The organism is Acinetobacter sp. CIP 53.82, from assembly GCF_000369465.1.
GTDB lineage: Bacteria > Pseudomonadota > Gammaproteobacteria > Pseudomonadales > Moraxellaceae > Acinetobacter > Acinetobacter indicus.
On record NZ_KB850045.1, the window covers coordinates 103,257 to 564,629 of the forward strand.

Consider the following 461,373-nt stretch of genomic DNA (forward strand, 5'->3'; position numbering starts at 1 on the left):
GCTGCCGAACTAAAAGCCATCGCACAAAATGCAGTAAATGCGTTACCGACAGAAGTACAAGTTGAGAAAGACGGGTTACAAGGTCGACTAGATGACTTGATCCCATTAACTGCACCAGTAGTCCAGATTGCTCTAGATGACAATGTAAATCTAGATATGGGGAATGAAATCACAACAACCGAGCCAGCTGTTGTTGATGAGAATGTTCAAGTGATTAATTTGCTTGAATCAACTGGCGGTGCGGATGCAGGAACAGAAGTGGTACTTTCTGGCTCTATAAATAGCCTTGCAATTTCAATTTCACAAACATCATTACTTGCAGTAGCTGATGCGTATCGTGTTGATGTTTTAGATGAAAATGGCAATATTGTGTATTCAGCAGTCACCCAAGACTCTGAATTAGTTGGTGATGTAGCTGGGCTGGGGATATTAGGGATTACAGGAGATAATACCTTAACTGCAACAGTATCTGATTTGCCAGCAGGTACTTATCGTGTTGTAGTCAGTAATGATGCGGGTGCCTTAACTAATCTACTTGATACTGATGGTGGTGGTATTTCACTTCAAGAACTCGGTGATGCAGGCGTGTTATTAGGTGCCGATAATCAACAAGTTGTTCTTGATGCTGTAAATAATGCTTTAGGTGGTGGTGCTATTGCAGCATTAGTCACAGAGGTTATCTTACCGCCTGTACTTACATTAGTGAATGGCCTACCTGTAGATGAACTTGTTGGCGCATTAAACGACAGTTTATTAAGTAATGCTGATGCAATTTCTTTACTTGGCTTCAGTGTAACCGGTTTGTTAGATACGATTGTTGATGCAGCAGCAACCGCACTACTTTCAAATACCCTGACTTTATTGCAGGAAACTAGCATTACTACCCAAGTGACTTCAACGATATTTGAAAATTACTCTGTCGATAATAATGTTTTAACCAATGATGAAAATCCTGAGCTAGCAACAGTTACTCATATTCAATTTGGAGACGGTGCAGCGCAAGAGGTGACTACGGGCGGTGTAAGCATTAACGGAGAGTATGGGGTTTTAACAATTTTCGCTGATGGTTCATATGAATATATTGGAAATGGTGATTTTGAATCTATCGGAAAATCAGAAGTATTTACTTATACAATATTAGGTGCGGATGGAGTAACGACTGATAGCGCAACTTTAACTATTAATATTTTGGATGATTATGCACCGGATGCTCCTGTGATTAATCCTGTAAGTGCTACAGGAGATATTACAGGTACAGCAGAAGCGGGCTCAACAGTGGTTGTAACTGATGAGAATAACAATGAAATTGGCAGAACAGTCGTAAGAGCTGATGGTTTGTGGTCAATCACAAATCCAGGCTTAACAGATGGGGCAGTACTTAATGTTATAGCAATTGATGCTGCTGGTAACCCTTCTCAAGCCGCAAGTACAAGCATTGATGCCCAAGCACCAATAACAACTCTTGTGACAAATACAACGGGTGATAGTACGCCAACTTTACAAGGTACAATTGATGATCCGACAGCAACAGTTGTTGTGACTGTGGATAGTATTAATTATACCGCAGTGAATAATGGTGATGGTACATGGACACTTGCCGATGGCCAGCTTCCAGAGTTAGCTGATGGTAGTTATAACGTTACTGTGCAAGCTATTGATGCAGCAGGCAATGAAAGCACAATTACAGACAGTTTAGTTGTTGAGGCAGTTCTATTTGCCAATGACGATTTAAATAATGTGAATGTACTCGACACGGTTATCGAAAATAATCTGACCGACAGTGGTTTTATTTTTGGACTAGCTGGTGCAAATGTATTATCAGGATTAGCAGAGATTGACTTAAGTGCAGGTGGCTTTAATTTTACTGTTGCTCCTGATACCACTCAAGATGTTTCGATAGATGTAAATGGTACAACAGGTTTAGATCTTAGAGCATTAGTTGACTCAATAGGGGCATTATTTGGTCAAACTCTTTCTGCTGATTTGATGTTGGTGAATCTTGATACAGGTGAGATTGTTACAACAGTTGAAAATGCTCTTCAGTTAACACCAGCATTATTGACCACGGTAATGACAGCAGAAAATATTGAATTTACTGATATACCAGAAGGCAATTATACGATTGCTTTCTCGAGTCCGTCAGGAGATGGAGCTCTAAGTCAATTATTAAGAGCAATTGCTGATGTAGGGCTTCTTAGTGGTGTGAATATTAGTATAGAAACATCAACTCAGTACTCAACAGCAGATGCAGTAGGTAATGTGTTAGTGAGTGGAGCAGATTCAGATGTAGCAGATATTGGTGAAGGTCTGACAGTGACACAAGGCATTTCTGCTGAAACTACACATGCTGTGAATACACCAATTGCAACAGATAATACAGAAACCGCGATATCTGGTAATTACGGTATTTTGTATATGCAAGCTGATGGTTCTTATCGCTATGTAAGTAATGGGAATATTAATGATGTGGGTAAAGTTGATACATTCACTTATACAGTAGCTGATGCAGCTGGTAATACTTCACAAGCTTATCTCAATATCCGTACTGATGCTGAAGGATTAACTATTGTTTGGGATGAAAATGATCTTCAAGCCGATGGTGTGATTACTGTAGATGCAGTTGATGACGATGCAACTGTATTAATTGCCCAAACTAATTCGGTAAGTGGATTATTGTCAAAAATAGAAACTCCTGAGGCGGATGCAATGCTAACTTCAAGAGATGTTACAAGTGAAACATCAGGATTTATCCCGGTTACTACCTATACTGCTACGATGAGCAATACTTATACTAGCTCAAATGAGTTCACAGTCAGCGAAAACACGGTAGCAAATGGTACATTAAATATTGTTGCTAAGTTAAATGATGGTACATTAGGACTGGGGTTGGTAGATGACACATGGGGGGACGTAACTGCAACTTACCAAGTTTTAGATGCTGATGGTAATTCTGTTACGGGGCTGAGTGGTGATTTGACGTTAGGTACAGATACTTATGAAGCATCTGTTGAAATCTCTAATTTGCAAGCTGGCACTTATACTCTTGCGATTAGTGTTATAAATTTAACAACAGATAGTGGAGTAAGTGAAATTTTGCTTGCCTCAAATAATGGTGAGTTTACAGTTGATACGACACTTTCAGTGATTGAAACTTCGTTAAATGACTTTACAACTATAGAGGGTATATATAGTGAAGAGGGTAATTTACTGGAAGAAGATATTGTTTCTAATGTAGCGACTTTCACCATTCAACAAGGAGCAGAGACATATCGCTTTGAAAATGGACATATCTATCAGAATGATGTTTTGCTGCAGAATCAGGATTCTGTAAATATTACTGGTACTTATGGAATATTAAATGTTGATGCGAGTGGTAAATACACTTACACAACGCAAGATGGCAACAGTATTGGTCAAACAGAGAGCTTTACTTATACTGTAAATGATGTGGGTGGTTTATCTGATACTGCGAACCTGAATATTGGAATAGGCGCTTCAATTACAGGCAGCCGTTATGATGATAGTTATTCAAGCTATGGAGGCGTAGCAGATACTGTTATTTATAATGTACTTGAAGGTGCAGAAACAGATGCAACCGGCGGAAATGGAACAGATACCTGGACCGACTTTAATGCTACTGAAGGGGATAGTATTGATATCTCAGCACTACTTGGTGAACAAAGTGTTACAAGCGAAACTTTAGGAAATTTTGTGACCCTAGAGCAACGTGGAGAGCATACCGTCGTTACGATTGATCGGGATGGTTCTGCGACAGATACTACATATGCAAAAACGGATTTGATTATACTTGAAAATACGACGGCATCTAATTTGGTGTTGGATGATTTAATTAAGTACAACCAAATTTAAATTATGAATCAGGAGGATTTTTGAATCCTCCTTTAGATTGCAAAAAAATCCCGCTCAAGAGCGGGATTTTTTAAATCTTTCGCTTACCAGCTCAACGCACCGCCCGTCTGATAATCCGTTACACGCGTCTCGAAGAAATTCTTCTCTTTACGCAGGTCCATCATCTCAGACATCCAGGCAAACGGGTTAGTCACACCGCTAAACTGCTCAGGTAAGCCCAATTGGCTTAAGCGGCGGTTACAGATGAACTTCAGATATTCTTCCATCATGCCAGCATTCATGCCCAATACGCCACGTGGCATAGTGTCACGCGCATATTCAATCTCAAGCATGGTGCCTTCAAGAATCATTTGAATCACTTCTTGCTGGAACTCGGCGGTCCACAGGTGCGGGTTCTCGATCTTGATCTGGTTGATCATGTCGATACCGAAGTTCAAGTGCATTGATTCATCACGCAAGATGTACTGGAACTGTTCCGCCACACCATTCATCTTGTTACGACGGCCCATTGACAGGATTTGCGTGAAACCGCAGTAGAAGAAAATACCTTCAAGTACGCAGTAGAATGCAATCAGGTTACGCAGCAAAATCTGGTCGTTTTCAGGGGTACCGGTTTTGAAAGTCGGGTCGCTTAAAGATTGGGTGTATTTCAGGCCCCAAGCTGCTTTACGTGCGACTGATGGTACTTCACGGTACATGTTGAAGACTTCGCCTTCATCCATGCCTAAAGATTCGATACAGTACTGATAAGCATGCGTGTGAATCGCTTCTTCAAACGATTGACGCAAGATGTACTGACGGCATTCCGGGTTAGTGATGTGACGGTAGATCGCCAGAACCAGGTTATTGGCCACCAGTGAGTCAGCAGTCGAGAAGAAGCCCAGTGAGCGCATCACGATGGTACGTTCATCTTCAGTCAAGCCATTTTCAGACTTCCACAACGCGATGTCGTGGTTCATGTTGATTTCTTGTGGCATCCAGTGGTTGGCACAACCATCCAGATATTTTTGCCAAGCCCATTCGTATTTGAACGGCACCAGCTGGTTTAAGTCAGCGCGGCAGTTGATCATACGTTTGTCATCAACCTGTACGCGTCCTGCACCCATTTCCAGCTCTTCCAGGCCAGGCGCCACGTCAAGCTGTTCTAGGGAAGCAGATGCTCTTGCCAGCGAATCGGTTGAATTTGCTGATCCGCTTCGAGGGGTTGCAGCGGGTTGTGCAGCTGCCACATGCGTCTGTGGTTGCTCTGCAGCAGGTACCACTTGCGGATTAGCCGCTTTTTGCGGTTCGACGGGCGTAGGCTGGTGTTCAGGAGCAGCCGGTTTTTGCGAATCATCTTCGAAATCGTCCCAACTTAGGATAGACATATCAATTCTCTCTTCGTTGCTTTATATCTTTTATTGGACATCTCACGACGAAGGGGAGATGTCTTACTATACGCTTAATTTGTGAAAGCAAAATTAAGTTTTGCCGATGCTTGTTCTAAAAATGTACGTAGAACACGATCCTCAAGACTTATTTTGCTTTCGCTTCTGTTTGCGAATGGCCAAAAAGGCATAGACCATCGGCGTGTAAAAGAAAATAAAGGAAAAGACCAGAACCGCGAGTCCTAACATATAGTTATGAGTCATATGAGTCATATGAGGCATGGTGATTTCCTTCACTTTATATAAATGAACCCTAGTCGAAACTAGGATTCATGTTTAAATCATTTTTTAGATGATTTAGTTAGCTTAACTGTTTCAATAACTGTTGTCTTGGGATGCTTTTTTGCATATTCCAATGTAACGTATTGACCAGTGATTGCACTACGAGCAGCTTTTTTAGCCATGGCTCCGTACCTCATTGATACTTACCAAGATGACTTACACTGGCTCAATAACCAATTCAGTGATAGAATTGCTATCGCATTCTCATATGCCAGCCTCGGGGTGACCTCTTAGCAATGCCACATCGAGATTGAAAGCCTTCTAGTTAGTTTTGGTCGACGCTAGAGGGCTTTTTTATTGCCTAAATTTTTTAATCCCCCTAAATCCCCCTTTTGCAAAGGGGGACTTGTATCCCGCCATTTGCTTCGAGGAATCTCCCTCCTTTGAAAAAGGAGGGTCGGGGAGGATTAATTACTGACAAGCCTCACAATCCGGGTTGTCAATTGAACATGCCATTGGCACGGGTGCCGCCTGTTCAAAACCTTCTTCCGCTGCTGGAGCTGCCGCAGGTGCAGTTTCCTGTGCCACTGCTGCAACCGACGCCGCAACTGTGGTTGGTTTTACTGCATTCAGTGCGCCCGTGTTAATGGTTGATTTCTCAGCCGATGTTGCACCTAAAGCACGTAGATAATACGTCGTTTTCAGACCACGTAACCAAGCCATCTTATAAGTGATGTCCAGTTTTTTACCATTTGCACCAGAGATGTAAAGGTTCAGTGACTGTGCCTGATCAATCCATTTCTGACGACGAGATGCAGCATCCACAATCCAGCGCGGCTCAACTTCAAACGCAGTCGCGAAGATGGCTTTCAGCTCTTCAGGAATACGCGAAATCTTTTGTACTGAACCTTCGAAGTGTTTCAGGTCGTTGACCATTACCGCATCCCATAGGCCGCGTTCTTTCAATGCACGTACCAGGTAAGGGTTGATCACAGTGAACTCACCAGACAGATTTGATTTCACATACAGGTTCTGGAAGGTTGGCTCAATCGATTGAGACACGCCACAGATGTTAGAAATAGTTGCTGTTGGTGCAATGGCCATCACGTTCGAGTTACGCATACCGTCTTTTTGAACTTTGGCACGTAAAGTGTCCCAGTCCAGACGTTGGGTACGATCAACTTCAAACATGCGCTCAGGACGGGTTTTCGCTACCAGCTCTAAAGAGTCGATTGGTAAAATACCCTGATCCCATAATGAACCTTTGAAGGTTTCATAGGTGCCACGTTCAACCGCCAGATCACTTGAGGTTTGAATTGCGTAGTAAGAAATCACTTCCATTGATTCATCAGCAAAATCAACTGCTGCATCAGAACCGTAGGCAATACCCATTTCGTACAGTGCATCTTGGAAGCCCATGATCCCCATACCTACCGGACGGTGACGCAGGTTCGAGTTTTTCGCCTGTGGTACCGCGTAGTAGTTAATGTCAATCACGTTGTCGAGCATACGTACCGCAGTTTTGATGGTACGTGCCAGTTTTTCATGATCCAGCTTGCCACCTTGAACGTGCTGTACCAGGTTAATTGAACCCAGGTTACAGACCGCGATTTCATCTTTGCTGGTGTTCAGGGTAATTTCTGTACACAAGTTAGATGAGTGCACCACGCCTACGTGTTGTTGTGGTGAACGCAGGTTACATACGTCTTTGAATGTGATCCAAGGATGGCCGGTTTCGAACAGCATCGACAGCATTTTGCGCCATAAGTCTTTGGCACGTACTTTCTTGTGCAGCAGGTTCTGTTCTTTCGCTACCGCTTCGTAATGTGTATAGCGTTCAGTGAAGGCCTGACCAGTCAGATCATGCAGGTCTGGTGTTTCAGATGGCGTGAACAGGGTCCATTCTGCATCTTCAAACACACGTTGCATGAATAAGTCAGGAACCCAGTTGGCTGTGTTCATGTCATGGGTACGACGACGGTCATCACCGGTGTTCTTACGCAGTTCCAGGAATTCTTCGATGTCTAAGTGCCAGGTTTCAAGATAGGCACAGACCGCACCTTTACGCTTACCACCCTGGTTCACCGCAACCGCAGTATCGTTCGCGACTTTCAGGAACGGTACCACACCTTGTGATTTACCGTTGGTCCCTTTGATGTAAGAGTTCAGGGCACGAACTGGAGTCCAGTCATTACCTAAACCGCCTGCCCATTTAGACAGCATTGCGTTATCACGCATTGCGCCATAAATATCGTACAGGTCATCACCAATGGTGGTGAGGTAACAGCTAGATAACTGCGGACGTAGCGTACCTGAGTTAAACAGGGTAGGTGTAGAAGCCATGTAGTCGAAGCTCGACAACAAGTTATAGAACTCAATTGCACGTTCTTCTTTGTTGTCTTCGTTCAGCGCCAGACCCATAGAAACGCGCATGAAGAACAATTGTGGCAATTCGAAACGGATACCATCTTTATGGATGAAGTAACGGTCGAATAACGTCTGTAAACCAAGATACGTAAACTGGTTAGAACGTTCTGGCTGAATGGCAGCGGCCAGTTTTGCCAGATCAAAGTTCAGCAGGTCTTCTGACAGCAGCTCCAGCTCGATACCTTTTTTCAGGAAGGTTTCCAGAGCTTCGCCTTCAGGGGTTTCTACTGGTAGACCCAGGAACTCCAGGCCTGTTGCCACTAAGTCATTACACAGCAGGCGCGCAGTAACGTAAGTATAGTTTGGTTCCTGTTCAATACGGGTACGCGTCGCCATCATCATGGTGGTTGAGATGTCTGACTCTTTTACGCCGTTGTACAGGTTTTTCACGGTTTCATCGACAATGGCCTGAACATCAATGCCTTCAAGACCTTCAGCTGCAGTGGTGACGGTTGCTGTCAATGCACTTAAATCCAGTGGCTTTAACTGGCCCTGGCTGTCAGTGATCTGTAAGGTCGGGTGATGGTTGGCACCCATCTGCTTACGTGCTTCAGAACGTTGTTCGCGATAGATGACATAAGCACGAGCAACTTTCTGTTCGCCTGTACGCATAAGCGCAAGCTCAACCTGGTCCTGAATTTCTTCAATGTGAATGGTGCCGCCTGATGGTAAACGACGCTTAAACGTGTTCAGAACCATTTCAGTCAGTTGTTCGATACGGTCATGAATACGGCTGGAATCGGCGCTTTGCTGACCTTCAACCGCCAGGAAAGCTTTACCAATCGCTACAGAGATTTTTTCTGCATCGAAAGGGGCCACTTCACCGGTGCGTTTAATCACCTGAAGTTGACCGGGTGTGGATGTGATTACGCTCATGTCAGCATAGCTCCATTGTCATCTATTGTTATGTTTATAGACCATTGAACCGGGCAAAAAATAGGCCACAGTGTTTGAGGAATAAACACAAGACTTAGTGGTTTAAAATTGAATTGAACACAAGATACGGGAAATTTTAGGGTAGATCAATATTGACTTTTCTTTAAAATTTTTGGCGTTTTTTGGATAAAATCTTTTGCAAAAAAATCCCCGATTTGTCCATTCGGCTATAAGCCTTATCGGACACGGGCATAGCATAACAAAGCCGGCATAATCTGCTTATAGATAAACTTGTGGATAACTAAAAATCTCTTTGAACAGTCAGTCACATTCTGATCAATGGCCAAAAGCTGCAAAAAAATTGTACATTTTAAAAAGATTTATGTTGTTGAATTCATGGAATTCAGTTAAAAAGAGAAAAGTATAAGGAATTCAATAATTAATAAAAATATAACAAAAAGCTACTTTGATGTATCAGTTTAGTGAATAGCATCTTGTTTACAATGTAAACGTGTGTATATTGCAGAATATATTTCGACGTATCTCCCGGATTTTAAAAGGATAGAATACGTTTAATCAAATAAAGGGGCAGTTCATGAGCCAAGAAGAAAAGTTACCAAAAATTTTAATTGTTGAAGATGATGAGCGTCTGGCACGTTTAACCCAGGAATACCTGATCCGTAACGGACTGGAAGTGGGTGTCGAGCCAGATGGGAACCGTGCCATCCGCCGTATTATCGCGGAGCAGCCAGATTTAGTGGTGCTGGATGTAATGCTGCCGGGTGCAGACGGTTTGACCATTTGCCGCGAGGTTCGTCCACATTATCATCAACCGATTCTGATGCTCACTGCACGTACCGAAGATATGGACCAGGTTCTGGGTCTGGAAATGGGTGCAGATGACTATGTCGCCAAGCCGGTTCAGCCACGTGTTCTGCTGGCGCGTATTCGTGCCTTGCTGCGCCGTACTGACAAAGCCCCTGAAGATGAAGTGGCACAGCGTATCGAATTTGATGACCTGGTCATCGACAATGGTGGCCGCTCAGTAACCTTGAATGGTGAACTGGTCGATTTCACCAGCGCAGAATATGACCTGCTCTGGTTACTGGCTTCGAATGCTGGCCGTATCCTGTCACGTGAAGATATTTTCGAACGCCTGCGCGGGATTGAATATGACGGTCAGGACCGTTCAATTGACGTACGTATTTCGCGCATCCGTCCAAAAATTGGCGATGACCCGGAAAATCCAAAGCGTATTAAAACTGTACGCAGCAAAGGATACTTATTTGTCAAAGAAACGAATGGTATATAATCGTCGCGCGTATCTGATATAGGACTGTTTTTCGTGTTCAAACACAGTATATTCTTGCGGATTTATGCAGGATTGGTAATTCTGGTGGCATTGGTGGCCGTGTTTGGCTATTTGCTGGTTCAGATCATTAACTATCAGCGCGCGCAAGAATATCGTGAATCCCTGACCGATGGTATGGCCTATATCATTAGTGAAGGGGTGGCGCGACAACCCAATGAGCAGCAAAAGCAGGACTGGATTTCAGATGCCTCGGATTTGCTGGAACTGCCCATTTATTATATTGCTGCCGATAAGGTCGAGCTGTCACGGGCCGAACTGAAACGGATCAAAGAGCGCAAGGCTGCGGTACGTTACGATGCAGAAACGACCACAGCCTATATTATTATGGGCCTGAGAAATGACCCGGAACATTATCTGTATATCAAGGCCGATGAAATTACCGAACGGCAAATGAAGGCACTGCCGATCTTTATTCTGGATTATCTGGTCTATTTCCCGGGACAGGAAAAAGAATATCTGGCCCGTATCCAGGATCAGTTTTCTTATCCTATCGACATTCAGAACATTGCCGATTTACCGCTCGACTCCGAGCAAATTGGCCGTTTAAGGCTGGACCACAGCATTATCCTGTATCGGGATAATGCCAGCGTACGTGGCACCACCATCTCCATTATTTCGCCAATGCCGAATTCGCCGTCCGAGGTGCTGGTACTTGGTCCGGTTCCGCTGTTTAACTGGATGCCATTCCAGCTGGCGGCCGGGATTACCTTGCTGAGTCTGTTTATTCTGAGTCTGGGCATTTATGGCCTGATTCTGCCGATGCAGCGCAAAATCCGTGAAGTAAATTTTGCCTTGAACCGCATGAAAACCGGCGATTTAAACCTGCGTTTACCCATTGACGGTTCAGATGAAATGGCCAGTCTGGCCTCCAGCTATAACAGCATGTCCGATCATATCCAGCGTCTGATAGAAGCCCAGCGCGAGCTGATGCGCGCGGTATCGCATGAACTGCGTACCCCGGTGGCGCGGATTCGTTTTGGTATGGAAATGCTGGCTGAAGAAGATAATTATGAATACCGGATTCAGCAGCTGGACATGCTTGATAAAGACATTGAAGCACTGAATACCCTGATTGACGAGATCATGACCTATGCCAAACTGGAGCAGGGCATGCCATCCTTGGAAATTGAAAAAGTGGTGCTGTTTGATGTATTGGATCAGGTGGTCAATGAAACTGATGCGCTGAAAACCGGTAAGGACATCCAGCTGCAAACCATGTCGACCAGTCTGGAAGTCGATGCCGAGCGCCGTTATTTACACCGCGTGGTGCAGAACTTGGTCGGGAATGCGGTGCGTTATTGTGACCACAAGGTACTGGTCAGCGGTGGCGTGACTGCACAAGGCGTGGCTTATGTCTGTGTGGAAGATGATGGGCCGGGCATTCCAGAAGAAGACCGGAGCCGCGTATTTGAAGCCTTTGCCCGTTTAGATGATAGCCGTACCCGTGCCTCTGGGGGGTATGGTCTGGGCCTATCGATTGTCAGCCGGATTGCCTACTGGTTTGGCGGCAAGATTGAGGTGGATCAGAGCACCACTTTGGGCGGTGCACGTTTTATTATGTCCTGGCCGGCGCAGCGCTTTAGCAAGTCGCGTAAAAAGCAGGGCAATAAAGAAGGGCTGGAATCTTAAACGCTGCTTCAAAGATTCAGCTAAAGAACAGCAGCAAGGGGCGTTTGCTGTTCTTTGGTGGGAGAGTTGGGTCAGAGATTGTCAGCCATTGTCACCATCCAAAATGGTCCGCGTACTCTCTTACTGTCCAGTCTTTGAATTGATCAATTAAGTTGCTAAAAAAATAGCCAGTGATGTCACTGGCTATTTTGTTTTTGCATGGAGCAATTATTGAGTCTGTTGTTTGTACAAGCGGTCTGCTTCATCAAAACGCTCAGTAATGCTGCTGCTTGGCGCTTTGCCCAGCAAGCTCACCACAATAATGGCAATGAACGAGCAGACAAAGCCCGGAATAATTTCATAGATACCGGTATCGCCCCAGACATTTTTCCAGAGAATCACCATCAACGCACCCACGATCATGCCGGCGAGTGCGCCATTTAAAGTCATGCGTTTCCAGAATAAAGACAAAATAATCAGTGGACCAAAGGCGGCACCAAAACCAGCCCATGCATAAGCCACCAGGCCCAGCACTTTCGACTCAGGATTACCGGCCATCCATATTGCCAGCAGGGCAATCAGTAATACCATTAAACGGCCAACCCAGACCAGCTCTTTTTGTGAGGCAGATTTTCGCAGGAACGATTTATAAAAGTCTTCAGTCAGAGTACTTGAACACACCAGCAGCTGACAGCTTAGGGTACTCATCACCGCAGCCAGAATTGCCGCCAGTACAATACCAGCCACCCACGGGTTAAACAGGATTTTGGTCAGCTCCATAAACACGGTTTCAGGGTTGGCATTCACCACCCCGGCCAGTTCCGGATGTTGCTGGAAGTAGGCAATACCAAAGAAACCGGCCGCCACCGCACCACCTAAACACAGGATCATCCAGGTCATGCCAATACGGCGTGCATTTGGAATTGACTTCACCGAATCTGCCGCCATAAAGCGCACCAGAATGTGCGGCTGACCGAAATAACCCAGGCCCCAGGCCAGTAACGAGATAATCGCAACAATACTTAAATCACCGACCAGATTCATGGCTTGCGGACGCGCAGCTTCCAGTGCCAGCGTCACTTGAGATAAATCAGAAAAGGTCAGCAGGGTGACAATAGGCGTCAGGATTAAGGCAAAGATCATCAGGCCAGCCTGAATGGTGTCTGTCCAGGACACCGCCAAGAAGCCGCCAATAAAAACATAGCTGATGGTGGCAATGGCACTGATCCATAAGGCCGTGCTATACGACATTTCAAACATACTTTCGAACAAGCGCGCACCGGCCACCATGCCAGAGGCACAGTAAATCGCAAAGAAAATCAGAATCACAAAGGCGGATACAATACGCAGCACTTTTTTCTGGTCATTAAAGCGATTGGAGAAATAATCTGGTAAGGTCAGGGCATTGTGCTGCACTTCGGTATGTACCCGTAAGCGGCCCGCAACCAGTAACCAGTTCAGCCAGGCACCAATAATCAGACCAATGGCAATCCACACCTCAGATAAACCGGACAGATAAATTGCCCCCGGTAAACCCATCAATAACCAGCCACTCATATCCGATGCGCCAGCAGACAGGGCCGTGACAAAGCTGCCTAAACGGCGGCCACCCAGAATATAGTCTGAAAAGTTGGTGGTTGCGCGATAGGCCATCAGACCAATCGCGATCATGGCGACAATATAAAACAGAAAGGTGATTAAGGTCGGATTTAGGGAGCTCATACGGTATCCATATAGTATGTTGGACAGTAAAGGACTTATGGCCTCAATGCGTTCCATGCAAATTCTTGATGGATACTCACAAGTCCTGAAAGATTCAAAAAATGAAGGCGAAATTTAACCATAATTTTGCATGAAATACTGATTTTTCTTTCAGGCAATAAAAATAGACAGCATCTAGGCTGTCTATTTTTGGCTAAAAAGCGCTTAGTTTTGTCGGCCCATGACCCCACGAATGGTATTCAGAATATCGGCCGGTAACACCACCGTCTTGGCATTTGGCGACTTCGACATATCCTGCATGGCTTTTACATATTGTTCACCAAGCAGATAGGCCACCGGAATTTCTTTATCGCCGACTGCTGTCGTGACCATTTCAATGGCACGTTGTGAGGCTTCGGCCAGCACCACTTGTGCTTCGGCATCACGGCGTGAAGCTTCAAGACGGCCTTCGGCTTCCAGAATGGCTGCCTGTTTTTCACCATCGGCTTTGGTTACGGTGGCACGACGCTGACGTTCTGCTGCCGCCTGTTCTTCCATTGCTGACTGCATTGTGTTGGATGGTTTAATATCTTGAATTTCAACGGTTTTAAGGGTAATACCCCAGTCCGCAATATCATCTGAAATCGAGGCTTTTAAACGTGCCTTAATATGGTCACGTGAGGACAGCGCATCATCCAGATCCATTTCACCGACAATAGAACGCAACGAGGTTTGTACCAGGTTCTGAATGGCCCAAGAATAGTTTTCAATCCCGTACACCGCTTTTTCTGGCGTGGTCAGGTTAATGTAGGCCACCGCGTTCATGAGCAGAACGGCGTTATCGCGGCTGATGACTTCCTGAGATGGAATGTCCAGTACAATGTCTTTGGTGGTGACTTTATAGGCCACTTCATCGACATAGGGAATTACGAAGTTCAGACCCGGACTTAGGGTGGTGTGGTATTTACCCAAACGTTGCACAATCCATTTATAGCCTTGTGGAACAATACGCACCCCTTTAAAAATGGTGATGGCCACAAAGGCCAGCAGGGCTAAAACAATAATGGAGCCAGCATTCATTTTATATTACTCACTGTTTTTCGTTGTCATTCTGCAGGCTATGCAACTGCACAACCAGATCATTGCCAAGAATATCGACCACACGCACACGATCACCGACCTGCACCGGACTTAGAGTGCGGCAGTTCCATTCATCAGAACCGAGCACCGGCATCGGAAAACGGACTTTCACTTCGTCATGCTCCAGATTGGTCTGGATGACCATACCAATCTGGCCGATGGTGGCTTCCCGTGACAGGCCGGCTTTGGTTTTATCAATCGACAGTGGTTTAATAAATTTAAACCAGAGCAGGGTACACAGCACCGATAAAATGATCCACATCACCAGCTGCGTGGTAGTGCCCATCATCGGGAACAGCAGATATAAAACGCCCACCATCAGCGCGCCCACGCCAAACCAGAGCGCAGCAAAAGCCGGCAGCAGCAGCTCGGAAAGAATCAGCAAAATGCCTAAAACAAACCAGTGCCAAGGTTCAAGAACAAATTCCATACATCGACTCGTCGCGAATGATTGTAAAAAGAATCATTGATATAGATCAATCTGTATGCTGTTCAATGTAGCAGATGAGAACCGACTTGGATATGAAAAAATCCCCGATGTTAAAATTTGGCTTTGGGTGGTGGTGCCAAAGCGGCCGGAGATTTTTTAAAGTCGCTGATGGCTTTTTCAATGGCGCGGATTTTCAGCTGGGCAGCTTTTTCACCTTCTAAAATGGTCTGGTTGCTGGCTTTTAAATCCAGTGTGCCAATATGACCAACTTTAGGCTGAATCACCACATTGGCCTGGCGCAGTTCTTCATGAATACTCTGCTGGCCCATAATGTTGATGGTCTGATCGAGCAGGCCCCACATATTCATGGGCGTATTACCGGTTGGACGCGCGGAAATATCTACTGCAATGACCAGATCAGCGCCCATATCTTTGGCGGTTTTGACCGGAATCGGGCTGACCAGACCGCCATCGACATATTTGGTGCCGCCAATAGTCGCCGGCACAAACACATTCGGAATACTGCAGGAGGCACGTACCGCCTGACCGGCATTGCCTTTAATAAAGTCGGCTTTACGGCCATTGTCCAGACGGGTGGCGACCGCAGCAAAACGAATCGGGAACTGCTGGATGGCTTTGTTACCGACCTGCTGATTGACATAGTCCTGCAGTTTCTGGCCCAGCACAAAGCCCTGACGGTTCAGGGTTAAGTCGCGAATATCAGATTCTTTAAAGTTTAGGGCCAGTTGCTGTAACTGATACGGTGATTTACCACTGGCATAAAGACTGCCGACAAAACTGCCGGCACTGGTGCCGGTTACAATTTTCGGTTTAATGCCGTGTGATTCTAAAACTTTCAGTACGCCAATATGGGCAAAACCTTTGGCACCGCCACCCCCTAAGGCAATGGCCACCACCGGTTCACGCGCCTGAATAGGCGTTGGAGTCACTGGGGTTTGTACCGCCCGATCACAGCCGGAAAGTGCCAGCAATAACAGGCCGGCTGTCGAAAATTGCAGTAATTTCATGATTCGATAGGAGATTAATTCAACAAAATATGCGCACATCTCAGCAAAAAAATACGGTTTTGGCTAGTCTTTGGGCCAGCGTTTTTGTAACGGCTTGGCCAGCCAGTGCGGATTTTTGGCAGAAAACTTGCCTTCATAATGCTGATAAATCGCGTCTAAATCCTGTTCATAATGCCCGGTCGGATGAAACACACCAAGAATATGAATGGTCTTATGCGCATAATCAAAAGAGAACATCACAATCGGAATTTGTGCGCCATAGGCAATATGATAAAAACCGCTGCGAATCTGCTCGGCCTGTTTGCGCGTGCCTTCCGGCGCCATGCCGACCCAGATCTGTTCACGTTGCCGGATAATTTCAATAATCTGCTGGGTATGGCCCTGCGGCGCATGGCGAATTACCGGCACCACCCCAATCCACTCCAGCAGCGGTTTTAACGGTGTATTAAACAGGGTATGTTTGCCAAAAATGGTGACTTTTAGCCCCAGTCCGAGCAAAGCAGCGAAGCCATGCCAGGCATCAATATTGGAGGTATGCGGGGATATAATTGCCACCGCTTTGGGAAGGTTGGGAAATTCGCCTTTCAGCTGCCAGCCTTGGGCCAAAAAGAGCGATTTAAAAAAGCCTCGACTCAGGGCGCTGCCGCGGCCAGGTACTTGATCAGGTAAAACAGGAAATTGCTTGGTCATTGTTTTTATGTATTATCCTACTGAAACTCAGCCAAGTTTTACAAAATATTGCGACTTTATTCAATGGGGAAGCAGAGCAAAAATACGCTTTTGTTTGAGCAGTTTTGCCTGGAGCCATCCGCTTGGCCTGAAATAAAAAGGAATGTCCGCTGCTATGCCGAATCTTTATCTGTTGCTGTTTTCCCTGTATTGGGCGCAAGGTCTGCCGGTGGGCTTTATGACCCATGCCTTGCCGGTGATCTTACGGGCGCAAGGGGTATCGCTGGCGCATATTGGCGGTTTTGGCCTGTTAATGTTGCCCTGGTCGATTAAAATTTTCTGGGCGCCGTGGGTGGATCGCTTTGGCCGCAGCGCTCAGGGCCATTACCGTTCCTGGATTATTCCGACTCAGTTGCTGAGTGTCGTGGTGTTAATCGGGCTGTCATTTATCCCGATTCAGGCCCTGAATGAACCGCTGTATTTGTTTGGCTTTTTTGTCGGGCTGTTGCTGATGAATCTGGTTGGGGCCACGCAGGATATCGCCACCGATGGACTGGCGGTGAATATTTTAACTGGCCAGCAGCAGCACTGGGGCAATACCTTTCAGGTGATTGGTTCACGGCTGGGCTTTATTGTTGGTGGGGGCGCCATGCTCTGGGCTTTGGACTGGCTGCACTGGCAGGCCACGTTTCTGATGCTGGCGCTACTGGTATTTTTAAATACCTTGCCAATTTTACTGTATCGTGAACCGCAACATGCAGCCAAAATAGCGCAGAAGACCACGCCTTTTTCCTGGCAGGCTGTGCGCCAGTATCTGGGTTATTTTCGCCAGAGCCGCAGCTTGGCACTGTGGTTATGGGTGCTGCTCAGTTTTAAAATTGCCGATGGTCTGTCTGGCCCATTACTCAAACCGTTAATGGTCGATTTGGGCCTGAGCTTTTCCCAGATTGGTATTTATGTGACCATGCTGGGGGCGTTTGCCGCGTTACTGGGTGCAGGTGTGGCAGGCTTATTGCTCAGGGTGATGTCACGTGCTCGGGCTTTAGTGCTGTTTTCAGTGTTGAAAGTGCTGGCTTTAACTGCCTATAGCTGGCTGGCCTATCAGTATGAACAGCAGCAGGCGGTAGCGCTGTGGCTGATTTATCTGATTAATGCGCTGGAAGATGGTATCTCGGCGATGCTGCTGGTGGTGATGCTCACTTTGGTGATGCACTATAGCCGCAAACAGCTGGCCGGCACCGATTTTACCTTTCAGGTGGCACTGATGGCTACTGTCAGTGGTGGGCTGTATAGCCTCAGCGGCATACTGGGCGATCAGCTTGGTTATGCACGCTATTTAATGATGATTAGCGGGATTGCGCTGCTGTGTCTGCTTCCGATTCTGGTCTGGGCCAGAAGCCTGCCCAAAGATGAGGCAGTTCAGCACAAATAAACCCTTAAAAAAGAAAAAAAGCGATCCTGGAGGGAATCGCTGGAGTCGTAACTGGTTTATAAAAAATAATGGCCTTCCACCTTGACCCACAGCCGTTTGCTGGATGAATAGTGGCTGTGCTGATGTTATGCAGTGAGGAAGGCACTTTCTTGGAATTGACCCTGAATATGGGCAGGGAGTGGTGTGCGATCCCGATGACAAGCAGTGTAGTGGCTGTTTATGACATATTTAAGACAGATGCAGGCGCTGACGTGCAGACTGTCGAATTCCTGTTCAATCAATTCATAGATCAAAGCTCCTGATCAGAAAGACTGACTTTTGAATAAGCAAGATACTCATCAGCTGGTTTGGTTTAGATATTCCATTTTTAGTGATGAATCCTGTGATCAACTCGTCAATGACAAGTGGCGTTGGCTAAATCACAACGTCAATCATGCTTCATGCTGGTGCAGCTAAAATTCGAGGCCAATCCATCCCGGTAGAAAACTTAACATACCTAGTAAGACCGCGAAAATTCCATGCTAAAGCTGAGCTAAAAAATCAGATAGTGCCAGAAAAATTACTGATCTATTTCTTCAATGCCTCATGTTGTTGCCGGTTGATTCCAGCAGAGTGTCATCAGTTTTATAAGTCGCTGATCCAGCAGCCAGAAAACTGTTAGTACCGGACTTATAAAAAAGCATCACCATCGAACTGGAAACCAAGGTAGGTTTGGGTGGCAACGCCGTGATTGATCAGTACAACTTGATAAGTCGGAGAATCGAACAAGTCATTATCAGGCCATCAGGCTGAATTTTAGCGCTCAAAAACCGCTTTAATCAGATACAAAAGCAATAAACAGTTGGAAGATTTGGTTTTGTCCTGCCGGCGCAGGTTACGGATGATCAAGGCTCTTTTGATGATGTGTTTTCAAGGTTGAAGAATGAAACGGAGTATTTTTGCAGCGACTGCACTTTTGAGTATGAATATGGCTTTTGCTGCCGAGGGCAGTCATTTTGACTGGAGCTATGCGGCACAGACTGCGCCGGATAAATGGAGCCAGTTAAAACCGGAATATCAGGCCTGCGCGGGCATGAATCAGTCGCCCATTAATATTGCCCAGACCACACCGGCACAGTTGCCGCCGTTAAAACTGAACTATGCCGCCAAGGCCAAAACTATTGTGAATAACCAGCGCACGGTCCAGGTCAATTTTGAACAGGGGAATCATTTGGAACTGGACCAGAAAGTCTTCGAACTCAAGCAGTTCCATTTGCATAGTCCAAGTGAAAACACCATTCAGGGGCAAAGTTTTGCGATGGAGATGCATCTGGTACATGCCACACCTGCGGGTGAGCTGGCGGTGCTGGCAATTATGTTTCAGGAAGGTCAGGAAAATCCGAAGCTGAAACAGCTGTGGCAGGAGTTACCGCAGCAACCCGGTGAGGCCATTATTTTAAACCATCAGGATGTAGCCGCGGCATTTTTACCGGAGCAACGGGATTATTATCGTTTTAACGGCTCTTTAACCACGCCGCCGTGTACCGAAGGCGTGCGCTGGATTGTCTTCAAACAGATTCAGCAGGCCTCGAGACAGCAGATTCAGGCTTTTTCACAGCTGATGGAACATCCGAATAACCGGCCGGTACAGCCGACCAATGCACGTCTGGTGCTGGAATAATCGAATATGAAAAAAAGCAGATCGTTTGATCTGCTTTTTGATTGTGTTTGACTGTATATAGATTAATGTAGGATTTTATCCAGGAACTGCTGGGCACGTTCACCGCGCTGGGTATTAAAGAATTCATCTTTGGTGCAGTCTTCGATAATTTTACCCTGATCCATAAAAATCACCCGGTTGGCGACCTGACGGGCAAAGCCCATTTCATGGGTCACACACATCATGGTCATGCCTTCACGGGCCAGCTCGACCATCACATCCAGTACTTCGGTAATCATTTCCGGATCCAGCGCCGAGGTTGGTTCATCAAACAGCATGGCAATCGGGTCCATACTTAAGGCCCGGGCAATGGCAACCCGCTGCTGCTGCCCACCAGAGAGTTGCGCCGGAAATTTGTTGGCCTGCGAACTTAAACCAACCCGATCCAGATAGGCCAGTCCTTTCTGTTTGGCTTCAGTTTCCGAGCGGCCCAGTACCTTGACCTGGGCAATGGTCAGGTTTTCGGTAATGCTTAAATGCGGAAACAGCTCGAAATGCTGGAACACCATGCCAACACGGCTACGCAGTTTGTTCAGATTGGTATTCGGATCGCTAATCGAAATCCCATCAACCAGAATCTGGCCTTTTTGAAACGGTTCCAGACCATTTACGGTTTTAATCAAGGTCGATTTTCCCGAACCCGATGGTCCACACACCACCACCACTTCTCCCTGACGAATCTGGGTGCTGCAATCGGTCAGGACCTGAAAATCCTTATACCATTTGCTGACATTCTGGAGGTCAATCATAATCTTGGGTTCGGTCATACCGTCAGCCTCCTTTGTAGTTTTTTCACTGCATAGGTGGCGATTAAACTCACGCTAAAATACACCAGCCCGGCAAATAGAATATATTGGGTCAGCAGCGCCATTAAATCGCCGCGGACATAATTGGTACGGAAGAAATCCAGCAGGCCAATGGCATAAACCATGGTGGAATCCTGAAACAGGATGATGGTCTGCTGTAACAGCAGCGGGGTCATTTTACGAAAGGCCTGCGGCAAAATAATCAGCCGCATCGACTGGCCATAAGTCATGCCCAGCGCATAGGCAGCCGCAGTCTGGCCTTTGGGAATGGACTGAATCCCGGCACGGACAATTTCGGAAAAGTAAGCTGCTTCAAACAGCATAAAGGCCACGATACTCGACACTAGTGCAGTATCAATGGTCAGGTAATTCCCGGTGAGTGCGGTGTAGAAAAACGGCACTGCAAAATAGAACCACATCAGCACCAGCAGCAGGGGAATCGAGCGGAACAGATTGACATAGCCTTGTGCAAACAGGTTCAGCACGCGAATAGAAGACAGGCGCATTAACGCCAGCAGGGTGCCAATTAGAATACCGCCAATGGTCGCCATAACCAGCACTTTTAAGGTAATGGTAAAACCATGCCAGAGCGCTGGACCGGACAGTTGTAAATCATTTAAAAATGCAGTGAGCCATTCCATTATTTTTCTCCTGCAATCAGGCCGGGAACACGTAAACGTTTTTCCAGCAGGTTCATGCCCTGAATCAGGCAAATATTAATCACAATAAAAATAACGGTGACAATGGTATAAATTTCAATGGTGTTTTGCGTGTACTCACTGATGGTTTTCATTTGCGAGATAATTTCCGCCACCCCGACCAGAGAGGCGACCGAGGTGTTTTTAACGCAGTTGGTCAGCTCCGAGCTTAACGGCGGCAAAATGGTGCGAAATGACTGTGGCAAAATTACATAGCGATATAACTGCGCGGTACTAAAACCCATGGCATAACCGGCATTGATCTGTCCGCGTGGCAGGGCTTCAATACCGGTGCGCACCTGTTCACAGACCCGCGCCGCGGTAAACAGTCCTAGCCCGATACTGGCTGAAATCAGTGCCGAAGTATGCGCGCCTAGATCATTCATCCACCAGCTTTTAATCGGCGCTGGCAGGAAATTGGGCACCACATAGAACCAGATAAACAGCTGGATCAGCAGCGGTACATTACGGAAAATGGTGACATAGGCGGTGCCAATCGTGCGGGCGGTTTTGCTGGGCAGGGTTCGCATAATCCCCAAAATGCTGCCCAGTAGCATGGCAATACTCCAGGCCACAATGGCAATCACCAGCAGCCAGCCCAGCCCGGCGAGAATCCAGTGCAGATAGGTACTGTCGCCAATGCCGGTCGACTGAAACAGGACACCCCAGTTCCAACTATAATTCATACGTCCTCCTCAAAAACTCAGGTAAAGCATCCGTGTTTACCTGAGTCGGTTTATGTTGGAGTGTTACTGATCACGATCGTGCGGATTGGCAATCAGGTCTTTCAGCTGATCGGACATTTCAAAGTTCAAGTTGATGTTCTTTGGAGGAATTGGCTGTTGGAACCATTTGTTATACATCTGGTTAATTTCACCCGAACTATAGGTGGCTTTAATGGCATCATCTACCACCTGTTTAAATTCAGCATCGCCTTTACGCAGCATACAGCCGTAAATTTCCTGAATTGGCGCCGTACCGACAATCACCCATTTGTCTGGATCGGTGGCTTTGGATTTTTCACCGGCCAGCAGAATATCATCCATCATAAAGGCAGCGGCGCGGCCACTTTGTAGCATCAGGAAGGATTCGGCATGGTCTTTGGCTGAAATAATTTCGCCAATACCGAGTTCTTTTTCATGCTGGCGGATATAACGTTCAGAAGTGGTACCGGCGGTGGTGACCAGTTTTTTGCCTTTTAAGTCAGCAAAATCCTGAATACCGGAATCTTTGGCCGTAAGTAAACGTGAACCTACCTGGAAGAAACCGACCGAGAAAGCCACTTGCTGCTGGCGTTCCTGATTGTTGGTGGTCGAGCCACACTCTAAATCGACCGTCCCGTTAGAGACCAGTGGAATCCGGTTCTGGCTGGTGACCAGATTGTAGCGGATTTTCAGATCTGGCATCTCCAGTTTCTGTTTTAGCGCTTCCACCACTTTCAGTTGCAGGTCATGCGCATAACCGACCGGCTGATTTGGCGTATCGGCAATATAGGAGAAGGGAATGGATGAGTCGCGATAACCCAGCACAATGGTGCCGGACTTTTTGATTTTCTCTAAGGTGCCTGAACTCGAGGCAGCGGCATTGGTGTTGCTATTGGCATCAGCTGGAGCTTTATTGTCACTACAAGCACTGAGGCCAAGCATGAATGCGCTGGCACAAAACAGGGAGGTGAGGGTGCGTTTAGAGGTCATGTACAAAACTCCTTTTGTATTGATTATTGGTCATTTGCTGTTATTCATGGCAATTCCAATCCTGGAACTGATTTATCAGGTAATGAAGCAAATGAGATTGTTTTAATTATCTCTGCACAACGGCATAGCTTCATCTTAAGCGAGATTTCCAGAATTGCTCAAGCGAAATTTTTAACCGTTTTGTTAATGATAAATCGTTATGAAATAACCACTTTTTAGATAAATAACAGCAAAAAGCATGAATAAAATACAGCAGGAACTATGCCAGTCTTGGGCCATTAAAGACCAAGATATGACCAAAGTTGAGATAAAACGGTTGGGCGAAGGTAGATGAACCGGCACAGAGATTTAAATCACGCGATTAATCTACCCGCAGGGTATTGATGGCTTCAGTCCAGTGACAGCTGTCACAACGCGGGCAGATCTGCTCGGCACTTTGCAAAAAATCGGTATAGCCACAGTATACGCAGGCGTAATGGGTATGCGGTTTAACGTCGGTGATTTCCTGACAGGCTTTGGGAAACAGGGGTAAACCGTACCGCACCTGATCATTGGAGAAAAACAGGATGCTAAACTTGCCATCATTTTCGAGTAAACCGACCCGTACCTGTCCCAGATGTTCGACCCCTTGCTGGCGCATTTCGGCAAAGAATTCATCGTGCGACATTTTACCGCGTTTAATCTTTTCTAAGACCAGCTCGCCATCTTCGACAATATAGAGTGACTTGCCTTCCAGCAGATCTTCAAAGGGCTGGTATTTCATCATTAACCAGGTCACCAGACGATACAGGAAAATCACGATGCTCATGATTAGCAGGGCCTGAATCAGCGGTAGATCTTCGGTGAACATCGGGTCGCCGGCAATTGAACCCAGCGATAGAATAATCGCCAGTTCAAAAATTGACAGCTGGCGCACACCACGTTTTCCAGTCAGACGTAAAAAGATAATGATCATGCTGAACATGAGGATGGCACGCACGCTAATTTCAGCAGCAAAAGCCCAGGTGGTGTCATGAATAAAAATACTGGCCCAATCCATGTGAATGTCCTTTTTATAATCTGTTGGTCTTTGTTGATACTATGCATGAATTGCGGCGGCTGAATGTTTATAGTTGCGTAATAAACTGCAATGATTTGAGTGACTTGGTTAATTCAAAAAATTACCTGATCTGAAGCCATGTAATGTTAAGGCTTATTTGCTCAGGATTTTGCTTTGCTTCAGTTTTACTGAGATGAGTCAAAAAATACTTTCACATAAATCAGGTATAATTTCTCTTTTGCTTTTATCTTCCCTATGCCTTTTGCGCTGAAAACCATGCCAAACATGGTGCTTGAAGTCTCACCACAGCATCAGAAGCTGAATCGTTTAATTGATGAGATTGAACAGCAGAAACAGTTATTGCTTGCATGGCAACATGCCCAAGATGACATTCGTGCCTATAGTCAAAAGGCGCTGATGCCTGCGTATCGTGAGTTATATAGCACTTTGTATGAACAGATGAAGACACTTTGGAATGGTCTAAGTAGTTATAGTTTCACGAAATCAAATACAGCATTGGTGGAAGATAAAATCCAAACTTTAGCACGGTTACTACAAGGTTCACATTTGCTGAGTCAAAAGCAGTTAGATGAAGTGGAAAAAATGCATGTCTATTATCAGCAGGCAGATGAATACAGCAAGAAAAAAAACAAGAAGAAAAATATAGACACTTTTGTTGAGCCTGAAACTGAAACAGTCCAAGCCGATGATGTATTTGAAGATTGGAATAATGATCAATACCAACAAGCACGTGAGCAAGCCAAGTTAAAACGTCAGCAAGAAAAACAAGCGCAAGCTGAAAAGATGGTGAATCAATCACTCAAAACTGTGTATCTCAAGATTGCTTCCATCATTCACCCTGATCGTGAGCCCGATGAAGCTAAAAAAGAGGAAAAGACCGAGCTTTTACAACGTGCCAATGAAGCATACGAACAGGAAGATTTATTCTTTTTACTGAAAATTCAGCTTGAAGTTGAGCAAAGTAAAAACGGTTCAAACAAAGGTTTAAGCACAGAACAATTCAAGTTTTACCAACAGGCGTTAGAAGCACAAAGCCAGTCCTTAAAACAGCAGATGCAGGAATTGATTAACTCGCTTGTATGGTCAAATAAAGCCAAAATTGCGGTGCAAAAGTCCAAAGGGCAACTCAATATTGAGCAGTTGTATAAACAGATTGATGCGGATGTTTCGAACGTGAAGCATCAGTTAAAAGCGGAGAAGCAACGGCTGAGTTTTATGGGGAAAGAGAGTGGGCTAGGGATGTTGTTGGAGCATGGGGTTTTGTAAAGAATATAGTTTTTTTGAACTAAGCAAAAAGTTTGTATGCTATTCATTATGCTAAAATATTACAGAAATTGAGATTAGCGTTGAAGTCAGTGAATGAGCAATTTAGATTTAAGCATTTATCAAACGAGTGAAAAATTATCGGCACAACAAAAAAAGTTTAATCGGTTGCTTGAAAAAATTGAGCAATTACAAATGGTATTGGCGGACTGGCAACAAACGCAAAAACAAGTTCAAGAGGATGCAAGAGATGAGCTATTACCTGTATATCGTCAGTGGCACCACATTTTGTTCGCTCAATTAGAGACGCTTTGGCAATATAAAAATACGCATAAAATCGCAAAAACATATTTAGTGCGTTTAGATGAAAAAATTTCAATTTTAGCGAGTCAGCTGCTTAATAATCCGAATCTTTCTGAACAACAACATGAGTTGACGCTTATCATTGCTCAACATTATGAGCTGATAGAAGAAAGTGCTGATGCTGAAGAAGTCAGCTCTCATATAAATGATCATTCGCATCAAGCGCATGATGCTGATGAAATGATGCAAAAACAAGCCATAAAAGAAATGATAGCAGACCAAATCGGGGTACCCGTAGCTTGGCTTGACTTTGATTTGGATCTCAATAATCTCGACGCGTTTATGGAAAAAGTAAAAGATAAATTAGATCGAGAAGAAGCAAATTTTATTCAAAATCAGCTTAATGAAGATGAGCGTGATGAATATCAAAAGTTTGCTGAAAAGGAAAAAAAGAAAATTTTAAAGAAGCAAACACAGCTTGAAGAAGCGAAAAAAATGGCAGGGCAATCTCTAAAAAGCATTTATTCAAAAATTGCTGCCTTAATTCACCCTGATCGAGAGCAAGATGAACAAAAGCGTATTGAAAAAACCGAATTATTACAGCAAGCAAATGCTGCATTAGAGGAAAAAGATTTGCTTACTCTTTTGAAATTGCGTGTTTTTACAGCGCAAGGTGATCAGGAACAGGCAACAAAAATCGCGAATGAGCATTTGAAATCTTATAATTTATTGTTGGAAGAGCAAGTAGAGAAATTACAATTTGAAATAGATGATATTATTTATTCATTTGATTGGATCGGCTCTGGTTTTTACAAACAGCGTTTTAAACCTGTTGATTTGATAAAAAAATATCAACGCGATTTAGCAGATATTCAAGCAAAACTGTTAAGAGATGAAAAGCGTTTAAATGATTATAAGGATTTTGATTACTTAAAAATTTTACTGAAAAGCAGAGCATTTAGTTGGTCATTTGAGTAATTTTTAGCATTGATTGTCATTCAGAGCATCGTCATTTTGACGATGCTTTTTTATGCACTTTAACCCGCTGATTATTCGCCTTCGCCAAATCCATGCGCCACTCTGCCACCGATGCAGAAGACCTGATGTGGTAACTTCTACGCGCCAAGCGATTTATGAATCTTAAATTTCGTCGTCAGCATGTGATTCAGCCCTATATTGTAGATTTTTACTGCCATGAAATTGGTTTGGTGATTGAGCTAGATGGCGGTCAGCATGGAATGGATGATGCGATTGAATATGATGCTGAACGTACCAGATTTTTAGAGGCTTTAGATTTAAAAGTAGTGCGGTATTGGAATGATGATGTGTTGAGTCGGACTGAAGTGGCGTTGGTGGATTTGTGGAATGTATGTTTTGAACTGCAAATTAAAAGTACCTCTCCCTAACCCTCTCCTAAAAGGAGAGGGAACTCCATTGTGGAATTTATACAGACATTTAATCAAATGACGCTCCCTCTCCCTATGGGAGAGGGCTGGGGTGAGGGTTATGCTGATTGTTGCAATTTTAATTGTTCAATCTCTTCAAGAGCATTACGCCACTTCGTATCTTTTTCTAAATAACCACGAAGAATAGCTGAGAATGCATAATGAGACTTGAGTCGATGTTTGATCTCATCTGCTTTTTTAATCTTATCTTCATCTTGCCAATTATCTAGTTCTTTAAAGAATTCCCTTCTTAAGATTAAAAAGTCATTATGTACTTCAAAAATTTTTTCTCTTAAATCTTCTTTGCTTACTTCTTGGATACCACTATTTGCATTATTAAAGCATTTAGATATTAGTTCCTTAGATGTCTCAGCTTTAGTATGATATTCATGCCTATTAGGGCAGGTATTAATTACTTCTATGTCTTCATCAGGCATTCTGTAATAAACCTTAATCCATTCTTCAACTAGATGATCTTCATTACAACAATCTAGCATATCATCGTAGTATTTATTTTTGATTGAATTGCATCTTGAACATGCGTAATAGAGATTGTTCCAATCAAGCTTAAGTGTTTCATCATCTAAATGTGGAATGAAATGTTCAACATTTAGGTTCGGGAAATGCTTCTGTTCACAGATATAGCATTTACCATAAAAATCTTTCTTTAATTGCTTAACAACCACGGGATCTCTATAGTCCTTAGTAGTCCAATCCGTTGGTCTAGAAGATTTGGATACTTTAAACATCTAAATCCTCCAACTGATTATGGTCTGAAAGAAGATTAATTGCTTGTAAATAAAGATTTTTTAATTTTTTATCTAAAAGATCATTTTGTTCCAATGGAATTAATTCTTTGATAAGAGATCTTATATATTCGTAGTTAGTTGGAGTCTGGTTTAAAAGTTTTTTTAGTGTTTCAATTGAGTTTTTTGTCTCTGAGCTAATAGGATTTACATGGAACAATCCTTTGATCACAGATTCATAAGAATATTGGCTCAAATCCTCTTCAAAAAATTCTCCAGTTGAGAGGTCATAGACAACAGTATCATTATTCGTTGATGTGATAACAAATGGGGAGTGTGTACTTACAATGAACTGGATTTCAGGAAAAGATTGGCTTAAAAATGGGAGAATCTTCTTCTGAAGCGAAATATGTAAGTGAGCATCTATTTCGTCGATTAGCACGACCCCATTTAATTCATTTGGTAAAATATTTAATAATCTTGATCTCATTAACAGATCACTATAAATATCAAAGATTGCAGTAAATCCTGATGAGAGTGACTGGAAAGTAAACTCTCGATAGGATTGCAACAAACTAAACTTTCTTAATTTATAATTAAATTTTAATTGAGTTGTTGAATCCTCAAATAAGAACTTTAAATCTTCATCAAATTTTGTAAACCACTCATCTATTTGGTCAGCATGATCCGTATCTTGTTCTTCAGATAAAGCGAGTGATTTTTCAATTTTGATATTCAATAAATATTGTTCAAGAAACTGTCCTAACTTCGAAGAATACTCATGTTTTGCTGTATTAATATATTGATTTAAGTCTGTTGTATTAGTAGATGCGGTAATTTGTGATTGTCTATGTGCGGGGAAGAAATTAAACGTTACTTTAGAAGCTTGAATATTTTCGCTCAGGTTCCCAATGCCAGTTACGACTAAATCAATATTTTCATGAGAATTCATATAGCCTAATTCATTAAAGTAATGTTCAATCTCATGAATTTGTGAATGTTTGTATCTGTAGTTCTCATCATTTGATAAACCTTGATTTTGGATGATTATAGCTTTTAATTTTTTTGCAATTTCTACAAATTTTCTATTTTCAATAATGTTATAAGAGTCTGTTTTAATAAGTAATTTAGTTAATTCTTCTAAATGCTGTTGGAATATTAAGTTAGGTGATATGTTTTGAATCTCTGAACTTATTATATTAATAATTCGTTCCTTACATGAATAATGCTGTTGAGACAAATGTGGAATTTCATGAATTAACTTATTTAGAGCTACACTATTTAATTGATTCAAAAATCTAGTTTTACCAACTCCATTTTTACCAGTTAGAATTAAGTTACGTCCTTTTAGATCAATATTTACATCATGATTAAGGAAGTCTAATTTTGCACTGATTTTTTGAATATATTTCATAGTTGTTAAAATCAATAAAGGGCTGAATAATCAGCCCTTTATACTACAAATTAGGTTAAATTATCAACACATTAAAGGGCTGCAATTTGCTCCATATTCGCTTTAATCTTCGCTAATTGGTCAGCAAACTCAGCCAATTTCGCTTTCTCGCCCTCAACCACAGCAGCAGGGGCTTTTGCCACAAAACCTTCATTTGCAAGTTTAGTTGCAATTTGGTCATGCTGCTTTTGAACCTTGTCTAAGTCTTTTTGTAGACGACCCAATTCCGCTTTCGGGTCAATTAAGCCCTTCATTGGAACGTATACAGACACGTGACCGACTACAGAAGAAGATGACAATGGTGGTTGTTCAGCATCAGCCAAGAAGGTAATGCTTTCAACTTTTGCCAATGCTTTGAACAACGGTTCAATACGTGCGATTTGCGCTTTTTCCGCATCAGTGGTGTTTTGCAGAAGAACAGGCAACAAGCGAGCATTACCTAAGCCCATCTCACCACGGATGTTACGTACCGCACCAATCAAACCTTGTAGCCATTGCATATCTGCTTCAGCTTGTTCGTTGATGAGCGCTTGGTCAGCAACAGGGTACTGAGCCAACATAATCGTTTCGCCAACAATGTTCAGTTTCGGCGCAAGCGTTTGCCAAATTTCTTCTGTTAGGTACGGCATCAATGGATGCGCTAAACGTAAAGATGCTTCCATTACAGACAGAAGAACACGACGGACTTCAGCTTTACGTTCAACCGATACATTTTCGTCATTCAGAACAGGTTTAGTGAGTTCTACATACCAGTCACAGTATTCATTCCAAATGAACTCGTAAATCGCTTGTGCAGCCAAGTCTAAACGATACGTTGCAAATGCGGTTTGCACTGCTTGTTCCGCTTTTTGTAGACGGCTGACGATCCATTGTTCAGGCAATTCCCAAAGGTCTTGACGAACGTCTTGACCAATTACTTGATCTTCGCAGTTCATCATTACGAAACGGGTTGCGTTCCAGATTTTGTTGGCGAAGTTACGGTAACCTTCAACACGCTTCATGTCGAACTTGATGTCACGACCGGTGTTGGCAAGCGCACAGAAGGTGAAACGAACCGCATCTGTACCGTAAGACTGAATCCCTTCAGGGAATTCTTTACGGGTCGATTTTTCAATCTTCGCTGCTTGTTTCGGATTCATCAAACCTGTGGTACGTTTTTGTACTAAAGCTTCAAGATCAACACCGTCAATCAAATCTAATGGGTCAAGCACGTTACCCTTAGATTTAGACATCTTCTGACCTTCGCCATCACGTACCAAACCGTGTACATACACAGTTTTGAATGGTACTTGTGGCGTGCCATCTTCATTTTTCATGAAGTGCATCGTAAGCATGATCATACGAGCAACCCAGAAGAAGATGATGTCAAAACCTGTCACCAATACATCAGTCGGGTGGAAAGTATTTAAGAAATAGTTTTCTTTGTCTTTCGCTTCGTCACCTGTCCAACCTAAAGTTGAGAATGTCCAAAGACCAGATGAGAACCATGTATCCAATACGTCTTCGTCTTGGTTCAATTCAACTTCAGGGGCAATACCGTTTTTCGCACGAACTTCTTCTTCGTTACGACCCACGTAAACATTACCTTCTGCATCGTACCAAGCAGGGATACGGTGACCCCACCACAATTGACGCGAGATACACCAGTCTTGAATATTATTCATCCACGCCATGTACATGTTGCTGTACTGCTCAGGCACGAATTTGATACGACCGTCTTGAACCGCTTCAATCGCAGGTTTCGCAAGCGGTGCAATTTTTACATACCATTGATCCGTCAATAACGGTTCAACGATGACACCTGAACGGTCACCGCGAGGTGGTTTCAAGGTGTATGGTTGAATTTGGTCTAACCAGCCTTCAGCTTCTGCTTGTTCGACTAACTTTTTACGTGCTTCAAAACGCTCTAAACCAATGTAGTTCGCTGGGGCAGGAATGGTTTTAGAAATTTGCTCACCCGCTTTTGCGATGTATTCAAACTCGGCCAACACTTCAGCATTTTTGTTGAAGATGTTGATGATTGGCAATTCGCAGCGTTTACCGACTTCATAGTCATTGAAGTCATGCGCAGGGGTAATTTTTACACAGCCGGTACCGAATTCTTTATCAACGTATTCATCTTTAACGATTGGAACCGCACGACCAGTAATTGGCAGGATGATATTTTGACCGACCAAGTGCGCATAACGTTCATCATCAAGGGCAACCGCAACTGCTGTATCACCTAATAAGGTTTCAGGACGCGTGGTTGCAACCACGATGTGATCTTTACCATCGTGGGTACGAAGTGACTTATCTTCAAAGAAGTATTTGAAGTGCCACAGTGAACCTTGTTCTTCTTTATCAGACTCAACTTCTAGGTCAGATAGAGCAGTTTGCAGTTTAGGGTCCCAGTTCACCAGGCGTTTACCGCGGTAAATCAAGCCTTCTTCGTGAAGTTTTACAAACACTTCTTTCACTGCGTTTGATAAACCTTCATCCATGGTGAAGCGTTCACGTGACCAGTCGACAGAAGAACCGAGGCGACGGATTTGACGGGTAATGTTACCGCCAGATTGTTCTTTCCATTCCCATACTTTTTCAATGAACTTTTCACGGCCTAAATCATGACGGCTAATGCCTTGTGCACCGAGCTGACGCTCTACCACCATTTGTGTTGCAATACCGGCGTGGTCAGTCCCCGGTTGCCATAAGGTATTTTTACCTGACATACGGTTATAACGGGTTAAGGCATCCATGATGGCATTGTTAAAACCATGACCCATGTGCAAGCTACCGGTGACGTTTGGTGGCGGAATCATGATACAGAAAGACTCGCCTTTTTCAGACGGCTTGAAGTAACCGCGCTCTTCCCACGTTTGGTACCATTTTTTCTCGATCTCGGTCGGATCGTAAGTTGTAGCAATATTTTGCGCTGAATCAGTCATAGTTCGAACAGATCAAAAGTAGATAAAAAATTGCATCTATTGTAGCAAAAAAAATGGCGACTTAGGCAGCCTGAATCATTGGCTTGTTTAAGCAATTGGCATCTGCACTTACTCGTCGTATGATGTAGGCAAATAACAATGCGCAAAGTTCGCAGAACAACGACGAAAAAAAGCGAGAACAACAATGACCTATTCAATCGCACTAAAATTAAGCCCAGCTACCTATCAGCGTTTTCAGCAGTTACATCAACAGTTTAACCAGGGTAATCCGCACAGTCTGGCCAAGCCTTTAGGTGAGGTGCTGTCACATATTTCCTGTGAAATTGTCGATCAGGTGTTTGGTGAAATTGCCCGGACCAGCAGCTCGCCCGACCGTGAATCGGAAAAGATTGTGCAGCAGGTGATGGATACCGTGCAAAAATATATGCCGTGGTCAGTGTCATTTTTTGGCAATGACCGTCTGGTGCCGATGGTGAATTATCTGCAGCAGAAAACCTATGAAAAAGAGGGGCAGGCCTATGTGGCCTATCCGGTCGATAATGTGCTGATTAAAGAAACCTTGGGCTGTGTCGAGCAAATCCGGCAGGGCAATAGTGCTTATATTCAGCCGGCCTTTCGGGCTTTTACCCAGATTGTCGATCAGGGCGTGACCAGTCTGGTCCGCGAGCCAAAGAAAATGCTGAAGTTTAATTTTATGGTCGATAAAACCCTGACCGGGGTGATTCAGCTGACCACCCAGCTTGGCTATAAGCGGCTGGAAAAACTCGGCACCCAGTTTGATACCCGCATAACGGAACAGTATTTCAATCATTTTCTGGGCTTTGTGGGCAATGACCCGCAGCCAGAGCGCGGTTACACTGATATTCATCACAACAAATGAACGTATAGAGGGACAGATTCATGGCCAAGCAGGATTTAACAGGAAAAGTGATGTGGATTACCGGGGCATCTTCCGGATTGGGCAAAGCCTTGGCCAAAGAATGTGCCTTGCAAGGTGCCGACGTCATTCTGACCGCACGCCGTTATGAAGAACTGGAAAAGGTGCGCGTGACTTTACTGAACCCGGAACGCCATGTGTCAGTTTGTGCCGATATTACCGATGAATCACAGGTACGGCATGCTTATGCGCAGGTGTTAGCGGCCAAAGGCCGGATAGACTGGCTGATTAACAATGCCGGTCTTAGCCAGCGCGCGCTGATTCAGGACACCACCATGCAGACAGAACGTGCCATTATGGAAGTCGATTATTTCTCGCAGGTGTTCCTGACCAAAACCGTGTTACCGACCTTTATTGCCCAGAAATCGGGACGGATTGCCTTTGTCTCTAGTGTCGCCGGTTTGCTCGGCACCCAGTACCGTGCCTCTTATTCGGCGGCCAAAGCCGCAATTCATATGTGGGCCAACAGTTTGCGTGCGGAAGTGGCGCAAGATGGCGTCGAGGTTTCGGTAATTTTCCCGGGCTTTGTCAAAACCAATGTATCTTTTAATGCCTTAAATGGCGAAGGCAAACCGCAGGGCCATCAGGATGAAGCGATTGAAAACGGTCTGGAGCCGGACCTGTTTGCCCAGACCACGGTCAGTGCCTTGCTGGCGGGTGAGGAATATATTGTGGTCGGTGGCGCCAAGGAAAAACTGGGGGTTTGGGTGTCGCGTCTGTCGCCAAGTACGCTGTATAAAATGATCCGTAAAATGAAGGTGAAGTAATACGTTCCAGAGCATTTGACGAGATGAAGACAGATCAGGCCATCAGCTTATTTCTTGATGGCCGTCCCATACGCAAACACTTCCACCATCCCACCTTGCATCCCCAGTTCGGTGGTGCTTAAACGCAGACCTAAAATCTGGGTGGCGCCCATTTTCTCGGCTTCCAGCTTTAAGCGTACAATTGCTTCGCGGCGCGCACGTTCCACCACACTTTCATAACTGGTCAGGCGGCCACCGAGTAAATTCTGCACATTGGCAATTGCATATTTAAAGTAATCATGTGAAATCACTACATTGCTGCTGACCAGTTGGCCGGGTAGGTCAGTGCTTTTAAAGCGGCTACTGTCGAGCTGGATATAGGCCAGTCGCTGTTCCTGTTCAGCCAGATATTGAAAATGCTTGCGTTCGTTATAACGGCCAAAACCAAAGCCAACGGCAAACAGTACCGCAAAAATCAGCAGCTGCAGAAGCAATCCATCCATGACTTAGTCCTGTGCAGGGAAGGGATCAGGCAGTTTTGGCATGATTGGATCGACAATCACCGCCGTGCCATAAACGAACAGTTCAGATGCACCCTGGGCAATGTTGGAAGTAGAAAAACGGATTCCGACAATGGCATTGGCACCCATGCTGCGCGCTTTGTCGATCATCCGGTTCATGGCTTCCTGACGCGATTCTTCCAGCAGTTCGGTATAGGCTGTCAGCTCACCACCGACAATATTTTTCAATCCGGCCAGCAGGTCTCGGCCGACATGCTTGCTGCGTACCGTGCTGCCATATACCACATCAATTTGCTGGCGAATGGTGTGTCCGGGTACAGATTCCAAATTACTCAGTAACATGTGATGACCAATAACAATAGATTGCTGATGAAGATAGAAAAACTACGGGCAAAATGCAATCAAAACATCTCTTTTACAGTTTTATACGGGCAGATGTGCATCCAGTCCTTTGGCGAGTCACTACAAGCAAAACAGGATTTCTTTGCTTTGCTCATCACTCTATCGAGCTACTTTTATTTAATGGATGATCCAGGCACATCATCAGGCAAAGAAAAAGCCAGTCAGCGCGAGGCTCACTGGCTTGATTATCAAGCGATAAGAATGAAATCACCCTGATGCTTGACGCTGCAACTCAGACAATCTTATTGCTGAGCAGCGCGGCGTTGTTCTGCCACAGACGGCTGCTGGGTCACTTGATCTGAAGTGTTGGCTTTCAGGCCGCCACCTAAGGTTTTATACAGTTCCACCTGATTGTTCAGATTGGCCTGTTCCAGCAATAACAGCCCTTGCTCGGCTGCATAAGAGGCACGCTGTGCATCCAGTACGGTCAGATAGCTGTCAATGCCGGCACGGAAGCGGGCTTCCGACAGACGATAGGTGGTATTGGTGGCTTCCACCAGACGGCGCTGTGCGGCAATCCGGTCACCAATATTTTCACGCACTGCCAAGGCATCATTCACTTCACGGAAAGCGGTCTGAATCGACTTTTCATAATCTGATAGCGCAATCTGCTGATCGGTTTCTGAAATGCGGATATTGGCCTGACGTGTGCCCCAGTCAAAGATTGGAATATCTAGACTTGGACCAATTGACCAGACAAAGTTACCTGATTTGAACAGGTCACTTAAATCGGCCGAGGCATAACCGGCGGAACCGGTCAGGCTGATGGTCGGGAACAGACGGGCACGCGCTGCGGCAATATTGGCACCTGCGGCAGACAGACGGTATTCCGCTGCACGAACATCGGGACGGTTTACCAGCAGATCACTTGGTAAGCCGGCACCAATTGCAGTATTGGAGGTAATGCGGGTAATACGCTGTGCCGGCAGCAGATTGGCCGGAACCGGTTGACCCACCAGCAGATTCAGCAGGTTCTGTGCCTGCGCCACCTGAGTCTTATAGTTGGCCACATCATTACGTGCGGTTTCGACTGAAATTTGCGCCTGACGTACCGGAAGTTCACTGTCGATGCCAACGTCAAAACGTTTTTTGTTCAGGTTATACGATTCAAGCTGGGCCTTTAAAGTTTGCTCGGCCAGTTTCAGGTTGGCATTGGCAAAGGAATAGCTGAGCCAGGCCTGAGACACCTGACCAATCAGGGCAATTTGCGTGGCATCACGGGCACTTTGGGTGGCCAGGAAATTATCCAGTGCATTGTCACGCAGGCTGCGGACCCGACCCCAGAAATCCAGCTCATAGGCGGTGACCCCTAAACCTACGTTATAGGAGGTGCTTGGGCCACGACCCTGATTGCTCATGGTGTCCTGACGTAACACGCTGCCACTGGCGCCAATGGTCGGTAACTGGTTATTTTCAGTAATCTGGTACTGTTGCTGGGCACGCTGGATGTTCAGCGCCGCAGTACGTAAATCACGGTTATTGGTCAAGGCCAGATCCAGCACCTGTAACAGGCGCTGATCGGCAAAGAAATCTTTATAACCCTGTTCTGCAACAGAGCTTCCGGAAGCATTGCTATAGCTGCTCGGAATATTCGCCTGAGCAACCGGCTCTGGCCCGCGCATACTCTGACAGGCTGTCAAAGCAAGCGCAAGGGCAGAAACCGCAATACCACGGCCTGTAAGAGACCATAAGTTTTGCATCACGATACATGCTCCTGATGATTTTGTTGTTTTGGTTTGTATTTAAAGATACTTCGAATCCACACGTAGAATACCGGGATAAAGAAGATACCCAACAAGGTCGAACTGATTACGCCGCCCAGAACACCATAACCGACCGAGTGCTGGCTACCTGCACCTGCACCTGAAGACAGGGCCAGCGGCAGTACACCAAAACCGAAGGCTAAAGTGGTCATGATAATTGGACGTAAACGCATTTTTGCCGCATGTAAAGTGGCTTCAAACAGGTCTTCACCTTTTTCCTGCAACTCTTTGGCGAATTCGACAATCAGGATCGCGTTTTTCGCAGACAGACCAATCACCGCAATAATCGCCACCTGGAAGTAGATGTTATTCGACAGGTTCGGGTTCTGGAACAGCACCATCCCGCTGAAGGTCAGGAACAGGGCACCGACAATACCTAATGGTACGACCAGTAATACCGAGAACGGAATTGACCAGCTTTCATACAGCGCTGCCAGACACAGGAAGACGATTAACAGCGACAGGGCATACAGGAATGGTGCCTGATCACCCGATTCACGTTCTTCCAGTGACAGACCGGTCCATTCATAGTCGAAACCTTGCAAGCCCATGTCTGGCAGCTTGGCAATAATTTCTTCCATGGCCACCATCGCATCACCCGAGCTGACGCCAGGCGCTGGTGTACCCTGAATGTTCATGGATGATACGCCGTTATAACGCTCTAAACGTGGTGAACCATAGGTCCATTCACCGGTTGCAAAGGCCGAGAACGGTACCATTTCGCCGCGGTTATTACGTACATACCATTGATCAAGGTCTTCCGGCATCATACGTGAGCCTGCTTCACCCTGAACATAGACTTTCTTGACACGACCGCGGTCGATAAAGTCATTGATGTACGAACCACCCCAGGCCATGCCCATGGTGCTGTTAATTTCAGCAATACTCACGCCCAAGGCACCGGCCTGCGCATGGTCCACAATCACGCGGTACTGTGGTGTATCTTCCTGACCATTTGGACGAACCCCGGCCAGACGTGGATCTTTGGCTGCTTCACCTAAAATGATGTTACGTGCCATGGTCAGTTTTTCATGCCCCTGACCGCTGGCATCTTTCAGCTGCAGGTTAAAGCCGGCACTCACGCCCAGTTCAGGCATGGCAGGCAATTGCAGCGGCATGATGTAAGAGGCATCTTTAACAATCATGTTCAGTGCCATACCACGCTGGATAATCGCACCGATCTGAGATTCTGGTGAAGTACGTTCTGACCAGTCTTTCAGTTTAATGAAGGCCAGACCTGCGTTTTGTCCAACCCCGGTGAAGGAGAAGCCGGCCACACTAAACACAGACTCGACATGCTCTTTCTCATTTTCCAGGAAGTAGTTGGTCATGGTGCTGATGACTTTGTCAGTCCGTTCCAGACTGGCATTTGGTGGCAATTGCACCAAGGTCATCACCACACCTTGGTCTTCATCCGGCAGGAATGAAGATGGCAGTTTCTGGAATAACAGCACAATCACAACCAGCACTGCACCGTAAATAATTCCGGAGAAAATCTTGCTGTGGGTCATACGGTTCACACCGCCCTGATATTTCACCGACAGCTTGTCAAAGCTGCGGTTAAACCAGCGGAAGAAACGCGCAAACAGACCGTTGCTTTCTGGCTTGTTCGGATCATGCTGTTTCAGCATGGTCGCACACAGGGCAGGGGTAAAGGTTAAGGCTACAATCAGCGACAGTACCATTGCCGTGACCAGGGTCACCGAGAACTGACGATAAATCACCCCGGTCGTACCACCGAAGAATGCCATTGGTACGAATACCGCAGACAGCACCGAGGTAATCCCGATTAACGCGCCAGAAATCTGTTTCATTGACTTTTCAGTGGCTGCCACAGGGTCGAGATGTTCTTCGACCATGACACGTTCCACGTTTTCCACCACGACAATCGCGTCATCGACCAGCAAACCAATCGCCAGAACCATCGCAAACATGGTCAGGGTGTTAATCGAGAAGCCGAACATGTTGATGACGGCAAAGGTCCCCAAGACCACCACCGGTACGGCCATGGTTGGAATAATAGTGGCGCGCCAGTTCTGCAGGAACAGGAACATCACCAGGAATACCAGAATAATCGCTTCAATTAAGGTTTTAACAACACTCTTAATCGACAATTCAATAAATGGTGTGGTGTCAAAGGCCAGCTGATCGACCATCCCTTGCGGGTAGTTTGGACGTAACAGCTTTAAGCGCTCTTCAACGGCTTGGGCGGTATCCAGCGCGTTGGCACCAGTTGCCAGTTTAATCGCAACACCACCGGCAGGTTTGCCGTTGAATTTGGAATCAAACTGATAGTTGTCTGCACCGAGTTCTACACGAGCTACATCACCCAGACGCACCTGTGCACCTGAAGCAGTATTTTTCAGGAAGATATTGCTGAACTGTTCTGGGGTTTGCAGCAGGCTTTGTGCCGTTACGGTTGCGTTGAGCACCTGACCTTCTATGGCGGGTGCACCACCTAACTGACCGACAGCGACCTGGGCATTCTGGGTACGAATGGCTGTGGCAATATCACTTGGGGTGACTTGCAGGCTGGCCATTTTGGCTGGGTCCAGCCAGATGCGCATTGCATAGGAACCACCAAACACCTGAACTTCACCGACCCCCGCCACACGGCTTAAGGGTTCAGAAATATTGGAGTTAACATAGTCTTTGATGTCATTTGCTGACATGCTGCCATCAGGCGAATAGAAGGCCAGAACTTGCAGGAAGCTGGCGCCTGATTTGGTGACCCTCACCCCTTGACGCTGGACATCTTCCGGCAGCAGGGCAGTGGCAGACTGTAATTTGTTCTGTACCTGAACCTGGGCAATGTCAGGATCGACGCCTTGTTCAAAGTTCAGCGCAATAGACGCAGAACCGTTACCGGCACTGTTCGATGAAATATAACGCAAGCCATCGAGACCATTCATCTGCTGTTCAATAATCTGGGTTACTGTGTTTTCAACAGTTTCAGCCGAAGCACCCGGATAGGTCGCAGAAATGGTGACCGTTGGCGGCGCAATGGTCGGATACTGGGCAATGGGCATATTGGATAGGGTTAGAATACCCGCCAACATGATCACCAGTGCAATCACCCATGCAAAAATCGGGCGATGAATAAAAAATTGAGCCATTGAAGTCTACCCCTTATGTATTTGAAGTAGCTTTTTGTTCAGCCTGAGCATCCGCCTGATCTGCTGGTTGTTTTGCCTTATCTGATGCAGCAGGTTGCTGGGCACCTTGTGGCGCGGCAGCTTGCGGTTGATATGGTTTGGCTACCACTTTCTGTTCCGGCTTGACTTTGGCAATGCCTTCTACAATAACTTTGTCACCGGTTTGCAGACCTTCAGTCACAATCCAGTCTTTGCCCTGAATGCCGGCAGTGGTTACTGGACGTGGTTCAACCACACCTTTGGCATTGACCAGCATCGCCATGGCCTGACCGGTTGGGGTGCGGGTAATGGCAGCTTGCGGAATCAGCACGGCATTTGGAATTACCCCTTGCACAATTTGTGCAGTGGCAAACATGCCTGGCAATAACAGATGGTTTGGATTCGGGAATACCGCACGTAAAGTCACGGTACCCGTATCCGGATTGACGCTGGCATCGGAGAACGCCAGACGGCCTTCAACCGGATAATAGCTGCCGTCTTCCAGTTTCAGTTTGACTGTGGTGTTGTTGCTGCTGTTTAAATCACCTTTGCTGAGTTGCTGGCGTAAACGTAGCAGTTCAGCACTTGACTGGTTGATATCCACATAAATCGGGTCCAGACGCTGAATCGTCACCAGCGGTTCCTGCTGGCTGGCAGTCACTAACGCACCTGCAGTCACGGTAGAACGGTTGGTCTGACCTGAAATTGGCGCACGAACGGTTGAGTAACCCAGGTTAATTTCTGCATTGCGCAGTTCGGCACGGGTGGCCGCGACATCTGCTTCTGCCAGTTTCACCTGCGCCACAATGTCATCATATTCCTGTTTGGAAATGGCATTGCTGCCCACCAATTGACGATAACGGCCTTCTTTGACACGTAAAACGTTCAGATTGGCCTGCTGACGTGCCAATGCTGCACGGGCACTATCTACCGATGCACGGTTGGTCCGTGAATCAATTTCATATAAGGCCTGACCTTCACGTACATAGCTGCCTTCGGTAAACAGACGTTTCTGCACCACACCGCTGGTTTGCGGGCGAACTTCAGAAATTTCAAAGGCAGTGGTACGACCGGAAAGTTCAACAGACTGCTCGACACTTTGTGGCTGTACAACAATGACCCCAACTTCTGTTGGAGGCATTTGCTGCTGGGCTGCAGCTTGCTGCGCATCATTTGGATCTTTGCTACAACCCACAAGCGCGATGCTTGTGGCCAATGCGCAAGCAGTGAGGGCAGGGGCCCAAAGCTTTGCAGACATCATTCTTCCACCTCAATTAGATTTTTATCTATCTAAAAATTATTCATTGGTTTGCGCTGGCTGTACTTGATCAAGATCAGATAGAGCAGCGTGATCCAGATAAAACTTATGCTCCAGCCTGACAGGACATCTGAGGGAAAATGTACGCCAAGATACACTCTTGAAATTCCCATCAGCAACATCCACATAACAGCACATATTACAATGGCTTTATGTGCGGGATGTTGCATTGACACATAAATTGCAAGACAGCCCAGCGTTGCGGCATAAAAACTATGTGCGCTGGGAAATGAGGCACCATAGCTATTGACCAGATGATACATTTCTGGCGGGCGCTCTCTTGCAATCAGATACTTGAGTATCCAGGCAGTGGCAAAACTCCCCATCAGTCCAATGCTGACCAGCACGATATTTGCATATTCCTTCTGCCTGGCCAGATACAGACACCAAAGACTGGATAAAAATAATACAAATGGCATGCCACCAACGACAGATAATCCCGTCATTAGTGAATTCAACATCTCGTTACGGTGCTGGCTGAACCAGTCTACAATTGCCGAATCAAGGGCAGTGAGCGCTGGAACATAAAGCATTAACACGCTGAAAAAACACAACAAACCACCGAGATAAAGCAAAAAATTAGGCATGCCGAAATCCTGGTTAGTTTAGCTGATCCGAGCGCAGTCCGGTAATGGATTAAAGTGTACTCGCCAGTACACTTCATTTCAAGCCTGTATAAATTATGCTAATTTCTTTTTCAATTCTTTTTAACACATGACAAAATAAATTAACAAATTCCTTAATGATGACCCTTGGCCGGGCCAGATTGTTCTTCAACTTCAACAGGTTGCTTCGGTGGCCAGAAAAAGTCACTGGGCCGGGTCAGGAAATGGGTCATGACCAGTTTGGCCAATGGCTTCCACTGTTCAAAACGTACCCGACGTGCGCGCAGGGCCACAATAATGGTGAGGGTAAAGCTGACAAATAAGTTGGTCAGGCCAATTAACAGTACACCCAGGAAAGACACAATAATCAGGCCAATTTCCGGACTACCGTTGACGTTCATCAAACCCTGAATAAAGTTGGCCGAGGCAAAGGCAATATGCCGGATATCTAAAGGCAGACCCAGAATATAACCAATTGTGCCCATACTGCCGAGCATGATCCCGAACAGGAAATTACCGGCCAGTGCGCCCAAGTTCCGTTCAATATAGGCGGCAAAACGGTCCAGCCGTTCCTGACTCATCCATTTTTTCAGTTTGGCATGCGCCTGTAGCCGTGGTCCGACTTTGCGATACACCGCCATATTATCGAAGTAACCAGCAATCAGGCCCGATAAAAACAGACACACACCGGCAATGGCTGCGTGTGGAATTGCCAGAGAGGTAAACGGATTCAGGTCATGCAGCATTTTGCTGGCTTTGGCATGGTTCATTAAAGGCTCATGCAACGCCGCATCCCACATAAAGGCAATTAGGGCGGCCACCGGAATGGCAATCGAGATATTGCCCAGAATGGCAATAAACTGGGTCCGGATAATATTGATAATCAGCGCGGCCAGCTCGGCAATTTGCGCCATTTTCGAGCCTTTGCGATGCTGTACGGTCGAAGCCAGTGCGGCAGCGGTCATCGCCGGCTGTTTGGTGGCCACAGTAAAGTGCAGCACATGAATCAGCATAAAGCCCAGCGAGTAGTTCATGCTGTTAATAAAGGCCTGCATCAGCGGCGCCAAGGTTAAACGTGCTGCCAGCACCTTAAGGGTGGCCATGGTGGCAATAATCACCCCGGCCCCGGCAGCCGATTTATACATTTCCAGAAAGCCGGCCTTGTCGGTACTTACATAATGTTCACCGGTTTTACTGGCATTTTCAGTCACCTGCAAGGCCATCAATTCACTGTTGGTAGCCAGCAGGGAGCGGACACTGCGTTCGCTATACAGCGCGGTGGTAATATCGACCAGTAGCTCGCCCATGGCGCTATAACGCACATCATCTTCTTCAACAATCAGGTTCAGCAGCAGTTCAATCCGGTCCAGACACTGTTCCAGTAAGGACAGCAAATAGGTCAGGCTGACACTGACCCCAATCCGTTTAGTGGCCCGGCGAATTTTATGGCTGACGTTACGGCACTGGTCAATCATTACCAGCGCCTGTGACGCATCTGGTGGAATTACCGCTTCAAATTTGTCGGCACTTTGATGCAGGTTTTTATACTGCACAATGAAATCGTTGATTTCACGGTTCTGCACTAAAAATGGTGATTCGTATTCGGTCAGTTCCGGATGGGCATTAATAAATTCCGGATATAAACCAATCCCGCTGACCCGATAGGACAGCACGGTAATGGCTTTAATGATTTCCTGACGAATCAGTTTTTTATCATCCTGATTACGATGGCCCTGATTCAGCAGGCGAAACAGCTGCTGCCACTGCTGATCTTCAATATCATCCAGCCAGTATTTATCACTGCGCTGATGGAAAATGCGGCGCAGCAAGTCCTGCAGCTGGCTCTGATCATTAATCAGCGGTAAAAAATGCGCCCCTAGGCGCTGAAACAGTTGGCTCCAGAAACCATCTAAAGACAGGATGCCGGTATCGGCATACAGGCTGGTCTGTTTGTACTGGCTGATTAAGCAGAGCACAAAACTTTGTAAGGTATTGGCGGCATTGGGCGTAATCAGCAGGGCATGTAAAAAGGCCTGAAACTTTTCTTGTATTTCTTCGCTATTTTCGGTGTTGGCTGGTCGAATACGGTTGACCAGCTCAATGAGCAGTTGCTCGTCAAGATCAGCGGGCGTGGTTTCCAGCTGATCCTGCATGTTCAGGAATAGGTCATAAAATTTTATATGCATAGGCAAGGATGAAGCTATTTATTGAATTCGGTGCAGGGCCAGCTTGGCCAGATTGACCAGGGCCTGACGATAGATTGTATCTGGCAAGGCATTTAAGGCCGCAATTGCGGCTTCGGTTTCTTCCGTGGCACGCTGCTGGCAATAATCCAGTGCACCAGAGGTCTGTACAATCTCGATAACCTGCGCCAGGTCGGAGGTTCCGCCCGTAGCAATACTGCGGCGGATAATTTCATGTTGCGCACCACTGGTATTTTTCAGGGCGGCAATTAAAGGCAAGGTCGGTTTACCTTCCATCAGGTCATCGCCGATATTTTTACCCAGGGTTTCGGCATCTGAGGTGTAATCCAGAATATCGTCAATGATCTGGAAGGCATTACCAAAATGGCCGGCAAAGACACGTAACGGTTCACGGTATTCCGGCTTGCCGGTTAAAATGGCGGCACCTTCGGTGGCCAGTTCAAACAGGCGCGAGGTTTTGCCGTGAATAATATCTAAATACGTCTGTTCGGTGGTGTCCGGTTGATGCTGTGATTGCAACTGTAGTACTTCACCTTCGGCAATTTCACAGGTACCGGTCGAGAAATCTTTCAGCAAGGTCATGTTGTTTAAATCGACCAGCAGGTCAAAGGCACGTGAAATCAGGAAGTCACCGACCAATACGGCGGTCTGGTTATTCCAGGTGGCATTGGCGGTTGGACGACCACGACGCAAGCCGGATTCATCGACCACATCATCATGCACCAGGGTTGCGGTATGCAGCATTTCAATAATCGCCGCCAGTCTGCGCGCCTGTTCCAGATCTTCTGCGCCGCAGGCTTTGGCCGCCAGTAAGCACATAATCGGACGCATACGTTTGCCGCCGGCTTCCACCACATGCTTGCTGACCGCCATAACCAGTGCGACTTTTGAGGTAATGCCTTCATTAATAAACTGATCCATCGCGGCAAAATCGGAAGCAACAGGCGCGAGAATATCTTGCTTAAAGTCGATGGTCATGTGAAGGAGAACCTCAATTGTGTCAAGTAACAACGATATAGTGTAACAATGAAAAACGTCTGGACAGGAAATCTGCAATCTGCGGTGCGGCCATTGTGATTGTCGTTATGAAGTACGAAGCAATGGTCTGCTTTCCTGTTCGTGCTGGCGCTGATGGCCTCCCGGTGACAGGCAGCGGTGATAGCATCAGCATGCTGGCGTTTTCGATTCTAACAAGCAATTTGATTAGATCAATGAAAAATGTAGGGTTTTGACCATTTTTGTTGCTTTTCGTTGCATGTTTATAAAATAAACAGCCGGCTGATGCAATATTTTGGCTAAATCTCTTGTTGTTTGCAGCGTTATCCCTTAAAATCTCTGCCCTTGTATAACCCCAGTGGCGTTCGTTTTAAGATCGGTATATCCCTTTACCGGCACGACGACACGGGCATGTTTGGAGTACATTATGTACGCAGTAATCCAAAGCGGTGGTAAACAGCACCGTGTAGTTGAGGGTGAAACCCTTAAAGTTGAATTATTGAAAGCTGAAACTGGCGCAACTATTACGTTTGATGACGTATTAATGCTTGTAAACGGTGATAGCATTCAAATCGGTGCTCCAGTTGTAGCTGGCGCTAAAGTAACTGCAGAAGTGGTTGGCCATGGCCGTCACGACAAAATCCGCATCATCAAAATGCGTCGTCGTAAGCACTACCGTAAGCAACAAGGTCACCGTCAATGGTTCACCGAGTTGAAAATTACTGGTATTTCAGGCTAATCACTAGGAGTAATGAGACATGGCATCTAAAAAAGCCGGTGGTTCTACTAAGAACGGTCGTGATTCGAATCCTAAGATGTTAGGTGTTAAAGTTTACGGTGGTCAAACTGTAACTGCAGGTAACATCATCGTTCGTCAACGTGGTACAGAATTCCACGCTGGTGCAAATGTAGGTATGGGCCGTGACCATACTTTATTTGCTACTGCTGACGGCGTAGTAAAATTCGAAGTGAAAGGTCAATTTGGCCGTCGCTACGTATCTGTTGAATAAGATTCAATAGAACAAAAACCCACAGTCTTCTGTGGGTTTTTTTATGCATGTCGCATCGGGAAAGAGAGCAACCCTGATCTTCATGATGATGGATAAAAAAGAACATTTGATATTAATAAACATACAAAACTTCTTATTTTCTCTAAATTTAGGCACTTTATTTGGTTTAAGATGAGTCCATGAATACATTGCGATATGCAACAATAAAAGGTGAATCTATGAAAATGCTTCGTCAAACCATGTGTGCTATGGCATTGGGTGCTGCAACGCTGGCACCAGTGATGAGTACGACTGTGTATGCTGCGCCTGTGGCAGCATCGGAGCAGCAAGCCACTGCCAATCTGGTCAAACAATTGAGTCATATTAAAAGTATGACCGCTAACTTTGAGCAGACCACCAAAACCAGCGGCAAAGCGCCTAAAAACAAGGGCCTGACTGCCCAGCATATGAATCAGGAATTTAAAGGCGTAATGAAAGTGGCGCGCCCGGGTAAATTCTATTGGGAAACCACCAGTCCGGCCAAACAGACCATTGTGACCTCAGGGAAAACAGTCTGGATTTATGACCCGGACTTGCAGCAGGCCGTGCGTCAAAACCTGGATGAGCAGGTTGCCAATACACCAGCACTGTTATTATCGGGCAATACCAACCAGATTATGCAGTCATACCGGGTGACCCAGCCGAACAAAGGCAAAACCTATTACACCCTGTATCCAAAAAGTGATGAAGGGGCTTTCCAGAGTCTGACCATCAGTTTCGGTGCCAACAAAGCACCAAGCCTGATGATTCTGGAAGATTCTTTAGGTCAAACCACCTATGTACGTTTTAACAATGTGAAGGTGAACCCGAACATTGCCAACTCGACCTTTAATTTCACCCCGCCAAAAGGCACAGATATTATTGATCAATAAGGGATGATGATCATTTCTTAAAAAAGATTTTATCTGTGAAAGCAAAAACATAGAGGAGCCATTTTAATGGCTCCTTTATTTTTAGGTGAATAATCGTCCAATGGTAGGATTGAACGGAAAGTCAATTGAGCGAGTTGAGCCATGCGGACATGCATGAAATGGCAATAAAAATTGCCCTCTCTGAAAATGGTTAAAAATTAACCAAAAATAAGGGTTAACCAGAATCACGGCTGATCTGTCTGCTTTTGCTCTGTGAAAGAATCCACAATTTCTGTGGATAAATCTTGGGATAATTTATTTTTCCCGTTGAATGGGCCGCAGATGCACGATTAGGGTGCAGTCAGGATTTGATTTTATTTTAAAATTATCATTATGAATTTTAATGGAATATTATAAATTTTGGTATGTACCGCTGCGGATGGTTTTTGGTTGATTTTTCATTTTTTATCGCAGGTTACAGAACTGCTCTAGGATCGAACAGCAGGAGTTTTATATAGTGGTAAATAGCTAAATTGAGCGTATACAACGCCTTTGCGGGGTGAAAACTGCTGAAAATTGCAGCATGAACATAGGGGAAATGCAATGCAACATCTGAAATCAAATCTGCTCACCACGACCATCGCACTGACCACGGCATTAATGTTAAGCGCCTGTCAGCCGAAGCAGGATGCCGCACCTCAGGTGGAGGCCGAGCAAAGTCAGACTCAGGCAGCTGCCATTCCCGTGATTCAGGCCAAAGTGGTGCCGGTGGAATTGAAACAGCAGCAGCGCTGTGATGAAGAGGGCTGTACCGAATACGATATTCAGACGGTCAATACCAATGTGCCGTGGATCAATGCGTATTTTATGCAGCGGATTAAAAAGGCTGACCCGATTGCATTTAGTGAAGATGCCGCTTCTACTGCGTCAGCATCGTCAGCATCGTCAGCATCGTCAGCATCGTCAGCATCGTCAGCATCGTCAGCATCAGAGGCCAATAGCACAGAGGAGCCTAACCGTCTTAGCCTGAGTTCTACCTATGTACGTTATATTGGCCAGCATGGCCGTCTGGCTACCTTTAGCATGCAAAGCTATAGTTATCCGGCCGGGGCGGCGCATGGTATGTATCATCAGGAATTTGTGACCTTTGATTTAAACAGCAAGAAACGTCTGGCCTTGCAGGATATTCTACTGCCGAATAGTGAAGCCAAACTAGTACAAGAACTGTTTAACCATAATTACAACTGGCTGAATGAGCACGACATCCAGCGTGACAAACTGCGACTGAGTGACAATTTCTATTATGGTGCCAATGGTCTGGTGTTTGTCTATCCATTGTATGAGCTGGCTTCCTATGCAGAAGGCATGCCGGAACTGGAGCTGCCGTATTATGCGGTGGACAAACTGATTAAAGCTGAATATCTGCCAAGTTTGCCGAAGTATCCGGCCCAGTAAATTGTGAAAAAACTGCGCCAGATTGCTGTAATAAGCCCCAGCCGTGAAGCGGATTACTGTATTTTTTAACCCGAAGCGCTTACACTATAGCCAGTTTTTTTCTTTACAAAAGATTGGCTATGATCGACCCGAAATTACTCAGAAATAATATTGAGGCTGTAAATTTAGCCTTGGCAAAACGTGGTGTGCAACTCAATGTAGAAGAATGGGCATCATTGGAAGCTCGCCGTAAAGAAATCCAGTCCAAAACGGAAGCTCTACAGGCCGAGCGTAATGCCGGTGCCAAACAGGTCGGTCAGATTAAAAAAGCCGGTGGTGATGCTTCAGAAATCATGGCACGTATGTCAGCCATTGGTGATGAAATTAAAGCAGCCGAAGTGGCTTTAAATGAATTACAGGCAGAAATTGAAACCAAATCACTGACTATTCCTAACCTGCCACATGAATCTGTGCCGGAAGGTAAAGATGAAGCCGATAACGTGGAAATCCTGACCTGGGGTACACCACGCGAATTTGATTTTGAAATCAAAGATCATACCGACTTAGGCGAATGGATGGGCGGTCTGGAGTTTGAAACTGCCACCAAACTGACCGGTTCTCGCTTTAGCGTTTTAAAAGGGCCATTGGCGCGTCTGCAACGTGCTTTAACCCAGTTTATGCTGGATACGCATACCCTGAAAAATGGCTATACCGAAGCCTATGTACCGTACCTGGTCAATGCCGATTCTTTACGTGGTACCGGTCAATTACCAAAATTTGAAGAAGACCTGTTTAAGCTGCAAGGTGAAAAAGAGTTCTATTTAATTCCAACCGCGGAAGTGCCAGTCACCAACTTTGTCCGTGACGAAATTATTGATGCGGACCGTTTACCGCTGAAATATGCTGCGCATACCCCATGTTTCCGCAGTGAAGCTGGTTCTTATGGTCGTGATACGCGTGGTTTAATCCGTCAGCACCAGTTTGATAAAGTAGAAATGGTGCAAATCGTTAAACCTGAAGATTCTATGCAGGCACTGGAAGAGTTGACCGGTCATGCAGAAGGCATTTTGCAGGCGCTGGGCTTGCCGTACCGTAAAATCATCCTGTGTGGTGGTGATATGGGCTTTGGTGCGACCAAAACCTATGACCTGGAAGTGTGGGTGCCAAGTCAAAATACCTATCGTGAAATTTCTTCGTGTTCCAACATGGGTGATTTCCAGGCGCGTCGTATGAAAGCGCGTTATCGTGCTGACCAGAAGAAAACTGAATTTGTACATACCTTGAATGGTTCAGGTCTGGCGGTTGGACGCACCTTATTGGCCGTGATGGAGAACTATCAGCGCGCGGATGGATCAATTGAATTGCCTGAAGTGCTACGTCCGTACATGGGTGGTGCAGAATATATCGACTAAATTCAGGTCGATGTACAGGATGCACCAATTTGTGCACAAAATTTGCTTAAGACAATCAGAACTAAATTACTGAGGTAGTGTGTGGATATTTTTCCAATCTCGTTAAAGTTGCAACAGCAACGCTGTCTGATTGTCGGTGGCGGCCATATTGCCTACCGTAAAGCCGGTTTACTGCAAAAAGCAGGCGCTATTATTGATGTGGTGGCGCCGGACATTGATGCCGCTTTACTGGAACTGGTCCAGCAGAGCCAGGGGCACTATGAGGCTGCTGCCTTCAATACTGAAATTCCGCTGCGCCAGTATCGTCTGGTGATCGCCGCCACTGATGATGCAGCAATCAACCGTCAGGTGTTTGAGGCCTGTGAAGCTGAAAATGTGCTGGTCAATAGTGTGGATGATCCGCCACATTGCCGCTTTATGGTGCCGGCTATTGTCGACCGTTCGCCTTTGCTGATTTCAGTGGCCACGAATGGTGCATCGCCGGTGTTGTCGCGCCAGATTCGCACCCAATTGGAAACCAGTATTCCGCATGGCATGGGCAAACTGGTGAGTTTTTCCGGTCAATGGCGTGCTGCGGTTAAGGCCAAAATCCAGAATCCGGATGAACGCCGGATTTTCTGGGAAAACCTGTATGCCAGTCCGCTCAAAGAGCAGGTTTTTAATGACAATCTGCAAGAAGCCAATCGTTTGATTGAACAGGCCTTGCAGGAATGGACCACGCCAAAAGGCGAAGTGTATCTGGTCGGTGCCGGTCCGGGTGATCCAGAACTGTTGACCTTAAAAGCACTACGCTTGATGCAGCAGGCCGATGTGGTGATTTACGACCGTCTGGTGTCTGATCCGATTATGGAGCTGTGCCGCCGCGATGCTGAAAAAATCTATGTCGGGAAGGCGCGCTCCAACCATGCTGTGCCACAAGAGGGCATTAATGCCTTGCTGGTCAAGTATGCGCAGGAAGGTAAACGTGTTTGTCGTTTAAAAGGCGGTGATCCGTTTATTTTTGGCCGTGGCGGTGAAGAAATTGAAGAGCTGTTTGCTGCAGGCGTGGCTTTTCAGGTGGTGCCGGGCATTACCGCAGCATCGGGCTGTTCAGCTTATGCCGGTATTCCTTTAACCCATCGCAACTATGCGCAAAGCGTACGTTTCCTGACCGGGCATTTAAAAGAAGGTTCACCGGAACTGCCGTGGAGCGAGCTGGTCTATGAAAACCAGACTCTGGTGCTGTATATGGGACTGGTGGGACTGGAAAAAATCTGCCAGAAACTGATTGCCCATGGCCAGCGTCCGGATATGCCAGTAGCCTTGGTGTCTAAAGGCACCACACCGGAGCAGAAAGTGGTGGTCGGGACTTTGGCGGATATTGCATCTAAAGTTACTGAACATCAAATTCAGGCACCCACTCTGACCATTATTGGTGAAGTGGTGAAGCTGCGCGAACAACTGCAATGGCATGAGCGAGGATAAAGCAACGCACTGCGTTGCCCGAGCGCAAGACGAAGGCTGCGCCTGTCAAGTGGCAGCTATGATGAATCATGGTTGCCGGAGATGCAAAAGGGCAATACTGCGTAGCGCTTTAACCCTGACAGCATCCTTGTCCCATCAAGAAAGTTTAATTGCTTAAATCAACCAGATAGTGAGTAAAAAGTGATCCACGTTGTGTTATATGAGCCTGAAATTCCTGCCAATACCGGTAATATTATCCGGCTTTGTGCCAATACCGGTGCTCAGTTACATCTGGTCAAGCCCCTGGGTTTTGAGCTGGATGATAAAAAGCTGAAACGTGCCGGTCTGGATTACCACGAATGGGCACGGATGCAACTGTGGGATTCAATTGAAGACTGTCTGGCCAATTTGGCCAGCAAAGGCATAGGCGTGGATGCGGTGTATCCATTAACCACCAAGGGTACAGAAACCCCGCATACTTCGGATTTAAACCGTCCTGTGGCCTTGTTGATGGGACCAGAAACCCGCGGTTTGCCTGAGCATGTGCGTTTGATGTTCCCACAAGAGCACTGGATTCGCTTGCCGATGGCAGAAAACTCCCGCAGTCTGAACCTGTCAAATGCCACAGCAGTTATTGTTTATGAAGCCTGGCGTCAGCAGGGTTTTCAGCCTTTAAGCTAGGGCAGACCATCAAGATGAATAAAAAAACCAAGATCACTGATCTTGGTTTTTTTATGATGAATTATTTTTCAGTGAGCAGGATCAAGCCGTCAAAACCTGACCTGAAACGTAGAAAAACAAAAAAAGGTGCCGAAGCACCTTTTTAAATGACTTAAACTTAGAGTTTATCGTCAAATTCATTGTGTTGTGGCGCAGGGTGTTTAAAGCCTTTGGTTTTATAACCCAGGTATAAAATACCGGCCATTGCCCACCATAAACCATATTTCAATGATGTTTCATCAACCTCGAGCCACAGTGCAAACACCGCGATAAAACCACAAAGCGGCACCACCACAAAGTTCAGAATATCTTTAACGTTGCGGGTACGTCCATCACGCAGCGCATAGCGTGAAATGACTGACAGATTGACGAAACTGAATGCAGTCAGGGCACCAAAGCTGATCAGGGAAATCACGAAATCCAGATCCATAAAGCCTGCAGTTAAGGCCACCGCACCGACAATCAGAATGTTATAAGACGGTGTGAAGTTACGTGGGCTGATATGACCAAAGATTTTCTTGTTGATCACGCCATCACGGCCCATCACGTACATCAAACGGGATACACCGGCATGTGCAGAAATACCCGAAGCCATCACCGTTACAATTGCGAAGGTCAGTACATAGGACTGGAACAGTGAACCACCCACCAGCATCAGAATTTCTGGCTGAGTTTCAGCAATATTCTTGAAGTAGCTGCCCGGTTCATTCGGGAAGTAAATCTGCATGAAGTAGGTGCTGACAATAAAGATGATCCCGGCAATTAACGCAGTCAGGAAAATCGCTTTTGGCAGGGTCTTTTCGGTATCTTTGGTTTCTTCTGCCAGCGAGCTTAAGGAGTCAAAACCGGTGAAGGAGAAGCACAGTAAGGTAGCACCGGTAATCAGCGCACCGACTGAGGTCAGCTCATTCCAGAACGGTTCCAGGCTCCAGAGCTGATAACGCTGTTCGGCACTAATCGGGCCATCGGCATTAAAACCGGCCTGCAGTTTGGTAAATACCATCCAGGTAAAGATCGCGATGACCAGAAGCTGGATAAATACGATCAGACTGTTGAAGTTGGCGACAAAACGCGCACCACGCAGGTTGATGCCGGTCATAAACGCGGTCAGTACAATGACCCAGACCCAATGATTAACATCCGGGAACAGCGCTTCCAGATAAATCACGGCCAGAATAATATTCACCATTGGCGACAGCAGGTAGTCGAGCCAGGATGACCAGCCCACCATAAAGCCAACATTGGGGTGAATGGATTTCTGCGCATAAGTATAGGCAGAACCCGAAGATGGGTAGCGGCGAATCATGTGACCATAGCTTAACGAGGTCAGCAAGATTGCAACCAAGGCAAAAATATACGAGGTGGGTACATGAAAATGACTTTCTTCCGATACTAAACCGAAAGTGTCAAATAAGGTCATTGGCTGAATATATGCTAAACCAATAATAATGATGTGCCAGAGCCCTAGCGTTTTTTGCAGTTTAGCTGCCGATTGAGTCCCAGAGATATTTGTCAACGGCGTTATCCTCTTAATCGTTGATCAAGGATCAGTCATGTTCCTAAGGATCGTTTGAGACGAACGATCCCCCCTATCAATAAAACAAAAGTCCGCCAATCTACTCCAAAATGGTTGCTTTTGTCAGTAACTTTTTCAGAAATTTTTAGCAGAAAATATGCCAATCATCTGAATAAATAAGAACTTTTTCTTGGGTATAGTAAAAGCCTGATGCTTAAAAAAACATCAGGCTTCTATAAATTTTGGCTATATTCGCCTATTTGCTGGAAATTACCAAGCCTTTTTTAAGATAGATTTCAAATCTTCCAGACTGGCTTCTTTCGGGTTGTAAATGATCGAGCCATCGTTCAGGGCTTTTTCGGCCACTTCATCCAGCTGCGCTTCTGTAACCTTGCCGGTTTCACTCAAGGTGCGTGGCAATTTGGTCATGGCATACAGACGGTCGCGCATGGTCAGCAGGGTAGCAATGGCTTTATCGGCACGCAGATGCGCCGGAGTCTGGGCATAAATATCCGGGCCGGCCAATGGCAGCAGCAGTTCGGCAATTTTGTCGCCATTGACATCTTTGTTGTATTCCAGCACATACGGCAAGAACAGGTTCATGCACAGTCCATGCGGCAGATGCGCCACTGCACCTAAGGCATGCCCGAGGGAATGCACCAGACCCACCATCGAATTGGAGAAGGCAATACCGGCCATGGTCGAAGCTTGTGCCAGTTCCAGACGGCCATAGGCATCGCTTGGATTATCCAGCACTTTAAACAGGTTATTGCTGATTTTCTTGATCGCGGCGGTGGCATAGGCATCCGAAATCGGATTCGAGGCCATGCAGCTATAGGCTTCAACCGCATGGGTCATGGCATCCATAGCTGTCATTGCCGTTAAATGCGGTGGCAGGGTCTGGGTCATGCGCGGGTCCAGAATCGCGGCATGCGGCATCAGGTAATAAGAGGCGAATGGCATTTTGACATTCTTTTCAGTATCTGACACCACCGCGACCATGGTGACTTCTGAACCGGTGCCTGAAGTGGTCGGAATCACGAAGAAGGGCTTTAATGGTTTTGGCAGGTTGTGCGCACCTGAATATTTCAGCAGGTCATCGCCGCCTTCCGTTACCAGAATATTGGTGGCTTTGGAGGTATCAATCACCGAACCACCACCGACAGCAATAATGGCATCACAGTTGTGGTCACGATACAGCTGCGCGGCTTTACGTACCGTGTCCAGACTTGAATCCTGTGGCACATCATCAAAAATATAGCCAATTTCAGCATCGGTTGATTCAAAAGCCGCTTCAACCGGGGCCAGCAGGTTGTTACCACGTACCCCTTTATCGGTAATGATCAGCGGGCGTTTCGCGCCTAAAGTCACCAATTCAAACGGAATGTGTTCCAGTGCGGCATTGCCGGCAATGACTTTGACTGGACAAAAAAATTCGTAATAAGGCTTCGCCATGTTATGCACTCCGTTGGAAATAGGACTGAGCCACTTTCAGGTAAATATGGGCAGCTCCGCTGAGTTTTTCTTTTAAGCTAAGTTCGGATGGGTATTGTTTGACAGCCAGCTCTGCCAGCAGTTTAGGCAAAATCAGGGCTTCCATTTTGTTCAGGCAACGCACCAGACGAATCGCATAAGACAGGTCACCATCGGCAATCATGCGGTCATGAGCAAAGGCCTGTGCCGTACTTTCCTGAAACGAGAACACCAAAAAGGCATGGGTTAGATGCTTGAAGGTAATGACCAGATCGGGTTTGCCATCCAGTTCAGGCAGCAGTTCGAGCTGATGATCTTCAGTCACCCGGGCAATGAACGCAGGTCCATTGGGAAACACTTTCATGGACAGGATAAAATTTGCGGGAAACTTTGCAACTTCCTGTTTTATTTCTTGATCGACCTGGCTTGCCATCACCAGACCTCTGCCAATCACATCCATCATGAGTTTGACATAGGCCTGTTGCAAAGCGGGCTTCACGGTTTTGCTTGAAATCACTCGCTGAGTCCCTTTGTTAACATCTATTATTGGGTTTAGAGTAAATACTCTAATTTATTTCTTATTCAAAAGTAAAGTCATTTAGGCTTGAATGGTTTGAACCTCACTAAAGTAACCACTGTGCTCTAAAGTTTCAATGATATCTCGGCATAAAGTTTCAAACGATGGATAATCTGGGACTAAATCCTGAATGCGCACCATTTCCAGACCAGCATACCCACAGGGGTTAATGGTTTGAAAACCACTCAAATCACAGTCAATATTCAGCGCTAGTCCATGGTAACTACGGCCTTTGCGGATTTTAAAGCCCAATGAGCCAATTTTACGCTCCGCGACATAGACACCCGGCGCATCTGCTTTGGCATAAGCTTCAATACCATATTTTTTGAGCAGCGCAATCATCAGGTTTTCGGCATACGATACCAGCGTGCGGACATTCCAGCCCAAACGGTTCAGGTCAAACAGGAAATACGCCACCAGCTGGCCCGGACCATGCCAGGTCACCTGTCCACCACGGTCGGTTTGTACCACCGGAATATGGCTGGGAATCAGAATATGTTCTGCCTTGCCGGCCTGACCTTGGGTCAGCACCTCATGATGCTGCAAAATCCAGAGCTCATCGGGGGTATTGGCATCACGCTGTTCAGTCAACTGCTTCATCTCTAAAAAGCGGTCTTGATACGGTGTTAATTGCGAATACTGACGGATAATGAGGGTCGGTTTTTGAAGCGCATCGGTCACAGGCTGCGTCCTTAAAAATGAAATCTGCTGATGTGAATTATAATGATTCAGAATAGGAATAGGAGTGTGCCTGCTTTAAATTACTGCGCTTGCACGGCACGCCATAAAAAAACACGCATGAAGCGTGTTTTTTTGAAACTTAAAGCGCGGTTTTAATCAGCGGGCAGGCAGCTAAATCGGCATAGACCGCATGCACCTGTTCCAGCTCCTCGAAACGCAGCTGTGCGGTAATCGAGTGGTATTTACCGGTACGCGACGGGGTCACGGTCATTTTGTCGCCATCAAAGTCCGGGAAGTGTTTCACGAAAATATCGTTCACCGCTTGACGCAGCTCTGCACCGGCCAGACCAATCAGTTTAATCGGGTAATCCATCGGAAAAACCCAAAGATGCTCTTGTAATTCACGAGAGGGAGTGCGGTCAATCATAATTACCTCAAAAGATTGAAAAACGCCTGCAAGGCGCAGGCGTTTTGGCATTGCTACTTAAATGGGGATGGATTGATCCCAATTCAAGCCGCTGCTGACTTAGTCGTTTTCCAGGAATGAACGCAGGTGTTCAGAGCGGGAAGGGTGACGTAATTTACGTAAGGCTTTGGCTTCAATCTGACGGATCCGTTCACGGGTCACATCAAACTGCTTACCGACTTCTTCCAGAGTATGATCGGTTGGCATATCAATACCAAAACGCATTTTCAGGACTTTGGCTTCACGTTCAGTCAGGTTTTCCAGCACTTCGCGTGTTGCTTCTTTTAAGCCTTCTGAAGTCGCTGCATCGACTGGAGAGGTGATGTTGCTGTCTTCAATAAAGTCACCCAAATGCGAATCTTCATCATCACCAATTGGCGTTTCCATGGAAATCGGTTCTTTGGCAATTTTCAGGACTTTACGTACCTTCACTTCGTCCATTTCCAGACGTTCACCGAGTTCTTCCGGTGTCGGTTCGCGGCCCATTTCCTGCAGCAACTGACGAGAAACACGGTTAATCTTGTTAATGGTTTCAATCATGTGTACCGGAATACGGATGGTACGTGCCTGATCGGCAATCGAACGTGTGATCGCCTGACGAATCCACCAAGTCGCATAAGTCGAGAACTTGTAACCACGACGGTATTCAAACTTGTCTACCGCTTTCATCAGACCGATGTTACCTTCCTGAATCAGATCCAGGAACTGCAAGCCGCGGTTGGTGTATTTCTTGGCAATCGAGATCACCAGACGCAAGTTGGCTTCGACCATTTCTTTCTTGGCGCGACGTGCTTTGGCTTCACCCACCGCCATACGTTTGGCAATGTCTTTAATGTCTTTAACATTCAGACCCAACTCTTTTTCGATGTCGGCAATTTTTTGCTGGAAGGCCAGTACGTCAGGACGCACTTTTTCCAGGTAGCCTTTCATCTCTGCAGGAGCTTTGGCAATCTGTTCGTCTAACCATGCCGGATTAGATTCCTGACCCGGGAAAGTCGTACGGAACTGGGTACGGTCCATACGGCCACGACGTACTGCATAACGCATTACTTCACGTTCTGCTGCACGAATCTGGTCATGCGTGCCACGAATCATTTCTGAAATAATATCAAACAGGCGCGGCGCAAATTTGAACATCATGAACACGCTGGCCAGAGCCTGTAACGCAGCTTCCGCTTCTTTGCTGTTACGGCCATGCTTTGCAATGACGTCTTTGGTGTTTTCCCAGGCTTCAGTCAGCTCGGCAAAACGTACTTTGGCAATTTCAGGGTCCGGACCAGAATCCGCTTCAGAATCATCATCCGATTCTGACTCTTCTTCTTCATCGTCGTCATCAAGTTTGACATCTTTGGTGCTCTTGCTGCTCGATTCTTCTTCATCGTCGAGCACGGCTTCATCTTCCAGCACTTCCGGAATTTCTTCATCGGTTTCAGGATCTAAGTAACCTGAAAGCAGATCGGCCAGGCGGCGTTCGCCATTTTCATAATCTTTGTATTCTTGTAGAACCACTTCAACGGCATTTGGCCAGTACGCAATTGAATGCAGCACATCACGGATGCCTTCTTCAATACGTTTCGCGATACTAATTTCGCCTTCTCGCGTTAACAGCTCAACGGTCCCCATTTCACGCATATACATACGCACAGGGTCCGTGGTACGGCCAGGCTCATTTTCTACAGAAGCCAGTACTGCCGCTGCTTCTTCTTCAGCGACTTCATCTGCAGCTTCTGTGGTGTCTTCGAACATCGCATCATCAGATTCAGGTGCACGTTCATGCACAGGAATGCCCACGTCCTGAAGCATCTGGATGATGTCTTCAATCTGTTCGCTTTCCGTGATTGAGTCTGGGAGATGATCGTTAACCTCGGCATAAGTTAGGTAACCTTGCTCTTTGCCTCGGCTAATCAGAGCCGCTACTTGCGAAGTAGGGGAAGTCATATCGCTCATCTTTGCTTACTCTTCGTTGAATCTGTGGCAGTGAAAAACCGTGCATGATAGCACAATTTGCTGTAAAAGTTTCTGATTTGATCAATCAAGCATGATTTTATAAAAATGTTTGAAAGCAAAACTGAATAGGAATATGGGGCATCTTGCCCGGTTTTCAAGTCTGGCATCCGTTTTGTCCGCGAAATATTCTTGTCATATGCTTTAAACTATACTTATTCAGATAAGGTCTTCATAAATACACAAATTTTAGCGCGAAATACAAGCCAAAAATAGTCGGGAAAAACAAAAAATATAAATAAAACTTGACAACTTTTTCAAAGGCAGATAAATAGCGGCTAAACCCATTCACATTTTTTCATTCTGAGGTAGTTTTAGTGTCTTCAACAGATTTTGAACTAGATGATAACTACGGTGATGATGATGTCAGCTTCGATGAAGCGGCAGGTAAAATCAGTGCGAAAGAATCGTTAGAAAAACGTCGCCTGATTGATGATCTGCTGGCACAGCGTCGACTGGAGCGTGATCTCAAGGATTTTGATTATGACTTCGACGAAGATGATTTTGACGACGAAGATGACTGAAATTTGGGTTCAGTAAAGTCTTCGGAAAATGCTATGCTATACCTTGTATAGACGATTTTTGGATTTAAGATGAGTGCTTTAGATTTAGACCTGTTGAGTGAATATCTAGATGGTGACCAGAACGAATACGGTCTAGATTTTGCTGCCACTCATGGTTTTTTGTGTGCCATTGCAGTCGGCCCGCAATTTGACCAATGGCTGGATGAACTGTTTGAAGGCAACCAGAAAAAAGTGCCGGCAGAAATCGTAGCGCAGGTGAAAACCTGGCTCGAATCCATTCGTCAAAACCTGGCCAATGAAGAAGGCATTGAATTTCCATTCGAAATTGAAGAAGCAGATGTAGAATCAAGTTTGGGCGACTGGAGTGTGGGCTTTGTGGATGCCATGTTCCTGAATGAAGAAGCCTGGTTCACGCCAGAATTTGAAGAACAGCTGGTAGATCTGACTTTACCAATCATGGTGTTTAGCGGCATTGATGAAGAAGACCCGCAAATGGAAAGCTTCCGTCGTAATGGTCAGTTAATGGATGAGCTGGCGGAAGAAATTCCGGACAACCTTAATGAACTGTATTTGATGTATCACACTCCAAACTGATGCAAACCGAATAAATAAAAAAACACCTCCTCGGAGGTGTTTTTTTATAGCCGGATTACATTAGCGGGTCATACGGTTCCAGGCATCACGCACCGCATGTTTGGCATCTTCCCAGGCCAAACGGGTATCGCCCTTGGTGGACTCCCATTCGCTGCGTAAATCGGGTTCTACATCTTCAAAGCGTGTACCCGGTTCATAGCGTGAGCGCTGGGCATAACCGACCCGATAGGCGGCCTGATAATCGCGCTCATAGCTTAAGTCCGGATGTGTGTTTTGCAGGCTGGTATAGTAAGGCTGGCTCTGGCTGTGTTCACGCCAGTAAATATCTTCATCACCTTCGGTCGGGTTTTCGGCTTCTGCAGCGGTTTTACCAACCAGACCGCCCACCACGGCACCAATGGTACCTCCGACCACTGCGCCAATTGGGCCGGTGGTAGCCCCGACTGCGGCACCTGTGGCTGCACCGCCGACCGCACCGACACTGGTACCCACCGGATGGGTGCCGGTTTCACCGGTTTTCGGGTTGGCATTCAGCTGTTGCTGCTGCTGTTTTGGCAGCTGTTTGACCTGTTCGCGTTTTTGTTCCTGCTGGCGCTGGGTTTCTATTTCTGGATTCGTCATGTCTGCATCCTCTTGGGTCTGATGATGATCTAAGTAAAATGAATCAAAAAATTAAGATCAAGCGGATCTCTTGAGTTTTAACTTAGATCAGACAGCACCTAGCGCGGGCAGGAGAATTGCAGCTTTCACGTTAAGATAAATAACTTATGTCGGTTTCTGGTGACGAAAAGCAGGACTTACTTACATACGGTTAAATTTTCCGTGCAGATGCGCTGTCTGGAAGCCACCCATCTGCACGAAAGAATTTACTTCAGGATAATTTAATTTAACAGTGTCTGAAAATTGACTAACTATTATTGTTTGGCGCAATAAGCGGCATACCAGACATAGGCGGCATAAAATACCGCACCATGGATGGCCACCATACACAGCATCAACACTGCCATGAGGGCCAGTCCCATTTTCTCAGCCGATTGAATAATCTGCTCTGCATAGGGGTTCATCAGCACCATAAAAAAGATAAACAGGCTGCCAATAATGATGGCCACGGTACTGCTGCCCCAAATCAGCTGAATTCTTTCATCTGAGGTCGGTAGGCGTTTTTCACGTTTTACAAAATGTTTGGCATTGATCAGCGCGACCACCACCAGTGTTGGAAAAAGGGTTAATACCCCAAGATTTAAACCATAAACCAGAACCATGGTCAGCAGGACCAGCGCAATGCTGTAGACCGCAGCCAAATGCAGCAAATAGTGTTTCATTGAATCCCCAAGTTTGGCCTATAGGCAGGCCAATGCACATCACGAAGCGCGTTTACGCATATACCTACGGTATAGAATCCAGCCGATAATCGCAATCACAATTGCAATAATGACATAGCCGACCTGGCTAAAAATTTTCTGCATCAGCGCCTGATTTTCGCCAAAATAAAACCCGACCGCAGCCAGAAAAGTGGTCCAGATGATGGTGCCGAGGCTGCTGTAGAACATGAATTTCCAGAAGGGCATCCGGCTCATGCCGGCGGGAATACTAATTAAAGAGCGTACCGCCGGAATCATGCGTCCGGCAAAGACAATGCGATGCCCATACTGCTCGAACCAGTCCAGTGATTTTTTGACATCGGCCGATTTTAGGAACAGGTATTTTCCGTAGCGATCGACAAAGCGGAAAATCGCATCATGTTCGAATTTATAGCCGACCCAGTACAGCAAGGCCGCGGCCAGTAGCGAACCGAAACAGCCGGCAACCACGACCCCAACAAATAGTAATTCACCTTGTGAGGCCGAATAACCAGCAGAAGGCATAATAATTTCGGAAGGAATAGGGGGGAATACGTTGTCCAGAAACATAAGTAGGGCAATACCGAAGTAGCCCAGCTGTTCCATAATGGAAATAATCCATTCGGTCAGGTTCATAAAGTCAAGAAGGCCTAAAAATTAGACCTTCATGCTAAAGAGGATTGGTTTTTCAGTAAAGAGCTGAAACGTAACTAAAAATCTTCCTCAGCGGTATGCGACAGGGTGTGCACATAGACTTTTCGAAGCCCATACGCCACCAGCAGCGGCAAGACAGCGACAATCAGATAACCACTCCAGATATTGGAAAGGTGATAGGCAATAAACATTGCCAGAATCGCGCCGAGCACGGTGCCAAACCCCACAATAAACAAGTGTGAACGCTGTTCAAGCTGCTGTTTCAGGTGGTGCAATTGCAGATCTTGCTGCTGATGCGCTCGTTGCAGTAAGGCAGTACGGAATTGGTGTTTATAGCGTGTTGTTATCGTTCTTTGCATAAGTCAATCCTTGTCCATGGGTGAGAATCTGTACGTCAAAATAAAACTGCATTGTTTTTGTTGTGATGTGGAGTTTAGCCTAAGCATGACTGGCTTCTGTTAGTACCAGAGGGTGCTTTGGTATTGAATTGATTCTGGTATGTGAACAGACGTAAAAAAAGCCCTATAAATAGGGCTTTTTGTAAAATTATTTGTACTGGTTTACATTATTACAGACGTTTGCGTTTTGCTGCTGCAATTTGAGATTGACGCATACGGAAGCCGGCTTTCTGCTTTTCTGTGGTTTTATCAATACAGTATTTGCAAGATACACCGTGTTCATAGCTTGGTTCTGCCACTTCTTCTGGTAGTAAAGGCCAGCCGCAGGCATGACACTTGGTATTTTGACCTTCTTCCACACCATGCGTAACCGCAGTACGACCATCAAATACGAAACATTCACCTTCCCACAGGCTTTCTTCTGCCGGGGTTTCTTCGAGGTATTTCAAAATACCGCCTTTCAGATGATAAACTTCCTGGAAGCCTTCTTGTAACAATAACGAAGTGGATTTTTCACAGCGAATCCCACCAGTACAGAACATGGCAATTTTCTTGTCTTTGTGCTGTTCCAGTTCTTTTTTCACATAGTCTGGAAATTCACGGAAGGTTTCAGTTTGTGGATCAATCGCGCCTTTAAAAGTCCCGGCTTTATATTCATAGTCATTGCGGGTATCAATTAAAATCACGTCATCGCGTGCAATCAGTTCGTTCCATTCTTTCGGGTCCAGATAATGGCCGACCAGATCACGTGGTTTGACCTCTACACCCAAAGTCACAATTTCTTTTTTCAGCTTGATTTTCATTTTACGGAAAGGCTTGTCGGCGCTGTGCGACTCTTTATATTCCATCGCGCTAAAGCCTTCGTTTAAAAGAAACTGATGTACCTGATCAATGGCTTCGCGGTCGCCCGCCACCGTACCATTAATCCCTTCACCCGCCACAATGAGAGTACCGCACAGGTTGATGCTATTTACCAAGTCTAAAAGACGTTGTTGTAGATCCGCAGGATCTTGAACTTCTTTGAATTGATAAAGTGCGGCAACAACCCAACCAGAGGTCGCTTGCTGTTCTACAGGTGCAAGCTGTTCTACAGTAGCGTTCATGGAGTACTCCAATGTGATATAAAAAATTTGAGGGGCATATTTTAGCGTGAAAGTGCCCAGATAGCGAGAAATCCAGAACAGAAATATGGTTTTAAATCTGCGATAGAGTCGGCTATGATGCCTATCCTCGCCTATGATTTTACCAAAAGTAATACGGCCGCATTCAGGCCGGCATTACTGCGCTTTTCTGGAGTATATTTTGAGTACGGATCGTCGAATCGCCTCATTGACCCCGTGTGCAGGCCGCTGCTCTACGGTATTTGGTGATTCAGTGTGTCGTGGTTGTCGTCGTTTTAATCATGAAGTGATACGCTGGAATGGCTATACCTCCGAACAGCAAACGGCTGTCTGGCAGCGTCTGGATGCCCAGCTGGACCAGATTCTGGTGCCGATGTTGCCATTTGCCCGCTTGCCGCAGGTAGAGCATTTTGTCCTGTCAAAGCGGGTGCGTTTACGTCCTGATGCCAGCGCAGGCCGCAAGTTATATCATGCGCTCAAATTATGTGAAAAAAACAAGCATCTGGCCGATGACAGTGGTCTTGGTATTCAGGCCGCGCAGGTTAAACCACTGTGGCAGGAATTTGAGCGCCGGGTACTGGCACTGGCGACTGCGAGTTATGACCTGGCATTTTTACGTGCCGATGGCATTAGCCAGCATTTATTAAAAGTCAGTCTGGAAGAGGATGACTAGTTTTTCATCCTAAGGTTTAAGCAAGAGTAGCGCAGGAGTACCACAGATGATCAATATGGCTGAATATCTGTTGTACTGTCTGGCGGTGGTGATCATGATTGCCACCCCAGGCCCGGTGATGATGCTGGTGATTGGTGCCGGACTCAAAGGTGGTTACCGGCGGGCGTTTCAGACCATTGTCGGGACTAATTTAGCTTCTTTGCTGTTAATTGCCTGCTCGGTGCTGATTTTAAAAGGCATCTTCAATATTCAGGCCTTCTGGCTGGATTTAATTAAGCTGCTAGGCTGTGTCTATATTGCCTATTTGGGGGTGGACATTCTCAAGGAAAGCCGGGCAGCGGCCGGACCGAAACAGGAGACGGCCAGCGCTGTAGGCGGATTTCGGCAGGGTTTTCTGGTCGGGATTTCCAATCCGAAAGATATTCTGTTTTTTAGTGCCTTTTTCCCGCAATTTATTCAGGTTACCAATCATTTTAATGATAGTCTAATCTTGCTGACCGCCAGCTGGATTGTACTGGATTTTCTGACTTTGTCTTTGTTGTATTTGGGTTTTTACCGTTTAACGCTGTCACGCGGTTATCGGCCGGTACTGGCGCTGTGTGGTGCTCTTTTAATTCTGATTGCGCTGTATGGACTAATCAGCACAGCAGGGCAGTATCTGTTTTAAGTAACCCATGACTTATATTTCTGCCATAAAAAAGCCCGCAATGTGCGGGCTTTTTCGTAGGATGATCTTAGGTCTTAAGCGACTTGTACCGGAATACAGTTGGCGGTGTGGCTCACGGTGTTGTCCGGGTTGGCATATACCAGACGTGGTTTATGCGCATTGGCTTCTACTTCAGTGAAATCACCGAAAGTCGCAATAATGATGATATCGCCGACATCTGCCTGATGTGCTGCGCCACCATTGACTGAAATGATGCCTGAATTGTCTTCACCACGAATCGCATAAGTGGTAAAGCGTTTGCCGTTGGTCACGTTCCAGACGTGAATTTCTTCGTATTCGCGAATGCCAGCTAAATCCATAAGTTTGCCATCAATTGCACATGAACCTTCATAATGAAGTTCCGCATGTGTCACGAAAGCACGGTGAATTTTGCATTTTAATAAACGAGATAGCATGGCTAGCGTCTCCTTAGTGGACCTAAGATCTTTATCTTATGGTTGAATCAATCACTGCGACCGAATCAGCCGACGAGCGCATTTTGCGCCCAATTTTGCCAGATGGCAAGCAGGATTGTTCAACAATTATTAGGTTATTCGTTGGGTTTATAGGCATTAATCTGGTTCATGGCTTGCTGAATCTCGCCATTGACCAGTAATTTCATGCGAGACAGCGCGTGACTGAGGGCATCGTCCATCAAGCTTTGTTCCTGGCTTGGGGCTTTGCTGAGCACATGACCGGAAACACGTTCTTTAGACCCCGGATGACCAATACCAATGCGTAAACGGTGGAAATTTGGACCGGTGTGTGGAACGATGTCACGTAAACCATTATGACCACCATGACCGCCGCCAGTTTTCAGGCGAATAATCCCCGGATTCATATCCAGTTCATCATGGGCAATCAGCATGGCTTCAGGTGCGATTTGATAGAATTTGGCGAAGGGCACAACACTTTGACCGGAACGGTTCATAAAGGTTGTTGGTAATAGCAGACGAACGTCCTGACCTTCAATATTACCGCGACCGCTGATGCCTTTGAATTTCGGATCAGCTTTTAAAGAGATGCCATATTGATCTGCAAGGCGTTCAACAAACCAGAAGCCTGCATTATGGCGGGTTTGGGCATACTCAGCACCTGGGTTGCCCAAACCAACAATCAGTGAAATATTTGACACTAATTTACACCATTAACACTTATGCGCGTTTGAAGTCAGCGTGCATTGGTGTGTTTTTAGCAGGGTGACGTTGTAACGCTTGGATTTTCACGTTTTCAACTTTGTCGCCTACTTTGATTTCTACAACTTCTTCAAAGAAAGCATTGCTTTCTAAAGCTTTTACAAGCTCACGAAGTTCTAAAGTCACTGCTACTGGCTCAGCGTCGCCACCATAAATGATAGCTGGAACTTGAGCAGCGTGACGAAGGCGGCGGCTCGCACCTTTCCCTTGGTTAGCTGCTTCACGCGCTTGAGCGTTTAATACGAAGTTTGCCATGATAGACATCCTATTTCAGGTTAAATAAACCAGACCTGCGACCGATCTGGTGATAGAAAGCCCTGCATAAAGCAGGGCTTTTGAAAATTTAGCGCACTATTATAGATAAGAATCGAACATTGCGCTAATAGATTCTTCGTTGTTAATACGACGAATTGTTTCAGCAACCATGCTTGCGACTGAAACCTGACGAATCTTGCCAAGGTTTTGAGCTTCTTCTGATAATGGAATGGTGTCAGTAACAACCAGTTCATCAATCACAGAATTCTTTAAGTTCTCAATCGCTTTACCAGACAGCACCGGGTGAGTAGCATAAGCAACCACTTTACGCGCACCAAAAGTTTTGAGTGCATCTGCTGCTTTACACAGGGTACCTGCGGTATCGACCATGTCATCCACGATGACGCAGTCACGATCTTTCACATCACCAATCAAATGCATCACTTGTGATTCATTGGCTTTTTGACGACGTTTATCAATGATCGCAAGGTCGATATCCCCCATTTGCTTGGCAACAGCACGGGCACGTACGACACCACCCACGTCAGGTGAAACCACCATCAGGTTGTCGTGTGACTGCTGGCGTAAGTCAGCAAGCAGCGCTGGCGTACCGTAAATGTTGTCTACAGGAATATCGAAGAAACCTTGAATCTGGTCAGCGTGCAGGTCAATCATCACCACGCGGTCAATACCGACAGTGGTCAACATATCTGCAACCACTTTTGCAGTAATTGGCACACGGCTTGAACGAGGACGACGATCTTGACGGGCATAACCGAAATAAGGAATCACGGCAGTGATACGGCCAGCACTTGCACGACGCAATGCATCTGCCATCACCAGGATTTCCATCAGGTTATCATTGGTTGGGGCACAAGTAGGCTGAACGATGAAAACGTCTTTACCACGTACATTCTCGGTAATTTCTACAGCAATTTCACCGTCAGAAAATTGACCGACTGAGGCAGCACCTAAAGGAATGTGAAGATGGCTTACGACTTTTTGGGCGAATTGTGGATGCGCAGTTCCACTAAAAACGACAAGATTGGGCATGAAGCACCCTTGGCGGTTGGAATGTATGGAAATAGATGGCAGGGGTAGCTGGATTCGAACCAACGAATGGCGGGATCAAAACCCGCTGCCTTACCACTTGGCGATACCCCTAATGCGGCAGAACTTTAATATTTTTGCTGGTCGATGTCAAGGTAAATTAACAGCAGAACAGCAAACCAATGCTCTGTCTTTTTCGAGAAAATGGCAGGGGTAGCTGGATTCGAACCAACGAATGGCGGGATCAAAACCCGCTGCCTTACCACTTGGCGATACCCCTAAATTTGATGACTGTAAGATGGCAGGGGTAGCTGGATTCGAACCAACGGATGGCGGGATCAAAACCCGCTGCCTTACCACTTGGCGATACCCCTAATATACAGTACATCTACAGGTGAAAAATGGCAGGGGTAGCTGGATTCGAACCAACGGATGGCGGGATCAAAACCCGCTGCCTTACCACTTGGCGATACCCCTATTCAACTTTGAAATGAATTAATGGTGATTCGGCTAAACTGTGGACCAGGTAAGCTTTACATGGTGCCTGAGCCAGAATCTCATCAATCTTCATTTCTGAAGTCACTTCAATAAAAACACAGGCACCTGTACCTGTAAGCTTGGCAACTCCGAACTGATCCAGATATTGCATGGCTTCATCGACTTCAGGATATAAGGCTCTGGCCAGTGGCTCAAAGTTGTTTCCGAAATCAGATGGCTTCAACTGATAGGCGCAAAATTTAGATGGCTTCGTATCTCTTGTCAACGTTTTTTGTGAAAAAAGCAGTTGAGTGCTGATAAAACAGTCAGGTTTTAGCACTATGTACTGTTTTTGTTCTAAGTCTATGAATGTTAAGTGTTCACCAATACCTTCTGCCCAGGCATTGCGGCCATGGACAAAAATCGGCACATCGGCGCCCAGTTGCACCCCTAAATCGGCCAGCTGCTCAGAATTGAGTCCACATTGCCACAGTTGGTTCAGCACAATGAGGGTGGTGGCGGCATTGGATGAGCCACCACCAAGTCCGGCACCCATAGGAATCTGTTTGTCCAGCCGGATTTTTAAACCGGTCGGCGCTTGGGCAAAAGGTTTTAAGATCTGCGCCGCCCGATAAATCAGGTTCTGTTCCAGATCGACTGAATTTAAACCGTCGATCTGAATCTCGGCTGTATCCAATGGCTCAAATTCAAGCCAGTCGTAGAGATCGATCAGCTGGAAAATGCTTTGCAGTTCATGATAGCCATTTTCACGGCGGCCAGTAATATGCAAAAACAGGTTCAGTTTGGCAGGTGAGGGAACACGAATCATGACAGCACAAAATTAACGGTTTTGGATCACCATTGTAATACGGTTCTCCTGACCGGATTCAAATGTTTGCTTTAAAATTAAACGGTTTGGCAAACGCGCCTGTTCGTTATAGTTTAAATCAACGGTCCAGCCATCTTCTAGAAACTGGGTTGGACGACGCTGGCTATCGTAAGCGACTTTGGCCTGTGTAGTGGCCGGACGTGCCTGCACCCAGTCAATGATATGACTGATTGGCGCTTGCCAGCCGGTGGCCCGCTGCAGCAGTTCTTCGGCTGTTGCTGCCTGAATAGTGCCGGTTTTGGCGCTATTCAGTGTGACTTGTCCCGGCTGGCCGGATATCTGTGTTTTACCGACGCCTAAAATGCCGCTTAGTTCAATATCAAACTGTTCCTGCTGTTGCAGCCAGTTAAAAAAGGCGCTGCCTGACTGCTGTGGTGTGCGTACCCCGATTTTTCCTTGCAGATGAAACTGATTTTCTGCCTCAACCATTGGGCTTGCGGGTGTTTGCGGTTGGGTGAACTGCTGACAACCACCCAGCACCAGGGTGCTGACCGTGACAAGACTAAGACTGAGTTTGGAAATAAGTTGCATGCGTATTAACTCTGAGGGCTGTGTTGCGGTAACAATAACGAATGAAGCTGTTCTAATTGCGGATCATTTGGATATTTTTGTTGGAGTTGTTGTAAAACTTGACTAAATTTTGTCAAATTGCCCTGCATATACAGCGCCTTGGCATAACGGACCCCAATTTTGACTGTTGCACTTAAGGCAAAAGCCTTTTCCAGCACCTGGGCAGAGGTGTCAAAATCATTTTGCAGATAGCTGATCAGGCCTAAAGTATCCAGAATTGAGGCCTGTTCCGGGGCGAATTCCAGTGCCTGTTCCACATACTGGCGTGCTTCATCCAGCCGGCGGTTTTGCAGCGCTAGGGTATAGGCATAGGCATTTAAATAAGTCGGACTGTTCGGCTCGACCTGTAACAGCTTTTTCAGTAAACGATCCAGTTTGTCTTTGTCCTGATAAGGGTCTAGCAGCAACACTTCTGAATACAGCAGTTCCGGATCATCGGGTAAATTGCGGATGGCTTCATCCAGCAGTCTTAAGGCGGCAGTCTTGTTGTTCATGCGCTTTAGAATTTCCGCCTGAGCCTGATATAAAAAACTGGCATGCTGCGGATAATTGACCCGTTCCTGGGTTAAAAAGCGTAAGGCTTCATGCTGGCGGCTTTGCTGGCTATAAATATTGATCATGCTGCGCCGCGAAACGGTATACAGGCTGCCATCGACCAGACGGTAATAGGCTTTGGCGGTTTCAAAATGCTGTTTACGCTCGGCATTGACCGCCAGATAGTAATAGGCTTCATTTTGATACTGGTTGGAATAACGCAACTCGACCAGATATTTCTCGGCCTTTTCATACTGCTTCAAGTCAATACTGGTCAGACCAGCCAGAAACAGGGCTTCATCTTCCTTTGGCCATTTTTCCAGCATCGCTTCCAGTTTGGTCAGGGCCAATTCCGGCTGATTGGTTTTTAACAGATATTTGGCTTCAGCCAGACGTACTTCCAGATTGTTTTTATGTTTGCGGCTGGATTTGGCATACCATTCCTGGGCAGCTTTCGAGTCTTGCAGCGCACTTAGCAGGCTGGCTTTGAGCAGGATATAACCGGTCACTTTCGGACGTTTGCGTAGCACCCGGTTGACCGTTTCCAGCGCTTCTTCTAACTGGCCATTCTGGGCTTTTAAACCGGCAATCAGAATCAGAATTGAGGGATTATCTTTTTCTTTGCTGGTGCGTAGTGCCTGAATCAGAAACTCACGATCTTCTGGCGACTCCGGGGCAATACCGGCCAGAATCTGTTCTAAATCGGCAGTGGCATCAATGGCCAGAATCTTGTCCAGGGTTTCAGCGGCCAGGTCATATTCATGCGCTTTCAGGGCAATATGCGCCAGATAAAACAGGGCTGGAACATCTTCCGGTTCCTGAATCACCCAGTGGGTGGCAATGTCCAAAGCTGCATTTAAGTCATTGTGTTCCAGTGCAATATTCAGTGCGCGCTGTTTAATACTGGTTGAATTACTTTTAATTGCCAGTACAGTATAGTTATGTAAGGCGGTGGCCACGTCATTTGAGGCGAGGGAAAATTCCGCCACCATGCTTTGTTTTATGGCATTCAGATTTGTAGGTGCATGGAAAAAATCTCCAGATGCTCTAATATGAGCACTAGAAGCCATGCTACCCACGAGTAAGATTGTGGTAGAATATTGCTTAATTGTCGCGCCGCTAAGCCGGCTGGTTGTTTGACGCAATTTTTCTTGATCCAAGTAATGCTTTTTATGACACCGTTATTGCACAATAGCATAAATTTAGCGAAATGATGATCTGATATGTCTTTCTTTGCATTGGGTGTCAACCATCAAACCGCCTCTGTAGAATTGCGTGAGCAAATTGCTTTTAACCCTGAAAAGTTAACTCAATTACTTGCCGAACAAAGCCAGAGCCACCTGTTAAATGACATGGTGGTGGTTTCTACATGTAACCGAACTGAAGTGTACGCCATGTCTGACCATGCAGACACGGTGCTGGGCTGGCTCGCCCAGGTAAATGGTCTGGATGTCAAACAACTACAAAATCACGTTTATCGCTATGAAAATGCGCAGGCTGTCACCCACTTAATGCGCGTTGCCAGCGGCCTCGATTCCCTAATGCTCGGTGAACCGCAAATTCTGGGGCAGGTCAAATCGGCCTTATCTTTGGCCAAAGATGCCCACACGGTTTCGCAAGATTTAAACCATATTTTTGAATACGCCTTTTATGCGGCCAAACGGGTGCGTTCTGAAACGGCAGTCGGCAGTCATGCGGTGTCCATGGGCTATGCAGTAGCACAGTTGGCGCTACAGGTGTTTAGCCATCCGGACAAGCTGACCGTGCTGGTGATGGCGGCAGGTGAAATGAACAGTCTGGTGGCCAAGCATCTGGCGGAAATGGGCGTGGCCAAGGTCATGATCTGCAACCGCACCCGTGCCCGTGCTGAAAATCTGGCCCAGGAAATTGCCCATCGGGTAGAAGTTGAAATTATTGAATTTGAACAGCTGGCAGAACATTTGCATCGCGCCGATGTGATCTCCAGCTGTACCGGCAGCCTGCATCAGGTGATTGGCTATAAAGAAGTCAAAGCCGCGCTGAAAAAGCGTCGTTACCAGCAGATGTTGCTGGTCGATCTGGCTGTTCCGCGTGATATCGACCCGAAAGTCGAATCACTAGATGGTGTGTATTTATACGGTGTCGATGACCTGCAAAGCGTGATTGATGAGAATCTGGCACAGCGTCGTCAGGCCGCGGTAGAAGCCGAGGTGATGGTGAATCAGTTGGCGACCGAACTGGTAACCCAGCAAAAGGTCAAAAGTGCCGGCAGTACCATTCAGGCTTATCGTGAGCAGGGTGAAACGTTACGTCAGGAAGAACTGCAACTGGCGATGGCGCGAATTGCCAAAGGTGAAAATGCGGCACAGGTGTTACAGGAATTTTCTTACCGTTTGACCCAGAAATTGCTGCATCCCACCTCGATTGTGCTGCGTCAGGCGGCCAAAGCCGAAGATCCGGAATACTTTGAAATGCTGCAAAGCGAACTGCAGCAGGTCAGTGCCAAACGGCGTAAATCTAAACGCTAAGCCATCGTGATGGTTCAGCGTGGTGTTTAACGCCGCTTATTCTTCAAGTAAAGTCAGGGAACGTTTTTTATCAATCTGATAAATCTGATGTTTCAGATTACGCATTTCTTCAATACTGCTAAATTTCTTCGAGCGGATTTTTTGCTGCAAGAAGTGGTATTGCAGTTTAATGGAAAAATCTTCGGCCAGCTTGTCAGCTTTCTCTGGCGAAGTGGTGTAATCGCCGACATTGGCTTGCTGTAAAATGCGCTGTAATTCGTAGTGATAAGCCGCACAGGCGCCTAGCACATAGTATTTGGCCAGTTCTGGGTCATCCGGTAATTCATCAAAAATTCCGTTAAAGATTTGCAGGATTTTGGCCAGTAACTGATCGGCCGGAATCAGTGCGCGTAACGGTTCAAAATGAATATATAAATACGGATGGTTGATCAGAATCGCCACCACATATTCTTCGGCATCAACCTTGGTGCTAAAGCTGAGTGAGGCATCATTATTGGTATGTGGCTGCCATTTGCGGTTAAAGCCGAGTTTTTCCCGGAAAAACTGTTGCAGCAGATAACGGTAAGAGCCGGTTTTCGGTAACAGTTCAGTCAGCTGTTTTAACTCGCCCATCACCTGACTTTTGCCTTCGGGCTTGCTGATATCATGGTTTTGACTTAAATGCGCAAACACAAAATCAGACAGTAGCGGCGCCTGATCGAGCAGGCGGCGGAAATTTTCAATGCCTTCACGGCGGATCAGCGAGTCTGGGTCATGATCATCCGGCAGCACAAAAAACTTCAGTTCACGGCCATCATTCAGCAGGGGCAGGGCAATTTCCAGCGTACGTCGTGCTGCTTTCTGACCTGCGGCATCACCATCAAAGGCAATGGTAATGCGTGAGTTCTGCTTAAACAGAATATTCAGGTGTTCGGTATTACTGGCAGTCCCCAGCGTTGCCACGGCGCCATAAATGCCATATTGCTGCAGCGCAATCACATCCATATAGCCTTCCACCATCAGCCAGTCCTGGGCTTTCTGCTTGCGGCCTTCGTATAGGCCATACAGCAGCTGGTTTTTATGGAAGACTTCCGAATCGGGCGAGTTGATATATTTCGGCTTGATCTCGTCATTGAGCGCACGGCCACCAAAACCGACCACACGCCCTTTGTGATCACGGATCGGGAAAATCACCCGGTCACGTAGCAGGTCAAAATCACGGCCGGAATCGCTGGTACGAATTAGCCCCAGCAGTTTTAAACCTTCAATATCTTGTGGAAAGGCTTTTTCCAGATGCTGCCAGTCTTCCGGTGCATAGCCCAAACGCCAGAACTGGATGGTCTGTGCGCTTAAACCGCGCTGGCGAAAATATTGCTGTGCCGACTGGCTGTGCGGTAACTGCTGTTCATAAAACTGCGCCACATTTTCCAGCAGATCAAACAGGTTGCCTTCCTGCACCGGCTCCTGATCAAAATCCGGATATTGTTCAAAACCGGCAAAGGGATCATCTGCTGGCTGGAACTGCTCAAAAGGATCAAAATGTGCAGCAGGGACTTGATCAGTTTCGGTCGGTGTGGGTGTTGCTGGCGCGGGTGCAGTTTTGGCCGGTGGCGCCGGTTTTTTGGCCTCGCGTTTATAGACCAGTTTTTTGCTGTCCTGATTGTCTTTTGGCAGCTCGATACCGGTCTGACTGGCCAGATCTTTGATGACATCGACAAAGTTACGGCTGTCGATATCCATTAAAAAGCGAATTGCATTGCCGTTGGCCTGACAGCCAAAGCAGTGATAATACTGTTTGTCGCGATAAACGTGGAAAGACGGGGTTTTTTCCTGATGAAATGGACAACAGCCCGAATAGGTCCGCCCGGTTTTTTTCAGTTTCACGCGCTGACCAATCAGATCGACAATGTCGGTCCGATCCAGAATCTGATCAATCGTGTGTTGAGGAATAGCCATACTGTTTTTATCGGGTCGGTTAAGCGGTAGGTCGAACAGATCGACAGGGTATAGAGATTACAGTGTATTGTTTCCTTTCTATCCGGTTTTGCGTGTTCAGGCAAGTGGCCAAGATAAAAGGGCAAGTATAGTAACGTATGCTTTATATTTTGCAAAATTGAAAAACAGGTTAAAAGCTCTATCCTTACTCGCTATTTTTCAAAGCTGTACTTATGTTAGGACAATAAAAGGAAGAGACAAATTTTATTTTAAGTGTGTTGGGCCTCTATTTTCATTCGGCCTGTTAAGGGCTTTGTATGGAGAATTTCCTACTTTGGAAAGACCCAAAGTAGGCAAAAGTCTTTGTTCCCCATACACAACATCCTTGTTGTGATGGGGAACGTGTGGCATCCCTGCCACATCCGCGTATCCAATGGAATGTTTAAATCAAATTTAAGACAGTCATGGATGTTAATTATGTTTACTCGGCCGCTTCACTGTTTTCCTGTTTTTCAGGACGGTCCAGCAAACCAAAACTTAAACGGTTGGTCCAGCTACGTGGTTCTTCCTGCTGGTTGGCCAGTTTTTGCTGCTGTTCGGTGGTGGCCTGTGCTTCACGACCAAAAATACCCAAAGTCGCACGGTTTAGCCAGCTACCTTCATTCCGTGCAGCACGCAGGTTTACAGAGCCATCGGCTTTAACCAGATTTGGATAGTTCAGTTTTAACAGGTCAATATACTGTTGTGCAGTGGCACGGTCACCCAGTTGGGTATAACCATAGGCTGCGGTGGCAATTGCTTCCGGAATCTGTGGGGTTTGCGGATAATGTTCGATTACCCAGAGTGAACGTTCCACCGCGGCGACCCAGGCCTTACGTTTAATATTAAAACGTGCCGCATTCATTTCCGCTTCTGCCAGCTCTTGCCCGATAAACTGCATACGTTGTGCAGCATCCACAGCATAGGTGCTTGATGGATAACGGCGAATGAAATCGACAAAGTTCTGATAAGCCACTTTTAAATAGCTGACATCACGATGCGCCTGTTTTAACGAGGTATAACGGATTAAACCATCATAGTTCTGTTCCATATTGGCCACGCCGCGCACATAGTAGGCATAGTCAGCATTTGGATGCTGCGGGTTCATCCGGATAAAACGGTCGGCCAGCGCGACTGCACCTTCATAATCTTTTTGCTGGAATTTTGCATACAGCAGCTCAAGTTGTGCCTGCTGGGCATATTCACCGGTAGGATAATAGGTTTCTAATGCTTCAAGATGCTGGATAGCATCGGTATATTGCCCGCGTTCCAGTGCTCGTTCTGCTTTTTGAATATAAACTTGTTCGCTAGATTGCGGACCTGTATCGACCACTTCTTTTTTTGGATTACTGCTACAGCCCACGATTGCAGATGCAACGCCAAGTGAAAGAGCTAGCATGGTAATTTTATAACGTGGTAGCGACATAAAAATTCCTCTGTTATTACGGGCAATGAGCTACAATTGCGCTATTAAACCACTTTTGTCTGAATGATCAAATGTCTCAAGCACAATCTTCCAATTCCAACATCCCTGAAACTGACTTCAATTTACTTGATGATTCTGAGGATGCAGATAATCATACTTCAGACCCAACTGCAACACGTTTATCGTTGCAATTTCAACTGGATGAAAGCTATCTGGGGCAACGTATCGACCAGGTTGCAGCTCTCATCTGGAGTGATTTTTCACGTGAAAAACTGAAACAGTGGCTAAAAGATGGCCATTTGTTGGTGAATGGTAACACTGTCAAACCAAAGTACAAGTGCGAAGGCAATGAACTGTTAAGTTTAAATGTTGAACTTGAAGCACAGACCAACAGTCAGCCTGAAAACATCCCTTTAGATATTGTCTATGAAGATGATGATATTTTAGTGATTAATAAACCGGTTGGTATGGTGGTGCATCCTGGTGCGGGCAATATTACCGGCACACTGGTCAATGCCTTGCTGTTCCATTATCCAAAATCGGCAGAATTGTCACGTGCCGGGCTGGTACATCGTATTGATAAAGACACCAGCGGTTTGCTGGTGGTGGCGAAAAATCTGGAAGCGCAGTTTGACCTGAGCAAGCAGCTGGCCAACAAGTCGGTGTACCGGATTTATGACGTGGTGGTATATGGCAATATCATTGCCGGCGGCACCATTGATGAACCGATCAAGCGCCATCCGCTCGACCGTGTCAAAATGACAGTGCTTCCGGGCGGCAAAAACGCCGTGACCCACTATAACGTGAAAGAGCGTTTCCAGCATTTCACCCGGGTTCAGGCGCGTCTGGAAACCGGCCGTACCCATCAGATTCGGGTTCATTTTAGCTATATCGGTCATGGTCTGATTGGCGATCCGGTGTATATGCCACGTGTGCGTGTGCCGGCTGGAGCCTCCGAGCTGCTCAATGAAACCTTGCGCGGTTTTAAACGTCAGGCACTGCACGCGGCCAAACTGGGGCTGGTGCATCCACGTACCAAACAGGACATGATGTTTGAAGCGCCGTGGCCGGAAGATTTCAGCCAGCTGGTGGATGTGTTGCGTAGCGAAAACGCTGCCTATTAAACCGTTCTGCAGCGTTGAGAAAGTATGATCTCAACGCCGCTTTTAAGTGAACACAGGAGCTGAGATGCAATTTATTCAGGGATTACCGGCACAGGTTTATGTGGCGCAAACGCGGATTCAGCATCAGCAGGCCTTGCCAGCGCAAGTACCGGAACTGGCCGGTTTTAACCTGGCCTTGCATGTGCAGGATGCAGCGGAACGGGTGCAGCAGCATCGTATGCTGTTACTGGAACAGCTGGCCGAATACGGTGTTAATACAATCAGCTGGATGAACCAGACCCACAGCACCTTGTGTCATGTGATAAATGATGAGCTGCATTTTAATGCACCGGAAGGCGATGGACTGGTCACGCAGCGCAAAGGCCATGCCTTAATGATGATGACCGCCGACTGCCTGCCCATTGTGCTGGGCAATCAGGATGGCACTGAAGTGGCCAATTTACATGCCGGCTGGAAAGGTCTGGCACAGGGTATTGTTGAAAATACCATTGCCGCCATGCAGCACCCACCGACCTGGGCCTGGTTAGGCGCGGCCATTAGCCAGCCGTGTTTTGAGGTAGGGGCCGAAGTAAAGCAGGTATTTTGTGAGAAATATCCCGCATTAAGCAGCGCCTTTCAGGCAGGGAAACAGGCCGGAAAATTCTATGCCGATTTATATGCGATTGCCCGCTATATCCTGACCGAGCAGGGGGTAACCACCATTTTAGGTGGTGATCAGTGTACCTATCGGCAGGCCGAGGAGTATTATTCTTATCGTCGTCAGGCCAAAACCGGACGCATGGCAACATTCGTTTTTATCGCTGATCAATGCTAAACTTGACTGAATTATTGGGTTTTTAAAGTTTCCATGTCTGTTACTGATCAAACATCTGTGTCGCAAGTAAAAGTCTGTGTTGTGTATCATAGTCCCTATGGCCATACCGCCAAGGTGGCACAGCATATTGTGCAGGGCGCCGAAAAAGCCGGAGCTGAAGTACATTTAATGGCAGTGAGCGAGGTCGATTGGGATGTGCTGGATCAGAGCGATATTCTGGTCATGGGCTGTCCAACCTATATGGGCAGTCTGACTTCGGCACTGAAACAGTTTATGGAACAATCTTCAAAACGCTGGCTGGCGCGAAGCTGGCAGGGCAAAATTGCTGCTGGCTTTACCAATGGCGGCGGTTTAAGCGGTGACAAGCTGGCGGTGTTACAGCAGATCAATTTATTTGCCATGCAGCATGGCATGTTATGGTCGGGCTTGCCGTTTATGCCAACAGGCCGTAGTCCGCATGATATTAACCGGATGTCGAGCTTTCTGGGCTTAATGACTCAGTCTGACAATGCCAGCGTTGAGGTCACCCCGCCAGAAGGTGACCTGGAAACAGCGGTGAAGTTTGGCGCTTATCTGGTGGGTTTAAAACAGAACTCAGCCTGATTCCCAATGACGCCATAAAAAATGCCTCCCATGTTGGAGGCATTTTTACATCAAGCACTTGTGTTCAAACACACTTATTTATGCATTAAACGGGCTTTATCACGCTGCCAGTCGCGGTCTTTTTCGGTGGCACGTTTATCATGCAGCTGTTTCCCTTTCACCAAGGCAATTTCCAGTTTGGCCAGCGGACCTTTCCAGTAACAGACCAGCGGCACACAGGAATAACCTTTCTGATTCACCGCACCAAGCAGTTTGGCAATTTCTTTGCGGTTTAGTAACAGCTTGCGGGTACGGGTGGCTTCAGGCACCACGTGAGTCGAAGCCGACAGTAAAGGCTGAATTTGGGCGCCAAATAAGAAGGCTTCACCATTTTTAAAGGTGATATAGCTTTCGGTCAGGCTCATACGACCGGCACGCAAAGACTTGACTTCCCAGCCTTGCAGGGACAGTCCGGCTTCAAATTTTTCTTCAATAAAATAATCGTGGCGTGCACGTTTGTTCTGTGCAATCGTGCCACTGGTATTTTTTTTAACTACAGTTGCTTTCGCCATAATGAGTCACTTCCAACGTTAGGCCTATTGTGCCCCAAACACAGGCATGCTGACAATTCCAAAATCAGCGCTGAATTACAGCACTATCGCAGGATTTTTGTGAAATTGGCCGAGTTTATTCACCAATAAATCAAGTTTTTGCTAAAATATGGCTCTACAAAACCAACTAGAGTAAAAATGGATGTCTAAAACTCGCGTGATTTATCCGGGGACCTTTGATCCAATCACCAATGGTCATATCGATTTAGTAACACGGGCGGCCAGAATGTTTGATGAAGTGGTGGTCGCAATTGCCATTGGTCATCATAAAAATCCAGTGTTTACTCTAGATGAGCGGGTAGAACTGGCCAAAACCTCACTCAGCCATTTACCCAATGTGGAATTTGTCGGCTTTGATGGCCTGCTGGTGAATTTTTTCCGCGAACAGCAGGCCACGGCGGTATTGCGTGGTTTACGTGCGGTATCTGACTTTGAATACGAGTTTCAGCTGGCCAATATGAACCGTCAGCTGGATACCAATTTTGAAGCGGTATTTTTAACGCCGTCAGAGCAATATTCGTTTATTTCATCCACGCTGGTGCGTGAAATTGCGCGTTTAAAAGGCGATGTGACCAAGTTTGTGCCGCAAACCGTGGTCGAAGCCTTTGAACGCAAACATCAACAAGGTTGGTAGCGTGTCTTTATATATTACCGATGAATGCATTAACTGCGATGTCTGTGAACCTGTGTGCCCGAATGAGGCCATTTTCATGGGCGAGCTGATTTATGAAATCAATCCGGCGCTGTGTACCGAATGTGTCGGGCATCATGATAAACCGCAGTGCCAGTTATTCTGTCCGGTGGACTGTATTCCGCATGATCCCCATCATGTCGAAACCCAGGAACAATTGCTGGAAAAGTATCAAAAACTGATTGATCAAAAAAGCACGAGCAATTAGTGCATTTATTTGTTAAGATGCGCCCTCGAAGTGAACCAGACGATCGCTGCTGTGGAGGTCTCCGTGACTAAAGCAGGGGAGGAAAGTCCGGGCTTCATAGGGCAGGGTGCCAGGTAACGCCTGGGCGGCGTGAGCCGACGGAAAGTGCAGCAGAGAGTAGACCGCCTTCATTCAGGTTTCTTTTTCGGAAGAAATCGAAGGTAAGGGTGAAAGGGTGCGGTAAGAGCGCACCGCATGACTGGTAACAGTTCATGGCATGGTAAACCCCACCAGAAGCAAGACCAAATAGGAATCCTGAGGTACGGCCCGTACTGGATTCGGGTAGGTCGCTTGAGCGTATGAGTGATTGTACGCCTAGAGGAATGATCGTTCTCGACAGAACCCGGCTTATCGGTTCACTTCACCAAATTTTGTACAATTAGCCTGTAGAAGGGCTTGACGTTATAAACATTACAGCAGATAATGCGCGCACAGTTTACGGCTATGTAGCTCAGTTGGTTAGAGCACCGCACTCATAATGCGGGGGTCACAAGTTCAAGTCTCGTCATAGCCACCATTTTCAAAGATCACATCCTTATGTGATCTTTTTTTTTGTCTTTAAAATCTGTGCTCACAGTTGAGTTGCTGTACATCCACCTTCAGCATCTGCTGTAGCTGTTGAATCTGTTGCCAGCGCTGCTGCTGGTCGGCATAGACAAAAATTTTCTCATCGACCTGATCCAGTTTGGACACGGCAATTTTTTGTGCAGCACAATAACGGCCTTCATAGCGTTCCTGTGCAAGCGCCCGTTGCGCTTCAGGACTTAGGCGATCTGTGGTTAAAATCTTCTGCTGGCCTTTGGCATATTCGACCAGAATGCGTTTTTGCGGAATGGTGAACCAGAGATGACCATTAATAAATTCTGCGACATCGCGGCGTACCCCGTTATAGTCCACCATCAGCGGGGCAACCAGCTGACAGCCGGATAATGTCGCAACTAGCAGACTACTGATCCATATTTTTAACTGCATTGTGTTCAAGTGATTGATCCTGGAAAGTTTCATCATAGGCAGCGAAAGGGCCTGACCCAAGTAAAAAATTGCAAATCCGGTTAAAAATTAATAAAAACGTCATGTTTTGCTTAAACAGTGTTCATTTGAGTAGATAAATATCTTGACGATAAAGTCCGAACTTTAGATAATGCGCACACAGTTTACGGCTATGTAGCTCAGTTGGTTAGAGCACCGCACTCATAATGCGGGGGTCACAGGTTCAAGTCCCGTCATAGCCACCATTTTAAAAGACCAAGCTCTCAGCTTGGTCTCTTTTTTTGTCTGTTCAAAAAGTCCAAAAAAATGTTGTGCAAACTCTCCGCGCAATTTAGATACCAGCGATGAATAAAATGCTGGCTTAGGAATTCAGCTGTTGCTGTACCCAGCTTAAGAATTCCTGTTTATGCGCAAGGGCCGGCGCTTTAGAACCATCAATCACTTTAGGCTTGCCATTAAATTATACCTTTAAACAGATAAGACTGCCCAGCTTCAAACTCGATACTGCCTGTATCATGGATTTCGGCGAAAAACGCGTTCAGGCGCTCATACTGGCTATAGCGATGAAAATGCGGACGTTCAGTTAAATAATGATAAATCTGTTCTAAAGTCTGCAGGGTATTTCTTAGTGTCATATGAAATCCATTGCATCCAATTTTAGCTCATGCATATCTTGAACATAGGGTTAAACATAGACCGTTGTCTATCTGTTTTTAGTCAACCTAGACGATTCATTGATATTGGTTTTTTTGAATGACGTAGAACTCAAAAATAGGATCGGTTTAGATGGCAGGGGAAGATGCGTATTCTAAGTAGCCTCATTCCAGCAGACAATAAAAAACCCCAAGACTGGCTTGAGGTTTTTAGGACAGAGCAGATCAGGAGCTTATAGGCCCGGTTTCCAGCCATTGACTAATGGATAACGGCGTTCACGGCTAAAAGAACGTGATGTAATGCGCGGACCAATTGCGCCCTGACGGCGTTTGTATTCATTGCGGTCAACCAGACGCACCACTTTTTCAACCACAGCCTGATCAAAGCCTTTGGCAATAATATCGTCCTGGCTCAGGTCTTCTTCAATATAGGCATACAGGATCGCATCTAGCACATCATACGGTGGCAAAGAGTCCTGATCTTTCTGGTCCGGGCTCAGTTCAGCTGATGGCGGACGGCTAATTACACGCTCCGGAATCACCGGCTGTTCGCTTATACTGTTCCGGTATTTGGCCAGTTCAAACACGATGGTTTTGTAGACATCTTTGAGAACTGCATAACCACCAACCATATCGCCATACAGGGTGCAGTAACCGACTGACAGTTCAGATTTGTTACCAGTCGACAGGACCAGGTTGCCAAATTTATTGGATAAGCCCATTAGCAACGTACCGCGGGCACGGGCCTGCAGGTTTTCTTCGGTGGTATCAACCGGGCTATTGCCAAAGAATGGATACAGGGTTTGCATAAAGCTGTTCACAATCGAGTGAATTTCGGCAATGCCAAAGGTCACACCCATGGTTTTGGCTTGCTGTGCAGCATCTTCTACACTAATTTGCGCGGTATAGGTATACGGCATCATCACCGCTTGTACTTTGTCTGCACCCAGGGCATCAACCGCAATGGCCAAGGTTAGTGCAGAGTCAATCCCGCCAGATAAACCCAGAATCACGCCTGGGAAACCTGAACGTTGTACATAGTCACGTGTTGCCAGCACCAGACCCTGATAAATTTCAGCCATGGTGTCGAGGGCTGCCGCCTGTTCGCCCGTTTTATAGCGCTGCTGTTCGGCTTCATACTCCACCACAAACAGGCCTTCCTGATAGGTTGGCGCACGTAAAGCCAGTTCACCGTCTTTGCTGATCAGGAAGCTGGTGCCATCAAAGATCAGATCATCCTGACCACCAACCTGATTGACATAGGCCAGGTTCAGATTCAGCTGTTTGGCCAGCGCAGTCATGGTATCAATACGGTGCTGTGGTTTACCAACTTCGTATGGCGATGAATTCAGCACCAGCACGGTTTCTACATTCAGCTGGGCCAGTTGCTGTACAGTGGCTAAAGACCAGACATCTTCACAAATCAGTACGCCAAATTTATGCCCCAAGTATTCAAAGACCAGATGTTGATGACCTTCGTTAAAATAACGTTTTTCATCAAACACGCCGTAATTCGGTAAATTCTGCTTGTTATAAATACCCAGAATCTGGCCATCTTTCATTACCGCAGCCGAGTTATAACGCTGGCCATCTTCAGTTTCATTGACAAAACCAAATACCACAACGATGTCTTTAATCTGGCTGAGCTGTTCAAACGCTTTTTGCGTGCGTTTTTTGAGGCTTGGGCGTAACAGCAAATCTTCTGCTGGATAACCAATCAGAGAAAGCTCTGGGAAAATGATCAGGTCAGCCTGTTGTTTTTTCGCTTCATTTGCTTGTTCAAGCATTTTTTGCGCATTTGCTTCGAGATTGCCAATGTATGGAGAGAACTGTGCAAGGGCAATTTTAAAAGATTTCATTAATTTACGTCCTATTCCTATAGGGTTTTGAATACACGGGCTGCCGCTTGTAATTATGGTGATCGGGCAGCGGTGCATTCTGATACTAAAAAGTACTGCCGACTGGCTCAAGTATAAAAAGTAATACGCATACGACTTGATAAAATCTTATTTTGCAATGCAAAAAATCAGACGGGTTTATTTTATCTTAAATTAATTCAGATGCTAGAGCATATTCAGGATAATTGCATAGTAGCGGCAATTCGCGCCGTGAGAGAAGGCGCATAATGCTTTATTTAGTAAGCTTGAGTAACAAAAGCATGGGTTCGGTGAATCGGGCCTGATGGCACAAAAAACCGGCATTTTTCAATATGCAAACGCTATTGCAGCGCAGTTTAGGCCGGTGGATGCAGAATAATATTGTCAATCTTGTTTAAAAAAATATCGCGGGCAATATCGCCTTGCTGTTCAATGTTGTAGGCAAAAAACGGCTTACCGGGAATTAGCTGGTAACGGTAGGGATTATACCGCCCGGCAGACAGATAAAAAGCGGTTTGCAGCAGCGCACCTTTCAGCAGCACATTAATCTGCTGCTGATGCTGGTAAATATGTGTCATTTCATGAATCAGCACCGCCTGAAAGGCAAGCTGTGCCTGGCTATAATCTTCCCGGTACAATGGATCACGCACATGAATATAACCTTGCGGCGCCATCAGAATATGCGCCGGTTGCCAGGGCAAATAAGGATGATTCATGATGCTGACCCGGCTGTAATCAATCAGCTGCCCGAATACGCGCTGGCATAACGCAATTTCGCCCGGGGTTAAAGCCCGGCAGCGAAACTGCTCCAGTTTAAGCAGGCGTAGCAGTAGCGGTAACAGTTTCAGTAACAGCATGGTGAAAGATCAGGTCGGGCCATTCAATTTTCCCAGTTATAACAAAACTGGCAGGCAGATATGTAGCAAAAATTTCATCTGCGGTGGCTTGCCGGTTTTTCTTCATTTCCGCAAACCGTTACAATGCAGTTTTTCGCGCAGGTTCAGGTATTCGATGAAAGCACGTATTCATACACTTATTTCGCAAATGTCCCAGCAGATGTATGAACGTGAACAGGTGATCGCACAAACCTTGCTGGCCGCTGTGGCTGGCAGTCATACCTTTTTATACGGCTTGCCAGGTACGGCCAAAAGCCTGATTTCCAGACGGGTTGCAGCCGCTTTTGAGGTCGATGCCTATTTTGAATATTTGATGAACCGCTTTAGTACCCCGGAAGAAATTTTTGGCCCGGTGTCAATTAAAGCCTTAAAAGAAGATCACTATATCCGTAAAACCGAGCATTATCTGCCTTGTGCCGATTTTGCCTTTCTGGATGAGATCTGGAAGGCCAGCCCGGCCATTTTAAATACCTTGCTGACCTTGGTGAATGAAAAAGTTTTTAAAAATGGCGAACAGCTGCAGCAGGTGCCCTTAAGCGTGCTGATTGGTGCATCCAATGAAATTCCTGAACCGAATCAAGGACTGGATGCGCTGTATGACCGTTTTATTTTGCGTCTGGTGGTCGAACCCATTCAGCAGGCCGGCAATTTTCATCAGCTGCTACAAGCCAAACCGGGCAGTGCTCATTTACAGCTTGATGAATCACTTAAAATTACCCAGGCCGAGCTGGCCGAATGGCGCGAACAGATTCATGAAATTGAGCTGCCGGCTTTGGTATTACAGGTGATTGATCTGATTCGCCAGTATTTACAGCAGCATGTCGATGGCTTGTCGGTCTATATTTCGGACCGGCGCTGGCAACGTGTAGCCTATCTGCTCAAAGCTGCGGCATTTTTAAATGGCCGGCCGCAGGTCTTGGTCAGTGATCTGTATCTTCTGAAATCCTGCCTGTGGAATCAGCTGGAAGATATTCGGGAGATGCACAAGCTGATTGATCAGGCCATTCTGGAGATTGGCTTGCATGCCGATTTGCAATTGGAGTCACTAATTCAGCGCAAAGACGAGCTGGAACAGCAGATGCTGAACGCCTTTTACTATACCGATGATGTCTATGAAAGCTATCTGATTCAGGACAAGGAGTACTTAAGAGCAGTGACTCACCTGGATCATCATTATCAGGATAAAGTGCTGTATCTGTTATTAAATAAAATGGACAGCAAACAGGATTTCTTTGCTGTGGATGCTTCCGGTGAGGAAATTCGCGGCATCGTGTGTAACTTTAATGGCGGCCGGCTCTGTACCTTAAAAGGCGGCTATTATGGGCTGGAAGAAGTGGTCACACCGTATATTAAATACCCGAAAGGCAGCGCACGCCGTGTCATTGATGAAAAGTTGGTGCAGCAGTTGCGGGGAGAGCTTGCCCAGCTACAAAATGCACTGAGCAAAGATTTAGCCCTGTTACAGCAGCGTTTTAATGCCCAGTCAGCACATTTTGCTTCAGTCTTTGTTGCCGCCGCCGACAGTGCCCAGTTACAACAGCATGTGCAGCAGCAGTTACAGCGCTATCAGCTGCAACTGCAAGACTGCGCGCGGCTGGAACAGCTATGTCAAGGCTAGACCTGCAGCAGCATCAGCGTCAGCATACAGCGTTAGAGCAGTTGACCGGACAGCTGTATCAGGAGCTGGCCGATTCCTCCTTAAAACACTGGCTGGATGATCAGAAAGTCAGTCAGCATCTGGATGATAAAGTCCGGGCCTGGGCCTATCAGGCCAAATCCAGTCTCGATCAGCAGCATCCTTATAGGGAAGTGCAGCAGCAACTGGAACACTGGCTGGCGCAGCCCTCCATCAATAGCGCCGAGTTTCAGCAGATGCAGGTGCAATATCAGGATTTTCAGGCTCAGCTGGGGCTGCCTGATTTAAGCCCGTTTTGGACTCAAAGCGCTACTTTCTCTGCCGGACAGCGCGAGCTACAGGCACAGTTATTAACAGAAAAATGGCAACGTAAACTGACCGAAGCCATTGCTCATTGGGAATTTGAGCAGCTGGCCTTGCAGCGGGATGCTTTTCTGGATGAGATTCGCGATTTTCTCAGCCAGATGCAGCGACTGGCCAAATACAAAGATGCCACCGGCATCGAAACCGGTATTTTTATTGACTATTCCAGAGGCCAGTTACAACCACAGGATATCCAGCAGTTTGAGCAATGGGCCAGCTATTTGCAGGAGGATCGTGAGCTGCAAGCCTTGTGCCAGAAAATCGGTTCTGCCCAGCCTGCACATTATCCGCGCCAGGCCGTGCAGCAGCATCGGCCAGAGCAGGAGCTGGAATTGCTGGAGCAGCACTGGCATGAAGAAATTACCGGTATTCAGCTGGCGCAGGATTTGAATCTGGCGCTGCCGAGCGAGCTGGCCTTACTGGCCGATCCCGATCTGGCGCTTTTATTTGACCTGAAATATCTGGAATCCAACCTGATGAGCTTTAACCTGCAAGGTCAGCACAGCAGTCGGGTAATTCAGGATCAAACAGCACGGCACAAGCGTCTGGGGCAAAAAGGCCCGATGATTTTGTGTCTGGACACCAGCGGTTCCATGCACGGCCAGCCGGAGCTGATTGCCAAAGCCATGAGTCTGTATCTGGCAATTCAGGCCATGAAAGCCAAACGCCCGATGTATTTAATTAACTTCTCGACCCAGCTGACCAGCCTGAATTTACTCGAAGGCTATTCGCTGGATGATCTGATTCACTTTCTTAGCCAGTCTTTTCATGGCGGCACCGATGTTATTCCCGCCATCGAACATGCCCTGTCGATGCTGGCCCAGCCAAATTTTCACAATGCCGATGTGCTGGTGGTGTCCGATTTCATCATGGGACAGTTACCGACAGAACTGATGGCCCAAGTCGAGCAGCAGAAACAGCAGGGCACCGGTTTTTATGCGGTAGCGATTGGTAACTTCCGTTTTGAACATCTGAATCAGGGCCTGTTCGATCATCAGTGGATTTATCAGTCCAAAGAACGCAAAGTGCGTTATCTGCCCAGTAACCGCAGTGACAGAGTGTCCAAATAGGCGCTGACCCCAATTGACAAGGAAATGAGCTCTGCGGAAAAAAGTGTGAGCAAATTGTCAGACAATATTTTTTAAAGTCACGATTTGCCAATTTTATGACGATTTTGGCAACTGGTTTCAATGCAGGGCTGGCTTAGTTTTGGTCTCATTCAGGTCGATGACCACGGTGTCTTGACCTGGCTCAAATGGACAAAACAAAGAGAATAGCCATGCAGATTGCTCAGTTTTTACCTCAGCCTGTTCGCCATTTTTTCAGCGCGACACCTTTTGATGCCGAGAAACAGTCGGCTGCCCTCCCAATCCGGCATATGAAATTCGACTTTAAGGCCGAAGAAATAGATCCCAAATTTTACTTGAATGCCGAACTGGCCAGTGCCTATTTTGCCTCGCTGTCGATTTTCCTGACCTATGGCGAAGATCTGGTGATTGACACCGCGCGTTATCATCGTGAGCTGTTAAATGATCCCGTGCTAAAACAGCGGGTCACCTCCCTAATTGGCCAGGAGGCGCTACATTCCAGATTGCATGAAGAGCTGAATGATGCCTTTCGGGATGCCGATCTGCCGGTTGAGCTGTTCCGTTCCTGGGCCAGATTTGTCTTTGATCACGGCTTTAACCGTTTGCCACAGCCGATGAAACTGTCGCTGATGGCTGGCATTGAACATTTCACCGCGGTGCTGGCCGAGTACATGATGAATCATGAGGAAATTTTCTTCCAGTCGCATGATGAAAAGCAGCGTGCCATCTGGATGTGGCACATGCTGGAAGAATCGGAACACAAAGACATTGCCTATGATGTGTTCCAGTCTTTATCCAACAGTTATGGCTTGCGCATTGCCGGTTTCTTCCCGGCGCTCATCACCATCCTGGTGCTGATTTCCATTGCCTCGCTGCTGGTGCCGTTTTATCGCAAACCGTCTAATTTGTTTAGCCTGAGTTACTGGAAAGACCTGCCGCGTAGCATCAAGCTGATTTTTGGTCTGCAAGATGGCGTGTATGGCAGTAGCTGGGCGCATATTCTGGATTATCTGCGTCCCGGTTTTCATCCGAATGACCATGATACTTCGGCCTTTTTAGCCTATTACAAGGAACGTTTGCTGCATCCGGAAAGCGGGGTGTTAACGCCGTATTTCGTCAAGGAATTTGCCCCGGCGCTCAAAGTGTAAGGATGAAGAAGGATGATGGGATTATTTGCAAAAAAAGTGCGACTGAGCCAGCAGGCCTATGCGGTGGTGACCGGTGCAGGCAGTGGGATTGGACGCAGTTTTGCGCTGGAACTGGCCAGGCGTGGTGGCAGCGTGATCTGTGCCGATATCAATCTGGCGGCGGCTCAAGCAACCGCCAAGCAGATTGAACACCAGTTTGCGACTGCGGCCTTTGCGTTGCAATGTGATGTGGGTGTGGCCGAGCAGGTGCAGCAACTGGCTGAACAGTCTGAACAGCTGTTGGGCCATCCGGTGACTTTGCTGATCAATAATGCCGGTGTGGGGCTGGGTGGCAAGTTTGATGAAGTCAGCCTGGCCGACTGGCAATGGTGTATGCAGGTCAACTTATGGGGCGTGATCCACGGTTGTCATTATTTCGTACCGAAACTGAAACAGCAGGGTGGTGGTGCGATTATTAATGTCGCTTCGGCTGCTGGTTATACCGCAGCGCCGGAAATGACCGCCTATAACGTCAGCAAGTCCAGCGTACTGGCCTTGTCTGAAACCCTGTCTGCCGAGTTACGTGGCGCCAATATTCGCATCAATGTGTTATGCCCAACGCTGGTGCCGACCAATATCATGAAAAATGGCCGTTTGCCTGCGCATTATTCGGGACTGGCAGATCATTTGCTGACCCATCATGCCTTTGTCAGCTGTGAGCAGGTGGTAGCGCAGACCTTAAACAATTTAGACCGGGGCGAGCTGTATACCATTCCACAGCCAGATGCCAAACTGTTCTGGTGGTTCAAGCGTGCCGCGCCGCGTTTATATACCAAGCTGCTGGGTGTGGGTTATCCATTATTCAATAAATATGTACAAAAATCCTGAGTAGAAAAAAATGAAACAAGATGATCAAGTCACGTTGCAAACGGTCGCTGAGCCGGCCGATCTTGTGCTCAAAAAGCCTAGTCGAAAAGCCAAAAGTGCCAGTGCAGCATCAGCAAGGGCAGGGGCCAATCAGCCAAATTCTCAAACAACTGAGCAGCGCGGTAGATCAACTACTATGCCAAGCCGGGTCTATGACACCATTATTATTGGGGCGGGTATTTCCGGTCTGGCAGCGGCCTATAAACTGAATCAGGCTGGCTATCAGGATTATCTGGTGCTGGAAAAAGCCGGCCGGGTAGGAGGCACCTGGCGGGACAATACCTATCCGGGTTGTGGTTGTGATGTGCCCTCGGCCTTATATTCTTTTTCCTTTGCGCCAAGTCATGGCTGGAGTCATTTATTTGCCAAGCAGCCGGAAATCCTGCGTTATCTGGAAGATGTGGCGACCCGTTTTCAGCTATATGCCAAGATTGAATTTCATAATGAACTGCAAGATGCACGCTGGAATGAGACTGAACAGATGTGGGGGCTCAACACCAGCAAAGGGCGATATCGGGCCAGAACCGTGATTTTCTCTACCGGCCCGATTACCGAGCCGCAACTGCCGAAAATTAAAGGCATCGACAGTTTTAAGGGCGAAATGTTCCATTCGGCACGCTGGAACCATGCCTATGACCTGCGTGGTAAACGCATTGCGGTCATTGGCACCGGCGCCTCGGCCATTCAGTTTATTCCGAAAATTCAGCCTCTGGCCAAAGAGTTATATATTTTCCAGCGTACAGCGCCGTGGGTCCTGCCAAAGCCTGATCTGCCTCTGAATCAGGTGATGAAAAGTACACTGGCCAAGTTTCCGGTCATCCAGCAGCGTTGGCGCGGTGCGGTATCGCAATCTTTGAATCTGATTAATTTTGGCCTGCGTCATCCACCTTTGTTGGAGCCCGTGAATGTACTCAGCCGGCAGCTGTTAAAATTACAGGTCAAAGATCCGGCTTTACGTCAGGCGGTTACCCCCAATTTTTCGGTCGGCTGTAAGCGTTTACTGTTTGCCAATGATTATTATCCGGCCTTGCAGGCCCCGAATAGCACTTTAATTCCGCATGGCTTGGTGGAAATTGAAGGCAATACGGTGATTTCCGCCAATGGTGACCGGCATGAGGTCGATGTGATTATCTGGGGAACGGGCTTTGAGGTGTCACATCCACCGATTGGCCGCCGTGTGCAGAATGCCCAAGGCCAACGACTTTCCGAGCTGTGGCAGAGCAGTTCACCCGAAGCCTTTTTGGGCACCAGTATCCAGCATTTACCCAATGCCTTTTTGGTGCTCGGGCCGAATATTCTGGTCTATGATTCCTTTATTGGCATTGCCGAAGCGCAACTGGACTATATTGTCAGTGGTTTATTGCAAATGAAAGCCAAGGGCTTAAAGCGCATTGAAATCAAGCCGGATGTGCTGAAATACCACAATGCCAAAGTACAGACTCATGTGCAGAAAACTGTGTTTAACCGTGGCGGCTGTCAAAGTTATTATCTGGACCAGAATGGTCGCAACTTTGCCGCCTGGCCGTGGTCACTGGCCGAGTTAAAGCGACGTTTACAGCGCCTAGATCTGGAGCATTATCAGGTAGCTTAACGTACTTTTGCGCTGAATATTGGCGTTGCCTCGGTCTGGTCGAAACGCGCATTTAGTTTGAATGTCCATAAAAAAACCACCCAAACGGGTGGTTTTTTCGTCGTTGAACGCGAACCGGATTAACGGTTGATGTCGCGTTGAACTTCGCCAGTGTAAAGCTGACGAGGACGACCGATCTTGTAAGGACCGCTGTGCATTTCTAACCAGTGGCTGATCCAACCAACTGTACGTGCAAGCGCGAAGATCACAGTAAACATTTCTGTCGGAATACCAATCGCTTTCAGGATGATACCAGAGTAGAAGTCTACGTTTGGATACAGGTTACGCTTGATGAAGTATTCGTCAGAAAGCGCGATACGCTCAAGTTCCATTGCTAACGCTAATTGTGGATCGTTGATACCTAATGCACCAAGAACTTCGTCGCAAGTCTCTTTCATTACTTTCGCGCGTGGGTCGAAGTTTTTGTAAACACGGTGACCGAAGCCCATCAGTTTAACTTCTTTAGTCTTCACTTTTTCCATGAAGCCAGCAACGTTTTCTACAGTGCCGATTTCATCCAGCATCTTAAGAACTGCTTCGTTCGCACCACCGTGCGCAGGACCCCAAAGTGCAGAGATACCCGCAGCGATACAAGCATAAGGGTTAGCACCGGTAGAACCCGCTAAACGTACTGTAGACGTAGACGCGTTTTGCTCGTGGTCAGCGTGAAGAGTGAAGATACGGTCCATTGCTTTGGCAAGAATCGGGTTCACTTTGTAGTCACGGTCTGCAGGTGTAGCAAACATCATGTACAGGAAGTTTTCAGCGTAGCTTAAGTCGTTACGTGGGTAAACGAATGGTTGACCAACAGTGTACTTGTAGCTCCAAGCTGCTAAAGTAGGAATCTTCGCGATTAAACGGATCGCAGTGATTTCACGGTGGTTAACATCTTCGATGTCCAGGTTGTTGTGATAGAACGCAGATAATGCACCCACAACACCAACCATGATCGCCATAGGATGCGCATCACGACGGAAACCGTTATAGAAGCGGCTAACTTGGTCGTGAACCATGGTGTGGTTACGAACTTTCGCGTCAAACTCTTCTTTTTGCTCAGCTGTTGGAAGCTCGCCGTTTAATAACAGGTAGCAAGTTTCCAGGTAATCAGCTTTAGTCGCCAATTGATCAATCGGGTAACCGCGGTGTAACAGAACACCTTTGTTACCGTCAATGAATGTGATCTTAGATTCACAAGAAGCTGTCGCCATAAAACCAGGATCAAAAGTAAAGTGACCTGCAGCCAACACATCCTTAACGTCAATTACATCTGGGCCCAATGTGCCGCTGTAAATTGGTAATTCAATTTCTTTGCCATCAAGCTGTAAAACGGCTTTCTTGCCAGTTGCTTCAGACATTCAATAGATCTCCTGTCCTGGTGAATGTTGATCTGACTCGTAGTATCAATCTTTTAATGCGCGAATCAGACGGATCGAAAATTTGCTATAAGATTAGTGTGTACTGAAATTTTGTCAATTATACTTATGGATAAAAAGTGACGCTGACACAGCAGCTTAGTCAAAAAATATTCGTATGAAAAACTGAGTAAAATCACAGCACCGACGCGCTATAATAAGTCAAATTCCCGGGCAGGTGCAGAAAAAAATAATAGGAATGCTTTAATTGTAAGCAATTTTTTAGCGTTAAAAGCTCTTGAAAAGCCGGGCTGCTGGAATTTTAAGCTTTCCGAAATATATCTGTTTTTCATAACTTAGCTGGGCTTTGCCGGTTCTGCTGCTGCTTTGTTATTCATAAATAAAAGCGCTAAGTCTGTCATTTTTTTAGGTTTAACTGGTTAAAAAATAGCTGATTAAATCAGCCATTCAGCCAGTTAACTTGTTCTGATGCGCTGAAATTGCAAGTAAAGGCAGAGCAATCTATCGGCATTTTTTTAAAAGACAAAACCTAAATACCGACCTGAAGCAGGAAGCAAGAGCAAGGCGCTGAAAATATTTCATGTTGTATGCCTGATAGAGAATATTCAAGGAAAAAATATTCAGGCACCCAAAGATAAAGTGAAAAGATTCAACAATATAGTGTCTAGACATTTACTGTGCTGCTTTAGTCTAAATATTTCAGTCCGGTGAAAATTGCAATTATAGCTAAAACCAATAGCAGAAATATAAAATAAATTAATAAAAAACAGTGAGATGATGCCTTAAAGATGTATCCGGTTGATGTGTTTCATAAATTACCTATTTGTTAATGATTCTTATTTAAGGGTTTTTTTGTTCAAAAAGCCCAGTGCGGTTGTTTGTATTTTAATAGTTGACGTTTTATAATTCAGTGTCGTTTTGAATATAGGCATTCGAATGCCTAGCAATGCCAGCTTTCCTTCGAATTAATTCCAACAAACTCCGGATGGAGTTTTTACTTACAGGATGCCCGCTGTGAAAAGCAACAGACCTGTCAATTTGTCCATGGGTCAAGTTTTATCAGTAAACTTAAAATCACCTGTGGCTATTGCATCAATTTTACACCGTCTTTCAGGTGTCATCGTATTTTTACTCGTACCGGTACTTCTTTGGTTATTAGACAAGTCTTTGTCTTCGCCAGAAGGTTTTGCAGAAGTACAGGAAATCTTTAACGGTTTCTTTGTCCGCTTTATCGTATGGGTATTTGTAGCCGGATTAATCTATCACTTCATCGCTGGTGTCAAGCATTTACTTGCTGACCTTGGTGTTGCAGAGGAACTGCAAAGTGGTCGTGTTGCAGCTACTATCGCATTAGTCTTGTCTGCGATTGGTATTCTCGCAGCCTTTGTATGGATTGTTCTCTAATGAAAAGTGCTACAGGTTTAACGGGTTCAGGTTCTCGCGACTGGTTTATCCAACGCGTAAGTGCTGTTGTTCTTGCTGTTTATACCGTTGTGGTATTTGGTTGGATTCTGCTGAATGGCGGATTTAACTTTGAACAGTGGTACGGCTTTATGATGACATTACCAATGAAGATTTTATCTTTATTGGCAGTCTTATCTCTTGTTGCACACGCATGGATTGGTATGTGGCAGGTATTCACAGATTACGTGACTACTCGTCAGATGGGTCCTTCAGCTTCAGGTTTACGCCTAGTGCTGACTTCAGCAGTGATTATTGCTGTTTTTGCATACGCAATCTGGGCAATCCAGATTTTCTGGGCGAATTGATAGGAAGATATCATGGGCGCGATTAACCCTAAAGAAGATTATTCAAACATTCCACACCAATTTTTTGACGCAGTCATCGTTGGTGGTGGTGGTTCAGGTATGCGTGCATCTTACCAACTTGCTCAAGCGGGTTTGAAAGTTGCAGTACTGACCAAAGTATTCCCAACACGTTCGCACACGGTTGCGGCGCAAGGTGGTATTGGTGCATCTCTTGGTAACATGCAGGAAGATAACTGGCACTACCACTTCTATGACACGGTTAAAGGTTCTGACTGGTTAGGCGACCAAGACGCGATCGAATTCATGACGCGTGAAGCGCCACAAGTGGTTTATGAATTAGAACACTTGGGTATGCCATTTGACCGTAACGCAGACGGTACAATTTACCAGCGTCCATTCGGTGGTCACTCTGCAAACTACGGTGAAAAAGCTGTGCCACGTGCATGTGCTGCTGCTGACCGTACAGGCCACGCGCTGCTTCACACGCTTTATCAAAGCAACGTGAAAATGGGTACTCAATTTTTCGTTGAATGGATTGCACTTGACTTAATCCGTAACGAAGCAGGCGACGTACTGGGTGTAACTGCAATTGACCAGGAAACAGGTAAAATTGCGGTATTCCAAGCTAAAGCGACGCTATTCGCTACTGGTGGTGCAGGTCGTGTTTACCGTGCCTCTACTAACGCGTATATCAACACGGGTGACGGTCTTGGTATGGCTGCTCGTGCAGGTATTCCATTACAGGATATGGAATTCTGGCAATTCCACCCAACAGGTGTTGCGGGCGCAGGCGTATTGTTAACGGAAGGCTGTCGTGGTGAGGGTGGTATCCTTCGTAACGATTCTGGCGAACCGTTCATGGAACGTTATGCTCCAACTTTAAAAGACTTGGCGCCACGTGACTTCGTATCACGTTCTATGGACCAGGAAATTAAAGAAGGCCGTGGTTGTGGTCCGAATAAAGACTACATCTTGCTGGATATGACGCACCTGGGTGCTGACACGATCATGAAACGTCTGCCATCTGTATTCGAGATTGGCAAGAAATTCGCGAACGTTGACTGTACTAAAGAGCCAATTCCGGTTGTACCAACAATCCATTACCAAATGGGTGGTATTCCGACCAACATTCATGGTCAGGTTGTTGTTCCAGAATCTCGTGAAACGACTCCACTGGTTGCCAACTACGACAAAGACACTGACACATATTCTACAAATGCGGAAGGTCGTGACTTTGCGAAACCTGTAAAAGGTTTCTATGCAATTGGTGAATGTTCATGTGTATCTGTACACGGCGCAAACCGTTTAGGTACTAACTCACTGCTTGACCTGGTGGTATTTGGTAAAGCGGCTGGTCAACATATCATTGAGTATGTAACTAAACAGCACGATGGCGAGTACGAACCACTACCTACAACTGTACTTGAAAACACGCTGAACCGTATTCGTAAACTTGACGAATCAACTTCAGGTGAAAACGCTCAAGAAGTTGCGGATGCAATTCGTAACATCGTTCAGGATCACGCAGGTGTATTCCGTACTTCAGCATTGCTTGAAGAAGGTGTGAAACAGATTCTTGCGCTTGAACCACGTGTTCGCAATATCCACCTGAAAGACAAATCTAAAGTCTTCAACACTGCACGTGTAGAAGCATTAGAAGTTGAAAACCTATACGAAGTCGCAAAAGCAACCTTGATTTCTGCTGCTGCGCGTAAAGAGTGTCGTGGTGCGCACACTGTTGTAGACTTTGAATTACCACCAGATCACCCGACTTATTCTTATGGTCGTCGTGATGATGAGTGGATGAAGCACACTCTGTGGTTCTCTGCAGACAACCGTCTTGAGTACAAACCAGTACGTTACAAGCCGCTTTCTGTTGCAGCTATTCCACCTAAACCACGTACATTCTAATCAGGAGAAACAAGATGAGTAGAGGTACTCGTACATTTCATATCTACCGCTATGATCCTGATAAGGATAAAGCACCGTACATGCAAACATTCAAGCTGGAATTGACTGATAAGCATCGTATGTTGCTTGACGCACTTTTGGCGTTGAAAGTACAAGACGAAACTTTAACGTTCCGTCGTTCTTGCCGCGAAGGTATTTGTGGTTCTGATGGTGTAAACATCAATGGTAAAAACGGTTTGGCGTGTCTTTGGAACCTGAACGATTTACCAAATGAAATCACCATTCGTCCATTACCAGGTCTGCCAGTGATCAAAGACCTAGTTGTTGATATGAATCAGTTCTACGACCAGTACAACAAGATTCAGCCATTCTTGATCAACAACCAGCCTGCGCCACCAAAAGAGCGTTTACAGTCTCAGGAAGACCGTGAGCACCTAGATGGCCTGTATGAATGTATTTTATGTGCATGCTGTTCAACTTCATGCCCATCATTCTGGTGGAACCCGGACAAATTCCTGGGGCCTTCAGCGCTGTTGAATGCTTACCGCTTCATCATCGATTCACGTGATACTGCAACTCAAGAGCGTCTGGCGCGTCTTGACGACCCGTTCTCGCTGTTCCGTTGTAAAGGCATCATGAACTGTGTGTCAGTTTGTCCGAAAGGTCTGAACCCAACCAAAGCAATCGGTCACATCCGTAACATGCTTCTGGATACTGCAGGTTAATCTGAACGCCAGTTTGGTGAACTCAAAAAAGCACATCTCCGGATGTGCTTTTTTTATGCTGCTTTATTGAACACTTGAGTGGGGTTGGTCTGATGAGATGCATTGCTGCATACAAACTGGGTATGAAAAGTGCAGGTGAATAGTTTTAAATCAATCCTCTACAAAAGTGTAATAGAGTGATGGTATTTTGTTTTAATACGCCCAGAAATGGGGCATGAGACTGCAAAAAGTGGTGCAAGATGTTATTATATAACGCAAGTTGAAGAGGGCAGATTGAAAGATGTGCTCTCTTTTGTTTTATGGAATAAAGAAGCCGTTGGACTTTGGTCTTAATTGCTTCTAATTATTAAATAAAGCACCATATGTTAGAGCAAAATATGTTTCTTGTATTTCGCCAATTTATAGGAGGTATACGTCAAAAAAATCAATTGAGAGTTGGAGATCATGTTACGATTAATAAACTTCTATATTTAAAAATTGAGGTTGAATTTATGTACATTTTTTCAACATTTAAAGAGATGTAGAAAGCCAGAAATTAGAGTAAACCTATTTAGAAAAGCTAATTTGCCGAATTAATTTTTCTAAGTCGATTTGCAAAAAAATTGCTCGGTTTTGGCCGAGTATAAAATGAGTGATGATGCCAATCAGGGCGTTATGATTCATTATTCACATTGGGTAGTCCTAATGTAGTGATAACGCCTCATGACAGTTGTCGAATGGGGACGAATGTCATGTTACCAATTTGACATTATCAATCATGGGTTTTGCTTAAAAAGCATCCTGAAAAATGTTTTTGCAATAGGAAATGGGTCCACAAATGCAAGAAGTTGCTGACGCTCTGCGTCTTGACACTGAACTTTCCGCTGATAGTGCAGCGTATATTGAAGAACTTTATGAGCAGTATTTAACGTCTCCAGAGTCAGTTGGTGAAGACTGGAGAGTGTACTTCGATAAATTCCCAAAAGGTGATCAACCTCATAGCAATGTACGTGAGCAATTCCTTTTATTGGGTCGCAACTCAAATCGTATTCAGTCTGTGGCTCAAAGCGCGGTAAGCTCTGAGCATGAACGTCGTCAAATAGGCGTCCTGCAACTGATCGCAGCGTATCGTAATCGTGGTCACCAAAAAGCAAAATTAGATCCGCTAGGTTTGGCAAAACGCGAAGAAGTGCCAGATCTTGATCTTGCTGCGCACGGTTTAACCAAATCTGATTTAGATACCGTATTCAACACAGGCAACCTGGCGATTGGTAAAACAGATACCACGCTGGGCGAAATGGTTGAAGCGATGGAAGCAACTTACTGCGGTTCAATTGGTGCAGAGTACATGCACATTGTTGACACCAAAGAGAAACGCTGGATTCAACAGCGTCTTGAAAGTGCCCGTGGTCAGTATGGCTTCAATGCAGAACAGAAAAAACACTTCCTTGAGCGTTTAACTGCCGCTGAAGGTCTGGAAAAATATTTAGGTAATAAATACGTTGGTGCAAAACGCTTTGGTGTGGAAGGTGGTGAATCTTTCATTCCAATGGTTAACGAACTAATTCAACGTGCCGGTGCGGTTGGTTGTAAAGAAGTCGTGATTGGTATGCCGCACCGTGGCCGTCTGAACTTGCTGGTTAACATCATGGGTAAAAACCCGGCTGACCTGTTTGGCGAGTTCGAAGGTAAATCTTTACACAAGAAAGGTTCGGGTGACGTTAAGTACCACCAAGGTTTCTCATCTAACGTAATGACCCCAGGTGGCGAAGTTCACTTGGCATTGGCGTTTAACCCGTCGCACCTTGAAATTGTTGGACCTGTGGTTGAAGGTTCAGTACGTGCCCGTCAAGTACGTCGTAAAGACATTGGTGGCGATGACGTATTGCCATTAATCGTACACGGTGATGCTGCATTTGCAGGTCAGGGCGTGAACCAGGAAACTTTCCAGATGTCACAAACACGCGGTTATACCGTGGGTGGTACTGTGCACATCGTAATTAACAACCAGGTTGGTTTCACTACCTCTGATCCACGTGATGCGCGTTCTACAGAATACTGTACCGACATCGCGAAAATGGTTCAGGCGCCAGTATTCCACGTGAATGGTGATGATCCTGAAGCGGTAATCTTCGTAACGCAATTGGCACACGACTTCCGTCATACTTTCCGTAAAGACGTAGTGATTGACCTGTTCTGTTACCGTCGTCGTGGTCACAACGAAGCGGATGAGCCATCTGCAACCCAGCCACTGATGTATCAGGTGATCAACAAGAAAGCCACTACACGTACTTTGTATGCAGACCAACTGGTACAACAGGGCGTATTAGATCGCGCTGCTGCAGACCAAATGGTTGAAGACTACCGTGCCGATCTTGAAGCAGGTAATCACGTTGCCAATGCGCTGGTTCTTGAACCGAACAAGAAAATGTTTGTGGACTGGACGCCGTACCTGGGCCATGAATACACTGACGAATGGGATACCACTTTCCCGGCTGAGCGCTTAAAAGAGCTTGGTGAAGGCATGCGTAAACTTCCAGAAGGTTTCGTGATGCAGCGTCAGGTGTCTAAAGTGATTGACGAACGTCTGAAAATGCAGACCGGCGAAATGCCGTTGAACTGGGGTGCTGCTGAAACTCTAGCCTATGCAACACTGCTAGATCAGGGTTACCTGGTACGTATTACTGGTGAAGACGTAGGTCGTGGTACCTTCTCGCACCGTCATGCCAAACTGCATAACCAGGTTGATGGCGAAACTTATATTCCATTGTGCCATGTGAAAGAAAACCAGCCGCGTTTTGCTTTATATGACTCGCTATTGTCTGAAATGGCGGTACTGGCATTTGAATATGGTTATGCGACCACGATTCCACACGGTCTGATCATTTGGGAAGCACAATTTGGTGACTTCGCTAACTGTGCGCAAGTGGTGATTGACCAGTTCATCGCCTCAGGTGAAACCAAGTGGGAACGTGTATGTGGTTTAACCATGTTGCTGCCACACGGCTTTGAAGGTCAGGGTCCGGAACACTCATCTGCACGTTTAGAACGTTTCTTACAGCTGTGTGCTGAAGACAACATGCAAGTGATTACCCCGACTACACCAGCACAGATTTTCCACGCTTTACGTCGTCAGGCAATTCGTCCAATCCGTAAGCCAATGATTGTGATGTCACCGAAATCATTGCTGCGTCACAAACTGGCAACTTCATCTCTTGATGAGCTGGCAACTGGTACTTTCCAGACTGTGATTGACGAAATCGACAGCAACATCAACAAGGCCGACGTGACCCGTCTGGTACTTTGTGGTGGTAAAGTGTATTACGACCTGCTTGAAAAACGTCGTGAAAAAGAATTGAACAACACGGCAATTGTTCGTATTGAACAGTTGTATCCATACCCAGAACAACGCATTGCGGAAATTCTTGAAGCTTATCCAAACGTGAAAGAACTGGTTTGGACTCAGGAAGAACCGAAGAACCAAGGTGCTTGGTTGTTCATCGCGCCGCGTCTATATGATGATGTGATGAAAGCTGGTAAACAGGTTCGTATCAGCTTTGCTGGTCGTGAGGCTTCTGCCGCTCCAGCGTGTGGTTCACCATATTTGCATGCAAAACAACAAGCTCAGCTCATCAATGACGCGCTTGCGATCGTAGCTGAATAACAGGAGATTCGAAGTAATGGCAACCGAAATTAAAGCACCGGTATTTCCAGAGTCAGTTGCAGATGGAACAATCGCGACTTGGCACAAACAACCAGGTGAAGCAGTATCACGTGATGAAGTGATCTGTGACATCGAAACTGACAAAGTTGTTCTGGAAGTTGTAGCTCCTGCAGACGGTACGATTGCTCAAATCATTAAAAATGAAGGCGATACTGTACTTTCAAATGAAGTGATTGCACAGTTTGAAGAAGGTGCTGCATCTGGCGCTGCGCAAACTCAAGCAGTTCAGTCTGAAGAGAAAGTTGAACAGGCGGCTGCGAAAACTGAAGCAGGTGCAGCACCTGTAGTTGAGCGTGCTCAACCTGTTGCGGACCAGGCACCAGCAGTGCGTAAAGCATTGACTGAAACCGGTATCAACGCTGCTGACGTACAAGGTACAGGCCGTGGCGGTCGCATCACTAAAGAAGATGTGGCCAACCACCAGGCGAAACCAGCAGCTGCGCCTTTAACTGCAGCAGTAGGCGAGCGTATCGAGAAACGTGTTCCTATGACGCGTTTACGTAAGCGTGTAGCTGAACGTTTACTTGCAGCGACTCAAGAAACTGCAATGTTGACGACGTTCAACGAAGTGAACATGAAACCAATCATGGAAATGCGTAAGCAATATAAAGACGCATTTGAAAAACGCCACGGTGCGCGTCTTGGCTTCATGTCATTCTTCGTAAAAGCTGCGACTGAAGCGCTAAAACGCTACCCAGCAGTAAACGCATCAATTGATGGCGACGATATCGTTTATCACGGTTACTATGACATCGGTGTAGCTGTATCTTCTGACCGTGGTCTGGTGGTTCCTGTATTACGTGATACAGACCGTATGAACTACGCTGAAGTTGAATCTGGCATTGGTGCTTATGCTGCGAAAGCACGTGAAGGTAAACTTGCGATTGAAGACATGACTGGCGGTACATTCACCATTACTAACGGTGGTACTTTCGGTTCACTGCTGTCTACGCCAATTCTGAATACACCACAAACTGCTATTCTAGGTATGCACAAAATCCAGGAACGTCCTATGGCAGTCAATGGTCAGGTTGAAATCTTGCCAATGATGTATTTAGCGCTGTCTTATGACCACCGTTTAATCGATGGTAAAGAAGCGGTAGGTTTCCTTGTAACAATCAAAGAATTGTTAGAAGAGCCAGCTAAACTTATCCTTGACTTATAATTTATTAATTAAAAATCTCTCCTAACCCCTCTAAAAAGAGGGGAAAGGTTCCCCCTTGAGCAAAAGGGGGAATTTAGAGAGATTGATTGGAGATAAAAATGTCTCAACAATTTGATTTAGTTGTTATTGGCGGTGGTCCAGGCGGTTATGAAGCAGCCATTCGTGCGGCTCAGCTTGGTTTTAAAGTGGCATGTATCGAAAAACGCATCCACAAAGGTAAACCATCTTTAGGTGGTACCTGCTTAAACGTGGGCTGTATCCCGTCTAAAGCGCTGCTTGATTCTTCACACCGTTATGAAGATACCGTTCATCACCTGGCTGATCATGGTATTACGACAGGTGAAGTAAACTTTGACCTGTCTAAATTACTGGCACGTAAAGACAAGATTGTTGATCAGTTGACTGGCGGTATTGACCAGTTGCTGAAAGGCAATGGTATCGAATGGTTAAAAGGTACTGGTAAATTACTGGCGGGTAAGAAAGTTGAGTTTGTTCCTCACGAAGGTGAAACTCAGATTCTAGAACCAAAATACGTAATTCTTGCGTCTGGTTCTGTACCTGTGAACATTCCGGTTGCTCCTGTTGATCAAGACATTATTGTTGACTCTACTGGCGCGCTTGAGTTCCCTGAAGTACCGAAGCGTTTAGGTGTGATTGGTGCCGGCGTGATCGGTCTGGAGCTTGGTTCAGTATGGCGTCGTCTAGGTGCTGAAGTTGTTGTATTTGAAGCAATGGATGCCTTCTTGCCAATGGCGGATAAAGCGCTGGCAAAAGACTACCAGAAACTGCTGACCAAACAGGGTCTGGATATCCGTGTAGGCGCGAAAGTGTCTGGCACTGAAGTCAACGGTCGTGAAGTAACTGTAAAATACACCCAAGGCGGCGAAGAGAAAGAACAGACTTTCGACAAGCTGATCGTGTGTGTGGGTCGTCGTGCATATGCTGAAGGCTTACTGGCTGATGACTGTGGTATCAAACTGACTGAACGTGGTCTGGTTGAAGTGAACGACTGGTGTGCGACTTCTGTTGAAGGCGTATACGCAATTGGTGACTTGGTACGCGGTCCAATGCTGGCACACAAAGCCATGGAAGAAGGCGTAATGGCAGTTGAACGTATTCACGGTCATGCTGCTCAAGTGAACTATGACACCATCATCTCTGTCATCTATACACACCCTGAAGCGGCGTGGGTAGGTTTAACAGAAGAGCAGGCCAAAGAAAAAGGTCATGAAGTGAAAACCGGTCAATTCGGTTTCGCAGTCAACGGCCGGGCTTTAGCTGCCGGTGAAGGTGCTGGTTTCGTGAAGTTCGTTGCCGATGCTAAAACAGATCGTTTACTGGGTATGCACGTGATTGGACCTGCGGCGTCTGACATTGTTCACCAAGGTATGATCGCGCTTGAATTTGTATCTTCAGTTGAAGATTTACAATTAATGACATTCGGTCACCCAACCTTCTCTGAGGTGGTGCACGAAGCGGCACTGGCCGTCGATGGACGTGCCATCCACGCGATTCAGCGTAAGCGTAAATAAATAAAAAAAGAGCGGTTTCGACCGCTCTTTTTCATTTGGTGGTTGTTTTTGTTTGAATAATCATCTAAAACTAAAACGATAAAACTGTATAAATGTTAATACTCACGACGATGGATGTTGGAGTTTTAGCGAGTCATAAAAAAACGTGAAAAGTAGTAAAAGGTAAATAAATGAATCTACATGAGTACCAAGCCAAAGCGCTATTAAAAAAATATGGTATGCCGGTGCAGGAAGGTCTGCTTGCAACCAATGCAGATGAAGCAGTACAGGCATTTGAACAGCTCGGTGGCAAATTCGCTGTCATGAAAGCCCAGGTGCATGCGGGTGGCCGTGGTAAGGCGGGTGGTGTGAAAGTGGTGAAATCGGCTGAAGAAGCGGCAGAGTATGCCAATCAGCTGATCGGTACTCGACTGGTCACTTATCAGACCGATGCCAATGGCCAGCCGGTGAACAGTATTCTGGTGGCCCAGGATGTCTATCCGGTAGAGCGTGAATTATATTTAGGTGCCGTGGTGGATCGTTCTAGCCGTCGCGTGACCTTTATGGCCTCAACCGAAGGTGGGGTCGAAATTGAAAAAGTCGCAGAAGAAACCCCAGAAAAAATTATTAAAGTCGAAGTTGATCCACTAGTCGGCTTATTGCCATTTCAGGCACGTGAAGTTGCGTTTGCCCTGAACTTAAAAGATGGACAAATCAACCAGTTTGTCAAAATCATGACCGCGGCGTATCAGGCCTTTATTGAAAACGATTTTGCCCTGTTTGAAATTAACCCGCTGTCTGTACGTGAAAACGGTGAAATTTTATGTGTCGATGCCAAAGTTGGCATTGATTCCAATGCGCTGTACCGTTTGCCGGAAGTGGCGGCGCTGCGTGACAAGAGTCAGGAAAATGAGCGCGAACTGAAAGCCTCTGAGTTCGATCTGAACTATGTAGCGCTAGAAGGTAATATTGGCTGTATGGTCAATGGTGCCGGTCTTGCCATGGCAACCATGGACATCATCAAATTGTATGGTGGTCAACCGGCCAACTTCCTTGATGTCGGTGGCGGTGCAACCAAAGAGCGCGTGATTGAAGCCTTTAAAATTATTCTGGCCGACAATTCGGTTCAGGGAGTATTAATCAATATTTTTGGTGGGATTGTACGTTGTGACATGATTGCGGAAGCGATTATTGCAGCAGTTCAGGAAGTCAATGTCAGCGTGCCGGTGGTGGTACGTCTGGAAGGAAACAATGCTGAGCTGGGGGCCAAATTACTAGATGAATCTGGCCTGACCTTAATTTCTGCAAATGGCCTGGCCGATGCTGCAGAAAAAATTGTTGCTGCAGTAAAAGCTTAAGGAGATGCATCATGAGCGTATTAGTAAATAAAGACACAAAAGTATTGGTTCAGGGCTTCACCGGTAAAAACGGAACCTTCCATTCGGCCCAGGCGCTGGATTATGGCACGCGTGTTGTCGGCGGTGTAACTCCAGGTAAAGGTGGTCAAACCCATTTAGACCTGCCAGTATTTAACACCATGAAGCAGGCGGTCCGTGAAACTCAGGCCGATGCTTCGGTGATTTATGTACCCGCACCTTTTGTACTGGACTCGATTGTTGAAGCAGTCGATGCCGGTATTGAACTGATTGTGGTAATTACCGAAGGTGTACCAACCCTAGATATGCTAAAAGCCAAACGCTATTTAGAAACCAATGGTAATGGTACACGCTTAATCGGCCCGAACTGTCCGGGTATTATTACCCCGGGCGAATGTAAGATCGGGATTATGCCAGGTCATATTCATCAGCCAGGGAAAATCGGGATTATCTCGCGTTCAGGAACGCTGACCTATGAAGCGGTTGCGCAAACCACCAAATTGGGTCTGGGCCAGTCGACCTGTATCGGCATCGGCGGTGATCCGATTCCGGGCATGAACCAGATTGACTGTCTGAAACTGTTTCAGGACGATCCTCAAACTGAAGCCATTATCATGATTGGTGAGATTGGCGGCACAGCCGAAGAAGAAGCAGCCGAATACATTCAGGCGCATGTGACCAAGCCTGTGGTGGGCTATATTGCCGGTGTAACCGCACCAAAAGGCAAACGCATGGGCCATGCTGGCGCGATTATTTCTGGCGGTAAAGGAACCGCAGAGGAGAAATTTGCTGCCTTTGAACGTGCCGGAATGGCTTATACCCGTAGCCCGGCCGAGCTCGGTTCAACCATGCTGAAAGTATTGCAGGACAAAGGTTTGGTGTAAAACCTACCTGACTAAAAAACCCCAGTTCTTGGGGTTTTTTATGGCAAAGAACATAGATAATGATGACGCTTCTATTGAGGAAAAAGTAAAGCATACAAAACAAATAAAATGATTGTTTTAGTAATTGTGATTTACATCACACTTTAATAGAATATCGAACAATAATTATCAGAAACTTGAGAATTTATATGATCAAAATAACAACGATCATGCCGATTCAGTGTCTGTCGCTTTGCTCTTTTTTATTTTTTTCTTCTGCTCATGCCAATACGCTTGATCAGCAACGTGAGCACGCGGTGGAGATGGTTCGGTCCGGGCAGGTGGTCTCTGGACTCAATCGCTTGCAGGCGTTATTAGCTCAATTTCCCACAGATCAAAAGTTAATTGCGGATTATCTAGTTTTGGCCTATGGTCAGCCTGTGGTACATCCACAGGATTTATACCGCCTAACGCAGCAGATTCAACCTAAAACCTTTCCTGCCTATGCCCAGGTCAGCGCTATCAAGGTGCTCCGTGATGCCAAGCAGTACGCTCAGGCCAAAGCGTATCTGGCCCGGTTTCAGCCTTTAAATACCCAGGCCAGCGGCAAAGTCTGGCACGCGGTACTGGAAGCCGAGTCGGGTCAGGCAGCAGCCGCTAAAACGTTGCTGAAAAACCTGCAATGGCAACAGCTTAGTGCCGATGACCTGAGTTTATTGTCTTATACCTATCGTATCCTGAATATGCCGGTACAAGCCTTGCAGGCAGCCGAAGCCGGATTAAAAAAGCAAAGCAGCATTGCAGGCCATGAACAATATGTACTGTCGCTGATGCTTACTGGCAAGCATCATGCAGCAGAGAACTATCTGCTGCAACAACAGTTAGCACATAGCCATCCTCGTTTATTATTGCAAGTCAAACAGCACCAGTTTTCTACCCGGATTCAGAATGCAGTACAGGCCTATAAAACGGCACAACTGCGCAGTGAATATGCAACAGCCTATACCGAGCTGGATGCGGTACTGGCCGATATGGCTGCACATGAACCACAGGTGGCAGCTGACGCCGAACTGCAGCGCGCATTCTATGCCGATTATCTGTATGCCTTGGGACAGCGTAAGCGTCATCAGCAGGTCTTGAAAATTGTGCAACAGCAGCATCAGCCAATTGCAAACTGGCCGGCTTATGTACGCCATGCCATTGCCGATGCCTATCTGGCCACCCGACAACCGGAACTGGCTGAACCGGTGTATTTAAGCCTGTTTCAGGAAAAGAACTATGCAGACTATACGGTGTATGCCGGTTTGTATTATGCCTATATCGAACAGGAAAAATTCAAGCAGGCTGATCAGCTGATTCAGGACATGGACCGTCAGTTACCGCGTTATCGTTATAGCGAGGCCAAAGGCGTGGACCGCAGTACCCATGAAGACCGGGAGCAGTATCTGGCTTTAAAAGGGCTGAACTATGCCTACCGCAACGAACATGCCAAAGCCGAGCAGTATTTTGAAACCCTGGTTTCAATTGCACCGAATAATCTGGCCTATCAGAACAATCTGGCACAAATTCAGCGCTGGCGTGAAAAACCACTGACTTCCCAACAAACGCTGGAGCAGTGGAATGGCCTGGATCAGGTCAGTCAAATCACCCAGATTAACCAGATGCAAAATGCCCAAGCCCTGAATGATATTAGGGGCTGGCGTCAGCCGAATCAGGCCTTGTTACAGACGGCTGCAGATGATACCGGTGTGCAATTAAGCCGCAAAGAATTAAAGGATCGCGATCATTTCAGCATTCAGCATGAAAGTTATTTTTCTGAAAGTCGTTCCGATCAGGAACAGTTGCTGAACCGTTTAAAAGGTTCAGAAGAGCGTACCCATTGGACCCGTCTTAACAGCCCGTGGCTAAATGAGCATTATCAGGTTTTTATTGACCATCAGCATCGGCAGGGGCGTTATGAAGATGGCACCCTGGATGATCCGCGTTTAGGTCTGGGTGTGGCCTGGTCCAAAGATCGCAAGTATGCCAGCCTGTTGCTGTCTCAATCTTTAGATGAAGACCGTGTGGGCGCTGCACTGGACTGGTCACACTGGTTAAATGATCATTGGCAATATCATCTGGCGGTGAATACCCAGGCCGATATTCCGTTGCAGGCAGTGGCCAAAGCACATGAAGGACAGTCGTATCGGGCTGGCCTCAACTGGCAGGCCAACGAGTCGCGTAAAGCCGGTGCACAATTTCAATTGACCGATATTGATGATGGCAACACCCGTCAGGAATATCAGGCCTATTTTAGCCAGCAGTTTTATCAGGCCCCGCATCATCTGAGTCGTGCCACGCTCAGCGGCTATTATGGAAAAAATAAGCCCGTCGCCGTGGATTATTTTAATCCTGAATCCAGCCATAGTTTAGAGCTGAAACTGGAACATGACTGGATGACCTGGCGTCGTTATGAGCAACATTTTAATCAGCATTTTGAACTGACGCTGGGCACATTTGGACAGAAAGATTATTCCAATGAGCCGATATATAACCTGTTTTATCGCCATGACTGGCGTGTGTCACGAACCTGGAAACTGCACTATGGCATTGGTTGGGGCAGCCATCCGTACGATGGCAAAACAGAAGAAAAAACCTATGCAGTATTCGGCTTTGAAGGACGATTCTAATGCAAATGAAACCCGCTTTACTCCTGAGTGCCTGTATCGCTGCATGTGTTTATTCTCCTTTGACCGTGCAGGCCGAGACCAGCACAGCGCCAGCAGCAACTACAGCGCCGCTTGATGCGCAGGCCTATGAATTTGTTACCTTAACTTTTCATGATGTGCGTGATGACGTTGCCAAACAGGGTGACCGTGATCTATACGCCATCAGCACCCATAACTTTGCCCAGTTCCTGCAATGGATCAGGGAACATGGCTGGCAGCCTATTCGGTTAGAAGATGTCTGGCAGGCCCGTCAGCATAAGACAGCCTTACCGGAAAAAGCAGTATTAATAACTATTGATGATGGCGCGCTCAGCAGCTATAGCCATATTTTCCCCTTATTAAAGCTGCATCAGGTTCCGGCTGTTTTTGCTATTCCGACCAGCTGGATTAATGGCAATACCAAAGATGCCTATGAAGCCTATGGAGAGGGCAACCTGATGAACTGGCCGCAGATGCGTGAAATGCAGCAATCCGGTCTGGTCGAGTTTGCCTCACATAGTGATGACCTGCATCACGGGATTATTGCCAATCCGCAGCTGAACCAGCAGCCGGCCGCGATTACCCGTGAATATTTCCCGGCCCAGCAGCGTTATGAATCTGATCGCGCCTATGCGACGCGGGTGGTGAAAGATTTACGTCAATCGAAGCAGATTCTAGATCGTGAATTAGGAATTAATACCCGTGCTATTTTCTGGCCGTATGGTGCGGTGACCAAGGAAACTGAAGCGCTGGCCCGTGAAGCCGGTCTACCAATGTCGTTTAGTCTGGGCAGCGTACTGACATTGGCTGATGCCGATACCACCTATCAGCGTGCCCTGATTACGGAAAACCCATCACCTGAAGAAGTGTTTGGTGAAATTAAAGACTTCTTAATGAATAGCCGGGCGCCGCATAAGCAGCGTAAAAGTTTATTACGCATTAACCTGGCAGATCTGGCGGGGAGCAATATCACCGCATCAGAAGCACATCTGAGCCAGCTGCTCAATCAGGTCAATGCCTTTCAATCCAATACGCTGGTCCTGAATGCGGTGGCCGATCAGAATGCCGATGGCAAAATTGATGTAGCTTATTTTCCGAATCGAAGCTTGCCAGTGGCTCAGGATTTGCTGAACCGGGTGGTATGGCAGGCCCGGACCCGGATTGCTAATCGGGTATATGCAGAAATGCCGCTGAGTCTGGAAACCCGGCAAGGTTATGATCTGGCAGAATTGACCGCAGATCTGGTGAAAAACAACAGCTCGATTGAAGGGCTGATGATTGAAACCGGCGATGCGTTACATTGCGCTGTATTTCAGGCCGAATGGAATGCAAGCTGTCAGGCACAGCTGCAACAGGTATTGAGCATCAAGAACCGGACCAAAAGCCAGGGTAAATACTATGCCAATATCAGTAACAACTATCAGACTGCATTAAAGCTGGAGATTCAGAATCAGCCACTTGACGGACTGAAAAAACTGCTGCAGCAACTGCCGGATCATGCCGATTTCCTGTATCTGGCTGTCGATCCGTTGGCATCCCCCCAAGCCATCAAACATGTGCATCAGGCTTTAAACCAGTTAAATGAGCGGGAAAAGCAGCATTTGATGATTAACTTGCAGATTAATCCGGACAGCACTGCAACAGACTGGCGACATTATCAGCAGATGTATCAGCAGCTAAGACGTCAGGGCATTCAAAAAATTGGTATTGATAATTATCAGCCGACCCATGGGCAGGCCGTGCATCAGCACCTGTACCGGGCGTTGAGCCTGAATGCAAGTCCGCTGAGTTATCGTGATCCCTATGTCCTGGAACAGGGAGAGCCGCAATGATGGAAGTGTTCTCGAAATTGAGTTTTAACGATTTTTATTTTGGTTTTGCATTTTTATATCCCTTGTTGATGGCCTGGCTGTGGATTGCGGGCGGGATCTGGTTTTATTTTAAACGGGAACATCGTCAGGATCATTTCCCTGAACCGAGCGATGAAGGCTGCAGTATTATCATTCCTTGCTTCAATGAAGAAGAGCAGGTCAGACGTACCATCAAGTTTGCCATGCAAAGCCAGTATCCGGAATTTGAAGTGATTGCAGTCAATGATGGCAGTCAGGACCGGACTGCAGCAATTCTGGATGAGCTGGCCACGCAATATCCAAAGCTACGGGTGGTCCATCTGGCCGAAAACCAGGGCAAAGCCTATGCCTTAAGAGCCGGGGCAATGGTTAGTCGCTATGAATTTCTGGTCTGTATTGATGGTGATGCGCTGCTGCATCCACACGCAGTATTCTGGATGATGCATCAGCTGACCAGCTTTCCGCGTGTCGGGGCGGTTACCGGTAATCCACGGATTATTAACCGTTCCAGTGTGCTCGGTAAAATTCAGGTTGGTGAGTTTTCCTCGATTATTGGATTGATTAAACGCGCGCAGCGCACCTATGGCCGGATTTTTACCGTATCAGGTGCGATTGCCGGTTTTCGTAAAACCGCGCTGGACCGGATTGGCTACTGGCGTGATGACATGATTACGGAAGATATTGATGTTTCGTGGCGTTTGCAGTTCGACCACTGGGATTTGCAATATGTGCCCAAAGCCCTGTGTTATATCTATATGCCGGAAACGTTTAAAGGTCTCTGGAAACAGCGCTTGCGCTGGGCACAAGGCGGGATTGAAGTGCTGATTGCCTATGTGCCAAAACTGTTTAAATGGCGCCTTAGACGGATGTGGCCGATTGTGATTGAATCGATCATCAGCGTGCTATGGGCCTATGTGATTATGGGCATCTTTGTGCTGTATTTTTATGGGCTGTTTTTCCCCTTGCCGGGTGAGTGGGCGATTCAATCGATTCTGCCGCAGTGGTACGGGGTGATTTTGGGCCTGACCTGTTTGCTGCAGTTTCTGGTCAGCTTAATGATCGATCATCAATATGATAAAAACCGTACCTTGAGAACCTATTTCTGGGTAATCTGGTATCCGCTATTTTTCTGGCTGATTACCGCGCTGACCACGGTGGTGTCTGTGCCAAAAACTTTGCTGAAAAAGCAGAAACGTGCACGCTGGGTCAGCCCGGACCGTGGTTTTACCAAGGAGCACGAGCATGGCTAAATTTAAAATGATTGAGGATGAAGCTCAGCTGGAGCTACCAGAATATATTGATGAGCCGCGCTATGTACGTAACAAGGCCGCAGGCTATGGACTATTCTTTCTGGGCTGGCTGGCCTGGATCTGGTTATTCCTGCCTCTGATCACTATGTTGCTGTGGCTGTTTCAGGGCTATACCGTATATGAGCAGCTGTTTGTGATGTCGGCACCGCAAAGCTCGTTCAGCCTGTTTTATCTGGGGCTGGCGATTATGGTGTTTATTCTGATTCTGCTGATCTGGGCTGTGTATAACTGGCTGCGTTTTCGTGATAATGAGCGCCGGGCTTTTCCGGAGCATATTCAGACTGAGCAGCTGGCGGAAAGTTTTCAGGTCGACACAACTGAAATGGCGTATTTGCAGCAGGCCAAAAATCTGACCTTACATTATGATCAAGATGGACAGCTGGAAAAATTTGAAGTTCATCAGCCACTGTCTTCATCATAGAACATTGAAAAACAGCCATAAAAAACGCAGCCTTAGCTGCGTTTTTTTATTCACCTCATTTAAGTTGATGAAATTTCCTGATTGATTTTCGGCTGAGATTTCAGGCTTTGGGTCAGACCGTTAATATCACCGCCGTGGATACCCAATTCACTCATCAGGCTGTCAATTAACGGCGCTTGCGAACGATAGCGCAGGGCACTGTTCACCACCTGATCAGACAGGGCCACTTGACCATGACCGTGTTCGCTGCCATCGACATGTGCGCTGCCCATCCCATTTAAACCATTGACGTGCAGAATCTTGATGTCATCAATATTTTCCATTGGCTTGACGCTTTCACGGATAATTTCTGGCAGGTATTTCAGCATGGCCAGACGTACCTGCATTTCGACCTGTTCCGTCGACAGGATGTTATTGGCTTCGTTGACTGCACGGGTACCTTCAGCATCAACCTGATACTGTTTTTCCATCGCTTGTGCCAGCAGGACTTTGGCATCGGCTTCACCACGCGCTTTTAAACGCAGCTGTTCTGCATTGGCTTCTGCGGTAATCCGCACCGCTTCCGCTTCATCGACCGCCGCCTGTTTGCCGGCTTCAGCAGCAACAGTAATGGCAATCGCATCTTTTTCAGCGGCCTGCTTGGCAGCCACCAGCTCGACTGCCTTGGCTCGTTCTGCGCGCTGGGTTTCACGTACGGTAATCACTTCTTCTTCTGCTTTTACCGCTTGAGCACGGGCTAAATCGGCCTGCGCTTTGGCTTCAGATTCGGCACGGGATTTTTCCGCAATGGCAATGGCGCGGTCCTGTTCGGCCAGCTCAATGGTTTTCTTCTGTTCTACCTGGGCTTTTTGGACTAGCTGTTCTTTTAAAATATTTTCATTGGCGACATCACGTGCTGAGCCAATCCGTTTCAGTTCAATTTCACGTTCAGCAGCAATGCGGGCTTCTTCCGCTTCACGTTTTTTGGCTGCTTCCTGGGCTGCAATTTCCGCCAGCTGTTCAGCACGGCGTACCGAAATTTCACGTTCTTGCTGTAACTTGGCATATTCTTCTTCACGAAGAATCTGCAGGCGCGCCTGTTCGGCTTCCAGGTTTTTGGCTTTAATGGCTAAGTCGGCATCCTGTTCAATGTCGTTACGTTTACGACGACGGTCTTCAATGGTTTCGGTTAATTTGGTCAGACCTTCGGCATCGAAAGCATTTTGCGGGTTAAAGTAGCGGAAACTGGTCTGATCCAGTCCGGTTAAAGATACAGTTTCCAGTTCCAGACCGTTTTTAAACAGATCTTCCGACACCACCTGCTGTACTTTCTGTACGAAGTCGACGCGTTTTTCATGCAGTTCTTCCATCGCCATTTCTGCGGCTACGGCACGTAAAGAATCGACAAATTTACCTTCGACCAGATTTTTTAATTCATTTGGGGACATGGTTTTTTGCCCCAGCGTTTGTGCTGCGGTGGCAATAGATTCAGCGGTCGGTTTAACCCGCACATAAAATTCGGCCATGACATCGACACGCATACGGTCGCGGGTAATCAGGGCCTGATCTTCAGCACGGCGCACTTCCAGACGCAGGGTATTCATATTGACCGGAATAATTTCATGCAGCACCGGTAACACAATCGCCCCCCCGCCGAGAATGACATGCTCACCGCCAAAACCGGTACGCACAAAGGAAATTTCCTTGCTAGAGCGGCGATACAGGCGGGCCAGGATTAAACCAATCACAAATAAGGCCAGGAAAATAATTCCGGCAATAATCAAGACGTTATACATATTTGAACTTAACATTGTTATCTCTTGTGTTTTTCAGTTGTTAATTTAAATGCATGGCATAAAAGCCAATTTTGGTTCTCCCCGTTAAAATTACGGATTGACCCTGTTGAAAACTTTCGTCCTGTTCCGGTTCTACCAGAATATAGTGGGTCAGACCATGCTGATCCTGCACTTTGGCTTCTGCCGGAGAATTGGGAGTAGCCACACCTAAAATAATGGTGGCTGTGCGGCCAATCAGCTCGTCACTATAAATGGCGGTGGTTTCATCTTGCGGTAAAATGCGGGCAATCAGCATGGCGCTATAACGCACCAGGGGCATGCTCAGAAACAGACAGGCCGGTGCCATTATCCAGGCTGTAATATATTGACCGATCCATTGAAACAGCACTGATTGTAAAATCAGGCCAGACAAACCATATAAGGTCAGGAAAATAATCAGCCAGATCAGCAGCGGTACCCGGCCAATGTACAGCCAGTCCAGAAACTGGACCAACAGGCCACTAGAACCATCAATATTCACTTCTACATCTTTATGCGGAATTAAGTCATCCGGCAGAAACTGGTCCAGAATGCCCTGACTGCCGCCACCGGCCAGTAACAGAAACACTTCCAGCAGGGCAAAGAAAAACAGCAGGCAGATACAGACACTAAAAATCAGATTGGAAGGGTGAGTGAGCAAATCCCACATAACTGAATACTCTATTGTTCTGTTGTGTTTAAATTATTGATATTCAAAATATATATTATTATTGAATGCGCCTAGCATAGCATTAGGCCGCGTTTTTGTCTAAAAAACCTGCATATTTTAGGCAAAAAAATACGCAATGATTGGGGTGATCATTGCGTAGAACAACGAATCTGCTTGCACAGTTTCGGTAAAGGAGAAATGTTATGAATTAGGATTGCTCCTAGAACATGTGACTAGAATACGCCGGCGTTGGGCTGGGTTCAGCAGCGTTCAGGTAAATTCATGTTAAAGATTGTTGCTTCTATAAAAATTGTGTGACATTTCTCTCCATATTTTCTCTATCATTGTAAACGTAGCATAAAAAAGCCTTTCGCGAGGAAAGGCTTTTCAAGATCAGCATGGGGCTTAGAAGCGGAACACCCCTAAACCGGCTTTAACTTCATCTAAAGTGGCTTGAGTAATGTCACGGCACTTATCGGTACCGGTCTTTAAGATATCCATGATGTAATCCGGATCTTTGGCCAGTTCTAAACGGCGTTCACGGATTGGACCAATCAGCTCTTTTAAAATGCCTTCCAGACGTTTTTTCACGGTACCATCACCCAGACCACCACGGCGATAATGGGCTTTTAATTCTTCCAGTTCTTCTTTGTTCGGATCGAAAGCATCTAGGTAGGTAAATACCACGTTGCCTTCAACCTGGCCCGGATCTTCAATGCGGAGGTGGTTCGGGTCGGTGTACATGGCATTTACTGCTTTTTTAATGTCTTTGTCAGTAGCATCGAGCACAATGGTGTTGCCCAATGATTTTGACATTTTGGCTTTACCATCAAAACCAGGTAAACGGCCAACATTCGACAGCAATGCTTTACATTCAGGCAGCAGGTCCTGACCTACCTGACGGTTAATGCGGCGTACAATTTCGTTGGTCTGTTCGATCATAGGAATCTGATCTTCACCCACGGGCACTACAGTCGCTTTAAACGCGGTAATATCGGCCGCTTGGGCAACTGGATAGCACAGGAAACCAGCTGGAATATCACGTTCAAAACCACGCATCTGAATTTCAGATTTAATGGTCGGGTTGCGCTCTAAACGTGCCACAGTGACAAAGTTTAAATACAGCATGGTCAGTTCATTCAAGGCCGGCAGGCAAGACTGAACACAAATGGTGGTTTTGGTCGGGTCAATGCCCACGGCCAGGTAATCGGTCGCCACTTCAATAATATTACGACGTACTTTTTCAAAGTTGTCGGCGTTATCAGTCAGGGCTTGAGCATCGGCAAGTAAAAGATGTTGATGGTGAGAATCCTGTAAACCTACACGTGAACGTAAAGAACCTACAAAATGACCGAGGTGAAGTTGTCCGGTTGGACGGTCGCCAGTCAAAATAACAGGACGATTATCTTGATTACTCATTATCTCTTCCAAGTCGTTGTTACGACATTTCTATACCGATGATTGGGCTACATTGTACGGCATAATATTTTTGAATGTCACGGGATAAGCCGAACAGAATCAACAATTGTCTGGAAATTTTAAAGATTTATTAATGAAGTAAATACAGAGTTTTGGAAGATTTCTCCTTAGAATAAGCCTAGAACACGATAAGGATAAAAATTATGGCGAGTAGCTTATTACTATTATTAGATGATATTGCCACTGTTTTAGATGATGTGGCGGTCATGAGTAAAATGGCCGCAAAGAAAACGGCCGGTGTACTCGGTGATGATCTGGCCCTGAATGCCCAGCAGGTCAGCGGTGTACGTTCGGAGCGGGAACTGCTGGTGGTCTGGCGCGTGGCCAAAGGTTCTTTTGTCAATAAACTGATTCTGGTGCCTCTAGCTCTACTGATTAGCGTGGTGGCGCCGTGGCTGATTAACCCGTTACTGGTCGTGGGCGGTTTATTCTTATGTTATGAAGGGGTTGAAAAAGTCCTGCATTCCTTGCACAAGAAAAAAGCCAAAACTGCCGAAGAAGCGCAGCAGGAATTAATTAAAACCGAAACCGATCTGGCCACGTTTGAAAATGAAAAAATCAAAGGGGCAGTCCGGACCGACTTTATTCTCTCGGCAGAGATTATTGTCATTTCCTTGGGTACTGTAGCTACCGCGGCCTTTGGTGTAAAAGTCACAGTGCTGAGTATTATTGCCATCGCCATGACCATTGGGGTCTATGGGTTAGTGGCATTTATTGTCAAGATTGATGATATTGGGCTGCATCTCTCGGAACAGGCTTCTAATTTTAAACAGTCGGTCGGGCGCGGCTTGTTGGCCTTTGCGCCAATCTTGATGAAAATCCTGTCGATTGTCGGGACTCTGGCCATGTTCCTGGTGGGCGGCGGGATTATCAACCACGCTATTCCATTGGTACATCACTTTACCGAAGACAGTGTGGAATACGTGCAGGAAATTCCCAATATCGGCAGTATTTTTGGTGCGCTTACTCCAACCTTGATCAATTTTGCTGTGGGCTTTATTGCCGGTTTGATTGTGGTGGCGCTAATTGGTCTGGTGAAAAAGGTCTGGCCACGTTCCAAAGCCTCTTAAACTATGTAAAATTCTAGCCAAGAGATAAAGATAATAAGGAGATTGCTATGCGTTGGAAAGGTCGTCGCGTCAGTAGCAATGTAGAAGATCGTCGCGGTGGTGGCGGTGCCAAAGCCGGCGGGATCAGTATTCTGGGTCTGGTGGTGGCTTTTGTGGCCTGGAAGTTTTTTGGGGTCGATCCGCAAACAGCCTATCAGGCCACCAAACAGGTGACCAATCAGGGGCAGAGCGCGGAAACGCGTGGTCTGGAAAATCCGACGCCGGAGCAGCAGGAATCGATGGAGTTTATTGGTACCATTCTGGCCGATACCGAAGATACCTGGACGCAGGTGTTTGCCCAGCAGCTGAACCAGCAATATGTGCCACCCAAACTGGTGATGTTTAATGGTGCGGTCAGTTCCGCCTGTGGCAATGCCAGCGCTGCCATGGGGCCGTTTTATTGCCCGGCCGATCAGAAAGTCTATTTAGATACTGGTTTCTTTAAAGATATGCGCACCCAGATGGGAATTTCCGGCGAGCAGAACCAGACCGAATTATCGCGTCAGGATCAGGCTGGAGATTTTGCCCAGGCTTATGTGATTGCACATGAAGTCGGCCATCATATTCAGACCATTCTGGGGATTTCCGGACAGGTACAGCAGATGCGTCAGCGTGCCAGTCAGGTCGAAGGCAACCAGTTATCGGTTCGTCAGGAACTTCAGGCCGATTGTCTGGCCGGTGTCTGGGCGCATCATAACCATCAGCGTACTCAATTCCTGGAACAGGGCGATGTACAGGAAGCGATGGATGCCGCACATAAAATTGGTGATGACTATTTGCAGAAACGTTCGAGTGGACAAGTAGTGCCGGATAGCTTTACCCATGGTACCAGTGCCCAGCGCGTGCAATGGTTTAATACTGGTCTGAAGTCGGGCAATATGAATGATTGCGATACCTTTGGACAAGCCATCTAAAGCGTTGCATCCGCTTTTTAACTCAAGGTGAATACAGGAGGATGTGCAACTGCATGTCCTCTAGTTTTTTAAGCCTAGCTTTTCTAACCAGCACAGCTTTTCATCCCAATAGATTTCAACACTCTAAGATTCTTTTTATGTCTATTCCAGCACGTCCCAGTCAGGAGTTGGCCGCTTATATCACCGCGGTGATTGCCCAGATTCCACCTGGTAAAGTTGCCACCTATGGTCAGATTGCAAAACTGGCCGGTTTGCCGAAACATGCGCGTCTGGTGGGTTATGTACTGAAACATCTGGCACCGGGGCATGTGTTGCCATGGCATCGGGTGCTAAATGCGCAAGGGAAAATTAGCCTAAGCAAAATCAATGCGCAGGGTGAAAATATACAGGCGTTAAAACTGATACAGGAGGGTGTAGTGGTCCTGAATAACAAGGTGAGCTTAAAGCAGTATCAATGGCAGCCCTAAAAATAAAAAATTCCCCATACCCGCAGGTACAGGGAATTTTCTGGAGGAAAGATTAACGTACGATGAGTACAGGAACATTACCTTCGCCCAGTACGCTTTGCGCGACGCTACCGAGGAATAACTTTTTCAAACCGGTACGGCCATGAGAACCCATCACAATCAGGTCTGCATTCATTTCAGTTGCAGCACGTGCAATTTCACGATGAATCACTTGACCTTCAAGCAGACGAGACTCAACTGCTACACCTTGTTCCTGGAATTTTGCTTTGGCTTCATCCAGTGTTTTGAGAATAGACACACGCGCACGTTCAATCAGGTCATTGGTCTGGCCTGCTGAAATGTATTCTGATGCAATATATGGATCGAGTGTTAACACCTGTGCAACGGTTACTTTACTGCCGAAAGCTTTGGCAAGCTCGACTGCTTTGGCAACTGCTGCGTAAGAAGTTTCAGAACCGTCCACTGGAACTAAAATGTGTTGAAATGCCATCGTTATTTCTCCTTATTGTGTCATTCAACAATAAAAAATTGAGGGAACACTTTCTATTGCCTTAATCTTATCTTAGCGCTTATTTTTAAATAATAAAACCCAGTAATTTCATAGGGATAATTATTTTTTTAAGGAAGTTTAAGCCTTTCTAATTTAACATGTTTTTAAGTAATTAATCAGCAGTTTACACTAAAGTTGAAGGCTTATTTCATTAAGTCTGGCTTTAGAATGTGTTTAGCTCAGGTTTTTTGAGTTTTAATATCGATTAGATGAAAGTTTTGACCTGATGCTTGGCCTAAGCAAAAGTCCAAGGGAATAATCAGCAGTCTTTGAAATAATCAACCAAAGCAGCAACATCCTCTGTCTGTAACTGTTCCCGCATCTTTAAAAACTGCTTTTCATCCATCTCGTAAATTTTAAGGGAAAGCAGTTTTTCTATATCTTCTTGTGGAAAGCGATATTTAATAATTTTGGCAGGAACTCCTCCCACCACGGCATAAGGTGGAACGTCTTTTGTTACGACCGCACCAGTTGCCACAATTGCACCTTCACCCAGCGTCACGCCTTGCATAATCATGGCACGTGAGCCAATCCAGCAACCATCACCAATGACAGTATCGCCAGCAGGTACAAAACTGCGCGTATCAAACGGAAAGGCAGAAATCCAGTCAGTTCGGTGTAACTGATTACCGCCCATCATAATCACGCATTCCGCCCCAAAACACACGAAATTGCCAATATAAAGCTGATCAATTGGCTTCTCAGGCGTAGAAGGCTTGTCATGCAAATAACGCACAACACAACGCTCAAAACCCTGATCCCAATAAGCAGAATAATAAGAATAGTTTCCCTTAATGTGAATATTAGGGTTTTTCATAGTTTTAGAAATAAATTCGAATTCACACCAATGCTTAACAGGGGAATTAATTAAGGGTTCAGCCATAAGAGCAATCAAAGAACAAGCGTAACGCCATTATAGCCGAAGTTAACTCAAATGCTTAAAGGCCTCAATTGCACGAACACGACTGCTTTTTAAATCTACAATCGGCTTTGGATAATCCAATTTTAGTTGTGGATTTTTCGCATAAGGTTCGTGAATTTGTTTCGCATTTAAATGTGAAATTTCAGGTACCCATTGACGAATATAATCGCCATTTGCATCAAACTTTTGCGACTGACTTACAGGGTTGAAAATACGGAAATACGGTGCAGCATCTGTTCCTGTAGATGCACACCACTGCCATCCACCGTTATTGGCAGCTAAATCACTATCAATTAAATGCTGCATAAACCATGATTCGCCTAAACGCCAATCTATCAGTAAATTTTTGCTTAAAAACATCGCGCAAATCATACGAACACGGTTATGCATCCAACCCGTTGCAAGTAACTGTCGCATGCCAGCATCTACAATTGGGATACCTGTTTGCCCATGCTGCCAAGCCTGTAAATCTTCAGGAGCATTGCGCCATACAATGCGTTGAGTGTCTAATTTAAATGGTAAGTTTTTCGATACGCGAGGGTAGTCGAATAAAATATGCTGATAAAACTCACGCCAAAGGAGTTCATTTAACCAAATTTGTTGCCCATTGTTTTCAAATTCCATACAGCCGTGACTGTGGCGAAACAAAGCTTGTAAACATTGGCGAATAGAAAGAATGCCAATATTTAAATAAGCTGCAAGTTTACTCGTGCTATTCAAATTCGGGAAATCACGTTCAATATGATAATACTCAACTTGATTTTCAATAAACTCATCTAAAAGTTCCCAAGCATGATGCTCACCAATTTGCCAAAGATTCTGTAGGTATTCGCTGATTACTTTTTCTTCTGAATCTGAGTAAATATCACTTAATTGTGGAACTTCTCTTGTAAAGTCATTGTGCTGTGGAATTGGTTTTTGAACCTCAATAGTTGGGTAGCATTGTGGCAAGCTTATGCTGAGTTTCTCATAGCATTGCTTTTTAAATGCACCAAATACTTGATATGGAAGACCAGTTTTATTACGAATGCTTCCAACAGGGAAAATAGTTCGGTCATGATACAACTCAAAACGAATATTATTCTTTTCTAATAGCTGTTGAGTTTGAGCATCGCGTTTTAATTCATTTACACCCAATTCTATATCGGCATGAACAGCTTGAATATTATGATTTTGGCATAAGCTTAATAATTGATTTGGCAGGTCTTTCCATAATGGAATAGTTAAAATAACAAGTGGAATATTTAACGTGGCAAGTTCATTTTTTAGATGATTCAGTTGTCTTAAATAGAAGTCAATTTTAATTAGCGCATCATTGTGCACTTGCCATTGTTTTGGCGATAGCACGACTAAGGCAATGCAAGGGCCAGCTTCGCGAGTATGCCAAAGAGCTGCATGATCATGAATTCTTAAATCTTGACGGAACCAAATAAGCTGCATTTTAAAATTTATAGAAAAATATTGACTATTAAAGCATATACATTTGCTGTAATTTTTTCGTGAACTTTTGTTTGAAAGATAATAAAAAAACCCCTCAGAAGAGGGGCTTTGGGATGTCAAACCATCTAAGGATTAGATGTATTCAACGCTGACGATTTCGTACTCAACTTCACCTTGTGGTGTTACAATTTTTGCTTCATCGCCTTCATTTTTGCCCAACAGACCACGCGCGATTGGAGAGTTCACAGAAATCTTGTTAATTTTGAAATCTGCTTCGTCATCACCGACGATCTTGTAGGTTTTCTGCTCTTCAGTATCCAGGTTTTCAATGGTCACTGTAACACCAAAGACCACACGGCCATTTTGCTCTAATTCTTTCACATCAATAACCTGAGCTGCGCCCAGTTTACCCTCGATGTCTTGAATACGGCCTTCGCAAAAACCTTGCTGCTCGCGGGCCGCATGATATTCTGCATTTTCTTTTAAGTCACCGTGTTCACGTGCTTCTGCAATCGCAGCAGTAATACGTGGGCGTTCAACAGTTTTTAACTGGTGTAATTCTTTCTCTAAGGCGACTTTGCCTTCAGGAGTCATAGGATAACGTTGCATTGTTGTCCCTCAAGTTAAATATTAGAAAAATACAGCTCTATAAATGAAAAAAAGCCCGCCACCGAGAGGTGACGGGACTTCTCGGTAGACAATTAACCTTTGCTTAAATCTTGCAAACGATAAACATCCATCGGCAATTTAATGGCTAACGCTTGGCATACCGCATCGGCACCATTCAGGGTAGTCGTATGATAGACCTTACCTTGCAGGGCAGAACGGCGGATTGAGAATGAATCCTGCTGCGCTTGTTTGCCTTCAGTGGTATTGATAATGAGGTGAATTTCGCCATTTTTCAAGCGGTCCACAATATTCGGACGACCTTCGGTTACTTTATTCACACGTTCACATTCAATTCCTGCAGCTTTGATCACATCATAAGTACCGCCGGTAGCGATAATTTTGAAGCCAAAGTCTGCAAGCTGCTTGGCAATACCTGCTGCACGTGGTTTATCAGAATCACGTACCGAAATGAATGCATGCTTGATTTCGCCTTCGGTTGGCAAACCTGGTAAGCGTTCATTCGAGCCTAACACAGCTTTGTAGAATGCTTCACCAAAAGTTTTACCCACACCCATCACTTCGCCTGTAGATTTCATTTCAGGGCCAAGAATTGGGTCAACACCCGGGAATTTGTTGAATGGGAACACCGCTTCTTTAACAGAGAAGTGCTCAGGAATAATCTCGGTCGTGAAGCCTTGTGACTCCAGAGATTGACCCGCCATACAACGTGCAGCAATTTTCGCTAATGATTCACCGATACACTTAGATACGAACGGCACGGTACGAGAAGCACGTGGGTTCACTTCCAGAATGTAAACGTCATCGCCTTTTACCGCGAACTGTACGTTCATTAAACCGATAACGCCCAGCTCTTTGGCCATCGCTACGGTTTGACGACGCATTTCGTCCTGTACTTCGTTTGATAACGAGTAAGGTGGAATCGAACATGCAGAGTCACCTGAGTGAATACCCGCCTGTTCAATGTGCTGCATGATCCCGCCGATCACCACATCTTTACCGTCAGATACGCAGTCTACGTCAACTTCAATCGCATCATCCAGGAAGCGGTCAAGAAGAACAGGGGCATCATTCGACGCCTGAACGGCATCACGTAAGTAACGCTTCAATTCTTCTTCGTTGTACACGATTTCCATCGCACGGCCACCTAGTACGTATGATGGACGTACCACCAGTGGATAGCCCACTTTCGCCGCTTCAGCAATACCTTCTTCAGCAGATTTTACGATGCTGTTGTTTGGTTGACGCAGTTGCAGACGTTGAATCATTTGCTGGAAACGTTCACGGTCTTCGGCACGGTCAATCGCATCTGGAGATGTACCAATGATTGGTGCACCAGCCTCTTCTAACGCACGCGCCAGTTTCAGCGGTGTTTGACCACCGTACTGTACGATAATGCCTTTAGGCTTCTCGGTACGCACGATTTCAAGCACATCTTCCAAAGTAATTGGTTCGAAGTACAGACGATCTGAGGTGTCATAGTCAGTAGAAACCGTTTCAGGGTTACAGTTCACCATGATGGTTTCATAACCGTCTTCACGCATCGCAAGCGCCGCGTGTACACAGCAGTAATCGAATTCGATACCCTGACCAATACGGTTAGGACCACCACCGATGACCATGATCTTGTCTTTCGCAGATGGATTCGATTCACATTCATCATCGTATGTTGAATACATATAAGCGGTATCAGATTCGAATTCTGCTGCACATGTATCCACACGTTTGTAAACCGGAGTCACGCCCAGGTTCCAGCGGTGTTTACGGAATTGCTTTTGTGAAATACCCATCAGGTTGGCAATACGCAGATCCGATAAACCTTTGCGTTTGAACGCACGGATGTTGTCTGCGTTTAAATCACCGAAACCTAAAGTTTTGATCTGGTTTTCAGTATTGATGATGTCTTCAATCTGAATCAGGAACCAGCGGTCAATTTTGGTCGCTTCAAATACTTCATCTAAAGTGAAGCCATGACGGAAGGCATCCGCTACGTACCAGATACGCTCTGGGCCTGGAACTTTAAGTTCTTGCAGGATTTTCTCGCGTGCGCCTTCAGTACCCACTTCGATTTTTTCATCAAAACCAGAAGCACCGACTTCTAGACCACGAAGGGCTTTGTTGACAGACTCCTGGAAGTTACGGCCAATTGCCATTACTTCACCCACAGATTTCATCTGAGTCGTCAGTGTTGCATCTGCTTGCGGGAATTTTTCGAAGTTGAAACGTGGAACCTTGGTTACAACGTAGTCAATTGATGGCTCGAACGATGCAGGAGTTGTACCGCCAGTGATGTCGTTTTTCAGCTCATCCAGGGTATAACCCACTGCCAGTTTCGCTGCGATTTTCGCAATCGGGAAACCTGTTGCTTTAGACGCAAGGGCAGATGAACGCGATACACGCGGGTTCATTTCAATGATAACCATACGGCCATCTTTCGGATTAATACCGAACTGAACGTTAGAACCACCGGTTTCTACACCAATTTCACGCAGTACCGCTAAAGACGCGTTACGCATGAGTTGATATTCTTTGTCGGTCAATGTTTGTGCCGGAGCAACTGTGATGGAGTCACCAGTATGCACGCCCATTGGGTCAAAGTTTTCGATTGAACAGACGATAATACAGTTGTCGTTTTTGTCACGAACAACTTCCATCTCGTATTCTTTCCAGCCAATGAGTGATTCATCAATCAATAACTGGTGAGTCGGAGACAGGTCGAAACCACGTTCACAGATTTCAAGGAATTCTTCGCGGTTGTACGCGATACCGCCACCAGAACCACCCATGGTGAATGATGGACGAATAATCACAGGGAAACCGAAGCGCGCCTGAATGTCCAGCGCTTCTTCCATAGATTCCGCAATCGCAGCTTTTGGACATTCCAGACCAATTTTACGCATTGCTTCGTCAAACAGTTTACGGTCTTCTGCTTTTTCAATCGCTTCTTTAGTCGCGCCAATCAGCTCAACATTGTATTTTTCTAAAATACCGTTGGCATCCAGAGCAAGGGCACAGTTCAGTGCAGTCTGGCCGCCCATGGTTGGTAAAACTGCATCTGGACGTTCTTTTTCAATGATCGCTGCAACGGTTTGCCAGGTGATTGGCTCGATATAGGTTGCATCCGCCATTGCCGGGTCAGTCATAATCGTCGCCGGGTTCGAGTTCACCAGAATGACGCGGTAACCTTCTTCACGCAGCGCTTTGCAGGCTTGAGCACCCGAGTAGTCAAACTCACAGGCCTGACCGATAACAATAGGACCAGCACCAATAATTAAGATGCTTTTAATATCCGTACGCTTTGGCATTATTTGCTCCTTAATTACTTCTTAGCTGCTTCAAGAAGTTCGATGAAATGATCGAACAGTGGGGCACAGTCGTGTGGACCTGGGCTGGCTTCAGGGTGACCTTGGAAGCTAAATGCCGGCTTATCTGTACGGTGGATACCCTGGTTGGTACCATCGAACAGTGAACGGTGGGTAACACGCAAGACTGCTGGCAGGTTGCTTTCATCCACTGCGAAGCCGTGGTTTTGCGAGGTAATCATCACTGTACCATCTTCGATGTTTTGTACAGGATGGTTGGCACCGTGGTGACCGTGCGCCATTTTCATGGTTTTTGCGCCAGAAGCCAGAGCAAGAATCTGGTGACCTAAACAGATACCAAACACAGGGAGATTGGTGGTTTCAACAATAGTTTTTACAGCTTCAATTGCATAATCACAAGCAGCTGGGTCGCCAGGGCCGTTCGACAGGAACACGCCATCTGGATTTAACGCAAGTACGTCAGCAGCAGGGGTTTGTGCAGGCACAACGGTCAGTTTACAGCCGCGGTCTGCCAGCATACGCAGGATGTTGGTTTTGACACCGTAGTCGTATGCAACCACATGGAATTTAAGTTCAGGTTGAGTAAAGCCTTTGCCAAGTTCCCATGAGCCTTCGGTCCATTCAAAACCGTTCGGGTCACAGCATTCTTTTGCAAGGTCTAAACCGTTTAAGCCGCCAAATGCACGTGCTTTTGCAATTGCTTCTTCTTCAGTGATATTTTCACCAGCCAGAATACAACCGTTTTGCGCACCTTTTGCACGTAAAATACGAGTCAGTTTACGCGTGTCGATATCGGCAATGGCAACCACATTGTGTTGCTTCAGGTAATCCGCTAAAGACTGTGTAGAACGGAAGTTGCTATGCAATAAAGGCAAATCACGAATGATTAATCCGTTGGCCCATACTTTATGAATACGACCAGATTCTGCGTCTTCTTCATTACAACCTGTGTTACCAATATGCGGGTAAGTTAAAGTCACAAGTTGCTGTGCATAACTCGGGTCAGTCAAAATTTCTTGATAGCCAGTCATGGCAGTGTTAAAAACGACTTCACCAGTCGTACTACCCGATGCACCGATTGACGTTCCTTTGAAGATCGTACCGTCGGCAAGGGCTAAAATGGCGGGGGTGCTCAAACCAAAGCTCCTGAAATTTAGGCTGTAAAAAAGCGAGTAGACGAAAAAAAAGGAAGGCTACTATACAACCTACCCTCCTCACATCTGCTCGCTTGAACTTAACAGCGCATTATACGCACCAACTCTGAAAAAGTCCACGTTCTTGAAGCGGAATATCCAATAAAAAAGTATTCTTTTGGTGCAAAAGCATGTTTGTCACGCAATGTCACAGAAATGTAAGCATTTAATAATTGTCTAACAAATCAAAACTTAAATTTTATCTGTTTCTACTATGCTGTGGTCTTTCATAATAACAGGCGGGTGAACGGCAATGACAGCAGAACAAAAACAGCCAGCGGCTAAAAACTCCTTAAAAGACGTGGTGGCAGAAGGCACTGAAAAGCTTGAACAGGCAGCGCAAGAGGCCAAGCAGCAGGTTACTGAAGCAGTCGGGGAGACCCAGGAAAAACTGCAGACCGAAGCGAAAAAATTTAATGGCAGCGTGCAGGAGCAGCTCAGTCAGCTCAAGAAAGAGCTGCTTCAGAAAATTGAATCGCTCAAGGAACATTTTGGCAGCTCACAAAAAGATCTTGGTGAACTGAAAGAGTTTGTGAAAACCGAGTTTAATGCGGTGATTGAAGATTTGAATAAAATTGGCAAAGAGCTTAAAGCTGATGTCAGCCAGATTTCAGTCAAGCATAAAGACCAGTTAACCGAAACCTTCAAGCGCTCCAAAGAACATACCTTGGAAACCTGGAAAAAAGTTGTACCAGCAAAAGAGGCGGCACCTGCTTCTGAAACCGACACCACCCTTAAAAGCTAAGGCGTGTTGTAGCGGGTGCGTGCGATGCAGGCAATAAAAAAGTGAGGTCATGTGCCTCACTTTTTTTATACTGCGTTTTAGTTCAGACATAATGCCTAGAACTGATGCAGCCAATCGCGCTTGTTATGAAAATCGGCCTGTGGGCTGCTGTGCTGCATGGCGTAATAGTGTTCACCTTCAGAAGTGTTTAACACGGCAGTTAAACCAATGAACAGATCCGACCACTTTAATTTATGCTTGGCTATGAATTCGCCCAAGTCCAGACTGACATTCAGTCCATAATGGGTGCGTTTCAGCTGGTTGAGCTCAATATCATAGGCGGCTTGCGGCGGCATATCTTCCGGATAGCGATATTCCTCAAACTGATAGGCCTGCCAGGCTTGAGATGGAGAAAGATTAATTTCACGATAAAAATCTTCCCCATGAACCCCAATAAACACTTCAAAACAGGTGTTCTGCCAGAGAAAATCCTGACGCGGATGCGCAGACACCAGATCGGGCCACTGCACATACTGGTTCGGATCACGCAGCCAGTAACCAATATTCAGGTTAAACGGGCTTTGCTGCTCAATCGCCCCGACCAGGGAGATGGCCTGAAAACGGCGATCAAAAGCACTCAGTTCATAACTTGCCATAAGGAAAAATTATTTTGCCAGATGCGCGTGACGAACCAGGTTCGATAATTTTGGATTTTGCGGTTTGGCTTTTTTATACAGCAAGGCAATTTTACCAATGGTCTGTACCACTTCTGCACCAGTCGCTTCTGCAATTGCCTCAATTACAGCTGCACGTGCTTCACGGTCTTCACCGCCAATTTTCACTTTAATCAGTTCGTGGTCGTTTAACGCACGCGTGGTTTCTTCAATGACATTTTCAGTAAGCCCTTGTCCGCCAATCATCACAACCGGATTGAGTGCATGACCGATTTGACGTAAACGCTTGCGTTCCTGAATAGATAAAGCCGCCATAAAAATAACCTGATTTTAAAAACGGCTTAGTATAGCAAATCCCAATTTGAAACGCTGTAAAATCTGCGCAAATAATCGATGCAAATAATAGAAAAAATCACACCCTCTACGTCCATTTAACTACACATCTGTACTGCAAGCGCGGCAATTTTCACGTACAATTATAAATTAGAAGGTTTTTAATATTTAGAGAGTTATGGCAACACGCATTACCAACCAGAAATTATCCAAAAGTAGTCGTGCGTGGATGAGAGAGCACCTGGATGACCCTTTCGTGAAAAAAGCCCAGAAGGAAGGTTATCGTGCGCGTGCTGCGTATAAACTGCTAGAGATTCAGGAAAAATATAAAATTATCAAACCCGGCATGACGGTGGTCGATCTGGGTGCTGCGCCCGGCAGCTGGTCGCAAATTGCCGGCAAACTGGTCGGTGACAAAGGGCTGGTGATTGCATCGGATATTTTGCCTATGGATGCCTTACCAGATGTGACCTTCCTGCAAGGTGACTTCCGTGAGGAAGAAGTTTTTGAAAAATTGTTAAATATTTTAAATGGCCGGACTGTAGACGTTGTAATTTCCGATATGGCCCCCAATACATCAGGTAATAGAGCAGTAGATCAGCCACGACAAATCTATTTATGTGAACTGGCTTTGGACTTTGCGCAAAAAGTGCTGGGGCCAAACGGACAGTTTGTTGTGAAGGTGTTCCAGGGTTCTGGCTTCGATGAATTTCGCAAACAGGTCGTCGACAGCTTCGATGTATTAAAGACTGCAAAACCGGCAGCTTCTCGTGCACGTTCGAAAGAAGTGTTTTTGATCGGACAGGGCCGGAAGAAGGCATTCAAATAAAGTTTACTTGCCAAGCCGTTAAAAATTGTGCATTTTGTACGTTTTTAAGAGTTTTGTAGGCTGATCTTCAGCTTTAACATTAAGGTCACCCTGTAAAGGGCATGATCAAATTAGATTGATATGGGAATAAAGCTTTGAGCGATCTCTTCAAGAATGCCGTATTGTGGCTAATTATACTTGGTGTACTGATTCTGATTTTCAGTAACATCAATGGCAGTGATAAGCCAACGTCAATGAACTATTCCGAGTTCGTTGCGGCGGTGGATGCTGGTCAAATTAAAAAAGTTACAATTGATGGCGAAAGAATTAGTGGTGAAAAAGCCAATGGCTCACCATTTGAAAGTATTCGTCCGGCGGTTCAAGATCCTGAACTCATGCCGAGCCTCATTGAAAACAACGTTGTTGTTGAAGGTACTGCACCTCAACGTCAAGGTTTGTTGATGCAACTACTCATTGCTAGTTTCCCTGTACTTTTAATCATTTTGTTATTCATGTTCTTTATGCGCAACATGGGTGGCGGTGCAGGTGGTAAAAACGGCCCAATGAGCTTTGGTAAGTCCAAAGCGAAAATGCTGTCTGAAGACCAGATTAAAGTAACCTTTGCCGATGTTGCAGGTTGTGATGAAGCCAAACAGGAAGTAGTAGAAATTGTCGACTTCCTGAAAGATCCGGCCAAATTTAAACGTTTGGGTGCAACCATTCCGAAAGGCGTGTTAATGGTTGGTCCTCCGGGTACCGGTAAAACTTTGCTGGCAAAAGCCATTGCTGGCGAAGCTAAAGTGCCATTCTTCAGTATTTCAGGTTCTGACTTCGTAGAAATGTTCGTGGGTGTGGGCGCCTCTCGTGTCCGTGACATGTTCGAGCAGGCGAAACGCCACGCGCCATGTATTATCTTTATTGATGAGATTGATGCGGTCGGTCGTCACCGTGGTTCAGGTACCGGTGGTGGTCACGATGAGCGTGAGCAGACCTTAAACCAGATGCTGGTCGAAATGGACGGTTTTGAAGGCAACGAAGGTATTATCGTCATTGCCGCAACCAACCGTGCCGATGTACTGGATAAAGCTTTATTACGTCCAGGTCGTTTTGACCGTCAGGTGATGGTGGGCTTACCCGATATTAAAGGTCGTGAGCAAATCTTGAATGTTCACCTGAAAAAATTGCCTTCAACCACAGGTGTGGATGTAAAAGTCCTTGCACGTGGTACACCGGGCTTCTCGGGTGCACAGTTGGCCAACTTGGTGAACGAAGCAGCGCTATTTGCTGCACGTCGTAACAAGAACACGGTCGACATGCATGACTTTGAAGATGCCAAAGACAAGCTGTACATGGGTCCTGAACGTAAATCAATGGTGATTCGTGAAGAAGAACGTCGTGCGACGGCTTATCATGAAGCAGGCCATGCCATTGTGGCGGAAATGCTGCCGGGTACGGATCCTGTGCATAAAGTTACGATTATGCCGCGTGGTTGGGCGCTGGGTGTAACCTGGCAGTTGCCTGAGTTTGATCAGACCAGCCATTACAAAGACAAGATGCTGAAAGAAATTTCAATCCTGTTTGGTGGTCGTATTGCTGAAGAAATTTTCATTAATCAGCAATCTACCGGTGCATCGAACGACTTTGAGCGTGCAACCAAAATGGCACGTGCCATGGTGACCAAATACGGTATGTCGGACAAACTAGGCGTGATGGTTTATGAAGATGATTCACAGCAATCCTTCATGGGCAGCCTGGGTAGCCGGACCATTTCTGAAGCGACACAGCTGGAAGTGGACCGTGAAGTGCGCCGCATTCTGGATGAGCAATATAAAGTGGCCTGGGATATCCTGGAAAACAACAAAGATATTGCCCATGCTATGGTAAAAGCGCTGATGGATTGGGAAACCATTGATCGTGAGCAGATTCGTGACATTATGGAAGGTCGTGAACCACAGCCACCAAAAGTATATGTTGCAGAAAATCCGGTGATTGATGTAACTCCAAGCAATGGTCCAAGCACACCACCACCATTGCCAGCCAACTAAGAATATTTTAAGAAAACCACCTTCGGGTGGTTTTTTTATGCATGAAATTTGCATGTATTTATCGGTACCTGACCCAATTGGTTAGATGAAAGGTCTATGCAAGCCATAAACCCGGACAGGAGAAAAGACAACAATTAAAGATTGTAGAAATTTTTATCCTTTGTCATATTAAAAACGCAATAAAAATACCACGTGCCACAAGCACACACATGCCATTCACCACAGACCATAAGTACAGGGTGAACAGGGGATTCTCAACATGAATAACCAATCTAATCCAAGCGCGCTAAAAGCTGCACCTCTACCATCGATGCATCCGCTTAAACATAGTTATATGGATGACAGTCTGGCCCTGTTTTCGGGAACGCTGTTTGTCGGAATTACCCTGATTCTGTATGAACAGGCAGGTCTGCTGACCGGCAGTACCGCAGGGATTGCTTTTGTGCTGCACTATGCAACTGGCTGGTCGTTTAGTTTGCTGTATTTTCTGATTAATCTGCCGTTTTACTGGTTTGCGTGGCGCAGACTGGGCAAAAGCTTCACGCTGAAAACCTTTATTTGTGTGGCCTTACTTTCTTTATTGACCTATATTGTGCCGCAATATCTGGACATTCATTATTTGCATCCACTTTTTGCCGCCATTGCCGGTGGCTTAATGCTGGGAACTGGTATTCTGTTTTTGGCCCGGCATCAATCGAGTTTGGGCGGCGCCACCATCTTGTCGCTGTATTTGCAAGACAAAGTTGGCATCAGTGCCGGTAAAGTACAAATGGCCATTGATTGTGTGGTCGTTGCATTGGCCTTTGGGGTAATGCCGTATCAGCAGGTGTTGTGGTCTATCTTGGCAGCGGTGATTATGGGTATCTTTTTGGCCCTCAATCATCGGCCGGGGCGTTATCAAGGCCAGTCATAATCTCCTGTCTTCAATAGGGGATCTATCAGCTGTTTTGTCGGGCGAAAAAAATGATCCCTTTTGTGAAATTAAGGCGACCGTGCAAGCTGCTGCAATATGCAAATAAGCCGCAGTTTGACATCTAAGGCTTTACTTTACTGAATTATCCATAAGACAATATTTGCCTTATTGTGAATGAGGATAAAAACATGCAGCTGATGCCATTACCGCAGCGTCAATGGAGCTTTGGAGCTTTAACTTTGGATCTGTCTCAGCCGCATGTGATGGGAATCTTGAATGTAACCCCGGACTCGTTTAGTGACGGGGGGCAGCACAATGAAAAAGAGCAGGCGATTGCCCGTGCCAAACAGATGATTGCTGAAGGTGCCACCGTCATTGATGTGGGGGGTGAATCGACCCGTCCCGGCGCAGCGGTGGTGGAAATTGAGGAAGAAATCCGCCGGGTGGTGCCTGTGGTCGAGGAGCTGGCCAAACTGGATGTGGTGATTTCAATTGATACTTCACAGCCGGAAGTGATTCGTGCGGCAGTAGCGGCCGGTGCACATATCTGGAATGATGTGCGGGCTTTAACCCGTCCTCAGGCGCTGGAAACCGCAGCTGAATTAAATATTCCGGTGATCATCATGCATATGCGCGGTGAGCCAACCACCATGAATAATCTGGATCAATATGAGGATGTCACTACAGATGTTATTCGTGAACTCTCGCAACGGGTGCAGGATGCACTGGATGTTGGAGTCAAAGCTGAAAACATTATGATTGATCCGGGCTTTGGTTTTGCCAAAAATGCCCAGCAAAATCTGCAATTGCTAAATGAGTTCCATAAACTGACTGACATGGGTTATCCAATTTTATCTGCCTTGTCGCGTAAACGTTTTATTGGCAGTGTGCTGGATGCCGCAGAGCCACAGCAACGTGCAGTTGGTTCAGCCACTGCGCATTTGCTGAGTATTCAGCAGGGTGCCTGTATGGTGCGCGCGCATGATGTGAAAGCTACCGCCGATGCCATTAAAATCTGGCAGGCGATGCAATTGGCTTAAGGGCTGCTCTATACCAGCCTGCTTTATATCATATAGGTATTCAAATCTCGCTCAGTTTGGCTTTTCAGGGGCTTTGTGCTATATAGCCTGTCTTGAATTTGACCTTTTGTAGTTTTGAGTGCCTGTATGTTTACAGATTTACTTCTCCCCATGTTTGACGATGACTATTATCCCGATATTCTGGTCGCTGAAATCAAACAGTCCATTGAACAGTTTGCGAAAAAAGTCGCCAAGCCGAATTTGTCCGAGGCTGACATTTATCACTTCGCGCATGAAACGGTAAACGTCATCAACAAGATGAAACCACAATTTGAAGATCTGGATTCATCACTGGATGATACTGCAGCGGACTATATTGCTGAAGCGATGATGATAGTGCTGCAAGACGCCGGCTATTTTGAGCTGGAAATGGAAGAGCTGGTATCCAATCGAGAGTGGTAAGCCGCTCTCTTTTTTTATGATGGAATGATCTGGGTTTGAGATGATTCCATCGCTCAATCTTACAGGGTGTCCAGTAAATAGCAGCTCTGTTTCGGATATGCTTTAGTCCTCTCATCTACCTGCACGACCTACTCAGTGTGTTGCTCTGCTGTGCGGGCGTTTCTTGATCATATTAAATGCTTGATTCATCGGCGGCATAAATGCTTGAAAAACAGCTTGGCAAGGTGAGTAGGGTGACCTGATATTTCATTCTTCTTTTTATATTTCTTCTCTTTCTATTCAATCTGTTTTTATTAAATTTCGGGCATAAAAAAACCAGCTTGACGCTGGGTAATTTATTGCACCATTTTAAGATCTATTAAAATGGTGCCCGAGGCCAGACTCGAACTGGCACGCTTTGAGGGCGGGGGATTTTAAATCCCCTGTGTCTACCGATTTCACCACTCGGGCATGTGCGCAATAATAGAGGAGGATGGAAAACTTGGCAAGTAAATTTGCTTACAATTGCTTTCTTTTCAAGCAAATCATTGTATTAGCCTAAACTCGAAGCAGGCTGGATGTCGACTGTCATCATTTTTTCATCAAAATGAGATCAAAGCTAAACCTCGGTTTTCTAAGGTAGTGCAAATAAAAACAACAGGAAAACCGTATGACAACGCACATGAACCGTCGCGAACTGATTCAAAAAACCATTGCAGGTTTTGGGGCACTGTCTTTGCCACTCAGCTTAACTGCCTGTGGCGATGATGATCCAGAGCATTCATCTCCTGATGCGCCACAAATACAATTTTTACATGGTGTGGCCAGTGGTGACCCATTGGCAGACCGGGTGATTCTATGGACCCGTCTTAGCCCCGAAGATACGGCCATGCGTCTGGAAGTACAATGGGAAATCGCGACCGATCAGGCGTTTCAGCACATTGTAAATACGGGCAAAGTGCTAACCACACAGGCGCAGGACTTTACCGTCAAAGTTGATGCAGACGGTTTGCAAGCCAATCAGACCTATTTCTACCGTTTCCGCTATGGCGCGCAAAGCTCACCGGTAGGCCAAACCAAAACCTTGCCGCTTGATACTGCTGCTGTAAAGTTTGCGGTCTGTTCCTGCTCCAACTATCCGGCCGGTTATTTCCATGTCTATAAGGAAATGGCCAAGGAAAATCTGGATGTGGTCATCCATCTGGGTGATTATATTTATGAATATGGTGCCGATGGTTATGCCACTGAAGATGCGGAAAAACTGGGACGTACCTTGGCCGCAGATAACAATCAGGAAATTATCCGTTTAGATGATTATCGCAAGCGTTATGCCTTATATCGTGGGGATACCGACTTACAGGCGGTGCATCAGCGCCATCCGTTTATTGTAATCTGGGATGACCACGAGCTGACCAATGATACCTGGATGGAAGGGGCAGAGAATCATCAGGACAACGAAGGTGATTTCTTTGCACGCAAGTTGGCTGCATTGCAGGCCTATTTTGAGTGGATGCCAATTCGTCCGGTCTCTGAAAATGACCATCTGAATATTTATCGCCAGTTTAATTTCGGTCAGCTGGTGCAGTTAAATATGCTGGATACGCGGGTATTGGCGCGTCACAAGCCGCTGGATTATGCCAATTATTTAACCGCGACCGGTCTGGATGCCGCCCGATTTAGCGCAGATTTAACCGACAGTAACCGTACCTTGCTTGGCCGTACTCAGTTTACCTGGTTGGCGCAGCAGCTGACCCAATCTCAGGCCATCTGGAATGTGCTGGGGCAACAGGTGCTGATGGCGAAAATGCTGATTCCGGCGGAAATCTTGCAGGTGCTCGGGCAAATCACCAGTGGTCAGGCAACCGTAGAGACCTTGGCCAATGTCGAGCGGATGCTGGTAGAACTGGTGACGCTAAAAAGCCGTTATTTACAGGGCGATCCCACTTTAACCGCACAGGAAAAGGCCCGTATTTTGACCGTGGTGCCGTATAATCTGGATGCTTGGGATGGCTATGCTTACGAGCGTGAAGCACTGTATAGCGTATTGGGTCAACTGGGTAAAAAAGTGGTGGTGCTGGCGGGCGATACTCATAATGCCTGGTCTGCACAGCTGTATGATGCCCAGCAGAACTTTGTCGGGGTGGAGCTGGCCACCAGTTCGGTGTCCTCTCCGGGGATGGAAAAATATCTGCAGATTCCGGCGGCCAAGCTATACGAATTTGAATTTGCCTTTAATACCCTGATTGATGAGCTGAGTTATTGCAACCTGAATCAGCGAGGTTATCTGACCGTCAGCTTTACGGCAGATGAGATGCTGGCCGAGTGGAAATTCGTGAACACGGTCAAAGCAGCAGATTATCAACTGGATGATGCGCGTTATCACCGTCTGCAATACACGCCGGCTCTGGTGGAAATTAAAGACCTGCCGGCCAGTGCTTAAACCCTGTTTCTATAAAAAACCGGGATTGTCCCGGTTTTTTTATTGGCTGATTTCGTTGAGATAACTGTCCAGATCAATAAATTTAATCTGCTGCGCAAACTTGTGTTCAACCTGCATGATTTGCTGATGCAGATTGGCATATTTCATCCGCTGTACCGCCAGGTCTGCATAGCGTGCCGAACTTTTGGGATAAAAGTACATTTTTAGGTGGGTATTACGAAGCTGACGATATGACCAGTACGCTGCACGGCGAATCTGCTGCAAACAGTATTGCTGTTCTGGTGTAGCCTCATGACGAAACAGGTTTTCTTTATAAAAACGTACAAAGCCAAAACTCAGGGCAAAAAAGAACAGTATCCCTTGCAATAGCACGCTTTGCCAGTAATAGACATTTAGCGCCTGCACTAAAATCACGATCGCCAGTTTGATTGGGGTATGGCGGAGCATGCGATATAAGGCCGCTGCACTGTGTTTGAGTTGATAAATCACATAGGGTGTCGTGAGCATCAACAGCAACATGAGCGCTAAAATTGCCATACTTTTGCTTTGTGCGGCATCAAACTGTGGCAAGTGCTGCTGAATCACATCTGCAAGGACCATCGACAGCGGAATAAAAATCAGCAGGGCCAGCACCCAGGGGAGGATTTCTTTCCACTCATCCAGCATGCCTTTGATTTTTATTGCGCCATACAGCAGAAAATTGCGTTTAAATGCAGCTGGATGGTGTTGTTGTAGCTGTTGTAGAAAAAGCAGGGGCTGTTGTGGGGTCATGGACAGGGTCAACGCAGAAGCTAAATTGCAGGCATAAAAAAACCAGCTTGACGCTGGATTCTTTACTGCACCATTTTAAGATCTGTTAAAATGGTGCCCGAGGCCAGACTCGAACTGGCACGCTTTGAGGGCGGGGGATTTTAAATCCCCTGTGTCTACCGATTTCACCACTCGGGCATTTTTACCAAGATTGGAGGCGGAGGTCGGAATCGAACCGGCGTCCACGGAGTTGCAGTCCGCTGCATGACCACTCTGCCACCCCGCCACGTCTTGGTGATGCACATATTAGCAAGCTCTGGAAAAAAAACAATACTATAAATCGCGCATATGCACATAAATTCGGCATATGAAAGAAAATTGCCTAAATTATCATGTATTATTTGCAAAATTGATTCCTATCAACATTTGGAGATGTGCCGTGGCATTAGTTTTGGATGGTCGTGCATTAGCAAAGCAAATTGAAGCTGACTTGTTAACACGCGTAGAAGCATTAAAGGCGAAAACAGGTCGTACCCCAATTCTGGCGACTATTTTGGTAGGTGACGACGGTGCATCTGCAACTTATGTACGTATGAAAGGGAATGCCTGCCGCCGTGTCGGTATGGACTCTTTAAAAATCGAGCTTCCACAGGAAACCACCACTGAGCAGTTACTGGCTGAAATTGAAAAACTCAATGCCAATCCTGATGTACACGGTATCCTGTTACAGCATCCGGTACCGGCACAAATTGATGAGCGTGCCTGCTTCGATGCCATTTCACTTGAAAAAGATGTCGATGGTGTGACTTGTTTGGGTTATGGTCGTATGGCGATGGGTGAAGCGGCCTATGGTTCGGCAACACCAGCGGGCATCATGACTATTCTGAAAGAAAACAACATCGAAATCGCGGGTAAACATGCAGTGGTGGTTGGTCGTTCGGCTATTCTGGGTAAACCAATGTCGGCGATGCTGCTAGAAGCCAATGCAACTGTAACCACCTGTCACTCACGCACACAAAACCTGGCTGAATTCGTGAAGCAGGCAGACATTATTGTGGGCGCAGTTGGTAAAGCTGAACTGATTCAGAAAGACTGGATTAAGCCAGGTGCAGTGGTCGTTGATGCGGGCTTCCACCCACGTGAAGGCGGTGGTGTTGGTGATATCCAACTCGTTGGTATCGAAGACATCGCTTCTGCTTACACACCAGTGCCAGGTGGTGTTGGTCCGATGACGATTACAACCTTGATTCGTCAAACCGTAGAAGCGGCTGAGAAGGCTTTGGGTTAATAAATTGACCTCTCCCTGACCCTCTCTTGCGCTTCGATTTAAAAGCAGTGCTTTAAATCTTGCTCAGGAGAGGGAAAATTCATTGTAAAAATAATGGATACTCCTTCTCTTGCGCCGTATACGGCTCAGGGAGAAGGTTGGGATGAGGGTAAAACCTCTAACATCAGATTTTTGCTGAAATACATAAAGAATAAAAAACCAATGAGCTGCACCTTTCAATTTCCTAAAGCCCCTGAACATCTATTAAGTGCTTTGCATGATGTGATTCCACATTGTGAACTGCAGGCACAGCAATTGCCTGAAACACCGATTTCACTTTGGTTGATTCCGCCGGTTTTTCCCACCGATAAACTCGATGATGAAGTCATCCGCCGGATCTGGAATGATACGCCGTACTGGATTTTCTGCTGGGCCTCAGGATTGGCCATGGCGCAGTGGTTGCTGGCTGAACCACATCATGTGAAAAATAAAGTGGTGCTGGATTTTGGCGCAGGTTCAGGTGTGGTGGCGATTGCTGCCAAAATGGCAGGTGCCAAGCGGGTGATCTGCTGTGATATTGATCAGGTCAGTCTGGATGCCTGTCGGGCCAATGCCGAACTTAATGGCGTCGAGCTGGAATATCTGGATGATCTCTACAAAGCCGAGCAGGTTGATGTACTACTCGCAGCGGATGTGCTATACGATCAATGCAACCGTTTTTTCCTGGATGAGTTTTTAAAATTTGCCCCAGAAGTGTGGGTGGCGGACAGCCGGGTGAAAAACTTTAGCCATCCCAAATATGAAAAGCTGGATGAGCGTAGTGCCACCACTTGGCCCGATTTAGATGAGTCGCCCGAATTTCGTAATGTCAGTTTTTATAAGACGCTGTAAACAGCGTCTTTTTTATTGGCTTGCAGAAGCTTAAGAGCAGGTATAGCGCACCACAGTTAAAGTGCTTGGGCGGGCAGTGAGGGCATCACGTGTGGCCGGATTTTCACTGCTGTGCAGGCCAGGGGTATTCGACAGGCTGAAGGTGGCACGGGTATCGCCAATTTGACGCCCTGGAGCAGTAAGATTATTACCGGCCGCCGGGTTGGCAATTTCATTGACGCTGAGAATATTTAATTTAAAGACTTTATTGCTGGCCAGCACTTTCTGGCAGGCACGTTGTAGGCGCTGTTCATCTAATTGCTGATTGTTGCGTGTTGCAAGGGTGTAAGCCAAGGTGGCTGTGCTGTCAGTGCGGCTTTCGATCTGATAACCGACATTGCCATTAAATTCGCGTGGCCCACTCTGGCAGGCAGTGAGCAGGGTAACCGTACAGGCAAGTCCTAAAAGTTTATAAGTATTGTTCATCGCTATTATGGCTCATGATCTCTAATTTATACTTTCAAGTATGCCATAAAAGCCTGACCTGGGGACGACTGCTTTCCTTAATGATGTGTTGAAATTTATTGCCGGTAAAATGTAGCGTGTATAGGCAGGCAATAAAAAAGGCCGCTTTCGCGACCTCTTTCATGTTAATCAGCAATTAAGCAGATTTAACCGCTTCTAAAAGCTCAGCTTGACGTTTTTTCAATGCTTCTGGTAAACGCTCACCCAGTTTATTGAATAACTCAGTGTGGCTTTCCAGTTCTTTGATCCATTGATCTTTGTCTTGTGCTGTCACAGTTTCAAATTGCTCTTTAGAGAAATCTAAACCAGTCCAGTTCAGCTGTTCGTAAGTTGGAACGCGGCCAATTGGAGTGTCTACAGCATCTGCACGACCTTCACAACGGTCAATGATCCACTCAAGTACACGCATGTTTTGACCGAAACCAGGCCATACGAAGTTGCCTTCAGCATCACGACGGAACCAGTTCACGTTGTAGATACCAGGCAGTTTGTTACCTGCAGCTTCAGCTTTCGCACCCACTTTCTCACCCATTTCTAACCAGTGAGAGAAGTAGTCCGCCATGTTGTAACCCGCGAATGGCAGCATTGCGAATGGGTCACGACGAACGATACCTTGTTGACCAACCGCAGCAGCAGTGGTTTCAGAACCCATGGTTGCCGCTTTATACACGCCATCAACCCAGTCAAATGCTTCTGAAATTAGAGGCACTGTGTCTGCACGGCGACCACCGAAGATGAATGCAGAGATTGGAACACCTGCTGGATTTTCCCAGTCAGCATCAATTGAAGGACATTGACCTGCAGATACGGTGAAACGCGCGTTTGGATGCGCTGCTTTTTCTTCGCCAGTATGTGGTTGACCTTTCCAGTTGGTCAGGTTTGCAGGTGCTTCTTTAGAAAGACCTTCCCACCATACTTCGCCATTGTCAGTCACAGCAACGTTGGTATAGATCACGTCTTTGTGCAGCGTCGCCATACAGTTCGGGTTAGTTTTGGTGTTTGTACCAGGTGCTACACCGAAGAAACCAGCTTCAGGGTTGATTGCGTATAGACGACCATCTTCACCTGGTTTGATCCAGGCAATATCGTCACCTACAGTTTCAATCTTCCAGCCTTCATAACCAGCTGGTGGAATCAGCATCGCGAAGTTGGTTTTACCACATGCAGATGGGAATGCCGCTGCGATGTAGTGTTTTTCGCCTTGAGGATTGGTCACGCCAAGAATCAGCATGTGTTCAGCTAACCAGCCTTGTTGACGACCCATGAACGATGCAATACGTAATGCCAGGCATTTTTTACCTAACAATGCGTTACCGCCGTAACCTGAACCGTAAGACCAGATTTCACGTGTTTCTGGATAGTGCACGATGTATTTTTCTTTGTTGCAAGGCCATGCAACATCTTTTTCACCTTCGGCAAGTGGAGCGCCTACAGTGTGTACACATGGAACGAATTCGCCATCTGTACCTAATACGTCATAAACAGCTTTACCCATACGAGCCATTTTAGACATGCTGACTGCAACATAAGGAGAGTCAGTTAACTCGATCCCGATGTGTGCAATGTGTGAACCGAGTGGACCCATTGAGAATGGAACCACATACAGCGTACGACCTGCCATTGAACCGTCAAATAAACCGTTCAATTTTTCGCGCATTACTGCAGGCGCTTCCCAGTTGTTGGTCGCACCGGCATCTTCCTGGTTTTCAGAGCAGATGTAAGTACGGTCTTCAACACGAGCTACGTCAGAAGGATCAGAGTTTGCAAGATAAGAACCAGGGTGAGTTTCTTGGTTAAGCGCTTGCATTGTGCCGTTAGCGATCATCAAGTCGATATAACGTTGATATTCTTCTGCGCTACCGTCACACCATTCAATTTTTGCTGGTTTTGTTAATTTAGCAATCTCTTCCACCCAAGCAATAAGCTTAGGGTGACGAACGAATTCTGGTGCGTTCACTTGGGTCATGGTGAGGCCTATCTAAAATGTGTACAAACTGTTGTACAAAGTACAATCTGAGAGATGAAATGAACCGCTCAGATGAAATATGAAAAAAAAAGTGGCTGTATTAAAGCACAAAATGACGAAAAAAATAAGACTAAAGGACTAAAGGAATTATTTTGGTAGTTAATGCAATCTAAAGGATAAGTTTATAAAAAACAAAAAGATAATGTTTAAATAAGGGGATGTCTTATTTATTTTTTATATTTATGTATATTATTTAATTTATTTATTTCTTTTCAAAACAATAATTTATATCTAAATTTTTTCTGAGAATCATTATTGATTAAATAAATGGTGGTAATTCGATTTTTACATAAAGGTGCTTTAAATTTTCACTTAATTGGCTGAAATTAGAACAAATGCTTTAAAGATGTGGACAAAATGTCTGAACAATTCAAGCCATTGTCTATTGTGTATAACAAAAAATCAGGCTTTCATGCGACCCATAAAACCGAGGTGTATGAAGAGCTGATCCAGATTTTTTCCCAATACGGTTTTGAAATCCAGTCCTTTGATATTGAACAGTATGCCAGTTTTGATGAATTAATGGCGCAGGTATTTTTACGTCATCAGGACCCGGACAATTATGGCGTGGTGGTGGCCGCAGGGGGCGATGGCACCTTGAATGCTGTGGCGGCCAAACTAATTCATACCGATATTCCCATGGGCATTTTACCTTTAGGTACCTTTAACTATGTGGCCCGCGTATTTGATATTCCGGTGGATATTATTCAGGCAGCGCATGTGATTGCAACCGGCCGGCCACGCAAGGCGCATATCGCGCGGATCAATGAACACATCTATTTAAACAATGCCAGCCTGGGGCTATATCCTTTATTTATCCAGAAACGGGAGCTGTATAACCGCTATCTGGGTCGCTTTCCTTTACATGCCTATACCTCCGGTCTGGATGTAATGATTCGCCATCGCAAGGAGCTAAAATTAAAAGTTGAAGTCGATGGCAAGCTGTTTCCGGTGAAAACTCCGTTGGTATTTTTTGGCAATAACCAGCTGCAATTGTCGGAGATGAATTTGCGTATTGCTGCAGCGGTGGCACAGGGCAAGGTGGCCGGCATTGTGGTGGCGAAAAGCGATAAGTTGACCTTGTTTAAAATTTTATGGCAGCTGGTGAAAGGGGAAATTGAACAAGCGCCCGATGTATATACTTTTGCTGCAGATCAGGTGGTGATTCATGCACAACTAAAAACCATGCAGGTGGCCATTGATGGTGAAATTGTCCGGATGCGACCACCGCTAATAGTCACAGTGGAAAAAAATGCCTTAAATATGATGGTGCCTTATGATTCTGCATCTGTCTGACTTGCATTTTGGCACCGAAAAGCCGGTCTGCATGGCAGCCATTCGGCAATTTTGCCTGGAGCATCAGGCTGAAGCGATAGTGGTCAGTGGTGATTTAACCCAGCGTGCGCGTTTTAAACAGTTTTATGACTGTAAGCAGTTTCTCGACAGCCTGGAGCGGCCGTATCTGGTGGTGCCGGGCAATCATGATATTCCGCTATTCGATTTATGGACCCGTTTTGTCAATCCATTTACGCGTTATCAGCTGTTTTTTGGCAAGATGGAAACTGTGCTGGAAACCGAGCATTTTTTTCTGATTGGTTTAAACAGTATCCGGCGGCGTTACCATACCCGCGGGCATATTTCGCTGGCGCAAATCCAGCTGGTCGATCAGATTCTGGCCGCGGCGCCGGCGCATAAAATCAAGCTGATTGCTGCGCATCAACCGTTTTATACCCCGCCGGATGATCCGCATGGGGTAAAAGACTGTCCAATGCTTGGCAAAATGGCGCTGGAAAGCTGGAGTCAGCATGGCCTGTTCGGGCTGTTGCATGGTCATCTGCATCAGTCCGCAGTCTATGATTTAAACCAGATTTATCATTTACAAGCCAGTCATCCGGTGCTGGATATTCATGCCGGTACGGCGCTGTCTTATCGTCTGCATCATCGTTTTAATAACAGCTTTAATGTGATTCATGACAGCGGTGAAATTCAGGCCTATTTTTTTAATGAACGCACGCAAAAATTTGAACCGTATTAGAAATATGGGGAATAAAGCGACAGTGGTCTGATGGCTGGCGAAAAAAAAGACAAAAAACAGATTTTTTTTCATTTTTCCCCTTGAAGCGTTTTTTTCCATCCCCACAAAAGTGACATCTAAAATTCATTTTGATGATGACCAAAGGAATAAATAAGTCGTCATCAGTTATCTAACGAAGACTTAGTCTGATGGAGTTATTTATGAGCAACATTCGTCCATTACATGACCGTGTAGTAATTCGTCGTGTCGAAGAAGAAACAAAAACTGCTGGCGGCATTTTATTGCCAGGTTCTGCTGCTGAAAAACCTGCTCAGGGTGAAATCATTGCAGTTGGTAATGGTCAAATCACAGACAATGGCGTACGCGCATTAGATGTGAAAGTTGGCGATAAAGTATTGTTTGGTACCTATGCCGGCACCACTGTAAAAGTAAACGGTGAAGAACTGCTTATTATGAAAGAGTCTGACATTTTAGCTGTTTTAGAAGGCTAATTTCTCACTAACTCAATGGTTATCAGATTTAGTTAAGATTTAAAATTGGAGTAAATCATGTCAGCTAAAGACGTAAAATTTGGTGATTCAGCTCGTAGCAAAATGATTGCGGGTGTCAACATTCTTGCAGATGCAGTGAAAGTAACGTTAGGTCCTAAAGGCCGTAACGTTGTAATCGACCGTTCTTTCGGTGCACCGCACATCACTAAAGATGGTGTATCTGTTGCGAAAGAAATCACCCTGAAAGACAAATTCGAAAACATGGGTGCGCAACTGGTTCGTGAAGTTTCTTCAAAAACCAATGATATCGCAGGTGACGGTACAACAACTGCAACTGTATTGGCGCAAGCAATCTTAAACGAGGGCATCAAGTCAGTGACTGCGGGTATGAACCCAATGGATCTGAAACGTGGTATCGACCTTGCAGTTAAAACTGTTGTTGAAAATATTAAACAAACTGCAAAACCAGCTTCTGATTCTAAAGCGATTGAGCAAGTCGGTTCGATCTCTGCAAACTCTGACACCACTGTTGGTTCTCTGATTGCACAAGCAATGGAAAAAGTGGGCAAAGAAGGCGTAATCACTGTTGAAGAAGGTTCAGGCTTCGAAGATTCGCTTGATGTTGTAGAAGGTATGCAGTTTGACCGTGGTTATATCTCTCCGTACTTCGCAAACAAACAAGATACGTTGACTGCTGAACTTGAAAACCCATACATCTTGTTGGTTGACAAGAAAATTAGCAACATCCGTGAATTGATCACTGTTCTAGAAGCTGTTGCGAAAACTGGTAAGCCTCTTCTTATCATTGCTGAAGATGTTGAAGGCGAAGCGTTGGCTACACTTGTAGTAAACAACATGCGCGGCATCATCAAAGTATGTGCGGTGAAAGCACCTGGTTTCGGTGACCGTCGTAAAGCAATGCTGCAAGACATCGCGATCTTGACTGGCGGTACTGTAATTTCTGAAGAAATCGGTATGCAGTTAGACCAAACAACGCTTGAACACTTAGGTACTGCACACAAAGTAACTGTATCTAAAGAAAACACCGTGATTGTGGATGGTGCGGGTAACGCAGGCCAAATCGCTGAGCGTGTTCAACAAATCCGTGCGCAAATCGAAGAATCGACTTCTGAATACGATAAAGAAAAACTTCAAGAACGCGTTGCTAAATTGGCAGGCGGTGTAGCAGTGATCAAGATCGGTGCTGCAACTGAAGTTGAAATGAAAGAGAAAAAAGACCGCGTAGACGACGCGCTTCATGCAACTCGCGCTGCAGTTGAAGAAGGTGTGGTTGCTGGTGGTGGTGTTGCACTGGTACGTGCTGCCAAAGCACTTGACGGTGTAACAGGTGCCAACGATGACCAAAACGTAGGGATCAACATCCTGCGCCGTGCAATTGAAGCGCCGCTTCGTCAAATCGTGGCAAACGCAGGTGATGAACCATCTGTTGTGATCAACGCTGTGAAAAATGGTGAAGGTAACTTCGGTTATAACGCTGCGACAGGCGAATATGGTGACATGCTGGAAATGGGTATCTTGGATCCTGCGAAAGTAACTCGTTCTGCACTTGAGCATGCAGCTTCTGTTGCTGGCTTGATGTTGACAACTGAATGTATGATCACTGAAATCCCAGAAGAAAAACCAGCTATGCCTGATATGGGTGGCATGGGTGGTATGGGCGGTATGATGTAATTATCAGCGTACCCAAACTTCAAAAACCTCGTATCGTCAGATACGAGGTTTTTTTATGGTACAGATTTTTGTAAGTTGGAGATTACGCACATGAAAAGCCAAAATTGCCTAGCCATTTTTCATTTAGTTATTAAATGCATGATATGTATTTAAACTGCTTTTTTTTGTGAATAAAACCCACTATGCTACTCAGAATAATAAGAAAAACAAATGATTAAATAAATGTAATGCAGGCTAGAGCAGGCATAAAGGGGATAAGTATGGATGACCGAGAACACGAACTTATAGGTAGTATTTATGATGCAGCTGTAGATGTCAGTTTATGGCCGCAAGTGATTGAAGCCATTGTGCAATACACCAACAGTAAAACCGCGATTTTTACTGCTTTGGACCAGTTAAGTCCAAGTTATGACTTTGTGCATACCTATAACATTCCGCAAGCCTGTATTGATGCCTATCAGGACGAGCGGATTAAAGTCATTGATATGAAACTGCATGCGCCGTTATGGCAGCAAACCGGGGTGGGGGATACCATTGAGCAAAACTTGCAGTCGTATGGCCAGATGCCGGGCACAGATGAATATATCTTTTATGAACGCTGTCTGGAACCGACCGGGATTTGTCATATCGCAGCCGTTTTACTCGATCAGGGGCAACATCGTTGGGCGGTTTTGGGTATTCACCGGGCGCCAAATGCTCAGCCTTGTAGTCCGGAAGAACATGAATTTCTCAAGCGAATCGGTAAGCACTTACGCCGGGCGCTACAAATTCATCGGCAGCTTTGTCAGGCCAAGCAGCAGAAACTGGCTTTAGGGCATATTTTAGATCACTTAAAAACAGGTGTGCTGCTACTCGATCAGCAGTCCTGTTTAATTTATGCCAACAGTAAAGCTCAGGAAACACTCAATCGCTCCAGCCTGATTGAGCTAGACCGTTATAATCATTTAAAAGTGGGTCGCGGCTTTCAGGCCAAACTCGATCAGCTCATTGGGGGGCAGGGTCGAATTTAAGTCAATGGAACAAAGAGCCGGGTGGGGTTATGGCCTTGTCTGCTCCAGATCAGATGACATTAATGCTCACCATTATTCCTTTTAATTTAAGCCAGCTAAAGAATACTGAAGGACTACCAGAACAGGTCTATGTCGCTGTTTTTGTAACTGAAACCGAGCAAAAATATTATTTAGCTGCAGATTTTTTAAAACAGCAATATCACTTGTCAAACCGGGAAATTGAGTTATGCGAGTTATTTATTAATGAGCATGATTTAGAAAAGATCGCTGAATATTGTCAGCTCAGTTTAAGTACCGTTCGAACCTATTTTAAAAATATTTATGCAAAAACCCAGTGTAATTCACAGGCCGAGTTAATTCATTTACTGATGGGCATTACCGTAAATTTTGAGCATATCGTATAGGCTGTTTTGTTTGAGAGTAGAAAAAAGACGCATGCCGCGTCTTTTTTAATATATGAGAATTTTTACTGTTTTAAAAACAGGTCTGCAGCCTGACGTCCTAGTCCAGGATCATCTGTAAAGACACCATCAACACCGGCTTTAAAGAAGATTTCAAACTCGGCCAACGCCCCTGTTTCACACTTCTCAGCAGGATTTGGACTACAATCGAGGCGATCAGGTAAAAATTCATTTTCTGGGCGCAAGGTATAAGGATGTACTTTCAGGCCCTGTGCATGTGCCAGACTCACAAAATTGGTGATTACTCCCTGATTACTGACGATATAGGTTTTACTTGGTCCCACACCATCAGCATATTGCGCAACCGTTTTAAGTCCTTCTGCACTGGCCAATTGACCATAAGTAGTCCCCAGACCTGCTTTTAGTGCATCAGCAGGCTGAGAACTCTGTCCGCTGTAGAGCTGAATGATTTTTGCATGTTGCAAGGTGTTTAAACGATCTAGCTGACTGCGTAGATATTGCAGATTTTTAACTTCAAAAGATTGTAGATAGACCGGGGCAATACTTCGCGAATATTCATATTTCGCCAAGCTACTCAATAAACGGTCTTCCATGGCCAGATTTAAATCCTGGAAATAGGTTGGGTGTTTAGTCTCAATATACAGCCCAATAATTTTTCCTGTTTTTTGATAGTGCTGATCAGCCAGTTCAATAATTTCTTCTATCGTCGGCACTAAAAACTGATCATTATATTGAGTGTTTTGTGGGCGAATATCTGGAATACGTTCGCGGGCTTTCAGCTGCTTCAGTTCACTTAAGGTGAAGTCTTCGGTAAACCAGCCTGTTAAGCTGACTCCATCAATGATTTTGGTGGTTTTACGATCTGCAAATTGTGGCAGTTCACTGACATTGGTCGTACCGCCAATTTCATTTTCATGACGAGCAACCAAATAACCATCTTTGGTTGGAACCAGATCAGGCTCAATAAAATCTGCACCATCCTCAATGGCTTTTTGATAAGCCTCCAAGGTATGTTCAGGACGCAAGGCGCTAGCGCCTCGATGTCCGACAATAATAATTTCAGGTTCAACATAGGCCGGTGGTGTCGGCGTTGGAGTGGGATTATGCGTTTGATTATCACGATCATCACTATTACAAGCAGTTAAAGTGAGAATGCTGGTCAGTATCAGTGTTTTTCTTAGCATGCGGTCCTCTGATGATGCTGTTATTTTATTTGACGCATGCGTAGTGTTGAAGGAAAAACTTGCATTCTCATGACAGGTTGCAAAATAGCGACAATGTAAATGATGCTAGAGCGAGATAAATCTTTTATCTCCACATTTTCTCCTTATTTTTCGTTCAGCACATCTTTATGTAATATTTTCTTGTATTTTTGGCTTTAGTCACTGAATATCAATATAAATTTGCTAGGGTAAAGCGCCTTCAGAAGTGCTCAACCAAATCTTGGCTCAACCCCATCATGTGACCAAATCTATGCTGTCAAAATTTTTTATTGAACGTCCTATTTTTGCTGGAGTCCTGGCCATTATTGTCATGGCGTTTGGTATTTTTTCCATTTTAGGTTTGCCGGTCGAGCGTTATCCAGATATTGCACCACCCCGCATTACCGTGAGTGCCACTTATACTGGAGCTTCGGCAGAAACAGTGGAGGAGAGCGTGACCCAGGTGCTGGAGCAGCAGATTCGAGGGCTGGATCATCTGCTGTATTTTAGCTCGAGCAGTGATTCTTCGGGGCGCAGCCGTATCAGTATCAGTTTTGAAAATGGCACAGACCCAGATACCGCACAGGTGCAGGTGCAAAATGCGATTAACAGCGCCATTAACCGTTTGCCTGAAGATGTACAGCGCCAAGGCGTGAATGTGTTCAAATCTCTGGGTGATACCCATATGGTCATCGGGTTGTATGACAGCGCTGGTCACAGTTCCAATATTGAACTGTCCGATTATATGATGACCCATCTGGAACAGGATCTGGCGCGTATTGAAGGCGTGGGTGAGGTGGATGTCTTCGGTTCGCAATATGCCATGCGAATCTGGTTGAATCCTTTAAAACTGAAACAGTATGCCTTGATGCCAAGCGATATTCGGGCCGCTGTTGAAGCCCAGAATACCCAGGTGGCAGCCGGCAGTATTGGCGATTTACCCACCGCAACCGATCAGTATTTAAATGCCAAAGTCACCTCCGGTTCACGTTTAAAAACTGTCGAAGAATTTGAAAATGTAATTTTAAAGTCGGCCCAGGACGGCAGTTTTGTTTATTTAAAAGATGTGGCGCGGGTCGAGCTGGGGGCAGAAAATTATCAGTCCTTTAATACGATTAACGGCTATCCTTCCGCTGCGCTGGGCATCTCCCTGGCCTCTGGTGCCAATGCACTGGCGACCTCGGCGTTAATCCAGCAGGAAATTGATCATCTCTCCAAACAGTTGCCTGAAGGCTACAAGATAGTCTATCCACGCGATAATACGCCGTTTGTGAAGGAGTCGATGAAAGAGGTGGTAAAAACCCTCATTGAAGCGATTATTCTGGTGGTGATCGTGATGTTCCTGTTTTTACAGAACTGGCGCGCTACCTTAATTCCGACCATCACCGTACCGGTGGTGATTTTAGGTACCCTGACAGTGCTGTATGTGCTGGGCATGACCATCAATACCTTAACCCTGTTTGCGCTGGTACTGGCGATTGGCCTGCTGGTCGATGATGCGATTGTGGTCGTAGAAAATGTTGAGCGTTTGATGCATGAGCAGCAGCTTTCAGCCAAACAGGCGGCAATCCAGTCGATGCAGGAAATTAGCGGGGCACTGGTCGGAATTACCTTGGTGCTGACCGCGGTGTTTATTCCGATGGCATTTTTTGGTGGCTCGACCGGGGTCATCTACCGTCAGTTTTCCATCACCCTGGTGGCCGCGATGTCCTTATCTTTGCTGGTGGCACTGATTTTAACCCCGGCCTTATGTGCCTTAATTTTAAAGCCAAAGCAGAAAACCGCCCGATGGGCCGCCTGGTTTAATCAGAAACTGGAAAATCTGAAACAGCATTATCTGCGTTCTTCAAGCTGGACCCTGCAACATCGCACCATCTGTCTGGTGATTTTTGTGGCTTTAATCGGGGTATTTGCCTTGTTCTATCGAGCCTTGCCGACCAGCTTTATTCCAAGTGAAGATCAGGGCATGCTCACGGTACAATTTAAATTGCAAGAAGGCGCGCCCCTGTCAAAAAGCCGTGAAGTTGGGGAAACGATTCGTGCCTATTTTATTGCACAGGAACAGGCCAATGTTGATCTGGTGATGATTCGCTATGGCCGTAACTTCTCCGGCACTGGCCAGAACTTGGGGCAGGGCTTTATTGCGCTGAAACACTGGGATGATCGTCCGGGCAGTGACAATGCTGCGCAGGCAATTCGTGAGCGGGCCATGCAGCATTTCCAGCGTCATCCGGATGCGCAGATTATGATTGGGATGCCGGCCTCGGTACGCGGTTTAGGCCAGACCGATGGCCTGCAGTTTTGGCTGCGAGATTTAAATGGGCAGGGTCGTGATTATCTGGAGCAGCAATTCCAGAGCCTGCGCAGTCAGGCCGACCGTTATTCCAGCTTTGCCAATCTGGATAAAAAATCCAATCCGGAAAAAGCCGAGCTGAATGTCAATATTCATCAGAAACAGGCCATGGCCAATGGCCTGAGCCAAGGCGCGATTAACAGCACCTTGTCGGCGGCATGGGGCGGCAGTTATATCAATGACTTTATTGATCGTGGCCGGATTAAACGGGTGATTATGCAGGGTGATGCCGAGTTCCGTGCCACCCCGGAAGATTTGCAGGCCTGGTCGGTCCGTAATGCCAAAGGGCAGATGGTGCCGTTTGGTAATTTCTCTACCCTGAGCTGGGGCGGCGGACCAGAAGTGGTGAACCGGTTTATGGGCTATACCGCACTGGAAATGGAAGCCGATACCGCAGCCGGTGCCAGCTCTGGTCAGGCCATGCAGGATATTCAGCAGCTGGTTGACCAGCAGGACGGTGTCGATCTGGCCTGGAGCGGCTTGTCCTTTGAAGAAAAGCAGTCCAGCAATCAGGCTTTATTGCTGTATCTGGTATCAATTGGTTTTATCTTCCTGTGTCTGGCAGCGCTGTATGAAAGCTGGACCATTCCAACTGCGGTGATGAGCGCGATTCCACTGGGTATTGGTGGTAATATCCTGTTCAGCTACCTGGCCGGGTTCCCGAATGATATCTATTTCCAGATTGCACTGCTGACCACCATCGGCCTGTCCTGTAAAAATGCGATTCTGATTGTCGAGTTTGCTTCGATGGCGCAGCAGCAGGGGCGCAGCGCCGTGGAAGCCGCACTGGAAGGAGCGAGTCTGCGTTTACGTCCTATTCTGATGACCTCGCTGGCCTTTGGGGCCGGGGTCATTCCGCTGGTATTTGCCTTTGGTGCCGGTGCGGTCAGCCGTCAGGAAATTGGCGTGAGTGTGCTGGGTGGGGTGATTTTCGGTACGGTTCTGGTGCTGATCTTTATTCCCTTTATGTATGTACTGGTGCGTTCGATCTTTAAACTGAAACAGGCCTGATCCGCCGGGTTTATACAGAGAAAAATGCTGCTGCTTCAGGGACACTGCGGCAGCACGCAGATGCAGTGCAAATCACTTTACATTTTAAAAAATAACCAAGAATAATGATGAGAGTTTATGCTGAATCCTTTTGAACTTCAGGCACTGGAACAGGCCATTTTGCAGCAGCATCCAGAGCGGGTACAGACCCTGATTGCGCATATGAATCCGGCCGATTTGGCGGTCTGGATTGAACAGTTGTCGCTGCAAGCGCAGGTTCGATTGATTCCCACCCTGGAGCAGGCCGCGCTGATCTTTGAGTTTTTGCCAAAAACTGTGCAGGCGCAAATTGCCGAACAGCTGGACCCAGCCGATTTGTTGCAGCTGATGAGTGCCATGCATTCAGATGACCGGACCGACCTGTTTAAAGGTTTGAGTCCGACGCTACAGCCGTGGATTCTGGCCGAGCTGGCCCCGGAAAAACGTCAGCAAATTCAGCAGCTGGCGGCTTACCCGGAAGAATCTGCCGGGGCGATCATGAGTTCGGATTTTGTGACTTTATCCCCAGAGCTGACGATCCAGCAGGCGATTGAACAGTTGCGTCAGGTGGCGGCAGACCGGGAAACCCTGTACCTGATTTATATTGTCGATGCGCTACAGCATCTGCTCGGTGTGGTGTCCTTGCGGCAGATTATTCAGGCCGCGCCAGAGGTACAGCTGCAGCATCTCATGACCACGGATCTGGTGATGGGCCAGGTCGATGAAGATCAGGAACAGATTGCCTGGAAGCTGGCGCATTATGATTTTCTGGCCTTGCCGATTGTTGATCAGGCGCAGCGTCTGGTCGGGATTGTCACCTATGATGATGCTATGGACATTGTCGAGGCCGAAACTACTGAAGATATTTTAAAATCCGGTGCGATTGAATCCTTGCCCAACCTGAGCCTGAAAAATGCACCAATTTTATCTTTATATCGCCAGCGCGTGTTCTGGCTGGTATTTCTGGTGTTTGGCAGTTTGCTGTCCGGTTTTGGGATTGCCCATTTTGAAGAGATTATTGCCGCGCATATTGTGCTGGTGTTCTTCTTGCCCTTGCTGGTCGGTAGTGGCGGGAATGCCGGGGCGCAATCGGCGACCTTAATGGTCCGTGCTTTAGCCACCGGCGATGTGCATTTTCGTGACTGGTTCTATCTGCTCGGGCGGGAAAGTCTGGTGGCGCTTTGTTTAGGTGGCACCATGGCACTGGCCGTGTCGGTACTGGGTTATGTGCGTGGCGATTTGATGGTGGCGGTGGTGTTGGCCTTAAGTATGCTGGGCATTGTGCTGATGGGCTGTCTGGTTGGCATGAGCCTGCCGTTTATTCTCAATAAGCTGAAACTGGACCCGGCCAGTGCGTCGGCACCTCTGGTGACCTCAATTTGCGATGCCAGCGGGGTGGTGGTTTATCTGTTTATTGCCTCACAGCTGTTGTTTTAGCCTGTATTTACAAAGCAGTAAAACGTTTGAGCAGCGCGCTCGAGTATAGTAAAAACATGACATAAATAGATAAAAATCAGGTTGATTCATGACAGAGCTGCACAGCACCAAACCCAAACTTTCCCGGCAAGAGGTGATTCGCCTGGAGCGTGATCTGGCCAAGTTTGCCAATATGATGGATTCGGTGGTGCGGATTCCGTTTACCAAACAGGGCGTGGGCGCTGATGCGGCTTTAAGTACCATTCCGGTGGCCGGCGATCTGGCCGGTTTTGTGCTGACCTGTTATGCAATTTATAAAGCCAAACAGGTCGGCGTGCCACAAGCCAAACTGAATCCGGTCATGAAGCTGGCGGTTATGGATGCGGTGGTGGGCTTTATTCCGATTGCCGGGACGATTTTTGATATTTTTATTCGCCCTAGCCGTAAGGCGCTGGATATTGTGCATGATCATATCCGGCAGGAATATGATATCCAGAGTGACCATCATGTGGTGCATCCTTTCTTGCATGAAAAACTGGAGCAGAAGCAGCAATATTCGGCATTCTGGCGTAATCCTGTGGTGGCCTGGCTGTGGATTCATCTTCCTGATTTATTAGGCCTGTTGTTCCTGATCATTCTGGTGGTGGCGACCTTGGCCGGGCTGCAATGGGTCTGGCAGTGGATGCAGGGTTTAAATCTTTAAGTAAGCTGTCATCATTCCAACCAGTATCTATCACACATAAAAACAAAAGCCTCCATATGGAGGCTTTTGTCTATTTAACGGTTGGGCATTATTATTAAGGCAGGTTTAACTGCTGTAATGCCGCCACACGCTGTTCAATGGTCGGGTGGGTCTGGAATAACGCTGCCAGACTAAACCCTTGTTCCTGACCGGCAGAAATCGCGAAGGCTTTCATTTCTTTTGGCATTGCATCTGGCATTTCAGATTCGGCCTGTAAGCGTAACAGGGCAGAAATCATGGCCTGTTTGCCAGCCAGACGGGCACCCGCTTCATCGGCGCGGTATTCACGTTGACGCGAGAACCACATCACAATGGCCGAAGCCAGAATACCAAACACGATATCCAGCACAATGGTAATCACGAAGTAGGCAATGCCTGGCGCTTCGCCATCTTCACGGCCAAATACGTTACGATCAATGAAATCACCGGCAACACGGGCAAAGAACATCACGAAGGCGTTGACCACACCCTGGATTAACGCCAGCGTAACCATGTCACCATTGGCCACGTGACCAATTTCGTGCGCCAGTACGGCACGTAATTCATCTTTGTTCATACGCTCCAGCAGACCGGTTGAAACCGCCACCAAAGCATCATTCTTGTTCCAGCCGGTTGCAAAGGCATTCGACTGATAAGAAGGGAAGATACCCACTTCTGGCATTTTAATGCCAGCACGTTGCGACAATTGTGCAACTTCATTTAATAACCACGCTTCAGCCTGGTTACGTGGGGCATTCGGGTCAATCAGCTCTGTACCGGTGGTTTTTTTCGCCATCCATTTAGACATGAACAGGGAAATTAAAGAACCGACCATACCGAAGACAAAACAGATGACCAACAGGTTGCCTAGATTTAAGCCACCCGCGCCATGGTAACTACCGACACCGAAGAGTGACAAAATAATGCCAGCTACAACCAGTACCGCGAGGTTGGTTAGCAAGAACAAACCAATCCGCATCATTGAGTAAATCCTCTTAAAATGAAAATGTAATCTGATTCATAAATCATGCAAGTAAATATGCGGTGAATGTATTAAAAATTCAAGAAAAAATCGTGAAAATCAACAAAAAATCGTCTTAGTCCGAAATGGTGATTCGGGCTGCAGCAGAGGCATGTGCCGTGGCATAGGAGCGGACCGGTGCATCGGTAAAGCTGCCATCTGCGGCAACAATAATTTCACGCGATGGGCGTGCAGGCTGGGCTGCAGTTAAATGCGAACCAGAAGAAAGCGTATTGGATTGGGCCAGTAACGGTCCCTGATCGCTACTGCTGACACCACCGGCATACAGATTGTGATAACGGCTGGTCACGCGGCGCACATAGTCCTGAGTTTCACGGAAGGGCGGAATGCCACCGTATTTGGCGACATTGCCTTCACCGGCATTATAACCGGCCAATGCTAAGGATGTATTACCGTTAAAACGTTTTAGTAACCAGGCCAGATATTTGGCCCCGGCCATAATATTTTCATAAGGATCGTAGGCATTAGAAACCTGAAAACGTTTGGCAGTGGCCGGCATCAGCTGCATTAAGCCTTGGGCCCCGACCGGAGAGCGAGCATTGACATTAAAGCCGGACTCGGTGTGCATGACGGCTTTAATCAGCCCAGACGAAATACCGTGGCGCTGCGCGGCCTGCTGGATAATATGGTCAAAGGCATTTTTATTGCGGCTATAGCTTGGTAAGACCGATGCTTCAGAGCTGCCCCAGTTGCTATAACGATGAATATTGCTGTCGGGATAATACGTCACTTTGACTTTTTTCAGGGACTGGTCTGAACTTTTACGATTGGTCAGCAGGGTAGAGCCATTATTGTCTTTATAGACATAAATCTGTCCGGCATGACTGTGCGATGCAACCGCAAGCAGCGTCACACATCCCCAAAAAGCCAGTTGTTTAAAATGTAATCTTTTATACATTATCGTATTCATTATGGTAACGAAGTTCATACTGTCCCCAAACAGGTGGTTTGAGTTTAACAAAAAAAACATTGATGAAAAGAGTCTTTACATTTATTTCCCTGTTTACTTTGTAAAAATCAAGCCCTGTTTGCTGACAGAACAATCAAAAAAAATATTTATTTTTTTTATTCTGGTCTGCTTGACACACTTAAAACATTGATTTTAATTATAAATAAAATTGATTAAAAAATGATCAATTTAAATAGAAGCCTTCAATTGCAGGCAAGTGACCTTGTCAAGTTGTTTTAAATCCACAAAGTTATCCACAGCTTTTGTGGAAAACTGTGGAAAAGTCCAAAAGATAAGCATCTTGCTTAAAAGATGAACGCAAACGTTCAAATTAGCATAAAAATAAAGACAGCGAGATGACAAAAAATGACAAGCAGGAAATTACATTCTTTTGATGCGTGCCGGGACTGAATCGGCTAAAATTGCGCGGTATTTTTTTTATGGGTAAATCTCGTCTATGTTCTCGCCAGTTGAGTCCGATCAAGGATTTAATTTTAAACCAGAACTGCCAACCAGCTCTGCGTATTACCGTTTGCTGAAAAAGCTGCGTCGCCAGGTGGGTCATGCCATTCGTGATTACAAGATGATCGAAGACGGTGACAAGGTCATGGTGTGTATTTCGGGTGGTAAAGACAGTTATACCTTACTGGATATTCTGTTGCAGTTTAAACGTATTGCCCCGATTCATTTTGATGTGGTGGCGGTGAATCTGGACCAGAAACAGCCGGGCTTCCCTGAAGATGTGCTGCCGCGTTATCTGGAAGAAAATAATATCCCGTATTATATTCTGGAAAAAGATACCTACAGTATTACCAAGCGTCTGACCCCGGAAGGCAAAACCTACTGTGCAGTGTGTTCGCGTCTGCGTCGTGGTTCACTGTACGGCTTTGCCCAGGAAATTGGGGCAACCAAGGTGGCACTGGGGCATCATCGTGATGATATTCTGGCGACTTTCTTCCTGAACCTGTTCCATGGCGGCAGCTTAAAGGCGATGCCACCGAAGCTGTTATCTTCCGACAAGAAGAATATGCTGATTCGTCCACTGGCTTATGTGGAAGAAAAAGACATCATCAAATACGCGCAAATGCGCCAGTTCCCGATTATTCCATGTAACCTGTGTGGTTCGCAGGAAAATCTGCAACGTGCGATTATCAATGACATGCTGCGTGAATGGGACAATGCCCATCCAAAACGTCTGCACAGTATTTTTGGTGCATTGCAAAATGTATCACCATCGCAACTGGCAGACCGCGAGCTGTTTGACTTTGAAGCACTCGATAGCGAGCGCGAGTTTGACTTTAAAGGCAGTTATTCGCACGAGAATGAAGATGGTCAGTCCAACCGCATCAACATGGTCAATTTAGGCTATGCAGCTGACTAAATAGTCAAAAAAAGCATTGAACTTCAGTTCAGTGCTTTTTTTATATATTTGAATTATTTCAATATTGTATTAAAAATATAAAATTTGAACGCATCGTACAAAAAATCTTAGCCATCTTTTATGATTACATGCTATAACAGGTCACAAGCATCATTGCTTCACAAAAATGTTGTCTGGACAGGCGACACAAATGAACAAATAAATTGAGGAATAATCATGCCTGCTTTTTTATCTGATGATTGGTTTGCAACCGTAGAGAACCTGACGGCTCAAGCTGGTGACTTAAATTTACCACCTGCGCTTGCGAATCTTGCAATTAATTTGGTTGTTACGGATGCTTCAGGCAATACAGAATTAGCTTTAGACGGTGGCAAAATCCAGAAAGGATTGTCTGCAAATGCAAAAACAACCCTGAATATGGATGCTGATACCTTACGTAAAGTGTTCCTGGAGTTTGATATGGCTGCAGCCATGCAAGCCTTCATGACCGGTAAAATCAAAGTACAAGGCGATATGTCTCAATTAATGGCATTGCAAACTGCAAAACCAAGCCAAGAGCAAAAAGACCTGTTCAAAAACGTTTTGGCGCAAACCACCTGATTGTGACCCGACACAAAAAAGCTTACCCGAAGGTAAGCTTTTTTTTGCCTTGAAGATCAACGGTGAAGCATTTAAATATTCACCAGCTGCGGCGTGGTCTTGATGTGTTCCAGATAGGCACGGATACGGGTCACGTATTGTAAGGCCTGACGATAACGTCCGTTCTTGGCTTTATTGCCGTCTAAGTAAGCATACAGGTTGACCCAGTTGTTCGGGTTTTTACCGGTGGCCTGAATACGCTTCTGAATCTGGCTCACGGCACCCGGACCCATGTTATAGGCCACCAGTGCATACCAGTTACGGTCTGGAAACGGAATATGCTTATAACGGTTCAGCATCAGGTTGTAATACTTGGCACCGCCCTGAATGCTCTGGGTTGGATCGGTACGGTTACTGACGCCCATGGCTTTGGCTGTGCTGTTGGTCAGCATCATCAAACCACGAACACCGGTTGGTGAAACAGAGTTCGGCTTTAAGTACGATTCCTGATAACCAATGGCCGCCAGTAAATGCCAGTCCAGATCATACTGCTGCGCAGTGCGCTGGAAGCTGGCCTTATATAAAGGCATGCGATTGCTTAAGTCACGCTGGATAGTATTCCAGGATTCCTGCTTAACCACATTCTGGTTATAGAACGAGGCCAGCTGGTTGATGGCACCGCTTTGTTTGCCACGGCAGACAAAGGCACTGGCGGTCTGGCTCAGCGGATCATCGGCATGTTTAAATACCCAGTTTAAATTGCTGTTTAGGCCATTTTTCTGCAAGGTGTTTAAATCGCCACAGGTGGCCGAAAAACCGGTCAGATGCTTGTTTTCAATGCTCTGAATACTGGCAGTGGTCATGGCAAAGTTGGCTTTACCTGACGCCACCCATTGCAACGCTGTCGCATTGTCCGGTACGGTTTTAAACTCGAGTTTGACATTCAGGCTATGCGCATAGTTGCGCACCAGGTCATAACCAAAGCCATGCAGATGCTGACTGTTCTGAAACACGGTGGTCGGATTCGAAACAGAAACCACGGTCAATTTATTGTGATTGACCACGCGATCAAACTGATACGCTGCTTTACTTGCATTAATACTATGAAACGGAATTAACGCACTGCTTAATACTAAGACTTTTAAAGGGAGAGAGTTGAAAAAAGAGTGAAGGCCAAGCCTCGACCCAGAAGTTGAACTACTGTGCATGTTGTCTCCGCTACAAGTAATTTATGCCCTACAAAGCAGGAGGCAAAAGGCCTCAGACTTTTTCAAGTTTGATAAATTCAATAAGAGGGTGGGCACTCATGACGTCATTCAAAATGACATGGGATGAAAGATAAAAAATGTGGCTACGCCACACAGGTTAAAAAATGATCACAATTAAAAGATGTGCGCATAATAAAGACCAAAATTTGAGTTGTCAAATTTTGTCCATAAAAAAATAAAAAACTGTTTCATAAGTAAATGATTCTATTTGGGAAAAATATTTTATAAACTTTAAAAGTGGAGTAATTGGGGAGAAGGCAGCAGTTTTTGGTAAGCTACAGGCTCATTTTTCTGCTGTTAAAGGCCATGAAATCGAGCTTAATTACCCGTGGTGGACATGACAAACTGGTCGCGGAACTTCAGCATTTGTGGCATGAAGAACGCCCTGAAATTACCAAAAAAGTGAACTGGGCGGCCAGTCTCGGCGATCGTTCAGAGAACGCCGATTACCAATATAACAAGCAGCTGCTGCGCAAGATTGACCGTCGGGTACGTTACCTCGGCAAGCGGCTGGAAGAGCTGCGAATTATTGATTTTTCACCTGAACAGGAGGGCAAGGTCTATTTTGGCGCTTGGGTCGATATTGAAAATGATGATGGCGAGCAGAAAACCCTAAGAATTGTCGGGGTTGATGAAATTTATGATCATCATCCACAACATATTTCAATTGACTCGCCAATGGCGCGCGCCTTGCTGGGCAAAAGTGTGGATGATGAAGCAGTAGTGCAGACGCCATCAGGTGCAAAACACTGGTATATTGTCGACATTCGCTATGAAAAGTTTGAAAATTCAGCAAATTAAACGATTTTGATTTTATTTTGTACAGTCGGTTGCGAAAACCTGGAAAAATATTTGCCAAGTTAAAATTTTCTTTATATGATAGCCGCCATTGGAAGCGTGGCAGAGTGGTTTAATGCACCGGTCTTGAAAACCGACGAGGGTGTGAGTCCTCCGTGAGTTCGAATCTCACCGCTTCCGCCAAATTTTAAGATAAGCCCTTGTATTTGCAAGGGCTTATTTTTTGTCTGTAGTTTTACCCCTCAACCTACCCCTCATCAAATTTTGGATTGGATTGATTTCTTTTGGTGGTATTTGGAAGATTAAGGAATATAGTTTAATAAGCTGTATTTAAATCTAACTAAATTCTTATTCAAACATTAGACTTCTTGCGTTAGTCAAATTTTAAGCAGTCAAAAGCTATATTTTATAAGGTTTTAGCCAATTCAAAAATTAGATAAAACTATACTTTCGCAAGAGGTCTATTTTTTAATTATAAATATTTTCACTCCCCATTTATTTAGCTTGCTTGACGCTCTACAGCGTGCAGATTATCCTTAGTCTGCTGACCTACATCGTCAGCGGGTTTTGACAGACCCATTAACAAAGACAATATGTGAAATCTGATTTTGCATGTTGTGGACTCGTTCGTCCCCCTTCTTTGCGGTAGGGCGGGGGAGGGACGCCTTCGGGCGTGCTGATTCTTAGGTTCAGTCTGTCAACCCTTTCTCGTTCTGCCACCATCAATTGACAGTGGTTGTGGTAGAGCTCTATTACCTAAGGAGTACGCCATGCGCTTACATCAATACCGTCTTTTACATTTCTCTTTTTTCATGTTTGTGCCGTTGGGTGATTAGACCTGATGCCGTGCAGTCAATGCATAGCTGTGTCCATGACTTTCTAAGAATAAAACTTTTTCAAGTACATATTACCGATATGAAGATGAATCTCTCATGCTGTTTTTGAGGGGCATAGATTTGTGTGCTTTATCGTCTATAACACTTCAAAAAAACATAGATATTCATTCTAACATTCATGCATGGGGAGCACTGTGTCTGATTAAGACCAAGACCAGTGATGCCTATAAAAAAGAGAAAATGATGATGTTTAAAACTTTTCTAAAAACGACCCTGATTTCATCACTACTTGCAGGCGCATCATTGGCGCAGGCAGGCTGGTTTGCACAAGCCGGTGAATCCTACCTTGTTCAAGCACGTCATACAGGCGGTGGGGTTTATCAATGTCTTTATAAAACCAATCCTGGCAACCGTGGTTGGCGTAATTTCACGGTGAACTTTCAGGGTGGTTGTCCGCGCTTTGTTCACTTTAATACTCAGAATGGTCAAGTCACTGTGCCCAACTAAACGAGGGGAACATTCAAATGACCCAAAAAACCATATTGGGCTTGGCGGCAATCTTAGCCCTGACCTTGATCAGCATCGCAGGCTTCTACTTCTTTAGCCCTAAACACGCAACTGAAAAAACGGTTCCAGCCAGTACTTCTGAGACCAGCTCTGCACAGCCTTTAGAATCCGCCAGTTCAGAAGCAGTATCCACTGAGATTGCAGCGGCAGAAGTGGATGGGATCGATGTCAAAGAATTGACCACGGGAAGCAAAAGTCTGAGTCCATCAGACCATGAGCCTGAGCTGCTGAGTTTTGAGTTTGATCAAAAACTTAAGGCTGTGGATACCTTACTGTCGATGCTGCCTTATGATGAACTGCCTGAATTTGAGCAGGACAATATAGACAAGTATCAACGCTATATCTTTGCCAAAGCCGCAAAAGATACAGGCAAATCAGTGCAAGACTTTAGCTTGCAAGAACATGGCGCACTGGAGTCGGAGCAAGCGGGTAATCGCTACTACGTCTATAAATTTGATAACGGCACAGACTGTGAAATCCATCTGGCTAGCATTGATTTAAATACAGGCGATTATGGCGTGAGCTATAACTACTGCTAAGGATGAACTTGATGAAGCAACTTTTAAAACCCTTACTCCTCGCAGTGACTACAACGACAGGCATCATGTTGAGTGGCTGTAATGCTGGCCTTGATCCAAACACGTTTACGGTCGAACTCGATGTAATTGATACCAGTAACTGGTATGCCCAAAATCAATCCGCTGCGGTATTAACGATCCGTTCTAACAGTGCAGATCCGATTGATGTGACCAATGTGCTGATCAACAACGGTGAATGCAGTTATGAAGGTTATCGCCGATCATTGGAATATCCGCAGCATTTTAAAATGGGTTTGCGTTTAAGGCTGAAATTAACCGGTTGTGGCTATGACAATGTAGTGCGTGTCGATGTTGAAACAGAAAAAGGCACTGCAAGCTATAGCTTTCAATAGCGACTCTCCTCGCCAAAGTAAAATTTAAATCAAACCGTGTCCTCCATGGGCACGGTTTTTTTATGCCCTCAATTCAGCTTTTCGTACCCAATTCATTTAACAAGGAATATTCAATGTCCTTAATTCAATGCCCCTATTGTCAATCCACCTATGTCAGACAGACTGATTCAAGTCATGCAAACGCCAACTATTTCGAACAACTGCAACGCTGTATTTCACCGACACAGATGGCGCTGTTCGGCATGCAGCTTGCCAAAAAGGCAGGATTCCCGCCTTTTACAGGCGCAGCCATCGGTGTTGTGGTGGGTGGTGTATTGGTTATTGTCAGTCAGTACTGCTATGAAAAATTTTACAGCAATGCCGAACAGTATCTCTGTTTGGATTGCCAACAAGCGTTTGCATGGGTGCCGTAATCGCATCTCTGACTTTACACGGTTACATCTTTGAATAGATGGATTGTTTAAACCCTTACAGCACATTTCTGCATCTTTACATCTTTCACTTTTATTTTAGGAATAATCAAAATGGCACATCAACTTGAAAACATGGCGTATGTCGGACAAACCCCGTGGCATGGTCTGGGCAATCAACTTAGCCAAAATCAACCGATTGAAGTCTGGGCCAAGCAAGCAGGTATGGATTGGCGTATTGAATCATCCAATGTCAGCTACATGGCTAAAAATGATCGTGGACAAAGCATCATTATGCCCTATGAGGAACAGCGGGTATTGTACCGTTCAGATACTCATGCGCCTTTATCGGTGGTGAGTCAGCGTTATCAAGAAGTCCAACCGATGGAAATTCTGGAGTTCTACCGTGATCTGACTGAGCAATCAGGCTTTGAACTGGAAACCGCAGGTGTCCTAAAAGGTGGGAAAAAGTTCTGGGCTTTGGCACGTACAGGACAAACTGCAGAATTGAAAGGTGGAGATGTCAGCAATGGCTATATTCTGCTAGCAACCGCATGTGATGGTACTTTAGCCACCACCGCACAATTCACCAATATCCGTGTGGTGTGCAATAACACCTTAGCGATTGCCTTACGAGGGCAGAGTTCCAATGCAGGCGTGGTCAAAGTACCGCACAGTACCAAGTTTGATGCCGACAAAGTCAAAGATCAACTCGGTATTTCAGTGAAAACATGGTACGACCACATGTATGAAATGAAACAACTCACCCAACGTAAAGTCACCCAGAAAGAAGCAGCAGCTTATTTTGATACGGTATTTAACAATAATAGCCTAAGTGCGATGGAACAGGAGGATAACATTATTCAGTACTACCGTAATGTCGCGTCCCAAGCCAATCCACAACCCAATAAAACTGAACCGAATGGACGTGCCATGACCAAAGTCATGAATATGTTTAATGGGCAGGGACGTGGGGCAGACTTATCTTCAGCCAAAGACACCGCCTATGGACTGCTTTGTGCAATCACCGAATTTGTAGATCATGAACGTCGCGCGATGAGTACCGATCACCGCCTTGACTCTGCTTGGTTTGGTGCAGGCGCAGCATTGAAACAACGTGGATTGGAACAAGCTTTACACTTAGCTGTTTAAGCTTGATTTAATCTTGAGATTTTATCATCAGGGCATGTGATCAGCACGATCAAGTGTCCTCCTAATCAACGATCCCTCTTTGCCACATCTTCGGATGTGGCTTTTTTTATGCCGTTTTAAAATCAATGATAGAAGGATAAACCCATGAATCAGATTATAAACCCAACAGTAACGTCTCAATCTCAGTATTTACCAACTGTAGCCAATGACAAGCCTAAACAAAGTCAATCAGGTTCAAAACGCAGCTTAAATGCCAAACGTCTGATCAACACCAAACAACTGGACTATCAGGCATGGCTGGAAGTGCGTAAACAGGGAATAGGCAGCAGTGATGCCGCAGCTGCCTGTGGCTTGAATCCTTATATGTCGATGCTAGAACTGTGGATGATTAAAACAGGACGGGTACAGCAAAATATTGAAGATGAAAGCTCAGGGCATGCACCTTTATATTGGGGTAAACAGTTAGAACCCTTGGTCGCAGAATACTACAGCATGCACACCAACAATAAAGTCCGTCGGGTCAATGCTGTACTGCAGCATCCTGATCCTGACAAAGCCTTTATGTTGGCAAACTTGGATTATGCCGTGGTGGGCAATGAAGAAGTACAAATACTGGAATGCAAAACTGCAGGGGAATATGGTGCCAAACTGTGGAAGGAAGGCGTACCTCTGTATGTACTGTGTCAAGTACAACATCAACTGGCGGTGACAGGCAAGCAAGCGGCACATATTTGTGTGTTGCTGTGTGGGCAGGAAACCAAAATCTACAAAGTCAGTCGTAATGAAGCTCTGATTGAACAGATCATTCAGGCAGAACGGCTGTTTTGGGAATGTGTAGAAAATGATGTTCCACCAGCAGTGGATGCCAGTGAATCGGCAGCCAAAGCTTTACAACAGCTCTATCCTGAACATACCCCACTGAGCTGTGTTGATCTAACGGAGGTGGAACTTGCCAATGAACTGTTTGATCAGCTGATACAGGAGAAACAGCAGATTGAACAGCACCAAAGCCAATTTGACCTACTTAAACACCGTGTTCAGGCACTGATGCAGGAACATGAACGTGCCGTATTTCAGCAAGGCTCGGTGACTTGGAAAAAGAGCAAGGACAGTATCAGCCTAGACATCAAGTCCTTACTTCAGCACCAACCTGAACTCATCCAACAGTACCCACTGCAGAAAGCAGGCAGCCGTCGTTTCAACATTTATCACGATTAACTCAAAGCCTAGAGCCAAACGCTCAGCAAGAAGAAATCTGAAATCCCGTGCAGCCCTGCATGGGATTTTTTTATGCCGATTTTATTTTAAGCACATAGGACAACACATCTAAACATCTCAACGACAGAGGAATTTCAACATGATTAAAGGTTTAGCAATCACACCACCCATCTTGGGACGGATCAGTATTGGCCGTGTAATAGAAAAGAATGGCAAGCGTCTGCCAGAGAAAGACGATCAGTTCACCATTACCAGTCAAATACAGGGTAAGGACGGTTGGATTAAACACCCCTTGGATGAGCAATTGCGTAGTCAAGCACCGAATCAAAAGCTGCGTAGCATCCCTGTACGTATGATCTTCAATGACCCTGAACTCAATCTTCGAGCTGAATATAGTTTATTTGACCGACAGACAGGTCGCCCGATTTGTGTGGGGAATGGTCAGACGTGTCAGCGTATGACATCACAAGGTGTAGAGCAACATCCTTGTCCATCCCCCGACTTATGCCCACTTGGACAGGGTGGACATTGTAAGCCTTATGGACGCCTGCATGTCAATTTAGGCGAAGCCGATGAGTTTGGGACTTTTATCTTCAGAACCACTGGTTTTAACAGCATTCGCACTTTGGCAGCACGTTTGAATTACTACCATGCGGCATCAGGTGGTTTGTTGTCGTGTTTGCCGTTGCAGCTCACGTTGCGTGGGAAAAGCACAACCCAAAGCTATCGTCAGCCCGTGTATTACGTGGATTTAACGTTACGGGAAGGCGTGGATTTACAAACAGCAATTCAGACAGCCAAGGAGATTGACCAACAGGGAAAACAGGCAGGGTTTGATCAGGCGGCATTAGATCAGATTGCACGGCAGGGTTTTGCCAATACCAAGTTTGAGGTGCATGCAGAGGAGGGGATGGAATTGCTGGAGGAGTTTTATCCACACAGTGACAGTGCTGTAGATACAGAGCATTCAGCGCAATTGAGCTATGTGCAGGAGATTCAGCAGGGGTTGCAGCAGAGTGTTAGAGCTGTGAATTGAGCACAGTTGAATTATCTAGTCAGTTTGGTAAGTCAATTAATGGATTCTGAACAAGTTGGCTAGTCACTAATTGAAGGGAGCTTTGGCTCCCTTAATTTTTTTGGGTAAGCGGATTAAATGGTTGATCTTACCTTTGCATGAGAGTGAGGCAAACCGGCATCTCATCGGATTATCTGGTTGGCACTCCAACCTACTGCTGATGCATGCTTCCCTCGCTAATTCCAGCAAGAACCCCACACGCCTTAACTTCCCGGTCATCGTTGCAACGCGCTCTTAGTGAAACGAGTTGTTTCTCAAGCGCCTGTAGAGCGGTTATCTGCGAGCGCACATGAGAGATGTGATCATCGAGCAAGGCATTGACAGCGGTACAGGACTGATGAGGGTCGTCCTGATAGCGCTTTAGTTCGTGAATTTCTGCCAGTGACAGATCCAGGATGCGGCAGCGACGAACAAAGGCCAGCCGCTCAACGTGTTTCTCGGTATAGACACGGTAACCGTTCTCCTGCCGACCAGGCGGCGGCAACAAGCCCTGCCGTTCGTAGAAGCGGATCGTCTGTGTATCTACCCCTACTGACTGTGCCAACTGACCAATACGCATCGGGTTCCTCCGCAACGGATTCTCTACGCTATTGACATTATAGCTACTATATAGTTTTAAATGAAAACCCGATCACATTCAAGTGGAGTCATATCATGAGTAAAAACTGCGGAGGCCCCTGTGGCGACCATGCAAGGCCTGCGGCGGATATCGATATGCAGGCCTCCTCCGAGGCGCCAGGGAGATGGGTCAGTGTTTATGCCGTGCCGAAGATGGACTGTCCATCAGAAGAGCGCATGATTCGCCTGGCCCTGAACGGCGTTGAGGGGATTCGGGCACTGTCCTTCGACTTGTCGAACCGCCGGTTGAAGGTCGTGCATGACGGCGAGGCTGAGCCCATTACCGCGAAACTGGCGACCTTGGGGCTAGGCGCCTCGCTTCAGGAAACCGTCATTGCCGACCCAGAGACGATCAAGGCCTCTGAGAGCTCGGCAGTCTCTGCTACGCAGGAGTCAGGCACTCTGCGCGTGTTGCTCGGTATCAATGCGATCATGTTCGTGGTGGAAATGACTGCTGGCCTGATCGCCCAGTCTACCGGCCTGATCGCTGATTCCCTGGATATGTTTGCCGATGCAGCCGTCTATGGCCTGGCTCTCTATGCCGTAGGGCGCAGTGCGAAAATGCAGGTACGTGCCGCGCATCTGGCAGGGGTACTGCAACTGATTTTGGCTATCGGCGTACTCGTCGAGGTGGTGCGACGCTTTGTTTTCGGTAGTGAGCCTGAATCGCTGATGATGATGGCGATCGCCTTCGTCGCATTGATTGCCAATACCAGTTGTCTGCTGCTCATATCCAAACATCGGGAGGGCGGAGCGCACATGAAGGCAAGCTGGATATTCTCGGCCAACGACGTGGTGATCAACCTGGGGGTCATCACCGCCGGCGCTCTGGTCGCGTGGACCGGGTCCAATTATCCGGATCTGATTATCGGCACCATCGTGGGGGTAATTGTACTTAACGGTGCTAGACGCATTTTGGCGTTGAAGGGTTAAATAATGCTCATTATTGGCAAAAAGCTCTCGCCGTATGCCCTATTGTCCATATCGGGCCTGCTGGCAGCGTCTGATCAGGCCGTAAAATGGCTGGTGCAACAATCAATGGCATATGGCGAGTCTATTTCAGTGACCTCATTCTTTAACTGGGTACACGTATGGAATACCGGTGCCGCATTCAGTCTTTTTGCGAATGGTGGAGGCTGGCAGCGCTACTTTTTTATCGGAATCGCGGTAGTGGTCTCGATTTTTCTGATCAAGCTGATCCTTGAAAATCGTCATAAAGGAGAAGCCATCGCTTACAGTCTTATCCTCGGTGGCGCCATGGGCAACCTGATTGACCGGGTCTTTCGCGGCTATGTTGTGGATTCCTTTGATTTCTATTGGCGAGACTGGCATTGGCCGGCCTTCAACCTGGCTGATATTGCAATTGTCCTCGGTGCCTTACTTTTAGTTTCCAGCAGCTTGTTGGGTAAAAAAGCAAACACCAATGCCGAGTCGGATGGATCTGACTGACACCTACGCCTATACAACACCATGACCGAACTTCCCGACAACATCCTTCACCTGCCGCAATACCAAGTACTGGGCTGCAAATCAACCGACGACGAAATGCACTTCCAGGTGGACGTGCCCGATCCCATCGCCTGCGAGGAATGCGGCGTGCAGGGTGAGTTCGTACGGTTCGGCAAGCGTGACGTTCCCTATCGTGATCTGCCCATCCACGGCAAGCGGGTCACTCTCTGGGTGGGGGCACCTCAGAAATCGGAAAATAAAGCACGCTAAGGCATAGCTGACCTTGCCAGGCCTGCTTCGCCCTGTAGTGACGCGATCAACGGGCAGGAAACATTCCCCATTCGTGCATGGCAGGCGCACACGAGTTCAGACAGCACGGTTTCCATGCGCGCCAAGTCGGCCATCTTCTCGCGCACGTCCTTGAGCTTGTGTTCGGCCAGGCTGCTGGCCTCCTCGCAGTGGGTGCCATCGTCGAGCCGCAACAGCTCGGCAATCTCGTCCAGACTGAACCCCAGCCGCTGTGCCGATTTCACGAATTTCACCCGAACCACGTCCGCCTCCCCATAGCGGCGAATGCTGCCATAGGGCTTGTCTGGCTCCGGCAGCAGGCCCTTGCGCTGGTAGAACCGGATGGTCTCCACATTGACCCCGGCCGCCTTGGCAAAAACGCCAATGGTCAGATTCTCAAAATTAATTTGCATATCGCTTGACTCCGTACATAACTACGGAAGTAAGCTTAAGCTATCCAAACCAAATTTGAAAGGACAAGCGTATGTCTGAACCACAAAACGGGCGCGGCGCGCTCTTCGCCGGTGGGCTGGCCGCCATTCTTGCGTCGGCCTGCTGCCTGGGGCCGCTGGTTTTGATCGCCTTGGGGTTCAGCGGGGCATGGATCGGCAACCTGACGGTATTGGAGCCGTATCGGCCGATCTTCATCGGCGCGGCGCTGGTTGCACTGTTCTTTGCCTGGCGGCGCATCGTCCGACCGACCGCAGCCTGCAAGCCGGGCGAGGTGTGCGCGATTCCGCAAGTGCGCACCACCTACAAGCTCATTTTCTGGTTCGTCGCCGTGTTGGTCTTGGTCGCGCTTGGTTTTCCCTACGTCATGCCATTTTTCTACTAATCAGGAGTTCATCATGAAAAAGCTGTTTGCCTCCCTCGCTCTCGCCGCTTTCGTTGCCCCCGTGTTCGCCGCCACTCAGACCGTAACGCTGTCCGTGCCTGGCATGACCTGCGCCTCTTGCCCGATCACTGTCAAGCACGCGCTTTCCAAGGTTGAGGGCGTGAGCAAGACCGACGTAAGTTTCGACAAGCGCCAGGCCGTCGTCACCTTCGACGATGCCAAGACCAACGTCCAGAAGTTGACCAAGGCGACCGAGGACGCGGGCTATCCGTCCAGCCTCAAACGCTGATCCGTTAACCGAACTCGGGAGCGACACATGGGACTCATCACGCGCATCGCTGGCAAAACCGGCGCGCTCGGCAGCGTCGTTTCCGCGATGGGCTGCGCCGCCTGTTTTCCTGCCATCGCCAGCTTTGGCGCGGCCATCGGACTGGGCTTCTTGAGCCAGTACGAGGGGCTATTCATTGGCATCCTGCTGCCGATGTTCGCCGGCATCGCGTTACTCGCCAATGCTATCGCTTGGCTCAATCATCGACAGTGGCGACGCACGGCGCTCGGCACGATAGGCCCGATCTTGGTGCTGGCAGCGGTGTTTTTAATGCGGGCTTACGGCTGGCAGAGCGGTGGACTGCTCTATGTCGGCCTGGCCTTGATGGTTGGGGTGTCGGTCTGGGATTTCATCTCGCCAGCACATCGCCGCTGCGGGCCGGACAGCTGTGAATTGCCAGAACAACGTGGCTGACGGCAACAGCCGTAGCCACCACAGAAAAGGAAAAATACATGACCACCCTGAAAATCACCGGGATGACCTGCGACTCGTGCGCGGCTCACGTCAAGGAAGCCTTGGAGAAAGTGCCCGGCGTGCAATCGGCGCTGGTGTCCTATCCGAAGGGCACAGCGCAACTCGCCATTGAGGCGGGCACGTCATCGGATGCGCTGACTACCGCCGTGGCCGGACTGGGCTACGAGGCAACGCTTGCCGATGCGCCACCGACGGACAACCGCGCCGGCCTGCTCGACAAGATGCGCGGCTGGATAGGGGCCGCTGATAAGCCCAGTGGCAACGAACGCCCGTTGCAGGTCGTCGTCATTGGTAGCGGTGGCGCGGCAATGGCGGCAGCACTGAAGGCCGTCGAGCAAGGCGCGCAGGTCACGCTGATCGAGCGCGGCACCATCGGCGGCACCTGCGTCAATGTCGGCTGTGTGCCGTCCAAGATCATGATCCGCGCCGCCCACATCGCCCATCTGCGCCGGGAAAGCCCGTTCGATGGCGGTATTGCGGCAACTGTGCCTACGATTGACCGCAGTAAGCTGCTGGCCCAGCAGCAGGCCCGCGTCGACGAACTGCGGCACGCCAAGTACGAAGGCATCCTGGGCGGTAATCCGGCCATCACCGTTGTGCACGGTGAGGCGCGCTTCAAGGACGACCAGAGCCTTACCGTCCGTTTGAACGAGGGTGGCGAGCGCGTCGTGATGTTCGACCGCTGCCTGGTCGCCACGGGTGCCAGCCCGGCGGTCCCGCCGATTCCGGGCTTGAAAGAGTCACCCTACTGGACTTCCACCGAGGCCCTGGCGAGCGACACCATTCCCGAACGCCTTGCCGTAATCGGCTCGTCGGTGGTGGCGCTGGAGCTGGCGCAAGCCTTTGCCCGGCTGGGCAGCAAGGTCACGGTCCTGGCGCGCAATACCTTGTTCTTCCGTGAAGACCCGGCCATCGGCGAGGCGGTGACAGCCGCTTTCCGTGCCGAGGGCATCGAGGTGCTGGAGCACACGCAAGCCAGCCAGGTCGCCCATGTGAACGGCGAATTCGTGCTGACCACCGGACACGGTGAATTGCGCGCTGACAAGTTGCTGGTTGCCACCGGTCGGGCACCGAATACGCGCAGCCTCGCGCTGGACGCGGCGGGGGTCACTGTCAATGCGCAAGGGGCCATCGTTATCGACCAAGGCATGCGCACGAGCAACCCGAACATCTACGCGGCCGGCGACTGCACCGACCAGCCGCAGTTCGTCTACGTGGCAGCGGCCGCCGGCACCCGTGCCGCGATCAACATGACCGGCGGCGACGCAGCCCTCAATCTGACCGCGATGCCGGCAGTGGTGTTCACCGACCCGCAAGTCGCCACCGTGGGCTACAGCGAGGCGGAAGCGCACCACGATGGCATCGAGACCGACAGTCGCACGCTGACACTCGACAACGTTCCGCGAGCGCTTGCCAACTTCGACACACGCGGCTTCATCAAGCTGGTCATCGAGGAAGGTAGCGGACGGCTCATCGGCGTGCAGGCGGTGGCCCCGGAAGCGGGCGAACTGATCCAGACGGCGGTGCTCGCCATCCGCAACCGCATGACGGTGCAGGAACTGGCTGACCAGTTGTTCCCCTACCTGACAATGGTCGAGGGGTTGAAGCTTGCGGCGCAGACCTTCAACAAGGACGTGAAGCAGCTTTCCTGCTGCGCTGGATAAAAAAAGGAGGTTTTCAATGAGCGCCTACACCGTGTCCCGGCTGGCCCTTGATGCCGGGGTGAGCGTGCATATCGTGCGCGACTACCTGCTGCGCGGATTGCTGCGTCCGGTGGCGTGCACCCCGGGCGGCTATGGCCTGTTCGATGATGCCGCCTTGCAACGGCTGTGCTTCGTGCGGGCGGCCTTCGAGGCGGGCATCGGCCTGGACGCGCAACTGGCCTCCATGCCAGCCGAGCGGGCGCACGAGGAGGCATTGCCGTGAACGCCCCTGACAAACTGCCGCCCGAGACGCGCCAACCCGTTTCCGGCTACCTGTGGGGTGCGCTGGCCGTGTTGACCTAGAGAGAGTGCGCAAGGGCCTCAGAAAGGAGCTGAAACCGTCCCAGAGCCGGACTCTCAAGGGAGACCGGAAAATCCTGCTGAAACGCGCTCACGAAGTCTCAGACCGGGAGCGCCTCATCATGGAGACCTGGACAGGCGCGTTCCCGCAACTGCTGGCCGCCTACGAGCACAAGGAGCGCTTCTACGGCATCTGGGACGCCACCACACGGCTCCAGGCAGAAGCCGCCCTGGACGAGTGGATAGCCACCATCCCGAAGGGCCAAAAGGAAGTCTGGAGCGATCTGGTCAGGGCAGTGGGAAACTGGCGCGAAGAGACCATGACCTACTTCGAGACGGACATGCCCGTCACCAACGCTTACACGGAGTCCATCAACCGACTGGCCAAGGACAAGAACCGTGAAGGGCGCGGTTACTCCTTCGAGGTGATGCGGGCACGAATGCTCTACACCACGAAGCACAAGAAGAAGGCACCGACTGCGAAGGTCTCTCCTTTCTACAAGAAAACCATCGGTTACGGACTGCCGGACTTCGCAGAGGAACTCAACTACGGAGTCGATCTATCAACCATCTGAGGGTGGTATCAGATTGATGGGGTGAAGGTGCCCCATCAACCATTAAATCCGTATACCCATTTTTTTGTTATTCAGGAGTGATAATGCAGGCTTCAAAAATAGCGATCAGTCCATCTAGCCGGCAGTTGAATCCATCAATATTGGCCTGAATCCAGACTTCCTTATTGTTAATTTTACTCCACTGTACCCCATAGCCGCAGTGAGCAAGTAGGTGTTCAAAGAAGATACGCTGGGTGCGTCCATTGCCTTCACGAAATGGGTGAATCACGTTGACTTCACAATAAAAATCAGCGATTTTTTGGATAAGTACTGGTTTGGCTAAACCTTGAAAATAGTGCTGCTGCTCAAGTTGCTTGAAGAGCTTATTGGCTTCAATTTCAATACGCGGGAAGGTACAAAAGCGGGTATCGCCTTTGGCAATATCCACTTGTCTTAGTTCACCTGCCCAGGCATACAGGTCTGAAAAGAGCTGAAAGTGAATGGATTGCAGGTATTTGAGATCGTAAGGTGGCTCCGCATACTCAATTCGTGTGCTGGCATACTCAGTCAACTCCAGTTCTGCCTGTTGCAGAATTTCAGCATCCTGAATGTTCAGTTTGTTTTTGAGGACGTCCGAGTCGGGGTAACAGTAAATGCTGTCACCCATTTCACCATATTTATCCATAAGGAAGCCTGATCACGATTCCGAGGTCTGTGAGAATTTCTTATATTTCTGTAGAATCTGAGCTTTACTTAATGCCGGTGCGGTTGAGGACGGGTTAATGCCTTCCAGCTTTAAACTGGCTTGATAATTCTGCAAGCGCGTAGCTTGGATATATTTTTTTTTCTGTTCGAGAGTGTTTAGCATTTTGAAATTCCTTGAACAAAGGTAATGTAAGCCTAGTTTAGCAGATGGGCTTATAAATAGGCACGGCTTTCAAAAGCAGGGTTGTAGCGTTATGGAGGATGAACCTTCTATGAGAAAAATCTGAAACCAGACGACAAAATTTGTCGCTTAACTGTCATGCAATAAATGAATAATCAACAATCTGCTTTTTAAATAATATAATATTATCCAACAGTTAAAAAAATTATCAGTATTATCTCTAGCAACCGAAGTGTCGCCAGATACTGATCACAGATAAGAATTCAGGAATTGATTCACCACTATGACCAACAATAACTTTTCACAAATCGCTTCTTTCATCTGGTCGGTTGCCGACCTGCTGCGTGGTGACTTCAAACAATCGCAATATGGCCGCATCATTCTGCCATTTACCTTGTTACGTCGTCTGGAATGTGTACTGGAAGAAAGCAAGGCTGCGGTACTGGCAGAACATGAAAAAGTCTCCAAGCTGAATCTGCCAGAAGAAGCTCAAGAAAAGTTATTGCTGCGTGCCACCAACGGTCTAGCCTTCTTTAATACTTCCCCCATGGATCTCAGCAAAATGGGGCAGAGTGATATCAAGGCCAACTTAAGCACTTATGTACAAAGTTTCTCTAAAGATGCCCGTGAGATTTTTGAATACTTTAACTTCATCGAATTTGCGGGCTTACTCGATGATGCCAACCTTTTGTATAAAGTCGTACAAAAGTTTGCTACCACGGATCTGAGTCCAAAGAGCGTATCCAACCATGACATGGGTTTGGTGTTTGAAGAACTGATCCGTCGTTTTGCTGAAGGTTCCAATGAAACGGCCGGGGAACACTTTACCCCGCGTGACATCGTACGTTTGACCACTGCACTGGTGTTTATGGAAGATGATGACGTGCTGACCAAAGATGGCATTATCCGCACCATTTACGATCCTACAGCGGGGACAGGTGGCTTCCTCTCTTCCGGTATGGAATATCTGCATGAGCTGAACCCAAATGCGGTGATGCGTGCGTTTGGTCAGGAACTTAACCCAGAATCCTATGCCATCTGTAAAGCCGACATGCTGATCAAAGGTCAGGATGTGAGCCGAATTAAACTCGGTAACACGCTGTCAAATGACCAGCTTGCTGTGGATCAGTTTGACTACATGCTGTCGAATCCACCCTTTGGCGTGGACTGGAAAAAAATCGAACAGGACATCAAGGACGAACATGAACACAAGGGCTTTGATGGACGTTTTGGTGCAGGCTTGCCACGGGTATCGGATGGTTCATTATTATTCCTGATGCACTTGATCAGCAAGATGCGTGATGCCAGCAGTAGCGAGAGTGGTAGTCGCATCGGGATTATCCTGAATGGTTCACCATTGTTTACCGGTAGTGCAGGCAGTGGCGAAAGTGAGATCCGTCGCTATATTTTAGAAGCCGACTTGCTGGAAGCCATTATTGCCTTACCGAATGACATGTTCTACAACACCGGGATTGCCACCTATATCTGGGTACTCAGCAATAAAAAAGCCGCTGAACGTAAAGGCAAGGTACAGCTGATCAATGCCTCAAACCTCAGTACCAAAATGCGTAAGTCGCTGGGTTCAAAACGTAACTATCTCACTGAAACTGAAATTGCCACCATTACCCAAAATTACGGTGACTTTGTCGCGGTAGACACCTTGGCGCAGGATGGCGAAACCGAACAGCAAAAACCATTCGCCAGCAAGATTTTTGATAACCATGAATTTGGCTATCGTCGCGTGACCATTGAACGTCCATTGCGTTTATCGGCACAGATTACGGATAGCGCGATTGCTGCATTACGCTTTGCGCCGAAACCGTTTAATGCCGTGATGCAAAGCATCGATGCGCAATTGGGCACAGCCTTTGGTACAGCATGGACAGCAGAAACTTATGGTCAGTTGCAGGACGTTGCGCTTGAGGTCCGTGCCCTGATTAAAGCGGAATTCCCTGAGCTAAAAGAAAAAGATATTAAAGAGGTGCTGGACAGCAAAATCTGGCTGTTCCAGAAAGCCCTGATGGAAAAAGCCCAAGCCTTACAGAATGTGATTGGCACTGAGCAGTTTGATGACTTTAACCAGTTTGATGACGTATTGAAAAAAGCCCTCAAGCAAACCGACATCAAGCTGGATGCCAAAGAGAAGAAACAGCTGTTAGACGCCATCACCTGGAAAAATCCGGAAGCTGAACCGGTGATTAACAAGGTACTGAAACAGGCGGAAAATCCGCTGTATGGCCAGTTTAGCTACCAGGGCAAAGTGGTCGAGTTTGTACAGGATGGCGACTTGCGTGATGCGGAGAACATTGCGCTGAATCCAAAAGTCAGCACCACAGAGCTGATTGAAGAGTATTTTAAACGTGAAGTACAGCCACACGTGGCCGATGCCTGGATCAATGCTGACAAGCGCGATGAAAAAGATGGCGAGATTGGCATCGTGGGTTATGAAATTCCGTTTAACCGTCATTTCTACGCGTACCAACCACCACGTGATTTAGCTGAGATTGATGCCGATCTGGATGCGGTGAGTGCCGAGATTATGCAGCTGCTACAAGAGGTGCATTCGTAATGGCGAAATATCAGATTTATCAAAATCAGATTGCAACACACAATAGTTGGATTAAGTCGCTTCCTAGAGAATGGCAGATTGTACCTTTAAAGTATATGTGTAGTGGCTTTGTTAAAGATGGTCCTCATGAAACACCTAAGTTTATTGATGAGGGTATTCCTTTTTTATCGGTTGATGGAATCCAAAATAATAAACTAGTGTTTGAAGGTTGTAGATATATCTCTATCGAGGATGACAATAGGTTTAGTCTCAAATGTAAACCCCAAAAGGGCAATATCTTACTTGGTAAAGCTGCATCTGTAGGCAAGGTAGCTTTCGTTGAGAGTGATTATGATTTTAATGTTTGGTCACCGTTAGCAGTTATTAGCCCTAAAGATATTAGATTAGGTAAATTTATTTTTTATTGCCTTCAATCCTATGAGTTACAATTACAATGTGATGTTTTCTCTAATTCAAATACCCAAAAGAATTTGGGTATGACGACAATTGATAACTTAACATTTCCTTATCCGAGTATTTACGAAGCCGAGAAAATATCTCAATTCCTCGACCACGAAACCGCCAAAATCGACCACCTGATTGAAAAACAACAACAACTGATTGAACTGCTGAAAGAAAAACGTCAGGCGGTGATTAGCCATGCCGTGACCAAAGGACTTAACCCAAATGTCCCGATGAAAGATTCGGGCGTGGAATGGTTAGGGAACGTGCCGGAGCATTGGATAGTATGTCGTTTAAAACATGTAGCGAATATCCAGTCTGGTATTGCTAAAGGTAAAGATATTGCAGGGAAAGCAACTATTTCTGTTCCAATGTTGCGAGTTGCTAATGTTCAGGATGGTTATTTAAATCTTAATGAAGTTCATCATATTGAAATAGAAAAAGATCAATTAGAACGTTATCTATTAAAAGATGGTGATGTCTTGATGAATGAAGGTGGAGATAATGACAAACTTGGCCGTGGTGCTGTATGGAAGAGTCAAATAAAAGACTGTATCCATCAAAATCATGTCTTTGCTATTCGTCCATATAAAATTGAACCAGAATGGTTAGATATATTAACTCGCGCGAGTTATGCAAAATTTCATTTTTTTCGGCAGTCTAAACAGAGTACAAATTTAGCTTCTATTTCTTCCACAAACATTAAAGAAACAACGGTTTTAGTTCCTCCAAAAACTGAACGAGAAGCAATTTTACGATATCTGAAGACACAGTTTAGTCATTTTGATGCACTTGAAAATCAATGTATTTTACAAGTGAATTTATTAAAAGAACGCCGCACCGCCCTAATCTCAGCAGCTGTGACTGGAAAGATCGACGTGCGTAATTGGCAAGCCCCAAGTATTGCTGAGGCACACACGGAGTTAAGCGCATGAGTCTAGACGCCACCCGTGAAAGTATTTTCCAGAACGACATCATTCAGCAGATGCTGGCTCAGGGCTGGCAACTCGGTACGCCACAAGGCTACAACCGTGAAACCGCCTTGTATGAGCAGGACGTACTAGACTTTGTGCAGCAGACACAAAGCCAGGACTGGCAGAAATTCCAGCGCATCTTTCCAAATGATACCGAACGGCATTTTCTAGAAGCCGTGGTTGCCCAGCTGAAGAAAGCCGACATCAATGCCACTGATGAACAGTCACGTAGCTATGGCACTTTAGGTGTGCTGCGTCATGGAGTGAAAACCCGCAGTGCCCGTTTTTTCCTGTGTCAGTTTAAACCGGAACATGCGCTGAATCCCGATACCTTAGCCAATTACAAAAAGAACATCTGCCGCATTGTGCCAGAGTTGGTCTATAGCCCGTATGCTACGGCTGCCGAGTTACAGGACATGGGCAAACAGGCCAAGAAATGGCGTATTGACTTGGTGCTGTTTATAAACGGCTTTCCTGTTGCTACTCTGGAACTCAAGTCCGAGTTTAAACAGGCGGTGCGAATATCTGCATGAGCTGAACCCAAATGCGGTGATGCGTGCGTTTGGTCAGGAACTTAACCCAGAATCCTATGCCATCTGTAAAGCCGACATGCTGATCAAAGGTCAGGATGTGAGCCGAATTAAACTCGGTAACACGCTGTCAAATGACCAGCTTGCTGTGGATCAGTTTGACTACATGCTGTCGAATCCACCCTTTGGCGTGGACTGGAAAAAAATCGAACAGGACATCAAGGACGAACATGAACACAAGGGCTTTGATGGACGTTTTGGTGCAGGCTTGCCACGGGTATCGGATGGTTCATTATTATTCCTGATGCACTTGATCAGCAAGATGCGTGATGCCAGCAGTAGCGAGAGTGGTAGTCGCATCGGGATTATCCTGAATGGTTCACCATTGTTTACCGGTAGTGCAGGCAGTGGCGAAAGTGAGATCCGTCGCTATATTTTAGAAGCCGACTTGCTGGAAGCCATTATTGCCTTACCGAATGACATGTTCTACAACACCGGGATTGCCACCTATATCTGGGTACTCAGCAATAAAAAAGCCGCTGAACGTAAAGGCAAGGTACAGCTGATCAATGCCTCAAACCTCAGTACCAAAATGCGTAAGTCGTTGGGTTCAAAACGTAACTATCTGACTGAAGCTGAAATTGCCACCATTACCCAAAATTACGGTGACTTTGTCGCGGTAGACACCTTGGCGCAGGATGGCGAAACCGAACAGCAAAAACCATTCGCCAGCAAGATTTTTGATAACCATGAATTTGGCTATCGTCGCGTGACCATTGAACGTCCATTGCGTTTATCGGCACAGATTACGGATAGCGCGATTGCTGCATTACGCTTTGCGCCGAAACCGTTTAATGCCGTGATGCAAAGCATCGATGCGCAATTGGGCACAGCCTTTGGTACAGCATGGACAGCAGAAACTTATGGTCAGTTGCAGGACGTTGCGCTTGAGGTCCGTGCCCTGATTAAAGCGGAATTCCCTGAGCTAAAAGAAAAAGATATTAAAGAGGTGCTGGACAGCAAAATCTGGCTGTTCCAGAAAGCCCTGATGGAAAAAGCCCAAGCCTTACAGAATGTGATTGGCACTGAGCAGTTTGATGACTTTAACCAGTTTGATGACGTATTGAAAAAAGCCCTCAAGCAAACCGACATCAAGCTGGATGCCAAAGAGAAGAAACAGCTGTTAGACGCCATCACCTGGAAAAATCCGGAAGCTGAACCGGTGATTAACAAGGTACTGAAACAGGCGGAAAATCCGCTGTATGGCCAGTTTAGCTACCAGGGCAAAGTGGTCGAGTTTGTACAGGATGGCGACTTGCGTGATGCGGAGAACATTGCGCTGAATCCAAAAGTCAGCACCACAGAGCTGATTGAAGAGTATTTTAAACGTGAAGTACAGCCACACGTGGCCGATGCCTGGATCAATGCTGACAAGCGCGATGAAAAAGATGGCGAGATTGGCATCGTGGGTTATGAAATTCCGTTTAACCGTCATTTCTACGCGTACCAACCACCACGTGATTTAGCTGAGATTGATGCCGATCTGGATGCGGTGAGTGCCGAGATTATGCAGCTGCTACAAGAGGTGCATTCGTAATGGCGAAATATCAGATTTATCAAAATCAGATTGCAACACACAATAGTTGGATTAAGTCGCTTCCTAGAGAATGGCAGATTGTACCTTTAAAGTATATGTGTAGTGGCTTTGTTAAAGATGGTCCTCATGAAACACCTAAGTTTATTGATGAGGGTATTCCTTTTTTATCGGTTGATGGAATCCAAAATAATAAACTAGTGTTTGAAGGTTGTAGATATATCTCTATCGAGGATGACAATAGGTTTAGTCTCAAATGTAAACCCCAAAAGGGCAATATCTTACTTGGTAAAGCTGCATCTGTAGGCAAGGTAGCTTTCGTTGAGAGTGATTATGATTTTAATGTTTGGTCACCGTTAGCAGTTATTAGCCCTAAAGATATTAGATTAGGTAAATTTATTTTTTATTGCCTTCAATCCTATGAGTTACAATTACAATGTGATGTTTTCTCTAATTCAAATACCCAAAAGAATTTGGGTATGACGACAATTGATAACTTAACATTTCCTTATCCGAGTATTTACGAAGCCGAGAAAATATCTCAATTCCTCGACCACGAAACCGCCAAAATCGACCACCTGATTGAAAAACAACAACAACTGATTGAACTGCTGAAAGAAAAACGTCAGGCGGTGATTAGCCATGCCGTGACCAAAGGACTTAACCCAAATGTCCCGATGAAAGATTCGGGCGTGGAATGGTTAGGGAACGTGCCGGAGCATTGGATAGTATGTCGTTTAAAACATGTAGCGAATATCCAGTCTGGTATTGCTAAAGGTAAAGATATTGCAGGGAAAGCAACTATTTCTGTTCCAATGTTGCGAGTTGCTAATGTTCAGGATGGTTATTTAAATCTTAATGAAGTTCATCATATTGAAATAGAAAAAGATCAATTAGAACGTTATCTATTAAAAGATGGTGATGTCTTGATGAATGAAGGTGGAGATAATGACAAACTTGGCCGTGGTGCTGTATGGAAGAGTCAAATAAAAGACTGTATCCATCAAAATCATGTCTTTGCTATTCGTCCATATAAAATTGAACCAGAATGGTTAGATATATTAACTCGCGCGAGTTATGCAAAATTTCATTTTTTTCGGCAGTCTAAACAGAGTACAAATTTAGCTTCTATTTCTTCCACAAACATTAAAGAAACAACGGTTTTAGTTCCTCCAAAAACTGAACGAGAAGCAATTTTACGATATCTGAAGACACAGTTTAGTCATTTTGATGCACTTGAAAATCAATGTATTTTACAAGTGAATTTATTAAAAGAACGCCGCACCGCCCTAATCTCAGCAGCTGTGACTGGAAAGATCGACGTGCGTAATTGGCAAGCCCCAAGTATTGCTGAGGCACACACGGAGTTAAGCGCATGAGTCTAGACGCCACCCGTGAAAGTATTTTCCAGAACGACATCATTCAGCAGATGCTGGCTCAGGGCTGGCAACTCGGTACGCCACAAGGCTACAACCGTGAAACCGCCTTGTATGAGCAGGACGTACTAGACTTTGTGCAGCAGACACAAAGCCAGGACTGGCAGAAATTCCAGCGCATCTTTCCAAATGATACCGAACGGCATTTTCTAGAAGCCGTGGTTGCCCAGCTGAAGAAAGCCGACATCAATGCCACTGATGAACAGTCACGTAGCTATGGCACTTTAGGTGTGCTGCGTCATGGAGTGAAAACCCGCAGTGCCCGTTTTTTCCTGTGTCAGTTTAAACCGGAACATGCGCTGAATCCCGATACCTTAGCCAATTACAAAAAGAACATCTGCCGCATTGTGCCAGAGTTGGTCTATAGCCCGTATGCTACGGCTGCCGAGTTACAGGACATGGGCAAACAGGCCAAGAAATGGCGTATTGACTTGGTGCTGTTTATAAACGGCTTTCCTGTTGCTACTCTGGAACTCAAGTCCGAGTTTAAACAGGCGGTGCAGAATGCCATGTTGCAGTACAAACGCACCCGCTTGCCGAAAGATCCAGAAACCAACAAGCCTGAACCCTTGCTGATGTTTAAGCGTGGCGCATTGGTACACTTTGCCGTGAGTCAATACGAAGTCTATATGGCGACCCAATTGGCCGGAGAAGATACCTTCTTCCTGCCGTTCAACAAGGGTACAGCGGAAGGTGGTGCAGGCAATGATGTGCCAGAAGACCAGAATCAGTACGCCACCGCCTATCTGTGGAATGAAGTCCTCACACCGGACAATTTGCTGAATATCATTGGACGTTTTGTCCATCTGCAAATTGAAGAAAAAGAAGACTGGGAAGGACGCAAGTACAAAAAAGAACTGCTGATCTTCCCACGTTACCACCAGTGGAATGTGGTCACCAAACTGATCAATGCCGCATTAGAGGAGGGCACTGGACAGAAATATCTGATTCAGCACAGTGCAGGTTCAGGCAAGTCCAACTCGATTGCCTGGACAGCACATCAGCTGTCGACCCTGTACGATCAACACAATCAGAAACTGTTTGATTCGGTGATTGTAGTCACTGACCGTACCATTCTGGATGCCCAGCTACAGGACACCATCTACCAGTTTGAACATGCCGATGGCGTGGTCGGACGCATCAATAACAAAGAGGGTGATGGCTCCAAGTCGGAAAAACTGGCCAAAGCACTGGAAACCTCACAGCCGATTATCATTGTGACCATCCAGACTTTCCCCTTTGTGTTGCGTGCGATTGAAAACAGTACCAATCTGAAACAGCGACGTTATGCGGTGATTGCCGATGAAGCGCATTCTTCACAAAGCGGCTCTACGGCACGACAGTTGAAAGAAGTGTTGATGCTGGAAGAGCGCGAAGAGGATGCTGAACTGTCTTCGGAAGATATTCTGGATGCGGTGGTGGCTGCACGTAAGGGCAGTAATAACCTCAGCTACTATGCCTTTACCGCGACACCGAAAGACAAAACCCTGCAACTGTTTGGCCGTGTACCCAATCCTGAGCTACCACCCTCCAAGCAAAACAAGCCGGAAGCCTTCCATGTTTACTCCATGCGCCAAGCCATTGAAGAAGGCTTTATTTTGGATGTGCTAAAAAACTATACCAACTATAAAGTGGTTTATAAGCTCAAACAGAAAATTGAAGAAGCCGACAAACAGGTCGATGCCAAAAAAGCCAAGATCAGGCTGAATCAATGGGTACGCCTGCATGACCACAACATTTCCCAGAAAGTGAAAGTCATTGTCGAACATTTTAAAAATAACGTGATGGGCTTATTGGGTGGACAGGCCAAAGCCATGGTGGTGACCAGTTCACGTAAAGAAGCGGTGCGTTACAAGTTGGCCTTTGACAAATACGTGATGGATCAGGGCTATAAGTCCATTCAGGCTATGGTCGCTTTCTCGGGTGAGGTTGAGTTTAATGACAAGGATACCGACAGCAGTGGTTTAGTCGGGCAGACCTTTAATGAACGCAACATGAACCCGGGGCTAAAAGGACGGGAAATGCGCAAGGCCTTTGATAGTGATGACTATCAGGTGATGCTGGTGGCCAACAAGTTCCAGACTGGCTTTGACCAACCGAAACTGTGTGCCATGTACGTGGACAAGAAACTTGGCGGTGTGGAATGCGTACAGACCTTATCACGCCTGAACCGTACCTATCCGGGCAAGGCGGAATCTGGCACCTTTGTCTTGGACTTCTTTAACGATCCTGAAGACATTCTTGGGGCCTTCCAGCCTTACTACCAAACCGCAGAACTGGCTGATGTATCGAATCCAGATCAGATCTTTGACCTGTTTGAAAAGCTGAAAGCTACCAAGATTTTTCTGTGGACGGAAGTTGAACAGTTTGTAGAAGCCTTCTTTACCAAGAACAAATCCAATGCTGCGATCAGTAACATTTGCAAACCGGCGGTTGAACGCTGGCAGAAACGTTATAGTCAGGCCATCGAAGCCTATAACACCACCCGTGACATGCTGGAACGCTGCAAGAAAACCAATGATGCGGTGCTGATTACTAATGCCGACAATGCCTTTAAAGAAGCCAAGCTCGAAAAAGACAAACTGGAAATCTTTAAAAAAGACTTGGGCAGCTTTACCCGTTTTTACGAGTTTATGTCACAGATCGTGGACTACGATGACAAAGAACTGGAGAAGCTCAGTCTGTATGCACGTAACCTGCGTCCATTGCTGCGTGAAACCGCAACGAAAGATGATGAGGTGGACTTAAGTAATGTCAGCATGAGCCATTACCGCTTGTCCAAGATCCGTCAGCAGGACATCAAGCTGAAAGAAGATGCCGAAGACAATCAGCTTGAGCCGGGCAATGACCTGGGTGCAGCCAAGCCACGTGATAAGAAAGAAGAGTTCCTGTCACAGATTATTGAGCGTCTGAATGATGTCTTTATCACCGATAACCTAACCGATAAAGACATGCTCAACTATGCCTATACGGTACGTGACAAACTGGCGGAAAATGAGATTGTGATGAAGCAGATTGCCAACAATACCCGTGAACAAGCCATGCTGGGTGATTTCCCGAAAGCGATGGATGATGCCATTCTTGGCAGTAGTGCCGCACATCAGGAACAGATGATGCAGTTGTTGTCTGATCCGGCGAAGGCCAGCATCTTTGCACGGGTGATCTTTGATATGTTGAGCAGTCCAAGATGACCGCTAAATTAACAAAGGGGGGCTTTGTTGCACAAACCTATCTGTAAAGGCTTTTTCAGCGATATAATTTTCAAATGAAGAAGCCTACACACAAAATCTACCGCACAACCAATTGGCCCGCATATAACCGAGCACTCATGAGTCGCGGAAATATTGCCATTTGGTTTGATCCTGCTACGCAATGGTATGCTCCATCAAAAGGCAAACAAGGGCGAAATCAAACTTACTCCGACGCAGCTATCCAATGCTGCTTAATGATTAAATCCTTATTCCATCTATCTTTAGGTATGGTCACTGGCTTTGTGCAAAGTCTGATTAAACTTTGCGGATTAAATTGGACCGCACCAAATTACAGTACGCTTTGTAGAAGACAAAAGCATATTGATATTGCAATCAGCTACCAAAAAAGTAGCGATGGGCTGCATCTACTCGTAGACTCTACAGGCATGAAGTTTCTAGGTGAGGGCGAATGGAAACGCAAGAAACATGGAGCTGAATATCATCGCCAATGGCGTAAACTACATATTGGTATAGATGCCAAAACCCTACAAATACGCGCTATTCAGCTCACAACCAATAATGAACCGTACCGGGTTTGTCGGAGAGTCAATATTCTGAGAGACTATCCCGATGACAAAATTAAAATATACCCCTGAAATCAGAGAAAGAGCGGTTCAACTATTGATTGAATCTGCGTTATTAATCTTAATAAGTAGTTTTTTTTAAAGGTTGGTTGATTTCACATCCTCAACCTCTTGTGCTACCCTAAGTGCTCTAAAACCTAAACACTCTTTTCCTATATGACACTTACGCCACCTTAAGTTTATTTACCCCTTTAATCAGTAAATAACTCATCACTGTCTAGTGATGTGGTGTAGTCGCTTGTGTGTTGTATATATCACATCACTAGCCTATCTAAAAAATTAAAAAACAGGCTATGTTTATGTTATCTAATGTACGAGAACAATGGTTCTCTAACATCCGTGGGGATGTACTTGCAGGACTTGTCGTCGGTCTTGCACTTATCCCTGAAGCTATCGCTTTTTCAATTATTGCTGGTGTAGATCCTAAAGTAGGTCTATACGCATCCTTTTGTATTGCTGTCGTGATTTCTTTTGTTGGTGGCCGTCCAGCTATGATCTCAGCAGCTACTGGAGCGATGGCACTGCTCATGGTCACATTGGTCAAGGAGCATGGGCTAGAATATCTACTTGCTGCAACAATCTTGACTGGTATTATTCAGATATTAGCAGGTTATTTAAAGCTCGCTAAATTAATGCGATTCGTATCAAAATCTGTCGTTATTGGCTTTGTAAATGCTTTAGCCATCTTAATTTTTATGGCACAGCTACCTGAACTGATGAATGTAACTTGGTATGTATATGCATTGGTTGCTTTGGGTCTAGCGATTATTTATCTATTTCCTTTAATACCAAAATTAGGAAAGCTATTACCTTCTCCGCTTGTCTGCATCATTGTGATTACCTTATTAGTAATAGCCCTAGGAATTGATGTACGGACTGTTGGAGATATGGGAGCATTACCTGACACCCTTCCTATGTTCTTGATCCCGAATATCCCTCTAAATCTTGAGACATTGATGATCATTTTGCCGTATTCGGTTGCCCTAGCAGCCGTAGGTTTACTTGAATCTATGATGACAGCAACTATTGTCGATGAAATGACAGATACGCCAAGTGATAAGCATCAGGAATGTAAAGGACAGGGTATTGCGAATATCGCCTCTGGCTTCATGGGTGGTATGGCTGGTTGTGCCATGATCGGTCAATCTATGATTAACGTAAAGTCGGGTGGTCTCACACGATTATCGACTTTCTCAGCGGGTATTTTTCTTCTCATTCTTGTTGTATTTATCAGTGATTGGCTGAAAGTGATTCCAATGGCCGCCTTGGTTGCTGTGATGATCATGGTTTCAATCAGTACTTTTGAATGGAGTTCTGTCACCCAATTGAAGGACAATCCTAAAAGCAGCAATGTCGTGATGATTGCAACAGTTATTGTAGTAGTAGCTACACATAACTTAGCGTTAGGAGTATTAACAGGTGTAATGCTTTCAGCTTTATTCTTGGCCAATAAACTAGAAAATGATATTCAGGTCAGTGCTTCTTTTGAGGGGACAGCTCGTCTATATGATTTGAGAGGTCAGATCTTCTTTAGTTCTTCTGAAAAATTTATGCAGGGTTTTGACTTTAAAGAAGATGTGAAAGATGTAATTATTGATTTAACTCACTCACATATTTGGGATGTAACATCAGTCGCTATGCTTGATTCTGTGGTCAATAAGTTCCAAAAGAATGATGTGAATGTCACGGTTCGAGGCTTAAATGAAGCCAGTTCGATCATGATTGATAAATATGGAGTTCATTCAAGGGTTTAATTTAAAGTAAGTACTAATTCATTTTATGAGCAATGACACTATGAGAAATCACAGTGTCATTTTTTATAATCAATTTTATTCAATATGGAAATATGGAATTGCATATATATGATTATTCATATATAAATATATATAAAGATTCCATTGAGTTTGAGTAAATGACTGCTACTCCAAAAGTTAAGATTTATCACAACCCTGAATGTGGTACATCACGTAATACATTGGCGTTAATCCGTAATGCCAATATTGAACCTGAAGTGATTGAGTATCTTGTCAATCCTCCATCTAAAAATGAACTGATTCAAATGATCGCGGATGCAGGTTTAACGGTGAGAGAGGCAATACGTAAAAATGTTGCTCCATATACAGATTTAGGAATTGATCAAGAGGATTGGACTGAAGATCAATTGCTTAACTTTATGCTTCAGTATCCAATTTTAATTAATCGTCCATTCGTGGTGACTGAACTAGGAACTCGTTTAAGTCGCCCGTCAGAACTGGTTTTAGAAATTCTGCCACTCCCACAAAAGGGTGCTTTCACTAAAGAAGATGGTGAACAAGTACTGGATGCAAATGGGCAGCGATTGAAATAAAAATTTCATGGATATATGTGAATATTGATATATCCATATGTTTGAGTGGGTAAAAATATGGATCAAATCAATTTCTTTAAATGTTTGGCTGATGAAACTCGATTCAACATTGTCATGTTGGTTCTTGGGAATAATGAACAGTGTGTCTGTGATTTGACTGAAAAATTACAGCTGAGCCAACCTAAGATTTCACGGCATTTAGCCTTACTGCGTTCTTCGGGTCTCTTACAAGATCGACGTCAAGGGCAATGGGTCTATTACAGTCTCAATCCTAATTTACCCATTTGGTGCCTAGACATACTTAACACCCTTAAAAATGCTGATTTACAGCCAAAAGTTGCTCCATCATTTCAACAAATCAATAGTTATTGCGAGTAGAACAATATGAAATTCCTTTTTTTGTGTACTGGAAATAGTTGCCGTAGCATCCTGTCAGAAGTTCTGTTTAATAGTCGTGCCCCTGAGGGTTGGAAAGCATATAGTGCAGGTAGTAAGCCATCAGGGCAAGTACATCCATTGACCATAGAAACTTTAGAAAATCTTGGTCTTTCAACAGATGGTTTGTGGAGTAAAACCATTGATAATTGTGAACAATATCAACCTGACGTGGTGATTACGGTTTGTGATTCAGCAGCACAAGAAGCGTGTCCGCTTTATTTAGGCGGAGCGATCAAGGCACATTGGGGTTTGGCTGATCCATCACACTTAGACTTACCTAAAGAAGAAAAATTACAGGCATTCCAAGTGACTGTAGACCATATCAATCGTCGTTTAGATGCTTTATTTGCATTGGATACAGCACATATGTCTCGTCCTGAATTGATTGCTGCAATCAATCACATCTCAGATATTGAATGAGAAAATTATGGCTCAACAAAGATTATCCTTTTTAGATCGTAACCTCACGCTATGGATTTTTATTGCCATGGCTTTAGGGATTGCGATAGGCGTGTTTTTTCCGCAAGCCTCTGTCGCTTTGGATAAAATGAGTGTGGATTCAGTCAATATTCCTATTGCGATAGGTTTGATTTTGATGATGTATCCGCCACTGGCAAAAGTGGACTATGCAACGTTACCGCAAGTATTTAAGGATAAGAAAACACTAACTTTATCCTTAGTACAAAACTGGCTGATCGCTCCCGTGCTGATGTTTGCATTGGCAATCATATTTTTGCAGAGTTATCCCGAGTACATGACAGGCGTAATCCTGATCGGCTTAGCACGATGTATTGCAATGGTTCTGGTTTGGAATGGTTTGGCCTGTGGTGATAACCAATATGTCGCAGCACTGGTTGCTTTTAACAGTATCTTTCAGATTTTGTTCTTTAGTATTTATGCTTGGCTATTCTTGACCTTTTTACCGCCTTATTTTGGCGTTGCAGGGCAAGTGATCAATGTTGATTTCTGGACGATTACCCATGCTGTTTTGGTTTATCTCGGTATTCCGTTTTTATTAGGTTTCTTAACGCGCTTAATTTTGGTGAAACAAAAAGGCGTGGAGTGGTATCAAACCAAGTTTATTCCGAAAATCAGTCCTCTAAGTTTGATTGCTTTGCTGTTCACGATTTTGGCTATGTTTAGCCTAAAAGGTGGTGATGTTGTAAGCCTGCCAATGGATGTTTTACGAATTGCGATTCCTTTAACAATTTACTTTGTCTTGATGTTCTTTATTAGCTTCTTTATGAGCAAATGGATGGGCAATGATTATCCGAAGACAGCAGCAATCTCTTTTACTGCGGCTGGAAACAACTTTGAATTAGCACTTGCCGTTGCAATCGCCACATTCGGTTTAGCTTCACCAGTCGCTTTTACAACGGTGATTGGGCCATTGGTTGAAGTACCTGTGCTGATTGCTTTGGTGAGCGTGTCTTTATGGCTCAGAAAAAAGTTTTTTAAAGCAGAGGTGTAATTTCTATGACTCTCCCAAATGTAGATATGAATCTTTTGGATCAACCTACTTTAGAAAAAGTACAAGCTAAAGAGCTGCATCATCCACCGCGTATTTTGCTGCTGTATGGTTCAAACCGTGAGCGCTCATACAGCCGATTGGCGGTGATGGAAGCAGGACGTATTTTGGAGCAGTTTGGCGCTGAAGTAAAAATCTTTCATCCAAAAAGGCCTACCCTTACCCGAAGATGCGGAAATTGAGCATCCAAAGGTTAAAGAAGTGCATAATCAATCGCTTGCTGTTTAAATTCGGGACTAAAACGTTTAGCCATTTCTTGAATCTCCAAAGATTAAAGTTACGTTATCTTTAGAGGGACGTGCTGTCCATTATTTTGTCTAGGATCACTACTATATTGACGTTCATTCTAATCTACGCATAACTTAAAACCCTGAAAGCCGAAACTTTCAGGGTTACGCGAATGTTATTAATCATAAAATAATTGATTAATATGAACTTTTTTCGACTTTAAACGTTGTGTTGGTGTACTTAAACCGAACCCAGTATTCAGGACCAATCAAACTGTATTTTAAAGTGGTAAGTCGCATCCCAATGTAGTTCTGATTTGTATCGTAAAAATTGGATTCTATACCATAAACCAAAGGCTCTACCCCTGAGTTCATGCAGGTAATATCACTCCACGCAACACTGGTTTTACCTTCTCGGAATACAAAAGGTTCAACATCTGTATAGAGCTGAGATTCAGCAAAAGGGGTAAAGTCGGTATCTTCGCGTGCTACAAAAAATATGAGCCGAATACTCCTAAAACCTCGAATAGTCGTTTCCTGTTTCGACAAAATACCTAGAGTGTGATTCTCAGCATTGTTAGCCCAGACTGCTTCGATAATTTTACCTGACGTGGCACGCAGCATATCCTCAACAGTCACAGGACTAAATGTTTTCTGATCCATTGAAAAATCATCAACATTCATAAACTCAGCAGAAACAAGCAATGAATGAACCTGAAACATTGGATTGTTACATAAGACAGCTTCTTCAAAACGATTATAAGCCTTTCTAGAATTGCCAAATGAAGAATCCCAGTGATTTTTCAAGCTCATAAAATCTCGTGTTTTAGATCTCACTTTTAGATCCTGACAGAACCCATCAACAACTGCTTCAAACTGTTGATACAATCCAAGTGGAAAGTCAATGAGTCTGTGCTTGTACAGTAAATCAACCATCAGCTTTATTTCAGGTCTGATGATCACATCTGAAAATTTACCTGTCAGGAAAGGATTAATCGGAATATCCTGAATAATCTTGAGTAAATTAACACCCTTGGGCGTTAGATAAACATGAGGCACCAGATAGTCGTAAGTTGGTTGTTTGGAGATAATCTTAAAAGTCTTATTTTCAGTAATCATGAGATACAACTTCAGATAATCATCCAAGCCAACAGGAGGGCGATTATTGGGTATATAGCCAATAAAAGGCTGGATATACGCTTGAGTGATATGGTGAGTACTGAGTAGAGATGCATAGGATTCGTCAGGCTGTAATCTAATCATGCTTCATCTCCCGCAAAGGCATTGAGTTGTTGAGCGTATTTACGTGGACGACCAGCATTTGATGTGTTTTCTGGAACTTCGCCGAGTTGGAAGCCTCGTGCGCCTTTCATATTGGTAAAATCAAACAGCTGTGAGGTTTTGCAAATGTAATCAAAGGTTTTATACAGATACCCCAGTTTTTCAGTATCTGCATAATGAACCATGCCAATTGCACAGTGACGATAAGAATCCTTTTTCATGTTGCAGATATAGCTTGTACCTTGGCCCTGTGTGACTTTGTTCCACAATTTGCCAATGCCTTGAGCGAGGGTAATATCTTCTAAATTTTTATTCCCGTTGAACAGAAAGTAGCAGTGCACATGAAACCCAGTACGGACGGTATATTCGAAGCGAAAGATATAACCCACAAGCATTTTCATGACTGGATTATTCCGTTTGTTATTCAGCAGCTTTTGAGTACATGCTTTGATATAAGCCAGATCATGCTTGGAGCGAATTTCTTTCAGGCTATAAGCATTTTTCAGTAAAGTCTGTTGATCTCGCATAAGGGATAAATCCATTCGCACGACCAACAATCTAGAGTAGACTTTCAGTAATTGTCGAATGTATGCAACGCAAACCATTTTCATCTTTTTACAATGATTATTTTGGTCGCTGACTTTTTTTTTGACTTTGGGATCATTCATATACGACTTAATCAATTCTACAAAGTGTAGAAATTCATCAACAAACGGCTGAATAATTTCAAGATGATGTGATGACCCAATGCCTTGAGTTGCCAGTTCATTGAATTCATCTTGAGTAAGTTGAGATCGAGCATGATCAAACGCAAGACAGGCCATACCAGGCTCTATCTCTGGAGGTGTGTATGCATAAAGCAGTTCAAAGAAACTTTGCATTAAAGGTTCAATGGGTTTTGCAAATTTACGAAAAAAACGATCAGTTAAACCGTGCTGTTTTACAGTTAATATCTTAACAATAGGGGTTTTACACTTCAGAACAGCTTGCACAAACTCAATTTTCTGCAATATCGGCATAACGATATTGTCTAGATGATGGATGACAACTCTCTGGTTTTCACCGTGATTCAGTACTGTGTGTTGATGATCAAATTTCGCTTGCTCTAGAAGCTCATGGTCAAACATCGTAAACAGTCCAGCTGTATTGGATAATTTGGGTTTAGTCATGTCTCAGCCTTGAATTAAATGGAATTGACTTAAAAACACAACGATTAAGTAAAGCTTTCCCTTGGACACTGTGCTAAGGCAGTGTCCATGCGGGAATATCATTCGGTTAAGTGATAGATGTTTTCAGTACTTGTATTTATATGAACCTTGATCCAATCATTCAAACTGTATTAAATACATTTAAATAATTGAATAGTATATAAATGATATAAATACCGTAATCCAAACCTATAGCGAATCCGAAGAGCTAAACTCAAAAGTTGCGCGAATCGTGCATGTTTTTGAGAAACTGCTTGTACAGAATTAGCTCACCGAAGCAGCTCGATTTCGGCTGGACATTTTGTTTCTAATCCATTCCTCAACTTCGCTGAGTAACCAACGTGAAGCTCTATTTAGCTTGATTGGTTTTGGAAAATCAGGGTCGTAACGTTTCGAGCGCGGGTTTAGCCGGTCATAAATGGATGACCGAGATAAACCAATCAGTTTGATAAGCTCATGAAGTCTAAGCATTTGGATAGAAGCGATTGATGTGTTCATTTTTACTCCTTGTAGATTAGTTTTGGACTAATCAAGGAAAAAAATAAAACATTAGAGATCACTAAAAGTTCGTCAACGGGGGGGGAATGATAAAATACACTATGATTTTTTTTGAACTACGCATTTTTCCTTGAGTTTTTCTTTCAGGTCGGGTCTTTCATTTAAGTAAGCTTTGCTTCTTTCAAAGGGAGCTTTGGGGTTATTAAAAGTTTCTAGTTCATGTTTTAAAGTTTTAATTCTACTTTCAATATTTTCCTTCCTATCATCAAACGATTCAAACTGTTCTTTAAAATCAGTAAGATTCTGCGATGAATAGAATGACGTAGACGAAACAGGCTTGCCTTGTTTAAGTAATGTCATTTGTTCAGGAACAGATAACGGTACAATGGCTTTATTATGAGTAAAGATCAAGCATTCTTTATGTTTAATTAACATAGTTCTTAATAAACTTTCTAAGTGATTAATCTCATCTTGGATGGATTGAGAAATTATTGCAGTCACTTTCAAATCTAAGTCTATGTATATTTGGTTTAAACTCTTAAACTTTTGACCTCTATAATTCTGAATATAACTTTCTACAAAGTTGTAAAAGGGTTGTTTGCGTATGCGTTGAAAATTATAATTTTTGAAGGAATTAGAGACCCCTTGTTCTAAAAAATTTCTTAGAATAGGTGCTAGCATTTTCTGATTCATGCAATCTATATGTGATGAATAAGTAGTTCGAATTTCATTGAATTCACTTTGAATATTTTCTAAAGCATTAGATTTTAGTGAAAATCTAAATTGACGAATAGCTTGAAGTACTTCATGATAATGTTTGGGACGATATTCGAAATCAAGCTTTGCAACTTGATCATTCCCATCCTGATCTGGAAAAAATGCCTTAACAGGTTTGTTACAAAGTCTTTTTATTTTATCTTCTTCCAACTCTTGGAAATAACCTTCATCAATCAAGGTATATATTGCCTTCCTTAAATCTTCTTCATTAGATGCCATGAGGATAGATTCATGGGAACCTAAAAATGGAGTCGAGCAGATTTTTTCAAAAATAAATAGCTCTAGCATGTTGATTATTTTAATTTGATTATCTAGCTGATTGTTTGGCATGATCACTCCTGTTCATACAGAGCTTATTATTTCATTACAGTATTACCATTAAAAAAGCTTTAGTAAAGCCCTAATTTCTGTACAGACTTAGCCATTTTTATATACAGACTTAGTAATTAATATATTTTTTATTAGTAGGTTACAGAGATAGTTTATAGAAATTATAAGTGTGGCCATGCTTCTGTAATTTAAGGAAGAAGCACGATTTTTATGCATTACAAAACTCAGCCCAGTCAGCCATTAATCCTTTACGTTTTTCCAGATAAGCCCCACGTAAATAAGCTGCTTCGACTTCATCAGGTAGCTTATGTGCCAGTACATGCTCACAAACTTCTCTAGGGTAGTCTGTTTTGTCGGCTGACCAGTCACGGAAAGTAGAGCGAAAGCCATGTGTTGTAATCACCCGATTCTGTTTTGGGTCAATATAGCCTAAGCCATTTTCTTTAAGTTTTTGTTCATGCATACGTTTAATTAATGTGGTTAATGACATGTCAGATAGCATGCCACCACGAGGGGCAGGAAAGATAAAGTCTTGTGGTCGGGTATATTGTTGAATTGATTCAAGCAAAGCGATTGCCTCTTGAGACAACGGAACACGGTGTTCTTTGTCTGCTTTCATGCGCTCTTTAGGAATGATCCAAACTTTATTCTTAAAATCAATTTCCTGCCATTTAGCCCCAAAGATCTCACCAGACCGACAGGCAGTTAAAATTGTAAATTCCAGCGCTTTAGGTGAAATTCCTTTTTTCTGTCTCAGGTGGTGAATAAATTCAGAGACCTGATTATAATGTAACGATGGGTGAGGGCGCGATTCCCGCTTTAAGTTGCCTAAGATTGGTTCAAGATTACCTTTCCATTCAGCAGGATTATCACCAACAAAATATCCCATGGCCTTAGCATAATCAAAAATGGTTTCTATACGACCACGAATACGTTTAGCTGTTTCGTTCTTCTCAGTCCAGATAGGTCTAAGAACTTCGGCAATATCGACTTTAGTAATTGTACCAATACTGATATCACCTAAAGTTGGGTAAATATAGGTTTCTAATGTAGAAGTCCACTGTCCAATATGCTTTTCATTTTTCAGTTCACGGGCCTTATTGGCAATAACGACTTTTGCACACTCAAGGAATGTTTTGTCACGAAGTTTCTGAACATACAGCTTTTCTAGTTGTTCTTGTTTATGAGCAATTGGATCAATGCCACTTCGTATTTGTAATCTTAATTCAGTTGCTTTGGCACGGGCTTCAGCTAAAGAAATTTCAGGGTAGGGACCGATTCCAATATCGCGGCGATGTGGTTTTAACTTCCCATCTTTATCCAGACGTTTTCCTACTACTGCACGCAAAATCCAGACACGGGAGTTACCTTCAACATTCAGGCAAAGGCCATCAACGCCCCCTACAGTATGTCGCCCAGTCTTCTTTATTTTTGATACACTGAGTGCAGATAGCTCTTTAGATTTCTTTGGCATGTCTTTATTTACCCCACAACCTACCCCTCATAAAATACTGGAAATGGTAGGATGAGACAAGATGTGCTAGGATGATTAAAATGTTAAAACATTGAAATATATAATTTTATAATATTTATTTGGATTGCTTAGGACTATTGTTAGACGGACACCGCTTCCGCCAAATTCAAAAAGCCCTGACATTGTCAGGGCTTTTTTTATTGCGCTCCGTTTTATTTTTATATTCTTTATATGGAGCTGATTTATTTTAAAGAGGAGAGCTAAATATATTTTATAGGTATTATATAAATACCTTTAAGATATATTATTTTGCTTCGAATATCTAAAAATAAAAATCCATAAAATATGAAAAACGAATATTTATATAGATTACTTTTCTATAAAATAATCATCGATAATCTTTCACCTGTCGCAATGTATATGCGACAGATGAAGATTAAAATCAATTATTTAAATTTTATAGGTTGACAGTAATATATTGGTTTCACTGTTATAAATCCCTGAAATACTTCTGATCCGACTTAAAATTAAATCAAAATTCACCAAATTGTCGGACTGGATTTCTACCAGTAAATCCCATTTGCCATTCGTCGTATGTAAGGTCTGAATAGCCGGATCGAGACGTAGCTCCTTGATGACGGCCTGTGCCTTGTTGCCTTCCACCATAATACTCATCCAGGCCTGAATAAGCTGCGGATTCAGGTTCGGTTTAATGCGTACCGTATAGTCGGTAATGATGCTAGTCGCTTCCATGTACTCGATTCGCTTTTGAACCGTGGCCCGGGAATTTCGGGTTTTCTGCGCAATTTCTGTAATTGAGATACGTGCATTTTCTCTTAACAATCCAAGTATTTTATTGTCTGTTTTATTTTTTTAAACGGATGAATAATTGGTTTTTAATTCTTGATTCTTAGTTATTATTGAATAATAAAAAAATAATTGGATTTAAGGATAATATTCTAAGCACTATCTGCCTAAACTATTTCTGAATAAAATTCTTTATCCCAAGCTTATTAAAAATCAAAAGTGTATCTCTATTTTATAAGGCTATTCTCTTTAAACGATTTTCACTATAAAAAGAGAGAAGGCTAAACTTGCACTCAATGTTGAAGCAGAGTTTAGCCAGTTCATCTAGTTCAGATTAACGTACAGTTTTCCCCAACCGTGCCAGTAAAATCACTGGAATCAGTCCGACCAGAACAATCAATAAGGCTGCAATTGCGCCTTCTTCATAGGTACCACGTGAGGCTTCGGCATATAACTGCGTGGCCAGGGTTTCCATATTCAGCGGACGTAGCAACAATGTGGCCGGCAGCTCTTTCATACAATCCACAAAAATCAGTAAGGCTGCTGAAATCAGTGCAGGACGTAATAAAGGCAAATGGATACGGGTCAGAATCCCGCCTTTGCTCTGGCCCAGATTACGTGCGGCATCATCAAAAACGCCATGAATCCGGTTATACCCCGATTCAATCCCGCCAATTGAAATGGCTAGAAAGCGTACCGCATAGGCGTAAATTAAGGTGAAACTGGTGCCTAAAAACAGCAGGCCGGTATCCAGACCAAGCTGGAATTCCAGAAAATCCGCTACGGCGTGATCAATCGCGCCCAAAGACAGCATCAGGCCAATGGCCAGTACGGTGCCCGGAATGGCATAGCCCAAACTGGCAACCCGGCTTAGCCAGCTGCTTCGGCTAAACCGTGCGGTACTCACAATCATAAAGCCAATCAGCATGGTCACAAAAGTGGCAATACTGGCTAAGGTAAGCGTATTGATTGAGGCTTGCAGCAGATATTCAGAGAAACCGGCATATTGTAAACGCTGATAAGATTCGACCAGTAAGTGACTGATTGGAATCAGAAAACCAATAATCACCGGAATCAGCCCTAGGCCGAATAGCAGCCAGGCTTTGGCGCCGGTCACTGGCTGGGCGGGCATCAGCCGGCTACGCTGGGCCGAGTTCATATAGCGCTGTTTGCGTCGCCCCAGCCGTTCTACCAGTACCAGCAGGCTAATGATCAGCAACATAAAAATTGCAATCTGGGCGGCACTGGCCAGATCGGACTGGTTGGTCCAGGTCGAATAAATTGACAGGGTCAGGGTTTTAATGCCCAGAAATTCGGTGGCACCAATATCATTGATGGTTTCCATCAGGGCCAGACTGGCACCAACCGCAATGGCCGGGCGAGCCAGCGGAATCGCAACCCGGAAAAATACCTGTTCCGGTTTTAATCCCAGACTGCGCGCGACTTCAATCAGGCTGGCTGACTGCATCAGGAACATGGCACGGGTGCTTAAATAGACATAGGGATACAGCACAAAACTAAGCAGAAAAATCGCGCCCCAGAGCGAGCGGATATTCGGAAACCAGAGCTGCTGCATTTCTAGCTGAAGCCAGTCCCGCAGCAGGGTCTGCACAGGACCAATCGGATGCAAAATATCAATATAGCTATAGGCAATAATATAGGTCGGTACGGCCAAGGGCAGTAACAGTGCCCAGTCCAGAAAACCACGGCCACGGAATTGATAGGCCGTGACCAGCCAGGCACTGCCGGTACCAATCAGAATCGTCAGAATCCCGACACCAAACAGCAACAGGCCGGTTTCAATCAGGGTGGGAGGAATCACATATTGCAGCAGATGGTCCCAAATCTCGCTATTGCCCTGTAAGGCCGTCCAGAGCAAAGCCAGCACAGGCAGACAGGCCAGCAGGGTAAACAGGCCACTGAGTGAAAAAAGTGCAGTTACAGGAGATTTTTTCTGGGTCATCGGGGGATCAACAGGCTGGACATGGACACAAGACTGATAGCACGAGCAGCAGTCTGCCCGCGCTATCTGATGATTCAGGTTTAGTGATTAAACTGGACTTTATCAACCAGCAGATTGGCTGCCTTACGATGGCGAGCAATCTCACTTAAACGCAGTGAATCAATATCTAACTTGCCGAAACTGGCGATAATCGGATCAATCTTCACGCCTGGTTTGACCGGATATTCATAACCACTTTGTGCATACATGGCCTGGGTCTGATCTGAGGCCAGGAACTCCAGTAACTGTACCGCTTCTTTGCGGTTTGGCGCATGTTTGGCTACAACTGCACCAGAGACATTGACATGGGTGCCGCCATTTTTAAAGCGCGGTAACACCACATTAATGGCATTGCCCCAGCGCTGCTGTTCAGCATTGCCATTGCGCATGGTGCCCACATAATAGGTATTGGCCACACCAATATCACAGATTTTACCCAGAATATCGCGCGCCACATCGCGGTCACCGCCACTGGCTGGACGCGCCAGATTGGCTTTAACGCCGCGTAACCAGGTTTCTGCCGCTTTTTCACCATGATGGGCAATATAGGCGGCAATTAACGCGGTATTGTAGGGATGGCTACCCGAACGGATACAGATTTTACCTTTCCATTGCGGATTGGCCAGATCTTCATAATGAATGGCGTTCAGTGGGGTACGTTCTTTGGAGGCATAGACTGCACGGGCACGCATTGACAGGGCATACCAGTGGCCATTGGCTGCACGTAAATTGGCCGGAATGGCATTATTTAATACTTTGGAATTCACGCGCTGGGTGAGGTCCGCTTCGACCAGATCCACCAGATTGCCAAAATCGACGGTCAGCATCACATCGGCCGGTGAACGGCGTCCTTCAGCTTTCACTCGCTCCAGCAGACCATCTTTAATAAATACGGTATTGACCTTAATGCCGCTGCTTTCGGTAAATTCTTTCAATAAGGGCTGAATCAGCACCGGTTCACGCGTGGTATACAGGTTTACCTGCGCGGCTTGCGCCAGACCGCTCAGCGCCAGCAGGCCGCTGGCCAGCAGTGGAATTTTGATTGTTACTTTCATCGTTTTTCATTCCTTATTGTCAATTTAAAAAGCGTTGGCCACTTCAGCCGTGGTGGTTGTATGGGCTTTCGGCTGTGAATCTTGAGCGAAGAAAAAACACTGCTGCAGATCGAGGCGCACATAAACCTGTTCCTGATAAGCGGTCTGTGCCGGGCTGACCTGCGCCAGAATAATAGTCTCGGGGTCCAGTTGCAGGCGTAGCTGTTCGGCATGGCCCATAAAGCTGGAGGACAGCACCGTCGCCGGGATTGCGCCGGCTGTCGGCTGGCTAAACACCTGCACCTGATGTGGACGGAAACAGCAGCGGATTGGCTCTTGGTGCTGCACCAGCGCTTCACTGATGGGATGTGTGCCAAAACAGGTCTGTAACTGCTGCGCGACACGCTGCGCCGGAATTTCATTCAGGGCAGAAAAATAACGGGCGGCAAATAAGGTGGCTGGCTGTCGGTATAGGGCTTTCGGCGTACCGATCTGAATAATTTCGCCCTGATGCATCAAAATAATCTGATCGGCAATTTGCAGCGCCTCTTCCGGATCATGGGTGACAATGACTGTAGTGGTGCCAGTCTGCTTCAGAATCTCGATGGTATTTTGCCGGATCTGGTCACGCAGGCGATGATCGAGATTGGAAAAAGGTTCATCCATCAAGAGCACCTGCGGTTTAGGTGCCAGGGCACGGGCCAGGGCCACGCGCTGCTGCTCGCCACCAGACAGGGTATAAGGATAACTGTGCAGATGATGCTGCATTGAAACATGCTGTAGCGCCTGCTCGGCCACCGCCTGACGCTGTGCTTTGGGCAGTTTTTTCAGGCCAAACATGACATTGTCCAGTACGCTTAAATGCGGAAACAGGGCATAGTCCTGAAACACCAGGCCAATATTGCGCGCTTCGGCTGGAATCTGTTGCTGTTCGCTCCACAGGATTTGCTGTTCAAGCTGGATTGAGCCACTGCTTGGGGTTTCCAGTCCGGCAATCAGACGAAGCATGGTGGTTTTGCCACAGCCAGAATGGCCCAGCAGGCAGATAATTTGTCCGCGCTGTGCAGACCAGCTGGCCTGATGCACCGCAAAACGAGAGCCGAATTGTTTGCTCAGTTGCCGAATGGTCAAGACATTGGCCTGAGCTGCAGTGTAAGCATTCATGGTCAATTCACAGGATGATTTTTATGCAGTTATTATAACTGAGAATTTTTCTCATGTAGAGTGTTTTTACCAATGAGAATGTAAATAGTTTCAGTTTTGAGAGTTTTATCGGGTTACAGGCAATCGGCCGATTTTATTCAGTTTATTTTCATAAATGGTATTTGAGTTGCTGCAAAGAGTGCAGCTTAAACAGACTGTTCACACTCAGGTAAAAGTCAATCAAGGCCGGCTTTAAGACATAAAAATAGCCGCTCAATGGAGCGGCTATTGGGCCAAAATCATTATGACCCATGGGAGAGAAAAATTGGCTTATTTGCCCGGTAAGTCAAACCAGATCATCTGGCTTTCTTCGGTTGCCTGAATATCCGCATGTTCCGCGAATAACAGTGCATCACCAGCTTTAACCGTATGTTCACCAATCTGCACTTCACCACGAATCACATGCACATAGTTGAGCTGCTGGGTCGCCTGTACGTTTAGGCTTTGGCCGGCTTCAAGTACCGCGGTTTTCACTTCAGCCTGCTGGCGAATATGCATTGGAGCCTGTTCGTTCGGGCCAACAATCAGGTGCCATTGGTTCGGCTGTTCACGTGGGTCGAGTTTAATTTGCTGATAATTTGGCTCTGCATCACGCACATTTGGATGAATCCAGATTTGCAGCATATGCACTGGTACATCGCCCTGGTTGATTTCACTGTGCTGAACCCCGGTTCCGGCGCTCATCAGCTGCCATTCACCCGCACTGATATGCCGTTCATTGCCCATGCTGTCTTTATGTGAAATGGTGCCATCCAGTACACAGGTTAAAATTTCCATGTTGTCATGCGGATGGGTACCAAAACCATTGTGGGCAGCAATCCGGTCATCATTAATCACACGAAGCACACTCACACCCATGTATTTCGGGTTGTACCAGCTGCCAAATGAAAAGCTGTGTTTGGTGTCTAACCAGCCGGCTTTAACATGACCACGTTCTTCACTACGATGTAAGTAGGCGTTCATCAGATAATCCTCTAATTCTTTTTGAGCTTGAGGCTATCTTAGTGTTTTACCTGGTGCCTGTTCTAGGCATGGAATGCAACATATCGTTCCAGATTCGCAACGTCATAGATTCAACCCTCCGTAATCAAAAAAGCCTGCATCGGCAGGCTTTTTATGGGGTATAAGCAGATTATTCGAGGAATTTAACCGTAACCCCTGAACGGACTTTACGGCCCAGGTCGTTGGCATCCCAGTTGGTCAGACGGATACAGCCATGCGAATAGGATTTAGAAATCATCGACGGGTTTGGCGTACCGTGAATACCAAAGGATTTTTTGCTCAGACCAATCCAGATATTCCCCACTGGACCGTTTGGACCTGGTGGTAAGGACAGTGGCTTCATGTTTTTGCCCTGGATAAAGTTACTTGGCGAGTAGCTGTACCACGGGTTTGGTGCCACACCAGTCACTTTATAAGTCCCGGTTGGTGAAGGGGTGTTGGTATTACCAATACTGGCCGGGAATGATGCGATCATCTGGTTGCGGCTGTTAAATAGATACAGCTGTTTAGCACCTTTATGCGCCACAATCAGGTGGATATCTTCCGGCAGGTCATTACGCACATTGGCCACAATCAGTTTTTGACCGGCTTTGTTAAAGTTGGCATTTGGATTGAGCTTTTTCAGGAAGTTTTCATCCATATGGAACTTTTCACCCAGCATTTCAGTGACACTGGTGTAGTGCAGGCCTTTCATTTTGGCTTGCAGTGCATAATCGCCCGGAATTGATTTCACATACGGACCTTTCAGGTCATCTTCAGTAATGGTGTATTCCACGAAAGCCGGTTTTGAACCCTGACGGGCAATTAAAGCATCCCAGGTTTCCTGCGTCAGCACACCGGTCGGTTTAATCCCGTTCATCTGCTGGAAAGAGGCAATCGCTTTCAGGGTATTTTTACCGCTGGTTCCATCAATCGCACCCGGAGAAGCATGGGCATTATTGAGCATCACATGCGCGCGCGCATAGACCGGGAACTGGCCTTTGCCAATATTTTCATACCAGCTGGCATTGTTCAGGCCATCTAAAGTCCAGGAGGCTTTGGCTGGCGCTGTGTTGGCTGAAGTTGTTGCAGGCGCAGCAGTTGTCGGTGCACTGCCGATATCAGCCTGGGTATCTTCGGCATTTTGCAGGTCTTCTAGGGTCGCTGAAGCCTTGTTTAAATCTTGTTCTTCTTGTTGCGTAATTTGCGTTTCAACTTCTGAAGGTACGACTGCCGCTGATGCGTCTGTTGCAAGCGGATCAATCGGATCTTCAACCGCTGTATCGCTAATCAATTGAGGATTCAACGGCTGTTCAGCAGTGGTTGCAGCCAGGGCTGTACCAGCAAACATGCAACTTAAACTCATTGCGAGTACTGTGCGAACGAACATGTAAGTCAACCTTAAGAATTATTCATTTACATTTTAAAAACTACACAAGTATTACAGAAAAAATGAGGAGATGCAGTATCTGTTTTGTGTAAATATCACTTTTATCTTTTACAGTCCGGTATTTTTAAAGGACTAAAGAAGTTATTAAAATTTCTGCCTTTTTGATATGATGGATGCAAGATTCAGTCGAAGTTAGGAAAGTAAATGACGGCCTTAAAAAATGATCGTTTTCTACGTGCCTTGTTGCGTGAACCCGTAGATACCACGCCGGTATGGATGATGCGTCAAGCAGGACGTTATCTGCCTGAGTATCGTGAAACCCGTGCCAAGGCCGGAGATTTTCTTTCCTTGTGCAAAAATACCGAATTTGCCTGTGAAGTGACCTTACAGCCTTTGCGCCGTTATGAGCTGGATGCAGCCATTCTATTCTCCGATATTTTAACCGTACCGGATGCTTTGGGCTTAGGTTTGTACTTTGAAGCTGGTGAAGGTCCGAAGTTTCATAAAACCGTGCGTACCGAGCAGGATGTCGCCAATCTGCCGAATTTTAATGCCAAGTCAGATCTGGACTATGTCATGAATGCGGTGTCGACCATTCGTTCGGCTCTGGGCGGACAGGTGCCGTTAATTGGTTTTTCTGGCAGTCCGTGGACGCTGGCGACTTATATGGTTGAAGGTGGTTCAAGCAAGGATTTCCGCTTTACCAAGCAGATGATGTATGCCCAGCCGGAAGTGCTGCATGCCTTGCTCGACCGTCTGGCAGTCGCCGTGATTGACTATTTGAATGCGCAAATTGATGCTGGCGCACAAGCGGTGCAGATTTTTGACAGCTGGGGCGGGGCACTGGCGCATCGTGAATATATCGAGTTCTCGCTGAACTATATGCAAAAGATTGTAGCGGGTCTGCAACGTGAAAAAGATGGCCGTAAAATTCCGGTCATTCTATTTACCAAAGGCGGCGGTCAATGGCTGGAGCCAATGGTGGCCACCGGTGCCGATGCCTTTGGTCTGGACTGGACCACGCCATTAAATGTGGCGCGCCAAACCGTGAATGGCCGTGCTGCCTTACAGGGCAACCTGGATCCAGCCACGTTATATGGAAGCCCGGACTCAATTGCCAAGGCGACCAAAGCCATGCTGGATGATGCCTATGCGCATGGTGAAAAAACTGGCTATATTGCCAACCTTGGACATGGCATTACCCAATGGGTGGATCCGGCCAATCCGAAAGTCTTTATTGATACGGTGCATGAATACAGTGCCAAGTACCTTTAAGAAGATGCAACAATATTAGGATTCAGCCTTGATCACAATTTTAAAATCAGGTTTTGAATTCGCTTATAAGGCAGCTTCGGCTGCCTTATTTGGAATTTTATTGCTGATTGCTTTTGCTTTTACCGCTAGTCTGGGTAGCCAGGACTATTACGGTTTTTTCCGTTATGACTATTTGCTGTTTTATGCGGTCCTTATCCAGATTTTACTGTTGTATCTCAAGCTGGAATCCTGGGCCGAGGCCAAAGTCATTGCGCTGTTTCATCTGCTGGCGATGATTATGGAAATTTTTCTGACCCATCCGGCGATTGCGTCCTGGCAGTATCCGCAGCCGGCCGTATTTAAAATTATGACCGTGCCGCTGTTTGCCGGGTTTATGTATTCGGCTGTCGGCAGTTTCTTTGCCCGGTCCTTGCGTTTGTATCGGGTATCTTTTACTCGCTTGCCGGGTTTTGCCAATATGCTGAGTCTGGCGGTGCTGTCTTATATTAATTTTATGAGCAAGTTTTTTGTGCCGGATATCCGCTATGTGCTGTTTGCCTGGAGCGTACTGATATTCTGGAAAACCCGTATCCAGTTTGAATTGCAGCATCACCGGATGCAGCTGCCGATGTTACCGGTCTTGTTGTTACTGGCCTTTATTATCTGGATTGCAGAAAATATCAGCACCTTTTACCAGATCTGGCTGTATCCAAGTCAGGTCGACAGCTGGCATATGGTTGGCTGGGGCAAGTTGGGGTCCTGGTATCTGCTGTTATTGCTGAGTCTGGTGCTGGTCTTGAAAATTCTGGGTGATCGTCAGCCAAATGGCATCTGGCAACTGAAACCTGCGCACTTAAAGGATACAGAAAAATAATTTTTCCACTTTGGTATAAAGTGTTTTGTGTTCGCTGGCGGATGCGTTATCTTTAAACAGTGTAATAAAAATTACACATTGTGAAACAATAACAAACTCAGATAATAAATTCTGGAGACTTTTATGTTAAAAAAATTAGCTTTGGCAGCAGTATTGGCAGCAGGTTCAACAGCAGCATTTGCAGACGCTGATGCCGGCTGTGGTATTGGTTCTCAAGTTTGGGCAGGTCAGTCTGGTAAAGTGCCTAAAATTTTAGCTGCTACAACCAATGGTATTTTTGCAAACCAGTTGTTCGGTATTACCTTCGGTACTTTAGGCTGTAGCGGTACTGGTACTGTAACTGCGCAAGTGGTGACATTTACCAATGAAAATGCCGAAACGCTGGCGCGTGATATGGCTGTAGGCGAGGGTGAAAGCCTGAACGTACTGGCTGAATTACTGAGCATTAAAGCAGAAGACAAAGCACGTTTCTTTGCAGTGACCAAACAAAACTTCTCTGAAATTTATTCAGCTGACAACCAGACTTCTGTTGAAGTGCTGGCTTCTTTACAGTCAGTGATGGCACAAGACGACATCTTAAAAGCCTACGTCTAATTAAGCATCCCATAAAACCCTGTCTTCTGGCAGGGTTTTTCTCTATATAAGAACCGAATAAGAATTGATCTGCTGAATGAAACCTCTTGCTTTTGTATGTGCTGCTTTGTTATCTCCTGTGGCGTATGCCGCGACGTCTTCTCCTGAATCTTCAACGCCGGCACAGTTGTATATCCAGCGTGCTGAACAGCAGCAACTGGCACAGCAAAATACCTGGCAACGCTTAATGTATGCCAATACTTCCGGGCAGAGTACTGTCAGCTATGCCGGCTATTTTTTAACAGAGGCCAAAACACCCGATTTAAATCAGGAATTACAGGCGCATATTGCAGCGCTGTTTCAGCAGGCCGAGCCAAATCAATCGGTACAATGCCGTTTTCCGGCACGTAGCCGCTGGCTGGTGCAACAACTGAATATTCCACAGACGGAACTGGCTGCCGTGGCCTGTCCGGAACTGGATGAATGGATTGGCCAGATTCGTCCATACAAAACCACTTTAATTTATGCCACCGATTTTATGGGCAATCCCAGCTCCATGTTCGGGCATACCTTGCTGCGACTGGACCCGAAAGATCAGCAGGAACTGAACCTGATTTCCTATGCGGTAAATTATGCGGCCACAGTGCCGGGTGAGCAAAGCTGGTCCTATGCCTGGAAAGGTCTGACCGGACAGTATCCGGGTGAATATTCCCTCATGCCGTATTACCGCAAGGTTAAGGAATATGGTGATCTGGAAAGCCGCGATTTATGGGAATACGAGCTGGATTTAAGCCCGGATGAAACCCGTTTTCTGGTGGAACATATCTGGGAAATGAAGCACGTCAGCTTTCCCTATTATTTTGTCAGTGATAACTGTGCCTATCGTTTATTGGGCCTGATTGATCTGGTCCGTCCAGAGCTGAATTTACAGCAACAGTTTAAAGTGGCGTCGATTCCAGTTGAAACCATCAAGGCGCTGGCAGATTCAGATCTGGTCAAAGACACCGTGTATCGCCCGGCGCTAGAAACCCAGTTACTGGCTCAAGCCCGCCAGCATGGTACAGACCTGGCGCAAGCGGCACATCAGCTGGCTTTTGCCGAATCTGCCGATTTAAATACGTTATTACAGTCTTATACCGCATTAGAGCAGGCCAAAATACTGGAAATGGCCTACGATGATCTGTACCTGCAGTTTTTAGCCCGCAAGGTCGAAACCGGTTTTGCCCAGCCACGTTTACGCCAATTACTCAGCCTGCGAAGCCAGCTTCAGGTCGACAAGCAGCGCCGCGCGCCGGACGTCCCAAACGTTGATCCAAGCCAGGGCCATCATGCGCGTAACCTGACGCTAAGTACCGGTGAAGTACAGGGACAGTCCTTTATCGAACTGGGGCATCGGCAAGCCTATCATGATCTGCTCGATCCGCAAGGTGGTTTTCGCACTGGGACTCAATTGCTATTTTTACAGGGTGCACTGCAATATCGGGATGAAACCCTAAAACTGAGTCAGCTCGACGTGCTGGCGGTGAATTCCTATAACCCGATTACGCCGTTTAAAACGCCGTTGTCTTGGGGTTTTAATCTGGGCTGGAACCAGGAAGCGCTCGATCAGCATGGTCAGTTCAGCACTAAGGAACAGCATGGCGTGGCCAATTTACAGGTCCAGATGGGCTATAGCTGGGCCAGTGCCGACCGCGAGCATATTTGCTATGCCCAGCTACAAAACTATCTACAGGCCGGTAAAGCACTGGATCGTGGCTGGCGCGTGGGTGTTGGGCCAACAGTGGGCTGCCAGAATATCTGGAGTCCGCAGCTGAATAGCGTGCTGCAAGTAGAATTACCGTATTGGGAAGATACCCAGCAATGGAATTTGAGACTGCACAGCCAGCTGCAATATGTGCTGAATCCGCAGCATGCGATTCGTCTGGGCTGGGAATATCAGCAGCAGGATCAACAGGACTGGCATCAGACCAGTCTTGGTTATGCCTGGTTCTTTTAAGCTGAAGTCGTGAAGTCAGGCTTGAAAATCCAGATTGTTATTAAGTGAATATTCATTTAATTCACAAAAGAATTGTCTTATGTGACAGCTGCGTTAAAATCTGCGCTGTAATTCATCTGTGTGAGCCGGTTGTATGAACCAAGAGCGTATAGAGGAACTTGCAGCGCAGTGGCAGGCGATTTGCGGGCAATTTTCTGAAACCGATTTAAGCTATAGCTTCGAGTTCATTCAACAGCATGTCACGGTGCTGGTGGCCGAATTTTATCGACAGATGATGCAGGAGCAGGAAGCCTCCTATTTCCTGTCCGATGAACTGGTGCGTAGCCGCCTGAAAAATGCCTTGCAGCAATGGCTGCTGGACAGTTTTGCGGTTCCGTTCAAGCAGGATTTTAAAGCCATTGTCGCCAAGCAGCTGAAAGTCGGGGAAGTGCATGCGCGTATTGGCGTTCCCTCCTGGCTGATTATTCGCGGCATCCGCGAAATCCAGCGCAAAAGTTTTGTCTTTTTTCTGCAAACCCCGCAGGCCGATGTACTGGCTGCTGCCGATTATATGACTCAGGTGCTGAGCCTGGCCGCAGAAATCATGTGCCGCACTTATGAGGCCAAGGTAGAAATTCATAATGATATGAAACACACCTACCGTCTGTTTTCTGCCATGCAGGATGTGGCCGTGCAAAAAGACCGCCAGCGCGGTTGTCTGCTGGACTGGGAAAATGAGCTGATGTTTAAGGCCTTTTCTGATCAGTCACCGCTGTTTCATCCGCCACTTTCCAAATCTGAATTTGGCCTGTGGTTCATCCATAAAGCAGCCTATGCTTTTGCCAGCGCCGAGCAGGTGGAGTTTATTATCCAGCGGATTTATCAGGTGGATCAGTTGAACCAGCAGCTGCTGGACACTTCCGATCAGCAGCAGATGCTGTTACTGATTCAGCAGATTCGCTGTAAAAACCGCGAAATCCAGCATCTGGTCGATCAGCTGTTTCAGGTGGCGGAATATATCGGCACGGGCAATGATTCGCTGACCCAGCTGTTAAACCGGCGTTATTTAAATACCATCCTGATTCGTGAAATCCAGTTCTCGCGCAAAAACCGCTCACCTTTAAGTCTACTGGCGATTGATGCCGATTTCTTTAAAGAGATTAATGACCGCTATGGCCATGCCGCCGGTGATCTGGCCTTGCAGTTTATGGCCGAAGTGCTGCTGGAATCGAGCAAGGGTAGTGATTATGCTTTCCGGGTTGGTGGGGAAGAGTTTTTATTGCTGCTGGTCGATAGTGACTGGAACCGGGCCCAGATGATTGCCGAAACCATCCGTCGCCGGGTTGAAGATACCCCAATCCGTTCTGCTGAAGGTGAGAGTTTTAAATTTACCGTGAGTATTGGCGCAGTGCAGTATGATGGCCATCCGGATTATCAGCGTTTTCTGGATGCCGCAGATGCAGCCTTATATAGCGCCAAAAATGCCGGACGTAATCAGGTCTATCTGGCCAAATAAGCCTTTTAAGTCTCATCCCGGCATGAAAAAACGCCCAAAACTGTCGGGCGTTTTTTATATCAAAGCAGCAAGATAAAACCAGCCAAAACATCAAAAAGCTCAAGCGGTATTTTAGGCCTCAACCACCACATAATATTTTTTCACTGCTGCAACCACTTCAAAGGTACCGACAAAACCCGGTGGAATAATTCCGGCCTGACCGGCGGTAACTTCAATATATTGTCCGTGCTGGTCATGAATACGCACCACGCCTTCAATCACATTAAAGAATTCCTGTTTATTGTCAGCAAAGACAATATTCCAGGCGCCGACTTCGCACTGCCAGATGCCACAGCTCATATTGGGATGTTCATAGGCACTATAGGTATCACGTTTGGGATTGCCTTTGACCAAACGATCCGGACGCGGGAAGTCGACACTGCATTCACTTTGGGTCAGGCCCTGACCGGCTAAATAAATTGAAGACATTTGCATTCCTTAAAATAATAGGGAAACCAGCGGTAGTATAAGAAACAGGACATAAAAAAGCCCCAACAGATGTCGAGGCTCCAGCATTATTTAGGTTTAGTAACTTTCAGGTACGGCACTTAAAAATTCACGGCGTGCATCTTTATCAGTTTTAAAGTCACCAATAAATGACACGGTACGTGTGGTCGATTCCTGCTTGCCAACACCACGCATCATCATGCACATGTGTGCAGAGTCAATCACCACCGCAACACCGCGGGCTTTGGTCACTTCAGCCACGGCTTCTGCAATCTGCTGGGTCAGGTTTTCCTGAATCTGTAAACGGCGCGCAAACATTTCAGTAATACGGGCAAATTTAGACAGTCCCAAAACATTGCCTTCCGGTAAATAGGCAATATGCACACGGCCATAAAATGGCAGCAGGTGATGCTCGCATAGCGAATAGAATTCGATATTTTTGACCAGCACCATTTCACGGTTATCAGACGGGAACACGGCGTTGTTGGTCACTTCAGCCAACGTCTGGCTATAACCCGAGGTTAAATACGAAAATGCTTTAGCAGCACGCATAGGCGTATCTTTGAGACCAGGGCGATTTAAATCTTCACCAACGGCAGTAAGAATGTTTGCGTAGGATTGCTGCATAGACATAAGACGTGTTCACTTACACTGATATTGAACAAGGACGGCATTGTAGCAGAAAACCGCAACAATGCCTGCTTTTGAGGAAAAATCCGCTTATTGTTTAAACTTTGGATTCTTTTCTGCACGTTTTAGCAGAACCAGCACCGCACCGGTGCCGCCCTGTTTTTCCGGCGCACTGACAAAGGCCAGAACATCGCGATGCTGACGTAACCAGCCATTGACATAGGTTTTTAAAATGGCTTCCGGGCCTTTCCCATGCACAATTTTAATCACGTTCTGATTTTCATCTTTGGCCATCTGAATAATTTGCAGCACGGCCACCCGGGCTTCTTCCACGGTACAGCCATGCAGGTCGACCGCTTCAAACCAGCGCAAATTGCCGGCTTTTAAATCTTCAAACACCTTATGCTGCAAGGTGGCAATGCGGTAGCTTAAACTGGCCTGACTGCCCACCGGATTAAGCATGGCTTGCGTGTCCGACAAAATGGTCTCATCAGTTTGCATGGGGCCTTCGGCGGCTGCGCGTTTAGCCAGCGTCTGGGCATCCAGCTTTTTCTTGGCCGGTTGGGCCACTGGCGCGATATTGCCATGATCCATTTTCTGGACCCCACGCATTTCTTTTTGAAACAGCTCAAAATCTTCGGCCTGTTCCTGTTCAGCAGTTTTGATGGCCGGCGCTGCCGGCTCTACGCGCGGATGCGGATTACTGATCTGCTTTTTAAAGTCTTTGAGTAATTTAAACTGTTCTTTCGATAGCGAAGAATCGTGTTTGCTCATAATCGAAAATAGGAGGATAAAATTTCAATCCAGTATAGTCTGAATTACGCCTGATTTGAACTGAAACGGATTCAGCTTGGCGCTGCATCTGGCTTGAAATGAGAGATGTTAAGATGGGGCGATATAGGAAGATGACCGCCCTATGAAAGTAGGGCAGTGCAATCGCACAGTTCAGGATAAACCTGCCTCCTGAACTGCACCAAGACTTAGACCTTTTGCGGCGTACCAAACAGCTCGCTAAAGGCCTGATCCGGACACGGTTGTTTCATAAAGCTTTCACCGACCAGGAAGGCATGAATGTCATGCTCCTGCATCATCTTGACATCTGCCGGGGTGGCAATACCGCTTTCGGTTACCAGTAAACGTGCTGGATCGAGTAATTTTTTCAGACGCAATGAGGTGTTTAAATCCACATCAAAGGTTTTTAAATTACGGTTGTTCACGCCAAGCAGACAGCGATCACTTAAACGCAAAGCGCGTTCCAGCTCTTCTTCGTCATGCACCTCAACCAGTACATCCAGATTGTGTTCAAACGCGGTTTTCGACATTTCTTCCAGTTGCTGGTCTGACAGGCAGGCTACAATCAGCAAGATACAGTCGGCATGTAGCGCACGAGCTTCAACCACACCATAAGGATCAATCAGGAAGTCTTTCCGCAGTGCAGGCAGGCTGCAATGGTTACGGGCCAGCGCGATATTTTCATCAGCTCCCTGGAAAAAATCGACATCGGTCAGTACAGACAGACAGGCAGCACCGGCAGCTTCATATTGCTGGGCAATTTCAGCCGGATTAAAGTTTTCACGAATAATCCCTTTAGATGGCGAGGCCTTTTTTATTTCTGCAATCACGCCCGGACGTTTGCTTTTCAAGCTTTGGGCAAAACCGCGCACCGGTGTGGCGGCCTGGGCTAGTTGTTCCAGATCATTCAAACTGCGCTGTTTCAGACGTGCAGCAAACTCTTCCTGTTTGCGATCAACAATTTTACCTAAAATGGTATTTGCGATATCCACCATGATTTTATCCTGCCGTCTTAAGCTTCGTACTGTTTTAAGGTTTTGGTAAATTCGGCCAGTACGCCCATTTTTTCCAGTGCCTGACCGCCATAAATAATGTCATGCGCCAGTGCCACACCCTGTTGATAGGTTTTGGTCAGACCAGACACATAAATCCCGGCGCCGGCATTCAGGGCAATCATGTTGGCCGCTTTTTCACCGCGTTCAGATTTATTTTTGCCAAGTGCATCTTTAATCAGGGCCAGACTTTCTGCCGAGTTTTCCACCACCAGACCGGTGAGGGTTTGCGATTCAATGCCCACTTCTTCTGGAGTAATGGTCCATTCGGTGATTTCCCCATCTTTCAGTTCTGCTACGGTCGTGGCAGATGCCAGACTGATTTCATCCAGACCATCACGTGAATGCACCACCAGCACGTGTTCAGCACCCAGCTGGTTCATCACTTCAGCAATCGGGCGGCAGAGTTCGCTGGAGAATACGCCAATCACAAAACGTTTAACTCCGGCCGGATTCGTAAGCGGGCCGAGCAGGTTGAAAATACTACGAATACCCAGTTCCTTACGTGGGCCAACTGCATATTTCATGGCTTTATGATGGTTCGGCGCAAACAGGAAACCTACGCCCATATCGCGGATACAGCGTTCAGTTTGCTGCATGTTTAAGTCTAGGTTAATTCCAGCCTGTTCCAGCAGGTCAGAGGAACCAGATTTGGTCGATACGCCGCGGTTACCATGTTTGGCAATGGTGGCGCCAGCGGCTGCAATCACAAAGCTGGATGCCGTCGATACGTTAAACAGGTTCTGGCCATCACCGCCGGTACCGACAATATCGACCAGATACGGAATATCGCTAACGTCAATTTTAATCGCGAACTCGCGCATCACGCGCGCGGCTGCGGTAATTTCATCAATGCTTTCACCTTTCAGGCGCAGACCCATCATCAGGGCGCCAATTTGCGCATCGGTGGCCTCGCCCGACATGATGGCACGCATCACATCTTCCATTTGTGGCTGAGTCAGGTGAATCTGTTTTGTAATATGATTTAAAGCTTGTTGAATATTCATGGTGTTCACTTTGTGCAAATTAGGCATAAATTTCTAAAAAGTTCTGGAAGATTTTGTGGCCATGCTGGCTCAAAATGGATTCCGGGTGGAACTGCACGCCTTCGACCGGCAATGTCTTATGTTTCACGCCCATAATTTCTTCCATGGAACCATCGGCTTCATTGGTCCAGCAGGTGACTTCCAGACATTCTGGTAAGGTCGCCTGATCAATCACCAGCGAGTGGTAACGGGTCGCAGAAAACGGGCAGGGCAAATTGCTGAAAATACCCTGATCGCTGTGATACATATCCGATAAACGGCCGTGCATCACTTTTTTGGCCCGTACAATGTTGCCGCCAAAGGCCTGACCAATACTCTGATGGCCCAGACATACGCCCAATAACGGGATTTTGCCGGCAAAATGCTGAATCGCTGGAATGGAAATGCCTGCTTCAGATGGTGAGCACGGACCGGGACCAATCACCAAATACTTCGGTTGCCATCGCTCAATATCTTCTAATGTGACGCTGTCATTGCGAACGACTTTAACTTCTTGATTTAACTCGCCAAAATACTGGACGATGTTGTAAGTAAAGCTGTCGTAATTATCGATCATCAAAAGCATGAGCTTAACCTGTCAAAATTTATGCACCTGACTGTGCTTGAAGAATTCCCTGAAATGCCTGGTTTTCCAAAGTGGAGGGAGGTCACAACACGGCTATTTTTCGAGCGAAAAAATGCGGGGAAAACGCAGTGCAAATCATCATAGCAAAAAATAAACATGTGCGGCTGAACATTTTCAAGCAGAATAGCTTTTATACAGATGAAATCTTTTAAGTTTATGGCTGAGCTGCATTCAGCTTGTGGCTTTTACGTGTCCGCTGTGATGTTGACCCCTCTTGCTGCCAAACCCCTAAAATGATGCATAATGACGCAGATTCACCAAAATGGCGCATTTTAAAATGGGCATAAAAATTTAGCTGAGCACGACTTGCGAAAAGCGCACAGAAAAGCACTTGAAGAAAAAATAAGCAGAAATAAATGAAAATCTGATTTTTACTGGAAAAAAGAGTTTTTATCTATAAATCACTCAATTAATCCAGTCTGAAATTCATTAGAAAAATTGCATGAAGCGCGAAATTGGCGAAATAAACAGCAGTATTATTAAGCTGTGTTAAAATGAAACCTGATTATTTGCACTATTTTGATACACACGAGAAATCTTTTGCAGGAAAAATCGCAAAGAGTGCTTGAATATGGTGCATTTCAGTATAGCCCTAGTATAATAGGCACAAAGCAAAATCCCTAAATCTTAATTTCTCATAAGAAATTCAATATTTTAACTTTGCTTTTAAAAGTTGGTACGGTAATTGCTTAATAACTGCCAACTACTAACACGCACTTGGGTGTGCAACAAAATATCATTGGAGCAAAATGAGCATGGCGAACAAGGTCCTTCAACTCATACAAGAAAGTGGTGCAAAATGGGTCGATTTCCGCTTTACTGATACTAAGGGTAAAGAGCAGCACGTAACTTACCCTGCAGACAGTATCGATGAAGATACCTTCGAAGACGGTAAAATGTTTGATGGTTCTTCAATTGCTGGTTGGAAAGGCATTGAAGCATCTGACATGATTTTACGTCCAGACGCTGAAACTGGTTTCATCGACCCATTCTTTGCGGAACCAACAGTTGTCGTGACTTGTGATGTCATCGAACCATCTACAGGTCAGGGTTATGAACGTGACCCACGCTCGATTGCTCGCCGTGCAGAAGATTACTTAAAGTCTACCGGTATTGGTGATACTGCATTCTTTGGCCCAGAACCAGAATTCTTCGTATTTGACGAAGTGAAATGGGACATCGATATGTCTGGCGCACGCCACACTTTAATTGCTGAAGAAGCGGCTTGGTCTACAGGTAAAGACTACGAGTCTGGTAACTCTGGCCACCGTCCACGCGTTAAAGGCGGTTACTTCCCGGTTCCTCCAGTTGATTCTCACCACGATATGCGTGCAGATATGTGTGCAAAAATCGAAGAGATCATGGGCCCAGGTCGTGTAGAAGTACATCACCACGAAGTTGCATCTTGCCAGTTAGAGATTGGTGTGAGCTTCAACACCATGGTGCGTAAAGCTGACGAAGTGCAACAGTTCAAATATGCGGTGTGGAACGTAGCGCACCAATACGCGAAAACTGCGACGTTTATGCCTAAACCAATGGTAGGCGATAACGGTTCAGGTATGCACGTGCATATGTCGATCTCTAAAGACGGCAAAAACCTGTTCGCGGGTGATGAATACGCTGGTCTGTCTGAAATGGCACTGTACTTCATTGGCGGTATCATCAAGCATGCCCGTTCATTGAATGCGATTACTAACCCTTCGACTAACTCGTACAAGCGTCTGGTTCCGCACTTCGAAGCACCGATTATGCTGGCTTACTCAGCGCGTAACCGTTCTGCTTCTATCCGTATTCCTTACGTGTCTAGCCCGAAAGGCAAACGTATTGAAGCACGTTTCCCAGATCCAATGATGAACCCGTACTTAGGTTTCGCGGCACTGTTAATGGCGGGTATTGACGGTATCCAGAACAAGATTCACCCAGGTGAAGCTGCGGACAAGAACCTGTACGATCTTCCACCGGAAGAAGAAGCAAAAATTCCAACCGTTGCTCACAGCCTTGAAATGGCGCTGGAAGCACTAGCCGCTGACCATGACTACCTGTTAAAAGGTGGCGTGTTTACAAAAGAAATGCTCGATGCTTATATCGAGCTGAAAACTGAAGAAGTTCGTCGTCTGAACACGACTACTCACCCAGTTGAATTAGACATGTACTACAGCCTGTAATTTGACCTCAGATTCATGCTCAGAAAATCCGCGCTTGTCGCGGATTTTTTTATGGCCTTCATATTCATTTAGGTGAGGTAGATTGATAGTGAATATGACATTTGCGCTTTTTGGCTGAAAAGCCCATGGTTTAGTAACAGATTTCAGTTACACTAGGCCAAGCGATAAAAGGGGAATAAGTGATGCGCGGCCAACAGACCTGTCAATTTCAGGATCAGACCATTCCTGCAGGATTGAAGACATGGCTGTATGCACCGGGCTCTCTGACACAACAATTAACCGATCTGGCCGGTGGCCAGTTTCAGGTACAGCCACTGCGCGAACGTTTCCAGCGCCTGAGCTTTGAAGATGCCAAATGGCTGGGCATGCCGCATCAGCATACCTCCTGGGTGCGGGAAAGCTATTTATATGGCTGTGAAGAGCAGCCCTGGGTTCAAGCCAAAAGTATTTTTCCGATTTTAAGCCTGCAAAAAAAAGCACGCCTGTTCAAGCATATTGGTAAAAAGCCGATTGGCCGGTTTTTGTTTCAACGTACCAATCCGGCCTGTGAGCGCCGGGTGATTTTATTGCCCGAAGGCTGGACCAGACAGAGCTGCTATACTTGGCATGGCTGTAAATTTATTGTGCAAGAAAGTTTCTTGCCCAGCTTTGAGCAATTTCTACATTCTTCTTTTCAACAGCAACGTGGTTAAGGACAGTCATGGCAACTGCACATTCAATTACCTGGCGTGAGCGCTTGGAAGCCTATTACTATTTATGCCGTTTTGATAAGCCGATTGGCACCGAACTGGTGTTCTGGCCAACCATGTGGGCCTTATGGATTGCTGCTCAGGGAACACCGACCATAGGTGTGCTGATTCCAATGATTCTGGGTGTGATCTTTATGCGTGCGGCAGGCTGTGCCATTAATGACTTTGCCGACCGTAAAGTCGATGCCCATGTTGAGCGCACCAAAACCCGTCCTTTGGCCACCGGCATCATTAGCGCCAAAGAAGCGGTGATGGTGTTTCTGGTGCTGGTTGCTGCCAGTGCTTGCCTGTTGTTGTTCTTGCCGCTTGAAACCTTTTACTGGTCGTTTGGGGCGTTATTTCTGGCTTTTATCTACCCGTTTATGAAACGCTATACTCATTTACCGCAGGTATTTCTGGGCGCCGCATTTTCATGGTCTATTCCTATGGCCTATACCGCGGTGGGTGCAACCCCGGATTTAACCTGCTGGTTATTGTACTTTGGCAACCTGGCCTGGACTGTGGCCTATGACACTCAATATGCGATTACTGACCGCGAATATGATCTCAAAATTGGGGTGAAATCGACCGCCATTTTATTTGGCCGTTATGATATTGAGATTATTTCTGCCTTGCAGCTGATCAGTCTGCTCCTGATTGGCGCGGCGTTGTGGATCGAAAATCTGTTCATGCCATTTGGTCTGGTGGCACTGGCTGTGGTGGCACTGGATTTTATCTATCAATGGCACAAAACCAAAGACCGCAATCCGCAGCAATGTTTCTGGGCTTTTCGGCATAACCGTTGGGTTGGGCTGATGATTTTTGCCGGAATTTTTCTTGCACTTCTCTAGGTTTATGCATTTGGTCTGATCTTGCAAAAAGCCAACAAAGCATCCGAGCAGGATGCTTTTTTTATGCTTAATTCAAAGAACTCAGGCTGAGTACTTAACAACAAGAAGATAAAGAGGAATTCAAGATGACAACGACATTTAAAAAACTGTTATTGGCGGTAACCTGCTCCTCGGCGCTGTTATTTACAGCATGTGGTGGCGATGATAATGACTTTAACTTTATCCGTGACAAAACTTTTGTATCTGATGCTGCCTATACCCAAGATGGTATTGAAGGTGCGATCATCCGGGTCATGACCTATAAAATGCCAAATGTACGTGACCAGAAAACAGAAGCTACCGCCATGGTATTTTATCCGTCCGCACCTCGTCCGGTAGATGGCTGGCGTGTGGTGGTCTGGGAACATGGAACAGTGGGCATTGCTGATCATTGTGCACCGAGTCGCAACAGTTTAAATCCGCGTTTTAAGGCCATGGCGGAAAGTTTACTGGCCGCAGGCTATATGATTGTCGCGCCAGATTATGAAGGGCTGGGCACGCCGGGCATTCATCCGTATTTACATTTAGAAAGTGCGGCCCAGTCTGCTATTTATTCAGTACGCGCCTTAAAAGAAGATCTGGGTGCACACATGCATGGTGCCTGGATGTCGGTGGGGCAGTCACAGGGTGGTCATGCCTCTTTAGGTACTGCGGAATTTGCCAATCAGGATGCCAATTATAAAGGTGCAGTGGCAGCAGCACCGGCTTCGAGTCTGGGTTATATCATTGCGGAAGTCGCGCCGGCGGCCATTCATGATCTGGAGCTGGCAGAGAGTGTTGGTCTGTATCCGGTTAGAACGGCCCGTAATGTCTATGCAGAACTGATGGCCTATGCTGCCTATGTCGCGGTCGGCATTAAAGCCTATGAACCGGACTTTAATTACCTCAGCATCTTCCAGCCGGAATCGCAGGATATTGTGCCAGAAGCCGAAGGCAACAATGGTGAAAATGGCCAATGTCTGGACGAGCTGATGCAGTCCTTTAGAGAAGATATAGATGCCTTTACTGAAAATAGTGATCTTGCTGTGGCTGATTATCCGGGACTGACGGCAAATTTCCAGGACAATGCAACCATTAAGCAGTTCCTGGCCATTAACCAGCCGGCCACCAAAAAGCTGGATAAACCGATTATGGTGATTCAGGGTGAGGCAGATACTGCTGTACCGGCAGCTGTCACCACGGCACTGGTAGATAACTTAAGAGAAATGGGGACGACGGTTGAATATGAATTGGTCCCGGGTGCCTCGCATACCCAGGCCATTGTGCAGAGAAATGCCGAGCTGGTGCGCTTTATTCAAACCCACATGCCTGCGCAATAATGTCCTCCTGAAAAACTCGCTGATCAGTCCGGAAGATCGGGGCTGATCAGCTCTCAGTGACCGAGATTTCGAGTTTGGCCAGTTCCTGAGTAATGAGCTGCAGTGCCAGATTATAGTTATTTTTACGGTAATTGGCATATAGATGGAGCGGCTGAACTTCAAAATCGGTTTCAATGATCGCCACATGCTCATTCAGAAAGCGCAGCAGATATTCCGGCACAAAACTGTAGCCCATCCCCAGATTAATTAGATTAATTAGATTAATATGCTGCAATACATTGGTGACCCAGAGTAACTGCTCGGCCGGCATCTGTTCAATCGGCACCTGCCGGGTGACCTGTTCATAAAACACCGGAGAAGCGGTTTGCTCGCACATAATCAGCCGCTGTTGCAGCAAGGCTTCAGCACTCATCCGCGACTTGGTCGGTGCAGATTTTTGCCCTGACACCAGATAGATTTTCTCTGACAAAATGGGAAGATCGACAAAATCATCCTGCTGAATGGCATAGCGGGTCAGGCTTAAATCCAGCTCAGCATTTTTCAGGCGCTGAATCTGCTCCAGACAGGTCAGGCTCTGGATATGAATCTGCAGATTGGGAATGGCCTGTTTTAAGCGTTCTAGCATCAGCGGCAGCACTTTCAGCTCGGCCACGTTCAATAAGCCAATATGAATCTGGTTGTTTTTCTGATGCGCCACCTGACGCGCTGCGGCAATTGCAAGTTTGGCGTTTTCAATCGCTTGCAAGGCATAAGGTAAAAAGGCCCGGCCTTCATCGGTCAGTTGAATCTGCCGCGCGGAGCGATCCAGCAAACGAACCCCGACTTCTTCTTCTAAATCCTTAATCTGCTGGCTTAAAGAGGGCTGGGCGGTAAAGAGTTTATCGGCTGCTTTGGTAAAACTCTGTTCTTCTGCCACCGCTGCAAAATAGCGTAAATGCCGTAATTCCATGACTTTCATCCACCGTGCAGATCATCGCCCTAGTGTAACCCAACACAGTTTGAACTGCATTTCACATCAGCCGATGTGTTTTATGCAGCAGCTGACTAGAGCTAAAACCAATAGCACTATCGTTTATACGCATAGAAATAGGCGGGCTGGATGGAGCGGATTACACTGCATACAAATATTCTGCAACAGATACAGCGGTGAAAGGAGTCCGGAATGTCTACACACTATGATACTGATGTGCTGGTGATTGGTACGGGGCCGGCGGGTTCTACTTTAGGGCTGGCCTTGGCCAGTTATGGCATCAGGGTACAGCTGTTTACCCAGTTTAACTGGCTGGCCAACAGTCCGCGTGCGCATATTACCAATCAGCGTGCGATGGAAGTTCTGCGTGACTTGGGCATTGAAGAGCAGGTCAAAGCCATTGCCACGCCGTGGCAGCAGATGGGCGAAAGTTTACTCACCACCAGTCTGGTCGGGGAAGAAATTGCCCGGATGAGCTGCTGGGGCACGGGCGATGAACGTCATGGCGATTACATCAAAGGCAGTCCATGTCCCTTTGTCGATCTGATCCAGCCGAAAATGGAAGCACTGCTGGTCAAGAATGCGGCCGAACGCGGTGCGATTTATAACTTCAATACTGAATATTTATCACATACTCAGGATGAGCACGGCGTAACCGCGACCTTCCTGAATCGGGTGACCCAAACTGAATTTAGCCTGCGAGCCAAATATTTAATTGGTATGGATGGGGCGCGTTCGAAAATTGTCGAAGAGTTGAAGCTGCCCTTAGAAGGAGTGATGGCGCGTGCCGGAACCGTGTACGTCACTTTTAAAGCCGACCTGTCCAAATACGTGGCGCATCGTCCGGCCATTTTACAATGGATTGTGAATCCGGAAGCCAGTTTTGGTGACTTGGGCATGGGATTGCTACGTGCCATTCAGCCCTGGAATGAATGGATTATGGGCTGGGGCTTTGATATCAGCAAAGGCGAGCCGCAAGTCACCGAAGCCCAGGTTCGGGCGCGACTGAACACCTTTGTGGGTGAAGAGGTGCAGCAGGTCGAAATTGAAAAAGTATCTTACTGGTATGTCAATCAGACCTGGGCCACCCAGTATTCGGTGGGGCGTGTGTTCTGTGGTGGCGATGCGGTACATCGTCATCCGCCATCGAGTGGTTTAGGTTCCAACACCTGTATGCAGGATGCGTTTAACCTGGGCTGGAAGCTGGCTTATGTGCTTAAAGGCTGGGCCAAGCCAGCGCTACTGGACTCTTATAGTGATGAACGGGCGCCGGTGGGCAAGCAGATTGTGGCGCGTGCCAACCAGTCCCGTTTTGACTATAAGCACTTAAAAGCAGTATTTGGTTTTGATCAGGGCGTGCAGACCCAGGCCGAGATGTTGCAGCGGATTTTTGCGGAAACACCGGAAGCGGCCGAGATTCGGGAAAAGCTGTTTCAGGAGCTGGCGATTAAACATTATGAGTTTAATGCTCAAGGGGTGGAGCTAAACCAGCGTTATCTGTCCAATGCCGTGCTGGCAGAAACAGATGAAGAAATCTTTGTACAGGACCCGCAGCTGTATTTGCAAGCCACCACACGTCCGGGTGCCAAACTACCGCATACCTGGCTGATTGATGCGCAGGGCTATAAACATTCCACCCTGGATATTGTCGGTAAAGGGCGCTTTACGCTACTGACCGGTTTATCGGGTGCAGCATGGAAAGCGGCAGCGGCCCGGTTAAAGCTGGACTATCTGGATGTGATTCAGATTGGTTCACGTGAACATCGCGATGTCTATGCCACCTGGCAGCAAAAATCGGAAATTGCCGATGCCGGTGCCGTGCTGGTACGTCCGGATGGCTATGTGGCTTGGCGGATGCAGGACACACCAGAACAAGGCTTTGATCATCTGGCCTGTTTAACTCAGGTTTTTGGCGAGATTCAGCTGAACCTCTAATCGGGTAGATGAGCAGTCTGACGTGATCTGTAACGCAGCCATCTGTAGCCGTACAGGCGGCTGTGTTGTATCTTCAGGTTCAAGCAAACATCAACAGAGGCTTTGTCCTCGAAAATGATTTTGTTATATTGAGCGTCATTTTGATGCATCTGACAGAGGACTCTCTCATGACCGCGCCTGAACAGCAACGACCGAATCAGCCACTCAATACCAAAAAGATTATTCTGTTGGCCAGTTTAGGTCTGCTGATTCCTGTTTTTCTGGTCAGTATGGCGTTTCTGGCTGTCAACAGCGATGCGAAAAATCAGGAAAAATATAAACAGCAGCAGGCAGAGATGATTGCGCGGATTAAAGCGCGTGAAGCGGCTGAACAACAGCAGGCGCAGCAACAAGCTCAACAACAAGCCGATGCAAACCCAGCAGCTTCTGAAGCTGTAGCGCCTTAATTAAAGAATATCCTGCTGCAATTGTCTGATACTCGGAATCTCCGTGTATCGGATCACCTGATAGCCCGCCTCAAGCAACATGGCATCCCGCTCGGCATCTTCGCTTTCTTTGCCAATATGAGTGGGATCATCCAGTTCAATAATAATCACCACATTCATCTGCTGATCCAGCAAAACAAAATCGGTGACCTTGCGATTAAAGCGGGAACGGATCTTGTAGTTACTATTGGTAATTAACGCACTAAAAGCAACTTGAGCCAGAATATGATGTTCGGGAAAAGCCTGCTTTAAGCGGGCAAACATCTTGGCTTCAAACGGGGTAATGACTTTTTTCGGAAAATATTTCTGTTTGGGGCGCAAATAGGAGGCCGCCACCAGCAGCATCAGCACCAGTGTGGCCAGGCAGCCAATAAAGAAGAAAGTCGACTGAGCGCTATTGAACACAACACATACTTGTATAAAGAAAAAACCCACTCAAATGGAGTGGGTTTTTAGAATCTTGGCTCTCCCACCTGGGCTCGAACCAGGGACCTGCGGATTAACAGTCCGTCGCTCTACCGACTGAGCTATGGGAGAATCTGAAACGCATTCTAGGCGGCAAAGGGCAGGTGGTCAAGTCCGCGGCCTGAAAAAATGTAGTTTTTCAGTTTAACTGAATTAAAAATAAACGAATGAAGGCGTTTGGAAGCAGAAAGCTTGGTGTGTGGCTTTTACTGGTCTATGACGGGCAGGGTGCCGTGGTACAGGTAGGGGCTATTTTAGGATGATGATTCTCATTGAATCCCCCAATCTAAACGCCATAAAAAAACCCACTCAACTGGAGTGGGTTTTTAGAATTTTGGCTCTCCCACCTGGGCTCGAACCAGGGACCTGCGGATTAACAGTCCGTCGCTCTACCGACTGAGCTATGGGAGATTAGATGGCTCTCCAACCTGGGCTCGAACCAGGGACCTGCGGATTAACAGTCCGTCGCTCTACCGACTGAGCTATTGGAGAATCTGATGCGCATTTTAGGGAGGAATGCGCCGGTCGTCAACCAGATTATTTAAACAAATGAATCATTTGCCTTAGATTTATGCAGTTATTCCCTAAAAATAAAAAAATCACCCTTAAAGGGTGATTTTTTACACAGAAAAATAAAATTATTTTTCTACGCCAGCTGGTTGGCCTGCAAGTTTCGCGTTGGCATAATCCCAGTTCACCAGGCTTTCAAGGAAAGTCGAGATGTACTTAGGACGTGCGTTACGGAAGTCGATGTAGTAAGCGTGTTCCCAAACGTCAATCGTTAATACTGCAATTTTGCCGTGCGCCATTGGCGTATCTGCATTTGAAGTTTTCATGATTGACAGTTTGCCGTTTACGTCGTCAGCCACTAACCATGCCCAACCTGAACCGAATTGAGTTGCAGCAGCAGTTGCAAATTCTTCAGCAAATTTTTCGTATGAACCAAAAGCTTCATCAATTTTCGCTGCAATTGCACCAGTAGGTTTACCACCACCGTTTTTCGCCATACAGTTCCAGTAGAATGTGTGGTTCCATACTTGTGCAGCATTGTTGAAAATACCTGCTTTAGAAGCATCGCCAGCACTTGCCTTGATGATTTCTTCTAAAGTTTTACCTTCAAGCTCAGTACCTGCGATCAGGTTGTTCAGGTTCACAACATAGGTGTTGTGGTGCTTGTCATGGTGAAATTCTAAAGTCTCTTTGCTGATGTGCGGCGCAAGATCTTCGTAACCATATGGTAATGCTGGTAAAGTAATCGTTGTCATGTTTTCAATTCCTTGCTTATGCTGGGTTTTGAGTTTAAGTCGTCTTATTGTAATAGATTATTCAACAAAATTGCGCATTGCTTATAAATAACATTACACAATAAATCCTTAATTTATACGTATAAGCCAGCCTCAATTCATCTCCCAAGTTTTAAATCGGATTATTCAATTCGAAATAGACATATTCGAGATTAAATTCGCGTGCCAGCGCCTGTCCCAAACGCTGTACACCGTAGCGTTCAGTCGCGTGATGGCCACAGGCATAATAATGGACGCCCAGTTCTTTGGCTTCATAAAAGGTACGTTCTGACACTTCGCCAGAAATATAGGCATCACAGTCTTGCGCTGCGGCTTTATGAATATAATCCTGCGCGCCGCCGGTACAGAAACCGACTTTGCGGATTTCGGTTGGATTGGCCGGTAAATGAATGGTATCAAACCCCAGTTTTTCACTTAACAGGGCTTTAAACGCTTCTGGTGACATGGCCTGTTTTAAATAGCCAATATTGCCAATCGGATGACGTTCACTCGGGTCCAGTGCTTCTAGTTGCTCCAGTCCCAAAATATCAGCAATGGCCGCATTATTGCCCAGTTCAGGATGTGAATCGAGCGGTAAATGATAACCTACCAGTGAAATATCATGCTGGATTAGGCTTTTAATGCGTTTACCGCGCATTCCGGTAATCGGGTAGGGTTCACCTTTCCAGAAATAGCCATGATGCACCAGCAGCACATCGGCCTGCTCGGCAATGGCGGCTTCAATCGCATCTTGTGATGCAGTTACCGCACACAGAATTTTTTTGACTTCCGGCTTGCCTTCAATTTGCAAGCCGTTCGGGGCATAGTCTTTAAACTCGGCTGATTTTAAGGTTTGATCACACCAGCGGATCAGGTCATGCAGCTTAGCCATAAATCTCTCAAAAGCCTTAAATTTTGTTGTCATCAAAACATATTTTGAATTGTAACTAAAGCAGCACAAAACTCTTTAGTGATTTTTATGTTTCCTTATGTATTTCGCTTTACAATAGGTCATAAATTACTTAGTCATCAATGAATTAAAAAATTTTAGAGGATAGAGCTGTGCGCCGGACCTTTACATGGTTACCTTGGGTGTTACTTATTATTGTGATTATTGGCTTTTTGGGCTGGCAACAGTTTCAAAAACCGAAAGCTCCCGTTGCCCCTGATGGGGTGAAAATGCCTGCTGAAAAAGTAGAACCGCTGATTGATACCACCCGTACTGGCGGGGTGGTGTCTTATAGTGCTGCCGTAAAAGTAGCAGCACCGGCCGTGGTCAATATTTTTACCACCCAGAAAATCAAGCAGCCTAATCATCCTTTGTTTAATGATCCGGCATTCCGTGAATTTTTTGGTGATCAGTTACCGGAACAATATCGCCAGGGACCTAATGAAAACAGCCTCGGTTCCGGGGTGATTGTACGTGCCGATGGTTACATTTTGACGAATAACCATGTGATTGCCCAGGCCGATCAGATTGTGGTGGCCTTGCATGATGGCCGTCGTGCCGAGGCAAAAGTGGTCGGCACCGATCCGGATACCGACTTGGCGGTAATTAAAATTGAGCTGGATCAGTTACCGGTTTTACCATTTAAACTCAGTGGCAATGAAGTCGGTGATGTGGTGCTGGCGATTGGTAACCCGTTTGGGGTAGGCCAAACCGTCACTCAGGGGATTATTTCCGCGACCGGTCGTTCGGATTTAGGCATTAATACCTATGAAGACTTTATTCAGACTGATGCTGCCATTAACCCGGGGAATTCCGGCGGTGCGCTAATTGATGTGGCCGGGAACTTAATTGGGGTTAATACCGCAATTTTCTCGCAATCGGGCGGTTCTTTGGGCATTGGCTTTGCTATTCCGGCACAGGTCTGTCAGCAGGTACTGAACTCGATTTTAAAAGATGGTCGCGTGGTACGTGGCTGGTTAGGTATTAGCTTATTGCCGGTACAGCAACAGAATATTCTGGAGCCAAAACAAAGTGGCGTGGTGGTGGCAGATGTCTTGGCCAATGGTCCTGCGGCCAAAGCCGGTATTCGCCGTGGCGATAAAATCCTGAAAGTGAATGATGAAGAGATTAGCTCAACATCACACCTGATTAATTATGTGGCGCTGCAGCAACCGAACCAGCCGGTGAATATCCTGATTGAACGTGAAGAACAGTCTTTAGAGCTGCAAGTGGTGGTTGGTGAGCGTAAAGTGCAAAACAGTGATAAACAGTTTATTCCATTACCAGAATAAGCTCGCAGTACGCGCTGTAAATTAAACATGAAAAAGCTCCGCAGGTCGGGGCTTTTTTTAATGGGTGAATTTTATCAGCAGTCTGTTAGTGAAGAGCGATATTGTAAGATCAAGCGAAAATACGTAGGAACGTACTGAATGGCGCAGAGCAGACATACCGTCTTATAGAGATGATCGCTGTATCACATCTCTAGGTCTTTCCATCCCTCGAGATAATCGGTTGGGGACAAAATAAAGCAACTAAATGAATAACATTCCGCAGGCGGTGCAAAAACAAAAACAGCGGCCGAAGCCGCTGTTTTTGATCTTAGGTTTAATTAGTGTTCTTGCTGGATACCCGCAACCAACCAGTCCTGGCTAGAGCCTGCTGGCTTAACAAAATGCCAGATTTCAGTGAATGGCTGTGGCAAGCTGTTTAAATCTTCACTCACCGTACCGGTAAAGCGCACACTCACCACATACTGACCATTTTCAGTAGCAGAATCGACCACCATCGCATTTAGGTTAGAAAACTCAGCCACATCCTGATCCTGATTGGCCATGATGTCCTGATACATCGACTGGTACAGATCAGGGGTTAAATAACGCTGAATTTCAGCAATATTGCTGGCCGTATTCATAGACTGAATATGGTTAAAACGCTGACGTGCAACACGCAGAAAGGCTGCTGGCTCCGTACCATCTGGTAACTGGTTACCACTGTTGGTGTACGCGGTACCAAAGGCAGCGTTATTCACTGGTGCTGCACCAAATGGCGCATTGTTGGTTGGGGCTGAACCACCGACGTTCTGGCCAAAGATATTGGTGTTATCGCCACCGGCACGTGGTGCAGCAGCAGATTGACCAAACGGTGCGTTATTGGCACCGTTATTTGGCGCATACGGGTTATTGGCTGCTAATTTTTTTTTTGCGCCCATCTTGCGGAAAATGAAGAAGGCGACTGCTGCAGCGAGGAGAATCCAGATCCAGCCTGGGATTCCACCTTCTTCCTCCTGTTGAGCCTGTGCCTGGCTGGCTGGCTGATCATCTGCTAAGGCATTGGCAGCCACTGCACCAATCGCAGCACCTGCAACACCCGCAGCGACCATACCACCGACACCCGGACCAGATTTTTGCTGCGCAGGCGCAGTAGCTGGAGCGGGCTGTTGTGCAGGAGTAGCTTGACGAGGCTGTTGGTAAGATTGAGTTGGTGTTGCTGAACGGCTCATGCCATGGCTTTTACCACCACCGGCACGTTTTGCTTCGGCTGCTAAAGGGGCAACCAAGAGGGCAGCTGTTAAAATACCAGCCATCAAACCACGCTGTCGAACTTCCATCAATTTTTCCTATTTAAAAAAAGAAATTTATCGCCCTGTATTTATGCAGGCATTTGTCCCGAATTTCAATACAGAATTCAGCTTTTTTCACATGAAAAGCTCAAAAAATAGGGCAAAGGCTCTAGTGCAGTTCTTCACTTAAACTCATGGCCTCGCTCAGGGCTTCATGCAAACGGGCCACCGCAATCACCTGCACCCCTGGAATCGCTTTTTGCGGTGCATTGGCACGTGGCAAAATAATATATTTAAAGCCATGTTTAATCGCTTCTTTTAGACGTTCCTGACCATTCGGCACCGGACGGATTTCACCGGATAAACCGACTTCACCAAACACCGCCAGTTGCTGGGGCAGGGCTTTGCCGCGAATACTCGAAGCACAGGCCAGCAGCACCGCCAGATCGGAGCCGGTTTCGGTAATTTTCAGCCCGCCGACAATATTGACATAGACATCCTGACCGGACGTCTGCACGCCGCCATGGCGATGCATCACCGCCAGTAGCATATTCAGCCGGTTTTGTTCTAAGCCAAGTGCGACCCGGCGCGGCTGACCATGTGCATCATCGACCAGTGCCTGTACTTCCACCAACAGCGGACGGGTGCCTTCGCGGCTAATCATCACAATTGAGCCGGGAATGGCTTCATCATAACGGCTCAGGAAAATCGCTGACGGATTGGCCACTTCACGCAAGCCTTTATCGGTCATGCCAAACACGCCCAGTTCATTGACCGCGCCAAAACGGTTTTTGACCGCACGAATCATCCGGTAGCGGGAATCGGACTGACCTTCAAAATACAGCACACAGTCCACCATATGTTCCAGCACACGTGGCCCGGCCAATGCACCTTCTTTGGTCACATGACCGACAATAAACAAGGCTGTGCCACTATTTTTGGCAAAACGGGTCAGGAGCGCCGCCGATTCACGAATTTGCGATACGCCGCCCGGTGCAGACTGCAAGGTTTCAGTATATAAGGTCTGGATGGAGTCCAGAATCGCCACCGCAGGACGTTGCTGGGCCAGTACCTCACAAATCCGTTCCACACAGGTTTCAGCCATCACTTTGAGCTGATCGGTCGGTAAATCCAGACGCTGCGCGCGTAAGGCCACCTGTGATAAGGATTCTTCACCGGTGACATATAAGGCAGCGCTGTTGCTGGCGGCCATATGGGTCGCGGTTTGCAGCAAAATGGTCGATTTACCAATTCCGGGATCACCGCCAATCAGTACCACTGAACCGGTGACCAGACCACCACCAAGTACCCGGTCAAATTCGCCAATACCGGTGGCAAGGCGGGTTTCGGTAGAGACTGAAATCTGGTTTAAAGTGGTCACAGTTGAAGCCTGACCGGCATAGCCGCCGCCCATACGTGGCTGGGCACGATGGGTCACCGCAGGGGTAATGCTGACTTCGGTTAAACAGTTCCATTCACCACAGTCTGAACATTGACCGGCCCATTTGGGATGATCTGCGCCGCATTGTTCACAGCGATAGACACTTTTTGCTTTTGCCATAAATAAACGTCTGGAATGTGTTTTTTAAATCTTGCCCCACAGCATACAGAGGAAATGCTGATTTTCAAATTGTTGATACAGCGGCAAAGAAAAACCACCCGCAGGTGGTTAATCTTGTAGTTTTGTCTAAACGCTTTAGTAAAGTTCGCCGGATTTGCGTCGTGCAATAAAATCTTTCGATTCTTTGGCAATTACACCCGACAGCAGCAATAAGGCAATCAAGTTCGGTACTGCCATTAAACCATTAAAGGTATCGGCAAACAGCCAGACCAGATCTAGAGTTGCGACACAGCCAATAAACACCGACGCAATGTAAATCAGGCGATACGGCAGTACAAATTTCTCACCAAGCAGATAGGTCGCACATTTTTCACCGTAATAGCTCCAGCCTAAAATAGTCGAATAGGCAAAGAAGATCACCCCGAAAGTCACCACCCAGCCCCCGATTCCCGGCAGCAGTTTGTCGAATACGCTAATGGTCAGTACTGCACCGTTCTGATCACCAAAAGACTGGCCGGCCATAATAAAGCCCATGACCAGCACAATACCGGTAATTGAACAGACAATGATGGTGTCAATAAAGGTACCAGTCATTGAAACCAGACCTTGACGTGCCGGATGGTCGGTTTTGGCCGCAGCGGCAGCAATTGGCGCAGAACCCATACCGGCTTCATTGGAGAAGACCCCGCGCGCAACACCATAACGGATCGCGGCACCAATCGCACCACCTGCGGCAGCTTCACCTGTAAAGGCATAGGTGACAATCATTTTGAGTGCTGGCACCACCAGTTCAAGGTTATTCAGGATGATGACCAAACCACCGGCCATATAACCAACCGCCATAATCGGCACAATAACCGAAGAGGCTTTGGCGATGGATTTAATCCCGCCCAGAATTACCAGGGCTGAAAATACGGTAATGATGATGCCGGTAATCCAGGTTTCCAGGCCAAACCCATTTTCAACGGCCAGTGCTACCGTGTTGGATTGCACCGAGCTACCAATCCCGAAGGAGGCCACTGCACCGAAAAAGGCGAAAATCAGCGCCAGCCATTTCCATTTCAGGCCACGTTCAATGTAATACATTGGACCACCGGACATTTCACCTTTCTCGTTTTTTACCCGGTATTTGACCGCCAAAACACCTTCGCCATATTTGGTCGCCATCCCGAACAGGGCGGTCATCCACATCCAGAATACGGCGCCCGGACCACCGAGTACGCAGGCTGTGGCCACACCGGCAATATTACCGGTACCAATGGTGGCAGAAAGTGCGGTCATGAGGGAGGCGAATTGGGAAATATCGCCGGAATGTTTGTCCGGGTGTTTGCCAAAAACCTGTTTAAAGGCCAACGGCAGCATCCGGAATTGCCAGAACAGCAGGCGGAAGGTCAGGAATATCCCGGTACCGACAATCAGCACCAGCATATATGGGCCCCAGACCCAGCCACTAAGGGTTTCCATGAGTGTTTGTAAATCTTGCATCATTGTTTCTTCTTATGTCTCAAAATAGATATTTTGTTTTCTATATAAGCAATTGATATGCCATGCTCATCCTGAGCAAGAGATATAGTTGCGTGCTGCATTTTTATTTGTTACACATAATTTATGTTTTGACAAGAAAATTGATATAAACCTTGTCAATCCTCCCTTTGGATAAATTGATAACTTTTTGTTATAAGAAAAATAAATTAAATTTAATTATTCCGCAGAAAATATAGATGAAGCGGCATTTCTTTTTGTTTTCTGATTTCTTTTACGTTAGTTTGTCGTGGTTAACACTGAAGTTGAATTCAATAATGTCGTATCAAAATACAAATTCGTCACAAGAAAAAGGCGATCTGCAGCGAAGCTTATCTAACCGGCATTTACAGCTGATTGCCATTGGTGGCGCCATTGGAACAGGATTGTTCATGGGCTCAGGCAAAACCATCAGCCTGGCCGGGCCATCGATCCTGATTATTTATATGATTATTGGTTTTATGGTGTTCTGCGTGATGCGGGCGCTGGGCGAACTGTTGCTGTCCAATCTGCAATATAAATCCTTTATTGATTTCAGCACCGACCTGATTGGCCCGTGGGCCGGCTATTTCGTCGGCTGGACCTACTGGCTGTGCTGGATCACCATCGGCATTGCAGACCTGTCGGCGATTATTTATTACCTGCAATTCTTTAATGGCGGGATACCGTTTACACCTGAAGAAGGGGTGATGATCAGTATTGCAGCTATTGTCTTCATCATGGGCTTAAACCTGGTGACCGTGAAGCTGTTTGGTGAAATGGAGTTCTGGTTTGCGCTAATTAAAATTATTGCCATTATTGTGCTGATTGCAGTCGGTTTATGGATGATTTTTACCGGTTTTACCTCAGATGCCGGCACAGTCGCATCCTTTACACATATCTGGAGTCATGGCGGCCTGTTCCCGACAGGTACTATGGGCTTCTTGGCCGGTTTCCAGATTGCGATTTTTGCCTTTGTTGGGGTAGAACTGGTCGGTACCACAGCGGCTGAAACCAAAGATCCAGAGAAAAACCTGCCGAAAGCAGTGAACTCGATTCCGGTACGTATCATCATTTTCTATGTATTGGCCTTATTAATTGTGATGTCGGTAACGCCATGGAACCAGATTGATCCAAATATCTCACCGTTTGTAAACCTGTTCAGTCAGGCGGGTATTGCGGCCGCGGCGATTATCATGAATCTGGTGGTGCTGTCTTCGGTGATGTCGTCGATGAACAGTGGTGTATTCTCGACCAGCCGGATGCTGTTTGGTCTGTCACGTGAGCAGCAGGGCCCTAAAGCTTTTGGCCGTTTAAATAAACGTGCGGTACCAGCCAATGCGTTGTATTTCTCGGCGGTGTGTCTGCTGTTGGGTGCAGCGTTACAATACTTTGTACCCGATACCGTGAAAGCCTTTACGTTGGCGACCACGCTTTCGACCATTCTGTTTATTTGCGTCTGGCTGATTATTATCTGGAGCTATATTGTCTATTACAAAACCCGTCCGGAACTGCATGCCCAGTCGACTTTTAAATTGCCGGGTGGCCTGTTTACCTGCTGGATGGTGATCATCTTCTTTATTAGCATGATCTATGTGCTGTCCCTGGAGCCAGATACCTTGCAGGCCTTAATGATCAGTCCGATCTGGTTTGTGATTCTGCTGATTGGCTATTTCGGTTTCTATAAGCCAAAACAGAAATAAGCCATTGCACAACAAAAAACGTCAGTGTCCAACTGGCGTTTTTTTATAGCACAAGCTAATCTCTAGCGTTTAACACTTTGGTCACAGCAGTGATCGCGTTATACTTCATTGAAAATTTTAAATAGGTGGTCAGATGCGTTCTGTCATTTGCTGCATCAGTTTATTGACAGCCAGTTTTGTACTGGTCGGTTGTGGTCAATCGGGAGCTTTACAGTTGCCGAGTGATCCAAATTACGACAAACGTGCCAAATATCTGTTATATCCCAATGTCGATTCAGAGCAACATCCTGAAGAGCCGACACCTGGACCGGTACAGCAACAGTTTGCTGCACCTGTAGCTTCGAATTCCACGACGACACCTTAACGTTCATAGAAAGGATACATTCATGAGTTTCACCCGCATCAATGGGGTTTTGCACGCCGAACAATGTTCTTTACAACAGCTGGCGCAGCAATTTGGCACACCACTTTATGTTTATTCAAAAGCAACCTTTGAAAAGCATTATTTAGATATGGATCGTGCTTTTGGCTTTATCGACCATCAAATCTGTTTTGCGGTCAAGTCAAACTCCAATATTGCGGTGCTGAATGTATTGGCCAAGCTCGGTGCGGGTTTTGATATCGTGACCGGCGGCGAGCTGGCGCGCGTGTTGAAAGCCGGTGGCGATGCTTCGAAAATTGTATTCTCAGGTTTAGGCAAAACCGAAGCTGACATTAAAAAAGCACTGGAAGTGGGCATTGCCTGCTTTAACGTTGAATCCTATGCAGAGCTGGATCGGATTCAGAAAGTGGCGGCTGAACTGAAGGTTAAAGCGCCAATTTCTTTACGTGTGAATCCGGATGTCGATGCCAAAACCCATCCTTATATTTCAACCGGTTTAAAAGAAAACAAATTCGGTATTCCATCAGATAGTGTATTTGATACCTATCAATATGCAGCGTCATTACCTAATCTGGACATTGTCGGGATTGACTGCCATATCGGTTCACAGCTGACCGAAACCCAGCCTTTTGTTGATGCGCTGGATCGGGTCATGCTGATGATCGAGCAGCTGAAACAGATGGGCATCACACTCAAACACATTGATATTGGTGGTGGCTTGGGCGTGACCTATAAAGATGAAACTCCGCCATCGGTTGAAGAATATGCCAATGCACTGCGCCCGGCTTTAGAAAAACTGGGCCTGAAAGTGTATATGGAACCGGGCCGGAGTATTTCCGCCAATGCCGGTGTGCTGCTGACCAAAGTCGATTTACTCAAACCGACCAATCACCGTAATTTCGCAATTATTGATGCGGCAATGAATGACCTGATTCGTCCTGCTTTATATGAAGCGTGGATGGACATTCAGCCGGTGACGCCACGTACCGATGTCGCAACCCAACAGTGGGATGTGGTCGGTGCCATCTGTGAAACAGGTGATTTCCTTGGTAAAGAGCGTGATCTGGCCATTCAGGAAAACGATGTACTGGCAGTGCTGGGTGCCGGCGCTTATGGTTTTGTGATGAGCTCCAACTACAACAGCCGTGGCCGTGCTGCAGAAGTGATGGTCGATGGTGATCAGGCGCATCTGATTCGTGAACGTGAAACCATTGAATCACTCTGGGAACGTGAGCGTTTATTGCCTTAAGGAGTAAATCAGGATGTTTTTAGAATTTACCAAGATGCATGGTCTGGGCAATGACTTTATGGTGGTTGATTTAATCAGCCAGCGCGCCTATTTCGATAGCCTGACCATTCAGCGTCTGGCCGACCGTCACTTTGGTGTGGGGTTTGACCAGTTGCTGGTGGTTGAGCCACCTGATGTTCCGAATGCCGATTTTAAATACCGTATTTTTAATGCCGATGGTTCAGAAGTCGAGCAGTGTGGCAATGGCGTGCGCTGTTTTGCCCGTTTTGTGCATGAGCGCCAGCTGACCAGTAAAACCAAAATCAAGGTGCAAACCAAAGCCGGGATTGTCGAGCCGGAACTGGGGCAAAATGGCTGGGTGCGGGTAAATATGGGGCAGCCAAAATTCCTGCCGCAAGAAATTCCGTTTATTGCCGATGAACCGGACAACTTATATGACCTGATGCTGGCCAATGAAGAGAAGCTGAGCATTGATGTGGTCAATATGGGGAATCCACATGCCGTGACCATTGTGCAGGATATTCTGACGGCTGATGTCGCACGTTTAGGTCCACAAATTGAATCGCATGAGCGTTTCCCGCAGCGCGTGAACGCCGGCTTTATGCAGATTCTGGATGAACAGCATGCCCGTTTACGTGTGTTTGAGCGTGGTGTCGGTGAAACGCTGGCCTGCGGTACGGGCGCGTGTGCGGCAGCGGTTACCGGGATGCGCCGTGGCTTACTGGCCAGCAAAGTTGAAATTGAACTGGCGGGTGGCAAGTTACAGATCGAATGGAAAGAAGGCGATGTGGTCTGGATGACCGGTCCAACTGCCAATGTCTATGAAGGCCGTCTGGATTTACGTTATTTCCAGGGCTAATCTGACCATTTCCTATACAAAAGCACCGTTCTATTCACGGTGCTTTTTTATGTTAGGATGATTTGAGTTTTGCCTGCAGAGCCATGATGATGCATAAACTTGTTTTTCTGCCGGGTGCCTCAGGTAGTCAGCAATTCTGGCAGCCGTTAATGGCCCGGTTGCCAGCATCGGCCCGGAAAACCGTGATTGCTTATCCCGGTTTTGATGGGGTAGAAGCCGATGCCAGCATTCAGAGTCTGGCCGATCTGAAAACGCGGGTGATCAGTCAGATTGAAGAGGACAGCATTCTGATTGCCCAGTCGATGGGCGGAGTGTTGGCCATAGCCGCTGCATTGCAGCAGCCGAATAGACTTCGGGCCTTGGTGTTAATGGCTACTTCGGGCGGACTGGATTTAACTCCGTTTCAGGCCAAAGACTGGCGTGAGATTGAGCCCCTGCAATGGGCCAAGCTGCCGCAGTGGTTTGTGGAAGATCAGAGCTATTATGATCCGGAACAATTGGCCAGTATTGATCTGCCGGTGTTATTGCTTTGGGCCGATCAGGATGAATTGAGTCCGGTTGCCGTTGGTGAGTTTCTGGCCCGGCAGTTGCCGAATGCCCGATTGGTGATTATGCCCGATGCTGATCATTGGTTTGCATCCTCGCAGGCTGAACGTGTCGCCGGGGAGATCAACCGTTTTTTACACGACTATTTTTGCAAAGCTACTTTTTAAAAGACAATTTTTTACCAGAACATAGGATGGTGTGATGAAGTTAAGTGCTGAACAGTTACTGGAGATGTGGCTGAAACAACGCGAAATCCAGCATCAGTCGGCACATACTTTGCATGCTTATGCACGTGATGTTGGTGATTTCCTTCATTTTTGTCAGCAGAAAAACATGCCGCTGGCCGATGTGGAAACCGCTGACTTGCGTGAGTTTCTGGCGCATAAGGTCGAAGCGCAGCAGTTGAGTTCCAGCAGTTTGCAGCGCATGTTGTCTTCTATTCGCCAGTTTATGAAATGGGCTGAACAGGGGGATTATTTGGCGTTTAATCCGGCTGATGATTTTCAGTTAAAACGTCAGCCACGTCCTTTGCCGGGCATGGTCGATATTGAAACGGTACAGCAGATTTTAGATCAGCCAGAGCCGGAGTCAGAGCGGCAAAAACAGCTTTGGGTCCGTGATAAAGCGATTTTAGAGCTGCTGTATTCCAGTGGATTGCGCCTGGCGGAAGTACAGGGCTTAAGAATTAAAGATCTGGATTTTAACCGGCAGTTATTGCGGATTACCGGTAAGGGCAATAAAACCCGGGTGGTACCGTTTGGTTCTAAAGCCAAAGACAGTGTGATGCGCTGGCTACAGATTTATCCGCTGTGGCAGGGTGATTTTGTCCCGGATGCGCAGCTGTTTATTACGGAAAAAGGACAACCACTCGGTGCGCGGCAAATTGAAAACCGGGTCAAATTGCAGGCCCAGCGTGCTGGTGTCAATGTCGATTTGCATCCGCACTTATTGCGACATTGTTTTGCCAGTCACATGTTATCCAATAGCCGCGATTTGCGTGCGGTGCAGGAGATGTTGGGGCACAGTAATTTGACCACCACACAAATTTATACCCATGTCGATTTTGATCATTTGGCGCAGGTTTATGATCAGGCTCATCCAAGGGCGCAGCGCAAAGAGCAGGGCTGAATTGAGGTAGGTGAAAAGGACTTTCAATTCACGGGTGAAAGACTAGAATAGAGGTGTCAGGCATGAGCATGTGCCACCATTGTAGAATAAAAATAAAGGTGGAGATGGCGTATAAAGAGGGTTAATTTTTGACTCGAGTAATATTCAGAACGAGCACAAAAATTCCAAGGACCCAACCTGATTGATGATTTGGGAAAAATGTAAAGGCATAGATATGATTTCGGATATTCAACAAAAATATGAACAGCTGAGTCCGGCGCAAAAAGAAATTTTTGCCGGTTATGGTTTAAGACAGGTGAAACACTTTGTGGAAATTAACCTGCCAGCCATGCAGGCTATTTTACCTGAACAGGCCGTGATTCAAGGCATTAACGCACAAGGTAAGGTGCAGGCGGTTCATACGGAAACAGGTCAAGGCTATTTATGGATTTCCGATCGTCAGTGGCAGGAAAGCCAGCAATTGACCCAAACCGTCGATGCAACTGAAGATTTTATGCAGGTCTGGAAAGTGTTTAATCTGGCTGAATATGACCTGATTGATTTAAGCCACGTGCACCGCGACTTTTTGGATGGTCAGCAGGCTTAAATATAAGTACTGCGTGCAGCATAGCAAGAGAAGGTTATCTTGCGTGCTGCAACTTAACAATCTTCAAAATCGCCGGCTAGGCTTATAAATCTTCCAGCGGCAGCTGAAAACTCTGTTTAATAATTTGACTTGGCAAATCGGTTTTGACACTGGTGATGCCATTTTTTTTGGTTAAATGGGTGGACTGAAATTTACGATAACTTTCTAAATCGGGCACCACCACTTTCAGCATCGCATCGCATTCCCCCAAAATAATATAGCACTCCATCACCTGCGGTAATTCTTTCATCGCCTCAATGAAGGTATCAATAGTTTCGGCATCCTGCCCGACCAGCCAGATCCGGGAAAATAAAATCAGTTGAAACCCAATCTTATGCGGGTCCACCACCGTAGTGTAATTCTGGATTACTCCGGCTGCTTCTAAAATTTTCACCCGTCTTAAGCAGGAGGACGGCGACAGGCCAATTTCACGGGCCAAATCGTTATTCTGAATGCGGCCATTGTTCTGTAAAGCTCGAATGATATTTTTGTCGATGCGATCCAGCTTTATTCGAACAGACTTTGGATATTGCTTCATAAATTAGAGGATAATTTGAAAAATTATTTAAATTATAGAATATTTGAAATCCTATTTTATAGCGTTTCGCAGATACTAATTTTCACTTTCTCAAGTACGACGGGAAAAAGGAAATGTCTGTATGGGTACTTTTTGCATTGACTGTGTTGCCGCTGATTTTTACGCCGGGGCCAGATATGTTATTCATTTTGTCGCAAGTGATGGGTAAAGATGCAAAAGCAGGCATGATGGCCACAGTCGGTGTATGTTGTGGTTATCTAGTGCATTCGATTCTGGTGGCGTTGGGAATTGCCGCGATAATCGTGTCCTTTCCGCTGTTATTTGAGGCGATTCGCTGGTTAGGTATCGCATATTTGCTGTATTTGGCGGTGGGTTTATTCAAGTCGGTATTGAGCAAGAAAAAGCTGGCGATTGAAAGTCGCAGCAGCAGTCATCCGGTGCGCAAAGGATTTTTGACGGCACTGTTGAATCCGAAAGGCATGCTGATTTACTTTGCGATTTTGCCGCAGTTTATTGATAAAACTGGAAATACCGTTACTCAAGGCTTGTTATTATCCTGCATTTTTATTGGGCTAATTTTTATTGTGTACTGCGCGTTAAGTCTGATCTTTGCCAAAATCACCCAGAAAACCCAGCTGGATGAACGCAAACAGAAGTGGATTGATGGTACATCTGGTGGTTTACTGGCGCTGGCGGCCAGCTGGTTAATGGTCAATTAAGCTGTGAAATTTAGAAAAAGCATGTCCTAGGTCGACATGCTTTTTTATATGGAGAGCGTGAAAAAGAGAATTGTTACAAAAACAGAAATGAACCGATGGTCATCTTAGACCAAAGTCTGGCAGAGCATACAAACTGCTATCCTAAATGACATCAAAATAGCCAGGTTTTGGATTACTATGGTAAAAAATGAATAATAATTCATTTTATTGTGTTGGCTAGTTAATCAGAACAACTGATGTGATACATAAGATAAAAAGATAATATAAATCAATGGTTAAAATATAGCTTAATCTGGCTGAAATATAGCTGGGTTAAGCTGGATGAAAAAAGTATGAACGCAACGTTCAGCTATTTTTACGCATTTTTACAGCTTCTTGGGCAATTGTGACTTGACCGAAATGCCAAACCCATTGCAAGATAAGACACCTACAAAAATTTAAGTGAAGAGTTATCTTAACTTTTCTCATCTTTTACATTTACTAAAACAGCCGAGGATTACATGAAGGCTCTTGTTGCTGTAAAACGTGTGGTTGATGCCAACGTTAAAGTTCGCGTTAAACCGGACAATAGTGGGGTTGACCTTACTAACGTTAAAATGTCAATTAACCCATTCTGTGAAATCGCCGTGGAAGAAGCGGTTCGTCTAAAAGAAAAAGGAACAGTTTCAGAAATCGTTGTTGTTTCTATCGGTCCTAAAGAAGCGCAGGAACAAATCCGTTCTGCTATGGCGCTTGGTGCTGACCGCGGTATTTTAGTTGAAACTGCAGATGAAATTGGCGCACTTGAAGTGGCTAAAATTTTAAAAGGTGTTGTTGAGCAAGAGCAGCCACAACTGATCCTTTTAGGTAAACAGGCAATCGATGATGACTCAAACCAGGTGGGTCAGATGTTGGGTGCTTTACTGGGCGCAGGTCAAGGTACATTCGCTTCTGAAGTGAAAGTAGACGGCGACAAAGTACAAGTGACACGTGAAATCGATGGCGGTTTACAAACTGTTGAATTATCACTGCCAGCAATCATCACGACTGACTTGCGTTTGAATGAGCCACGTTATGCGGCACTTCCAAACATTATGAAAGCGCGTAAAAAACCGCTGGATACCAAGTCTCCTGCAGATTACGGTGTATCAGCCGGGACTAAACTGAAAACTGTAAAAGTTGAGTCACCAGCTGAACGTAAAGCGGGCGTACAAGTGAAGTCTGTAGATGAGCTTGTTGAAAAATTAAAAAATGAAGCGAAAGTGATCTAATACAGAAGGATATAAATCATGAGTATTTTAGTTATCGCTGAGCACGACAACAAAGCACTAAATGGTGCAACGTTAAACGTTGTGGCTGCAGCTCAAAAAATCGGTGGTGATATCACTGTATTGGTTGCTGGTTCTGGCGCGCAAGCAGTTGCTGATCAGGCAGCTAAAGTTGCGGGCGTGAGCAAAGTATTACTGGCTGATGATGCTGCCTATGCAAATCAGCTGGCTGAAAATGTCGCAAAACTGGTTGCTGAATTGGGTAAAGGCTATAGCCATATCCTTGCAGCATCTACAACGACAGGTAAAAACATTTTACCTCGCGCTGCAGCATTGCTGGATGTCAGCATGATTACTGACATTATTGCAGTGGACAGCCCAAACACATTCAAACGTCCAATTTATGCAGGTAACGCGATTGCAACTGTTGAATCTTCAGAAGCAATTGTTGTAGGTACTGTACGTGGTACAGCATTTGATGCGGTTGCTGCGGAAGGTGGTTCAGCTGCGGTTGAAGCAGCAGCTTCTACAGGCGATGCAGGTATTTCTAAGTTTGTGAACGAAGAAATCGTGAAATCTGAACGTCCTGAATTAACAGCTGCGCGTATTGTAGTATCTGGTGGTCGTGGTGTAGGTTCAGGTGAGAACTATCACAAAGTACTTGATCCACTGGCAGACAAACTGGGTGCAGCACAAGGTGCATCTCGTGCAGCGGTTGACGCGGGCTTCGTTCCAAACGATATGCAGGTTGGTCAAACAGGTAAAATTGTTGCGCCTGATCTGTACATCGCTGTGGGTATCTCAGGTGCGATCCAGCACTTGGCCGGTATGAAAGATTCTAAAGTGATCGTTGCGATCAACAAAGATGAAGAAGCACCAATTAACGCAGTAGCTGACTACTGGTTAGTAGGTGACTTGAACACTGTAGTTCCAGAATTGGTTTCTAAAATCTAATTCCTGAACTTCGGTTAAAAAGACGCTCTTGCGCAAGCAGTAAAAGTTTTTACTTTGCTGTTTTGTTCAGGGGCGTTTTTTATTCTGTAATTTTTTATCGGAATTCATCAAAATTTAACATTTTTAGTATTGTTAAATTCAATAAACAGCAGAAGAGTCTAAAAATTATGCTAGTATGCCGGTTTTTGAAATCTCTGATTTCGTCAGCCGGAGTCTCCCATTGAGTTTTGATACCCGATTGTCCAATCAAGTCTTTATCTTATTTCTGCTGTGTCTAGGTTTGCCATTCCTGGTCGATTTGCATCTGCCACTTTTAGATGGTCAGCTCGTGCGTGGCGTTGAAAATGTTCAGGCTTTCTTATTATTGTTCTGTGCAATATTCAGTTATTTTTATATCCGTCCTTTTGATTTGGCGGATGGACAAAAGCAGTTCTGGTTATGGGCAATTTGCTGGTGGCTATTGTTGTTTGGCCGCAGTATCAGCTGGGGGCGAGATTATTTTCCGGAAGTGCCGAAAGTGTATTTCAGAGCGATTTCAATTGTGCTGATTGCGCCTGTGGTGTTTATGCTGTTCTCTCGTCATTTGCGTGCCGAAATTGTGCGTAAATTTAAGTCGGTATCCTTGCCGCTCTGGGTTTTAATTTTGAGTGTAGTCGGTCTAATTGCCGCAGATTCTATCGAACATGGCCGTGCCATCAGCTTTATTTTCCTGCACGATGTGGCTTATAAAGATTTTATGGAAGAAATGTATGAATTCCCGTTAATCCTGGGCTTATTCATGATGACTCTGCATATTATGAAGCAGGATAAACCGCCAGTGGTGGCCGAGCCAGTATATCTGGAGCTGGATGATCACGAAGCGGTGGCCAAGAACTAAGTGGGTTTCACATCATGCTCTCAAATATAAATCATGCCTTGTCTGAGGCATGATTTTTTTATGTCTTTTATTTCAAAAAAGAAGATTGCTTGATCCAAGGCCAATTTTGTCGCAAAGCGTATATTTTATGCATAGCGCAATATTGATCAAATGAGCAGAAATGCCATGTGGCGCGATGGATTTCACAGCTGGATATGCTGATAAAAGTAGCTGCAAGACCGATTGGCAAAAATAGCTTAAAAATGTACCAAAAACTCATCTTTAAACATTAGAAAATTAACAAGATTAAGATGAACAGGATGACACAAAAATAGGACTATTTATGCTATAATTCCCAGCTAAATTTTCGTTTTTTAACTCAAGTTTTGAGTTAAATTTTTTGCCAAATTTACGATATAAAATGCGGGCAGAAATCTGCTTGTATAACAAGGAGTATGCATGAGCGTATCGGAAATTAGACCGATTGCCATTGAGGATGAACTCAAGCATTCATATCTCGATTATGCAATGAGCGTGATTGTGTCACGGGCATTGCCAGATGTACGAGATGGTTTAAAACCTGTTCATCGTCGTGTGCTTTATGCAATGCACGAATTGGGCAATGACTACAACAAAGCCTACAAAAAGTCTGCCCGTGTTGTGGGTGATGTGATCGGTAAATACCATCCACACGGCGATTCCGCAGTCTATGAAACCATCGTTCGTATGGCGCAAGACTTCAGTCTGCGTTATCAACTGGTGGATGGTCAGGGTAACTTCGGTTCGATTGATGGCGATAGTGCGGCCGCAATGCGTTATACCGAAGTACGTATGACCAAGCTGGCCCATGAACTCCTGGCCGATCTGGAAAAAGATACCGTAGATTGGGTCGATAACTACGATGGCTCGGAGCGTATTCCTGACGTTCTGCCAACCCGTATTCCAAACCTGCTGGTGAATGGTTCTGCCGGTATTGCCGTCGGTATGGCGACCAATATGGCACCGCATAACCTTACCGAAGTGATTAATGCCTGCCTGGCCTATGCCGATAATCCGAATATCAGCATTGAAGGCCTGATGGAACACATCAGTGGTCCAGACTTCCCGACAGGCGGCATCATTTACGGTAAATCGGGCATTGTCGATGCTTACCGTACCGGTAAAGGCCGTTTGCATATCCGTGGTAAATATCATTTTGAAGAAGACCAGAAATCTGGTCGTACCACCATTGTCTTTACTGAAATTCCGTATCAGGTTAACAAAGCCAAAACCATTGAGCGTATTGCTGAACTGGTTAAAGAGAAAAAACTGGAAGGAATCTCGGAGTTACGTGACGAGTCCGATAAAGACGGTATGCGCATTGCGATTGACTTGAAACGTGGTGAGAACGCCGAAGTCATCGTCAATAACCTGTTCCTGAACACGCAGCTGGAAAACTCGTTCAGTATCAACATGGTCTGCCTCGACAACGGCCAGCCAAAACTGATGAACCTGAAAGACATCATTGCTGCGTTTATCCGTCACCGCCAGGAAGTGGTGACTCGCCGTACCATGTATGAACTGCGCAAAGCACGTGAACGCGGTCATATCTTGGAAGGTCTGACCGTTGCTTTGGCGAATATTGATGCCATCATCGAAACCATTAAAACTTCTGCCAACCCGGCCGAAGCGCGTGAGCGTTTACAGGCTGGCGAATGGGCCGCTGGTGGTGTGGTGGCATTGCTGGAAAAAGCCGGTTCCGTGTCTATTCGCCCGGATGAAATTGAAGGTGAAGATTTAAGCCGTCCATTTGGTTTGGATGGAGATGTTTATCGTCTTTCTCCAGCGCAGGTCGGTGCGATTCTGGAACTGCGTTTACACCGCTTAACCGGTCTGGAACAAGACAAGTTACATGCAGAATATTCTGAAATTCTGGCGCAAATCGCTGAATACACTGCTATTTTAAATGACTTTAATTTATTGATGGCGGTGATTCGTGAAGAGCTGGCGCTGGTATTGCAGCAATATGGCGATGCACGTCGCACTGAAATTGTTGAATCCCGCATCGACTTCTCGCGTGAAGATTTAATTCCTGAAGAGCAGGTGGTGTTAACCGTTTCACAATCCGGTTATGCCAAGACTCAGCCATTGTCCGATTATCAGGCTCAGCGCCGTGGTGGTCGTGGTAAGTCTGCCACAAGCATGAAAGAAGATGATTATATCCAGCATCTGATTGTCACCTCGAACCACGCGACCGTACTGTGCTTTACCGATGTCGGTAAGGTCTATCGCCTGAAAGTATTTGAAGTGCCACAAGCTTCACGTGGTTCGAAAGGCCGTCCAATGGTCAACCTGTTGCCATTAGATGCCAATGAAACCATTACCGCGATTCTGCCAGTAATTGATGCACCGAAGAAATTCAAAGAGCGTCTGGCCGATTTCCGTAGTTTTGTGAAAGCCAACTCAGTACAATTACAGCAAAATCAAGTAATTGCTAGCCATTATGTCGAACTTGAAGCCGCATTTGCAGAACTGGCAGATGGTGATGATCTGTCGGATGCCTTGCGTGTTCAGTTAAAGCAGCTGGGCCTAGAGCTGTCAGCCACAGACCTGGATGATGAAATTGTTGCAGAATTTGCCGAGCAGGCTGAAAATCTGCGCAAAAACTTCTATGTGTTTATGGCAACAGCGTCTGGTACGGTTAAACGTGTCGAGCTGGAGCAGTTCAGCAATGTGCGTTCTAACGGTTTACGTGCCATTGAACTGAACGAAGAAGACACCCTGATTGGCGTGGCGATTACCGATGGCGAGCAGCAGATCATGCTGTTCTCGAATGAAGGTAAGGCAATCCGTTTTGCTGAAACTGATGTTCGTGCCATGGGCCGTTCAGCCAAAGGTGTGCGTGGTATGCGTGTCACCATTGGTGCAGCTCAAGCGGAAGAGGCCGAAGACGATACAGCCGATAGCGAAGATGATGCAACCGATAGCAATTTTGTTAGCCGGATTGTGTCGCTGGTCGTGGTGCCAGAAACCGGTGAAGTGCTGTGTGCATCCGCCAATGGTTATGGTAAACGTACTCCGGTCGATGACTTCCCGACCAAAAAACGGGGCGGTAAGGGTGTAATTGCGATCAAGACCTCTGAACGTAACGGTGAACTGGTCGGTGCGGTGGCCATTGATGCCTCGAAAGAATTGATGCTGATTTCGGATGGCGGTACGCTGGTACGTACCCGTGCTTCGGAAGTGGCAGAAACTGGTCGTAATGCGCAAGGTGTACGTTTAATCCGTTTAGGTGAAAATGAAACCTTGGTGGGTGTAGAAGCGATTGAAGCCGTGGAAGAAGATGAATTTTCTGAAGATTTAGCTGATGAAAATACAGCTTTAGATACGGTAGAGACCGATGCAGTAGCTGCTGAGCAGGATGAAAAACCGGCTGAAGAATAATTTTTCTTCTCATGAAAAGGACGCTTCGGCGTCCTTTTTTACACAGTACCGTACAGGAATAACCCGATATGCAGCTTAAATTATGGATGGGCTTGAGTGTTCTGGCTTTGGCCGGATGTGATCAGCTGGGTCAAAAAGCCATGGACGCCATTCCAAATCCGAGTCCGCAGCAGGAACAGGTGGCACAGGCGGCCTATGACAATTTACGTGATGGCGAGTTCGAGCAGTTTCTGAATCATCTCGAGCCAGAACTCAAAAGCCATTTTCAGGACAATCAGAAAGTCATGAAACGCTTTGCCAAGGTGATTCCAAAAGACGAGTATAAGTCGCGTACCCTGATGACCAAAAGTATTGAAACCGGTAGCAATCAGCCGGGGCAGTACAAGATTAGCTATGAATATGCGTATCCAAAAAATCTGGTGCAATATGACGTCAGCTTTGACCAGCCGGGCGGTAGCAGTAAAATCCGCAACTTGAATATTCAGGTATTTGGTGAGTGAGTGCACTCTTAATCGCTACATTTTACTGCGCTTGACCAGATCACTGCCTATTACTGCATATATGCTTAAGATCAGCGCAAATTACATTTAATCAAGAGAAAAAGGTCATCCACATTGGGCCAGATATAGAGATGAATAGGCTTCCAATCTGCTGGAAAAGTTAAAATTATCTTGTGAATCTATATTGATTTTTCGACTGTATCTGCGTGCCAAGATTGAAATAATTTTGTGCAAGCCCGAGCAAGATGTGGTTAAATGCCTATTTTATTGTGTTTCACCTTGACAAGGAAAAATCATGCGCGCGTACAACTTCTGTGCTGGCCCTGCTGCATTACCCACTGCCGTATTAGAAAAAGCTCAAGCAGAAATGCTGGACTGGCACGGCAAAGGCCTTTCGATCATGGAAATGAGCCATCGTAGCAAAGATTATGTTGCGGTTGCAGAAAAAGCAGAAGCCGATTTACGCAAACTCATGAACATTCCTGAGAACTATAAAGTACTGTTCTTGCAGGGTGGGGCATCCTTACAATTCTCGGCAATTCCATTAAACCTGCTCGGTAAAAATGACAAGGCCGATTATATCCATACCGGTATCTGGTCTGAAAAAGCATTAAAAGAAGCACAGCGTTATGGCGATATTCATGTCGTGAACGCAGGTATTCAGATTGATGGTAAACATGCGATTAGCGCGCAAAGCGAGTGGGATTTATCTGCAGATGCAGCTTATGTGCATTATGCCGACAATGAAACCATTGGTGGTCTGCAATTTGCCAGCATTCCTGAAACCGACAAGCCGTTGGTGTGTGACTATTCATCTAGCATTCTGTCTGCACCGCTAGATGTTAGCAAGTTTGGTTTAATTTATGCGGGTGCACAGAAAAATATTGGCCCGGCAGGTTTAACCCTGGTGATTATCCGTGAAGATTTACTGGATCAGGCCAAGCCGGAAATTCCAAGCATCCTGAAATATTCAGATCAGGCGAAAAATGGTTCAATGGTGAATACGCCATCGACCTATGCCTGGTATTTATCCGGTCTGGTTTTTGAATGGTTACTGGAAAATGGTGGGGTTGATGCCATGCATCAGACCAACCTTGAAAAAGCCAAACTGCTTTATGGTTATATCGATTCAAGCGATTTCTACGCCAACCCGATTGTTGAAGCCAACCGTTCGATCATGAACGTACCATTTACGCTGGCCAATGCCGATCTGGAAAAACAGTTCCTGCAAGAAGCGGAAGCCAATCATCTGTTGAATCTGGCTGGTCACCGTTCAGTTGGTGGTATGCGTGCCAGCATTTATAATGCCGTGCCACTTGAAGGTGTTCAGGCACTGGTTAACTTTATGGATGACTTTGCCAAACGCAACGGCTAATCCAGCGTATACGAAAAAGCCCATCATCAGGATGGGCTTTTTTTATGGAATACGGATTAAAAAATAAATTGATGCAGCAGGTAGGCAGAAATCATCATGCCCAGAACAAAAAACAGGCAGGACATTTTATCCAGACGATAACGCTGACCCATTTGATGTTCAACAGATTGTAAGTTTTCTTCTTGCACGATTTTCATAGATATTATATTCCAGTGATCTATTTATCGTTGATACTTTCGATTTGTCACATATTATTAACATAAAAAATTGGTTAAATAAAGTACTAAATACATTTTCCTTAATAAACTTTTCAGCCGATTTAAAATCAGAACATCATCTCTTCATTCTGTTGACCGGATTTATTCAATATTCAATTTTTAAACAGATTTAATCTAAGTCTATGAAAATCAATAGAGATTAAATAATAAGCTTTAAAATTTAAAACTGTGGATAAATAAGTGATTTTTGAATTTAAAATAGTGCTATTTAGAATAAAACTGTGGATAAAATATAATCAAATAAATTCAAAAGATACAAAAAAGACCTGCTTCAAGCTGAAAGCTCATATTGAAGCAGGTCTTTCTTTAAATATAAATTATTGTTTTTTCGCGTAAATACTGACCTGAATCCAGATATTGCCGCGAATGAACTGGCCAATTTCAAAATCAGCAAACTTGGGTTCTTTGGTCGCAATACGGATTAAAGTGGCTGGCTGGTTGTCTTCATGAATTAGGCAGACATCATACAGGGTGTAATCCTGATTCATAAATTGCGCTTGGGTTTTACCGACCACATTGCCCTGGAACCAGGCTTCATCTTCCTGTCCTAAGACTTCACCATATAAATAGGCCACCATTTTGGAGAAATTCACGGTCACCGGGGCTTTATCTTCTTCAGATTTTGGCTCCCAGGCGTCAATCTGTTCCTGCAAATTGGCCGGGGCAACACCATTATTGGCCGCCAGAATATCATTTAAGGCACGGTGATGTTTAATCGAGGCCGGATCATCAACAATCAGTTGCTCATCTTCTGCCACGGCTTCCAGCTCGTAAGCCCAACCATTCAGATGCGCGATATAAGTCTGGTCTTTTTGGTACTGGTGGTGATTGACGCTATACAGACTGTCAAAGGCATAGACCGTGGTGTTTTCACCCAGATTTAATCCCAAAACCGCCTGGGTATTGGAAGGGCAGCTAATAATCCGTTCAATGGTCACCGGGGTTTTATACGGGCTTTCAAAACATGGAAAGGCCGTTTTAACCGCTTTCGGCTGATTGGCCTCTACGGCAATGACCTGCGCCAGTTGAATCGGCTGTTTGACCGGACCCTGAATCAGCCAGGTGCTGTCATCCATATCACATTCTTGTGTGCATAGCCCCATTGGCATGATGGGTGCATCCAGTGCCTGACCTAACCATTTGGGAACATCAACATTCGGCTGATCGGTGAGCAGCGTCCAATGCTCTACATGGCTGCCAAAACTTTGATCTTCAATGGTAATAATGTCTGGTCTGTTCTGATTTTTCATAAGCACGTTAAGAGAATGTCGAGTGGCCTTAATCTATTTAATCGAGGGTATTTTAAATTTTTCAAGTCTGGGTGCCGATTTCTCCTTTGAAAATGCCCGAAATGATGAGAAAAGTCAAAAGATGAGCTTAAGCTGCTTAAGCACAATCAGCTGATCCAGCGTGTTATTACTCTAGCAGCATCTTGGTGAAAAAGCCTGTATTTCCCGCCGCGGCGTTGAGTGAATTTTGCTACACTAGGGACATCAAAATTGCCGGAATTGAAAGTGCTGCCATTTAAGCTGTGGGTGGATGCCGATGCCTTACCAAGAATTTTAAAAGATGTGATTATCCGGGCTTCTGATCGCTATCAGCTCGAAGTAATTTTTGTGGCCAATCAGAATGTGGGCATTACCCCATCGGTGCGAATTAAATCCTTGCAGGTCATGAGTGGGGCGGATGCGGCCGATCAGGAAATTGTTGAGCGGATGCAGGCCAACGATATTGTGGTGACTCAAGATATTCCACTGGCAGCGCAGGTGATTGAAAAGGGTGGTATTGCAATTCATCCGCGTGGTGAAATCTATACCACCGCCAATGTTAAAGCGCGGCTGCATTTACGTGATTTTATGGATACTCTACGCGGCGCTGGCGTACAGACCGGTGGGCCACCACCAATTTCCGAACGCGATAAACGCGAATTTTCCAGCAGTCTGGATCAGACCATTCAAAAACAAAAACGTAAAACCGGCTGAATTACATGCCCTCAAAAAATAATATTGCCCTGACTTATATGCTGCTGGTGTTTATCTGGGCCTCGACACCGCTGGCGATTGTCTGGAGTGTGTCGGATCTGCATATGCTGTGGGCGCTGGCTTTACGTTTTTTTATTGCCTTGCCGCTGGCCTTTATCTTTTTGTTGCTGCTCAAAGTGCGTTTTCCGGTTGATCAGACGGCATTGCATAGTTATGTGGCCGGTTCCTGCAGCCTGTTTGGTTCCCAGATTTTTACCTATCTGGCCACCAGCTATTTAAGTTCAGGCATGATTGCACTGATGTTTGGTCTGGCACCGATTATTGCCGGCCTGATCGGGCGTTTTGCCTTTCAGCAGCGTCTGAAAAAACTGCAATGGTTCGGGATGCTGGTTGCAGTGCTGGGACTGGGTATTATCTGTCTGGGCGGAGAAAACCAGCATGTACAGCCGGTCGGGATTGGTCTGATGCTGCTGAGCGTGCTGATTTATGCCATGTCCATTTTCTGGGTCAAAAAAGTGAATGCCAAGGTGGAACCTGTGGCACAGGCCACTGGTTCAATCCTGATTTCAACCTTGATGGCAATTTTGATGTTGCCAATAATCTGGCCTTATGCACCGACTGAAATTCCGGAAACCAAGGCTTTATTCTCTTTACTGTATACGGTGGTGATGGCTTCACTGATTGCCATGTTCTGTTATTTTAAGCTGGTACAGAATATTCAGGCGACCACATTGTCACTGACCACTGTCATGACCCCAATGCTGGCCCTGCTAATTGGTGCATTTCTGAATCAGGAAGCCCTGAGCTTGACAGTGCTGATCGGAGCTTTGGTCTTATTGTTTGGCTTGTTCTTATATTTCTTCCATGATTTACGTGCAAGCCGGGCGTTGGCACGTAAACAGGCACATCCTGAAACTTATTTAGATTGACACTGCTGGATGACTTCGGCCAGTTTGCTGCGGTCTTGCGGGTGTAAAGTAATAAAATAGGCCCCGGTACGATAGCGGCCATTATCTTCGGCATTGCTATAGACCACCTGGGCAGTTGCAGCAATATGAAAGAAATTTTCCGGGTGACTTAAGGTCACGTGAATATAGCTGCCATCGGCAATTTCACGCTCACTGTAGAAGCTTAAACCGCTTTCGGAAAAGTTGACCTGTTCCGGTACAGGTAACATGCTTTGTACAATTGCATCGTATAAAGAACCGGTAATCAGGTTTAATTTTTGGTTGAATAAGGATAAGATTCGAGCAATTTGTTGATCTTTTTCAGATAATTGTTCTAATTCGTAGTTAAGCGCATGATCAAATTGATCTAATTCAGCGAGTAGTAGAAAATAACGCGGCAACATAAAATTAGGATCGTAAGGATCATTAAGAGCAACTTGATCAGAAATAAGCTGATAGTTGATTCTCAACGCAGCATCGATACGTGACATCACGCGACGTTCATTTTGAGCGTTTTGATGCTGTAAATTTTCCATAATGTATTACCTCGGACTAGATGGTATGTTTAAACCAATCTCGCTATATATAGGGTTGAGATATACGCGCGCTCGGCGCAGTAATCACTTTATTTCTTTTATTGCTCTGGTTTCAATGATCGGTCTCACTTTAGGTGTTGCTGTTCTGATTACAGTGTTATCTGTGATGAACGGATTTGACCGTGAATTGAAGAACCGGGTCTTGGGGATGATTCCGCAAGCGACTGTTTCATCTACCCAGATTTTAACAGATTGGCCTGAACTTGCAAAAAAAGTTGAGCAACATGAGCACGTTACAGGTGCTGCACCGTTTACCCAATTACAGGGGATGTTGACCGCACACGGTCAGGTTTCCGGCATTATGGTGACCGGTATCGAGCCGGAATATGAGAAGAAAGTTTCGATTATTCATCAGCATATGGTGGAAGGCAGCATTGATAACCTGAAAAAAGGCGAGTTTGGGATTGTGCTGGGCAAGCAAATGACCGATGCTTTGGGCCTCAGTTTAAATGACAGTATTACCCTGGTACTGCCTGAAGCAACGCCATCACCGGCTGGTGTGGTGCCACGTTTTAAACGTTTTACCATTGTGGGGATTTTCAGCATTGGTGCCGAAGTTGATTCGATGATGGGCTATATCGCCCTGAATGATGCTTCGACCCTGTTACGTCTGCCAGATGGCGCACAAGGCGTACGCATGAAGCTGGATGATATTTTTGCCGCACCTACCGTTGCCAACGACATTGTGAGTGAACTGCCAGCCAATTTCTATGCTTCAGACTGGACCTATACCCATGGCAACCTGTTTAGTGCGATTCAGATGGAAAAGGCCATGGTCAGCCTGTTACTGTTCCTAATCGTACTGGTCGCAGCCTTTAATATTGTCTCTTCTCTGGTGATGGTGGTGACTGACAAAAAAGCCGATATCGCAATTTTACGGACCTTAGGTGCATCTCCGGGCACAATTACCCGAATCTTTATGGTGCAAGGTACCGTAATTGGCGTGATCGGGACAGTCTCCGGTGCGATTCTCGGGATTATTTTTGCCTCCAGCATCAGTGGTTTTATTGCCTGGCTGAATAATGTCTTGGGCTTAAATCTGTTTGATGCCTATTTCATTAACTACTTACCATCGCATTTAAGATGGCAGGATGTCGTGGTTATTGTCAGCCTGTCTTTAATTTTAAGTTTCCTGGCCACAATTTATCCGGCGTTACGCGCGGCGAAAATTCAACCTGCAGAGGCGCTTCGTTATGAATAAAACTGTACTAGAAGCCAAACAGGTCACCAAACATTTTACTGATGGCAAAACCACAGTAGATGTGCTGCGCGGCCTCGATTTAAAAATCGAACAGGGACAATTTGTGTCGATTGTCGGTGCCAGTGGTTCAGGTAAAAGTACCTTGCTGCATGTCCTCGGCGGTCTTGATCGTCCGAGTCAGGGCGAGGTTTACTTAAATGGTCAGCGTTTTGACAATTTAGGCGAAGCTGAGCGTGGTTATTTGCGTAACCAGTATCTGGGCTTTGTTTATCAGTTCCACCATTTGTTACCTGAATTTAGTGCGCTGGAAAATGTGGCGATGCCCTTGATGCTGCGTAAGGAAAGCAACTTTAAAGAAGTGAAACAGCAGGCCGAATATCTGCTGGATCGGGTGGGCTTATCGCATCGATTGACCCATAAACCGGGTGAACTGTCGGGTGGTGAACGTCAGCGTGTGGCCTTGGCGCGTGCCATTGTCACCAAGCCGGCAGTCATGCTGGCTGATGAACCGACCGGGAACCTGGACCGTAAAACCGCCATCAAGATTTTTGAGCTGTTACGCGAGCTGCGCCGTGAGTTTAATATGGCCATGCTAATTGTGACCCATGATGAAGAGCTGGCCAAATCGGCCGATACCATTTTGCATATGCAGGATGGCATCTGGGTACCCGACTAAAACCCGATTATCAGATCAATGACCCTTGAAGCCCACTCCGGTGGGCTTTATGCTTGCTCAAAATAAAAATAAGACAGAAAACGACATGTTCAAAATCATGGGTGCCGGCTGGATTGTAGGTATTGCCTGTATGGGCAAAACGCTATGGCCGATGCTGGATTTCCCGCTCTGGTTGTCAGGCCTGTTACTGATTATCCTGCTTTTACAGCAAATAGCTGCTTTACATTGGTCCCATCTGGGCATCCAATTAATTAATACCTGTGTGGCATTTGTCATTACATTTTTGTTGGGGCTGAATTTTGCCCAAAACCAGTTGCAAGAGCGGTTGATATTTCGTGAACTGACCCGCCAGCCGGCAGAGGTGGTGGTCTATGTCCAGCAAATCAATCAGCTGGGTAGCAGCCAGCTCCGGCAACCGGTTCAGGTGCTGAACCGGCATAGCCAGCCGGTGCAATGGCTGGCCTTGCTGCCGGCTGAACAGGAACTACAGCTGGGGCGTTATTATCGTTTACAGGGGCAGACCTTGCCGGCGCACAGTTTTGCCGTTCCGGGTGCGTTTGATGTAGAGCAGTGGTATCTCCAGCAAAATATCATGAGCGGCTTTCAGGTCCAGTCGATTGTGGAACTGACTGAATCGGAACTGTATCGGCTGGGATTTGGGGCACATTTAAGACAGCATCAGCAACTCTGGCCGCAATTTAAATTGTGGATCGAAACACAGCGTTTACAGATTCGTGACTTTATCCAGCAGCAGGCATTGCAGCATCCCGGCTTAATACTGGCACTGCTGACCGGCGATAAAAGTTTACTCGATGAAGCCACCGAGCAGCAGTTTCAACGTTTCGGGATGAGTCATTTGCTGGCGATTTCCGGGCCGCATGTGCTGATTTTTGCTGCCATGCTGTGTTTTGTGCTGCAGCGCATGGTCACCCGCTATTGGCCCGAATTATATGCGCGACAGCCCCGCAGTTATCTGCTGTTGCTACCGTTTATGGGCTGTGTATTTGTATATTGTGCCTATGTTGGGTTTGAAATTCCGGCACTCAGAACTTTACTGATTTGTCTGGTGGCAGGCGCCTGCCTGTTGCTGAAACAGCCGATACAGCCGCTATCTTTGCTGATCGGTAGTGCTTCGTTATTGCTACTGCTTGATCCGTTGAGTGTGCTGTCGGCGGCATTCTGGCTGTCTTATGGCGCCTGCTTTGTGCTGTTAAGGATTTACCAGACCCTCCGGCAACAACCGGTGCATCCGCAACAGACGTTAATACAGAAATTGTGGCAGGGCTTCCGGCTGTTATTTGAATCGCAATGGAAAATTTTTATTGCGCTGTTTCCGCTAATGACTATTTTCTTCAAGCAGATTGCCTGGATTGCGCCGCTGAGTAATTTATTAGCGATTCCCTGGATCGGTCTGGTGACTGTACCGCTGGATATTCTGGCTGGTTTAAGTTTTTATCTGGCGGAACCGCTGAGTCAGTTGCTGTTTCAGCTTAATGATCTGGCTTTAAGCCTGTTATTGGGCTGCTTGCACTTGCTGGATTTGCTGTTTGCGCCGCAACTAATTCCGGTTGCGCTGAGCCAGCCGATGTTGCTGAGTCTGGTGCTGGGACTGATGATTTTATTTCTCCCCGCAGGCCTTGTACCTAAAGCTTGGTCAGCACTGTGTTTATTACCTTTGCTGTTTCAGGACCAGTTTTCTCGGCAGGTGGAACTTACTGTGCTGGATGTTGGGCAAGGGCAGGCGATCTTTTTACGCTATCGTGAACACAGTATGATGATTGATATGGGCGGTCATTATGATGAACAGAAATGGAGTATCGGCCGGCAGATTATCCAGCCCTTTTTAAGTGTCAAAGGCGTGCAGCAGTTAGATTATTTATGGTTGACCCATCTGGATCAGGATCATAGCGGCGCTTATCAGACCTTAAAGCCACAGTTACAGGTGCAACAGGTCTATGCCAATGCTCAGCTTGAAGTAAATCCTCATAGCCATTTTGACTATTGCCAGCAAGGACAGCAATGGCAGTGGCAGCCGGGCATCCAGATACAGGTACTCTCTCCGAAGCCGGAGCAGTTAAATCCTGTAGAACAGCAGAAAAATGAAAGTTCCTGTGTGCTGCTGGTCGAGTTTGCACAGGCTCAGCCTTATTCTCGCTTTTTATTGATGGGTGATGCAGGCTGGCCGACTGAATATCAGTTATTACAGGATTATCCGGATTTAAAAGTGGATGTGCTGGTGCTTGGCCATCATGGTAGCCGGCACAGTTCATCTTACCAGTTTTTAAAACAGCTGGAGCCTAAACTGGCAATTGCATCGGCGGGGCTAAATAACCGTTATGGGCATCCGAGCACACAGGTACAAGCCCGACTGAACGCCTTAAAAATTCCATTATGGCAGACCGCGCAGCAGGGTAGCATCCAGTTTTATCCCACTGAGAATGAGGTGCTGCCGTACCGGCATACGCGGGTTTGGCTGCTGCGCGATTAAGCGGAATTGGCCTGTTTGGTATTTTGAATTAACGCCAAGGCTTCATCCACCGGAATATCGTAAATTCGTCTTAAGGCCGGATGTGCCTTAAAGCGCTTATAACTCCAGTGATAATGTTCCGGATGTCGGGCAATCAACTGTTCAATCTTCTGGTGAATCATTGCGGTGCCTTCATTGGCAGAACAGTCGTAGAGCTGTGCGTCCATGGCCTCAATGAAAATATCAAAACCTTGCTGTTCATTGCGCAGTGCATATAAGAACAGGGCGGCGGCTTTGGTTTTCTGAATCAGCTTGGCACTCAGGTTGCTGGATTCAAGTGGCAGGCCAAAATAGTGAATCATTTCACCCCCCAAATGCGGGGTGTGGTCCGGCAAAATTACTGTGGTTCCACCTTGTTTCAGTGCCTTAAAAATCTGGCGAATGCCGCTATCATTGGTCGGCACCAGATTGGCCTGTTCACGGCTGCGAGCATTACGGACAAACTCATCAGCCGATGGATTTTTCACCGGTTTATACATGATGGTCATTTCAGTATGCTGTGCTACCCAGGCATTCATGATTTCCCAGGTGCCAAAATGCGGCACAATCAGCACCACGCCTTTTTGCGCAGCCAGTGCCTCATGTAACAGCTGCTCGCCATGCACCTGATGAATACGGGAAATATTCTTGTGGTTTTCTGCACCCCAGATATTAAAAAACTCAAAATAAGAGGTGAGTTCATTGCGAATGGCCTGACGCGCCAGCTGTTCACGCTGGGTCGCATCTAAATGCGGCAGGGCAATATTTAAATTGAGGCGAATGACCTGAGAGGTCTTGCTGAGCTGAAAGACATTCAAAAATGCCGCCAACAGGCGGGCCGCCCAGCGTGAAAGGCTGAGGGGCTGTCGACTGACAAAATGAAGTAAACGAGAGATAGTCGTTGGGGCGAGTTTATCAGTCATTCAGTATAATGAAATCTAAAGAAAAGGTTAAAAATGAAAATATTATAGGGGAAAACATTCAATTTAGACAGCAATCAGTTTTTCGGCGTATATAATGGAGGAAAATTAACTCGAGTTTTGGATTGTTTTTATGTCCGATTGGCCGCCTAAACCAGAAAATGAAATCAAGAATAGCCATCCACCCACAGCACAACAACCGACAGGAAACGAATGGAAGTTACTGGAAAAAGCGGTTTTAGCCTCTGTTGAAGAACAGCGCCGCGCCAGACGCTGGGGAGTTTTCTTTAAGTTCCTGACCTTTGCCTATATTTTTATTCTGCTGGTGATTATGGGTAAAAGCTGTAGCAATAATTCTGCTACGGCCGTGACCAGCAGTTCGCATATTGCCGTGGTCGATATTGTGGGCACCATCGCAGCCGATAAACAGAGCGTCAATAGTGAAAATACCATTAAATCACTGCGTAAAGCCTATGAAGCAAGCGGCAGTAAGGCGGTGGTGCTAAATATTAATTCACCGGGCGGATCACCGGTTCAGTCCGATGAAATCTGGCAGGAAATCCAGTATTTAAAACAGCAGCATCAGGATAAAAAACTGTATGCGGTGATTGGCGATACCGGCGCTTCAGGCGCTTATTATATTGCTTCAGCTGCCGATGAAATTATTGCCAATCCATCCAGTCTGGTTGGCTCGATTGGGGTGATTATGCCGAATTATGGCGTTAGTGGCTTAATGCAAAAGCTGGGTGTTGAAGATCGCACCATGACCTCCGGTGAAAATAAGGCGCTGCTGTCGATGACACAACCGGTGGATCCGGCACAAAAAGCCCATGTTCAGGGTGTGCTGGATAATGTGCATGCGCATTTCATTACTGCAGTCAAACAGGGCCGTGGCAACAAGTTAAAAGCCAATGATCCAACCTTGTTTTCCGGTTTATTCTGGACCGGTGATCAGGCGTTGAAACTGGGTATTATTGACCGTCTGGGCAGTATGAATACGTTAAAACGTGAATTAAAAGTCGACAAAACCGTCAACTATACCATTGAATATAATCCGCTGGATTCGATGCTGGGTCGTATGGGCACTGCGGTGGGTCAGGGGATGGCCAGCGCTGTATCGCAGCAGATTCAATCTGAACAAAGTACCAAATTACAATGAAACCATTAATCCATTTTGCTCACGCCAATGGCGTACCGTCACGGGTCTATCAAAAACTGTTTCAGCATCTGCAAGATGATTATGACGTGATTGATGTGCCTTTGCTCGGGCCAGATAAACGTTATCCAATCGATAATCACTGGAACAGTCTGACCCAGCAGGTGATTGACAGTATTGTGCGGCAGGCACAAGGCCGCAAGGTGATTGCACTGGGTCATTCACTTGGTTCGGTGCTGAGCTTTCAGGCCGCGCAGCAACGCCCGGAACTGTTTTCTCAGCTGATCATGCTGGATCCGCCAATGATCATGGGTAAAGAAGCCTTAGTGATGCATGTAGCGAAACTGTTGAAGCTGAAAGCCCTCGATAAAATGTCACCGGCGGGATTGTCTAAACGCCGCCGTGATCATTGGGAGTCACGTCAGCAGGCGGCCGAGCTGCTCAGACCCAAAGGCTTTTATCAAGATTTTGATCCGGACTGTTTTCAGGCTTATATCGACCATGCACTGACAGAAGATCCTGTACGTGGTGGGGTGACGCTTACCATTCCTAAAATGGATGAAGTACAGATTTTCCGTACCAATCCATCTTTATGGTGGTTGCCACAGGCCAAGCTGAAGGTGCCGGCACAACTGGTGGTGGCCGAGAAAGGTCCGTTTCTGGCCCGCAAGTTTCCACAGCAAATTGAGAAGAAATTCGGGATTCCTTTTCATGTTGCGCCGGGCGGTCATATGTTCCCACTGGAACAGCCTGAGCAAGTGGCACAGATGATTAAATCCTTATTACAGGATCAGGCACCTTAAGATTACTTTTGGGAAAAATCAGGTCATAAAAAAACGCATCCGAGGATGCGTTTTTTTATAGATATTACTTTTTATTTTAGCGCTGACAGAACTGTAGCGGTCGCGCTAACACCTGACCACGATACAGCACCGCGTTTGGTGTGTGCTGCAGCGTACCACTACAAATCCATTCCACCACTTGCGGATAAATCAGATGTTCCAGCACATGCACACGATTGGCCAAGCTTTCCACGCTGTCCTGATGCGATACAGTAAGTACCCCTTGGGCCAGCGCCTGACCGGCATCCAGCTCGGCAGTCACATAATGTACCGTACAGCCATGATAGACATCACCCGTGTTTAACACCCGTTGATGAGTATGCATGCCTTTGTAATGCGGCAGCAGAGAAGGGTGAATGTTCAGCATTTTCCCTTCCCAGGCTTTAACAAACTTGGCGCTTAAAATGCGCATAAAGCCTGCCAGCACCACTAGATCAACCTCCCAGTCTAAAAGCTGTTGATGCATCACATCATCAAAACTTTCACGGTCTGGGTATTGCTTGTGTTCAATTACCGCAGTGGCAATACCGGCTTTTTGGGCACGTTCCAGCGCATAGGCTCCAGGTTTGTTGGAAATGACCCCGACAATTTGTCCCGAAAGACGGGCATCAATCAGGGCCTGTAAGTTCGATCCACTGCCTGAAACAAGTACAGCAATTTTCAACATAGACAATTACGCAAAAATCACACGGATTTTTTCGTCAGCACCTTCAACAGATTCTGCATTGTCAACAATGTGACCCATGGCCCAGGCTTTTTCGCCTAACTGGTTCAGCAATTCAACAGTTTTGTCTGCATCTGCTGCATCCACTGCCAATACCATACCAACGCCACAGTTAAAGGTACGGTACATTTCGAATTGTTCAACACCGCCTTCTTTTTGCAGCAGTTTGAACAGTTCTGGCCATTCCCAAGATGATTCGTTAATCACCGCTTGCGCGCCATTTGGAAGTACGCGTGGTAAGTTACCAGGTAAACCGCCACCGGTGATGTGCGCCATTGCGTGAACATCAACAGATTTAAGTAATTCAAGAATCGGTTTGACATAAATACGGGTTGGTTCCATCGCTGCATCTGCCAGCGGACGGCCATCTACGATTTGGGTCAGGTCAACGTTTTTCACGTCCAGAATTTTACGAAGCAGAGAATAGCCGTTTGAGTGTGCACCTGAAGACGCAACACCAATCAGAACGTCACCCGCTTTGACTTTAGAGCCATCAATAATTTTGCTTTGCTCAACCACGCCTACACAGAAACCTGCAAGGTCATAATCTTCGCCTTCATACATGCCAGGCATTTCAGCAGTTTCACCGCCAACCAGTGCACAGCCCGCAAGCTCACAACCTTGACCGATCCCGGTAACTACATTGGCTGCAACATCAACGTTTAAGTGACCCGTTGCATAGTAGTCGAGGAAGAACAGTGGTTCTGCGCCACAAACCAGCAGATCGTTCACACACATGGCCACCAGATCCTGACCAATAGTGTCATGACGGTTTAAATTAAGGGCTAAACGTAATTTTGTACCAACACCGTCTGTGCCTGATACGAGAACAGGTTCTTCATAACCTTTAGGAATTTTACAAAGTGCGCCAAAGCCGCCTAATCCGCCCATCACTTCAGGACGAGTGGTGCGTTTCGCAACAGATTTAATTCGATCGACTAACGCGTCACCGGCTTCGATGTCGACACCAGCATCTTTATAGCTTAAACCAGGGGTAGGGTTAGAAGTTGAGTTGCTCATAATGAAGTCTCCGCATTCGCGCGGGGGATTATAACCCGAATATACGAAACTCTTATGTTATTTATGCGCTAAAATGCTATCTTTATTAAAATATTTTACTTTATATAACGATTACACTGCAAAAAGGCGAGATTCTATGGCAGATCGTACTTTACGTCGCATTTTTATCCTTGCCGGGATAGCTTTAATTTTTTGGATTTTATATTTACTCAAGCCGGTCGTTATTCCATTTATTGTCGCCTTTCTTGTGGCTTATCTGTTCAGTCCACTGGTTGATACTTTATATCGGGTTGGGGTGCCGCGCTGGTTATCCATCAGCATCGTTTTTGTCGGAATCGGGATTCTACTGACCGTGGCAGTCTGGTACATCATTCCGCTGGTCTGGAAACAGCTGATGATTGCCCGCGACAGTATTCCGGTCGGAATTAACTGGATCAATACCACCTTTTTGCCTTGGATTTCTGAAACCTTTAATGTCGATGAGATGGAAATTGATACCACGCATATGTCAACCATTATCATGGACTATGTGCAGACCAATTACAGCGCCGACAGCATTCAGGCCATGATTTTACGGGTGGCGCAGTCCGGTCTGAACTTTATCCAGATTGGCGGGACCATTGTTTTAATTCCAATTATTGCCTTCTATTTTCTGCTCGACTGGGACCGTATGCTGGACAGTCTGCGCCGTTTAATTCCACGTCCGTATGAGCGCAGCACCCTGCATATTGTGAATGAATGCCATAACGTATTAGGCGCGTTTGTCAAAGGTCAGTTCCTGGTGATGATCCTCCTAGGTGTGGTCTATGCCACCGGTCTGCAACTGATTGGTCTGGACGTTGGCCTGATTATCGGGATGGTGGCAGGTCTGGCCAGTATCATCCCATATTTAGGTTTTGCGGTCGGGATTATTGCTGCGGTCATTGCCACCTTATTGCAGTTTGGTATCGACTGGATGCAACTGTTCTTGGTGCTGGTGGTGTTTATGATTGGTCAGGCGGTAGAAGGCTATGTACTGCAACCATTTTTACTGGGCGATAAAATCGGACTGTCACCGGTAGCAGTGGTGTTTGCCGTACTGGCCGGTGCGCAACTGGCCGGTTTCCTCGGGATGCTAATTGCCTTGCCGGTTGCCGCGGTAATTGTGGTCTTGCTACGTCATGCCCGGGATTGCTATGAACGCAGTCAGTGGTATGGACAGTCGACGGCTATCATTCATCATGACCAGCAAACGGGCAGTATCAGCATAGAAACTGATCAGGTGGATGTCGATATTGATCTTGAGAAAGATCAGACAAAGCCACTGCAACAGACTGAAAAATCGAGTAAGATGAATCCTCTTGATCCTAAAGATGTTTAACGAAGGCCTATTCTGTATATGCGTCAACTGCAGCTTGATATAGAACCTCAACTCGATGCCCGAATCAGTGATTTTTCTGGTCCGGGCTGGGGCCATGTAATTGACGCAGTGCGACAGTTGCATGCGGGGCTGGTCAACCGTTTTTATGTTTATGGCGGTGCGGGTACCGGCAAAAGCCATCTGCTTTCGGCGATTTGCGATTCTTATCTGGAAATTGGCAAATCCGCGATTAAAGTCTCTTTGCTGGAACTTCTGGATGCCCCGACCGAAGCCATTACCTCTTTAGATCATTTTGATCTGGTCTGTCTGGATGATATTGAAGCGATTAGCGGCGTGCCGCATTGGCAGCGCGCGGTATTTCATTTAATCAATTACAGCAATGAAATGGGCGGGCAATTGGTGTTTTCATCACGTTTTGCCCCGATTGAACTGAAACTGGAATTGCCCGATTTACAGTCCCGTTTAACTCAGGCTGTGAGTGTGAAAGTGCCGACTGGCAGCCTGTTTGCCGACCGTCAGGCTTTGGTAACTTCGGTGCTGCAACGTAAAGGTATTCAGATTGATCAGCAGATTATTGACTACTTGCTGTTACATGGTCCGCAGCAGACTTCAATGCTGTTACAAAGCCTTCAACAACTGATTCAGCTGCTAAAAGGCGAAAAAACCAAACTGAGCGGTGCGAATTTGCGTCAGATCTACGCATTAATTGACGAATATCGGTAAAATACAAAAAAACTTGAGTAATTACTCTAGCTATGACAAATTACACTCAAAATAAGTCTTAGTTGCAAGGAAGCTGCAACTTAAAAATAAAAATGAATAAATAGGTTAAGGAGTAAGCTTATGCTCAAGCGGAGCATCGGCATTGGTATGCTGTTTATTGCGGGACATGCTTATAGTAGCAATATTGTTGTCACCATCACTGAAGATATTCAAGCCAATGATAAAGAATGTTCACTGCGCGAAGCAGTCGAGTATATTAATTTGGGGTTGCCGGAAGAAGGCCATAATGGCTGCGGTGGCGAAAATTCCTCCAATGTCATTCTGTTAGAAAAACACGCCGTTTATAAACTTAATCAGCAGTTAAAAATCACCCAACCCTTAAGCATTAAAACCACCTATGACACCGGCCTGAAAGAAAACAATATCAAAGGCCTGAACAATGCCATTATCGAAATGGCCGGTAATGAACGTATTTTTCATATTGAAAGTAGTGATGATAAACGTATTCAGGTCAACCTGAGCGAAGTCAGTCTGCAAGGCTGTGGCAGCGACAGTTGCCGTCCCAATCAGGGCGGCCTGATTCTGAACCATGAATACCTGGTGCTGGATTATGTCAAGCTGAGTCAGGGCCGAGCCAACCAGGGCGGTGCCATCTATAATCTGGCTGAAGTGGGAGAGAATATCGCGCCAGCCTTTATTGAAATTAAAAACAGTTTAATCCAGCACAACCATGCCACCGAGGGTGGCGCCATCTATAGCCGACTGCCAAGCTTCCGGATTTATGCAGCGGTGTTTAGCGACAACAAAACCAGCGATCTGGCATCTGCCAACCTCTACACCCAGTTACCTACAGAAGATGTCGAAAATCTCAAGCTGCTGGCCGCTGCCAATACCATCAGCAGTACGACCTTTAACCGCAATGAAGGCTATGTGCTGAACCTGAGAGACAATATCGGGGTCAATAACGTCACTTTAATGGGCAATAGCGCAGGGGTACGTTTAGAAGCCCCGGCAGGAAAAGGCTATATTGCCAACAGTATTCTGCTGGCCAATCCACATCCTGTGACGGCGCAGTCTGCTAACTGTAGCAAAGAGGCAGCCGATCAAAGCGTGCTGCAAAACAATCTGGTCTCTGAAGAATGTGGACTGGGTGATACCAATTACCCGAACCAGATCTGGCAGGGTAGCCATATTTTTAGCGGGAATATCCTGGAAGGCGCCTGTAAAGTGCTGAGTGAAGATGAGGACGCCTTATTCTGCCCGTATCAGGTTAAAGAAGAACAGTTCTTGGGCTATATCCGCCCACGTATTTTACTGAATTACCAGGCTCTGGCTGACTCTCCAATCGTCAACAAAGGCTATGCACAAGTGGGTACCACTGAGCAGGTTACTTGTGCCTCGGCAGATCAGCGCGGGGTGAACCGAGCTTCGGATAATACCTTGTGTGACCGTGGTGCAATTGAAATTACCGTACCTGATGCCTCAGGTCTCATTGGTCGGGATATTCTGGCCGGTGAAATTGCCGAAATGTCGGTCAGCGATTTAATTGGTGATAGTGATCTGGTACCAGCCGAGTTCTGTGACAGTCTGTTTAGCAGCAATCCGACCGGGAAAGCCTGGCAAGCCGGCTGTGTGCAGATTGAGCAGACCCAGACCAGTTCCAAGGGTCAACTGACGATTGATGAGCAGGGCAAGATTATTTATACCCCGGATTCTGCTTGGCATGGCGCAGATGTTTTTAAAATTAAACTGGTGACCAGCAGTACACGTTTTAATACCACCAAACCATATGTAGAAATTCGTGTACAAGTGATTCAGGCACCTGAAAACCACATGGACAGTGACAAAATTAAAACATCTGGCGGAGCAGTGGCTGGCTATGGCGTGCTCATATTGATGTTACTGGCAGCTTGGCGCCGTAAAAAATAAAAACAGGGAAAGGGAATGAAAAATTATAAAAAAGCACTCTTGGGAGTCATGATTGTCAGTGCCATGTCATTAATGGCCGCAGAAGACCGTACTATTTATGTCACTACATTTGCCGATGAAAATGGTGAAAACCCGGATAAATGTTCGCTACGTGAAGCCTTGGTGGCGGCCAAACAGAACAAAGCCTTTGGGGGCTGTAGTGTCGGCAATACCAACTATATTGCAGTGGATTATATCCGTCTGCAAGCGGGTGAATACAAGTTAAATGCTGAATTACGCCCGCAGTCCAATGTGCGGATTATGGGCGCAACACCGCTTGATTACAGCAAGAAAGATCCTATTACCCACCGTTATCCGGCGCTGATACCGCATCAGACCATTATTAACGGCCAGGGGCTGCATCGTATTGTTAATACGCTCGACAGTCAGGCCAATGTCATGTTTGACGATCTGACCCTTAAAAATGGCTATAGCGATGGGCTGGGCGGGGCTTTACTGGTTGCCGGACCGTTGACCTTGACCAATACCGCAATTCTGGATTCGCAGGCAGCGCGGGGTGGTGCACTGTATATTGCTGCCCATAATCAGGAACAGCCAATTACGGTGGTGAATAGCCTGATTCAGGGGAACAGCGCCAGTGTCGGCAGTGTGCTGGCGATGGACTGTACGGCAAATCTAGCAGATACCCAGGCCAATATCACCATTCAGCAAAGCAGTGTCATTCAAAATGGCAACAGCAACAGCCTGAGTAGCTTTGATTTTTGTGGCAAGCCGCGTCTGACTTTAACCAATACCACAGTGGCTAAAAATAAAGCGAACTTAACGCAGGGGCATATTTTTAACCTGGCCAATGGCCCGGAGCACCGCCTCAGTACGCAATCGGTCTTCAGTTTAAATAACAATACCATTGTCGAAAATGAGGCCGCCAGCACCTTCTATTATGATGATTCAGGCATCAAAGTATTAAGATTTAATGTGCTGGCATTTAATACCGGAAAATCATGCCGTTATGCGTTGAATAATGGCAATTTAACCGAGCGGCAACCGAATATCAGCTCATCACGCAATGCGCTAATTTTCCCGAATGCACAAAGTGTAGAGCAGGGGGTATGTGACCTGCCGGAAACGCTCGCGAGCACAGAAGAAAACTCAATGAGCTCGGTGAATCTGAGTGGCAAGCAGTTAAGTGATGTGCTCTATCCAATGCAGCCGGCTTCAGCCTACAACTTATTCCTGCCGTTATATTATCCAAAAAATCTGGACAATGATGCGGACCTGGTCAATGTCGAAGGATTTGGCTGTGAAGTGTCAGATCAGCGTGGTTTACAGCGTGTGACTGATGGCACCCTGATTTTAGATCCAGAACAGAAAAACAGCTGTGAAATTGGTTCGGTTGAACTCATGCGTATGACCGCAGCAGATATTGTCAATCTGAAAAACGTGTCGCATGTGACCTTGTTTGACAGCTATCAGCAGGAGATTGACCGTTTAAAAGCGCTGGTTCAGGCACCAGAGAAAAATAAAGAGCTGTTGGCCCAACATCAGGCAGATCTGCAAAACTATGAAAATTTGCTTAAATTTTCCAAGGAAAAACAGAAATATCGGACTATTTATATCGATCCATTTGCACTGGCCCTCAAGCATGATGAACCAAATGCCGATGGTAGCGTGGCACAATTGCTGGAACTAAAACCGGAACACTTTAATATCAGTACAGAAGTCTATGGTATTGGCGGTGGTTTAGAAGATGCGGCCTTTGACCGCAGTAAACTGTTGCATGATCCAAACCTGAAATGCGAATGGGATGCCGATGTAAAACGGATTCTGTTCTATCGGGTCGATGATCAGGTGACCCAGAATATTGATTCTGCCTATTGTGCCTATACCATTACGTCGGTGATGGATCCAACTGTTCAGTCGAGTGGTTTGCTTGAAGCAAAATTCATGAACATCAAACCGATTGCCAAAGCCGACCGCTACACCATTGAATATGGTTCGGATTTGAAAATTAATGTCAATCCGCTGGAAAATGACAGTGATGATGGCGATGGACCTGTCAATACACTGCTGTCTGGAGAAAATAAACCGGCCTTTTATACCGATAGCAATGGACTTGAATTGCCAATCCGTTTAACCAATGTACCTTCAAGTGTACTGGTCACGGCAGACCGGAGTGGTCCATGTCCAGGGGATTATGTGCGTGAAACTTGTTATGGCGGAAACCTGCAGATTCAGGTGCGTAACAGCTATAGCCCGTTTGATTATGAGCTGAAATACACAGTATTTGATGCTGAACAGGAGCTGTCCAATGAGGCGACCATCAGCCTGATCAATACCGCGAAAAACAGCAATACTGAAGGAAGCGGTGGTGGAAGTCTAGGGCTTGCTGGATTATTTGGTTTATTGGGCATGGCGGTATATCGTGTACGCCGTCAGTTTAAATCATAAATCATAAATCCAGTGAATGTAAAAAAGCCTCTGATAAGAGGCTTTTTTATGGACCAGCACTGGGTTGATGTGTGGCTTAATCGCTTAGTATTCTGTCGGCGTGATATATTTATTGATATATTCTTCACGAATCAGCACGCGTTCTTCAGGCGTGGCCTTCTGCATTCTTTGGCCGAGTTCCTTGCGTTCCTGGGTACTCATTTTTTGCCAGGTTTCACGCATTTTCTGCTTTTCTGCATCGGGTAGCTGAATAAACCAGTCCATACGCTGTTGCAAAGAAGCACTTTTATCGGACGGCAGTTCTTTTAAATTCTGATAACGTTTGATTAAGGCCAATTGTTCTTCATCTGAGAGGGTTTCCCAGCTTTCAACAATTTTTGTGTCTGCATCTTTGGAGAAAATCCAGAAACGCTCAAAGCCTGCAAAGCTGGTTTGCAAAAAGCCCAGCGCACAGAAGGCGAATGCTAAACGTTTAGCTGCCATGTTGAACTTTATCCTCACCCAGCACCAATAACATTTCTAGATCTTCCATCATTTGTGGTGAAAGTTTTGGCGTAGCCACCACCTGATTTTGCGGTTGCGCGGTCATTTCTACCGAATTTGGTAAAATGACGAATCCTGCAATGGCAGCCGCAAGTGCAAAACCGGACATTTTCCACAGGCCATAGCGTGATGTCTGCTTATCCTGAATCTGATCCAGAACATGATTCATCACCACAGCTTTGTCTTTGTGGTGGTGGGCGAGTCCATCAAGTTTGGAAGTCACTTGTTTTAAGAAATCATCTTGTTTCATTCGGATGATCCTCCCAGATATGGATTCATATGTGCCAGAGTCTGACGTAAAGCCTGAATAGCACGATGATAATGGGTTTTTACACTGCCTTCAGAACAATTCATAATCTGGGCAGTAGTCTGAGTATCGAACCCTTCCCAGGCCCGCAGCATAAACGCTTGTTGCTGACGCACCGGAAGTTTGGCGATTGCCTCCTGAATTTCTTCAGCAGTCATGGCTTGGTCTAAAAACTCAGCAGGATTGAGTGCACGTTCATCGACCAGATCATTTTGTTCGACATCATCGTCATCCAGGCTGACTTTGCGGAAAAATGAAAAGGGTTGTGCACGACGGGCTTCTTTACGTCGCCAGTCCTGTAATTTGTTATTTAAAATGGTGTAGAACAGCGGATACCACTCATCTGTGCTTTTATCGGCATAGGATTTGTGCAGGGAAATAAAGGCTTCCTGAACCAGATCCATCGCGATGCCATGCTGTCCCTGAGTGGCACTTTCCATCATCACTAAGGCGCGCCCGGTGACCTCGTGCATAAAAGTTTTCAGGCGTTGTTCAGCCGTACTCTTCAGAGTACTCAAACTTTCAGGTTGAGACTTTTTGGGTGCTAAATCCATAGAGATGGAAAATCCTGTCATTGGATACCCACCATTATTTTTAACTTCATGGCACTATTAACGTTAAAAATAATGGTTCGGTTGACATTACAAGTTATTATTTTTCTAGTGTAATCTATTTTTTTAATAGGGCCAGCCTATTTAATATAAATTAACGTATTAGAGTCGTTGACGTACCATTTCAAAAAAACAGACTGAACCGGCAATCGCGACATTTAAAGATTCCTGTCCGCCCGGTTGGGGAATGGTAACGGCTTCTGCATGTGCTAGTGCGTAATCCGATACACCTTGACCCTCATTGCCGAGAATCCATACGCATGGCTGGCTTAAGTCTTTGACATACAGGCTGGTGGAACGGTGTGAGCTGGTGACATAGACCGGAATTTTAAACTGTTCCAGAATCTCCTCGAGCTGGATATTTTCAAAGGTCTGCAACGAAAAATGCGCACCCATCCCGGCACGTAATACCCGTGGTGACCATAACGAGGCAGAGCCTTTGGTGCAGACAATTTGCTGGATGCCGGCTGCTGCAGCCGAGCGTAGCAGGGTACCGACATTGCCCGGATCCTGGACATTTTCCAAGATTAAGGTATCGGCCTGATAGTCAAGCGCCTGACTGGAACTTGGCAAATCGACAATGGCCAGACAGGCAAGGGTGGTGCCTAAGGTACTTAAATCTTTATATAAAGACTCGCCAATTACAAACACCGTACCCTGATACTGGTCCAGAATATCGTTCAGATCAGGATGTTTCAGGGCATTTTCGGTGGTGAAAATCGCGTTAATTTTCCGGTTTTGCTCTAACCATGCCAGACAAAGGTGCGAACCTTCAAGCACAGTCTGACCTTGTTTTTTACGGTAGCTGTTTTGTTCAATCAAGCCACGTAGGTGCTTAATTTTAGGATTATCTTTCGATTCAAGAAATAAGGTAGGCATGGAGAACATCCACACCTGTGAGCACAGACCCACAGGTGTTATCAGAAAAAATTAAGCGTGGTAGCCAGTAACAAGATCAACTTCGTTTTTAGAACCAATGATCACTGGTACACGTTGATGCAGATCGGTCGGTTCAATTTCCAGAATACGCACACGACCTGTTGTCGACGCACCACCGGCTTGTTCCATGAGCATACTCATCGGGTTGGCTTCATACATTAAACGTAAACGGCCAGCTTTTTTCGGATCTTTCAGGTCATATGGATACATGAAAATCCCGCTACGGCACAGAATACGGTGAATATCACCCACCATACAGGCCACCCAGCGCATGTTAAAGTCTTTTTCACGCGGACCGGTTTTACCTGCTAGCAGTTCATCAATATAACGTTGAACGGGTGCTTCCCAATGACGCTGGTTAGAAGCATTAATTGCATATTCTTTGGTATCCGCTGCCACCTGGATATTTTCCGAAGTCAGCAGGAATTCCTGAGCTTCCGGGTCGAAGGTAAAGAATACTACACCTGCACCGACGGTTAAGGCCATCATGGTTGATGGGCCATACAGTACATAACCGGCAGCAACTTGGTGAACACCGGCCTGCATGAAATCAGCTGCTTGGGTCACTGCATTTTTTGCCGGAAGAATCGAGAAAATGGTGCCAACACACATATTGATGTCGATGTTGCTTGAACCATCTAGCGGATCGAACAGCACTAAATATTGGCCATTTTCCTGTGCCGGAGTGAATTCATCCAGTTCTTCTGAGGCTAAACCGCCGACATTAGGATGTTTCTGTAAAGCATCAATCAGGTAATCATTGGAAATGACATCGAGTTTCTTTTGCTCTTCGCCTTGCACGTTCTCATTTTGTGCACTGCCCAGAACCCCAGCCAAGGCGCCTTTTTGTAAAGCCTGATCAATAGTTTTGCAGGTATTGGCAATGGTCTCAATCACCTGTGCAAGTTCAGGGGTTAAATTTCCGCTTTGTTGTTGTAGAAATTGGGACAGGGTGCGATAAGACATAATAGGAAAACTCCGAATAAGAATCGATCGGGCATGATCAAAAAAGCTTTGTCCGATATTTTAGATGAGAACAGCTTAAAAGAAAAATTAAACTCAACTATTTGACGTGATTTTGCCCTTGCAAGTCTGCTAGAAAGTGCTATGTTGATGTGAAGGAACAGAATCAACCAGTATATAGGAGCACACATATGACAACGTTAAAGTTTGATGCGACTCCAACCCCAAGCGAAGGCATTAGTTTAGATGAAATTAGCGCCGACAAGGTCAAAGAGGCCTGGAAGGGGTATGAAGCAAAACCAGAGTACAAGAAATTTAACAAGCACGACATGATTGAGTCGATGCAACCCGCCAAAGATGAAGAAGATGCACAGGCAGATGCACCTTAAATAGAATTTGGCTCAGCTCTTGTGTTTGAGTATTAAAAAAGCGCCCGATGGAGCGCTTTTTTATATTGAGCAACTCTGCTCAATCATGCAATCTTAACGCAGTAAAGGTGGTACCGCTTCGTAGTTGATTTCAACACGGCGGTTTTCTTTCCACGCACTTTCATCATGACCTGGGTTAACCGGCATTTCTTTACCATAGCTGACCGGTTCTAATTGACCCGGATTCACGCCCGTGGTGACCAGGAAGCTTTCAACCGCTTTGGCACGACGCTCACCAAGGGCCATGTTGTATTCACGGGTACCACGTTCATCGGTATGACCTGTAAGCGCGACTTTCGAGTTGGCATTGGCCATCAGGAATTGTGCATGTGCCTGTAGGGTTTGTAGGTCTTCATTCGACAGTTCGCTGCTGTCATAGTCAAAGTGCACCACACGTTTTGCCAAGAATGCTTTATTGGCTTCAGTTACACCTTTGGCAGATGCACCGGCCAGGTTTTGTGCATTCAAGGCTGCATCATCACTTAAGCCTTGTGTATTGACCGTGGTTGAAGAGGTCGGTGTTTGTCCTGCTTGAACATCGGTTGCAGGCTTACGGTTGGCACAGCCAGTCATCACCAGCGCTGAGGCCAGTACAGGCAATACAAATAATTTTACTGCGTTCATTTTCATCTCCATGAAACTTGGTTGTTCAGTTGCTCTTATTTTGGTGCCCAAGCCGGTTCACGCACTTCACCTTGTTCACTTGGCAAATTCATACGGAAACGACCATCTAAAGACATAATGGACAGCAGGCCACGCGCACCTTCACGGGTTGCATAGACCACCATCTGTCCATTTGGTGAGAAGCTTGGAGATTCATCCAGGCTGGTTGGGGTGAGGATATTGGTAATGCCGGTATTAATGTCCTGAATCGCAACTTTATAATTGCTGCCACTTGGACGATGAACCAGCGCCAGTTTTTTACCATCGGCACTTAAAGTACCACGCGCATTAAATGCGCCGCGGAAGGTCAGACGTTTGCTGCTGCCCGTGTTCAGGTCATAGCGATAGATTTGCACTGAGCCGCCACGATCTGAAGTAAAAATAAACGATTTACCATCGGGTGCGTAGCGTGCTTCTGTATCAATGGCGCTGTCATTGGTCATGCGCTTGAGTTGACGCGTGCCCAGATCCATCTCGTAAATTTCCGGATTGCCGTGCATTGAAGCAGTAAACAGCATGCGTGAACCATCTGGAGAGAAGCTTGGTGCGCCATTTAAGCCACGGAAGCTGGCCAGTTTTTCACGTGAACCGGTAGATAAATCCTGAACATAAATCGCAGGGCGTTTGGTTTCAAAGGACACGTAGGCAATTTTCTTGGCATCTGGCGTCCAGGCCGGCGACAAGATTGGATCGCGTGAAGTCAGAATGGTTCTTGGCTGTTCACCATCGGTGTCGGCAATTTGCAGGGTATAGCGCTGCTCCGGAGTGGCCGGATTCCGCAAGACATAGGCAATACGACCACTGAAATCGCCTTTAATACCGGTCAGTGCTTCATAGATGGTGTCACTGATCATGTGCGCAGCCTGACGGGTACGTGAAGCCGGTACAGTCAGTAATTCGTTTAATAAATACTGCTGCTTTTGCACATCATACAGCTGATAGTGAATTTCAAAGCCACCATCTGCGGTTGGCTTGCTGGTACCAGTCACCACATAAGGTACACCGGCGGCCTGCCAGGCAGCGGCATTCGGACTATTATTTGCTGCACTTGCCGGCAAGTTTTTTGATGAGCTGGTGAATTTGCCGGAACGGTTCAGGTCATTTTCAACAATCGGGTAAATGCTTTGATCATTACTAAACGGAATGATGGCAATTTTCGGGGCTTCTGCAGGTGCTTTGGCAATTTCCAGATGTAGCTGGGCATGGGTTTGAGAGACCATTATTGGACCCAAAGCGGTAAAAATTGCCAAGTAAAGTAGATGTTTAGGCTTCATTTCCATCATTCGCTATTTACTCAAAACATAATTCTTGTTGATGTGATTGTTCTACATAATGCCATGCTTATTTGAGATTTAAAGCAGAGAATTATGACCAAACTGTTATAACACTGTGAAAAGTGAATAAAATTTTGTCGCTTGTTGTGCAGTGTAACTGAAAAATAACAGGCCATCCCGGCTTTTGACAGGATGGCGAGTCAGCTTATTTGGCAGTAAAGCTTGAGGTGAAACTGCGTGCTTCACGGCGTGCATCCGGGTCCGAAGGCATTGGATATGGTGCAGCAGCACGTACCGCGGCCTCGACACTGGCTTTCATGTCCGGATCACTGGAGTTCACAATCACCGAGGCTACCGAACCGCTGTCGGTCAGCGTAACCCGTGCCGTGGCAGTTTTGCCAGAAGAGCCGACCGGAATATCCCAGGCCCGACGGATCTTGTTTTCAAAATCGCGTTTGGCTGTAGAGGCAATCCGTTTGGCTTCAGCTTTCTTTTGTGCCGCTTCTTCAGCCGCCTGTTTGGCCGCCGAGGCTTTAGCTTCTGCTTCAGCGCGGGCTTTGGCCTCTGCATCGGCTTTTGCTTTCGCTGCTGCATCGGCTTTGGCTTTTTCAGCTGCTTCGGCTTTGCGTTTGGCCTCCGCTTCAGCCTTGGCTTTGGCTGCTGCTTCTGCTTTGGCTTTATTCGCAGCATCGGCTTTACGTTTCGCCTCTGCATCTGCCTTCGCCTTGGCTGCCGCATCAGCCTTGGCCTTATCTGCCGCTTCGGCTTTACGTTTTGCTTCCACTTCCGCCTTACGACGTGCATCAAGTTTGGCTTTTTCTGCAGCTTCTGCCTTACGCAGGGCTTCGGCTTCGCTGCGGCGTTTGGCTTCGACCTCGGCTTTGGCCTGTGCAGTGGCCTTGGCTTTTTCTGCGGCTTGGGCTTTACGTTCAGCTTCTGCTTTGGCGCGCTGGGCCTGTTGTGCCTGTAATTTTTCTGCTTCCGCCTGCGCACGAGCCTCTAGGCGTTTTTGCTGTTCGGCCTGTTGCTGTGCGGCAGTATTGCTTGGTTGTGCTTTGGCCGGTTCTGGCTGAGGCACAGCTGGTGGTGCGACCGGAATTACCGGAGCGTCTTCAACCGGAGTCGCGGTTTGCTGAATCTCGGCTGCTACATTTTTATGTGCGGTCTCAGCAAACTCGGTTTCTTCACGAGTAACTGGGGGTAAATCTTCCGGTTTAATCAGCACGGTCCGAATCTGTTTGGGTGGCTCCGGTGGCTGGCTCATGCCCAGATAAAGTAAACCCACCACGGCAATGACATGCACGCCGAGCGTGAAGCCAATGGCCAGTGCTTTTTGCTGAAACGGTGGTTTTTGCAATCTTTTCATCATTTACTTTAATGGCTCAGTCAGTAAGCCAACTTGAGTTAAACCGGCGTCCTGAAGGCTGCTCATCAGGGCCATGACTTCGCCATACGCACGAGATTTTTCACCTTCAATCACCACATGCAGTTCTTTATTTTCTGCTTGCGCCTGTTGCTGTGCTTCACTTAATACGGCAGTCAGTTCACTGAGTGTTAGCGGCTGACTGGAGTTTTGGGCTTTGTATTTCAGAAAATACTGGCCGTCTTTGTCCAGACTGACCACAGCTGGCGCATCTTTGGATTCAATCGGATTGCCATTGGCCTGCGGCAAATCGACATTGATACCGCTGGTAATCATTGGGGCAGTGACCATAAAAATGACCAGCAGCACCAACATCACGTCGATGTAAGGCACCACGTTCATATCACTTTTTAAGGGCTTTTTAATACGCTCGAAGCGTCCGGAACGTTGAATGGCCATTAGTCATGTTCCCGTGCTGAACCCAAAGACTGACGTTGTAATAAGGCCACCATCTCTTCAGCAAACAAGGCACGGTCTGAATAGAGGCTTTCACCTTTGGCGGTGTAATGGTTAAAGGCCAGTACAGCTGGAATTGCGGCAAATAAACCAATTGCGGTGGCAATCAGCGCTTCGGCAATCCCCGGTGCAACGGTAGCCAGTGTTACCTGATCGACATCGGCCAGGCCAATAAAGGCATTCATAATGCCCCACACGGTTCCAAATAAACCAATATACGGTGCCACAGAGCCAATGCTGGCCAGCGCGCCTAAGCCTTGTTCCAGTTGGCCTTGGTCACGGCTTAAACCGACACGTAAAATACGTTCGGTACCTTCCAGACTTTGTGCAGTCGGGGCATGACGTTTTTTCAATTTGAGAAATTCACCCAGACCCTGATAGAAAATATCTTCCAGGCCGGTGCGTTTGGAATTGAGTTGGGCGTTGTTATATAGCGTATTTAATTCAGCACCAGACCAGAAGATTTTCTGGAAATGATCATCATCAGCCTGGGCTTTTTTATAACTGAGATGTAACTTGGCGATCAGATACCAACTATACAAGGAGGCCAGTAACAGCACCAACATGACCAGTTGTACCACAGGGCTTGCCTGCAAAATAAGATCAGAGACTTGTAGAGATGATTCTAATTGTGTTGCCATAGTTACGTAGTGCCATAAGTTTTTAGTCTTGGTCCTGTCCTAGCTCTTTTAGAATCAGGCCACGAATTTCATCCGGAAGGCGACGTGGACGCATTTCAGAACTTAAACATGCCAATTCCACCTCACCAGAAGCAAGCATGATTTCACCACGATAAATATTTTGTTGCAATACAAATGACGTTGCTTTACACGAAACAACACTTGCTGTAACAGTAATCAGATCATCCATTAAGATTGGACGCATATATTTGACATTAATTTTATGCACGACAAAATTATAGTCGTTTTGATGCCAATAATGATCGACGCCGGAAGCACGCAGCCATTCGGTCCGGGTGCGCTCCATGAAACGAATATGATTGGCATGGTATACAATCCCGCCTGCATCGGTGTCTTCCATATAGATACGAATTTGAAATTCAAATTTATTCGCCATGATACTGTTCCATTACAATTTTCAGTTTTGGTCTGGAAGGGCCGTACAGAACTAGATTGAAGTTGTCTGAGGTTCTGTCAAATGCCCGACTGGGTTGGCTTTGCAGTTTAGCATAATGACTTTTTGCTCCTATGGCACAAGGTGTCAAATCCAGTGGCAAAGGTATAAAGAATGTAGAGCCGAGATTGGATATTTATCGTTCGGTACAGGTTGAATTAGGTGAATTGACACGTGATTTATGCCTTTTTTTGCCATGCCGCCTGTGCTTGGTCATTGGCAATTTTGATAGCACTGTTGCCAGTGCGGTTTTAGGCACTGTTGCCAGTGCGGTTTTAGGCACTGTCCGGATGATCGAGGTACAGCCGTTCCACCGCATAATCACGTAGATGCAAGGCAAAATAGCTGCTGATCACGAAAGTTCGCTCAAACTGCTGCGGCTGTTTATTGGCAAAATATTGTCGTAGCTGGAGTAAGCCATACCAGATCATACTAAGAAAGAATGCCGCCACAGATAAGACAATTCCTACAGCGTCTTGCAGCAGATAACTACCAATTCCGCCCAGCACGGCCAGTAACGTCAGAATCAGGGCAAGCTTCTGTTTCGGTTTTACTGAAGTGGATGGTTGGGTATAGGTTTCAATAAAGGGTTTAAGTTCTTCGGAAAAATACAGGCTAATCCAGTGGATGGCGCATAGCTGATCAAAATGGATGGCGTCGATAGACCAGTGCCCATGCCGATGCAGGTCGATCTGTTCAATGCCAGCTTGATCTGCATCAATGATTTTGCCGCGTTCATTTTTAAAATCGAAGCTCAGCCAGTGACTGAGATCGCCTTGCAAAAGCTGGTTCAGATAGTTCAGTTCAGATTCACTGAAAAACTGGAATGGTTTGCCATAAGGTAGGGGGCGGATTGGCTGCAATTGCTCTATCAGCTCATCAAAATGCTGCTGAAGGTGTTGAATTAGTTGTTGTTCGGTCATCATTATTGTTGTTCGAGTATGTATTCAAGTTGTTATTTATCAAAGACCTTCATTACCTCACAGGCAATGAAGGTCCGGGATGGTTGTTATTTGGGTTCCGGTGGGGTCATGCCAAACTGTAAATAAGCCATATTGGTGGCAATCCGGCCACGTGCGGTACGCATCACATAACCTTGCTGAATCAGATAAGGCTCAATCACATCTTCCAAGGTGCCTGAATCTTCCGCCATGGCTGCGGCCAGTGCTTCAACCCCGGCAGGTCCGCCATCAAAACGTTCCAGTAACATCGACAGATAGCGACGGTCTAAGGTGTCTAGGCCATCTTTATCGACATTGAGCATATCCAGAGCGCGCTGGGCCATTGCATGGGTGACTTCGCCGGTGCCTTTGACCTGGGCATAGTCACGTACCCGGCGCAACAAGCGGTTGGCAATACGCGGTGTGCCGCGGGAACGGCGGGCAATTTCTGCCGCGCCTTCTTCGGTCATCGGGACATCCATTAAACTGGCAGAACGTTTTACGATATGGGTCAGATCTTCCACCGAGTAGAATTCTAAACGCTGCACAATCCCGAAACGGTCACGCAGCGGCGAAGTGAGCAGACCGGCCCGCGTGGTGGCGGCGACCAGAGTAAATGCCGGCAAGTCCAGTTTGATCGAACGCGCTGCCGGGCCTTCACCAATCATGATGTCCAGCTGGTAATCTTCCATCGCCGGATAGAGGATTTCTTCAATCACTGGTGACAGGCGATGAATTTCATCAATAAACAGTACATCGCCTTCTTCAAGGTTGGTCAGCATGGCTGCCAAGTCACCGGCACGTTCAAGCACAGGCCCCGAAGTCGATTTCAGGTTGCCGCCCATTTCACGGGCAATGATATTGGCTAGGGTGGTTTTACCTAAGCCCGGTGGGCCGAAAATCAGGGTATGATCGAGGGCTTCGCCGCGGCCGCGCGCTGCACCAATAAAGATTTCCATTTGTTCACGCACCACCGGTTGACCGATGTAGTCATCGAGGGAGGTGGGGCGGATGGCGCGATCAATTTGATCTTCGGGTTTTTCAGAACCACTGATAAGACGGTCTTGCATATATTATGTAAACTTCAGGTAAATACAGTTTAATGGGGCAGACGTCAAAAGCGCTTTTTGACGGATGTTCCAAGAAAATTAAATTTCGGGAATAACCTGCGGTTGGCCTTACCTTGCGAAATATATTTCTCATTCGGCAAAAGTAAGCAAAACCATCGTCATTCGCAAAACTCGTCAAAAGATGATTCGTTTCGACTATATCGCAGAAAGATTTTTGTGCAAATACTTCCTGCCCCAAACAGTTGCGAATGACATTTTCGCGTATGTCATGCTGGCCTTGAGGCAAGATAGAGTTTTCTATTTGTTCATCGACTTTAATGCTGCCCGGATAATGTCGCTGGCTTCGGTGAAGTCGCCTTTGGCAGCATTCACCAGTTTTTGTGCTTCCTGTGGTTTGTAACCCAGTGACTGTAACGCAGCTTCGGCTTCGGCCACGGCAGAGTTCCCCATAAACTGGATTTGTGCGCTGCTGGTGTTGCTTGGTGTATTGCCGGCAGCCATCGCTTTAAAGCGGTCGCGCAGTTCAATCATCAGTCGTTCAGCGGTTTTTTTGCCGACACCCGGTACTTTGACCAGGGTGTTAATATCTTCATGTTCAACCGTGTGAATCAGCATGTCGACGCTTAAAGTCGACAGAATGCCGAGTGCCATTTTTGGACCAACACCGTTGACCTTGAGCAGGGTGCGGAAAATGGTTTTTTCCTGCGCATCAAGAAAACCATATAGCAGTTGAGCATCTTCACGGACTGCTAAATGGGTCCATAAGGTGACTTTCTGGCCTTTTTGTAATTGGCAAAATGTAGACAGCGGTGTATCGACTTCATAGCCCACACCATTGACATTTAATAAGACCGTAGGGGCTTCGAGGGCAAACACCTCACCAATCAGACATCCAATCATTCAGTTTATTCACTTCTATTCGGTTAAATTTTTCAGTTCCGAGCCTGTCGTCTGCATCTTGAAGTCATCCACTTTTCTGTGATGCTCTGCGATATGCAGCCGATGGGCCGGGGTGTTGCACAAGCAATGTCAGCACGCGCAAAAGTATAAAGCAGTTTTGGAGGTTCTCCCAAAACGGCAGGCTGTACTTAAAAGAATCCGGCTTTATTGCCTTGTAATTCCTGCGCCAGGTTATACGCCTGATGATCCGAGAATTTTGAGATAATATCCAGCACCTGCATGATATTGTCATAGTGATCTGGACCAAAATGGGCACCGGAACGCTGCAAAATCGCCATCAGCCGCTGCTCTTTAAAGCTTAAGGTTTTATGCGGTGTGGTCAGCGGAATAAAGGCATCCAGAATACTTTGCAGGCTCTGATGGGCAATAATTTCCAGACCGGCTTTTTGCGGATGTTCAAAAATTTTATCACGCGCCAGTTCTTTGGCCCGGTTAATGCCAATTTCAATATCGGCCGAGCAATATTGCAGTAAGGTCCCTTTCAGCTGGCCCGAAAGAATTTGGTCATGCTGCTTGGCAAAGGCACTGGTGACTTCATCGACCAGACGTTTCATCACCCGGCCACGTAGCGCGGCAATTTTCTGCTGCCAGGTGGTGCTGTCCAAAGACAGTTCTTCCGGCATGCCATAATCGCCAATCAGGTTCAGGAAAATCGGCTCGACTTCATCATAGCTGAGCATGTTCAGGATAATGCCATCTTCCAGATCAATCAGCGCATAGCAGATGTCATCTGCGGCTTCGAGTAAATAGGTCAGCGGATGGCGGCAATAACGATAAGGTCCGATTTCAATCAGGCCGAGCTGTTCGGCAATCTGTTTCAGAATGTCTTTTTCTGCCTGATAGCAACCGAATTTGGCGCGCTGACTGGCTGGACGATTGCCCTGCGAGGCCATGGTTTTCGACAGCCACGGATATTTTAAATAGGCACCCAAGGTGGCATAGGTCAGACGCATGCCGCCATCATGCGGATGATAGTCAATTTTGGTCAGCAGGCGCAGGCCTTGGGCATTGCCTTCAAACTGGCGTACATCGGCTTCCTGTTCCGGACTTAGGTCCTTTAAAAAGTCGGTATGCGAGGCATCATCAAACCATTCACGAATGGCATATTCACCGGCATGACCAAAAGGCGGATTGCCAATATCATGCGCCAGACAGGCAGCCTGAATAATCGCGCCGACATCGGCCGGGGTAATCCACGGAGGCAGTTGATCCTTGATTTTTTCTGCTGCCAGCATCCCCAGTGAACGGCCAATACAGGACACTTCCAGTGAATGGGTCAGGCGGGTATGAATACCATCATGTTGGGTAAGCGGATGGACCTGGGTTTTGCGGTTCAGCTGCCGGAAACTCTGCGAGAAAATAATACGGTCATAATCTTTATGAAACGGGCTACGCGCCTGTTCAGTACTTTGCTTTTTACTACCAATCCGAACTGTCGAAAGCAGTTCTAACCAACGCATCTGTGTCATTTATCATTATTCAATTATTTACTGCTTTGCATCATGCCAAAAAACCAAGCCCAGTACTAGAGTGAGGCGACATGAATTGTCATGGGAATGAAAAGCAGAAAAAATCTTGCTCCTCAATATAGACAAGTGATTCAAACAATATGAAACGGCCATAAAAAAACAGGCCAAATGAGCCTGCTTTTTCATGAAGAGTTAAAATTACACCAGCCCTTCACCAGTTTCCTTGGCTTGTTGTGCATCTTTATAGACATTCAAGCAAATTGTGAACAAGACCAGGCTTGCGATCAACGGCCAAAAAAGTACATATAGGGTCAATAATTGACTAGTCATCTGAAATCTCCTTATTTACTTTTCTCAGATAGCTGGTGAAATTCAATCACCATCTTGTTGATTTGTTTAAAATCAAATCGTTCTTTACTGTAGACCAAGGTCAGAACAGTACAGACCAGAGCACTACTGCCATAAGCAGTCAGTGAACTTAATAAGGTGCCGTATTCACGCAAGAAGCCGATGGTCCATGGCATGAAGCCAATACTGGCCAAGATACCCACCACCAAACCGACTTTTTTGCCGAAGAAACCAAAGGTCATCAGACCCAGCACCACACCAATACCCAGGGTTGCAAGTAGCTCAAAGCCAAGCGCAATCAAGCCCTGGATTGGAATCCATTCAAAACGGACAATCAGGAAGCTGACGAAGGCGAGCCCGACCGACCAGTTAAAGGCACGAGAATTCACTTTGTCCCAATACAGGCTGACAATTACCGGAAATACAATAGACCCCCAAAGTGCACCCACAAAAATCAGCATTGATAAAATGTCAAATTTTAAAGTGGCGATAATGATCCCAAGCATGGTGGCGACAATCATGGTTATACGACCAATAAACAGCATTTTCTTGGGATTAGGTTGGTTTTTGGCAATCTGTTTTCCATAAATGTCAGTCATCACAATCGCAGATAACGCAGACAGATCCGAGTCAGCCGTTGAAGACAGCGCACCGATCACCATGATAAATAACAGGGCCACCATAAATGGAGAGAGATACGTCGCTGCCATTTGTGGAATCAGGTTATTCAAGTTGCCATCAATCGGTTGAATTCCGGCAAACAAGGCCAGTAAGCCGAGCATCCCCAACCCAATCACAATCGCGGCATAACCAATCGTCGCCGTAATAAAACTGGGTTTAATCAAGTCTTCCCGTACCGCAAATAAACGCTGGGCAATGGTCTGGTTACCGATGGCATACGCCAGGACTGCGACGAAGAAAGGCGCACCTTGTTCTAGAAATGCAGTTTTAGAGAAGAAATCGAGCTGTTCAGGCTGCAGGTTGTGAATACCCGTTTGAAACAGGGACGGTCCGCCCAAAGTGAAGAACAGCGTTGGGATAATGATCACCGCCGCCACGATCATCGCCACCAGCTGGCCAAAATCGGTAAATACAGAGGAACGGAAGCCAGACCAGAGGGTATAAGACAGCACACCAATCCCGGTGATCAAGACGCCATGTACAAAGCTTAGGGGAGATAAAATTTCGACCAAGGCACCTGCTGCAGTAAAATTCACCATCAAACTGATGACACTTCCCACAATATTGGAACCTGCCAAAATCATCTGGCTCTGGTTGCCATGGCGGGCATGCATAATTTCTGCCAGCGTATGTGCATTGGGTGCCAACTCACGAAAGCGCTTACCAAAAGGATAAATAAACAAAATCATCAGCGCGCCCCAGAGGCCGTAGTGCAAGGCACCGGAAACGCCGTATTTATAACCTGAAGAGGCAGCTGCATAGAATGACGCTGCCCAAATCCAAGTTGCGGTCATGCTGGCCGCAGACATACCAAAGCCAATAGAACCATTCGAGACCATATAGCCATCGACATTTTCATTTTTTTGTTTAATACGTAACGACAGTACAAAGGTAATGCCGTAAAAAAGCACCATCAATAGTACAGTGGTTGTACTAGTGAATTGAAACATAATTACTCCTTAAGCGAGGCACCTTTATTTTAAAAAACAAATCTTTTGGTGACGGACTAAGGCTCTAAAACAGGCAGAGCATAAAGCTGCAGAAAATGAGAAATCTGGTGTTTAAATATCTAGCCGATATTTGATCCACAGCATAAAAAGATGTACGTAGGTGAGTCCAAAAATGGACCTTGCCTCAGCAATTGAGCTAGAGCTTAACATAAAACCATCAAATTCACTGATGAAGTCAGTGGGAAGTAAGGTTTTTTGCTGATATAGGGGTGATTTTTAGATAAAAAACTATGATTTTGCAGGGTCAAATATATGAATATTTTTTTTAGGGATTACAGTAATTTATAGATTGGATTAAAACTTGTTGAAGTTTGCGTTAATTTAAAATGTTAAAAAAAGTAACAAAAATTAAAAATTCATATTTTTTCGATTTTTACTTGTTGGTCAAAGCTTATATTTTAAACCAATTCTTGTAGAATGAATTGGATGAAATTTATTTTAAATGTTATTTCTTCATATTATTGACAAGTTTTTTTTATGAAAGGTAAGTAATCATTTATCAAATAGATGCAATGATAATTTTAGGGTGGATATTTATATAGGGCTTTTTCCTTGAGAATATCTATATATTATCTACTAGATTATCCCTGATATTAGGAAGTGAAATACATAATGGAAAAAACTCTTGTGACATATTCGTGGTAGGAGATTATAAGGGTTGGATTTGCATATTTTCATTCTTTCTTTTAGGTGAATAAATCAAGTTAAACTCAAGAGAATACAGGACGAAAAATAATAGAAATATTGAACGTAAAAATCCCATCTAAGAGGGTGAAGTCTCAGGGTTCAAGGTTCACAAAGGCAAAGACCAAAGGGATCCTGAGCGGATGACAGCAACGCTCTCTTCGGGTGGATATGAGTACTCAGCTTTCAGGATGATTAATTCGTACAAAAAATTTAATTTCTGGTTCTGCAGCAGGCTATTCAGACAATCTAGGACTAGCTTTTATCATGCTTATAGAACTGTTGAAAAATAAGACAATTTTCCTGAGTAGAACTATTCTTAAAAAAAAATTAATTTTTCTATTACAATTTATGTTAAGATTTTCGGCTAAATTCAATTCTTTTGCCTGATAATAAAAGTATTATTTTAAAAATATCAAATATTTTAGTACGAGTATTCTTGTTTCCTCTCTAGCTGATTGGCTCATTTCACAGTAGAATATGCGCTCTCTTCAAGTCACATTGTGGCGAGGTCCAAAAGATCTGCCCGTGGAGCCAAAATCAGCATGTTTATCGTGGCCGGTGCACCTGCACATTCTTCTTTTAAGAAAACTCAACTATTATCACGTTTATCGTCAATTAGTTCTGTTCAATCTTTCGATAGCCAATGGATCTATCTGTTTGACCAAGCGCTCAACGAGCAGCAGCAACAATCAGCTTTAGAGCTGTTAAATGATGGCGCATCTTTTGAATTACGTCAGCCTGCCAGTGACGAAGTCCAAATTTTAGTGACTCCACGTGTCGGTACCATTTCGCCGTGGTCATCCAAAGCGACGGATATTTTTGCCAACTGTAATATTCCAGTGCACCGTATGGAGCGCGGATTGCTGTTTACCCTAAAAGGTGTAAAAGCGCTTTCTAAAGAAGCATTACAGATCTTGCATGACCGCATGACCGAAAGCGTGTTTACTGACATTACAGATGCAGCCGCACTGTTCGTGGAAACCGCACCAAAACCGTTAAACTCAATTGATATTCTGGGTCAGGGCAAAGAAGCACTGGTTAAAGCCAACAATGAATTTGGTTTTGCACTGTCTGAAGATGAAATTGATTATCTGACTGAAGCTTTCACCAAACTGGGCCGTAACCCGAACGACATCGAACTGATGATGTTTGCGCAAGCCAACTCTGAGCATTGCCGTCATAAAATCTTCGGTTCAGAATGGACCATTGATGGTGAAGTTCAGCCGTTGTCTTTGTTCCAGATGATCAAAAACACCTATAAAGAATCACCAACCGATGTATTGTCAGCATATAAAGACAACGCATCGGTGATTGTAGGTTTTGATACCCAGCGTTTCTACCCAACGCAAGAAGAAAACGGTCAATACGTTTATAAATACAAGAGCCAGGCGGCTCACATCCTGATGAAGGTGGAAACCCATAACCACCCAACCGCAATTGCTCCATTTGCCGGTGCGGCAACCGGTTCAGGTGGTGAAATCCGTGATGAAGGTGCAACCGGTCGTGGTGGTAAGCCTAAAGCAGGTTTAACCGGTTTCACCACATCGAACCTGAACATTCCAGGCTTTGAACAGCCATGGGAAGATAACTACGGCAAGCCATCGCGTATGGCCTCTCCGCTGCAAATCATGATTGAAGGCCCACTCGGTGGTGCAGCATTTAACAACGAATTTGGTCGTCCTGCCTTAAATGGTTACTTCCGTACCTTTGAACAAAATGTCAATGGCGAAGTCAAAGGCTTCCATAAGCCAATTATGATTGCCGGTGGTTACGGGAACATCCGTCCGGATCATGTCGAAAAAGATGCAATTCAACCGGGCGATCTACTCATCGTGCTTGGTGGTCCAGCCATGCTGATCGGTTTAGGTGGTGGTGCAGCGTCTTCTGTAGACAGCGGTACCATGGGTGAGAGCCTGGACTTCGCTTCTGTACAACGTGAAAACCCGGAAATGGAACGCCGTTGCCAGGAAGTAATTGATACCTGCTGGCGCATGGAAGATGAAAACCCAATCGTATCGGTGCATGACGTTGGTGCGGGCGGTATTTCAAACGCAATGCCAGAACTGGTCAACGATCATGAGCTCGGTGCGGTACTGGATTTACGTAAGATTCCATCGCTTGAGCCAGGCATGTCGCCAATGGAAATCTGGTCTAACGAAGCACAAGAGCGTTATGTACTGGCAATCCGTCCAGAATCTCTAGCGTTGTTTGAATCGATCTGTGCGCGTGAACGTTGTCCGTTTGCGGTACTGGGTGAAGCGACTGAAGCGCGTCATTTAACCGTTGAAGATCCACTTTTTGGCAACAAGCCAGTGGATATGCCAATGCAGGTGATGCTGGGCGGTACACCACGTATGAGCCGTTCATATGAAAGCATCGAGCGTAAAGGCGATGATTTTGATGCAGCTCAAGTGACAGATCTGAAAGATGCGATTTACCGTGTCCTGAAAAACCCGACCGTTGCCTCTAAATCGTTCCTGATCACCATTGGTGACCGTTCGATTACCGGTATGGTGGCACGTGATCAGATGGTTGGCCCATGGCAAGTGCCTGTAGCGGATGCTGCAGTAACAACCACAAGCCTGGTGGGTTATACCGGTGAAGCGATGGCCATGGGTGAACGTCCACCAGTGGCATTATTGAACCCGGCAGCGTCTGCACGTTTAGCGGTAGCTGAAGCGATCAGCAACCTGATGTCTGCAAAAATTGACCAGATTGGCGATATTAAACTGTCTGCGAACTGGATGGCAGCAGCAGGACAAAAAGGTGAAGATCAGGCACTGTTCGAAGGCGTAAAAGCGATTGGTATGGAAATGTGTCCGGCACTGGGCATTGCCATTCCAGTTGGTAAAGACTCACTGTCTATGCGTACGACTTGGAATGACGAAGGTGAAGACAAATCTGTCACTTCGCCAATGTCAGGCGTGATCACTGCATTTGCACCTGTGACTGATGTGCGTAAGACATTAACACCAGAACTGAAAAATCTTGAATCTGTACTGGTACGTATCGACCTGTCTAAAGGTCAATTCCGTCTGGGCGGTTCGATTCTGGCGCAAGTGTACAAAGCGATTGGTTCAGTGACACCAGATGTCGATAGCTTCGATGACTTCAAAGCCTTCTTCGCGCTGGTACAAGACTGGAATAACCGTGGCCTGATTAAAGCCTACCACGACATCGGAGATGGTGGTTTATTAGCGACTGTTGCAGAGATGATGTTTGCGTCACGCTTGGGTGTGGCACTGGAAGATCAATCAGTTGCAGGTCTATTTGCTGAAGAAATTGGTGCGGTGCTACAAATTGCCAAAACAGATTGGGATGCATTACAAGCTGAAGTTGCAGCGTCTACATTGAAAGATGCGATTACGGTTGTCGGTACAGTCAACAACTCTGACCTGTTGGCGGTAAACGGTTTGGTGCTGGAACGTACTGACCTGCAACAGGCATGGGCAGAAGTGTCTTATCAGATCCAGCGTTTACGTGACAACGTTGAAAATGCCGATCAGGAATTTGCCTTAATTGCAGATAAAGCCCATCAGGGGATTATCGCGCAGCCAACTTATGACCTGAACGAGCCGGTTGAAGCACCGTACATCAACACCCGTCGTCCAAACATGGCGATTCTGCGTGAGCAGGGTGTTAACGGTCATGTCGAAATGGCGGCTGCGTTTGATAAAGTCGGTTTCAACACCGTTGACGTACACATGAGTGACCTGCTGGCCGGTCGTATCAGCCTGGATGACTTTGAAGGTCTGGTCACCTGTGGCGGCTTCTCTTACGGTGACGTTTTAGGTGCCGGCGGTGGCTGGGCAAAATCGGTGCTGTTTAATGCCAAACTGCGTGACCAGTTCGAGAAATTCTTTAACCGTCAAGAAACTTTCAGTGTGGGTATCTGTAACGGCTGTCAAATGCTGTCACAACTAGCACCACTGATTCCGGGTGCAGAGCATTGGCCACGTTTCCATCGCAATACCTCTGAAGTGTTTGAAGCGCGTACTGTGAACGTGCGTGTAGAAAAATCAAACTCGATTTTGTTTGATGGTATGGAAGGTTCAATTCTGCCAATCGCGGTTGCGCATGGTGAAGGCCGTGCTGTGGCTAGCGCTGAAGACTTTGCCGCATTAAATGCTGGTAACCAGATCAGCCTGCGTTATGTCGACAGTCAGGGCAATGTGACCCAGCACTATCCACTGAACCCGAACGGTTCTCCAGAAGGGATTACCGGTGTGACCTCTAAAGATGGTCGTGCCACGATTATGATGCCGCACCCGGAGCGTAACTTCCGTGCCGTACAACATTCCTGGAAACCTGAAGAATGGACTGAAGATGGTGCATGGTTACGTATGTTCCGTAACGCACGTAAATTCATTGGTTAATTGACCTTATTTTGAAAAGCCACCTACGGGTGGCTTTTTTATCGGCGTTTCATCCCAAAATGGGGATAGCTGATTTTGCCCGGCACCGTACAATAAACAGCATAATTATAAAAGTGGATAACAAAAATGCAGATGCGAACGGTCATTCCTATTTTTATCAGCTTGATTATGCTGAACGGTTGTGGTGGTGAGAGTGCCAAGATTCAGGAGTCTGTCACGTATGCTCAGCCGCTGCATTCCAGTTTAACCCAGTCCCAGTCTGGTACGCAGCCACAAGGCGAAAAGTGGTCAGTTTCAGGTCAGGTATTTGATGCCAGCGGGCAACCTATCGCCCAAGCCAAAATCTATGTGCAGCTGGGCGAACACAACTATTATGCCCATTCTCAGGCTGATGGCCGCTATACCTTATATCTGCCTCGTGAATATGATTATCCCGATCATATTGCCGGCACGGTCTGGATGGAGGGCTATCAACCGGAAATCCTGTTGCTGTCCCATCAGAACCAGCATTTATATATTGATCAGCATAGTCATCTGGTTCAGCTCAAGCCTTTAACCGAAGCGCATGTGGTGTTTCAGCAGGGGCTACATTTAATTCATCTGGGTGATGATTCACTGGTGAAAAACCCGGAAACCCGAATTCAGACCGCGCCACAAGGGCTGGTCTGGAGTGATGGTTTTCAGTATACGCAGGCACTGCAAAAACAGTATAACCAGCTCTGTATCCAGTTGTATGGCAAGGGTATTCAGAGCCAGTATGCCAATCAGGATAAAATTTCCATCTCCAGAAAAAATGACCTGCGTTTAAGTATTACCCAATTGCTGTCGGACAGTCCGAGTTCGGGCGCCTATAGTGCCAATGAGCACTGTTTTCCGTTAAGGCATTTTCAGGTGAATGATCATATTCAGGTGCAAATTAAGTCACATACCCTGGATACCGATCAGGATAATTTTGAGATGCTGAATATTGTGGGTGTCTTAAGAAAAATTTAAAGCAGATTACCTTGCTGAGATAAATAATGGGCTCAATGGAATAGCCTAAGCAAAGAAAGGATCTAATCGATTTTGAAGATTCAATAATTCTCGCTATTCCATTGCCATGTTTCATCCAAACCCATAGCTAAAGCTGGGCAATTGTTTGGGATCAGTACTGTATCTATTCAAACAGATGTAGCGCTATTCAGGATTTAGGTCATTTCTTGCAAACAGCAGATGACAACAGGCCAGTCAATACGGTATGAAAGATAGATCAATACCGGGAGTGACTATGCTAAAACTGATTTTTTATGTGCCTGAATCGCATCTGGAAGCCACCAAAGCTGCTGTATTTAAAGCCGGTGGTGGGGGAATCGGCGATTATGAACACTGTGCCTGGCAGGTGCTGGGCACCGGGCAATTTAAACCCTTACGTGGCGCAGACCCGTATATTGGGGAAGTCGGCACGCTTGAAAAAGTAGAGGAATGGCGGGTGGAAATCATTGTACCGGAAGATAACGCAGCAAATGTAGCCCGTGCCTTAAAAGATAGCCATCCTTATGAAGAACCGGCATTCGAGTTTATTCAGATGATAGATGTGCAGTTTTAATTATTGAATATTGGAATATCTGACAGAGAGGGAGAGCCTTTTAATCAGCTCTCCCTTGTGCAGGAGTCCCGCTTCTCTCTTAAAGAAAAGTGGGACTTTTTACATCTTGTTTAAACTTTCTGAATAAACAACTCCCGGTCAAACCGGTATTGCGGGAAGAACACGCCATCTTTCGCACGTTCACCGGCAGCAATTACCATCACCACATATTGCTGTTCATTCAGCTTTAAGATTTTACGCACCATTGGCTCATCAAAACCTTCCATCATACAGCTGTCAAAGCCATAAGCGCGTAAGGCCAGCACCAGATTTTCACAGGCCAAAGCGGTAGTTTTCGAGGCCCACAGTTTGGCATCGGCCGGATGAAATGCCGACACTGGCAATTGCTTGTCCAAGCTACGTGCCACTTTAAAGGCCACTTTTTTGAAATGACCGAAGGCATTGAAATAGCCAGTTTTATAATTATAGGGAATAAATTTATAGTATTTTTTTACCGGGGCTGGCGCTTCAGGAAACGGGAACTCGGAAATATTGAGTTTGGCCATTTCATCAATGCGGTCGGTGCGTGCCACACAAACAATCAGCTCGGCCGCAGTTCTGGCTGCCAGCTGACTCAGACAGGCTTTGACCAGCTGCTTTTTCTTGGCCGGATTCTGGACCACATAAAAGGTCCACGGCTGTAAATTGGAGGAGTTCGGTGCCAGTAAGGCTAAATCCAGACAGGCATCTAAAATATCCGCTGGAATGGGCTTGTCGGTAAATTTACGTACCGAACGGCGACTGGTGATGACTTTACGAAAGTTTTCGACATCAATATCTTGTGGTGCCGGTTCGTAATAGCGTTTTTTCTCGGTTGAAGATGATGCAGAGTTTAAAGATGAGGGATCTGAGGAATTTGACATGGGGAACCATCACAAAAAAGATAAAAGAAAGAGAAAACAGCTAAACCATAAAAAAACGTAGGCACGGCAATTGCACCTACGTTGATGAGCATAATACTTAATTAAACTGGGTAAAGTCAGGTTTACGTTTTTGCATAAAAGCCTGTACAGCTTCCATCATTTCCGGTGAGCCGACCCGTTTCATAAAGATTTCCGCTTCATGATCAATACAGTCAATGATCTCATCCAGATTGTGTTTCATTAGCGCTTTGGTTTGTTTGAGAGAAGCCAGTGGTAAGGCTGCCAAAATGTGCGCCTGTTGCTGGGCAGTGGCATATACATCCTCTTCAATACTATTGACCAGACCGGCGTTTAGCGCTTTGTCGCTGTTAAACTTCTGAGCAGTTAGCAGCAGCTCTGCGGCTTTATGGAAACCGGCCTGCTGTACCAGCAGTTTGCTGGACGCACCTTCTGGGGACAGGCCGAGGCTCACAAATGGAATCTGGAACAGGGCAGTGTTGTCGCTATAGACTAAATCTGCATGTAATAACAGCGTGACCCCAATGCCAATGGCTACACCACGCACCGCAGCAATTAGCGGTTTGGAAAAACGTGCAGCAGCTTTTAGCAATACAAAGGGTGGCGTATCTCCAGCTTTGCCTTGCAATGGTGTTTGAATAAACTTCATGAAGTCCTGCATGTCGTTACCGGCACTGAAATCAGCATCGGCTCCGCGTAAAATTACTACGCGGACGTCTTTATTCTGATCGGCTTCGTCCAGTGCCTGCGCAATCCAGAGATACAGTTCACCATACAGGGCATTTTTGGCTTCCGGGCGCTGAATGGCTAAGGTCAGTACGCCATTGTCTAAATTCGCATTCAAATGTGGATGGGGTTGTTGAATACAGCTCAGTGTCATCGTACTATCCTTGCTTTCAATTAATTTGAATTTATGGGCTTATTATGGCGAAAATTATTGTTGACGCCACAACTGGTGAGTTCATAAAAGTTGATGTGCTATGAATTATAAATTTGATTATCTTGTGTTTATTGGCCGCTTCCAGCCTTTTCATCTGGCACATATGCAGACCATTTTAATCGCGCTGGAGCAAAGTGAAAACGTGATTTTGGCACTGGGCTCTGCACAAGATGAACGCAATATCAAAAATCCGTTTACTGCCGCTGAACGCCAGCAGATGATTCTGTCCAACTTTAGCCCAGAGCAGCAGCAGCGGGTCAAATTTGTGCATGTGGTCGATGTATATAACGATGAAAAATGGCAGAAACTGGTGAAAATGCTGGTGGCCACGGTGGCCGGACCAGAAGCCAAAGTCGGTTTAATTGGCCATTTTAAAGATGAGTCTTCCTATTATCTGCAATTTTTCCCGGAGTGGGAGATGGTCGAGCTTGACAGTCTGGAAGGTGCCATGTCTGCCACGCCGGTACGTGAAGCCTATTTTCGTGGAGAAATCTGGACCGATGCCTTCCCGCCGGGCACAATCAAATTTTTACAGAATTTTCAGCACACGCCGGTTTATCAACAATTACAAGACAAATATCATGCGCAAGACCGTAGTAATCTCACCTAAGCTCGCCGGCTCCATCTTGTTAACGAGATAAAGCAAGCCAGCTGTGTAGCAAGGAGATAAGCGATGAACTTGAACCCGTCACATGTAGCAAGGTCAAAGACCAAATGCTTACTGGGTGCGGCTATTATGCTGTTGGGTATCAGCCCGGCCTATGCCGAGCGCTGGACCTTGACCCCAAAAAGTGAAGTTGGTTTTGAGATTAAGTCCATGGGCGTGCAACTGGTCGGAGGGCAGTTTAAAGAGGTGCAGTCAGTCATGCATTTTGATCCAAAAGCACCGCAGCAGGCCTCAACCCAATTTGTGCTAAATGTGGACAGTCTGCAGCTGAGTAAACCGTCTTTAAGACATATGATTCTGGGCGAGGACTTATTCCATGCCCAAAAATATAAAACCGTCAGTTTTAAAAGCACGCGTTTTACTGCTTTAGGTCCTGATCAATATCGTATTGCCGGTAATTTAACCCTACGCGGCGTGACGCGTCCGGTTGTTTTTCATACCAGTTTAAAACCGAATACAGGAAACCCGAAATTGCTGGATGTGCAATCATCAACCCAAATTCAGCGTAGTGATTTCGGTATGAAAAAGGCGATGGGTGGTGTTGGAGAAAAGGTCAATATTCAGCTTAAAGGTCAGTGGCGTGTTCAATAATGAGATAACAATAGACGTGATGAGTGAATTAAAAGCCTGAGCTTGTATCAGGCTTTTTTCCGATCCAGCAATTGTTTAACTGTTGGCTTGTAAGGTTTTTAAATCTTCCAGTACCTGCTCGGCATGTCCTGCAGCCTTGACTTTACGGTATTCCTTGACCAGCTGGCCATTATGGAAAATAAAGGTAGAGCGCTCAATCCCCATGACTTTTTTGCCATACATATTTTTTTCTTTAATCACATCAAAATGCTGGCACAGCACTTCCTCCTTATCACTGATCAGATCAATCGTCAGGTTCTGTTTGGCGGTAAAGTTCTGATGCGCTTTCACCGAATCACGCGACACGCCAAGAATGGTCGCACCCAATGCCTCAAACTGATCTTTCAGGCCAGAAAAATCTACCGCCTGCGTGGTACAGCCTGGAGTGGAATCCTTTGGATAAAAATACACAATTAACCACTCAGCCTGTAGTTCAGCCAGATTGATTTCCGCCGTGGTGGTCGGAAAGGTCTGATTTGGTAAGTTCAAGTCGCTCATGACATCGTCCTTTTACATTGTGTCAGTTTTTAAATTGCCTCTATCATACCGAATTTCCTGCGTTTTCTCACAAATTACCGGTAGAGAAAAGTGAACGCAGCAAACCGGGCAAAAAAAAGCCTGCAATGGATGCAGGCCTCTGGAGGAACTATATGATTATTTCTTTTGCTGCGCTTGCGCGGCTTTCATGGCTTCTTCAGTTAAGGTTTTTAATTTACCGGTTAACTGAGGACCAAAACATGCCTGTAAGTCTTTGTTTTGTTTTTGGACAAAAGCAAGGGTACTTGGGCTTTTCTTCTGGTTAATGGTACTTTGGATTTCCCATTTTTGTGCATTGGTCAGCTTGCCATCGGCTTCAACCGCACAGGTACAGTATTTGCTGACTTCAGCAGCGCTTAACTTTTTACCTTTTGCAGTTTCTTCTTTACAAACATTAATCAGCGCCGATTTTACATTGGTGCTTTTATATGCCTGTTGCAATTTGTCTGTGTTGGCCTGAGCAGATGTTGCGAATACGGCTACAGTAGACACAATCGCAGAAAGGATAATGTTTGATTTTAAATTCTTCATAGATTCTACCTTGTCATTACGGTATATAACGTGTCGGATCAGCCACACCTGCGTCTAGGAAACCCTGTTTACGTAAACGACAGCTATCGCATTTTCCACAAGCACGTCCTTGGTCATCTGCCTGGTAGCAAGACACCGTTTGACTATAGTCTACGCCATGATCAAGACCTAAGCGAATGATATTTGCTTTGGATAAATGTAACAAAGGTGTTTCAAATTTGAGTGGTTTTCCTTCTACGCCCACTTTGGTGGCCAGACGCGCCATATTGGCAAAAGCCTCAATAAACTCAGGACGACAGTCCGGATAACCCGAATAATCCACCGCGTTAATACCAATAACAATGGCTTCTGCATCAAATACTTCCGCTGCTGCCAGTGCATAAGACAGGAAGATGGTGTTACGTGCTGGCACATAAGTCACCGGAATACCATCCTGTTCCTGCTCGGGTACCTCAATATTATGATCGGTCAGGGCAGAGCCACCTAAGTTACCTAAATCAATATTAATGACACGATGTTCTACACCTGCACGCTGGGTTAAGGCTTTGGCAGCGTCCAGTTCAGTGGTTGAACGCTGGCCATAACGAAAACTGAGGGCGATACATTCATAACGCGCTTGCGCCCACGCTAAACAGGTTGTTGAGTCTAAACCACCAGATAACAATACAATGGCACGAGGGCGCATCAGAATCTCCAAAATAATAAAAAGCAATTTGAGCTGTGTATAAAGCTTTGCGTTTCGCAGCTTAATTTTGCAAACAGAGCAATTATACAGCAGCCTGATTAACGACCAGTTTCATCATTCCACAGCAGTTTGTGTAACTGTAGCTGAAAACGAACAGGGAGATGGTCTTCTAAAATCCATTGGGCCAAATCACGGGCCAGTTGCGGCATGCGTGCGGCACCATTTTCAACTTCAAAGGCAGGGGAAAACCAGACGGTGCTGACTTTTTTATGCAGTTGATACAACTCCAGCTGCTGCTTCGACCATTCATAATCTTCACGGTTACAAATCACAAACTTGATTTGATCGTGCGCAGTCAAATAGTCCAGATTCGAAAGCAAATTCCGTGCAACTTCCCCCGAGGTTGGGGTTTTTAAATCTAAAACTTTGGAAACACGCGGGTCTACCTTAGATACATCTAAAGCACCGCTGGTTTCCAGAGACACTTCACAGCCTAAATCTGCTAATCGCTGCATTAAAGGCAGGGCATTCGGCTGTGCCAGCGGTTCACCGCCCGTCACGCAGACATACGGTGTGTTAAAGTCCAGCGTGGTCTGAATAATCGCTTCAAGTGACTGACGTTCGCCGCCTTCAAAAGAATAGGTGGTATCGCAATAAGTACAGCGCAGCGGACAACCGGTTAAACGGATAAATACGGTAGGCAGCCCTGAGGTATTGGCTTCGCCTTGTAATGAATAGAAGATCTCCGTGATGCGTAAACCCGCAGACGGATCAGAAACAGGAATAGCGGAAGATCGAAGCGTACTCATAACAAATTAACCACCGGGTAGAAAAACAAAAATCTCTACGATCATTGCTAACCGTAGAGATGAGGAGCGATAGCTCCGCTTAAACTAAAGAAAAATTAGTCTTCGCGTAATAAATCGTTCAGGCTGGTTTTCGCACGTGTTTGCGCGTCAACTTTTTTCACGATAATGGCAGCATATAAGCTGTATGTGCCGCATTTAGATGGCAGGCTACCAGAAACAACTACAGAACCGGCAGGAACACGGCCGTAGTGGATTTCGCCAGTTTCACGGTCATAAATCTTGGTAGATTGACCAATGTAAACGCCCATTGAAATCACAGAACCTTCTTCAACAATCACGCCTTCCACGATTTCAGAACGTGCGCCGATGAAGCAGTTATCTTCAATAATAGTTGGATTGGCTTGTAGCGGCTCAAGTACACCACCAATACCGACACCACCAGACAAGTGTACATTTTTACCAATTTGTGCACATGAACCGACAGTGGCCCAAGTGTCTACCATAGTGCCTTCATCTACATATGCACCAATGTTGACATAAGATGGCATCAGCACCACATTTTTTGCCTGGAACGAACCTTTACGTGCAACTGCAGGGGGTACTACGCGTACGCCAGCCGCTTTAAACTGTTCTTCAGTCCAGCCTTTGAATTTGGTGTCGACTTTGTCATAGAAACGAAGATCACATGACTCAATTGGTTTGTTGTCGTTCAGTTTAAAAGATAACAAAACGGCTTTTTTCAACCATTGGTGTACAACCCATTCACCGTCAATTTTTTCCGCTACACGCAGTGTACCGTTATCTAAGCCAGCAATAGCTTCCTCTACTGCCTGACGGATTTCAGCCGGGCAGTCTGCCGCGGTGAAATTAGCACGATCTTCAAACGCTTGTTCAATAATCGTTGAAAGCTGAGACATGATCTTCCTTCCAAAAAAATTTTCAAGATTTTACACTAAATTGAACATGGGTTAGATGAAAATTGGCACTAAGATCGAAATTAATAATAAAGAAAAATGTTTTCGCTCAATAGAAGAAACATCTGCTTAAACTTTCGCCTCAAAAAAGAGTTATCTTTCAAAAAGAAACATAGATTTGTATCAAAAAATAACAAAAAATGAGCAAAATGTGCATAAAAACTGTGCGGGAACTTCTTTATATTGTGCTTATCAACAATAGTACTAAACATGAAAAATAAGTTTTTATTTTGAGGAGCACATTACATGAAATCTTTACATAAAATTTTAGCCATTTCCGTACTTGCAACAGCAGCAGGTTCAGCAATGGCAGCAGATCAGACAGTCGTGACAGATGAAGGTGTTTCAACTTTCTCTTTCTTTAAACCCGCTGCAGTTCGTGCTGAAGTTGGTACAACAGGTTATGGTGGTGCGATTTCTTGGAGTGCAAACCCATACGTAGGTGTAACTTTAGGTTATAACGGTGGCGATATTTCTTGGTCAGATGACTTATCTATAAATGGTTCTGACTATGACCTTGATATGGACAATAGCTTGGCATATTTAAATGCTGAAATTCGTCCTTGGGCGAACTGGTTCTATATGGCAGCAGGTGTAGGTTATATTGACAATGATTATGGTCTGGATCGTCGCGTAGGTACAAATGCGTCATTTACTGTAGATGGTTCACGTTTTAATGCGGGTACAACCGGTGCTCAAATTAGTGGTGACTTATCTTATAAAAATGATTTAGCCCCTTATGTAGGGATCGGTTTCTCTCCTGCAATTACTAACCGTTGGGGTGTGTTTGGTGAGATCGGTGCCTACTATAATGGTAATCCATCTGTAAACTTAAATGCGAATCCAGCTGCTTTAGGTTTAGTCGGTGATGATGGCCGTACTTTAGGTCAAGCCCTTGCTGCTGAAGAACGTGAAATTGCCAATGACAACGAATATGAATGGTTACCAGTGGCGAAATTGGGCGTAAGCTTCCGCTTCTAAACCATTTCTATAAAAAAACGAGCTTCGGCTCGTTTTTTTATGCCTTTAGAAATGATGGCCAAATCTTAGTCCATATACCCAGGCATGATTGTCCCGATTGACCGAGGCTAGACTGGAAATTTGAGTACCGGCAAAATTACTGGGTTGAATATGTGGTTGTTTAAACTTTAAATAATAGGCTCCTGCAGCAATAAAACTGTCGGGTCGAAAATAAAAGAGCTGGCCTAAGCCGAGGCTATAGTGCCCATCTGCCGGATTTAGGGCCGAGGCCGGATTGCCAATCCCGGAGTCCCAGCCCAGTTCTAATTGACTGATCCAGCGTGCATTCCAGCGATGTAACCCGCCCAGTTTGGCCGACCATTGATCTTTCTGATAATGAATTAATTTAAAGTCTTTAATTTCAGGAACGAATGTTGCGTAAGCATCAATCACGGCGCCAAATTGAGTCGGTTGTATATAAAAATCTTTCCAGTTAACCCAGCGTATACCTGCATAGAGCAGGTTATTGGCACTGATGCCGGTGTGTAAATCCAGATTCAGCGATTCGGGTGTGCGAACCGCGGTATTCTGGTCCGCCACGATCTGCAATTGGCCTTGTGGGGACTGTTCCTGTACCGCTAGCTGATGATGAATGGCCGAACGATAAGTGAACGCCGCACTCATGGCATATTCAGGAATCTGGTAGCGTACCCCGGCCAGCCAACCCCAGGCATCATCTTCAGGGAAATAGGCCTGATAGCCATGAAAAATATAATAGTTTTGTCCCCAAAGCTCTAGGTTTCCCTGAAAAGACTGATGACTGAGTCCTGCATAAAAAGTCCAGTGCGTATCCGGATGATACCCGATAAGTGCGCTAATATTTTCTGTTTTAAAGCGAATGTCGGCAGCTTCGACGTCTAATGGTTGACCATAAAAATCCGGGTTGTAGTTATAGTTGACCTTAACACCAAAGGGCTGATCATAAAGCAGGGCAAAGGAAAACTCTGGATTCAGCTGCAGTTTAAAACCACCGAGAACAAAACGCTGCTCGGGTGCCAGGTTGCCGGTGGAATAGTCATAAATTCCTAACTCGGCTAGTGCAGCCTGATTTTCGACTTGTCCTGCGACATCGGCCTCTAAATGCACCAGGGAGATTTCGGCATAATGATCGGGCTGGAAAAAAATATGCATGGATTGTCCGGACTGCTCCAGCGCTGCTGCAGAGACAGCTTGCACTGGTAAAAGCAGGCTCATCGACACCCAGAAAAAATAGACCTTCATTGGCCGTCCTTTAATTTTTGGTTAAATTATAAATTTATAAAGTATTGATATTAAAAAATTATCTAGCTATTAAAACCGAATTTGCTGAAAAAATAAACAGGTTTAGGTGATCTTTATCCCATTTTTTAGGGATGCTGTGATGTAGTGCAAAATGAGCGTTAGCATAAAATTTAATAAGTGCGGATTGGGTTCATCTGCTTAGTAGATCAACTGGAGTGATATAAAAAAGAGGATGCTGATGCCATCCTCTTCATTTCCATTTTTTGTGGGTGTTTAATCTTCTGGATACGCGACTTTTTTCAGGGCTTTAATATCAGCTTCAGGTGAGCACAGGGAAATAAACTCATAGCCATAACCACGCAGTAAATGTCCTTTACGCACCGCCAGCCAGGTGGTATTCAGGCCAAAAATATCGGTTTCAATCTGCTTTAAACGATAATCCCGTTCCTGGTCATAAGCCACATTGTTGACCACACCCACGCCCATGCCTAATTCGACATAGGTTTTAATGACGTCGGCGTCCAGCGCAGACATCACGATATCAACATCAATACCAGCATCTTCAAAAGCTTTGTCAATTTTAGAACGGCCAGTAAAACCACCATGATAGGTAATAATCGGATATTCCGCCAAATCCTGAATGCTGATCTCGGCTTTATGGGCTAGCGGATGGTTTTGCGGGGTAATAATACTGTGCTGCCAGGTATAGTAAGGCACACTGGCCAGATTGCTTTCTGTGGTTAAGGATTCTGTTGCAATACCAATATCGGCTTCACCTTGTAGCAGCATTTCAGCAATTTCTACAGGGCTGGCTTGTTGTAAAATCAAATGTACTTTAGGAAATTCTTTTTTAAACAAATTCACAATGGGCGGTAGCACATAACGCGCTTGGGTATGTGTAGTCGCAATGGTTAGGGTGCCTTCATCCACTTTATTAAAATCATCGGCCAGACGTTTAATATTATCGGCATCCACCAACATGCGCTCAACAATACCGAGTAGGGCCTGACCAGGTTCAGTCAAACCGAGCAGGCGTTTGCCTTTACGGATAAACAGCTGCACACCCAGTTCATCTTCCAGGTCTTTAATATGCTTGCTCACCCCGGACTGGGAAGTATACAGCGCCGCAGAGGCTTCGGTTAAATTGAAGTTCTGGCGTACAGTTTCTCGAATAATTCTGAGCTGTTGGAAGTTCATGTCCTTTTTTCCCTCAAAAAAGGATGGGGCCTGAAATGCCCCATCGGTGCGCGGTTAAGCGACTTGATTTTCAAATAAATGTAATTGACTTGCTGTCAGCCAGACAGTCTGGTTTGGACGGAACTGATGCAAACGCGCTTCTTCTGGGGTGAGGGAAATTTCAATTAAGTTCCCTTGACGGTCGTTCAGTTCTGCCAGCACTTTACCGGCAATCCAGACTTCACGTAAGAAGGTGGCCTGAATGGCATTGTCCTGTGGCTGGGCATGAATGGTCAGCTCATCCGGGCGGGCAAAGGCAATGATCTCGCCCTGAGGCCCCTGTTGTGCGCTGGCCAGCTGAATACGGTCTTCACCCAGCTGAATCAGGCCATTGCTGTTCTGGCCTTCAAAGCGGTTGGCCTGACCCAGAAAGTCAAACACAAACGGTGTGGCTGGTTTTTCATAGACTTCACGTGGTGAGCCAATCTGCTCGATGTTACCTTTGTTCATCACCACGATCTGGTCCGCGACTTCTAAAGCTTCTTCCTGATCGTGTGTCACAAAAATTGAAGTGATATGCAATTCATCATGCAGGGTACGTAACCAGCGGCGCAGTTCTTTACGCACTTTGGCATCCAGCGCACCAAACGGTTCATCTAGCAGCAGGACACGTGGTTCAACGGCTAAGGCACGCGCCAGGGCAATACGCTGACGCTGACCGCCAGACAATTGCGCCGGATAACGGTCGGCCAGAAAGCCGAGTTGCACCAGATCAAGCAAACGGGTCACGCGTTTTTTAATTTCAGCTTCCGATGGACGGGTGGCACGCGGACGTACACGTAAACCAAAGGCAATGTTGTCAAAAACAGTCATGTGACGAAACAGCGCATAATGCTGGAAGACGAAACCGACCTGACGCTCACGCACGTGAACATCGGTGGCATCCTGACCTTCCAGAATCACCTGACCACCATCGGCAGATTCCAAACCGGCAATAATCCGCAGCAGGGTGGTTTTACCACAGCCCGATGGACCTAACAGGGCCACCAGCTGGCCGTCTGGAAAATCGAGGGAGATGTTGTTCAGTGCATGGAATGCACCAAAGTGTTTTTCAATATTTTTAACTTGAATACTCATGAGGTCATTCCTTAAGAAACTGTTGAATCTTCATTACGTTTGTCCTGCTTTTCCTGACGGATTTCGACCCAGGTTTTCAGGATCAAGGTCACAATTGCCAGTAGGGCCAGCAGGGATGACACCGCAAACGCAGCACTGAAGGTATATTCGTTATAGAGAATCTCAACGTGTAAAGGCAAGGTATTGGTTTCACCGCGAATGTGTCCAGACACGACCGAGACCGCACCAAACTCACCCATCGCCCGGGCATTACACAGAATGACACCGTAAATCAGGCCCCATTTAATATTTGGTAAGGTAACTTTCCAGAAAGTTTGCCAGCCAGAGGCACCCAGTACAATGGCCGCTTCTTCTTCTTCGGTGCCTTGCGCTTCCATGAGCGGAATCAGTTCACGCGCCACAAACGGTACAGTAATAAAGATGGTGGCAATGACAATCGCTGGCACGGCATACAAAATCTTGATGTCGTTGTCCATTAACCAGTTGCCCATCCAGCCCTGGGTACCAAAAATCAGTACCAGCATCATCCCGGCAATGACCGGAGAAACCGAGAATGGTAAATCAATGATGGTGGTCAGAATTGATTTACCCGGGAAGTTAAACTTGGCTACCGACCAGGCTGCGGCTACACCAAACACCACGTTGAGTGGAACGGCAATGGCCGCAGTGAGTAAGGTCAGTTTGACTGCAGATAAGGTATCTGGATGTACCAGTGCCTGGGTATACACGCCCACGCCTTGTTTAAAGGCTTCAACGAATACCAGAATTAACGGCAGAATCAGGCAGCTCAGGAAGAAAATCAGGGCAATGGTCAGTAAGGTGTAGCGAACCCAGGTCGGTTCACGGGTGGCATCACGCGATTGCAGCTTGTCGGCCAAAGCATTGCTGTTGGTATTTAAACTCATCGGGCTGTTCTCCCTGTACGACGGCTGGCCCATGCTTGTAACAAGTTAATCAGGAACAGCATCACGAATGAAATCAGCAGCATTACCACCGCAATAGTGGTTGCACCGGCATAATCATATTCTTCTAAACGGGAGATAATCATCAGCGGGGCAATTTCAGTTTCAAAAGGCTGGTTCCCGGCAATGAAGATTACCGAACCATATTCACCCACGCCACGGGCAAAGGCCAGGGCAAAACCAGTAATTAATGCCGGCAGTAAAATCGGGAAAATCACTTTGGTAACAATCTGCAGACGGTTTGCGCCCAGAGCAGATGCCGCTTCTTCCAGCTCGGTTTCCAGATCGCTGAGTACCGGTTGTACGGTACGCACCACAAATGGAATACCAATGAAGATCAGGGCCAAGGTAATCCCGATTGGGGTATAGGCCACCTGAATGCCTAAAGGTTCCAGATACTGACCAATCCAGCCGGTCGGTGCATATAAAGAGGTCAGGGCAATACCGGCCACGGCGGTCGGTAAGGCAAAAGGTAAATCGACCAGCGCATCAATCAGGCGTTTGCCCGGGAAGCGGTAACGCACCAGACACCAGGCCAGCAATAAACCAAAAACGACGTTCACCAGCGCTGCGATCAGCGCAGCACTAAAACTTAACTGCAAAGATTTTAAGATACGTTCAGAACTTAAAATTTCCCATAAACCTTCCCAGCCAATGTCCAGCGATTTTAAAAATACGGCAGACAAAGGAATCAGAACGATTAATGATAAATACGCTAGGGTAAAGCCTAGAGAAAGACCAAATCCTGGCAGCACTCGGGACCGCTGCGACATGATTACTCCTCAAAGAGAGAATGCGGGCTGAAATCAGCCAGCGAAAAATAAATAAATTTCGGCACAAGCATAATTTGCGAGGGTTAAATTGCAAATTTAAATAAATACTTGCTGTCATCAGTAATACTGATATGCTGCATAGCCTTTTCTGAAATCAGGTAATTCCAGAGTTCAGGAAAAGGACCAAAACCAGAGGCGACATTAATATGCCCGACATGGCCCAAGCTTACCGGTTCTAATTGCCAGGACTGCGCCAGTTCCAGTGCATGTTCGGCATTTAACCAGGGATCATTTTCACTGATCAGCATGCTGGCGGGAACCTGCACTTGCAGCTGATGAAAATAATCCTGATAGTCATGCTGGCTGTCACGGGCAAAACCGGCTTCACCAAAACGGCCCGGGTTGGCCGGTGCCACCAGTACCAGATTCTTGACCTTGCGTTGCAGCGCCGGGTATTGCGCCAGAGCGGCTACGGTAGTCAAACAGCCAAAGCTATGCGCCACAATTTGCAGCGGTGCATCAATCGCCGCCACGGTGCTTCGGAACTGTTCTACCCAGGTTTCGAGTACCGGGGCATTCCAGTCCTGCTGCTCGACGCGGGAGCAGGACATGAGCTGTCGTTGTAACCAGGATTGCCAGTGGCTATATTCACTGCCACCTACGCCCGGAACAATTACGGTATGAATCATGTCGATGCTCCTTTGCTTACCTTACAGTTGCTGATGCTACAGCTGAATTATTTAGCGCTATTGGCTTTTACGATCTGGTCGAAAATACCGCCATTTTCAAAATGTGCAGACTGGACTTTGGCCCAGCCCCCAAATTCCTGATCTACCGTGACCAGCTTTAACGGCTTAAAGACCTGGCTGTATTTCTTTAATGCTGCTTCGCTACGAGGACGATAATAATGTTTGCCGGCTAAATCCTGTCCGAGTGGGGAATACAGGAAGTTTAAATAGCCTTGGGCCAAATATTTGTTGCCGTGTTTTTCGGCATTTTTCTCAACAATGGCCACCGGCGGTTCTGCCAGTACCGACAGGCTTGGGGTAATAATTTCAAATTTACCCGGCTGCTCACGAATGGCTAAGTGCGCTTCATTTTCCCAGGCCAGCAGCACATCACCAATGCCACGCTCGGCAAAGGTGGTGGTTGAACCGCGGGCGCCCGAATCAAGGACTTTGGTGTTTTTATAAATTTTACGTACAAATTCCTGTGCGGTTTGATCATTGCCACCCGGCTGATGTTTAGCCCAAGCCCAGGCGGCCAGATAGTTCCAGCGTGCACCGCCTGAGGTTTTCGGGTTCGGGGTAATAATGCCCACACCCGGCTTGACCAGATCGCCCCAGTCCTGAATGCCTTTCGGGTTGCCTTTACGCACTAAAAATACAATGGTCGAGGTATAAGGTGTCGAGTTATGTGGTAATTTCTTTTGCCAGTCTGCCGGAAACAGTTTGGCTTTTTCCGCAATTACATCAATATCGGCGGCCAAAGCCAGTGTCACCACATCGGCACTCAGGCCATCAATTACGGCACGGGCCTGCTTGCCTGAACCGCCATGCGACTGTTTAAAATTAATTTTTTGTTCGGTCCGGCTTTCCCAGTATTTGCCGAACTGTTTATTCACATCATCATATAATTCACGGGTCGGGTCATACGACACGTTCAGAAAATCTTTTGCAGCAACACCAAAGGAGGATGCCGAAATTAATGCGGCCAGTACCCCAATTTTTAATTTTGTAAAACTCATGACTAACCTCAAATTTTTCGCTGTTTTGTAACATGAGGCAAGAATAGCGCTAGTCTTATTCCTAAAAAAATAATAAAAAATGAATTTTATATGAATAAAAAAGAAATATAAATAGATCTTCCATTCTTACACTAAAGCCAGCTCAAATAGATACTTGTTGTATGCAATGTTTTAAGAATGCTGAGGAAATATCGGCCGTTTCAGTGCTGGACCGTGCCTTTCATTATGGCGATGGCTGCTTTAGTACCGCGCGCATCCGCAATGGCCAGATTGAACTGGAGGCCTTACATCTGCTGCGGTTACAACGCGGCTGTGAGCGTTTGTATGTAAATGCCAATCTGGCTTTTATCCAGCAGTCGATTCAACAGCTGCAGCAGCGCTATCCGCAGGTTAACGGCACCTTAAAAATCATCATTAGTCGGGGAGATGGACAGCGCGGTTATAGCCTGCCCGCACAAGAGGCTGATGTCTGGGTCTTTTTTTATCCTAAAGCAGTGGATGATTTTCACTATGAAAAAATCGCCAGTGGTGTGTTGAAACAAGCGATGGGGCTGAGTATGCCACATCTGGTCGGCATCAAAAGCCTGAACCGTTTAGAACAGGTGATACTGAAAAAAGAAGCCGATGCGCAGGGTTGGCCGGAAGCCTTGGTGACTGATGTGCAAGGCTCGGTTGTTGAAGGGGTGAGCAGTAATTGTTTCATTCTTATAAACAATGAATGGATTACGCCGGAACTTCGTTATAATGGCGTCCACGGCGTGATGCGGGCTGAAATTCTGGCCCGTATGCAGCAGCACGGCATTTCCTGTCGCCAGCGTTATGTCGATATGGAAGAAATTGCGCAGTTCCAGAGTCTGTTTTTCTGTAATGCGCTCAGTCCGATGAAAATCGTGATCCAGCTCGATGCACGCCTTTTAGATGTTCAAGCCTGTATTGAACTGTTTAATCGTCTTCAATTGAATCAGATGCATTAATATGTCTTCATCCCGCTCTAAAACGAAAAAGAAAAACAAGCCTCGTTCCCCATTGCCGATGAAAGGCATTTTAACCCTGTTACTGGGCGTACTCCTCATTGTCGTAGTCATCCTCTGGTCCAGCCTGTTTAAAGACTATCCGGTAAAAGGCCAGAAAGAATTACTGGCCATTGGCGATGGCGATACCTATTCCGGTTTTATTGATCGTCTGGAAAAAAATGATCAGGTCAGTTTTCCGATTATTCTGAAGCTGTATCAGAAAATCATGATTCATGATTCGATGAAAGCCGGGGTTTATGAAATCCAGCAGGGTATGAGCATCCGTGAAGTCATGGAAATGATCTCCAATGCAGAAAATGCGCAGATGAACCGGATTCTGGTCATTGAAGGCACCACCTTTAAACAATTGGTGCAGCATCTGCAAAAGGATGAGCTGGTGACTAAAGAAGTCAGCCATCTTCCGACCGATCAATTATTAAAAGCACTGAATATTCCGTTTGAGCATCCGGAAGGCCTGTTTGCGCCAGATACCTATTTCTTTGCCAAGGGCGAATCGGATCGTAAAATTCTGACCGATTTATATCAGCGTCAGATGAAAGCACTGGATGAAGCCTGGGCCAACCGTGCACCAGATTTACCGTACAAGAATAAATATGAAGCGCTGGTGATGGCGTCGATTATTGAAAAAGAAACCCATGTCGATAGCGAACTGCGTCAGGTCTCTGGCGTATTTGTGCGCCGTTTAAAGATAGGCATGCGTTTACAAACTGACCCAACCGTCATTTATGGAATGGGCGACAAATATCAGGGCAATATTACCCGTAAGGATTTACGTACCCCAACCCCGTACAATACCTATACCATCTATGGTTTGCCGCCAACACCAATTGCACTGCCAAGCAAACGCACGATTGAAGCAGCAATGCATCCGGATGATTCCGACAATCTTTATTTTGTCGCCACCGGTGATGGCGGGCATAAATTCAGTACCAATCTGCAAGATCATAACCGCGCAGTTCAGGAATATCTGGCGGTCATTCGTGCGAAGAACAAGGAGTGAGCATGTTTATTAGCTTTGAAGGCACCGAAGGGGTAGGTAAAACCACGCTCATCCGTCGTATTTATGAACATTTGCAGGCTCAAGGCAGTGAAGTAGTGCTAACCCGTGAACCGGGTGGCACCCCGATGGCCGAGCAGATTCGCAGTCTGCTGCTTTCAGTCAATCATGACGAGCAGATGTGTAATGATACTGAATTACTGCTGATGTACGCAGCGCGCGCCCAGCATCTGGCGCAGGTGATTCTGCCTGCACTGGCAGCTGGCAAAACGGTACTCTGTGACCGCTTTACTGATGCCAGCTTTGCCTATCAGTGTGCTGGGCGTGGCCTAAGCCGGGAAAAGTTGCAACTGCTGAACCAGAATTTTGTTTCGCACATGCCGGCTCTGACTTTCTGGCTGGATGCACCGATTGAACTGGGCATGTCCCGTGCGCGTGAACGTGGTGCGCTGGACCGTTTTGAACAGGAAAAAGTCACCTTTTTTGAAAAGGTGCGTGCTGGTTATCAGGAGTTGTGGCAGGCAGAACCAGAACGGATTAAACGTTTAGATGCCACCCAAAGTCCGGATCTGGTCTTTGCCGAGGCGCTCAAATATTTACAGACAGTCGCTGCTTAAATTTGGGTCAAGACTAAAAATCTTCTATAGTAGCGTGATGATAGAGGATTTTTTGATCACAATGAAAAGTAACCGTGCTGAAATTATTGAATTTTTACAACAAGAATTTCCCCAGAGCCTGGAAAAATGCGAGATTGATGCGGTCACGCCCATGGGTGCCTGCTTGACCTATCGGGTTGGGGAAAGTGAATTACGTCCGGGCGGCACGATCTCTGGTCCGACCATGATGACGGCTGCAGATCTGGCTTTATATGTAGCCATTCTGGGCCAGATTGGGATTGTCGGGTTGGCGGTCACCACCAACCTGAATATCAATTTTTTACGCAAACCCGCTGGTGGAAAAAACCTGCGGGCGGAATGCCGGCTCATGAAACTGGGTAAAAGTCTGGCCGTGGGTGAAGTCTGGATTTATTCAGTCGGGCAGGAGGAACCGGTGGCGCATGTGACCGGAACCTATTCAATTCCACCCCAAGTGGCTTGATTCTCAGGTCACTTGTTCTTTTGATCTGGCTCGCTTGATTTTATCCTTTTCTTACTCGTCTTAATTTTGCTTGCTTCAGTTTCTTCGCCAATCTGATGCTTCCAGCTTTTTATTTTTTGAAGCCTATTTAATTCGCCGAAAAGCACCCTCCGAATTATTTAAAACTTATCCTTATATTTCAGCAAAATCGCTTTATTGATTTACATGATGTTACTTATTAATTACTCAAAGTTACATATCTTAAATCTTACTCCAATCAAGTGGTTAATTTTTAACCTTAAATATTTCATTCTTTGTCTAAGGTGTTGTTCCCTCAAAAATTGCTCTAGGCTCTAGGCCTGTTGAAAAATGATCAAATGAGGGGGGAAATGCTTAAATTTAAAAATAAAATGATCCAGGGCGCAATTTTCGATATGGATGGCACAATGTTTGATACTGAGCGTTTACGGTTTCAAACCTTGAAACAGGCATCTCGGGAATTGATTGGAGTCGAGTTCAGCGATGACTATTTAATGGGTTGTCTGGGCTTGAGTGCGCGGAGTGCCAAACAGCTGGCACAGGCTAAATATGGTGAAGATATTCCCTATACCGAAATTCGCCAGCGTGCCGATGAGCTGGAACTGGAAAGTGTGCGTCAGTTTGGCGTGCCGATTAAAACCGGTTTGCTACAGGTGCTGGAGCGCTTGCGTAAATCCGGGCTGCGCATGGCAGTGGCGACGTCCAGTCGTCGTGCCATTGCCGAAGAATATTTAATTAATGCCAATGTCTATAAATTTTTTGATGTACTGGTGTGCGGAGATGAAGTCCAACGTGGCAAACCGCATCCGGAAATTTTCCTGACCGCTGCGCAAAAGCTGAATCTCTCCGCCAGTGACTGTTTCATGTTTGAAGATTCAGACAATGGTGTGACCTCGGCCTATGCAGCGCAGGGCATTACCGTGCTGCTGCGGGACATTAAAGCACCAAATGAACAGATGCTGTCTAAGGCGCATTACTACTATGAAAGCATGGAAGATTATCTGGAAGATTTAAACCTGTATATTCCGGCCTTGGGCATGCCCAGCCTGCAGGAAGCCTTTCCACAAACCTTGAACCAGCTAACTGTCGGAATCCATGGTTTTGGTGCGATTGGTGGCGGTTATCTGGCGCAGGTATTATCGCATTGGGATGGTTATACCCGTCCGAAACGGATTTACGCTTCTACCCGTAACCAGCTGTATCGCTCTGCGGTGAATGCTTTTGGCACCTATTGCATTCGTTATGGGCAAATGTCCTATGATGAACGTATTGAAAACATGAGCATTATTGATGCAGATAACCTGCAGCACATGCAGGAGATGTATATCGAATCCAGCTTGATTGCCTTATGTCTGCCAGAAAAAGCGCTGAGCAGCGAAGCTGAGGTGATTGCGCAAGGCCTGTATGCACGTTATCTGGCCCATCAGGACCAGCCGGCTGCGCCTTTAACCGTGCTGATTATTTTAAATAAAGTCGGTGCCAAGCAGTTATTGCTGGAGCATATCCGTAAAGCCCTGGTGGCCTTAAGTGATGTGCAGACCGCACAAGCCATTTTAGCGCAGCATTATTTCTGCGATACCGTGGTCAACCGTATGGTATCCAAACTGACTGACCAGAACCTGTACCGCCAGCTACGGATTAAATACAACATCTTCAAGCAGTCGCAAACGGAAGATGAAGCCGAGCCGGTTGAAATTGAGGATAACACCCGTTTGCAGCCGGAGCAGGAACGTCAGGCCAGCCTGTATGTGGAAGATTTGCGCCGTAATTTCCAGCCGAGTCATATTCTGCAAACGATGGATCTCATTCTGTTTAATGCAGAAATTGACATGCCAATTTATGTAGAAAATGCCAGCCCGTTACTACAAAAAATGCGGCAGATGATTCTGGTCGAAGACATCAGTGAAATCCAGCTGATTAAAAACCGGCTCTGGAACGGGGTGCATGCCATGCTTGCCTGGTATGCCAGCCTGCGTGGTCATCAAACCATTGGTGTGGCTCTGGCCGACCCGCAGATTGAACAGTTCATGCAGCAGTTGTTGCAGCAGGTTCAGCAGGGACTGGCGGTGGTGTTACCACACCGGCAACACGACCTGCATGCACTGGCACAAAGTTTTGCAAACTCCTGTGTCCATGCCTATAAAGACCCGTGTGCGCGGGTGGCGCGTGATCCGCTACGCAAGCTCAGTGCATCCGAGCGGGTGTTAGGTTCAATTGCCAGCAATGCCCAGGCCGGGTTGCCGTATCAGTTTTTGGCACAAGGTGCTGTATTGGGCTATGTCTATGCGGTGCAAACCCATCAGCTGACCGAGGCGCAGGCTTTGGCACATTTACAGACACAATTGCAGCAGCCACATTTCTCGGCACAAGTGGCACTGACTTTACGTAATTATGTGCAGACCTATCTGCCGCAATTGCTGTCCGGAGTGCTAGAACCTGAGCAGTTGCCATTATTAAAGCCAACCTCGAGTGCAGCGCAATATGCTTCAACTTGAGGAACCATCCGGCTGAAACCATTTTTGGCTGATCCCAATAAAAAACCGAATCGCATTCTGCGATTCGGTTTTTTTATCTTTCAGAACTGAAGATGGCATAAGCGTTTTAAGCCGGCACATCCTCATTCACCAATGGCGTTTCTACCTGGAAGTTTGGCGGCGTGAGGACAGTTTTACGCAGCTCATCTGCCAGTTCTGGATAATCCAGGGTGTAATGCAGGCCACGCGATTCTTTACGCTGCATGGCACAGCGCACAATCATTTCTGAAACCAGCACCAGATTACGCAGTTCAATCAGGTTTTTACTGACTTTGTAGTCCTGATAATACTCGGTAATTTCACGTTTCAGCATTTCAATACGGTGCAGGGCACGTTGCAAACGCTTGGTGGTGCGGACAATTCCGACGTAGTTCCACATGGTGGCGCGCAGTTCATCCCAGTTTTGTAGAATCACCACATCTTCATCCGGATGGGTCACTTGAGAATCATCCCAGGCCGGCACATTTGGTGATTGATAATCGGGCTTGAATTCAGCCTGAATATGTTCAGCAGCACTCATGCCATATACAAAACATTCTAAAAGTGAGTTACTGGCCATACGGTTAGCACCATGCAGGCCGGTATAAGACGTTTCACCAATGGCATACAGGCCGGCAATATCGGTCTGGCTGTGTTCATCAACCACTACACCGCCACAGGTATAATGCGCTGCCGGGACCACCGGAATCATATCTTTGGTGATGTCGATGCCCAATTCCAGTAAACGCGCATACAGGGTCGGGAAGTGTTCTTTAACAAACTCGGCCGGTTTATGGGTGATGTCTAGCCAGACATGACGAATCCCCAGACGCTTGATTTCAAAGTCAATCGCACGTGCCACAATATCACGTGGTGCCAGTTCGGCACGCTCATCGAAACGTAGCATAAAGCGTTCACCATCTGGCAGGCGTAAATAGGCGCCTTCACCGCGCATGGCTTCGGTAATCAAGAAGGAACGGGCTTGCGGATGGTATAAACAGGTCGGATGGAACTGGTTAAATTCCATATTGGCGACGCGACAACCGGCGCGGTAGGCCATGGCAATCCCGTCACCGGTGGCAATATCCGGGTTAGAGGTGTACAGATAGGCTTTCATGGCACCGCCGCAGGCCAGTGCGGTAAAGGGTGCCAGGAAGGTATCAATCTGGTCGGTGTTTTCATCCAGGGCATACAGGCCCAATGCACGATTGTCACCGGTTTGACCGAGTTTCTGTGTGGTAATCAGGTCAATGGCAACAAAGTTTTCAAAAATCTGGATATTCTGTTTTTCTCTGGCCCGCTGGACCAGTGTCGTTGAAATGGCACGTCCCGTGGCATCTGCTGCGTGAATGATCCGGCGCTGGGAGTGGCCGCCTTCACGGGTTAAATGCAGTTGTTCCTGTTCATCGAGGGTAAATTGAACGCCATGTTCAAGCAGGAAATCGACCGAAGGTTTACCGCCCTCTACAGTTTGTTGCACGGCATTCAGTTCACATAAATGCGCGCCTGCAATCATTGTGTCATCTATATGCTGTTGAATAGAGTCGGTTTCATCCAGTACGGCTGCGACCCCACCTTGGGCATAAAAGGTGCTGGCATCAGTCAGGGCCGACTTGGCCAGCACGGCAATTTTAAAATGAGCTGGTAATGACAGTGCCAGACTTAAACCTGCGCCGCCACTACCCACAATGATCACATCAAAATGATGAGTTGCATGTAAATTAGACATGTCCATCAGCTAATTTGAAAAAAGTCTGGTAATGACAACGCTTTTTAAAACAAAAGGCAAGGGTCAAGATGCTTATTAATGATGAGAAAAAGCAATAAAACTCCATTTTATAAAAAATGGCGCAAGCACTTGTATCCTGTTGAGGAATTGAACATATTATTACGAAATCTTAAAAAGCGTTATGTTAAAAACAGAACATCACATTTTTATAAACAAATTGAGTGAATGCTATATATGAATAATCGCTACTTACAGAAGGGTCTCTATGCAGCTGTGTTCACTATGGCATCTGTTCAAGCACAGGCCTCTACTTCAGTAGATTTTTCCAACCTGGTTGAACAGGTCAGCCCCGGTGTTGTCAGTGTCAATGTGGTCAAACGTTTAAGCCAGGAAGAGCTGTTACAACAACAGGTTCCGGAACTGTTACGCCGTTTCTTTGGCGATGGGGTGGTGATTCCGCAGCGTCAGGCGCCACAGGAAAAAACCGGTTATGGCAGTGCCTTCTTTATCAGCAAAGATGGCTACTTGCTCACTAACCACCATGTGATTGAAAATGCCTCCAAAGTCACCATTGTCCTGAATGATCGCCGTGAAATTGATGCCACCGTGGTCGGCAGTGATGAACGGACTGATGTGGCCTTGCTGAAAGTATCTGGCAGCAATTTCCCTGAACTGCGTACCGGTAATGTCGATCGCCTGAAAGTCGGTGAGCCGGTACTGGCGATTGGCTCACCATTCGGTTTTGACTATTCCGCCTCTGCCGGTATTGTCAGTGCCAAAATGCGTAACATGATGGGGGAAACCTCGGTACCGTTTATTCAGACTGACGTTGCCTTAAACCCGGGTAACTCGGGTGGACCGCTATTTAACCAGCGCGGTGAGGTGGTTGGGGTCAACTCGCGCATCTTTAGTGGAACGGGCGGCTATATGGGCCTGTCTTTCTCGATTCCGATTGATGTGGCGATGGAAGTGGCAGACCAGTTAAAACAGCATGGTAAAGTCACCCGTTCCTATTTAGGCGTGAGCCTGCAGGATATTGACCGGACGCTGGCAGAATCGTATCGACTGGATAAACCGGAAGGGTCCTTAATTACCCAGGTGGCACCGGATTCTCCAGCCGCCAAAGCCGGCTTGCGTGCCGGTGATGTGATCTTAAAATACAACGGTACCCCAATTTCGCGCACCAGCGAATTACTCAATTATCTGAACCGTACTGCACCTAAACAGACCATCCAGCTGGAAGTTTTACGCGATGACCGTCGCCGGAATATCTCGGCTACTTTAAGTACTGCACCGGATGACACCCCGGCCAAGAGTAATGTTACGCCAAGCCAGAATAAAGGCCCGGTACTTGGGGTCGCAATCCGGAACCTGTCAGCAGCAGAAATGCGTCAGCTGGAAATTAAAGGCGGCGTGCTGATTCAGGAAGTCCGTCCGGGCAGTATTGCAGCGCAGTCGCGAATTTTACCGGGTGATGTCATCGTACAGCTGAACAATAGCCCAGTCACCGACAGCAACAGCTTTGTTCAGGCGGTTTCGCAGCTGAAAAAGGGCAGCGTGGCGCGTGTGACCTTAATCCGTCAGGGACAACGTGCTATTGTCGGCATGCGAATTTCCTGATCTGAGCCAGTTAAAAACCACAGCCTGCTGTGGTTTTTTTATTTTTCAATTTATCCGGGGCCAATTTTCAGTAGACTAGGGGCCTCAATAGCCGATGCAGCAGTACAGTAACAGAGCATGAGCAGTACATTTTTTGATTTAAAACTTCAGGTTCAACCCGAGCATATCGACAGTCTGGGCCATGTCAACAACGTGGTTTATGTGCAGTGGATGCAGGATGTGGCCAGCGCCCATATTGAAACCTTAGGCCTGGGCATGGCGCAGTTTCTGGAAATGAAACATGCCATGGTGGCGGTGGAGCATCATGTGCAGTATCGCAAGGCTGCATTTGCCGGTGAAGAGCTGATTTTAAGAACCTGGCTCAGTGAAATTAATGCGCTGTACCTGTTTCGCCAGTATGTGTTTTATCGTCCGCAGGACCAGAGCGTGCTGTTTGTCGCGCAAACCAAATGGGCCTGTGTGGAAATAGACAGCGGCCGTCCAAAACGCATGTCGCCAAGTTTTTCCCAGGCGTATCAGCCTATTCCAGCCGATCTGAATCCGATGGATTTTAACCAGTATCCGCCACAGCCGGCATAAGCATCGTCACTGGCCGGTTTGTATCGGATGATCTAAAACCGGCCGGGCCGAAAAGCTTTGCATTATTTTGGATACTTTAAAAAATCCATCTGCTATAATCCTTCGCAATTTCTATTCGGCTTTTGCTGTGCACTGAATCTGGTTTGCATAGCGCGTTATTTTTTAAGGTAGCCCATGGCGCAAGCTAAAAAATCTGTTGATATTAAAAACATTCGTAACTTCTCGATCATTGCACATATCGATCATGGCAAGTCGACCCTTGCGGATCGTTTCATTCAGACCTGTGGCGGTTTGCAGGATCGCGAAATGCAGGCGCAAGTACTGGACTCAATGGAACTTGAGCGTGAACGTGGGATTACCATTAAAGCGACTTCGGTGACCTTGTACTATACCCATCCGAATGGTCAGGAATACCAGTTAAATTTCATTGACACCCCGGGACATGTTGACTTTTCTTATGAAGTTTCACGTTCACTGGCAGCGTGTGAAGGCGCACTACTGGTGGTTGATGCTGCCCAGGGCGTAGAAGCACAATCGGTTGCCAACTGCTATACCGCGATTGAGCAAGGGCTGGAAGTTTTACCAATTCTGAACAAGATTGACCTGCCGCAAGCAGAGCCTGAACGTGTGATTCAGGAAATTGAAGATATTATTGGTATTGAAGCAACCGATGCGCCGACCTGTTCAGCCAAAACCGGTCTGGGGATTGCGGGTGTGTTAGAGCGTCTGGTTGATGTTATTCCAGCACCAACCGGTGATCGTGATGCGCCATTGCAAGCTTTAATCGTCGACTCATGGTTTGATAACTATCTGGGCGTTGTGTCTCTGGTGCGTGTGAAGCAGGGACGTGTGCGTAAAGGCGACAAGATGTTGATGAAATCAACCGGTCAAACGCACATCATTACCTCGGTGGGTATTTTCAATCCGAAACATACTGAAACCGATATTCTGGAAGCGGGCGAAGTCGGCTTCGTGATTGCCGGCATTAAAGACATTTTTGGTGCACCAGTCGGCGATACCATCACTTTGGCAACCACGCCAGAAGTGGAAGTGTTACCGGGCTTCAAGAAAGTAAAACCGCAGGTCTATGCCGGTTTGTTCCCGATTGATGCCAGCGATTTTGAACCGTTCCGTGAAGCACTGCAAAAGCTGCAAATCAATGACTCGGCGCTGTTCTTTGAACCAGAAAGTTCGGATGCGCTCGGTTTTGGTTTCCGCTGTGGCTTCCTTGGTATGCTGCACATGGAAATCGTTCAGGAACGTTTAGAACGTGAATACGATCTGGACCTGATTTCTTCTGCGCCTACGGTTATTTATGAAGCCGTAATGAAAAATGGCCAGACCGTGTACATCGACAGTCCATCGAAAATGCCAGACGGTTCCACCGTTGAAGACTTACGTGAACCGATTGCCGAATGTCATATTCTGGTGCCGCAAGAATACTTGGGTAACGTCATGACCTTGTGTATCGAGCGTCGTGGTGTGCAAAAAGACATGAAATTCATGAGTAATCAGGTATCCATTACCTTTGAAATTCCAATGGCCGAAGTGGTGATGGATTTCTTTGATAAATTGAAATCCTGCTCACGTGGTTTTGCATCACTAGATTACAACTTCGTGCGTTTTGAAAGTTCATCGCTGGTGAAAGTCGATGTCTTGATTAACGGTGAAAAAGTCGATGCGCTGGCAATGATCTGTCACCGTCAGGATGCCCGTCATCGTGGTATTGCACTGGTTGAAAAAATGAAAGACCTGATTCCACGTCAGATGTTTGATGTCGCAATTCAGGCGGCCATTGGTGCGCAAATCATTGCCCGTTCAACGGTAAAAGCCATGCGTAAGAACGTATTGGCCAAATGTTATGGCGGTGACGTGTCGCGTAAGAAGAAACTGCTGGCCAAGCAGAAAGAAGGTAAGAAACGTATGAAGCAAGTGGGTAGCGTTGAAATCCCACAAGAAGCGTTCTTAGCTGTATTAAAAGTCGAACGCTAATAAGATTAGAAGGATAAACGCCCATGGATTTTGATTTTAATTTGATCCTCGTTCCTGCCACGCTGTTTTTTATTGCTGTGTGGTTGCTGGATAAATTTGTCTTCAAGCAAAGACAGACCAAAGGGCGGGGCAATGAAAATTTCATTATCACATGGGCGTATGACTTCTGGCCGGTACTGGCCGTTGTGCTGGTGCTGCGTTCGTTTTTATATGAGCCGTTTAACATCCCGTCAGATTCAATGGTGCCAACCCTGGAGACCGGGGATTTTATTCTGGTAAATAAATTTGACTATGGCGTGCGTTTGCCAATCGTCAACAGCAAAATTATTGATACCGGTTCGCCAGAACGCGGTGATGTGGCGGTGTTCCGTTATCCGCCACAACCAAGCATTAGCTACATTAAGCGGATTGTGGGTTTGCCGGGTGATCATATTGTTTATGATCATGGCCAATTTACCATTAACGGCGAAAAGGTGCAGAAAGTTGCACTGGAATTTAGCCGTGAAAAAGACAGCCTCGATACACCCAACTCGATTTACCATCAGGAAACTTTAGGCAAGCATACTTTTACCATGCGTGAACTGGAAGGCGTAAACGTGGCGCGTCAGGCACCCTTTATTAATTATGTCGAAAATGGTAAATATGCTTCTACAAATGGTTTATATTGGGAAGTCAAAGTTCCAGAAGGTCATTACTTCGCGTTAGGGGATAACCGCGATCAGAGTGCTGACAGCCGTTTCTGGGGTTTTGTACCTGAAGAAAACCTGACCGGCCGTGCCGTCTATATCTGGATGCACAAAGAGCCTGGTTTTAAATTGCCGTCTTTTAGCCGAAACGGCAGCATAGATTAAAATCATCCATTAGGAAAATAACAAAATGCGTCATCAACAAGGGGCATCGTATATTGCAATTCTGGTTGCAATTATTGGTTTTGCTTTTATGGCAAAAATTGCAGTTGCGGTTTGGGGACCGTATTTCGATGATCGAATGCTGGATAACCAGATTAAAGAGCAGTTGATTCATGGACCCAAAAACCTGAGTCCGCAAAAATTCATTGGGGAAATGGATAAGCGTTTAAGTATGAACAACATTCGTGATATTAAATTTGCGGATGTTGCCCAGGTCACCAATGTAGATGGTCTACAGGTGAAGAAAGACTATGAGATAAGAAAACCGTTCTTATTGAATATTGATATTGTCATGAAATTCGAGAAAAGTTTTGATCAAAGCTCAGTCCAAGCTCAATGAAACGCGTTTGGCCAGCCGCATCGGATACCAGTTTAAACAGCCGGATCTGCTCAAGCTGGCGCTGACGCATCGTTCGGTCAGTCACAAACACAACTATGAACGCCTAGAATTTCTAGGCGATTCACTTTTAGGGATGATTATTGCCAATTATCTCTACACCGCCTATCCGCAGGAAAATGAAGGGCGGCTGACCCGTATGCGCGCAACACTGGTGCGTCAGGAAGCACTGGGTAAAATCGCCAATGATTTAAAACTCAGTCAAAATTTAATTCTCAGTACCGGTGAATTGAAATCAGGCGGTCATCATCGTGAGTCTATACTTGCAGATGCAGTCGAGGCGATTATTGGTGCGATTTATATCGACTGTGGGGATTTAAACCTGCTACAGACGATTGTGTTAAAATGGTATGTGCCTTATCTGGATCATATTGAGCCAACCGATCAGCTCAAAGATCCGAAATCACGCCTGCAAGAGTATTTACAAGCACGTAAAAAACCTCTCCCAGTTTACGAGGTTGTAGATATTCAGGGTGATGCCCCGAACCAGCATTTCAAGGTGGAATGCCGGGTCGATGCTTTACCGGTAATGAAAGGTGAAGGTTCTAGCCGCCGCTTTGCCGAGCAGGCAGTTGCCGCGGAAATTTTAAAACTCTTGGAGCAAACGTCTCAATGACAATCCATTCCGATCACAACGATGCTGATCACGAGTCGCAAAGCGACAGCCACGATTTAATCAATCAATTCTTCAGTTCACAAGGTCAGGAAATTCCATCGGATTACCGTAGCGGATTTGTGGCCATTGTGGGCCGGCCAAACGTGGGTAAATCTACCCTGATGAACCACCTGTTGGGTCAAAAACTGTCTATTACCTCGCGTAAGCCACAAACCACCCGTCATAAAATTGTCGGGATTGATTCGCGTGAAAAATCTCAGGCAGTGTATGTTGATACTCCGGGGATGCACAAAAAAGAAGTGCGTGCCATCAACAAAATGATGAACCGTGCCGCGCACTCGGCGCTGCGAGATGTGAATCTGGTATTATTCGTCGTCGATGCACAAAAATGGACCCAGAACGATGAACTCGTACTGGAGAAATTGAAAAATGCAGAGATGCCGGTCATTCTGGTGATCAATAAACTGGATACCTTCGAGAATAAAAATCAGGCGCTGCCGCTGATTCAGGAGCGTGCCAAGCTGATGAACTTTGCAGAAATTGTGCCAGTATCCGCGCTGCGTGGTGCCAATCTGGAACATCTGCGTGACACCATCGAGCAGTATCTGCCATTCCAGCCACCGTTATATTCATTTGATCAGGTCACCGACCGTTCCGAGCGCTTCCTGGCCTCTGAAATTATTCGTGAAAAAATCATGCGTCAGCTCGGTGAAGAGTTGCCATATGATTTAACCGTACAGATTGAATCATTTAAAACCGAAGAGCCGGCTTTAAATGAAAAAACCGGTCGTATGAAACCGGCCTGTACTTATATTGATGCCACCATCTTCGTAGACCGTCCGGGCCAAAAAGCCATTGTGATTGGTGAAAAAGGTGCTAAGCTGAAAAAAATCGGGATGGATGCCCGTGTCGATATGGAAAAAATGTTCGAACAGAAAATCATGCTCACGCTTTGGGTGAAAGTCAAAGGTGGCTGGTCAGATGATGAACGTGCATTAAAAAGCTTGGGATATAGCGATATCTAAGCCATGAAACGAGGAACTGTAATGACCAAAATTGCTGTGATTTTAGCCTGCATGTTCATGCTGCAGGGCTGTATTCATAAGGTGGTTACAGTTCCGGTTAAAGTGGCCTATAAAACCACCAAAGGCGTGGTCAAAGGCACGGCCGCTGTGGTCGGTGCAGTCATTCCCGATGGGGATGAAGAAGATGAAAGCAAAAAGAAAGATGATTAGGCTGATATCCTGCCCGCATGCGTAATGAAGTCTTGCATGGCTACCTGATCCATCATCGTAAATACCGCGAGCGTAGTCATATTGTGCATCTGTTTACCCAGGAATATGGGCGGATTGATGGTATTTTAAGACAAACCCCGCCACCACAATATCAACCGATTAGCCTGCAGGCCTCGGGTAAATCTGAACTGAAAAATTTTACCAAACTGGAAATTATCAACCAGCCCGTATTTTTCTTTGGCGATGCCTTTTTCTCCGGTTTTTATCTGAATGAAATTTTGCTGCGTCTGTGTCCGCTCGAAGTCGAGATGCCCGAGACTTTTCTGCAATATGCCACGACTTTGCAGCAATTGCAGCAGCTGTCGAGCCATCCGCAGCCGAACAGCTTTTTAAGACAGATTCTGCGCCAGTTTGAGCATGTGTTGCTGCAAGAACTGGGTTATGCCATCGACTTTGAAGTGGATGCCAACCAGCAGCCGATTGGTGCAACGCAGCAGTACCAGTTTTTATTAAATGAAGGCTTTATGCCAACGGCGCAGGCTTCCCGTTCTGGTTTAAGTGGCGCGCAGATTTTGAGTATGCGTGACCATGAAAAGGGTAGGGATTTTAATCCAAAACAGTTACAATTACTGTCTAAATTATATCGGCAGATGATCAGCTCCCTGCTGGGAGATCGGCCGTTAAAAAGTCGTCAATTGTGGATACAGAACTCCCAAACACAATCGTAATTAGGAAAAGAGTATGGCTGCATTACTTGGTGTAAATATTGACCATGTTGCAACATTGCGACAAGCACGTGGCACCACTTACCCAGATCCGGTCAATGCCGCACTGATTTGTGAACAGGCTGGTGCAGAGGGTATTACCTTGCATCTGCGTGAAGATCGTCGTCATATTCAGGATGATGATGTGCGTCGTATGCGTCCATTGCTGAAAACCCGCATGAATCTGGAAATGGCGGTGACTGATGAAATGATTGAGTTCGCCAAAGAAATTAAACCGCATCATATTTGCTTTGTCCCGGAAAAACGCCAGGAAGTCACCACAGAAGGTGGACTGGATGTGGTCGGTAATTTTGCTGCGGTAAAAGCGGCAACGCAGGCTCTCTCTGTTCTGGGTTGTGATGTATCCCTGTTTATTGATGCTGACTTTGCCCAGATTGATGCCGCAGTTGCTTGTGGTGCACCAACCATTGAAATTCATACCGGTGCCTACGCCGATGCTGAAACCGCAGAGGCGCAGCAGGCTGAGCTGGAACGTATTGTGAAAGGTGCCGAATATGCCGCGGCCAAAGGTCTGGTGGTGAATGCCGGCCATGGCCTGAATTTAGATAACGTGACGCCGATTGCCGCAATCCCGCAAATTCATGAACTGAATATTGGTCACTCGCTCATTGCCGATGCGGTGTTTGTGGGTCTGGCCCAAGCTGTACAGCAAATGAAAGCAGCGATTAAAGCTGCACGATAATCTTGAAGTTTTTGTATGTCGACAATCAATTATGATGAGCTCATGAAGCCGGTGATCGGCTTCCTGGGCTGTGAAACCCCGCAAGCCTGGCTGGACGAAGCACTGAATAATCTGGAAATCCTGATGCAGGATCATGCTAACTGCGAGAAAAAAGCCGCCGGTACAGCCATGAACCTGATGTTCCGCTACAGCTTCTTTACCGATTTGCAGGTCAAGCTGGCGCAACTGGTTCGTGAAGAAATGCTGCACTATGAACAGGTGCTGGAATTCATGAACAAACGCGGACAGGAGTGGAAAGGCTTAAGCGCAGGTCGTTATGCTGGCGGCTTACGCAAAGAAATCCGTACCTATGAACCAGAAGCGTTAATTGATGTACTGGTGATTGGCGCCTTTGTAGAAGCGCGTTCCTGTGAGCGTTTTTATGCCTTGGCACCGCATGTTGATGAAGAGCTGGGGCGTTACTACCGCTATTTGCTGAAATCTGAATCGCGTCATTATGAAGATTATCTGGCACTGGCATTGGACGTTGCCAAAACTGCCAAGCTAAAAAATCCGGAAGAAGATATTCAGGGCCGGATTCAGCATATTCGTGAAGTGGAAAAAAATCTGATTTTAAGCCCGGATGATACTTTCCGTTTCCATAGCGGTGTGCCGGCGCAGGCAGCTTGAAACAGTCAATATTTTTTGAGAGAAAACGGGACTTCGGTTCCGTTTTTTTATGGCTGTGAGAAGGGGAATCAGGGCTGATTTACCTGTTTTTGAAGATAGATGCTCTGCTGATCTGGCGCTTGACGTCTCGCCATTAGATCGCTCGGGAAGATCCTAATCTTCTTTTTTTATAACCTTCAGATGTGAATCGCTGTAGGAATTAAAAAGATTGAAAGCTATAAATTTTGGCAATAAAAAAGCCCAAGTTTTAAATGCTTGGGCTTTCTTGAATTTGGCTCTCCCACCTGGGCTCGAACCAGGGACCTGCGGATTAACAGTCCGTCGCTCTACCGACTGAGCTATGGGAGAATCTGAATGCGATTATAGAGGGATTTTGGCAGGGGTCAAGCGAAAACTGTCATCTTTTTTACATTTAAAGTTTATATGCTTTTTATTTGTGCAAAATAAAATAAAACACGAAAAAATCTTGCAAAGCAAAAAATCTGTTGTTAGATTAAATCCAGAAAGTCGTTTGACCAAATGGTTAAACAGTGTGGATTTAAACCAACTTGCCAGCACAAAAATGGCTAAATCGGAGACAGCGAATGAATACGCTCAGCATCCCTGAAATTTTTGCAAATCTCAATTTTTACAAAGACAACTACCTTTCTCTTATCAGCAATCCAGCAGATTATTATACGCCTGTTGCTTCGGCCTATATCAACATATGGCCAGTCGGGCATGTCGATCTGTATCTGGGCGATTTGCTGCAGCTGTGGTTTAGTGAAAAATGGCTGATCAATGAGCCATGTTTCCAGCTTTCAGAGCATCCGGATCATGCGACCCGCACACCCTTACAGCGCAGCCAGGATTTATACTTGTATCAGCTTGCAGGCAGTGCATTGTCGGGCAGTAACCGCTGCCGGGTCTGGTCGGCTGCTGAACAAAAAGAACTGCGGGTGAGTCTGGATAGTGCCTTTAAATATTACTGTATTTATAAGGGTACAGACCGTCCTGACATCTCACGCAGTCAGCTCATTCAGGCGCTGAAAAAGGCCATCTAACCGTTATCTATGGTCCGCTGAATTGAGCGTTTAGAGTTAAATCAGGCCATAAAAAAAACCGCGAACAGGTCGCGGTTTTTTTATTGCTCAGAAGAGATTATTGAGCAGCTTTTTCAGCTTCGATCGACGCAATCGCTTCATCAACGCCTTCGATTGAATCCGCCGCTTTCTTGATACGCGCTAACGCATCTACCAGCACTTCATCAGCCGTTGCATAAGAGATACGCATGAAACCGCCTAAACCGAATGCATCACCTGGAACCACGGCAACGCCCGTTTCTTCCAGTAACCATGCAGAGAATTCTGTGCAAGATTTTAAGCCTTTAGCACGAATCAGTGGTTTGATGTTGGCGTAGGCATAGAACGCACCATCTGCAGGTAAGCAAGAAATACCTTTGATGTCGTTCAGACCGTTTACCACCAGGTCATGACGGCGTTTGAACGCTTCAATCATTGGTTGTAGAACGTCTTGAGGACCGTTCAATGCAGCTTCCGCAGCTACTTGTGAAATAGACGTTGGGTTAGAGGTTGACTGAGACTGGATTTTTTTCATCGCGCCGATCAATTTAGCAGGGCCCGCTGCATAGCCGATACGCCAGCCAGTCATGGCATAGGCTTTAGACACACCGTTTAACACGATAGTGCGGTCATACAGGTCTGGTGCAACAGTAGCGATGTTGTAGAACTCGTCATCCCAGCGGATTGGTTCGTACATGTCGTCAGATGCGATATACACTTCTGGGTATTTACGCAGTACTTCAGCCAGAGCTTCCAGTTCAGCTTTGGTGTAGATCATACCTGTCGGGTTAGACGGGCTGTTCAGTACCACTAAACGGGTTTTGTCTGTGATGGCTGCTTCTAACTGAGCAGGAGTGATTTTGAAGCGTTGTTCTTCACCACATTTCACAATCACTGGCACGCCTTCAGCGATGATGACCATATCTGGATAGCTTACCCAGAATGGTGCAGGGATGATCACTTCATCACCTTTGTTTAACAGTGCAAGTGCCAAGTTAAAGAATGATTGTTTACCACCGCAAGACACCAGAATCTGGTTGGCTTGGTAGTCAAGGTTATTGTCACGTTTTAGTTTCGCAATAATGGCTTTTTTCAGGCCTGGCGTACCGTCAACAGCGGTATATTTGGTAAAACCGTTGTTAATCGCTGCAATTGCTGCATCTTTGATGTGTTGTGGTGTATCGAAATCCGGTTCGCCTGCACCCAAGCCAATTACGTTATGACCAGCAGCTTTCAATTCAGCAGCTTTGTTTGTCACAGCAAGCGTTGGGGACGGTTTGATGGCATTTACACGATCAGAGAGACGTACGTCCACGGCAGTATTCCTTCTTATAGGGATTAAAAAATAAAAAGCACACTATCTTAGCTCAAAAATAGTCACTTCGTCGTTTAAAATCTCAACAAATTAATAAAAAATCACGAAATTTGTGCTTCTGCGCCTCAAAATAAGGCATTTTTGAGAATAAAAAGCCGGAGGCTCGCTTCTGACTGCAAAAAACCTTAAAATAGCGCTAATTTGATTTGAGTTATCGTCATGAGTAAGCAGCAGCCTACTTCAAAAAAACCTGTGGTAAAACTCCCATTCCCAATGCCATCTGCGGAAGAAAAAGCCCAGATGGATGCCTTGCATAATCAGGTTCGTCCTAAAGATGAAGGTTATGCCGACAAGCTGTTTCCACCACCACGTGGGACCCGTAAATCTATGGGTAAACGCTAAGAAAAATGCCACGTTCTGTGGCATTTTTTATGGGCACTTGATGGGTTTAATCCTGGGTTTCACGCCGGTCAAACTGGACATAATAGGCGCGTTTTTGGGTGTACATGGCCTGATCGGCGCGTTTTAGCATCTCTTCAATACTTTCCTGTGGTAGTGTGGTCGCAGACCCAATCGACAGATTCAGCATCTGATTACCATGAAACTGACTGTCAATTAACAGCAGTTCCTGCAAGCCTGCCAAACAGTTGTGCAGGGCAATCTCATCGGCACCCGGCAGCAAAATCACAAATTCATCACCACCAATGCGGCAGGCACTGTACTGGGTATTCTGGACAAGCTGATTCAGCAGTTCACCGGTGCGTCTGAGCAGATCATCACCGCTATCATGGCCAAAGGCATCATTCACAACTTTTAAGCCATTCATATCAATATAGATACTGGATACAGGCCGTAGACTGCTGCGCTCTAAGCGATTCACTTCTTCAGTATAATGCGAGCGATTCAAAAGCTTGGTCAGCACATCATGCTTGCCCAGATATTCCAGATAATTTTCGGCTTTTTTACGCGCGGTAATATCGGTCAAGGCCACCTGAACCGTGCTCCAGTCCTCTTCATAGCCGGGAAATACGGTAAATTGCAGCAATACATGGCGGATGCTGCCATCCAGCGCATAATTGATGGCTTCACGCTGATGGTGAATATTGCCGTTCCAGAGCTCGATCAGCTGTTCCCTGAACGTATGCTGCATTTCACCGGCAAAAATTTTATGAATATTTTACAGCAGGGTGTTTTTGTCCGGGGCGCCAAATAAATCCAGCGTGGCCTGATTGACATCAATAATCAGTACATCGCGGATACATTGCTGGATAAAATCCGGATGCACATCTAAAAAGGTATTGAAATCATCTATGCCCAAATGGCGCAGCTGATCGAGCCGGCTTTTAATCCGGCTAAAATCTTCCACCCACAAGGAGGTGGGAGAATAGACAAAGCGCGATTCAGCCAGTAAACGCTGCTGATCTGCCTGCCGGCGCGCTGCGGTATAAGGGGTAATGTTTTCGGTACTGACCAGCACCAAAGACAGGTCATCTCATGTGAAGGGACTACGGTGCCGCGTAACTGGATATCCAGCCGTTTACCGTTCAGGCTGTAATTGACCGCCTGACTGGAAAATTCGGTTTGACCTTCCCACAAGCTGATCAGCTCATCAATATGGGTACTGGCCATATCACCTTTAAAAATCTGCTCCAGGTTGCTAATTAAATGCTGCAGATCTTGGGCTTCATACAGTTCCAGGGTTTTCTGGTTTACGCTCAGAATTTTAATTTTACGGGCACATTCAATGACACGGCTTGGATCTTCCAGTAAATAGCCACGTAAATCCTGAATGCCTTGTGCGCGCCACAGCTCAAACTGTTTTTTAATTTCACTAAAGTCTTCCAGCCACAGGGCAATCGGCGCAAGGGTAAAAACAGGCGTGTCCAGTATTGTCATAGTCTGAAGCTCGATTATTCTAGTGAATGAAAAATAGAATTATAATCAAGTTTTTTATTATGTGATAAGAATTGTGTTTATTTTTATAAATGTGATTTGCATCACTGAATTAAAAAGCAGCCGGCTCAGTGGCCGGCTGCTCTGGTATTAAAAAGAGGGATTATTTTTTGGCCCGATGCGCCGGACGCGGTGGGGTAATTTCACGTTGACCATGCCAGACTTCGGCAAAATCCTGTTCATTAATACTATACAGTTCCAGTAAGGCCAGAATCACCCCACCAAACAGCATGGAACCTTCAGAATTGCTTTGCCATTCGAAGACCTTGCCTTTCAGACCATATAAAATATCTTCAATTTCAAAAATCCGGTCACGGCCATTGCTATCGGTCGGGTACATCTGGGTATTCAGCAAAATTTTAGCCAGACTTTTTTCATTGTCATTCAAAGCCAGCACTTCAATCAGCTCATCCGGATTGCTGGCAAAAATCACCGGATCACGAAAAATGGTATGCAGAAAATGCTGGTTCAGTTTCGGTAAAGATTTCTCTACAAAAGGCCGGAAGGAGGCCGGGAAAATCACATTGTGGGAAATGCCTTTAAACATCGGGGCGATTTCCTCGACTTTATAACCGGCAATACCACAGCCAATTGAAGTCAGAAAATACTTCATTTTCGGATGATTTTTGGTATAGGTTTTAAAGTCATCTATATAGTGCTGAATTTGCGACAGCGGCATTTGCTGCAAATGCTCGTTCATGGTTGGAATGGCAAAGCTTTGTCCGGCCCAGCCACGCCCTACGCCGCGCACGGCGCCAAAGTGTTGCAGGGCAGTGCGCGCTGCACCGCCGGCATGATCACCCGCCAGATTACTGCCAAAGACAAAAATCGTATCTTCAGGCAAGCTTTTAATAATACTTTCATCATGATATCGGTAAGTCATTGTCATTAAATCTATGTGATCCCTTGTGTTCATGTTGCCCGTGAAGCGGGGCAGAATCAAGTGAAAAAGCACAAGACGAGGCATTGCTGTCCCACAATTTTTCACAAGAGGAAGCTCATTTGAGCTTCCTCTTGTTTTATGGGTATTTTATCGGGTGAAAATAAAGCTTTTAAAGTTCTTCTTTCAAACAAATTCACTTGAATTATTCTGAGTAAACGTTGAACTGTCCAACCTGTTTTTCCTAAATGTCGAGCGAAACTCACCAATAAATAGGCGATCATCGCAATCCAGATTTGTGTCTGAATTGCGTTCCTGCTGCGGCCTAGAAACGCTTTTAATTTGAGATTCTGCTTAATCGCCTTAAAGAACAGCTCAACTTTCCAACGATCTTTATAAATCGCCGCAATGGTGGAGGCGGCTAAATGAAAGTTATTGCTGAGAAAGCTAAAGTGCTTGCCACTTTGCTGATCTCTATATTCAATTCTTCTTAACACTGGGGCTTTTCTTTTTAGGGCATGTGCGCTATTCAGCTGAATGGTTTCATCTTTTAGAATACCTTTGGATTCAAGCACTGGATGTTGCTGGATCACCTGATACACAGATTTAGGCCTAAAACGTGTGACAAATCCAATGTTTTGAGCAGTCAGATTTGCATACCATTGGTAATCGACATAGCCTTTATCAAAAACTACAATGCTGCCAGCAGGAAACTGGAATTTGCGGCCTTGTACCATGTCATTTTCTTTGCCATTTTCAACTGCAACAAACTCAGGAATATCATTGCTGTGATTCAATCCTATACTGAGTTTCATGCTGGCTTTTGAGTCGTGAACTTTGGCCCATTCACATAAGGAAAGCGACAGGTCAATATGACTGGCATCCAAGGAATACAAGGGATTCTTAAAGCGAAATTTATGAGCTACTTTTGAGTGTTCATAGTATTTAAGCAACTTGTAAAATAGCTGTTGATACAAGGCAGCAGGCTGCTGCTCATTGATTCGTGCCAGCGTGCTTCGGGGAATAGACTTTGCTCCGAGATGACTTAGCTTTTCCTGTTGGCACTCCAAATTGGATTGAATATCTCTCAGACTTTGCCTACAAGAGAATTGAGACATCAATATGGCAATAAACTGATCCCACCGGGAAGCCGCTCTAAATTTCTGTCCAACATGGTGTACTTTAGCAAGTTGTTCAAAATCCTGTCGCACAACAGGTTTAATTAGCTCATGAAATACGGTATTCTGATGTGACAAAACCTGAATCCTGGTCGTTAAAGTGTTTGTTTGCACTCATATTTTAACTGTTAGGACTCAGGTTTTTTTATTTAAAGCAAACTATGGGACAGCAGTGCAAGACGAGGGTGTTTTTCTGTTTCACATGAAGATTTTGCTTTGATCTGGGTATGTCTGGTGAGAGTGTGCCAAACAGCAGCGGGTGAAGGTCTTTATTTCAGTTGCACTGCGGACTAAAAACAGAACCTTGCCGATGCTGCCGGTGACAAGAAAGTGTACAAAAATTACAATCTGAAGCCAGATAATAGGCTGAATCTGTTAGACTATTTTTTTCGATCTGTATGAGTACGCTATCCGTGAGTGATCATCAACCTTTTGAATTGGTTACCCATTATCAACCTGCTGGAGATCAGCCGCAGGCCATTGAAAAGCTGGTGCAGGGAATTCAAAAGGGCATGCATGATCAGTTGTTGCTGGGGGTAACCGGTTCCGGCAAGACCTATACCATGGCCAACGTGATTGCCCAGTTACAGCGGCCAACTATTGTGATGGCGCATAACAAGACTCTGGCGGCCCAGCTCTACGGCGAATTTAAAGCCTTTTTCCCGCATAACTCGGTTGAATATTTTGTCAGTTATTATGACTACTATCAGCCGGAAGCCTATGTGCCATCTTCCGATACCTTTATTGAAAAAGATGCTGCCATTAATGATCACATTGACCAGATGCGACTGTCGGCGACGCGGGCATTACTGGAACGTCGTGACTCGATTATTGTGGCATCGGTATCGGCTATTTACGGTCTGGGTGATCCGAATGCCTATATGAGCATGTTGTTGCATGTGGTGCAGGGCGACCGGATTCAACGTGAAGATATCATCCGCCGGCTGGTAGAAATGCAATATAGCCGCAATGAACTGGAATTTTTGCGCGGGACCTACCGGATTCGCGGTGAAATTATTGATATTTTCCCGGCAGAATCAGAGCAGAATGCCATCCGGATTGAACTGTTTGATGATGAAGTCGATTCGATCCGCTGGTTTGATCCGCTGACTGGCAAAATGATCCGCAAAGTGCCACGCGTCACCATCTACCCGAAAAGCCATTATGTGACGCCCAAAGACCATTTGCAGCGCGCCATTGAAACTATTCGTGAAGAACTGAAAGAGCGTTTAGGCTTTTTCCGTGCACATGACAAGCTGCTGGAAGCACAGCGTATTGAGCAGCGTACCCGTTATGATCTGGAAATGATGCAGCAGCTCGGCTATACCAATGGCATTGAAAACTATTCCCGTCATTTATCCGGTCGTCCGGCCGGTGAAGCGCCACCGACCCTGTTTGACTATGTGCCGGATGATGCCTTGCTGATTATTGATGAGTCGCATGTTACCGTGCCGCAAATTGGCGCCATGTATAAAGGGGACCGTTCGCGTAAGGAAAACCTGGTCAATTATGGTTTCCGTTTGCCAAGTGCGCTGGATAACCGGCCAATGAAATTTGAAGAATGGGAACGGATTATTCCAAGCACTATTTATGTCAGTGCCACACCGGCGCAGTATGAACTGGAAAAAGCTGAACAGATTGTCGAGCAGGTGGTGCGTCCAACCGGTCTGATTGACCCGGAAATTGAAATCCGCCCAGTGCTGACCCAGGTCGATGATGTCCTGTCGGAAATTAACCTGCGTAAAGATAAAAACGAACGGGTTCTGGTCACGACCTTAACCAAGCGCATGGCCGAAGATTTAAGTTCCTATTTAAAAGAATACGGCATTAAAGTGGCCTATCTGCATTCCGATATTGATACGGTCGAGCGGGTCAAGATTATTCATGAGCTGCGTACCGGAATTTATGATGTGCTGGTGGGGATTAACCTGCTGCGTGAAGGTCTGGATATGCCAGAAGTCTCGCTGGTGGCGATTCTGGATGCCGACAAGGAAGGCTTCCTGCGTTCCGAACGTTCGCTGATTCAGACTATTGGTCGTGCTGCGCGGAATATTGCCGGCAAAGCAATTTTATATGCCGACCGGATAACCGATTCCATGCAAAAAGCCATTGATGAAACTGAACGTCGCCGTGCCAAGCAAATTGAATTTAACCAGCTACATGGTATTACTCCGCGCAGTGCTGTGCGTCAGGTCATTAAAGAAATTGATACCGGCGAGGTGCTGGAAGAAGATGTAATTGATGAGCAGATGGCAGCACAAACCTTGGCCTTAACCGCGGATGAACGGCATATCGTGTCGGACCCGAAACTGTTTGCCAAGCATATGGCCAAGCTGGAAAAAGAGATGCTCAAAGCCTCAAAAGAATTGCAGTTTGAACAGGCCGCACGTCTGCGTGATGAAATTATTCGTTTGAAGGCACAAATGCTGCAGTAAAGAAAAGTGTGGGAACTGTTAAAAAACTCCTTACATAACACAACAGTAAATACCTGAATTTACCGTTAATTTAGCCAAGTATGCTGAGAACTCCAGAACAATATTGAAGCTATAAGGTGACCTGATGAAAACGAATAATCTCCCTAAAGCGAGTTATAAATTGGCGAAAATTGCCGTAGGCGGGGCAGTGCTGGTCGGTTTGGGGCTGGCCACCATGGCTTATGCCCAGAAAGAACCGTTGCCGACCGTTGAAAAAGTGGAATTAGACCGCTACCTAGGGGTCTGGTATGAAGTGGCACGTAAACCGATGTCCTTCCAGAATAAATGTGATCGGGATGTCACGGCGACCTATACCTTAAATGAAAATGGCAACATCAAGGTCGATAATCGCTGCATTACCAAAAATGGCGAACAAACCGTCTCCATTGGTGAAGCCTTTGTACAAAATGCGCCATTTAATACCAAACTGAAAGTCAGCTTCCTGCCAGAATTTATCCGCTGGATGCCAATTGGTCGCGGTGATTACTGGGTGCTAAAACTGGATGAAGATTATCAGACCGTGCTGGTGGGTGAGCCGCATCGTAAATATATGTGGGTGTTGTCGCGTACCCCGCAGGCCAATCCAGAAGTGATCAATGAATATCTCGAATATGCCAAATCTTTAGGCTATAACCTGGATGATATTATTCACACCAAACAGACAGCCCGTTAAAGCAATCTCCTACTAAAAATACACCATGCTCCGGCATGGTTTTTTATTTTTCGGTCAATAATTCATGCACGAACAGAGTTTTCCGGAGATGAACTGAGTATAATCAGCGCTCGGCAAAGATCAGGAGTGAAAGATGTATAAAGGCGTTGCTTTGTCTGTATTGGCATCCATCACTTTTGGTGTGCTGTATTTCTATACCCAGTTTCTGCAACCTTTAGACAGTGAAGAAACTTTTGCCTGGCGCATGCTGTCCACCTTGCCTTTTATCACCCTGTTTATGTGGTGGAGTGGTGATTTAAAGCATGTGGCCGAGATTTTCAGGCGGGTGCTACAACAGCCGCTTTTATTGCTGTGGCTGCTGATCAGTTCGTTCTTATGTACCACGCAACTGTGGCTGTTTTTATGGGGGCCAATTAACGGCCGTGGTCTGGAAGTTTCGCTCGGTTATTTCCTGTTGCCACTGGTGATGGTGCTGGTTGGCTGTGTGCTGTATAAGGAAAAACTGTCCAGCTGGCAAATGCTGGCGGTGGCGCTAGCCGTACTGGGCGTCGGACATGAAATCTGGCGCATTGGCAGTGTGGCCTGGGAAACTGTGTATGTGGCGCTGGCTTATCCTTTGTATTTCTTTTTACGCCGTCAGTTTAAAACCGACAATTTAGGCGGTTTCTGGTGGGATCTGTTCCTGATTTTACCAGTCGCGTTTTATCTGGGCTTTGTTTATAGCGACAGCATGGCATTGCTGTTGAATTACTCGCATCTGATCTGGGCTGTGCTGGGACTGGGCTTTTTAAGTGCCTTAGGTTTGGGCAGTTATATTCTGGCCAGCCGTTATTTGCCTTTTGTGATTTTTGGTTTGCTTAGCTATCTGGAACCGGTGTTGCTGGCTTTCGCCTCGATGATGCTGGGCGAGCGTGTTGAAGCCGATGAATGGCTGACCTATATTCCAATCTGGCTGGCGGTATTGCTGCTGGTGATTGAAGGTGTACTGCATGTACTGAAACAGAAACGGCAGGAACGGGCCTTACAAAAAAATGTCCAGAACTATCAGGACCGGCTGGAATAGCAAAAAAATATTGTTATCAGTCGGTAAAATTTGTCTGATAAAGCAACAAACAGATAACTTGCTCTTTTTTATATGAAAAATAGCGGTTTTTAAAGATTTAGGAGCGAAATCATAAAAATAATTACAACTATTTTGCAAATTTATACTGAATATATAGCAAAATAGAGCGGTCTTAGACAGCTTTTGATTCAATCTTGCCGCCAATTCCATTACAATTGTCGGGTTTTGAATTTTATGCCTAGATATACAATTAATTAGAGGACGTATCTGTGAGCAAAGAGACTATCATCGCCCTACACGCAGAGCACCAAGGTCGCTGGAAAAACCGTGAAGAAATCGCGGAACAAATGATCGCTTTGATCGGTAAGCTGTACCGTGAGAAAAATATTGTTGTTTCAGTATTTGGACGTTCTTTAGTTAACCGTTCAGTGATTCAGATTTTAAAAGCACACCGTTTCACGCGTATGATGGACGTTGAGCTTTCAGTTGTACACACTTTCCCGATTCTTGAAGCATTAGCAAAAGTTGAAAACATTGGTACTGCTGAAATCGACCTGGGTAAACTTGCGGTTGCCTTTAAAGAGCAAGGCGGCGATGCAGCTGCATTTGTAGCAGCTGCAGTCAAAGCGGTTGAAGGTCGTCCAACTTCTGTAGAAGGCCGTGATGTTGTACTTTACGGTTTCGGTCGTATCGGTCGTATCCTGGCACGTTTAATGATTGGTCAGTCTGGTCTTGGCCGTGGCTTGAACTTAAAAGCCATCGTAGTGCGTAAATCTGCAGATGGTGATTTGGAAAAACGTGCGTCTTTATTACGTCGTGACTCGATCCATGGTCCATTCTCTGGCACCATTTCTGTTGATGAAGAAAACGAAGCAATTATTGCGAACGGTCAGTTCATTAAAGTGATCTATGCATCTAACCCGTCTGAAGTAGATTACACTGCATACGGTATTAACAATGCACTGGTAATCGACAACACCGGTAAATGGCGTGATGCTGACGGTCTGGCTCAGCACCTGCAATGCCCAGGCGCAGCACGTGTCATTCTGACTGCACCTGGTAAAGGTGACATGAAGAACGTTGTTTATGGTGTAAACCAGGGCGACATTCTGGATGAAGATGCCATCATCTCTGCAGCAAGCTGTACTACAAACGCAATCACGCCAACCTTGAAAGTGTTAGACGACAAATACAAGGTGCTTAACGGTCACGTTGAAACAGTTCACTCGTTCACTAACGACCAGAACCTGATCGACAACTACCACAAAGCTGACCGTCGTGGCCGTGCTGCTACATTGAACATGGTAATTACTGAAACTGGTGCAGCGAAAGCAGTTGCGAAAGCACTTCCAGCGCTGAAAGGCAAGTTAACCGGTAACTCTGTACGTGTTCCAACACCAAACGTATCACTGGCAATTCTGAACCTGACGCTTGAGAAAGAAGTTGAGCGTGACGAAGTGAACGAATACATCCGTCAAATCTCAATCAGCTCGAACCTGCAAGGTCAGATCGGTTATACCAACTCGACTGAAGTGGTATCTTCTGACTTCATCGGTTCACGTACTGCAGGTGTATTTGACGCGCAAGCAACCATCACTTCAGGTAACCGTTTAACGGCTTATGTATGGTACGACAACGAAGTGGGCTATAGCTGCCAGGTATTGCGTATCGCTGAACAGATGGGCGGCGTAAGCTATCCAAAAGTTCCTGCTGAAACAAATGCTTAATTTGTAATGCAGACCAGAAAGAGCCTCATTTGAGGCTCTTTTTTATCTTTCATTAAAATAATAAGCAAAGACGCTATACAAAAAATTGCAAACCGTATCACGGTTTTTGGGCACAATTTCTGTCGAGAAAAACAAAAATGACAGATAGGATAAACCGTTGCCAAACAGATTGATGCTCCGCGGCATAATCTTGATGGTGCTGGCAGCCATGGTAGGTGTAGCAATTGCCTTATGGATTTTTCGGCATTTTCAGATTTATATTCCGCTCGAAAACCAGCAGGTCAATATTGATTTGCAGGAAGCACTCCAAGCCGAAGTTAAAATTCATGATGCACTGGATGTCGATGTCAGTGGCCGGGTCAATGCGGTTATTCCCATTCAGGAAAATCTGGATATTCCGTTGACCCAGACCTTAAATCCACGGGTGTATTTTGATACGCATGTCCCAATCCGTACCACCATTCCGGTGCGGGAAACTTTAAAAATTAACCAGCCTTTGGCAGTCGATACCCAGGTCAAAGTCAGGTTGATGGGTAAAGACATCAGTTTGCCGCTCAAAGGCACCATTCCCATTGTGCTGGATGTCCCCATTTATATGGATGTGCCGCTGGCGCAAAAAGTCCATTTAAAATTTAATGCGCCGGTAAAAACCGCATTAAAAGAAAACCTGAATATTCCATTAAAAACCACACTGAATACCCAGATTCCGGTACAAGGTCATTTAAATGTGCCAATTCAAACCGCGCTGAAGGCCTCGGTGGATGTAAAAAATACCTTACCAATTAAGATTGAGCAGGGTGAGCTGAATATTCCTTTAAACAGTATCCGTCTGGCGACGGCCGAAACGGCGCAGCCACAGACTACTGTACAAATGGTCGAGTAGAGGAGCGTGCAAGATGTTTTCTTCACTTCGCCATCAGCTTGTGTTGGGCTTGATTGTGGCTGCGCTGGTCGCACTTCTATTCTGGCTGTACTTAAATATTCAGGCCTCGATGTATGTGAATGCCCAAAAAGCACGGCTGTTGTTACCGGAAGATTTACTTACTCATATTGAGGTCGGCAATTATTTACAGGCGCATACCCAAGGCCATTTAGATACTGAAATTCAGCTGGATCAGCAGGTGCAATTGCCGTTAGAAGGCAAATATCCGGCCAATCTGCAATTTGTAGTCACCACACCGATTGATGTAAAAGTGGACTATAAAACCCATATTCAAATTGATCAGCTGACGCCGCTACAGACCAGCACCGATTTAATCTATCAGAATCCGTTATTGCCCAAACTGCCGTTACAGCTGGATATTCCAATTAAAATGAGTGTGCCGTTTCATTTGCAGCGCACCTATCGGCTGCCAGTGAAGATTTTATTTAATGGCCCGGTCGGTCTGGAATTTCATGAGCTGTTAAAGGTTCGCTTGCTGCATCAATTTGCGCCGCAATTAAATCTGAATGATCCAATGACCTTGCAGAAAGTTTCTGGATTTAATGCCACGATGCGTAATGTTGAGCGACGCACACATGCCAATCTGGATATGAAAATGGATCTGAAACTGAGCCAGATCCATCCATAAACTGAAGCTGACTTTAGGTCAGTTTCTGCAAAATGCTTGTAATACTTGCGGTTGGACGTCCCAGTAACGTTTGCAAATCCTGACTTTGGCTATACATGACGCCATTTTGGGTTTGAGCATCGACATCTGCCAAGAAACTGGCAAAACCCTTGTCTAAGCCCACCTGTAGCAACAGTTGCTCAAAGGCTTCAGGGCTTAAGTTATTGTACTGCACTAGTTGTTGACTCACCTCGGAGATGGCTTGAGCAAGATCAGCCTTAGTAAAGCTTTGGCTTGATGCCAACTCATAGGTTTTATTCAGATGGGTATCCGTGAGTAATACACGTGCAATTGCTTCAGCATATTCGTCACGAGACGCGGCACTAATTTGACCATCCCCACTTGCACCATATATTGTGCCATGTTGGATCTCTTGGGTTAAGCCACCCAAATAGTTCTCGATATACCAGTTGTTGCGAAGCAGGGTATAGCTCAATCCACTTTCTTGAATCAATTTTTCAGTTTCACGATGTTCCTGTGCCAAGCTTAAACTGGAGTGATCTGCATTTAACAAACTGGTATAGGCAATATAAGGAACTTGACTCGCCTGGGCGGCTTCAATTACAGCTTGGTGTTGTGCAGTACGACGACCAATTTCATTGGCTGAAATTAAAAGTAACTTATCTACGCCCAATAATGCGGTACTTAAACTTTCAGGCTTGTCGTAGTCGAAATGGCGGATTTCGATGCCTTTCGGTAATTGTGCCTGGGCTTTTTCAATATTACGGACCAACGCAATAAGGTGATGTTCTGAACTTAAATTGAAAAGATGGTGGATCACCAATTGACCCAACTGACCGGTTGCACCTGTAATCGCAATATTCATATCTCACTCCAACATTGTTTGAAAAATAATCTTGATGGTTAAATACTAATCTGATAACTTACTAAATGTAAGTACATACCAAAAAGTAAGTCTATTACTCACAGGAAAGATTTTTATGTCAGCTTATGAAACCAGTAAATTACTTGGTCAGGTTTTATCCACAGATTGTCCATCGCGTGAAATTTTGGAACACTTAACCAATAAATGGTCGGTATTGATTCTGCGCTGTTTAAGTGATGGTGTACATCGTTTTAGCGAGTTAAAGCAGCGTATTGAAGGGGTGAGCGAGAAAATGTTAGCGCAGACTTTAAAAATGCTGGAACAAGATGGTTTTATATTAAGAACGGTTTATCCCGTTGTGCCACCAAAAGTAGAATATCAGCTGACGATTTTGGGTTCGCAAGCGTCTGAAAAGTTAAATTACTTGATTGGATGGGTAGAGCGTAGTTTGCCTGAGATTTTAGAGAATAAAGCGCGCGTTTCAAAATAGATTAAGTTGCTTGTGGGGAAGCAATAATGAAACCCTCTGAACATCTGGCCGCGTCACTTTTAGTGGTCTATGCCATTATTTTGACTTTTATTTCATAGCCGAATTCCATAACTTAAGCACAAACATGTTGGGCTCATTTTCAATTTCTGGAAGACACGACTGGAGATCAAAGCTTAAAGGATAGGATTAAATAATTTAATCATAAAAGAATAGGATTATATTCAAGCTATTCGCGGAGGTTAACGTCGAAAAATATCGAGTTTATTGATTATCGAGTATCTAGGCTTGGAAAAGAAATGGGTCATACTTTTATCGCGTTAGGTCAGAAGTTAATGCGCTATGCAATTGATCAACAATAATAAAAAGAAATATTTTTATAAGCTAGTTTAAACTTCTCATTCAGCATAACAGCCCCTCATCCTAGCCTTCTCCCAAAGGAAGAAGGAACTTGCAGGATTTATCTTATGAATGAGTCATGAGCAGTGATGAATCAAAATATTTTAAGCCTGTTTCATCTTTTTAAAATCAAAACGGTCAATCACTAAAATACCAAGCGCAAATACTAGTCCAAGTGCCACACAGCCAATCCATTCAAAATGTTCCCAGGCATACACCGCACCGAGTGAACCAATGGCTGCCCCTGAAAAGTAAATGGTCATATATACCGCATTAATTCTTGAACGCGCTTTAATATCAATCCGATAGACCAGGTTCTGGTTTAATACGTGAAATGCGGTCAGGCCAAAATAGCTCATCAGTACCCCAATCGCGTAGACCACAATATTCTGCTGGGCAAAAAACAGCGGAATACAGGACAACAGCATCAGGGAAATACATAGCGTTGCAACCAGATTTTCCTTGCCTTGTCCTACGGTTTTCCCCGACCAGCTGGCCGAATAAATCCCGATCACGCCAAGTAAGCCAAACAGGCCAATTTCAAAATCGCTAAAATGATAAGGCGCGCTGCCCAAGACAAAGGTCATTGAGGTAAAGACCATCGACAAAATGCCAAAGCCTAAGGCGCCGGCACAGGCACGGCGAATTAAATGCGGATGATGCCGCGCCAGTTTAAATAAGGAACGATAAATCCCCGTCACCGTTAAACCGGGTTGTGGCTGGGTATTCGGCAGTTTGTGCCACATCAGCAGGGCAAAGCCTAAGGTTAGTATTCCGCTGGATAAATACACACCTTCCCAAGACCAGTAGGTCGATACAAAACCGGCAAAGGTGCGCGACAGAATAATCCCCATCACCAGACCACTCATCAGTTTACCGACAATGGCAGCACTCGATTCCGGCGGACTAATGGTCGAGGCAAACGGAATTAACACCTGCGCAGAAATCGCACCAAAAGTGGCACATAAGGTAAAGAAATACAGTCCAGACAGGCTGCTGCTCAAAGACAGCAGGATTTGTGAAATTGCCGCGAAGACCATCAGACTAACAATTAGCTTGCGTTTATTGAGTAAATCACCCAGTGGCACCAATAGCATAAGTCCTAAACCATAACCAATTTGCGCGACTACTACAGCAAAGCCGGCTTGACTGGTGCTAATGCCCAGACTTTTTTCAATTGAATAAATGAGTGGCTGGTTAAAATAGGCAGAACCGGCACAGAGGCCACAGGCCAGCGCCATCAGTAATACAAATTGAGGGGACAGCACTGGCGTGGCGGTTGGGGAGGACATAACAATTTCTCAAGTCAGCGAGTAGCACACTATAGGTGTTGTGGACTGAAAATAGAAATAAGAAAAAACAATCATTTGATTGCTGAATATCATGCTTGGAAAAAAATAAGCGCTGTCCGGTTTTAGCTAGATTGCGCTTTTTAGATGGCGACACACAAATTGTAAAAAGAATTGTGAGCACAATAGATTTGCTGCATAAATTATTCGAGAAATCCTTTAAAATATGGCAGAATAGGCGGTTTTAAAGTTTTTAGAGGATTGGCAAGATGCGCTTTGTTGATGAAGCAGTCATTACCGTAGAGGCTGGCGACGGTGGCAATGGCGTAGCCAGTTTTCGCCGTGAAAAATTCGTACCATTTGGTGGTCCAGATGGTGGTGATGGTGGTCGTGGCGGTAGCATTTATATTCAGGCCGATGACGACACCAGTACACTCGTAGATTATCGTTATACCCGTAAATTCCGTGCTGAGCGCGGTAAAAATGGTGCAGGCGCAAACTGTGCTGGCCGTGGTGGTGAATCTGTGGTGCTGAAAGTACCGGTAGGCACCACGATTGTAGATACAGATTCTGGTGACATTATTGCTGACTTGGTCGAAGACGGTCAGAAAGTACTGGTTGCCCAGGGCGGTGATGGTGGTTTGGGGAATACTCACTTCAAATCATCGACTAACCGTACCCCGCGTAAATTTACCACAGGTGTGAAAGGTGAATTCCGCGAAATCCGTTTAGAGCTGAAAGTGCTGGCAGATGTTGGCTTACTGGGTATGCCAAACGCCGGTAAATCAACCTTTATTCGTGCAGTATCGGCAGCAAAACCAAAAGTTGCAGACTATCCGTTTACCACCATGGTGCCAAACCTGGGTGTGGTCGATGCCGATCGTCATCGTTCTTTTGTGATGGCCGATATTCCAGGTCTGATTGAAGGTGCGGCAGAAGGGGCTGGTTTAGGGATTCGCTTCCTGAAACACCTGGCGCGTACCCGTATTCTGCTTCACATTGTCGATGTACAGCCAATTGATGGTTCAGATCCGGCACACAATGCCCGTGCCATTTTGAACGAGCTGGAAAAATTCTCGCCAACGCTGGCCAAATTGCCAGTAGTCTTGGTGCTGAACAAGCTCGACCAATTACCGGAAGATTCACGCGAAGAATGGTGTAAACATATTCTGGAAGAACTGCAATGGGATGGTCCAGTATTCCAGACCTCGGGCCTAATGTCTGAAGGTACCAAAGAAGTGGTGTACTACCTGATGGATCAGATTGAACAGCAACGCGAACGCGAAGTTGAAGATCCAGACTATGCAGCAGAAATGAAAGCCTTCCGTGACCAGCTTGAAGCTGAAACACGCGAGCAAACCATCGCCGCTAAAGAAGCTTATCGTGAAATGCGTCGTCAGCAACGTCTGGCGGGTCAGGGCGATGACTTCGATGATGACGATGAAGATGATGGCGAAATGGAAGTATATTACGTACGTTAAGCTCTTGATGAAGAGTAACTGAGGACAAGATGATAGAAGTGGTAGATGGGCAACGTCAGCTCCAGGGTTGTAAACGAATCGTTGTTAAAATCGGATCATCTTTACTCACAGCAAACGGGAAAGGCTTAGATCTGGATGCAATTTCGCATTGGGCGAATCAGATTGCAGATCTGCATAATGCAGGACACGAGATTATTCTGGTGTCCTCCGGTGCTGTGGCTGAAGGCATGGTTCGAATGAAACTAGAGAATCGACCCACTGATCTACCCAGTCTTCAGGCTTGTGCGGCCATTGGTCAAATGGGCCTAGTACAAACCTGGTCCAGCGTGCTAGAAAAACACGACATTAAAACTGCGCAAGTGTTATTAACCCATGATGACCTGGCAGATCGTCGCCGTTATCTCAATTCATGTGATGCCTTGCAGCACCTGATTGACTGGCGCGTGATTCCAGTCATTAATGAAAATGACACGGTTTCCACTGATGAAATCCGTTTTGGTGATAACGATACCCTGGCGGCTATGGTGGCCGGACAGGTACATGCAGACCTGTTGATTATCCTGACCGATCAGCAAGGCATGTTTGATTCTGATCCGCGCTCTAATCCGGATGCCAAACTGTTCCATACCGTACGTGCTTTAGATGAAAGCCTGTTCGATATGGCCGGTGGCGGCGGCAAGTTTGGCCGTGGCGGTATGTTGACCAAAGTCCGTGCAGCGCGTTTAGCGGCCAAATCGGGTTGTCCAACCTTAATTGCCAGCGGTGAAAGTGATAATGTACTGGCCCGCCTGATGGATGGCGAAATGCTCGGTACGCTGTTTATTACCGACAATGATCGTATCACCGCACATCAGCAATGGCTAGCGGCGCATCTGCAAACCGCAGGCCGTCTGGTATTGGATGAAGGTGCGGTAAAAGCCATCAAGGAAAATCATCGTAGCCTGTTACCGGTGGGTGTACGCGCCGTGGAAGGGCATTTCGAGCGTGGTGATGTGGTGGAATGTGTCGATCGTCAAGGCCATCGGGTGGCTGTCGGGCGGGTGAACTTTAGCTCGCGTTCAGCAGACATTATTAAAGGTCTGGCCTCGGACAAAGTGCATCAGGTATTGGGTGAAGCGCGTTCGCTGGAGATGATTCATCGCAATCATATGGCGATTTACTAAGCCATACAGATTCAACTTAAGAAATACAAAAATCCCGCTTCCGAGCGGGATTTTTTATTTTGGAAATAGAGGTAACGAGCAATTTACTTAAACTGAATCGTCCCGTTGGCATTCACCGTCATCTTCGATTCACCGGCAGCCATATCCGGTGCAGGTGCTGCTTCAGCCACTGCAAACTTGGCGGTATTGGCGCGCATTGCAATCGGGCGCGGGGTATAGTTATTGGTATTGATGTTCAGATTGACCAGTTGATAGCCTGATTTATTCCAGGCCTGGGTCAATAACTGTGCGCGTTGCTGGAAGTTTTTCGAAGCTTCAACTAGTAGCTCATTTTCGACTTTCTTACGCTGGCTATCTGACACACTGAAATGTACTGATTGAGTTTGCAGGCTCTGCTGCAGCTCGCCAATGAGCTGGCTGGCGGCTTTAAAGTCGGTACTTTCCAGATGAATTTCGGCACGACCGCGCCATTCTTTCAGTTTCTGACTGTCATTGTCATAAACCGGATAAGTCGACTGTGAACCACTTTCTACTTTAACCGTCGAATATTTTCGCGCTGTGGCCATCGCCTGATTCATAATTTGGGTAATCTGATTGGCCAGTTCAGAAGGCTGTTTATGACTGCGCTCGATATACAGCACTGCGTTCATCTGGTCATTGGATACCTGACGGCTGGCTTCTGCCTGAACATTGATCAGATTGTAGTTCAGTTTTTCGGTGGTCTGCGCCAAGGCACTACCTGAAACTGCAGCAGCCAATAAGCAACTGGAGAGAGTAATAAAACGCATGATTTTGTCCTGTTTTTATAGGTATTTATCTATCAAAGCATATTAGCCAAACAATATGGCTAATTTTTGCAGAGTTTGTGGTGGGATTGTAAAAAAATAATAAAATCTACTGACTCGGAATGGCTTGATTATTTATTTTAAAACAATATGTTATATTTAATAGTGGGTTTAATTCTGCAGGCAACTTACATAGGGTTAAAAAAAATATCAAGAATGCGGTTTTCTTTCTGCTGTCACATTGTAAGATGATAATTCAATCTAATGGTTAGACCGATAGAACTTTTCGATAAAATTAGCTCGATAAAATGCCAAAAGCGGTTTATTTTCCTGAAAAATTAGGTATCATCGCGCTCCTAGTTATTGAATATTATCTAGATCATCTAACTAGATTTTTATAAAGCACCGAGTCAAAGGACCACAAGTCACCCGACTTATTTCTTCAACCCATATCAGAGATGGTAATTCGATATGAGCGTTACTTCTGTAAACCCTGCCACCAATTCCACAAACGAATACTACTTGACTCGCCAAAGTCAGATGGAATCGAATGTGCGTAGTTATCCTCGTAAATTACCGTTAGCGATAGCGAAGGCACAAGGTTGCTGGGTTACCGATGTTGAGGGTACGACGTACCTAGATTGTTTAGCTGGGGCAGGTACATTGGCTTTGGGCCATAATCATCCTGCGGTGATTCAAAGTATTCAAGACACCATCGCGAGTGGTCTTCCTTTACATACTTTAGATTTAACTACACCTTTAAAAGATGCATTTACTGAAGCGCTTCTTGCTTACCTGCCAGGTGGCAAAGAAGAGTATTGCTTGCAGTTCTGTGGTCCATCTGGTGCAGATGCAACAGAAGCAGCAATCAAGCTTGCAAAAACATTTACCGGCCGTAGCTCTGTAATCAGCTTCTCAGGTGGCTACCACGGTATGACTCACGGTTCGCTGGCAATGACAGGTAACCTGTCTGCCAAGAATGCCGTAAACGGTTTAATGCCGGGCGTACAATTTATGCCATATCCACACGAATACCGTTGCCCGTTGGGTCTTGGCGGTGAAGCAGGTGTGGATGCACTGACTTACTATTTCGAAAACTTCATTGAAGATGTGGAAAGCGGTGTTACTAAACCGGCTGCTGTAATTCTTGAAGCAATTCAGGGTGAAGGCGGTGTGGTTACTGCGCCTACCAAATGGCTGAAAAAAATCCGTGAAGTGACTGAAAAACACAACATCGTGTTGATTCTTGACGAAGTTCAAGCAGGCTTTGCGCGTTCAGGCAAAATGTTTGCTTATGAACATGCTGGTATTGAGCCAGACGTAGTGGTTATGTCGAAAGCGGTTGGTGGTAGCTTGCCACTGGCAGTGTTAGGGATTAAACGTAAGTTTGATGCTTGGCAACCAGCAGGCCATACCGGTACTTTCCGTGGTAACCAGCTGGCAATGGGTACTGGTCTGGCGACAATCAACACCATTAAAGAACAAAACCTGGCGCAAAATGCGCAAGAGCGTGGCGACTTCCTGCAAGCTGAACTGAAAAAACTGGCAGTTGAATTCCCATGTATCGGTAACGTACGTGGCCGCGGTTTAATGATTGGTGTTGAAATTGTAGATGAGCGTCAGGAAAAAGACCGTTTAGGTGCTTATCCTGCAGATTCACAACTGGCTGCTGCAATTCAGGCTGCATGTTTTGACAACAAACTGTTGTTAGAAAAAGGTGGTCGTGGCGGTACGGTAATCCGTTTACTTTGCCCGCTGATCATTAATCAGGAAGAGTGTGTAGAAGTGATTGCCCGCTTCAAGAAAGCTGTGGCTGAAGCACTGAAAGCAGTACGAGGCGCATAATACATGGTAGATTTTGCAGAACATCGTAAAGCCTTACTCTGCAATGATGCTCAATCTATTGCTGACTATGAGTCAGCAATGGACCAAGCGACAAAAGCTGTCGCAGCATGGTTGCAAAACGATAAAATGTACACCGGTGGTAGCATTAAAGAGCTACGCAGTGCCATTTCATTCAATCCATCGAAAGAAGGTCTGGGTGTACAGAAATCTTTAGAGCGCATGGTCGAGCTGTTCCTGAACAAGAGCTTGAAAGTTCACCATCCGCATTCACTGGCGCATTTGCACTGTCCAACCATGGTGGCCAGCCAGATCGCAGAAGTGTTAATTAACGCCACTAACCAGTCCATGGACTCATGGGATCAAAGCCCGGCCGGTTCATTAATGGAAGTGCAGTTAATCGACTGGTTACGCCAAAAAGTCGGTTACGGTTCAGGTCAGGCCGGTGTATTCACTTCAGGTGGTACGCAGTCTAACCTGATGGGTGTACTGCTGGCGCGTGATGCCTGCATCGCGAAAAACTGGAAAGATGAAAACGGCAAGCCGTGGTCAGTGCAGCGTGATGGTGTACCGGCGGATGCAATGCGTAATGTCAAAGTTATCTGTTCTGAAAACGCACACTTCTCTGTGCAAAAGAACATGGCGATGATGGGCATGGGCTTCCAGTCTGTGGTGACCGTTCCTGTGAATGACAATGCACAGATGGATGTGGTTGCACTTGAGAAAACCATGGCACACCTTCAGTCTGAAGGCAAAATTGTGGCATGTGTGGTGGCAACTGCAGGTACAACCGATGCGGGCGCGATTGATCCATTAAAAGAAATTCGTGAAATCACCAACAAATATGGCGCGTGGATGCACATTGACGCGGCGTGGGGTGGTGCACTGATTCTGTCGAATGACTATCGTTCTATGCTCGATGGCATCGAATTGTCGGATTCTGTGACGCTTGATTTCCACAAGCATTATTTCCAGACCATTTCATGTGGTGCGTTCTTGTTAAAAGACGAAGCCAACTACCGTTTCATGCATTATGAAGCTGAGTATCTGAACTCTGCTTATGATGAAGAACATGGCGTACCAAACCTGGTATCGAAGTCACTGCAAACCACGCGTCGTTTTGATGCCTTGAAATTGTGGATGACAGTTGAAGCATTGGGCGAAGAGCTTTATGGTTCAATGATCGATCATGGTGTGGATTTAACCCGTGATGTTGCTGCTTATATTAAAGCAACAGATGGTCTTGAGCTGCTGGTAGAGCCGCAATTTGCATCGGTATTGTTCCGTGTGGTGCCTGAAGGCTATCCGGCTGAATTTGTCGATGCCTTGAACCAGAACGTCGCAGATGAACTGTTTGCGCGTGGTGAAGCCAATATTGGTGTAACCAAAGTGGGTCAGGTTCAGTCATTGAAAATGACCACGTTAAGCCCGGTTGCAACACTAGACAACGTGAAAAACCTGCTGGCACTTGTACTGGCAGAAGCAGAGCGTATTAAAGCTTCAATTGCAGATGGTACTTACACACCACCAATCGCTTAATCGCATGCTGCAAAGAAAGAGAGGCCTACAAGGCCTCTTTTTTTATCTCGGGTCATTGAATTGAAAAAAATGAAGATGAATGTCATGTATCTGTTAACAAGCCAAACGGGCCAAAAGAAGGGGATAGAAGTGAATAAAGTGGCTGAGTACAGTGAAGTGATCAATTGGCTGAGAGCGTGTGTTTCAGGCAACAGATGAATATATTAAGTTTAAGAAAAACTATCAATTTCGCTTTTTATAGAATATCGGGTGATTGTCATCAACCAGAGAGAATTATGACAATTGTAAGAAAGTGAACCGGTGCTGGATTGGCATTTTGTCATATTTTTACAGCGCTTTCATATTTTTTTAGACATCTTTCGAAATTTCAATAAGGTAGTTAAATGTTATTAAAATCATTATCTTAAGTTAATATTTTGGTATAAAGCAGGCTTCTAGAAACTATAAAAACAAGCTGCAAAATAAAACATCATTAAAGTGTCATAAAGGTGTAACTTTATTGTCATATTTTAAACTCACAATGCACATAACGAAATAAGTACAAAACTTAATAAAAAGTGGCGTACTCCGAATTTGCATAAATTGAGAGAGAACAGAATGCGCTTTACCAATATCGCACTTGCATTAGCACTATCTGGGGCAGCTGTAGCAACAACTGCGAACGCAGCTCGTGACACCATCCAAATCGCTGGTTCTTCTACAGTATTGCCATACGCAAGTATTGTAGCAGAAGAGTTCGGTAACACATTCCCACAATTCAAAGCGCCTGTTGTCGGTTCTGGCGGTTCTTCAGGTGGTTTGAAACAGTTCTGTAACGGTGTGGGCGATAACACAATTGATATCGCAAACTCATCTCGTCAAATTAAAGATTCAGAAATCGCTGCATGTAAAAAAGCAGGCGTGAACCAGATCTTAGAAGTTAAAATTGGTTATGACGGTATCGTATTCGCGTCCAACTCAAACAAAGCTGCTTATAAATTAAAACCTTACCATGTATTTGCTGCTTTGGCTGCTGAGCTTCCATCGAAAGGTAAAATGGTTGCTAACCCATATACACGTTGGAACCAGATTGACAAATCACTTCCAAATGAACCAATTACTCTGGTAATTCCAGCATCTAACCACGGTACACGTGAAGTGTTCCAGGAGAAAATGGTTGATGCAGGTTGTGAAGCTTACGCAGCAATCAAAGCATTAGACAAAGATGCGAAGAAAAAAGCATGTACAACTTTCCGTAAAGATGGCCGTGTGATTGAAATCGCTGGTGACTACACTGAAACACTGGCACGTTTAAGAACTTCTCCAAGTGCAGTGGGTGTATTCGGTCTAGGTTTCTATGACCAAAACCGTGACAAGCTACGTGTTGCAACTGTAAACAACGTTGCGCCATCTGAGCAAACAATCCTGAACGGTTCTTACCCTGTTTCACGTCCATTGTTCTTCTACGTGAAAGGTGAGCACCTGAAATCAATCAAAGGCTTACAACAGTACACAGAATTCTTCTTAAGCAAGAAAGTATCTGGTAAAGGTTCTAAGTTAGACAAAGCAGGTCTGATCTCTTTATCTGACAAAGAACGTGCGCAAATCCTGGCGAACTTCAAAGCAGGTAAAGCTGTTAAATAATTGTGGTTAAAACAGCTGATGGCAGGGTTTCCTGCCATCAGCTTTTTGCGAAGAGAAATGTTTTTTCAAATAATGAAAATTGAAAAAACGGTGGAGAATACATGAATCTGCTACTCATAGGTGTGTTACTGGCAATTATTGCCATAGCCTATCAAATCGGGTTAAGCAAAAGCCGTAACCTAGCAGGTAAGGGAAATAATTCTGCAATGTTGCACTCACGCCCTGGTTATTATGGTGCGTTGGTGGCGTTGTGGTGTGCGATCCCTGCTTTTTTAATTTTGATTGTTTGGAATCTGGTTGAACCAACCATTTTGGAACAGGTGGTACTGAGTCATGTGCCGGCAGATGTTGCTGCCAACCTGAATGCAGCCAGCACTAGTGTTCTGGTAGACCGTGTGCAAGCACTGGCGTCTGGCTTTGGTGTAACTGATACACCAGCCGCCTATGAACTGGCAGCTGCTGAACAATTAGCAAAATTTGAAACCATTGGTTCTTATATCAAACTGGCCGTTGTGATTTGCGCAGCGTTAATTGGTTTGCTATGGGCGAAAAAACGTGTCTCTCAACAGTACCGTGCCCGTAACCAGGTTGAAAAGATCATTAACATTTCTTTAGCCCTCTGTTCTGGTGTGGCCATTCTGACCACCGTTGGTATCGTGATGTCGATGTTCGGGGAAGCCATGCGCTTCTTTAGCTTCGTCAGCCCAATGGACTTCTTCTTTGGTACCCAGTGGAACCCAGGTTTTAGTACCACCGGTAGTGCCGATGGTGAATATGGCCTTTTACCGCTGTTATGGGGAACCTTGCTGGTCAGTGCGATTGCATTACTGGTTGCAGTACCTATTGGTCTGATGATTGCCATTTACCTGGCAGAGTATGCATCTCCGAAATTCCGTTCATGGGCAAAACCGACCATTGAAGTGTTGGCTGGTATTCCGACCATTGTATATGGTGTATTTGCCTTAATGATTATTGGTCCATTCCTGAAAAGTGCCGGTGCATTGCTGGGTATTGATATCAATGCTACCAGTGCTTTAACTGCCGGTCTGGTAATGGGCATTATGATCATTCCATTTGTATCGTCTTTATCTGATGACATCATTACCCAGGTACCACGTGCTCTACGTGATGGTTCGTTGGGTCTGGGTGCGACTAAGTCGGAAACCATTCGTAAAGTGGTGATGCCGGCTGCCTTGCCAGGGATTATCGGCGCCTTCTTGCTGGCTGCATCTCGTGCAATTGGTGAAACCATGATTGTGGTCCTGGCCGCAGGTAACAGTCCGTTACTACATGCCAACCCGCTAGAAGCGGTTGCAACCGTGACCATGACGATTGTTAACCAGTTAACTGGTGATACCGACTTCGCAAGTCCGCAGGCATTGGTGGCGTTCGCATTAGGTTTAACCCTGTTTGTTATTACCCTGTGTTTGAACATTGTGGCACTTTACATCGTGCGTAAATATCGTGAGCAATACGACTAATGAGTACTTCAAATACTACTTCAATGGATCAACAACCGCTTGATCCACGGGCGGCCGCTGAATTACGCGCACAACGTAAACAGAAAATTGAAAGCTCGTTAGCAAAACGCCATCGTAAAGAAAGCACTTTCCGCATGTTTGGTCTGGCCTCGGTACTGGCAGGTTTATTCTTTGTCGTGTTGCTGTTCGGCAGTATTCTGGCCAAAGGTTTACCGGCATTCTGGCAAAGCAGTATGGCAGTGCCAGTCTACTTTGACCCAAGCATTATTAATGTGGGTGCACAGCCAAAACAGCAGGCAGGTGAATCTCCGGCGCAGTTTAATGACCGTATGATTGCCTGGCAGACTGAAATGGGTATGGTTGATTGGGATGCGCTTATCGTTAATGGTATCGTCGCTAAAGATGCGGCGCTTGAAGCCAAGCGTGATGATTTAGGCTACATGTACACCAGTTCTGAAGCCTATCGCTTACGTGATATGGTACTGGCAGATCCATCGCTGATTGGTCAAACCAAAGAAGTGAAAATTCTGGCCGATGCCAATGTAGATGTATGGCTTGCGGGCAATATTGACCGTGACCTGCCGGCAGAACAGCAGCAGCTAAGCCCGGAAATCCGTCAGCTGGCAGATGATCTGAAAGCCCAAGGTATTATAGAAAATACTTTCAATACCAACATCTTTGTCAGCCCGGACTCGCGTAGTTCGCCTGCAACTTCTGGTTTGGCTGGTGCCTTCATGGGTTCATTGTTCATGATGCTGATCGTGATCTTTATCTCGATTCCAATTGGTGTGGCATCTGCAATTTACCTGGAAGAATTTGCACCAAAAAATGTCATTACTGATATTATTGAAGTGAACATTAACAACCTGGCCGCAGTTCCATCGATTGTATTTGGTCTGTTGGGCGCTGCCATCTTCATTGGCTGGATGCATTTACCGTTATCTGCGCCACTGGTGGGTGGTCTAGTTCTAAGTTTAATGACTTTACCGACCGTAATTATTACCACACGTGCTTCACTAAAAGCGGTGCCGCCATCTATTCGTCAGGCTGCATTGGGCTTGGGTGCATCACGTCTACAAACCGTATTCCATCATGTATTGCCACTGGCATTACCAGGGATTTTAACCGGTGCGATTATTGGTGTTGCACAAGCATTGGGTGAAACCGCACCACTTCTATTAATTGGTATGAGTGCCTTCGTTGCGAGCGTACCGGCATCTCCATTTGATCAATCTACCGCATTACCGGTACAAATTTTCCTATGGCAGGGCAATGAATTGCGTAACTTCTTTGAAGGACGTACCGCTGCCGCCATTATCGTACTTCTTGCACTTATGATCGGCCTGAACAGTCTGGCGATCTGGTTACGTAAGAAATTTGAAGTACGTTGGTAATTGAGGGCAAAATATGACTACTGTATTAAGCACAGACAAACCGAATTCCTTAGAACAGGATAAAGCAGTGAATCCAGAGCAAACACAATTTACGTCAACTGAAGGCGAAGAACACAAACAGCCTGCAACTTCGTTTGTGTCTCAGTTTGATACCCAGGCGGCGAGCAAAAAAGAAGCCAAATCGAACAATGTCAAACTCAGCACCTCCGATGTTCATGTGTACTATGGTGAATCTGAAGCAATTAAAGGCATTGACCTGAACATTTATGAAAATGAAGTCATTGCCTTCATTGGTCCATCAGGTTGTGGTAAATCGACTTTCCTTCGTACCTTAAACCGGATGAATGACACCATTGATTCATGCCGCGTTACCGGTAAAGTCATGCTGGATAATCAGGATATTTATGATCCGAACCTGGACGTGGTGTTGCTACGTGCTCAGGTGGGTATGGTGTTCCAGAAGCCAAACCCGTTCCCGAAATCAATTTTTGAAAACGTGGCTTACGGCCCGAAACTGCACGGTTTGGCGCGTGACAAATACGATCTTGAAGAAATTGTTGAAAACAGCCTGCGTAAAGCTGGTCTGTGGGATGAAGTTAAAGACCGTTTAAGCCAGCCAGGTACCGGTCTATCAGGTGGTCAGCAGCAACGTTTATGTATCGCGCGTACCATTGCGGTTTCACCAGAAGTCATTCTGATGGATGAACCATGTTCAGCACTGGACCCGATTGCAACTGCAAAAGTTGAAGAACTGATTTCTGAACTGTCTACCCAGTACACTATTGCGATTGTTACGCACTCGATGCAACAGGCAGCGCGTGTATCAGACCGTACCGCATACTTCCACCTGGGTGATCTGATTGAAGTGAACTCGACTGAAAAAGTCTTTACTCAACCAGACCATCAATTAACGGAAGCGTACATTACAGGTCGTTTTGGTTAATTGCCAACCGCTGTATATCAAAAAACCGCAAATCAATATTTGCGGTTTTTTTATGGCTCTGGTTGAGGGGTAGGGGGAGGGTCATAGCGGATCTGGTGGATTATCCATCTATCAACACGCTTAAAACAAAGCTCAAAATAGATTTCAGTTTGAAGGGCTGAATCCGGAGCAGATCATTCCATCTGCTATCCAGTTGGTGGTTTTAATGTTGAGCTTTCCCAGCTTTTAAAAATCCCGTCCTGTTCAACAGGGCTGTATTTTTTAGTTGTTGCAAAAATGACACTACGGTTAACACTGAAGTAGATTAAATTAAGCAAATAAATGGGCTAATATTGAATTCTCAATATCCGCCCTCATCTAAAGCTTAGCCAAAATAAAATTGAGAACAGATTTTTATATGTTATTTCATTCCCCAAAACTACCTGCCGAAATTCGTATCCGTCATTTAAATGCGCGTATTAACGAACAACGAAAAAAAATAGCGCAGACTACGGCCTCCAAACTGGAGCTGTTGCAATTTAGCCAGCAATTGTCCAAAGAGGCACGCCTGCGTAAAAAGAATAACCAGAAAATTTATGTACTCGATTTTAAAGGGGATATGGCCGCCTCTGCGGTAGAAAATCTGCGTGAAGAAATTACCTTAATTCTGGCCACAGCCAAAGCTGGACGTGACCGCGTGGTGGTACGTTTGGAAAGTCCGGGCGGGATGGTACATGGTTATGGTTTAGCCGCTGCACAACTGGTACGTCTGCGCGATGCTGGTTTTCATCTGACCATCTGTGTTGATAAGGTCGCAGCCAGCGGTGGCTATATGATGGCTTGTATCGCCAATGAAATTATCTCTGCACCGTTTGCCATTGTCGGTTCAATTGGCGTGGTGGCACAGGTGCCAAACTTTAACCGTCTGCTAAAACAGCATAATATAGATTTTGAACTGTATACGGCTGGTCAATACAAACGCACCGTGACCATGTTTGGTGAAAATACCGAAGAAGGCAAGGCCAAGTTTGAAGAAGAGTTGCAACAAACTCACAGCCTGTTCAAGCACTTTGTTGAAAAGTACCGTCCGCAGCTCAATGTTGAAAAAGTCGCTACAGGTGAACACTGGTATGGTCAGGATGCTTCCGATCTGAACCTGGTCGATAAACTGCAAACCTCAGATGAATACCTGTTAGGGTTATTGCCACAGCATGATGTTTATGTCATTGAAACCCGTCGCAAGCCAACCTTGGGTGAAAAACTCGGCCTACAAGCCGCACAGGTGGCCGATTCTCTGGTGCCTGCGGTCATTAACAAGGTGATGGATACTTTAAGCAAAGCCAGTGCCAACCTGGTGCAAATGCGCGATCCTAAGCTCTAATCCAATTTTGCTCATGAAACATGAAAAAGCACTCAATCGAGTGCTTTTTTTCTGTCTTTGTATAAGCTCCAGCTTCCTGCCAGAATCGCGCCGAGCGTAGCCAGGAGCATATCTTTATGCGCATCCCAGACATCACCTTGCTGACCATTATAATTTTCAGCCGCTTCCGGGGAGAGGGTTACCGCGAGTAACCATTCCAGCCATTCGTAAATCAAACTGCTGCTCATGACCCATTGCACGACCAGCAGAAAAATCACCAAGTCTTTGGCCTTTGGAAAGCAGAGCCGATGTAAGCGGAAAAACAGCGGGTAGAGCAGCACGCCATAGGCAAAATGCACAAAGCGATCATACATATTGCGTTCCCAGCCCAGCCACTGATTTAAATCAAAGCCGAAGTATTGCAGCAGCCAGTCGTTATAGGGCACATAAGAATAGAGATAATGCGCGCCTAAAATATGAATCAACAGAAAGATAAGATAGAAAACAAAACTCGAAAAGCTTAAACCGACTTTTTTGAAGAGCGATAGCAGCACAATTAGCATGAGGATCGTTCCAACCTGATGTAGCACATAGGCTGAAAATTCCATCGGGTTGATACTGGCAAGCAGCATGGTCAGGCCTAATAGGGCCAGCATTAGCCAATGTTTGGCCTGTAATTGGTAGTCGATCATTCTGGTTATAGGATTGGGATTTGTAATTATCATAATAAAAAAGCGAAGCCGGAGCTTCGCTTTTTGATGCTGAGTTTTTCAAACTCACACCCTCTTTGTGCTTATCCCAGAGGGAGAAAGAAGATGTTGTGAAAAACTCAAATCATTTCATTAGATTTTAGCAATCAAATCTTTAATCTGTTTTGCCTGTTCAGCGGCATTACCGGTGTAAGACGCAGGGGTCATTTCAGCTAAACGTGCACGATCCGCAGCCGGAACAGCTTCGAGTTCGTTACCGTTGACGAAGCTCACCATCATGTCGCGAGTCATCGCTTGACCACGAGTCAGCGCTTTTAATTTTTCGTATGGTTTTTCAACGTTGTAACGACGCATAACCGTTTGAATCGGTTCAGCCAATACTTCTTGTGCATTGTCCAGGTCTTCCAGAATACGGTCAGCATTCAGTTCTAGTTTACCAATACCTTTTAAGCAGGCTTCAAATGCGATCAAGCTCTGTGCAAAACCAACACCCATGTTACGAAGTACAGTTGAGTCGGTTAAGTCACGCTGCCAGCGAGAAATTGGAAGTTTTTCGCCCAGGTGCGCAAGAACAGCATTGGCAATACCCAGGTTACCTTCAGAGTTTTCGAAGTCAATCGGGTTGACTTTGTGCGGCATGGTTGAAGAACCGACTTCGCCTTCTTTCAGTTTTTGTTTGAAGAAGCCCAGCGAGATATAACCCCAAACGTCACGGTTAAAGTCGATTAAGATGGTGTTGAAACGACGCAGCGCATCAAACAGTTCCGCCATATAGTCATGCGGTTCAATTTGCGTGGTGTACGGGTTGAAAGTTAAACCTAAAGATTCAACAAATGCTTGTGAATGTGCAGGCCAGTTGATGTCTGGATAGGCAGACAGGTGAGCGTTGTAGTTACCCACTGCACCGTTGATTTTACCCAGCAGTTCAACATTGTTGAATTGCTTGATTTGACGCGCTAAACGGTACGCCACGTTGGCCATTTCTTTACCCAAAGTGGTTGGGCTAGCTGTTTGACCGTGTGTACGAGACAGCATGGGTTGATCAGCATGTTTTTCAGCCAGCGCCACAATTGAGTCAATGATTTGCTGCATAGATGCAACCAGTACATCACGGCCGTTTTTCAGCATTAACGCGTGTGACAGGTTGTTGATGTCTTCAGAAGTACAAGCAAAGTGAATGAATTCACCGGCATTTTTCAGCTCGTCGATGTTGGCGATTTTTTCTTTCAGGAAATATTCAACCGCTTTAACGTCGTGGTTAGTGGTACGTTCAATCTCTTTAATGCGGTTCGCATCTTCTTCAGAGAAATTTGCCACAATCGCATCTAAGGCCGCATTGGTTTCTGCAGAAAAAGCTGGGACTTCAGTAATTTCCGGACGGTTCGCAAGCGCTTGTAACCAACGCACTTCAACAGTCACACGAGCATGGATTAAACCAAACTCAGAAAGGAAAGGACGAAGAGCATCACATTTGCTCGCATAACGTCCATCTAATGGAGAAAGTGCAGTTAAAGCGTTCATAACGATTCCTTAAACTTTGGAACTAAACCTAAAACAAATGTCCGTACAGATCAGACCACCTGATACTGTAAACGGGCAAGATCCTGAATATCTTGAAGCAGTTTGCGTTTGCTAAAAATCATCGCCCATGAGCTGCCACCGAGTTGACGCCACAAATGTGCCATTTGCAGGCCGGTAAATAGCGAGGCACGAATACGGTTGGTATGGGCAGAATCTTTAAAGGCCTCGGCATTGCCACGCACCATAATCCGCGGATTAATCTGTCCAGCAGTATCAACATAGGTTTGGGCAAGATTGGCGAGAATACTTGGATGTAAATAGTTATTATCAAAAAAGGACAGCTGTTTTAAGATTTTTTGCTGGGATTGCTCAATAATTTCAACAAATTGCGGATTACTATAGACTTTCTTTTCCAGTTGCAGCAGCGCCATGGCATAGGACATCGGCAACTTGGCATTGGACATTTTCGGTAATCTGGATTTGGGTGAGGTGGTAAACGGATGGGTAATGCTATTTTCGAGGGTTTTTAAACCAAGGGAGATATCGGCCAGCTGACTAAAAAAGTCTAAGGTTTGGCCACTCTGATTATTACTTGGACGGATATTCAGGCTGGCCTGAATCAGGCGCTCCAGATAAAAGTTACCGCTATCGCCAATACTTTGTCGGCCAGTCAGTGCGGTCATATGGGTCAGCTGCGTGGCCTGAAACACAGCAGCGAGGGCCAAAGCACGATTCTGGCGAACATTCAGAGTTCGAGGCTGTTGAAACGGTAACTCTGTCATGCCGAAACAATCCTTTAAACAAAATCCGGGTGAGGGGCATTGGTATAATGGATCACGCCACCCCCTAAGCACACTTCACCTGCGTAGAACACCACGCTTTGACCTGGTGTTACTGCACGTTGTGGCTGATCAAATTCAACACGTACACCATTTGGTGTTTCTGGATCTTTAAATAATACGCAGTCTTGGTCAGGTTGGCGATAGCGGGTTTTTGCCGTGCAGCGGAAACCGGTGTCAGGAATATCCTGTTCACCTGCAACCCAGTCAATGGATTCGCTCCACAGAATCGTGCTTTGCATCAGTGGATGATCATGACCTTGACCAACCACCAGACGATTACCCGCTACATCTTTATGCAGTACAAACCAGGCACCTTCAGCTGCACCTTTCATGCCGCCAATACCAATACCACCGCGTTGACCGAGCGTATAGTACATTAAGCCGTGATGTTCACCAACCTCTTTGCCATCTTCCAGCACGATTTTTCCGGGTTGTGCGGGTAAATATTGTTTTAAGAAGTCATTAAAGCGGCGTTCACCAATAAAACAGATACCAGTGGAGTCTTTTTTCTTTGCAGTCGCCAAGCCCAATTCTTCTGCAATTTTACGTACTTGTGGCTTTTCAATTTCACCGACAGGGAACAGGGTCTTGTTAATTTCACGACCATGTACTGCATGCAGGAAGTAAGTCTGATCTTTGTTATTGTCGACACCACGCAATAAAGGTGCATATTGATCACCTTTAGAGTTGGTCATGGTTTCACCACGACGGCAGTAGTGACCCGTTGCAATAAAGTCAGCGCCAAGGTTAATGGCATGATCTAAAAACGCACGGAACTTGATTTCTTTATTGCACAGAATGTCCGGGTTAGGGGTACGGCCAGCGGCGTATTCTGCCAAGAAGTGCTCGAAAACCCGATCCCAGTATTCCATGGCAAAGTTGGCGGTGTGCAGTTTGATGCCAATTTTATCGCATACGGCCTGGGCATCGGCCAGATCTTCCATGGCTGTACAGTATTCCGTGCCATCATCTTCTTCCCAGTTTTTCATGAACAATCCTTCAACCTGATAACCTTGTTGAAGGAGGAGTGCTGCAGAAACAGAAGAATCTACACCACCTGACATACCGACGATGACACGTTGTTGCATAGGATTAGGCATCCACACTATGAATTAAGGGAGAATTTTGGTGCTCGTAAATGAGCGATAAAGGATATTTTTGTCCGGTCTGAGCATCCTGTACGGCTTTAATCACCAAAGGACTGCGGGCGCGGGCCGATTCAAGCAGTTCATCCGGGCTCATCCAGACGGCACGGACAATACCAGTGTCTAGCTGTGCATCTGCATGATGGTGAATGGCTTCGGCCAGAAAGCAGAAACGGTAATAGGTACGATCTGGAAACATGGGCGGGGTATAGGTATAAATGCCCAGTAAAGCCTGAATACGTACATCGTATCCGGTTTCTTCCAGGGTTTCGCGAACCGCTGCTTCAATAATGGTTTCACCGGCTTCTACATGACCTGCAGGCTGGTTAAAGACAGTATGTGTAACGCCTTCAGTCTGTTCTTCTACGAACAGAAATTTACCGTCTTTTTCAACAACGGTGGCAACAGTCACATGCGCAGTCCAAGCGGTCATAAAAAAGCACCATGGGGTAAAACGCATATTCTACAAAATTTAGGGGGATGTGGCTATGAGGGAAGGGGATTTCTTTGGAGAAGATGATTTTTGAGTTTGAGTAAAAAATTGTGTGAAACAAGGACTTAATAATGAGCGTGGAACATGAGAAATCCATAAAGAAGTCCAAATCAGGTGATTTTGACTTCTTAGTATGAGCTAATATGCTGATTTAAAAAGAGAAGTAAAAATAATTTCGTATAAGGTGTATTATGTTAATTTTAGAAAATCTTAATCTTTAACTAACATAATCTTCAGTTGATATCACTTGAGCATATGCAAATTCAAAAGCGGCCATTAATGTTGCATGGACATGACCAGCAGGTACTTTAACGCCATTAAATTCCAAGTCTAGTGTTGCACAAGCATCATGAATAACTTTTACCTTATAACCAAAATCAGAAGCAGCACGAACAGCAGCATCAACACACATATGGCTCATAGCACCAATCACGACTAACTCAGTCACTTGATTGCTATCTAAAATTTCTTTGAGATTCGTGTTTAAGAACGCATTGATGTGATTTTTAATGATCACAGATTCATCTTCTTGCGGCTTAACTGTGTCCTGAAATTCAATACCATTTGAGCTAGGTTCAAATATAGGAGATTCAGCATCAGCAATATGTTGGACATGAATCACTTGAGTACCCTGTTTACGGGCCTTCGCAATTACTTTCACTGCATTAGCAGCAGCTTGTTCAATATTTACTAAGGGTAATTTACCTGTAGGTAGATATTCATTTTGTAAGTCGATAACTAATAAAGCTGATTTTGACATATCTGTTCCTTTACTTAACTAATATTTGTTTTGTTCTACTTAGGTTTTTAAAGAAGTGGAAGTATTCCATTTCTTTAAGTTACTTTAACCTGAATCGCGGATAAGAAATTGACTTGAAAAATAAGAGGACTAGAGCCATCAGTTGAGTTACCACACCAAACTCACAACTCTAGTCCTGATGTTCAATAGTACCGAATTATTCTGCGTAATTGATGATTTTTTTCTTAAATTTGAATCAACTTATTGGGAGTTTCTCAAACAAAACTGTGGTTCCTTAAGAATCAGAACTGCTCAACTCACAATTTCAGAAATCTGCTTTATTGCCATTTGGTACAAATGCTCTCATTTCAATAATTTCAAAGCCTTTTTCACCTGGTTAAAAGAAGATAAAAGCCATTTATTTAAGTACTTGCCTTGCTATCAAAGGATGATTCAACTGATCAATATGCACCAATTGGCCCTACACGCTTTACATGTGGCGCTGATGAAAGACCAAGCTACACAATATTTATGGATTGATTCAACAACTCTGCCAGTTTGTAAAAATCAACGTATTCAGCGTCATAAATCATTAGTCCAAATTGCATCACGTGGTAGAAGCTCAATGGGCTGGTTTTATGGCTGTAAATTACATATTGCGATGAATCAATTTGGTGAAATTGCCTGTTCTGCTTTATCGAATGGACATGTTGCTGACATAAAAATGGTTGAGCAATTGGTTGCTGGTATAGAAGCAAAACTTTACGGGGATCGAGGTTACATCAGCCAAGAATTAAAAATCAGATTGAAAGATCAAGGTATTGATTTGATTACTTATCATCGAAAGAATATGCGGGCTATTCAACTCTGTGCATCAGATGAATATCACCTAAGACAACGCAATAAGATAGAAACATTATTCAGTTTATTGAAGGGGCAATACAATTTAGTGACGAGTCAAGCACGTAGTCTTCATGGATTTCTGAGTGGAATTTACGCCTCACTATGTGCATATCAATTAACCCATCAAAATAAGCCAACAATTCAAATTAAGGAATCATCGGCTTAAGCAGGATCCGGGTTACTTTAGAAAGAAAGCGTTTCACCATCGATAGGAATTAAAACCTTATCTTGGATTCCTTTGTCCTTTACGTAATCTGCAAGCTCAGCACGTGTTACCGACATGTGGTTAATTGCATCCATGTGAACAGCAACCACTTTAGCATTTGGTGCTTTCTGAGTTGCATGATAAGTATCTTCTTTGCCCATAATAATGGATTCTTTAAAGCCATCAACCAAGGCGTTACCTGTATTCAAGACAATCACATCAGGTTTAAATGTTTGAATCGCTTGATCAACTTCAGAACGCCAGATGGTATCTCCTGCCACATAAACAGTTTCATGGCCAGCAGCTTCAAATACCACACCCATTGCTTCACCTAATCCAGCTTTAAGCTTAGGAATACGGTACATGGCATCAGTACCGTGTTGACCACCAGTTTTAGTGAGCTTAATCCCTTCAAAGGTCGCTTGAGTTAATACACGAACATCTTTGAAGCCTTGTGACTGAATGATTTTCTGGTCTTCTTTATTCTGTACAAACAACGGCATGTTTTTCGGAATAGTCGCTTGTGCTGCATCATCCCAATGATCTAAATGGGTATGGGTCACGATTACCGCATCTACACCTTCTAAAATCGTTTCGGGCTTGATAGGCAAATCGACTAATGGGTTCCGTAAATAGCTACGATGAGTATCAGGAAAACCTTCATAGAATCCTTTTTTAGCAAACATTGGGTCAATTAAAAAAGTTGTATCCGCATAGGTTACTTTAATCGTTGCATTGCGAATTTCTTGTATATGCGTCACTTTAGAGGTATCTCGCTGAACCACTTTATCATTCGCATATAAATGGACTGAAGCCATTGCCAGAGAGAGTGCAATAACAGAGCTACTTAAAATTTTATTCATGTTCTAGATCCAATCATTTAGTCATACTTGAATTATGATAGAAATCATCAAACAAAAAAATTGTCCTTAAGGACAATCATCGAAACTATTGGGACAACATGCTATATTTATTATTTTAGAGAGGTAGATCGAATGGCTATACCAGTGATTGGATTGTTCGTTTATCCCAATATAAATCCATTTCACTTCTCTATCCCCCATATCATTTTCAATATCAAGATTGAAGATAAACCCTTATTTGATCTGAAAATTTTTTCTATAGATGGCCAGCCCGTAACAACAGAACAGTCTATGATGATTATCCCTGATGGTGGGGTCGAGCTCATTAAAGAGTCGGATCTTATTATTATTCCTGGGTGGGATGATTTTAATCACGAGCCTGAACAAGTACTTATCGATGCCCTAAATTGTGCATATCAGACTGGAATTAGAATTGTAGGGTTATGCTATGGAACTTATGCACTGGCATATGCTGGTTTACTTGACCATAAAAAAGCAGCTACGCACTGGATGGCTGAACAAGATTTCAGTGAGCGGTTTCCACAGGTTCAACTTGATCATGATGCCCTGTATGTAGAAGACCAAAGGATTGTAACCTCTGCTGGAACAGGTGCAGCATTAGACTGCTGCCTATATTTGGTACGAGAAATCTATAATGCACGAATTGCGAATAAAGTCTCTAGAGTAATGGTGATCCCGCCTCACCGTGAAGGTGGGCAAGCTCAGTTTATTGAACAGCCAGTCGCAGAATCGAGCCAAGATGCACAAATTAATGTATTACTTGATTTTTTAAGAAAGAATTTAGCTTTACAACATAATATTGAAAGCCTCGCTGAACGGACACATATGACACGCAGGACGTTCACACGGCATTTTAAGAAAGCGACAGGCATGACCCTAGTCGATTGGCTGAATACTGAAAGAATCAGATTAAGTTGTGAACTTTTAGAAACGACAAACTTGTCTATCGAAAAGATAACCGAGCTTTCAGGTTTTAATAATACCGTGTCATTTAGAAAAAATTTTCGTGAAAAATATGGCACCAGCCCTCAGGCATGGAGAAAAGCTTTTGGGATCATTAATGAAAATAATCCACCCATTTAACATAATGGCGATTATACGCAATACACTTGTATATTAACATAAATATCAAATACTTAATAAAACCAGAAAAATCTAAAAATGCCCAAAAAGCCGACTTTGAAACAAGTCGGCTTTTTTATGTTCGATTCTGTAAGATTTTACCAATAGAAAATGGAACAACTTTGCAAAGTTTACAATTTTGTATTAACATTTTTATATTAACAAAAAGCGATGCAACTATGGAAATTGAGTTTTCATGGGATGAGCATAAAGCAGAAACAAACCTCAAAAAACATGGTGTAGCTTTTGAAGATGCAACATTGGTTTTTTACGATGCTCATGCCTTATATAAACAGGATCGCTTTGAAAATGGTGAATATCGTTGGCAAGCGATAGGTATGGTACATGGGCAAGCTGTTTTATTGGTGGCCCACACAGTACAAGACCATAATGGGATGGATCATATCCGCATTATTTCGGCACGACAGGCAGAGAAAAAAGAGAGGAAACAGTATGAGCAAAACCGTTACTTACAAAATGGATTTGAATAATCCTCCTGTTTTGTCTGAAGAACAAAAGGCAAGACTTGAAGCATTAGATAAACGTCCAGACAGTGAAATCGATTTTTCAGATATTCCTGAACTTGATGACAGCTTCTGGAAAAATGCAGTGCAAAATCCATTTTACAAGCCGACTAAACAAGTAACTACGGTTCGCATCGATGCAGATGTCATGCAGTGGCTAAAAGCCCAAGGCAAAGGCTATCAAACACGAATGAATAAAATTTTACGGGATGCCATGCTAAAAGAATTAAAAAATCATCAATAAAAATGGGAGCTTAGGCTCCCATTTTTGACTGCGTATAACGTGTATTATGTTAATTTTAGAGAAACTCAATAATAAAACTATTTCTTTTTAGTTTTTATCTCACTAATTAATATTCCTAAAATGACACAAAGCCCACCAATAAGAGCTAAAAAGGGTAAACGCTCTCCTGCCAGCCTTCCGAATATTGCTGCCCACACAGGCTCACCTGAATAGATAATAGCGGCCCTAGCAGGATCTACAGTACGTTGTGCCCAATTCATAGCAAATTGAATGAGTGTGCTGGCAAATCCCAGACTTAATGTAACTACTACGAGTTGCCATGAAATATTTGGAATTTCCGTTTCTCCTGCGAAAGGCATGATAAAAAAACAGAAAATAGACGCTACTACTAATTGGATGATAGTGACATTCTTTAAATCGACTCTACCTGCAAACTTACTGATCAAAATGATTTCAAGAGCTATCCCCAGCGCACTCAAGAGAGTAAAAATTTGCCCTAAATTAAAGTTAACGCCCCTAAAATCATTCCCTGTTAGAAGTATCAAACCAATAAAGGAAAAAAATATTCCAATCCAAATAAAGATATTTGGAAGTTTTCGATAAAAAATCCAGATTAATATTGGTACAAGAGGAATATATAGTGCTGTTAAAAATGCAGACTCACTACTTGTTATCGTCTTTAAACCTATAGTTTGAAGTCCGTATGAAAGTGCTAGTACGGCACCTATCGAAATACCCGCAATAACATCATCTTTACTTATCTTTTTTAGATACTTAAACGTAAAAATAAGCAAAATCATAGCAGCAACCAGAAATCGGCAACCAACAAAGAAAATAGGAGTCGTGTAATTAAGGACATAGTGAACAGCTAAAAAGGTTCCTCCCCAAATCATAGTTATAAATACAAGTACGATCTCAGGAGGTAATCTTTCTTTTAAGACATGAATTAAGGACATTACAAAATCTAAAGTGAAATATACTGCACTATTATTGCATCCATCTTGTTTATAGTGCAATATATTGCACATTAAACTTGTGAATAATCAGAATGAACACTGTCCTTGAATTTTTAGGAAAAAATATTCGTTTTTTTCGAGAGAAAATAGAACTGACTCAACAAGAGCTTGCTGATCGTTCAGGGGTAAGCAGACGTACAATAATTGCTTTAGAAGCAGATCAAATAAATATTAGTTTGGCTAAATTAGATGCTATAGCAAATGCCCTAAATATTAGTTTTAGTACTTTAGTTAGTCCGCTAGATTCAAAAATTCAACACTCTTGTACAAATATCTTAGCTTGGAAAGGCAATCATACAGAAAGCTATGCAAATTTACTGGGTACAGTGGATAACGGTACACAGACAGAAATGTGGATATGGTCACTAGCAGCTGGCGATTCTTATATAGCTGAACCTGATCCAGAAGGCTGGAAAGAAATGCTCTATATCATCCATGGAGAGTTAACACTTGAAATTGAAGGTCAATTTAAGATTCTAGGCCCTGAAGATTCATTTATTTTTTCCAGCTCTACTTTGTACTCATATCATAATAAAAGTGATGAACAGGTAAAATTTGTGAGAAATGTTATTCATTAGCAGCTCATTTAACATAATGGCTGTTATACGAAATTGAAAAATCCTAGACTCAGTTCTAGAGTTTAAATTTAAAAAAACATAAAAATTAATAACATGGTATCAATATTGTCCCATTGCAATTTGTTTCAATTCTAATGAATTATCAAACTCAAAATGTAAATAATTATCAAATATTTTGTATTTAAGCCAACTGTTACTTTCTCTTTCGGGGGTTCCAAATAAATTAGCTACAGATTGCATCGTACTTTTGTGATTAATACCTGTGATCAGATTTTCTAAAAATGGGTATGGGTAATATTCTTCATTCTCTTTGACGTAGATGAAAATGGTATCTAGTATCTGATGTTCATTAAACCTGAACGTAATACCTCTCTTAAAAAATTGCCAATAGGATAGCTTTTCTCCACCAAAATTAGTCTCTAATGAGTCAAACTCACTTGCAACAAGAATAACTGCTTTCAAAATATCTGAACTTGACTCTTTAGTTCCAAGACAAGATAAAAAAACCTCTACATCACCTGAAAAATTCACTTATGACATACCTAAATCAAAATTTTCTTTATCCTTTGGTTTTATCATATTAAAAATGAAATCTCTGATTCAAAGTTAAAATTTTCAAAAGCTGTATCCATTTAACATAAAATCTCTTATGCGAAATCCAATTTTACTTATAATTCCCCGACACCTTCACATAATTCTGCGCTGAATACGGCAAAAACGCTTTTTCTTTATCGGTTAGCGGACGTACTTTTTTAACAGGACTACCCATATACAAATAGCCACTTTCCAAAACTTTGTTTGGTGGAACAAGTGAGCCTGCACCAATCATCACATCATCTTCAACAACAACGTCATCCAAAATAATCGTGCCAATACCCACCAAAACGCGGTTCCCAATAGTACAACCATGCAACTTCACATGATGACCAATCGTCACATCTTCACCAATAATCAAAGGTGAACCATTTGGCTTGTCGGCTTTTTTATGGCTGACATGCAACATTGAATGATCTTGCACATTGGAGTTTTTACCAATACGAATAGAATTAACATCCCCGCGAATTACGGCAAACGGCCAAACCGAGACATTTTCGCCGAGAACCACATCACCAATGACCACACCCATCGGGTCGATATAACAGGAATCCTCAATCTGTGGATGGGTATCTAAATAAGGACGAATGTTCTGGCTCATGGTGATCTGCTCGTAAAAGTGGAATGATCAAGACAATAGTATAAAAGAAAAAGCACCCATTCGCTGAATGAGTGCCTTCACTTAAGTCTAAAGTCGTGCTTTAAACTTAGAACAGGTTGCTAAAGAACTGCTTGATATGGTCAATGAGGCGCGAGAAGAAGCCAGCTTCTTCAACTGCGTTTAAAGCCACCAGTGGTTTTTCAGCAATTACTTTACCATCTAAGCTTGCGACATATTTACCAATGACCTGGCCTTTTTGTAGCGGCGCAGTCAATTTCGGCTGAACCACCAATTGCGTTTTAATTTCATTGGCTTTGCCTTTAGGCATGGTCACATTAAAGTTTTCAGCCAGACCAATTTGTACTTCATCCGACTGACCAAACCAGACTTTAGATTTGGCCAGGACCTGATTTGCAGGCTGTACATTTTTGGTTTCAAAGTTGGCATAACCCCAAGCCAGCAATTCACGTGTTTGTGTCGCACGTTCCTGCATGGTTGGCGCACCAAAAATCACAGAAATCAGACGCGTTGGGCCACGTTTTGCAGAAGTCGTTAAACAGTAGCCGGCTTCATTGGTATGACCGGTTTTTAAACCATCAACACTTGGGTCTGTATAGAGCAGGGCATTACGGTTGCCTTGACGGATGCCATTAAAGGTAAATTCTTTTTCTGAATAAATCGGATAATATTTAGAACTGTCTTTAATGATGTGCTGGGCCAAGGTTGCCATATCTTTGGCTGTTGAATAATGGCCGTCTGCTGGCATACCGGTCGAGTTAATAAACTGGGTATTGGTCATGCCAATTTTTTTGGCTTCTTCGTTCATCATGTGTGCGAAGGTGCCTTCATTGCCGGCAATGTGTTCCGCCATGGCTTTAGAGGCATCATTACCCGACTGAACAATAATTCCACGCAGCATTTCAAGTACAGTTGCAGTGCCATTCAGCGGAACATACATACATGATTCTGTGCTACTACCACGACACCATGCAGATTCGTTCATACGAACTTTTTCATCTTCCGTGAGTTCGCCCTTCAATAGTTTTTGTTCAATGATGAAACTGGTCATCATTTTGGTCATTGACGCCGGGGCAAGTTTTTCATTTTCATTTTTCGATGCAAGAATTTGCCCTGTTTCATAATCCATTAAAACATAAGATTTATTGTTGAGTTCTGGTGGATTGGATAAAACAGTTGCTGCATAAGAAAAGCTTGGTAGGAGGAGTAAGGCAGCAAGGGCGCTTTTTCGAGTCATTCTAGGTGTTCCAATACTTGATATATGCACAAAAGAGGCTAGCATTTTAGGATAAAGCAAAGCCGACTTCTATGGGAGAAATCGGCTTATCGGAAAAAGTATTGTAACCAAATAGTTTTATTTGCTGTACGCGGTCAATTCCTGGCAAATGGCCTCATTTTTCTGGCTTCCCGCTTTTTTGGCATCGGCCTGTGCTTCAACCAGCATCGGCTTAAAACTTTTTTGCTTGCTTAGGGCTTGTAAAGCTGCAACCGGATCTTTTTCTGCCGGCATATATTCTTTGGCCAGTTTGGCATAGCCCTGATTAAATTTAGTCTGGTCTTTGTCCTGAATTAACGCTGGGCACACTTCAGATAATACATAAATGGCTGCCAGTTCCTGCTGGGTGACTTTTTGAAGTGGTGTGACTTCAATATTTTCATTCTGTGCCAGTGCGGTTTGCCCCAAACCCAAAGTAATGGCGATACCAGCCAGAAGTTGCAAAGATTTCGTTTTTAATTGGGAAGTGTACATAAAAAAATAGACCTAAAACTTAAAAATACCACATGCCCATAAGCTTAATGATTTTTGACAGAATGAAAAGAAAAGAAGTGTATCTGAGCAGGCTGACACACAACCAAAATTAAAAAGCCAAATCAGAAATGCAATAAAAAAGAGCAATCAACCTATGCTGATTACTCTTGATGTGAAGATGGTGCGTCAGTACAAACCTAAAGTTCGATTGCAGCAGCATCCTGACAAACAGTTTTCTGTTCATCTGCCGTGGTTTCTTTAGCAGCATCACGTGCTTCAATCAGAATATTCTTATATTCAGCATCAGCCTGCAGTGCGCTGTAGCTTAAAGTCTGACCTTTTAAGTCTGCCAGGTAAGTTTCAATTAAAGCCTGAATATTGCTATCCAGTTTGGCGTTTTTGCCAATAATGGCCGGACAAACCTCAGCCATCACCTGAGCGGCAGCAATGTCTTCTTTCACAATGGTATTGGCTTCTTCTACCGTCAAGCCTTCAGCATTGACCGCTTGAGAGAGAATTACCGCAAAACCAAGCCCCAGTAAACGACGTACAGATAAGCGACGAATCATGTTATACACACTTTTTATTGATGGAAGTTCGACACTAAATATATATACTTCTCATTATATTTCAATGAAATGTGCTGACCGGTCATTTATTTAATTTGAAGAGTAAATTTGTGAATATCTTAATAGCCAATGATGATGGCGTTTTTGCGCCAGGGATCCAGGCGCTTGCACACGCATTAAAACCTTTGGGTCGTGTGGTGATTGTTGCGCCAGAAAGTGAGCGTAGCGGGTTTTCCAGTGCCTTGACCTTAGATCGTCCTTTACGTCCAATTCCGATTGCCGAAGATATCTGGGCGGTGAATGGCACCCCGGCAGACTGCGTCTATTTATCTATGAATGGCCTGTTTGATTTTGAATTTGATCTGGTGGTGAGCGGAATTAACAGCGGCGCCAATCTGGGCGATGATATACTGTATTCAGGTACTGTTGGTGCTGCTTTTGAAGGGCGTTTAATGACACAGCCGGCCATAGCTGTATCACTGGCTGGCCCTAATGTCCGAGCCTATCAGCATCCGGCCGATTATGCAGTTGCCGCGCAGTGGGTGCATGATTTTATTGCCAACGGCTTGCCAACCTTGCCGCCACGCCACATTTTGAATATTAATATTCCAGATGTGGCGGAATTAAAAGGCGCAAAAATTACCTATCAGGGCCGTCGCAGTCAATCTAAACCGATTACCAGCCATGTCGATCCGCGCGGTCGCCAGGTGTACTGGATTGGACTGGCCGGAGAAGCTGTTGCAGACCCGCGTAAAGATGTGGGTGAAATCCAGTCGGATTTCTTTGCTGTGGCCAATGGCTATGTCAGCATCACCCCAATTCAGATGGATGCGACCAATTACGATATTCTGGGGCATCTGCATGACAGCTTGAGTCCAGCCCTGTAAAGAATGTTATAACTTTGTGAAAAAGTACCGTCTGAAACTCTTTTTCGGTGCTTTTTTGTTAATCTTAGCGCAGTTCAATAATTACATTTAAGATGTAGAGAGGAAGATTAATGCCTTTGGTGTCACACGGTCGTTTATTTGCAGCACCGACAACATTGTTGAAAACTTTATTAGTATCTACAGCCGTTATTTCTACGCTCATCATCAGTGGCTGTGCGTCTAAACCTCAAGTACATAATTCTGCACGTTATGCGGCTGCGCCAAATTTCTATACTGTACGCTCAGGTGATACTTTAAGCGGCATTGCAGCACGTTATGGTTTAAGTTATCTCAGTATTGCGGAAATGAACGATATTGCCGCGCCATACCGGATTTATGTGGGCCAGTCGATTCGTCTGAAAAGTGGCAGTGCACCGCGTACCACCACGACGCGTCCGGTAACGCAGCCAGCACCAATCCAGCGTCAGACCATTGCTATTCCAAAAACTACGCCAGCACCGACCGCACCGGTGACCACGACGACCACAACCACACCACGAACCACTACTCCGGCGCCGACAGTGAGTTCTACCGTAGGTTCTTTACGCTGGGTGAAACCATCCAATGGTGCAGTAATTGAGAACTTCAATTTAGCGTCGAATGTGAAAGGGATTCGTTATGGCGGCAATGTCGGTGATCCGGTCTTTGCAGCTGCAGACGGGCAGGTGGTGTATGCCGCAGATGGCCTGAAAGAATACGGTAACCTGGTGTTAATTAAGCATATTAATGGCTACATTACGGCTTATGCACATAACAGTAAACTTAACGTGAATAGTGGACAAAATGTAGCAGCAGGGCAGAAAATTGCCGAAATGGGCTCATCGGGCACCACCCGCACCATGCTGGAATTCCAGGTCCGCCTTGATGGCAAGCCGATCAACCCGACTAATGTTTTACCAATAAATTAATTTTTTTAAGTGCAAAACGTAAATTTCACCGTATAATACAATGAGTTGCTTTTATCAAAGGTAGGAGCATCTCATAAGTTCAGAGGGAAATTTATGTTAGATCAACTTCGAGCAATGGGTGTATTTGCTTGTGTTGTTGAAAAAAGCTCGTTTAGTGGCGCTGCGCGTGAACTCGGTATCACCACAAGTGCTGTAAGTCAGCAAATTCGTTCTTTGGAAAATGAAATGGAAGTAACGCTGTTACACCGTTCCACCCGAAAACTGAGTTTGACTGAAGCTGGACAAGCTTTTTTCCACAGCTGTCAGGAAATGCTCGCCGCTGCGGAGCGTGGTAAAATACGCATTAATGAATTACGCGATGACCTGGTAGGTGATTTGCGTATCGCAACCACCCCGGAACTGGGTGCGAATCATGTCATTCCGGCATTGTCGCACTGGATGTCAGCCCATCGTGGCTTGGCCATACATGTCGAAGCGGACAATCAGTTTATTGACCTGATTGAAGGTCGGATTGATATTGCTTTGCGCATGAGTTCAAAAATTGAAGATAGTCAGCTGAATGTAGTGCCACTGGCGCGCGTTGAGCAGGTTCTGGTGGCATCACCAAGTTATCTGAACCAGACCACACCGGTGTCACGTCCTGAAGATTTAAAAAATCATGACCTGATTCCAGTAAATTTGATGAAAAATTATGCCAGTTTTTCATTTCATCACGCCAGTACGGGTGAAGTGGTCGGACTGGACATGAGCTCTCGCCTCACCACAAATAATGTTCTGATTGCCAAATCATTATGTTTACAAGGGCACGGAATCGCGAGACTTTTATATCTAGATGTACAAAAAGATTTAATTAACGGTTCTTTGGTCGAAGTATTACCTGAATGGAAATTGCCGACCTTTACATTGTATGCGATTACGCCAAAACGTGAGCAGCAGCCAATGAAAGTGCATCGTTGTCTGGATGCTTTAAAACAGTATTTTTGTCAGTTACCTGGCGGCAGAATTTACCAGGAAGCCTCATAAAATATAACAATTCAGAAATTAAAAAAGCCGCATCATGCGGCTTTTTTATGCAGATTGAGATCTGTTGAGATCAACACGCGGCTTAAGCCAGGAACGTTTTGATCATTTTCACCAGACGTTCAACCAGCTGATCGGCCTGTTCCTGGCTAATGTTCAAGGTTGGCAGTAAACGCACCACGGAGCCGGCGGTCACATTGACAATCAGTTTGTATTCATCACGGGCAATATCCACCAGTTCTGCGCAGGCTTTAGGTAATTCAATCCCGATCATCAGGCCAAAACCACGCACGCTAACATTCTGGTCAGCCAGCTGGTTGCGTAGCTGCTCAACAATATAGCTACCCATTTTTGCGGCATTCTCGACCAGATTTTCTTTCTGGATAATATCAATCACGGTGTAGACCACACGTGACCCCAGGGCAGTACCACTGTAGGTTGAACCATGGTTACCGGCAGTGAGTACACCCACACCGCGACCTTGGGTCATCACTGCACCAATCGGGAAGCCATTGCCCAGGCCTTTGGCAGTGGTTAAGACATCTGGCACAATATTGGTGTGCTGATAGGCAAAATATTTACCGGTACGGCCGTTACCAGTTTGCACTTCATCCAGCATCATCAGCCAGTTGTGCTGGTTACAGATGCGGCGGATATCTTCTAGGTAGCTAAAGCCTTGAGGCGCGGTATTAACACCGCCTTCGCCCTGAATTGGCTCAACCAGAATCGCGACGATGTCCGGATACTGAATGGCGGCTTCTTCAATGGCTTCAACATCACCAAACGGTACACGGATAAAACCTTCTACCAGCGGTGCAAAACCTTCCTGGACTTTTTTATTGCCGGTGGCAGATAGGGTTGCCAGGGTACGGCCGTGGAACGACTGATCGGCGACAATAATTTTCGGATTGGCAATGCCTTGTAAATAACCAAATTTACGTGCAATTTTAATGGCACCTTCATTCGATTCTGCACCACTGTTAGAGAAGAAGACTTCTTCCATACCAGCGACTTCTGCCAGTTTTTGTGCAGCGGCAGTTTGCCAAGGCACTTCAAACAGGTTGCTGGTATGAATCAGGGTCGCGGCCTGATCCGCGATGGCAGCAGCAATTTCCGGATGAGCATGACCTAAACCACAGACTGCAATACCGGTCAGGGCATCCAGATATTCGGTGCCATCTTCAGTGTACAGATAAGCGCCTCGGCCGCGGACAAAGCTGATCGGCTGACGGCCGAAGACGGGCATCAAATGAGACGGTTGATCAGTTTGCACAGGGGCAAGGGTAACGTTGTTCATGACTAACTCTTATCTGTAAGAAAGAAAGGAAAAAACTTATATAAGCAAAATCTGCCCCCGATTGAAAGTGTAAATGTAAATAAAAATGGAAATATTGCTTTAAGCATACTGTTTTGCTGTGTTTTCGGTATAATGCAAAACAGATTAGTTGAGGATTTATCAATGACTGAACAAGCACGCGATACCGAAGCGTTAATTCGTGACCAAATTGCTAAACATGCAGTTCTTCTTTACATGAAAGGCACACCGCAATTCCCACAATGTGGTTTCTCAGCTCGTGCAGTAGAAGCGCTCAGTCAAATTGGTCGTCCATTTGCCTATGTGAATATTCTTGAAAACCAGGATATTCGTGCAACTTTGCCGAAAATTGCCAACTGGCCAACTTTCCCGCAATTGTGGATCAATGGCGAGTTAATTGGCGGTAGCGATATTATGCTGGATATGTTCCAAAAAGGTGAGTTACAGCCTTTGGTTGAACAGTACAGCCCAGCGCCTGAAGCTTAATTCAGTCGTATAAAAAAAGCGCCTTTCGGCGCTTTTTTGCTTTTTTAGACCGGCCATTATGAGCCAGTCTGGTTACGGGCATCTTCTATCGGAATAGCCTCAATTGCTGCTTCAGCCGGTTGATCTTTTTTCTTGGCCTTTTTTTCTTTCTTAGCTTTTTTCTTTTTCTTCGGCTCTTCCTCTTCAATTTCTGCGCCATCTTCAATGGCTTGCCAGTATTCCAGCTGCGCCATCACCATGTCATAAATCGAGCCTTTGCTATAACGGCCTTTTTTGTCCAGTTTTCCGACCGGACGCGCCATCAGAATTTCCAGTGCCTGATCAATCACATCAATGGCATGAATATGGAATTCGCCTTTTTGCACCGCTTCAATCACATCTTTACGCAGCATGAGATGCTGCATGTTTTGACGTGGAATAATCACGCCCTGCTTGCCGGTCAGGCCCTGTAATTTACAGGCATCATAGAAACCTTCAATTTTGGCATTGACGCCGCCAACAGGTTGTACCTGACCCAGCTGGTTCATGGAGCCGGTAATGGCCCAGGACTGATCAATCGGTAACTGGCTGATTGCTGAAATCAGGGCAGACAGTTCCGCAACGGTGGCGCTATCACCATCGACCTGACCATAGCTCTGCTCAAAGGCCAGTGCGGCAGAGAAGTGTAAAATCTGTTCGCGGCCAAAATGGGCTTTCAGGAAGCTGGACATTAACAGCACGCCTTTGGCATGCAGCGAGCCACCCAATTCAACACTGCGTTCAATATCCAGAATATCGCCGCCGCCCTGATAGACCGATGCCGTCAGGCGTGAAGGCAGACCAAACTCCACATCGGCATAATGAATCACGGACAGGGCATTGATCTGACCCAGACGATGACCTTTGGTTTCAATCAGCTGGGTGCCGCGCGACAGGTCCTGCCAGTACAGTTCACGCAAATAGCCTAAGCGATATTTACGATGATCCAGCGCCATGTTGATATGTTCTTCTGACACCATCTTTTTGTCGGCTTGTACGGCATGATGATGTGATTCCCGAATCAGATCACCCAGCGTCAGGGCATGTAAGGACAGCGAGCTTTGGTCCTCGGCCAGACGACTCGAGTCGGTTAACAGCGCGGCCAGGGCAGAGCGGTCAAAGGGCAGTAGTTTATCGGCCTGAACATAATCAGCTATCAGCTGCATATAAGCCTGCTCATTGGTGTCATTACGTTGTAATGTATCGGTGAAGTCGGCACGGATTTTAAAGACGCTGCCCAGCTCCGGTTCGACTTCCAGAATTTCATAATAGATTTCCGGCTCGGCCAGTAGAATGACCTTTAAGGTCAGGGGAATTGATTCCGGTTCAATCGAAATACTGCCGGTTAAAGTCAGCATATGTTCCAGTGAGGACAGTTTTAGCTGGCCCGATTTCAAGGCACGTTTCAGCCCTTGCCAGGCATAAGGCTGTTCCAGTAACTGTTCGGCTTCCAGAATTAAAAAACCGCCATTGGCACGATGTAAGGCACCGGAACGGATTAAGGTGAAGTCAGTGGTGATGGTGCCGTTCTGGGTCATCTGTTCCACATGACCGAGCAGGTTGTAGTGGGTCGGGAAATCTTCAAAGATTACCGGCGCACCCGAATTCGGCTTATGCGTAACAACAATATTGGCCTGATAACGTGCTGGCACCCGGCTAAACACCGCCGGAGTGAAGTCATCTTCTTCCTGTTCCAGCACCATTTCAACATTGTTGATAATGTCTTCGGCATAGTATTTCAGATAGTCTTCAAGCCCTTGAACCTCTGAAAATTTATTCAGTAATAAATCAATCCGCGGCATCACCACCTGTTTGGCAATGTCACGATTCAGGACCTGAACCCGATCTCGTGCATCATCTTCTAGATCACCCAGATGCAGACCCAGACGTTCCAGTTTTTTATCCATATAGCGCATATTGGCGGCAATTTCGGCGCGCTCTTTGCTGCTTAAGGCATTGACATCTTCCTGGGTCATTTCCTGCAGCTGGTCATCTTTAAACTGCACCGGAATAAAGCAGTGCTCGTCATTGCGCGAGACCAGTTTTAAATCCAGGGTTTCACCTTCTTTGGTCAGTTCAATGAGGGCCTGTTGCTGTTCATCACCGGTTTGCTGGCGAATCTGTTCAATGCGGTTGTGATAGGTTTCGGCGCTAAAACGGCGTTCCAGCTGCTTTAAAATGGTCTGCCAGCTCTGATGCAGCTGGGTCTGGAATTTCGGTGCCTGACCGGCCGGCAGTCGCAGGGCAATGGGCTGGCGCGGGTTTTTAAAATTATTGACATACACCCAGTCATTTGGCGTGGCCATGGTTTTGGCATGTTGCTGCAGTAAACGCCGGATCATGGTGCGTTTGCCCAGTCCTGCCGTACCGACCGCAAAAATGTTATAGCCGGAATACGGCAAGGCAATGCCGGCTTCTACCGAAGCACGGGCACGATCCTGACCCAGAAAATTATTTAAAGGCTTAATCCGTTTGGTGGAGGCCGGAATTTTTTCCAGATCCGGAATATGGGTCAGCTGTTCCGGGCTTAAGCGGGTGTTATTAAGTGTCGTTTGAATTTCGGCTTGTTCGAAGGCTGAGGTAAGAGTTTGTTCTGGTTGTAAAACTAATGTTTGTTGTTCGGTAATTGAAGCAGATAAAGAAGAGGTCATGTGCTCGTGTCTTTGCGTCACTGTGAAATCCAAAACGAAATTATTGCAATAGAGATTTAAGGTATACAGGTTTAATAGAAAATTTCAAGCCAGGCCGCTGCATTTCTCCAGAAAATCACAGGGCGTTTGCATAAATCAGGTTGAAACCAAATCCATTAAACGATTGAATAGCAACATTCAGTTTTTTGACAAAAATAATGTAATGACAACACAATCTACAGGATGGAAATCTGCCTTTACCGCATTTTTAGATCGGCGTGCGCTGATCATGCTGTTTCTTGGCTTCTCGGCCGGTATTCCCATTCTTCTTATTTTTTCCAGTTTATCGTTATGGTTAGGTGAAGCCGGCATTAGCCGTAATGCCGTAACTTTCTTTAGCTGGGCGGCGCTGGGTTATTCATTTAAGTTTGTCTGGGCACCATTAATTGATGAGTTACCAGTGCCATATTTAACCCAAAAACTGGGCCGGCGCCGGGCCTGGCTTTTAATTGCCCAGGTCCTGATTATATGCGCCATCTGTATTATGGCCTTTTCAGATCCGGCCTTAGGGCAGACGCATCTCTACCAGATGGCGGTGGGTGCGGTGCTGCTCGGTTTTGCTGCGGCCACGCAAGATATTGTGATTGATGCCTATCGTATTGAGCTGGCTGAAACCCAGATGCAAACTGTATTGGCTTCGACCTATAACGCCGGTTATCGTATCGGGATGATTGTAGCTGGTGCGGGCGCTTTATTTCTGGCGGCGTATCTGGGCACGGCTAAAGGCAACTATATTTATGAGGCCTGGAAATACACCTATCTGGTGATGGCGGCGGTGATGCTGATCGGGATGTGTACCACGCTGGTGATTCGTGAGCCGGTGGTGGAGCGTGTCCGTAAAGAATATAAACGCAGCGATTATTATCGACTGGTGGTGGTGTTTTTTGTCGCCGTGATCAGTTTTGTGCTGAGTTATATCTATTCCGGTCAGGCGCTGGATGCGCTGAAAAACCAGCTCAGTATTCAGGATTCCTTCCTGCTGTTTACGCTGGAGGCGATTCGCTTTATTGGCTCGGGTGCGGTGGCTTTACTGGTCGGAACTGTGCTGGTCAAACTGGGTGCAGTCAATAAACAGATGGCTTTTGAAACCTGGGTGCATCCGGTCGCGGATTTCTTTAAGCGCTATGGTTTAAAGCTGGCTTTGGTGTTACTGCTGCTGATCGGGTTTTATCGGGTTTCGGATATTATTGCAGGGGTCATTTCCAATGTGTTTTATCAGGACCTGAACTTCAGCAAAGAACAGATTGCTGAAGCAGTCAAAGTCTACGGGGTGATTTTCTCGTTGGTGGGTGGCTTCCTGGGTGGTTTGCTGGCCCAAAAAATGAATATCATGAAACTGATGTTTCTGGGCGCAGTGCTGGCCAGCTCGACCAACCTGATTTTTATTGGACTGGTCAAATCCGGGCAAAGCCTGAGTGATGTGCAGGTGAATGTCGGGGCGCAGCAATATAAGGTACAGGCTGATGAAGCCGGTTACTGGAGCATACAGGTACCGAGCAATGTGCTGGCTCAGGCCAATCAGATTCAGGTACAGGCACAATATGCCAATCAGTCCGATCAGGCACAATTAAGCATGCCGTATTTGCAGCAGACCGACACAGCCCAAATCCAGTTATTACCGATTACTTCGGATGACCGGATTTCTGTACAGGAAGCCGAGCAAAGTCTGGTGATTCGTGGTCAGTTGAGTGGTCTTGATGCTGCACAGCTACAACCTGAACAGCCGCTGAGTTTGGTTCTGGATGGCAAGGAATATCCGGCCAAGCTGGAAGAGGGTGGCCTGTTTAGTGGAGTGATTGAAGGCCAGCAGTTACAGACAGCACAAAATAGCACGATTCAGGTCCAGGCCCGATTGCTGGATGGCAGTACACTCAGTGCTAACCGCAGCTATCAGCTGGCACCGCAGCATCCGGTGCTGGATATTGATATTCAGGCCCTGACACCGGTGGATATCAACGCTGATGCAGCGGTAGAAGTTCGCGGTAAGGTGATTAAACCGTATAGCAGTTTATGGCTCTATCTGGCAATTATTATTGATAACCTGGCCTCCGGTCTGGCCGGTGCGGCATTTATTGCCTTCCTGTCCAGCTTAACCAGTGTGTCGTTTACCGCTGTACAATATGCGATCTTTAGTTCGCTAATGACCCTCACTCCTAAAATTTTAGGTGGATATTCAGGTACCATAGTCAATAATATCGGTTATCCGAGTTTCTTCCTCATGACCACGCTGCTTGGAATTCCGATTCTGATTCTGGTGGTGTGGGTGGCAAAATTATTGCGTGCTCATGAACACGCTCAAATTCAACAAAAGGACGAATAATATGCGCATGCTGCATACCATGTTACGTGTAGGCAATTTAGAACGGTCATTGCAGTTCTATACTGAAGTACTTGGCATGACTTTACTCCGTAAACGTGACTACGAAGAAGGCCGCTTTACCCTGGCATTTGTCGGCTATGGTGATGAAGACAACCATACCGTGCTGGAACTGACCCATAATTGGGATACAGACAGCTATGAGCTGGGCAATGGCTATGGTCATATTGCCATTGCAGTGGAAGATGCTTACAAAGCCTGTGAAGAAATCAAGGCGCGCGGCGGCAATGTGGTGCGTGAAGCGGGTCCAATGAAAGGCGGCGTGACCGTAATTGCCTTTGTGGAAGATCCGGACGGTTATAAAATCGAACTGATCCAGCAAGATGACAATGCCCGCAATAACTAAGTTGGCGCAGTAGTATAGCGCCACAAAATAGTGAACATTAAGCCAGCAGACTAGCTTTATTGTTCCGGCCCAGTAAGATGGAACTTTACCGTGAGGTAAAACCCGCTGACTGGGCTTTTTTATGTCGATGCAAAAATAAAATCACAGGATGTAGACATGCTAAAACTACTTGCATTGGATCGCTTTACCATATTGTTAATTGTGATGGTGATACTGGCCAGTATCGTGCCGGTGTCTGGACAGGTCGCTGAAGTCTTTGGCGTTATTACCACGGCGGCCATTGCGGTGCTGTTTTTTTTACATGGCGCAAAGCTGTCCAGAGAGGCGGTGGTACAAGGCATCATGCACTGGCAACTGCATACGCTGGTGTTTGCATTTACCTTCTTGTTATTTCCAGTGTTGGGTCTCATGGCCAAACCCGTATTACTGCCATTGCTGGGGCAGGAGCTGTACTGGGGCTTTCTGTTTATGTGCTTCTTGCCTTCTACAGTGCAGTCTTCCATAGCCTTTACCTCGGTTGCACGCGGCAATGTCGCCAGTGCAGTCTGCAGTGCGTCTTTTTCCAATATTGCCGGCATGTTCATTACCCCGGTTCTGGTCAGCCTGTTTATTTTTGGCCAGTCGCAGCACGATTATGATCCGACCTCATCCATTATTCAGATTACCTTATTGTTATTGGTGCCTTTTATTCTGGGGCAATTGCTGCGGCCGTGGGTCTATCCATTTCTGGTCAAGTTCCCAAGTCTGGTTAAAGGCTTTGATCAGGGCACCATTTTAATGGTGGTCTATGGCGCCTTTAGTGGCGCCGTGGTGGCCGGACTGTGGAATGAAGTCAGTGGCACAACGTTACTGATTTTAACTGTGGCCTGTTCGGTACTACTGACTATCATCATGCTGCTGGCGCTGTACATCCCGAAATGGTTGGGCTTTAAACGTGAAGACCAGATCGCGATTTTCTTCTGTGGCTCTAAAAAAACCCTGGCCAGTGGTGTACCGATGGCGCAGATTCTGTTTATTGGCCAGCCTTTGGGCATGATTGTGCTGCCAATCATGATTTTCCATCAAATCCAGCTGATGGTCTGCGGCATTATTGCCAATTACTGGTCGAAGCAGCCTGAAATTGAGAGCAAAGAATAATTCGCATATTGGCATAGATTCACGTATAATATGCCCCAACTTGTTGTGCTTAGCTCTGACGGTATCCGTCTCGGTGGGCCAAAAGAATGGTCTGTTGTGGTGTTGGTCTGCAGTTTATCTCGAATAAACAGCTTTTTTCCTCAGTCTTGAGAGTGATCAATTGCGACGACAGCAAAACCTTCTTTAATCTTATGGAGTAATCGACGATGCGCGCCGATATTCACCCAAAATATGAAAAATTAGTTGCTACTTGTTCATGTGGTAACGTGATCGAAACTCGTTCAGCTGTTGGTAAAGACACTCTTTACCTAGACGTATGTTCAGCTTGCCACCCATTCTACACTGGTAAGCAAAAGAACGTTGACACTGGCGGTCGTATCGACAAGTTCAAACAACGTTTTGCTGGTATGTCACGTTCTATCAAACGTGGTTAATACCCAGAATGAAAAAAACGGGCATTTGCCCGTTTTTTTGTGCCTGCACTTCAGGCGAAAAGTACAAGACCTTATTGGTCTTGTACATCAATGAGATGATCCAGTTTCTTCTGGAAGTAATCACCCTGAATATAACGGACATCCACATTCCAGGCGTTGGCAAACAGGTTCATATCGTTTAGTTCATGCAGCACCACTTCCACCGGCTTGATTTCGCTAAACTGCTGAATCTGTTCCTGTAACTCCTGAGTCGCGCTATCTTGCATCAGTTTGCTGGTCAGCGATGGATGCAGGGTCACATATTGCACATCCAGCTGTTTAAGAATGGATTCGCTATACATCGACTGGCCAAATTCACGGATAGAAATCTCTGCACCGTGCTGATGCAGCAAATGCATCTGCTTTTGGGCATCCATCAGGTTCTGGCTCACATCTTCTTCAGAGAATTGCAGAATTAACGGATAAGCCTGCTGACTGCCGACAATGGTAATCAGTTTGGACACAAATTCCGGGAACGCGCGGTCTTGTAACAGCACATGCTTGTTCAGGTTAACAATCAGCTTGGCTTCCGGATATTGGGTAATGAAGTTGTGTAGCTGTTTGCAGGCTTCGACCAGAATCCAGCGATCCAGTTTAATCGAGAGTTCCGGATCTTCAGCCAGATCAACCAGCCCGGTCAGACTTTTCCATTCTGCTTGATGAATAAAGCCGCTGCTGACTTCATAGGTATATAAATTGCTGTCCTGTTTGTCATACAGTTGCTGGTATTTCAGATGAATTTCATTACGATCCAGGCTGTGGCGTAAGGCGCCTAATAGCGATGAAGCAGCGGTTTCGACCACAGGTGCAACCTTTGGCTCGACAATTTCCAGCGACAGATCGGTCATGGATAAATCCAGTCCGAGGCTTTGCTCATCTTTTTGCTGATAAGGTAGTGCGGTTACAAAGGCACGTTCCATCAGCTGTTCAAACTGGGTGCTGTCGGCAATTTCACCTTCTAGTACCGCATAGCCCATACGGAAATTCAGCGGATAACTTTGCCCATTGACGCTCAATAACTGCGGTTTACTCAGTGAGCTGAGACCAATCAGTTTGGAATGCAAAATGGTGGTTGATTCTGCCTGAAACAAGCCAATATAGATCGATGAATTGACCTTGAATAAAGGCACATTGGTCTGTTCTTTCAGGAAGGTTTTAATATTACCGAAATAGTTTTTCAGCGTAACCCAGTCCGATTGCAAGACTTTTTCAGGGCAGGAGGCCAGGGTAAATACCACCAGCGCATTAATTTTGGATGGCTGATTGTTCAGGGTGCGGTTAATCAGCTGATGGGTCGGCTGCTGACCAGCTGTGCTTTCATTGCTGGCCTTGGCTGGTGCTGTAGCAGCTTGCTGAATATCAATGGTCAGCTGCAAGGCATCTTCATCAGTGGCCGGTAAAAATTCCAGCTGTAGCGGATTTTGCGCGGCGACATGACTATTTAAAGAGCTGTAGCTGAAACGGCCTAAATCAAACTGACCTTGCGATACTTTTTTAAAGCGCAGTTTAAAATCGGCTAGATCTTCCGGTTGCAACAGGTCAAGCAAAGGCAGACCAATAATCTCATCTTCATTCTGAAAGCCAAACAGCTGTAAATATTCCTGATTGGCCTGTACATGAATGCCTTCCTGAATAATCGCCACCGCCTTGTTGCTGTCTTCCACCAGAGACTGCGCCTGCGTCTGGGCATTTTCCAGCTCTTCTTTGAGCTGGGCATGGGTTTGCTGCAAACGGCTGAAAGAGAGGGCACGAAGCAGACCCAGATAGAAACTGTCACTATCGTTCAGGTTGACCAGATCATAAATGCCTTTGCGGATGAGGGCGCTATATTGGGTGGCATCATAGTCTTCAGGTTGCAATAACACCAGCGGTAAATTCGGCTGTTTTGAGGCGCGAATCAGGGTCAGGGCCTGATCAATTTTCAAGTCGTAGGCGCGGCCAAAAATCACCACATCCCAGGTTAAATTCAGCTGTTTTTCAAAATTTTGCAGGTCATCGAGCAGGGTGGCTTGCACGGTATGTTCCTGTGCATTCAGCTGTTCGCAAATCTGATTAAAACGGATTTGGTTATCATCGATAATGAGTAAACGTGTTTCGGTACGTTTAAATTTTTTAGATAGTAAAGGATTTCTCACTTCAACGCTTCCCATAAATCTTGATTCTTAACGTCATTCATCTGCTTGTGAATAAAGGCATCGACTGTGGCTTGCTGCTGGTCATTTAACAGTTCAAAGTCAAAACGCATAAAGCTTTGAGTAATGAGTAACGGTTTAATTAAAAAGACTTTAATGTCTTCATCCCCCAAACGCAGCTGTACGGTCTGCTTGTCTCTTAATAATTGAATCCCCGGTAAAATAAGATGAGTGCTGACTTCATTCAGCTGAGAACTTTGCATGAGCAGGGCAGGATGATAATGCCCGCTATGCCGGTCAGATTTCACATAGACGGCACATGGAATAATGTCCTGCGCCAAAACTTCAAGGCCCAGTTCCAGGGTTTTGTCAGTCGACTGTTTAATCCAGCGAATCACACCGCCACGCCACGGACTTTGCGGATTTTCCTGCACCAGAATAAATTCACCGGTTTTAAGGTTTTTTGGCGTTTCACCTTCCCATTTAATCCGGTAACCATTCACACTGATATCCAGCACTTCCGCGCCGTAAATCTGTTTGGCCTCGCGGTCCAGATTCTGGATTTTACTGATGTCGGCAGTGGCATGACTGTGCATCTGGTTGATGAACTGGCTTTCACTCTGGAACTGGTAATTTTCACCCAGTTGCAGGGTTTCCTGAAAATTCTTGCCTTTAGACAAATAGAAGTGCGCCACGCTTAAGCCAAAACAGATTTTGACCCGGGCCGAATATTCATAACGTTCATGGCGACGCTCAGGATTATGAGTGAGCAGGGTATGAATATGAAAATGCAGGGCCGGAGTTAAAAACAGCTTTTCATTGCGGGAGAAATGTTCGGCCTTGCGGCCCTGATTTTCACTAATATGATCCAGCAGTGCCTGCGTCGAAATAAAAATACCCGGCTCAAAATCACCCGATTGATGCGAGTTATAAATTGGCGGATAGTCTTTATTGGTATCGACAATATAGCGTGACAGGGTGGTTTCTTTGGGCAAAATCTGAATCAGCTTGACCCAGTCAAAACTGCAGAGATACAGCCCCTGAATTTCGGCCGGACGAATCTGATGGGAATTGAAAATATCCAGCAGGATTAATTGCGCATATGCCTGACTGATATTTTGCAGCTGATGCTGGGTGCCTTGCAGATGGTTAATATTGTTCTGATGAAAATTGTGCTGCAGCGCGCAGTTAAACAGTTGATGCGCAGTGAGCCATTGCCCGGAAAATGGCGAGCTATATAGCATCTGTTGCTGATACAGCAATAAGGTCAGTTGTTGCAGCGCATAATAGGTGGCCACAGTCCGCGCAGTCTGCAGGTTCTTTTTCAGGTTAAAGGCAAAAATGGAAAACTTCTGCTGGGCCAGCTGGCGGTGACTGCGGCGCGCGATTTCAATATAGACTTTGGCAAAATGACTACGTAACAACAGCGCCAGCTCGATAATGTGCTCATTGCGGTCGCTGCTAATCAGACCCTGGTTAAAAAAGTGTTTTTCCAGGCTGGTCAGGACATTTTCCAGCGTCGGGTGAATGGCCTGAATCAGGTCAAAGCGCAAGGTTTCCTGACATTTGAGTTCAGAAATTTCCAGTAAGGCTTTGAACAAGGCTTTTGACGAGTCCCCAAGCTGTAAAATGGATAAGTCAGCTGCCCACTCCTGAATACTTTTGACAGAATTCTGGCAAAAACTGAGCTGTTCCAATTTCAGCTCAGTGGCAACCTGAAAAATATCTGAATGATTCATAGTCATCGTTGTTATTTAACTCAAATTCAAGCAGTTGAAACCCCAAAAAGCGGTGTTTTATTCTTTTCGCCCGCAATTTCCCTAACGAGTTTAGGAACCAGATAACCCGGCAAGTTCGCTAAAACCTCTTTATAAATAAGATCGATGTCCTGTGGCATCAGATCGAAATGATGTGCACCTTTCACTTTATCTAATACATGCAAGTAATACGGCATCACCCCAGCATCGAACAGGCGATAACTTAAATCGACCAGAACCTGAGCAGAATCATTCACCCCACGAAGTAAAACTGCCTGATTCAGGACGGTAATTTGATGTTTCACCAGTGTATTTAATGTACGGCAAGTGAAGTCATCCAATTCTGATGCATGATTTGAGTGTACCACCAGAATAATCCGTAGCCTACTGTTTTTTAATATGGAAATCAGCGCTTCATCGACACGGTTGGGGATTACAATCGGAACGCGTGAATGAATTCTCAAAAATTTAATCTGCGGCAGCGATTCCAGACGTTCAATCCAGCTCTGTAAACGTCGATTGGTTAACGTTAATGGATCACCGCCACTTAAAATCACTTCATTAATGTCGGGCTGAGATTCAATATATTGTTTGATGTTTAGCCAATCTTCATTTTTAGGCAGGTTGTCCTGATAGGGAAAATGGCGGCGGAAACAGTAGCGGCAATGTACCGCACAAGCCCCGGTCAGGGTCAGTAAAAAACGTGACTTATATTTGTGCAGGACACCCGGTTGCTGATTGGCCTGTTCTTCACCTAAGGGATCGGTGACAAATTCAGGATGACCTTCCAGTTCCAGATGATGTGGCAAGACCTGTAACAGCAGCGGATCAAAGGGATCGGCGACTTTCATTTTTCCGACGAATGCACGCGGCACACGTAATTTAAACTGTTCAGATGCCAGAATTGCGCCGGAGAGTAACTGTTCAGGCGACAGTTGCAGAAGATTCAGCAACTCCTGAGGATCGGTAATTAAATCACTGAGCTGTGATTGCCAGTTTTGCTGTTGATACAAATAGTTTGTCATGCCGGAAAAGAATCATGGAAGTGGGAGGGCAAGGCCTAATCGTGCTAGTTTAACAGTTTGCAGGCGCTAGGAATGTGCTTTGTGTGCGAAAAATCAGGACATCCGGGCCAGGTGGAGTCCAGAGCGAGCTGCGCTGATTTTAAGCATCTGCCAGTTGGGAATAAAGCCGGTAGATGGATATCTGCTTGTAACTTAGGCAGCAGCGGCCGGTTAAACAAGAATTTTTCATTGCGGCAAGGCATATTGGTCATTTAGAATACGTCACATAAAATGAATGTGCATGTGGCAACTAATGTTCGTGTCAGACTTGCTAAATGACATCGCAACAGCCCGTAGCATCGATAGCTTAAAGTTAGTAAGTTTGGAGTGTGCCAGTCATGGCCAATTATTCTACGAATGAATTCAAGTCAGGCCTTAAGGTTATGCTTGATGGTAACCCATGTTCAATCATGGAAAACGAATACGTAAAACCAGGTAAAGGTCAGGCCTTCAACCGTGTGAAATTACGTAACCTTAAAACAGGTAAAGTATTAGAAAAAACTTTCAAATCTGGTGATTCACTAGAAGCTGCTGACATTGTAGAAGTAGAAATGGACTACTTGTACAACGACGGCGAACTGTGGAACTTCATGGATCCTGTAACATTTGAACAGATCGCAGCTGATAAAACAGCTATGGGCGATGCTGCAAAATGGTTAAAAGACGATTCTAATGAAAAATGTACCATTATGTTGTTCAACGGCGTGCCTTTAAACGTCAGCGCTCCGAACTTCGTGGTATTAAAAATTGTTGAAACTGATCCAGGTGTACGTGGTGATACTTCTGGCGGTGGCGGTAAGCCAGCGAAACTTGAAACAGGTGCTGTGGTACGTGTTCCATTATTCGTTCAGCAAGAAGAAAGCGTTCGTGTAGATACCCGTACTGGTGAATATTTAGAACGTGCATAATGGTGTAAAAATATACTATTATCGAAGGGATGATGATCAATCATCCCTTTTTTTATGCCAAAGTCTTAGAGGCATAGAAAAATAACAGGCGTAAAGTCGCAAAGGAAAACAGCAGTACCTCGAACAACAACAATCAAGCTGATTTAAATGCATCGAAAATATGAGGGATTGAATGGAAACATTACCAACGAAGTCGAGCCTAACTTCGAAAATTATCTGGCTGCTCGTCGCTATTGTGGGTGCAGTGTCTTTCGGGATTCTGGCACTCAGCCGTGGTGAGCATGTAAACGCAGTCTGGCTGGTCCTCGCCGCCGCCTGTGTCTATAGCATTGCTTACCGCTTCTACAGTTTATTTATTGCCAATAAAGTCTTTGAACTCAATGCTAGGCGTTTAACTCCCGCGCATCGGCTGGCCGACGGTTTAGATTATGTTCCGACCAATAAAAGTGTCCTGTTCGGCCATCACTTTGCCGCGATTGCCGGTGCCGGACCGCTGGTTGGTCCTATTCTGGCAGCGCAAATGGGTTATTTACCGGGCACCATCTGGCTATTGGTCGGGGTAGTGCTGGCCGGTGCGGTACAGGATTTCCTGGTGCTGTTTATTTCGACCCGTCGTGACGGCCGCTCACTGGGTGAAATGGCCAAGCAGGAACTGGGCAGCTTTGCCGGTATTATCGTGATGCTGGGTGCACTTGGGGTGATGATTATCATCCTGGCGGTACTGGCGCTGGTGGTGGTGAAAGCCCTGACCAACAGTCCGTGGGGTGTATTCAGTATTGCCGCCACCATTCCGATTGCCATTTTTATGGGCATTTACATGCGTTTTATCCGTCCGGGTAAAATTGCAGAAGTGTCGATTATCGGTTTTGTGCTGATGATGCTTGGCATCATCTACGGTGAAAACATTGCGCAGCATCCGTACTGGGGACCGTTCTTTACCTTGTCAGGGACTGAGCTGACCTGGGCATTGATCATTTACGGTTTTATTGCGTCGGTTTTACCGGTGTGGCTGTTATTGGCACCGCGTGATTATCTGTCAACTTTCTTGAAAATTGGTGTCATTGCAGGCTTGGCCATTGGTATTTTATTTGCCATGCCGGAAATGAAACTGCCAGCAGTCACCAAGTTTGTTGATGGGACTGGTCCGGTATTTGCCGGTTCGCTGTTCCCCTTCCTGTTTATTACCATTGCCTGTGGTGCGATTTCCGGTTTCCACGCCTTGGTGTCTTCGGGAACCACGCCAAAACTGGTCAACAACGAACGCGATATCCGTATGATTGGTTATGGCGGCATGTTGATGGAGTCTTTCGTTGCGATTATGGCACTGATCTGTGCCGCGGTGCTTGATCCGGGTGTGTATTTCGCGATTAACTCGCCAGCGGCTTTACTGGGTACGTCGGTAGATACGGCAGCAGAAGCTGTGCGTAACCTTGGTTTTGTGGTCACGCCTGAAGCCTTGACCTTGCTGGCCCAGGAAGTCGGTGAAAACTCGATTCTGTCCCGTACTGGTGGTGCGCCAACCTTCGCAATTGGTATGGCCCATATCATCACCGAGATTTTCAATAGCCGCGAAATGATGGCTTTTTGGTATCACTTTGCCATTCTGTTTGAGGCGCTGTTCATTCTGACAGCGGTGGATGCCGGTACCCGTGCCTGCCGTTTTATGGTTCAGGATACCGTAGGTATTGTGATTCCTGCAGTGAAAAAATCACACAACTTCTTTGGTAACTTGCTGGGCACGGCAGTTGCAGTGGCTGGTTGGGGCTTCTTCGTTTATCAGGGCGTGGTCGATCCACTTGGCGGGATTAACAGCTTGTGGCCACTGTTTGGTATTGGTAACCAGATTCTGGCTGCGATGGCGCTCATTCTTGGTACTGTCATCCTGTTCAAGATGAAGAAACAGAAATATGTCTGGGTGACCATCATCCCGACCGTGTTCCTGTTTATCACCTCGATGACTGCTGGCTGGCAGAAGATTTTCCACGAAAATCCGAAGATCGGCTTCCTGGCACAGGCAGAGCGTTTCAATACCGCCATTGCCAATAATGAAATTCTGGCACCAGCCAAAAGTATTGCGGAAATGCAGACTGTGGCAATGTCGAACCAGATTAATGCGGCATTGTGTGGCTTCTTTATGATTGTGGCATTTGTGATGCTGTTTGCTGCGATTGGGGTGATTCGCCGTGCCTTGGCCAATCCGGAACCAACCGTGCATGAAGCAGAAGCAATTTACCGCGATCCTGAAGATATTCAGCCGGCCAAAGGCCATTAAGGAGCGAGAAGATGAATCTGAAATTTGCTCGAGCGGGTAAAACGGTGATTTATAAAATCATCAAAATGACCGTGATGTCGCAGAAGGATTTAATCCTGAATCCTAAAAACTGGTCGCGGATTGCCACATTGTGGCAGCGTTTGCAGCAAAGTTTCCGGCTGATGGTGGGGGTGCCTGACTATCAGACCTATCTGGAGCATATGCGGCAGCATCATCCGGATCTGGAAGCGATGGATGCCAAAACCTTTTACCGGCACTGTGTCGATTCACGTTATCCATCTTCCGGAAACCTGAAGAAGTGTCCGTGTTAAAAATCTAGAAATCATCTGATTTCTTTAGAAAAAAAACAAAACGGTGTATGTTAGGGCATACACCGTTTTTATTTGGGGAATGAAGGTGATTTGGGGCATGAAACAGGATAAGAAATCGGAACCAGTACACGATCAGGCGCAGCTCCAGAGCGAGCTGCAGCGCTATGCACCCAAAATCCAGCAGTTCCTTGAACAGGTTAATCAGATTGTTCTGGATAAACAGCAGCAGACCAAACTGGCACTGGTCTGTTTACTGGCCGGCGGCCATGTGCTGTTTGAAGATTTACCCGGTCTGGGCAAAACTACCTTATCCAGCAGTCTGGCGCATTTGGCCGGACTGAAATTTCAGCGGATTCAGTTTACCAATGACATGCTGGCCAGTGATGTAATTGGGGTGAACATGTTTAATCAGAAAGAACATCAGTTTGAGTTTAAGCAAGGCCCGATTTTTACCCAGATTTTATTGGCCGATGAAATTAACCGCTGTAGCCCGAAAACCCAGAGTGCCTTGCTGGAAGCAATGGAAGAGGGCAACGTCACGGTCGATGGCGTGCGTTACGAACTGCCGCAACCATTTTGGGTCATTGCTACCCAGAATCCGCTGTTTCAAAGCGGAACCTATGCATTGCCTGAATCACAACTGGATCGCTTTTTAATGCGTTTATCACTGGGCTATCCATCGCGTTATGCAGAAAAACTATTGCTGCAGCAATCTTCCCGGCAGAGCCTGATTGCCAGTTTGCAGCATGTGTTTAGTGAAGATGAAATCCTGGAATTACAACAGCAGGTGCATCGGCTATATGTCAGTGACGCCGTGCAGGATTATATTCTGGATCTGGCCGAAGCCAGCCGTAAAAACCGGCATGGACTATCGACGCGCGGAGTACTGGCCCTGAAAAAAGCCGCCCAGGCACATGCGTTAATTGAACAGCGCAGTTTTGTCACTCCGGATGATGTACAAGCGGTTTTTGTGGCGGTGGTGGCACATCGTATTGGTTTAAGTGAGGGTGAAACCCAGCAGCTGCTGCAACAGGTGCAGGTCAGCTAAGTATGCTCGGGCAGAATTTTTGGCAGCACTGGCTGGAGAAACGCTTTCAATTCCAGCAGAAAAAACGCCTCACGCAAAAAGATGTGCTGGTATTTATTTATCAGCAGGGTTACTTATATCTGGTGCTTATCCTGATTACCTTTGTGGCCGGTATTAACTATGCCAATAACCTGATTCTGGGCTTCTGCTTTTTAATTAGCGCGATTTTATGTATCAGTTTTTATTTGACCTTTAAGCAGCTGCATGGCTTGCAGCTTGAGGTGGTGGCACAGCAGGTCGGGCAGGCCGGGGAAAATGTCCAGCTGCACCTGTTTTTTCAGCAGGATACGCCACAGCTGCGTTATCTGTGGATTCAGGTTGATCAGCAATTACATAAACTGGCGCTGAGTGAAGCCAAACAGCAGTATAGCTTAGCTTTTTATACTGCCCAGCGCGGCAAGTTTCATTATCCGGCCATCCAGTTATATTCGGTTTATCCCTTTGGTCTGGTACGTGCCTGGACCTATCTGTATTTCAATGACTTTGCCTGGATTGCACCGAAAGCGGCGCAGCACACCACTGAAAATAAACACAACCGGCACAATGAAGAACCTGATTTAGATGAATTCCGGGAGCTGCGCAGTTATCAGCTCGGAGATTCCTTGCAGGCAGTGTCCTGGAAACAGGTGGCGCGTGGCCAGGGCTTATACGTCAAGGTCTTTGAGCAATATCAGAATCAGCAGCAGCTTGAAATTGACTATGCGCAGATGCCCAGCACATCGCATGAAGAAAAACTCAGCCTAATGATGGGCCTAGTCGAGCAGTGTGAACAGCAGCAATGTGCCTATGCCCTGTATTTGCCGCAGGTAGAATTACCGGCCGCCTGTGGCGAGCAGCAATTGCTGCTCGCCAAACAACTGTTGGCGCAGGCATAAAGATGAATTCCAGTATCCGTATTTCGATTCTCTCAAGCCTGGGCCTGCTGTTACTGGCACAGCTGATCTATCTGCCTGTGCTGCTCAGTATAATTTTTATCATCATCCTGATTAGTCTGTATTTCAGTCTGCAGCCCGGGCGTCAGCCGATTGCCAAATACTGGACCTTTAGCCTGATTGCGCTGGCGCTGCTGAGTATTTATTTACAGTACCGCGCCTTTATTGGGGTAGAGGCCGGCGTGGCGGTGTTATCAACCTTTTTATTTGCCAAGGCCCTCGAAACCCGAACCCGGCGCGATGTGATTATCCTGTTCAATTTCGCGCTATTTGTCAGTGCCAGTTCCTTCCTGTTTAGCCAGTCAATCTGGATGGCCTTTATGGTCATTTTAAGCCTGCTCAGTTGTCTGATCGGGCTGTATCGCCTGCAAACCAGCGAATTTGAATACCAGGCTTCGGCTGTACAGGCCTTAAAGCGCGATGCCCGCCATGTGGGACGTTTTGTGCTGTATGCACTGCCATTTTTTGTCTTGCTGTTTATGTTTTTCCCACGGCTGCCGCCGCTGTGGCATATTCCGATTCCGGAAAATAAAGGCATTACCGGAATTAGTGACAGCATGTCGCCGGGCGATATTGCCGAGCTATCGCAATCCAGCGCGCTGGCCTTTCGGATTATTGGCGATGTGCAGCAACTGCCACCACGACATGAGCTGTATTGGCGGGCGATGGTGCTGGATGAATATGATGGCCAGCGCTGGCGTAGCAGCTTTGTTAACCAGCAGCCGTTAATGCGTAGCGATGTATTGCAGCCGGCGCATGCGCGTAGTTTTGATTATCAATATCTGGCGGCTGACCCGGGCGTGCGTTGGGTGATGGGGCTGGAGAAATCGGTACCGCTGGAGCGCCGTTATTATAGCCAGCAGGATTGGGGCATTGTACCGCGGCGTTTAACCCAGCGGGTCGAGCCGATTCCGTTGCGCTGGATCGGCGATATCCAGGCTCAGACCGTGAGTAATGCTCATCTGAATTTACGCATCAATACTCAATTTCCGGTACAGCAGGATCTGCAAGCACAACAATTGGCCCAGCGTTTATTTTTGCACAGCGGACAAGATCCTGAGCGTTATGTACAGCAGGTGCTGCGCTGGTATCGGGAAAATGGCTTTGTATATACCTTAACCCCGGGGCGATTAGGGCAACATCGTGTTGATGAGTTCCTGTTTCAGTCACGTCAGGGCTTTTGTGAACATTATGCTTCCAGTTTTGTGATGCTGATGCGTTATGTCGGAATTCCGGCGCGGGTGGTCACCGGTTATCAGGGTGGAGAGCTGGCCCCAGATGGTAAAAGTTGGGAAGTACGCCAGTTAGATGCGCATGCCTGGACAGAAGTGCTGTTAAACGGCAAATGGCAGCGTTTTGACCCCACAGCAATGATTAGTCCGCAGCGGGTTGAGCAGGGCATGCAAAACCTGATTGCGGAAGATCAGGCGGTATTGGGCGAGCGCGGCAGTGGCTGGACTTATCGGCATTATCATTTAATGAATAAACTGCGTATCTGGAGCGACTATGCCAGCTATCAATGGCAAAGCAAGGTGGTGGGTTATAACGCCGAATCGCAGCGGGGCTGGCTGGCCAAACTGGGACTGCATTCCAGCTATGCCAATATCCTGATGCTGGTACTGACTATTTTAGGTCTGCTGGGGCTATATATGGCCTGGTTGTATTATCAGCATCTTCGCCGGCAGCCAAAACTTGCCCAGCTGTTGCAGACGTTTTCGAAGCCGTTACCGCCTGAATTACAGAAAAAGCCTGCTGAAACGTTTAACATGTGGATGTCTCGTTTGGCGGCTCAGGCTGAGTCACAGCAGCATCATGTGTTTAAGCAGACCGTGCAGTTATATGAGCAGATGCAGTATGCATCTGAGCAGGTTTCTGAGGCAGATTTGAAAAAATTCAAAGCATTGCTGAATTCTTGTGCATCTGCATTGAAAAATCATAGAAAAGGCTTGTCATAAAATTTAAAAGTGAATATGATGCGTCACATATAGGCGTATAGCTCAGTTGGTTAGAGCGCTACGTTGACATCGTAGAGGTCTCCAGTTCGAGTCTGGATATGCCTACCAAATATTTGTCAAGGAAATCAACGACATATATTTTATATCAAAGGTTTATGTCACTGTTTTTACTGCCGTATTGGTCAGCTTGGGGAATCAAATTTCTCAAAATTCGCATTAAAAACCGATTAATATTTCCGCTTTGACACCAAACGACCCCAGGCTAACTGCTTGGGTTTTCGTTTTGGTGCCGTTGCGACTACATATTTTGAGGTCAATATGCAAAAGCCGATTAAACGAGGCAACTCATGGCGCATCACAGTACGCCACAATGGTCAAAGATACAATGCCACCCGTGATACGCAAGAAGAATGTATCAAGTGGGCCAAACTTAAATTAATTGAACTTCAAACCCGAGACGCGGTTTCCAAAGAGCAATTAATTCACCTCACATTTAAAGAACTGTTCGAAAAATACTACGCAGATGTTGGTTCAAAGATGCGTGGCTATGTGTTCATCAAACAGCAATTAGGCTCCTTCGAAAAATACTGGGGCAAACTAGCACATCAATCTATTCACGAAATCACCCCTCAAAAAATTACCAAGTGGCGCAATGATCGTTTAAAAGAAGTTTCGCCCGGTACTGTCCAACGTCAGATGTGCCTTTACAGCTCCGTGTTCACCTATGCAGTTAGAGAGCTATTCCTGCTGAAACAAAACCCATTTAGCCTGGTGCAGAAACCAACTAAGCCCGCCGCCCGTTCCCGATTGATTTCTGATGATGAAATTGACGATATCCTTTTAGGGTTAGGGTACTCACATGGCATGCGCCCTTTTTTACCATCGCATTATGTAGGCTGGGCTTTTATCTTCGCTATGGAAACCGCAATGCGCCGTGGAGAGATTATTCGGATTACCCGGGATAACATCCACGAAGATCACATCCATTTACCGATGACCAAGAACGGATCCGCACGTGACGTACCGCTATCTAAAAGAGCCAAAGAGTTACTAAGCCTAGTGCCGGATAACGGTAATAAATTGATTCCCCATAATGACAATTCTTTCCGATTGCTTTGGGAGCGTAATTTGCGCCGCGTTGGTTTAAATGGCGTGGTGCATTTTCATGATACAAGGCATGTGGCGATTACTCGTTTGGTAAATAACCAAAAGCTACCAGTAGAAATTCTGGCAAAGGTTACTGGGCATAAAACCATAAACACTTTAATTAATACTTATTACAATCCTAAGCCATCCGACATTGCCAGAATGTTAGATGCGTGAAATTATAAGCCCCATTGATTTTGGGGCTTTTTAATATGCAAATTTCACTTTTATCGATTAATGAAATAGCTAAAGTTATAAATGGCGATGATAGACTGGAAAGAAGGTCGGGTCCTGAATTAGTCGAGCTTTTTAATTTTATCGGTTTTGAGGATGATTATTGGGCCTTAAATAATCAAGGTTTATTTGGCAGAAGAGCTGACTATACAAAAGAAAAATTATTAGAAATCAATGGTAAAAATGAACTTGTGCAGCTTATAGAAATTTTGGTGGATGATCGCCAAGTGCAAAACGTAGATGAAGTCGCGGATGCCTTAAATAAAATTTTAAAACATGATAAATACCAACTTATAAAAAATACTGATGGCGTCTATAGATTAGTAGGTGAAGGAGTGCCTGAAGACACTAAGGTTACCCCTGTTTTTGATGGTATAGAAAAAGAAATAATTGATTATATTTGTTCAGCTAAATATTCGATTTGGGTCGCCGTAGCTTGGGTTACCTCGCGCCCTATAGCTACCGCACTTTATGCCCAACACAAAAACGGATTAAATGTACGAATAGTGGTTAATGACGATGATCTGACGGATAGTCATGGTATAAAGTTTCAAAATACTGGTATTGAGTATTATAAAATTTCTCCGCAAAGTCAGGATTTCAAAAATCTAATGCACCATAAATTTTGTATTCTTGACTTGAAAAGAGTAATTACGGGATCTTTTAATTGGACAAATCGAGCAGGTTATAATAACGAAAATATAGCTGTAATTGAGAATAGGGAGAAGGCTGAGTCTTTTGCTGATGAATTCTTGAAATTGATCGGTAATTTTGAAAGAAAATAAAAGGGCGCTAGGCCCTTTTTAATTTTTACGTCTTGAGTTTCGTTTACCCGATACGAGATGCATATTTTCCAGTATCGGTACGACTTCTTTAGGGTCATAAAGGTGTTTGTTTTCTGATCCCTTGTTAAATTCACCGACCTTTTCGATGATTGTTTTTCGTGACAGGTTAAAGCGTTCTGCAAGCCATGCTGCGGTAACCCGATTCGGCAATTCTTCGCGTTTCACTTCAACGATTGTGGCATTGCCGATCTTATCTCCCAGATAGAAACGAGGGGGCGTATCGGATTCAACAACGACGATATATTTTCCCATCAGCCCATCTCTCCCAAACTCAAAACCACTTCTTCAGGTAAATCACTGCCTTTCTCAATTACGCACATTTCTTTTTCATTGCCTCCATTAATAAATCCTGTACTTCGCGTTTGCTTTCTCTGCGCTGCATAACCACGGTATCCATCGTGTCTTTGGTTACGATGTGGTGGATAAATACCGGTCTGTCATGCCCGGCTTGTGCTTGGCGAGTCGGCCCGATACGCTCAATAATTTGCTGGTACTCTTCGAGATTCCACCAATGGGAAAAGAACACCAGGATATTGCCGCCGTCTTGCAGATTCAGACCGTGGCCTGCACTCTGCGGATGTGCGAACATCACCGGGATTTTCCCCTTATTCCAATCGCTGATTGTTTTCGGGTTTTTATCCAGTTGTCGGCCTTGTGGAAAAGCCTTCATCAAACGTTCAAGGTCGCTTTTCCAGTGGTATGAAACGAGCACTGGCATGCCTGCGGCCTCTTCAATAATCGACTCTAAAGCCTGCAATTTCAGATCGTGAATTGGTTCCCATGAGCCGTTTTCATCGGTATAAAGTGCGCCACTGGCAATCTGCAAACACTTCATTGTTTTGGACGCTGCGTTAAATGCTTCGACTTCAATGGAGTCTGAAAGCTCAATGAACATTTCGTTTTCCATTTCGTCATAAACTTTTCGTGCTTTGCTGGTCAGCTCAACCTCAATGACGTTCACAATTGGTTCGTCTATGTTGAAATGGTCTTTAGCTTCAAGCGAAATGCAGATGTCTTTTAGCTTTCCGTGGATTTCATCTTGCGAGTGTTTAAAAGGTACAAGCTGAATTGCGTGTCGATCTGCGCCGACCTGGATGGTCTGGAACCAACGCGCAGTAAAGGCATTGAAACTGGTGCCAAGGCGACTACCGCGGTCTAAAAACCATACTTGGCCCCACAAATCTTTAAGGCCGTTCGGGGCAGGCGTACCGGTTAGAGCAATAAAGCGCTTCACGTATTTGTGAGCAACTTTGCCCAGCGCTTTGGCACGTTTTGACCCCTGGCTTACACGGAAACCTTTTAGCTTTGTGCTTTCATCTGCAACCACTTTGGTAAAGGGCCATTTGCTGCCCAGGTGTTCAACCAACCACGGCAGATTTTCATAGTTGATTGTATAAACATGTGCTTTCTGGCGAAGTGCTGCTTCACGTTCTTTGGGCGTACCAACAACAGCAACGATCTTAAAGTTCTCCAGGTGCTGCCACTTGCAAGCTTCGTCCGGCCATGTGCTAGCTGCAACTCGCAAAGGCGCAACGACCAGAGCAGGGCCGGGTTCGAACATTTCCAGCAGCTCAAGTGCTGTCAGTGTCGAAATAGTCTTGCCCATCCCCATGCCTGCGAAGACACCGCAACGCGGATTATCGAGAATGTGCTCGATAATCGCATCTTGGTATGGGCGAGGAGTGAAAGGTTTAGCGTTCATGGCATACATCCTTCATAAAAGTAATCCAGTGCGTATTTGCTCGTTTTCCACTGATATGTCCAAAAACTGGCTTTTGTTCTGTTAATCCCAAAATTTCACTGACTTTTATCTGCGTTTCGTTCCACTTAAAAATCAGCACACCATCATTGGCCAACACACGGAAACACTCAGCAAAACCTTTTCGAATATCTTCGCGCCAATCCTCTTGCAGCTTTCCGTATTTCAAAGCTAACCAAGATTGCTTGCCTGCTTTGATTAAATGTGGCGGGTCAAAAACCACTAACTTAAATTGACCATCATTAAATGGCATATCACGGAAATCCATTTCAATATCAGGCGATACCTCAAGAGAGCGACCATCACATAAAATGTGTTTTTCTGTACGAATATCCCCGAATACTACATTTGGATTTTGTCGATCAAAGTGCATCATGCGAGAGCCACAGCAAGGGTCTAGGATTTTAGCTGTCATGACTTTGCTCCTGTGCTTCGATCATGAACCACCAAATTTCATTCGGCTTAATTGCTGTAGCATCAACAAAATAGTCCCAATCACAACCATGATCACCCATCCATAAATTATCTAAATAGCTTCTTAGTCTGTCTTTGAATTCTCGATTCGGCTCTTTTGGCACCAAAACAAACCCTTCCGGCACCGCTTGAGTTTTGGCTAACTCACGACAAGCTAAATCAAAACCGTATTTGAATTGCTGCGGCTTACCATCGTATCCACAGCGTTTTTTTAATTTTTCGATATCCATCACGCTTTTCCTTTTTCAAATTGGTGGATGCGGTGTTTCACTTTGGCCATCGCAATACAGGTTTCGTTTGTTGCAGGGGTTACCAAGTGCTTGTATGACTGATTTAGTCGGACTAATTCGCCCCTGGAAATCAGTTCCAGATTCTCAAGTCGGCAATCCTGCGTATTTGTATTTTTGAAAATAAGCACCCGGCCTTTCGGGATAGGCCCGTAGGCCTGCTGCCAGATATGACGGTGCTTCAGTTCAAATTTGTTCGGCTCTGCGACTTTTACTTCTACATAACCATCGCGGGTAACACGTTCATAGCCGACCGGTTTTTTATTCCAGGTCGTTTGCCCTTTCTTAAAAGAAGTAGCGTTTGCTTTCATCAAACCTTTGGTGCCGGTATTCCAAGGCTTATGGCCTTTTTCAAGGCGACCTGTGCGACCGGTTAAGGCCCCGATACGTTCGCATTTACGACTCAACACTCTGCGACTGATATTTGTTCCGAACTTTTTATTGAAAAGAACGGTCATCTCTTCACGTAACATTGTTTTATGTGCGTGTAGAAATTCGACCATTTCGTCGGTGTAAACTAACCGAATTCCTTTAGGCATCTTGCTTTTCCTTCTGGTAAATCTTGTGATCAATCTGGGCCATGGTTAAAAGCAGCGGTTTTACGTCATTGTCGGCTGTGTGATGTTTATATCGCTGTGCCAAAATACCCGTAACGCCACGGTGAATAGCAATCAGGTTCTCATGATCAAAATTCTGATCGTTGCCGTCTTTAAACTTAATCACGTGGTGCTCCGGGATACGTCCATAATGCTTTTCGTAAATTACGTGATGCTTTAAGCGGTACTCATTCGGCATTGCTGTTTTGATATAGACTCTGCCGCGTTTATCCGGCTTGGTTTCGTACCCGACTGGCTGAGTGACGAAGTTGACGCCTTTGCGCCAGCCTTCATGCTCTCCGAAACGTCCGGTGCGCTTTGAGCTAAATCCGCGGCGAGTACACAGATTCACGAGTGCTACATAGGTCATGCATAGACCAAACTTTTCATTGACCGTGGCAACCAGTTCTTTACGCGGCATATCGCGGTTATCGCTTATGAACTGGATTACTTCCGGCGCGTAATGTGAACCGCCTTTTGATTTACGACCGGTCAGCCAGCGGTTACGTTTGCACAGTGAGTTCATCGCGTACAGGGTAACGTCAGTACGGCCGAACTTTTCCACGAACTCAGCGTACATTTCGGTACGCGGACGTTTGTGATTGGCTTCTACAAAAGCCAATTCTTCAGCCGAATACTGATTAGGACGGCCCATGTCTTAACCCTCAATTAGCTTTGGAACTGTGCGGCTTTCTGGCGGCAGCAACTTCTGAGCATCAATCACCAGCTGGTTTACTGCTACGATCTGCGCGGCGGTATCGTTAACCATTTTTGCCTGTTTAAAGCGCATTTCGATTTCCGCATCGGGCAGCTCTTCACCGTCTTTATCTGTCAGATCGTTTAGGCGTTCCAGCTGTGCCATTAAAATATTGTGCACGTCGCTGATTTTGTTTTTCATTTCAGTAAATCCTGTATTTGTTCAATCGAGTCGATCACCTCAATTCGTTGCCCCATGTTTCGCATGCGTTCATGCTCACGTGCTTGGGCAGGAGTAGGTTTTTCACCTGGTGCTTTAAGCTCTGCCCAAAACGAATTGCCCTTGATCATCACCAACCGGTCGGGGGCACTATTTCGACCGATCCATTTAACTTTTCTTACTTCACCGCCTAGTGCTTTGACTTGCTGCACCAGGGCTTTTTCAATTTGTGATTCGCGCATGGTTAAGCACGTAAAGGCATTACCACGCCTTTGGCATGGTCAAAATTGGTTTCTTTAAAAGTAACCAAAGCTGCTGAGTTCGCACCGGTAGGATGTAAAAGCGCGAGTAACCCCTTGCCACCGAGCGCTTTTTGTACTTTTTGGAAGTCCTGCACGTACGACCAGTTAAATTGTGGGTAGATACCGTTGTACTCGGGCTCAACTGCACGCGGGAAAATGCGCTGCCAATCCGGGTACTTCGCATCGTGGCCGACAAAAGATTCTTTAACGGTTAAGGGGTCGAAGCGTAATTCACCTTCACGTGTTCTCGGATTGAAGATTAAACGGCAATCTCCTTTGCGGTTTTTGGCCGGGAGTTTCTTTAAAAAGTAATTTACTGATTCAGTCGGGATGATGATCTGGGGCAATTCTTTGCTCACATTTTCGAGCGCGCATGCAAAACCACGGTGGCCATCTGTAGACACGATGTGGCCTTTGTCGATCGCAACACCGCACAGGTAAAAACGCACATCGTTTACTGCAGCACAAATTGTTGAAGCAGCAAGCAGTTGCATAGGGATTTCAAGTTCAATGTTTTCCATTTCATTAGTCCTTTCTGTAGCGATAAGATTCAAAACCCGCTGCTGCCAATGGCAAATCGCTGGCCCATTGGGGATTAGCAGCAAGCAGTTTGGATAAGTGTTCGTGGTTAAATTCAGGTGAATCAGGCGTTTCGGTAATTACTTCATCGTGTACCGATAAAATAATTTCGTAATCTTCTGCTTCGATTTTCGGCATGTTGTATGCCAGTACGTCACGGGAAAATGCTTGTGTGATGTTCTCCGCCAGCTTTCCGCCATAGGTGTACAGACGTTTCCATTTACGGGAGTACTGGCAAATCCCCATATAAGAAATGCGGCCGTCTTGTTCAACACGAGCTGCCGGGTAGCAAAGGAAGCGACCGCTTGGCAGTTTGATCAAAAGCCAATTGCCTTTTTTCATCAGTACAACCTTGCGGCATAGATATGAATTACCCGGATTGAGCAATGCTTTGATCGCTGTGTTCTTTAGCTCAGTCCACCACGCAGAGATATTCGGGTGTGCATATCGCCACGAGCGTTTAAACGAATCGCAAACTAACCATGTGTCGCGCTTTAAGCCAAAGGTGCTGCGACGTTCTTTTTTGTGCCATTCGTACGCTCGGATTGCTTCATTCAATACGCCGCGGTCGATGCTGTTCAGTGCCAGTTCCGCCATGGCATCAAGATCAAGACCATATACTGCTGCGAAAGTTAGGAATGCGCCGACACCGCCTTCATACCCTAATGCCAACTCTTGGACTTTACCGACCTGGCGTTGTTCTTTATCCACGGTTTCAGGCGGTACGTTGAACGACTTGGAATACGCCACTTTATAAAGGTCGTGGCCTTTACCAGCGTCAAAATCGCGGAACGCTTGGTTTTTCCATTCTTCACCAGCGAGCCAAGCCAATCCGCGGCCTTCAATATTCGATAAGTCCGTGATGACAAACTTTTTGCCTTTTGGTGCTACGATGCTGCCGCGGATAGCAGAGGAAGTAAGTTCCATCACGTTATCCACAAATAGATCGGCGCAGCCTGCTTTTAAGGCTTCGATTCCGAAGTCAATATCGTCCTGCTTAAGTGCCGGTCTAGGTAGGTTTTGGGGTTGGAAGGTGCGGCCAGCCCATCGGCCGGTGCGTGATGCTCCGTTAAATTGCAAAGTGCCGCGGAGACGCCCATCGGAGTTTGTAGCCAAACTAAGTGCTTTGTACTTGGCTGTACTCGTAGTCGAGGCTTGTAAACGGATTGCAATAAGTTCTCGTACTGCAACTGGAATCGACTCATCATTAAGTCTTCGCTCAAGTGTTGCTTTCTGCATGTCGGGTAGCGTGACTCCGTACACGCTGAGAATGTGTTTGAGCAGTGCATCGCGTTGCGTGGCTGCTTCAACTTCGCCATTGGTCATTTCCTTTGTTTGTTGTGCTAAAACCTTCTGGGCTTGCGCAACTGCTTCCATAGCAGATTGCACAAGGTCAAGGTCGATGCTCACGCCGCGGTCGTTAATCTTCTGGTCCAGATGCCAGAGCGCTAATTCCGAATTACGATAGTTCCATTTCGGCATTTTTTTACGCAGTTCGCGCATGGCCAAAATATCGTTTTTGGCATAAGCCAGGAACTCAGCCCATTTTTCAGGATGCGTTTCACTGGTAGCGCGGCGGTGTACGCGGTTGGCAGGCTGCGGTTTGCAGAAAAGCTGAATCAGTTGCTTACCGGCTTTATCTTTTGCCTTGTCCGCTTCGATACCAAAAATTTCACACAGGGTATCGAGGCCGCCCGGTAAAGAATGGCTCAGCGCTTGGACCATGGTGTCTTCCCAGCGTTCAATTTTCAGATCGTACTGAGGCATCGCATGGCGCAATACGGTACGGTCGAATCCGGAATTGTGCGCGAGCAATTTCACATCTGGGTTGCGGAGCAGGGCATCTAGCTCTTTGCTCATTGGACCCGCTGTTAAGTCTTCGACCTGTACTTCGCCTTCACCTAACGCCCATGCGAAAATCATCACTTCGACATTTTCGGCGTAGGCGTGCGTACCGTTTTTAATCGGCGTTTCGCTGTACGTTTCGAGGTCGAGGAATAATTCGAGTTGCATATTTAAATTTCCTTTTTGCTTTGGTGAAATAAACGCAGAGGGTCAGCTATACATTTATTTCCCAAAGCAACCGCCGAAGCGGGTGCTGAGATTTGGGATTAAGGAGTAAATTCACCTTGGAAGATGCGACCTTGGCCGGCTAATTTTTCAGTCAGAATGCCTTTGAACTCGTCCGCCAAAGATTCGTTCAACGCTTCTTCACCAACAATGCGCAGTACAAAACCAGGCGCATCATCGTTATTGGCAGAAATACGAAGCGATAATTTCACGCTACGAGGATTCAGGCCGTGGTAGCACTCGGTGTGCAAAAGGAAGAAATGCGGTAGATTTTCATCAACACCGGTTGCTTCTAGTTTTTCCAAAGCGCTCACCTGGTGGCCGAAATCGCGCACTTGGCTGTCTAATTCCGAACCTTTGGTGATTTTTACTTTGCGCAGTGCGCGAATCGCTTTGTCCAGTTCGACTTCACCCTGTTCGGTGTGCGCTGAGAGGAAATCAGCCCAGTCATCAACGATGTCAATCAGTTGCTGCTGGCGAATGCGATTACCGTTTATGCCTTCGAAACGTGCAAATTCAGCTTTCTTTTCTAAAGTCAAAGTTGCAGTGTCATCGCCGTGTCCCGGGGTGAAAACGTCCCCAAGGTTTAAGAAAGTACGTGCCTTTAAGCCGCGGGTAGTCTCGATGTACGTTTGCACGTTTTCATCATTACTGCCGTTGCGATAACCAACATACTCAACGAAAGAAGAGATTGAGCTGGTTTGGTACGCGCCACGGTAGCGGTCACGACCGTCGTTGAAACGTTCCGTGCTGTGAAGTTTGAAGCCTTCCGGCAAAATAGCGATTGACGCCGCACCGTTTACCTGCACGGGTAGATTTGCTTGTGCTGCTACCGCTAAATCCGCGATTTGTTTTACTGCTGCTTGTTCCATAGGTTTTGCTCTTAGTTAAGTTATGGTTGGAAAGAGGTTGATTAGTCCATGTAGTCGTGCGCTTTGGCAGAATTCGGCATGATTGAAATGCCGCCGCCGTGCAGTACGTGCATTGGGGTTGCACCTTCGACCAATTCAGCACGATGGCCCTTAGAAGTCGGCGTTTTGTAATCCAGTGAATGGGCAATGTTCACTTGGCTGGTGTCAGCGATTTGCTTGATTTTCAGCTTGATAGTGACTTCACCTTGTTTGCCGTTTGCGATTACACCGGCCGCCACATCGGTCAAGATGGCGCCGAGTTGCTTTTCGAATACTCCGGCGTTTAATTCACCGATAAAATCAGATACATCAGTAGGTTTTGCGCTCATTTTTAATTCTCACTTTGGGTTTGTCGGAAAGGGTTGCCCTGATTGCTCAGGGCAGTTTGGGATTAAGCCAGTAGCGGATCGTCTGCGAAATCATCTGCAGCCAGGTCGTCAAATTCATCTTCAGAAGCTGCGCCGCCACCAGCGAAGGCGTCACCGTCTTTGAGGAATTGCACGCCGCGCAGGGAAGCGTTAATGCGTTTGCCGAAAGAGTTATCTTGTGCCCACAGTTCAATCGATGCGTTCACGTAGCAACCGGCGTACGGTTTGCCATCTGCTGAGTCCAGCGGGGTTTTGTCGCGGTCAATGATTAACGGACGGGTTTTGTTGCTGGCATTGATGAACATATTGCCTTCATAGCCCGCAAGGTCAGCTTTGGTATCGCCATCGTGTAAAGCCAATTTGTCCTGGGCTTCCAGACCTTTTTTGATTTGAGGCCATTTAGCGCCCCATTTCGCTTCACCGACTTTTTCAATTGCGGCTTTGATTTCTTTAACAGCAGCGTGGTCTGGTGCCATCAGGAAAGCTGCGCTGAATGTCGGTTCGCCGCCGTTTACAGATTCAGCTTTGAAAAGTTTCGGGAACGCTAAGCGAACGTTAGTTAATTTTGCTTTCATGTGTTTGTTTCCTTTAATTAAACAGTTTCAAAATCGTTGAATGGGTTTACTTCAAGCGCCGGGCGCTTATCGGATTCAGGTGCGACAGTTGGTTTTCCGTCTGGACGCACAATAAGGTCTTGAACTTTTGACCATTGGCGTGGGCCAATGACACCGGCCTTTTGCAGCTTTTCTGCATTGGTCGGGGAAATCAGTTTTAAGTCGTACATATCTTCGACTTTCAGGCGCATACCTTTCAGCACTTGCTCGGCTTCTTCTGCATTTGACCAGGTGCGGTTACCTGCACGGCCTTGAACCAATTTGAAACCTGGAACTTGCTCACCGCCGTGTAATTTGTCAGTCACCGCAATGGATACTGCTTTAGACCACGATTCGATCAGCGGCAGTGCTGCGTATAGCTTCGCCAGCGTCTGGTTTTCATGCTGCGGTACGTCTTCTACTGCTTGCTTGAGTTCAGCTTCTAAATCACACGCGCTTAGATCATCAAATTCACCTGCCACGGTTTCAATCACAGCTTTGGTCAGGGCAGGGCAAGAGGCTTTTGCTTTACACCAGTGGCATTGTTTTTCGCCCGGGTTCAACATGTCCTTTTCTTGGAAAAGGGCCGTACCTGCATCAATCGCTTTGATCATCTGCACTGTGTTTTTTGCACGGTGCGCGAAGTCATATAATTCTTCGATTGTCACCACCGATTCAGATACATGACCTAATCGCGGTTGGTGGATAACAAGTCGTGCATGGGTAAAATCGCCGAACATTCCGAAATCGCTTAACGCACCCAGCGCATACAATTTCAATTGCTCATTGCCTTCTGCATCGACCTTTACGCCGCGGCCATATTTCAGGTCGTGGATCTGGATTTCTGTCTGCCCGATGATGATCGCGTCACCAGTGCCGAAAGCATTCTCAGCGTCAATAAAGCTTGAGAAATTCACTCGCTGTTCGACCAGCAGTTCATTGCCTTCGGCTTGCGAGCGAACCGCATCCACGTACTTTTGAACGAACTCGGCCATTTCCAGGTCAACCATGAAGCCAGAACGGGTTTCTGCTGCTTCCTGGTCCCATTCCGCATTGCCTTTTTTGATCACGATGAAGCAGTTCAAAAAGTCAGTTGCGTTGCGGTCGCGTTCCAGGCATTCAGATGCCAGGAAGTGAGCTGCGGTTCCCTCGTCGGCATGCGCCGATGAAGTATTTGCCATGTCTTTTTCCATGATCATGCTGCCTGGGCACGATAACCAACGGTGGGCAGCAGATGGGCTGAATTTCGCATGTGCCATGTCTTCAGCTCCTTAACCATAGTAGGTGGTGAACGTCATGTAGCTGATTGCACTGGCTACGATGAGGATCATTAAAATTGCGGTGATCAATTCGCCGCGTGTTAAAAGCGGTTGGTGCTTTGGTTTTGCAAAATCCGACGCTTGCAGACGTTTTGCACAAAGCTGGTCAAGTTTGTGGTTACGCATCTGCTGTCTCCAGAGTTTCTTCAGTCATTGCGACTACTGCCGCATACTGGTCCGGACGGATTGCAGAAACGTTTGCAACAGCGAAGTGCGATAGGATGCGTTGCAGTTCGCTACGTGATTTTTTGGCAACTTGCATCAGTGCGCTTTTCACATCATCAGCGGTGAAAGTCGGAGCGTCAGTTTGTTCAGCATCCTGCAATTCATCCCGCACCTGACTCGATTGTTCCTCTACAACCGATGCGACTGGCGCTTCTGTCAATACAGGTTCAAATTGCGCTTCGCCGACCTGTTTGCCAAAAACGAAGTCTTCGAGCTTCGTTACTTCGGCGATGATGTCTTCCGCAGTGGTTTTGCCTGCTTCGATGAAGGATTGGCACATTGCTACGCGCCAGTTTTTTACGTCTTGAATCATTTTCTTATACCATCAGTAAAAATGTTATGAGGCAAATATAAATATGAATCTAAACCGATGCAAGGAAAATTTATACCAAAGATCAAAATATTTCATATACCATTGATATTTATTTACATTTATTTTTGTATAGGCAATAAAAAACCGCCCATTGCGGGCGGTCTTCTAAATCTTTTTTACTATCTTCTTAATTTTCTTATGTGGTCAATCACAGTTGCGATGATCTGAATGTTCTGGAATCGGGAGTCTAATTTCGCGTAATTATCGTTGATCGGGATTAATTCAAAATACTCGCGGCCATTTTCATCAAAGCCTCTCGGCTTATATTTTTTGAATGTTGCTTCGTGGCCATCGTTTTGTGCGATTACGAAATCGCCGGGCATTGGTTTGACATCCGGATCGACGATAATTTTATCCCCTGGCTTAAATTCTGGATACATACTGTCCCCGACAATTTCCAGGGCAAATGCGTACCTCCCGAGGTCATGGGCGTACGTTGCTACGAACTGATCTTGCGCGTTTAATACGGCTTCTTTAAAACTTCCGGCTTGAACAAAACTAATCAATGGGACTAACCTGATGCCATTTTCTTGGATTTTTTGAACGTTTTTAATGTCACTGGTTAATTGTTTTTCTACAGCAGATTCAATATCTTGCTTAATTTCATCAACCAGATTAGGGTTTTCATTTTCTAATTGTTCAAGTGCTTTTTGCAACCGTGTATCGCTAATTTTTCTACCAATTGCGTCAAATGCCGTCGCGGCAATTGCACCTGCGGCGAGGCCTATTGGTCCTGCAACAGCGCCTAATGTTGCGCCAGCTGCTATTCCGCCTATGCCTGTTCCGGCGATGTACCCTAAAGCCGTGCGTGCTTTATTCACTTCGCTGATCATTTCACCTTCGCCGGTGACTAGCCAAGTGAAATCAGTACCGGTGTACTCTGCGATTTTCTCTAGGGTCTCTTTGCTGACTCTTCCTTTCTTCCAGTTGTTCGGGGCTGTGACCGTTAATCCAACCTCTTGAGCTAATGCCGACCAGGATATTTTTCTACCAATTTTGGCAGCTTTATAGTCCTTTGCCTGCTCAATCCTGGCGGCGATCCCGGTAAGTGGGCGGGAGTTTATTGCGACGTTCATTACGCCATCTTTAATCTCCGCGTGGTTAGTTTTAAGCGCATCTTCATTAATTACATACTTTTTAGTAGTCATTCGCCCCATCCCTTAAACTTATCGCCCAAAAAACAAGCGTGCCTCTTAACCGGTTGCGTGATTCGTAAGTCTAATTAAAAGAAAAACGTCTTATCTTTTATTAATTATACATTATGTATAAGCCGCTACCTAAATATTTATTTTTACCTGATTGCGCTTTCTTAGACTAATGGTATAAGATTCTGCTTATATTAGTTGTATAAGTAACAGGTTCTCTATGTTTGAAGATGAAACAGTATTGGCAAAGGTAGTCCGCAAGATTGGCGGACAGGTGAAAGCAGGGGAGGCTTGCGGTGTCACCGCTGCGGTTATCGGCCGCTGGATTAAGCAGCAGCACTTGCCTCGCACTGATTACACCGGCGAAACCGACTATGCCGGTGCGTTAGCAGAAGCAAGCGACTTCCTTTTTTCTCGTGAAGAGATCCTTTCAGAATGCAATCCGGCCAATGTCAAAGGCAGAAAAATGGAGCTAGGCCCCGATGAGTGAAGGTAAAAAATTCGATGGCGAAAAGCCGCGTTTCTCATTAATACCGGGTGGCGTATTGCCGCCGGTAATCAACGTTTTGGAATTCGGTGCCAAGAAGTATTCGGAAGGCAACTGGCGCCAGGTGGAAAATGCCCGTACTCGATATTTCGATGCGGCACACCGCCATCTGGACGCCTGGTGGAATGGTGAATCTGCGGATCCGGAATCCGGGGAACACCATCTGGCCCATGCAATCTGCTGTCTGATGTTTCTGATGGCGCTGGATGAACCAGCGAAGAAGCTTGTGCCGATCTGCAAACACAATTGGCAAGAAGCAACTGCAGCGGGCGATGCTCGCCGGACTTTCGTTTGCTCGAAGTGTCCTTCTCAAAAATCAGTGTCTTTTAATGAGGAGTTTTTACAGCCATGACAAATTTCCGTGAGCAAGGTAAAAAACTTCTCGCATATAACTATATGGTCGTTCCGATCAAGCAGGGTGAAAAACGCCCTGCATTAAAAGACTGGCAGGATGCGCGTATCACGGCAACTGACCTTCTTAAATATCCGAATTGCGGTATCGGGGTTTTAACTGGACAGGGGCAATTCCCCATCTGCGCAGTGGACATTGACGTACTCGATGAAGCACTGGCAGAGGACTATGCCGAATGGTGCCGGGATAACTTAGGTGTGAGCTGTGAGCGTGTTGGTAAAGCGCCGAAGATGTTGATGGTCTACCGTGCGGAAGAAGCAAACTGGGGTAAGTCAACTTCGGCATGGTTTGCTGCTCCTGAGGAATCGCAAAAACCGTTTAAAGAAATGGTGAAGCAACGCCTGGAAGTCCTGGGCCGCGGTCAGCAATTCGTTGCGTACCATGTGCATCCGGATACGGGCAAGCCATACGAATGGGTAGACTTCTTTGGCGGTCTGACTGAGTTTTCAGCGGAAACACTGCCGGTCGTTACCAAAGAGCAGATTGCTGCGGCTGTAGAAAAATTCGAAGAAATGGCCCAGAAGCACGGTCTTGTCCGTGTCAAAAATAGTAAGGCCAAGGTTGGCACTTTAACTTCAAGCGAACTTGAAGATGAAGACGACATTTTAATGAACACCACTATGCCGATTGGCTGGGAAATTGGGGATGCAAAGAAATATCTTGAATACATTGATAATGAGGACTTTGAAACTTGGCTTCGCGTTGGTATGTCTTTGCACCACGAATTCAATGGCAGTGACGAAGCACTCAACTTATGGGACGAATGGAGCGCTACGGCATCCAACTATTCTTCGACTGATGACCTCGGCTACCGATGGTCCACGTTTAGCCAAACTGGGTCAAGCATCGTTACAGCCCACTGGCTACTTAAAACAGGTCGTGAATCTAAACAGGAAAAGGTCAGAGCTGAAAAACGACAAGCTTTAGCCGATGTCAAAAAGCTGATTGCTTCTTGTGAAGATACCCAGGAGCTGCTGCAGAAAATCGCCAAAGAAGCAGGACAGATCGCAGGTACTGACTTGGCATTGCGTGCTGAATTGTCAGGTTTGATTCGCAAGCAATTCAAACAAATTTCAGACGTTGGTTTGACAACTCGTGAAATCAATATCGCAATGGGCGGTAAAAAAGTACAAGTTGCTTTCGATGATTCCAAAAAACTACCGATGACCGAGTTCGGCAATGCTTCGCGCATGCTGGACAAGTACGGCAATGAAATCATGTTCGTTGCTGAAACCGGTAACTGGTATCGCTGGAACTCAGTTTATTGGGAGCCTTGCGTCAATATGGTTATTGAGCAGTACGCAAAGCAAACCGTGTTGTCTTTAGGTGATGAAGCCAAAAAGATTGATGACGATGCCCAACGTGCGGAGTTCTATCAATTCTGTGCGGCCAGCCAGAAGGCTTACATGGTCACCAACATGGTTCGATTAGCACAATCAGATCCGCGAGTCTTGGTGCCGATTAAAGAACTGGATAGTGATCTGTATTTATTGGGCTGTGCGAATGGTGCTGTGGATCTGCGCACCGGTGATCTGGTTCCACCGTCTCAAGATTTGCTAATCACGTATAGCACTGGCGTTGAATATAACCCTAAAGCGAAATGCCCGTTGTTTAAAAAGACCGTGCTTGAGGCGTTCCACAATGACCAGGAAATGGCGGACTTTTTCCAGCGCCTAATGGGTTACGCCATTTTAGGTAATCCAAAGGAAAACCTAATTGTGATTCCTTTCGGAGATGGATCAAACGGTAAATCCACCGTTTTGACCACGGTTTTTAAAGCCTTGGGCGATTACGCCAAAATGACACCAGCTGAAACTTTCTTAGGTGAAGGCAAGTCCAGTGCAGGTGGTGCCCGTGAGGATTTGCTTCGTTTACGAGGTGCCCGTTTCGTTTATGTCGGTGAGCCTGATGAAAACAAGGAAATGAAAGAAGGTCTGGTCAAATCCATGACCGGTGGCGAATCCATCATCGCACGTGGCCTTTATTCCAAGGTTTCAGTCGAATTCACACCGACCTGGACAGTGGTCATGCCGACCAACCATAAGCCAATCATTAAAGGTGGTGACCATGGTATTTGGCGCCGTTTAATGATGGTGCCGTTCACCAGAAACTACGATAAGGACACGACGGTTAAGAAAGACCCGAGCCGTAGTGAAAAGTTAAAAGGTGAGTTGCAAGGCGTTCTTGCCTGGCTTGTCCAGGGTGCTCTGGAATACCAGCAACACGGTCTGAACGAACCGAAGAAAACCAAAGAAGCTCGGGAGGAGTACCGGGAAGATATGGACCTCCTTTCTGACTGGATCCGTGAATGCTGCGAAGAAGGTGACTTCCGGGAAACATCCCAAAATCTTTGGTTGAGCTGGCAACAATATGCCGAAGCGCGCAAAGAATTGCGCTATATACCGACGGCTCGAGCGCTTGGGCGTCGTTTGGCAAGTCGATATTCGTTGGTGCGGTCTACCGGTGGTAAACGGTTTTTCACAGGTTTACGTGTGGTAGTTGACCCCCTTTCTGCAGATTTTACGGAAACGAAATAATCGGTTTATGGCGTTGAACGCGTAATTTTTTGCATGTTTGCAGTTTTTTACGTGTTCGTAGTGGTTAGGAAATAAGGAAAGTGACGTTAGTGACGTTTTAAGGGCGATTTTCAGGAAGTTCTATTTATATATATTAGCTACTTCCTGAAAAATGAATAAATAACGTCACTAACGTCACTACAAGAAATTTAGCGATTTTTAAGGTGAATTTTGAAAATGAGTACAACAACAGCGCGGCCACACTTTTCTGTGGCAATTGACTGGAAACAACGGGACATTGAGCAGTGGCTTGAGCAATACGGGGCTTGGCTTTTAATTGGTTGCCGATATGAAAACCTTGGTGCGAATAGCATAATGGGGAAACTTCTGGACATGGCTCAAGGCGTAAAAAGCGACAACCGCCGCCGTGCTTTACCCCGTTGTAATATTACGGATGATGAAGCGGAAGCAATTGAAGCTTTGGTCAAGCACATTTCCCAGACAGAAACGCCTAAGGCACAAAAGTGGGTTCAGATCGTGGTGAACTATCACATTGATGGTATGAGTGAAGAAACAATAGCGCACCGCTACAACATGTCGCGGTTTGCAGTCACCAGAGATAAAATGAACGGCATTATCCGCATAGTGTCCAAACATTCGTTTTTAAGAAGCAGATTAATTGATTAAATCTTGACTGCCGGCAGCAATGTGATAAATTCTCTTTATCATGGTCGAAGTGTCACACAGACGACCGGTTTAAAAGCTCACATATCAGTGGGCTTTTTTTTATTGCCTTGAGAAATGCCTGTGAAAGCAAAATCAAGGCACCTATGGCGGTTTTCTTTAATCTCAGTGTTATAGATGGCTATAGCCGCCACCCAGATTCCTAAACAGGAGACTGCTATGCTCCGATTCTTAAAACGACTATTTTGCATTCATGCTTACGATTATGAATCCGACATCTTCCGACAGGTTGAGTGCCGGAAATGTGAAAAGACAAAAACACAATAAATTCTCCAGTTAGGCCGATGTAGCTAGGCCAGTACACAAAACCGCATCAATCGGGAGATTTGATGCGGTTTTTCTTTTTAAGGGGATAACCGTGGCCAGAAACCGACACGAAATAAAACAGAATTTAAAAGAATATGTGAACGAGCGTGAACAGTGGTGCAAGGCGCTAGCAAGTAACACAGCGCCGTTCGCGTTAAAGAATCTGGTCCACTCGCACATTCGTGACCTGGACAAAAGAATACAGAACATCCAATGGCTACTGGACGTACAGCAATGACCTGTGCAGCATGTGAAGCAAGACGCAAATGGATAGAGAAACAATATGAGCGATCAAAAGAAAGAATGCGATTGTGTATCGAACGACTTACTTTTAAAGCTGGTCGAACAGAGCAATCAGCTGATTCAGCAAAACAACCAACTCATCCAGATCAACAATGAACAGAATGCTCAGATCAATGAGCTGTTGATTCAGTTGGAAGGTGGTGAGGAAGATGAGCCTAAGTCACGGTATTTGGATGGATGATTGTGAAGCTACCGAGACTGCAAAGCAAACTACAGGCGATGACACCGAAGGCACCGAGACCACCTAAGAATAATTGGGGGCAAGGTCGTGGTGGTAGACCATGGCGCAGACTCAAGCAGAAGATTCATACACGTGATGAGTGGACCTGCTGCTCATGTGGTCGTGTGACTATGGAGCTTGAGTTAGACCATGTCGTTAATGTGGCTCAAGGTGGTACGGATGATGAGAAGAATTTACAAAGCTTATGCGTGCCATGCCATAAATCAAAAACAAATAGAGAGAGTAAGCAATGAGTAATGAGGAATTGTTAGAGCAGCTAGAGTCTGTGGCCAACTTCATGCGCGGCATGCAGCTCGATGTTCGAATCCCTAGTGATGCAAGAGAAGCGCTGCGTGAACGTGCAATGGAAATCGATGATATTGTTGAGGCGGCTTCACGCGAGTGAATAGGCAGGGGGGAGTCAAAAAGTTTGAAGCCTTGAGCCAGCGGACACCGCCCCCGATCTCACTTATAAAAAAATTTCCCATTTCGCAAATATGTTAAAGGAGGGTATATGGCTTTAACAGCAAAAAAGAAGGCATTTGCCCAAGCCAAACATGATGGCGCCGATAACAAAGAAGCTGCTATTTTCGCGGGTTACAGCCCCGAAACAGCTTCGCAAGCCGGGTCAAGATTGGCTAAAGACCCCGATGTGGTTGCGCACATTGAAAGACTCAAAATTAACACCGAGGTTAAAGCTGAAACCAAACCAGAACCAAGACCAATCATCACAAAAAAAGACATTGAAACTGCTGGCAGCCGTGCTGACCCGCTAAAGTTTCTGGAAGAAATCTGGACTGATCCGGTTGAAGATATGAAATTGCGAATGGACGCAGCAAAAGCAGCCCTTCCATATTTCCATGGCAAAGTCGCTGAGAAAGGCAAAAAAGAAACCAAAGCCGACGAAGCCAAAAAGGCTACTCAAGGCGGGAAATTTGGAACATTGGGCTCACAGTTGAGAAGTTAGAATGTTATATCCAGATAAGTTTGCAGTTAACTTTTTTATTGATGGTCAGACACATCAATTTGCGCGACGGATCCTCACTCAGGTGCCACAGGTTGCTAGTCGTTGTGTATTCAAGGAAAAGCGGTATGAAGTGCTAAGCGTTGAGTGGTGCTTAGATGAGGATGCCACCAACTACGAATACCAAGCCAGAATAAATATCGAATTAAAACCACTTTAAGAGCCGCCCATCGAGGCGGTTTTTTAATGAGTTAAATTTATGTCAGCAATGCTCCCAGAATGGTCGACATCTCTTCCAGACTGGGAGGAGCGTATTGTCGCTAAAAAGTCACTCATGCCTTGTGAGCCACTTTTCCCGGAAGTGGCCGATGTAGCAGAGCGGATTTTTAAAGAATTAATCCTGGTCGATGTGATGGGTAGCCCAAAAATGGGCGAAGTCACGCGTGAGTGGGTGATTGAGTTTGTCCGGGCAATCTTTGGAGCTTACGATCCAGTACAGAAAAAGCGGTTAATTCGTGAATTCTTCCTGCTGATCTCCAAGAAGAACACCAAGTCGACAATTGCAGCCGGCATCATGATGACCGCATTGATCTTGAATGATCGAATGTCGGCAGAGTTAATCCTGCTTGCTCCCACAAAAGAAGTGGCAGACAACTCATTTAACCCGATCCGGGACTTTATTAGGGCTGATCCTGAGTTGCAGGAAATGTTTAATATTTCCGAGCACACCAAAACAGTTACCCACCTGGGAACCAATGCGACTTTAAAAGTAATTGCTGCTGAGAGTGATGCGGCTGCGGGTAAAAAGGCCTCAATTATCCTGATCGATGAGATTTGGGTGTTTGGAAAAAGACCTCGCGCTGAATCGATGTTTCGTGAGGCAAAGGGTGGCTTGGCATCACGTCCTGAAGGTTGTGTGATTTATCTGTCTACCATGTCAGATGAAGTGCCATGCGGTGTATTTAAGCAATTGCTGGACTATGCGCGTGATATTCGGGACGGTGTAAAAGTCAATCCTCAGTTCTTGCCGCTGATTTACGAGTTTCCTGAGTGGATGCTTGAGGCAGGTGAACACTTAAAACCTGAAAACTTTTATGTCACCAATCCAAACTTGGGCGCATCGGTTGATCTGGATTACCTGATTAACGAATTTGAGAAGGTTAAAGATGCTGGCGAAGAATCTCTGCGCGACTTCCTTGCCAAACACCTAAATGTACCAATTGGCCTAAACCTCCGAGCCAATCGCTGGGCTGGTGCTGAATATTGGTTGAAACAAAAACACGTTTTCACACTCGACGACATTATTGAAAAGTCGGACGTTATTACCTGTGGTATCGATGGTGGCGGTCTGGATGATTTGCTTGGCTTTGCTGTACTTGGTCGGCATGCAAAAAGCCGTAAATGGTGGCTCTGGAACCATGCTTGGTGCAATAAAACCGCAGTCGAAAGGCGCAAAGAGAACGCGCCAAAGTATGCTGACTATGAAAAAGAAGGCAGCCTGACCATTGTTGAGCGTATTGGTGATGACATTGACCAGCTGGCAGCCATTGCAAAGAAATGCTTCGACTCTGGCAAGCTCGACAAGATTGGTCTTGATCCTCTTGGCTTGGGCGGTCTGCTGGATGGTTTGCTCGATGCAGGTATTCCTGAAGACAAAATGATTGCAGTAGCTCAAGGCTTTAAGTTGATGGGCTATATCCTCACCACAGAACGAAAACTGGCAGAAGGCAATCTTTACCACGCTGGACAAGAATTGATGACCTGGTGTGTTGGTAATGCGCGTGCAGTTGTAAAGGGTAACGGCATGATGATCAGCAAACAGGAGTCAGGTGTTGGGAAGATTGATCCATTGATTGCGACTTTTAACGCAGTGGCACTAATGAGCCTGGCACCGGAAGTTAATAATTATGACATTGACGGATATTTAGAGGACATCGTGATAGCATGAGCGACTTACAAGACACGGGATTTTGGTCTCGCTTCTGGTCACGATTGACTGGAAAAACTCAATTAAAGAAAGGGGATTCCTCCTATCCGGTAGATAGTTACATGTCTTCTGGTGGCGCGGTGGTCAGTCCTGAAACATCGTTGAAGTTGTCGGCAGTTTGGGCGTGCGTAAAACTACGTGCTGAAACTATTTCAACATTGCCACTTCACTTATACGACACTGAAAAAAAGATTGCCAAGGACCATGAACTGTATCGAATCTTGCATGATTCACCCAATGCAGACATGTGTGCCAGTGAATTTTGGCAGATTCAGTCAGCGTGTCTGGATTTATGGGGTAATGCGTACAGTTATATTGCTCGCCGCAATAATCGTAGTGTTATTTCTTTAGAGCCATTATTTCCTAGTGAAATGGTTAAAAAGCGCCTGAAAGATGGAAGCTTTGAATACCATTACACGGAAAACGGCAAAGTTAAGATCTATACCGATGATGAAATTCTGCATTTTAAGGGCTTTACCTTGGATGGTTATGTAGGCTTATCGGCAATTCAGTTTTTTGCACAAACGATTGGTATGCAATTTGATGCAAACAATCAGGCACAGGACTGGTTCAAAAATGGCTTAAAGGTCGGCGGATTTCTTGAAACTGGTGAGAGAACCTTAACTGATGAGCAGCGTTTAAAAATGCGCAAAGGCTTGGCTAGTTTTAGTCTTCCTGAAAACGCTGGGAAGTACATGATTCTTGAGGCAGGGATGAAAGTCTCCAGCGCCTCAAACATTCGAATCAATCCAGTTGATGCTCAGCTTCTTGAAAGTCGTTATTTCGGCATTGAGGAAATTTGTCGGGCTTTTGGTGTGCCACCTCAGTTGATCGGGCATACAAATAAAGCTAGTTCATGGGCGTCAAGCTTAGAGCAAACCAATCAGGGCTTTCTTACTTACTCATTAAACCCACAACTGGTTCGATATGAGCAAACAATCGCTCGGAAGTTGTTGCTACCACACGAGAAGTATCTTTATCGTCCTAAATTTGCGGTTGATGGGTTGCTACGTGCCAACAATACAGCAAGAGCTGACTTCTACGTGAAGATGACTCAGAACGGCTTATATACCCGCAATGAAGTGCGAGAGCTTGAGGATATGCCACGAGCGGATGATCCAACCGCAGACAAGTTAATGGTTCAGATGCAAATGGTTCCACTTGGCACCGAAAAAGGTGAAACAAATGAATAGAAAAAGTTTTAATTTAGATATTAAAGCCGTCCAAGAGGACGGTTTTTTTTCGGGCTATGGTGCGGTTTTTGGAAATCTCGACTGGTACAACGACATTATTCTGCCGGGCGCCTTCAAAAATACGCTGGCCAAATGGACTGAAAAGGGGAAATTCCCACCAGTACTCTGGAATCATAGTTCCAATGAGCCAATCGGGGTCTACACCAAGCTGATTGAAGATGAAAAAGGCTTGTATGTCGAAGGCAAATTACTGGTTGACGATGTTCCAAAAGCCAAATCCACACACGCACTTTTGAAGGCTGGCGCAATCGATGGTTTAAGCATTGGATACCGCACGGTTAAATCCAGCTACAACGAAAACACAGATATTCGTGAACTGATTGAATTGGATCTAGGTGAAATCTCAATTGTCACCACGCCAGCCAATGAAAAAAGCACAGTTATCTCTGTGAAATCTAAATTAGAAGAAGGCGAACTGCCATCTTTACCAGAATTTGAAAAGTTCCTGAGAGAGTCAGGCTTTTCAAAATCGCAAGCCACTGCAATCGCTGGCAAGGGTTTGCGCCATCTTTTGAGCGAGTCTGAAGATGAAAAGTTCCAAGCGAAATCAATTTTAAATGCTCTTAATATTTTAAAAGGAAGTCAAAATGACTGATCAAATCGAAGTGCTCGCTCAAGAGTTCAAAAAACAAGTGGATCATGTGAAAGGCATTGCTGAAGAGTTTAAAGGCAAGGCAGAGCACAATGATAAAATCTCTGAAACTGCAAAACAAACTGCTGATGAAGCAATTACAAAGCTGAATGAAGCTAAAGCTCGACTTGATGAACTTGAGCAAAAAATGGCGCGTCGCCCACAGGATGGCAAAGAAGAAGTTAAATCTCTAGGCCGTCAGTTTGTAGAATCTGACCAATTCAAATCATTGGTTGGCTCAGCTGGTCAGCGCGGCAAAGCAAACCTTGAAATTAAAGCCACCATTACTTCAGCAACCACGGATGCTGCGGGTTCGGCTGGTGATCTGGTTCAAACCACACGCATTCCAGGCATTATTGCACCGCCTGACCGCAAGCTCACAATCCGTGACCTCTTAATGCAGGGTCGTATGGATGGTAACGCGCTTGAATACGTTCAAGAAACTGGTTTTGTAAATGCTGCTGACATGGTGGCCGAAGGTGCATTAAAGCCGCAGTCTGACATTAAATTTGACCTGAAATCGACTACCGCAAAAGTTATCGCTCACTACATGAAGGCATCGCGTCAGATTCTTGATGACGCATCGCAATTGCAGTCTTATATCGATGGTCGCTTACGTTATGGTCTTGCTTTCAAAGAAGAGCAGCAGATCCTGAACGGTGACGGTACTGGTCAAAACTTGCTTGGTATTATTCCACAAGCAACTGCGTATGTTCGCCCCACCGGAGTAGCCACAACCGCAGAAAGCAAGCTCGATACTCTGCGCTTCGCAATGCTTCAGGCAATTCTTGCTGAATACCCTGCGAGCGGCCATGTGCTAAACCCGATTGACTGGGCTGCAATCGAAACCCTGAAAGACACATCTGGTCAGTACATCATTGGCAATCCACAAGGCAACTTAAACCCGACTCTGTGGGGTCTTCCGGTTGCAGAAACACAGGCGATTGCTGCGGGTAAATTCCTGACTGGTGCCTTCTCAATGGGTGCTCAAATCTTTGATCGCTGGCAGTCTCGTGTAGAGGTGGCAACTGAGAACGAAGACGATTTCGTTAAGAACTTAGTAACCATTCTTGCTGAAGAGCGCCTGGCATTGGCGGTTTATCGTCCAGAAGCGTTTATCTATGGTGATATTACTCCAGCAGTTGCTGGCGGTTAATCCAGAATCCAATAAGGGTCAACTAGCTGGCCCTTATTTATTAGGAGATAGTCATGACTGAGTACGATGTTAAGCGTGAGCACTATGGTGACAAGTATTACCAGACTGGTGATAAGCGCACAGCAAATCCAGCGGATGTGAAACACTTAGTTGATAAGGGTGTTTTGGTTGAATCCACAGAAGAGCCAAAACCTAAAACCACTAAAACCCCAGCAAAACAGGCGAAACCAGAATGATTGATCTCGCAAAAGCTAAGTTGCATTGTCGTGTAGATCATGATGATGAAGATACTTTGATACAGGCATATATCGATGCTGCCAATGAGCAAATCCAAGCACATTTAGACCGCAAAGTTATCGCAACCGAGGCTGAGCGAGTAAACGAAAATGATCTGGTTGATAACAGAGCCTTAGATGCTGCTCGGCTTCTCTTTGTTGCGCACCTGTATGCCAACCGGGAAGCCACCACTCAGGCAACGATTGAATTGCCTTTAGGATACTGGTCCTTAATTCAGCCTTATCGTGACATGGGGGTGTGATATGTCCCAACGTGCCGGCGAACTATGCCACCGTGTGACGATTCAGCATAAAACCACGGTTTATGATGAATATAACTATGAAACCGAAGCCTGGACTGAATACAAAAAACTTTGGGGTAAACTGGAGTTTCTTTCAGTAAAGGACAGTTTAACGGCCAAAGCTGCGGGATCGGAAACGACAGCTCGATTAAAACTGCGTAAGCGTAATGATATTGACTCAAGTATGCGCGTTTTATTTGACGGGCAGACATTCCAGATCGTGTCACCACCTAAACCCGACAATGAAAACGGTCGGATTTATATGACGCTGGAGTTGTCTTTAGTGGAGTGAGCTATGTCAGTAGAATTCAATATTGAAGGCTTGGATGAAGTTCAGGAAAAGCTTAAAAGACTTGGCAATCCGCGCTTGATGAAGAATGCTGCAAGGCGTTCCATGCGTAAAGCCATGGCAATTGTGCGTGATGCTGCTCGATCAGGTGCAAAAGCAATAGATGACCCGCAAACAGCCGAAAAGATTTGGAAAAATATTGCAATTGCCGCAGGGAAAACACGAAATCCAAATGAAGTGGTGATGCGTGTCGGTGTGCGTGGTGGTGCGTCATTTTCTAATCCAAATCCGCCTAATACAAGCGGTGGCGACACCCGACATTGGCGTTGGGTTGAGCTGGGCAGTGTGCATAATCCACCAACCCCATTCATGCGGCCAGCACTGCAAAACAACATCCAAGCCGTAACCAATAGCTTTGCTGAAAACTTCAATAAAGAAATCGACAAGGAACTCGCAAAATTATGAATATTTTACCTGTAGTTCCGACACTAAAATTGGCTTCGGCAGTCACAGCATTGCTTGGCACCAATCCTTTAAGGGTATTTGAAGATATTGCGCCACACAAAACACCTTATCCTTATGCAGTTTGGTCGGTGGTCACAGCAAGTCCTGAAAACCATTTAGATTGTCCGGCGAATACCGATCATGTGTCATTCCAGATTGTGGTTTATGACACCCAGCAGAAAAGAGCATCAGATATTCGAGCAGCAATACGAAAGGCTTTAGAGCTACATTGCTATGTCACCAATATTCACCCAAACCATTTTGAACGTATCGCCGATACCAATATTTTTGGTCGCGGCTTTGATGCGAATTGGTTTTTGGATCGTTAAACAAATTTGTTTTTTCACATAGCACCTAAACAGGTGCTTTTTTTATGCCTAAAATTGAGGAGTAGCTACTCATGGCACATGTTAAAGCGCAAGGTACACAAGTATTTGCGGTAGTTGATGGCGCGGTTGTCCGCTTCACTTGCCCTAAAGCATTTTCATTTGGGGAGGACTCGTTCTCAAAGATTGATGCAACTTGCCTAGACTCTGACACAAAAGACTACGAGCGTGGTCTGCGTGATCCGGGTGAAGGCTCTATTCAAATTGATCTTGATGATACAAACACAAGCCATTTGAAACTAATTGAATTGGCTGACTCTGGTGAAAAAATCCAATGGTATATTGGCTCAAGTCATTCAAAAACTCCGCCAACCTATGAAGCTGTTGCAGGTATCGACCTGCCAGAAGATCGCATCTGGTGGTCATTTGAGGGTTATATCAACCCAGCTGCACCAACGATTGAGCAAGACGCTTTAGTTGGCTATACATTCACACTTGTTCGCACTTCAGCAGTCGTAATTACTCCACGAGTGGTGACTCCGTAATGGCAAAATTAACATTAAAATCAGCTAAAAAAGCGGTCGGTGTTGGTAGCTACGTTCAAAAGACAATCCAGTTTCGTGACTCGGGTGGTGAGGTTTTTGAAGGGGAGATTCTGGTTAAAATCCTGACTCACGATGAAAAAGCCAATGCGATTAATCACTGGAAGCTAAAAGACCGCAAAACAGCAACATTGGACCAGCTCACCAAAGCGATTCTTTTTGAAGCTATCTATTCGGAAGATGGTGAACGCTTTTTCCCGACAATTCAAAGCACCGGCGAAGTATCGACAGAAATCATTGATGCGATGTACCAGGCGGCCGACGAGGTGCTAGACTTCTCGGGGAAGAACTGGATTTCGAAGCAGAAGAATTCTGGTGCGAGCTCGTCATCAACGGAATCGGAGGAAGAACGATTGCCGAAGCCAAGCGAAGAATAAGCACCAAGGAGTTTGCGATCTGGCGGGCCTTTCGTGAAAAACGAGGCTCGCTTTTTGTTGGTCGTCGTATTGAGCAGGGCTTTGGTAACCTGATGGCCACCTACCTGAGTTCCAAAGGCGCGAAAAACGTTAAGGCTTTAAGCTTCATGCCTCATGAAAATCAGCCAGAAGAAATGTCTTTAGAGGAATATATGCTGAAGACTTATGGCGGAGAATAGAAATCGGCTTAGGCCGGTTTCTTTTTGGCTATTAAATTAGTATCTTATCTCCACCATAAACGGGGGTAATATAATGAAAAAATTAATTTTATCTGGGGTTGTTGGGGTTATTTCGACAGTTGCAGTAGCGAACAAGCCATTGATGTTGCAACAAGGTGAGCCAGCACCAATGGGCGAGCCAGTGCAATATCAAGCACCAAAGAAGTCTTACTCATCAAGTGCGCCCTCCGCCTTGGGCGATTATGTAAGTTTTAATGCTGCTTTTTCTGGATCAAGAATTGGTGCGGAAAATGTGGGTGGCGACTCTACTTTTAGTGGTATCGATTTAGGGATAATGGGGGTTCAGGAGAATCTTTCTGCAGGACTTGGATTTACATATCAAGCTGATAGTGACTGGAAATATTCTGAAATTTATTCAAAGTTTGGCTATCGATTATTCAACCAAAATAATAACTATGGGGTAGTTTCCACTGGTGTGGGTTATGCCTGGTTGTCAGCAAAAGACTATGCGATTGATTTAGACTATTTTGTATTACCATTAGAGTTAGAAATTGGCCATTATTTTCAGCCAAACCTAGCAGCCTACGCTGCACTTGGTTATAAATGGCTATGGAATACAAGTGGTGAGGCTTGCTACAACAATATTTGTGGTTCTGGATCAAGTAGTGAATTAGATGTAGATGGTGCAACCTACAAAGCCGGACTTCGATACAACTTCTAAAAGCAAACCTCCTTCGGGAGGTTTCTTTTTGGCCGTTTAATTAGTATCTTGTTCTAAATTATAAATTTGGGGCTGGGTGTGAAAAAGTTATTAATTTTAACTATGCTGATTGCTGGATTTGCACATGCTGATAATTCTGAACAGCGAATATCTGATCTGACAAAAATGCTTGAACGCGGAAGTTATTCAGAACAATCTGACATCGAAACTAATAAAAAAACTGTAAGCCAAGCTGATATTGATTATTGTGTGAATATTTCATCTTTTGCTGAAGTTGCCATGAAGCATAGACAAAACGGCAAGAAGTTTGAAGATATGTATCGTGTTGATCTAGGTAATGGAGCACTGACAAAGGTTGCAAAGGCTGCAGTCGTTGATGCTTTTAAAGTGCCTGTATTTAAAAACACAGCTGACAAGCAAAAAGCTGTGAGCGAATTTAAAGATGCCGCAATTAAAGGTTGCATATTAGAGTTTGAGAAGAACCTTTAGATAAACCAAAAGACTAACCGCCGAAAGGCGGTTTTTTATTGCCCGGAGTTTTGTATGAGCACCAAGCTAGGCACATTAACCCTAGATTTAATCGCCAAAATTGGTCAGTTTGTTGGGCCTGTAAAAGAAGCAGAAAAACAAACTAAGATCAGTTTTAGCAAAATGCGCGACCATGTGAATACTTTTGGCGCAGTTGCTGTTGCTGGCGCAGCTGCAGTGGGGGCGGGTGTATTTGCTATGGCAAAGGAATATGCTAATGCTGCCCAAGAGCTCCAAACTTTTGCAAACATCTCCAACACAACCACCCAGGAGTTTCAAAAGCTAGCCGCAGGCGCTCAAACCGTTGGTATTCCAATGGACAAGCTATCCGATCAGCTAAAGGATTTTAATGAAAAACTGGGTGAGTTTATCACTATTGGTTCTGGTGGTGCGGTTGATTTCTTTGAGCAGATCGCTACCAAAACCGAAGGTTCGGCAGAAGGTGCCCGAAAGCTCGCACTGGAAATGCAGAACCTGTCAGGCCCACAGGCGCTCCAGCTTTATGTAGATAAACTTGAAGAGGCCGGGGTTACCCAGCAGCAAATGTCTTTCTACTTAGAAAGTATGGCATCCGACACAACCAATCTTATCCCATTGTTGAAAAATGGAGGGGAGGGATTTAAGTTTTGGGCAGACGCAGCTGAGAGAGCTGGCGTCATCATGGATGAACATGCAATTCAAAAAGCAGCTGAACTTAAAGTTCAACTAGGTCTGCTGGATTTGCAAGTTCAGGGTGCGAAAAACCAGTTTATCCAAGGATTGATGCCAGCACTAGTTTCGATCGGAGATGCAATGAATGATGCGACCTCTGAGACAAATCTACTATCGGATGCAGGTGAAACACTAGGGAATGTGTTCAGAGGTGTTGCGGCGGTTGGTATTGGAGTGTACGCCACAATTAAGATGCTATCGAATGCAATTGCAGGATTGGCACATGATGCCGCACTGGCCAATAAAACAGTCAACTCTGCGTCCGAAAAAGGCTCATGGGCCGATAATATTCCAGGTATCAAGTGGGCTAGAAAGGCAATCTTGGGCACAACGCTATCCAGAGCACCAGACAGCGGCGTTTCTATGGCAATGCAAGACAATGCCAAGGTTGCTGAAGATGTCACAAAGATGATAGACGGATTGTTTAGTGACACCACAAACAAAGCTGTTAAGGCTATGGCTCGGGCAAATCAAGGCATGGCCGGTGTTACATCAGGCATGGATGAGTGGGTCAAAAAGCAAAACGAAGCAGCAAAGGCCGCTAAGGAAAACACTAAAGCCTTGCGTGAGCAAGAGCGCGCTTTAGAAGATGCCAAAAGATTAATCTACGAATACGGTAGCGAGTTCAATCGAATTGAAACCGACCTTCGTGATGAGATCTTACAAATCCAGGGTGCAGCACTTACTTCTAGTGCAAAAACACGCATGATTGCCGATGCTCAAGAGGTGTCCGAGGCTCGTAAAAAGCTATATGCATCTGAGCTTGACTTTGAGCTCAATCAATACCGCATGACGGAAGCTGAAAAGCTAGAAGCGCAGTTGAACATTGACAAGTTGAAGATAGATGCAACAAAAGGTCTTCTTGATGATGAACGAAAGCTAAAAAAAGCATCTCTCGATGCTCAATCCAAAATAGAACAGTCTTTAACTCGCATTTCGCAAGACAAAACTCTGTTGGAGATTAAGCGCCACTGGATGACCGCAGGCGACTACGCGCGTGAGTATTACGCGCTGGTGCGTGAAGAAATCCTAAGCACTCCGGGCTATTCACCAGAAATGCGGGATGCGCTTCTTTCGCAGGCATCCGCACAGCAGAACATTGAAGAATCTTATGAGCGTGATAGCGCAATTGAAGATTACCGAAATGTGATGGGTTATGGAGAAAATCCATTAGAGCGGCAATTTGAAGTGCTGCAAAAGATGCGTGAACTCGATCTGTTAAACGAGGAAGCGTATCAAAATGCAAAACTTGAACTGCAAGCCAAGTCTACCGCTAGCTACATGGAAGGCATGCTGGGTGGATTTGCTGCGCTGGTGGATGAGAACTCTAAAACCTATGCGGTGCTGTTTGCGGCTCAGAAAGCTTTTGCAGTAGCTCAGGCAATGCTGAACATTCCGGCGGCCTATTCCAAAGCTTTTGACGCAGTAGTAGGCACGCCATACATTGGCCCATACATTGCGCCTGCAGTCGGTGCAGCTGCAGCGGCTTTACAGGTTGCCCAGGCCGCAAGCATGAAGTCAGTTAATCTGACCGGTATGGCCCACGACGGTATCGACAATATCCCGAAAGAAGGCACATGGTTGCTCGATGGTGGTGAGCGTGTTTTAAATCCAGAGCAAAACAAGGATTTAACTCGATATTTAAGTGAAGCGCGTGAAAGCAACACTAATAGACCCATCGACAACAACCTGCGCGTGATTATGGTTAAGGATGAGGATGAGGCAAAGGATTGGTTATACAGCCCTGAAGGTGAAAAGGCTTTTCTTTACCACATGAAGCGAAATCGTAGTAAGGTTTAAATTTTGGAGAGTGTTTTGGGTAATATCGTTAAATTTATTAAGACTGAATCCGATATAGAAATCGATAGCGTTGGAATAAAAGCTTGGGAAACCATGTGTAATGTAATTGATCAAGACTTTCATGGCACTGGGTTTGAGTCTTACGCAAATCAATTCAAAGGTGAGTTTAAGCCAATTTTTGAAGCATTATTTATTGGGCCTTTAGAATTTCCTGCAATTAGTGATAGTGATGAAAATCCATTACATAAAGAGTGGAAAGATGTCTTGAGTAAGACGCTTGAGCGAATTCATGTGCATACAATGAGCTTGGTGAAAACTACCTATATTCGTGAATTAGAGCGATTCTGTGAGTTGAACTTCTCATAAGACAACATCGTTAGGAACTAGGATTCGCATAAGCTCACTTCGGTGGGCTTTTATCTGGAATTTAGTGTGTTTTAGATAATTAAGCTAGACAAGGAGCAGGCTAATCGTATAATTCAAACGTGGTAAAGAACAATCATCTAATTTAAGAGTAAAATATGCATTTAATTGCGCCTATCGCTGAGACTCGTTTAAAAGAGGTAGTAGATTACTTTGCGCACTTGGGTTTAAAGGATCAGAGAGCGTTTGGTGCAACTGCAGTAAAAAAGGCGGAATTGCGTAGAAGCCTCAATCAAATTCTTGATAAGGAAGTATTGGACGCCAATATTGGACTAGGCATCCTGGCAACCTATGAAAACAATTTAGATAAAGCTTTAGAGCATTTTAAAATTGCATATAACTTTTCAAATAAAGATTCAACTTCTTCACTAAACTATGCTAACTCTTTATTTGTGAGCGGTAGGCATAAGGAAGCTTTTCCGATTTATAAAAATGCAATCATAAAAGAGCCAACATCCCTAGATATATTCCAGGGAATTTGTCGAGCTTTGATTGGTTACGGATATCTGGATGAACTTGAGGATATTTCTAAATGCTTAAAAGGGATTGAAAGCCCTTATTCGGCACGCTATCAGCGAGAGATTAATCTTATGCGCAACACTTTATCTTATTTGGAATCAATAAATGTAAGTGTAGATTTGTTTCGCTCATATCATATTGCAATTGATAAAATTTTCTTTAAATATTTTAATATTACGACAACTTTTGACACTGAAGTCTTTCATGATCGTGATAGAAGCACATTTAGCTACTTAATTTATTTGCCTGTCTCGAAGTCTGACAAAAACATTGAAGACTTGGTGGGCGATATGAATGATGAGTTACAGGATGAAATTATTAAATTAAGAAAAACAGATGATGTGGAAAATAAAGAAATAATCAGAGAAATGTCAAAAAAACTTTGCTTTTACTTTTCCTTGCCTCGTTGTCTTGATGTAGAGGGTGGTAATGGCTGCTAAAGAGTTTGGCTTAATTGCTGATTTCCTTGAGAGAAACAAAGATAATACTATTAATGATGAGTTTGTATTAAGGGTGTGCGCTGGACGACATTACTATGAGCTTTTTCATATAGTTAAAGACTGGTTAAGTAACCATTACCTGAGTCAATATAATGCTGCAGGCGGAGCAACCCACGCAGCATTACAAAATTGTTGCCATATTTTGCAAGATACTGAAAACGAAGATTTGTTCGAAAAACTAGAGTTGAAGCTTCGTGCATTACATGATTTGCGTGTTAATGCGGATTATCATTTGGATCGAGATTTTTCAAATGGAAAATTGGTTACGATGAAGGTTGAAAAAGAGCGTCTTTACCTCCTATTGGATTCTTTATTTGCAAAATTGATTCAGCAAAAGCAAGCATGAAGAACCAAGTGATAGCCACCTGATTAGGTGGCTTTTTTAATGCCCGCAATTTGAGGACAAAATGAAAATACAAACGTCATATGGCGAGGTGCACGTATTAACAAATTGCCCTCTATTGGATTCGACTGAAAGCCTGGAATGGATGACTGAAGTTCATGAATCATTTGATGGTAGTGAAGAGCGTTATCCATTGCGTGAAGCACCGCGTCAGATCCTGAATTTCAATTACACCCAGCTGCGTAAAGCCATGGGTGATATGTTTCATATGCTCTATGCAAATCTACGCAAACAATGGGGCATTCCGCTGCGCCAGGTAAAACGAGCCATTCTAGATATTGTTGATGATGATTACATTATTCTCGATGCAGCAGATACCATAGCCGACCTTAGAGTCGGTTTTGCTTTTATTGAGAGCAGTGAAGGTGCTCAGGTGGTCGAGATCATTGATCGTGGCCGCTACATCATTATCCAGGAAGAAATACGTGATCCAGAAACGGATGAGGTGATTCAAGAGCTGATCACCGAATACCAGGATGGCTTTCGGCTGGTCGCCAATGTGACTGTAACCAATGCAGTAATCATGCCGCTACGGATCTGCGTGATTGATGGTGATGCTTCTATCAATGCAGGTGGTTTCTGGTCCAATGCTTCAGTTGTTTTTCGTGTGCTGGCAGAGGATTTGCCGGAGCATGAGGGTGATGTGCCAGAGCAATTCAAGGGTCAAGATATTTATTTCAAGCCGCTGCTGCTTGATGGTGACTCACTCGAAATGACGCTGACCCAACATCAAAACTTTGTTGATGGCTCAATCGGCGGCTTTCAGCAGTACACACATCACACAAAGCCGAAGTATTTAAAACCGTTCATTTCGGTTTTAAAAGACTGGTCAGAGTTCAATGCTTATCGCCGATTCTTGTTCCGCAGGTCTGGACGTTCACGTGCATTCTGGATGCCGCTATATGAAAAGCATTTGAATATTTTAAACACGGGCAATATCACCACCAATTTAAGCACCAATACCAAATACATCGTTGAAGCCGACCGCAAACATATCGCAGTCAAACGCAAGGATGGCACTTGGACAGCGCATGAAATTACCAGCCGCACTGGTGGCTCGTTTACAGTTTCGCCGGCCATTAATACGCAGCGCAACAATATTCAGAGCATCTGCTATTTAGGGCTGCATCGCCTGGATGCAGACCGGGTTGAGTTTCAGTTTTTAGGCGCAGGCAAAACAAGAGTCACTGTACCGATTGTGGAGATTGACAACTAATGGCACGTGTAGAGCTTTATCAATTTACCCATGGCAGCAAGCAATGGTTTTTCACCAGCGCACGTAAAGCGGTCACTCACAACGAAAATACTTATTACCCGGTTCGTGGTTTAAGCCGTGGAAATATCGAAGATGCGGATATTGATAAGTGTGAAGTCGAGCTGACTTTTCCGCATCCATATCCGCTATTCAATGATGCAGATGACAGTTTTACCCAGGTGTTTCTGAACAAGATTTATCTTGAATCAGTGCATTTTATGCTGATCGAACTGGATGGTGCAGATGCGCTTGTGCTGTTTAAAGGCCGGGTGACGCAGCCAAAATTTAGTGACCGCGACAACACAATGACGCTAGTTTGTTCAACTGCAGAAAGCTTTATGCGCCGGAACATTCTGACACGAAAGTTTCAGCGCACGTGCCCGAACAACATTTACGACAAGTTTTGCGGCTTGGATTTTAACGAATGGGCCTTTGAAGTAACTATCACTGCAGTTAATGGGCTTGACATTACTTACACGGTCAATCCAACCCAGGTGATAGATGAGCTCGGCAATCCAGTGTTTGAGCAAGTGCCAGTACTCGATGAATTTGGGCAGCCGGTACTGGATGGTGAAGGTCAGCCAACTTACACAGATGGCGACCCGGTGATGGAAATCAAAAGCTATCCTGCGGGGTGGCTCAATCGTGGTGTGCTGAAAAAAGATGGCGTGTTTACGTTCATTGTTAGCAACAGCTCAAATGGAAATGCCCGACTATACCGGCAGCACATTGGGCTTGAAGTTGGTGATGTGGTGCGACTTGCGCCTGGTTGTGATCAGTCACTGAAAATGTGTCATGAGAAATTTAATAACCGCCTGCGTTACGGTGGCCATCCAAATATGCCGACCGAAAACCCGCTGGAAACTCAATTAATTAAGTAGGCTTGATATGCATGTAATTTTGTTTTTGCTGGCCATGTTTGTGCCTGCTGTCTGCTTTAGCCAGACGCTTGATATTGAAAAATATGAAATTCGTCAGGAAAAAGCGATTATTCCGCTGCTTATTGGTGCGGCGCTGGTTGCGGTTGCAGTGGGTATCTATACATTCCTGCAAATGCGCAAGATGCAGAAGAAAAACCAGCCAAAGCCGAATCAGCTGGACGGGACGATTGCAGACGAGGGTACTTCATTTTGTGACATTGCTGGCAGTCCACACGTGCATGCAAACATCACGGATATCTGGGGTAAATCCACCCAAGCAATCAAGAAAAAAAGCGGTGGCTTTTTAGGGGTTGGTAAGACGTCACAAGTCACTGGATACCGCTATTATGCAAAATTTGCTGCGTTTATCGGGAATCGAATTGAGAAGTTTCTCGGCATTAATTTCGATAATCGGAAGTGGATTTTGCATGATCCAAAGTATTATGGGCCTAATTTTCTTCAAATTTATGAGCCGAATCTATTTGGTGAAAATGAAGGTGGGGTTGCGGGAGTTATTGATATCCATACCGGATTGCCGGAACCTGAGCCAAACCCAACTTACCAACAATATTTCCCCCTGGTTTCAGGCTACCCATATCAATCTTATTTAGTTTTCCGAGGCTTTAGTGATCCGATTGATGGTCAGGCCTATGCTGCCCCAGCTAAAAGCAGCTTCTACCTCGGCAACTCTGGCTACATGAAAGAGATGCTGCTTTGGGTGAAGCGGATTCGTGTCAAGAATGATGGCGGCAAGCAATGGTATGACGAAAAATCAGAGGTTGGCAGTGGGATTCAGCGGTACTTCCCATCAGATGTATACCAGCCGTTTCAACCAACTATGGCCGGTACATGTTCGTGGATTGATCCATCTGGAAAGCATACAGTACCATGGGACGCTGGAACATTTCCCTTTATTGAGGTTGGTCAAAGCTATTCTTATACATATGACTACGAAAAAATGGAAATTGTGCATCAATACAAATTCCCAAGATCACCAGGCGCAAGTGATCCAAGTGTGGTGCACATGGTGAGTAAGTATGGCATGACTATGATTAATGAGCCGTTCACCAAAGTTGCTCCTTTGGAGTGGATTGGCGGCACTCCAAAAAGCGATGTAATGTGGGGTGGAGCGGTTATTAGATCATTTAAGTATAGTGGTCTATTTTTTTGGGGTGGCGGGATTTTTGATGCAAAACTAATCACTACGCCCGGCGCAAAAGTTGAAATCACAACAGAAGATAACACTCCAATTATAGCCCCCTTTTTTACTGAACAAGTGGATAGGGTTACTGCAAGTCTGTATCAGCAGGATCTACCTAAAGGTATATATAAGATTAGCGTTACAATTGATGGACGGTACCCATCTTTTGAAAATGATTACCCCCCAAGACCTTATGCTCAAATGGTTTTAAGGGGTAAAACCTTTACAGAAACCGAATATGAGGACATTAACCCAATCCATAAAATTCGGGAGATTCTTACTGACGACACGGCGATGGGTAAGCCAGAATTGGATATTAATGATGTGAATTTTATCAAGGCCGCAGATCGAATTTGGGGCGAAGGACTGGGTATTTCATGGGCGATTGATGAGAAATCCTGCATCGATGCAATTGAGGAGCTTTGTTATCACATCGAAGCAGGCGTTCGTGTAAATCGACAATCAGGACTTTATGAGGTGGTTTTGTTTCGCGATGACTGGTTTGAAGAAAATGAAATTCACGATATTGCAGAAAATAAAATTAAGGATTTGTCACTTGAAGTCATGAATAGTGACGATATTGTAAATCAACTCAATGTCACATATTACGACCGCCAGCGCATCAAGAATTCTACTTTTTCTGTTTATGAAAATGGATCAATTTTAACAATGGGTCATGCGAATGCTGAGTCTATTGATTTTCCATATTTCATGAATATGCGAAATGCTGAAATTGTGGCGAACTGGAAATTGAAACAATACTCAACACCTGCGTGGAAAGGCACATTTACAACAGGGTGGCGTGAGGCTCGAAAGTGGAATCGCTATGACTTGGTAAAGATCACTTGGTCTAAAAAATGGCAAGGCACAATCTTAGCTCGAATTATGAAAATTGATTTGGGTAACGGCTTAAACAATGAGGTAATGATTGATTTTGAGGAGGTTGTTCCATATTCGGGAGAGATGAACACAAGCATTGTAGTTGATGATTCTACTGAAGAAAAAGCAGAGCCTGCAAAACCCGCAATTGGTGAAACATTTGAAGCACCTTACTACATTGCAGTACAAAATATTGGACAGCGAAAATTAGATGAGGAGCTTGCATACAACCAAGACGTTGGTTTTACATTCTCAACATATCGTAGACCACAGTGGAATGCTTTATATGCTGAAATCACAACTGCAAACGTGGATAAGCCTGAAGATGGCTGGATTGTTGACGGCAATGCTGAGTTTGTTACAAGCGGTCAATTCGATCAATTAGTATCGAGAACAACGACGCAAATCCCTGTAAAAAATTTACAGATTGAGGGTTCATTAAATCAAGGCGATTTAATTGTTGTCGGCAGTTGGATTATCGGCAATGTTGGTCAATATGAATTTATGATTATTGAATCGTTTGATACTGAAACAAGCATCTTAACTGTAAAGCGTGGCGCATTAGACACAATTCCATTTGAGTGGGGTGTTGATACTAATTTTTGGCTCTCGAACCCTGAAAATGGTTTGTTTTCGCTAACTGAGTATTTAGCAGGACAAAATGTCAAAGCATCAGCACTAACAGTTACCCCAAGCTCTAAACTAGAGCAACTTGGCAGTACGCCTGTTTATATGCGCTCTCGCGCCATTCGCCCTTATCCACCAGCGAATGTGAAGATTAATGGTATGTTCATGCCTTTGTATATTGAAGGAGGGGTGCAAATTACATGGGCAAATCGAAATCGTCTACAGCAAACTGGGGGGGAAATGATTGGTTATTTCGAGGGGTCAGTTGTGCTTGAGCCAAACACTCAAACCCTGCTCACTATAATTGGGTATGACGCCGATGGTGTTGTGCTATCAACACAAAACGCAAATGTGACAGCCGTAAATACTTACACATTGCCTGCATCTAGTATGGATCCAAATACTCGAAAAATTAACATTGTTTTAAGAACGGTGCGCGATGGTTATGAGTGTTTATATCCATTCACCCATGATGTACTGGTTTCCAACTTAACAGCACCGCAAAATGTGACTTTTGAAGTGATTGAATTATGACAACAAGCATTAAACTCAAGATGGTATGGGTTGATAGCAATGAGATTATTGAGGGGGTGCGTATTTATAAAAGCGCATCCTCTTTTACATCGCTAAGCAAACCTGCTGTTTATGCAGAAATTCTGGATGGTAGCGACTTTTATGAAGATTTTAATGTTGAAGATGGTGAAACATATTTTTATATGCTTTCATGTTTTCTTGGTGATCAAGAGGTGTTTACTGAATGTTTTGAAGTCACGCCAGCGCTTGACCCAATCCTAACTTTCAATCTCCCTAAGGTAAATACTTTAATTAGTGAGACACAGATATACGCAAAGCCAGATCTTACAGTTCACAATTTTCTGTTTGCATTCTTCAATCATACCGGGGAATCGTTTTATATCGGCAAACCCGGCTTAAGCAGTAATGGGGCGTTGAAAGTATCCAAGTGTATTTGTGATTCTCCTTTTGATATTCCAGCATCACCCGTATTTGCTGATGTTGATTTGAGCTTAACAGGTCGCTCGGTCACGGGAATAAGCTTTTATAAAAATGGAAAACGAGCAATAGTTAGTTTTTCGAGAAACTCAACCCGTGAATATTGTTTTGCAATTCTGGAACTGGCAGATCCATTTGACCTGGTTGGTGCAGTTGTATTGGGTGTGCATGTTTCACCTTTGCAGTTTTACAGTACTGTAATGGCATCCGAGCCAGGGGATTATCTGTTTATAGTTAGAGAGGACTCACCCACCAACAAATACCCTGTAGTAGGTGATCTTGACACATCGTTCACACTAGGCGGTCAGATGCAATACTTATTGAATACTCATACAAATGCAGATGTTATGGGGTATGCGATTTCGCCAGATGGGCTTTCATCAATAGTCATATTCGGAAATCTTTTTACATCACAAATCAAATCAATAACTTCGATGAGACTCGCAACACCATTTGTACTATTGCCAAATACATCTCAACAAAGGATAACAAGAGGAACTGCTGCAGGAAACTACAGAAGAAACAATACCAATCGGTTTCTTTATAAACATGAAGATACATGGTTTGTGGTTTGGTGTATTGATGCAGACAGCAATCCAAAAGTATTTAAGCAAATTGTTGAAATTGAAAACTGGATTTAACGCACCGAAAGGTGCTTTTTTATTACCTAAAATTTAGGGGGCGCAATGCCAAATGACTACTCATCTGATCCACCAGTAGCAACAGCAGGGCAGCTTCTTGCCATCTCAGACAAGATCAACGACATATCTAAAAATATGGATAAGCTTGCGGAAATGCCCCAAAAGCTTGATCGCATGAATATGCAGCTCGAGCAGTTAAACAAGGATCACCAGCAGACCAGAAGCGATTTGTCACAAACCCGAGATAACCTGCAAGATGATCTGGATCGAGCCAAGTCAAACTTTAAAAGTGAGATTAAGCAACTCAGAAATGAGATTGATCCGAAGTTTAAGGAGGTGGATTCACAGATCCGGGTGCTACATGAAAGTAAAACCAAGATCGACAGCATTACCAATCTTGTGCGATTCGGTGGCATTTTCTTAGCAGGCTTGTTTGTAGTCGCTTGGAATACTCAAACGAGCAAGACAGACACGGTAAACACTCAAGCAATGACCAACACCCAGAGCATTCAGGTCCTTGAAAAACAATCTGATCAGCTTTTAAGAACGGTTGAAGAAATCCGCAACAAACTTTATGAACGAAATATGAGAGAGGAAAAATGAAATTAATCCAAGAAAGTGCATTTCAGTACTTATCCGTAAAGCTCCCGCTACTGGGGGCTTTTTTAATGCTTGCAGTTTTAGTTATTCAGTGGGCATTAGACTTTAATTTTATCCCTGAACAATATGCGCCTTTTATTATTGGGACCGTATTGCCAGCTTTGAGCTGGATAGGTCGTAAAATTGCACAGCCACAATTACACAATCAGCCTTTAGGCTTTGCCACAATAACAGCAGGGCATAGCAATACTGATCCAGGTGCGGTGAATGGTAAAACCAAAGAAGCAGATCTGGTCGTCAATTTCCGAAATGCAGTGACTCATTATTTACGTGAGGCAGGGCTGCAAGTCAAAACGGATGGCACTGGCACTAAAAACGACCCATTGTCTGCTGCGGTAAAATTAATTAAAGGCTCAAGTGTGGCAGTCGAATTCCATATGAATGCTGCAGCATCAAAGCAGGCAAACGGAATTGAGACCATTGCGCTGCCAAAAGACAAGAAACTGGCTCAAGACCTATCGAAGGCCGTGGCAGATGCTCTTGGTAGTCGTTTGCGTGGTGATAATGGCTGGATTGATCAATCTAAGTCAGCAAGGGGCCGTCTAGCCTACGTGAATGCTGGTGGTTTGATTGTTGAGCTTGGCTTTATCTCGAATGAAGCAGAATTGGCAGCGTTTCAAGCGCGTTACTGGCTGGCTGCTAAGGCTGTGGCCAAAGTGTTAATTGACTATGAAAAACTCGCTAAATTGTAAGCATTTTTAAAGGGACTACACTCGACTACAGTGGCGTATAACCTATTGATTTTTCTATGTGACCAACGTCCTTGACATCGTAGAGGTCTCCAGTTCGAGTCTGGATATGCCTACCAAATTTTAAAGGCTTATAAGTGAAACACTTATAAGCCTTTTTTTATCTCTGTAATTTCTCCATCCACCAATTTATCAGTAATAGCTCTATATAAGTCAAAGCTGTCCCTCATCAAGACTAACAAGAAGCTTTCTCCCTCTTTTGCAAAAAGACACAGCAGGTCCAGTAAAATTTGCTAGGCTAATATTTTTTTATACAAGAATACTGCCCATGAAAAATATTGTTCTTTTTGCTGCGCTTGCAGCCTCGCTTATGGCCTGTAGCACCGTACAGCAACCCCCAGCACAGGTAGGACTTGCCAATCCGGCCAGTCAATATTGTATTGAACAGGGCGGCCGACTGGAAATTAAAGACGAACACAGTGGTCAGGTGGGCTATTGCCATTTGCCAGATGGCAGTATCGTTGAAGAATGGGCGCTGTTCCGTCAGCAGCCAGGCCAGTGTGTGGCAGAAGAAGCCAAAAAACTGATTGGGCAATCGGGCAGTTTGCCACAGAGCGAAATCAAGCAGCGGACCCAGGCCAAAATTGTTCGCAGCGTCCATCCTGGCCAGCCGGTCACCATGGATTATCGCGCTGACCGAGTCACAGTAACCATTGATCCGAACAGTAATAAAATTGTGCAAGCATCCTGCGGTTAAGGCTAAACAGTCCGCCCAGTGCGGACTTTTTTATGGGTGTCAGGAAATTGAAATTTCAATAGGTGAGGGTAGGAGTGAGTTAAAGGCCAATTGAATGCTTGAATTGTTAAAATTTGATTAATACACAAATTGAAAGTTGTGACATGGTTCACATATTGTTTATTTTTTGTTAGTATAAATTAAATTTGTTTAATAATAGTAAAGAGCATGAGGCAAATCCTGATCGTGACCTTTATTGTCATGGTTGTCCTGTTAATGGTCTGGGTGTTTCGGCAGGAACAACACCGCAGACAACAAGAAATGCAGAATATTGTGCAGGAGACACGCGACTCTCTGCATCTGATTGAACAAGATCGGGCTTCACATCGTTCATCGCTGGATGATCACATGCGACAGATCGAACTCTCTATTGAGCGGGCTGGAAGTTTAGGCCAAAAATTCTAATTCAGCATGAAATGCTCTGAATGAAAATTAAAGATAAATTTTAGAAACAATGAAAAATCAGTGTGATATAATTTACCCATTAGACAATTAAATTAGCGTATTTATTTTTTAAATAGTTGATTTAATTATGGTAAGTAAAGCTGCATAAAGTTATGCGGCTTTTTTGTTTAGAATTTATCTGATTTGAGCTGTTAAGGGCTCAAAGCATAATGGCTAAATAGACTTATCCTGTGCGTGTAACTTTTGGCATATCCGTTGCTTGGCAATGCTAGGGGTAGGGATGAATTTTCTCCGTACTTTCGCATCACTGTTGGGTATTTAAGTTTATTTACAAGGGCGAGGTCATGACGACTCCTAATCCATCTTCAGAAAATGTGCTTGAGCGCTTATTTAAGTTAAGCGAAAACAAGACCAGTTTTCGTACTGAGGTTCTTGCCGGTGTAACCACATTCTTAACTATGTGTTACATCATTATTGTTAATCCAATGATTTTATCCGAAACCGGGATGGATCACGGGGCTGTCTTTGTTGCAACCTGTCTGGCAGCCGCAATTGGCTGTCTGGTGATGGGACTGATTGCCAACTATCCGATTGCTCTGGCACCGGGTATGGGCCTGAATGCCTATTTCACCTATTCGGTTTGTCTGGGCATGGGTGTGCCTTGGCAAACTGCGCTGGCTGCGGTGTTTGTATCCGGTCTGGTGTTTATTGCCATCAGCATGTTCAAAATTCGTGAAGCCATTGTCAATGCCATTCCAATGTCCCTGAAACTGGCCATTGGCGGCGGGATTGGTTTATTCCTGGCCTTAATTGCACTAAAAAACGCAGGCATTATTGTCGATAACCCGGCGACTTTGGTGGGTCTGGGTGACTTGAAACAGCCTTCAGTGCTGTTGGCCTTATTTGGCTTCCTGATGATTGTGGTGATGCACCAATTCAAGGTGCGTGGTGCAATTATCATCAGTATTCTGGTATTAACGGCTATTTCTACGGCTTTGGGCTTAAGCGAATTTAAAGGTGTGGTCGGTGAAATCCCGTCTATCGCGCCAACGTTCATGCAAATGGACTTTGAAGGTCTGTTTACTGCCAGCCTGATCGGGGTGATTTTCGTCTTCTTCCTGGTCGATCTGTTTGACTCCACCGGTACCCTGGTCGGCGTTTCACATCGTGCGGGCCTGCTCAAAGATGGTAAATTACCACGTTTGAAAAAAGCCTTATTTGCCGATTCATCTGCCATTGTAGCGGGTGCAGCACTGGGTACCTCTTCAACCACACCGTATATTGAATCGTCTGCCGGTGTTGCTGCTGGCGGCCGTACCGGTCTGACTGCGGTAGTGGTGGCGGTGCTGTTTGTACTGTGTTTATTCCTCGCGCCACTGGCCCAATCGGTACCGGGCTTTGCTACTGCACCTGCCTTGTTATTTGTGGGTGTGCTGATGATTCAGGGCATTGTACATATTGATTGGGAAGATATTACCGAAGCGGTTCCAGCCTTCCTGACCATCGTATTTATGCCATTTACCTACTCAATTGCGGACGGTATTGCCATGGGCTTTATCAGCTATGCGTTGATCAAGCTGTTGACCGGTAAAGCTTCATCTGTGCCGTATATGGTGTGGATTATTGCAGTATTGTGGGCATTAAAATTCGCGTTATTTGGCGGTTAATCCCCAGCAACCATTTTGAGGGTGTAAACTCGGTTTGCACCCTTTTTTATTTTCATGAGGATGAGAGATGAATCAACTTGAGCTGATTCGCGCCTTACCCAAGGCAGAGTTGCATGTCCATATTGAAGGGACGTTTGAGCCGGAACTGATGTTTGCCATTGCGCAGCGTAATAATATTGCCATTCCATATCAGTCGGTCGAGGAAGTCAAAGAAGCCTATAACTTTCATAACCTGCAGTCATTTTTAGACATCTATTATGCCGGCGCCAATGTGCTGGTACATGAGCAGGACTTTTATGATCTGGCCTGGGCCTATTTTGAAAAGTGTGCAGAAGATCAGGTGGTACATACCGAAATGTTCTTCGATCCGCAAACCCATACTGACCGCGGGATTGCCTTTGCGACAGTAATTAACGGTTTGCAACGTGCCTGTGATGATGCACAAAGCAAACTGGGCATCAGTTCCCGTTTAATCATGTGTTTCTTGCGTCATCTTAGCGAAGAAGCAGCATTTGTAACGCTGGAACAGGCACTGCCGTATAAAGAACAGATTATTGCAGTCGGTCTGGATTCCAGCGAAGTGGGGCATCCGCCTGCTAAATTTGCCCGCGTTTTTGCCAAAGCCCGTGAATACGGTTTCTTGGTGGTGGCGCATGCCGGTGAAGAAGGTCCACCAGAATATATCTGGGAAGCACTGGACTTGCTGAAAGTGAATCGTATTGACCACGGCGTGCGTTCTGAAGAAGATCCGGCACTGATGCAGCGTCTGATTCAGGATGAAATGCCGCTTACGGTGTGCCCGCTCAGTAATTTAAAACTGTGCGTGGTGCAGGATATGCGGCAGCACAATATCCGCCGTTTGTTACAGCAGGGCGTGAAGGTGACGGTTAACTCGGATGATCCGTCGTATTTCGGCGGCTATATGAATGACAACTTTATTGCCATTACCGAAGCGTTAGATTTAAATGCAGATGAGTTAAAGCAACTGGCGATTAACTCTTTTGAAGCCTCGTTCCTGCCATCAGCGCAGAAACAGGCCTGGATTGAAAAAATCCAGGCGTTATAAGCGCATTTAGCTTCATAAAATGATGAAAAAAATAGGCCTACTTCATGTAGGCCTGTTACTTTATTGTTATAAAAAAGTAAGTTAAACCAATATTAAGCTGAGAATCTTATAGGATTCTAAACAGATAAAGCCAATATAAGTACAGATGCCAAAATTTATAATTTTTACAGATTTAGATGGGACTTTATTAAATCATGATAATTACAGCTATGGGCAGAACATAGAGCTGATCCAGCGTTTAATTCCGGATTCTCCGGTTATTTTATGTAGCAGTAAAACCGCAGCGGAAATCCGCTATTTGCAGCAACAGCTCGGTTTAAGCGGCATGCCTTTTGTGGCTGAAAATGGGGCATATATCTATTTTAATGCGCAGCATGACTATCAAAGTCCCTTATCCAGTACCGACATTGCGGTGCAACTACAGCAGTTAAAAGCAGACTATGGCTTAAATTTTCAATGCTTTAGTGACTGTGATGCTGCGCAGATTGCAGCGCTGACCGGTTTGGTGTTGGACGATGCAGCCCGGGCTTTAGAACGTCCGTATAGCGAAGTCATTATCTGGAATCCGGACAGCCGAACCGAAGACGAAGCGATATTGTCGCAACATCTGGCCAGTAATTTGCATATGGTTCATGGTGGACGCTTTAGCCATATTTTAAGCCGTGACTGTGATAAATCGCTGGCGGTGAACTGGCTGAAACAGTTTTATCCGACGCAAATGGTGTGTATCGGGCTGGGGGACAGTGAAAACGATCTCGATATGCTGAAAGCCTGTCAGCATGCTGTGGTGGTCAAACGGCCGTATAAAGCAGCATTGGCATTAGAACACGATTCTGTGTACTTCACCCGGCAGCAGGCACCAGCGGGTTGGGCAGAAGGATTACAGTACTTTTTACAACAATAAACTGGAGAGGATGATGGTCGATTTTGCACAAGAAGGCATGATTACAACAATACATGATTTAAAACAGCGCCATCTACATGAATATGAACAGGAACTTCGCGAATTTACCAAGTCCAAACCGGTCACCTTAATTTTACCTTCCTTATATTCCGAGCTTGAACATCCGGCCTTAACCCAGATTGTCGAAGAGTTGAAAGGCGCCGATTATATCCAGCAGATTATTATCGGTCTGGATCAGGCCAATGCGGAGCAGTTTGCTCATGCGCGGGAATTTTTCTCGGTATTGCCGCAGAACCATGTGATTTTATGGAATGATGGACCGCGTTTGCAGCAGCTGCATCAGCAGTTAAATCAGTTAAATGTCGCGCCTTTGCAGCGTGGCAAAGGTCGTAATGTCTGGTATTGTGCCGGTTATGCCATGGCCGAAGGCAAGAGTCAGGTGGTGGCGATGCACGATTGCGATATTCGTACCTATAAGCGTGACATGCTGGCCCGGCTGATTTATCCGATGGTACATCCACAATTCAGTTTCCAGTTTTCTAAAGGTTATTATGCGAGGGTGGCTGACCGGAAAATGAATGGTCGGGTATCACGTCTGCTGGTGTCACCTTTATTGCAGGCGCTGAAAAAAGTCTTCGGACCGCTGGATTATCTGCTTTATCTTTCAGCCTTTCGTTATCCCTTGTCTGGAGAGATGGCAATTCATGTCGAAGCACTGCGTGACCTGAAGGTGTCGGGCGATTGGGGCCTGGAAATTGGCGTGCTCTCGGAAATTTACCGCAACTATTCCACCAAGCGCATCTGTCAGGTCGATATTGCCGATGATTATGAACATAAACATCAGGAAGTCACCACCGCCAATGGGGATGGTGGCCTAAAACGGATGAGCCGGGATATCGCACTGGCATTTTTCCGTAAGCTGGCGGCGCTGGGGGTGCAGGTCAGTCTGGACAATATTCGAATTATCCGCGCGGCCTATTATCGTAATGCGCTGGATCTGATTGATCACTATTATTATGATGCCACCACCAATGGCCTGAACTATGACCGGCACAGCGAAGAAAATGTGGTGGAATTATTTGCTCAGAGTATTGTCGAGGCAGGGGAGCAGTTTATGAATTATCCGAACCAGCAGTCTTTTATTCCAAGCTGGAACCGGGTGCAATCGGCCTGTCCAACGGTATTTGCGGATATGAAGCAGGCAGTTGCCCTGGATAATGCTTAAATTTGCCATTTATTTGTGCATTGCGGTCAAAAAGATAAACCGAATCCGCGCTAAAGCCCTTAAAATAGGCCGGTAAAATGACGCAAAACTGAAGGAAAATACATGAAAAAGTTGGCTTATGTTTTAGCACCGCTGGCATTATTGTTAAGCGCATGTGCATCTACAGGCACCACTCAGCCTACAGCGGCAACAACGACCCAGCAATTGGGCGGCGCAGCACTGAAAATTGCGATTAATGCCAAATGTGTGACCGAGCTGAACAACATTCCGGCATGGCAAACGGCCACCAAAGTCATGACCAGCACCCAAAAGCAAAATATCCAGACTGAAATCTGTGGTTGTGTCAGCGAAAAAGCACCACAAAATGTGACTGCGGTAGACTTGGCGACAGCAGCGATTGACCCGGCAGCGCGTGCCACCATTGTGAGCAATGTTGTATCAAAAACCATTCATGCTTGTGTGCAAGAAGCAGTACAATAAGCGCAAGATGAAAGAAATAGGCTGACAGGTTCAGCCTATTTTATTGAAGGTAATAATGTCGATGAAAATTGCTGGTGTAGATGAAGCAGGGCGCGGGCCTCTGGTGGGAACCGTGGTGGCTGCGGCGGTCATTCTGGATCCGAACAATCCGATTGCGGGCTTGAATGATTCCAAGAAACTGAGTGAAAAGAAACGTGAAAAGTTATTCATTGAGATTCAGGAAAAAGCCTTGGCTTGGGCCATTGCTGAAGCCAGTCCGGCTGAAATTGACGAGCTGAATATTTTACAGGCCTCATTGCTGGCTATGCGCCGTGCGGTTGAAACCTTGCAGGTCCAGCCCGATCAGGTCCTGGTCGATGGCAATAAAATTCCGCAAGGACTAAACATGCCGTGTGAAGCGGTGGTGGGTGGAGATGCCTTGCACGCCGAAATTTCCGCAGCCAGTATTCTGGCCAAAGTCACCCGTGACCGGCAGATGCTGGAACTGGACCAGAAGTTTCCACAGTTTGGTTTTGCCAAACATAAGGGCTATCCGACCAAAGCGCATTTTGAAGCAATAGCTTTGCATGGCGTGACTACAGAGCATCGCCGTAGTTTCGGACCAGTACGTAAAGCGCTGGCTTTGCTGGAACAGCAATAATTTTGAAGCGCTAAAAAAACTTAAAGCGGCCGTAGAGCCGCTTTATAACAAGATAACTTTAAGTCTTAACAGTTAAAGTTATTTTGTGGGTAATTATCATCTTCATAAGAAGGCTGATAATCCTGATCGAGATGTTGCAAATGCTCATGCATGGCACGTTCATGTTGAATACGTTGATAAATTTCTTCACGATGAACAGACACTTCTTTTGGCGCATTCACACCAATACGCACCTGGTTGCCTTTGACACCAAGTACAGTAACACTGACTTGATCCCCAATCATTAATGTTTCTCCGACACGTCGGGTCAGAATCAGCATGTTTATCTCCTTGCAAAATGCTAAACCTGCATTGATTTGAAAGTTTTGAAAAGCACAAAATATTTCAAGCGAAATTTTATCAGAACTCTCCCTGACAAAACCTTGTCGGATACAATTCTGTTAAGATTTCTAATTCTCATTATTTCAATATAACAGAGCCACTATAAAAAATACTATAGTGGCTCTGATTTTTTGTAGTTTTTCGCAATATTGTCTGACAATTGCAATAATTGCTGACTACAGATTAAGCACGCGCGCTTGATTCACCTGACTCGCGGTCTAAACCGAACGCCGTGTGCAGTGAACGAACTGCAAGCTCTAAATAGTTTTCTTCAATAATCACTGAAATTTTGATTTCAGAGGTCGAGATCATCAGAATGTTGATGCCTTCATCTGCAAGTGCGGTGAACATTTTGCTCGCTACGCCAGCATGTGAACGCATACCCACGCCAACAATTGACACTTTTACGATGTCATCACGGGTTGCAACTTCACGTGCACCAATTTCCTGTGCAGTCGCTTCAAGAATCGCTTTGGCTTTGGCCAGTTCACCACGGTTTACGGTAAAGGTGAAATCAGTGGTGCCATCTTCTTCAACGTTCTGGATAATCATATCCACTTCAATGTTGGCAGCGCCAATTGGGGCCAAGATTTTAGAGGCAATACCTGGCTCATCTGGCACACCGAGAATAGTCAGTTTGGCTTCGTCACGGTTAAACGCGATACCTGAGATAATTGGCTGTTCCATGTTGTCTTCCAATTCAGTAGTAATAAGAGTTCCGACGTTGTTTTTAAACTCTTCGTCAAATGCACCATCGTTGTCGTTATCGAAGCTAGATAGTACGCGTAAAGGCACCTGATATTTGCCAGCAAATTCTACAGAACGGATTTGCAGGACTTTTGAGCCTAAAGATGCCATTTCCAGCATTTCTTCAAAGGAAATACGATCCACTTTTTTTGCTTTTGGCGCAACACGCGGGTCAGTGGTGTATACACCATCAACATCGGTGTAGATCTGGCATTCATCTGCTTTTAATGCTGCGGCTAACGCAACACCGGTTGTATCTGAACCACCGCGGCCTAAAGTTGTGGTATTGCCTTGCTCGTCTACACCCTGGAAGCCTGCAACCACAATCACACGGCCGGCATCTAAATGACCGGTCATGACATCGGTGTCAATCGCTTCAATACGGGCTTTGGTGAACGCGCTGTCAGTTTTAATTCCGACTTGGCGACCGGTTAGAGATTTAGCTTCTACGCCAATAGAATTGAGCGCCATAGCTAACATGGAAATCGTTACCTGCTCACCCGTAGATACCATCTGGTCAAGTTCACGTGGGTCAGGGGTGTCGGTAATGGCTTTCGCGAGAGCGAGCAGGCGATTGGTTTCGCCACTCATTGCTGATACAACAACGACCACCTTGTGGCCATGGTCATGCCAGCGCTTTACGCGACGAGCAACATTTAAAATGCGCTCGGGCGTACCCATAGAAGTACCGCCATATTTTTGAACGATTAATGCCATAGTTGTTCCATATAAGCCATGACCCTGATTGCCGCCAGGGTCAGTTACACAAAAGTGAAGTTATTTTGCTTCCAGCCAGGCAGTTAAATCAGCCATGACTGAGGCAAACTTCTCGTTTAGTGGCGCGCCACCTTGTGCTAAGTCAGGTTTACCACCACCTTTACCACCAAGCTCAGAGGCCAAGTGTTTGATGATGTCACCTGCTTTAATAGACGCGGTAAAGTCTTTTGCAACGGATGCAATCAGGCTCACTTTGTCACCCTCTACACCGGCAAGGACAATCACTGCGTTGTCTAATTTTGATTTCACACCGTCATGCAGGTCGCGCAGTGCTTTGGCATCCATACCCTGAACAGTGGTAATAAGTGTTGCGCGGCCAGCAATGGTCTGAACTTGACTTAAAAGTTCACCCGCTTGCAGGCTGGCCAGTTTCTGATTCAGCTGTTCAATCTGTTTTTGCAGGCTAGATGCTGTTTCAACAATTGCTTCAACCTTCTCAATGGTTTGCTCTTTCTGTGCTTTTAACAGCGCATTAATGGTGTTGATGTCACGATCAGCTTTTTGCGCAGCTTCAATCGCTTTGGTGCCTGTCACCGCTTCAATACGACGCACGCCTGCAGCCACACCACCTTCAGAGGTTATTTTGAACAGACCGATGTCACCAGTGCGTTTCACGTGAATACCGCCACATAGTTCGATCGAGAAGTTTTTCTCTTCAATTACTGAACCCATAGACAGTACGCGAACTTCATCACCGTATTTTTCACCGAACAGCATCATCGCGCCTTTGGCTTTCGCAGATTCGATATCGAGTAACTCAGTTGTTACTGGTGTGTTAGCAATCACTTCAGCATTCACCAGACGTTCAATTTCTTGCAGCTGTTCAAATGAAACCGGCTGATCGTTGGCAAAGTCGAAACGTAATACGTCTGATGCAACCAGTGAACCTTTTTGCTGTACGTGTGAGCCCAGAATTTGACGCAGCGCAGCGTGCAGCAGGTGAGTGGCAGAGTGGTTACGCGCAGTCGCAGCACGAATGTCCGCTTTGACAATTGCTTCCACGTTTTGTGCTGCTTTCAGGCTACCCATGGTTACAATACCCTGGTGTACAAAAGCGCCGCCCGATTTTTTGGTGTCTTGCACTTCAAAAATACCGGTGTCGTTTTTGAAAATACCGGTATCACCGATCTGACCACCGCTTTCTGCATAGAATGGCGTTTGGTTCAGTACGATCAGTGCTTCATCACCTTCAGCGACTTCGTCAACCTGTTCACCATCTTTATAGATGGCAATGATTTGGCCTTGACCCGCGGTGGCATCGTAACCATCAAACTGGGTTTCACCTTCAACTTTCACAACAGAGTTGTAGTCGATGGCGAATTTACCGGCATCACGTGCGCGTTGACGCTGTGCTGCCATTTCAACTTCAAAGCCAGCTTCGTCAATGGTTAGGTCGCGTTCACGGGCAATATCTGCGGTTAGGTCGGTCGGGAAACCGTAAGTGTCATACAGCTTGAACACGACTTCACCTGGAATCACAGAACCTTTCAGGTTCGCCAGTTCACCTTCAAGCAGTTTCAGACCTTGCTCAAGTGTTTTGGCAAACTGTTCTTCTTCTTTCAGCAATTGCGCTTCGATACGTGCTTTTTGAGCTTCCAGTTCAGGATACGCCGCACCCATGACTTCAATCAGTGGTTGCAGCATTTTGTGGAAGAATGAACCGGTTGCACCGAGTTTGTTGCCATGACGCACGGCACGGCGGATAATACGGCGCAGTACATAACCACGACCTTCGTTAGACGGATTGACACCATCTGCAATCAGGAAGCAGCAAGAACGGGCATGGTCAGCCACCACTTTAAGTGAAGCTGGATATTGTACCGGTGTGCCTTTTTCTTTGGCTTCCGCTTCAAGTGCAGTGGTATCTAAACCAATAATTTCAGCTGCCGCTTTTAAAAGATGCTGGAACAGGTCAATTTCATAGTTGGAGTTGACGTGCTGTAACACGGCAGAAATACGTTCCAAGCCCATACCGGTATCGACCGAAGGAGCAGGAAGCGGGTGCAGTACGCCATCAGCAGTACGGTTGAACTGCATGAAAACGTTGTTCCAGATTTCAATGAAACGGTCGCCATCTTCTTCAGGTGTACCTGGCAGGCCACCCCAGATATGATCGCCATGGTCAAAGAAAATTTCAGAACATGGACCACATGGACCGGTATCACCCATAGCCCAGAAGTTGTCTGATGCGTATTTTTCGCCTTTGTTGTCGCCAATACGGATAATACGTTCTGGCGCTAAACCGATTTCCTTGTTCCAGATGTCGAATGCTTCGTCATCGGTGTGGTAAACCGTGGCATACAGTTTGTCTTTTGGCAGGGCTAACCATTCATCACCGGTCAGGAATTCCCAGGCAAACTTGATTGCATCACGCTTGAAGTAATCACCAAAAGAGAAGTTACCCAACATTTCAAAGAAGGTGTGGTGACGCGCGGTATAACCGACGTTATCTAAGTCGTTGTGTTTACCACCGGCACGTACACATTTTTGTGAAGATACGGCACGGACATAATCGCGCTTTTCCAGACCTAAGAAACAATCTTTAAACTGGTTCATACCAGCATTGGTGAACAGCAACGTTGGGTCGTTGGCGGGAACCAGAGAACTCGACGCGACACGTGTATGCCCTTGCGATTCAAAGTAACGCAAAAATGCTTCACGAATTTCAGCTGATGTCATAAAACGAGTACTCACAACCAAGTCACTCCATAATTCTCGATTTGGCTAAAAGCATAACAGTCTGACAAGATTTTCTCTGCTGTTATACGGGCTTAAAATTTAAAAACGCCAAATTATAACGGAAAAAGCCACACTCACCAATGATTTTAAAGTGTTTTGATGACAAATCTGCGGCGAAAACCCAAACCTTAAAGTCATCTAAACTGCTGTGAAATCACAAGCTGTTGTCATTGCTGCGGTTTAGCCAGTTACCGTGCATCCTGCTTCTTTTTATCAAGCAGAAAATAGTGCTGCTAACTGCTTAAATATTGGACAGGTTTAAATTAATTGCTGAGTTTGGCAGGAATTATTCGCCGTGTCTGGCGGAAATCCTTTAACATAAGCACAGACAAGATTGATGTGCAGTTTGAAGGAATACGGATGCAACGAGTGGCGATTAATGGCTTTGGGCGAATTGGGCGAAATGTACTGCGTGCCTGGTTTGAAAATCCTAAAGAATTTCATTTTGATATTGTCGCGATTAATGACGTTGCCGATGTTGCCACGCTACTACATCTGTTTAAATACGATTCAACCCATGGCCGTTTTCCGGGGCAGGTAGAAATCCAGCTGGAACAGGAACAGATTTATCTGTGCATACAATCGGGTGAAGCCAAGCTGAAAGTTCAGGTGCTGAGCCAGCCACAGCCGGCACAGTTGCCATGGCAGCAGTTAAATATTGATGTGGTGCTGGAATGTACCGGCCTGTTCCGTTCGCGTGAAGCCGCAACCCAGCATATTCATGCCGGTGCCAAACGGGTGATTATTGGCGCAGCACCGTTTGACACGGTTGATGCCGCCATTGTTTACGGGGTCAATCATCATGAGGTTAAAGCCTCAGATCAGATTATTTCCAGTGTTTCCTGTACCACTCAGGCCTTGGTGCCGTTGGTCAAAATTGTGGATGATGCCTTTGGCATTGAAACCGCGCTGATGACTGAAATTCATGCTGTCACGGCTGATCAGTCGGTGCTGGATCATGCGCACCGTGATTTACGCCGTGCACGTGCATCCGGTCAGAATATTATTCCAACCACCTCAAGTGCTTTAGGCGCCTTAAAACAGGTGATGCCCAAAATGGAAAACCGTATTGATGGCTATTCAATTCGGGTGCCCACCATTAATGTCGCCGCCATTGATGTCAGCTTTATTTCCCAGTCACCCATTACCGTGCATAAATTGAATGAAGTGCTGGTGAAAGCCGCGCAGCAGAATTATGCCGAAATTATGCAGGTCACCGATGAGCCACTGGTATCGAGTGACTTTAACCATTCGCCGTATTCTTTAATTGTCGATCTTACCCAGACCATGGTGGTCGGGCATCAGGCCAAAGTCTTTGCCTGGTATGACAATGAATGGGGCTATGCCAACCGTTTACTGGATTTATGTGAATCTTTTGCCCATCAGGCGCATTAATTTCTATCTGTCCAAATCTTTGCCTAAGCTTGGACTGTACGATGGTGGTCTAACCGGGCGAAATGCGATAACAGCCGAGTATTGACAGGTTGGAGGCGATTTTTCGCCTTTTTGCTATATTTTTCGTTAAGATAAAACAAAACAAATAAGTCGAGCACTACACATGATGTTTATTCTACTTTGGGGATTTATTTTACTGTTGGCCGTAGCGGTGATTTTTCTGATCTGGCTGCAGTTTAAAAACCAGCATGATCATTTGAATCGCCAAAGCGATAATCATCAGCTCGAAAACAAAGTCATCAGTCTGGAAGAGAATCTGAAAAAGACTTTAGAGATCATGCAGGATCTGGCCAAGAAAATGCACGTGCAGCAGGAAGCGCTGGATAAATCAGCGCAGCGTATTCATCAGCTGGAAACCCAGAATGTTGAGCTGGTGAATTTAATTACTCAGGTGCTGGATCCGAATAAAGTCAAATAAGACTTTTTTAAGCAGATCAACGCAGGGCAGAGTGAAGGTGATTTCCATCTGCGCTGAAAAAAAAGATGATAAGTTTGGGATGTGTCCAGCTCCTTTATCTTCTTCAGTAAAAACAGCTTTTACTCTCGAAACGACAGCTCCAGTCGGGCAGGATTGTAATGGAATTGATCAGACAGAGAAAATTATCAAATTTGCGATGCACAGCCCATTTGATCGTGCTAAACTAGGAGAAATCGGGTGTGCTCCCGATTTTTTTATGCGGATTTGTTCCGCGCAGACAAGAATTTAGGTTTACAACATGCCCATTTCAGAGACATGGTTATTACCTGATGGTGTAGCTGATGTATTACCAGAACAAGCGCAAGTCATCGAAACATTGCGCCGTAATTCACTGGATTTCCTCGCATCTCGAGGTTATCAGTTGGTGTACACGCCATTTATTGAATATATCGAATCTCTCTCTTCTCTTTCAGAATCGAATCAAGATTTAGACCTGGCCACGTTCAAGGTGATTGACCAGCTGTCGGGCCGTCTGCTTGGCGTGCGTGCCGATATGACGCCACAGGTGGCGCGTATTGATGCGCATGTGCATCCGGTAGATGGTGTGGCGCGTTATTGCTACGCTGGTACGGTTTTGCATACCAAGCCACAGGGCTTTAATACCACCCGTGCGCCTTTGCAGCTGGGTGCCGAACTGTTCGGTTCCGACAGCATTGATGCCGATGTGGAAATGGTTGACCTGATGATCAGCCTGATTCAGGAAGCCGGTCTGGCCGATGGTATCCATCTGGATTTAGGTCATGTGGGTCTGTTCCGCAGTCTGGTACAAAAAGCTGGTCTGAACAAAGCCACTGAGCGTCAACTGTCCGATTTATATCAGCGTAAAGCCTTGCCAGAACTGGCGGACTTTACCCAGGATTTAGCCTTTGGTTCAGATTTCTATGCGCTGGGCCGTTTTGCCAGTGATCTGGATGCACTGGAAGCCCATTTAAGCGCCGATGTGCTGGCCAATGTGGAATTCAAACATGCCTTTGATGCGGTAAAAACCACCCAGGCAGAAATTCAGGCACGCTGGCCAAATCTGCATATCGGGATTGATGTGGTAGAACTGCGTTCGTATCACTATCACACCGGTTTAATGTATGCCGTTTATGCGCCAAACCGTGCTGCACCACTGGCTCAAGGCGGCCGTTATGATGGTATTGGCCAGCATTTTGGTCGTGCCCGTCCGGCAACCGGTTTCTCTTGCGACTTATATGCGCTCAGCGCCGGTCGTTTCGAAGCAAAATCGGTGGTGGTTGCACCAAAGGGCAATCAGGCAGATTTATTGGCTGCAATTCAGGCCACCCGTACCCAAGGCTTAAGTGTAATTCAGTTATTGGGTCAGGATGATTTAAGCTCTGTACCGTATGCAACTCACCAGCTGGTGAATCGTAACGGTGAGTGGACGGTCGAAAAAATTTAATCGCCAGCGCATGTGTTCATGTCACATGCGCCTGGTTTTCAATTTTAACAGCATGATGTAATGAGGCTATTATGGGCAAGAATGTTGTGGTACTTGGTACCCAATGGGGCGACGAAGGTAAAGGTAAAATCGTCGACCTGCTCACAGATCAAGCGGCTGCGGTAGTACGTTATCAAGGCGGACACAACGCAGGTCATACTCTCGTGGTTGGTGGTAAGAAAACTGTATTACACCTCATTCCATCTGGTATTTTACGTGAAAACGTACTGTGCTTAATTGGTAACGGTGTGGTGCTTTCACCTGAAGCGCTGATCAAGGAAATGACCATTCTTGAACAGGAAGGCGTGCCAGTTAAAGAACGTTTACGTATTTCTCCAAACTGTCCATTAATTCTTCCGAACCACATTGCGCTGGATCAGGCACGTGAGAAAAAACGTGGCAATGCCAAAATTGGTACTACCGGTCGTGGTATTGGTCCTGCCTATGAAGATAAAGTGGCGCGCCGTGCAGTACGTGTGGCTGACCTGGTGCGTGGCGGTGACGCATTACGTGCGCAACTGGCTGAATTGCTGGATTACCACAACTTCCAGTTAACTCAATACTACGGTGTTGAAGAAGTTAAACTGGACGACGTGATTGCACTGTGTGACCAATGGCGTGAAGTGATTGCACCATTAGTGGTGGATGTAACCACTGAAATTCATAATTACCGTAAAAACGGTGACAACATTATGTTTGAAGGTGCGCAAGGTTCATTATTGGACGTTGACCACGGTACTTATCCGTACGTGACTTCTTCAAACACCACTGCGGGCGGCGTAAGCTCAGGTTCTGGTTTAGGTCCATTGCATCTTGACTATGTGCTGGGTATTACCAAAGCCTACACCACACGTGTGGGTGCTGGTCCGTTCCCAACTGAGCTGGTCTACGACGCGGCAAATGATGTGGGTGATGCAATTGGTAAACACCTGGGTACAGTGGGTCACGAGTTTGGTGCATCTACTGGCCGTCAACGTCGTTGTGGCTGGTTCGATGCAGAAATCCTGCGCCGTTCAGTGGATGTCAACTCACTGTCTGGAATCTGCCTGACCAAGTTAGACGTATTGGATGGTTTAGAAGAAATTAAAATCTGTGTTGGCTATGAAAACACCGATTCAGGTTGTGTCGGTTCTTCTGACGCGCTGGCTTATGAAAACTTGAAGCCAATTTACGAAACCATGCCAGGCTGGTCTGAGTCAACTGTGGGGGCGACCAGTGTTGAACAATTGCCTGAAAATGCAATCAACTACATCAAGCGTCTTGAGCAGTTAATTGAATGTCCAATCGACATCATTTCAACCGGTCCAGACCGTGCAGAAACCATTATTCTGCGCCATCCGTTTGAAGCTTAATCGTTTAAGCTGAAATGAGAAAACCCTGTGCCTGCACAGGGTTTTTTATTTTTGGCCGAGAAAAATACTGCGCCATCTTGAGAATTCCCTGATTTTGTTTATGGTGCTAAGCACTTTCGAATAATTAGAGAACGTTATGAAATATAAGAACTTAGCCATTGGAATTATACTGGTAACGCATTTGACAGGCTGTGCCACTGTGGCAGAACTGGCCGGGGCAGATTCAGCGACTTTAAACTTAAACGCCAGCCAGAGCTATCAGCAAATGTTGCAGGAAGCCGAGCAGAAAAAGGTGCTAGATACCCATTCTGCCACCTATAAGAAAGTCAATCGCGTGTTTTTAAAGATGAAGCCCTATGCCGACCAGATGAACCAGACCGGGCAGGCTTTTGAGTGGCAGGTGGCGGTGATTAAGTCACCTGAAATTAATGCCTATGTGGCTCCGGGTGGCAAAGTAGTGTTCTATACCGGCATTGTTGAAAACCTGAAACTGACCGACAATGAAGTCGCGGCGATCATGGGCCATGAAATGGTGCATGCGCTAGAAGAACATGCCAAAAGTAAAATTGGTGCCCAGACCCTGACCAATCTGGCGGTTAGTATTGGCTCGCAATATGTGGGCCAGTCGGTAGGCGGTTATGGTGGTTTACTGCTGGATTTGGGCAGTCAGTTTGGGGTAGGGTTGCCTTATTCGCGTAATCTGGAAAGCCGCGCCGACAAAGGCGGTTTACTGTTAATGGCCAAAGCCGGTTATGATCCGAATGCGGCCATTACGCTCTGGCAGAAAATGAATGCCAATGATGCGCGTGGAAATAGCGCCATTGCCAAGTTTATGTCGACCCATCCCAGCAATAATGACCGTATTGCCGCGTTACAGCAGATGATGCCGGAAGCAATGCAGTATTACCGCGCTGCGAAGTAATTCAAGACTAAAGTTGCACACATCAGCACTGTCTATTCAGATGGTGCTTGCTAGAATAAAACACAGCAAAAACATTGGGTCAGGCAGGATGCATAAAAATATTTCAAGTACCATTTTCTATTCATTATTATTTGCCATGGGCGGTGCACCGACCATTGCGATGTTGCTGATTCTGTTACAAAAGCATGATCCGAATATTATGTATCAGGCCTTTATTGGTCTGAGTGTGATTTTTGCCTGTATTTTGGTGCCGCTGGTACTGATCCAAAACGCCTATTTATTCTATAAACGTAAAAATCCGGCACTGGAAGAGAAAATGGAAGTGGTTTCGCAGATGTATCTGGGCCTGAATATTTTCTGTCTGGTATTCTGGATTTTCTATCAGTTTGCCTATTAAGGCCGTATTCCGCTCGTTGCTGCTGATGTAGCTACAGTTTACACAGCACTGCCATTGTTTACATAAATGATATGATTATGAAGCCATTTCAGATTTAAAGCATTGAAATGATTTCATATAATTCATGAGTATGTGTATAGCCGAATGGCGGAGATTATTATAATGAACAAAAAATTGGTATTGAGTTTTTGTGCCGCAAGTGCAATCACTTTTTCAGGCTGTACCACCGTGGCCGATATGGCCGGTGCAGATACCGCAACCCTAAATGCAACCGCGGCGCAAAGTTATAGCCAGATGGTGCAAGATGCGCGTAACAAGGGGCAGCTGGACACCAGTTCGAGTACCTATAAACGTATTAACACGGTGTTCCAGCGTTTAACACCGGTTGCCAACCAGATGAACCAGACTGGTCAGCCATTTAGCTGGCAGCTGGCAGTATTAAAATCTGACCAGATTAATGCCTTTGTCGCGCCGGGCGGTAAAGTGGTGTTCTATACCGGTATCGTCAATAAACTGAATCTGACCGATGCCGAAATTGCTGCGATTATGGGCCATGAAATGGTGCATGCTCTAGAAGAACATGCCAAGAGTAAAATTGGCGCGCAGGCACTGACCAACCTGGCTTTAAATATCGGTTTAAGCGCTGCAGGCAGTAACGTTGGCCAGTTAGGCGCTGCAGCGGCACAATTGGGTGCACAGGTGGGTGTGGGCTTGCCATATTCACGTAATCTGGAAAGCCGTGCCGATGAAGGCGGTTTAATGCTGATGGCGCGTGGTGGCTATAACCCGCAAGCGGCAATTACCTTATGGGAAAAAATGAACCGCTTGGAAGGTGGTGGCGGGGCATCGTTCCTGTCAACTCACCCATCGAACAGCCAGCGTATTGCAGCGATGCGTGAGAACTTGCCGGCTGCTCAGGCCATTTATAACCAGAACCGTCGTTAAGCTTCTGGGTTTAAAATGGATTTAAAAATGCCTCATATGATGAGGCATTTTTTTATGCATGATGTTGCTGGAATTTGATTGAAAGCCATCAAGGCGCCGGGTTGGGCTGCTGACGGTGAATCGCTTCAATGCCTTGTAAAATGTCATCGGACAGATTGACTTTAAAGGCATCAATATTTTCTTTTAGTTGCTCTAGTGAAGTCGCGCCAATAATGGTACTGGTGACAAAGAACTGCTGCTTAATAAAAGCCAAAGCCAGTTGGGTTAAACTGAGTCCATGTTGCTCGGCCAGTTGTGCATATTGCTCTGTGGCCCATTCACTTTGTGGATTGCTGTAGCGGCTAAAGCGTGAATACAGGGTGACACGCGCATTGGCCGGACGGGCACCATGCCGGAATTTCCCGGTTAAGTAACCAAAGGCCAGAGGAGAATAAGCCAGTAAACCGACGCCTTCATATTTGGCAATTTCCGACATGCCAATTTCATAGGTACGATTTAGCAGGTTATAGGGGTTTTGTACGCTGACAAATTTGCTTAAACCGAGTTTTTCCGCCAGATGCAAAAACTTCATGGTGCCCCATGGGGTTTCATTGGAGAGCCCAATATAGCGAATCCGTCCGTTTTGGATTTCCTGCTGCAAGGCGGTCAGGGTTTCTTCAAGGTCGGTGACATACTGCTGTGCATGGGCTTCGGCATTGCCATAACCCAGTTTGCCAAAGAAGTTGCTCGGACGCTGTGGCCAGTGTAGCTGGTATAAGTCAATATAATCGGTTTGCAGGCGTTTCAGGTTGCCATCCAGGGCAGTGCGAATATCAGTAGCGTTGTAACGGGTTTGTCCATCACGAATATGGCTGCCACCCTGAGCCGGTCCGGCAATTTTTGAGGCCAAAAACAGCTTGTCCCGTCCACCGCGCGTCTTGAGCCAGTTGCCAATCATGACTTCGGTGGCACCTTGAGTTTCTGGTTTAGGGGGCACCGGATACATTTCGGCGGTATCCCAGAAATACAGGCCACGTTCCAGTGCATAATCCAGCTGGGCGAAGGCTTCATCCTGGGTGTTTTGTTCACCAAAGGTCATGGTGCCCAGACAGATTTCAGGCAATAAAATACCGGTATCAGCAAGGGGATTGAACTGCATAAGATGTCCTTATTCAAAATATCATCAAGCGAATAGGGACTAGGCTAAACCATCGCAGTCAGACTGTTAAATCAATATTTTAGGTTAGTTTGTAAATATTTTTCACATAGCGAACAGGCATAAAAAAGGCAAATCCGAAGATTTGCCTTAAGCATATAGCAGTTTAAGACTTATTCATCATCAAACTGTTCATCTGCTGCATCATTTTGCTCTAAAGAGGCATCAAAAATCAGAATGGCTTTACCATCAGTTTCGATCATGCCTTGTTCTTCCAGGGTTTTCAGAACACGGCCGACCATTTCACGTGAACAGCCAACAATGCGGCCAATTTCCTGACGGGTAATGCGGATTTGACGGCCATTTGGCAAAATCATGGCTTCAGGCTGCGCAGACAGGTCAATCAGACAACGCGCAATACGGCCTGAAACATCAATGAAGGCCAGATCGGTCACTTTACGCGTGGTATTTTTTAAACGGCGCACCAGTTGGGCAAATACTGCATAGCTTAAATCTGGATATTGCTTGCTGAGCTCGTGGAAGTTTTCATAAGTCACTTCGGCAATTTCACAAACGTCACGTGTGCGTACTTCTGCAGTACGTTGTGGATTTGCTTCGAATAGACCCATTTCCCCAAAGAAGTCACCCGGATTCAAATACGCCACAACAATTTCGCGATCATCATCTTCACGCAGAATGATGGAAACAGATCCTTTCAGAATCAAATAAAGTGATTTTGATTCAGACCCCGCATCAACAATTGTGGTCCGTTTCGGATAACGGTTGATATATGCACGTTTTAATAATGCCTTGACTGAATCTGGTAATTGACCAGGAGACAGGGCATCGGTGCTTAATTGTGAAAAGTTTGAAGTCATGCTAAAGGTTCCGAAAATGGATAAATAATAGATCGCACAAGACCTAGTATGAACTTGTCACACAGTAGAGATGAAATTCCTTATCAACTCAAATTATGTTAGTGTACAGGCACCTTGTAAATTTATAGTTTTTTTGAAGGACTTGCAATGCAAACGAGTGTTCATTGGCTAGAGAATGTTGCTTTTGAAGCAAAATCGGAAAGTGGCCATAGCGTGGTGATGGATGGTTCTGCCGAGTATGGTGGAGAAAACCGTGGACCACGTCCCATGGAGCTCATTTTAATGGGACTTGGTGGTTGTGCATCGTTTGATATTGTGACCATTTTAAAGAAATCACGTCAGGATGTGACTGGTGTGGTTTGTCAGCTGAAAGCAGAACGTGCCGATTCGATTCCGGCGGTGTTCACCAAAATTCATCTGCATTTTGTGGTGACAGGCAAGGCAGTCAAGGAAAAGCAGGTCGCCAAGGCAGTTGAATTATCCGCAGAAAAATACTGTTCAGCCAGCAAAATGCTGTCAGATGGTGGTGTTGAAATTAGCCACGATTTCGAGATTATCGAAGCAGAATAATCATGACTGTAAAATCATGTAAAAAGTCGGTTAATTACCGGCTTTTTTATTTTTCCATGGTTTTAGACCTCGCAAAAAATTAGCCGCAATGGGCAGAGCTCTCAAAATATGTGTTTCCTATTACATAGGTCACAGCTGCATTACTGTATAAAAATAATCCTGATGCTGACTTGAAATTGGCCGGTCACAGACCAATATTATAATTGAGTTATATCTGTTGAATTAAAATAACACTTTGAAAAATATATGAAAAATCATTTGAAATTGCCAAAAGTACTCCCATATATGTTTCAAGTGAAAAAATTGTTGTGAGGAATAACAAGAATGCGTTTTGAAAAATTTACAAATCGCTTACAGCAAGCTCTCTCCGATGCGCAATCGCTGGCGATGGGCAAAGACCATACCGCTATTGACGGCATTCATGTCTTGGCCACCCTGTTAGAAGAAGCATCCAATGTCAGCTTGTTACAGCAGGCCGGCGCTCAGTTGCGTGATTTGCAGAGCAAATTGCAACAGGCACTGAATGATGCGCCAACGCTAGCCAATCCGACTGGCGACATTAATTTAAGTCCGGAAGCGGTTAAAGCCTTAAACCTGGCCGATAGCTATGCCCAGAAAGCGGGCGATGAATTCCTGTCTACCGACTGGGTATTACTGGGCCTGAGCGAAGTTGGGGCCACTAAAAGCTTATTGAACAGTATCGGTGTCAGCGCAGACAGTCTGCGTCAGGTGATTTTAAAAATTCGAGGTGATGAAAAAGTGATGAGTAATAATCATGAAGATCAACGTGATTCACTCAATAAATACACTGTAGATTTAACCGAACGTGCGCTGGCTGGCAAGCTCGATCCGGTGATTGGTCGTGATGATGAAATCCGCCGTACCGTACAGGTCTTGTCACGTCGGACCAAAAATAACCCGGTACTGATTGGTGAGCCTGGGGTCGGTAAAACCGCAATTGTAGAAGGTCTGGCACAGCGTATTGTGAATGGTGAAGTGCCAGAAAGCTTAAAAGGCAAACGCGTGTTATCGCTGGACCTGGGTTCATTGCTGGCCGGTGCCAAATATCGCGGCGAGTTTGAGGAGCGTTTAAAAGCGGTCCTGAAAGATCTGGCCAAGCATGAAGGCGAAATCATCCTGTTTATTGATGAGTTGCATACCCTGGTTGGCGCAGGTAAAGGTGATGGCGCGATGGATGCCGGCAACATGCTGAAACCGGCGCTGGCACGCGGTGAATTACGCTGCGTGGGGGCAACCACGCTCGATGAATATCGTCAGTACATTGAAAAAGATGCCGCCCTTGAGCGCCGTTTCCAGAAAGTGCTGGTCGATGAGCCAAGTGTCGAAGACACCATTGCCATTTTACGTGGTCTGAAAGAGCGTTATGAAGTCCACCACGGGGTGAAAATTCTCGACTCGGCGATTATTGCTGCAGCGAAAATGTCACATCGTTATATCACTGACCGTCAGTTGCCCGATAAAGCCATTGACCTGATTGATGAAGCAGCATCGCGCATCAAGATGGAGCTGGACTCTAAACCGGAAGCGCTGGATAAGCTGGAACGCCGTCTGATTCAGTTAAAGCTGCAACTTGAAGCTGTGAAAAAAGATGAAGATGCCGGCAGCCGTGCAGAAGTCAGTCATCTGGAAAAACAGATCGAAGACGTCCAAAAAGACTATAATGATCTGGAAGAAGTGTGGAAGTCTGAAAAAACTCTGGTCGAAGGCACTAAGCAGATTCAGGCGCAGCTGGATCAGGCGCGTATTGCCTTGCAAAAAGCACAGCGTGAAAATGATCTGGGCGAGATGTCGCGTCTGCAATATGGCGTGATTCCGGAACTGGAAAAACAGCTGGCCCAAGATGAGCTGGTGGAAGAGAAAGAAGAACCGAAGTTATTGCGCAATAAAGTCACCGATAACGAAATTGCGGAAGTGGTCAGCGCAGCCACCGGTATTCCGGTTGCGAAAATGCTGCAAGGCGAGCGTGAAAAACTGCTGCAAATGGAAAGCTTCCTGCATCAGCGTGTGGTAGGGCAGGATGAAGCGGTGATTGCGGTATCCAATGCGGTGCGCCGTTCACGTGCCGGGTTGTCGGATCCGAACCGTCCAAGTGGTTCTTTCCTGTTCCTGGGTCCAACCGGTGTCGGTAAGACCGAGTTAACCAAAGCCTTGGCCAATTTCCTGTTTGACAGCGATGACGCCATGATCCGGATTGATATGTCCGAATTTATGGAAAAACATTCAGTCAGTCGTCTGGTCGGTGCGCCTCCGGGCTATGTCGGCTATGAAGAAGGCGGGGTATTAACCGAAGCCGTACGCCGTAAACCATATAGCGTGGTGCTGTTTGATGAGGTGGAGAAAGCCCATCCGGATGTATTTAACATCTTGCTGCAGGTGCTGGATGATGGTCGCTTGACCGACTCGCAGGGCCGTGTGGTGGACTTTAAAAACACCGTGATTGTAATGACCTCGAACCTGGGTTCAAGCGATGTGCGTGAACTGGGCGATAATCCAAGCCGTGATGATGTACGCAATGTAGTGATGGCGGCCGTGTCTGAGCATTTCCGTCCGGAGTTTATCAACCGTATTGATGAGCTGGTAGTATTCCATGCCCTGGAAAAAGCGCAGATTCGTGGTATTGCCGATATCCAGCTGGACCGTTTACGTGCCCGTCTGGCCGACCGCGATATCAAGTTAACGGTAGATGATTCTGCCTTTGACCAGCTGATTGAAGCCGGTTTTGACCCAGTTTACGGTGCGCGTCCATTAAAACGTGCCATCCAGCAACAGGTAGAAAATAATCTGGCGCAGAAAATTCTGGCCGGTGACTTCCAGCCGGGAGATACCATTGTGATTACGGCAGATGCAGGCCAACTGGATTTCCAGAAGCTGAAACTGAACTAATCCGCACACGGTTCATCTAAACTGTTTAATCAAAGACCTGGCTTCGGCCGGGTTTTTTTATGGAGGTATCTGCAGCAAAAAGCCGGGCAGATGTAGCGATTCACTCTGCAAAGTAAGTCCACGCTGGATGATGAGTGACAGCGTAAAGTTTCCGATGTAAAAAAAGCCTGCTATGGGGTAGCAGGCTTTTTATTGCTAATCAAATGAACTGTGAATAGAAAAGGATTAAATCATCCTTTACCATTCACATTTTAGATTTGTGGATGCTGGATTTTCCAGGCGCGGTGAATCTTCTGGTTACGCTTGAAATCTGGACCAATGGTTTCATGGCTGATCTCTTGGATATCAAACAGCGCTGGCAAGGTTTCATCCATTTCAAAACCGCGATAGTTATTCGAGAAGTACAGGGTGCCTTCTGTGGTTAAACGGTTCATGGCGCGTTTAATTAGCGAGACATGGTCACGTTGTACATCAAAGGTGCCGTAGAATTTTTTCGAGTTGGAGAAGGTTGGCGGATCAATAAAGATCAGGTCATATTGCTCATGACCTTCTTTTAGCCACTCAAAACAGTCGCTGGCAAAGAACTGGTGTTGTTCATCGGTATGGTCGACGGTTAAGCCGTTTAAGACAAAGTTTTCTTTGGACCAGTTTAAATAGGTGTTGGACAAGTCCACACTGGTGGTACTGGCCGCGCCGCCTAAAGCGGCATGCAAACTCGCCGTTGATGTATAGCTGTACAGATTGAGGAAATGCTTGCCTTTAGCTTCTTTGGCAATGCGTAAACGAATCTGGCGATGGTCCAGGAATAGGCCGGTATCCAGATAGTCGGTGAGGTTAACCAGAATCTTGGCCTGACCCTCCTGCACAATAAAGCGTTTCGATGCGGTACTTTGTTTGGTGTACTGGTTTTTACCTTCCTGACGGGCACGGGTTTTAATAAACACGGCATCACGGCCTAAACCGGTCACGGCACGAATCGCTTGCAGCGCCAGGTTAAAGCGTTTTTTTGCTTTTTCCGGATCAATTTTTTTCGGTGGTGCATATTCCTGCACATGCAGACGATCACCATATAAATCGACCGCGACATTAAAGTCCGGTAAATCGGCATCATACAGACGCAGGCAGTAAACGTTTTCTTTAACCGCCCATTTTTTTAAGGCCTGCATGTTCTTTTGCAGACGGTTGGTAAAGTCTTCGGCACCTTCAATTGGTTCAAACTGCTGTGGCTGCCAGTCAGCCAGGAACGGTTTTACTACTGCCGATGGTTTGACCGTACCAAAGCGAATGTAAATTGGCAGCTTACCATTCATTAAACGCAAGGTTTGTGGCTCATTAAATGCCAGCACATCAGCCTGTTCCACCTGGGCTGCAATGACAGCAGCAGACTGGTTCGGGAAATGTTTTTGTAGCAGGGCAGACAGACCTAAATACAAGGCACGGTTCGAGGCTTTATCACCCAGACGTTCACCATACGGCGGGTTGGTCACCACAAACGCAGTTTTGCCTTCGGCCTGAAAATCTGGCCAGTCTGACAAGGTGCGTTCTTCAATCTGGATATGATCGAGCAGACGTTCAAAACCGGCAGCAATAATATTCTGTTTGGTGGCTTTGACTGCTTCCCAGTCGGCATCAAAAGCATAGAATTTTGGCAGTGGCTGTTCCAGCGCCTGTTGATGACGCTCAGCCGCTTCTGCCTTTAATGACATCCACAGTTCATGGTCATGGCCATTCCAGCCATTAAAGCCGAAACGGCGTACCAGACCCGGTGCACGGTCGGTTAAAATCAGCAGGGATTCAATAATAAAGGTACCTGAACCACACATCGGGTCGATGACAATATCAGGTTGTGTTTCTTTTAAAGCACCTTTTTGCAAAATTGCTGCTGCTAGATTTTCTTTAATTGGGGCGTCGGTCATAAAACGACGGTAGCCACGTTTATGCAGTGAATCACCCGATAAATCTAAGCAATAGGTATGTTCTTTTTTACCTGCCAAAATATACATGGTGATTTCAGGTGATTTGGTGTCGATACTTGGGCGTTTACCGACAGCTTCCATAAATGAATCAACCACACCATCTTTGGCACGTAGCGTAGCAAACTGCGTATTGACCTTAATTTCACGTTCAACGTGTAAACGAATGGCGAAGGTACTTTGTGGTGCAAAAATCAGTGACCAGTCGAAGCTGATTGCACCTTCATAAAGCTCTTCAGCAACATCACGGGCATCATGTGAAAATTCAATTTCATGGGTGTGGATTGGCATCAGGACACGCGACGCCAGACGAGACCACATGCAGATGCGGTAAGCATTTTCCAGCGTACCTTTGAAGGTTAGACGACCCGGGAAACGTTCAACATTTTGAACACCTAAACCTTTGATTTCTTCTTCTAATAAGGTTTCCAGACCATCGGCACAGGTGACCCAATAATTGCTTAAACGTGAAGAGGTATTCATAAAATAGAGAGACCGGAAAAGAATAAATAAAAACTGCGCCAAGTTTACCGTATTTTGGCTATTAAAGCTGTGGAATTTTTTATAAATCTGGCACATCTCTGTTAGAGCTAATAATTATAAAAAGCTCTTAATCTTGGCATAAAAAGCAAATTGAAAATTCATGAGATATGTATAATTACACACCATCAACAAGAGGAACTTGTTGATTAAATCTTTTATTTTACAGAGGGATATAGGGTGAATATTACATCCGGTCGTGATGATGTTTTTTCCATTGCAACATTGTTGTATGCACGGTTAAGAAAAGTGAATAGTCGAGTAATTGACGTGATGTATCTGATGCAGGATCGCTCCTATGCACATCATGTGATTACGCTGGCGCTAGAAACCCGGGATGCTGAACTGGCAACGCATGTCGAGCGTTTGCGTCAGTTGCTGGATCTTCCAGATGACGAACAGCTGGAAAGAAGAAATTATGAGAATATTCAGGATGATGTATCAAGAAAAGGTGGTTCGACCAAACATGATGAAGGCCATGTAAGTTTTAGCCTATTCTGATTTATAACTGAATTGTAGTTTTTATAAAAAGCCTGTCTTAATTGCAGATGGGCTTTTTAATTTTGGTATGGATATTGCTGTAATTATCACGAGATTGCAGTCGCTGGGGAGAGGCTGCAATCTCGATTTTTAAATGATTGGGGAATCAAGAATGGTCAATACAGAAAGTTTTTCAATTGCGACTTTAATCTATGCACGTTTGAGACGAGTTTCAGGCCGGGTAATTGATGCCATTTATCTGTCTGAAAATAGTGATTATGCCGAACATGTGATTGCATTAGCCGAAGCCACACGCGATCCGGAATTACTGCGTCTGGTTGAAAAATTTAAAGACGTATTCGAGTTCTCTTCCGATTCGAACATAAGTCAAAAAGCGGGTTTACAGCAAAAAAATAACGATGAATTAATGAAAGTTGAACCAACTGAAGATGACATTTATCGGGCACAAGTCTCACATCATTATATTGGCGCACTACGCTAGATCAGTTATGGCATTCAAGCTCCAGACTTGGGTGCCATTTTAGAACATAAAACATTCATTCTAAAAATTCGTTTAAATTATCTTATTGAAAAAATACATAGGAATTTCAAAATCAATTTTTATTATCGAGCCGGTTTTTATACAAGTAGCCGAATTGCCAAGTGCCAAGAATGGCGATTCTCTGTATAATACGTTGACTTAACGTATAAGGAATCTCTCATGCACTTGGCGGCATTGCATACTCCGAGCCAGATTCAACTCAATAAAGATGGAAATCTAAAACATTTCATCACCATCGAAGGGCTTTCCAAACAAACCCTCACCAAAATTTTGGACACCGCGCAGTCCTTTTTTAATGACCAAAATCAGCTGATCACTAACAACCTGCTGGAAGGTCGTACGGTTATGAACCTGTTTTTTGAGAACTCAACCCGTACCCGCACCACCTTTGAAGCTGCAGCGAAACGTCTTTCGGCCAACGTGCTTAACATTGACATTGCCCGTTCCAGTACCTCTAAAGGCGAAACCCTGCGCGATACGCTGTGGAACTTGGAAGCCATGGCCGCCGATATTTTTGTGGTGCGTCATTCCTCTTCAGGTGCAGCGCATTTTATCGCCAAGGATGTCTGTCCAAATATCGCGATTATTAATGCCGGAGATGGCCGTCATGCGCATCCGACTCAAGCGATGCTGGATATGCTGACCATTCGCCGTGAAACCAAAAAAGACTTTGCTGACATGAGCATTGCCATTATTGGCGATATTAAACATTCGCGCGTGGCACGTTCTGATGTGGCGGCGTTACAAACTTTAGGTTGTAAAGATATTCGCGTGATTGCACCGAATACCTTGCTGCCATTTGGTTTTGAGGAATACGGGGCCGATGTACGCCTGTTTAACAAAATGGAAGATGGCATCCGTGACTGTGATGTGATTATTACCTTGCGTATCCAGAATGAACGGATTGATTCACCGGCGCTGTCCTCACCGGCAGAATTCTACAAAATGTATGGCCTGAACAAAGAGCGTCTGGCGCTGGCCAAACCGGATTGTATCGTGATGCACCCGGGACCGATGAACCGGGGTGTGGAAATTGATTCCAGCATTGCCGATGGTCCGCAATCGGTGATTTTAAATCAGGTGACCAATGGTATTGCGGTGCGTATGGCTGTGCTGGCACTGGCGATGCAGGGTCAACTGCAGGAACAAGGTTTAATTGAAGCGATTGCGGTATAAGGAATCAGTCATGCGTATTGTAAAAATTGAAAATGTCCGCGTTCTTGATCCAATGCAAAAGACTGATCGCGTGCAAACGGTATATCTGGAAAATGGCAAGCTGGTTGCAGAAACAGCAGATGTGACTGAAACCATTGATGGACAAGGCAAATGGCTGATGCCAACCATGGTTGATCTGTGCGCGCGGATGCGTGAACCGGGTCAGCAGCAGCATGGTACTTTAAAATCAGAAGGCAAGGCGGCACGTGAAAACGGTATTCTGCACGTGTTTACCCCACCAGATTCCAAGCCGATTGTGCAGGACAATGGTGCTTTGATTCACGGTCTGGTCGAAAAAGCCATGCTGGATGGTGGTATTTATTTACAGGTGATTGGCGCACAAACCCAAGGCTTGCAAGGCAAACAGCCTGCCAATATGGCCGGTCTGAAAAAGGGCGGCTGTACTGCAGTTTCCAATGCCAATGCATCCTTTGCTGATGATGATGTCGTGATTCGCACGCTGGAATATGCAGCCGGTCTGGACCTGACCGTGGTGTTCTATGCCGAAGAACCGCAAATTGCCAAAGATGGCTGTGTGCATGAAGGTTTTATTGCTTCACGTCAGGGCTTGCCTATGATTCCGGCGCTGGCCGAAACCGTAGCCATTGCCAAATACCTGTTGATGATTGAAGCGACCAAAGTCCGTGCGCATTTCGGTTTGCTGTCCTGTGGCGCTTCGGTCGAGCTGATTAAAATTGCCAAAGAAAAAGGCCTGCCAGTAACCTGTGATGTGGCAATGCATCAGCTGCATTTAACCGATCAGGTGATTGATGGCTTTAACTCGCTGGCGCATGTGCGTCCACCGCTACGTGCTGAAAAAGACAAAGAATTGCTGCGTCAGGGCTTAAAAGATGGCGTAATTGATGCGATCTGTACCCATCATGAACCCTTAAGCAGTTCGGCCAAAATGGCACCGTTTGCTGAAACCTTACCGGGCTTTACCGCTTTTGATACCTTTGTGCCCTTGGGTGTGCAACTGGTTGAGGAAGGTCTGTTCAGTCCATTGGAATGGGTGCATACCGTGACACTGGCACCGGCGACGGTTGCGCAAATGGCAGATCGCTGGATGCAGGAAGCCGGCTGGATTCTGATTGATCCTGAACTGGAGTGGACGCTGGACAAAGACAGCATTCTGTCCCAAGGCAAGAACACGCCACTGATTCAGCAAACCGTGAAAGGCAAGGTAATTCAGACTTTCCTGGCCTAAATTCGCCTGTTCAAGAGCCAGCATTTGCTGGCTTTTTTTATGTTTTAATTTAAGTACATAAAGAAAAATACAATTATTTACAACGTCTAAAAAATGACCAGATACACTAAAAAATGCGAGTAGAACAATGACAAAAATGAGGCCATATCATGCAAACCAGATTGATAGAATTATTGAAAAATAGCGTGTCATCCATTGTGCTAGACGGGGAAACGGATTACCTCATTGAGAAAAACCGTGCCTTAAATGATTTTTATCCGGTGTTTTTATCGGTGTTAAGACACCGCCCATCCCTCATTGACAGTCTGAGAAATCAGCTTAATCCGCGGCTGGCTGAAATTTTTGGTACCAACCTGAACCTGAAACAGCAGTTTCTGGAATTTAGCCGCGGTCAGGCGCCGGCAGATGAAATTGAATCCACCCTGAACCGGGCCATCGTACCAACCTTAGGTTTTTTAGAAAGTGAGGCCGGCTCGACCGATCCTGAGGCGATTGTGCATTTGCTTGATCAGCATATGCCGGACATTCAGGCTGCTTTGCCGGAATGGGCCGCTGCGCTGCTGGCCGGTTTAGGTGTCAATACCACTGCCGGGCAGACCATTCATCAGGCGCCTGAGTTATATGAAGAGGTGCCAGAGCAGAAGCGCTCGCCGTGGGTACCGATTCTGATTTTTATTATTCTGGCATTGTTACTGGCCTTTTTATTTAAAGCCTGTTCTGACCGTAATGAAGAAGAGGTGCCTGTTACCCAGGCAGCAGCGACGGAACCGGCCTATTTGCAGGTCAATACCGGTTCCAATGGCGATCTGGTCACCTGTCAGTTGTATCTGAACAATCCGGCTTATACCGACATTCTGCAAACAGAAGTTAAACGGATTTTTAACCATCCGACAGGTTGTGGGGTGAATAGCGCCAGTAATTATCATAGTGAATTTATTGATCAGGATGTGATTCCAACGGCACTGAAAATCCTGAAAGATGTGCCGAGTACCAATATGACCTGGATGGGTGAGCAGATTGCGATTCAGTCCACCAATCCGGCAGATGCGCACCGTGTGGCCAATCAGCTGCGTCCTTTGGCCAAGAATATGACCATTACGGTGCAGCAGGATCTCGATGTACAGACCGCCACACCAGCCACCACAACCGCAGCACAAGCCTTGGCTGTGATTAACCCGGATAATATTCAGGCGCTGGATGTCGCCACCGCCTTAAATCTGGAAGCAATTCATTTTGAGTCGGCATCTTCGACTGTACCGGAAGCCAATCAGCCAATTCTGGATCAGGCTGCGGCCTTAATCCAGCGTGCGCCGCATGTACATTTGACCATTAAAGGCCATACCGATGCAGTAGGCAGCAATGAAGCCAATAATCTGTTGTCCTTACGCCGTGCTGAAGCGGTACGTGATTATCTGGTACAACGCGGGGTTGATCCTTCCCAGTTACAGGCCGTGGGGTATGGCCAGCAACAGCCGATGGAACCAAATGCAACCCCAGAAGGGCAGTTCCAGAACCGTCGTATTGAGTTTGAAGTATTAAATACAGAAACCGGGGTGGTACGTGCGGTCGATGACCAAGGTATTGTCGAGAAAAAAGCAGAGTAAGGATTGAGTTAAGGAAATAGAAAAGGACGACGTCAAGTCGTCCTTTTTGGTTTAGTTGAAAAGCGGAGGTAGCGGTGGGGATGTATTCACGACCATCCGATGCCCGCTTTTAAAACCAGCCATTAAGCTGCATTACGTATTAAAGGCACCCCGGTGACTTTCTGGATTTCATCAAAACTGACCTCCGGTGCCAGTTCCACCAGCTGCACGCCGGTTGGGGTAATATCCAGAACGCCCAAATCGGTAATTACGCGATGAACCACGGCTTTACCGGTCAGCGGCAGGCTACACTGTGAAACGATTTTAGGTGTCCCATCTTTGGCGCAGTGTTCCATCAACACCACCACTTTTTGCACACCTGCGACCAGGTCCATGGCACCGCCCATACCTTTGACTTTTTTGCCCGGAATCATCCAGTTGGCCAGATCGCCCTGTTCAGAGACTTCCATGGCCCCCAGAATGGCAATATTGACATGGCCGCCACGGATCATGGCAAAAGAGTCTGCGCTAGAGAAAAACGACGCACCTTGACGAGCTGTGACCGTCTGTTTGCCGGCATTAATCAGGTCGGCATCGACCGTGGCTTCAGTTGGGAATTCCCCAATCCCGAGCAGGCCATTTTCTGACTGTAGCCAAACGTTGATATTTTCCGGAATATAGTTAGCGACTAAAGTTGGTAAACCAATCCCTAAATTGACATAGAAACCATCTTCCAGTTCTTGTGCGGCGCGCTGCGCCA

Annotated in this window: 428 protein-coding genes, 15 tRNA genes, 1 other RNA gene and 11 pseudogenes (1 of these 455 cut by a window edge); 259 read left to right on the forward strand and 196 right to left on the reverse strand. The window is 45.9% G+C overall.

All coding sequences use genetic code 11. The annotated features are described in order from the left end of the window. Positions 1-3,870: beta strand repeat-containing protein (locus tag F905_RS00970; RefSeq protein WP_005175995.1), on the forward strand; the 3,870-nt coding region annotated here is incomplete at its 5' end. 83 nt (positions 3,871-3,953) lie between these two features. Here F905_RS00970 and F905_RS00975 read toward each other — a convergent pair. The 4 genes from F905_RS00975 to F905_RS00980 all read right to left on the reverse strand — a co-directional run bounded on the left by F905_RS00975 (position 3,954) and on the right by F905_RS00980 (position 8,822). Continuing rightward, positions 3,954-5,237, reverse strand: a complete 1,284-nt coding sequence (locus F905_RS00975; RefSeq protein ID WP_005175999.1) for a ribonucleotide-diphosphate reductase subunit beta — start codon at positions 5,235-5,237, stop codon at positions 3,954-3,956. Between the two features lie 141 nt (positions 5,238-5,378). Next, on the reverse strand, positions 5,379-5,510 hold the full coding sequence (locus tag F905_RS15630) for a preprotein translocase subunit YajC (protein ID WP_081401161.1): 132 nt from the start codon (positions 5,508-5,510) through the stop codon (positions 5,379-5,381). Between the two features lie 68 nt (positions 5,511-5,578). Then, a complete protein-coding gene (locus F905_RS15695; protein ID WP_257978073.1) occupies positions 5,579-5,701 on the reverse strand; it encodes a hypothetical protein in 123 nt (40 codons plus the stop codon). Between the two features lie 289 nt (positions 5,702-5,990). Beyond that, positions 5,991-8,822: a ribonucleoside-diphosphate reductase subunit alpha gene (locus tag F905_RS00980; RefSeq protein WP_005176014.1), complete on the reverse strand. Its 2,832-nt coding sequence runs from the start codon at positions 8,820-8,822 to the stop codon at positions 5,991-5,993. A 595-nt stretch (positions 8,823-9,417) separates the two neighbouring features. Here F905_RS00980 and bfmR point away from each other — a divergent pair. Both bfmR and bfmS read left to right on the forward strand, forming a co-directional pair. Then, positions 9,418-10,134, forward strand: coding sequence for a response regulator transcription factor BfmR (gene bfmR / locus F905_RS00985; protein ID WP_005176018.1), 717 nt, complete (start codon positions 9,418-9,420; stop codon positions 10,132-10,134). A 33-nt stretch (positions 10,135-10,167) separates the two neighbouring features. Then, positions 10,168-11,823 carry a sensor histidine kinase BfmS gene (bfmS, locus tag F905_RS00990; protein ID WP_005176021.1) on the forward strand — a complete coding sequence of 552 codons (1,656 nt, stop codon included), beginning with the start codon at positions 10,168-10,170 and terminating at the stop codon, positions 11,821-11,823. 207 nt (positions 11,824-12,030) lie between these two features. Here the strand turns inward: bfmS and putP are convergent, their stop codons facing one another. The 5 genes from putP to F905_RS01015 form a co-directional block, all read right to left on the reverse strand. Then, positions 12,031-13,524: a sodium/proline symporter PutP gene (putP, locus tag F905_RS00995; RefSeq protein WP_005176024.1), complete on the reverse strand. Its 1,494-nt coding sequence runs from the start codon at positions 13,522-13,524 to the stop codon at positions 12,031-12,033. A 204-nt stretch (positions 13,525-13,728) separates the two neighbouring features. After that, positions 13,729-14,583 (reverse strand): SPFH domain-containing protein, encoded by an 855-nt coding sequence (locus F905_RS01000; RefSeq protein ID WP_005176027.1) that lies wholly within the window; start codon positions 14,581-14,583, stop codon positions 13,729-13,731. A 10-nt stretch (positions 14,584-14,593) separates the two neighbouring features. Then, a complete protein-coding gene (locus tag F905_RS01005) occupies positions 14,594-15,073 on the reverse strand; it encodes an NfeD family protein (protein ID WP_005176030.1) in 480 nt (159 codons plus the stop codon). Positions 15,074-15,183: 110 nt separating this feature from the next. Further along, positions 15,184-16,101 (reverse strand): patatin-like phospholipase family protein, encoded by a 918-nt coding sequence (locus tag F905_RS01010; RefSeq protein ID WP_005176032.1) that lies wholly within the window; start codon positions 16,099-16,101, stop codon positions 15,184-15,186. Positions 16,102-16,164: 63 nt separating this feature from the next. After that, a complete protein-coding gene (locus tag F905_RS01015) occupies positions 16,165-16,791 on the reverse strand; it encodes a 1-acyl-sn-glycerol-3-phosphate acyltransferase (RefSeq protein WP_005176034.1) in 627 nt (208 codons plus the stop codon). Positions 16,792-16,945: 154 nt separating this feature from the next. Between F905_RS01015 and F905_RS01020 the strand changes: the two genes are divergently transcribed. Both F905_RS01020 and F905_RS01030 read left to right on the forward strand, forming a co-directional pair. Continuing rightward, positions 16,946-18,202, forward strand: a complete 1,257-nt coding sequence (locus F905_RS01020) for an MFS transporter (protein ID WP_005176040.1) — start codon at positions 16,946-16,948, stop codon at positions 18,200-18,202. 922 nt (positions 18,203-19,124) lie between these two features. Then, positions 19,125-19,862 (forward strand): carbonic anhydrase, encoded by a 738-nt coding sequence (locus F905_RS01030; RefSeq protein ID WP_005176041.1) that lies wholly within the window; start codon positions 19,125-19,127, stop codon positions 19,860-19,862. 62 nt (positions 19,863-19,924) lie between these two features. Here F905_RS01030 and F905_RS01035 read toward each other — a convergent pair whose 3' ends face one another. The 5 genes from F905_RS01035 to F905_RS01055 form a co-directional block, all read right to left on the reverse strand. Then, positions 19,925-20,650, reverse strand: a complete 726-nt coding sequence (locus tag F905_RS01035) for an amino acid ABC transporter ATP-binding protein (RefSeq protein WP_171065067.1) — start codon at positions 20,648-20,650, stop codon at positions 19,925-19,927. Positions 20,651-20,664: 14 nt separating this feature from the next. Beyond that, a complete protein-coding gene (locus tag F905_RS01040; protein WP_005176046.1) occupies positions 20,665-21,348 on the reverse strand; it encodes an ABC transporter permease subunit in 684 nt (227 codons plus the stop codon). Further along, on the reverse strand, positions 21,348-22,091 hold the full coding sequence (locus tag F905_RS01045; RefSeq protein WP_005176049.1) for an amino acid ABC transporter permease: 744 nt from the start codon (positions 22,089-22,091) through the stop codon (positions 21,348-21,350). Before F905_RS01045 ends, F905_RS01040 begins: the two co-directional genes overlap by 1 nt. Before the next feature lie 63 nt (positions 22,092-22,154). Further along, positions 22,155-23,099: a transporter substrate-binding domain-containing protein gene (locus F905_RS01050; protein ID WP_005176051.1), complete on the reverse strand. Its 945-nt coding sequence runs from the start codon at positions 23,097-23,099 to the stop codon at positions 22,155-22,157. Positions 23,100-23,460: 361 nt separating this feature from the next. Further along, entirely contained in the window at positions 23,461-24,138 is a 678-nt protein-coding gene (locus F905_RS01055) for a DUF421 domain-containing protein (protein WP_005176055.1), read from the reverse strand. Between the two features lie 255 nt (positions 24,139-24,393). Here F905_RS01055 and F905_RS01060 point away from each other — a divergent pair, with 255 nt between their 5' ends. The 3 genes and pseudogenes from F905_RS01060 to F905_RS01070 all read left to right on the forward strand — a co-directional run bounded on the left by F905_RS01060 (position 24,394) and on the right by F905_RS01070 (position 27,131). Continuing rightward, on the forward strand, positions 24,394-25,425 hold the full coding sequence (locus tag F905_RS01060) for a J domain-containing protein (protein WP_005176058.1): 1,032 nt from the start codon (positions 24,394-24,396) through the stop codon (positions 25,423-25,425). Between the two features lie 93 nt (positions 25,426-25,518). Next, the gene (locus F905_RS01065; RefSeq protein ID WP_005176061.1) at positions 25,519-26,703 is read left to right on the forward strand and encodes a hypothetical protein; all 1,185 of its coding nucleotides are present in this window, start codon (positions 25,519-25,521) and stop codon (positions 26,701-26,703) included. A gap of 92 nt (positions 26,704-26,795) precedes the next feature. Beyond that, positions 26,796-27,131 (forward strand): annotated as a pseudogene (locus F905_RS01070) (endonuclease domain-containing protein). Positions 27,132-27,229: 98 nt separating this feature from the next. On the opposite strand, the gene F905_RS01075 reads toward F905_RS01070, so the two are convergent. The 3 genes from F905_RS01075 to F905_RS01085 all read right to left on the reverse strand — a co-directional run bounded on the left by F905_RS01075 (position 27,230) and on the right by F905_RS01085 (position 32,296). Then, entirely contained in the window at positions 27,230-27,919 is a 690-nt protein-coding gene (locus F905_RS01075) for an HNH endonuclease (RefSeq protein ID WP_005176068.1), read from the reverse strand. Beyond that, positions 27,912-29,330 (reverse strand): AAA family ATPase, encoded by a 1,419-nt coding sequence (locus F905_RS01080; RefSeq protein WP_005176070.1) that lies wholly within the window; start codon positions 29,328-29,330, stop codon positions 27,912-27,914. The genes F905_RS01075 and F905_RS01080 overlap by 8 nt, the downstream gene beginning before the upstream one ends. Positions 29,331-29,401: 71 nt before the next feature. Beyond that, entirely contained in the window at positions 29,402-32,296 is a 2,895-nt protein-coding gene (locus F905_RS01085; protein WP_005176071.1) for a valine--tRNA ligase, read from the reverse strand. 184 nt (positions 32,297-32,480) lie between these two features. On the opposite strand from F905_RS01085, the gene F905_RS01090 reads away from it, so the two are divergent. After that, the gene (locus F905_RS01090) at positions 32,481-33,176 is read left to right on the forward strand and encodes a hypothetical protein (RefSeq protein ID WP_005176074.1); all 696 of its coding nucleotides are present in this window, start codon (positions 32,481-32,483) and stop codon (positions 33,174-33,176) included. 20 nt (positions 33,177-33,196) lie between these two features. Continuing rightward, the gene (locus F905_RS01095; protein ID WP_005176076.1) at positions 33,197-34,000 is read left to right on the forward strand and encodes an SDR family NAD(P)-dependent oxidoreductase; all 804 of its coding nucleotides are present in this window, start codon (positions 33,197-33,199) and stop codon (positions 33,998-34,000) included. A gap of 47 nt (positions 34,001-34,047) precedes the next feature. On the opposite strand, the gene F905_RS01100 is transcribed toward F905_RS01095, so the two are convergent. Then, positions 34,048-34,482, reverse strand: coding sequence for a YbjQ family protein (locus F905_RS01100; RefSeq protein ID WP_005176078.1), 435 nt, complete (start codon positions 34,480-34,482; stop codon positions 34,048-34,050). 3 nt (positions 34,483-34,485) lie between these two features. Beyond that, positions 34,486-34,842 carry a YbjQ family protein gene (locus tag F905_RS01105; RefSeq protein WP_005176080.1) on the reverse strand — a complete coding sequence of 119 codons (357 nt, stop codon included), beginning with the start codon at positions 34,840-34,842 and terminating at the stop codon, positions 34,486-34,488. Positions 34,843-34,845: 3 nt separating this feature from the next. On the opposite strand from F905_RS01105, the gene F905_RS01110 reads away from it, so the two are divergent. Beyond that, a complete protein-coding gene (locus tag F905_RS01110) occupies positions 34,846-35,118 on the forward strand; it encodes a hypothetical protein (protein ID WP_034597392.1) in 273 nt (90 codons plus the stop codon). 26 nt (positions 35,119-35,144) lie between these two features. Here F905_RS01110 and adeK read toward each other — a convergent pair whose 3' ends face one another. The 6 genes from adeK to sdsA all read right to left on the reverse strand — a co-directional run bounded on the left by adeK (position 35,145) and on the right by sdsA (position 44,904). Continuing rightward, positions 35,145-36,602, reverse strand: coding sequence for a multidrug efflux RND transporter AdeIJK outer membrane channel subunit AdeK (adeK, locus tag F905_RS01115; protein ID WP_005176082.1), 1,458 nt, complete (start codon positions 36,600-36,602; stop codon positions 35,145-35,147). Then, positions 36,602-39,781, reverse strand: a complete 3,180-nt coding sequence (locus tag F905_RS01120; RefSeq protein WP_005176084.1) for an efflux RND transporter permease subunit — start codon at positions 39,779-39,781, stop codon at positions 36,602-36,604. The genes adeK and F905_RS01120 overlap by 1 nt, the downstream gene beginning before the upstream one ends. Positions 39,782-39,794: 13 nt before the next feature. Beyond that, positions 39,795-41,060 carry an efflux RND transporter periplasmic adaptor subunit gene (locus F905_RS01125; protein WP_005176086.1) on the reverse strand — a complete coding sequence of 422 codons (1,266 nt, stop codon included), beginning with the start codon at positions 41,058-41,060 and terminating at the stop codon, positions 39,795-39,797. A gap of 29 nt (positions 41,061-41,089) precedes the next feature. Next, positions 41,090-41,704: a phosphatase PAP2 family protein gene (locus tag F905_RS01130; protein WP_005176089.1), complete on the reverse strand. Its 615-nt coding sequence runs from the start codon at positions 41,702-41,704 to the stop codon at positions 41,090-41,092. A gap of 152 nt (positions 41,705-41,856) precedes the next feature. Beyond that, positions 41,857-43,908 (reverse strand): site-specific recombinase, encoded by a 2,052-nt coding sequence (locus tag F905_RS01135; RefSeq protein ID WP_005176092.1) that lies wholly within the window; start codon positions 43,906-43,908, stop codon positions 41,857-41,859. 18 nt (positions 43,909-43,926) lie between these two features. Further along, positions 43,927-44,904, reverse strand: a complete 978-nt coding sequence (sdsA, locus tag F905_RS01140; protein WP_005176094.1) for an All-trans-nonaprenyl-diphosphate synthase — start codon at positions 44,902-44,904, stop codon at positions 43,927-43,929. Positions 44,905-45,349: 445 nt separating this feature from the next. Here sdsA and rplU point away from each other — a divergent pair, with 445 nt between their 5' ends. The 7 genes from rplU to F905_RS01175 all read left to right on the forward strand — a co-directional run bounded on the left by rplU (position 45,350) and on the right by F905_RS01175 (position 51,792). Then, positions 45,350-45,661 (forward strand): 50S ribosomal protein L21, encoded by a 312-nt coding sequence (rplU, locus tag F905_RS01145; protein WP_005176105.1) that lies wholly within the window; start codon positions 45,350-45,352, stop codon positions 45,659-45,661. A gap of 19 nt (positions 45,662-45,680) precedes the next feature. Further along, positions 45,681-45,932, forward strand: coding sequence for a 50S ribosomal protein L27 (gene rpmA, locus F905_RS01150; RefSeq protein WP_005176106.1), 252 nt, complete (start codon positions 45,681-45,683; stop codon positions 45,930-45,932). 218 nt (positions 45,933-46,150) lie between these two features. Beyond that, on the forward strand, positions 46,151-46,843 hold the full coding sequence (gene lolA / locus F905_RS01155; protein WP_005176107.1) for an outer membrane lipoprotein periplasmic chaperone LolA: 693 nt from the start codon (positions 46,151-46,153) through the stop codon (positions 46,841-46,843). 582 nt (positions 46,844-47,425) lie between these two features. Next, positions 47,426-48,277, forward strand: a complete 852-nt coding sequence (locus F905_RS01160) for an RsiV family protein (RefSeq protein ID WP_005176108.1) — start codon at positions 47,426-47,428, stop codon at positions 48,275-48,277. Positions 48,278-48,396: 119 nt separating this feature from the next. Continuing rightward, complete coding sequence (gene serS / locus F905_RS01165) at positions 48,397-49,668, forward strand: serine--tRNA ligase (protein ID WP_005176111.1); 1,272 nt, start codon at positions 48,397-48,399, stop codon at positions 49,666-49,668. 81 nt (positions 49,669-49,749) lie between these two features. After that, positions 49,750-51,132 (forward strand): siroheme synthase CysG, encoded by a 1,383-nt coding sequence (gene cysG, locus F905_RS01170; RefSeq protein ID WP_005176113.1) that lies wholly within the window; start codon positions 49,750-49,752, stop codon positions 51,130-51,132. Positions 51,133-51,312: 180 nt separating this feature from the next. Next, positions 51,313-51,792, forward strand: a complete 480-nt coding sequence (locus tag F905_RS01175; RefSeq protein ID WP_005176117.1) for a tRNA (cytidine(34)-2'-O)-methyltransferase — start codon at positions 51,313-51,315, stop codon at positions 51,790-51,792. Positions 51,793-51,949: 157 nt separating this feature from the next. On the opposite strand, the gene F905_RS01180 is transcribed toward F905_RS01175, so the two are convergent. The 6 genes from F905_RS01180 to rpoD all read right to left on the reverse strand — a co-directional run bounded on the left by F905_RS01180 (position 51,950) and on the right by rpoD (position 58,491). Further along, positions 51,950-53,347 carry an APC family permease gene (locus tag F905_RS01180; RefSeq protein WP_005176119.1) on the reverse strand — a complete coding sequence of 466 codons (1,398 nt, stop codon included), beginning with the start codon at positions 53,345-53,347 and terminating at the stop codon, positions 51,950-51,952. A 270-nt stretch (positions 53,348-53,617) separates the two neighbouring features. Further along, a complete protein-coding gene (locus tag F905_RS01185; protein ID WP_005176121.1) occupies positions 53,618-54,802 on the reverse strand; it encodes an iron-containing alcohol dehydrogenase in 1,185 nt (394 codons plus the stop codon). A gap of 1 nt (position 54,803) precedes the next feature. Beyond that, positions 54,804-55,337: a hypothetical protein gene (locus F905_RS01190; protein WP_005176124.1), complete on the reverse strand. Its 534-nt coding sequence runs from the start codon at positions 55,335-55,337 to the stop codon at positions 54,804-54,806. 81 nt (positions 55,338-55,418) lie between these two features. Continuing rightward, positions 55,419-56,078 (reverse strand): lipoyl(octanoyl) transferase LipB, encoded by a 660-nt coding sequence (gene lipB / locus F905_RS01195; protein ID WP_005176127.1) that lies wholly within the window; start codon positions 56,076-56,078, stop codon positions 55,419-55,421. 139 nt (positions 56,079-56,217) lie between these two features. Next, a complete protein-coding gene (locus F905_RS01200) occupies positions 56,218-56,505 on the reverse strand; it encodes a YbeD family protein (protein ID WP_005176130.1) in 288 nt (95 codons plus the stop codon). A gap of 99 nt (positions 56,506-56,604) precedes the next feature. Then, the gene (rpoD, locus tag F905_RS01205) at positions 56,605-58,491 is read right to left on the reverse strand and encodes an RNA polymerase sigma factor RpoD (protein WP_005176132.1); all 1,887 of its coding nucleotides are present in this window, start codon (positions 58,489-58,491) and stop codon (positions 56,605-56,607) included. A gap of 374 nt (positions 58,492-58,865) precedes the next feature. Between rpoD and F905_RS01210 the strand changes: the two genes are divergently transcribed. Both F905_RS01210 and F905_RS01215 read left to right on the forward strand, forming a co-directional pair. Beyond that, positions 58,866-59,072: a PA3496 family putative envelope integrity protein gene (locus F905_RS01210; RefSeq protein ID WP_005176134.1), complete on the forward strand. Its 207-nt coding sequence runs from the start codon at positions 58,866-58,868 to the stop codon at positions 59,070-59,072. 69 nt (positions 59,073-59,141) lie between these two features. Beyond that, positions 59,142-59,666, forward strand: a complete 525-nt coding sequence (locus F905_RS01215; protein ID WP_005176137.1) for a YecA/YgfB family protein — start codon at positions 59,142-59,144, stop codon at positions 59,664-59,666. A 60-nt stretch (positions 59,667-59,726) separates the two neighbouring features. Here F905_RS01215 and F905_RS01220 read toward each other — a convergent pair whose 3' ends face one another. The 5 genes from F905_RS01220 to F905_RS01240 all read right to left on the reverse strand — a co-directional run bounded on the left by F905_RS01220 (position 59,727) and on the right by F905_RS01240 (position 63,161). Next, on the reverse strand, positions 59,727-60,287 hold the full coding sequence (locus F905_RS01220; protein WP_005176140.1) for a glycine zipper domain-containing protein: 561 nt from the start codon (positions 60,285-60,287) through the stop codon (positions 59,727-59,729). Between the two features lie 293 nt (positions 60,288-60,580). Next, a complete protein-coding gene (locus tag F905_RS01225) occupies positions 60,581-60,988 on the reverse strand; it encodes an ABZJ_00895 family protein (RefSeq protein WP_005176141.1) in 408 nt (135 codons plus the stop codon). A 39-nt stretch (positions 60,989-61,027) separates the two neighbouring features. Beyond that, on the reverse strand, positions 61,028-61,642 hold the full coding sequence (locus F905_RS01230; RefSeq protein ID WP_005176142.1) for a DedA family protein: 615 nt from the start codon (positions 61,640-61,642) through the stop codon (positions 61,028-61,030). 74 nt (positions 61,643-61,716) lie between these two features. After that, entirely contained in the window at positions 61,717-62,019 is a 303-nt protein-coding gene (locus F905_RS01235) for a hypothetical protein (RefSeq protein WP_005176151.1), read from the reverse strand. Positions 62,020-62,228: 209 nt separating this feature from the next. Beyond that, entirely contained in the window at positions 62,229-63,161 is a 933-nt protein-coding gene (locus tag F905_RS01240; protein ID WP_005176153.1) for an oxygen-dependent tRNA uridine(34) hydroxylase TrhO, read from the reverse strand. Between the two features lie 199 nt (positions 63,162-63,360). Here F905_RS01240 and F905_RS01245 point away from each other — a divergent pair, with 199 nt between their 5' ends. Continuing rightward, positions 63,361-63,852, forward strand: a complete 492-nt coding sequence (locus tag F905_RS01245) for a DUF1289 domain-containing protein (protein WP_034597397.1) — start codon at positions 63,361-63,363, stop codon at positions 63,850-63,852. Between the two features lie 49 nt (positions 63,853-63,901). Next, entirely contained in the window at positions 63,902-64,519 is a 618-nt protein-coding gene (locus tag F905_RS01250; protein ID WP_171065068.1) for a LysE family translocator, read from the forward strand. 74 nt (positions 64,520-64,593) lie between these two features. On the opposite strand, the gene panD is transcribed toward F905_RS01250, so the two are convergent. The 11 genes from panD to F905_RS01305 form a co-directional block, all read right to left on the reverse strand. Further along, positions 64,594-64,974, reverse strand: coding sequence for an aspartate 1-decarboxylase (gene panD / locus F905_RS01255; protein ID WP_005176160.1), 381 nt, complete (start codon positions 64,972-64,974; stop codon positions 64,594-64,596). A gap of 134 nt (positions 64,975-65,108) precedes the next feature. Next, complete coding sequence (gene pth, locus F905_RS01260) at positions 65,109-65,693, reverse strand: aminoacyl-tRNA hydrolase (protein ID WP_005176163.1); 585 nt, start codon at positions 65,691-65,693, stop codon at positions 65,109-65,111. A gap of 19 nt (positions 65,694-65,712) precedes the next feature. Beyond that, positions 65,713-66,009 carry a 50S ribosomal protein L25 gene (gene rplY / locus F905_RS01265; protein WP_005176167.1) on the reverse strand — a complete coding sequence of 99 codons (297 nt, stop codon included), beginning with the start codon at positions 66,007-66,009 and terminating at the stop codon, positions 65,713-65,715. Positions 66,010-66,108: 99 nt separating this feature from the next. Beyond that, a complete protein-coding gene (locus F905_RS01270; RefSeq protein ID WP_005176171.1) occupies positions 66,109-67,062 on the reverse strand; it encodes a ribose-phosphate pyrophosphokinase in 954 nt (317 codons plus the stop codon). 36 nt (positions 67,063-67,098) lie between these two features. Beyond that, a tRNA-Gln gene (locus F905_RS01275) sits at positions 67,099-67,173 on the reverse strand. Between the two features lie 91 nt (positions 67,174-67,264). Beyond that, positions 67,265-67,339, reverse strand: a tRNA-Gln gene (locus tag F905_RS01280). A 19-nt stretch (positions 67,340-67,358) separates the two neighbouring features. Then, a tRNA-Gln gene (locus F905_RS01285) sits at positions 67,359-67,433 on the reverse strand. Between the two features lie 28 nt (positions 67,434-67,461). Continuing rightward, positions 67,462-67,536 (reverse strand) — tRNA-Gln (locus tag F905_RS01290). Beyond that, complete coding sequence (gene ispE / locus F905_RS01295; protein WP_005176175.1) at positions 67,535-68,365, reverse strand: 4-(cytidine 5'-diphospho)-2-C-methyl-D-erythritol kinase; 831 nt, start codon at positions 68,363-68,365, stop codon at positions 67,535-67,537. Before ispE ends, F905_RS01290 begins: the two co-directional genes overlap by 2 nt. 12 nt (positions 68,366-68,377) lie before the next feature. Further along, positions 68,378-68,956, reverse strand: a complete 579-nt coding sequence (lolB, locus tag F905_RS01300) for a lipoprotein insertase outer membrane protein LolB (RefSeq protein WP_005176177.1) — start codon at positions 68,954-68,956, stop codon at positions 68,378-68,380. A gap of 5 nt (positions 68,957-68,961) precedes the next feature. Further along, positions 68,962-70,674: a tetratricopeptide repeat protein gene (locus tag F905_RS01305; RefSeq protein ID WP_034597591.1), complete on the reverse strand. Its 1,713-nt coding sequence runs from the start codon at positions 70,672-70,674 to the stop codon at positions 68,962-68,964. Positions 70,675-70,752: 78 nt separating this feature from the next. Here F905_RS01305 and hemA point away from each other — a divergent pair, with 78 nt between their 5' ends. Continuing rightward, positions 70,753-72,036, forward strand: coding sequence for a glutamyl-tRNA reductase (gene hemA / locus F905_RS01310; protein ID WP_005176183.1), 1,284 nt, complete (start codon positions 70,753-70,755; stop codon positions 72,034-72,036). A 36-nt stretch (positions 72,037-72,072) separates the two neighbouring features. Here hemA and F905_RS01315 read toward each other — a convergent pair whose 3' ends face one another. Together F905_RS01315 and F905_RS01320 are read right to left on the reverse strand one after the other, a co-directional pair. Beyond that, positions 72,073-73,971, reverse strand: a complete 1,899-nt coding sequence (locus tag F905_RS01315; RefSeq protein WP_005176186.1) for a DNA primase — start codon at positions 73,969-73,971, stop codon at positions 72,073-72,075. 460 nt (positions 73,972-74,431) lie between these two features. Beyond that, positions 74,432-75,415 carry an outer membrane protein assembly factor BamD gene (locus tag F905_RS01320; protein ID WP_005176190.1) on the reverse strand — a complete coding sequence of 328 codons (984 nt, stop codon included), beginning with the start codon at positions 75,413-75,415 and terminating at the stop codon, positions 74,432-74,434. Between the two features lie 71 nt (positions 75,416-75,486). Here F905_RS01320 and rluD point away from each other — a divergent pair, with 71 nt between their 5' ends. From rluD to F905_RS01335, 3 genes are all read left to right on the forward strand, one after another. Next, positions 75,487-76,539 (forward strand): 23S rRNA pseudouridine(1911/1915/1917) synthase RluD, encoded by a 1,053-nt coding sequence (gene rluD, locus F905_RS01325; protein WP_005176192.1) that lies wholly within the window; start codon positions 75,487-75,489, stop codon positions 76,537-76,539. A gap of 64 nt (positions 76,540-76,603) precedes the next feature. Then, positions 76,604-77,353 carry a peptidoglycan editing factor PgeF gene (gene pgeF, locus F905_RS01330; RefSeq protein WP_005176194.1) on the forward strand — a complete coding sequence of 250 codons (750 nt, stop codon included), beginning with the start codon at positions 76,604-76,606 and terminating at the stop codon, positions 77,351-77,353. Positions 77,354-77,386: 33 nt separating this feature from the next. Further along, the gene (locus F905_RS01335; RefSeq protein ID WP_005176197.1) at positions 77,387-77,956 is read left to right on the forward strand and encodes a flavodoxin family protein; all 570 of its coding nucleotides are present in this window, start codon (positions 77,387-77,389) and stop codon (positions 77,954-77,956) included. A gap of 74 nt (positions 77,957-78,030) precedes the next feature. Here the strand turns inward: F905_RS01335 and smpB are convergent, their stop codons facing one another. Next, positions 78,031-78,507 (reverse strand): SsrA-binding protein SmpB, encoded by a 477-nt coding sequence (gene smpB / locus F905_RS01340; protein WP_005176206.1) that lies wholly within the window; start codon positions 78,505-78,507, stop codon positions 78,031-78,033. 181 nt (positions 78,508-78,688) lie between these two features. On the opposite strand from smpB, the gene coaD reads away from it, so the two are divergent. The 4 genes from coaD (at position 78,689) to F905_RS01355 (ending at position 80,001) form a co-directional block, all read left to right on the forward strand. Continuing rightward, a complete protein-coding gene (coaD, locus tag F905_RS01345) occupies positions 78,689-79,180 on the forward strand; it encodes a pantetheine-phosphate adenylyltransferase (RefSeq protein ID WP_005176208.1) in 492 nt (163 codons plus the stop codon). A gap of 1 nt (position 79,181) precedes the next feature. Next, the gene (locus F905_RS01350) at positions 79,182-79,445 is read left to right on the forward strand and encodes a YfhL family 4Fe-4S dicluster ferredoxin (protein WP_034597403.1); all 264 of its coding nucleotides are present in this window, start codon (positions 79,182-79,184) and stop codon (positions 79,443-79,445) included. Between the two features lie 27 nt (positions 79,446-79,472). Further along, positions 79,473-79,851, forward strand: an RNA gene (rnpB, locus tag F905_RS14960) — RNase P RNA component class A. A 73-nt stretch (positions 79,852-79,924) separates the two neighbouring features. Further along, positions 79,925-80,001 (forward strand) — tRNA-Met (locus F905_RS01355). A 41-nt stretch (positions 80,002-80,042) separates the two neighbouring features. Here F905_RS01355 and F905_RS01360 read toward each other — a convergent pair. After that, positions 80,043-80,456 carry a hypothetical protein gene (locus F905_RS01360; protein WP_228127890.1) on the reverse strand — a complete coding sequence of 138 codons (414 nt, stop codon included), beginning with the start codon at positions 80,454-80,456 and terminating at the stop codon, positions 80,043-80,045. Positions 80,457-80,642: 186 nt separating this feature from the next. On the opposite strand from F905_RS01360, the gene F905_RS01365 reads away from it, so the two are divergent. After that, positions 80,643-80,719 (forward strand) — tRNA-Met (locus F905_RS01365). A gap of 210 nt (positions 80,720-80,929) precedes the next feature. Here the strand turns inward: F905_RS01365 and F905_RS01370 are convergent. The 3 genes from F905_RS01370 to F905_RS01380 all read right to left on the reverse strand — a co-directional run bounded on the left by F905_RS01370 (position 80,930) and on the right by F905_RS01380 (position 83,861). Then, on the reverse strand, positions 80,930-81,109 hold the full coding sequence (locus F905_RS01370) for a hypothetical protein (RefSeq protein WP_005176217.1): 180 nt from the start codon (positions 81,107-81,109) through the stop codon (positions 80,930-80,932). A 251-nt stretch (positions 81,110-81,360) separates the two neighbouring features. Further along, positions 81,361-82,986, reverse strand: a complete 1,626-nt coding sequence (locus F905_RS01375; RefSeq protein ID WP_005176221.1) for an NAD+ synthase — start codon at positions 82,984-82,986, stop codon at positions 81,361-81,363. Between the two features lie 374 nt (positions 82,987-83,360). After that, entirely contained in the window at positions 83,361-83,861 is a 501-nt protein-coding gene (locus F905_RS01380) for a hypothetical protein (RefSeq protein ID WP_005176223.1), read from the reverse strand. A 154-nt stretch (positions 83,862-84,015) separates the two neighbouring features. Between F905_RS01380 and F905_RS01385 the strand changes: the two genes are divergently transcribed. The 5 genes from F905_RS01385 to F905_RS01405 all read left to right on the forward strand — a co-directional run bounded on the left by F905_RS01385 (position 84,016) and on the right by F905_RS01405 (position 90,632). After that, positions 84,016-85,518: an AAA family ATPase gene (locus F905_RS01385; RefSeq protein ID WP_005176226.1), complete on the forward strand. Its 1,503-nt coding sequence runs from the start codon at positions 84,016-84,018 to the stop codon at positions 85,516-85,518. After that, entirely contained in the window at positions 85,506-86,969 is a 1,464-nt protein-coding gene (locus F905_RS01390) for a VWA domain-containing protein (RefSeq protein WP_005176227.1), read from the forward strand. The genes F905_RS01385 and F905_RS01390 overlap by 13 nt, the downstream gene beginning before the upstream one ends. 209 nt (positions 86,970-87,178) lie before the next feature. After that, entirely contained in the window at positions 87,179-88,135 is a 957-nt protein-coding gene (locus F905_RS01395) for a metal-dependent hydrolase (protein ID WP_005176229.1), read from the forward strand. 15 nt (positions 88,136-88,150) lie between these two features. Continuing rightward, the gene (locus F905_RS01400) at positions 88,151-89,002 is read left to right on the forward strand and encodes an SDR family NAD(P)-dependent oxidoreductase (RefSeq protein ID WP_034597594.1); all 852 of its coding nucleotides are present in this window, start codon (positions 88,151-88,153) and stop codon (positions 89,000-89,002) included. A gap of 175 nt (positions 89,003-89,177) precedes the next feature. After that, positions 89,178-90,632: a flavin-containing monooxygenase gene (locus F905_RS01405; protein WP_155756619.1), complete on the forward strand. Its 1,455-nt coding sequence runs from the start codon at positions 89,178-89,180 to the stop codon at positions 90,630-90,632. 119 nt (positions 90,633-90,751) lie between these two features. Here F905_RS01405 and gltA read toward each other — a convergent pair whose 3' ends face one another. Continuing rightward, on the reverse strand, positions 90,752-92,026 hold the full coding sequence (gltA, locus tag F905_RS01410; RefSeq protein WP_005176240.1) for a citrate synthase: 1,275 nt from the start codon (positions 92,024-92,026) through the stop codon (positions 90,752-90,754). 1,023 nt (positions 92,027-93,049) lie between these two features. Here gltA and sdhC point away from each other — a divergent pair. From sdhC to pgaD, 13 genes are all read left to right on the forward strand, one after another. Further along, complete coding sequence (gene sdhC / locus F905_RS01415; protein WP_005176242.1) at positions 93,050-93,448, forward strand: succinate dehydrogenase, cytochrome b556 subunit; 399 nt, start codon at positions 93,050-93,052, stop codon at positions 93,446-93,448. Then, complete coding sequence (gene sdhD, locus F905_RS01420; RefSeq protein WP_005176252.1) at positions 93,448-93,813, forward strand: succinate dehydrogenase, hydrophobic membrane anchor protein; 366 nt, start codon at positions 93,448-93,450, stop codon at positions 93,811-93,813. The genes sdhC and sdhD overlap by 1 nt, the downstream gene beginning before the upstream one ends. Positions 93,814-93,825: 12 nt before the next feature. Continuing rightward, positions 93,826-95,724, forward strand: a complete 1,899-nt coding sequence (locus F905_RS01425) for an FAD-binding protein (protein ID WP_005176254.1) — start codon at positions 93,826-93,828, stop codon at positions 95,722-95,724. Positions 95,725-95,738: 14 nt separating this feature from the next. Beyond that, entirely contained in the window at positions 95,739-96,449 is a 711-nt protein-coding gene (locus F905_RS01430; RefSeq protein ID WP_005176256.1) for a succinate dehydrogenase iron-sulfur subunit, read from the forward strand. Positions 96,450-97,266: 817 nt separating this feature from the next. Next, positions 97,267-100,092, forward strand: coding sequence for a 2-oxoglutarate dehydrogenase E1 component (locus tag F905_RS01435; protein WP_005176258.1), 2,826 nt, complete (start codon positions 97,267-97,269; stop codon positions 100,090-100,092). 16 nt (positions 100,093-100,108) lie between these two features. Then, positions 100,109-101,317: a 2-oxoglutarate dehydrogenase complex dihydrolipoyllysine-residue succinyltransferase gene (gene odhB, locus F905_RS01440; RefSeq protein WP_005176259.1), complete on the forward strand. Its 1,209-nt coding sequence runs from the start codon at positions 100,109-100,111 to the stop codon at positions 101,315-101,317. Between the two features lie 98 nt (positions 101,318-101,415). Beyond that, the gene (lpdA, locus tag F905_RS01445; protein ID WP_005176261.1) at positions 101,416-102,849 is read left to right on the forward strand and encodes a dihydrolipoyl dehydrogenase; all 1,434 of its coding nucleotides are present in this window, start codon (positions 101,416-101,418) and stop codon (positions 102,847-102,849) included. Positions 102,850-103,019: 170 nt separating this feature from the next. Beyond that, entirely contained in the window at positions 103,020-104,186 is a 1,167-nt protein-coding gene (gene sucC, locus F905_RS01450) for an ADP-forming succinate--CoA ligase subunit beta (RefSeq protein WP_005176263.1), read from the forward strand. Between the two features lie 11 nt (positions 104,187-104,197). Further along, on the forward strand, positions 104,198-105,088 hold the full coding sequence (gene sucD, locus F905_RS01455) for a succinate--CoA ligase subunit alpha (protein ID WP_005176265.1): 891 nt from the start codon (positions 104,198-104,200) through the stop codon (positions 105,086-105,088). Between the two features lie 188 nt (positions 105,089-105,276). Beyond that, positions 105,277-107,736 carry a poly-beta-1,6 N-acetyl-D-glucosamine export porin PgaA gene (pgaA, locus tag F905_RS01460; protein ID WP_005176267.1) on the forward strand — a complete coding sequence of 820 codons (2,460 nt, stop codon included), beginning with the start codon at positions 105,277-105,279 and terminating at the stop codon, positions 107,734-107,736. Then, positions 107,736-109,586 carry a poly-beta-1,6-N-acetyl-D-glucosamine N-deacetylase PgaB gene (gene pgaB, locus F905_RS01465; RefSeq protein WP_005176270.1) on the forward strand — a complete coding sequence of 617 codons (1,851 nt, stop codon included), beginning with the start codon at positions 107,736-107,738 and terminating at the stop codon, positions 109,584-109,586. Before pgaA ends, pgaB begins: the two co-directional genes overlap by 1 nt. Further along, complete coding sequence (gene pgaC / locus F905_RS01470) at positions 109,586-110,854, forward strand: poly-beta-1,6-N-acetyl-D-glucosamine synthase (protein ID WP_171065070.1); 1,269 nt, start codon at positions 109,586-109,588, stop codon at positions 110,852-110,854. The genes pgaB and pgaC overlap by 1 nt, the downstream gene beginning before the upstream one ends. Then, positions 110,847-111,335 carry a poly-beta-1,6-N-acetyl-D-glucosamine biosynthesis protein PgaD gene (gene pgaD, locus F905_RS01475; RefSeq protein WP_005176275.1) on the forward strand — a complete coding sequence of 163 codons (489 nt, stop codon included), beginning with the start codon at positions 110,847-110,849 and terminating at the stop codon, positions 111,333-111,335. The genes pgaC and pgaD overlap by 8 nt, the downstream gene beginning before the upstream one ends. Before the next feature lie 59 nt (positions 111,336-111,394). On the opposite strand, the gene F905_RS01480 is transcribed toward pgaD, so the two are convergent. The 3 genes from F905_RS01480 to trpS form a co-directional block, all read right to left on the reverse strand. Continuing rightward, positions 111,395-113,125 carry a flotillin family protein gene (locus F905_RS01480; RefSeq protein WP_005176277.1) on the reverse strand — a complete coding sequence of 577 codons (1,731 nt, stop codon included), beginning with the start codon at positions 113,123-113,125 and terminating at the stop codon, positions 111,395-111,397. 25 nt (positions 113,126-113,150) lie between these two features. Further along, complete coding sequence (locus F905_RS01485; protein WP_005176281.1) at positions 113,151-113,798, reverse strand: YqiJ family protein; 648 nt, start codon at positions 113,796-113,798, stop codon at positions 113,151-113,153. A gap of 405 nt (positions 113,799-114,203) precedes the next feature. Next, positions 114,204-115,217 carry a tryptophan--tRNA ligase gene (gene trpS, locus F905_RS01490; protein WP_005176282.1) on the reverse strand — a complete coding sequence of 338 codons (1,014 nt, stop codon included), beginning with the start codon at positions 115,215-115,217 and terminating at the stop codon, positions 114,204-114,206. A 203-nt stretch (positions 115,218-115,420) separates the two neighbouring features. Here trpS and F905_RS01495 point away from each other — a divergent pair, with 203 nt between their 5' ends. The 3 genes from F905_RS01495 (at position 115,421) to F905_RS01505 (ending at position 117,767) form a co-directional block, all read left to right on the forward strand. Next, complete coding sequence (locus F905_RS01495; protein WP_005176286.1) at positions 115,421-116,347, forward strand: DUF808 domain-containing protein; 927 nt, start codon at positions 115,421-115,423, stop codon at positions 116,345-116,347. 47 nt (positions 116,348-116,394) lie between these two features. Next, positions 116,395-117,300: a KPN_02809 family neutral zinc metallopeptidase gene (locus F905_RS01500; protein WP_005176288.1), complete on the forward strand. Its 906-nt coding sequence runs from the start codon at positions 116,395-116,397 to the stop codon at positions 117,298-117,300. A 137-nt stretch (positions 117,301-117,437) separates the two neighbouring features. Further along, positions 117,438-117,767, forward strand: coding sequence for an MGMT family protein (locus tag F905_RS01505; RefSeq protein ID WP_168390664.1), 330 nt, complete (start codon positions 117,438-117,440; stop codon positions 117,765-117,767). Positions 117,768-117,819: 52 nt separating this feature from the next. Here F905_RS01505 and F905_RS01510 read toward each other — a convergent pair whose 3' ends face one another. The 6 genes from F905_RS01510 to carA form a co-directional block, all read right to left on the reverse strand. Then, positions 117,820-118,257 (reverse strand): universal stress protein, encoded by a 438-nt coding sequence (locus F905_RS01510; RefSeq protein ID WP_005176293.1) that lies wholly within the window; start codon positions 118,255-118,257, stop codon positions 117,820-117,822. Positions 118,258-118,576: 319 nt separating this feature from the next. Next, entirely contained in the window at positions 118,577-119,200 is a 624-nt protein-coding gene (locus F905_RS01515; protein WP_005176296.1) for a CatB-related O-acetyltransferase, read from the reverse strand. 42 nt (positions 119,201-119,242) lie between these two features. Continuing rightward, positions 119,243-120,679 carry a cryptochrome/photolyase family protein gene (locus F905_RS01520; RefSeq protein ID WP_005176298.1) on the reverse strand — a complete coding sequence of 479 codons (1,437 nt, stop codon included), beginning with the start codon at positions 120,677-120,679 and terminating at the stop codon, positions 119,243-119,245. A 132-nt stretch (positions 120,680-120,811) separates the two neighbouring features. Then, the gene (greA, locus tag F905_RS01525; protein WP_005176299.1) at positions 120,812-121,288 is read right to left on the reverse strand and encodes a transcription elongation factor GreA; all 477 of its coding nucleotides are present in this window, start codon (positions 121,286-121,288) and stop codon (positions 120,812-120,814) included. Positions 121,289-121,380: 92 nt separating this feature from the next. Further along, positions 121,381-124,611 (reverse strand): carbamoyl-phosphate synthase large subunit, encoded by a 3,231-nt coding sequence (gene carB, locus F905_RS01530; protein WP_005176308.1) that lies wholly within the window; start codon positions 124,609-124,611, stop codon positions 121,381-121,383. A gap of 14 nt (positions 124,612-124,625) precedes the next feature. Continuing rightward, on the reverse strand, positions 124,626-125,765 hold the full coding sequence (gene carA / locus F905_RS01535) for a glutamine-hydrolyzing carbamoyl-phosphate synthase small subunit (RefSeq protein WP_005176309.1): 1,140 nt from the start codon (positions 125,763-125,765) through the stop codon (positions 124,626-124,628). A 310-nt stretch (positions 125,766-126,075) separates the two neighbouring features. On the opposite strand from carA, the gene F905_RS01540 reads away from it, so the two are divergent. Beyond that, positions 126,076-126,567 (forward strand): hypothetical protein, encoded by a 492-nt coding sequence (locus tag F905_RS01540; protein ID WP_005176311.1) that lies wholly within the window; start codon positions 126,076-126,078, stop codon positions 126,565-126,567. Positions 126,568-126,662: 95 nt separating this feature from the next. Here the strand turns inward: F905_RS01540 and F905_RS01545 are convergent, their stop codons facing one another. Further along, positions 126,663-127,202 (reverse strand): DOMON-like domain-containing protein, encoded by a 540-nt coding sequence (locus tag F905_RS01545; RefSeq protein ID WP_005176313.1) that lies wholly within the window; start codon positions 127,200-127,202, stop codon positions 126,663-126,665. A gap of 9 nt (positions 127,203-127,211) precedes the next feature. Next, on the reverse strand, positions 127,212-127,535 hold the full coding sequence (gene yhbY, locus F905_RS01550) for a ribosome assembly RNA-binding protein YhbY (protein ID WP_005176314.1): 324 nt from the start codon (positions 127,533-127,535) through the stop codon (positions 127,212-127,214). Positions 127,536-127,731: 196 nt separating this feature from the next. On the opposite strand from yhbY, the gene rlmE reads away from it, so the two are divergent. The 5 genes from rlmE (at position 127,732) to F905_RS01575 (ending at position 132,800) form a co-directional block, all read left to right on the forward strand. After that, positions 127,732-128,382 (forward strand): 23S rRNA (uridine(2552)-2'-O)-methyltransferase RlmE, encoded by a 651-nt coding sequence (gene rlmE / locus F905_RS01555; protein ID WP_005176316.1) that lies wholly within the window; start codon positions 127,732-127,734, stop codon positions 128,380-128,382. Positions 128,383-128,516: 134 nt separating this feature from the next. Next, the gene (gene ftsH / locus F905_RS01560; RefSeq protein ID WP_005176319.1) at positions 128,517-130,406 is read left to right on the forward strand and encodes an ATP-dependent zinc metalloprotease FtsH; all 1,890 of its coding nucleotides are present in this window, start codon (positions 128,517-128,519) and stop codon (positions 130,404-130,406) included. Between the two features lie 259 nt (positions 130,407-130,665). Further along, complete coding sequence (locus F905_RS01565; protein WP_005176321.1) at positions 130,666-131,319, forward strand: YitT family protein; 654 nt, start codon at positions 130,666-130,668, stop codon at positions 131,317-131,319. Positions 131,320-131,507: 188 nt separating this feature from the next. After that, positions 131,508-132,359 (forward strand): dihydropteroate synthase, encoded by an 852-nt coding sequence (folP, locus tag F905_RS01570; protein WP_005176322.1) that lies wholly within the window; start codon positions 131,508-131,510, stop codon positions 132,357-132,359. A 126-nt stretch (positions 132,360-132,485) separates the two neighbouring features. After that, positions 132,486-132,800 (forward strand): DUF5713 family protein, encoded by a 315-nt coding sequence (locus F905_RS01575; protein ID WP_005176325.1) that lies wholly within the window; start codon positions 132,486-132,488, stop codon positions 132,798-132,800. 364 nt (positions 132,801-133,164) lie between these two features. Here the strand turns inward: F905_RS01575 and F905_RS01580 are convergent. Then, positions 133,165-133,250 (reverse strand) — tRNA-Leu (locus tag F905_RS01580). A gap of 199 nt (positions 133,251-133,449) precedes the next feature. Here F905_RS01580 and F905_RS01585 point away from each other — a divergent pair. Continuing rightward, positions 133,450-135,219 carry an alkaline phosphatase D family protein gene (locus F905_RS01585; RefSeq protein WP_005176327.1) on the forward strand — a complete coding sequence of 590 codons (1,770 nt, stop codon included), beginning with the start codon at positions 133,450-133,452 and terminating at the stop codon, positions 135,217-135,219. A 39-nt stretch (positions 135,220-135,258) separates the two neighbouring features. Here the strand turns inward: F905_RS01585 and F905_RS01590 are convergent, their stop codons facing one another. The 3 genes from F905_RS01590 to F905_RS01600 form a co-directional block, all read right to left on the reverse strand. Beyond that, a complete protein-coding gene (locus F905_RS01590) occupies positions 135,259-135,990 on the reverse strand; it encodes a hypothetical protein (RefSeq protein ID WP_005176329.1) in 732 nt (243 codons plus the stop codon). A 91-nt stretch (positions 135,991-136,081) separates the two neighbouring features. Beyond that, a tRNA-Leu gene (locus F905_RS01595) sits at positions 136,082-136,167 on the reverse strand. Between the two features lie 14 nt (positions 136,168-136,181). Beyond that, positions 136,182-136,255 (reverse strand) — tRNA-Cys (locus tag F905_RS01600). A 153-nt stretch (positions 136,256-136,408) separates the two neighbouring features. On the opposite strand from F905_RS01600, the gene folD reads away from it, so the two are divergent. Beyond that, a complete protein-coding gene (folD, locus tag F905_RS01605) occupies positions 136,409-137,257 on the forward strand; it encodes a bifunctional methylenetetrahydrofolate dehydrogenase/methenyltetrahydrofolate cyclohydrolase FolD (protein ID WP_005176331.1) in 849 nt (282 codons plus the stop codon). Between the two features lie 201 nt (positions 137,258-137,458). Further along, complete coding sequence (locus F905_RS01610) at positions 137,459-138,127, forward strand: class I SAM-dependent methyltransferase (protein ID WP_034597408.1); 669 nt, start codon at positions 137,459-137,461, stop codon at positions 138,125-138,127. Between the two features lie 30 nt (positions 138,128-138,157). On the opposite strand, the gene F905_RS01615 is transcribed toward F905_RS01610, so the two are convergent. Further along, a complete protein-coding gene (locus F905_RS01615; protein WP_005176335.1) occupies positions 138,158-138,592 on the reverse strand; it encodes a hypothetical protein in 435 nt (144 codons plus the stop codon). Between the two features lie 175 nt (positions 138,593-138,767). Continuing rightward, positions 138,768-140,597 (reverse strand): phosphoenolpyruvate carboxykinase (GTP), encoded by a 1,830-nt coding sequence (locus tag F905_RS01620; protein ID WP_005176337.1) that lies wholly within the window; start codon positions 140,595-140,597, stop codon positions 138,768-138,770. A gap of 417 nt (positions 140,598-141,014) precedes the next feature. Between F905_RS01620 and F905_RS01625 the strand changes: the two genes are divergently transcribed. From F905_RS01625 to F905_RS15645, 6 genes are all read left to right on the forward strand, one after another. Next, positions 141,015-141,953: a diacylglycerol/lipid kinase family protein gene (locus tag F905_RS01625; protein ID WP_005176341.1), complete on the forward strand. Its 939-nt coding sequence runs from the start codon at positions 141,015-141,017 to the stop codon at positions 141,951-141,953. Then, on the forward strand, positions 141,934-142,692 hold the full coding sequence (locus tag F905_RS01630; RefSeq protein WP_005176344.1) for a metallophosphoesterase family protein: 759 nt from the start codon (positions 141,934-141,936) through the stop codon (positions 142,690-142,692). The genes F905_RS01625 and F905_RS01630 overlap by 20 nt, the downstream gene beginning before the upstream one ends. A gap of 200 nt (positions 142,693-142,892) precedes the next feature. Next, positions 142,893-143,183 carry a co-chaperone GroES gene (locus tag F905_RS01635; RefSeq protein WP_005176348.1) on the forward strand — a complete coding sequence of 97 codons (291 nt, stop codon included), beginning with the start codon at positions 142,893-142,895 and terminating at the stop codon, positions 143,181-143,183. A 57-nt stretch (positions 143,184-143,240) separates the two neighbouring features. After that, positions 143,241-144,875, forward strand: coding sequence for a chaperonin GroEL (gene groL / locus F905_RS01640; RefSeq protein WP_005176350.1), 1,635 nt, complete (start codon positions 143,241-143,243; stop codon positions 144,873-144,875). A gap of 260 nt (positions 144,876-145,135) precedes the next feature. Continuing rightward, a complete protein-coding gene (locus F905_RS15640) occupies positions 145,136-145,885 on the forward strand; it encodes a hypothetical protein (protein ID WP_005176351.1) in 750 nt (249 codons plus the stop codon). Positions 145,886-145,914: 29 nt separating this feature from the next. Then, a complete protein-coding gene (locus tag F905_RS15645; protein ID WP_005176353.1) occupies positions 145,915-146,289 on the forward strand; it encodes a helix-turn-helix transcriptional regulator in 375 nt (124 codons plus the stop codon). 62 nt (positions 146,290-146,351) lie between these two features. Here F905_RS15645 and F905_RS01650 read toward each other — a convergent pair whose 3' ends face one another. Further along, on the reverse strand, positions 146,352-147,491 hold the full coding sequence (locus tag F905_RS01650) for a glycerophosphodiester phosphodiesterase (protein ID WP_005176354.1): 1,140 nt from the start codon (positions 147,489-147,491) through the stop codon (positions 146,352-146,354). 289 nt (positions 147,492-147,780) lie between these two features. On the opposite strand from F905_RS01650, the gene F905_RS01655 reads away from it, so the two are divergent. The 3 genes from F905_RS01655 (at position 147,781) to F905_RS01665 (ending at position 153,010) form a co-directional block, all read left to right on the forward strand. After that, entirely contained in the window at positions 147,781-150,873 is a 3,093-nt protein-coding gene (locus F905_RS01655) for a multidrug efflux RND transporter permease subunit (protein ID WP_034597410.1), read from the forward strand. Between the two features lie 117 nt (positions 150,874-150,990). Next, on the forward strand, positions 150,991-152,328 hold the full coding sequence (mgtE, locus tag F905_RS01660; protein WP_005176359.1) for a magnesium transporter: 1,338 nt from the start codon (positions 150,991-150,993) through the stop codon (positions 152,326-152,328). Between the two features lie 88 nt (positions 152,329-152,416). Continuing rightward, the gene (locus tag F905_RS01665; RefSeq protein ID WP_005176362.1) at positions 152,417-153,010 is read left to right on the forward strand and encodes a DUF4112 domain-containing protein; all 594 of its coding nucleotides are present in this window, start codon (positions 152,417-152,419) and stop codon (positions 153,008-153,010) included. A gap of 94 nt (positions 153,011-153,104) precedes the next feature. Here F905_RS01665 and htpX read toward each other — a convergent pair whose 3' ends face one another. Both htpX and F905_RS01675 read right to left on the reverse strand, forming a co-directional pair. After that, positions 153,105-154,010, reverse strand: coding sequence for a protease HtpX (htpX, locus tag F905_RS01670; protein ID WP_005176364.1), 906 nt, complete (start codon positions 154,008-154,010; stop codon positions 153,105-153,107). Between the two features lie 115 nt (positions 154,011-154,125). Beyond that, a complete protein-coding gene (locus F905_RS01675; protein WP_034597413.1) occupies positions 154,126-154,968 on the reverse strand; it encodes a lytic transglycosylase domain-containing protein in 843 nt (280 codons plus the stop codon). Positions 154,969-155,476: 508 nt separating this feature from the next. Between F905_RS01675 and ttcA the strand changes: the two genes are divergently transcribed. Both ttcA and F905_RS01685 read left to right on the forward strand, forming a co-directional pair. Next, a complete protein-coding gene (gene ttcA, locus F905_RS01680) occupies positions 155,477-156,400 on the forward strand; it encodes a tRNA 2-thiocytidine(32) synthetase TtcA (RefSeq protein WP_005176370.1) in 924 nt (307 codons plus the stop codon). 216 nt (positions 156,401-156,616) lie between these two features. Further along, on the forward strand, positions 156,617-157,000 hold the full coding sequence (locus F905_RS01685) for an SCP2 sterol-binding domain-containing protein (protein WP_005176372.1): 384 nt from the start codon (positions 156,617-156,619) through the stop codon (positions 156,998-157,000). A gap of 71 nt (positions 157,001-157,071) precedes the next feature. Here the strand turns inward: F905_RS01685 and F905_RS01690 are convergent, their stop codons facing one another. After that, entirely contained in the window at positions 157,072-158,187 is a 1,116-nt protein-coding gene (locus F905_RS01690; RefSeq protein WP_005176374.1) for an MltF family protein, read from the reverse strand. Between the two features lie 366 nt (positions 158,188-158,553). Between F905_RS01690 and greB the strand changes: the two genes are divergently transcribed. From greB to F905_RS01735, 9 genes are all read left to right on the forward strand, one after another. Then, positions 158,554-159,048, forward strand: a complete 495-nt coding sequence (greB, locus tag F905_RS01695; protein ID WP_005176376.1) for a transcription elongation factor GreB — start codon at positions 158,554-158,556, stop codon at positions 159,046-159,048. 90 nt (positions 159,049-159,138) lie between these two features. Continuing rightward, positions 159,139-159,228, forward strand: a tRNA-Ser gene (locus F905_RS01700). A gap of 899 nt (positions 159,229-160,127) precedes the next feature. Beyond that, positions 160,128-160,388: a hypothetical protein gene (locus F905_RS01705; RefSeq protein ID WP_034597600.1), complete on the forward strand. Its 261-nt coding sequence runs from the start codon at positions 160,128-160,130 to the stop codon at positions 160,386-160,388. A gap of 17 nt (positions 160,389-160,405) precedes the next feature. Next, positions 160,406-160,987: a hypothetical protein gene (locus tag F905_RS01710; protein ID WP_005176381.1), complete on the forward strand. Its 582-nt coding sequence runs from the start codon at positions 160,406-160,408 to the stop codon at positions 160,985-160,987. Positions 160,988-160,998: 11 nt separating this feature from the next. Then, positions 160,999-161,379 carry a hypothetical protein gene (locus F905_RS01715; RefSeq protein ID WP_005176388.1) on the forward strand — a complete coding sequence of 127 codons (381 nt, stop codon included), beginning with the start codon at positions 160,999-161,001 and terminating at the stop codon, positions 161,377-161,379. Positions 161,380-161,492: 113 nt separating this feature from the next. Further along, the gene (locus tag F905_RS01720; RefSeq protein WP_005176390.1) at positions 161,493-161,792 is read left to right on the forward strand and encodes a hypothetical protein; all 300 of its coding nucleotides are present in this window, start codon (positions 161,493-161,495) and stop codon (positions 161,790-161,792) included. 111 nt (positions 161,793-161,903) lie between these two features. Next, a complete protein-coding gene (locus F905_RS01725; protein WP_005176391.1) occupies positions 161,904-162,941 on the forward strand; it encodes a DUF932 domain-containing protein in 1,038 nt (345 codons plus the stop codon). Between the two features lie 144 nt (positions 162,942-163,085). Beyond that, positions 163,086-164,159 carry a YqaJ viral recombinase family nuclease gene (locus F905_RS01730; protein ID WP_005176393.1) on the forward strand — a complete coding sequence of 358 codons (1,074 nt, stop codon included), beginning with the start codon at positions 163,086-163,088 and terminating at the stop codon, positions 164,157-164,159. 139 nt (positions 164,160-164,298) lie between these two features. Beyond that, a complete protein-coding gene (locus F905_RS01735; protein WP_005176394.1) occupies positions 164,299-165,195 on the forward strand; it encodes a recombination directionality factor in 897 nt (298 codons plus the stop codon). 190 nt (positions 165,196-165,385) lie between these two features. On the opposite strand, the gene cadR is transcribed toward F905_RS01735, so the two are convergent. Then, positions 165,386-165,793: a Cd(II)/Pb(II)-responsive transcriptional regulator gene (gene cadR, locus F905_RS01740; RefSeq protein ID WP_005176397.1), complete on the reverse strand. Its 408-nt coding sequence runs from the start codon at positions 165,791-165,793 to the stop codon at positions 165,386-165,388. A gap of 95 nt (positions 165,794-165,888) precedes the next feature. Between cadR and F905_RS01745 the strand changes: the two genes are divergently transcribed. The 3 genes and pseudogenes from F905_RS01745 to F905_RS01755 all read left to right on the forward strand — a co-directional run. Further along, positions 165,889-166,785: a cation efflux transmembrane domain-containing protein gene (locus F905_RS01745; protein WP_005176400.1), complete on the forward strand. Its 897-nt coding sequence runs from the start codon at positions 165,889-165,891 to the stop codon at positions 166,783-166,785. Between the two features lie 3 nt (positions 166,786-166,788). Next, the gene (lspA, locus tag F905_RS01750) at positions 166,789-167,301 is read left to right on the forward strand and encodes a signal peptidase II (RefSeq protein WP_000905420.1); all 513 of its coding nucleotides are present in this window, start codon (positions 166,789-166,791) and stop codon (positions 167,299-167,301) included. Positions 167,302-167,322: 21 nt separating this feature from the next. After that, a pseudogene (locus tag F905_RS01755) lies at positions 167,323-167,535 on the forward strand (transposase family protein); the annotation flags it as partial. A gap of 32 nt (positions 167,536-167,567) precedes the next feature. Here F905_RS01755 and merR read toward each other — a convergent pair. Continuing rightward, entirely contained in the window at positions 167,568-168,002 is a 435-nt protein-coding gene (gene merR, locus F905_RS01760) for an Hg(II)-responsive transcriptional regulator (protein ID WP_001166630.1), read from the reverse strand. Positions 168,003-168,073: 71 nt separating this feature from the next. On the opposite strand from merR, the gene merT reads away from it, so the two are divergent. From merT to F905_RS01790, 7 genes and pseudogenes are all read left to right on the forward strand, one after another. Next, positions 168,074-168,424, forward strand: coding sequence for a mercuric ion transporter MerT (gene merT, locus F905_RS01765; protein WP_001294659.1), 351 nt, complete (start codon positions 168,074-168,076; stop codon positions 168,422-168,424). Positions 168,425-168,437: 13 nt separating this feature from the next. Continuing rightward, positions 168,438-168,713, forward strand: coding sequence for a mercury resistance system periplasmic binding protein MerP (gene merP / locus F905_RS01770; RefSeq protein ID WP_004178136.1), 276 nt, complete (start codon positions 168,438-168,440; stop codon positions 168,711-168,713). 27 nt (positions 168,714-168,740) lie between these two features. Beyond that, positions 168,741-169,166 carry an organomercurial transporter MerC gene (gene merC, locus F905_RS01775; protein ID WP_000522996.1) on the forward strand — a complete coding sequence of 142 codons (426 nt, stop codon included), beginning with the start codon at positions 168,741-168,743 and terminating at the stop codon, positions 169,164-169,166. Positions 169,167-169,204: 38 nt separating this feature from the next. Continuing rightward, positions 169,205-170,890: a mercury(II) reductase gene (gene merA, locus F905_RS01780; RefSeq protein WP_005174088.1), complete on the forward strand. Its 1,686-nt coding sequence runs from the start codon at positions 169,205-169,207 to the stop codon at positions 170,888-170,890. A 16-nt stretch (positions 170,891-170,906) separates the two neighbouring features. Next, a pseudogene (gene merD, locus F905_RS01785) lies at positions 170,907-171,101 on the forward strand (mercuric resistance transcriptional repressor MerD); the annotation flags it as partial. A 47-nt stretch (positions 171,102-171,148) separates the two neighbouring features. Next, positions 171,149-171,229, forward strand: a pseudogene (locus F905_RS15060) (mercury resistance protein); the annotation flags it as partial. Further along, positions 171,229-171,804 (forward strand): annotated as a pseudogene (locus F905_RS01790) (ISL3-like element ISPpu12 family transposase); the annotation flags it as partial. The pseudogenes F905_RS15060 and F905_RS01790, both read left to right, overlap by 1 nt. 67 nt (positions 171,805-171,871) lie before the next feature. Here the strand turns inward: F905_RS01790 and F905_RS01795 are convergent. Beyond that, positions 171,872-172,468, reverse strand: coding sequence for a putative adenosine monophosphate-protein transferase Fic (locus F905_RS01795; RefSeq protein ID WP_005176409.1), 597 nt, complete (start codon positions 172,466-172,468; stop codon positions 171,872-171,874). Between the two features lie 12 nt (positions 172,469-172,480). After that, positions 172,481-172,651, reverse strand: coding sequence for a YhfG family protein (locus F905_RS15070; protein WP_000935322.1), 171 nt, complete (start codon positions 172,649-172,651; stop codon positions 172,481-172,483). Positions 172,652-172,952: 301 nt separating this feature from the next. Here F905_RS15070 and F905_RS01800 point away from each other — a divergent pair, with 301 nt between their 5' ends. From F905_RS01800 to F905_RS15075, 13 genes and pseudogenes are all read left to right on the forward strand, one after another. Beyond that, a complete protein-coding gene (locus F905_RS01800) occupies positions 172,953-175,238 on the forward strand; it encodes a type I restriction-modification system subunit M (RefSeq protein WP_005176412.1) in 2,286 nt (761 codons plus the stop codon). Further along, positions 175,238-176,614 carry a restriction endonuclease subunit S gene (locus tag F905_RS01805; protein ID WP_005174930.1) on the forward strand — a complete coding sequence of 459 codons (1,377 nt, stop codon included), beginning with the start codon at positions 175,238-175,240 and terminating at the stop codon, positions 176,612-176,614. The genes F905_RS01800 and F905_RS01805 overlap by 1 nt, the downstream gene beginning before the upstream one ends. Beyond that, positions 176,611-177,174 (forward strand): annotated as a pseudogene (locus F905_RS01810) (type I restriction endonuclease); the annotation flags it as partial. The gene F905_RS01805 and the pseudogene F905_RS01810, both read left to right, overlap by 4 nt. After that, positions 177,158-178,780: pseudogene (locus F905_RS01815) on the forward strand (HsdM family class I SAM-dependent methyltransferase); the annotation flags it as partial. The pseudogenes F905_RS01810 and F905_RS01815, both read left to right, overlap by 17 nt. Further along, a complete protein-coding gene (locus F905_RS01820) occupies positions 178,780-180,156 on the forward strand; it encodes a restriction endonuclease subunit S (RefSeq protein ID WP_005174930.1) in 1,377 nt (458 codons plus the stop codon). The pseudogene F905_RS01815 and the gene F905_RS01820, both read left to right, overlap by 1 nt. Further along, positions 180,153-183,404, forward strand: coding sequence for a type I restriction endonuclease subunit R (locus F905_RS01825; RefSeq protein ID WP_005176417.1), 3,252 nt, complete (start codon positions 180,153-180,155; stop codon positions 183,402-183,404). Before F905_RS01820 ends, F905_RS01825 begins: the two co-directional genes overlap by 4 nt. A 74-nt stretch (positions 183,405-183,478) precedes the next feature. Continuing rightward, positions 183,479-183,985, forward strand: a pseudogene (locus tag F905_RS01830) (IS5 family transposase); the annotation flags it as partial. 362 nt (positions 183,986-184,347) lie between these two features. Then, entirely contained in the window at positions 184,348-185,802 is a 1,455-nt protein-coding gene (locus tag F905_RS01835) for a SulP family inorganic anion transporter (RefSeq protein WP_005176421.1), read from the forward strand. 158 nt (positions 185,803-185,960) lie between these two features. Then, entirely contained in the window at positions 185,961-186,395 is a 435-nt protein-coding gene (gene arsC / locus F905_RS01840; RefSeq protein WP_005176424.1) for an arsenate reductase (glutaredoxin), read from the forward strand. Positions 186,396-186,452: 57 nt separating this feature from the next. Further along, positions 186,453-186,773, forward strand: a complete 321-nt coding sequence (locus tag F905_RS01845; RefSeq protein ID WP_004644580.1) for a metalloregulator ArsR/SmtB family transcription factor — start codon at positions 186,453-186,455, stop codon at positions 186,771-186,773. Positions 186,774-186,779: 6 nt separating this feature from the next. After that, complete coding sequence (locus F905_RS01850; protein WP_005176427.1) at positions 186,780-187,253, forward strand: arsenate reductase ArsC; 474 nt, start codon at positions 186,780-186,782, stop codon at positions 187,251-187,253. A gap of 7 nt (positions 187,254-187,260) precedes the next feature. After that, on the forward strand, positions 187,261-188,304 hold the full coding sequence (arsB, locus tag F905_RS01855; RefSeq protein ID WP_005176429.1) for an ACR3 family arsenite efflux transporter: 1,044 nt from the start codon (positions 187,261-187,263) through the stop codon (positions 188,302-188,304). A 5-nt stretch (positions 188,305-188,309) separates the two neighbouring features. After that, positions 188,310-188,568: pseudogene (locus F905_RS15075) on the forward strand (NADPH-dependent FMN reductase); the annotation flags it as partial. Positions 188,569-188,786: 218 nt separating this feature from the next. Here F905_RS15075 and F905_RS01860 read toward each other — a convergent pair. From F905_RS01860 to F905_RS01905, 11 genes and pseudogenes are all read right to left on the reverse strand, one after another. Then, positions 188,787-189,851 (reverse strand): hypothetical protein, encoded by a 1,065-nt coding sequence (locus tag F905_RS01860; RefSeq protein ID WP_005176432.1) that lies wholly within the window; start codon positions 189,849-189,851, stop codon positions 188,787-188,789. Beyond that, positions 189,848-191,038: a YagK/YfjJ domain-containing protein gene (locus F905_RS01865; RefSeq protein ID WP_005176434.1), complete on the reverse strand. Its 1,191-nt coding sequence runs from the start codon at positions 191,036-191,038 to the stop codon at positions 189,848-189,850. Before F905_RS01865 ends, F905_RS01860 begins: the two co-directional genes overlap by 4 nt. Before the next feature lie 303 nt (positions 191,039-191,341). After that, positions 191,342-191,575 (reverse strand): helix-turn-helix transcriptional regulator, encoded by a 234-nt coding sequence (locus tag F905_RS15080; RefSeq protein WP_005176445.1) that lies wholly within the window; start codon positions 191,573-191,575, stop codon positions 191,342-191,344. A gap of 99 nt (positions 191,576-191,674) precedes the next feature. Then, a complete protein-coding gene (locus F905_RS01870) occupies positions 191,675-192,682 on the reverse strand; it encodes a hypothetical protein (protein ID WP_005176448.1) in 1,008 nt (335 codons plus the stop codon). Positions 192,683-192,890: 208 nt separating this feature from the next. Then, entirely contained in the window at positions 192,891-194,156 is a 1,266-nt protein-coding gene (locus tag F905_RS01875; RefSeq protein ID WP_005176450.1) for a tyrosine-type recombinase/integrase, read from the reverse strand. A gap of 450 nt (positions 194,157-194,606) precedes the next feature. Next, positions 194,607-195,026, reverse strand: a pseudogene (locus F905_RS01880) (Lrp/AsnC family transcriptional regulator); the annotation flags it as partial. 271 nt (positions 195,027-195,297) lie between these two features. Then, complete coding sequence (locus F905_RS01885; protein ID WP_005176455.1) at positions 195,298-196,926, reverse strand: ABC transporter permease; 1,629 nt, start codon at positions 196,924-196,926, stop codon at positions 195,298-195,300. An 80-nt stretch (positions 196,927-197,006) separates the two neighbouring features. Beyond that, a complete protein-coding gene (locus tag F905_RS01890) occupies positions 197,007-198,020 on the reverse strand; it encodes an extracellular solute-binding protein (RefSeq protein ID WP_005176457.1) in 1,014 nt (337 codons plus the stop codon). A gap of 24 nt (positions 198,021-198,044) precedes the next feature. Further along, entirely contained in the window at positions 198,045-199,163 is a 1,119-nt protein-coding gene (locus F905_RS01895; protein ID WP_005176459.1) for an ABC transporter ATP-binding protein, read from the reverse strand. A 309-nt stretch (positions 199,164-199,472) separates the two neighbouring features. Continuing rightward, a complete protein-coding gene (locus tag F905_RS01900) occupies positions 199,473-200,165 on the reverse strand; it encodes a pirin family protein (RefSeq protein WP_005176460.1) in 693 nt (230 codons plus the stop codon). 169 nt (positions 200,166-200,334) lie between these two features. Continuing rightward, a complete protein-coding gene (locus F905_RS01905) occupies positions 200,335-201,573 on the reverse strand; it encodes a L,D-transpeptidase family protein (protein ID WP_005176462.1) in 1,239 nt (412 codons plus the stop codon). Between the two features lie 204 nt (positions 201,574-201,777). On the opposite strand from F905_RS01905, the gene hemE reads away from it, so the two are divergent. The 5 genes from hemE (at position 201,778) to F905_RS01930 (ending at position 207,765) form a co-directional block, all read left to right on the forward strand. Further along, positions 201,778-202,848 carry a uroporphyrinogen decarboxylase gene (hemE, locus tag F905_RS01910; RefSeq protein WP_005176463.1) on the forward strand — a complete coding sequence of 357 codons (1,071 nt, stop codon included), beginning with the start codon at positions 201,778-201,780 and terminating at the stop codon, positions 202,846-202,848. A 28-nt stretch (positions 202,849-202,876) separates the two neighbouring features. After that, on the forward strand, positions 202,877-203,701 hold the full coding sequence (locus F905_RS01915) for a DUF817 family protein (RefSeq protein ID WP_005176465.1): 825 nt from the start codon (positions 202,877-202,879) through the stop codon (positions 203,699-203,701). Between the two features lie 123 nt (positions 203,702-203,824). Beyond that, complete coding sequence (locus tag F905_RS01920) at positions 203,825-204,295, forward strand: DUF3015 family protein (RefSeq protein ID WP_005176467.1); 471 nt, start codon at positions 203,825-203,827, stop codon at positions 204,293-204,295. A gap of 76 nt (positions 204,296-204,371) precedes the next feature. Beyond that, entirely contained in the window at positions 204,372-206,270 is a 1,899-nt protein-coding gene (locus F905_RS01925; RefSeq protein ID WP_005176470.1) for an Lnb N-terminal periplasmic domain-containing protein, read from the forward strand. Between the two features lie 133 nt (positions 206,271-206,403). Continuing rightward, positions 206,404-207,765, forward strand: a complete 1,362-nt coding sequence (locus F905_RS01930; protein ID WP_005176471.1) for a diguanylate cyclase — start codon at positions 206,404-206,406, stop codon at positions 207,763-207,765. Positions 207,766-207,876: 111 nt separating this feature from the next. Here F905_RS01930 and F905_RS01935 read toward each other — a convergent pair whose 3' ends face one another. From F905_RS01935 to F905_RS01960, 6 genes are all read right to left on the reverse strand, one after another. Further along, the gene (locus F905_RS01935) at positions 207,877-208,233 is read right to left on the reverse strand and encodes a cupin domain-containing protein (RefSeq protein WP_005176472.1); all 357 of its coding nucleotides are present in this window, start codon (positions 208,231-208,233) and stop codon (positions 207,877-207,879) included. A gap of 96 nt (positions 208,234-208,329) precedes the next feature. Then, positions 208,330-208,878, reverse strand: coding sequence for a GTP cyclohydrolase I FolE (gene folE / locus F905_RS01940; protein WP_005176473.1), 549 nt, complete (start codon positions 208,876-208,878; stop codon positions 208,330-208,332). A gap of 93 nt (positions 208,879-208,971) precedes the next feature. Beyond that, a complete protein-coding gene (locus tag F905_RS01945) occupies positions 208,972-209,655 on the reverse strand; it encodes a Smr/MutS family protein (protein ID WP_005176474.1) in 684 nt (227 codons plus the stop codon). Between the two features lie 206 nt (positions 209,656-209,861). Beyond that, entirely contained in the window at positions 209,862-210,668 is an 807-nt protein-coding gene (gene trpC / locus F905_RS01950) for an indole-3-glycerol phosphate synthase TrpC (RefSeq protein WP_005176475.1), read from the reverse strand. A gap of 17 nt (positions 210,669-210,685) precedes the next feature. Then, a complete protein-coding gene (gene trpD, locus F905_RS01955) occupies positions 210,686-211,732 on the reverse strand; it encodes an anthranilate phosphoribosyltransferase (protein ID WP_016659977.1) in 1,047 nt (348 codons plus the stop codon). A 19-nt stretch (positions 211,733-211,751) separates the two neighbouring features. Beyond that, positions 211,752-212,336 (reverse strand): anthranilate synthase component II, encoded by a 585-nt coding sequence (locus tag F905_RS01960; protein WP_005176479.1) that lies wholly within the window; start codon positions 212,334-212,336, stop codon positions 211,752-211,754. A gap of 809 nt (positions 212,337-213,145) precedes the next feature. Between F905_RS01960 and glnA the strand changes: the two genes are divergently transcribed. The 4 genes from glnA (at position 213,146) to F905_RS01980 (ending at position 217,498) form a co-directional block, all read left to right on the forward strand. After that, complete coding sequence (glnA, locus tag F905_RS01965; protein WP_171065055.1) at positions 213,146-214,561, forward strand: type I glutamate--ammonia ligase; 1,416 nt, start codon at positions 213,146-213,148, stop codon at positions 214,559-214,561. A gap of 182 nt (positions 214,562-214,743) precedes the next feature. Then, positions 214,744-215,253 (forward strand): chorismate--pyruvate lyase family protein, encoded by a 510-nt coding sequence (locus tag F905_RS01970; RefSeq protein ID WP_005176485.1) that lies wholly within the window; start codon positions 214,744-214,746, stop codon positions 215,251-215,253. Positions 215,254-215,261: 8 nt separating this feature from the next. After that, complete coding sequence (gene ubiA / locus F905_RS01975; protein WP_005176488.1) at positions 215,262-216,140, forward strand: 4-hydroxybenzoate octaprenyltransferase; 879 nt, start codon at positions 215,262-215,264, stop codon at positions 216,138-216,140. Positions 216,141-216,265: 125 nt separating this feature from the next. Beyond that, positions 216,266-217,498, forward strand: a complete 1,233-nt coding sequence (locus F905_RS01980; RefSeq protein WP_005176490.1) for an alpha/beta hydrolase family protein — start codon at positions 216,266-216,268, stop codon at positions 217,496-217,498. Positions 217,499-217,544: 46 nt separating this feature from the next. Here F905_RS01980 and F905_RS01985 read toward each other — a convergent pair whose 3' ends face one another. After that, positions 217,545-218,447 carry a LysR family transcriptional regulator gene (locus F905_RS01985; RefSeq protein ID WP_005176492.1) on the reverse strand — a complete coding sequence of 301 codons (903 nt, stop codon included), beginning with the start codon at positions 218,445-218,447 and terminating at the stop codon, positions 217,545-217,547. Positions 218,448-218,660: 213 nt separating this feature from the next. On the opposite strand from F905_RS01985, the gene F905_RS01990 reads away from it, so the two are divergent. Both F905_RS01990 and F905_RS01995 read left to right on the forward strand, forming a co-directional pair. Beyond that, complete coding sequence (locus tag F905_RS01990) at positions 218,661-220,403, forward strand: FAD-dependent oxidoreductase (RefSeq protein ID WP_005176494.1); 1,743 nt, start codon at positions 218,661-218,663, stop codon at positions 220,401-220,403. A 167-nt stretch (positions 220,404-220,570) separates the two neighbouring features. Then, positions 220,571-220,849, forward strand: coding sequence for a hypothetical protein (locus F905_RS01995; protein ID WP_005176496.1), 279 nt, complete (start codon positions 220,571-220,573; stop codon positions 220,847-220,849). Here F905_RS01995 and F905_RS02000 read toward each other — a convergent pair whose 3' ends face one another. The 6 genes from F905_RS02000 to F905_RS02025 all read right to left on the reverse strand — a co-directional run bounded on the left by F905_RS02000 (position 220,850) and on the right by F905_RS02025 (position 223,528). Next, positions 220,850-221,293: a DUF2726 domain-containing protein gene (locus F905_RS02000; protein WP_005176498.1), complete on the reverse strand. Its 444-nt coding sequence runs from the start codon at positions 221,291-221,293 to the stop codon at positions 220,850-220,852. Between the two features lie 56 nt (positions 221,294-221,349). Further along, positions 221,350-221,425: transfer RNA gene (locus tag F905_RS02005), tRNA-Asn, on the reverse strand. Positions 221,426-221,688: 263 nt separating this feature from the next. Beyond that, positions 221,689-221,764: transfer RNA gene (locus tag F905_RS02010), tRNA-Asn, on the reverse strand. Positions 221,765-221,769: 5 nt separating this feature from the next. After that, a tRNA-Asn gene (locus F905_RS02015) sits at positions 221,770-221,845 on the reverse strand. A gap of 146 nt (positions 221,846-221,991) precedes the next feature. Further along, positions 221,992-222,618: a superoxide dismutase gene (locus F905_RS02020; RefSeq protein ID WP_005176500.1), complete on the reverse strand. Its 627-nt coding sequence runs from the start codon at positions 222,616-222,618 to the stop codon at positions 221,992-221,994. 151 nt (positions 222,619-222,769) lie between these two features. Next, entirely contained in the window at positions 222,770-223,528 is a 759-nt protein-coding gene (locus tag F905_RS02025; RefSeq protein WP_005176501.1) for a Nif3-like dinuclear metal center hexameric protein, read from the reverse strand. Positions 223,529-223,698: 170 nt separating this feature from the next. Between F905_RS02025 and F905_RS02030 the strand changes: the two genes are divergently transcribed. Next, positions 223,699-224,877, forward strand: a complete 1,179-nt coding sequence (locus F905_RS02030; RefSeq protein ID WP_005176504.1) for a trypsin-like peptidase domain-containing protein — start codon at positions 223,699-223,701, stop codon at positions 224,875-224,877. A 317-nt stretch (positions 224,878-225,194) separates the two neighbouring features. Here F905_RS02030 and F905_RS02035 read toward each other — a convergent pair whose 3' ends face one another. The 3 genes from F905_RS02035 to F905_RS02045 form a co-directional block, all read right to left on the reverse strand. Beyond that, positions 225,195-226,193 carry a Tim44 domain-containing protein gene (locus tag F905_RS02035; protein ID WP_005176505.1) on the reverse strand — a complete coding sequence of 333 codons (999 nt, stop codon included), beginning with the start codon at positions 226,191-226,193 and terminating at the stop codon, positions 225,195-225,197. 121 nt (positions 226,194-226,314) lie between these two features. Then, on the reverse strand, positions 226,315-227,706 hold the full coding sequence (gene radA / locus F905_RS02040; RefSeq protein ID WP_005176507.1) for a DNA repair protein RadA: 1,392 nt from the start codon (positions 227,704-227,706) through the stop codon (positions 226,315-226,317). Between the two features lie 135 nt (positions 227,707-227,841). Beyond that, positions 227,842-229,191, reverse strand: a complete 1,350-nt coding sequence (locus F905_RS02045; protein ID WP_034597619.1) for an alanine/glycine:cation symporter family protein — start codon at positions 229,189-229,191, stop codon at positions 227,842-227,844. A gap of 314 nt (positions 229,192-229,505) precedes the next feature. On the opposite strand from F905_RS02045, the gene F905_RS02050 reads away from it, so the two are divergent. The 7 genes from F905_RS02050 to F905_RS02080 all read left to right on the forward strand — a co-directional run bounded on the left by F905_RS02050 (position 229,506) and on the right by F905_RS02080 (position 235,659). Next, on the forward strand, positions 229,506-230,909 hold the full coding sequence (locus F905_RS02050; RefSeq protein ID WP_005176510.1) for an amino acid permease: 1,404 nt from the start codon (positions 229,506-229,508) through the stop codon (positions 230,907-230,909). A gap of 133 nt (positions 230,910-231,042) precedes the next feature. Then, a complete protein-coding gene (lptM, locus tag F905_RS02055) occupies positions 231,043-231,273 on the forward strand; it encodes an LPS translocon maturation chaperone LptM (RefSeq protein WP_005176512.1) in 231 nt (76 codons plus the stop codon). 22 nt (positions 231,274-231,295) lie between these two features. After that, positions 231,296-232,540: a diaminopimelate decarboxylase gene (gene lysA, locus F905_RS02060; protein WP_005176514.1), complete on the forward strand. Its 1,245-nt coding sequence runs from the start codon at positions 231,296-231,298 to the stop codon at positions 232,538-232,540. A 13-nt stretch (positions 232,541-232,553) separates the two neighbouring features. Further along, a complete protein-coding gene (gene dapF, locus F905_RS02065) occupies positions 232,554-233,399 on the forward strand; it encodes a diaminopimelate epimerase (RefSeq protein WP_005176515.1) in 846 nt (281 codons plus the stop codon). Between the two features lie 86 nt (positions 233,400-233,485). After that, the gene (locus F905_RS02070) at positions 233,486-234,112 is read left to right on the forward strand and encodes an alpha/beta fold hydrolase (RefSeq protein WP_005176518.1); all 627 of its coding nucleotides are present in this window, start codon (positions 233,486-233,488) and stop codon (positions 234,110-234,112) included. Positions 234,113-234,146: 34 nt separating this feature from the next. Beyond that, entirely contained in the window at positions 234,147-235,073 is a 927-nt protein-coding gene (locus tag F905_RS02075; RefSeq protein ID WP_005176519.1) for a tyrosine recombinase XerC, read from the forward strand. 214 nt (positions 235,074-235,287) lie between these two features. Then, the gene (locus F905_RS02080; protein ID WP_034597425.1) at positions 235,288-235,659 is read left to right on the forward strand and encodes a hypothetical protein; all 372 of its coding nucleotides are present in this window, start codon (positions 235,288-235,290) and stop codon (positions 235,657-235,659) included. Between the two features lie 82 nt (positions 235,660-235,741). Here the strand turns inward: F905_RS02080 and F905_RS02085 are convergent, their stop codons facing one another. Beyond that, positions 235,742-236,236 carry an Lrp/AsnC family transcriptional regulator gene (locus F905_RS02085; protein WP_005176523.1) on the reverse strand — a complete coding sequence of 165 codons (495 nt, stop codon included), beginning with the start codon at positions 236,234-236,236 and terminating at the stop codon, positions 235,742-235,744. Positions 236,237-236,349: 113 nt separating this feature from the next. On the opposite strand from F905_RS02085, the gene F905_RS02090 reads away from it, so the two are divergent. The 7 genes from F905_RS02090 (at position 236,350) to serC (ending at position 245,310) form a co-directional block, all read left to right on the forward strand. Continuing rightward, on the forward strand, positions 236,350-236,955 hold the full coding sequence (locus tag F905_RS02090) for a LysE family translocator (protein ID WP_005176526.1): 606 nt from the start codon (positions 236,350-236,352) through the stop codon (positions 236,953-236,955). A 500-nt stretch (positions 236,956-237,455) separates the two neighbouring features. Continuing rightward, a complete protein-coding gene (locus F905_RS02095; RefSeq protein ID WP_005176529.1) occupies positions 237,456-238,205 on the forward strand; it encodes an electron transfer flavoprotein subunit beta/FixA family protein in 750 nt (249 codons plus the stop codon). Positions 238,206-238,223: 18 nt separating this feature from the next. Next, entirely contained in the window at positions 238,224-239,156 is a 933-nt protein-coding gene (locus F905_RS02100; RefSeq protein WP_005176532.1) for an FAD-binding protein, read from the forward strand. A gap of 175 nt (positions 239,157-239,331) precedes the next feature. Beyond that, positions 239,332-240,033 (forward strand): hypothetical protein, encoded by a 702-nt coding sequence (locus F905_RS02105; protein ID WP_005176535.1) that lies wholly within the window; start codon positions 239,332-239,334, stop codon positions 240,031-240,033. 438 nt (positions 240,034-240,471) lie between these two features. Beyond that, complete coding sequence (gyrA, locus tag F905_RS02110; protein ID WP_005176538.1) at positions 240,472-243,435, forward strand: DNA gyrase subunit A; 2,964 nt, start codon at positions 240,472-240,474, stop codon at positions 243,433-243,435. 68 nt (positions 243,436-243,503) lie between these two features. Continuing rightward, the gene (locus tag F905_RS02115; RefSeq protein WP_005176544.1) at positions 243,504-243,935 is read left to right on the forward strand and encodes a hypothetical protein; all 432 of its coding nucleotides are present in this window, start codon (positions 243,504-243,506) and stop codon (positions 243,933-243,935) included. 295 nt (positions 243,936-244,230) lie between these two features. Beyond that, entirely contained in the window at positions 244,231-245,310 is a 1,080-nt protein-coding gene (gene serC / locus F905_RS02120) for a 3-phosphoserine/phosphohydroxythreonine transaminase (RefSeq protein WP_005176549.1), read from the forward strand. Between the two features lie 56 nt (positions 245,311-245,366). Here serC and F905_RS15465 read toward each other — a convergent pair whose 3' ends face one another. Then, on the reverse strand, positions 245,367-245,507 hold the full coding sequence (locus tag F905_RS15465) for a hypothetical protein (RefSeq protein ID WP_005176552.1): 141 nt from the start codon (positions 245,505-245,507) through the stop codon (positions 245,367-245,369). A 398-nt stretch (positions 245,508-245,905) separates the two neighbouring features. Continuing rightward, positions 245,906-246,838 (reverse strand): hypothetical protein, encoded by a 933-nt coding sequence (locus F905_RS02125; protein WP_005176558.1) that lies wholly within the window; start codon positions 246,836-246,838, stop codon positions 245,906-245,908. 264 nt (positions 246,839-247,102) lie between these two features. On the opposite strand from F905_RS02125, the gene F905_RS02130 reads away from it, so the two are divergent. Next, positions 247,103-247,570, forward strand: a complete 468-nt coding sequence (locus F905_RS02130) for a YaiI/YqxD family protein (protein ID WP_005176559.1) — start codon at positions 247,103-247,105, stop codon at positions 247,568-247,570. 5 nt (positions 247,571-247,575) lie between these two features. Further along, entirely contained in the window at positions 247,576-248,499 is a 924-nt protein-coding gene (locus F905_RS02135) for a DMT family transporter (protein ID WP_005176560.1), read from the forward strand. On the opposite strand, the gene F905_RS02140 is transcribed toward F905_RS02135, so the two are convergent. After that, positions 248,487-249,053, reverse strand: a complete 567-nt coding sequence (locus F905_RS02140) for a PilZ domain-containing protein (protein WP_005176561.1) — start codon at positions 249,051-249,053, stop codon at positions 248,487-248,489. The two genes, F905_RS02135 and F905_RS02140, sit on opposite strands and share 13 nt — an antisense overlap. Before the next feature lie 25 nt (positions 249,054-249,078). Between F905_RS02140 and F905_RS02145 the strand changes: the two genes are divergently transcribed. The 3 genes from F905_RS02145 (at position 249,079) to F905_RS02155 (ending at position 253,478) form a co-directional block, all read left to right on the forward strand. Beyond that, positions 249,079-250,314 (forward strand): lipoprotein-releasing ABC transporter permease subunit, encoded by a 1,236-nt coding sequence (locus F905_RS02145; RefSeq protein WP_005176562.1) that lies wholly within the window; start codon positions 249,079-249,081, stop codon positions 250,312-250,314. Beyond that, complete coding sequence (gene lolD / locus F905_RS02150) at positions 250,307-250,990, forward strand: lipoprotein-releasing ABC transporter ATP-binding protein LolD (protein ID WP_005176563.1); 684 nt, start codon at positions 250,307-250,309, stop codon at positions 250,988-250,990. Before F905_RS02145 ends, lolD begins: the two co-directional genes overlap by 8 nt. Before the next feature lie 85 nt (positions 250,991-251,075). Then, positions 251,076-253,478 (forward strand): DNA internalization-related competence protein ComEC/Rec2, encoded by a 2,403-nt coding sequence (locus tag F905_RS02155; protein ID WP_034597625.1) that lies wholly within the window; start codon positions 251,076-251,078, stop codon positions 253,476-253,478. Here F905_RS02155 and F905_RS02160 read toward each other — a convergent pair. After that, positions 253,475-254,419 (reverse strand): lysophospholipid acyltransferase family protein, encoded by a 945-nt coding sequence (locus F905_RS02160; protein WP_005176566.1) that lies wholly within the window; start codon positions 254,417-254,419, stop codon positions 253,475-253,477. The genes F905_RS02155 and F905_RS02160 overlap by 4 nt on opposite strands. A gap of 130 nt (positions 254,420-254,549) precedes the next feature. On the opposite strand from F905_RS02160, the gene sppA reads away from it, so the two are divergent. Both sppA and F905_RS02170 read left to right on the forward strand, forming a co-directional pair. Then, positions 254,550-255,575, forward strand: coding sequence for a signal peptide peptidase SppA (gene sppA / locus F905_RS02165; RefSeq protein WP_005176569.1), 1,026 nt, complete (start codon positions 254,550-254,552; stop codon positions 255,573-255,575). Beyond that, a complete protein-coding gene (locus F905_RS02170) occupies positions 255,572-256,375 on the forward strand; it encodes an alpha/beta fold hydrolase (protein WP_005176572.1) in 804 nt (267 codons plus the stop codon). The genes sppA and F905_RS02170 overlap by 4 nt, the downstream gene beginning before the upstream one ends. Positions 256,376-256,451: 76 nt before the next feature. Here F905_RS02170 and purN read toward each other — a convergent pair whose 3' ends face one another. Together purN and purM are read right to left on the reverse strand one after the other, a co-directional pair. After that, positions 256,452-257,081 carry a phosphoribosylglycinamide formyltransferase gene (purN, locus tag F905_RS02175; RefSeq protein ID WP_005176574.1) on the reverse strand — a complete coding sequence of 210 codons (630 nt, stop codon included), beginning with the start codon at positions 257,079-257,081 and terminating at the stop codon, positions 256,452-256,454. Positions 257,082-257,087: 6 nt separating this feature from the next. Beyond that, positions 257,088-258,158 carry a phosphoribosylformylglycinamidine cyclo-ligase gene (gene purM, locus F905_RS02180; RefSeq protein ID WP_005176576.1) on the reverse strand — a complete coding sequence of 357 codons (1,071 nt, stop codon included), beginning with the start codon at positions 258,156-258,158 and terminating at the stop codon, positions 257,088-257,090. A 136-nt stretch (positions 258,159-258,294) separates the two neighbouring features. Here purM and cxpE point away from each other — a divergent pair, with 136 nt between their 5' ends. From cxpE to F905_RS02200, 4 genes are all read left to right on the forward strand, one after another. Then, the gene (gene cxpE, locus F905_RS02185; protein WP_005176578.1) at positions 258,295-259,518 is read left to right on the forward strand and encodes a chloramphenicol efflux transporter CxpE; all 1,224 of its coding nucleotides are present in this window, start codon (positions 258,295-258,297) and stop codon (positions 259,516-259,518) included. 18 nt (positions 259,519-259,536) lie between these two features. Beyond that, positions 259,537-260,241, forward strand: coding sequence for a DnaA regulatory inactivator Hda (gene hda / locus F905_RS02190; RefSeq protein WP_005176580.1), 705 nt, complete (start codon positions 259,537-259,539; stop codon positions 260,239-260,241). A 120-nt stretch (positions 260,242-260,361) separates the two neighbouring features. Beyond that, positions 260,362-262,170: a rhombotarget A gene (gene rbtA, locus F905_RS02195; RefSeq protein WP_005176582.1), complete on the forward strand. Its 1,809-nt coding sequence runs from the start codon at positions 260,362-260,364 to the stop codon at positions 262,168-262,170. Positions 262,171-262,185: 15 nt separating this feature from the next. After that, complete coding sequence (locus F905_RS02200) at positions 262,186-264,618, forward strand: CSLREA domain-containing protein (RefSeq protein ID WP_005176584.1); 2,433 nt, start codon at positions 262,186-262,188, stop codon at positions 264,616-264,618. Positions 264,619-264,702: 84 nt separating this feature from the next. Here the strand turns inward: F905_RS02200 and F905_RS02205 are convergent, their stop codons facing one another. The 5 genes from F905_RS02205 to F905_RS02225 all read right to left on the reverse strand — a co-directional run bounded on the left by F905_RS02205 (position 264,703) and on the right by F905_RS02225 (position 267,984). Next, complete coding sequence (locus tag F905_RS02205; protein ID WP_005176585.1) at positions 264,703-265,101, reverse strand: DUF3106 domain-containing protein; 399 nt, start codon at positions 265,099-265,101, stop codon at positions 264,703-264,705. Beyond that, entirely contained in the window at positions 265,091-265,411 is a 321-nt protein-coding gene (locus F905_RS02210; protein WP_005176587.1) for a hypothetical protein, read from the reverse strand. Before F905_RS02210 ends, F905_RS02205 begins: the two co-directional genes overlap by 11 nt. Continuing rightward, on the reverse strand, positions 265,408-266,022 hold the full coding sequence (locus F905_RS02215) for an RNA polymerase sigma factor (RefSeq protein WP_005176588.1): 615 nt from the start codon (positions 266,020-266,022) through the stop codon (positions 265,408-265,410). Before F905_RS02215 ends, F905_RS02210 begins: the two co-directional genes overlap by 4 nt. Before the next feature lie 159 nt (positions 266,023-266,181). Beyond that, positions 266,182-266,958 (reverse strand): TrmH family RNA methyltransferase, encoded by a 777-nt coding sequence (locus F905_RS02220; RefSeq protein ID WP_034597428.1) that lies wholly within the window; start codon positions 266,956-266,958, stop codon positions 266,182-266,184. A gap of 51 nt (positions 266,959-267,009) precedes the next feature. After that, positions 267,010-267,984, reverse strand: coding sequence for a class 1 fructose-bisphosphatase (locus F905_RS02225; protein ID WP_005176592.1), 975 nt, complete (start codon positions 267,982-267,984; stop codon positions 267,010-267,012). 188 nt (positions 267,985-268,172) lie between these two features. Here F905_RS02225 and F905_RS02230 point away from each other — a divergent pair, with 188 nt between their 5' ends. After that, positions 268,173-268,370, forward strand: a complete 198-nt coding sequence (locus F905_RS02230; protein ID WP_005176594.1) for an NF038105 family protein — start codon at positions 268,173-268,175, stop codon at positions 268,368-268,370. Positions 268,371-268,463: 93 nt separating this feature from the next. Here the strand turns inward: F905_RS02230 and pal are convergent, their stop codons facing one another. The 12 genes from pal to F905_RS02285 all read right to left on the reverse strand — a co-directional run bounded on the left by pal (position 268,464) and on the right by F905_RS02285 (position 279,778). After that, positions 268,464-269,033 carry a peptidoglycan-associated lipoprotein Pal gene (gene pal, locus F905_RS02235; RefSeq protein ID WP_005176597.1) on the reverse strand — a complete coding sequence of 190 codons (570 nt, stop codon included), beginning with the start codon at positions 269,031-269,033 and terminating at the stop codon, positions 268,464-268,466. A 35-nt stretch (positions 269,034-269,068) separates the two neighbouring features. Beyond that, positions 269,069-270,352, reverse strand: a complete 1,284-nt coding sequence (tolB, locus tag F905_RS02240; RefSeq protein ID WP_373366853.1) for a Tol-Pal system beta propeller repeat protein TolB — start codon at positions 270,350-270,352, stop codon at positions 269,069-269,071. A gap of 199 nt (positions 270,353-270,551) precedes the next feature. Next, the gene (tolA, locus tag F905_RS02245; RefSeq protein ID WP_034597627.1) at positions 270,552-271,712 is read right to left on the reverse strand and encodes a cell envelope integrity protein TolA; all 1,161 of its coding nucleotides are present in this window, start codon (positions 271,710-271,712) and stop codon (positions 270,552-270,554) included. A gap of 3 nt (positions 271,713-271,715) precedes the next feature. Beyond that, positions 271,716-272,168, reverse strand: coding sequence for a protein TolR (gene tolR, locus F905_RS02250; protein WP_005176606.1), 453 nt, complete (start codon positions 272,166-272,168; stop codon positions 271,716-271,718). Beyond that, positions 272,168-272,866, reverse strand: a complete 699-nt coding sequence (tolQ, locus tag F905_RS02255) for a protein TolQ (protein ID WP_005176608.1) — start codon at positions 272,864-272,866, stop codon at positions 272,168-272,170. Before tolQ ends, tolR begins: the two co-directional genes overlap by 1 nt. 22 nt (positions 272,867-272,888) lie before the next feature. Further along, the gene (gene ybgC / locus F905_RS02260; protein WP_005176609.1) at positions 272,889-273,302 is read right to left on the reverse strand and encodes a tol-pal system-associated acyl-CoA thioesterase; all 414 of its coding nucleotides are present in this window, start codon (positions 273,300-273,302) and stop codon (positions 272,889-272,891) included. A 332-nt stretch (positions 273,303-273,634) separates the two neighbouring features. Next, a complete protein-coding gene (locus F905_RS02265; protein ID WP_180048565.1) occupies positions 273,635-274,282 on the reverse strand; it encodes a hypothetical protein in 648 nt (215 codons plus the stop codon). An 86-nt stretch (positions 274,283-274,368) separates the two neighbouring features. Beyond that, a complete protein-coding gene (ruvB, locus tag F905_RS02270) occupies positions 274,369-275,370 on the reverse strand; it encodes a Holliday junction branch migration DNA helicase RuvB (RefSeq protein WP_005176611.1) in 1,002 nt (333 codons plus the stop codon). A gap of 297 nt (positions 275,371-275,667) precedes the next feature. After that, positions 275,668-276,270, reverse strand: a complete 603-nt coding sequence (gene ruvA / locus F905_RS02275) for a Holliday junction branch migration protein RuvA (protein WP_005176612.1) — start codon at positions 276,268-276,270, stop codon at positions 275,668-275,670. 188 nt (positions 276,271-276,458) lie between these two features. Beyond that, positions 276,459-277,799, reverse strand: coding sequence for a deoxyguanosinetriphosphate triphosphohydrolase (locus tag F905_RS02280; protein ID WP_005176613.1), 1,341 nt, complete (start codon positions 277,797-277,799; stop codon positions 276,459-276,461). A 198-nt stretch (positions 277,800-277,997) separates the two neighbouring features. Further along, the gene (locus tag F905_RS15565; protein ID WP_005176614.1) at positions 277,998-278,129 is read right to left on the reverse strand and encodes a putative transporter small subunit; all 132 of its coding nucleotides are present in this window, start codon (positions 278,127-278,129) and stop codon (positions 277,998-278,000) included. A gap of 11 nt (positions 278,130-278,140) precedes the next feature. Next, positions 278,141-279,778 carry a sodium:solute symporter family protein gene (locus F905_RS02285; protein WP_005176615.1) on the reverse strand — a complete coding sequence of 546 codons (1,638 nt, stop codon included), beginning with the start codon at positions 279,776-279,778 and terminating at the stop codon, positions 278,141-278,143. Positions 279,779-281,067: 1,289 nt separating this feature from the next. Between F905_RS02285 and purL the strand changes: the two genes are divergently transcribed. The 3 genes from purL (at position 281,068) to F905_RS02300 (ending at position 286,486) form a co-directional block, all read left to right on the forward strand. Beyond that, positions 281,068-284,901 carry a phosphoribosylformylglycinamidine synthase gene (gene purL / locus F905_RS02290; RefSeq protein ID WP_005176616.1) on the forward strand — a complete coding sequence of 1,278 codons (3,834 nt, stop codon included), beginning with the start codon at positions 281,068-281,070 and terminating at the stop codon, positions 284,899-284,901. Between the two features lie 126 nt (positions 284,902-285,027). Then, complete coding sequence (locus tag F905_RS02295; RefSeq protein ID WP_005176619.1) at positions 285,028-285,894, forward strand: carboxypeptidase-like regulatory domain-containing protein; 867 nt, start codon at positions 285,028-285,030, stop codon at positions 285,892-285,894. Between the two features lie 274 nt (positions 285,895-286,168). Then, the gene (locus F905_RS02300) at positions 286,169-286,486 is read left to right on the forward strand and encodes a YqfO family protein (protein ID WP_005176621.1); all 318 of its coding nucleotides are present in this window, start codon (positions 286,169-286,171) and stop codon (positions 286,484-286,486) included. 110 nt (positions 286,487-286,596) lie between these two features. On the opposite strand, the gene F905_RS02305 is transcribed toward F905_RS02300, so the two are convergent. Together F905_RS02305 and F905_RS02310 are read right to left on the reverse strand one after the other, a co-directional pair. Beyond that, complete coding sequence (locus F905_RS02305) at positions 286,597-287,388, reverse strand: nitroreductase family protein (RefSeq protein WP_005176623.1); 792 nt, start codon at positions 287,386-287,388, stop codon at positions 286,597-286,599. Positions 287,389-287,485: 97 nt separating this feature from the next. Next, on the reverse strand, positions 287,486-288,286 hold the full coding sequence (locus F905_RS02310; RefSeq protein WP_005176626.1) for an enoyl-CoA hydratase: 801 nt from the start codon (positions 288,284-288,286) through the stop codon (positions 287,486-287,488). A 100-nt stretch (positions 288,287-288,386) separates the two neighbouring features. On the opposite strand from F905_RS02310, the gene F905_RS02315 reads away from it, so the two are divergent. Together F905_RS02315 and F905_RS02320 are read left to right on the forward strand one after the other, a co-directional pair. Then, the gene (locus F905_RS02315) at positions 288,387-288,956 is read left to right on the forward strand and encodes a nicotinate-nicotinamide nucleotide adenylyltransferase (protein WP_005176628.1); all 570 of its coding nucleotides are present in this window, start codon (positions 288,387-288,389) and stop codon (positions 288,954-288,956) included. A gap of 63 nt (positions 288,957-289,019) precedes the next feature. After that, complete coding sequence (locus F905_RS02320) at positions 289,020-289,604, forward strand: YceI family protein (protein WP_005176631.1); 585 nt, start codon at positions 289,020-289,022, stop codon at positions 289,602-289,604. A gap of 75 nt (positions 289,605-289,679) precedes the next feature. Here F905_RS02320 and F905_RS02325 read toward each other — a convergent pair whose 3' ends face one another. The 5 genes from F905_RS02325 to dapD all read right to left on the reverse strand — a co-directional run bounded on the left by F905_RS02325 (position 289,680) and on the right by dapD (position 293,122). Next, the gene (locus F905_RS02325) at positions 289,680-290,141 is read right to left on the reverse strand and encodes a peroxiredoxin (RefSeq protein ID WP_005176635.1); all 462 of its coding nucleotides are present in this window, start codon (positions 290,139-290,141) and stop codon (positions 289,680-289,682) included. Between the two features lie 156 nt (positions 290,142-290,297). Then, complete coding sequence (locus F905_RS02330) at positions 290,298-290,711, reverse strand: hypothetical protein (RefSeq protein ID WP_005176638.1); 414 nt, start codon at positions 290,709-290,711, stop codon at positions 290,298-290,300. 16 nt (positions 290,712-290,727) lie between these two features. Then, complete coding sequence (gene queC, locus F905_RS02335; protein ID WP_005176642.1) at positions 290,728-291,396, reverse strand: 7-cyano-7-deazaguanine synthase QueC; 669 nt, start codon at positions 291,394-291,396, stop codon at positions 290,728-290,730. Positions 291,397-291,494: 98 nt separating this feature from the next. Continuing rightward, positions 291,495-292,205: a 7-carboxy-7-deazaguanine synthase QueE gene (gene queE, locus F905_RS02340; RefSeq protein WP_005176644.1), complete on the reverse strand. Its 711-nt coding sequence runs from the start codon at positions 292,203-292,205 to the stop codon at positions 291,495-291,497. A gap of 95 nt (positions 292,206-292,300) precedes the next feature. Then, a complete protein-coding gene (gene dapD / locus F905_RS02345; RefSeq protein WP_005176646.1) occupies positions 292,301-293,122 on the reverse strand; it encodes a 2,3,4,5-tetrahydropyridine-2,6-dicarboxylate N-succinyltransferase in 822 nt (273 codons plus the stop codon). 303 nt (positions 293,123-293,425) lie between these two features. On the opposite strand from dapD, the gene carO reads away from it, so the two are divergent. Next, positions 293,426-294,160: an ornithine uptake porin CarO gene (gene carO / locus F905_RS02350; RefSeq protein ID WP_005176648.1), complete on the forward strand. Its 735-nt coding sequence runs from the start codon at positions 293,426-293,428 to the stop codon at positions 294,158-294,160. Positions 294,161-294,205: 45 nt separating this feature from the next. Here the strand turns inward: carO and F905_RS02355 are convergent, their stop codons facing one another. From F905_RS02355 to F905_RS02385, 7 genes are all read right to left on the reverse strand, one after another. Next, a complete protein-coding gene (locus tag F905_RS02355; protein WP_005176650.1) occupies positions 294,206-295,420 on the reverse strand; it encodes an OmpP1/FadL family transporter in 1,215 nt (404 codons plus the stop codon). Positions 295,421-295,693: 273 nt separating this feature from the next. Next, positions 295,694-296,617, reverse strand: a complete 924-nt coding sequence (locus F905_RS02360; RefSeq protein WP_005176651.1) for a CysB family HTH-type transcriptional regulator — start codon at positions 296,615-296,617, stop codon at positions 295,694-295,696. 54 nt (positions 296,618-296,671) lie between these two features. Continuing rightward, entirely contained in the window at positions 296,672-297,733 is a 1,062-nt protein-coding gene (locus F905_RS02365; protein ID WP_005176652.1) for a sulfate/molybdate ABC transporter ATP-binding protein, read from the reverse strand. 11 nt (positions 297,734-297,744) lie between these two features. Continuing rightward, positions 297,745-298,638 (reverse strand): sulfate ABC transporter permease subunit CysW, encoded by an 894-nt coding sequence (gene cysW, locus F905_RS02370; RefSeq protein WP_005176653.1) that lies wholly within the window; start codon positions 298,636-298,638, stop codon positions 297,745-297,747. After that, a complete protein-coding gene (gene cysT, locus F905_RS02375; RefSeq protein WP_005176654.1) occupies positions 298,635-299,468 on the reverse strand; it encodes a sulfate ABC transporter permease subunit CysT in 834 nt (277 codons plus the stop codon). The genes cysW and cysT overlap by 4 nt, the downstream gene beginning before the upstream one ends. Before the next feature lie 83 nt (positions 299,469-299,551). Then, complete coding sequence (locus F905_RS02380; protein WP_005176655.1) at positions 299,552-300,157, reverse strand: alpha/beta hydrolase; 606 nt, start codon at positions 300,155-300,157, stop codon at positions 299,552-299,554. 47 nt (positions 300,158-300,204) lie between these two features. Next, complete coding sequence (locus tag F905_RS02385) at positions 300,205-301,215, reverse strand: sulfate ABC transporter substrate-binding protein (RefSeq protein ID WP_005176656.1); 1,011 nt, start codon at positions 301,213-301,215, stop codon at positions 300,205-300,207. 161 nt (positions 301,216-301,376) lie between these two features. On the opposite strand from F905_RS02385, the gene pabC reads away from it, so the two are divergent. From pabC to mtlD, 5 genes are all read left to right on the forward strand, one after another. After that, on the forward strand, positions 301,377-302,189 hold the full coding sequence (gene pabC / locus F905_RS02390; RefSeq protein ID WP_005176657.1) for an aminodeoxychorismate lyase: 813 nt from the start codon (positions 301,377-301,379) through the stop codon (positions 302,187-302,189). 1 nt (position 302,190) lies between these two features. Continuing rightward, positions 302,191-303,249: an endolytic transglycosylase MltG gene (gene mltG, locus F905_RS02395; protein WP_005176658.1), complete on the forward strand. Its 1,059-nt coding sequence runs from the start codon at positions 302,191-302,193 to the stop codon at positions 303,247-303,249. A gap of 2 nt (positions 303,250-303,251) precedes the next feature. Next, complete coding sequence (gene tmk, locus F905_RS02400) at positions 303,252-303,863, forward strand: dTMP kinase (RefSeq protein WP_005176660.1); 612 nt, start codon at positions 303,252-303,254, stop codon at positions 303,861-303,863. A gap of 61 nt (positions 303,864-303,924) precedes the next feature. Then, a complete protein-coding gene (locus tag F905_RS02405) occupies positions 303,925-304,344 on the forward strand; it encodes a PaaI family thioesterase (RefSeq protein WP_005176662.1) in 420 nt (139 codons plus the stop codon). A 368-nt stretch (positions 304,345-304,712) separates the two neighbouring features. Next, positions 304,713-306,857: a bifunctional mannitol-1-phosphate dehydrogenase/phosphatase gene (gene mtlD, locus F905_RS02410; RefSeq protein ID WP_005176667.1), complete on the forward strand. Its 2,145-nt coding sequence runs from the start codon at positions 304,713-304,715 to the stop codon at positions 306,855-306,857. A gap of 106 nt (positions 306,858-306,963) precedes the next feature. Here mtlD and nadB read toward each other — a convergent pair whose 3' ends face one another. Further along, entirely contained in the window at positions 306,964-308,610 is a 1,647-nt protein-coding gene (gene nadB / locus F905_RS02415; protein WP_005176669.1) for an L-aspartate oxidase, read from the reverse strand. A gap of 228 nt (positions 308,611-308,838) precedes the next feature. Here nadB and F905_RS02420 point away from each other — a divergent pair, with 228 nt between their 5' ends. From F905_RS02420 to F905_RS02470, 11 genes are all read left to right on the forward strand, one after another. Continuing rightward, complete coding sequence (locus tag F905_RS02420) at positions 308,839-310,224, forward strand: Do family serine endopeptidase (protein ID WP_005176671.1); 1,386 nt, start codon at positions 308,839-308,841, stop codon at positions 310,222-310,224. A gap of 117 nt (positions 310,225-310,341) precedes the next feature. Then, positions 310,342-310,803, forward strand: a complete 462-nt coding sequence (locus F905_RS02425; protein WP_005176672.1) for an acyl-CoA thioesterase — start codon at positions 310,342-310,344, stop codon at positions 310,801-310,803. 174 nt (positions 310,804-310,977) lie between these two features. Next, positions 310,978-312,795, forward strand: coding sequence for a translation elongation factor 4 (gene lepA, locus F905_RS02430; protein ID WP_005176673.1), 1,818 nt, complete (start codon positions 310,978-310,980; stop codon positions 312,793-312,795). Between the two features lie 23 nt (positions 312,796-312,818). Beyond that, positions 312,819-313,646, forward strand: coding sequence for a signal peptidase I (gene lepB, locus F905_RS02435; protein WP_005176674.1), 828 nt, complete (start codon positions 312,819-312,821; stop codon positions 313,644-313,646). 25 nt (positions 313,647-313,671) lie between these two features. Further along, positions 313,672-314,043, forward strand: a complete 372-nt coding sequence (locus tag F905_RS02440) for a DUF4845 domain-containing protein (RefSeq protein ID WP_005176678.1) — start codon at positions 313,672-313,674, stop codon at positions 314,041-314,043. Beyond that, positions 314,015-314,716, forward strand: coding sequence for a ribonuclease III (rnc, locus tag F905_RS02445; RefSeq protein ID WP_005176685.1), 702 nt, complete (start codon positions 314,015-314,017; stop codon positions 314,714-314,716). The genes F905_RS02440 and rnc overlap by 29 nt, the downstream gene beginning before the upstream one ends. Beyond that, positions 314,713-315,741, forward strand: coding sequence for a GTPase Era (gene era, locus F905_RS02450; protein WP_005176687.1), 1,029 nt, complete (start codon positions 314,713-314,715; stop codon positions 315,739-315,741). The genes rnc and era overlap by 4 nt, the downstream gene beginning before the upstream one ends. Before the next feature lie 21 nt (positions 315,742-315,762). Next, positions 315,763-315,951 carry an NF038104 family lipoprotein gene (locus F905_RS02455; protein ID WP_005176688.1) on the forward strand — a complete coding sequence of 63 codons (189 nt, stop codon included), beginning with the start codon at positions 315,763-315,765 and terminating at the stop codon, positions 315,949-315,951. Positions 315,952-315,968: 17 nt separating this feature from the next. After that, entirely contained in the window at positions 315,969-316,679 is a 711-nt protein-coding gene (gene recO / locus F905_RS02460; RefSeq protein WP_005176690.1) for a DNA repair protein RecO, read from the forward strand. A gap of 13 nt (positions 316,680-316,692) precedes the next feature. Beyond that, positions 316,693-317,418 (forward strand): pyridoxine 5'-phosphate synthase, encoded by a 726-nt coding sequence (gene pdxJ / locus F905_RS02465; protein WP_005176693.1) that lies wholly within the window; start codon positions 316,693-316,695, stop codon positions 317,416-317,418. 15 nt (positions 317,419-317,433) lie between these two features. Further along, the gene (locus tag F905_RS02470) at positions 317,434-318,087 is read left to right on the forward strand and encodes a MiaE family protein (protein WP_005176696.1); all 654 of its coding nucleotides are present in this window, start codon (positions 317,434-317,436) and stop codon (positions 318,085-318,087) included. A 272-nt stretch (positions 318,088-318,359) separates the two neighbouring features. Here the strand turns inward: F905_RS02470 and F905_RS02475 are convergent. Further along, positions 318,360-318,435: transfer RNA gene (locus F905_RS02475), tRNA-Asn, on the reverse strand. Here F905_RS02475 and F905_RS15350 point away from each other — a divergent pair. After that, positions 318,428-318,694, forward strand: coding sequence for a hypothetical protein (locus F905_RS15350; RefSeq protein ID WP_155756613.1), 267 nt, complete (start codon positions 318,428-318,430; stop codon positions 318,692-318,694). The two genes, F905_RS02475 and F905_RS15350, sit on opposite strands and share 8 nt — an antisense overlap. Beyond that, positions 318,672-319,130, forward strand: a complete 459-nt coding sequence (locus F905_RS02485; protein ID WP_005176697.1) for a hypothetical protein — start codon at positions 318,672-318,674, stop codon at positions 319,128-319,130. Before F905_RS15350 ends, F905_RS02485 begins: the two co-directional genes overlap by 23 nt. A 97-nt stretch (positions 319,131-319,227) precedes the next feature. Here F905_RS02485 and F905_RS02490 read toward each other — a convergent pair whose 3' ends face one another. Then, complete coding sequence (locus F905_RS02490) at positions 319,228-320,463, reverse strand: pyridoxal phosphate-dependent aminotransferase (protein WP_005176698.1); 1,236 nt, start codon at positions 320,461-320,463, stop codon at positions 319,228-319,230. A gap of 219 nt (positions 320,464-320,682) precedes the next feature. Between F905_RS02490 and F905_RS02495 the strand changes: the two genes are divergently transcribed. Next, positions 320,683-320,865: a hypothetical protein gene (locus tag F905_RS02495; protein ID WP_005176699.1), complete on the forward strand. Its 183-nt coding sequence runs from the start codon at positions 320,683-320,685 to the stop codon at positions 320,863-320,865. A 46-nt stretch (positions 320,866-320,911) separates the two neighbouring features. Here F905_RS02495 and F905_RS02500 read toward each other — a convergent pair. The 3 genes and pseudogenes from F905_RS02500 to F905_RS02510 all read right to left on the reverse strand — a co-directional run bounded on the left by F905_RS02500 (position 320,912) and on the right by F905_RS02510 (position 324,552). After that, positions 320,912-322,359 (reverse strand): annotated as a pseudogene (locus F905_RS02500) (diguanylate cyclase domain-containing protein). Positions 322,360-322,519: 160 nt separating this feature from the next. Continuing rightward, positions 322,520-323,299 (reverse strand): A1S_2505 family phage non-structural protein, encoded by a 780-nt coding sequence (locus F905_RS02505; protein WP_016660041.1) that lies wholly within the window; start codon positions 323,297-323,299, stop codon positions 322,520-322,522. Between the two features lie 101 nt (positions 323,300-323,400). Next, positions 323,401-324,552 carry an IS4-like element ISAbe18 family transposase gene (locus tag F905_RS02510; RefSeq protein WP_005176703.1) on the reverse strand — a complete coding sequence of 384 codons (1,152 nt, stop codon included), beginning with the start codon at positions 324,550-324,552 and terminating at the stop codon, positions 323,401-323,403. A 335-nt stretch (positions 324,553-324,887) separates the two neighbouring features. On the opposite strand from F905_RS02510, the gene uvrB reads away from it, so the two are divergent. From uvrB to F905_RS02540, 6 genes are all read left to right on the forward strand, one after another. After that, complete coding sequence (gene uvrB, locus F905_RS02515; RefSeq protein WP_034597442.1) at positions 324,888-326,909, forward strand: excinuclease ABC subunit UvrB; 2,022 nt, start codon at positions 324,888-324,890, stop codon at positions 326,907-326,909. A 124-nt stretch (positions 326,910-327,033) separates the two neighbouring features. Continuing rightward, positions 327,034-327,621 carry a lipocalin family protein gene (locus F905_RS02520; protein WP_005176705.1) on the forward strand — a complete coding sequence of 196 codons (588 nt, stop codon included), beginning with the start codon at positions 327,034-327,036 and terminating at the stop codon, positions 327,619-327,621. 133 nt (positions 327,622-327,754) lie between these two features. Further along, positions 327,755-328,684: an EamA family transporter RarD gene (gene rarD, locus F905_RS02525; protein WP_005176706.1), complete on the forward strand. Its 930-nt coding sequence runs from the start codon at positions 327,755-327,757 to the stop codon at positions 328,682-328,684. Positions 328,685-328,953: 269 nt separating this feature from the next. Continuing rightward, entirely contained in the window at positions 328,954-330,411 is a 1,458-nt protein-coding gene (locus F905_RS02530; RefSeq protein WP_005176709.1) for a glyceraldehyde-3-phosphate dehydrogenase, read from the forward strand. A 172-nt stretch (positions 330,412-330,583) separates the two neighbouring features. Continuing rightward, a complete protein-coding gene (locus F905_RS02535; protein ID WP_034597444.1) occupies positions 330,584-331,294 on the forward strand; it encodes a hypothetical protein in 711 nt (236 codons plus the stop codon). Positions 331,295-331,307: 13 nt separating this feature from the next. Beyond that, on the forward strand, positions 331,308-331,982 hold the full coding sequence (locus tag F905_RS02540) for a hypothetical protein (RefSeq protein ID WP_005176714.1): 675 nt from the start codon (positions 331,308-331,310) through the stop codon (positions 331,980-331,982). Between the two features lie 13 nt (positions 331,983-331,995). On the opposite strand, the gene F905_RS02545 is transcribed toward F905_RS02540, so the two are convergent. Continuing rightward, a complete protein-coding gene (locus tag F905_RS02545; RefSeq protein ID WP_005176715.1) occupies positions 331,996-332,847 on the reverse strand; it encodes an SDR family oxidoreductase in 852 nt (283 codons plus the stop codon). Between the two features lie 115 nt (positions 332,848-332,962). On the opposite strand from F905_RS02545, the gene F905_RS02550 reads away from it, so the two are divergent. Beyond that, positions 332,963-333,337: a winged helix-turn-helix transcriptional regulator gene (locus F905_RS02550; protein WP_005176717.1), complete on the forward strand. Its 375-nt coding sequence runs from the start codon at positions 332,963-332,965 to the stop codon at positions 333,335-333,337. A gap of 500 nt (positions 333,338-333,837) precedes the next feature. Here the strand turns inward: F905_RS02550 and F905_RS02555 are convergent, their stop codons facing one another. Further along, on the reverse strand, positions 333,838-335,025 hold the full coding sequence (locus F905_RS02555) for an MFS transporter (RefSeq protein ID WP_005176729.1): 1,188 nt from the start codon (positions 335,023-335,025) through the stop codon (positions 333,838-333,840). A gap of 266 nt (positions 335,026-335,291) precedes the next feature. On the opposite strand from F905_RS02555, the gene cgtA reads away from it, so the two are divergent. Together cgtA and proB are read left to right on the forward strand one after the other, a co-directional pair. Beyond that, positions 335,292-336,503, forward strand: a complete 1,212-nt coding sequence (gene cgtA / locus F905_RS02560) for an Obg family GTPase CgtA (protein WP_005176732.1) — start codon at positions 335,292-335,294, stop codon at positions 336,501-336,503. A 29-nt stretch (positions 336,504-336,532) separates the two neighbouring features. Continuing rightward, entirely contained in the window at positions 336,533-337,666 is a 1,134-nt protein-coding gene (gene proB / locus F905_RS02565; protein WP_005176735.1) for a glutamate 5-kinase, read from the forward strand. An 83-nt stretch (positions 337,667-337,749) separates the two neighbouring features. Here the strand turns inward: proB and F905_RS02570 are convergent, their stop codons facing one another. Beyond that, positions 337,750-338,454 carry an SIMPL domain-containing protein gene (locus F905_RS02570; protein WP_005176737.1) on the reverse strand — a complete coding sequence of 235 codons (705 nt, stop codon included), beginning with the start codon at positions 338,452-338,454 and terminating at the stop codon, positions 337,750-337,752. Between the two features lie 468 nt (positions 338,455-338,922). Between F905_RS02570 and F905_RS02575 the strand changes: the two genes are divergently transcribed. The 7 genes from F905_RS02575 (at position 338,923) to sohB (ending at position 348,633) form a co-directional block, all read left to right on the forward strand. Beyond that, the gene (locus F905_RS02575; RefSeq protein WP_005176742.1) at positions 338,923-340,296 is read left to right on the forward strand and encodes a diaminobutyrate--2-oxoglutarate transaminase; all 1,374 of its coding nucleotides are present in this window, start codon (positions 338,923-338,925) and stop codon (positions 340,294-340,296) included. 3 nt (positions 340,297-340,299) lie between these two features. Continuing rightward, entirely contained in the window at positions 340,300-341,832 is a 1,533-nt protein-coding gene (locus F905_RS02580; protein ID WP_005176744.1) for a pyridoxal phosphate-dependent decarboxylase family protein, read from the forward strand. Positions 341,833-342,429: 597 nt separating this feature from the next. Next, positions 342,430-343,455, forward strand: coding sequence for a substrate-binding domain-containing protein (locus F905_RS02585; protein ID WP_005176746.1), 1,026 nt, complete (start codon positions 342,430-342,432; stop codon positions 343,453-343,455). 101 nt (positions 343,456-343,556) lie between these two features. Next, entirely contained in the window at positions 343,557-344,936 is a 1,380-nt protein-coding gene (pstC, locus tag F905_RS02590) for a phosphate ABC transporter permease subunit PstC (protein ID WP_005176748.1), read from the forward strand. Continuing rightward, on the forward strand, positions 344,936-346,330 hold the full coding sequence (pstA, locus tag F905_RS02595) for a phosphate ABC transporter permease PstA (protein ID WP_005176750.1): 1,395 nt from the start codon (positions 344,936-344,938) through the stop codon (positions 346,328-346,330). Before pstC ends, pstA begins: the two co-directional genes overlap by 1 nt. 13 nt (positions 346,331-346,343) lie before the next feature. Further along, positions 346,344-347,273 carry a phosphate ABC transporter ATP-binding protein PstB gene (gene pstB / locus F905_RS02600; RefSeq protein ID WP_005176754.1) on the forward strand — a complete coding sequence of 310 codons (930 nt, stop codon included), beginning with the start codon at positions 346,344-346,346 and terminating at the stop codon, positions 347,271-347,273. Between the two features lie 397 nt (positions 347,274-347,670). Further along, positions 347,671-348,633, forward strand: a complete 963-nt coding sequence (gene sohB, locus F905_RS02605; RefSeq protein WP_005176756.1) for a protease SohB — start codon at positions 347,671-347,673, stop codon at positions 348,631-348,633. A 32-nt stretch (positions 348,634-348,665) separates the two neighbouring features. Here the strand turns inward: sohB and F905_RS02610 are convergent, their stop codons facing one another. The 6 genes from F905_RS02610 to F905_RS02635 form a co-directional block, all read right to left on the reverse strand. Further along, positions 348,666-349,304: a DUF2238 domain-containing protein gene (locus F905_RS02610; RefSeq protein WP_005176759.1), complete on the reverse strand. Its 639-nt coding sequence runs from the start codon at positions 349,302-349,304 to the stop codon at positions 348,666-348,668. 150 nt (positions 349,305-349,454) lie between these two features. Continuing rightward, the gene (gene purB / locus F905_RS02615) at positions 349,455-350,843 is read right to left on the reverse strand and encodes an adenylosuccinate lyase (RefSeq protein ID WP_005176761.1); all 1,389 of its coding nucleotides are present in this window, start codon (positions 350,841-350,843) and stop codon (positions 349,455-349,457) included. Between the two features lie 50 nt (positions 350,844-350,893). After that, positions 350,894-351,625, reverse strand: coding sequence for a high frequency lysogenization protein HflD (hflD, locus tag F905_RS02620; RefSeq protein ID WP_005176767.1), 732 nt, complete (start codon positions 351,623-351,625; stop codon positions 350,894-350,896). 14 nt (positions 351,626-351,639) lie between these two features. Beyond that, positions 351,640-352,773 (reverse strand): tRNA 2-thiouridine(34) synthase MnmA, encoded by a 1,134-nt coding sequence (mnmA, locus tag F905_RS02625; protein WP_005176769.1) that lies wholly within the window; start codon positions 352,771-352,773, stop codon positions 351,640-351,642. Between the two features lie 4 nt (positions 352,774-352,777). After that, entirely contained in the window at positions 352,778-353,263 is a 486-nt protein-coding gene (locus F905_RS02630; RefSeq protein ID WP_005176771.1) for an NUDIX hydrolase, read from the reverse strand. A gap of 277 nt (positions 353,264-353,540) precedes the next feature. Beyond that, positions 353,541-354,083 carry a cysteine hydrolase family protein gene (locus F905_RS02635; RefSeq protein ID WP_005176773.1) on the reverse strand — a complete coding sequence of 181 codons (543 nt, stop codon included), beginning with the start codon at positions 354,081-354,083 and terminating at the stop codon, positions 353,541-353,543. Positions 354,084-354,261: 178 nt separating this feature from the next. Here F905_RS02635 and F905_RS02640 point away from each other — a divergent pair, with 178 nt between their 5' ends. Then, positions 354,262-355,131: an IS982-like element ISAcsp2 family transposase gene (locus tag F905_RS02640; protein WP_034597449.1), complete on the forward strand. Its 870-nt coding sequence runs from the start codon at positions 354,262-354,264 to the stop codon at positions 355,129-355,131. 17 nt (positions 355,132-355,148) lie between these two features. On the opposite strand, the gene F905_RS02645 is transcribed toward F905_RS02640, so the two are convergent. Then, positions 355,149-356,033: an MBL fold metallo-hydrolase gene (locus F905_RS02645; protein ID WP_005176778.1), complete on the reverse strand. Its 885-nt coding sequence runs from the start codon at positions 356,031-356,033 to the stop codon at positions 355,149-355,151. A gap of 132 nt (positions 356,034-356,165) precedes the next feature. Here F905_RS02645 and F905_RS02650 point away from each other — a divergent pair, with 132 nt between their 5' ends. From F905_RS02650 to F905_RS02660, 3 genes are all read left to right on the forward strand, one after another. Further along, positions 356,166-357,137 (forward strand): GlxA family transcriptional regulator, encoded by a 972-nt coding sequence (locus F905_RS02650; protein ID WP_005176780.1) that lies wholly within the window; start codon positions 356,166-356,168, stop codon positions 357,135-357,137. Between the two features lie 218 nt (positions 357,138-357,355). Beyond that, complete coding sequence (locus F905_RS02655) at positions 357,356-357,667, forward strand: BrnT family toxin (protein WP_004761029.1); 312 nt, start codon at positions 357,356-357,358, stop codon at positions 357,665-357,667. After that, on the forward strand, positions 357,630-357,944 hold the full coding sequence (locus F905_RS02660; RefSeq protein ID WP_004740255.1) for a BrnA antitoxin family protein: 315 nt from the start codon (positions 357,630-357,632) through the stop codon (positions 357,942-357,944). Before F905_RS02655 ends, F905_RS02660 begins: the two co-directional genes overlap by 38 nt. Positions 357,945-358,021: 77 nt before the next feature. Here the strand turns inward: F905_RS02660 and F905_RS02665 are convergent, their stop codons facing one another. Beyond that, positions 358,022-358,900 carry a DMT family transporter gene (locus F905_RS02665; protein ID WP_180749035.1) on the reverse strand — a complete coding sequence of 293 codons (879 nt, stop codon included), beginning with the start codon at positions 358,898-358,900 and terminating at the stop codon, positions 358,022-358,024. Positions 358,901-358,992: 92 nt separating this feature from the next. On the opposite strand from F905_RS02665, the gene F905_RS02670 reads away from it, so the two are divergent. Next, positions 358,993-359,538, forward strand: a complete 546-nt coding sequence (locus F905_RS02670; RefSeq protein ID WP_005176794.1) for a helix-turn-helix domain-containing protein — start codon at positions 358,993-358,995, stop codon at positions 359,536-359,538. A gap of 99 nt (positions 359,539-359,637) precedes the next feature. On the opposite strand, the gene F905_RS02675 is transcribed toward F905_RS02670, so the two are convergent. The 5 genes from F905_RS02675 to F905_RS02695 all read right to left on the reverse strand — a co-directional run bounded on the left by F905_RS02675 (position 359,638) and on the right by F905_RS02695 (position 363,070). Further along, positions 359,638-360,069 carry a hypothetical protein gene (locus F905_RS02675; protein WP_005176796.1) on the reverse strand — a complete coding sequence of 144 codons (432 nt, stop codon included), beginning with the start codon at positions 360,067-360,069 and terminating at the stop codon, positions 359,638-359,640. A gap of 133 nt (positions 360,070-360,202) precedes the next feature. After that, positions 360,203-360,733, reverse strand: a complete 531-nt coding sequence (locus F905_RS02680; RefSeq protein ID WP_005176798.1) for a gamma carbonic anhydrase family protein — start codon at positions 360,731-360,733, stop codon at positions 360,203-360,205. A gap of 106 nt (positions 360,734-360,839) precedes the next feature. Beyond that, positions 360,840-361,988 carry a D-alanyl-D-alanine carboxypeptidase PBP5/6 gene (dacC, locus tag F905_RS02685; RefSeq protein WP_005176801.1) on the reverse strand — a complete coding sequence of 383 codons (1,149 nt, stop codon included), beginning with the start codon at positions 361,986-361,988 and terminating at the stop codon, positions 360,840-360,842. Positions 361,989-362,105: 117 nt separating this feature from the next. Continuing rightward, positions 362,106-362,501, reverse strand: a complete 396-nt coding sequence (locus F905_RS02690; RefSeq protein WP_005176803.1) for an MCR_0457 family protein — start codon at positions 362,499-362,501, stop codon at positions 362,106-362,108. Positions 362,502-362,698: 197 nt separating this feature from the next. Then, positions 362,699-363,070, reverse strand: a complete 372-nt coding sequence (locus F905_RS02695; RefSeq protein ID WP_005176804.1) for an MCR_0457 family protein — start codon at positions 363,068-363,070, stop codon at positions 362,699-362,701. Between the two features lie 110 nt (positions 363,071-363,180). Between F905_RS02695 and surE the strand changes: the two genes are divergently transcribed. From surE to F905_RS02710, 3 genes are all read left to right on the forward strand, one after another. After that, complete coding sequence (gene surE, locus F905_RS02700) at positions 363,181-363,957, forward strand: 5'/3'-nucleotidase SurE (protein ID WP_005176805.1); 777 nt, start codon at positions 363,181-363,183, stop codon at positions 363,955-363,957. 110 nt (positions 363,958-364,067) lie between these two features. Continuing rightward, positions 364,068-364,904, forward strand: coding sequence for a peptidoglycan DD-metalloendopeptidase family protein (locus tag F905_RS02705; RefSeq protein ID WP_005176806.1), 837 nt, complete (start codon positions 364,068-364,070; stop codon positions 364,902-364,904). Between the two features lie 93 nt (positions 364,905-364,997). After that, a complete protein-coding gene (locus tag F905_RS02710) occupies positions 364,998-365,927 on the forward strand; it encodes a LysR family transcriptional regulator (RefSeq protein WP_005176807.1) in 930 nt (309 codons plus the stop codon). A gap of 82 nt (positions 365,928-366,009) precedes the next feature. On the opposite strand, the gene F905_RS02715 is transcribed toward F905_RS02710, so the two are convergent. Continuing rightward, positions 366,010-367,221: an aspartate aminotransferase family protein gene (locus F905_RS02715; protein ID WP_005176809.1), complete on the reverse strand. Its 1,212-nt coding sequence runs from the start codon at positions 367,219-367,221 to the stop codon at positions 366,010-366,012. 162 nt (positions 367,222-367,383) lie between these two features. Here F905_RS02715 and grxD point away from each other — a divergent pair, with 162 nt between their 5' ends. Beyond that, on the forward strand, positions 367,384-367,725 hold the full coding sequence (grxD, locus tag F905_RS02720; RefSeq protein WP_005176812.1) for a Grx4 family monothiol glutaredoxin: 342 nt from the start codon (positions 367,384-367,386) through the stop codon (positions 367,723-367,725). Positions 367,726-367,781: 56 nt separating this feature from the next. On the opposite strand, the gene F905_RS02725 is transcribed toward grxD, so the two are convergent. Continuing rightward, on the reverse strand, positions 367,782-370,394 hold the full coding sequence (locus tag F905_RS02725; protein WP_005176816.1) for a Lon protease family protein: 2,613 nt from the start codon (positions 370,392-370,394) through the stop codon (positions 367,782-367,784). A 202-nt stretch (positions 370,395-370,596) separates the two neighbouring features. Here F905_RS02725 and F905_RS02730 point away from each other — a divergent pair, with 202 nt between their 5' ends. The 4 genes from F905_RS02730 (at position 370,597) to rpmE (ending at position 374,727) form a co-directional block, all read left to right on the forward strand. Further along, entirely contained in the window at positions 370,597-372,753 is a 2,157-nt protein-coding gene (locus F905_RS02730; RefSeq protein ID WP_005176818.1) for an AmpG family muropeptide MFS transporter, read from the forward strand. Position 372,754: 1 nt separating this feature from the next. Beyond that, positions 372,755-373,156: a lactoylglutathione lyase gene (gloA, locus tag F905_RS02735; protein ID WP_005176820.1), complete on the forward strand. Its 402-nt coding sequence runs from the start codon at positions 372,755-372,757 to the stop codon at positions 373,154-373,156. 156 nt (positions 373,157-373,312) lie between these two features. Next, on the forward strand, positions 373,313-374,293 hold the full coding sequence (locus tag F905_RS02740; protein WP_005176822.1) for a bile acid:sodium symporter family protein: 981 nt from the start codon (positions 373,313-373,315) through the stop codon (positions 374,291-374,293). Positions 374,294-374,499: 206 nt separating this feature from the next. Then, on the forward strand, positions 374,500-374,727 hold the full coding sequence (rpmE, locus tag F905_RS15085; RefSeq protein WP_005176824.1) for a 50S ribosomal protein L31: 228 nt from the start codon (positions 374,500-374,502) through the stop codon (positions 374,725-374,727). A gap of 71 nt (positions 374,728-374,798) precedes the next feature. On the opposite strand, the gene F905_RS02745 is transcribed toward rpmE, so the two are convergent. From F905_RS02745 to epmB, 3 genes are read right to left on the reverse strand one after another with little or no spacing between them, the layout of a single operon-like run. Beyond that, positions 374,799-376,916, reverse strand: coding sequence for an EAL domain-containing protein (locus F905_RS02745; protein WP_005176827.1), 2,118 nt, complete (start codon positions 376,914-376,916; stop codon positions 374,799-374,801). Further along, positions 376,898-378,643 carry a hypothetical protein gene (locus F905_RS02750; RefSeq protein ID WP_034597459.1) on the reverse strand — a complete coding sequence of 582 codons (1,746 nt, stop codon included), beginning with the start codon at positions 378,641-378,643 and terminating at the stop codon, positions 376,898-376,900. Before F905_RS02750 ends, F905_RS02745 begins: the two co-directional genes overlap by 19 nt. Before the next feature lie 20 nt (positions 378,644-378,663). Next, positions 378,664-379,680, reverse strand: a complete 1,017-nt coding sequence (gene epmB / locus F905_RS02755; RefSeq protein ID WP_005176833.1) for an EF-P beta-lysylation protein EpmB — start codon at positions 379,678-379,680, stop codon at positions 378,664-378,666. A 377-nt stretch (positions 379,681-380,057) separates the two neighbouring features. On the opposite strand from epmB, the gene efp reads away from it, so the two are divergent. The 9 genes from efp (at position 380,058) to F905_RS02800 (ending at position 389,349) form a co-directional block, all read left to right on the forward strand. After that, positions 380,058-380,627 (forward strand): elongation factor P, encoded by a 570-nt coding sequence (efp, locus tag F905_RS02760; protein ID WP_005176835.1) that lies wholly within the window; start codon positions 380,058-380,060, stop codon positions 380,625-380,627. Between the two features lie 172 nt (positions 380,628-380,799). Further along, positions 380,800-382,899: a carbon starvation CstA family protein gene (locus tag F905_RS02765; protein ID WP_005176837.1), complete on the forward strand. Its 2,100-nt coding sequence runs from the start codon at positions 380,800-380,802 to the stop codon at positions 382,897-382,899. Between the two features lie 11 nt (positions 382,900-382,910). Continuing rightward, entirely contained in the window at positions 382,911-383,210 is a 300-nt protein-coding gene (locus F905_RS02770) for a YbdD/YjiX family protein (RefSeq protein WP_005176838.1), read from the forward strand. Positions 383,211-383,307: 97 nt separating this feature from the next. Next, positions 383,308-384,258 (forward strand): AAA family ATPase, encoded by a 951-nt coding sequence (locus F905_RS02775; protein ID WP_005176839.1) that lies wholly within the window; start codon positions 383,308-383,310, stop codon positions 384,256-384,258. A gap of 2 nt (positions 384,259-384,260) precedes the next feature. Next, positions 384,261-385,172 (forward strand): DUF58 domain-containing protein, encoded by a 912-nt coding sequence (locus F905_RS02780; protein ID WP_005176842.1) that lies wholly within the window; start codon positions 384,261-384,263, stop codon positions 385,170-385,172. A 2-nt stretch (positions 385,173-385,174) separates the two neighbouring features. Next, a complete protein-coding gene (locus tag F905_RS02785) occupies positions 385,175-387,184 on the forward strand; it encodes a transglutaminase TgpA family protein (RefSeq protein ID WP_005176843.1) in 2,010 nt (669 codons plus the stop codon). A 31-nt stretch (positions 387,185-387,215) separates the two neighbouring features. Then, positions 387,216-387,292, forward strand: a tRNA-Val gene (locus F905_RS02790). Positions 387,293-387,502: 210 nt separating this feature from the next. Continuing rightward, the gene (locus tag F905_RS02795; protein ID WP_005176852.1) at positions 387,503-388,507 is read left to right on the forward strand and encodes a tyrosine-type recombinase/integrase; all 1,005 of its coding nucleotides are present in this window, start codon (positions 387,503-387,505) and stop codon (positions 388,505-388,507) included. 35 nt (positions 388,508-388,542) lie between these two features. Then, positions 388,543-389,349, forward strand: a complete 807-nt coding sequence (locus F905_RS02800; RefSeq protein ID WP_005176854.1) for a phospholipase D-like domain-containing protein — start codon at positions 388,543-388,545, stop codon at positions 389,347-389,349. Between the two features lie 18 nt (positions 389,350-389,367). On the opposite strand, the gene F905_RS02805 is transcribed toward F905_RS02800, so the two are convergent. From F905_RS02805 to F905_RS15570, 17 genes are all read right to left on the reverse strand, one after another. Next, positions 389,368-389,661, reverse strand: a complete 294-nt coding sequence (locus F905_RS02805; RefSeq protein WP_005176856.1) for a hypothetical protein — start codon at positions 389,659-389,661, stop codon at positions 389,368-389,370. Between the two features lie 58 nt (positions 389,662-389,719). Further along, on the reverse strand, positions 389,720-391,111 hold the full coding sequence (locus tag F905_RS02810) for a DEAD/DEAH box helicase (protein WP_005176858.1): 1,392 nt from the start codon (positions 391,109-391,111) through the stop codon (positions 389,720-389,722). Next, positions 391,101-391,583 carry a TRM11 family methyltransferase gene (locus F905_RS02815; protein ID WP_005176860.1) on the reverse strand — a complete coding sequence of 161 codons (483 nt, stop codon included), beginning with the start codon at positions 391,581-391,583 and terminating at the stop codon, positions 391,101-391,103. The genes F905_RS02810 and F905_RS02815 overlap by 11 nt, the downstream gene beginning before the upstream one ends. Next, positions 391,573-391,872: a hypothetical protein gene (locus tag F905_RS02820; protein ID WP_005176863.1), complete on the reverse strand. Its 300-nt coding sequence runs from the start codon at positions 391,870-391,872 to the stop codon at positions 391,573-391,575. The genes F905_RS02815 and F905_RS02820 overlap by 11 nt, the downstream gene beginning before the upstream one ends. Beyond that, a complete protein-coding gene (locus tag F905_RS02825) occupies positions 391,872-392,468 on the reverse strand; it encodes an HNH endonuclease signature motif containing protein (RefSeq protein ID WP_005176864.1) in 597 nt (198 codons plus the stop codon). The genes F905_RS02820 and F905_RS02825 overlap by 1 nt, the downstream gene beginning before the upstream one ends. After that, positions 392,461-393,180 carry an HNH endonuclease signature motif containing protein gene (locus tag F905_RS02830; protein WP_005176866.1) on the reverse strand — a complete coding sequence of 240 codons (720 nt, stop codon included), beginning with the start codon at positions 393,178-393,180 and terminating at the stop codon, positions 392,461-392,463. Before F905_RS02830 ends, F905_RS02825 begins: the two co-directional genes overlap by 8 nt. A 3-nt stretch (positions 393,181-393,183) precedes the next feature. Next, positions 393,184-393,423 (reverse strand): hypothetical protein, encoded by a 240-nt coding sequence (locus tag F905_RS02835; protein WP_005176872.1) that lies wholly within the window; start codon positions 393,421-393,423, stop codon positions 393,184-393,186. Next, positions 393,420-393,683 carry a PDDEXK family nuclease gene (locus tag F905_RS02840; protein WP_005176874.1) on the reverse strand — a complete coding sequence of 88 codons (264 nt, stop codon included), beginning with the start codon at positions 393,681-393,683 and terminating at the stop codon, positions 393,420-393,422. The genes F905_RS02835 and F905_RS02840 overlap by 4 nt, the downstream gene beginning before the upstream one ends. A gap of 2 nt (positions 393,684-393,685) precedes the next feature. Further along, complete coding sequence (locus F905_RS02845; RefSeq protein WP_005176876.1) at positions 393,686-394,264, reverse strand: beta clamp domain-containing protein; 579 nt, start codon at positions 394,262-394,264, stop codon at positions 393,686-393,688. Positions 394,265-394,268: 4 nt separating this feature from the next. Beyond that, a complete protein-coding gene (locus tag F905_RS02850; protein WP_005176879.1) occupies positions 394,269-396,335 on the reverse strand; it encodes a DNA polymerase in 2,067 nt (688 codons plus the stop codon). Between the two features lie 98 nt (positions 396,336-396,433). After that, complete coding sequence (locus tag F905_RS02855) at positions 396,434-397,264, reverse strand: DUF2303 family protein (protein WP_005176882.1); 831 nt, start codon at positions 397,262-397,264, stop codon at positions 396,434-396,436. A gap of 41 nt (positions 397,265-397,305) precedes the next feature. Further along, the gene (locus F905_RS02860; RefSeq protein ID WP_005176885.1) at positions 397,306-397,632 is read right to left on the reverse strand and encodes a hypothetical protein; all 327 of its coding nucleotides are present in this window, start codon (positions 397,630-397,632) and stop codon (positions 397,306-397,308) included. A gap of 62 nt (positions 397,633-397,694) precedes the next feature. Further along, positions 397,695-398,246: a DUF2815 family protein gene (locus tag F905_RS02865; protein ID WP_005176892.1), complete on the reverse strand. Its 552-nt coding sequence runs from the start codon at positions 398,244-398,246 to the stop codon at positions 397,695-397,697. A 17-nt stretch (positions 398,247-398,263) separates the two neighbouring features. After that, the gene (locus F905_RS02870) at positions 398,264-399,523 is read right to left on the reverse strand and encodes a DUF2800 domain-containing protein (protein ID WP_005176894.1); all 1,260 of its coding nucleotides are present in this window, start codon (positions 399,521-399,523) and stop codon (positions 398,264-398,266) included. 12 nt (positions 399,524-399,535) lie between these two features. After that, positions 399,536-399,709, reverse strand: coding sequence for a hypothetical protein (locus F905_RS15355; protein WP_005176896.1), 174 nt, complete (start codon positions 399,707-399,709; stop codon positions 399,536-399,538). Continuing rightward, positions 399,702-400,121, reverse strand: coding sequence for a hypothetical protein (locus F905_RS02875; protein ID WP_005176899.1), 420 nt, complete (start codon positions 400,119-400,121; stop codon positions 399,702-399,704). Before F905_RS02875 ends, F905_RS15355 begins: the two co-directional genes overlap by 8 nt. A gap of 179 nt (positions 400,122-400,300) precedes the next feature. Then, on the reverse strand, positions 400,301-401,329 hold the full coding sequence (locus tag F905_RS15570) for a helix-turn-helix domain-containing protein (protein ID WP_005176900.1): 1,029 nt from the start codon (positions 401,327-401,329) through the stop codon (positions 400,301-400,303). Between the two features lie 217 nt (positions 401,330-401,546). On the opposite strand from F905_RS15570, the gene F905_RS02885 reads away from it, so the two are divergent. From F905_RS02885 to rnhB, 40 genes are all read left to right on the forward strand, one after another. Further along, complete coding sequence (locus tag F905_RS02885; protein WP_005176902.1) at positions 401,547-401,816, forward strand: helix-turn-helix domain-containing protein; 270 nt, start codon at positions 401,547-401,549, stop codon at positions 401,814-401,816. Beyond that, positions 401,809-402,225: a dATP/dGTP diphosphohydrolase domain-containing protein gene (locus F905_RS02890; protein ID WP_005176904.1), complete on the forward strand. Its 417-nt coding sequence runs from the start codon at positions 401,809-401,811 to the stop codon at positions 402,223-402,225. The genes F905_RS02885 and F905_RS02890 overlap by 8 nt, the downstream gene beginning before the upstream one ends. Then, positions 402,222-404,822: a phage/plasmid primase, P4 family gene (locus F905_RS02895; RefSeq protein WP_005176906.1), complete on the forward strand. Its 2,601-nt coding sequence runs from the start codon at positions 402,222-402,224 to the stop codon at positions 404,820-404,822. The genes F905_RS02890 and F905_RS02895 overlap by 4 nt, the downstream gene beginning before the upstream one ends. 216 nt (positions 404,823-405,038) lie before the next feature. Then, positions 405,039-405,488, forward strand: a complete 450-nt coding sequence (locus F905_RS02900) for an antiterminator Q family protein (RefSeq protein WP_005176913.1) — start codon at positions 405,039-405,041, stop codon at positions 405,486-405,488. A gap of 646 nt (positions 405,489-406,134) precedes the next feature. Then, entirely contained in the window at positions 406,135-406,335 is a 201-nt protein-coding gene (locus F905_RS02910; protein WP_005176917.1) for a hypothetical protein, read from the forward strand. 38 nt (positions 406,336-406,373) lie between these two features. Continuing rightward, positions 406,374-406,628, forward strand: coding sequence for an HNH endonuclease (locus F905_RS02915; RefSeq protein ID WP_219605493.1), 255 nt, complete (start codon positions 406,374-406,376; stop codon positions 406,626-406,628). Beyond that, a complete protein-coding gene (locus tag F905_RS15475; RefSeq protein ID WP_005176920.1) occupies positions 406,625-406,780 on the forward strand; it encodes a hypothetical protein in 156 nt (51 codons plus the stop codon). The genes F905_RS02915 and F905_RS15475 overlap by 4 nt, the downstream gene beginning before the upstream one ends. Positions 406,781-406,888: 108 nt before the next feature. Beyond that, positions 406,889-407,341: a terminase small subunit gene (locus tag F905_RS02920; protein WP_005176922.1), complete on the forward strand. Its 453-nt coding sequence runs from the start codon at positions 406,889-406,891 to the stop codon at positions 407,339-407,341. A gap of 1 nt (position 407,342) precedes the next feature. Continuing rightward, on the forward strand, positions 407,343-407,558 hold the full coding sequence (locus F905_RS02925) for a hypothetical protein (RefSeq protein ID WP_005176925.1): 216 nt from the start codon (positions 407,343-407,345) through the stop codon (positions 407,556-407,558). Between the two features lie 39 nt (positions 407,559-407,597). Further along, entirely contained in the window at positions 407,598-409,286 is a 1,689-nt protein-coding gene (locus F905_RS02930; RefSeq protein ID WP_005176927.1) for a terminase large subunit, read from the forward strand. Further along, a complete protein-coding gene (locus F905_RS02935) occupies positions 409,283-410,518 on the forward strand; it encodes a phage portal protein (RefSeq protein ID WP_005176928.1) in 1,236 nt (411 codons plus the stop codon). The genes F905_RS02930 and F905_RS02935 overlap by 4 nt, the downstream gene beginning before the upstream one ends. Next, on the forward strand, positions 410,511-411,173 hold the full coding sequence (locus tag F905_RS02940; RefSeq protein WP_005176930.1) for an HK97 family phage prohead protease: 663 nt from the start codon (positions 410,511-410,513) through the stop codon (positions 411,171-411,173). Before F905_RS02935 ends, F905_RS02940 begins: the two co-directional genes overlap by 8 nt. Continuing rightward, entirely contained in the window at positions 411,166-412,365 is a 1,200-nt protein-coding gene (locus F905_RS02945; RefSeq protein WP_005176932.1) for a phage major capsid protein, read from the forward strand. The genes F905_RS02940 and F905_RS02945 overlap by 8 nt, the downstream gene beginning before the upstream one ends. A gap of 53 nt (positions 412,366-412,418) precedes the next feature. Beyond that, positions 412,419-412,601, forward strand: coding sequence for a hypothetical protein (locus F905_RS02950; protein ID WP_004782345.1), 183 nt, complete (start codon positions 412,419-412,421; stop codon positions 412,599-412,601). Then, a complete protein-coding gene (locus tag F905_RS02955) occupies positions 412,598-412,903 on the forward strand; it encodes a head-tail connector protein (RefSeq protein WP_005176934.1) in 306 nt (101 codons plus the stop codon). The genes F905_RS02950 and F905_RS02955 overlap by 4 nt, the downstream gene beginning before the upstream one ends. Position 412,904: 1 nt before the next feature. Then, complete coding sequence (locus F905_RS02960) at positions 412,905-413,234, forward strand: phage head closure protein (protein WP_005176935.1); 330 nt, start codon at positions 412,905-412,907, stop codon at positions 413,232-413,234. 3 nt (positions 413,235-413,237) lie between these two features. Then, on the forward strand, positions 413,238-413,696 hold the full coding sequence (locus F905_RS02965) for an HK97-gp10 family putative phage morphogenesis protein (protein WP_005176936.1): 459 nt from the start codon (positions 413,238-413,240) through the stop codon (positions 413,694-413,696). Further along, the gene (locus tag F905_RS02970; protein WP_005176937.1) at positions 413,693-414,064 is read left to right on the forward strand and encodes a DUF3168 domain-containing protein; all 372 of its coding nucleotides are present in this window, start codon (positions 413,693-413,695) and stop codon (positions 414,062-414,064) included. The genes F905_RS02965 and F905_RS02970 overlap by 4 nt, the downstream gene beginning before the upstream one ends. A gap of 71 nt (positions 414,065-414,135) precedes the next feature. Further along, complete coding sequence (locus F905_RS02975) at positions 414,136-414,606, forward strand: phage tail tube protein (protein ID WP_005176939.1); 471 nt, start codon at positions 414,136-414,138, stop codon at positions 414,604-414,606. Continuing rightward, entirely contained in the window at positions 414,606-415,040 is a 435-nt protein-coding gene (locus F905_RS02980; RefSeq protein ID WP_005176941.1) for a phage tail assembly chaperone family protein, TAC, read from the forward strand. The genes F905_RS02975 and F905_RS02980 overlap by 1 nt, the downstream gene beginning before the upstream one ends. Positions 415,041-415,331: 291 nt before the next feature. Then, positions 415,332-415,979 carry a hypothetical protein gene (locus F905_RS02990; RefSeq protein WP_005176947.1) on the forward strand — a complete coding sequence of 216 codons (648 nt, stop codon included), beginning with the start codon at positions 415,332-415,334 and terminating at the stop codon, positions 415,977-415,979. Positions 415,980-416,057: 78 nt separating this feature from the next. After that, complete coding sequence (locus F905_RS02995) at positions 416,058-416,468, forward strand: hypothetical protein (RefSeq protein WP_034597469.1); 411 nt, start codon at positions 416,058-416,060, stop codon at positions 416,466-416,468. Between the two features lie 54 nt (positions 416,469-416,522). Beyond that, entirely contained in the window at positions 416,523-419,018 is a 2,496-nt protein-coding gene (locus F905_RS14940) for a phage tail tape measure protein (protein ID WP_005176952.1), read from the forward strand. A 15-nt stretch (positions 419,019-419,033) separates the two neighbouring features. After that, on the forward strand, positions 419,034-419,384 hold the full coding sequence (locus F905_RS03005) for a hypothetical protein (protein ID WP_005176955.1): 351 nt from the start codon (positions 419,034-419,036) through the stop codon (positions 419,382-419,384). Between the two features lie 155 nt (positions 419,385-419,539). Then, positions 419,540-420,400 carry a tetratricopeptide repeat protein gene (locus F905_RS03010; protein WP_005176958.1) on the forward strand — a complete coding sequence of 287 codons (861 nt, stop codon included), beginning with the start codon at positions 419,540-419,542 and terminating at the stop codon, positions 420,398-420,400. Next, positions 420,390-420,806 (forward strand): hypothetical protein, encoded by a 417-nt coding sequence (locus F905_RS03015; protein ID WP_005176960.1) that lies wholly within the window; start codon positions 420,390-420,392, stop codon positions 420,804-420,806. Before F905_RS03010 ends, F905_RS03015 begins: the two co-directional genes overlap by 11 nt. A 142-nt stretch (positions 420,807-420,948) precedes the next feature. Beyond that, on the forward strand, positions 420,949-422,079 hold the full coding sequence (locus tag F905_RS03020; protein ID WP_228127885.1) for a hypothetical protein: 1,131 nt from the start codon (positions 420,949-420,951) through the stop codon (positions 422,077-422,079). Further along, entirely contained in the window at positions 422,079-422,999 is a 921-nt protein-coding gene (locus F905_RS03025) for a phage BR0599 family protein (RefSeq protein ID WP_005176965.1), read from the forward strand. The genes F905_RS03020 and F905_RS03025 overlap by 1 nt, the downstream gene beginning before the upstream one ends. 7 nt (positions 423,000-423,006) lie before the next feature. Further along, positions 423,007-426,279 carry a phage tail protein gene (locus F905_RS14945; protein WP_005176967.1) on the forward strand — a complete coding sequence of 1,091 codons (3,273 nt, stop codon included), beginning with the start codon at positions 423,007-423,009 and terminating at the stop codon, positions 426,277-426,279. Then, positions 426,276-427,397 (forward strand): hypothetical protein, encoded by a 1,122-nt coding sequence (locus F905_RS03035; protein WP_005176970.1) that lies wholly within the window; start codon positions 426,276-426,278, stop codon positions 427,395-427,397. The genes F905_RS14945 and F905_RS03035 overlap by 4 nt, the downstream gene beginning before the upstream one ends. Positions 427,398-427,442: 45 nt before the next feature. Further along, the gene (locus F905_RS03040) at positions 427,443-428,000 is read left to right on the forward strand and encodes a coiled-coil domain-containing protein (protein WP_005176974.1); all 558 of its coding nucleotides are present in this window, start codon (positions 427,443-427,445) and stop codon (positions 427,998-428,000) included. After that, complete coding sequence (locus tag F905_RS03045; RefSeq protein WP_005176976.1) at positions 427,997-428,749, forward strand: N-acetylmuramoyl-L-alanine amidase; 753 nt, start codon at positions 427,997-427,999, stop codon at positions 428,747-428,749. The genes F905_RS03040 and F905_RS03045 overlap by 4 nt, the downstream gene beginning before the upstream one ends. Before the next feature lie 325 nt (positions 428,750-429,074). Then, on the forward strand, positions 429,075-429,503 hold the full coding sequence (locus F905_RS03050; protein ID WP_005176977.1) for an I78 family peptidase inhibitor: 429 nt from the start codon (positions 429,075-429,077) through the stop codon (positions 429,501-429,503). 207 nt (positions 429,504-429,710) lie between these two features. Next, positions 429,711-429,947, forward strand: coding sequence for a hypothetical protein (locus F905_RS03055; protein WP_005176979.1), 237 nt, complete (start codon positions 429,711-429,713; stop codon positions 429,945-429,947). A gap of 344 nt (positions 429,948-430,291) precedes the next feature. Then, on the forward strand, positions 430,292-431,614 hold the full coding sequence (locus tag F905_RS03060) for an NCS2 family permease (protein WP_005176982.1): 1,323 nt from the start codon (positions 430,292-430,294) through the stop codon (positions 431,612-431,614). 67 nt (positions 431,615-431,681) lie between these two features. Continuing rightward, on the forward strand, positions 431,682-432,680 hold the full coding sequence (locus F905_RS03065) for an adenosine deaminase (RefSeq protein WP_005176985.1): 999 nt from the start codon (positions 431,682-431,684) through the stop codon (positions 432,678-432,680). 145 nt (positions 432,681-432,825) lie between these two features. Continuing rightward, the gene (locus tag F905_RS03070) at positions 432,826-433,584 is read left to right on the forward strand and encodes an HAD-IIB family hydrolase (RefSeq protein WP_005176988.1); all 759 of its coding nucleotides are present in this window, start codon (positions 432,826-432,828) and stop codon (positions 433,582-433,584) included. Between the two features lie 13 nt (positions 433,585-433,597). Further along, positions 433,598-434,809, forward strand: coding sequence for a glycosyltransferase family protein (locus F905_RS03075; protein ID WP_005176998.1), 1,212 nt, complete (start codon positions 433,598-433,600; stop codon positions 434,807-434,809). 102 nt (positions 434,810-434,911) lie between these two features. After that, on the forward strand, positions 434,912-435,289 hold the full coding sequence (locus F905_RS03080) for a hypothetical protein (RefSeq protein WP_005177001.1): 378 nt from the start codon (positions 434,912-434,914) through the stop codon (positions 435,287-435,289). Positions 435,290-435,350: 61 nt separating this feature from the next. Then, on the forward strand, positions 435,351-435,929 hold the full coding sequence (rnhB, locus tag F905_RS03085) for a ribonuclease HII (protein WP_034597646.1): 579 nt from the start codon (positions 435,351-435,353) through the stop codon (positions 435,927-435,929). 65 nt (positions 435,930-435,994) lie between these two features. On the opposite strand, the gene csrA is transcribed toward rnhB, so the two are convergent. The 3 genes from csrA to alaS all read right to left on the reverse strand — a co-directional run bounded on the left by csrA (position 435,995) and on the right by alaS (position 440,528). After that, positions 435,995-436,249: a carbon storage regulator CsrA gene (gene csrA, locus F905_RS03090; protein ID WP_005177007.1), complete on the reverse strand. Its 255-nt coding sequence runs from the start codon at positions 436,247-436,249 to the stop codon at positions 435,995-435,997. A 244-nt stretch (positions 436,250-436,493) separates the two neighbouring features. Next, on the reverse strand, positions 436,494-437,774 hold the full coding sequence (locus F905_RS03095) for an aspartate kinase (RefSeq protein ID WP_005177009.1): 1,281 nt from the start codon (positions 437,772-437,774) through the stop codon (positions 436,494-436,496). A 60-nt stretch (positions 437,775-437,834) separates the two neighbouring features. Next, positions 437,835-440,528, reverse strand: coding sequence for an alanine--tRNA ligase (alaS, locus tag F905_RS03100; RefSeq protein WP_171065056.1), 2,694 nt, complete (start codon positions 440,526-440,528; stop codon positions 437,835-437,837). Positions 440,529-440,933: 405 nt separating this feature from the next. Here alaS and F905_RS03105 point away from each other — a divergent pair, with 405 nt between their 5' ends. The 7 genes from F905_RS03105 (at position 440,934) to F905_RS03140 (ending at position 447,566) form a co-directional block, all read left to right on the forward strand. Beyond that, positions 440,934-441,968 carry a type I glyceraldehyde-3-phosphate dehydrogenase gene (locus F905_RS03105; protein WP_005177012.1) on the forward strand — a complete coding sequence of 345 codons (1,035 nt, stop codon included), beginning with the start codon at positions 440,934-440,936 and terminating at the stop codon, positions 441,966-441,968. A 163-nt stretch (positions 441,969-442,131) separates the two neighbouring features. After that, positions 442,132-442,446, forward strand: coding sequence for a hypothetical protein (locus tag F905_RS03110; RefSeq protein ID WP_005177014.1), 315 nt, complete (start codon positions 442,132-442,134; stop codon positions 442,444-442,446). 298 nt (positions 442,447-442,744) lie between these two features. Beyond that, a complete protein-coding gene (locus F905_RS03120; RefSeq protein ID WP_005177016.1) occupies positions 442,745-443,911 on the forward strand; it encodes an ATP phosphoribosyltransferase regulatory subunit in 1,167 nt (388 codons plus the stop codon). Between the two features lie 71 nt (positions 443,912-443,982). Further along, on the forward strand, positions 443,983-445,302 hold the full coding sequence (locus F905_RS03125) for an adenylosuccinate synthase (protein WP_005177019.1): 1,320 nt from the start codon (positions 443,983-443,985) through the stop codon (positions 445,300-445,302). Between the two features lie 136 nt (positions 445,303-445,438). Beyond that, positions 445,439-446,224, forward strand: a complete 786-nt coding sequence (locus tag F905_RS03130) for a M48 family metallopeptidase (protein ID WP_005177021.1) — start codon at positions 445,439-445,441, stop codon at positions 446,222-446,224. A gap of 88 nt (positions 446,225-446,312) precedes the next feature. Then, positions 446,313-446,621: a hypothetical protein gene (locus F905_RS03135; RefSeq protein WP_005177024.1), complete on the forward strand. Its 309-nt coding sequence runs from the start codon at positions 446,313-446,315 to the stop codon at positions 446,619-446,621. Positions 446,622-446,783: 162 nt separating this feature from the next. Continuing rightward, the gene (locus F905_RS03140) at positions 446,784-447,566 is read left to right on the forward strand and encodes a M48 family metallopeptidase (RefSeq protein ID WP_005177027.1); all 783 of its coding nucleotides are present in this window, start codon (positions 446,784-446,786) and stop codon (positions 447,564-447,566) included. Between the two features lie 88 nt (positions 447,567-447,654). Here the strand turns inward: F905_RS03140 and F905_RS03145 are convergent, their stop codons facing one another. Together F905_RS03145 and crp are read right to left on the reverse strand one after the other, a co-directional pair. Further along, positions 447,655-448,704 carry an NADP(H)-dependent aldo-keto reductase gene (locus F905_RS03145; RefSeq protein ID WP_005177029.1) on the reverse strand — a complete coding sequence of 350 codons (1,050 nt, stop codon included), beginning with the start codon at positions 448,702-448,704 and terminating at the stop codon, positions 447,655-447,657. Between the two features lie 170 nt (positions 448,705-448,874). Beyond that, complete coding sequence (gene crp / locus F905_RS03150) at positions 448,875-449,579, reverse strand: cAMP-activated global transcriptional regulator CRP (protein WP_005177031.1); 705 nt, start codon at positions 449,577-449,579, stop codon at positions 448,875-448,877. A 147-nt stretch (positions 449,580-449,726) separates the two neighbouring features. Between crp and F905_RS03155 the strand changes: the two genes are divergently transcribed. Both F905_RS03155 and clpB read left to right on the forward strand, forming a co-directional pair. Further along, entirely contained in the window at positions 449,727-450,149 is a 423-nt protein-coding gene (locus F905_RS03155) for an OsmC family protein (protein ID WP_005177032.1), read from the forward strand. Between the two features lie 324 nt (positions 450,150-450,473). Then, positions 450,474-453,053, forward strand: a complete 2,580-nt coding sequence (gene clpB / locus F905_RS03160; protein WP_005177034.1) for an ATP-dependent chaperone ClpB — start codon at positions 450,474-450,476, stop codon at positions 453,051-453,053. Between the two features lie 251 nt (positions 453,054-453,304). On the opposite strand, the gene rlmKL is transcribed toward clpB, so the two are convergent. After that, complete coding sequence (gene rlmKL / locus F905_RS03165) at positions 453,305-455,509, reverse strand: bifunctional 23S rRNA (guanine(2069)-N(7))-methyltransferase RlmK/23S rRNA (guanine(2445)-N(2))-methyltransferase RlmL (protein WP_034597648.1); 2,205 nt, start codon at positions 455,507-455,509, stop codon at positions 453,305-453,307. 237 nt (positions 455,510-455,746) lie between these two features. On the opposite strand from rlmKL, the gene F905_RS14950 reads away from it, so the two are divergent. The 5 genes from F905_RS14950 to F905_RS03190 all read left to right on the forward strand — a co-directional run bounded on the left by F905_RS14950 (position 455,747) and on the right by F905_RS03190 (position 460,634). Next, on the forward strand, positions 455,747-456,067 hold the full coding sequence (locus tag F905_RS14950; protein ID WP_005177039.1) for a hypothetical protein: 321 nt from the start codon (positions 455,747-455,749) through the stop codon (positions 456,065-456,067). Between the two features lie 151 nt (positions 456,068-456,218). Then, on the forward strand, positions 456,219-456,548 hold the full coding sequence (locus tag F905_RS03175) for a hypothetical protein (protein WP_005177044.1): 330 nt from the start codon (positions 456,219-456,221) through the stop codon (positions 456,546-456,548). Positions 456,549-456,767: 219 nt separating this feature from the next. Next, on the forward strand, positions 456,768-457,784 hold the full coding sequence (locus F905_RS03180; RefSeq protein ID WP_005177046.1) for an aspartate carbamoyltransferase catalytic subunit: 1,017 nt from the start codon (positions 456,768-456,770) through the stop codon (positions 457,782-457,784). Between the two features lie 10 nt (positions 457,785-457,794). Beyond that, complete coding sequence (locus F905_RS03185) at positions 457,795-459,030, forward strand: dihydroorotase (protein WP_005177048.1); 1,236 nt, start codon at positions 457,795-457,797, stop codon at positions 459,028-459,030. Between the two features lie 149 nt (positions 459,031-459,179). Then, the gene (locus F905_RS03190; RefSeq protein ID WP_005177053.1) at positions 459,180-460,634 is read left to right on the forward strand and encodes an OmpA family protein; all 1,455 of its coding nucleotides are present in this window, start codon (positions 459,180-459,182) and stop codon (positions 460,632-460,634) included. 122 nt (positions 460,635-460,756) lie between these two features. On the opposite strand, the gene F905_RS03195 is transcribed toward F905_RS03190, so the two are convergent. Further along, positions 460,757-461,373 carry the 3' portion of a CoA transferase subunit B gene (locus tag F905_RS03195; RefSeq protein ID WP_005177056.1) on the reverse strand. Its footprint extends 22 nt past the window's final position, so only the last 617 of its 639 coding nucleotides appear in the window; the start codon falls outside the window, past its right edge; the stop codon is at positions 460,757-460,759.

Bases quoted from the DNA above. Each gene is read 5' to 3' on its own strand.
- F905_RS01520 (WP_005176298.1), bottom strand. From the start codon at position 120,679: ATGCAGCTTATTTGGTTCCGTCAAGATTTAAGAATTCATGATCATGCA.
- F905_RS02455 (WP_005176688.1), top strand. From the start codon at position 315,763: ATGACCAAAATTGCTGTGATTTTAGCCTGCATGTTCATGCTGCAGGGC.
- F905_RS01690 (WP_005176374.1), bottom strand. From the start codon at position 158,187: ATGCACAGTAGTTCAACTTCTGGGTCGAGGCTTGGCCTTCACTCTTTT.
- F905_RS01400 (WP_034597594.1), top strand. From the start codon at position 88,151: ATGGGATTATTTGCAAAAAAAGTGCGACTGAGCCAGCAGGCCTATGCG.
- F905_RS02650 (WP_005176780.1), top strand. From the start codon at position 356,166: ATGGCTATACCAGTGATTGGATTGTTCGTTTATCCCAATATAAATCCA.
- F905_RS03185 (WP_005177048.1), top strand. From the start codon at position 457,795: ATGCGTATTGTAAAAATTGAAAATGTCCGCGTTCTTGATCCAATGCAA.
- F905_RS02365 (WP_005176652.1), bottom strand. From the start codon at position 297,733: ATGAGTATTCAAGTTAAAAATATTGAAAAACACTTTGGTGCATTCCAT.
- F905_RS02715 (WP_005176809.1), bottom strand. From the start codon at position 367,221: ATGAACAACGTTACCCTTGCCCCTGTGCAAACTGATCAACCGTCTCAT.
- F905_RS02425 (WP_005176672.1), top strand. From the start codon at position 310,342: ATGAGCAGTACATTTTTTGATTTAAAACTTCAGGTTCAACCCGAGCAT.
- sdsA (WP_005176094.1), bottom strand. From the start codon at position 44,904: ATGACCATCGACTTTAAGCAAGATATTCTCGCGCCTGTTGCTTCCGAT.
- rplY (WP_005176167.1), bottom strand. From the start codon at position 66,009: ATGGCAAACTTCGTATTAAACGCTCAAGCGCGTGAAGCAGCTAACCAA.
- F905_RS01510 (WP_005176293.1), bottom strand. From the start codon at position 118,257: ATGGCATTTCAACACATTTTAGTTCCAGTGGACGGTTCTGAAACTTCT.
- F905_RS02750 (WP_034597459.1), bottom strand. From the start codon at position 378,643: ATGACTATGAATCATTCAGATATTTTTCAGGTTGCCACTGAGCTGAAA.
- F905_RS01960 (WP_005176479.1), bottom strand. From the start codon at position 212,336: ATGCTTTTGATGATCGATAATTACGACAGCTTTACTTACAACATCGTC.
- F905_RS02630 (WP_005176771.1), bottom strand. From the start codon at position 353,263: ATGACCGCTTGGACTGCGCATGTGACTGTTGCCACCGTTGTTGAAAAA.
- F905_RS02765 (WP_005176837.1), top strand. From the start codon at position 380,800: ATGGAAACATTACCAACGAAGTCGAGCCTAACTTCGAAAATTATCTGG.
- ispE (WP_005176175.1), bottom strand. From the start codon at position 68,365: ATGATTCGTGTTCCCTCACCTGCCAAACTGAACCTGTTTTTGCATATT.
- greB (WP_005176376.1), top strand. From the start codon at position 158,554: ATGAAATCGAGCTTAATTACCCGTGGTGGACATGACAAACTGGTCGCG.
- F905_RS02550 (WP_005176717.1), top strand. From the start codon at position 332,963: ATGTCAGCTTATGAAACCAGTAAATTACTTGGTCAGGTTTTATCCACA.
- F905_RS01545 (WP_005176313.1), bottom strand. From the start codon at position 127,202: ATGGCAAGTTATGAACTGAGTGCTTTTGATCGCCGTTTTCAGGCCATC.
- folP (WP_005176322.1), top strand. From the start codon at position 131,508: ATGCAGCTGATGCCATTACCGCAGCGTCAATGGAGCTTTGGAGCTTTA.
- F905_RS01495 (WP_005176286.1), top strand. From the start codon at position 115,421: ATGGCGAGTAGCTTATTACTATTATTAGATGATATTGCCACTGTTTTA.
- F905_RS01405 (WP_155756619.1), top strand. From the start codon at position 89,178: ATGCCAAGCCGGGTCTATGACACCATTATTATTGGGGCGGGTATTTCC.
- F905_RS01865 (WP_005176434.1), bottom strand. From the start codon at position 191,038: ATGACTAAACCCAAATTATCCAATACAGCTGGACTGTTTACGATGTTT.
- F905_RS00980 (WP_005176014.1), bottom strand. From the start codon at position 8,822: ATGAGCGTAATCACATCCACACCCGGTCAACTTCAGGTGATTAAACGC.
- F905_RS01710 (WP_005176381.1), top strand. From the start codon at position 160,406: ATGACCCAAAAAACCATATTGGGCTTGGCGGCAATCTTAGCCCTGACC.
- F905_RS01390 (WP_005176227.1), top strand. From the start codon at position 85,506: ATGTCAAGGCTAGACCTGCAGCAGCATCAGCGTCAGCATACAGCGTTA.
- F905_RS02090 (WP_005176526.1), top strand. From the start codon at position 236,350: ATGTCTGTATGGGTACTTTTTGCATTGACTGTGTTGCCGCTGATTTTT.
- F905_RS02690 (WP_005176803.1), bottom strand. From the start codon at position 362,501: ATGTACACTTCCCAATTAAAAACGAAATCTTTGCAACTTCTGGCTGGT.
- F905_RS01120 (WP_005176084.1), bottom strand. From the start codon at position 39,781: ATGGCTCAATTTTTTATTCATCGCCCGATTTTTGCATGGGTGATTGCA.
- ruvB (WP_005176611.1), bottom strand. From the start codon at position 275,370: ATGCAAGACCGTCTTATCAGTGGTTCTGAAAAACCCGAAGATCAAATT.
- F905_RS01135 (WP_005176092.1), bottom strand. From the start codon at position 43,908: ATGCATATAAAATTTTATGACCTATTCCTGAACATGCAGGATCAGCTG.
- F905_RS02050 (WP_005176510.1), top strand. From the start codon at position 229,506: ATGTCGTATCAAAATACAAATTCGTCACAAGAAAAAGGCGATCTGCAG.
- F905_RS02575 (WP_005176742.1), top strand. From the start codon at position 338,923: ATGAGCGTTACTTCTGTAAACCCTGCCACCAATTCCACAAACGAATAC.
- F905_RS02315 (WP_005176628.1), top strand. From the start codon at position 288,387: ATGAATTATAAATTTGATTATCTTGTGTTTATTGGCCGCTTCCAGCCT.
- F905_RS02820 (WP_005176863.1), bottom strand. From the start codon at position 391,872: ATGGATATCGAAAAATTAAAAAAACGCTGTGGATACGATGGTAAGCCG.
- F905_RS01945 (WP_005176474.1), bottom strand. From the start codon at position 209,655: ATGAGCAAACACGATTCTTCGCTATCGAAAGAACAGTTTAAATTACTC.
- F905_RS02210 (WP_005176587.1), bottom strand. From the start codon at position 265,411: ATGAAACAAGATGATTTCTTAAAACAAGTGACTTCCAAACTTGATGGA.
- F905_RS15570 (WP_005176900.1), bottom strand. From the start codon at position 401,329: ATGACTACTAAAAAGTATGTAATTAATGAAGATGCGCTTAAAACTAAC.
- F905_RS01095 (WP_005176076.1), top strand. From the start codon at position 33,197: ATGGCCAAGCAGGATTTAACAGGAAAAGTGATGTGGATTACCGGGGCA.
- F905_RS02135 (WP_005176560.1), top strand. From the start codon at position 247,576: ATGCCCTCAAAAAATAATATTGCCCTGACTTATATGCTGCTGGTGTTT.
- F905_RS01850 (WP_005176427.1), top strand. From the start codon at position 186,780: ATGAAATTCCTTTTTTTGTGTACTGGAAATAGTTGCCGTAGCATCCTG.
- htpX (WP_005176364.1), bottom strand. From the start codon at position 154,010: ATGATGCGGATTGGTTTGTTCTTGCTAACCAACCTCGCGGTACTGGTT.
- purL (WP_005176616.1), top strand. From the start codon at position 281,068: ATGTTTATCGTGGCCGGTGCACCTGCACATTCTTCTTTTAAGAAAACT.
- pdxJ (WP_005176693.1), top strand. From the start codon at position 316,693: ATGGCTGCATTACTTGGTGTAAATATTGACCATGTTGCAACATTGCGA.
- F905_RS02125 (WP_005176558.1), bottom strand. From the start codon at position 246,838: ATGAAAAATCAGAACAGACCAGACATTATTACCATTGAAGATCAAAGT.
- cysW (WP_005176653.1), bottom strand. From the start codon at position 298,638: ATGAGTTTAAATACCAACAGCAATGCTTTGGCCGACAAGCTGCAATCG.
- F905_RS01335 (WP_005176197.1), top strand. From the start codon at position 77,387: ATGTCTGTTACTGATCAAACATCTGTGTCGCAAGTAAAAGTCTGTGTT.
- F905_RS02070 (WP_005176518.1), top strand. From the start codon at position 233,486: ATGATGCATAAACTTGTTTTTCTGCCGGGTGCCTCAGGTAGTCAGCAA.
- F905_RS02220 (WP_034597428.1), bottom strand. From the start codon at position 266,958: ATGCCTACCTTATTTCTTGAATCGAAAGATAATCCTAAAATTAAGCAC.
- F905_RS01995 (WP_005176496.1), top strand. From the start codon at position 220,571: ATGACCGCGCCTGAACAGCAACGACCGAATCAGCCACTCAATACCAAA.
- F905_RS02115 (WP_005176544.1), top strand. From the start codon at position 243,504: ATGCAGCTTAAATTATGGATGGGCTTGAGTGTTCTGGCTTTGGCCGGA.
- F905_RS02265 (WP_180048565.1), bottom strand. From the start codon at position 274,282: ATGACCGAACAACAACTAATTCAACACCTTCAGCAGCATTTTGATGAG.
- F905_RS02920 (WP_005176922.1), top strand. From the start codon at position 406,889: ATGGCTTTAACAGCAAAAAAGAAGGCATTTGCCCAAGCCAAACATGAT.
- gltA (WP_005176240.1), bottom strand. From the start codon at position 92,026: ATGTCTGAAGCAACTGGCAAGAAAGCCGTTTTACAGCTTGATGGCAAA.
- pgaD (WP_005176275.1), top strand. From the start codon at position 110,847: ATGGCTAAATTTAAAATGATTGAGGATGAAGCTCAGCTGGAGCTACCA.
- F905_RS02540 (WP_005176714.1), top strand. From the start codon at position 331,308: ATGTTTTCTTCACTTCGCCATCAGCTTGTGTTGGGCTTGATTGTGGCT.
- tmk (WP_005176660.1), top strand. From the start codon at position 303,252: ATGTTTATTAGCTTTGAAGGCACCGAAGGGGTAGGTAAAACCACGCTC.
- F905_RS02535 (WP_034597444.1), top strand. From the start codon at position 330,584: ATGCTCCGCGGCATAATCTTGATGGTGCTGGCAGCCATGGTAGGTGTA.
- lepB (WP_005176674.1), top strand. From the start codon at position 312,819: ATGGATTTTGATTTTAATTTGATCCTCGTTCCTGCCACGCTGTTTTTT.
- F905_RS02305 (WP_005176623.1), bottom strand. From the start codon at position 287,388: ATGTCAAATTCCTCAGATCCCTCATCTTTAAACTCTGCATCATCTTCA.
- F905_RS02295 (WP_005176619.1), top strand. From the start codon at position 285,028: ATGCAGATGCGAACGGTCATTCCTATTTTTATCAGCTTGATTATGCTG.
- F905_RS02740 (WP_005176822.1), top strand. From the start codon at position 373,313: ATGCTAAAACTACTTGCATTGGATCGCTTTACCATATTGTTAATTGTG.
- sdhD (WP_005176252.1), top strand. From the start codon at position 93,448: ATGAAAAGTGCTACAGGTTTAACGGGTTCAGGTTCTCGCGACTGGTTT.
- dapF (WP_005176515.1), top strand. From the start codon at position 232,554: ATGTTTTTAGAATTTACCAAGATGCATGGTCTGGGCAATGACTTTATG.
- era (WP_005176687.1), top strand. From the start codon at position 314,713: ATGACAATCCATTCCGATCACAACGATGCTGATCACGAGTCGCAAAGC.
- recO (WP_005176690.1), top strand. From the start codon at position 315,969: ATGCGTAATGAAGTCTTGCATGGCTACCTGATCCATCATCGTAAATAC.
- greA (WP_005176299.1), bottom strand. From the start codon at position 121,288: ATGCAACGTTATCCTATGACTCCTGAAGGCAAAGTCGCCTTAGAGAAA.
- F905_RS02775 (WP_005176839.1), top strand. From the start codon at position 383,308: ATGAAACAGGATAAGAAATCGGAACCAGTACACGATCAGGCGCAGCTC.
- F905_RS02020 (WP_005176500.1), bottom strand. From the start codon at position 222,618: ATGACAACGATTACTTTACCAGCATTACCATATGGTTACGAAGATCTT.
- F905_RS01800 (WP_005176412.1), top strand. From the start codon at position 172,953: ATGACCAACAATAACTTTTCACAAATCGCTTCTTTCATCTGGTCGGTT.
- F905_RS01125 (WP_005176086.1), bottom strand. From the start codon at position 41,060: ATGATGTCTGCAAAGCTTTGGGCCCCTGCCCTCACTGCTTGCGCATTG.
- F905_RS02355 (WP_005176650.1), bottom strand. From the start codon at position 295,420: ATGAAGGTCTATTTTTTCTGGGTGTCGATGAGCCTGCTTTTACCAGTG.
- lolA (WP_005176107.1), top strand. From the start codon at position 46,151: ATGAAAATGCTTCGTCAAACCATGTGTGCTATGGCATTGGGTGCTGCA.
- tolR (WP_005176606.1), bottom strand. From the start codon at position 272,168: ATGGCCATTCAACGTTCCGGACGCTTCGAGCGTATTAAAAAGCCCTTA.
- F905_RS01375 (WP_005176221.1), bottom strand. From the start codon at position 82,986: ATGAAATCTTTTAAAATTGCCCTTGCACAGTTCTCTCCATACATTGGC.
- F905_RS01870 (WP_005176448.1), bottom strand. From the start codon at position 192,682: ATGCCAAACAATCAGCTAGATAATCAAATTAAAATAATCAACATGCTA.
- F905_RS02645 (WP_005176778.1), bottom strand. From the start codon at position 356,033: ATGAATAAAATTTTAAGTAGCTCTGTTATTGCACTCTCTCTGGCAATG.
- F905_RS14945 (WP_005176967.1), top strand. From the start codon at position 423,007: ATGCATGTAATTTTGTTTTTGCTGGCCATGTTTGTGCCTGCTGTCTGC.
- F905_RS01980 (WP_005176490.1), top strand. From the start codon at position 216,266: ATGACAACGACATTTAAAAAACTGTTATTGGCGGTAACCTGCTCCTCG.
- F905_RS01100 (WP_005176078.1), bottom strand. From the start codon at position 34,482: ATGGATGGATTGCTTCTGCAGCTGCTGATTTTTGCGGTACTGTTTGCC.
- F905_RS01315 (WP_005176186.1), bottom strand. From the start codon at position 73,971: ATGGCTATTCCTCAACACACGATTGATCAGATTCTGGATCGGACCGAC.
- folE (WP_005176473.1), bottom strand. From the start codon at position 208,878: ATGCAGCAATCCTACGCAAACATTCTTACTGCCGTTGGTGAAGATTTA.
- F905_RS02670 (WP_005176794.1), top strand. From the start codon at position 358,993: ATGAACACTGTCCTTGAATTTTTAGGAAAAAATATTCGTTTTTTTCGA.
- F905_RS02960 (WP_005176935.1), top strand. From the start codon at position 412,905: ATGTCCCAACGTGCCGGCGAACTATGCCACCGTGTGACGATTCAGCAT.
- bfmR (WP_005176018.1), top strand. From the start codon at position 9,418: ATGAGCCAAGAAGAAAAGTTACCAAAAATTTTAATTGTTGAAGATGAT.
- pal (WP_005176597.1), bottom strand. From the start codon at position 269,033: ATGAACGCAGTAAAATTATTTGTATTGCCTGTACTGGCCTCAGCGCTG.
- F905_RS01015 (WP_005176034.1), bottom strand. From the start codon at position 16,791: ATGACCAAGCAATTTCCTGTTTTACCTGATCAAGTACCTGGCCGCGGC.
- tolA (WP_034597627.1), bottom strand. From the start codon at position 271,712: ATGAAAAGATTGCAAAAACCACCGTTTCAGCAAAAAGCACTGGCCATT.
- F905_RS02745 (WP_005176827.1), bottom strand. From the start codon at position 376,916: ATGGGAAGCGTTGAAGTGAGAAATCCTTTACTATCTAAAAAATTTAAA.
- F905_RS02770 (WP_005176838.1), top strand. From the start codon at position 382,911: ATGAATCTGAAATTTGCTCGAGCGGGTAAAACGGTGATTTATAAAATC.
- coaD (WP_005176208.1), top strand. From the start codon at position 78,689: ATGTCTAAAACTCGCGTGATTTATCCGGGGACCTTTGATCCAATCACC.
- F905_RS02665 (WP_180749035.1), bottom strand. From the start codon at position 358,900: ATGTCCTTAATTCATGTCTTAAAAGAAAGATTACCTCCTGAGATCGTA.
- F905_RS03065 (WP_005176985.1), top strand. From the start codon at position 431,682: ATGAATCAACTTGAGCTGATTCGCGCCTTACCCAAGGCAGAGTTGCAT.
- glnA (WP_171065055.1), top strand. From the start codon at position 213,146: ATGAGCATGGCGAACAAGGTCCTTCAACTCATACAAGAAAGTGGTGCA.
- F905_RS02825 (WP_005176864.1), bottom strand. From the start codon at position 392,468: ATGCCTAAAGGAATTCGGTTAGTTTACACCGACGAAATGGTCGAATTT.
- merR (WP_001166630.1), bottom strand. From the start codon at position 168,002: ATGCAAATTAATTTTGAGAATCTGACCATTGGCGTTTTTGCCAAGGCG.
- F905_RS01030 (WP_005176041.1), top strand. From the start codon at position 19,125: ATGAAACGGAGTATTTTTGCAGCGACTGCACTTTTGAGTATGAATATG.
- F905_RS01575 (WP_005176325.1), top strand. From the start codon at position 132,486: ATGTTTACAGATTTACTTCTCCCCATGTTTGACGATGACTATTATCCC.
- F905_RS02870 (WP_005176894.1), bottom strand. From the start codon at position 399,523: ATGGCACATGCGAAATTCAGCCCATCTGCTGCCCACCGTTGGTTATCG.
- F905_RS02915 (WP_219605493.1), top strand. From the start codon at position 406,374: ATGACACCGAAGGCACCGAGACCACCTAAGAATAATTGGGGGCAAGGT.
- pgaA (WP_005176267.1), top strand. From the start codon at position 105,277: ATGATCAAAATAACAACGATCATGCCGATTCAGTGTCTGTCGCTTTGC.
- putP (WP_005176024.1), bottom strand. From the start codon at position 13,524: ATGAGCTCCCTAAATCCGACCTTAATCACCTTTCTGTTTTATATTGTC.
- lptM (WP_005176512.1), top strand. From the start codon at position 231,043: ATGCGTTCTGTCATTTGCTGCATCAGTTTATTGACAGCCAGTTTTGTA.
- F905_RS02520 (WP_005176705.1), top strand. From the start codon at position 327,034: ATGAAAACGAATAATCTCCCTAAAGCGAGTTATAAATTGGCGAAAATT.
- F905_RS03025 (WP_005176965.1), top strand. From the start codon at position 422,079: ATGGCACGTGTAGAGCTTTATCAATTTACCCATGGCAGCAAGCAATGG.
- F905_RS03140 (WP_005177027.1), top strand. From the start codon at position 446,784: ATGAACAAAAAATTGGTATTGAGTTTTTGTGCCGCAAGTGCAATCACT.
- F905_RS02680 (WP_005176798.1), bottom strand. From the start codon at position 360,733: ATGAGCCAGAACATTCGTCCTTATTTAGATACCCATCCACAGATTGAG.
- F905_RS15630 (WP_081401161.1), bottom strand. From the start codon at position 5,510: ATGACTCATATGACTCATAACTATATGTTAGGACTCGCGGTTCTGGTC.
- F905_RS01630 (WP_005176344.1), top strand. From the start codon at position 141,934: ATGATTCTGCATCTGTCTGACTTGCATTTTGGCACCGAAAAGCCGGTC.
- F905_RS01565 (WP_005176321.1), top strand. From the start codon at position 130,666: ATGAATAACCAATCTAATCCAAGCGCGCTAAAAGCTGCACCTCTACCA.
- F905_RS02950 (WP_004782345.1), top strand. From the start codon at position 412,419: ATGACTGAGTACGATGTTAAGCGTGAGCACTATGGTGACAAGTATTAC.
- F905_RS02310 (WP_005176626.1), bottom strand. From the start codon at position 288,286: ATGACACTGAGCTGTATTCAACAACCCCATCCACATTTGAATGCGAAT.
- F905_RS01090 (WP_005176074.1), top strand. From the start codon at position 32,481: ATGACCTATTCAATCGCACTAAAATTAAGCCCAGCTACCTATCAGCGT.
- F905_RS02810 (WP_005176858.1), bottom strand. From the start codon at position 391,111: ATGAACGCTAAACCTTTCACTCCTCGCCCATACCAAGATGCGATTATC.
- F905_RS02570 (WP_005176737.1), bottom strand. From the start codon at position 338,454: ATGCGTTTTATTACTCTCTCCAGTTGCTTATTGGCTGCTGCAGTTTCA.
- F905_RS01725 (WP_005176391.1), top strand. From the start codon at position 161,904: ATGGCACATCAACTTGAAAACATGGCGTATGTCGGACAAACCCCGTGG.
- F905_RS01820 (WP_005174930.1), top strand. From the start codon at position 178,780: ATGGCGAAATATCAGATTTATCAAAATCAGATTGCAACACACAATAGT.
- F905_RS02580 (WP_005176744.1), top strand. From the start codon at position 340,300: ATGGTAGATTTTGCAGAACATCGTAAAGCCTTACTCTGCAATGATGCT.
- carO (WP_005176648.1), top strand. From the start codon at position 293,426: ATGAAATCTTTACATAAAATTTTAGCCATTTCCGTACTTGCAACAGCA.
- F905_RS02025 (WP_005176501.1), bottom strand. From the start codon at position 223,528: ATGGCTAAGCTGCATGACCTGATCCGCTGGTGTGATCAAACCTTAAAA.
- serS (WP_005176111.1), top strand. From the start codon at position 48,397: ATGATCGACCCGAAATTACTCAGAAATAATATTGAGGCTGTAAATTTA.
- yhbY (WP_005176314.1), bottom strand. From the start codon at position 127,535: ATGGCGGCTTTATCTATTCAGGAACGCAAGCGTTTACGTCAAATCGGT.
- F905_RS01105 (WP_005176080.1), bottom strand. From the start codon at position 34,842: ATGTTACTGAGTAATTTGGAATCTGTACCCGGACACACCATTCGCCAG.
- cgtA (WP_005176732.1), top strand. From the start codon at position 335,292: ATGCGCTTTGTTGATGAAGCAGTCATTACCGTAGAGGCTGGCGACGGT.
- F905_RS02930 (WP_005176927.1), top strand. From the start codon at position 407,598: ATGTCAGCAATGCTCCCAGAATGGTCGACATCTCTTCCAGACTGGGAG.
- F905_RS02845 (WP_005176876.1), bottom strand. From the start codon at position 394,264: ATGGAAAACATTGAACTTGAAATCCCTATGCAACTGCTTGCTGCTTCA.
- F905_RS02990 (WP_005176947.1), top strand. From the start codon at position 415,332: ATGAAAAAATTAATTTTATCTGGGGTTGTTGGGGTTATTTCGACAGTT.
- epmB (WP_005176833.1), bottom strand. From the start codon at position 379,680: ATGACAAACTATTTGTATCAACAGCAAAACTGGCAATCACAGCTCAGT.
- F905_RS02080 (WP_034597425.1), top strand. From the start codon at position 235,288: ATGATTTCGGATATTCAACAAAAATATGAACAGCTGAGTCCGGCGCAA.
- F905_RS02105 (WP_005176535.1), top strand. From the start codon at position 239,332: ATGCCGGTTTTTGAAATCTCTGATTTCGTCAGCCGGAGTCTCCCATTG.
- F905_RS01720 (WP_005176390.1), top strand. From the start codon at position 161,493: ATGTCCTTAATTCAATGCCCCTATTGTCAATCCACCTATGTCAGACAG.
- F905_RS01745 (WP_005176400.1), top strand. From the start codon at position 165,889: ATGAGTAAAAACTGCGGAGGCCCCTGTGGCGACCATGCAAGGCCTGCG.
- F905_RS01590 (WP_005176329.1), bottom strand. From the start codon at position 135,990: ATGACCCCACAACAGCCCCTGCTTTTTCTACAACAGCTACAACAACAC.
- F905_RS02085 (WP_005176523.1), bottom strand. From the start codon at position 236,236: ATGAAGCAATATCCAAAGTCTGTTCGAATAAAGCTGGATCGCATCGAC.
- odhB (WP_005176259.1), top strand. From the start codon at position 100,109: ATGGCAACCGAAATTAAAGCACCGGTATTTCCAGAGTCAGTTGCAGAT.
- F905_RS02495 (WP_005176699.1), top strand. From the start codon at position 320,683: ATGAGTAAGCAGCAGCCTACTTCAAAAAAACCTGTGGTAAAACTCCCA.
- purM (WP_005176576.1), bottom strand. From the start codon at position 258,158: ATGAGCAACTCAACTTCTAACCCTACCCCTGGTTTAAGCTATAAAGAT.
- rbtA (WP_005176582.1), top strand. From the start codon at position 260,362: ATGCTCAAGCGGAGCATCGGCATTGGTATGCTGTTTATTGCGGGACAT.
- F905_RS01005 (WP_005176030.1), bottom strand. From the start codon at position 15,073: ATGGAATTTGTTCTTGAACCTTGGCACTGGTTTGTTTTAGGCATTTTG.
- F905_RS03130 (WP_005177021.1), top strand. From the start codon at position 445,439: ATGAAATATAAGAACTTAGCCATTGGAATTATACTGGTAACGCATTTG.
- F905_RS01925 (WP_005176470.1), top strand. From the start codon at position 204,372: ATGAAACCTCTTGCTTTTGTATGTGCTGCTTTGTTATCTCCTGTGGCG.
- pgaB (WP_005176270.1), top strand. From the start codon at position 107,736: ATGCAAATGAAACCCGCTTTACTCCTGAGTGCCTGTATCGCTGCATGT.
- F905_RS02910 (WP_005176917.1), top strand. From the start codon at position 406,135: ATGAGCGATCAAAAGAAAGAATGCGATTGTGTATCGAACGACTTACTT.
- F905_RS01920 (WP_005176467.1), top strand. From the start codon at position 203,825: ATGTTAAAAAAATTAGCTTTGGCAGCAGTATTGGCAGCAGGTTCAACA.
- ubiA (WP_005176488.1), top strand. From the start codon at position 215,262: ATGGCAACTGCACATTCAATTACCTGGCGTGAGCGCTTGGAAGCCTAT.
- mtlD (WP_005176667.1), top strand. From the start codon at position 304,713: ATGCTTAAATTTAAAAATAAAATGATCCAGGGCGCAATTTTCGATATG.
- F905_RS01705 (WP_034597600.1), top strand. From the start codon at position 160,128: ATGTTTAAAACTTTTCTAAAAACGACCCTGATTTCATCACTACTTGCA.
- mgtE (WP_005176359.1), top strand. From the start codon at position 150,991: ATGCTGAATCCTTTTGAACTTCAGGCACTGGAACAGGCCATTTTGCAG.
- F905_RS01110 (WP_034597392.1), top strand. From the start codon at position 34,846: ATGACCAATAACAATAGATTGCTGATGAAGATAGAAAAACTACGGGCA.
- F905_RS02585 (WP_005176746.1), top strand. From the start codon at position 342,430: ATGCGCTTTACCAATATCGCACTTGCATTAGCACTATCTGGGGCAGCT.
- pgeF (WP_005176194.1), top strand. From the start codon at position 76,604: ATGCAATTTATTCAGGGATTACCGGCACAGGTTTATGTGGCGCAAACG.
- F905_RS02855 (WP_005176882.1), bottom strand. From the start codon at position 397,264: ATGGAACAAGCAGCAGTAAAACAAATCGCGGATTTAGCGGTAGCAGCA.
- F905_RS03010 (WP_005176958.1), top strand. From the start codon at position 419,540: ATGCATTTAATTGCGCCTATCGCTGAGACTCGTTTAAAAGAGGTAGTA.
- F905_RS01185 (WP_005176121.1), bottom strand. From the start codon at position 54,802: ATGGCGAAGCCTTATTACGAATTTTTTTGTCCAGTCAAAGTCATTGCC.
- F905_RS01225 (WP_005176141.1), bottom strand. From the start codon at position 60,988: ATGAAACACTATTTGCTGCATTTGGCTGCGGTCTACAGCATTGCGCTG.
- F905_RS02705 (WP_005176806.1), top strand. From the start codon at position 364,068: ATGCCTTTGGTGTCACACGGTCGTTTATTTGCAGCACCGACAACATTG.
- F905_RS03145 (WP_005177029.1), bottom strand. From the start codon at position 448,704: ATGCAGTTCAATCCCCTTGCTGATACCGGTATTTTATTGCCTGAAATC.
- proB (WP_005176735.1), top strand. From the start codon at position 336,533: ATGATAGAAGTGGTAGATGGGCAACGTCAGCTCCAGGGTTGTAAACGA.
- F905_RS02100 (WP_005176532.1), top strand. From the start codon at position 238,224: ATGAGTATTTTAGTTATCGCTGAGCACGACAACAAAGCACTAAATGGT.
- F905_RS02640 (WP_034597449.1), top strand. From the start codon at position 354,262: ATGTTCAATAGTACCGAATTATTCTGCGTAATTGATGATTTTTTTCTT.
- F905_RS02970 (WP_005176937.1), top strand. From the start codon at position 413,693: ATGAATATTTTACCTGTAGTTCCGACACTAAAATTGGCTTCGGCAGTC.
- sohB (WP_005176756.1), top strand. From the start codon at position 347,671: ATGTTATTTCATTCCCCAAAACTACCTGCCGAAATTCGTATCCGTCAT.
- F905_RS02610 (WP_005176759.1), bottom strand. From the start codon at position 349,304: ATGATCGACTACCAATTACAGGCCAAACATTGGCTAATGCTGGCCCTA.
- F905_RS02155 (WP_034597625.1), top strand. From the start codon at position 251,076: ATGTTCAAAATCATGGGTGCCGGCTGGATTGTAGGTATTGCCTGTATG.
- F905_RS03070 (WP_005176988.1), top strand. From the start codon at position 432,826: ATGCCAAAATTTATAATTTTTACAGATTTAGATGGGACTTTATTAAAT.
- F905_RS01650 (WP_005176354.1), bottom strand. From the start codon at position 147,491: ATGCTAAGAAAAACACTGATACTGACCAGCATTCTCACTTTAACTGCT.
- F905_RS01130 (WP_005176089.1), bottom strand. From the start codon at position 41,704: ATGCCTAATTTTTTGCTTTATCTCGGTGGTTTGTTGTGTTTTTTCAGC.
- F905_RS01615 (WP_005176335.1), bottom strand. From the start codon at position 138,592: ATGAACAATACTTATAAACTTTTAGGACTTGCCTGTACGGTTACCCTG.
- rpmE (WP_005176824.1), top strand. From the start codon at position 374,500: ATGCGCGCCGATATTCACCCAAAATATGAAAAATTAGTTGCTACTTGT.
- F905_RS15640 (WP_005176351.1), top strand. From the start codon at position 145,136: ATGGATGACCGAGAACACGAACTTATAGGTAGTATTTATGATGCAGCT.
- F905_RS01805 (WP_005174930.1), top strand. From the start codon at position 175,238: ATGGCGAAATATCAGATTTATCAAAATCAGATTGCAACACACAATAGT.
- rpmA (WP_005176106.1), top strand. From the start codon at position 45,681: ATGGCATCTAAAAAAGCCGGTGGTTCTACTAAGAACGGTCGTGATTCG.
- gyrA (WP_005176538.1), top strand. From the start codon at position 240,472: ATGAGCGTATCGGAAATTAGACCGATTGCCATTGAGGATGAACTCAAG.
- F905_RS02170 (WP_005176572.1), top strand. From the start codon at position 255,572: ATGAAACCATTAATCCATTTTGCTCACGCCAATGGCGTACCGTCACGG.
- F905_RS02840 (WP_005176874.1), bottom strand. From the start codon at position 393,683: ATGCGCGAATCACAAATTGAAAAAGCCCTGGTGCAGCAAGTCAAAGCA.
- F905_RS02780 (WP_005176842.1), top strand. From the start codon at position 384,261: ATGCTCGGGCAGAATTTTTGGCAGCACTGGCTGGAGAAACGCTTTCAA.
- trpD (WP_016659977.1), bottom strand. From the start codon at position 211,732: ATGAATATTCAACAAGCTTTAAATCATATTACAAAACAGATTCACCTG.
- sucC (WP_005176263.1), top strand. From the start codon at position 103,020: ATGAATCTACATGAGTACCAAGCCAAAGCGCTATTAAAAAAATATGGT.
- pstC (WP_005176748.1), top strand. From the start codon at position 343,557: ATGAATCTGCTACTCATAGGTGTGTTACTGGCAATTATTGCCATAGCC.
- F905_RS02360 (WP_005176651.1), bottom strand. From the start codon at position 296,617: ATGAACTTCCAACAGCTCAGAATTATTCGAGAAACTGTACGCCAGAAC.
- F905_RS01905 (WP_005176462.1), bottom strand. From the start codon at position 201,573: ATGTTCGTTCGCACAGTACTCGCAATGAGTTTAAGTTGCATGTTTGCT.
- F905_RS02800 (WP_005176854.1), top strand. From the start codon at position 388,543: ATGCAAATTTCACTTTTATCGATTAATGAAATAGCTAAAGTTATAAAT.
- F905_RS03155 (WP_005177032.1), top strand. From the start codon at position 449,727: ATGCAAACGAGTGTTCATTGGCTAGAGAATGTTGCTTTTGAAGCAAAA.
- F905_RS02900 (WP_005176913.1), top strand. From the start codon at position 405,039: ATGAGTACAACAACAGCGCGGCCACACTTTTCTGTGGCAATTGACTGG.
- F905_RS03045 (WP_005176976.1), top strand. From the start codon at position 427,997: ATGAAATTAATCCAAGAAAGTGCATTTCAGTACTTATCCGTAAAGCTC.
- purN (WP_005176574.1), bottom strand. From the start codon at position 257,081: ATGTTGAAAATTGCTGTACTTGTTTCAGGCAGTGGATCGAACTTACAG.
- F905_RS15350 (WP_155756613.1), top strand. From the start codon at position 318,428: ATGGGAGAATCTGAATGCGATTATAGAGGGATTTTGGCAGGGGTCAAG.
- panD (WP_005176160.1), bottom strand. From the start codon at position 64,974: ATGCTATCTCGTTTATTAAAATGCAAAATTCACCGTGCTTTCGTGACA.
- crp (WP_005177031.1), bottom strand. From the start codon at position 449,579: ATGACTTCAAACTTTTCACAATTAAGCACCGATGCCCTGTCTCCTGGT.
- hda (WP_005176580.1), top strand. From the start codon at position 259,537: ATGCGTCAACTGCAGCTTGATATAGAACCTCAACTCGATGCCCGAATC.
- F905_RS01730 (WP_005176393.1), top strand. From the start codon at position 163,086: ATGAATCAGATTATAAACCCAACAGTAACGTCTCAATCTCAGTATTTA.
- F905_RS15695 (WP_257978073.1), bottom strand. From the start codon at position 5,701: ATGGCTAAAAAAGCTGCTCGTAGTGCAATCACTGGTCAATACGTTACA.
- clpB (WP_005177034.1), top strand. From the start codon at position 450,474: ATGCGTTTTGAAAAATTTACAAATCGCTTACAGCAAGCTCTCTCCGAT.
- cxpE (WP_005176578.1), top strand. From the start codon at position 258,295: ATGGCAGATCGTACTTTACGTCGCATTTTTATCCTTGCCGGGATAGCT.
- F905_RS01895 (WP_005176459.1), bottom strand. From the start codon at position 199,163: ATGAATGCTTACACTGCAGCTCAGGCCAATGTCTTGACCATTCGGCAA.
- F905_RS02385 (WP_005176656.1), bottom strand. From the start codon at position 301,215: ATGAGTTTTACAAAATTAAAAATTGGGGTACTGGCCGCATTAATTTCG.
- gloA (WP_005176820.1), top strand. From the start codon at position 372,755: ATGCGCATGCTGCATACCATGTTACGTGTAGGCAATTTAGAACGGTCA.
- F905_RS01665 (WP_005176362.1), top strand. From the start codon at position 152,417: ATGACAGAGCTGCACAGCACCAAACCCAAACTTTCCCGGCAAGAGGTG.
- F905_RS01045 (WP_005176049.1), bottom strand. From the start codon at position 22,091: ATGAATTATAGTTGGAACTGGGGTGTCCTGTTTCAGTCGACCGGCATT.
- rlmE (WP_005176316.1), top strand. From the start codon at position 127,732: ATGGCAACACGCATTACCAACCAGAAATTATCCAAAAGTAGTCGTGCG.
- F905_RS01620 (WP_005176337.1), bottom strand. From the start codon at position 140,597: ATGACCCAAGTGAACGCACCAGAATTCGTTCGTCACCCTAAGCTTATT.
- F905_RS02805 (WP_005176856.1), bottom strand. From the start codon at position 389,661: ATGGGAAAATATATCGTCGTTGTTGAATCCGATACGCCCCCTCGTTTC.
- F905_RS03020 (WP_228127885.1), top strand. From the start codon at position 420,949: ATGACTGAAGTTCATGAATCATTTGATGGTAGTGAAGAGCGTTATCCA.
- F905_RS02945 (WP_005176932.1), top strand. From the start codon at position 411,166: ATGACTGATCAAATCGAAGTGCTCGCTCAAGAGTTCAAAAAACAAGTG.
- F905_RS02545 (WP_005176715.1), bottom strand. From the start codon at position 332,847: ATGAATATTGCGATTACAGGTGCAACCGGTCAGTTGGGTCAATTGGTG.
- F905_RS02485 (WP_005176697.1), top strand. From the start codon at position 318,672: ATGAATACGCTCAGCATCCCTGAAATTTTTGCAAATCTCAATTTTTAC.
- F905_RS02200 (WP_005176584.1), top strand. From the start codon at position 262,186: ATGAAAAATTATAAAAAAGCACTCTTGGGAGTCATGATTGTCAGTGCC.
- purB (WP_005176761.1), bottom strand. From the start codon at position 350,843: ATGAACGCTTTAACTGCACTTTCTCCATTAGATGGACGTTATGCGAGC.
- F905_RS01715 (WP_005176388.1), top strand. From the start codon at position 160,999: ATGAAGCAACTTTTAAAACCCTTACTCCTCGCAGTGACTACAACGACA.
- F905_RS02830 (WP_005176866.1), bottom strand. From the start codon at position 393,180: ATGGGCCGTCCTAATCAGTATTCGGCTGAAGAATTGGCTTTTGTAGAA.
- F905_RS02815 (WP_005176860.1), bottom strand. From the start codon at position 391,583: ATGACAGCTAAAATCCTAGACCCTTGCTGTGGCTCTCGCATGATGCAC.
- F905_RS01675 (WP_034597413.1), bottom strand. From the start codon at position 154,968: ATGTATAAAAGATTACATTTTAAACAACTGGCTTTTTGGGGATGTGTG.
- F905_RS01845 (WP_004644580.1), top strand. From the start codon at position 186,453: ATGGATCAAATCAATTTCTTTAAATGTTTGGCTGATGAAACTCGATTC.
- F905_RS01050 (WP_005176051.1), bottom strand. From the start codon at position 23,099: ATGACCTCTAAACGCACCCTCACCTCCCTGTTTTGTGCCAGCGCATTC.
- sppA (WP_005176569.1), top strand. From the start codon at position 254,550: ATGTCCGATTGGCCGCCTAAACCAGAAAATGAAATCAAGAATAGCCAT.
- F905_RS01000 (WP_005176027.1), bottom strand. From the start codon at position 14,583: ATGAATGCTGGCTCCATTATTGTTTTAGCCCTGCTGGCCTTTGTGGCC.
- F905_RS01505 (WP_168390664.1), top strand. From the start codon at position 117,438: ATGTCTATTCCAGCACGTCCCAGTCAGGAGTTGGCCGCTTATATCACC.
- merP (WP_004178136.1), top strand. From the start codon at position 168,438: ATGAAAAAGCTGTTTGCCTCCCTCGCTCTCGCCGCTTTCGTTGCCCCC.
- sdhC (WP_005176242.1), top strand. From the start codon at position 93,050: ATGCCCGCTGTGAAAAGCAACAGACCTGTCAATTTGTCCATGGGTCAA.
- rpoD (WP_005176132.1), bottom strand. From the start codon at position 58,491: ATGAGCGATATGACTTCCCCTACTTCGCAAGTAGCGGCTCTGATTAGC.
- F905_RS01625 (WP_005176341.1), top strand. From the start codon at position 141,015: ATGTCTGAACAATTCAAGCCATTGTCTATTGTGTATAACAAAAAATCA.
- F905_RS02420 (WP_005176671.1), top strand. From the start codon at position 308,839: ATGAATAATCGCTACTTACAGAAGGGTCTCTATGCAGCTGTGTTCACT.
- ruvA (WP_005176612.1), bottom strand. From the start codon at position 276,270: ATGATTGGATGTCTGATTGGTGAGGTGTTTGCCCTCGAAGCCCCTACG.
- F905_RS03080 (WP_005177001.1), top strand. From the start codon at position 434,912: ATGAAAAAGTTGGCTTATGTTTTAGCACCGCTGGCATTATTGTTAAGC.
- rnhB (WP_034597646.1), top strand. From the start codon at position 435,351: ATGAAAATTGCTGGTGTAGATGAAGCAGGGCGCGGGCCTCTGGTGGGA.
- queC (WP_005176642.1), bottom strand. From the start codon at position 291,396: ATGCGCCCTCGTGCCATTGTATTGTTATCTGGTGGTTTAGACTCAACA.
- F905_RS02280 (WP_005176613.1), bottom strand. From the start codon at position 277,799: ATGACACAGATGCGTTGGTTAGAACTGCTTTCGACAGTTCGGATTGGT.
- F905_RS02145 (WP_005176562.1), top strand. From the start codon at position 249,079: ATGTTTAAACCAATCTCGCTATATATAGGGTTGAGATATACGCGCGCT.
- pabC (WP_005176657.1), top strand. From the start codon at position 301,377: ATGCAATGTTTTAAGAATGCTGAGGAAATATCGGCCGTTTCAGTGCTG.
- F905_RS02230 (WP_005176594.1), top strand. From the start codon at position 268,173: ATGACAACGTTAAAGTTTGATGCGACTCCAACCCCAAGCGAAGGCATT.
- F905_RS01220 (WP_005176140.1), bottom strand. From the start codon at position 60,287: ATGACGAATCCAGAAATAGAAACCCAGCGCCAGCAGGAACAAAAACGC.
- F905_RS00975 (WP_005175999.1), bottom strand. From the start codon at position 5,237: ATGTCTATCCTAAGTTGGGACGATTTCGAAGATGATTCGCAAAAACCG.
- F905_RS01635 (WP_005176348.1), top strand. From the start codon at position 142,893: ATGAGCAACATTCGTCCATTACATGACCGTGTAGTAATTCGTCGTGTC.
- F905_RS01320 (WP_005176190.1), bottom strand. From the start codon at position 75,415: ATGTCGCTACCACGTTATAAAATTACCATGCTAGCTCTTTCACTTGGC.
- F905_RS02075 (WP_005176519.1), top strand. From the start codon at position 234,147: ATGAAGTTAAGTGCTGAACAGTTACTGGAGATGTGGCTGAAACAACGC.
- F905_RS02505 (WP_016660041.1), bottom strand. From the start codon at position 323,299: ATGACTTACCGATATCATGATGAAAGTATTATTAAAAGCTTGCCTGAA.
- F905_RS01010 (WP_005176032.1), bottom strand. From the start codon at position 16,101: ATGAAATTACTGCAATTTTCGACAGCCGGCCTGTTATTGCTGGCACTT.
- F905_RS15080 (WP_005176445.1), bottom strand. From the start codon at position 191,575: ATGAACACATCAATCGCTTCTATCCAAATGCTTAGACTTCATGAGCTT.
- F905_RS15355 (WP_005176896.1), bottom strand. From the start codon at position 399,709: ATGCGTAACCACAAACTTGACCAGCTTTGTGCAAAACGTCTGCAAGCG.
- F905_RS02225 (WP_005176592.1), bottom strand. From the start codon at position 267,984: ATGTCTTATCGCACCCTGTCCCAATTTCTACAACAACAAAGCGGAAAT.
- F905_RS15475 (WP_005176920.1), top strand. From the start codon at position 406,625: ATGAGTAATGAGGAATTGTTAGAGCAGCTAGAGTCTGTGGCCAACTTC.
- F905_RS02635 (WP_005176773.1), bottom strand. From the start codon at position 354,083: ATGTCAAAATCAGCTTTATTAGTTATCGACTTACAAAATGAATATCTA.
- lolD (WP_005176563.1), top strand. From the start codon at position 250,307: ATGAATAAAACTGTACTAGAAGCCAAACAGGTCACCAAACATTTTACT.
- lpdA (WP_005176261.1), top strand. From the start codon at position 101,416: ATGTCTCAACAATTTGATTTAGTTGTTATTGGCGGTGGTCCAGGCGGT.
- F905_RS01360 (WP_228127890.1), bottom strand. From the start codon at position 80,456: ATGCAGTTAAAAATATGGATCAGTAGTCTGCTAGTTGCGACATTATCC.
- F905_RS02965 (WP_005176936.1), top strand. From the start codon at position 413,238: ATGTCAGTAGAATTCAATATTGAAGGCTTGGATGAAGTTCAGGAAAAG.
- csrA (WP_005177007.1), bottom strand. From the start codon at position 436,249: ATGCTGATTCTGACCCGACGTGTCGGAGAAACATTAATGATTGGGGAT.
- lolB (WP_005176177.1), bottom strand. From the start codon at position 68,956: ATGCAACTTATTTCCAAACTCAGTCTTAGTCTTGTCACGGTCAGCACC.
- hemA (WP_005176183.1), top strand. From the start codon at position 70,753: ATGTCTTTCTTTGCATTGGGTGTCAACCATCAAACCGCCTCTGTAGAA.
- F905_RS15565 (WP_005176614.1), bottom strand. From the start codon at position 278,129: ATGACTAGTCAATTATTGACCCTATATGTACTTTTTTGGCCGTTGATC.
- trpC (WP_005176475.1), bottom strand. From the start codon at position 210,668: ATGGTGGATATCGCAAATACCATTTTAGGTAAAATTGTTGATCGCAAA.
- F905_RS01040 (WP_005176046.1), bottom strand. From the start codon at position 21,348: ATGGAATGGCTCACTGCATTTTTAAATGATTTACAACTGTCCGGTCCA.
- F905_RS02795 (WP_005176852.1), top strand. From the start codon at position 387,503: ATGCAAAAGCCGATTAAACGAGGCAACTCATGGCGCATCACAGTACGC.
- F905_RS02655 (WP_004761029.1), top strand. From the start codon at position 357,356: ATGGAAATTGAGTTTTCATGGGATGAGCATAAAGCAGAAACAAACCTC.
- F905_RS01860 (WP_005176432.1), bottom strand. From the start codon at position 189,851: ATGATTAGATTACAGCCTGACGAATCCTATGCATCTCTACTCAGTACT.
- F905_RS02660 (WP_004740255.1), top strand. From the start codon at position 357,630: ATGAGCAAAACCGTTACTTACAAAATGGATTTGAATAATCCTCCTGTT.
- F905_RS15645 (WP_005176353.1), top strand. From the start codon at position 145,915: ATGGCCTTGTCTGCTCCAGATCAGATGACATTAATGCTCACCATTATT.
- F905_RS02300 (WP_005176621.1), top strand. From the start codon at position 286,169: ATGCTAAAACTGATTTTTTATGTGCCTGAATCGCATCTGGAAGCCACC.
- pstA (WP_005176750.1), top strand. From the start codon at position 344,936: ATGAGTACTTCAAATACTACTTCAATGGATCAACAACCGCTTGATCCA.
- F905_RS01160 (WP_005176108.1), top strand. From the start codon at position 47,426: ATGCAACATCTGAAATCAAATCTGCTCACCACGACCATCGCACTGACC.
- F905_RS02940 (WP_005176930.1), top strand. From the start codon at position 410,511: ATGAATAGAAAAAGTTTTAATTTAGATATTAAAGCCGTCCAAGAGGAC.
- cadR (WP_005176397.1), bottom strand. From the start codon at position 165,793: ATGCGTATTGGTCAGTTGGCACAGTCAGTAGGGGTAGATACACAGACG.
- mnmA (WP_005176769.1), bottom strand. From the start codon at position 352,773: ATGCAACAACGTGTCATCGTCGGTATGTCAGGTGGTGTAGATTCTTCT.
- rluD (WP_005176192.1), top strand. From the start codon at position 75,487: ATGTCTCAAGCACAATCTTCCAATTCCAACATCCCTGAAACTGACTTC.
- dacC (WP_005176801.1), bottom strand. From the start codon at position 361,988: ATGACTCGAAAAAGCGCCCTTGCTGCCTTACTCCTCCTACCAAGCTTT.
- F905_RS03180 (WP_005177046.1), top strand. From the start codon at position 456,768: ATGCACTTGGCGGCATTGCATACTCCGAGCCAGATTCAACTCAATAAA.
- F905_RS01085 (WP_005176071.1), bottom strand. From the start codon at position 32,296: ATGACTGATTCAGCGCAAAATATTGCTACAACTTACGATCCGACCGAG.
- F905_RS01235 (WP_005176151.1), bottom strand. From the start codon at position 62,019: ATGCAAAGAACGATAACAACACGCTATAAACACCAATTCCGTACTGCC.
- tolQ (WP_005176608.1), bottom strand. From the start codon at position 272,866: ATGGCAACACAATTAGAATCATCTCTACAAGTCTCTGATCTTATTTTG.
- pstB (WP_005176754.1), top strand. From the start codon at position 346,344: ATGACTACTGTATTAAGCACAGACAAACCGAATTCCTTAGAACAGGAT.
- F905_RS01890 (WP_005176457.1), bottom strand. From the start codon at position 198,020: ATGAAAGTAACAATCAAAATTCCACTGCTGGCCAGCGGCCTGCTGGCG.
- F905_RS01585 (WP_005176327.1), top strand. From the start codon at position 133,450: ATGACAACGCACATGAACCGTCGCGAACTGATTCAAAAAACCATTGCA.
- F905_RS01230 (WP_005176142.1), bottom strand. From the start codon at position 61,642: ATGAACCTGACCGAATGGATTATTTCCATTATGGAACAGCTGGGCTAC.
- groL (WP_005176350.1), top strand. From the start codon at position 143,241: ATGTCAGCTAAAGACGTAAAATTTGGTGATTCAGCTCGTAGCAAAATG.
- F905_RS02285 (WP_005176615.1), bottom strand. From the start codon at position 279,778: ATGTTTCAATTCACTAGTACAACCACTGTACTATTGATGGTGCTTTTT.
- mltG (WP_005176658.1), top strand. From the start codon at position 302,191: ATGTCTTCATCCCGCTCTAAAACGAAAAAGAAAAACAAGCCTCGTTCC.
- F905_RS02035 (WP_005176505.1), bottom strand. From the start codon at position 226,193: ATGGAAGTTCGACAGCGTGGTTTGATGGCTGGTATTTTAACAGCTGCC.
- merA (WP_005174088.1), top strand. From the start codon at position 169,205: ATGACCACCCTGAAAATCACCGGGATGACCTGCGACTCGTGCGCGGCT.
- F905_RS02695 (WP_005176804.1), bottom strand. From the start codon at position 363,070: ATGATTCGTCGCTTATCTGTACGTCGTTTACTGGGGCTTGGTTTTGCG.
- F905_RS03050 (WP_005176977.1), top strand. From the start codon at position 429,075: ATGAAAAATATTGTTCTTTTTGCTGCGCTTGCAGCCTCGCTTATGGCC.
- F905_RS01875 (WP_005176450.1), bottom strand. From the start codon at position 194,156: ATGCCAAAGAAATCTAAAGAGCTATCTGCACTCAGTGTATCAAAAATA.
- F905_RS03075 (WP_005176998.1), top strand. From the start codon at position 433,598: ATGGTCGATTTTGCACAAGAAGGCATGATTACAACAATACATGATTTA.
- F905_RS02160 (WP_005176566.1), bottom strand. From the start codon at position 254,419: ATGACTGATAAACTCGCCCCAACGACTATCTCTCGTTTACTTCATTTT.
- F905_RS14940 (WP_005176952.1), top strand. From the start codon at position 416,523: ATGAGCACCAAGCTAGGCACATTAACCCTAGATTTAATCGCCAAAATT.
- F905_RS02405 (WP_005176662.1), top strand. From the start codon at position 303,925: ATGAAAAGTAACCGTGCTGAAATTATTGAATTTTTACAACAAGAATTT.
- F905_RS02895 (WP_005176906.1), top strand. From the start codon at position 402,222: ATGACAAATTTCCGTGAGCAAGGTAAAAAACTTCTCGCATATAACTAT.
- F905_RS01735 (WP_005176394.1), top strand. From the start codon at position 164,299: ATGATTAAAGGTTTAGCAATCACACCACCCATCTTGGGACGGATCAGT.
- F905_RS01935 (WP_005176472.1), bottom strand. From the start codon at position 208,233: ATGTCTTCAATTTATTTAGCCGGTCAGGGCCTGACCCAAAGTGAATGC.
- carB (WP_005176308.1), bottom strand. From the start codon at position 124,611: ATGCCAAAGCGTACGGATATTAAAAGCATCTTAATTATTGGTGCTGGT.
- F905_RS01430 (WP_005176256.1), top strand. From the start codon at position 95,739: ATGAGTAGAGGTACTCGTACATTTCATATCTACCGCTATGATCCTGAT.
- F905_RS02865 (WP_005176892.1), bottom strand. From the start codon at position 398,246: ATGAAAGCAAAATTAACTAACGTTCGCTTAGCGTTCCCGAAACTTTTC.
- F905_RS02710 (WP_005176807.1), top strand. From the start codon at position 364,998: ATGTTAGATCAACTTCGAGCAATGGGTGTATTTGCTTGTGTTGTTGAA.
- ttcA (WP_005176370.1), top strand. From the start codon at position 155,477: ATGTTCTCGCCAGTTGAGTCCGATCAAGGATTTAATTTTAAACCAGAA.
- hflD (WP_005176767.1), bottom strand. From the start codon at position 351,625: ATGACAGAGTTACCGTTTCAACAGCCTCGAACTCTGAATGTTCGCCAG.
- F905_RS01080 (WP_005176070.1), bottom strand. From the start codon at position 29,330: ATGAAATATATTCAAAAAATCAGTGCAAAATTAGACTTCCTTAATCAT.
- rarD (WP_005176706.1), top strand. From the start codon at position 327,755: ATGTATAAAGGCGTTGCTTTGTCTGTATTGGCATCCATCACTTTTGGT.
- F905_RS02325 (WP_005176635.1), bottom strand. From the start codon at position 290,141: ATGAGCGACTTGAACTTACCAAATCAGACCTTTCCGACCACCACGGCG.
- dapD (WP_005176646.1), bottom strand. From the start codon at position 293,122: ATGTCTCAGCTTTCAACGATTATTGAACAAGCGTTTGAAGATCGTGCT.
- F905_RS02875 (WP_005176899.1), bottom strand. From the start codon at position 400,121: ATGATTCAAGACGTAAAAAACTGGCGCGTAGCAATGTGCCAATCCTTC.
- F905_RS01900 (WP_005176460.1), bottom strand. From the start codon at position 200,165: ATGAACGCCTACTTACATCGTAGTGAAGAACGTGGTCATGTTAAAGCC.
- F905_RS02975 (WP_005176939.1), top strand. From the start codon at position 414,136: ATGGCACATGTTAAAGCGCAAGGTACACAAGTATTTGCGGTAGTTGAT.
- F905_RS02730 (WP_005176818.1), top strand. From the start codon at position 370,597: ATGACAACACAATCTACAGGATGGAAATCTGCCTTTACCGCATTTTTA.
- F905_RS01385 (WP_005176226.1), top strand. From the start codon at position 84,016: ATGAAAGCACGTATTCATACACTTATTTCGCAAATGTCCCAGCAGATG.
- F905_RS01060 (WP_005176058.1), top strand. From the start codon at position 24,394: ATGCCTTTTGCGCTGAAAACCATGCCAAACATGGTGCTTGAAGTCTCA.
- rlmKL (WP_034597648.1), bottom strand. From the start codon at position 455,509: ATGAATACCTCTTCACGTTTAAGCAATTATTGGGTCACCTGTGCCGAT.
- F905_RS01035 (WP_171065067.1), bottom strand. From the start codon at position 20,650: ATGATTGACCTCCAGAATGTCAGCAAATGGTATAAGGATTTTCAGGTC.
- F905_RS02140 (WP_005176561.1), bottom strand. From the start codon at position 249,053: ATGGAAAATTTACAGCATCAAAACGCTCAAAATGAACGTCGCGTGATG.
- F905_RS03190 (WP_005177053.1), top strand. From the start codon at position 459,180: ATGCAAACCAGATTGATAGAATTATTGAAAAATAGCGTGTCATCCATT.
- F905_RS01930 (WP_005176471.1), top strand. From the start codon at position 206,404: ATGAACCAAGAGCGTATAGAGGAACTTGCAGCGCAGTGGCAGGCGATT.
- F905_RS02890 (WP_005176904.1), top strand. From the start codon at position 401,809: ATGAGTGAAGGTAAAAAATTCGATGGCGAAAAGCCGCGTTTCTCATTA.
- F905_RS03105 (WP_005177012.1), top strand. From the start codon at position 440,934: ATGCAACGAGTGGCGATTAATGGCTTTGGGCGAATTGGGCGAAATGTA.
- F905_RS02095 (WP_005176529.1), top strand. From the start codon at position 237,456: ATGAAGGCTCTTGTTGCTGTAAAACGTGTGGTTGATGCCAACGTTAAA.
- trpS (WP_005176282.1), bottom strand. From the start codon at position 115,217: ATGAGTAATCAAGATAATCGTCCTGTTATTTTGACTGGCGACCGTCCA.
- F905_RS01075 (WP_005176068.1), bottom strand. From the start codon at position 27,919: ATGTTTAAAGTATCCAAATCTTCTAGACCAACGGATTGGACTACTAAG.
- lysA (WP_005176514.1), top strand. From the start codon at position 231,296: ATGAGTTTCACCCGCATCAATGGGGTTTTGCACGCCGAACAATGTTCT.
- F905_RS01540 (WP_005176311.1), top strand. From the start codon at position 126,076: ATGACAGCAGAACAAAAACAGCCAGCGGCTAAAAACTCCTTAAAAGAC.
- F905_RS01425 (WP_005176254.1), top strand. From the start codon at position 93,826: ATGGGCGCGATTAACCCTAAAGAAGATTATTCAAACATTCCACACCAA.
- F905_RS15465 (WP_005176552.1), bottom strand. From the start codon at position 245,507: ATGAAAATCGTGCAAGAAGAAAACTTACAATCTGTTGAACATCAAATG.
- F905_RS03055 (WP_005176979.1), top strand. From the start codon at position 429,711: ATGAGGCAAATCCTGATCGTGACCTTTATTGTCATGGTTGTCCTGTTA.
- arsB (WP_005176429.1), top strand. From the start codon at position 187,261: ATGGCTCAACAAAGATTATCCTTTTTAGATCGTAACCTCACGCTATGG.
- grxD (WP_005176812.1), top strand. From the start codon at position 367,384: ATGACTGAACAAGCACGCGATACCGAAGCGTTAATTCGTGACCAAATT.
- F905_RS01685 (WP_005176372.1), top strand. From the start codon at position 156,617: ATGCCTGCTTTTTTATCTGATGATTGGTTTGCAACCGTAGAGAACCTG.
- F905_RS01795 (WP_005176409.1), bottom strand. From the start codon at position 172,468: ATGGATAAATATGGTGAAATGGGTGACAGCATTTACTGTTACCCCGAC.
- F905_RS02725 (WP_005176816.1), bottom strand. From the start codon at position 370,394: ATGACCTCTTCTTTATCTGCTTCAATTACCGAACAACAAACATTAGTT.
- F905_RS02955 (WP_005176934.1), top strand. From the start codon at position 412,598: ATGATTGATCTCGCAAAAGCTAAGTTGCATTGTCGTGTAGATCATGAT.
- F905_RS01055 (WP_005176055.1), bottom strand. From the start codon at position 24,138: ATGGATTGGGCCAGTATTTTTATTCATGACACCACCTGGGCTTTTGCT.
- merC (WP_000522996.1), top strand. From the start codon at position 168,741: ATGGGACTCATCACGCGCATCGCTGGCAAAACCGGCGCGCTCGGCAGC.
- F905_RS02835 (WP_005176872.1), bottom strand. From the start codon at position 393,423: ATGAAAAACAAAATCAGCGACGTGCACAATATTTTAATGGCACAGCTG.
- radA (WP_005176507.1), bottom strand. From the start codon at position 227,706: ATGGCAAAAGCAAAAAGTGTCTATCGCTGTGAACAATGCGGCGCAGAT.
- F905_RS02785 (WP_005176843.1), top strand. From the start codon at position 385,175: ATGAATTCCAGTATCCGTATTTCGATTCTCTCAAGCCTGGGCCTGCTG.
- F905_RS03175 (WP_005177044.1), top strand. From the start codon at position 456,219: ATGGTCAATACAGAAAGTTTTTCAATTGCGACTTTAATCTATGCACGT.
- queE (WP_005176644.1), bottom strand. From the start codon at position 292,205: ATGAGTACGCTTCGATCTTCCGCTATTCCTGTTTCTGATCCGTCTGCG.
- nadB (WP_005176669.1), bottom strand. From the start codon at position 308,610: ATGGACATGTCTAATTTACATGCAACTCATCATTTTGATGTGATCATT.
- F905_RS01065 (WP_005176061.1), top strand. From the start codon at position 25,519: ATGAGCAATTTAGATTTAAGCATTTATCAAACGAGTGAAAAATTATCG.
- F905_RS01515 (WP_005176296.1), bottom strand. From the start codon at position 119,200: ATGGCTGAACCCTTAATTAATTCCCCTGTTAAGCATTGGTGTGAATTC.
- F905_RS01395 (WP_005176229.1), top strand. From the start codon at position 87,179: ATGCAGATTGCTCAGTTTTTACCTCAGCCTGTTCGCCATTTTTTCAGC.
- F905_RS02850 (WP_005176879.1), bottom strand. From the start codon at position 396,335: ATGCAACTCGAATTATTCCTCGACCTCGAAACGTACAGCGAAACGCCG.
- rplU (WP_005176105.1), top strand. From the start codon at position 45,350: ATGTACGCAGTAATCCAAAGCGGTGGTAAACAGCACCGTGTAGTTGAG.
- F905_RS02555 (WP_005176729.1), bottom strand. From the start codon at position 335,025: ATGTCCTCCCCAACCGCCACGCCAGTGCTGTCCCCTCAATTTGTATTA.
- F905_RS01500 (WP_005176288.1), top strand. From the start codon at position 116,395: ATGCGTTGGAAAGGTCGTCGCGTCAGTAGCAATGTAGAAGATCGTCGC.
- F905_RS02205 (WP_005176585.1), bottom strand. From the start codon at position 265,101: ATGGCAGCTAAACGTTTAGCATTCGCCTTCTGTGCGCTGGGCTTTTTG.
- F905_RS03120 (WP_005177016.1), top strand. From the start codon at position 442,745: ATGCCCATTTCAGAGACATGGTTATTACCTGATGGTGTAGCTGATGTA.
- lspA (WP_000905420.1), top strand. From the start codon at position 166,789: ATGCTCATTATTGGCAAAAAGCTCTCGCCGTATGCCCTATTGTCCATA.
- F905_RS01370 (WP_005176217.1), bottom strand. From the start codon at position 81,109: ATGACACTAAGAAATACCCTGCAGACTTTAGAACAGATTTATCATTAT.
- serC (WP_005176549.1), top strand. From the start codon at position 244,231: ATGCGCGCGTACAACTTCTGTGCTGGCCCTGCTGCATTACCCACTGCC.
- F905_RS02330 (WP_005176638.1), bottom strand. From the start codon at position 290,711: ATGAAGAATTTAAAATCAAACATTATCCTTTCTGCGATTGTGTCTACT.
- smpB (WP_005176206.1), bottom strand. From the start codon at position 78,507: ATGGCGAAAGCAACTGTAGTTAAAAAAAATACCAGTGGCACGATTGCA.
- F905_RS03135 (WP_005177024.1), top strand. From the start codon at position 446,313: ATGCATAAAAATATTTCAAGTACCATTTTCTATTCATTATTATTTGCC.
- F905_RS02440 (WP_005176678.1), top strand. From the start codon at position 313,672: ATGCGTCATCAACAAGGGGCATCGTATATTGCAATTCTGGTTGCAATT.
- hemE (WP_005176463.1), top strand. From the start codon at position 201,778: ATGACGGCCTTAAAAAATGATCGTTTTCTACGTGCCTTGTTGCGTGAA.
- F905_RS01990 (WP_005176494.1), top strand. From the start codon at position 218,661: ATGTCTACACACTATGATACTGATGTGCTGGTGATTGGTACGGGGCCG.
- F905_RS01485 (WP_005176281.1), bottom strand. From the start codon at position 113,798: ATGTGGGATTTGCTCACTCACCCTTCCAATCTGATTTTTAGTGTCTGT.
- F905_RS02470 (WP_005176696.1), top strand. From the start codon at position 317,434: ATGTCGACAATCAATTATGATGAGCTCATGAAGCCGGTGATCGGCTTC.
- F905_RS01435 (WP_005176258.1), top strand. From the start codon at position 97,267: ATGCAAGAAGTTGCTGACGCTCTGCGTCTTGACACTGAACTTTCCGCT.
- F905_RS02045 (WP_034597619.1), bottom strand. From the start codon at position 229,191: ATGCAAGATTTACAAACACTCATGGAAACCCTTAGTGGCTGGGTCTGG.
- F905_RS01240 (WP_005176153.1), bottom strand. From the start codon at position 63,161: ATGAACGCTACTGTAGAACAGCTTGCACCTGTAGAACAGCAAGCGACC.
- adeK (WP_005176082.1), bottom strand. From the start codon at position 36,602: ATGCAAAACTTATGGTCTCTTACAGGCCGTGGTATTGCGGTTTCTGCC.
- F905_RS03035 (WP_005176970.1), top strand. From the start codon at position 426,276: ATGACAACAAGCATTAAACTCAAGATGGTATGGGTTGATAGCAATGAG.
- lepA (WP_005176673.1), top strand. From the start codon at position 310,978: ATGGCGCAAGCTAAAAAATCTGTTGATATTAAAAACATTCGTAACTTC.
- F905_RS01480 (WP_005176277.1), bottom strand. From the start codon at position 113,125: ATGTTAAGTTCAAATATGTATAACGTCTTGATTATTGCCGGAATTATT.
- F905_RS02925 (WP_005176925.1), top strand. From the start codon at position 407,343: ATGTTATATCCAGATAAGTTTGCAGTTAACTTTTTTATTGATGGTCAG.
- F905_RS01215 (WP_005176137.1), top strand. From the start codon at position 59,142: ATGAGTGCTTTAGATTTAGACCTGTTGAGTGAATATCTAGATGGTGAC.
- F905_RS03040 (WP_005176974.1), top strand. From the start codon at position 427,443: ATGCCAAATGACTACTCATCTGATCCACCAGTAGCAACAGCAGGGCAG.
- F905_RS03060 (WP_005176982.1), top strand. From the start codon at position 430,292: ATGACGACTCCTAATCCATCTTCAGAAAATGTGCTTGAGCGCTTATTT.
- ybgC (WP_005176609.1), bottom strand. From the start codon at position 273,302: ATGGCGAATAAATTTGAATTTCAAATTCGTATCTATATGGAAGACACC.
- F905_RS15070 (WP_000935322.1), bottom strand. From the start codon at position 172,651: ATGCTAAACACTCTCGAACAGAAAAAAAAATATATCCAAGCTACGCGC.
- pgaC (WP_171065070.1), top strand. From the start codon at position 109,586: ATGGAAGTGTTCTCGAAATTGAGTTTTAACGATTTTTATTTTGGTTTT.
- F905_RS01200 (WP_005176130.1), bottom strand. From the start codon at position 56,505: ATGATTGACCGCACTCCCTCTCGTGAATTACAAGAGCATCTTTGGGTT.
- F905_RS01270 (WP_005176171.1), bottom strand. From the start codon at position 67,062: ATGCCCAATCTTGTCGTTTTTAGTGGAACTGCGCATCCACAATTCGCC.
- F905_RS01835 (WP_005176421.1), top strand. From the start codon at position 184,348: ATGTTATCTAATGTACGAGAACAATGGTTCTCTAACATCCGTGGGGAT.
- F905_RS01885 (WP_005176455.1), bottom strand. From the start codon at position 196,926: ATGACCCAGAAAAAATCTCCTGTAACTGCACTTTTTTCACTCAGTGGC.
- F905_RS03015 (WP_005176960.1), top strand. From the start codon at position 420,390: ATGGCTGCTAAAGAGTTTGGCTTAATTGCTGATTTCCTTGAGAGAAAC.
- F905_RS03095 (WP_005177009.1), bottom strand. From the start codon at position 437,774: ATGGCATTAATCGTTCAAAAATATGGCGGTACTTCTATGGGTACGCCC.
- arsC (WP_005176424.1), top strand. From the start codon at position 185,961: ATGACTGCTACTCCAAAAGTTAAGATTTATCACAACCCTGAATGTGGT.
- F905_RS02885 (WP_005176902.1), top strand. From the start codon at position 401,547: ATGTTTGAAGATGAAACAGTATTGGCAAAGGTAGTCCGCAAGATTGGC.
- F905_RS01655 (WP_034597410.1), top strand. From the start codon at position 147,781: ATGCTGTCAAAATTTTTTATTGAACGTCCTATTTTTGCTGGAGTCCTG.
- F905_RS03110 (WP_005177014.1), top strand. From the start codon at position 442,132: ATGATGTTTATTCTACTTTGGGGATTTATTTTACTGTTGGCCGTAGCG.
- F905_RS01825 (WP_005176417.1), top strand. From the start codon at position 180,153: ATGAGTCTAGACGCCACCCGTGAAAGTATTTTCCAGAACGACATCATT.
- F905_RS02380 (WP_005176655.1), bottom strand. From the start codon at position 300,157: ATGATTCATACCGTAATTGTTCCGGGCGTAGGTGGCAGTGAATATAGC.
- F905_RS03125 (WP_005177019.1), top strand. From the start codon at position 443,983: ATGGGCAAGAATGTTGTGGTACTTGGTACCCAATGGGGCGACGAAGGT.
- cysT (WP_005176654.1), bottom strand. From the start codon at position 299,468: ATGTCGCAGCGGTCCCGAGTGCTGCCAGGATTTGGTCTTTCTCTAGGC.
- tolB (WP_373366853.1), bottom strand. From the start codon at position 270,352: ATGGAAATGAAGCCTAAACATCTACTTTACTTGGCAATTTTTACCGCT.
- F905_RS02980 (WP_005176941.1), top strand. From the start codon at position 414,606: ATGGCAAAATTAACATTAAAATCAGCTAAAAAAGCGGTCGGTGTTGGT.
- F905_RS02860 (WP_005176885.1), bottom strand. From the start codon at position 397,632: ATGAGCGCAAAACCTACTGATGTATCTGATTTTATCGGTGAATTAAAC.
- merT (WP_001294659.1), top strand. From the start codon at position 168,074: ATGTCTGAACCACAAAACGGGCGCGGCGCGCTCTTCGCCGGTGGGCTG.
- F905_RS01985 (WP_005176492.1), bottom strand. From the start codon at position 218,447: ATGGAATTACGGCATTTACGCTATTTTGCAGCGGTGGCAGAAGAACAG.
- F905_RS01020 (WP_005176040.1), top strand. From the start codon at position 16,946: ATGCCGAATCTTTATCTGTTGCTGTTTTCCCTGTATTGGGCGCAAGGT.
- F905_RS01380 (WP_005176223.1), bottom strand. From the start codon at position 83,861: ATGCTGTTACTGAAACTGTTACCGCTACTGCTACGCCTGCTTAAACTG.
- F905_RS02215 (WP_005176588.1), bottom strand. From the start codon at position 266,022: ATGGATTTAGCACCCAAAAAGTCTCAACCTGAAAGTTTGAGTACTCTG.
- F905_RS01610 (WP_034597408.1), top strand. From the start codon at position 137,459: ATGAGCTGCACCTTTCAATTTCCTAAAGCCCCTGAACATCTATTAAGT.
- F905_RS02935 (WP_005176928.1), top strand. From the start codon at position 409,283: ATGAGCGACTTACAAGACACGGGATTTTGGTCTCGCTTCTGGTCACGA.
- F905_RS01970 (WP_005176485.1), top strand. From the start codon at position 214,744: ATGCGCGGCCAACAGACCTGTCAATTTCAGGATCAGACCATTCCTGCA.
- efp (WP_005176835.1), top strand. From the start codon at position 380,058: ATGGCCAATTATTCTACGAATGAATTCAAGTCAGGCCTTAAGGTTATG.
- F905_RS02320 (WP_005176631.1), top strand. From the start codon at position 289,020: ATGAACTTGAACCCGTCACATGTAGCAAGGTCAAAGACCAAATGCTTA.
- sucD (WP_005176265.1), top strand. From the start codon at position 104,198: ATGAGCGTATTAGTAAATAAAGACACAAAAGTATTGGTTCAGGGCTTC.